At 73.3% G+C, this 458,941-nt stretch carries 403 protein-coding genes, 9 tRNA genes, 3 rRNA genes, 2 other RNA genes and 2 pseudogenes (2 of these 419 only partly in view); 243 read left to right on the plus strand and 176 right to left on the minus strand.

All coding sequences use genetic code 11. The features are described from left to right. Together ACRAKJ_RS04390 and ACRAKJ_RS04395 are read left to right on the plus strand one after the other, a co-directional pair. Window positions 1-1,390, plus strand: partial view of a M20/M25/M40 family metallo-hydrolase gene (locus ACRAKJ_RS04390; RefSeq protein ID WP_438920253.1) — the 3' portion only. Its footprint begins 23 nt before the window's first position; the window shows 1,390 of its 1,413 coding nt (coding positions 24-1,413); its start codon lies beyond the left edge, outside the window; it ends in the stop codon at window positions 1,388-1,390. Next, window positions 1,390-2,454 (plus strand): NAD-binding protein, encoded by a 1,065-nt coding sequence (locus ACRAKJ_RS04395; RefSeq protein ID WP_438920254.1) that lies wholly within the window; start codon window positions 1,390-1,392, stop codon window positions 2,452-2,454. The genes ACRAKJ_RS04390 and ACRAKJ_RS04395 overlap by 1 nt, the downstream gene beginning before the upstream one ends. A 62-nt stretch (window positions 2,455-2,516) precedes the next feature. Here ACRAKJ_RS04395 and ACRAKJ_RS04400 read toward each other — a convergent pair whose 3' ends face one another. From ACRAKJ_RS04400 to ACRAKJ_RS04420, 5 genes are all read right to left on the minus strand, one after another. Further along, a complete protein-coding gene (locus ACRAKJ_RS04400; protein WP_438920255.1) occupies window positions 2,517-3,194 on the minus strand; it encodes a response regulator in 678 nt (225 codons plus the stop codon). 92 nt (window positions 3,195-3,286) lie between these two features. Then, complete coding sequence (locus tag ACRAKJ_RS04405) at window positions 3,287-5,320, minus strand: ATP-binding protein (protein WP_438920256.1); 2,034 nt, start codon at window positions 5,318-5,320, stop codon at window positions 3,287-3,289. A gap of 92 nt (window positions 5,321-5,412) precedes the next feature. Continuing rightward, window positions 5,413-6,123 (minus strand): hypothetical protein, encoded by a 711-nt coding sequence (locus ACRAKJ_RS04410; protein WP_438920257.1) that lies wholly within the window; start codon window positions 6,121-6,123, stop codon window positions 5,413-5,415. A gap of 504 nt (window positions 6,124-6,627) precedes the next feature. Further along, on the minus strand, window positions 6,628-7,962 hold the full coding sequence (locus ACRAKJ_RS04415; RefSeq protein ID WP_438920258.1) for an ATP-binding protein: 1,335 nt from the start codon (window positions 7,960-7,962) through the stop codon (window positions 6,628-6,630). Then, the gene (locus ACRAKJ_RS04420; protein WP_438920259.1) at window positions 7,959-8,636 is read right to left on the minus strand and encodes a winged helix-turn-helix domain-containing protein; all 678 of its coding nucleotides are present in this window, start codon (window positions 8,634-8,636) and stop codon (window positions 7,959-7,961) included. Before ACRAKJ_RS04420 ends, ACRAKJ_RS04415 begins: the two co-directional genes overlap by 4 nt. 302 nt (window positions 8,637-8,938) lie before the next feature. Between ACRAKJ_RS04420 and ACRAKJ_RS04425 the strand changes: the two genes are divergently transcribed. Then, complete coding sequence (locus ACRAKJ_RS04425; RefSeq protein ID WP_438920260.1) at window positions 8,939-9,379, plus strand: hypothetical protein; 441 nt, start codon at window positions 8,939-8,941, stop codon at window positions 9,377-9,379. Here ACRAKJ_RS04425 and ACRAKJ_RS04430 read toward each other — a convergent pair. Together ACRAKJ_RS04430 and ACRAKJ_RS04435 are read right to left on the minus strand one after the other, a co-directional pair. Then, window positions 9,349-10,248 (minus strand): neutral zinc metallopeptidase, encoded by a 900-nt coding sequence (locus tag ACRAKJ_RS04430; RefSeq protein WP_438920261.1) that lies wholly within the window; start codon window positions 10,246-10,248, stop codon window positions 9,349-9,351. The two genes, ACRAKJ_RS04425 and ACRAKJ_RS04430, sit on opposite strands and share 31 nt — an antisense overlap. A 15-nt stretch (window positions 10,249-10,263) precedes the next feature. Continuing rightward, window positions 10,264-11,319, minus strand: a complete 1,056-nt coding sequence (locus ACRAKJ_RS04435; RefSeq protein ID WP_447008882.1) for a neutral zinc metallopeptidase — start codon at window positions 11,317-11,319, stop codon at window positions 10,264-10,266. A 300-nt stretch (window positions 11,320-11,619) separates the two neighbouring features. On the opposite strand from ACRAKJ_RS04435, the gene ACRAKJ_RS04440 reads away from it, so the two are divergent. The 5 genes from ACRAKJ_RS04440 (at window position 11,620) to ACRAKJ_RS04460 (ending at window position 18,730) form a co-directional block, all read left to right on the plus strand. Further along, entirely contained in the window at window positions 11,620-13,248 is a 1,629-nt protein-coding gene (locus tag ACRAKJ_RS04440; RefSeq protein WP_438920263.1) for a DUF2207 family protein, read from the plus strand. 397 nt (window positions 13,249-13,645) lie between these two features. Continuing rightward, window positions 13,646-14,932 carry an insulinase family protein gene (locus ACRAKJ_RS04445; protein WP_438920264.1) on the plus strand — a complete coding sequence of 429 codons (1,287 nt, stop codon included), beginning with the start codon at window positions 13,646-13,648 and terminating at the stop codon, window positions 14,930-14,932. Beyond that, complete coding sequence (locus ACRAKJ_RS04450) at window positions 14,929-16,317, plus strand: insulinase family protein (RefSeq protein WP_438920265.1); 1,389 nt, start codon at window positions 14,929-14,931, stop codon at window positions 16,315-16,317. The genes ACRAKJ_RS04445 and ACRAKJ_RS04450 overlap by 4 nt, the downstream gene beginning before the upstream one ends. Beyond that, window positions 16,314-17,267, plus strand: coding sequence for an NAD(+) diphosphatase (nudC, locus tag ACRAKJ_RS04455; RefSeq protein WP_438920266.1), 954 nt, complete (start codon window positions 16,314-16,316; stop codon window positions 17,265-17,267). Before ACRAKJ_RS04450 ends, nudC begins: the two co-directional genes overlap by 4 nt. 194 nt (window positions 17,268-17,461) lie before the next feature. Next, the gene (locus ACRAKJ_RS04460; RefSeq protein ID WP_438920267.1) at window positions 17,462-18,730 is read left to right on the plus strand and encodes an ROK family protein; all 1,269 of its coding nucleotides are present in this window, start codon (window positions 17,462-17,464) and stop codon (window positions 18,728-18,730) included. Between the two features lie 134 nt (window positions 18,731-18,864). Here ACRAKJ_RS04460 and ACRAKJ_RS04465 read toward each other — a convergent pair whose 3' ends face one another. The 3 genes from ACRAKJ_RS04465 to ACRAKJ_RS04475 are packed head-to-tail and all read right to left on the minus strand — an operon-like array spanning window position 18,865 to window position 25,582. After that, window positions 18,865-22,938 (minus strand): TIGR02680 family protein, encoded by a 4,074-nt coding sequence (locus tag ACRAKJ_RS04465; RefSeq protein ID WP_438920268.1) that lies wholly within the window; start codon window positions 22,936-22,938, stop codon window positions 18,865-18,867. Further along, the gene (locus ACRAKJ_RS04470) at window positions 22,935-24,104 is read right to left on the minus strand and encodes a TIGR02678 family protein (protein WP_438920269.1); all 1,170 of its coding nucleotides are present in this window, start codon (window positions 24,102-24,104) and stop codon (window positions 22,935-22,937) included. Before ACRAKJ_RS04470 ends, ACRAKJ_RS04465 begins: the two co-directional genes overlap by 4 nt. After that, window positions 24,104-25,582: a DUF2397 domain-containing protein gene (locus ACRAKJ_RS04475; RefSeq protein WP_438920270.1), complete on the minus strand. Its 1,479-nt coding sequence runs from the start codon at window positions 25,580-25,582 to the stop codon at window positions 24,104-24,106. Before ACRAKJ_RS04475 ends, ACRAKJ_RS04470 begins: the two co-directional genes overlap by 1 nt. Window positions 25,583-25,666: 84 nt before the next feature. Between ACRAKJ_RS04475 and ACRAKJ_RS04480 the strand changes: the two genes are divergently transcribed. After that, window positions 25,667-26,641, plus strand: a complete 975-nt coding sequence (locus ACRAKJ_RS04480; protein WP_438920271.1) for a cobalamin biosynthesis protein — start codon at window positions 25,667-25,669, stop codon at window positions 26,639-26,641. Here ACRAKJ_RS04480 and ACRAKJ_RS04485 read toward each other — a convergent pair. The 4 genes from ACRAKJ_RS04485 to ACRAKJ_RS04500 are packed head-to-tail and all read right to left on the minus strand — an operon-like array spanning window position 26,577 to window position 29,037. Continuing rightward, window positions 26,577-27,404: an SURF1 family cytochrome oxidase biogenesis protein gene (locus ACRAKJ_RS04485; protein ID WP_438920272.1), complete on the minus strand. Its 828-nt coding sequence runs from the start codon at window positions 27,402-27,404 to the stop codon at window positions 26,577-26,579. The two genes, ACRAKJ_RS04480 and ACRAKJ_RS04485, sit on opposite strands and share 65 nt — an antisense overlap. A 16-nt stretch (window positions 27,405-27,420) precedes the next feature. Then, on the minus strand, window positions 27,421-27,987 hold the full coding sequence (locus ACRAKJ_RS04490) for a DUF1349 domain-containing protein (RefSeq protein ID WP_438920273.1): 567 nt from the start codon (window positions 27,985-27,987) through the stop codon (window positions 27,421-27,423). A gap of 7 nt (window positions 27,988-27,994) precedes the next feature. Further along, a complete protein-coding gene (locus ACRAKJ_RS04495) occupies window positions 27,995-28,585 on the minus strand; it encodes a fructosamine kinase family protein (RefSeq protein WP_438920274.1) in 591 nt (196 codons plus the stop codon). Then, window positions 28,582-29,037, minus strand: a complete 456-nt coding sequence (locus ACRAKJ_RS04500) for an arsenate reductase/protein-tyrosine-phosphatase family protein (protein WP_438920310.1) — start codon at window positions 29,035-29,037, stop codon at window positions 28,582-28,584. Before ACRAKJ_RS04500 ends, ACRAKJ_RS04495 begins: the two co-directional genes overlap by 4 nt. 136 nt (window positions 29,038-29,173) lie before the next feature. Between ACRAKJ_RS04500 and ACRAKJ_RS04505 the strand changes: the two genes are divergently transcribed. The 5 genes from ACRAKJ_RS04505 (at window position 29,174) to ACRAKJ_RS04525 (ending at window position 33,993) form a co-directional block, all read left to right on the plus strand. Further along, entirely contained in the window at window positions 29,174-29,620 is a 447-nt protein-coding gene (locus ACRAKJ_RS04505; RefSeq protein WP_438920275.1) for a hypothetical protein, read from the plus strand. A gap of 365 nt (window positions 29,621-29,985) precedes the next feature. Next, window positions 29,986-31,029 carry an Rv2231c family pyridoxal phosphate-dependent protein CobC gene (gene cobC / locus ACRAKJ_RS04510; RefSeq protein ID WP_438920276.1) on the plus strand — a complete coding sequence of 348 codons (1,044 nt, stop codon included), beginning with the start codon at window positions 29,986-29,988 and terminating at the stop codon, window positions 31,027-31,029. After that, window positions 31,026-32,171, plus strand: a complete 1,146-nt coding sequence (locus ACRAKJ_RS04515; protein WP_438920277.1) for a Nif3-like dinuclear metal center hexameric protein — start codon at window positions 31,026-31,028, stop codon at window positions 32,169-32,171. Before cobC ends, ACRAKJ_RS04515 begins: the two co-directional genes overlap by 4 nt. Continuing rightward, entirely contained in the window at window positions 32,168-32,905 is a 738-nt protein-coding gene (locus tag ACRAKJ_RS04520) for a zinc ribbon domain-containing protein (protein WP_438920278.1), read from the plus strand. The genes ACRAKJ_RS04515 and ACRAKJ_RS04520 overlap by 4 nt, the downstream gene beginning before the upstream one ends. After that, window positions 32,902-33,993 carry a bifunctional RNase H/acid phosphatase gene (locus ACRAKJ_RS04525; RefSeq protein ID WP_438920279.1) on the plus strand — a complete coding sequence of 364 codons (1,092 nt, stop codon included), beginning with the start codon at window positions 32,902-32,904 and terminating at the stop codon, window positions 33,991-33,993. The genes ACRAKJ_RS04520 and ACRAKJ_RS04525 overlap by 4 nt, the downstream gene beginning before the upstream one ends. Window positions 33,994-34,023: 30 nt before the next feature. On the opposite strand, the gene ssuE is transcribed toward ACRAKJ_RS04525, so the two are convergent. Further along, window positions 34,024-34,581 (minus strand): NADPH-dependent FMN reductase, encoded by a 558-nt coding sequence (gene ssuE, locus ACRAKJ_RS04530; protein ID WP_438920280.1) that lies wholly within the window; start codon window positions 34,579-34,581, stop codon window positions 34,024-34,026. Window positions 34,582-34,803: 222 nt separating this feature from the next. On the opposite strand from ssuE, the gene rnpB reads away from it, so the two are divergent. Next, an RNA gene (gene rnpB / locus ACRAKJ_RS04535) (RNase P RNA component class A) lies at window positions 34,804-35,203 on the plus strand. Window positions 35,204-35,546: 343 nt separating this feature from the next. Then, the gene (locus tag ACRAKJ_RS04540; RefSeq protein WP_438920281.1) at window positions 35,547-37,163 is read left to right on the plus strand and encodes a DUF6345 domain-containing protein; all 1,617 of its coding nucleotides are present in this window, start codon (window positions 35,547-35,549) and stop codon (window positions 37,161-37,163) included. Window positions 37,164-37,357: 194 nt separating this feature from the next. On the opposite strand, the gene ACRAKJ_RS04545 is transcribed toward ACRAKJ_RS04540, so the two are convergent. Then, window positions 37,358-37,837, minus strand: coding sequence for a ParB family protein (locus tag ACRAKJ_RS04545; protein ID WP_438920282.1), 480 nt, complete (start codon window positions 37,835-37,837; stop codon window positions 37,358-37,360). Window positions 37,838-38,222: 385 nt separating this feature from the next. Between ACRAKJ_RS04545 and ACRAKJ_RS04550 the strand changes: the two genes are divergently transcribed. The 11 genes from ACRAKJ_RS04550 to ACRAKJ_RS04600 all read left to right on the plus strand — a co-directional run bounded on the left by ACRAKJ_RS04550 (window position 38,223) and on the right by ACRAKJ_RS04600 (window position 49,141). Further along, window positions 38,223-38,501: a hypothetical protein gene (locus ACRAKJ_RS04550; RefSeq protein ID WP_438920283.1), complete on the plus strand. Its 279-nt coding sequence runs from the start codon at window positions 38,223-38,225 to the stop codon at window positions 38,499-38,501. Between the two features lie 3 nt (window positions 38,502-38,504). Then, entirely contained in the window at window positions 38,505-39,023 is a 519-nt protein-coding gene (locus ACRAKJ_RS04555; protein ID WP_438920284.1) for a hypothetical protein, read from the plus strand. Continuing rightward, window positions 39,004-41,871, plus strand: a complete 2,868-nt coding sequence (locus ACRAKJ_RS04560) for an ATP-binding protein (RefSeq protein ID WP_438920285.1) — start codon at window positions 39,004-39,006, stop codon at window positions 41,869-41,871. The genes ACRAKJ_RS04555 and ACRAKJ_RS04560 overlap by 20 nt, the downstream gene beginning before the upstream one ends. Continuing rightward, on the plus strand, window positions 41,868-43,772 hold the full coding sequence (locus tag ACRAKJ_RS04565) for a hypothetical protein (RefSeq protein WP_438920286.1): 1,905 nt from the start codon (window positions 41,868-41,870) through the stop codon (window positions 43,770-43,772). Before ACRAKJ_RS04560 ends, ACRAKJ_RS04565 begins: the two co-directional genes overlap by 4 nt. Beyond that, window positions 43,772-44,380 carry a hypothetical protein gene (locus ACRAKJ_RS04570; protein ID WP_438920287.1) on the plus strand — a complete coding sequence of 203 codons (609 nt, stop codon included), beginning with the start codon at window positions 43,772-43,774 and terminating at the stop codon, window positions 44,378-44,380. Before ACRAKJ_RS04565 ends, ACRAKJ_RS04570 begins: the two co-directional genes overlap by 1 nt. A gap of 1 nt (window position 44,381) precedes the next feature. After that, complete coding sequence (locus tag ACRAKJ_RS04575; RefSeq protein WP_438920288.1) at window positions 44,382-45,383, plus strand: NlpC/P60 family protein; 1,002 nt, start codon at window positions 44,382-44,384, stop codon at window positions 45,381-45,383. A gap of 12 nt (window positions 45,384-45,395) precedes the next feature. Continuing rightward, window positions 45,396-45,986 (plus strand): hypothetical protein, encoded by a 591-nt coding sequence (locus ACRAKJ_RS04580; RefSeq protein WP_438920289.1) that lies wholly within the window; start codon window positions 45,396-45,398, stop codon window positions 45,984-45,986. A gap of 73 nt (window positions 45,987-46,059) precedes the next feature. Continuing rightward, window positions 46,060-46,248, plus strand: a complete 189-nt coding sequence (locus tag ACRAKJ_RS04585; protein ID WP_438920290.1) for a hypothetical protein — start codon at window positions 46,060-46,062, stop codon at window positions 46,246-46,248. 20 nt (window positions 46,249-46,268) lie between these two features. After that, entirely contained in the window at window positions 46,269-47,705 is a 1,437-nt protein-coding gene (locus tag ACRAKJ_RS04590; protein ID WP_438920291.1) for an RNB domain-containing ribonuclease, read from the plus strand. Window positions 47,706-47,717: 12 nt separating this feature from the next. After that, complete coding sequence (gene npdG / locus ACRAKJ_RS04595; RefSeq protein WP_438920292.1) at window positions 47,718-48,386, plus strand: NADPH-dependent F420 reductase; 669 nt, start codon at window positions 47,718-47,720, stop codon at window positions 48,384-48,386. Beyond that, on the plus strand, window positions 48,386-49,141 hold the full coding sequence (locus ACRAKJ_RS04600; RefSeq protein WP_438920293.1) for a helical backbone metal receptor: 756 nt from the start codon (window positions 48,386-48,388) through the stop codon (window positions 49,139-49,141). The genes npdG and ACRAKJ_RS04600 overlap by 1 nt, the downstream gene beginning before the upstream one ends. Before the next feature lie 51 nt (window positions 49,142-49,192). Here ACRAKJ_RS04600 and ACRAKJ_RS04605 read toward each other — a convergent pair whose 3' ends face one another. Further along, a complete protein-coding gene (locus ACRAKJ_RS04605; RefSeq protein WP_438920294.1) occupies window positions 49,193-49,651 on the minus strand; it encodes an RICIN domain-containing protein in 459 nt (152 codons plus the stop codon). Between the two features lie 145 nt (window positions 49,652-49,796). On the opposite strand from ACRAKJ_RS04605, the gene ACRAKJ_RS04610 reads away from it, so the two are divergent. After that, a complete protein-coding gene (locus ACRAKJ_RS04610) occupies window positions 49,797-52,532 on the plus strand; it encodes a BTAD domain-containing putative transcriptional regulator (protein ID WP_438920295.1) in 2,736 nt (911 codons plus the stop codon). A 46-nt stretch (window positions 52,533-52,578) separates the two neighbouring features. On the opposite strand, the gene pip is transcribed toward ACRAKJ_RS04610, so the two are convergent. Further along, window positions 52,579-53,514 carry a prolyl aminopeptidase gene (gene pip, locus ACRAKJ_RS04615; RefSeq protein WP_438920296.1) on the minus strand — a complete coding sequence of 312 codons (936 nt, stop codon included), beginning with the start codon at window positions 53,512-53,514 and terminating at the stop codon, window positions 52,579-52,581. A gap of 87 nt (window positions 53,515-53,601) precedes the next feature. Then, window positions 53,602-54,456 carry a 3-methyl-2-oxobutanoate hydroxymethyltransferase gene (panB, locus tag ACRAKJ_RS04620; protein ID WP_438920297.1) on the minus strand — a complete coding sequence of 285 codons (855 nt, stop codon included), beginning with the start codon at window positions 54,454-54,456 and terminating at the stop codon, window positions 53,602-53,604. Between the two features lie 126 nt (window positions 54,457-54,582). Here panB and ACRAKJ_RS04625 point away from each other — a divergent pair, with 126 nt between their 5' ends. Next, window positions 54,583-54,942 carry a VOC family protein gene (locus ACRAKJ_RS04625; RefSeq protein ID WP_438920298.1) on the plus strand — a complete coding sequence of 120 codons (360 nt, stop codon included), beginning with the start codon at window positions 54,583-54,585 and terminating at the stop codon, window positions 54,940-54,942. A 12-nt stretch (window positions 54,943-54,954) separates the two neighbouring features. On the opposite strand, the gene ACRAKJ_RS04630 is transcribed toward ACRAKJ_RS04625, so the two are convergent. Next, on the minus strand, window positions 54,955-55,704 hold the full coding sequence (locus ACRAKJ_RS04630; protein ID WP_438920299.1) for an SDR family NAD(P)-dependent oxidoreductase: 750 nt from the start codon (window positions 55,702-55,704) through the stop codon (window positions 54,955-54,957). 135 nt (window positions 55,705-55,839) lie between these two features. Here ACRAKJ_RS04630 and ACRAKJ_RS04635 point away from each other — a divergent pair, with 135 nt between their 5' ends. After that, window positions 55,840-56,691 carry an MmyB family transcriptional regulator gene (locus ACRAKJ_RS04635; protein ID WP_438920300.1) on the plus strand — a complete coding sequence of 284 codons (852 nt, stop codon included), beginning with the start codon at window positions 55,840-55,842 and terminating at the stop codon, window positions 56,689-56,691. Here the strand turns inward: ACRAKJ_RS04635 and ACRAKJ_RS04640 are convergent. Continuing rightward, a pseudogene (locus ACRAKJ_RS04640) lies at window positions 56,650-56,751 on the minus strand (hypothetical protein); the annotation flags it as partial. The gene ACRAKJ_RS04635 and the pseudogene ACRAKJ_RS04640 sit on opposite strands and share 42 nt — an antisense overlap. Window positions 56,752-56,923: 172 nt before the next feature. Here ACRAKJ_RS04640 and ACRAKJ_RS04645 point away from each other — a divergent pair. Both ACRAKJ_RS04645 and ACRAKJ_RS04650 read left to right on the plus strand, forming a co-directional pair. Beyond that, window positions 56,924-57,082: a hypothetical protein gene (locus ACRAKJ_RS04645; protein ID WP_438920301.1), complete on the plus strand. Its 159-nt coding sequence runs from the start codon at window positions 56,924-56,926 to the stop codon at window positions 57,080-57,082. An 8-nt stretch (window positions 57,083-57,090) separates the two neighbouring features. Continuing rightward, a complete protein-coding gene (locus ACRAKJ_RS04650) occupies window positions 57,091-58,050 on the plus strand; it encodes an RNA-binding protein (RefSeq protein ID WP_438920302.1) in 960 nt (319 codons plus the stop codon). A 9-nt stretch (window positions 58,051-58,059) separates the two neighbouring features. On the opposite strand, the gene ACRAKJ_RS04655 is transcribed toward ACRAKJ_RS04650, so the two are convergent. Next, complete coding sequence (locus ACRAKJ_RS04655; protein WP_438920303.1) at window positions 58,060-59,622, minus strand: alpha/beta fold hydrolase; 1,563 nt, start codon at window positions 59,620-59,622, stop codon at window positions 58,060-58,062. 73 nt (window positions 59,623-59,695) lie between these two features. On the opposite strand from ACRAKJ_RS04655, the gene ACRAKJ_RS04660 reads away from it, so the two are divergent. Further along, complete coding sequence (locus tag ACRAKJ_RS04660; protein ID WP_438920304.1) at window positions 59,696-61,411, plus strand: NAD+ synthase; 1,716 nt, start codon at window positions 59,696-59,698, stop codon at window positions 61,409-61,411. Between the two features lie 48 nt (window positions 61,412-61,459). Here ACRAKJ_RS04660 and ACRAKJ_RS04665 read toward each other — a convergent pair whose 3' ends face one another. Further along, a complete protein-coding gene (locus tag ACRAKJ_RS04665) occupies window positions 61,460-62,959 on the minus strand; it encodes an MFS transporter (RefSeq protein WP_438920305.1) in 1,500 nt (499 codons plus the stop codon). A 5-nt stretch (window positions 62,960-62,964) separates the two neighbouring features. Further along, window positions 62,965-63,615 carry an LppX_LprAFG lipoprotein gene (locus tag ACRAKJ_RS04670; RefSeq protein ID WP_438920306.1) on the minus strand — a complete coding sequence of 217 codons (651 nt, stop codon included), beginning with the start codon at window positions 63,613-63,615 and terminating at the stop codon, window positions 62,965-62,967. A gap of 173 nt (window positions 63,616-63,788) precedes the next feature. Between ACRAKJ_RS04670 and glnA (ACRAKJ_RS04675) the strand changes: the two genes are divergently transcribed. The 6 genes from glnA (ACRAKJ_RS04675) (at window position 63,789) to ACRAKJ_RS04700 (ending at window position 75,701) form a co-directional block, all read left to right on the plus strand. Continuing rightward, a complete protein-coding gene (glnA, locus tag ACRAKJ_RS04675; protein ID WP_438920307.1) occupies window positions 63,789-65,132 on the plus strand; it encodes a type I glutamate--ammonia ligase in 1,344 nt (447 codons plus the stop codon). A 68-nt stretch (window positions 65,133-65,200) separates the two neighbouring features. Then, the gene (locus tag ACRAKJ_RS04680; RefSeq protein ID WP_438920311.1) at window positions 65,201-69,154 is read left to right on the plus strand and encodes an FkbM family methyltransferase; all 3,954 of its coding nucleotides are present in this window, start codon (window positions 65,201-65,203) and stop codon (window positions 69,152-69,154) included. A 454-nt stretch (window positions 69,155-69,608) separates the two neighbouring features. Then, window positions 69,609-71,125 (plus strand): 16S ribosomal RNA (locus ACRAKJ_RS04685). A gap of 346 nt (window positions 71,126-71,471) precedes the next feature. After that, a 23S ribosomal RNA gene (locus ACRAKJ_RS04690) occupies window positions 71,472-74,553 on the plus strand. Between the two features lie 99 nt (window positions 74,554-74,652). Further along, window positions 74,653-74,769 (plus strand): 5S ribosomal RNA (gene rrf, locus ACRAKJ_RS04695). Together the 16S, 23S and 5S rRNA genes form the textbook arrangement of a ribosomal RNA operon. A gap of 68 nt (window positions 74,770-74,837) precedes the next feature. Then, a complete protein-coding gene (locus tag ACRAKJ_RS04700; protein ID WP_438925312.1) occupies window positions 74,838-75,701 on the plus strand; it encodes a GNAT family N-acetyltransferase in 864 nt (287 codons plus the stop codon). Here the strand turns inward: ACRAKJ_RS04700 and ACRAKJ_RS04705 are convergent. Genes ACRAKJ_RS04705 through ACRAKJ_RS04720 form a run of 4 tightly spaced genes read right to left on the minus strand, consistent with a single transcriptional unit; the run spans window position 75,682 to window position 77,652 of the window. Beyond that, complete coding sequence (locus ACRAKJ_RS04705) at window positions 75,682-75,903, minus strand: helix-turn-helix domain-containing protein (protein ID WP_438925311.1); 222 nt, start codon at window positions 75,901-75,903, stop codon at window positions 75,682-75,684. The two genes, ACRAKJ_RS04700 and ACRAKJ_RS04705, sit on opposite strands and share 20 nt — an antisense overlap. After that, complete coding sequence (locus tag ACRAKJ_RS04710; RefSeq protein WP_438925310.1) at window positions 75,900-76,511, minus strand: hypothetical protein; 612 nt, start codon at window positions 76,509-76,511, stop codon at window positions 75,900-75,902. The genes ACRAKJ_RS04705 and ACRAKJ_RS04710 overlap by 4 nt, the downstream gene beginning before the upstream one ends. Next, window positions 76,511-77,161 (minus strand): hypothetical protein, encoded by a 651-nt coding sequence (locus ACRAKJ_RS04715; protein WP_438925309.1) that lies wholly within the window; start codon window positions 77,159-77,161, stop codon window positions 76,511-76,513. The genes ACRAKJ_RS04710 and ACRAKJ_RS04715 overlap by 1 nt, the downstream gene beginning before the upstream one ends. Before the next feature lie 26 nt (window positions 77,162-77,187). After that, a complete protein-coding gene (locus ACRAKJ_RS04720; RefSeq protein ID WP_438925308.1) occupies window positions 77,188-77,652 on the minus strand; it encodes an AsnC family transcriptional regulator in 465 nt (154 codons plus the stop codon). 79 nt (window positions 77,653-77,731) lie between these two features. Between ACRAKJ_RS04720 and ACRAKJ_RS04725 the strand changes: the two genes are divergently transcribed. The 6 genes from ACRAKJ_RS04725 (at window position 77,732) to ACRAKJ_RS04750 (ending at window position 84,329) form a co-directional block, all read left to right on the plus strand. Beyond that, entirely contained in the window at window positions 77,732-78,217 is a 486-nt protein-coding gene (locus ACRAKJ_RS04725) for a rhodanese-like domain-containing protein (protein WP_438925307.1), read from the plus strand. A 15-nt stretch (window positions 78,218-78,232) separates the two neighbouring features. Continuing rightward, the gene (locus ACRAKJ_RS04730; protein WP_438925306.1) at window positions 78,233-78,955 is read left to right on the plus strand and encodes a glutamine amidotransferase-related protein; all 723 of its coding nucleotides are present in this window, start codon (window positions 78,233-78,235) and stop codon (window positions 78,953-78,955) included. A 94-nt stretch (window positions 78,956-79,049) separates the two neighbouring features. Continuing rightward, on the plus strand, window positions 79,050-80,183 hold the full coding sequence (locus tag ACRAKJ_RS04735) for an inorganic phosphate transporter (RefSeq protein WP_438925305.1): 1,134 nt from the start codon (window positions 79,050-79,052) through the stop codon (window positions 80,181-80,183). Beyond that, window positions 80,180-80,404 carry a hypothetical protein gene (locus tag ACRAKJ_RS04740; RefSeq protein WP_438925304.1) on the plus strand — a complete coding sequence of 75 codons (225 nt, stop codon included), beginning with the start codon at window positions 80,180-80,182 and terminating at the stop codon, window positions 80,402-80,404. Before ACRAKJ_RS04735 ends, ACRAKJ_RS04740 begins: the two co-directional genes overlap by 4 nt. A 40-nt stretch (window positions 80,405-80,444) precedes the next feature. Then, window positions 80,445-83,387 (plus strand): bifunctional [glutamine synthetase] adenylyltransferase/[glutamine synthetase]-adenylyl-L-tyrosine phosphorylase, encoded by a 2,943-nt coding sequence (locus ACRAKJ_RS04745; protein ID WP_438925303.1) that lies wholly within the window; start codon window positions 80,445-80,447, stop codon window positions 83,385-83,387. Window positions 83,388-83,399: 12 nt separating this feature from the next. Then, window positions 83,400-84,329 carry a zinc-binding dehydrogenase gene (locus tag ACRAKJ_RS04750; protein ID WP_438925302.1) on the plus strand — a complete coding sequence of 310 codons (930 nt, stop codon included), beginning with the start codon at window positions 83,400-83,402 and terminating at the stop codon, window positions 84,327-84,329. Window positions 84,330-84,391: 62 nt separating this feature from the next. On the opposite strand, the gene ACRAKJ_RS04755 is transcribed toward ACRAKJ_RS04750, so the two are convergent. Further along, entirely contained in the window at window positions 84,392-84,613 is a 222-nt protein-coding gene (locus tag ACRAKJ_RS04755) for a hypothetical protein (protein WP_438925301.1), read from the minus strand. A 186-nt stretch (window positions 84,614-84,799) separates the two neighbouring features. Between ACRAKJ_RS04755 and ACRAKJ_RS04760 the strand changes: the two genes are divergently transcribed. Then, window positions 84,800-85,441 (plus strand): hypothetical protein, encoded by a 642-nt coding sequence (locus ACRAKJ_RS04760; RefSeq protein ID WP_438925300.1) that lies wholly within the window; start codon window positions 84,800-84,802, stop codon window positions 85,439-85,441. Between the two features lie 123 nt (window positions 85,442-85,564). On the opposite strand, the gene glnA (ACRAKJ_RS04765) is transcribed toward ACRAKJ_RS04760, so the two are convergent. Then, window positions 85,565-86,989 carry a type I glutamate--ammonia ligase gene (glnA, locus tag ACRAKJ_RS04765; protein ID WP_438925299.1) on the minus strand — a complete coding sequence of 475 codons (1,425 nt, stop codon included), beginning with the start codon at window positions 86,987-86,989 and terminating at the stop codon, window positions 85,565-85,567. Window positions 86,990-87,183: 194 nt separating this feature from the next. On the opposite strand from glnA (ACRAKJ_RS04765), the gene ACRAKJ_RS04770 reads away from it, so the two are divergent. After that, the gene (locus tag ACRAKJ_RS04770) at window positions 87,184-87,657 is read left to right on the plus strand and encodes an RDD family protein (protein WP_438925298.1); all 474 of its coding nucleotides are present in this window, start codon (window positions 87,184-87,186) and stop codon (window positions 87,655-87,657) included. A 77-nt stretch (window positions 87,658-87,734) separates the two neighbouring features. On the opposite strand, the gene ACRAKJ_RS04775 is transcribed toward ACRAKJ_RS04770, so the two are convergent. Further along, window positions 87,735-88,475, minus strand: coding sequence for a DUF4191 domain-containing protein (locus ACRAKJ_RS04775; protein ID WP_438925297.1), 741 nt, complete (start codon window positions 88,473-88,475; stop codon window positions 87,735-87,737). Window positions 88,476-88,538: 63 nt separating this feature from the next. Between ACRAKJ_RS04775 and ACRAKJ_RS04780 the strand changes: the two genes are divergently transcribed. From ACRAKJ_RS04780 to ACRAKJ_RS04800, 5 genes are all read left to right on the plus strand, one after another. Continuing rightward, window positions 88,539-90,614 carry a UvrD-helicase domain-containing protein gene (locus ACRAKJ_RS04780; RefSeq protein ID WP_438925296.1) on the plus strand — a complete coding sequence of 692 codons (2,076 nt, stop codon included), beginning with the start codon at window positions 88,539-88,541 and terminating at the stop codon, window positions 90,612-90,614. A 1,159-nt stretch (window positions 90,615-91,773) separates the two neighbouring features. After that, window positions 91,774-92,172, plus strand: coding sequence for a WhiB family transcriptional regulator (locus ACRAKJ_RS04785; RefSeq protein ID WP_438925295.1), 399 nt, complete (start codon window positions 91,774-91,776; stop codon window positions 92,170-92,172). Beyond that, on the plus strand, window positions 92,169-92,393 hold the full coding sequence (locus tag ACRAKJ_RS04790) for a hypothetical protein (protein WP_438925294.1): 225 nt from the start codon (window positions 92,169-92,171) through the stop codon (window positions 92,391-92,393). The genes ACRAKJ_RS04785 and ACRAKJ_RS04790 overlap by 4 nt, the downstream gene beginning before the upstream one ends. 215 nt (window positions 92,394-92,608) lie before the next feature. Beyond that, complete coding sequence (locus tag ACRAKJ_RS04795; RefSeq protein WP_438925293.1) at window positions 92,609-93,544, plus strand: methyltransferase; 936 nt, start codon at window positions 92,609-92,611, stop codon at window positions 93,542-93,544. Beyond that, complete coding sequence (locus ACRAKJ_RS04800; protein ID WP_438925292.1) at window positions 93,541-93,741, plus strand: hypothetical protein; 201 nt, start codon at window positions 93,541-93,543, stop codon at window positions 93,739-93,741. Before ACRAKJ_RS04795 ends, ACRAKJ_RS04800 begins: the two co-directional genes overlap by 4 nt. Before the next feature lie 71 nt (window positions 93,742-93,812). Here the strand turns inward: ACRAKJ_RS04800 and ACRAKJ_RS04805 are convergent, their stop codons facing one another. From ACRAKJ_RS04805 to ACRAKJ_RS04820, 4 genes are all read right to left on the minus strand, one after another. Continuing rightward, window positions 93,813-94,361: a hypothetical protein gene (locus ACRAKJ_RS04805; RefSeq protein ID WP_438925291.1), complete on the minus strand. Its 549-nt coding sequence runs from the start codon at window positions 94,359-94,361 to the stop codon at window positions 93,813-93,815. An 81-nt stretch (window positions 94,362-94,442) separates the two neighbouring features. Then, window positions 94,443-95,753 carry an AarF/UbiB family protein gene (locus ACRAKJ_RS04810; protein ID WP_438925290.1) on the minus strand — a complete coding sequence of 437 codons (1,311 nt, stop codon included), beginning with the start codon at window positions 95,751-95,753 and terminating at the stop codon, window positions 94,443-94,445. An 85-nt stretch (window positions 95,754-95,838) separates the two neighbouring features. Further along, window positions 95,839-96,849: a TOMM precursor leader peptide-binding protein gene (locus tag ACRAKJ_RS04815; protein WP_438925289.1), complete on the minus strand. Its 1,011-nt coding sequence runs from the start codon at window positions 96,847-96,849 to the stop codon at window positions 95,839-95,841. A 143-nt stretch (window positions 96,850-96,992) separates the two neighbouring features. Beyond that, entirely contained in the window at window positions 96,993-97,148 is a 156-nt protein-coding gene (locus ACRAKJ_RS04820) for a DUF5679 domain-containing protein (RefSeq protein ID WP_015098458.1), read from the minus strand. Between the two features lie 203 nt (window positions 97,149-97,351). Between ACRAKJ_RS04820 and ACRAKJ_RS04825 the strand changes: the two genes are divergently transcribed. Further along, entirely contained in the window at window positions 97,352-97,879 is a 528-nt protein-coding gene (locus tag ACRAKJ_RS04825; RefSeq protein WP_438926130.1) for a YgjP-like metallopeptidase domain-containing protein, read from the plus strand. A 45-nt stretch (window positions 97,880-97,924) separates the two neighbouring features. Here the strand turns inward: ACRAKJ_RS04825 and ACRAKJ_RS04830 are convergent, their stop codons facing one another. Next, on the minus strand, window positions 97,925-99,304 hold the full coding sequence (locus ACRAKJ_RS04830; protein WP_438926131.1) for a zinc-dependent metalloprotease: 1,380 nt from the start codon (window positions 99,302-99,304) through the stop codon (window positions 97,925-97,927). A 102-nt stretch (window positions 99,305-99,406) separates the two neighbouring features. On the opposite strand from ACRAKJ_RS04830, the gene ACRAKJ_RS04835 reads away from it, so the two are divergent. Continuing rightward, window positions 99,407-100,492 carry a PDZ domain-containing protein gene (locus tag ACRAKJ_RS04835; protein ID WP_438926132.1) on the plus strand — a complete coding sequence of 362 codons (1,086 nt, stop codon included), beginning with the start codon at window positions 99,407-99,409 and terminating at the stop codon, window positions 100,490-100,492. A 15-nt stretch (window positions 100,493-100,507) separates the two neighbouring features. Here ACRAKJ_RS04835 and ACRAKJ_RS04840 read toward each other — a convergent pair whose 3' ends face one another. After that, window positions 100,508-101,050, minus strand: a complete 543-nt coding sequence (locus ACRAKJ_RS04840) for a PPA1309 family protein (RefSeq protein WP_438926133.1) — start codon at window positions 101,048-101,050, stop codon at window positions 100,508-100,510. 106 nt (window positions 101,051-101,156) lie between these two features. Here ACRAKJ_RS04840 and ACRAKJ_RS04845 point away from each other — a divergent pair, with 106 nt between their 5' ends. The 3 genes from ACRAKJ_RS04845 (at window position 101,157) to ACRAKJ_RS04855 (ending at window position 104,645) form a co-directional block, all read left to right on the plus strand. Then, on the plus strand, window positions 101,157-104,147 hold the full coding sequence (locus ACRAKJ_RS04845; protein WP_438926134.1) for a UPF0182 family protein: 2,991 nt from the start codon (window positions 101,157-101,159) through the stop codon (window positions 104,145-104,147). A 94-nt stretch (window positions 104,148-104,241) separates the two neighbouring features. Next, a tRNA-Met gene (locus ACRAKJ_RS04850) sits at window positions 104,242-104,315 on the plus strand. Between the two features lie 256 nt (window positions 104,316-104,571). Beyond that, window positions 104,572-104,645 (plus strand) — tRNA-Met (locus ACRAKJ_RS04855). A 59-nt stretch (window positions 104,646-104,704) separates the two neighbouring features. Here ACRAKJ_RS04855 and ACRAKJ_RS04860 read toward each other — a convergent pair. Then, window positions 104,705-104,923, minus strand: coding sequence for a hypothetical protein (locus ACRAKJ_RS04860; protein WP_306748734.1), 219 nt, complete (start codon window positions 104,921-104,923; stop codon window positions 104,705-104,707). Window positions 104,924-105,302: 379 nt separating this feature from the next. Here ACRAKJ_RS04860 and ACRAKJ_RS04865 point away from each other — a divergent pair, with 379 nt between their 5' ends. The 5 genes from ACRAKJ_RS04865 (at window position 105,303) to smpB (ending at window position 109,224) form a co-directional block, all read left to right on the plus strand. After that, on the plus strand, window positions 105,303-105,803 hold the full coding sequence (locus ACRAKJ_RS04865; protein ID WP_438926135.1) for a helix-turn-helix transcriptional regulator: 501 nt from the start codon (window positions 105,303-105,305) through the stop codon (window positions 105,801-105,803). Window positions 105,804-105,854: 51 nt separating this feature from the next. Continuing rightward, window positions 105,855-106,955: a peptide chain release factor 2 gene (gene prfB, locus ACRAKJ_RS04870; protein WP_438926136.1), complete on the plus strand. Its 1,101-nt coding sequence runs from the start codon at window positions 105,855-105,857 to the stop codon at window positions 106,953-106,955. Between the two features lie 100 nt (window positions 106,956-107,055). Beyond that, complete coding sequence (gene ftsE, locus ACRAKJ_RS04875; RefSeq protein ID WP_306748740.1) at window positions 107,056-107,745, plus strand: cell division ATP-binding protein FtsE; 690 nt, start codon at window positions 107,056-107,058, stop codon at window positions 107,743-107,745. A gap of 52 nt (window positions 107,746-107,797) precedes the next feature. Then, window positions 107,798-108,700, plus strand: coding sequence for a permease-like cell division protein FtsX (gene ftsX / locus ACRAKJ_RS04880; RefSeq protein ID WP_438926137.1), 903 nt, complete (start codon window positions 107,798-107,800; stop codon window positions 108,698-108,700). Window positions 108,701-108,747: 47 nt separating this feature from the next. Then, the gene (gene smpB / locus ACRAKJ_RS04885) at window positions 108,748-109,224 is read left to right on the plus strand and encodes an SsrA-binding protein SmpB (RefSeq protein WP_306748745.1); all 477 of its coding nucleotides are present in this window, start codon (window positions 108,748-108,750) and stop codon (window positions 109,222-109,224) included. 54 nt (window positions 109,225-109,278) lie between these two features. Here smpB and ACRAKJ_RS04890 read toward each other — a convergent pair whose 3' ends face one another. Both ACRAKJ_RS04890 and ACRAKJ_RS04895 read right to left on the minus strand, forming a co-directional pair. Next, entirely contained in the window at window positions 109,279-109,923 is a 645-nt protein-coding gene (locus tag ACRAKJ_RS04890) for a response regulator (RefSeq protein WP_438926138.1), read from the minus strand. Next, window positions 109,911-111,158, minus strand: a complete 1,248-nt coding sequence (locus ACRAKJ_RS04895) for a sensor domain-containing protein (RefSeq protein ID WP_438926139.1) — start codon at window positions 111,156-111,158, stop codon at window positions 109,911-109,913. The genes ACRAKJ_RS04890 and ACRAKJ_RS04895 overlap by 13 nt, the downstream gene beginning before the upstream one ends. A 166-nt stretch (window positions 111,159-111,324) precedes the next feature. Here ACRAKJ_RS04895 and ssrA point away from each other — a divergent pair. Beyond that, window positions 111,325-111,697: a transfer-messenger RNA gene (gene ssrA, locus ACRAKJ_RS04900) on the plus strand. A 46-nt stretch (window positions 111,698-111,743) separates the two neighbouring features. Here the strand turns inward: ssrA and ACRAKJ_RS04905 are convergent. The 4 genes from ACRAKJ_RS04905 to hrpB are packed head-to-tail and all read right to left on the minus strand — an operon-like array spanning window position 111,744 to window position 116,798. Beyond that, window positions 111,744-113,315, minus strand: coding sequence for a GMC oxidoreductase (locus ACRAKJ_RS04905; protein ID WP_438924061.1), 1,572 nt, complete (start codon window positions 113,313-113,315; stop codon window positions 111,744-111,746). A 16-nt stretch (window positions 113,316-113,331) separates the two neighbouring features. Beyond that, window positions 113,332-113,943: an alpha/beta fold hydrolase gene (locus ACRAKJ_RS04910; RefSeq protein WP_438924062.1), complete on the minus strand. Its 612-nt coding sequence runs from the start codon at window positions 113,941-113,943 to the stop codon at window positions 113,332-113,334. Beyond that, window positions 113,940-114,365 carry a hypothetical protein gene (locus tag ACRAKJ_RS04915; protein WP_438924063.1) on the minus strand — a complete coding sequence of 142 codons (426 nt, stop codon included), beginning with the start codon at window positions 114,363-114,365 and terminating at the stop codon, window positions 113,940-113,942. Before ACRAKJ_RS04915 ends, ACRAKJ_RS04910 begins: the two co-directional genes overlap by 4 nt. 54 nt (window positions 114,366-114,419) lie before the next feature. Beyond that, complete coding sequence (gene hrpB / locus ACRAKJ_RS04920) at window positions 114,420-116,798, minus strand: ATP-dependent helicase HrpB (RefSeq protein ID WP_438924064.1); 2,379 nt, start codon at window positions 116,796-116,798, stop codon at window positions 114,420-114,422. A 112-nt stretch (window positions 116,799-116,910) separates the two neighbouring features. Here hrpB and ACRAKJ_RS04925 point away from each other — a divergent pair, with 112 nt between their 5' ends. The 9 genes from ACRAKJ_RS04925 to ACRAKJ_RS04965 all read left to right on the plus strand — a co-directional run bounded on the left by ACRAKJ_RS04925 (window position 116,911) and on the right by ACRAKJ_RS04965 (window position 126,555). Next, window positions 116,911-117,723 (plus strand): GNAT family N-acetyltransferase, encoded by an 813-nt coding sequence (locus ACRAKJ_RS04925; RefSeq protein WP_438924065.1) that lies wholly within the window; start codon window positions 116,911-116,913, stop codon window positions 117,721-117,723. A 61-nt stretch (window positions 117,724-117,784) separates the two neighbouring features. Next, window positions 117,785-119,092, plus strand: a complete 1,308-nt coding sequence (locus ACRAKJ_RS04930) for an MFS transporter (protein WP_438924066.1) — start codon at window positions 117,785-117,787, stop codon at window positions 119,090-119,092. Window positions 119,093-119,162: 70 nt separating this feature from the next. Next, window positions 119,163-119,924, plus strand: a complete 762-nt coding sequence (locus ACRAKJ_RS04935) for a thioredoxin domain-containing protein (protein WP_438924067.1) — start codon at window positions 119,163-119,165, stop codon at window positions 119,922-119,924. Window positions 119,925-120,057: 133 nt separating this feature from the next. Next, window positions 120,058-120,130: transfer RNA gene (locus ACRAKJ_RS04940), tRNA-Ala, on the plus strand. A gap of 420 nt (window positions 120,131-120,550) precedes the next feature. Further along, complete coding sequence (locus ACRAKJ_RS04945) at window positions 120,551-120,997, plus strand: YbaB/EbfC family nucleoid-associated protein (RefSeq protein ID WP_438924068.1); 447 nt, start codon at window positions 120,551-120,553, stop codon at window positions 120,995-120,997. Between the two features lie 4 nt (window positions 120,998-121,001). Beyond that, complete coding sequence (locus ACRAKJ_RS04950; RefSeq protein ID WP_438924069.1) at window positions 121,002-121,307, plus strand: type VII secretion target; 306 nt, start codon at window positions 121,002-121,004, stop codon at window positions 121,305-121,307. Further along, window positions 121,304-125,776, plus strand: coding sequence for a DUF6531 domain-containing protein (locus tag ACRAKJ_RS04955; RefSeq protein ID WP_438924070.1), 4,473 nt, complete (start codon window positions 121,304-121,306; stop codon window positions 125,774-125,776). Before ACRAKJ_RS04950 ends, ACRAKJ_RS04955 begins: the two co-directional genes overlap by 4 nt. Window positions 125,777-125,828: 52 nt before the next feature. After that, the gene (locus ACRAKJ_RS04960) at window positions 125,829-126,227 is read left to right on the plus strand and encodes a hypothetical protein (RefSeq protein WP_438924071.1); all 399 of its coding nucleotides are present in this window, start codon (window positions 125,829-125,831) and stop codon (window positions 126,225-126,227) included. Continuing rightward, the gene (locus ACRAKJ_RS04965) at window positions 126,214-126,555 is read left to right on the plus strand and encodes a hypothetical protein (RefSeq protein ID WP_438924072.1); all 342 of its coding nucleotides are present in this window, start codon (window positions 126,214-126,216) and stop codon (window positions 126,553-126,555) included. The genes ACRAKJ_RS04960 and ACRAKJ_RS04965 overlap by 14 nt, the downstream gene beginning before the upstream one ends. 155 nt (window positions 126,556-126,710) lie before the next feature. On the opposite strand, the gene ACRAKJ_RS04970 is transcribed toward ACRAKJ_RS04965, so the two are convergent. Both ACRAKJ_RS04970 and ACRAKJ_RS04975 read right to left on the minus strand, forming a co-directional pair. After that, window positions 126,711-126,947, minus strand: a complete 237-nt coding sequence (locus tag ACRAKJ_RS04970; protein ID WP_438924073.1) for an Imm1 family immunity protein — start codon at window positions 126,945-126,947, stop codon at window positions 126,711-126,713. Continuing rightward, a complete protein-coding gene (locus ACRAKJ_RS04975) occupies window positions 126,839-127,240 on the minus strand; it encodes a hypothetical protein (protein WP_438924086.1) in 402 nt (133 codons plus the stop codon). The genes ACRAKJ_RS04970 and ACRAKJ_RS04975 overlap by 109 nt, the downstream gene beginning before the upstream one ends. Window positions 127,241-127,412: 172 nt before the next feature. Here ACRAKJ_RS04975 and ACRAKJ_RS04980 point away from each other — a divergent pair, with 172 nt between their 5' ends. Continuing rightward, window positions 127,413-127,997 (plus strand): hypothetical protein, encoded by a 585-nt coding sequence (locus ACRAKJ_RS04980; RefSeq protein WP_438924074.1) that lies wholly within the window; start codon window positions 127,413-127,415, stop codon window positions 127,995-127,997. Between the two features lie 641 nt (window positions 127,998-128,638). Here ACRAKJ_RS04980 and ACRAKJ_RS04985 read toward each other — a convergent pair. The 3 genes from ACRAKJ_RS04985 to ACRAKJ_RS04995 form a co-directional block, all read right to left on the minus strand. Continuing rightward, window positions 128,639-129,796 (minus strand): hypothetical protein, encoded by a 1,158-nt coding sequence (locus ACRAKJ_RS04985; protein WP_438924075.1) that lies wholly within the window; start codon window positions 129,794-129,796, stop codon window positions 128,639-128,641. Then, window positions 129,793-130,155 carry a hypothetical protein gene (locus tag ACRAKJ_RS04990; protein WP_438924076.1) on the minus strand — a complete coding sequence of 121 codons (363 nt, stop codon included), beginning with the start codon at window positions 130,153-130,155 and terminating at the stop codon, window positions 129,793-129,795. The genes ACRAKJ_RS04985 and ACRAKJ_RS04990 overlap by 4 nt, the downstream gene beginning before the upstream one ends. A 269-nt stretch (window positions 130,156-130,424) precedes the next feature. Beyond that, a complete protein-coding gene (locus ACRAKJ_RS04995; RefSeq protein WP_438924077.1) occupies window positions 130,425-132,179 on the minus strand; it encodes a hypothetical protein in 1,755 nt (584 codons plus the stop codon). 175 nt (window positions 132,180-132,354) lie between these two features. On the opposite strand from ACRAKJ_RS04995, the gene ACRAKJ_RS05000 reads away from it, so the two are divergent. The 12 genes from ACRAKJ_RS05000 (at window position 132,355) to ACRAKJ_RS05055 (ending at window position 152,251) form a co-directional block, all read left to right on the plus strand. Then, window positions 132,355-133,698 carry a helicase-associated domain-containing protein gene (locus ACRAKJ_RS05000; RefSeq protein ID WP_438924078.1) on the plus strand — a complete coding sequence of 448 codons (1,344 nt, stop codon included), beginning with the start codon at window positions 132,355-132,357 and terminating at the stop codon, window positions 133,696-133,698. A gap of 11 nt (window positions 133,699-133,709) precedes the next feature. Continuing rightward, window positions 133,710-134,930: a TIGR02679 family protein gene (locus ACRAKJ_RS05005; protein ID WP_438924079.1), complete on the plus strand. Its 1,221-nt coding sequence runs from the start codon at window positions 133,710-133,712 to the stop codon at window positions 134,928-134,930. 38 nt (window positions 134,931-134,968) lie between these two features. Continuing rightward, window positions 134,969-136,522, plus strand: coding sequence for a TIGR02677 family protein (locus tag ACRAKJ_RS05010; protein WP_438924085.1), 1,554 nt, complete (start codon window positions 134,969-134,971; stop codon window positions 136,520-136,522). Further along, the gene (locus ACRAKJ_RS05015; protein WP_438924080.1) at window positions 136,519-137,766 is read left to right on the plus strand and encodes a TIGR02678 family protein; all 1,248 of its coding nucleotides are present in this window, start codon (window positions 136,519-136,521) and stop codon (window positions 137,764-137,766) included. The genes ACRAKJ_RS05010 and ACRAKJ_RS05015 overlap by 4 nt, the downstream gene beginning before the upstream one ends. After that, the gene (locus ACRAKJ_RS05020; RefSeq protein WP_438924081.1) at window positions 137,763-141,824 is read left to right on the plus strand and encodes a TIGR02680 family protein; all 4,062 of its coding nucleotides are present in this window, start codon (window positions 137,763-137,765) and stop codon (window positions 141,822-141,824) included. Before ACRAKJ_RS05015 ends, ACRAKJ_RS05020 begins: the two co-directional genes overlap by 4 nt. Window positions 141,825-142,039: 215 nt before the next feature. Beyond that, complete coding sequence (locus ACRAKJ_RS05025; RefSeq protein ID WP_438924082.1) at window positions 142,040-142,648, plus strand: hypothetical protein; 609 nt, start codon at window positions 142,040-142,042, stop codon at window positions 142,646-142,648. After that, window positions 142,645-145,875 carry a helicase HerA domain-containing protein gene (locus ACRAKJ_RS05030; RefSeq protein WP_438924083.1) on the plus strand — a complete coding sequence of 1,077 codons (3,231 nt, stop codon included), beginning with the start codon at window positions 142,645-142,647 and terminating at the stop codon, window positions 145,873-145,875. The genes ACRAKJ_RS05025 and ACRAKJ_RS05030 overlap by 4 nt, the downstream gene beginning before the upstream one ends. Window positions 145,876-146,115: 240 nt before the next feature. Further along, complete coding sequence (locus tag ACRAKJ_RS05035; RefSeq protein WP_438924084.1) at window positions 146,116-146,274, plus strand: hypothetical protein; 159 nt, start codon at window positions 146,116-146,118, stop codon at window positions 146,272-146,274. A gap of 86 nt (window positions 146,275-146,360) precedes the next feature. After that, window positions 146,361-146,966 carry a hypothetical protein gene (locus ACRAKJ_RS05040; protein WP_447008883.1) on the plus strand — a complete coding sequence of 202 codons (606 nt, stop codon included), beginning with the start codon at window positions 146,361-146,363 and terminating at the stop codon, window positions 146,964-146,966. After that, window positions 146,963-148,078, plus strand: coding sequence for a trypsin-like serine protease (locus ACRAKJ_RS05045; RefSeq protein ID WP_438927046.1), 1,116 nt, complete (start codon window positions 146,963-146,965; stop codon window positions 148,076-148,078). The genes ACRAKJ_RS05040 and ACRAKJ_RS05045 overlap by 4 nt, the downstream gene beginning before the upstream one ends. A gap of 244 nt (window positions 148,079-148,322) precedes the next feature. After that, on the plus strand, window positions 148,323-152,042 hold the full coding sequence (locus ACRAKJ_RS05050; RefSeq protein ID WP_447008884.1) for an ALF repeat-containing protein: 3,720 nt from the start codon (window positions 148,323-148,325) through the stop codon (window positions 152,040-152,042). 5 nt (window positions 152,043-152,047) lie between these two features. After that, window positions 152,048-152,251: a hypothetical protein gene (locus ACRAKJ_RS05055; RefSeq protein WP_447008885.1), complete on the plus strand. Its 204-nt coding sequence runs from the start codon at window positions 152,048-152,050 to the stop codon at window positions 152,249-152,251. Window positions 152,252-152,364: 113 nt separating this feature from the next. Here ACRAKJ_RS05055 and ACRAKJ_RS05060 read toward each other — a convergent pair whose 3' ends face one another. Next, window positions 152,365-152,634 (minus strand): helix-turn-helix domain-containing protein, encoded by a 270-nt coding sequence (locus ACRAKJ_RS05060; RefSeq protein WP_438925714.1) that lies wholly within the window; start codon window positions 152,632-152,634, stop codon window positions 152,365-152,367. An 87-nt stretch (window positions 152,635-152,721) separates the two neighbouring features. On the opposite strand from ACRAKJ_RS05060, the gene map reads away from it, so the two are divergent. From map to ACRAKJ_RS05085, 5 genes are all read left to right on the plus strand, one after another. After that, entirely contained in the window at window positions 152,722-153,546 is an 825-nt protein-coding gene (gene map, locus ACRAKJ_RS05065) for a type I methionyl aminopeptidase (protein ID WP_438925713.1), read from the plus strand. Between the two features lie 180 nt (window positions 153,547-153,726). Continuing rightward, on the plus strand, window positions 153,727-154,506 hold the full coding sequence (locus tag ACRAKJ_RS05070) for an ESX secretion-associated protein EspG (RefSeq protein ID WP_438925712.1): 780 nt from the start codon (window positions 153,727-153,729) through the stop codon (window positions 154,504-154,506). A gap of 97 nt (window positions 154,507-154,603) precedes the next feature. After that, complete coding sequence (locus tag ACRAKJ_RS05075) at window positions 154,604-155,005, plus strand: hypothetical protein (protein ID WP_438925711.1); 402 nt, start codon at window positions 154,604-154,606, stop codon at window positions 155,003-155,005. Between the two features lie 16 nt (window positions 155,006-155,021). Next, entirely contained in the window at window positions 155,022-155,528 is a 507-nt protein-coding gene (locus ACRAKJ_RS05080; protein WP_438925710.1) for a DUF3558 family protein, read from the plus strand. A 13-nt stretch (window positions 155,529-155,541) separates the two neighbouring features. Beyond that, window positions 155,542-157,056: a hypothetical protein gene (locus ACRAKJ_RS05085; RefSeq protein ID WP_438925709.1), complete on the plus strand. Its 1,515-nt coding sequence runs from the start codon at window positions 155,542-155,544 to the stop codon at window positions 157,054-157,056. Between the two features lie 34 nt (window positions 157,057-157,090). Here ACRAKJ_RS05085 and ACRAKJ_RS05090 read toward each other — a convergent pair whose 3' ends face one another. After that, window positions 157,091-158,239 (minus strand): HAAS signaling domain-containing protein, encoded by a 1,149-nt coding sequence (locus ACRAKJ_RS05090; RefSeq protein ID WP_438925708.1) that lies wholly within the window; start codon window positions 158,237-158,239, stop codon window positions 157,091-157,093. Next, window positions 158,236-158,559: a helix-turn-helix transcriptional regulator gene (locus ACRAKJ_RS05095; RefSeq protein ID WP_438925707.1), complete on the minus strand. Its 324-nt coding sequence runs from the start codon at window positions 158,557-158,559 to the stop codon at window positions 158,236-158,238. The genes ACRAKJ_RS05090 and ACRAKJ_RS05095 overlap by 4 nt, the downstream gene beginning before the upstream one ends. A gap of 172 nt (window positions 158,560-158,731) precedes the next feature. On the opposite strand from ACRAKJ_RS05095, the gene ACRAKJ_RS05100 reads away from it, so the two are divergent. Continuing rightward, window positions 158,732-160,984 carry an RCC1 domain-containing protein gene (locus tag ACRAKJ_RS05100; RefSeq protein ID WP_438925706.1) on the plus strand — a complete coding sequence of 751 codons (2,253 nt, stop codon included), beginning with the start codon at window positions 158,732-158,734 and terminating at the stop codon, window positions 160,982-160,984. 55 nt (window positions 160,985-161,039) lie between these two features. On the opposite strand, the gene ribA is transcribed toward ACRAKJ_RS05100, so the two are convergent. After that, entirely contained in the window at window positions 161,040-161,672 is a 633-nt protein-coding gene (ribA, locus tag ACRAKJ_RS05105) for a GTP cyclohydrolase II (protein ID WP_438925705.1), read from the minus strand. Between the two features lie 88 nt (window positions 161,673-161,760). Here ribA and ACRAKJ_RS05110 point away from each other — a divergent pair, with 88 nt between their 5' ends. From ACRAKJ_RS05110 to ACRAKJ_RS05125, 4 genes are read left to right on the plus strand one after another with little or no spacing between them, the layout of a single operon-like run. Continuing rightward, a complete protein-coding gene (locus ACRAKJ_RS05110) occupies window positions 161,761-162,159 on the plus strand; it encodes a 6-carboxytetrahydropterin synthase (RefSeq protein WP_438925715.1) in 399 nt (132 codons plus the stop codon). Next, entirely contained in the window at window positions 162,156-163,133 is a 978-nt protein-coding gene (locus ACRAKJ_RS05115) for a glycosyltransferase (protein ID WP_438925704.1), read from the plus strand. The genes ACRAKJ_RS05110 and ACRAKJ_RS05115 overlap by 4 nt, the downstream gene beginning before the upstream one ends. Beyond that, window positions 163,130-163,906, plus strand: coding sequence for a methyltransferase domain-containing protein (locus ACRAKJ_RS05120; RefSeq protein ID WP_438925703.1), 777 nt, complete (start codon window positions 163,130-163,132; stop codon window positions 163,904-163,906). The genes ACRAKJ_RS05115 and ACRAKJ_RS05120 overlap by 4 nt, the downstream gene beginning before the upstream one ends. Continuing rightward, entirely contained in the window at window positions 163,903-164,901 is a 999-nt protein-coding gene (locus tag ACRAKJ_RS05125) for a lysylphosphatidylglycerol synthase domain-containing protein (protein WP_438925702.1), read from the plus strand. The genes ACRAKJ_RS05120 and ACRAKJ_RS05125 overlap by 4 nt, the downstream gene beginning before the upstream one ends. On the opposite strand, the gene ACRAKJ_RS05130 is transcribed toward ACRAKJ_RS05125, so the two are convergent. Further along, entirely contained in the window at window positions 164,821-165,504 is a 684-nt protein-coding gene (locus ACRAKJ_RS05130) for a creatininase family protein (RefSeq protein ID WP_438925701.1), read from the minus strand. The genes ACRAKJ_RS05125 and ACRAKJ_RS05130 overlap by 81 nt on opposite strands. Before the next feature lie 27 nt (window positions 165,505-165,531). After that, window positions 165,532-166,494 carry a zinc-dependent alcohol dehydrogenase gene (locus tag ACRAKJ_RS05135; RefSeq protein WP_438925700.1) on the minus strand — a complete coding sequence of 321 codons (963 nt, stop codon included), beginning with the start codon at window positions 166,492-166,494 and terminating at the stop codon, window positions 165,532-165,534. 44 nt (window positions 166,495-166,538) lie between these two features. On the opposite strand from ACRAKJ_RS05135, the gene ACRAKJ_RS05140 reads away from it, so the two are divergent. Continuing rightward, complete coding sequence (locus tag ACRAKJ_RS05140; RefSeq protein ID WP_438925699.1) at window positions 166,539-167,258, plus strand: CDP-alcohol phosphatidyltransferase family protein; 720 nt, start codon at window positions 166,539-166,541, stop codon at window positions 167,256-167,258. Further along, window positions 167,251-167,646, plus strand: coding sequence for a DoxX family protein (locus tag ACRAKJ_RS05145; protein ID WP_438925698.1), 396 nt, complete (start codon window positions 167,251-167,253; stop codon window positions 167,644-167,646). Before ACRAKJ_RS05140 ends, ACRAKJ_RS05145 begins: the two co-directional genes overlap by 8 nt. Here the strand turns inward: ACRAKJ_RS05145 and ACRAKJ_RS05150 are convergent. Then, window positions 167,628-168,296, minus strand: a complete 669-nt coding sequence (locus tag ACRAKJ_RS05150) for a dihydrofolate reductase family protein (protein WP_438925697.1) — start codon at window positions 168,294-168,296, stop codon at window positions 167,628-167,630. The genes ACRAKJ_RS05145 and ACRAKJ_RS05150 overlap by 19 nt on opposite strands. A gap of 52 nt (window positions 168,297-168,348) precedes the next feature. Between ACRAKJ_RS05150 and ACRAKJ_RS05155 the strand changes: the two genes are divergently transcribed. Then, window positions 168,349-170,118: a sulfatase gene (locus ACRAKJ_RS05155; RefSeq protein ID WP_438925696.1), complete on the plus strand. Its 1,770-nt coding sequence runs from the start codon at window positions 168,349-168,351 to the stop codon at window positions 170,116-170,118. Between the two features lie 121 nt (window positions 170,119-170,239). After that, window positions 170,240-171,619 (plus strand): serine hydrolase, encoded by a 1,380-nt coding sequence (locus ACRAKJ_RS05160; RefSeq protein ID WP_438925695.1) that lies wholly within the window; start codon window positions 170,240-170,242, stop codon window positions 171,617-171,619. 68 nt (window positions 171,620-171,687) lie between these two features. On the opposite strand, the gene ACRAKJ_RS05165 is transcribed toward ACRAKJ_RS05160, so the two are convergent. The 9 genes from ACRAKJ_RS05165 to ACRAKJ_RS05205 all read right to left on the minus strand — a co-directional run bounded on the left by ACRAKJ_RS05165 (window position 171,688) and on the right by ACRAKJ_RS05205 (window position 184,785). Continuing rightward, on the minus strand, window positions 171,688-172,236 hold the full coding sequence (locus tag ACRAKJ_RS05165; protein WP_438926978.1) for a nuclear transport factor 2 family protein: 549 nt from the start codon (window positions 172,234-172,236) through the stop codon (window positions 171,688-171,690). 104 nt (window positions 172,237-172,340) lie between these two features. Next, complete coding sequence (gene glgB, locus ACRAKJ_RS05170; RefSeq protein WP_438926979.1) at window positions 172,341-174,569, minus strand: 1,4-alpha-glucan branching protein GlgB; 2,229 nt, start codon at window positions 174,567-174,569, stop codon at window positions 172,341-172,343. Then, window positions 174,559-175,959: a maltokinase N-terminal cap-like domain-containing protein gene (locus ACRAKJ_RS05175; RefSeq protein ID WP_438926980.1), complete on the minus strand. Its 1,401-nt coding sequence runs from the start codon at window positions 175,957-175,959 to the stop codon at window positions 174,559-174,561. The genes glgB and ACRAKJ_RS05175 overlap by 11 nt, the downstream gene beginning before the upstream one ends. Then, entirely contained in the window at window positions 175,956-177,632 is a 1,677-nt protein-coding gene (gene treS / locus ACRAKJ_RS05180) for a maltose alpha-D-glucosyltransferase (RefSeq protein ID WP_447008886.1), read from the minus strand. The genes ACRAKJ_RS05175 and treS overlap by 4 nt, the downstream gene beginning before the upstream one ends. Next, entirely contained in the window at window positions 177,629-179,584 is a 1,956-nt protein-coding gene (locus ACRAKJ_RS05185; protein WP_438926832.1) for a maltotransferase domain-containing protein, read from the minus strand. The genes treS and ACRAKJ_RS05185 overlap by 4 nt, the downstream gene beginning before the upstream one ends. 28 nt (window positions 179,585-179,612) lie before the next feature. After that, window positions 179,613-180,488 carry an ankyrin repeat domain-containing protein gene (locus ACRAKJ_RS05190; RefSeq protein ID WP_438926831.1) on the minus strand — a complete coding sequence of 292 codons (876 nt, stop codon included), beginning with the start codon at window positions 180,486-180,488 and terminating at the stop codon, window positions 179,613-179,615. A gap of 262 nt (window positions 180,489-180,750) precedes the next feature. Continuing rightward, entirely contained in the window at window positions 180,751-181,251 is a 501-nt protein-coding gene (locus ACRAKJ_RS05195) for a nuclear transport factor 2 family protein (protein ID WP_438926830.1), read from the minus strand. 179 nt (window positions 181,252-181,430) lie between these two features. After that, window positions 181,431-182,846 (minus strand): DHA2 family efflux MFS transporter permease subunit, encoded by a 1,416-nt coding sequence (locus ACRAKJ_RS05200; RefSeq protein ID WP_438926829.1) that lies wholly within the window; start codon window positions 182,844-182,846, stop codon window positions 181,431-181,433. 1,069 nt (window positions 182,847-183,915) lie between these two features. Beyond that, window positions 183,916-184,785, minus strand: coding sequence for an oxidoreductase (locus ACRAKJ_RS05205; protein ID WP_438924579.1), 870 nt, complete (start codon window positions 184,783-184,785; stop codon window positions 183,916-183,918). A gap of 162 nt (window positions 184,786-184,947) precedes the next feature. Between ACRAKJ_RS05205 and ACRAKJ_RS05210 the strand changes: the two genes are divergently transcribed. Further along, a complete protein-coding gene (locus ACRAKJ_RS05210; RefSeq protein ID WP_438924578.1) occupies window positions 184,948-185,838 on the plus strand; it encodes a LysR substrate-binding domain-containing protein in 891 nt (296 codons plus the stop codon). A 3-nt stretch (window positions 185,839-185,841) separates the two neighbouring features. Here the strand turns inward: ACRAKJ_RS05210 and ACRAKJ_RS05215 are convergent, their stop codons facing one another. Then, window positions 185,842-186,828, minus strand: coding sequence for a mycofactocin-coupled SDR family oxidoreductase (locus ACRAKJ_RS05215; RefSeq protein WP_438924577.1), 987 nt, complete (start codon window positions 186,826-186,828; stop codon window positions 185,842-185,844). A gap of 239 nt (window positions 186,829-187,067) precedes the next feature. Between ACRAKJ_RS05215 and ACRAKJ_RS05220 the strand changes: the two genes are divergently transcribed. The 11 genes from ACRAKJ_RS05220 to ACRAKJ_RS05270 all read left to right on the plus strand — a co-directional run bounded on the left by ACRAKJ_RS05220 (window position 187,068) and on the right by ACRAKJ_RS05270 (window position 198,851). Then, window positions 187,068-188,102, plus strand: a complete 1,035-nt coding sequence (locus ACRAKJ_RS05220) for an ankyrin repeat domain-containing protein (RefSeq protein WP_438924576.1) — start codon at window positions 187,068-187,070, stop codon at window positions 188,100-188,102. Between the two features lie 12 nt (window positions 188,103-188,114). Further along, window positions 188,115-188,441 (plus strand): muconolactone Delta-isomerase family protein, encoded by a 327-nt coding sequence (locus tag ACRAKJ_RS05225; RefSeq protein WP_438924575.1) that lies wholly within the window; start codon window positions 188,115-188,117, stop codon window positions 188,439-188,441. After that, on the plus strand, window positions 188,438-189,139 hold the full coding sequence (locus ACRAKJ_RS05230) for an EthD family reductase (RefSeq protein ID WP_438924574.1): 702 nt from the start codon (window positions 188,438-188,440) through the stop codon (window positions 189,137-189,139). Before ACRAKJ_RS05225 ends, ACRAKJ_RS05230 begins: the two co-directional genes overlap by 4 nt. A gap of 122 nt (window positions 189,140-189,261) precedes the next feature. Beyond that, the gene (locus tag ACRAKJ_RS05235) at window positions 189,262-190,089 is read left to right on the plus strand and encodes a type 1 glutamine amidotransferase domain-containing protein (protein ID WP_438924573.1); all 828 of its coding nucleotides are present in this window, start codon (window positions 189,262-189,264) and stop codon (window positions 190,087-190,089) included. 12 nt (window positions 190,090-190,101) lie between these two features. Then, window positions 190,102-191,730, plus strand: coding sequence for a thiamine pyrophosphate-dependent enzyme (locus ACRAKJ_RS05240; protein ID WP_438924572.1), 1,629 nt, complete (start codon window positions 190,102-190,104; stop codon window positions 191,728-191,730). A 36-nt stretch (window positions 191,731-191,766) separates the two neighbouring features. Continuing rightward, entirely contained in the window at window positions 191,767-192,249 is a 483-nt protein-coding gene (locus ACRAKJ_RS05245) for a hypothetical protein (RefSeq protein ID WP_438924571.1), read from the plus strand. A gap of 132 nt (window positions 192,250-192,381) precedes the next feature. Next, window positions 192,382-192,999, plus strand: coding sequence for a DJ-1/PfpI family protein (locus tag ACRAKJ_RS05250; protein ID WP_438924570.1), 618 nt, complete (start codon window positions 192,382-192,384; stop codon window positions 192,997-192,999). Further along, on the plus strand, window positions 192,989-194,794 hold the full coding sequence (locus ACRAKJ_RS05255) for an AGE family epimerase/isomerase (protein ID WP_438924569.1): 1,806 nt from the start codon (window positions 192,989-192,991) through the stop codon (window positions 194,792-194,794). Before ACRAKJ_RS05250 ends, ACRAKJ_RS05255 begins: the two co-directional genes overlap by 11 nt. Then, window positions 194,791-196,770, plus strand: coding sequence for an alpha-amylase family glycosyl hydrolase (locus tag ACRAKJ_RS05260; RefSeq protein WP_438924568.1), 1,980 nt, complete (start codon window positions 194,791-194,793; stop codon window positions 196,768-196,770). The genes ACRAKJ_RS05255 and ACRAKJ_RS05260 overlap by 4 nt, the downstream gene beginning before the upstream one ends. Next, window positions 196,767-197,084, plus strand: coding sequence for an anti-sigma factor antagonist (locus ACRAKJ_RS05265; protein ID WP_438924567.1), 318 nt, complete (start codon window positions 196,767-196,769; stop codon window positions 197,082-197,084). Before ACRAKJ_RS05260 ends, ACRAKJ_RS05265 begins: the two co-directional genes overlap by 4 nt. 573 nt (window positions 197,085-197,657) lie before the next feature. Beyond that, entirely contained in the window at window positions 197,658-198,851 is a 1,194-nt protein-coding gene (locus ACRAKJ_RS05270) for an IS701 family transposase (protein WP_438924566.1), read from the plus strand. A 115-nt stretch (window positions 198,852-198,966) separates the two neighbouring features. Here the strand turns inward: ACRAKJ_RS05270 and ACRAKJ_RS05275 are convergent, their stop codons facing one another. The 4 genes from ACRAKJ_RS05275 to ACRAKJ_RS05290 form a co-directional block, all read right to left on the minus strand. Continuing rightward, window positions 198,967-201,000, minus strand: coding sequence for a Fe(3+)-hydroxamate ABC transporter permease FhuB (locus ACRAKJ_RS05275; RefSeq protein WP_438924565.1), 2,034 nt, complete (start codon window positions 200,998-201,000; stop codon window positions 198,967-198,969). Further along, the gene (locus ACRAKJ_RS05280; protein WP_438924564.1) at window positions 201,000-201,968 is read right to left on the minus strand and encodes an ABC transporter substrate-binding protein; all 969 of its coding nucleotides are present in this window, start codon (window positions 201,966-201,968) and stop codon (window positions 201,000-201,002) included. The genes ACRAKJ_RS05275 and ACRAKJ_RS05280 overlap by 1 nt, the downstream gene beginning before the upstream one ends. 25 nt (window positions 201,969-201,993) lie before the next feature. Further along, window positions 201,994-202,812 carry an ATP-binding cassette domain-containing protein gene (locus ACRAKJ_RS05285; RefSeq protein ID WP_438924563.1) on the minus strand — a complete coding sequence of 273 codons (819 nt, stop codon included), beginning with the start codon at window positions 202,810-202,812 and terminating at the stop codon, window positions 201,994-201,996. A 109-nt stretch (window positions 202,813-202,921) separates the two neighbouring features. Then, window positions 202,922-203,380 (minus strand): SRPBCC family protein, encoded by a 459-nt coding sequence (locus ACRAKJ_RS05290; protein ID WP_438924562.1) that lies wholly within the window; start codon window positions 203,378-203,380, stop codon window positions 202,922-202,924. Window positions 203,381-203,648: 268 nt separating this feature from the next. Between ACRAKJ_RS05290 and ACRAKJ_RS05295 the strand changes: the two genes are divergently transcribed. The 4 genes from ACRAKJ_RS05295 to ACRAKJ_RS05310 all read left to right on the plus strand — a co-directional run bounded on the left by ACRAKJ_RS05295 (window position 203,649) and on the right by ACRAKJ_RS05310 (window position 211,068). Further along, window positions 203,649-205,907, plus strand: a complete 2,259-nt coding sequence (locus ACRAKJ_RS05295) for a terpene synthase family protein (RefSeq protein WP_438924561.1) — start codon at window positions 203,649-203,651, stop codon at window positions 205,905-205,907. Between the two features lie 541 nt (window positions 205,908-206,448). Continuing rightward, a complete protein-coding gene (locus ACRAKJ_RS05300) occupies window positions 206,449-207,018 on the plus strand; it encodes an NAD(P)H-dependent oxidoreductase (RefSeq protein WP_438924560.1) in 570 nt (189 codons plus the stop codon). A gap of 1 nt (window position 207,019) precedes the next feature. Further along, on the plus strand, window positions 207,020-208,357 hold the full coding sequence (locus ACRAKJ_RS05305; RefSeq protein ID WP_438924559.1) for a zinc-binding dehydrogenase: 1,338 nt from the start codon (window positions 207,020-207,022) through the stop codon (window positions 208,355-208,357). A 2-nt stretch (window positions 208,358-208,359) separates the two neighbouring features. Further along, window positions 208,360-211,068 carry an AAA family ATPase gene (locus ACRAKJ_RS05310; RefSeq protein WP_438924558.1) on the plus strand — a complete coding sequence of 903 codons (2,709 nt, stop codon included), beginning with the start codon at window positions 208,360-208,362 and terminating at the stop codon, window positions 211,066-211,068. A 37-nt stretch (window positions 211,069-211,105) separates the two neighbouring features. Here the strand turns inward: ACRAKJ_RS05310 and ACRAKJ_RS05315 are convergent, their stop codons facing one another. Then, a complete protein-coding gene (locus tag ACRAKJ_RS05315) occupies window positions 211,106-211,903 on the minus strand; it encodes a hypothetical protein (protein ID WP_438924557.1) in 798 nt (265 codons plus the stop codon). A 90-nt stretch (window positions 211,904-211,993) separates the two neighbouring features. Then, window positions 211,994-212,224 (minus strand): hypothetical protein, encoded by a 231-nt coding sequence (locus ACRAKJ_RS05320; RefSeq protein ID WP_438924556.1) that lies wholly within the window; start codon window positions 212,222-212,224, stop codon window positions 211,994-211,996. A gap of 204 nt (window positions 212,225-212,428) precedes the next feature. Here ACRAKJ_RS05320 and ACRAKJ_RS05325 point away from each other — a divergent pair, with 204 nt between their 5' ends. The 7 genes from ACRAKJ_RS05325 (at window position 212,429) to ACRAKJ_RS05355 (ending at window position 218,944) form a co-directional block, all read left to right on the plus strand. Further along, complete coding sequence (locus ACRAKJ_RS05325; RefSeq protein WP_438924555.1) at window positions 212,429-213,517, plus strand: XRE family transcriptional regulator; 1,089 nt, start codon at window positions 212,429-212,431, stop codon at window positions 213,515-213,517. After that, the gene (locus tag ACRAKJ_RS05330; protein WP_447008887.1) at window positions 213,514-214,638 is read left to right on the plus strand and encodes a hypothetical protein; all 1,125 of its coding nucleotides are present in this window, start codon (window positions 213,514-213,516) and stop codon (window positions 214,636-214,638) included. Before ACRAKJ_RS05325 ends, ACRAKJ_RS05330 begins: the two co-directional genes overlap by 4 nt. A 318-nt stretch (window positions 214,639-214,956) precedes the next feature. Continuing rightward, complete coding sequence (locus ACRAKJ_RS05335; protein WP_438925937.1) at window positions 214,957-216,081, plus strand: acyl-CoA dehydrogenase family protein; 1,125 nt, start codon at window positions 214,957-214,959, stop codon at window positions 216,079-216,081. After that, the gene (locus tag ACRAKJ_RS05340; RefSeq protein ID WP_438925936.1) at window positions 216,081-217,088 is read left to right on the plus strand and encodes a s-methyl-5-thioribose-1-phosphate isomerase; all 1,008 of its coding nucleotides are present in this window, start codon (window positions 216,081-216,083) and stop codon (window positions 217,086-217,088) included. Before ACRAKJ_RS05335 ends, ACRAKJ_RS05340 begins: the two co-directional genes overlap by 1 nt. Continuing rightward, window positions 217,081-217,755, plus strand: coding sequence for an acireductone synthase (gene mtnC, locus ACRAKJ_RS05345; RefSeq protein ID WP_438925935.1), 675 nt, complete (start codon window positions 217,081-217,083; stop codon window positions 217,753-217,755). Before ACRAKJ_RS05340 ends, mtnC begins: the two co-directional genes overlap by 8 nt. Continuing rightward, entirely contained in the window at window positions 217,752-218,375 is a 624-nt protein-coding gene (gene mtnB / locus ACRAKJ_RS05350; protein WP_438925934.1) for a methylthioribulose 1-phosphate dehydratase, read from the plus strand. The genes mtnC and mtnB overlap by 4 nt, the downstream gene beginning before the upstream one ends. Next, complete coding sequence (locus tag ACRAKJ_RS05355; protein WP_438925933.1) at window positions 218,372-218,944, plus strand: 1,2-dihydroxy-3-keto-5-methylthiopentene dioxygenase; 573 nt, start codon at window positions 218,372-218,374, stop codon at window positions 218,942-218,944. Before mtnB ends, ACRAKJ_RS05355 begins: the two co-directional genes overlap by 4 nt. Here ACRAKJ_RS05355 and ACRAKJ_RS05360 read toward each other — a convergent pair. Together ACRAKJ_RS05360 and ACRAKJ_RS05365 are read right to left on the minus strand one after the other, a co-directional pair. Further along, window positions 218,919-219,545 (minus strand): HD domain-containing protein, encoded by a 627-nt coding sequence (locus tag ACRAKJ_RS05360; RefSeq protein ID WP_438925932.1) that lies wholly within the window; start codon window positions 219,543-219,545, stop codon window positions 218,919-218,921. The two genes, ACRAKJ_RS05355 and ACRAKJ_RS05360, sit on opposite strands and share 26 nt — an antisense overlap. Further along, complete coding sequence (locus ACRAKJ_RS05365; protein ID WP_438925931.1) at window positions 219,538-220,374, minus strand: phosphotransferase family protein; 837 nt, start codon at window positions 220,372-220,374, stop codon at window positions 219,538-219,540. Before ACRAKJ_RS05365 ends, ACRAKJ_RS05360 begins: the two co-directional genes overlap by 8 nt. Window positions 220,375-220,544: 170 nt before the next feature. Here ACRAKJ_RS05365 and ACRAKJ_RS05370 point away from each other — a divergent pair, with 170 nt between their 5' ends. The 5 genes from ACRAKJ_RS05370 to ACRAKJ_RS05390 all read left to right on the plus strand — a co-directional run bounded on the left by ACRAKJ_RS05370 (window position 220,545) and on the right by ACRAKJ_RS05390 (window position 226,627). Next, entirely contained in the window at window positions 220,545-221,144 is a 600-nt protein-coding gene (locus ACRAKJ_RS05370; RefSeq protein ID WP_438925930.1) for a hypothetical protein, read from the plus strand. 229 nt (window positions 221,145-221,373) lie between these two features. Then, window positions 221,374-223,161 carry an aa3-type cytochrome oxidase subunit I gene (gene ctaD / locus ACRAKJ_RS05375; RefSeq protein WP_438925929.1) on the plus strand — a complete coding sequence of 596 codons (1,788 nt, stop codon included), beginning with the start codon at window positions 221,374-221,376 and terminating at the stop codon, window positions 223,159-223,161. Between the two features lie 99 nt (window positions 223,162-223,260). Continuing rightward, entirely contained in the window at window positions 223,261-224,487 is a 1,227-nt protein-coding gene (gene serB, locus ACRAKJ_RS05380) for a phosphoserine phosphatase SerB (RefSeq protein WP_438925928.1), read from the plus strand. 14 nt (window positions 224,488-224,501) lie between these two features. Next, a complete protein-coding gene (locus ACRAKJ_RS05385; protein WP_438925940.1) occupies window positions 224,502-225,185 on the plus strand; it encodes a peptidyl-tRNA hydrolase in 684 nt (227 codons plus the stop codon). Between the two features lie 38 nt (window positions 225,186-225,223). Continuing rightward, window positions 225,224-226,627 (plus strand): phospholipase D-like domain-containing protein, encoded by a 1,404-nt coding sequence (locus ACRAKJ_RS05390; RefSeq protein ID WP_438925927.1) that lies wholly within the window; start codon window positions 225,224-225,226, stop codon window positions 226,625-226,627. A gap of 4 nt (window positions 226,628-226,631) precedes the next feature. Here the strand turns inward: ACRAKJ_RS05390 and ACRAKJ_RS05395 are convergent, their stop codons facing one another. Continuing rightward, window positions 226,632-227,552, minus strand: coding sequence for a LysR family transcriptional regulator (locus ACRAKJ_RS05395; protein ID WP_438925926.1), 921 nt, complete (start codon window positions 227,550-227,552; stop codon window positions 226,632-226,634). Window positions 227,553-227,665: 113 nt separating this feature from the next. Between ACRAKJ_RS05395 and ACRAKJ_RS05400 the strand changes: the two genes are divergently transcribed. Then, window positions 227,666-228,925, plus strand: a complete 1,260-nt coding sequence (locus tag ACRAKJ_RS05400; RefSeq protein ID WP_438925925.1) for an MFS transporter — start codon at window positions 227,666-227,668, stop codon at window positions 228,923-228,925. On the opposite strand, the gene ACRAKJ_RS05405 is transcribed toward ACRAKJ_RS05400, so the two are convergent. The 3 genes from ACRAKJ_RS05405 to ACRAKJ_RS05415 are packed head-to-tail and all read right to left on the minus strand — an operon-like array spanning window position 228,897 to window position 232,200. Further along, window positions 228,897-230,924, minus strand: a complete 2,028-nt coding sequence (locus ACRAKJ_RS05405) for an ATP-dependent DNA helicase (protein WP_447008888.1) — start codon at window positions 230,922-230,924, stop codon at window positions 228,897-228,899. The two genes, ACRAKJ_RS05400 and ACRAKJ_RS05405, sit on opposite strands and share 29 nt — an antisense overlap. Window positions 230,925-230,950: 26 nt before the next feature. Next, window positions 230,951-231,619 (minus strand): nucleotidyltransferase domain-containing protein, encoded by a 669-nt coding sequence (locus tag ACRAKJ_RS05410; protein WP_447008889.1) that lies wholly within the window; start codon window positions 231,617-231,619, stop codon window positions 230,951-230,953. Beyond that, on the minus strand, window positions 231,616-232,200 hold the full coding sequence (locus ACRAKJ_RS05415) for a biotin transporter BioY (protein WP_438925427.1): 585 nt from the start codon (window positions 232,198-232,200) through the stop codon (window positions 231,616-231,618). The genes ACRAKJ_RS05410 and ACRAKJ_RS05415 overlap by 4 nt, the downstream gene beginning before the upstream one ends. Window positions 232,201-232,659: 459 nt before the next feature. Here ACRAKJ_RS05415 and wecB point away from each other — a divergent pair, with 459 nt between their 5' ends. Together wecB and ACRAKJ_RS05425 are read left to right on the plus strand one after the other, a co-directional pair. Next, window positions 232,660-233,877 carry a non-hydrolyzing UDP-N-acetylglucosamine 2-epimerase gene (wecB, locus tag ACRAKJ_RS05420; RefSeq protein ID WP_438925428.1) on the plus strand — a complete coding sequence of 406 codons (1,218 nt, stop codon included), beginning with the start codon at window positions 232,660-232,662 and terminating at the stop codon, window positions 233,875-233,877. Between the two features lie 72 nt (window positions 233,878-233,949). Beyond that, window positions 233,950-234,609 (plus strand): hypothetical protein, encoded by a 660-nt coding sequence (locus tag ACRAKJ_RS05425; protein ID WP_438925429.1) that lies wholly within the window; start codon window positions 233,950-233,952, stop codon window positions 234,607-234,609. Between the two features lie 42 nt (window positions 234,610-234,651). Here the strand turns inward: ACRAKJ_RS05425 and ACRAKJ_RS05430 are convergent, their stop codons facing one another. After that, window positions 234,652-235,221 (minus strand): isochorismatase family protein, encoded by a 570-nt coding sequence (locus tag ACRAKJ_RS05430; RefSeq protein WP_438925430.1) that lies wholly within the window; start codon window positions 235,219-235,221, stop codon window positions 234,652-234,654. 11 nt (window positions 235,222-235,232) lie between these two features. Then, the gene (locus tag ACRAKJ_RS05435; protein ID WP_438925431.1) at window positions 235,233-236,507 is read right to left on the minus strand and encodes a nicotinate phosphoribosyltransferase; all 1,275 of its coding nucleotides are present in this window, start codon (window positions 236,505-236,507) and stop codon (window positions 235,233-235,235) included. 76 nt (window positions 236,508-236,583) lie between these two features. Here ACRAKJ_RS05435 and clpS point away from each other — a divergent pair, with 76 nt between their 5' ends. From clpS to ACRAKJ_RS05470, 7 genes are all read left to right on the plus strand, one after another. Beyond that, window positions 236,584-236,883 (plus strand): ATP-dependent Clp protease adapter ClpS, encoded by a 300-nt coding sequence (clpS, locus tag ACRAKJ_RS05440; RefSeq protein ID WP_438925432.1) that lies wholly within the window; start codon window positions 236,584-236,586, stop codon window positions 236,881-236,883. Further along, a complete protein-coding gene (locus ACRAKJ_RS05445; protein WP_438925433.1) occupies window positions 236,880-237,437 on the plus strand; it encodes a DUF2017 domain-containing protein in 558 nt (185 codons plus the stop codon). The genes clpS and ACRAKJ_RS05445 overlap by 4 nt, the downstream gene beginning before the upstream one ends. 7 nt (window positions 237,438-237,444) lie before the next feature. Further along, window positions 237,445-238,017 (plus strand): peptidase S58, DmpA, encoded by a 573-nt coding sequence (locus ACRAKJ_RS05450; protein ID WP_438925434.1) that lies wholly within the window; start codon window positions 237,445-237,447, stop codon window positions 238,015-238,017. A 112-nt stretch (window positions 238,018-238,129) separates the two neighbouring features. Beyond that, window positions 238,130-238,678: a DUF2231 domain-containing protein gene (locus tag ACRAKJ_RS05455; RefSeq protein WP_438925435.1), complete on the plus strand. Its 549-nt coding sequence runs from the start codon at window positions 238,130-238,132 to the stop codon at window positions 238,676-238,678. A 52-nt stretch (window positions 238,679-238,730) separates the two neighbouring features. Continuing rightward, on the plus strand, window positions 238,731-239,186 hold the full coding sequence (locus ACRAKJ_RS05460; protein ID WP_438925436.1) for a Mov34/MPN/PAD-1 family protein: 456 nt from the start codon (window positions 238,731-238,733) through the stop codon (window positions 239,184-239,186). 51 nt (window positions 239,187-239,237) lie between these two features. Continuing rightward, window positions 239,238-239,510, plus strand: a complete 273-nt coding sequence (locus tag ACRAKJ_RS05465) for a MoaD/ThiS family protein (RefSeq protein WP_106615251.1) — start codon at window positions 239,238-239,240, stop codon at window positions 239,508-239,510. An 8-nt stretch (window positions 239,511-239,518) separates the two neighbouring features. After that, window positions 239,519-240,469, plus strand: coding sequence for a cysteine synthase (locus ACRAKJ_RS05470; RefSeq protein WP_438925437.1), 951 nt, complete (start codon window positions 239,519-239,521; stop codon window positions 240,467-240,469). Window positions 240,470-240,575: 106 nt separating this feature from the next. On the opposite strand, the gene ACRAKJ_RS05475 is transcribed toward ACRAKJ_RS05470, so the two are convergent. Both ACRAKJ_RS05475 and ACRAKJ_RS05480 read right to left on the minus strand, forming a co-directional pair. Then, window positions 240,576-241,919, minus strand: coding sequence for an extracellular catalytic domain type 1 short-chain-length polyhydroxyalkanoate depolymerase (locus tag ACRAKJ_RS05475; RefSeq protein ID WP_438925438.1), 1,344 nt, complete (start codon window positions 241,917-241,919; stop codon window positions 240,576-240,578). Next, window positions 241,916-242,584 carry a polysaccharide deacetylase family protein gene (locus tag ACRAKJ_RS05480; RefSeq protein ID WP_438925439.1) on the minus strand — a complete coding sequence of 223 codons (669 nt, stop codon included), beginning with the start codon at window positions 242,582-242,584 and terminating at the stop codon, window positions 241,916-241,918. Before ACRAKJ_RS05480 ends, ACRAKJ_RS05475 begins: the two co-directional genes overlap by 4 nt. A gap of 170 nt (window positions 242,585-242,754) precedes the next feature. Between ACRAKJ_RS05480 and ACRAKJ_RS05485 the strand changes: the two genes are divergently transcribed. Beyond that, window positions 242,755-243,165 carry a cytidine deaminase family protein gene (locus ACRAKJ_RS05485; RefSeq protein ID WP_438925440.1) on the plus strand — a complete coding sequence of 137 codons (411 nt, stop codon included), beginning with the start codon at window positions 242,755-242,757 and terminating at the stop codon, window positions 243,163-243,165. A gap of 73 nt (window positions 243,166-243,238) precedes the next feature. Beyond that, entirely contained in the window at window positions 243,239-245,587 is a 2,349-nt protein-coding gene (locus tag ACRAKJ_RS05490; RefSeq protein WP_438925441.1) for an RCC1 domain-containing protein, read from the plus strand. Here the strand turns inward: ACRAKJ_RS05490 and ACRAKJ_RS05495 are convergent. After that, window positions 245,584-246,258 carry a hypothetical protein gene (locus tag ACRAKJ_RS05495; protein WP_438925442.1) on the minus strand — a complete coding sequence of 225 codons (675 nt, stop codon included), beginning with the start codon at window positions 246,256-246,258 and terminating at the stop codon, window positions 245,584-245,586. The genes ACRAKJ_RS05490 and ACRAKJ_RS05495 overlap by 4 nt on opposite strands. A gap of 16 nt (window positions 246,259-246,274) precedes the next feature. After that, window positions 246,275-246,880 (minus strand): hypothetical protein, encoded by a 606-nt coding sequence (locus tag ACRAKJ_RS05500; RefSeq protein WP_447008890.1) that lies wholly within the window; start codon window positions 246,878-246,880, stop codon window positions 246,275-246,277. On the opposite strand from ACRAKJ_RS05500, the gene ACRAKJ_RS05505 reads away from it, so the two are divergent. Beyond that, entirely contained in the window at window positions 246,875-247,645 is a 771-nt protein-coding gene (locus ACRAKJ_RS05505; RefSeq protein ID WP_438925444.1) for an MBL fold metallo-hydrolase, read from the plus strand. The two genes, ACRAKJ_RS05500 and ACRAKJ_RS05505, sit on opposite strands and share 6 nt — an antisense overlap. A gap of 7 nt (window positions 247,646-247,652) precedes the next feature. Here ACRAKJ_RS05505 and ACRAKJ_RS05510 read toward each other — a convergent pair whose 3' ends face one another. After that, on the minus strand, window positions 247,653-248,498 hold the full coding sequence (locus tag ACRAKJ_RS05510; protein ID WP_438925445.1) for an SMP-30/gluconolactonase/LRE family protein: 846 nt from the start codon (window positions 248,496-248,498) through the stop codon (window positions 247,653-247,655). 133 nt (window positions 248,499-248,631) lie between these two features. Between ACRAKJ_RS05510 and ACRAKJ_RS05515 the strand changes: the two genes are divergently transcribed. The 5 genes from ACRAKJ_RS05515 to ACRAKJ_RS05535 are packed head-to-tail and all read left to right on the plus strand — an operon-like array spanning window position 248,632 to window position 251,875. Continuing rightward, window positions 248,632-249,291, plus strand: coding sequence for a rhomboid family intramembrane serine protease (locus ACRAKJ_RS05515; RefSeq protein ID WP_438925446.1), 660 nt, complete (start codon window positions 248,632-248,634; stop codon window positions 249,289-249,291). A gap of 53 nt (window positions 249,292-249,344) precedes the next feature. Then, complete coding sequence (murI, locus tag ACRAKJ_RS05520) at window positions 249,345-250,139, plus strand: glutamate racemase (protein WP_438925447.1); 795 nt, start codon at window positions 249,345-249,347, stop codon at window positions 250,137-250,139. A 17-nt stretch (window positions 250,140-250,156) separates the two neighbouring features. Continuing rightward, window positions 250,157-250,969 carry an MBL fold metallo-hydrolase gene (locus tag ACRAKJ_RS05525; protein WP_438925448.1) on the plus strand — a complete coding sequence of 271 codons (813 nt, stop codon included), beginning with the start codon at window positions 250,157-250,159 and terminating at the stop codon, window positions 250,967-250,969. Beyond that, window positions 250,959-251,462, plus strand: a complete 504-nt coding sequence (locus ACRAKJ_RS05530; protein ID WP_438925449.1) for a hemerythrin domain-containing protein — start codon at window positions 250,959-250,961, stop codon at window positions 251,460-251,462. Before ACRAKJ_RS05525 ends, ACRAKJ_RS05530 begins: the two co-directional genes overlap by 11 nt. 11 nt (window positions 251,463-251,473) lie before the next feature. Continuing rightward, window positions 251,474-251,875, plus strand: coding sequence for an OsmC family protein (locus ACRAKJ_RS05535; protein ID WP_438925450.1), 402 nt, complete (start codon window positions 251,474-251,476; stop codon window positions 251,873-251,875). A gap of 155 nt (window positions 251,876-252,030) precedes the next feature. On the opposite strand, the gene ACRAKJ_RS05540 is transcribed toward ACRAKJ_RS05535, so the two are convergent. Then, complete coding sequence (locus tag ACRAKJ_RS05540; RefSeq protein ID WP_438925584.1) at window positions 252,031-252,552, minus strand: DUF2231 domain-containing protein; 522 nt, start codon at window positions 252,550-252,552, stop codon at window positions 252,031-252,033. Between the two features lie 54 nt (window positions 252,553-252,606). Between ACRAKJ_RS05540 and rph the strand changes: the two genes are divergently transcribed. Both rph and rdgB read left to right on the plus strand, forming a co-directional pair. After that, window positions 252,607-253,371 (plus strand): ribonuclease PH, encoded by a 765-nt coding sequence (gene rph / locus ACRAKJ_RS05545; RefSeq protein WP_438925583.1) that lies wholly within the window; start codon window positions 252,607-252,609, stop codon window positions 253,369-253,371. Then, a complete protein-coding gene (gene rdgB / locus ACRAKJ_RS05550; protein WP_438925582.1) occupies window positions 253,368-253,970 on the plus strand; it encodes an RdgB/HAM1 family non-canonical purine NTP pyrophosphatase in 603 nt (200 codons plus the stop codon). The genes rph and rdgB overlap by 4 nt, the downstream gene beginning before the upstream one ends. 95 nt (window positions 253,971-254,065) lie before the next feature. On the opposite strand, the gene bcp is transcribed toward rdgB, so the two are convergent. From bcp to ACRAKJ_RS05565, 3 genes are all read right to left on the minus strand, one after another. Continuing rightward, window positions 254,066-254,542 carry a thioredoxin-dependent thiol peroxidase gene (bcp, locus tag ACRAKJ_RS05555; protein ID WP_438925581.1) on the minus strand — a complete coding sequence of 159 codons (477 nt, stop codon included), beginning with the start codon at window positions 254,540-254,542 and terminating at the stop codon, window positions 254,066-254,068. A 30-nt stretch (window positions 254,543-254,572) separates the two neighbouring features. Further along, on the minus strand, window positions 254,573-255,103 hold the full coding sequence (locus tag ACRAKJ_RS05560) for a hypothetical protein (RefSeq protein ID WP_438925580.1): 531 nt from the start codon (window positions 255,101-255,103) through the stop codon (window positions 254,573-254,575). A 285-nt stretch (window positions 255,104-255,388) separates the two neighbouring features. Then, the gene (locus ACRAKJ_RS05565; RefSeq protein ID WP_438925579.1) at window positions 255,389-256,417 is read right to left on the minus strand and encodes an MsnO8 family LLM class oxidoreductase; all 1,029 of its coding nucleotides are present in this window, start codon (window positions 256,415-256,417) and stop codon (window positions 255,389-255,391) included. 106 nt (window positions 256,418-256,523) lie between these two features. Between ACRAKJ_RS05565 and ACRAKJ_RS05570 the strand changes: the two genes are divergently transcribed. Then, window positions 256,524-257,579, plus strand: coding sequence for an FAD-dependent oxidoreductase (locus ACRAKJ_RS05570; RefSeq protein WP_438925578.1), 1,056 nt, complete (start codon window positions 256,524-256,526; stop codon window positions 257,577-257,579). Here ACRAKJ_RS05570 and ACRAKJ_RS05575 read toward each other — a convergent pair. Continuing rightward, entirely contained in the window at window positions 257,545-258,909 is a 1,365-nt protein-coding gene (locus tag ACRAKJ_RS05575; protein WP_438925577.1) for a styrene monooxygenase/indole monooxygenase family protein, read from the minus strand. The genes ACRAKJ_RS05570 and ACRAKJ_RS05575 overlap by 35 nt on opposite strands. 126 nt (window positions 258,910-259,035) lie before the next feature. On the opposite strand from ACRAKJ_RS05575, the gene ACRAKJ_RS05580 reads away from it, so the two are divergent. Together ACRAKJ_RS05580 and ACRAKJ_RS05585 are read left to right on the plus strand one after the other, a co-directional pair. Continuing rightward, window positions 259,036-260,052, plus strand: coding sequence for a histidine kinase (locus ACRAKJ_RS05580; protein WP_438925576.1), 1,017 nt, complete (start codon window positions 259,036-259,038; stop codon window positions 260,050-260,052). Next, the gene (locus ACRAKJ_RS05585) at window positions 260,043-260,681 is read left to right on the plus strand and encodes a response regulator (protein ID WP_438925575.1); all 639 of its coding nucleotides are present in this window, start codon (window positions 260,043-260,045) and stop codon (window positions 260,679-260,681) included. The genes ACRAKJ_RS05580 and ACRAKJ_RS05585 overlap by 10 nt, the downstream gene beginning before the upstream one ends. Here ACRAKJ_RS05585 and ACRAKJ_RS05590 read toward each other — a convergent pair. Next, complete coding sequence (locus ACRAKJ_RS05590) at window positions 260,666-261,283, minus strand: VTT domain-containing protein (RefSeq protein WP_438925574.1); 618 nt, start codon at window positions 261,281-261,283, stop codon at window positions 260,666-260,668. The genes ACRAKJ_RS05585 and ACRAKJ_RS05590 overlap by 16 nt on opposite strands. 347 nt (window positions 261,284-261,630) lie before the next feature. Between ACRAKJ_RS05590 and ACRAKJ_RS05595 the strand changes: the two genes are divergently transcribed. After that, window positions 261,631-262,596: a GTP-binding protein gene (locus ACRAKJ_RS05595; protein ID WP_438925573.1), complete on the plus strand. Its 966-nt coding sequence runs from the start codon at window positions 261,631-261,633 to the stop codon at window positions 262,594-262,596. Window positions 262,597-262,633: 37 nt separating this feature from the next. Here the strand turns inward: ACRAKJ_RS05595 and ACRAKJ_RS05600 are convergent. After that, window positions 262,634-262,707: transfer RNA gene (locus ACRAKJ_RS05600), tRNA-Leu, on the minus strand. 122 nt (window positions 262,708-262,829) lie between these two features. On the opposite strand from ACRAKJ_RS05600, the gene ACRAKJ_RS05605 reads away from it, so the two are divergent. After that, the gene (locus ACRAKJ_RS05605) at window positions 262,830-263,051 is read left to right on the plus strand and encodes a DUF3618 domain-containing protein (protein ID WP_438925572.1); all 222 of its coding nucleotides are present in this window, start codon (window positions 262,830-262,832) and stop codon (window positions 263,049-263,051) included. 1 nt (window position 263,052) lies between these two features. Here ACRAKJ_RS05605 and ACRAKJ_RS05610 read toward each other — a convergent pair whose 3' ends face one another. Together ACRAKJ_RS05610 and ACRAKJ_RS05615 are read right to left on the minus strand one after the other, a co-directional pair. Further along, window positions 263,053-263,670, minus strand: a complete 618-nt coding sequence (locus ACRAKJ_RS05610; RefSeq protein WP_438925571.1) for a TetR/AcrR family transcriptional regulator C-terminal ligand-binding domain-containing protein — start codon at window positions 263,668-263,670, stop codon at window positions 263,053-263,055. Window positions 263,671-263,724: 54 nt separating this feature from the next. Further along, window positions 263,725-264,102, minus strand: coding sequence for a hypothetical protein (locus ACRAKJ_RS05615; protein ID WP_438925570.1), 378 nt, complete (start codon window positions 264,100-264,102; stop codon window positions 263,725-263,727). A gap of 256 nt (window positions 264,103-264,358) precedes the next feature. Between ACRAKJ_RS05615 and ACRAKJ_RS05620 the strand changes: the two genes are divergently transcribed. Continuing rightward, entirely contained in the window at window positions 264,359-264,847 is a 489-nt protein-coding gene (locus tag ACRAKJ_RS05620; protein ID WP_438925569.1) for an LPXTG cell wall anchor domain-containing protein, read from the plus strand. Between the two features lie 7 nt (window positions 264,848-264,854). Here ACRAKJ_RS05620 and ACRAKJ_RS05625 read toward each other — a convergent pair whose 3' ends face one another. Continuing rightward, window positions 264,855-265,430, minus strand: coding sequence for a TetR family transcriptional regulator (locus ACRAKJ_RS05625; protein WP_438925585.1), 576 nt, complete (start codon window positions 265,428-265,430; stop codon window positions 264,855-264,857). Between the two features lie 178 nt (window positions 265,431-265,608). Here ACRAKJ_RS05625 and ACRAKJ_RS05630 point away from each other — a divergent pair, with 178 nt between their 5' ends. Then, window positions 265,609-267,096, plus strand: a complete 1,488-nt coding sequence (locus tag ACRAKJ_RS05630) for an NAD(P)-binding domain-containing protein (RefSeq protein WP_438925568.1) — start codon at window positions 265,609-265,611, stop codon at window positions 267,094-267,096. A gap of 192 nt (window positions 267,097-267,288) precedes the next feature. On the opposite strand, the gene ACRAKJ_RS05635 is transcribed toward ACRAKJ_RS05630, so the two are convergent. The 5 genes from ACRAKJ_RS05635 to ACRAKJ_RS05655 form a co-directional block, all read right to left on the minus strand. Further along, window positions 267,289-267,999: a type 1 glutamine amidotransferase gene (locus ACRAKJ_RS05635; RefSeq protein ID WP_438925567.1), complete on the minus strand. Its 711-nt coding sequence runs from the start codon at window positions 267,997-267,999 to the stop codon at window positions 267,289-267,291. Beyond that, entirely contained in the window at window positions 267,996-269,174 is a 1,179-nt protein-coding gene (locus ACRAKJ_RS05640) for a MurT ligase domain-containing protein (protein ID WP_438925566.1), read from the minus strand. Before ACRAKJ_RS05640 ends, ACRAKJ_RS05635 begins: the two co-directional genes overlap by 4 nt. Before the next feature lie 114 nt (window positions 269,175-269,288). After that, on the minus strand, window positions 269,289-269,771 hold the full coding sequence (locus ACRAKJ_RS05645) for a helix-turn-helix domain-containing protein (RefSeq protein ID WP_438925565.1): 483 nt from the start codon (window positions 269,769-269,771) through the stop codon (window positions 269,289-269,291). A 129-nt stretch (window positions 269,772-269,900) separates the two neighbouring features. After that, the gene (locus ACRAKJ_RS05650) at window positions 269,901-270,608 is read right to left on the minus strand and encodes an ElyC/SanA/YdcF family protein (RefSeq protein ID WP_438925564.1); all 708 of its coding nucleotides are present in this window, start codon (window positions 270,606-270,608) and stop codon (window positions 269,901-269,903) included. Between the two features lie 46 nt (window positions 270,609-270,654). Beyond that, window positions 270,655-272,499 carry an LCP family protein gene (locus ACRAKJ_RS05655; RefSeq protein WP_447008891.1) on the minus strand — a complete coding sequence of 615 codons (1,845 nt, stop codon included), beginning with the start codon at window positions 272,497-272,499 and terminating at the stop codon, window positions 270,655-270,657. A 190-nt stretch (window positions 272,500-272,689) separates the two neighbouring features. Between ACRAKJ_RS05655 and ACRAKJ_RS05660 the strand changes: the two genes are divergently transcribed. Continuing rightward, window positions 272,690-275,650: a glycine--tRNA ligase gene (locus tag ACRAKJ_RS05660; protein WP_438926839.1), complete on the plus strand. Its 2,961-nt coding sequence runs from the start codon at window positions 272,690-272,692 to the stop codon at window positions 275,648-275,650. Window positions 275,651-275,713: 63 nt separating this feature from the next. On the opposite strand, the gene ACRAKJ_RS05665 is transcribed toward ACRAKJ_RS05660, so the two are convergent. Continuing rightward, entirely contained in the window at window positions 275,714-275,887 is a 174-nt protein-coding gene (locus tag ACRAKJ_RS05665; RefSeq protein ID WP_438926834.1) for a hypothetical protein, read from the minus strand. A 314-nt stretch (window positions 275,888-276,201) separates the two neighbouring features. Here ACRAKJ_RS05665 and ACRAKJ_RS05670 point away from each other — a divergent pair, with 314 nt between their 5' ends. After that, window positions 276,202-277,311 carry a substrate-binding domain-containing protein gene (locus ACRAKJ_RS05670; protein ID WP_438926835.1) on the plus strand — a complete coding sequence of 370 codons (1,110 nt, stop codon included), beginning with the start codon at window positions 276,202-276,204 and terminating at the stop codon, window positions 277,309-277,311. 233 nt (window positions 277,312-277,544) lie between these two features. Here ACRAKJ_RS05670 and ACRAKJ_RS05675 read toward each other — a convergent pair whose 3' ends face one another. Continuing rightward, entirely contained in the window at window positions 277,545-278,273 is a 729-nt protein-coding gene (locus tag ACRAKJ_RS05675; protein WP_438926836.1) for a hypothetical protein, read from the minus strand. Between the two features lie 23 nt (window positions 278,274-278,296). Further along, window positions 278,297-278,632 carry a hypothetical protein gene (locus ACRAKJ_RS05680; RefSeq protein ID WP_438926837.1) on the minus strand — a complete coding sequence of 112 codons (336 nt, stop codon included), beginning with the start codon at window positions 278,630-278,632 and terminating at the stop codon, window positions 278,297-278,299. A gap of 246 nt (window positions 278,633-278,878) precedes the next feature. Here ACRAKJ_RS05680 and cspE point away from each other — a divergent pair, with 246 nt between their 5' ends. After that, window positions 278,879-279,085, plus strand: a complete 207-nt coding sequence (gene cspE / locus ACRAKJ_RS05685; protein ID WP_015098655.1) for a transcription antiterminator/RNA stability regulator CspE — start codon at window positions 278,879-278,881, stop codon at window positions 279,083-279,085. Window positions 279,086-279,175: 90 nt separating this feature from the next. Here the strand turns inward: cspE and ACRAKJ_RS05690 are convergent, their stop codons facing one another. The 9 genes from ACRAKJ_RS05690 to ACRAKJ_RS05730 form a co-directional block, all read right to left on the minus strand. Further along, window positions 279,176-279,631, minus strand: coding sequence for a nuclear transport factor 2 family protein (locus ACRAKJ_RS05690; RefSeq protein ID WP_438919353.1), 456 nt, complete (start codon window positions 279,629-279,631; stop codon window positions 279,176-279,178). Between the two features lie 191 nt (window positions 279,632-279,822). Beyond that, window positions 279,823-281,529 carry an acyl-CoA dehydrogenase family protein gene (locus ACRAKJ_RS05695; protein ID WP_438919352.1) on the minus strand — a complete coding sequence of 569 codons (1,707 nt, stop codon included), beginning with the start codon at window positions 281,527-281,529 and terminating at the stop codon, window positions 279,823-279,825. A 131-nt stretch (window positions 281,530-281,660) separates the two neighbouring features. Next, the gene (locus ACRAKJ_RS05700) at window positions 281,661-282,557 is read right to left on the minus strand and encodes an SWIM zinc finger family protein (RefSeq protein ID WP_438919351.1); all 897 of its coding nucleotides are present in this window, start codon (window positions 282,555-282,557) and stop codon (window positions 281,661-281,663) included. After that, entirely contained in the window at window positions 282,550-285,510 is a 2,961-nt protein-coding gene (locus ACRAKJ_RS05705; RefSeq protein ID WP_438919350.1) for an SNF2-related protein, read from the minus strand. The genes ACRAKJ_RS05700 and ACRAKJ_RS05705 overlap by 8 nt, the downstream gene beginning before the upstream one ends. A gap of 166 nt (window positions 285,511-285,676) precedes the next feature. Continuing rightward, the gene (locus ACRAKJ_RS05710; RefSeq protein WP_438919349.1) at window positions 285,677-285,946 is read right to left on the minus strand and encodes a GlsB/YeaQ/YmgE family stress response membrane protein; all 270 of its coding nucleotides are present in this window, start codon (window positions 285,944-285,946) and stop codon (window positions 285,677-285,679) included. A 40-nt stretch (window positions 285,947-285,986) separates the two neighbouring features. After that, on the minus strand, window positions 285,987-286,517 hold the full coding sequence (locus ACRAKJ_RS05715; protein ID WP_438919348.1) for a hypothetical protein: 531 nt from the start codon (window positions 286,515-286,517) through the stop codon (window positions 285,987-285,989). A gap of 10 nt (window positions 286,518-286,527) precedes the next feature. After that, window positions 286,528-287,643 (minus strand): DNA (cytosine-5-)-methyltransferase, encoded by a 1,116-nt coding sequence (locus ACRAKJ_RS05720; protein ID WP_438919359.1) that lies wholly within the window; start codon window positions 287,641-287,643, stop codon window positions 286,528-286,530. 14 nt (window positions 287,644-287,657) lie between these two features. Beyond that, a complete protein-coding gene (locus tag ACRAKJ_RS05725; protein WP_438919347.1) occupies window positions 287,658-288,326 on the minus strand; it encodes a DNA mismatch endonuclease Vsr in 669 nt (222 codons plus the stop codon). A 46-nt stretch (window positions 288,327-288,372) separates the two neighbouring features. Next, the gene (locus tag ACRAKJ_RS05730) at window positions 288,373-289,485 is read right to left on the minus strand and encodes a DUF2786 domain-containing protein (RefSeq protein WP_438919346.1); all 1,113 of its coding nucleotides are present in this window, start codon (window positions 289,483-289,485) and stop codon (window positions 288,373-288,375) included. 89 nt (window positions 289,486-289,574) lie between these two features. Between ACRAKJ_RS05730 and ACRAKJ_RS05735 the strand changes: the two genes are divergently transcribed. Together ACRAKJ_RS05735 and ACRAKJ_RS05740 are read left to right on the plus strand one after the other, a co-directional pair. Further along, entirely contained in the window at window positions 289,575-290,246 is a 672-nt protein-coding gene (locus ACRAKJ_RS05735; RefSeq protein ID WP_438919345.1) for a hypothetical protein, read from the plus strand. Window positions 290,247-290,383: 137 nt separating this feature from the next. After that, on the plus strand, window positions 290,384-292,549 hold the full coding sequence (locus ACRAKJ_RS05740; protein ID WP_447008892.1) for an NB-ARC domain-containing protein: 2,166 nt from the start codon (window positions 290,384-290,386) through the stop codon (window positions 292,547-292,549). On the opposite strand, the gene ACRAKJ_RS05745 is transcribed toward ACRAKJ_RS05740, so the two are convergent. Then, window positions 292,475-292,900, minus strand: a complete 426-nt coding sequence (locus tag ACRAKJ_RS05745; RefSeq protein WP_438919343.1) for a hypothetical protein — start codon at window positions 292,898-292,900, stop codon at window positions 292,475-292,477. The two genes, ACRAKJ_RS05740 and ACRAKJ_RS05745, sit on opposite strands and share 75 nt — an antisense overlap. Continuing rightward, entirely contained in the window at window positions 292,897-294,096 is a 1,200-nt protein-coding gene (locus tag ACRAKJ_RS05750; RefSeq protein ID WP_438919342.1) for a hypothetical protein, read from the minus strand. Before ACRAKJ_RS05750 ends, ACRAKJ_RS05745 begins: the two co-directional genes overlap by 4 nt. 199 nt (window positions 294,097-294,295) lie before the next feature. On the opposite strand from ACRAKJ_RS05750, the gene ACRAKJ_RS05755 reads away from it, so the two are divergent. Further along, window positions 294,296-297,289 carry a BTAD domain-containing putative transcriptional regulator gene (locus tag ACRAKJ_RS05755; protein WP_438919341.1) on the plus strand — a complete coding sequence of 998 codons (2,994 nt, stop codon included), beginning with the start codon at window positions 294,296-294,298 and terminating at the stop codon, window positions 297,287-297,289. A gap of 489 nt (window positions 297,290-297,778) precedes the next feature. Here ACRAKJ_RS05755 and ACRAKJ_RS05760 read toward each other — a convergent pair. Continuing rightward, window positions 297,779-297,851, minus strand: a tRNA-Lys gene (locus tag ACRAKJ_RS05760). Window positions 297,852-298,147: 296 nt separating this feature from the next. On the opposite strand from ACRAKJ_RS05760, the gene ACRAKJ_RS05765 reads away from it, so the two are divergent. Next, window positions 298,148-299,293, plus strand: coding sequence for an Ig-like domain-containing protein (locus tag ACRAKJ_RS05765; protein WP_438919340.1), 1,146 nt, complete (start codon window positions 298,148-298,150; stop codon window positions 299,291-299,293). 16 nt (window positions 299,294-299,309) lie between these two features. On the opposite strand, the gene ACRAKJ_RS05770 is transcribed toward ACRAKJ_RS05765, so the two are convergent. The 4 genes from ACRAKJ_RS05770 to ACRAKJ_RS05785 all read right to left on the minus strand — a co-directional run bounded on the left by ACRAKJ_RS05770 (window position 299,310) and on the right by ACRAKJ_RS05785 (window position 303,117). Next, a complete protein-coding gene (locus ACRAKJ_RS05770) occupies window positions 299,310-300,950 on the minus strand; it encodes an ATP-binding cassette domain-containing protein (protein ID WP_438919339.1) in 1,641 nt (546 codons plus the stop codon). A 57-nt stretch (window positions 300,951-301,007) separates the two neighbouring features. Next, window positions 301,008-301,083, minus strand: a tRNA-His gene (locus ACRAKJ_RS05775). A 63-nt stretch (window positions 301,084-301,146) separates the two neighbouring features. Further along, window positions 301,147-301,758: an oligoribonuclease gene (gene orn, locus ACRAKJ_RS05780; RefSeq protein WP_438919338.1), complete on the minus strand. Its 612-nt coding sequence runs from the start codon at window positions 301,756-301,758 to the stop codon at window positions 301,147-301,149. 69 nt (window positions 301,759-301,827) lie between these two features. Continuing rightward, complete coding sequence (locus ACRAKJ_RS05785; protein ID WP_438919337.1) at window positions 301,828-303,117, minus strand: MFS transporter; 1,290 nt, start codon at window positions 303,115-303,117, stop codon at window positions 301,828-301,830. Between the two features lie 71 nt (window positions 303,118-303,188). Here ACRAKJ_RS05785 and ACRAKJ_RS05790 point away from each other — a divergent pair, with 71 nt between their 5' ends. Then, window positions 303,189-304,163: a helix-turn-helix domain-containing protein gene (locus tag ACRAKJ_RS05790; RefSeq protein ID WP_438919336.1), complete on the plus strand. Its 975-nt coding sequence runs from the start codon at window positions 303,189-303,191 to the stop codon at window positions 304,161-304,163. A 46-nt stretch (window positions 304,164-304,209) separates the two neighbouring features. Here the strand turns inward: ACRAKJ_RS05790 and ACRAKJ_RS05795 are convergent, their stop codons facing one another. The 6 genes from ACRAKJ_RS05795 to ACRAKJ_RS05820 all read right to left on the minus strand — a co-directional run bounded on the left by ACRAKJ_RS05795 (window position 304,210) and on the right by ACRAKJ_RS05820 (window position 309,428). Continuing rightward, window positions 304,210-305,745 (minus strand): PH domain-containing protein, encoded by a 1,536-nt coding sequence (locus ACRAKJ_RS05795; protein ID WP_438919335.1) that lies wholly within the window; start codon window positions 305,743-305,745, stop codon window positions 304,210-304,212. A gap of 59 nt (window positions 305,746-305,804) precedes the next feature. Beyond that, complete coding sequence (locus tag ACRAKJ_RS05800) at window positions 305,805-306,296, minus strand: PH domain-containing protein (RefSeq protein ID WP_438919334.1); 492 nt, start codon at window positions 306,294-306,296, stop codon at window positions 305,805-305,807. A 58-nt stretch (window positions 306,297-306,354) separates the two neighbouring features. Beyond that, complete coding sequence (locus tag ACRAKJ_RS05805; protein ID WP_438919333.1) at window positions 306,355-306,507, minus strand: hypothetical protein; 153 nt, start codon at window positions 306,505-306,507, stop codon at window positions 306,355-306,357. A gap of 301 nt (window positions 306,508-306,808) precedes the next feature. After that, window positions 306,809-308,389, minus strand: a complete 1,581-nt coding sequence (locus ACRAKJ_RS05810; RefSeq protein WP_438919332.1) for an AMP-binding protein — start codon at window positions 308,387-308,389, stop codon at window positions 306,809-306,811. A 147-nt stretch (window positions 308,390-308,536) separates the two neighbouring features. Next, complete coding sequence (locus ACRAKJ_RS05815; RefSeq protein ID WP_438919331.1) at window positions 308,537-308,734, minus strand: hypothetical protein; 198 nt, start codon at window positions 308,732-308,734, stop codon at window positions 308,537-308,539. Window positions 308,735-308,954: 220 nt separating this feature from the next. After that, the gene (locus tag ACRAKJ_RS05820; RefSeq protein ID WP_438919330.1) at window positions 308,955-309,428 is read right to left on the minus strand and encodes a MarR family transcriptional regulator; all 474 of its coding nucleotides are present in this window, start codon (window positions 309,426-309,428) and stop codon (window positions 308,955-308,957) included. Window positions 309,429-309,532: 104 nt separating this feature from the next. Here ACRAKJ_RS05820 and ACRAKJ_RS05825 point away from each other — a divergent pair, with 104 nt between their 5' ends. The 6 genes from ACRAKJ_RS05825 (at window position 309,533) to ACRAKJ_RS05850 (ending at window position 315,943) form a co-directional block, all read left to right on the plus strand. Then, window positions 309,533-310,144, plus strand: coding sequence for an NAD(P)H-dependent oxidoreductase (locus ACRAKJ_RS05825; protein WP_438919329.1), 612 nt, complete (start codon window positions 309,533-309,535; stop codon window positions 310,142-310,144). A 95-nt stretch (window positions 310,145-310,239) separates the two neighbouring features. Beyond that, window positions 310,240-311,238 (plus strand): tetratricopeptide repeat protein, encoded by a 999-nt coding sequence (locus tag ACRAKJ_RS05830; protein ID WP_438919328.1) that lies wholly within the window; start codon window positions 310,240-310,242, stop codon window positions 311,236-311,238. A gap of 10 nt (window positions 311,239-311,248) precedes the next feature. Beyond that, window positions 311,249-311,584: a hypothetical protein gene (locus ACRAKJ_RS05835; protein WP_438919327.1), complete on the plus strand. Its 336-nt coding sequence runs from the start codon at window positions 311,249-311,251 to the stop codon at window positions 311,582-311,584. A gap of 39 nt (window positions 311,585-311,623) precedes the next feature. Then, window positions 311,624-313,798, plus strand: coding sequence for a protein translocase subunit SecD (gene secD, locus ACRAKJ_RS05840; protein ID WP_438919326.1), 2,175 nt, complete (start codon window positions 311,624-311,626; stop codon window positions 313,796-313,798). 53 nt (window positions 313,799-313,851) lie between these two features. Continuing rightward, on the plus strand, window positions 313,852-315,012 hold the full coding sequence (locus ACRAKJ_RS05845; RefSeq protein WP_438919325.1) for a lactate 2-monooxygenase: 1,161 nt from the start codon (window positions 313,852-313,854) through the stop codon (window positions 315,010-315,012). Between the two features lie 64 nt (window positions 315,013-315,076). Next, window positions 315,077-315,943, plus strand: coding sequence for a hypothetical protein (locus ACRAKJ_RS05850; RefSeq protein WP_438919324.1), 867 nt, complete (start codon window positions 315,077-315,079; stop codon window positions 315,941-315,943). Here the strand turns inward: ACRAKJ_RS05850 and ACRAKJ_RS05855 are convergent. Together ACRAKJ_RS05855 and ACRAKJ_RS05860 are read right to left on the minus strand one after the other, a co-directional pair. Further along, a complete protein-coding gene (locus ACRAKJ_RS05855) occupies window positions 315,925-316,602 on the minus strand; it encodes a helix-turn-helix domain-containing protein (RefSeq protein ID WP_438919323.1) in 678 nt (225 codons plus the stop codon). The two genes, ACRAKJ_RS05850 and ACRAKJ_RS05855, sit on opposite strands and share 19 nt — an antisense overlap. A 72-nt stretch (window positions 316,603-316,674) precedes the next feature. Next, window positions 316,675-318,060, minus strand: coding sequence for a carbohydrate-binding protein (locus ACRAKJ_RS05860; protein ID WP_438919322.1), 1,386 nt, complete (start codon window positions 318,058-318,060; stop codon window positions 316,675-316,677). Window positions 318,061-318,264: 204 nt separating this feature from the next. Here ACRAKJ_RS05860 and ACRAKJ_RS05865 point away from each other — a divergent pair, with 204 nt between their 5' ends. After that, the gene (locus ACRAKJ_RS05865) at window positions 318,265-319,083 is read left to right on the plus strand and encodes a DUF4253 domain-containing protein (protein ID WP_438919321.1); all 819 of its coding nucleotides are present in this window, start codon (window positions 318,265-318,267) and stop codon (window positions 319,081-319,083) included. 4 nt (window positions 319,084-319,087) lie between these two features. Here ACRAKJ_RS05865 and ACRAKJ_RS05870 read toward each other — a convergent pair whose 3' ends face one another. Next, complete coding sequence (locus tag ACRAKJ_RS05870; protein WP_438919358.1) at window positions 319,088-320,752, minus strand: bifunctional 3'-5' exonuclease/DNA polymerase; 1,665 nt, start codon at window positions 320,750-320,752, stop codon at window positions 319,088-319,090. A gap of 105 nt (window positions 320,753-320,857) precedes the next feature. On the opposite strand from ACRAKJ_RS05870, the gene ACRAKJ_RS05875 reads away from it, so the two are divergent. Continuing rightward, entirely contained in the window at window positions 320,858-323,575 is a 2,718-nt protein-coding gene (locus ACRAKJ_RS05875; RefSeq protein ID WP_438919320.1) for a tetratricopeptide repeat protein, read from the plus strand. On the opposite strand, the gene ACRAKJ_RS05880 is transcribed toward ACRAKJ_RS05875, so the two are convergent. Both ACRAKJ_RS05880 and pruA read right to left on the minus strand, forming a co-directional pair. After that, a complete protein-coding gene (locus ACRAKJ_RS05880; protein ID WP_438919319.1) occupies window positions 323,562-324,485 on the minus strand; it encodes a proline dehydrogenase family protein in 924 nt (307 codons plus the stop codon). The genes ACRAKJ_RS05875 and ACRAKJ_RS05880 overlap by 14 nt on opposite strands. A gap of 4 nt (window positions 324,486-324,489) precedes the next feature. Next, a complete protein-coding gene (pruA, locus tag ACRAKJ_RS05885) occupies window positions 324,490-326,115 on the minus strand; it encodes an L-glutamate gamma-semialdehyde dehydrogenase (RefSeq protein ID WP_438919318.1) in 1,626 nt (541 codons plus the stop codon). A 127-nt stretch (window positions 326,116-326,242) separates the two neighbouring features. Here pruA and ACRAKJ_RS05890 point away from each other — a divergent pair, with 127 nt between their 5' ends. Continuing rightward, on the plus strand, window positions 326,243-327,784 hold the full coding sequence (locus ACRAKJ_RS05890; protein ID WP_438919317.1) for a helix-turn-helix domain-containing protein: 1,542 nt from the start codon (window positions 326,243-326,245) through the stop codon (window positions 327,782-327,784). Window positions 327,785-327,816: 32 nt separating this feature from the next. Then, window positions 327,817-328,851 (plus strand): fatty acid desaturase, encoded by a 1,035-nt coding sequence (locus tag ACRAKJ_RS05895; protein WP_438919316.1) that lies wholly within the window; start codon window positions 327,817-327,819, stop codon window positions 328,849-328,851. A 214-nt stretch (window positions 328,852-329,065) separates the two neighbouring features. Here ACRAKJ_RS05895 and ACRAKJ_RS05900 read toward each other — a convergent pair whose 3' ends face one another. The 4 genes from ACRAKJ_RS05900 to ACRAKJ_RS05915 are packed head-to-tail and all read right to left on the minus strand — an operon-like array spanning window position 329,066 to window position 332,026. Further along, window positions 329,066-329,359 carry a DUF6412 domain-containing protein gene (locus tag ACRAKJ_RS05900; RefSeq protein ID WP_438919315.1) on the minus strand — a complete coding sequence of 98 codons (294 nt, stop codon included), beginning with the start codon at window positions 329,357-329,359 and terminating at the stop codon, window positions 329,066-329,068. A 16-nt stretch (window positions 329,360-329,375) separates the two neighbouring features. Next, complete coding sequence (locus tag ACRAKJ_RS05905; protein ID WP_438919357.1) at window positions 329,376-329,987, minus strand: uridine kinase; 612 nt, start codon at window positions 329,985-329,987, stop codon at window positions 329,376-329,378. After that, window positions 329,984-330,571, minus strand: coding sequence for a DUF402 domain-containing protein (locus ACRAKJ_RS05910; RefSeq protein ID WP_438919314.1), 588 nt, complete (start codon window positions 330,569-330,571; stop codon window positions 329,984-329,986). Before ACRAKJ_RS05910 ends, ACRAKJ_RS05905 begins: the two co-directional genes overlap by 4 nt. Window positions 330,572-330,592: 21 nt before the next feature. Continuing rightward, on the minus strand, window positions 330,593-332,026 hold the full coding sequence (locus ACRAKJ_RS05915) for an aminotransferase class I/II-fold pyridoxal phosphate-dependent enzyme (protein ID WP_438919313.1): 1,434 nt from the start codon (window positions 332,024-332,026) through the stop codon (window positions 330,593-330,595). A 63-nt stretch (window positions 332,027-332,089) separates the two neighbouring features. On the opposite strand from ACRAKJ_RS05915, the gene ACRAKJ_RS05920 reads away from it, so the two are divergent. After that, window positions 332,090-333,259, plus strand: a complete 1,170-nt coding sequence (locus ACRAKJ_RS05920) for an aminotransferase class V-fold PLP-dependent enzyme (protein WP_438919312.1) — start codon at window positions 332,090-332,092, stop codon at window positions 333,257-333,259. Here ACRAKJ_RS05920 and ACRAKJ_RS05925 read toward each other — a convergent pair. After that, entirely contained in the window at window positions 333,256-334,671 is a 1,416-nt protein-coding gene (locus ACRAKJ_RS05925; RefSeq protein ID WP_438919311.1) for a GAF domain-containing protein, read from the minus strand. The genes ACRAKJ_RS05920 and ACRAKJ_RS05925 overlap by 4 nt on opposite strands. 141 nt (window positions 334,672-334,812) lie before the next feature. Here ACRAKJ_RS05925 and exaC point away from each other — a divergent pair, with 141 nt between their 5' ends. Further along, window positions 334,813-336,336, plus strand: a complete 1,524-nt coding sequence (gene exaC / locus ACRAKJ_RS05930; protein WP_438919310.1) for an acetaldehyde dehydrogenase ExaC — start codon at window positions 334,813-334,815, stop codon at window positions 336,334-336,336. Window positions 336,337-336,402: 66 nt separating this feature from the next. Here the strand turns inward: exaC and ACRAKJ_RS05935 are convergent, their stop codons facing one another. Next, a complete protein-coding gene (locus tag ACRAKJ_RS05935) occupies window positions 336,403-338,034 on the minus strand; it encodes a beta-N-acetylhexosaminidase (RefSeq protein WP_438919309.1) in 1,632 nt (543 codons plus the stop codon). A gap of 106 nt (window positions 338,035-338,140) precedes the next feature. Next, window positions 338,141-339,613: a CHAD domain-containing protein gene (locus ACRAKJ_RS05940; protein WP_438919308.1), complete on the minus strand. Its 1,473-nt coding sequence runs from the start codon at window positions 339,611-339,613 to the stop codon at window positions 338,141-338,143. A 161-nt stretch (window positions 339,614-339,774) separates the two neighbouring features. Here ACRAKJ_RS05940 and ACRAKJ_RS05945 point away from each other — a divergent pair, with 161 nt between their 5' ends. Beyond that, window positions 339,775-340,566 carry a hypothetical protein gene (locus ACRAKJ_RS05945; protein WP_438919307.1) on the plus strand — a complete coding sequence of 264 codons (792 nt, stop codon included), beginning with the start codon at window positions 339,775-339,777 and terminating at the stop codon, window positions 340,564-340,566. A 26-nt stretch (window positions 340,567-340,592) separates the two neighbouring features. Here the strand turns inward: ACRAKJ_RS05945 and ACRAKJ_RS05950 are convergent, their stop codons facing one another. Both ACRAKJ_RS05950 and ACRAKJ_RS05955 read right to left on the minus strand, forming a co-directional pair. Then, window positions 340,593-341,261, minus strand: coding sequence for an HNH endonuclease family protein (locus ACRAKJ_RS05950; RefSeq protein WP_438919306.1), 669 nt, complete (start codon window positions 341,259-341,261; stop codon window positions 340,593-340,595). A gap of 137 nt (window positions 341,262-341,398) precedes the next feature. Continuing rightward, the gene (locus ACRAKJ_RS05955; RefSeq protein WP_438919305.1) at window positions 341,399-342,346 is read right to left on the minus strand and encodes a formyltransferase family protein; all 948 of its coding nucleotides are present in this window, start codon (window positions 342,344-342,346) and stop codon (window positions 341,399-341,401) included. 68 nt (window positions 342,347-342,414) lie between these two features. Here ACRAKJ_RS05955 and ACRAKJ_RS05960 point away from each other — a divergent pair, with 68 nt between their 5' ends. Continuing rightward, on the plus strand, window positions 342,415-344,001 hold the full coding sequence (locus ACRAKJ_RS05960; protein ID WP_438919304.1) for an amidohydrolase family protein: 1,587 nt from the start codon (window positions 342,415-342,417) through the stop codon (window positions 343,999-344,001). Window positions 344,002-344,033: 32 nt separating this feature from the next. On the opposite strand, the gene ACRAKJ_RS05965 is transcribed toward ACRAKJ_RS05960, so the two are convergent. After that, the gene (locus ACRAKJ_RS05965; RefSeq protein WP_438919303.1) at window positions 344,034-344,663 is read right to left on the minus strand and encodes a hypothetical protein; all 630 of its coding nucleotides are present in this window, start codon (window positions 344,661-344,663) and stop codon (window positions 344,034-344,036) included. A gap of 243 nt (window positions 344,664-344,906) precedes the next feature. On the opposite strand from ACRAKJ_RS05965, the gene ACRAKJ_RS05970 reads away from it, so the two are divergent. Beyond that, window positions 344,907-345,698, plus strand: a complete 792-nt coding sequence (locus ACRAKJ_RS05970) for an SAM-dependent methyltransferase (protein ID WP_438919302.1) — start codon at window positions 344,907-344,909, stop codon at window positions 345,696-345,698. 236 nt (window positions 345,699-345,934) lie between these two features. After that, window positions 345,935-347,179 (plus strand): hypothetical protein, encoded by a 1,245-nt coding sequence (locus ACRAKJ_RS05975; protein ID WP_438919301.1) that lies wholly within the window; start codon window positions 345,935-345,937, stop codon window positions 347,177-347,179. 68 nt (window positions 347,180-347,247) lie between these two features. On the opposite strand, the gene ACRAKJ_RS05980 is transcribed toward ACRAKJ_RS05975, so the two are convergent. Next, window positions 347,248-347,320: transfer RNA gene (locus ACRAKJ_RS05980), tRNA-Arg, on the minus strand. 126 nt (window positions 347,321-347,446) lie between these two features. Next, complete coding sequence (locus ACRAKJ_RS05985) at window positions 347,447-348,502, minus strand: substrate-binding domain-containing protein (RefSeq protein WP_438919300.1); 1,056 nt, start codon at window positions 348,500-348,502, stop codon at window positions 347,447-347,449. Between the two features lie 62 nt (window positions 348,503-348,564). On the opposite strand from ACRAKJ_RS05985, the gene ACRAKJ_RS05990 reads away from it, so the two are divergent. Beyond that, the gene (locus ACRAKJ_RS05990; RefSeq protein ID WP_438919299.1) at window positions 348,565-349,752 is read left to right on the plus strand and encodes an MFS transporter; all 1,188 of its coding nucleotides are present in this window, start codon (window positions 348,565-348,567) and stop codon (window positions 349,750-349,752) included. Here the strand turns inward: ACRAKJ_RS05990 and ACRAKJ_RS05995 are convergent. Then, complete coding sequence (locus tag ACRAKJ_RS05995; RefSeq protein ID WP_438919298.1) at window positions 349,718-350,299, minus strand: DUF3558 family protein; 582 nt, start codon at window positions 350,297-350,299, stop codon at window positions 349,718-349,720. The genes ACRAKJ_RS05990 and ACRAKJ_RS05995 overlap by 35 nt on opposite strands. 79 nt (window positions 350,300-350,378) lie before the next feature. Between ACRAKJ_RS05995 and ACRAKJ_RS06000 the strand changes: the two genes are divergently transcribed. Then, a complete protein-coding gene (locus ACRAKJ_RS06000) occupies window positions 350,379-352,334 on the plus strand; it encodes a cytochrome c oxidase assembly protein (RefSeq protein WP_438919297.1) in 1,956 nt (651 codons plus the stop codon). Here ACRAKJ_RS06000 and ACRAKJ_RS06005 read toward each other — a convergent pair. The 3 genes and pseudogenes from ACRAKJ_RS06005 to ACRAKJ_RS06015 all read right to left on the minus strand — a co-directional run bounded on the left by ACRAKJ_RS06005 (window position 352,331) and on the right by ACRAKJ_RS06015 (window position 354,695). Further along, window positions 352,331-353,140, minus strand: coding sequence for an ABC transporter permease (locus ACRAKJ_RS06005; protein ID WP_438919296.1), 810 nt, complete (start codon window positions 353,138-353,140; stop codon window positions 352,331-352,333). The genes ACRAKJ_RS06000 and ACRAKJ_RS06005 overlap by 4 nt on opposite strands. Window positions 353,141-353,156: 16 nt before the next feature. Beyond that, window positions 353,157-354,084: pseudogene (locus ACRAKJ_RS06010) on the minus strand (ATP-binding cassette domain-containing protein). Beyond that, window positions 354,072-354,695 (minus strand): TetR family transcriptional regulator, encoded by a 624-nt coding sequence (locus tag ACRAKJ_RS06015; protein WP_438919295.1) that lies wholly within the window; start codon window positions 354,693-354,695, stop codon window positions 354,072-354,074. The pseudogene ACRAKJ_RS06010 and the gene ACRAKJ_RS06015 overlap by 13 nt, the downstream one beginning before the upstream one ends. A 164-nt stretch (window positions 354,696-354,859) precedes the next feature. Between ACRAKJ_RS06015 and ACRAKJ_RS06020 the strand changes: the two genes are divergently transcribed. The 4 genes from ACRAKJ_RS06020 (at window position 354,860) to ACRAKJ_RS06035 (ending at window position 366,641) form a co-directional block, all read left to right on the plus strand. Then, window positions 354,860-355,414 carry a single-stranded DNA-binding protein gene (locus tag ACRAKJ_RS06020; protein ID WP_438919294.1) on the plus strand — a complete coding sequence of 185 codons (555 nt, stop codon included), beginning with the start codon at window positions 354,860-354,862 and terminating at the stop codon, window positions 355,412-355,414. A 318-nt stretch (window positions 355,415-355,732) separates the two neighbouring features. Further along, the gene (ettA, locus tag ACRAKJ_RS06025; protein WP_438919293.1) at window positions 355,733-357,409 is read left to right on the plus strand and encodes an energy-dependent translational throttle protein EttA; all 1,677 of its coding nucleotides are present in this window, start codon (window positions 355,733-355,735) and stop codon (window positions 357,407-357,409) included. Between the two features lie 16 nt (window positions 357,410-357,425). Beyond that, window positions 357,426-361,463 (plus strand): hypothetical protein, encoded by a 4,038-nt coding sequence (locus ACRAKJ_RS06030; RefSeq protein ID WP_438919292.1) that lies wholly within the window; start codon window positions 357,426-357,428, stop codon window positions 361,461-361,463. A gap of 195 nt (window positions 361,464-361,658) precedes the next feature. Continuing rightward, on the plus strand, window positions 361,659-366,641 hold the full coding sequence (locus ACRAKJ_RS06035; RefSeq protein ID WP_438919291.1) for an NAD-glutamate dehydrogenase domain-containing protein: 4,983 nt from the start codon (window positions 361,659-361,661) through the stop codon (window positions 366,639-366,641). A 49-nt stretch (window positions 366,642-366,690) separates the two neighbouring features. On the opposite strand, the gene ACRAKJ_RS06040 is transcribed toward ACRAKJ_RS06035, so the two are convergent. Then, window positions 366,691-368,355: a carbohydrate-binding module family 20 domain-containing protein gene (locus tag ACRAKJ_RS06040; protein WP_438919290.1), complete on the minus strand. Its 1,665-nt coding sequence runs from the start codon at window positions 368,353-368,355 to the stop codon at window positions 366,691-366,693. Window positions 368,356-368,476: 121 nt separating this feature from the next. On the opposite strand from ACRAKJ_RS06040, the gene ACRAKJ_RS06045 reads away from it, so the two are divergent. The 6 genes from ACRAKJ_RS06045 (at window position 368,477) to ACRAKJ_RS06070 (ending at window position 375,840) form a co-directional block, all read left to right on the plus strand. Further along, window positions 368,477-370,036 (plus strand): alpha-amylase family glycosyl hydrolase, encoded by a 1,560-nt coding sequence (locus tag ACRAKJ_RS06045; protein ID WP_438919289.1) that lies wholly within the window; start codon window positions 368,477-368,479, stop codon window positions 370,034-370,036. A gap of 11 nt (window positions 370,037-370,047) precedes the next feature. Then, complete coding sequence (locus tag ACRAKJ_RS06050) at window positions 370,048-371,043, plus strand: substrate-binding domain-containing protein (protein WP_438919288.1); 996 nt, start codon at window positions 370,048-370,050, stop codon at window positions 371,041-371,043. Window positions 371,044-371,140: 97 nt separating this feature from the next. After that, complete coding sequence (locus tag ACRAKJ_RS06055) at window positions 371,141-371,572, plus strand: thioesterase family protein (RefSeq protein ID WP_438919287.1); 432 nt, start codon at window positions 371,141-371,143, stop codon at window positions 371,570-371,572. After that, window positions 371,565-372,203 (plus strand): hypothetical protein, encoded by a 639-nt coding sequence (locus ACRAKJ_RS06060; RefSeq protein ID WP_438919286.1) that lies wholly within the window; start codon window positions 371,565-371,567, stop codon window positions 372,201-372,203. The genes ACRAKJ_RS06055 and ACRAKJ_RS06060 overlap by 8 nt, the downstream gene beginning before the upstream one ends. 75 nt (window positions 372,204-372,278) lie before the next feature. Then, entirely contained in the window at window positions 372,279-375,305 is a 3,027-nt protein-coding gene (locus ACRAKJ_RS06065) for a BTAD domain-containing putative transcriptional regulator (protein WP_438919285.1), read from the plus strand. A gap of 91 nt (window positions 375,306-375,396) precedes the next feature. Beyond that, window positions 375,397-375,840: a hypothetical protein gene (locus tag ACRAKJ_RS06070; protein WP_438919284.1), complete on the plus strand. Its 444-nt coding sequence runs from the start codon at window positions 375,397-375,399 to the stop codon at window positions 375,838-375,840. Between the two features lie 86 nt (window positions 375,841-375,926). On the opposite strand, the gene ACRAKJ_RS06075 is transcribed toward ACRAKJ_RS06070, so the two are convergent. The 5 genes from ACRAKJ_RS06075 to ACRAKJ_RS06095 all read right to left on the minus strand — a co-directional run bounded on the left by ACRAKJ_RS06075 (window position 375,927) and on the right by ACRAKJ_RS06095 (window position 382,634). After that, complete coding sequence (locus ACRAKJ_RS06075) at window positions 375,927-377,522, minus strand: alpha-amylase family glycosyl hydrolase (protein WP_438919283.1); 1,596 nt, start codon at window positions 377,520-377,522, stop codon at window positions 375,927-375,929. A 57-nt stretch (window positions 377,523-377,579) separates the two neighbouring features. After that, window positions 377,580-377,966 carry a globin gene (locus tag ACRAKJ_RS06080; protein ID WP_438919282.1) on the minus strand — a complete coding sequence of 129 codons (387 nt, stop codon included), beginning with the start codon at window positions 377,964-377,966 and terminating at the stop codon, window positions 377,580-377,582. 56 nt (window positions 377,967-378,022) lie between these two features. Then, window positions 378,023-379,429, minus strand: coding sequence for a deoxyguanosinetriphosphate triphosphohydrolase family protein (locus tag ACRAKJ_RS06085; RefSeq protein ID WP_438919281.1), 1,407 nt, complete (start codon window positions 379,427-379,429; stop codon window positions 378,023-378,025). A gap of 197 nt (window positions 379,430-379,626) precedes the next feature. After that, complete coding sequence (locus ACRAKJ_RS06090) at window positions 379,627-380,457, minus strand: mechanosensitive ion channel domain-containing protein (protein WP_438919356.1); 831 nt, start codon at window positions 380,455-380,457, stop codon at window positions 379,627-379,629. A gap of 86 nt (window positions 380,458-380,543) precedes the next feature. After that, entirely contained in the window at window positions 380,544-382,634 is a 2,091-nt protein-coding gene (locus ACRAKJ_RS06095; RefSeq protein ID WP_438919280.1) for a prolyl oligopeptidase family serine peptidase, read from the minus strand. 152 nt (window positions 382,635-382,786) lie between these two features. Here ACRAKJ_RS06095 and ACRAKJ_RS06100 point away from each other — a divergent pair, with 152 nt between their 5' ends. After that, window positions 382,787-383,443 carry an HNH endonuclease gene (locus ACRAKJ_RS06100; RefSeq protein WP_438919279.1) on the plus strand — a complete coding sequence of 219 codons (657 nt, stop codon included), beginning with the start codon at window positions 382,787-382,789 and terminating at the stop codon, window positions 383,441-383,443. 13 nt (window positions 383,444-383,456) lie between these two features. Here the strand turns inward: ACRAKJ_RS06100 and ACRAKJ_RS06105 are convergent, their stop codons facing one another. Next, window positions 383,457-383,783 (minus strand): DUF2345 domain-containing protein, encoded by a 327-nt coding sequence (locus ACRAKJ_RS06105; protein WP_438919278.1) that lies wholly within the window; start codon window positions 383,781-383,783, stop codon window positions 383,457-383,459. Between the two features lie 462 nt (window positions 383,784-384,245). Between ACRAKJ_RS06105 and ctaJ the strand changes: the two genes are divergently transcribed. Both ctaJ and ACRAKJ_RS06115 read left to right on the plus strand, forming a co-directional pair. Next, window positions 384,246-384,494 carry an aa3-type cytochrome oxidase subunit CtaJ gene (gene ctaJ / locus ACRAKJ_RS06110; protein WP_438919277.1) on the plus strand — a complete coding sequence of 83 codons (249 nt, stop codon included), beginning with the start codon at window positions 384,246-384,248 and terminating at the stop codon, window positions 384,492-384,494. Beyond that, the gene (locus tag ACRAKJ_RS06115) at window positions 384,481-384,960 is read left to right on the plus strand and encodes a DUF5130 family protein (RefSeq protein WP_438919276.1); all 480 of its coding nucleotides are present in this window, start codon (window positions 384,481-384,483) and stop codon (window positions 384,958-384,960) included. The genes ctaJ and ACRAKJ_RS06115 overlap by 14 nt, the downstream gene beginning before the upstream one ends. Window positions 384,961-385,007: 47 nt before the next feature. Here the strand turns inward: ACRAKJ_RS06115 and ACRAKJ_RS06120 are convergent, their stop codons facing one another. Next, window positions 385,008-385,172 carry a DUF397 domain-containing protein gene (locus ACRAKJ_RS06120; RefSeq protein WP_438919275.1) on the minus strand — a complete coding sequence of 55 codons (165 nt, stop codon included), beginning with the start codon at window positions 385,170-385,172 and terminating at the stop codon, window positions 385,008-385,010. Further along, window positions 385,135-386,013, minus strand: a complete 879-nt coding sequence (locus ACRAKJ_RS06125) for a Scr1 family TA system antitoxin-like transcriptional regulator (protein ID WP_438919274.1) — start codon at window positions 386,011-386,013, stop codon at window positions 385,135-385,137. Before ACRAKJ_RS06125 ends, ACRAKJ_RS06120 begins: the two co-directional genes overlap by 38 nt. A gap of 117 nt (window positions 386,014-386,130) precedes the next feature. Between ACRAKJ_RS06125 and ACRAKJ_RS06130 the strand changes: the two genes are divergently transcribed. Together ACRAKJ_RS06130 and ACRAKJ_RS06135 are read left to right on the plus strand one after the other, a co-directional pair. Continuing rightward, complete coding sequence (locus tag ACRAKJ_RS06130; RefSeq protein ID WP_438919273.1) at window positions 386,131-386,979, plus strand: Scr1 family TA system antitoxin-like transcriptional regulator; 849 nt, start codon at window positions 386,131-386,133, stop codon at window positions 386,977-386,979. 1 nt (window position 386,980) lies between these two features. Continuing rightward, window positions 386,981-387,253 (plus strand): zinc finger protein, encoded by a 273-nt coding sequence (locus ACRAKJ_RS06135; RefSeq protein ID WP_438919272.1) that lies wholly within the window; start codon window positions 386,981-386,983, stop codon window positions 387,251-387,253. 9 nt (window positions 387,254-387,262) lie between these two features. Here the strand turns inward: ACRAKJ_RS06135 and pepN are convergent, their stop codons facing one another. Continuing rightward, on the minus strand, window positions 387,263-389,824 hold the full coding sequence (gene pepN, locus ACRAKJ_RS06140) for an aminopeptidase N (RefSeq protein WP_438919271.1): 2,562 nt from the start codon (window positions 389,822-389,824) through the stop codon (window positions 387,263-387,265). Between the two features lie 210 nt (window positions 389,825-390,034). On the opposite strand from pepN, the gene ACRAKJ_RS06145 reads away from it, so the two are divergent. After that, window positions 390,035-390,649 (plus strand): mycothiol-dependent nitroreductase Rv2466c family protein, encoded by a 615-nt coding sequence (locus ACRAKJ_RS06145; RefSeq protein WP_438919270.1) that lies wholly within the window; start codon window positions 390,035-390,037, stop codon window positions 390,647-390,649. 68 nt (window positions 390,650-390,717) lie between these two features. Continuing rightward, window positions 390,718-392,073 carry an aldehyde dehydrogenase family protein gene (locus ACRAKJ_RS06150; protein WP_438919269.1) on the plus strand — a complete coding sequence of 452 codons (1,356 nt, stop codon included), beginning with the start codon at window positions 390,718-390,720 and terminating at the stop codon, window positions 392,071-392,073. 199 nt (window positions 392,074-392,272) lie between these two features. On the opposite strand, the gene ACRAKJ_RS06155 is transcribed toward ACRAKJ_RS06150, so the two are convergent. Then, window positions 392,273-392,989, minus strand: coding sequence for a 2-phosphosulfolactate phosphatase (locus tag ACRAKJ_RS06155; protein ID WP_438919268.1), 717 nt, complete (start codon window positions 392,987-392,989; stop codon window positions 392,273-392,275). Between the two features lie 27 nt (window positions 392,990-393,016). On the opposite strand from ACRAKJ_RS06155, the gene ACRAKJ_RS06160 reads away from it, so the two are divergent. The 7 genes from ACRAKJ_RS06160 to ACRAKJ_RS06190 are packed head-to-tail and all read left to right on the plus strand — an operon-like array spanning window position 393,017 to window position 398,301. Continuing rightward, window positions 393,017-393,484 carry a ribose-5-phosphate isomerase gene (locus ACRAKJ_RS06160; protein WP_438919267.1) on the plus strand — a complete coding sequence of 156 codons (468 nt, stop codon included), beginning with the start codon at window positions 393,017-393,019 and terminating at the stop codon, window positions 393,482-393,484. Window positions 393,485-393,487: 3 nt separating this feature from the next. Continuing rightward, entirely contained in the window at window positions 393,488-394,129 is a 642-nt protein-coding gene (locus ACRAKJ_RS06165) for a hypothetical protein (protein WP_438919266.1), read from the plus strand. Next, complete coding sequence (locus ACRAKJ_RS06170; RefSeq protein WP_438919265.1) at window positions 394,122-394,928, plus strand: DNA-formamidopyrimidine glycosylase family protein; 807 nt, start codon at window positions 394,122-394,124, stop codon at window positions 394,926-394,928. Before ACRAKJ_RS06165 ends, ACRAKJ_RS06170 begins: the two co-directional genes overlap by 8 nt. 54 nt (window positions 394,929-394,982) lie before the next feature. Further along, entirely contained in the window at window positions 394,983-395,471 is a 489-nt protein-coding gene (locus tag ACRAKJ_RS06175) for a YbaB/EbfC family nucleoid-associated protein (RefSeq protein WP_438919264.1), read from the plus strand. Between the two features lie 37 nt (window positions 395,472-395,508). Continuing rightward, window positions 395,509-395,814: a type VII secretion target gene (locus tag ACRAKJ_RS06180; protein ID WP_438919263.1), complete on the plus strand. Its 306-nt coding sequence runs from the start codon at window positions 395,509-395,511 to the stop codon at window positions 395,812-395,814. Then, window positions 395,811-397,523 (plus strand): WXG100 family type VII secretion target, encoded by a 1,713-nt coding sequence (locus tag ACRAKJ_RS06185; protein WP_438919262.1) that lies wholly within the window; start codon window positions 395,811-395,813, stop codon window positions 397,521-397,523. The genes ACRAKJ_RS06180 and ACRAKJ_RS06185 overlap by 4 nt, the downstream gene beginning before the upstream one ends. After that, the gene (locus ACRAKJ_RS06190) at window positions 397,516-398,301 is read left to right on the plus strand and encodes a hypothetical protein (protein ID WP_438919261.1); all 786 of its coding nucleotides are present in this window, start codon (window positions 397,516-397,518) and stop codon (window positions 398,299-398,301) included. The genes ACRAKJ_RS06185 and ACRAKJ_RS06190 overlap by 8 nt, the downstream gene beginning before the upstream one ends. 48 nt (window positions 398,302-398,349) lie before the next feature. Here ACRAKJ_RS06190 and ACRAKJ_RS06195 read toward each other — a convergent pair whose 3' ends face one another. Further along, window positions 398,350-399,114: a hypothetical protein gene (locus ACRAKJ_RS06195; RefSeq protein WP_438919260.1), complete on the minus strand. Its 765-nt coding sequence runs from the start codon at window positions 399,112-399,114 to the stop codon at window positions 398,350-398,352. Window positions 399,115-399,175: 61 nt separating this feature from the next. Further along, window positions 399,176-400,378, minus strand: coding sequence for a GNAT family N-acetyltransferase (locus ACRAKJ_RS06200; RefSeq protein ID WP_438919259.1), 1,203 nt, complete (start codon window positions 400,376-400,378; stop codon window positions 399,176-399,178). A gap of 85 nt (window positions 400,379-400,463) precedes the next feature. Here ACRAKJ_RS06200 and ACRAKJ_RS06205 point away from each other — a divergent pair, with 85 nt between their 5' ends. Then, window positions 400,464-401,276, plus strand: a complete 813-nt coding sequence (locus ACRAKJ_RS06205; protein WP_438919258.1) for a maleylpyruvate isomerase family mycothiol-dependent enzyme — start codon at window positions 400,464-400,466, stop codon at window positions 401,274-401,276. 67 nt (window positions 401,277-401,343) lie between these two features. Next, window positions 401,344-401,466: a hypothetical protein gene (locus ACRAKJ_RS06210; protein ID WP_438919257.1), complete on the plus strand. Its 123-nt coding sequence runs from the start codon at window positions 401,344-401,346 to the stop codon at window positions 401,464-401,466. Here ACRAKJ_RS06210 and ACRAKJ_RS06215 read toward each other — a convergent pair. After that, the gene (locus ACRAKJ_RS06215; protein WP_438919256.1) at window positions 401,454-402,155 is read right to left on the minus strand and encodes an alpha/beta fold hydrolase; all 702 of its coding nucleotides are present in this window, start codon (window positions 402,153-402,155) and stop codon (window positions 401,454-401,456) included. The two genes, ACRAKJ_RS06210 and ACRAKJ_RS06215, sit on opposite strands and share 13 nt — an antisense overlap. Before the next feature lie 93 nt (window positions 402,156-402,248). Continuing rightward, window positions 402,249-402,596 (minus strand): VOC family protein, encoded by a 348-nt coding sequence (locus ACRAKJ_RS06220; RefSeq protein WP_438919255.1) that lies wholly within the window; start codon window positions 402,594-402,596, stop codon window positions 402,249-402,251. Between the two features lie 169 nt (window positions 402,597-402,765). Between ACRAKJ_RS06220 and ACRAKJ_RS06225 the strand changes: the two genes are divergently transcribed. The 3 genes from ACRAKJ_RS06225 to ACRAKJ_RS06235 all read left to right on the plus strand — a co-directional run bounded on the left by ACRAKJ_RS06225 (window position 402,766) and on the right by ACRAKJ_RS06235 (window position 404,946). After that, a complete protein-coding gene (locus ACRAKJ_RS06225; protein WP_438919254.1) occupies window positions 402,766-403,032 on the plus strand; it encodes a hypothetical protein in 267 nt (88 codons plus the stop codon). Between the two features lie 290 nt (window positions 403,033-403,322). Beyond that, window positions 403,323-403,943 carry a TRADD-N-associated membrane domain-containing protein gene (locus tag ACRAKJ_RS06230; protein ID WP_438919253.1) on the plus strand — a complete coding sequence of 207 codons (621 nt, stop codon included), beginning with the start codon at window positions 403,323-403,325 and terminating at the stop codon, window positions 403,941-403,943. A gap of 442 nt (window positions 403,944-404,385) precedes the next feature. Then, window positions 404,386-404,946, plus strand: coding sequence for an HD domain-containing protein (locus tag ACRAKJ_RS06235; RefSeq protein ID WP_438919252.1), 561 nt, complete (start codon window positions 404,386-404,388; stop codon window positions 404,944-404,946). On the opposite strand, the gene ACRAKJ_RS06240 is transcribed toward ACRAKJ_RS06235, so the two are convergent. Further along, window positions 404,939-405,409, minus strand: coding sequence for an NUDIX domain-containing protein (locus tag ACRAKJ_RS06240; RefSeq protein WP_438919251.1), 471 nt, complete (start codon window positions 405,407-405,409; stop codon window positions 404,939-404,941). The genes ACRAKJ_RS06235 and ACRAKJ_RS06240 overlap by 8 nt on opposite strands. A 12-nt stretch (window positions 405,410-405,421) precedes the next feature. Further along, window positions 405,422-406,165, minus strand: coding sequence for a DUF5919 domain-containing protein (locus tag ACRAKJ_RS06245; RefSeq protein WP_438919250.1), 744 nt, complete (start codon window positions 406,163-406,165; stop codon window positions 405,422-405,424). 160 nt (window positions 406,166-406,325) lie between these two features. Between ACRAKJ_RS06245 and ACRAKJ_RS06250 the strand changes: the two genes are divergently transcribed. From ACRAKJ_RS06250 to ACRAKJ_RS06285, 8 genes are all read left to right on the plus strand, one after another. Further along, window positions 406,326-406,778: a hypothetical protein gene (locus ACRAKJ_RS06250; RefSeq protein WP_438919249.1), complete on the plus strand. Its 453-nt coding sequence runs from the start codon at window positions 406,326-406,328 to the stop codon at window positions 406,776-406,778. Between the two features lie 16 nt (window positions 406,779-406,794). Then, window positions 406,795-406,986, plus strand: a complete 192-nt coding sequence (locus ACRAKJ_RS06255) for a hypothetical protein (RefSeq protein WP_438919248.1) — start codon at window positions 406,795-406,797, stop codon at window positions 406,984-406,986. Between the two features lie 38 nt (window positions 406,987-407,024). Then, a complete protein-coding gene (locus ACRAKJ_RS06260; protein WP_438919247.1) occupies window positions 407,025-407,270 on the plus strand; it encodes an AMED_5909 family protein in 246 nt (81 codons plus the stop codon). A gap of 70 nt (window positions 407,271-407,340) precedes the next feature. Continuing rightward, on the plus strand, window positions 407,341-407,553 hold the full coding sequence (locus ACRAKJ_RS06265; RefSeq protein ID WP_438919246.1) for a transcriptional regulator: 213 nt from the start codon (window positions 407,341-407,343) through the stop codon (window positions 407,551-407,553). Between the two features lie 358 nt (window positions 407,554-407,911). Beyond that, on the plus strand, window positions 407,912-409,381 hold the full coding sequence (locus tag ACRAKJ_RS06270; RefSeq protein ID WP_438919245.1) for an FtsK/SpoIIIE domain-containing protein: 1,470 nt from the start codon (window positions 407,912-407,914) through the stop codon (window positions 409,379-409,381). Further along, a complete protein-coding gene (locus ACRAKJ_RS06275) occupies window positions 409,378-410,982 on the plus strand; it encodes a replication initiator (protein WP_438919244.1) in 1,605 nt (534 codons plus the stop codon). Before ACRAKJ_RS06270 ends, ACRAKJ_RS06275 begins: the two co-directional genes overlap by 4 nt. Before the next feature lie 14 nt (window positions 410,983-410,996). After that, window positions 410,997-411,185, plus strand: coding sequence for an excisionase (locus tag ACRAKJ_RS06280; RefSeq protein WP_438919243.1), 189 nt, complete (start codon window positions 410,997-410,999; stop codon window positions 411,183-411,185). Next, window positions 411,185-412,327 carry a tyrosine-type recombinase/integrase gene (locus ACRAKJ_RS06285; protein ID WP_438919242.1) on the plus strand — a complete coding sequence of 381 codons (1,143 nt, stop codon included), beginning with the start codon at window positions 411,185-411,187 and terminating at the stop codon, window positions 412,325-412,327. The genes ACRAKJ_RS06280 and ACRAKJ_RS06285 overlap by 1 nt, the downstream gene beginning before the upstream one ends. A 67-nt stretch (window positions 412,328-412,394) precedes the next feature. Here ACRAKJ_RS06285 and ACRAKJ_RS06290 read toward each other — a convergent pair. Beyond that, window positions 412,395-412,468: transfer RNA gene (locus tag ACRAKJ_RS06290), tRNA-Gly, on the minus strand. A 61-nt stretch (window positions 412,469-412,529) separates the two neighbouring features. Here ACRAKJ_RS06290 and ACRAKJ_RS06295 point away from each other — a divergent pair. Further along, window positions 412,530-412,603, plus strand: a tRNA-Pro gene (locus tag ACRAKJ_RS06295). Window positions 412,604-412,648: 45 nt separating this feature from the next. Here the strand turns inward: ACRAKJ_RS06295 and ACRAKJ_RS06300 are convergent. Both ACRAKJ_RS06300 and ACRAKJ_RS06305 read right to left on the minus strand, forming a co-directional pair. Beyond that, a complete protein-coding gene (locus ACRAKJ_RS06300) occupies window positions 412,649-412,900 on the minus strand; it encodes a hypothetical protein (RefSeq protein ID WP_438919241.1) in 252 nt (83 codons plus the stop codon). Window positions 412,901-413,081: 181 nt separating this feature from the next. Next, window positions 413,082-413,987 (minus strand): LysR substrate-binding domain-containing protein, encoded by a 906-nt coding sequence (locus ACRAKJ_RS06305; protein ID WP_438919240.1) that lies wholly within the window; start codon window positions 413,985-413,987, stop codon window positions 413,082-413,084. 1,219 nt (window positions 413,988-415,206) lie between these two features. Here ACRAKJ_RS06305 and tig point away from each other — a divergent pair. The 5 genes from tig (at window position 415,207) to ACRAKJ_RS06330 (ending at window position 420,048) form a co-directional block, all read left to right on the plus strand. Beyond that, on the plus strand, window positions 415,207-416,592 hold the full coding sequence (gene tig, locus ACRAKJ_RS06310) for a trigger factor (protein WP_438919239.1): 1,386 nt from the start codon (window positions 415,207-415,209) through the stop codon (window positions 416,590-416,592). Between the two features lie 113 nt (window positions 416,593-416,705). Further along, window positions 416,706-417,314, plus strand: coding sequence for an ATP-dependent Clp protease proteolytic subunit (locus ACRAKJ_RS06315; protein WP_438919238.1), 609 nt, complete (start codon window positions 416,706-416,708; stop codon window positions 417,312-417,314). Between the two features lie 29 nt (window positions 417,315-417,343). Next, on the plus strand, window positions 417,344-417,970 hold the full coding sequence (locus tag ACRAKJ_RS06320; RefSeq protein WP_015098818.1) for an ATP-dependent Clp protease proteolytic subunit: 627 nt from the start codon (window positions 417,344-417,346) through the stop codon (window positions 417,968-417,970). A 208-nt stretch (window positions 417,971-418,178) separates the two neighbouring features. Continuing rightward, window positions 418,179-419,459, plus strand: a complete 1,281-nt coding sequence (gene clpX, locus ACRAKJ_RS06325; protein ID WP_306747200.1) for an ATP-dependent Clp protease ATP-binding subunit ClpX — start codon at window positions 418,179-418,181, stop codon at window positions 419,457-419,459. A 1-nt stretch (window position 419,460) separates the two neighbouring features. Continuing rightward, the gene (locus ACRAKJ_RS06330) at window positions 419,461-420,048 is read left to right on the plus strand and encodes an alpha/beta hydrolase (RefSeq protein WP_438919237.1); all 588 of its coding nucleotides are present in this window, start codon (window positions 419,461-419,463) and stop codon (window positions 420,046-420,048) included. A 39-nt stretch (window positions 420,049-420,087) separates the two neighbouring features. On the opposite strand, the gene ACRAKJ_RS06335 is transcribed toward ACRAKJ_RS06330, so the two are convergent. From ACRAKJ_RS06335 to fdhD, 4 genes are all read right to left on the minus strand, one after another. After that, window positions 420,088-420,531 (minus strand): hypothetical protein, encoded by a 444-nt coding sequence (locus ACRAKJ_RS06335; protein WP_438919236.1) that lies wholly within the window; start codon window positions 420,529-420,531, stop codon window positions 420,088-420,090. A 93-nt stretch (window positions 420,532-420,624) separates the two neighbouring features. Then, window positions 420,625-421,491 carry an alpha/beta hydrolase-fold protein gene (locus tag ACRAKJ_RS06340; protein WP_438919235.1) on the minus strand — a complete coding sequence of 289 codons (867 nt, stop codon included), beginning with the start codon at window positions 421,489-421,491 and terminating at the stop codon, window positions 420,625-420,627. A 54-nt stretch (window positions 421,492-421,545) separates the two neighbouring features. Beyond that, window positions 421,546-422,712 (minus strand): CoA transferase, encoded by a 1,167-nt coding sequence (locus ACRAKJ_RS06345; protein WP_438919234.1) that lies wholly within the window; start codon window positions 422,710-422,712, stop codon window positions 421,546-421,548. Beyond that, a complete protein-coding gene (gene fdhD, locus ACRAKJ_RS06350; protein WP_438919233.1) occupies window positions 422,709-423,533 on the minus strand; it encodes a formate dehydrogenase accessory sulfurtransferase FdhD in 825 nt (274 codons plus the stop codon). Before fdhD ends, ACRAKJ_RS06345 begins: the two co-directional genes overlap by 4 nt. Window positions 423,534-423,600: 67 nt before the next feature. On the opposite strand from fdhD, the gene ACRAKJ_RS06355 reads away from it, so the two are divergent. From ACRAKJ_RS06355 to ACRAKJ_RS06365, 3 genes are read left to right on the plus strand one after another with little or no spacing between them, the layout of a single operon-like run. Beyond that, the gene (locus tag ACRAKJ_RS06355; protein ID WP_438919232.1) at window positions 423,601-424,911 is read left to right on the plus strand and encodes an MFS transporter; all 1,311 of its coding nucleotides are present in this window, start codon (window positions 423,601-423,603) and stop codon (window positions 424,909-424,911) included. Further along, the gene (locus tag ACRAKJ_RS06360; protein WP_438919231.1) at window positions 424,908-425,015 is read left to right on the plus strand and encodes an MFS transporter small subunit; all 108 of its coding nucleotides are present in this window, start codon (window positions 424,908-424,910) and stop codon (window positions 425,013-425,015) included. The genes ACRAKJ_RS06355 and ACRAKJ_RS06360 overlap by 4 nt, the downstream gene beginning before the upstream one ends. Before the next feature lie 9 nt (window positions 425,016-425,024). Beyond that, on the plus strand, window positions 425,025-426,569 hold the full coding sequence (locus ACRAKJ_RS06365; protein ID WP_438919230.1) for an NAD(P)-binding protein: 1,545 nt from the start codon (window positions 425,025-425,027) through the stop codon (window positions 426,567-426,569). Here ACRAKJ_RS06365 and ACRAKJ_RS06370 read toward each other — a convergent pair. Next, window positions 426,566-427,048: a hypothetical protein gene (locus ACRAKJ_RS06370; RefSeq protein ID WP_438919229.1), complete on the minus strand. Its 483-nt coding sequence runs from the start codon at window positions 427,046-427,048 to the stop codon at window positions 426,566-426,568. The two genes, ACRAKJ_RS06365 and ACRAKJ_RS06370, sit on opposite strands and share 4 nt — an antisense overlap. Window positions 427,049-427,127: 79 nt before the next feature. Beyond that, window positions 427,128-429,422 carry an FdhF/YdeP family oxidoreductase gene (locus ACRAKJ_RS06375; RefSeq protein WP_438919228.1) on the minus strand — a complete coding sequence of 765 codons (2,295 nt, stop codon included), beginning with the start codon at window positions 429,420-429,422 and terminating at the stop codon, window positions 427,128-427,130. A gap of 322 nt (window positions 429,423-429,744) precedes the next feature. Here ACRAKJ_RS06375 and ACRAKJ_RS06380 point away from each other — a divergent pair, with 322 nt between their 5' ends. From ACRAKJ_RS06380 to ACRAKJ_RS06390, 3 genes are read left to right on the plus strand one after another with little or no spacing between them, the layout of a single operon-like run. Continuing rightward, complete coding sequence (locus ACRAKJ_RS06380) at window positions 429,745-432,378, plus strand: valine--tRNA ligase (RefSeq protein WP_438919227.1); 2,634 nt, start codon at window positions 429,745-429,747, stop codon at window positions 432,376-432,378. Next, the gene (folC, locus tag ACRAKJ_RS06385) at window positions 432,375-433,739 is read left to right on the plus strand and encodes a bifunctional tetrahydrofolate synthase/dihydrofolate synthase (RefSeq protein WP_438919226.1); all 1,365 of its coding nucleotides are present in this window, start codon (window positions 432,375-432,377) and stop codon (window positions 433,737-433,739) included. Before ACRAKJ_RS06380 ends, folC begins: the two co-directional genes overlap by 4 nt. Further along, window positions 433,736-434,146 (plus strand): DUF4233 domain-containing protein, encoded by a 411-nt coding sequence (locus tag ACRAKJ_RS06390; RefSeq protein WP_438919225.1) that lies wholly within the window; start codon window positions 433,736-433,738, stop codon window positions 434,144-434,146. The genes folC and ACRAKJ_RS06390 overlap by 4 nt, the downstream gene beginning before the upstream one ends. 96 nt (window positions 434,147-434,242) lie before the next feature. Here the strand turns inward: ACRAKJ_RS06390 and ACRAKJ_RS06395 are convergent, their stop codons facing one another. Both ACRAKJ_RS06395 and ACRAKJ_RS06400 read right to left on the minus strand, forming a co-directional pair. Then, window positions 434,243-434,761 carry a DUF4333 domain-containing protein gene (locus ACRAKJ_RS06395; RefSeq protein ID WP_438919224.1) on the minus strand — a complete coding sequence of 173 codons (519 nt, stop codon included), beginning with the start codon at window positions 434,759-434,761 and terminating at the stop codon, window positions 434,243-434,245. A gap of 50 nt (window positions 434,762-434,811) precedes the next feature. Continuing rightward, the gene (locus tag ACRAKJ_RS06400; RefSeq protein ID WP_438919223.1) at window positions 434,812-435,333 is read right to left on the minus strand and encodes a hypothetical protein; all 522 of its coding nucleotides are present in this window, start codon (window positions 435,331-435,333) and stop codon (window positions 434,812-434,814) included. 305 nt (window positions 435,334-435,638) lie between these two features. Here ACRAKJ_RS06400 and ACRAKJ_RS06405 point away from each other — a divergent pair, with 305 nt between their 5' ends. The 8 genes from ACRAKJ_RS06405 to ACRAKJ_RS06440 all read left to right on the plus strand — a co-directional run bounded on the left by ACRAKJ_RS06405 (window position 435,639) and on the right by ACRAKJ_RS06440 (window position 448,462). After that, window positions 435,639-437,159, plus strand: coding sequence for an alkaline phosphatase D family protein (locus tag ACRAKJ_RS06405; protein ID WP_438919222.1), 1,521 nt, complete (start codon window positions 435,639-435,641; stop codon window positions 437,157-437,159). Window positions 437,160-437,313: 154 nt separating this feature from the next. After that, a complete protein-coding gene (gene pulA / locus ACRAKJ_RS06410; protein WP_438919221.1) occupies window positions 437,314-442,836 on the plus strand; it encodes a pullulanase-type alpha-1,6-glucosidase in 5,523 nt (1,840 codons plus the stop codon). A gap of 134 nt (window positions 442,837-442,970) precedes the next feature. Then, window positions 442,971-443,381 carry a nucleoside-diphosphate kinase gene (ndk, locus tag ACRAKJ_RS06415; RefSeq protein ID WP_438919220.1) on the plus strand — a complete coding sequence of 137 codons (411 nt, stop codon included), beginning with the start codon at window positions 442,971-442,973 and terminating at the stop codon, window positions 443,379-443,381. 152 nt (window positions 443,382-443,533) lie between these two features. Continuing rightward, window positions 443,534-444,451 (plus strand): ATP-binding cassette domain-containing protein, encoded by a 918-nt coding sequence (locus ACRAKJ_RS06420; RefSeq protein WP_438919219.1) that lies wholly within the window; start codon window positions 443,534-443,536, stop codon window positions 444,449-444,451. Continuing rightward, window positions 444,451-445,239: an ABC transporter permease gene (locus ACRAKJ_RS06425; RefSeq protein WP_438919218.1), complete on the plus strand. Its 789-nt coding sequence runs from the start codon at window positions 444,451-444,453 to the stop codon at window positions 445,237-445,239. The genes ACRAKJ_RS06420 and ACRAKJ_RS06425 overlap by 1 nt, the downstream gene beginning before the upstream one ends. After that, entirely contained in the window at window positions 445,236-446,063 is an 828-nt protein-coding gene (locus tag ACRAKJ_RS06430) for an ABC transporter permease (protein WP_438919217.1), read from the plus strand. Before ACRAKJ_RS06425 ends, ACRAKJ_RS06430 begins: the two co-directional genes overlap by 4 nt. A gap of 70 nt (window positions 446,064-446,133) precedes the next feature. Further along, window positions 446,134-448,098, plus strand: a complete 1,965-nt coding sequence (locus ACRAKJ_RS06435) for a TIGR03960 family B12-binding radical SAM protein (protein WP_438919216.1) — start codon at window positions 446,134-446,136, stop codon at window positions 448,096-448,098. Window positions 448,099-448,267: 169 nt separating this feature from the next. Further along, on the plus strand, window positions 448,268-448,462 hold the full coding sequence (locus ACRAKJ_RS06440) for a sigma factor-like helix-turn-helix DNA-binding protein (RefSeq protein ID WP_438919215.1): 195 nt from the start codon (window positions 448,268-448,270) through the stop codon (window positions 448,460-448,462). Window positions 448,463-448,563: 101 nt separating this feature from the next. Here the strand turns inward: ACRAKJ_RS06440 and ACRAKJ_RS06445 are convergent, their stop codons facing one another. Continuing rightward, a complete protein-coding gene (locus ACRAKJ_RS06445; protein WP_438919214.1) occupies window positions 448,564-450,039 on the minus strand; it encodes a S8 family serine peptidase in 1,476 nt (491 codons plus the stop codon). A 242-nt stretch (window positions 450,040-450,281) separates the two neighbouring features. Between ACRAKJ_RS06445 and ACRAKJ_RS06450 the strand changes: the two genes are divergently transcribed. From ACRAKJ_RS06450 to proB, 6 genes are all read left to right on the plus strand, one after another. Continuing rightward, window positions 450,282-451,013: a TIGR03936 family radical SAM-associated protein gene (locus ACRAKJ_RS06450; protein ID WP_438919213.1), complete on the plus strand. Its 732-nt coding sequence runs from the start codon at window positions 450,282-450,284 to the stop codon at window positions 451,011-451,013. 191 nt (window positions 451,014-451,204) lie between these two features. After that, a complete protein-coding gene (locus tag ACRAKJ_RS06455) occupies window positions 451,205-454,261 on the plus strand; it encodes a translation initiation factor IF-2 N-terminal domain-containing protein (RefSeq protein WP_438919212.1) in 3,057 nt (1,018 codons plus the stop codon). Between the two features lie 604 nt (window positions 454,262-454,865). Continuing rightward, the gene (gene rplU / locus ACRAKJ_RS06460) at window positions 454,866-455,180 is read left to right on the plus strand and encodes a 50S ribosomal protein L21 (protein WP_438919211.1); all 315 of its coding nucleotides are present in this window, start codon (window positions 454,866-454,868) and stop codon (window positions 455,178-455,180) included. Between the two features lie 14 nt (window positions 455,181-455,194). Then, window positions 455,195-455,458, plus strand: coding sequence for a 50S ribosomal protein L27 (rpmA, locus tag ACRAKJ_RS06465; protein WP_306747174.1), 264 nt, complete (start codon window positions 455,195-455,197; stop codon window positions 455,456-455,458). Window positions 455,459-455,560: 102 nt separating this feature from the next. Continuing rightward, complete coding sequence (gene obgE / locus ACRAKJ_RS06470) at window positions 455,561-457,054, plus strand: GTPase ObgE (RefSeq protein WP_438919210.1); 1,494 nt, start codon at window positions 455,561-455,563, stop codon at window positions 457,052-457,054. A 14-nt stretch (window positions 457,055-457,068) separates the two neighbouring features. After that, the gene (proB, locus tag ACRAKJ_RS06475; RefSeq protein ID WP_438919355.1) at window positions 457,069-458,181 is read left to right on the plus strand and encodes a glutamate 5-kinase; all 1,113 of its coding nucleotides are present in this window, start codon (window positions 457,069-457,071) and stop codon (window positions 458,179-458,181) included. Here proB and ACRAKJ_RS06480 read toward each other — a convergent pair. Next, window positions 458,178-458,941, minus strand: the 3' portion of a protein-coding gene (locus ACRAKJ_RS06480; protein WP_438919209.1) for an MFS transporter. The gene runs 502 nt beyond the window's last position; the window shows 764 of its 1,266 coding nt (coding positions 503-1,266); its start codon lies beyond the right edge, outside the window — the gene reads right to left on this strand; the stop codon is at window positions 458,178-458,180. The genes proB and ACRAKJ_RS06480 overlap by 4 nt on opposite strands.

Consider the following 458,941-nt stretch of genomic DNA (forward strand, 5'->3'; position numbering starts at 1 on the left):
CGAGCATCCCGAGCGGACGGCCGTGGCCGCGCTCGCCGACGATTTCGTGGCCGGGCTGCGCGAGTGGCTGGCCATCCCCTCGATCGGCGTCGACCCGGCCCACCACGCCGACGTGCACGCCTCCGCGCGCTGGCTGGCGGACGCCCTGCGCCGCGACGGCTGGCCCGACGTGCGGGTCTGGGACTCGGGCCCCGCCCTGCCCGCCGTGTACGCCTGCCTGCCCGCCGCCGACCCCGACGCGCCGACCGTGCTGGTCTACGGCCACCACGACGTGCAACCGGTCGACCCGGTCGAGCAGTGGCGACACCCCCCGTTCGACCCCACCCTCGTGGGGGAGGAGCTGTTCGCCCGCGGCGCCAGCGACGACAAGGGCCAGGTCGCCATGCACCTGCTCGGCGTGCGCGCGCACCTCGCCGCCACCGGCGCGGACCGCCCCGCCGTCACGCTCAAGCTGTTCGTCGAGGGCGAGGAGGAGTCCGGCTCGCCCCACCTCACCCGGCTGCTCGACGAGCACCGCGACGACCTCGCGTGCGACCTCGTCGTGTTCACCGACACACCCCTGTACTCGCGCGACGCGCCCACCGTGTGCACCGGGCAGCGCGGCGTCTACGGCGCGGAGGTCGTCCTCACCGGCGGCTCCTCCGACGTCCACTCCGGCCGCGCGGGCGGGGGCGTGCCCAACCCGGCCACCGCCGTCGCCCGGCTCGTCGCCGCGCTGCACGACGAGGACGGCCGCGTCCGGCTGCGCGACTTCTACGCCGACGTCGTCGACCCCACCGACGCCGAGCGCGCCGACTACGCGAGCCTGCCGTTCGACGAGGACGCGTGGCTCGCGAACGCCGGCGGCGCGCGGGCCCTGGCCGGCGAACCCGGCTGGTCCACCCTCGAACGCGTCTGGGTGCGCCCCACCGCCGAGGTCAACGGCATCAGCGGCGGCTACACCGGCCCCGGCCTGAAGACGATCGTGCCCGCCTCGGCCTCGGTGAAGCTGTCGTTCCGCCTCGTGCCCGACCAGCGGCCCGAACGGGTCGCCGCCGCCCTGCGCGAGTTCGTCGCCGCGCACACCCCGCCCGGCCTACGCTCCGAGGTGATCGCCCGCGGCGACGGGGTCCCGCCCTACGCGGTGGACGTCTCGCACCCCGCCGTGGGCGCGGTCCGCGACGCCGTCGAGGCCGCCTTCGACCAGCCCGTCAGGTTCAGCCGGACCGGTGGTTCCGGACCGGCCGCCGTGCTGCACGCCCGCCTCGGCGCACCCGTCGTGTACCTGGGGGCGACGTTGCCGGATGATCGCATCCACGCGCCGGACGAGCGCGTCGTCGTGCCACTGCTGCTCCGCGGCGCCGAAGCCGCCGCACACCTGTGGCGGCTGCTCCCCGAGAGGCTGTCGTGATGCGCCGGTTCCACCAGACCGAGCCGCTGGCCGAGCTGCCCGGCCACTCCCTCGTCGGCGTGGTCAGGATGCCGGACACGGTGCAGAGCCCGGTGCGCGCCATCCTGAAGCGCGTCATCGGCGCGCTCGCCGCGCTGATGGCCGCCGTCCTCATCGTCTACTTCGACCGCGACGGCTACCGCGACGTCAACGGGGACGGCCTGTCCTTCCTCGACTGCGTCTACTACGCCACCGTCTCCCTCTCCACCACCGGCTACGGCGACATCGCGCCGGCCAGCTCGTCCGCCAGGCTCGTCAACGTCCTGGTGATCACCCCCCTGCGCGTGCTCTTCCTGATCGTCCTGGTCGGCACCACCCTCGAAGTGCTCACCGAGCGCTCGCGCCAGGCGCTGCGCATCCAGAAGTGGAGGACCAAGGTGCGTGACCACGTGGTGGTGATCGGCTACGGCACGAAGGGCCGCTCGGCCGTGAGCGCCCTCATGGGCGACGGCACGGAACCCGGCCAGATCGTCGTCGTCGACACCTCCCAGGAGGCCCTCGACGCGGCGTCCGCCATCGGCCTCGTCACCGTCCACGGCTCCGGCACCAGCAACGACGTGCTGCGCGTGGCCGGCGTGCCGCGGGCCAGGGCGGTGGTCGTGGCCGCCAACCGCGACGACACCTCCGTCCTGGTCACCCTCACCGCCCGCGAGCTCGCGCCCGACGCCCAGGTCGTCGCCTCCGTCCGGGAGCGCGAGAACGAGCACCTGCTGCGCCAGTCCGGCGCCGACTCGGTCGTCGTGTCCAGCGAGACCGCCGGCCGCCTGCTCGGCATGGCCACCGCCACCCCGTCCGTCGTCGACATGGTCGAGGACCTCCTCACCCCCGACGCGGGCCTGGCCATCGCCGAACGCGACGTGGAGCCCGCCGAGGTGGGCGGCTCGCCCCGCCACCTGCCCGACATCGTGCTCGGCGTCGTCCGCGGCGGCACCCTCTACCGGGTCGACGCCCCCGAGGCCGACGCCGTCGAGGCGGGCGACCGGCTCCTCTACGTCAAGAAGGTCACCCCGCCCAGGGAAGCGTGATGGGCCGCCGGGGCGGGGGGCGTGCCGGTGCCCGCCCGGCCCCGGCGCGTCCCCGTCCCCGGTCAGGCGTCCTCCCGGGTGATCCCCTCCCGCCGCCGCGCGGTCTCCACCGCCTCCGCCACGGACTTCGCGCCCAGCTTCTGCTGGATCACCGAGCACCGGTTCGCCACCGTCTTCGGCGTCAGCGACAGCTCCTGCGCCACCTGCTGCTTCGTCAGGCCGCGCACCAGCCGCCTGAGCACCACGAACTCGCCCCTGGTCAGCCCGAACGGGTAGGACTCCCCGGCCGGCTCCGCGGTCCGCGCCACCAGCATCCGGGTGATCCGCGGGTCCAGCACGTTCTGCCCGGCGGCGGCCGTGCGCACCGACTGGGCGACGTTCAGCTCCTCGTCGTCCTTGAGCAGGTAGCCGTGCGCGCCCGCGTCCAGCGCCTCCCGCGCCTGCTCCGGCTCCTCCGACATCGTCAGCACGATGATCTTCGCGCCCGGCGCGTGGGTCCGGATCTCCCGGATCACCTCGACCCCGCAGTGCGCCGCGCTCTCCCCGCTGCGCCGCGGCATGTGCAGGTCCAGCAGGACGACCGCCGGCGCGAGGTCGCGGGCCTTCGCGATGGCGTCCTCGCCGTTCGACGCCTCGCCCCTCACCACCAGGTCGTCGGCGACGTCCAGGTGCGCCCGCAATCCGCGCCGGAATATCGACTGGTCGTCCACTATCAGAACACCATGCGACTGATCGGTCACGACGCACTCCTCGCACGCTGATCACGCGTCGACGCCGAGCCCGCCGACGGCGCTTTCGCACGCGACCACCGGACCGGTGATCCCCGCGGGGATCAATTCGGGTCCAGCGGGAGAAGCGCCACTATCCGGGTGCCACGGGAAGACGACTCGATGGTGAACGTTCCGCCGAGATCCTCGCAGCGTTTGCGCATCGAAGCCAGTCCGATCCCCGGGTTGTGCCCCTCGGGAATGCCGCAACCGTCGTCCGCCACGGTCAACCGCAGATCGGGCGTGCGCTCCAGCCGAATCAGGCACAAACCCGCTTTCGCGTGCTTGGCCACGTTGGTGAGCGCTTCGCTGATGATCCGGTACGCCGCCGACTGCACCCGCGACTCGATCCCGTCCAGCGGGTCGTCCGCGCTCACCCGCACCGCGAAGTGGTGCCCGAACCGCCGCGCCTGCCGCTCCACCGCGCGCAGCAGCCCCAGCCGCAGCTCCACCGGGTCGGCCTTGCGCATCAGGTTGCGCACCTCCTCGCCCAGCGTCCGCAGGTCGGACACCACCACCCCCAGTTGCCGCCGCGCCGCCGGCACCGCGTCGCCGACCATCGTGCGCGCCGCCTCCACCTGCATCCGGATGCCCGCCACCGCCGGCCCCACCGTGTCGTGCAGGTCGTCGCCGATGCGCCGCAGCTCCTCCTCCTGCTCCCGCTCGAACCGGTCGTTGGCCTGCGCCAGCGCCTGCGCCAACCGCGCCGCGTCCGCCACCGGCGCGACCTGCCTGGCCAGGTCGTCGAGCAGCCGCACGTCCCGCTGCGAGAACCCCTCCTCCGGCGCGCGGGCCTCCACCACCAGCTCGCCGACCCGCTCGCCGCCGTGCACCAGCCACACCCGCCGCCGCGGCCGCTCCCGCGACGTGCCGTGCGTCGCCAACGGCCGCTCCCGGCCGCCGTCGTTGATCAGCACCGCCACGTACGGCGCCCGCAACGCCTCCCCGACCGACCGCGCCACCTCGGCGAACAGCTCGTCCGGGTGCACGTGGTGCTCCAGCCGCCGCCCCAGCTCGGTCAGCGCCCGGTACGGGTCGGCCCGGTCCCCGTACAGCCAGTGGTCCAGCCGCCGCCGCAGCAGCCGGTGCAGCGGGGCCAACGCCGTCACCACCGCCACCGTGCCCACCACCGCCGCCTGCGCGGGCACCAGCGCCGTCGCGGCCAGCACCACCACCGCGTAGGCGCCGTAGAGGATCAGCACCAGCAGCCCGTACAGCAGGGTGCGGTGGATGATCAGGTCGATGTCGTACAGCCCGTAGCGCAGGATCGCGACCAGCATCGCCGCCGGGAACGCCGCCGCGACCACCAGCCACGCCCCCCACGCGGCCCCCGCCTCCAGCTCGACCGCCAACGCCCCGATACCCACCGCCGTGCCCACCGCGGCCCAGCGCAGCAGCCGCCGCTCCGCGTCGTCCCGGGCCCGTCGCCGGCGCACCACCAGCGACACCAGCCCGGCGAGCAGCGCCACCGCGAAGCACGCGAACCCGGCCAGCGCCAACGAGATCGGCACACCCCGCCGCGACGTGCTGTGCGCGACGCTGTCCCAGAACGAGGTCGGGATGCCCCACAGCGACCACCCGATCCCGACCGACGGCAGCACCACCCCGAGCCCGGCGACCACCAGCACCGGCCACCACCGCCGCGACGGCAACCGCCCGTTGGGGAACAGCACCAGCACCACGGGCAGCAGCGAGTACCCGGGCCACCACACCCAGTTGCCCAGCCACAGCGCCCACCCCTGCCACGCCCACCCGACCACCCCCTCCCCGCCGGTGACCTCCCCGCCGGTGCGGTCCCCGCCGGTGCCGTCCCCACCGGTGTCGTCCCCACCGAGCGCCCAGTCCCCGCCGAGCGCCCCGTTCCCGACCGCACCGCTGCCGATGGCCAGGGCGCCGGCGAACCCCATCGCGAGCACGACCCACCCCACCGCGTTGCGCGGCGCGTGCGAGACCACCCGCACCCCCAACAGGCAGCACGACACCGCCACGAACCAGTTCCGCGGGTGAGACCCCTCGAGACCACCCACCCGCCACTGCCCGATGGCGGCGACCACCAGGCACGCCGCCGCCACCCCCACGACGAGGCGCGACCACACCACCGCACCCCCGACCCCACCCGCTGCCGCCGAAGAACCCCGTGACACGAGCACTTCCCCCTTGGACCAGTGCGGTCGCCGGCGACAGCCGACGGTCAGGACGTCCCGTGCAACCAGTGCCAGAAGTTGTGGCAGGGCGACCCCTCATCAGCCACCCCGGCCACCCCGGCCGCTCCAACCACCCCGCCCCACTCGGCACCGCCCAGCTCGGCAGCACCCAGCTCGGCAGCACCCCGCTCGACCCCGCCCAGGTCCCGGACGCCCCGGCTCACCACCCCCTCCGCGTCGATGGTGACCACCATCCCGACCCCGTCCCCGTCAGCCACGATCCCGACCCGACGCCCACCCCGCCCGCCGCCGGCCCGCTCACCACCGCCGGCCCGCTCACCACCGCCGGCCCGCTCACCACCGCCGGCCCGCTCACCGCCAACCCCGCCGCCGTTCCCGCCGGCACCGCCGTTCCCGCCGTCACCACCCGCCGCCGCCCCGGCCGCCATGGCTGCCGGGGTCGCCCCGTGCGCATCCCCGTGCGCGTCCCCGTCCCCCTGCTCCCGGAGCGCGTCCTCCATCGTCACCAGGTCGGGCAACAACCCCTCGCCGACGACCTTCCCGTACACCTTCTCGAACCGCCGGAGCGCCTCCACGACCCGATCCAGCGCCACGACCGGAGCGGCGTGCGGCCCGTGGAAGTGCACAGCACCCGCCGTCGAGGACGCCGCGTACCGCACGAACACCTCGTACCAGCGCGCCAGGTCACCGACCTCCGGGTACAACAGCCGCCCGCGATCTTCGGTTGGAGCCGACATCGATCACTCCCTCACGTGGTTCCGCATGTGCAGGACTTGACGGCCAAGCCTCCCGATCCCGTGTTCCCGGGAACCAGAGGTCGCCTTTCCCGGTTTGCCGGGCAGGGTCATGCGGCGCGGCAAGATCGCACGCGCACACCCGATTAAGCCGCCACGAGCGCGCGAAGTACCGTCACGCCCTTCGGAGCACGAAGACGCGGCCGTGTCGCGACGACTATTGGTCACCACCATCGCCCGGACTCGCGATGCCGGGATGGCCACATAATGGCGCGTGGTTTCACGAGTCGCAAGCGTGGTCGACACTTCTGTGCAGAAGTAGCCGCCCGACACCCGCGTCATTCCCCGCACAATTGCGGAGACCGGAGTAATGGCAGCTCAGGGCCTCGGAAAACCCTTTCACCGCCTGCGCAATATCACCGGAAAAGGAAGATCACAAGGTCATCCGACTCAAAGCGCAACGCCACCCGGCGGCCCGGCACCGCGCCCCACAACTCACTCCGCAGGTCACTCCGCAAGCGGCAGCCGAGCCTGAAAAACCGCACCCACTCTGCTGTCGTCCAGCCCGCTGCCACCCAGCCCGCTGCCACCCACCGCGCCGCCGGCCGTGCCGGTGGCCCGGGGGTCCAGGCACAGCAGCTCGCCGCCGTGTGCGCGCACCACGCCGCGAGCGATCGACAGGCCCAGGCCCGAGCCGCCCGAGCGCCGGTCCCGCGCCTCGTCCAGCCGCACCAGCCGGTCGAAGATGCGATCGCGGTCCAGCGGACCCACGCCCGGCCCGTCGTCGGACACGGTCAGCACCGCGCAGCCGCCCTCCCGCGACACCCTCAGCCGGACCCGCCCGCCCGGACCGGTGGCCTGCCGGGCGTTGTCGGCGAGGTTGGCGAGCACCTGCGCCAACCTCTGCGGATCGCCGGACACGTGCGCCGACCCGCCCTCCGCCGCGATGTCGAAGTCCGGTGCGAGCAGCCTGGTCCGCCCCACCTCGGCCTCGGCCAGGGCGAGCAGGTCCACCCGTTCGCGGTGCAGCTCCAGGCCCGCGTCGATGTGCGCCAGCGCCAGCAGGTCGTCGACCAGCCGCCCGGCCTGCCGCGACTCGCGCACCAGCAGCAGGTTCAGCCGTTCCCGCTCCTCGGCGCTGCCGGTCTGCATCAACGCCTCGGCCACCGCCTGCACCCCGGCGACGGGGGTCCGCAGTTCGTGCGCCGCGTCCGCCACGAACCGCTTCATCCGCTCCTCCGACCCCTCCAACGAGTCGAGCATGTCGTCGAACGCCGCCGCCGTCCGCCCCAGCTCGGTGTCCGCCCGGGTCGGGTTCAGCCGGTACCCGCGGTGGCCGCGCGCGATCGACCTGGCCAACGTCGTCATCGCGTCCAGCGGTGCCAGCGCCCGCCGCACCACCAGCGCCATCGCCAACGCCGTCACCGCCAGGGCCCCGACCCCGACCAGCAGCAGCAACCGCCGCAGCCGCGCCTGCGCCGCCGTGATCACCGACGACTCGGCGTACAGCGTGATCGTCGAGCCGTCCGCCAGCTCCCGGCTGACCGAGTTCGCCACCTCCTCGCCGGGCACGTGCCCGAACGTCGTCCCGTCCGGCATGACCAGCCGGACCTCCACGCCCCGGCCCTCCAGCCGGTCCACCAACCTGCTCCCGCGCACCCGCTGCTTCACCAACTGCTGGGCGAGCCGGGACCTCTCCAGCAGCGCGGTCTCCACGTCCCGCTGGGACTGGGCCGCGAACAACCCGTCCACCACCAGCACCACCCCGAGCAGCACCGCCCCGAGCACGCCGATCGCGGACAGCGTCACCCGGCGGCGCAGCGAGACGGTCCGCAGGCTCACGCCTCGTCCGCCCGCAGCACGTACCCGAGCCCGCGCACCGTGTGCAGGAGCCGGGGCCCGTGCTCCTCCAACTTCCGGCGCAGCGCGCTCACGTGCACCTCGACCAGGTTGGGGTCGTAGTCCTCGTACCCCCACACCGCCGTGAGGATCTGCGTCTTGCCCACCACCCGCCCGCGCTGGGCGGCCAGGTAGCGCAGCAGCCGCAGCTCGGTGGCGGTCAGCTCGACCGGCGCGTGCCCGCGCAGCACGACCGCCGAGTCCGCGTCCACCACCAGGTCGCCGATCTGCACCGTCGACGGCGTCCGACCCAGCCGCCGCAGCACCGCGCTGACCCGCGCCACCAGCTCCGCCAGCACGAACGGCTTCACCACGTAGTCGTCCGCGCCCCGGTCCAGCCCGCGCAGCCGGTCGCTCACCCCGTCCCGGGCGGTCAGCATCACGACCCCGGCCCCGCTGGTCCGCCGGATCACGTCCAGCAGCGTGAAGCCGTCACGGCCCGGCAGCATCACGTCGAGCACCACCAGGTCGGGCCGGAAGCGGCTCAGCTCGACCTCCAGGTCGCGCCCGTCCGGTCGGACCTGCACCTGGTAGCCCGCGTCCCGCAGGGCGGAGCCCACCGCGGCCCCGATCGCCTCCGCGTCCTCGATCACCAGCACCCTGGCAGCAGTCGACACGGTGCCATTCTGCGTCCTGACCGGCCCCGCGGCGGTGAGGTCGCCGGGAGGGACCCGCCGGCCACCCGGGCGGAAGGTGGCGGAGGGGGCAGGGGGAGAGCGGCGGGCGCGGGAGCGGCAGCAAGGGAAGCGGTGGGCGGTCCGCGCGGGGCGGCGGGGGCGGCGTTCGGGGTCGGGTGCATGGGTACAGTGTCGAACGGGTGTTCGACGGTGCGCAAGATCACGATGGGGTGAAGCGCGGTGGGCGGGAACGGCCGTCGTCCCTCACGACAACGCACCGCCCCGTCTGCGACCATCCACCCGTGCCGGTTCCGCGAAACCCCGCCAGGTGGGCGCTGGTCCTGCTGCTCGCGGGGCTGGCGGCCGTCGCGGCGGCGGTCGCGCTGTGGTGGCCTCACCCGTCCGAGGGAGCGGAACGCGCGGAGGCCACCGTCACGGCCCCCGCGTCCTGCGGCGGCGGCGGTGACGCCTACGACCGCGTGGAGCTCAAGATCGGCGACCAGGTCCGCACCGCCAGGCTCGACGGCTGCGGCCACTCGCGGGACGAGAGGGTCGAGGTGGTCGTCCCGGCCGACACGGCGGGCGACTTCCTGGTCCAGGCCGCCGCCAGCGCCCCCGCCGGCCTGCCCTTCGCGAACCGGCTGACGGCCCTGCTGCTGTGCCTGAGCGGTCTCGCCGGCGGGCTGTACGCGCACCTGCTGACCGGGCGGCCTCAGCCGACGGCCGCCGCCGGGGCCGCGTAGGTGTTGCACGACGCCGTCGTGCCCGAGCTGAACCCGTCGGACGCCCACTCGGCCTGGTTGTCGGGGTTGCCGTGGGCGTTCTTCTCCGGCGACTCCTCGACCGCGTACCCGAAGTCCTCCGCGGCCTCCGCGGCCAGCCCCGGCCCGATCGCCGCGGACGCCGCGCCCAGGAACAGCCCGGCGAAGCAGTTCGCCTGGAGCTCGATCCGCCGCGACATCTCCAGCCCGGCCGGCGTCTCCTCGCCCGCGTCGACGATCTTGCCGTCCGCGGCGCGCAGGATCCCGCTCAGCGCCTGCACGTGGTGCCCGTACTCGTGCGCCAACGTGGCCAGGTGCGAGCTGGGCCGCTCACCGCCGCCGTTGTCGCGCAGCCGCTGCGTCGGCATGTAGATCGTCCTGTTGCGACCGCAGTAGTACGCCACGGCCTCGCTCTGCGCGGGCGCCGCGCCGCACGGCCCCTCGGCCAGGTCCGGCGAGGTGTCCAGCGCGGGCGGGTCGAACGGCAGGTTCGCCTGCTCCAGCACGGGCCGCCACGCCTCGTCGAGGCACCGGACGCCCGCCTCGTAGTACGCGGACAGCTCGCGGTCCGACACCCCGAACCCCGGCAGCGGGCAGGCCACGGCGGGCAGCGGCACGGGCGTGACCAGCAACGGGTGGTCGGCCAGCCGGTGGACGGCGCGCGGCCGAGGGGCCTCCGTCGCCGTGCTCTGGGACACCTGGGCGCCGGGCACCGCCACCGCGCGCCCCGCGACCCGCCACGACGACTCGACCTGCGTCACCGCACCCAGGCCCAGCACCGACAACACGATCAACGAGAACACGCCGATGAGCACGATCGGGTTGTTCTTGGGCTCCTCGGGTGGATGCACGATCCTCCAGTCGGGTCAGCTCACCTCGGCTGCACTGGCCACCCAAGTGTTGCACGCGCTCGTTTCGTTGTTCTTGAAGCCGTGGTTCACCCACGCCGCGTTCCGCTCGGGCGCGCCGTGGTCCCGCGTGGGGTAGATCGGGTAGTCGCCGCGGTTGCCCGCGTCGGTCAGCGCCACCTGGATGACGTCGGCGGGCACCGCCCCGTGCGACAGCGGTGCCAGCGTCATCCCGCCGAAGCAGGTGGCCTGGAGCTCCTTGCGCCGGTTCAGGTCGAGGCCCTCGGGCGTGTCCCAGCCGCCCTTCTCGTACTGGGCCTGGCTGGAGGCGCGCAGGACGCCGGACAGCCACTGGACGTGGTGGCCGTACTCGTGGGCGAGCTGCCCGAGGTACTTGCCGGGGTGGTTGGGGTTCGCCGCGCCCTGCTCGTTGGCGTAGTGGCCCGGCGTCCAGTAGATCGTGCCGTCGCAGTACAGGGCGGTGCGGTCGGGGCCCATCGAGCCGCACGTCGTGGTGACCTGCGAGGTCACCATGACCAGCTCGACGGGCTGGTAGGGCAGGTTGGCCTTCTCGAACGACGGCTTCCACATCGCCTCGATGCACGGCAGCGCGGCGCGCAGGAACTGGTCCTGGCCGGGCGCCGAGTAGTCCATGCCGGGCAGCGGGCAGCCGTCGATGTTGAACGCGCCGAGGCCCGCGGCGTGGATCGGGTTGTCACCGAGCGCGATCACGGCCTTCGGGCCGGCCTGGGACGTGCTGGTCGACGTGGTCCGCGGGCTGCTGGGCCCGCTGCTGGCCGCCGCCTCCTCGGTCGTGGTGGTCGTCGGCTCGGCCGAGTAGCTGTAGCTGGAGTACCCGGAGTAACCGGAGTCGCTCGCCCGGCCCGGGTCGCGGGTCGCGGCGACGATCCCGATCGTCGCGATGGCGAGCACCACGAACCCGATCATCACCAGGGCCGCCACGGGGCCCTTGTTCTTCCGCCGCGGCGCCGGCGGGTACGGCAGCGGCGGCGGACCCCACCCCGGCGGCCCGGCGGGGGGCGGGCCCCACGGCGCGGCGGCGGGCGGGGGCATCACGGGCGCCTGCTGCGGCCAGGGCTGCTGCAGGTGCGGCGGCTGGTGCGGCGGCTGGGACTGCGGCCACGGCTGCTGCTGGGGCGGGGGCTGCTGCGGAGGCGGCTGGGGGACCGGCCACTGACGCGTCGCCGGGGGCTGCCGGGGGTCCAGCGGCGCGGCTGCCGGGGGCGGCCCGACCGGCCGTGGCGGCGGCCGGCCACCCGGCGGTGGTGGTTGCGTCATCGCTGGTGGTCCCCCATGTCGCGGATGCCCGAATCAGCACTGGAGCTTAGGGGAACTCCGCTATTCTCCGCGGCCGTGTTGAAAAACTGGGGAGCGGCCGCGAGCTGCGTGATCGCGCTGTGCACGGGCACCGGCGCCGCGGTCGCGCAGCCGAGCGCACCGGCCGGTCTGCCCGGGACGGTCAACGCCGACGTGCGGCTGAAGCTGGAGCGCGACGGTCGGCTGACCGTGACCGAGGTGGTCACCGTCCCCGAGGGCGGGACCGCGACCAGGCGGGTGCCGCTGCGCATCCCGGTCGGTGACGGCCGCGAGCGCGTGTACGGGGTCGCCGGCGCGTCCGTCGAAGGTGGGGGCACCGTCCAAGCATCGGCCGAGGAGCTGACGATCGCACTGCGGGCGGGCACGTCGACCGTCGCGTACGAGGTCGTCGGGGCGGTCGCGAAGATCGGCGACACGCTGGAGCTGCGCTGGCAGCCGGCGAGCGGCTGGGACGCGGCACTCGATTCGGTGAAGGTCTCCGTGATCACGCCGGACGCGCCGCGCTCGGTGAACTGCCTGGCCGGCCAACCGGGCACGTCGACCCCCTGCACGACCGCCGACCTGGGCGACGGGCGCGGCGTGCGCACGACCGAGATCGGCCTGGCCGCCGGCGAGCGCGTCGACGTGGCGGTGGGCCTCCAGGACGGCGCCGCGCCGCCCAACGCGCGGGTGGAGGAGACGTCGCGGTGGGCGACGGCGTTCGCGCTGACCCCGGCGACCGGCGCGGGCCTGGTCGGGCTGGTCCTGCTGCTGCTCGGCGGCGTGGCGCTCCTCTGGTACCTGCGCGGTCGCGACGCGCGGGCGATGGCGGCCGACGTCGGGCCGGTGGACGTGCTGGTCGCCGACGGCGCGGGGCGGGTGGCGTTCGCCTCGCCCGACGGCGTGCTGCCCGGCCAGGTCGGCACGGTGGTCGACGAGCACGTGGACGTGGTCGACGTGACCGCCACGATCGTGGACCTCGCCGTGCGCAACTACCTGTGGATCGAGGAGGTCGGCGGGCTGGACTGGCGGTTCGTCCGGCGCAACCCGGCCGACCCGTCGCTGTCCGGCTACGAGCGCGCGGTGTACGAGGCGCTGCTGCCGGACGGGGTCGACGCCGTGCTGCTGTCCGAGCTGCGGGGCAGGCGGATCGACCTGTCCCGCGTGCGCGACGCGCTGTACGCCGACGTGGTGGCGAAGAACTGGTTCGCGCGGCGGCCGGACGCCGAGCGCAGCCTGTGGTGGTGGGTCGGGATCGGCGTGGCCGCGCTCGGCGCGGTGCTGACGGTGGTGCTGGTGCTGGTCGGCGCGGCGGCGCTGTTCGGGCTGGTCGTCGTGGTCGCGGGCGTGGCGCTGGCGCTCGGCGCGCGGTTCATGCCGGCCCGGACCAGGCGGGGCAGCGCGCTGCTGGAGCACGTGCGCGGGCTGCGCGGGTACCTGCACACGGCGGACCCGGGCGACATCCCGGCCCCGGACCGGGAGATGGTCTTCTCGCGGTCGCTGCCGTACGCGGTGGTGCTGGGGGAGACGGAGCGGTGGCTGGCGACGTTCGCCGGCGCCCGGCCGGGGCTGTACTGGTTCGGCGAGGCGGAGCCGGGCGGGTTCGCCGACCGGTTCCCGGCGTTCCTGGGGGCCGTCGACGGCGTGCTGGCGCAGGCGGGGCACCTCCGCTCACTGCGGGGCTGACAGCGGTAGGGCCGACAGCGGTAGGGCTGACAGCGGTAGGGCTGATCGCCGCAGGGCCGACCGCCGCACAAGCGAGCATCACCCGAAAGTGATCTTGACCCTCGTCGAACAACCGTTCGACAATGGAGCCATCCCGGACCACGACCCCGCGGGCGGCTGGCGAGAGGTTCCCGGGCTGTTGTGCCGAATCCACCCCGGTGTCCCTCCGCGCGGGCTCCACCGGGTGGGTGGCCAATCGAGACGGGCAGTGGTCCGGGTCCGCACCCGGTGCCCGTCCAGGTGCTCCCGCGTCGTCCGGCCGGTCCCATCCCGGCCGTTCACAGTGGGCGTAGCGAGATGTCGCAGCTGCCGGGTGACCTTCAAGCCCGGTGGTGGTGCGAACCCGTAGGCTGCGTCCATGGCGCTACCCGAACTGCACAGGTTCACGCTCCCCAACGGCCTGCGGGTGGTGTTCGCACCCGACCCCAGCGCCCCGGTCGTCGGGGTGAGCGTGCACTACGACGTGGGCTTCCGCTCAGAGCCCGAGGGGCGGACGGGGTTCGCCCACCTCTTCGAGCACCTCATGTTCCAGGGCAGCGAGAGCCTGGAGAAGCTCGCGCACTTCCGGCACGTGCAGTCCTCGGGCGGCACGTTCAACGGTTCCACGCACCCCGACTACACCGACTACTACCAGGTGCTGCCGTCGGCGGCCCTGGAGCGGGCCCTCTTCCTCGAAGCCGACCGCATGCGGGCGCCGAAGCTCACCGAGGAGAACCTGCGCAACCAGATCGACGTGGTGAAGGAGGAGATCCGACTCAACGTCCTGAACCGACCCTACGGCGGGTTCCCCTGGATCCTCCTGCCACCGGTCCTGTTCCAGACCTTCCCGAACGCGCACAACGGCTACGGCGACTTCACCGACCTGGAGAACGCCACCGTGGACGACTGCGCCGCGTTCTTCGACACCTACTACGCGCCGGGCAACGCCGTGCTGACGGTGGCGGGCGACTTCGACGTGGAGACGGCGAAGGCGCTCGTCGAGAAGCACTTCGGTGACGTGCCCGCCCGTCCGGTGCCGGTCCGGCCGTCCTTCGCCGAGGCCGCCCCGAAGGGCGAGCTGCGCGCCGAGCACACCGACCAGCACGCGCCGATGCCCGCGATCGCCCTGGGCTACCGCATCCCGGACCCGGTCAACGACGTGACGGGCTACCTCACGTACCTGGTCCTGGCGGGGGTGCTGACCGACGGCGACGGCTCGCGGCTCCAGCAGCGGCTGGTGCACCGCGACGCGAGCGTGGTGGACGTCGGCGCCGGGTGCGGTCTGTTCGGGCCGCTGGAGGCGCGCGACCCCGACACGTTCAGCATCACCGCGATCCACACGCCGGAGGTCACCTCCGCCGAGGTCATCGCGGCGGTGGACGAGGAGTTGCAGCGCCTGGCCGACGAAGGTCCGTCGACGCAGGAGCTGGCCAAGGTCACCGCCCGCTGGGTGTCGACCATGCACCGCGAGCACGACAGGCTGACCAGCCGGACCCTCGGGCTCGGGTCGGCCGAGCTGCTGTTCGGGCGGGCCGAGCTGCTGTACGAGCTGCCGGACAAGCTGGCGGGCATCACCACCGACGAGGTCGCCGCGGCGGCCAAGGCGCTGCGCCCGGACTCGCGCGCCGTCCTGATCCTCAACCCGGCCAACGGAGGTAACGAGTGAGCGCCCCGACCAAGCACCGCAGCGCCGAGGAGATCGGCCGTACGGAGCTCGGGCCTCGACCGTTCCCGGAGCTGGGCGAGCAGCGGGCGACCGCGGACCTGGACAAGGTCGACACGACGCTGGCCAACGGCCTGCGGGTGATCGCGGTGCGCCGGTCGTCGGTGCCGCTGGTCGAGCTGCGGGTGCGCATCCCGTTCGCCGACCCGGCGACGTCCAGTGCCGGGTCGGCGCACGCGGCGCGGGCCGAGGTGCTGGCGAACACGGTGCTGACCGGCACCGCGACGCGCAGCCGGGTCGACGTGGACACCGAGCTGGCGCTGGTCGGCGGCGAGCTGGACGCGGTGGTGGACCCGGAGCGGCTGGCGTTCTCCGGCAACGCGCTGGTGTCCGGCCTCGACACGCTGCTGGACGTGCTGCGCGACGCGCTGACCGGCGCGACCTACCCGAACGAGGAGGTCGAGCGGGAGCGGGCGCGGCTCGTGGAGCGCATCCGGCTGGCGCGGTCGCAGCCGAACGTGATCGCGCGGGAGGCGTTGCAGCGCCACCTGTACGGCGACCACCCGTACGCCAAGGAGATGCCCGAGGCGGACGAGGTCGCCGAGGTCACCCGGGACGACGTGAAGGCGCTGCACGAGGCGGCCGTGCTGCCGCGCGGCTCGGTGCTGGTCGTCGTCGGCGACCTGGCGCCGGACGCGGCGGTGCGGGCGGTCGAGGGCGCGCTGGGCGGGTGGACCGGCGAGGGCACCGCGGTGTCGCTGTCGCCGCTGCCGGTGGTGCACGGCGGCGACGTGGTGCTGGTGCACCGGCCGGGCGCGGTGCAGTCGCAGATCCGGCTGGCCGGGCGCGGCCTGGAGCGGACCGACGAGCGGTACCCGGCGTTGCAGCTGGCGAACCTGGTCTACGGCGGGTTCTTCTCGTCGCGGCTGGTGGAGAACATCCGCGAGGACAAGGGCTACACCTACAGCGCGCGGTCGCACCCGGAGTTCACGCCGGGCGGGGCGACGCTGATGGTCGACGCCGACACGGCGAGCGAGGTGACGGCGGCGGCGCTGCTGGAGACCCGCTACGAGCTGGCCAAGCTGGGGCTCGTGCCGCCGACGGAGTCCGAGGTGGACACGGCGCGCCGGTACGCCGTCGGGTCGCTGCTGACGGCGACGTCGTCGCAGGGCGGGCTGGCGTCGTTCCTGGTGAACCTCGCCGGGCTGGGCCTGGGCGTCGAGTGGTTCACCGGGCACCCGGAGCGGCTGGCGGCGGTCACCGTGGAGCAGGTCGCCGAGGCGGCCCTGGAGTTCTTCGCGCCGACCGCGTTCACCGGTGTGCTGGTGGGCGACGCGGACCTGCTGGCCCCGCAGCTGCGGGCGTTGGGCGGTGTGAGCCTGCCGTGAGTTTCGAGCTGGTTGACCTGCCGGCCCTGTCGCGCTTCACCGTGGATCGGCGGGAGCCGTTGCGCGGGGACGCGGAGCGCATCGCCCAGCTGTGGCCGAAGGCGCGGGTCCTCGTCGTGGACGCGCACGGGCGGACGCGGGTGGCCGACCGGGGGACCCGCCTGGTCGACCACCCCGCCACGGACTTCGGCGACGGCCCGCCGGACACGGCCGTGCTGCTCGGCGAGCAGGACGGGGTGGCGTACTGGGCGGTTCCGCTGACCGAGGACGAGACGGACGTGGCGGCGCCGGCGGGGCGGGTGTGGGCCCGGCCCGAGCTGACCGACGAGCCGCAGTGGCTGGACCTGCGGGCCGTCGGCGCGCTGCTCGACGACACGGGCGCGGGGCTGTTCACGTCGGCGGTGGCGCTGTTCCAGTGGCACCGGACGGCGCGGTTCTGCGCGGCGTGCGGCGGGCGGACGGAGCCGGTGAAGTCGGGCTGGGCACGGGTGTGCGGGCAGTGCGGTCGCGAGGAGTACCCGCGCACCGACGCCGCCGTGATCTGCCTGGTGCACGACGGCGCGGACCGGGTGCTGCTGGCGCGCGGCGCGGGCTGGCCCGAGGGGCGGTACTCGGTGCTGGCCGGGTTCGTCGAGGCGGGCGAGTCGCTGGAGGCGTGCGTGGCGCGGGAGATCGAGGAGGAGGTGGGTGTCCGGGTCGGCGGCATCCGCTACCTCGGCAGCCAGCCGTGGCCGTTCCCGAGGTCGCTGATGGTGGGCTTCGAGGCGGTGGCCGACCCGGCGGAGCCGCTGCGGTTGGCGGACGGCGAGATCGCCCAGGCGAGGTGGGTGACCCGGGCGGACGTGCGGCGGGCGATCGAGGAGCCGGGCAGCGTGCCGGACCTGCTGCTGGCGCCGGGCGCGTCGATCGCGTTCCGGATGATCCAGTCGTGGGCCGCTGTCGGCGGGTGACGGGCCCCGGCCGCGTAGGGGGCCGGTGTCGTCGCGTTCGGTGAGCGCGGCGGCACCGGCCCTCGGCGCGTCGGGGGGAAACTCCGGGGGCGCGCGCGGCGAAGCGGGCACCGCGGGGTGCGTCAACGGCTAACGTCGGGGGTCCGTCGTGCGACCTCGTGGGAGCCGCGGTCCACCTCGTCGATGGGAGCCCCGTGCACCGCAAGCTGACCGTGCGGGACCTGCGCGCCGGCAACCGGGCGCGGGTGCTGCGGGCGCTGTACTTCGACCGGCCGCGCAGCCGGCAGGAGCTGGCGGGCATCACCGGGTTGAGCCAGGCGTCGGTGAGCAACGTCGTCGGCGAGCTGGTCTCCGAGGGGCTGGTCGTGGAGGCGGGGCAGGTCGAGTCGGACGGCGGCCGGCCGCGGGTGCTGCTGCGGGTGAACCCGGCGTTCGCCGCGGTGGTCGGTGTGGACGTGGGCGAGACGCACGTGCTGGTCGAGGTGTTCGACCTGACGCTGCGGCGGCTCGCCGAGGCGACGCTGCCGATGGAGCCGGACGCCTACTCGGTGGACGAGGTGGCGCGCCGGGTGCTCGACGGGCTCGACCGGTGCCTGCGGGAGAGCGGGGTCGGGGACGTGCTCGGCGTGGGCATCGGCGTGCCCGGCGCGGTCGAGCGGGGGCTGGTGTACGCGCAGACCGTCGGGTGGCGCGGGGTGGCGCTGGAGCGGTTGCTGCGCGGCGGCACCGACCTGCCGCTGTTCCTGGACAACGGGGCGAACACGCTGGGGCAGGCCGAGGTCTGGTTCGGCGCGGGGCGCGGCACGGACGACGCGGTGATCGCGCTCATCGGGTCGGGTGTCGGGGCGAGCGTGATCGCGGGCGGCGTGCTGTACCGGGGGTCGTCGGGCGGCGCGGGCGAGTGGGGGCACACGACCGTGGCGCTGGACGGCAGGCCGTGCCGGTGCGGCGCCCTGGGGTGCCTGGAGGCGTACATCGGCGCGCAGGGCGTCGTCGACCGCTACCGCGCGGTGCGGCCGGACGTCCCCGCCCAGCAGGAGGCGGCGCTGGCGGCGCTGGTGGCGGACCGCTCGCCGGGCGCGGCGGGCGTGCTCGCCGAGACCGCCCGGTACGCGGGGCTGGGCATCGCGAACCTGATCAACCTGTTCAACCCCTCCCGGGTGATCGTCGGCGGGTGGGCGGGCCTGCTGCTGGGGGCGCGGGTCCTCGACGACGTGCGCGCGGAGGCCGCCCGCCACGCCCTGCACCGGCCGTTCGAGCAGGCGTCGATCAGCCTGTGCGAGCTGGGGCCGGAGTCGGTCGCGCTCGGCGCGGCGACGCTGCCGGTGGCCGAGTTCCTGGCGGCGGGCGGCGTGCGCCGGAAGACCGCGCGCGCCGCCACCGGGAGCGCTGGGGCAGCCGGAACTGCCGGAGTCGCCGGGGCAGCCGGAGCTGCCGGGGTGGAGCGGCCCGCGTTCCGCTGACGGCACCGGGGCGACCCCGCTCCGGCACACGGCCGCGCGGCCACGTAGCTAAGCGGCTACGCGGCCGGGCGGGCAGGCGGCCGGGCAGCCGGACAGTCAGGTGGGTGGGCGGCTACGCGGGTGGTGTCCGGCCGTCAGGGGTCGACGCGGTCCAGGGCGGCGCCGTCCCAGGTGGTGCGGGTGCACGCGACGCCGCGGCCGTTCTTCGGGCGCAGCACGTCGTAGATGTGCATGCGCGGGATCTTGTCGGACACGCCCCAGCCGCTGGGCCAGGTGATGACCCAGTCCATGTCGAGGTCGACGAGGAGGCCGAGCATGCGGGCGATGGTGGGGTCGTCGAGGCGCTCGAACGCCTCGTCGAGGAGCACCAGGCGCAGCGGGGAGAAGTCGCCGCTCACCGCGTCGTAGAACGAGGCCGCGGCGGCGAACAGGGTGACGTAGGAGATCAGGCGGGTCTCGCCGGACGAGAGCTGCTTGAGCCTGCGTTCGCGGGGCCCCCCGTCGGGGCCGGTGTCGGCGACGGTGACCGTGAACTGGTGCCACGTCCGGTAGTCGAGGGCGCGGGACAGGACCTCGGCGTAGCCGCCGGTGTGGCTGTCGCGCTCGGCCTCGATGCGTTCGGTGAAGACGCGGCGCAGGGTGGCGTCCTGCTCGGGGTCGCGTTCCGCGTAGGGGAGGCGGACCAGGGCGAGGGCGTCGCGGGTCTGCTCGTCGAGCGCCGCCGAGTGCTTCCAGGTGAGCTTGACGTGCACGCCCTGGCTGGAGCGGGCGCGGTCGAGGACGGCGTTCATGCGCTTGCACAGGTCCTCGGCGACGGCGACCTGGCCGCGCAGCCACTCGGCGAGGTCGCGGATCAGGTAGTCGGCGAAGATCCGCTGGTACTGGCCGTCGAGGTAGCCGCGCTGCTCGCCCAGCCTGGCGGTGACCCGGCGGGCGGCGGTGGCGACCGGGCGCGCGCCGTCCTCGCCGGAGACCAGGACGGTGAGCAGGCCCGCGTGCTGGTCGGTGGTGATGTCGTGGCTGCCCGCGAGGGACGTCTGCAACGCCTGGAGCCGGGTGATCACGGTGGTCTCGCTCGCGGCGCGGCGGTCGGTCCCGGCCTGGGCGGGGTCGGCGAGGGCGGCGCGGACGGAGGTGACGTCGGCGGGCACGTCGGGCAGCGCGGCGGCGAGCACGCCGGGGGCGTTGATCGTCGCCTTGAGGTGTTCCGCGGCGTTGACCAGGGTGTTCTTGGCGGCGGCGAGCTGTTCGGCGGCGGTGTCGAGCTGGGCGGTGAGGGTGGCGGCGCGTTCGCGGGCGGTCGCGACGTCCTCGCGGACCCGCTTCAGCTCGTCGCGCGTGTCCCGCCGCGAGCGCTCCAGCTGCGCGAGCTGCTCGGCGACCTCGCGGGCCTCGCCGCCGATCGCCTCGGTCAGCTCGGCCAGCGTCGACGCCTGGGTCGCGTAGTCGAGGCACCGGGCCTCGGCGTCGGCCTCGGCGGCGACCCGGTCGTCGACGGCGGCGCGGTAGCGGTGGTTCGCGTCGGTCAGGTCGGCCACCGTGCCCGCGCACTGGCGGCGCAGCACGTCGCCCAGGCGGTCGGCGGTGCGCTGGGCCTCGGCGGCGGCGTGTTGGGCGTCGCGGAGGCCGTCGGTGGTCGCGGGGAGGCCGGCGTCGCCCGCCTGGCGGACGATCGCCGCGTGCGCGGCCTCGGTGCGGGCGCGCGTGGCCGCCAGGTCGTCGCGCAGCCGCTCCGCCCGGGCGGTCGCGCGGTCGGCCGATTCCTGGGCGGCCTGGAGCCTGCCGTGGCGGGCCACGAGTTCGCGGTCGGTCGGGAAGGCGGCGACGTGCCGTTCCCACCGCCCGACCAGGTCGTGCGCGGCGGCGAGTTCGGTCTCGGCGTCGCCGAGGGCGGCGCGCAGGTCGCCCAGCTCGTCCTCCAGCTCGACGACGCGCCTGCGGCGGGCGGCCTCGCGGGCGCCGGCGCCGATGAACTCGGCCGCTTCCTTGCGCCACCCGCCGTGCAGGACGCCCGCCCGCCACCGGCCGTCGACGCCGACCGCGAGCTGGCCGGAGCCGAGCTGGCCGGGGTCGAGCTGGCCGGGGGCCGGGGAGCCGGGGGTGAGCGGTACGGACGCCAGCAGGTCGGCGACCACGTCGGCGGGGACGGGCGAGCCGGGTTCGACGGCGGGCACCAGGACGTCGGCCAGGGTCGGGCCGGCGGCCGGCTCTCCCGGCACGGCGTGCGTGCCGAGCACCTCGCGCGGTTCCGGGGCGACCCGGGCGTCGAGGAGGCCGGAGGCTTCCAGGGCCGCTTCCAGCCCAGCGCGGGCGGGGGCGTCGAGGGTGTCGGCGAAGTCGACCAGGCGGTGGAACGGCGTGCCCGCCGCCGGGTCGTCGTCAACGGCGTCGCGGCGGTCGGGGGACGGCCGGTGGGTGGTGCCCGCGCGCAGCGCCGCCAGTTCGGCGTCGCGCTCGTCGATGGTGGCGGCGATGCGCGCCCTGCGGTCCGCCGCCGCGTGGGCCGCGGTCCTGGCCTCGGTCACCAGGGGGGCCACCCAGTCGCGGGCGCTGGTGGTGAGGGCCCGGGCCGCCGCCGGGTCGACCGTCGTCGGGAGGGGGAGGGGCGTCTCGGGCGCCCGGGTCGCCAGGGGACCCGAGGTGCGCCAGCCGTCCACTTCGGACAGCCACTCCCGGCCCACCTCGGCCAGCCCGACGGCCTCCTGGTCGCGCTGGGCGCCCGCGTCGACCGCGGCCCGGCGGGCGTCGTCCTCGGTCTGCCCGAGGGCGTCGAGGTCGCGCTGGGTCTTGTCGAGCTCCGCCGCCCGGGTGACCAGGGCCAGCGCCAGCGCGCCGCGGCGGCGCGCCTCGGAGGCGATCTCGGACGCGCGGGCGGCCACCGGCTCCAGGGCCAGGTCGGTCGACGGCGGCGGCACGCGGCGGTCCACGGGGAGCGGTTCGGCCTCGGGGTCCGGCTTGGCCCGCACGGACTCCGAGCGCACGGTGGCCTCCACCGCGGGCGGTCGGGGCACGTCGGGCACCGGGACGTCCTCCAGGCCGGCCGCGCGGAGGTGGCGGCGCAGGGGCTCGACCAGCTCCTCGGCCGCGCCGAGGTCCTCGGCCAGGCGGCGCAGCAGGCGCAGCACGCCGTCGACCGCGCCGTCCTCCTGGGCGCGCTGCTTGTTCGCCACGTCCAGCGCGGCCACCGCCGACGAGCGCTTCTCCGCCACGAGCTTCTCGCGCGTCTGGAGGTCCTGGAGGTCGCGGAACGCGGGCAGCTCCTTGAGCGCGCCGATGGTGTCCTCGGCCTGCTGCTCGCCGGCCTCCAGCGCGCCCAGCGACTGCTCGGCGGCGGCGCGCTCGGCGAGGGCGGTCTCCAGGGACGCCGACAGCCTCGCCGACGACCGCTCCTGCTTCCGCACGCCCTCCTCGGCCGCGCCGAGCCGGTCGGCCGCCGCGCGCACCCCGCCGAACGCGTAGTCGGAGTACGTCTTGAGGAACGTGCCCAGCGCGGCGTCGGCCGAGGTCAGGCGGGTGATGTTGGACCGGATCGACTCCAGGTCGTCGAACGACGTGGCCAGCTGCTCGACCATCGCCTGGTCGAGCGGCGGCAGGGCGTCGGACAGGATCTGCTCCAGCTGCCCCTCCAGGACCTTCAGGCCCACGTCGGGGTTGCGCAGCGTCCGCTGGAGGTGCAGCAGGTCGCCGTAGCGTGGCGCGGGCACGCCGTACACGGTCTCGGCGACCTTCGCCCGGAACGCCGCCTCCTCCAGCACGCAGTCCGCGCCGATCGCGTCACGCAGCTGCGCCGGTCCCAGCGGGGTGTCGTCGGGGCCGACGAGCGCGAGGTCGTGGCCGACGCGCGCGGGCGTGATGAAGCGCCACGAGTCGGTGATGGCCTGCGACGTCTTGGACGCCTTCACGCCGACACCGCACGTCAGGTGCTCGCCGTCGCGCTCCAGCTCGACCCACGCGTAGCCGACGCGGTGGGGTCCGCCGCTGTAGTCGTCGAGCATGAGCCGGCGCAGCGACACGGTGTCGAAGCCCTTGGAGCCGACCTGGCGCAGGTCGCCGTCGAGGCACAGCGGCAGCAGCAGCTCCAGGGTGCGCGACTTGCCGGACCCGTTGGTGCCCTGGAAGATCGCGCGCCCCCCGGAGAAGTCGAACACCTGCCGGGTGTACTGCCAGATGTTGACGATGCCGCCCCTGTGCAGCCGCCACCTAGTCACGCGCTCTCCTCGTCGAACAGCGACCAGCTCTCCACGGCGGGTGCCGGTCGCTCGGTCTCGCGGTCACGTTCCGGGTCCCCGTCGGGCACCGGGACCCACCGGTGCGCGACGGGGTTGACGAGCCAGCCGTCGTCGGACAGCACGGCCAGCCCGGTGCGGCGCAGCAGTTCGAGCACCTCGTCGACGAGCCGGTCGAGGTCGTCGGTGAACTGCTTGGACCACGCCGCCGGGTAGTCCTCGACGAGCCGCCCGCACACCTCGCGCAGGTCCTCCACGACGACGGCGTGCCGCCCGTCGGCGCGGGGTTCGGACGCCAGCAGCCCGGGCAGCGCGAGCAGCGCGATCCGGGCGGCGGTGGACGTGCCGGGGAAGTACAGGTCGGTCAGGTAGTCCTCGGGGTCGGCGGCGAGCACGCCCTCCGCGCGGCACTCGGTGTGCAGGCCGAACGACGCCTCCAGCAGCGCGGTCTCCTTGCGCTGGTTGCGGCGCAGCCAGTCGGCCTGCTCGGGCGGCAGGTCGGCGTAGAGGACGACGGGGTTCTCCACGAGCTTGCGCCGCACGGTGTGCTCGACGCCGCGCGGTCCGGGTCGGGCGGCGAGCGCGACCAGCCGCTCGGGCGAGGTCGCCTCGGCCACCGGCCCGGTGAGCAGCTGGCCGAGCAGGTCGGTGTCGACGGTGATCAGCGCCTCGGTGTGCACGTCCACCGTGCCCTCGGTCTCGTGCAGCACGCCGAGGGACACGAGGTGGCGCAGCGCCGCGGTCAGCGCCCGCCGGTCGACGACGTCGTCGACGACCTCGATGCCGGCCTCGGCGGCGGCGGCGCGGATGTCGGCGACGAGCCGCGACAGCAGCGCCTGGCGGCCGGTGCCGGTGAGCACGGCGAGGGTCAGCGCGACGTAGGCGTAGCCGCGCGGGGACAGGCCGGGCACGCCGCGCGAGTCGTCGGGGCCGGGACCGGTCTTGTGGAGCCGGGCGAACCGCCGTTCGACGACGAGCCGGTAGCCCAGGACGCGGGCGAACAGGTCCTGGAGCGGGGCGCGGTGCCGGTAGACGAGGGTCAGCAGCTCGCCCTCGGGGCCGTCGGCGCGCAGCAGGGGCCGCCGCAGCAGGGTGCGGGCGCAGCGCACGACGGCGGCGGCGTCGATCTCGGAGAGGTCGTCGAGCATCAGTCGAGCACCAGCGCGGTGTCGTGCAGGGTGAGCGTGCCCGCGGTGGACGTGATCCGCGCGGACCTGCCCTCGGCGGGGGCGACGGTGACCTTCAGGCCGCGCACGGGGTCGGTCGCCGAACCGGCGTCGTCGGCGCCGTCGCGCTGCGCCATGGCCAGGGTGAGCAGCTCGCACAGCACGCCCAGCGCCCCGCCGGACAGGGTGGTGGTGGCGAGGCGGGGCGCGGCGGCGGACAGCTCGGCCACGGACGCGGCCCGGCGCTCGTCGGCCTCCCGGGCCTCGGCCAGCAGCGACTGCTCGGTCATCGGGTCGTCCAGGATCCTGGACGCCTTGCCGCGCGCGGCCCGGTCGCCGCGGCTGCGCACGCTCACCGGCACGTCCACCGCGGGGCCGTCGCGCCACGGCGTCCGCTCGTTGTCGCGGTCGTGCTCGGGGGACGGCGACACGTGCCGCGCCGAGTGCAGCCCGAACGCCGCCGCGTACAGCTCGTGGCCGCGCGAGCGGGACCCGGTGTCGAACCACAGGGCCAGCTTGAGCAGCTCGGCGCGCCTGCTCGGCAGCAGGCCGCCGCCGGAGGTGGCGCGCTTCACGCTCGCCAGCAGCGACCCGATCGCCCGCGCGGTGGCCTCGCGCAGCGCCGTGACCTGGCTGGGCCGGCCGGGCCGGTCGACGAACCAGTCGGTCAGCTCCCGCCAGTCCTCGGCGGACCGGCCGCGCGCCCGTTCGACGCGGTCGCCCAGCTCGGAGGCGCCCAGCAGGCGCAGCAGCTCGGGGCGCGCGGCGTCGAGGCGGCGGAGGGCGTCGGCGATGGCGGGGGTGTGCCGCAGCACGTCCTCCACGACGCGCTGGATGTACTCGACGAGGAGGTCGCGGAACCCGGAGATCTCCTCGGGCGCGAGGTGGTGCCGCGTCACGACCTGCCCCAGGTAGGCGTAGAAGTCGCGGACGGTGGCCGCCAGCTCGGCGTGCTGGAGGAACAGCGTGGTCACCTGCTCGGCCAGCGCCTCGCGCGGTCGCCGCGCCCCGGTGGCCGCCGCCTCGGACAGGGTCTGCCCGAGCTGCCGCAGGCCGCGCTCGACGGCGGGCAGCAGCTCGCGGGACACCTCCCGCGCGCCCTCCGGCACGCGCAGCAGCTCGTCCACGTCGCGCTGCACGCGCACGGCGAGCTTGCCGACCTGGTAGCGGACGCTGCCGTGCTGGAACTCGGCGATGCTGGAGGCCACCACCTCGCGGCGGCCCTGCACCAGGTTGCCCCAGCCGACGAGCTGCTTGAGCCGGGTGATGACGTTCTCGATGCGCGACTCGCCGGGGTCGACCCGGCCCTCCCGCTCGGCGCCGGCCAGCGCCCCGGCGACCTCGCCCGCGGACAGGTCGGCGAGCAGGGTCGAGGTGAACAGCCGCATGATCGCCAGGTAGGTGCGCTGGTGGTCGCGCGCGTCCAGGTAGGCGTAGAGCTTCAGGCGGTCCGGTTCCACGGTGGGCAACCCTAATGCGGACGGCCGACAGCCAGTCGGCACCTGGCGACTCGGCGCGGGTGGGCGCGGGTTACGGTGCCCCCTGTGAGTCTGGGGCGTGCGGTGGGGTTGTTGCTGGGTGTGGCCGCGGACGCGGTCCTCGGCGATCCCAGGGGGTATCACCCGGTAGCGGGATTCGGGCGCGCGGCGGCGGCGCTGGAGCGCACGTCGTACCGCGACCACCGGGCGGCGGGCGCGGCGCACACCGCGGCACTGGTCGGCGGCACGGTCCTGGCCGGGGTCGCGGTCGAGCGGCTGGCCGGGCGCGGCGAGGTCGTGCGGGCGCTGACCACGGCCGTCGCCACGTGGGCGGTGCTCGGCGGGTCGTCGCTGGCCGGCGAGGGCACCGCGATGGGCCGCGAGCTGGACGCCGGGGACCTGGAGGCGGCCCGTCGCCGGCTGCCCAACCTGTGCGGGCGCGAACCGCACCGGCTCGACACGTTCGGCCTGGCCAAGGCGACCGTGGAGTCCGTGGCGGAGAACACGTCCGACGCGGTCGTGGCCCCGCTGTTCTGGGGCGCGGTCGCGGGCGTGCCGGGCCTGCTCGGCTACCGCGCGGTGAACACGCTCGACGCGATGATCGGCCACCGCAACCCGCGCTACCTGCGGTTCGGCTGGGCCGCGGCCCGGTTGGACGACGTGGCGAACCTGCTGCCGTCGAGGCTGGCCGCGCTGCTCACGGCGGCGGGCGCGCCGGTCGTCGGCGGGTCGGCGGGCGAGGCGTGGCGGACGTGGCGGCGGGACGCCTCGGCGCACCCGAGCCCCAACGCGGGCCAGGTCGAGGCGGCGTTCGCGGGTGCCCTGGAGATCCGGCTGGGCGGTCGCACGGTGTACGCGCACGGCGCGGAGGACCGCCCGGTGCTGGGGCACGGCCGCAGCCCGGACGCGGGGCACGTGACGCGGGCGGTGGAGCTGTCGCGGGTGGTCGGCGCGTCGGCGGCGGCCGTGACCGCGCTCATCGCGCTCGCGCGGCCTCGTCTTCGTCCTCGGCGAGCATCTCGGCGACGGACTTCCGCCTGACCCGCGTCCGCGTCCCGGCGTCGGCGGGGTGCCCGCCCCGCGCGAGCGCGCCGCCGGGCCGGACCTCGCGGACCGTGAAGTACAGCCAGCCGCCCAGCGCCATCGCGCCGAACGCGATCCACTGGAGCGCGTAGGAGAAGAACGGGCCGGCGTCGAGCTTCGGCAGCGGCAGCGCCTCCTCGACGCCCGGCTGGCCCTCGGTGAGCTGGAAGTAGCCGGGCCGGATGGACAGGCCGGCCGCGCGGCCCACCACGTCGGGGTTGATCGCGTACACCTGCCGGTGGCCGTCCTGCTCGAACGCGTCGCGGTCGTCGTTCTCGCCGACCCGGGTCCACGCGGTCACCGTCACCTCGCCGGTGGGCACGGGGTCGAGGTCGGGCACCCTGACCCCGCTCACCGGCCGCACGTACCCGCGGTCGACCAGCACCACCACGCCGTTGTCCAGCTCGAACGGGGTGAGCACCTCGAACGCGGCCTCGCCCTGCACGGTCCGCAGCCGCGCCACCGCCTGCCCCTCGGGCAGGTAGCGGCCGGTGAGCGTGACGCGCCGCCACTCCATGTCGGCGTTGGACCGGTCGAGCAGGCCGGTGAGGGGCACCGGGTCGGTGCGCACGGACGAGGTGACCGCGTCGTTCTGCGCCTGCCGCTCGTCGTCCCGGCTGAACTGCCAGGGCGCGAGCAGCGCGAAGCACGCGCCCGCGAACACCCAGACGGCCAGCGTCAACGCGAGCCAGCCGGGCCGCAACAGGAAGCTCAACCGCACGTCACCACGGTAATCCCTACGCCGGTGTGACCTGCACCCGGTCGAACCGGGCGGTGAACCCTGGCCCGTCCGGGGCCGCCGCCATCACCCCGGCCAGGGCTTCCGCGCCGGGCGGGAAGTACGCCAGGCGCAGCAGCGCGGTCGGTTCGGCGTCGCCGGTCCCGTAGCGCAGCGTGACCGCGTCGCCCTCGCGGGTCGCGGTGATGACGACCCGGTCGACCCGGCCGACGCCCACCACCGACCAGTCGGAGAAGTCCCTGGTCACGACGGTGCTGATCTGGAACTCGCCGTCGACCAGCTCGACGCCCGCCTTGATCCAGTTCCGGTCGTCGAGGTGCAGCGCGATGCCCGCCTGGTCGTACTGGGCGGCGTACTCGCCGGTGAACGAGGCGGTGACGGTGAGGTCGCCGGCCAGCGGCACGCCGAGGACGTGCGCGGAGTCGCGGTCGTAGCCGTAGTGGGTGGTGCGCCACAGGTCGGTGCCCGGGTCGGCGGTGACGGTCAGGACGTCGTCCCGGTGGTCCCAGGAGCGGGGCTCGTTGAGCCACCGCCAGTCGTCACGGCCGAAGAGTGTGATCCCCATCGCACCATCATGTCAGCGCGCGGGCCACCGAGAGGGCCTGTCGCGCGTACTCGCGGCCGAACAGCGCCGCGTGCACGAGCAGCGGGAACAGCTGGTGCAGCGGAACGCGGTCGCGCCGGCCGGGTTCCAGCGGGCTGACCTCGTGGTACGCGGCGAGCACGCGGTCGAGGTGGGGGCAGCCGAACAGGTCGAGCATCGCGAGGTCGGTCTCCCGGTGGCCGCCGTGCGCGGCCGGGTCGATCAGCCACGCCCGGCCGTCGGCGGCCCAGTGCGCGTTGCCGCCCCACAGGTCGCCGTGCAGCCGGGCCGGCGCCCGCCCGAAGTCCTCGGCCGCGCCCGGCGAGGGGCGGCCCGGTTCGACCCGGTCCACGCACAGCCGGCGGTCGTGGCCGCGCACGCCCGGGACCGGCGGCCCGTCGGGTTCGGCGAGCCACGCCAGGGAGGCGGCCTCGGCGAGCGCGGCGCCCGGGACGTCGTGGCGCTTGACGACCACCCGGCCGCCGTCGGCGAGGCCCACCTCCCACACCGCGCCCGCGATCCGCCGCGCCCCGGCGGCGGGCACGCCGGTGAGCCGGGCCGCGGCGCCGGCGGGCGTCACAGGTTCTCGCGGGTCCAGGCCAGCAGGCCGGGCACGGCGGCCTCCACCATGTCGATCACCCGGCCGAAGCCCTCCTCGTCGCCGTAGTACGGGTCGGGCACGTCCACGCCGTCCGCGTCCGGGTCGAACGAGCGCAGCAGCCGCACCCGGTCCGGGTCGTCGACCAGCCGGCGCAGCGCGCGGGCGTGCCCGGAGTCCAGGGCGACCAGCAGGTCCGCGCCCAGGTGGTCCTCGTCGACCTGCGCGGCGCTGTGCCCGGTGGGGTAGCCGCGGTCGGCCAGCGACCTGGCCGCGCGCGGGTCGGCCGGGTCGCCCGCGTGCCAGCCGCCGGTGCCCGCGCTGGTCACCTCCACGAGGTCACCCAGGCCGGCCCGGCTCAGGTGCTCGCGGAATATGATCGCGGCCACGGGGGAACGGCAGATGTTGCCGGTGCAGATGAAGGCGATCGTCAAGGGCACGGCAGGTCAGTCTGCCAGGGGTTGGGCGCTCCGGGTGAGGGCGCTGGACGCGGTGCCCGGCGCGCACGACCATCGAACGTGACCGGCTCTCGTTGGGGGTCCGATGTCAGGGGTCGTGGTCGGTGTCGTCGTGCTGCTCGCCGTCGCGGTGGTGGTGGCGGTAACCGTCGTGCTGCGGCGGCGCTCGTGGCCCGCGACGCCCGCGTTCGCCCGCCCCCGGCCGGTGCACTCGCCCGGCGGCCCGACCGCCGACCCCAACGCCGGATTCTTCACCGACCGGGGTTTCCTCTTCCGGAAAAGGCATTTCTTCGTCGGCACGGGATGCCCGCCGGTGCTGGTGACCGATTTTCCGTCACTCGACGTGTCGCAGCGGGAACAGCCCGTGCGCATTGCCCGGCAGGGCATTCGCGTGTGGTGGTGGTTCGAGGGCGAGTTCTACCGCGAGGCGGCCGGCCTGGGCGCGGACGACGTGCTCGCGTGGGTTCGTGAGCGGGAACGACGGCAACGGGCCAGGCAGGAGCGGGCGCGGTTGCTGTCCGCCGCGGAGGAGAGCCTGCGAAAGCGCGACAACGGGTAACGAACGAGCGGGGAATTCCGACGCCAATCCCGTAGGGAATCTCGGGGGAAGGAACGCGAATGACTCGCACATGTGTGGTGCGCCGGGTCCGGCAGACCTATTCGGAGCGGTCGGCGCCGGGCCGCGCCGGGACGTCCGGGGGACCGCGGAAGGTCGGGGACAGGTGAACGAACCGTCGCTGTGCCGCCTCGCCTCCCGAGAGGCCCCCTCGCTCGCGCACCTGCTGCTGAGCATCGCCGTCGTGTTCCTCGCCGTGGCCGCCTCCGTGCTCTGACCCCGGTGCCCCGGTCCCGGTGCTCCGACCCCGCCGCCGCCGGGGGTCCTCCTCGACCGGCCGGCGGCGCAGATCGCCTAGACTCGCGGCGATGACCAGCCAGGATTCCGGCCGGGCGCTGCTGCGCCACCACGGGGACGTCGACGCCGCGCCCGGGCTCGCGGACTTCGCGGTCAACGTGCGGGTGCCCCGCCCCCCGGCCTGGCTGCGCGACCGGCTGGTCGCCGCGCTCGACGACCTGGGCGCCTACCCGGCCGCCGCCGCCGACCTGCGGGCCCGCGAGGCCGTCGCCGCCCGGCACGGCCGCTCGCCGGACGAGGTGCTGGTGCTCAACGGCGCCGCCGAGGGCTTCGCGCTGCTGCCGAACCTGCGCCCGGCGCTGGCCGCCGTGCTGCACCCGTCGTTCACCGAGCCCGAGGTGGCGCTGCGGGACGCGGGCGTGCCGCTGCGCCGGGTGCCGCTGCGCCCGGAGGACGGCTACCGGCTGCGGCCCGAGCTGGTGCCGGACGAGGCGGACCTGGTGGTGCTGGGCAACCCGACGAACCCGACGTCCGTGCTGCACCCCGCCGAGGTGGTCGCGGCGCTGGCCCGACCGGGCCGGGTGCTGGTGGTGGACGAGGCGTTCGCCGACGCGATCCCCGGCGAACCGGAGTCGCTGGCCGCCCGCGCCGACCTCGGCGGGCTGCTGGTGCTGCGCAGCCTGACCAAGACGTGGGGCCTCGCGGGGCTGCGCGCGGGCTACTTCCTGGGCGCGCCGGAGCTGCTGGGGTGGCTCGCGGCGACGCGCCCGCCGTGGCCGGTGGGCAGCCTGGTGCTGGAGGCCGTCGCGGCGTGCTGCTCGCCCGCGGCGGTGGCCGAGGCCGAGGCGCTGGCGTGGGAGGCGCGCGAGCACACGTCGCTGGCCGTGGCGCGGCTGGGCGACCTGGTGGTCGTGCCGCCGGCCGCGCCGTTCGCGCTGCTGCGCGTGCCGGACGGGGAACGGGTGCGGTTGGCGTTGCGGGACAAGGGGATCGCGGTGCGGCGCGGCGACACGTTCCCCGGCCTGACCCCCGACCACCTGCGGGTCGCGGTGCGCGCGCCCGAGGAGTTCGCGCTGCTGGTGGACGCGCTGCGAGTCGTGCTGGAGGACGTGTGACGACCACGCTGGACGACGTGCTCGGGGCGCTGGAGGCGGCCTACCCGCCCGCGACCGCCGAGTCGTGGGACGCGGTCGGCCTGGTGTGCGGCGACCGCGCCGAGCCGGTGACCCGGGTGCTGTTCTGCGTCGACCCCGTCCGGTCCACGGTGGACGAGGCGCTGGAGGTGGGCGCGCAGCTGCTCGTCGCGCACCACCCGCTGATGCTGCGCGGCGTGACCGGCGTCCCCGCCGACGACCCCAAGGGCGCCCTGGTGCACCGGCTCGTCCGGGCCGGCGTCGCCCTCTACACCGCGCACACCAACGCCGACGCCGCCGACCCCGGCGTGTCCGACGCGCTCGCCCGCGCCCTGGGCCTCACCGTCACCGGCCCGCTGTCCCCCGTGCCCGCCCGGCCGCTCGACGCGCTCACCACCTACGTGCCCGTCGACCGCGCGCAGCGGGTGCTCGACGCCCTGCACGCCGCCGGCGCGGGCGCGGTCGGCGACTACCGCGACGCCGCGTGGACCGTCGAGGGCACCGGCCAGTTCCGGCCGCTGCCCGGCGCGGACCCCGCCGTCGGCGCCGTCGACCGGCTCGAACGGCTGCCCGAGACCCGCCTGGACGTGGTGCTGGACCGGCGGCGGCGGGCCGACGTCGTGCGCGCCCTGCGCGCCGCCCACCCGTACGAGGAGGTCGGCTTCACGCTCACCGAGCTGGCCGAGCTGCCGTCCCGCGCGGGCATCGGCCGGATCGGCGAGCTGCCCGCCGCCGAACCGCTGAGCGCGTTCGCGCAGCGCGTCGCCGACGCCCTGCCCGTCACCGCGTGGGGCGTGCGCGCCGCGGGCGACCCCGACCGGCCCGTCCGGCGCGTCGCGGTGTGCGGGGGAGCGGGCGACGGCTACCTGTCCGCCGCGGTCCGCGCGGGCGTCGACGCCTACGTCACCGCCGACCTGCGGCACCACCCCGCGGGCGAGCACCTCGCCGCCGGCGGCCCCGCGCTCGTCGACGTGTCCCACTGGGCCAGCGAGCAGCCGTGGTGCGCGCAGGCGGCGGACGTGGTGCGCGCCGCCTTCGGCGGTACGGTCGAAGTCCTCGTCTCCACCCGCCGGACCGACCCGTGGACCGTCGGCGCGACGAGCCGAACAGGAGGACCTCAGTGAAAGCCGATCCCGCCGTGCAGCGCAGGCTGCTCGACCTGGCACAGGTCGACGCCGAACTGTCGCGCGTGACCCACCGTCGCCGCACGCTGCCCGAGATCGCCGAGATCGCCGAGGCCGAGAAGCAGGTCCGGGCCAAGCAGGACGCGCTGACCACGGTCGAGACGAACCTGGGCGACCTCACCCGCGAGGTCAAGCGCCAGGAGACCGAGATCGACCAGGTCCGCGCCCGCGAGGAGCGCGACCGCGCGCTGCTCGCCGGCGGCGCGGTGGGCGCCAAGCAGCTCACCGACCTGGAGCACGAGCTGGCCACCCTCAACCGCCGGCGCGGCGCGCTGGAGGACGACCTGCTGGAGCTGATGGAGCGCCGCGAGGCCGTCGAGGCCGACGCCCAGCACGCCCGCGTCGAGCTGGACAAGGCGCAGGAGGCGATGTCCGACGCGGCCCGCCGCCGGGACGCCGCGCTCGCCGACCTGGAGTCCACCGAGGCCAAGCGCACCGCCGAGCGCGCGAAGGTCACCGCCGGCTTCCCCGAGCCGGTGCTCGCCCTCTACGAGCGGGTGCGCGCCCACAAGGGCATCGGCGCGTCGCTGCTCCAGTCCCGCCGCTGCGGCGCGTGCCGCATCGAGCTGGACCGCAGCGCGATGGGCCGCGTCAAGGAGGCCGCGGCCGACGAGGTCGTGCAGTGCGAGGAGTGCGACGCGATCATGGTCCGCACCGGGGAGTCCGGCCTGTGAAGGTCGTCGTCGAAGCGGACGGCGGGTCGCGCGGCAACCCCGGGCCCGCCGGGTACGGGGCCGTCGTGCGCTCCGCGTCCGGCGAGGTCCTGGCCGAGCGGTCCGCCGGGATCGGCGTGGCCACCAACAACGTCGCCGAGTACCAGGGCCTGCTGGCGGGCCTGCGCGCGGCGGCCGAGGTGGGCGCGTCCGAGGTCGACGTGCGGATGGACTCCAAGCTCGTGGTCGAGCAGATGTCCGGGCGCTGGAAGGTCAAGCACCCGTCCATGCAGCCGCTCGTCGCGGAGGGCCGCGAACTGGTGCGCGCGTTCGACCGCGTGACGTACGCGTGGATTCCGCGCGAGCGCAACAAGCACGCCGACCGGCTCGCCAACGAGGCCATGGACGAGCAGGCCGGCGTGCGCGAGGCGGCCCCCGCGGCCGAGGACCCGGTCACCGAGCAGGCGCCGCCGTCCTCGTGGACCGGCGCGGTCGGCGAACCCACCCGCCTGTACCTGCTGCGGCACGGGCAGACGGAGCTGTCGGTGGCCCGCCGCTACTCCGGGCGCGGCAACCCGCCCCTCACCGAGGTCGGCCGGGGGCAGGCCGAGGCGGCGGCCCGGCGGCTGGCCAAGGTCGAGGACCTCGGCGTCGTCGTCTCCTCCCCGCTGGGGCGCGCCGTCGAGACCGCGAGCGCCGTCGCGTCCGCCGTCGGCGTCGAACCCACCACCCACGACGGCCTGATCGAGACCGACTTCGGCGCGTGGGAGGGCCTGACGTTCGCCGAGGCCGCCGAGCGCGACCCCGCGCTGCACCGGCGGTGGCTGTCCGACCCGTCCGTGCCCGCGCCCGGCGGCGAGAGCTTCGACCAGGTGCACCGGCGGGTGCGGCGCGCGCTGACCGACCTGATCTCCCGGCACGGCGGCGCGAACGTCGTGCTGGTCAGCCACGTCACGCCCGTCAAGTCGCTGCTGCGCATGGGGCTGGACGCGGGGCCGTCACTGCTGTTCCGGCTGCACCTGGACCTCGCGTCGCTGTCGGTCGTCGAGTTCTACCCCGACGGCAACGCGTCCGTGCGGCTGGTCAACGACACCTCGCACCTGGGTTAACCGGGCACCCGGGTCAGCCGGGCACCCGGGTCAGCCGGCCGGCCGGAGCCGGGGGCGCTCACGGCGGTACCGGGCCTCCTCGACGGCGTGCGCGAACCGGTCCACCGCGCCGTCGACGGCCTGCCGCGCGTTCGGCGCGATCACGTCGCCCTCGATGTCGGCGTCGAGCACGAATTCGCCGCGCAGCACGCTGTCCGCGCCTTTCCCGGCGAGCAACGGGTTGAGCGCGTAGTCCATCGCGACGAGGAAACCCTGGCTCCCGCCGGTCGCCAGCGGGAGGACCACGCGACCGCGCAGGGCCTTCTTCGGCAACAGGTCCAGCAGCGCTTTCACCAGTCCGCTGTAGGCCGCCCGGTACACCGGGCTGGCGACCACGATCCCGTCGGCGCGCAGCACCGCGGCGACCGCGTCACCGATCTCCGGGTCCCGCAGGTCCTCGGTGAGCAGCGACAACGTCGGCAGCCGGCGCACGTGCAGGGTGCGCACGTCGTAACCGGCCTCGCGCAGCAGGCCGTCGACGTGCTGCACGACGATGCCGGTCCGCGACACCGGTGACGGGCTGCCGGAAATCATCAGAATGGAGGACATGGGTGCTGGCACCTTTCGGGAAAAGGCTCGGAGTACGAGATAAAAGGTGTCAGCGACAACAGATCGCGGCGGCGGTGCGGCCGAAGTCCACGTGCCGGCGGCGGGTCAGTCCCCCGATTCCTGGCATGGTTGCGAGTAGAGCAGTCGGGTCCACACCGCGACAAGGTTCGGCCCGGCTGGTTCCACTGCCTGGGAACCGGTCGGCTATCCTGGGCGCGCGGATGAGTCGGCAGGGCGGCCGCGTCGACAGGATTAACGTCTGTCGCCGAGGAAAGTCCGGACTCCACAGGGCAGGGTGGTTGTCAACGGCAACCAGGGGCGACCCTCGGGACAGTGCCACAGAGAACAGACCGCCCCGGCGCGAGCCGGGGTAAGGGTGAAACGGTGGTGTAAGAGACCACCAGCGCCCCCGGTGACGGGGGCGGCTAGGTAAACCCCACCCGGAGCAAGGCCAAGAGGGTGCCCCAGGGCACCTGCGCAGGCGATCGAGGGCTGCCCGCCCGATGCCTGCGGGTAGGCCGCACGAGCCTGTCGGCGACGGCAGGCCGAGATGGATGGCCGCCGAACGGGACCGCCGCGAGGCGCCCGGGAACAGAATCCGGCTTACGAGCCGGCTCATCCGCCCCCATTCCCCGGTCCGACCCGGCCCCGGTCCGGCCGCCCAGGTCGGACCCGGCCCCGTCCGGCCGCTCGGGTCCGGCCCGCTCCCTGCGGACCACCGAACCACCCCGACCGCCGATGTGCGGTCACCCCGGCTCGGCACCTCTCCGTCCACTGTGGAGCGACGCAGGTCGGGGCGGTGCGCGGGCAGACCCGTCCGCCTAGCCATCCTTTGCGCGCCAACGACGTTACAAGAGTGACTCCGATCGAGTGGATGTCCGACTCGTCCGGTATCAACGCCCCGCTCCCCGAGTCCTCCGAACGCGCCACGGGCCCTGCCCCGGCGGCGCAGAAGGAGGAAACGCATGTCCACCACCAGACGACGGGGAGCGACGCTGCTCACCCTGTCCGGTTTGCTGGGCGCGGCGGCGCTCACCGGTGCCGCCGCCGGCACCGCGTCCGCCGCCGACGAACTGCCCGTCTACGCCGTCCGCTCCGAGGGGCTGACCCAGGAGCAGGCGGCGGCCCTGCAACGGGCGTTCGGCCTCAAGTCCGTCGAGCGCACGCCCGAGGGCGTCGTCACCTTCACCGACGAGGACCGCCACCTGCGCGTGCCCGGCATCGACCGCGGCGCGGGCCAGCCCGACGAGAGCGGTCAGGCGACGAACCAGACCCAGCTCGACCTCACCGCCATCCGCGGGCTCAGGGCCGTTCCCACCGCCGACGCGGTCAAGCGCGTCGACGAGACCCTGCGCGGGATCGGCCTGCTGCCCGCCGGCGCCGTGGCGAGCGCCTCGCACACGACCCTCGACATCACCGACACCGGCGGCAACCCGGTGGTGAGCGCCCCGCTCGACACCACCGTGGCGTTCGCCTTCTCGCTCGGCGGCGTGCCGCTGGAGGGACCCGGCTCGAAGGTCCGCGTCTCCCTCGACGGCACGGGCGCGGTCACGCAGCTCACCTACGCCACCCGCGCCGTCGCGAGCGCCGGGCTCAAGCCGGTGCTGACCCTCGACCAGGGGCGGCAGGAGTGCGCGAAGGCCCTCGGCGACACCGCCCTCGGCCCGGTCGACTACGCCTACCCGTCCGGCCCGCTCGGCGCGGGCGCCACGCAGCTGGAGCCGTTCTTCCGCTGCCAGGGCGCCGAGACCGGCGAGTCCGCGCCGGTGCTCTACGTGCCCGCCGTCGTGGGCAGCCCCGCCCCGCCGCAGGACCCGGCCGTGCCGCCGCGGTCGCGCGCCGCCTCGGCCGGTGACGTGGGCGCGCAGTGGACCACCCGGACCGACGTCGGCAGCTCCGGCACCGGCACCTGCCAGTTCCTGCCCGGCGTCCCCGCCGACATCACCGGCTTCAACAACCGGTTCACGTCCGCGGGCGTCCCCGTGCAGTTCAGCTGGACCGGCGCCAACGCGTGGGAGCAGGACTTCAAGGACCCGGCGTTCGCCGGCGGCCAGGACCACCTGTACGCCGACGACGTCGACCTGACCTACTACCACGGGCGGGGCGGCGCGTTCGGCCTGTCGTTCGCCGGGTGCAGCGCCGTCACCGACACCACGCTGCGCAACACCGAGGCCCGCTGGGGCAACCGGGACGCCGAGTGGATGAGCCTCTACACCCCGAGCCTGCTCCAGGCGACGGCGAGCGGCCAGGCGTGGTGGCAGCGGTGGGGCCCGGCGTTCCGCGGGCTGCACCAGATCAACAGCTTCGAGACCGGCGTGGTGCAGAGCAGCGCGTTCGGCTCGCGGTACGGCAACTACCTGCTGCGCAGGCCGTTCCTGAACTTCCTGCGGCCGATGAAGGTGCGCGTGGCGTGGGCGCAGGCGTCGATCGACACCCAGCCGGCGTGGGTGCGGTGGTCGACCATGGGGCCGATCGGCAGCTCGTGGATCGCGAACTTCGACGACTACTTCTGGGGTCGGGGGCCGGTCGGGCCGGACACCCTGCCGACCGTGGGGTACTGGCGGATCTCCGGTCCCAGCTGACCCGTCCGGGTGACCTGTTCGGGTGACCTGTCGCGGCGTCGCCGCCACGCCCGGCACCCCGCAGCGGATCGATGGTCACGCCGCGTGGCGGCCACCACCGCGGAGGGGAACCGGGAGTGGTGACCGACCCGCGGTGACGAGGGGGTCCCTTCCGCGCCTGGGGGCGGGAAGGGGCCCCTTCGCGGTGCCGGGGGTCAGGCCGGGGCGATCCCGTCGACGCCGTCGGCCGAAGCCGGGGTCGGGGTGGGCGCCGGGGCCGAGGTCCGGGCCGGGTCCTGCACCGGGCGCTCGACCTGCACCGGGCGCTCGACCTGCACGGGGTGTTCGACCGGGGCCCGGCGGGCGGGGCGGCCGGGTGGCATCCGGATCACCGGGCGGAACGCCTCGCCGTCGTTGTAGCGGCGCTCCAGCTCGGCCACGTAGGCCGCGACGGCCGGGTTCACGATGTCGGCCAGGCTCCGCACGCCTGCCGTGGCCTCGTAGGCCGCCAGGTAGGTCGCCGCGGCTCTGGCCCGTTCCAGCACGTCCTGGTCGAAGTTGACCGTCCGCTGCACCCGCCGCCCGGTTCGGCGCCCTTCCCCGGTAACCTGATCACCGCCGGGGAACGCCACCGCGACGGTGATTTCGTTCACTCCGGCGGCTGGGTCGGGCGCGGCTTCCGGCGGCTGGGCCATGAGCGAGCCTCCTCGGCGTCGTCACTCCGGTGGGTGCGGACCGTTCGGACCTGCCGTTGGGCCGGACGGGGCACACTGTGGTGGTCGGCGAACGGGGGGCCTGCGGTCGTGCACACGGTGCGTGACCAGGGAGTTCGCAGTCGGGTGAACTGTCTCGGCAATCGGGAGAATCAGAGGTCCCAGGTTCTCCACCGGCTTCCCCGGACCCATCATGTCTGTGGTCAGATTAGACGTAATCGACGCACAGGGGAACGGTTTGATCTACCCACCGCCAGCCGATCGACACACCTCGTGACGACGAAGACGTGTTCTACTCGATAACGCACGAACCGGACGGGCACCCCTCGGCCCGCCCGGCGCCGTCCTGCGTACTCAGGAGTACGAGATGACCGCCTTGACCCTGGTAACACTCGCGCAGCAGCAACCGCCCGCACTGGGCACAGGCGGGGTTCGCCAGTGGATTCTCGACAACCTCGTCCCGCTGCTCCTGCTCACGGTGGCGCTGCTGCTGCTGTGGCTCGGCGGCGGCAAGGGCGACAACGCGGGTGTCATGCGCCGCCTCGGCGGCGTGATCATCGCGCTGGCGATCATCGGACTGGCCGTGACCACGAACGCGGGCGCGAACATCGGCTCGTGGATCGCGGGCCTGTTCACCGGCGGGTGACCCTTGCGGGTACGCACTGACGACGAGGTCTACCGGGTCGACGCCGTCTGGCTCGGCCCGCCCAAGGCGACCTTCCCGTGGCGCGCGCGCTACGTCGCGTGGGGTGTCGGGATCGTGGTCTTCCTGCTGGTGACGGCGCTCCAGCGACAGCTCGGCTTCGGGTTCGACTTCATCAACACCGGGTGGGGCTTCGTCATCACGATCGCCCTGACCAGGTTCATCTGCACGCGGATCAGCCACGAGCGCCCGCTGTCGTCGGTGATGGCGATGTGGGTGCGCGAGCTGACCGCGCCGCGCGAGACGACCTCGGGCAAGGGCGGCGCCGCCAGCGCCGCCCGCATCCGGGTCAACCGGGAACGCCCCCGCAGGAGGGTTCGGCCCGGGAAGTCGGAGAAGGCGGCGAAACGCGCCGCCGCCGCCGCCCGATCACAGCAGCAGTCCCGATCAGAGCAGCCCCCGTCCCAGCAGCGCAGGCCAGATCGCCGTAAGAAGGAGGTGCGCGGTGTTCGGACGCCGGCGTGACCGTGACCGACGCTCCGCTGCGCACGTCGCCCAGCACGCTGCCGCCGCGCGCGACGACCGCAAGGTCTACAGCAAGCGCGGCCGCCGCCTGCCCGGCGAGCAGGCCGTCCCCAGCTACACCCCGTCGATCTCCGCGCGCAGCATCGACGGCCACCTGCTGCGCACCGGCCAGGAGGTCTACGCCTGGTACAAGCTCGCGCCGCAGCGGTGGTCGTTCCGCTCGGACTCGCAGCGCCAGGACCTGATCGCCGCCATCGCGGGCCAGTACGCCGAGCTCCAGGGCCGCTGGATGCACCTGCGCGTGACGACCCGGCCGTACCCGATCCGGATGTGGGCCGAGGCCCACGTGCACAACGCCGTGCGCCGGCTCCCGGACACCCCGGGCACGCTGAGCTTCGACGACTACATGGTCGGCGAGCAGCAGCAGCTGATGGGCCGTTCGATGGCGGAGAAAGAGGTCTACCTGGGCGTCCAGGTGCAGACCCGCAACATGATGGACCGCGCGGTCGAGCGCGCCGCCCCCGTGCTGCGCAAGGTCTTCCCGGACGCGGTGGACGCCGAGCTGGTCGCCATCGAGTCGGAGATCGACCACCTCGACCAGGTGATCGGCTCCGCGGGCCTGGAGGGCCGCCCGGCGACGGCCGAGGAGATGTCCTGGCTGATGCACCGGTCGTGCTCGCTGGGCCTGCCCGCGCCGCGCAACCTGCCCGCCGTGCCCGGCGCGCCGTGGGAGCCGGAGGACCTGGCGTCCTTCACCGACGCCGCCGACTTCCACCAGGAGCCGTACGCGCCGACCGTCACGGTCCGCGGGCGCACCGGCTCCAACGCGGGCATCAAGCGGCACGTCGCCGTGCTCACCGTGGGCCTCATGCACGGCCTCCAGATCCCCGAGGTCGACGACCCGTGGGTGCAGCGGTCCGACCGCCTGCCCGCGGCCGTCGAGTGGTCGGCGCGCATCTACGTGCGGCGGCCCGAGGAGGTCTCCGGCGAGCTCCAGCGGCAGATGTCGAAGGTCCGCTCGCAGGTCCGGCACTACACCGACGAGCACGAGCTGGAGCCGCCGCAGTCGCTGGCCCGGCAGGCGTCGCGGGTGCTGGAGATCGACGACGAGATGACGTCGGGCTTCACCGCCCTGGGCACCCGGGTGCGGTCGTGGTGGCGGCTCGCGGTGTCCGGGCCGACCGAGCGCGAGGCGCTGCGGCTGGCCCAGGCGCTGCTCGACCTCTACAAGCCGAAGGTCGCCATCGAGCACCCCGAGGCGCAGTACGCCATCGCCCGCGAGTTCATCCCCGGCGAGCCGCTGTCGTCCTCGGCGTACCTGCGGCGCGGCTCGGTGCTGTGGGCGGCCAGCTCGGTGCCCACGGCCACCGCCGAGGTGGGCGACCGGCGCGGCATCCTGCTCGGCGAGACCGTCACGGCCACCCGCCGCCCGGTGGCGTGGGACCCGTGGATGGCGCAGGAGCTGCGCGACTCGTCCGGCCTGACCGCGATGGTCGCGGGCCTCGGCGCCGGCAAGTCGTTCCTCGGCGGCGGCATCGTCTACAAGACGCTGCGCGCCGGGGCGCACTGGACGCTGCTCGACCCGTCCGGGCCGCTGGCCGCGCTGTGCGAGCTGCCCGAGCTGAAGCCCTACGCCCGGCCCATCAACCTGCTCAACGCCCAGGCGGGCATCCTCAACCCGTACCGCGTGGTCGCCGAGCCGATGCTCGAGCACTTCATGGACGAGGAGGACCCGGAGCGGACGTGGCGGCGCGAACGCGCGCTGGCCGCGGCCACCCGCCGCCGCCTCGTGCTCGACGTGCTCACCGGCCTGCTGCCGTACGAGGTGGCCCGGCTGCCGCAGACCCGGATCGTGCTGCTGCGCGCGGTCCGCACCGTCGGCGGCCGGCCCGACGCGCACCCCGGCCAGGTCTTCGAGGCCCTGCGCCGGGACGCGTCCGAGCACCACGAGCACGCCGTCGTCGTCGCCGACTTCCTCGACGAGATGCGGGAGCGCATGTCGCTGCTCATCCCCGAGCAGGACCTCGACCCGTACGACGAGGCGCGCGACGACCGGCTCACCGTCCTCACCATGGCGGGCCTGAACCTGCCGAAGGACGGCACGGGCCGCGAGCACTGGACGGACGCGGAGTCCCTCGGCGTGGAGATGCTGAACCTCGCCGCGTGGCTCACCCAGCGCTCGATCTACGAGCGGCCGAAGGACCTGCGCAAGGGCGTCTGGATCGACGAGGCGTTCTTCCTGTCCGAGGTGCCCACGGGTCGCGTGCTGATGAACCGCTTCGCCCGCGACTCGCGGAAGTGGAACGTCCGCGTGCTGCTGTCGTCGCAGATCCCGGCCGACTTCCTGCGCATCCAGGGCTTCGTGGCCCTGCTCGACTCGGTGTTCGTGGGCCGGCTCGACGACGACCAGGCGCAGGCCGACGCCCTGCGGCTGCTCAAGGTCCCGGTCGGCGCGGGCTACGAGCAGGTCGTGGCGTCCCTGGGCCGCCGCCCCGGCGGTGTCCGCAACAGCACCGAACGCGACCGCGCGCCCCGCCAGTTCATCTTCGGCGACGGCGCGGGCGGCGTGGAGCGCATCCGGGTCGACTTCTCCGGACCGCACCTGGAGCACCTGCGCAACTCGCTCGACACCACTCCGGACGCGCTGCGCGAGAGCGCGGAGGGTGCGGAGGTCGAGGTGTCGTCGCCGCGGCAGGACCCGTTCGACCACCAGGACCAGCAGCAGTACCCGGACGACTACGACGACGAGCTGGCCGCCGACCTGGAGGTCGGGTTGACGGACGAGCTGGTCGAGTCGGCCCACGGCGAGGGGGGAAACCGCCGCAACGGTCGGGAAGGCGCCGCATGAGCACCCTCCTGCTGGTGGCGCTGGTCGCCGTCGCGCTCCACGCGCGACGGCGCTTCAGACGCGCCCGTGAAGAGGGCGCGCCCACGAACACCCGCCCGCGCCGTTGGCGCGCGATGGGCCTGGTGGTGGGCATCGTCGCCCTCCAGGTCGTCCTCGGGGCGACCCCCGCGCAGGCCGCTCCCTGCGGTGACGCGCCGAACCCGGAGCGCCCGGGGTCGGGCATGGTCGGCGCGATCGACCCGCCCATCGGCAACGGCCTGCCCGGCACCCCGTACCTGACCTACGGGTACGCGGGCATGGTGTGGCACACCTACCAGGAGAAGTGCTCCATCCCGAACGCCACCCCGGTGCTCGACACGTGGATGGGCAACGAGCTGTTCAACGTCGGCAAGAACATCGTCGGCGCGACGAACGCCCTGCACTACACGGTGGTCGGCCAGGGCCTGCTGCAGCCGCTGGACGAGGCGGTGCGCGACGGCGTCCAGAAGGTCTACGACAACGTCTACCTGCGCTGGTTCGGCCTGGTCGCGCTGATCCTCGCGGTGCTGATGTTCCGGCAGATCTGGCAGGGCGACCTCGCGTCGATCTCGAAACGCGGCATGTGGGCGCTGGCCGCGATGTGGCTGGCGACCTCGACGCTGGCGCTGCCCCAGTTCTACGACCTGCTCGACAGCACCCTGGTCACCAAGACGTCCGAGATCCAGGCGGGCTTCATCGACGTCGACGAGGGCACCGACACGCTCGACGTGCTGCCGTCGCGCCTGCACGACTCGGTCGTCTACCAGTCGTGGCTGCGCGGCGAGTTCGGCGCGCCCGAGGCGCCGCAGGCCGCCGAGTTCGGGCCGAAGCTGCTGGCCGTCCAGGCGTGGACGGTGCAGGAGCTGGCCGAGCACAAGGACGGCGACCAGACCGCCCTGGACGCCAAGAAGACCGAGTTCAAGAACATCTACACCCAGCTCGGCCCGACCCAGGGCTACTTCACCGGCGACGACGGCGGTCGCACCGGCGCCGGGTTCCTCTCGCTGCTCCAGGCCGTCGCGTTCTCGCTGTTCCAGCTGTTCGCCAAAGCCGCCGTGCTGCTCGCGCAGCTCCTGCTGCGGGTGCTCACGCTGGCCGGGCCGCTCATCGGCCTGGTCGCCCTGATCCACCACGACCTGCTGCGCAAGGTCGCCCGTGCCGCCGCCGTGACCGTGTTCAACGTGCTGGTGCTGGCGGTGCTGGCGGGCACGCACGCGCTGCTGCTCCAGGCGATCTTCAACGCCACCGGCCTGACGCTGCTGACCAGGACGCTGCTGGGGCTGATGCTCACGCTCGTCTGCTTCATGGTCGGCAAACCGATGCGCCGCATGTGGCAGATGGTCGAGATGTCCGTCGGCACGGCGGGCAACGCGCTGCCGATGCGCGGCGGCATCCTCTCCCGGCTGCGCAAGCAGAAGGAGGGGCCGACGCCGCAGGACGAGTTCTGGGACACCGTGCGCGACACGGACCCGGACGGTCCCGAGGTGCCGCAGCGCGACCGGCGGCGGGTGCGGCCCGAGGCGGCCAGTCCCGTCGTGGCCACGGCGCAGCGGCTCGACCGGGCCGGCAACAGCGTCGGCGGCGGCGAGCTGGGGTCCGGGGTCGGCGGCGGGTCGGCGGCGTTGCCCGTCGGCGGTCACGCGGGGCCCGCGGCGCTGCCGTCGGGGCGGTCCCGGGTCGTGGACGCGCCGCCGGTGGCCGACCGCGGGTGGGACCGGGTGGACGACGCGGTGCTGGTGCCGTCACGGGTGTCGAACGGGTTTGCCCGCGTCGACGGCCCGGTGGTGCCCGGACCGCGGCGGGCGGAGACGGAGGTCGTGGCGGGTCGGCAGGTCCACGTGATCTACCGGCCCTCACGCGGGCTTGAGGTCAGGGACAGCTGATGCCGATCAGGACCAACCGCGGGCGGACCGCGGTCTACCGACGCCTGTGGGGGTGGCCGCTGCGGTCGCCCCGCCACCTCGCCACGGCGGTGGTGCTGTTCCTCGCGCTGGTCGGGGTGGTCGGCATCGTCATCCCCCAGGCGCTCGGGCGCCGCTCCGCCGCCGGGCCGGCCACGACGACGTCCACGACCGGTCCCACGAGCGCGGGCGGGAACCAGATCGGCGTGCTGCCGACGGTGACCACCTCGCCGCTGCCGACGAAGGCGCCCAGCCCCACGCCGGCGGGCACGTCGGTGCCGGTGGACACCAACGCCCGGCTCGTCGCGGACATGTGGATCGACGCCTACGCGAACTTCACGCCCGGCAAGACCACCAAGGAGCAGTGGCTCGAAGGGCTGAAGGGCGTCACCGCGGACGAGCTGTTCCCCCGCTTGCAGTCGGTCGAGCCCGCGAACGTGCCGGTGGTGATCGACCAGGCCGTCACGCCGGCCCGGTCGTTCGCCGATTCGGCGGAGTTCGAGGCGAAGCTGGAGAGCGGCAAGCTCGTCGTGACGGTCGCGAGGCTGCCCGAGGGTTGGCGCGTGCAGAAGTACACGAAGGTGGGGTGACATGCTCAAGATCGCGTTGGCCGTCGCGGCCGTGGTCGCCGTGGTCGCCGTGACGGTGACCAACGGGGTGTCCACCGTCATCAACGAGAACACCCCGACCGACGAGGCGGGCAACATCCGCATGGCGAGCTGCAACGCCTCCCTCGGCCCCTGGGAGGGCGGCAGCCAGGAGAAGGGCGCGGCCGAGGCCGAGCGGCTCTCCGAGGACCAGCGGACCACGGTCGCGAACATCATCAAGATCGGCCGCGAGCGCAAGCTGCCGCCGCTGGCCTGGCAGATCGCCATCCAGGCGGGCATGACCGAGTCGGGGCTGCGCAGCCTCGACTACGGCGACCGCGACTCGCTGGGCATCTTCCAGATGCGCCCGTCGATGGGCTGGGGCACCCCGGCCGAGGTGATGGACCCGCACTACGCGATCAACAAGTTCTACGACGTGCTGCTGGCCCTGCCGAACTGGGAGGAGCAGCGCCCCGGCGACTCGGCGCAGGACGTGGAGCGCTCCGCGTTCCCCGACCGCTACCACAACTGGGAGGCGATGGCGGCCTTCCTGATCGGCAAGGAGGGCGACGTCGTCGACCCGGCCGGCTGCGGCGAGGCCGTCGGCGACTTCCTGCTCGCGTCGAACGCGGCGGCCACCGCCATCGACTTCACCAAGCAGCAGCTCGGGGAGCCGTACCTGTGGGGCGGCAACGGGCCGGACGCGTGGGACTGCTCGGGCATCCTGGTCAAGGCGTTCGGCGCGGCGGGCGTGAAGATCCCGCGCGTCGCGAACGACCAGTACGTGGCCGGCGGCGCGCACCTGCCCGTGCGCGAGGCCAAGGCCGGTGACCTGATCTTCTGGGCGACCAACCCCGCGCAGCCGGTCACCGTGCACCACGTGGGCATGTACCTGGGCAACGACGAGTACATCCACGCGCCGCAGACCGGTGACGTGGTCAAGATCAGCAAGATCAACTGGAACTACCACGAGTTGATGCCACTGGCCGTGCGGCCGGGCGTGTAGGGAGGCACGACGGTGTTCAACCACGACCCCATCCAGCGCCACGCCGGGCCGCCCGCGTCGAGCACGCCGACGCGGGACTACCTGAGCACGCGCCCACCGGGGGTGGACGAGGCTTACGCGGTGCTGCCGCGGTCGCTGGTGGAGGCCATGCCGCTGCCCTGGCAGCAGCAGATGGCGCACCTGCTGGCCGACTTCCACCGCACCTACGCGCACCTCAACTGGCCGGTGTACCGGGTGGTGCCGTCGCGGCGGGAGCGGCTGGTCGACCTCGACGAGGAGCAGCTGGCCGAGGTCGGGGCGATCGTGGAGATCGACTCGGACGGCGAGCTGGTGTACCGGGACCGCACGGGCAGGCTGATCGCCGACCCGGAGAACCAGTCGGTGCTGGTGTCGGTGCTCGACCCGATCCCGGGCGACCACGCCAACGCCAACCAGAACACGCCGCCGCGCGGGTTCCCCCAACCGCCCGCGATGCCCCAGCCCGCCATGCCCCCGATGCCCCACCCCGCGGCCCACCCCGCGGCCCACCCGCCGGTGGTGCCGCAGCCCTCGTTCCCGCAGTCCGGTCCGCTGCCGGTGCAGCAACCCCCGCGCCGGCCCTGACGGCGGCGGTGGCGGCGGTGACGGTGGCGGCGCCCGACATGACATGCGTGCCCGTGCATGGAAACCTGGGTCCATGGCTGCTGATCCGAACGCGTGGTACTACTGCCTGACCCACCGCACGGTCGAGCACGGCGTGGGCTGCCGCGGCGCCGACCGGATGGGGCCGTACCCGGACGAGGCCGCGGCGCGGCGCGCGTTGGAGGCGGCCCGCGAGCGGACCGAGGCCGAGGACAAGGCCGACAAGGAGTGGGGCAAGCGCTGAACCCGGTCTAGGGTGCAGGCATGGTGGTGATCCGCACCGACCGCACCCGGTCCCCGGGGGCCGACCCCGACCCGGGACTGGACTTCGGCGGCATCCGGACCGAGTTCGGGCTGCCCGACGCGTTCCCGCCCGAGGCGCTGGACGAGGCCGAGCGGGCGGTGGCCCGGGGCCTCGACCCGGCCGGCCGGGAGGACGCGACGGCGCTGCCGCTCGTGACCATCGACCCGCCCGGTTCGAAGGACCTGGACCAGGCGCTGCTGGTGGAGCGCGTCGGCGCGGGCTTCCGCGTGCACTACGCCATCGCGGACCTCGGCGCGTTCGTCGTGCCCGGCGGCGCGCTCGACACCGAGGTGCGCGGGCGCGGGCAGACGCTCTACCTGCCCGACGGCAACGTGCCGCTGCACCCGCCGGTGCTGTCCGAGGGCGCGGCGAGCCTGCTGCCCGGTCGGACCAGGCCCGCCGTGCTGTGGACGTTCGAGTGCGGCGCGGACGGCGAGCCGACCGGCGTGCGGGTGCGGCGGGCGGTCGTCCGGTCGACCGCGCAGTTCGACTACGAGGGCGTGCAGGCGTCGTTCGACGCGGGCACGCCCCACCCGTCGGTGGAGGCCCTGCCGGACTTCGGCCGGCTGCGCCGGGAGCGGGCCGTCGAGCGCGGTGCCGTGGAGCTGCAGCTCCCCGAGCAGGAGATCGTCCCCAACGGGGACGGCGACTGGAAGCTCGTGGTCCGGCCGCGCGCCGACGTGGACTCGTGGAACGCGGAGATCTCCCTGCTGATCGGCATGGCCGCGGCCGGGATCATGCTGGACGCGAAGGTCGGCGTGCTGCGCACCCTGCCCGACGCGGACGACGGGGCGGTCGACGCGCTGCGGCGCTCCGCGCACGCCCTGGGCGTGCCGTGGCCGGCCGGCACGACGCCGTCGCGGCTGCTCGCGGGTCTCGACCCGGCCCGCCCCGAGGCGCTGGCCCTGTTCGTCGACGCCACCCGGCTGCTGCGCGGCGCGGGCTACACCGCGTTCGACGGGGAGGTCCCGCCGGTCACCACGCACGCGGGCCTGGCCGCGCCGTACGCGCACGTCACCGCCCCGCTGCGGCGGCTGGTGGACCGCTTCGCCACCGAGGTGTGCCTGGCGGTCACCGCGGGCGAGGAGGTGCCGGCCTGGCTGAAGGAGGCGCTGCCGCGGCTGCCCGGCCTGATGGGCGGGTCGGACGCGCTGGCGTCCAAGGTGGACCGGGCGTGCCTGGACCAGGTGGAGGCGTGGGTGCTCGCCGACCGGGTCGGCCAGGAGTTCGAGGCGGTCGTGCTGCGGGCGGACGACAACGGCGCGGACGTGTTCGTCGCCCGACCGCCGGTGATGGGCCGCTGCGCGGGCGGGGGCCTGCCCGAGGGCGAGCGCGTCCGGGTGAGGTTGGTGGAGGCCGACCCCGGGCGCAGGAAGGTCGCGTTCGCCCGGCTGTGATGTGATGGCCGGGTGACTGATATTCGTGAGCTCACCGTCGGGGTGCTGGGTGGTACCGGTGCGCAGGGCAAGGGCCTGGCGCTGCGGTGGGCCAAGGCGGGGTTGAAGGTCGTCATCGGGTCGCGCGACGCCGAGCGCGCCGAGGCCGCGGCCGAGGAGGTGCGGGCCGCCACCGGGGTCGGGCACGTCAGCGGCGCGGACAACGAGGGCTGCGCCGAGCAGGCCGACGTGGTGCTGGTCGCGGTGCCGTGGGACGGGCACGCCGACACCGTGGCGTCGCTGCGCGCCCCGCTCGCGGGCAAGGTCGTGATCGACTGCGTGAACCCGCTGGGCTTCGACAAGCAGGGGCCGTTCGCGCTGCCCGTGCCGGAGGGCAGCGCCGCGCAGCAGGCCGCCGCGCTGCTGCCGGACTCCCGCGTCACGGCCGCGTTCCACCACGTGTCCGCGGTGACGCTCGCCGACCTGTCGGTGGAGACCGTCGAGGGCGACGTGCTGGTGCTGGGCGACGACCGCGAGGCCACCGACCTGGTGCGGGCGCTCGCCGACGCCGTCCCCGGCTTCCGCGGCGTCTACGGCGGCCGGCTGCGCAACGCCCACCAGGTCGAGGCGTTCACCGCGAACCTCATCGCCATCAACCGCCGGTACAAGGCGCACGCCGGCCTGAAGATCACCGACATCTGATGCTGCCCGTCGACGACCTCGGCGAACCGGTGCCGCTGCCGGGCCCGCCCGCGCGGGTGGTGAGCCTGGTGCCCTCGATCACCGAGGCGCTGGTCACCGACGCCGTCGACCCGGCGGTCCTGGTCGGGGCCACCGACTACTGCGCGCACCCGGCGGACCTGGACGTGGCGCGGGTCGGCGGCTCGAAGTACCCGGACGTGGACCGGGTGCTGGCGCTGCGGCCGGACCTGGTGGTCGCCAACAGCGAGGAGAACCGGCCGGAGGACGTCGAACGGCTGCGCGCCGACGGCGTCCCGGTGTGGGTGACGGCCGCGCCCGCCACCGTGCCCGCCGCCCTCGGGTCGCTGCGCCGGCTGCTGGGCACGGCGTGGGACGTCGAACCCGGCTGGCTGGTGGAGGCCGAACGGCGGTGGCGCGACGTCGTGCCGCCGTGGGCGCGTGCCGTCGTGCCGGTGTGGCGCAAGCCGTGGGTCGTGCTGGGCCGCGAGACGTTCGCGGGCGACGTGCTGCTGCGCCTCGGCGTGGTCAACGCGTTCGCCGACCACGCCGAGCGCTACCCCCGGCCGCCCCTGGCGGAGCTCCAGGACGCCGAGCTGGTCGTGCTGCCCGACGAGCCCTACCTCTTCACCCCGGACGACGGCCCGCGGTTCTTCCCCGGCCTGCGCCCGGTGCACGTCTCCGGGCGCCACCTGACCTGGTACGGGCCGTCCCTGGTCGAGGCGCGGTCCTCGCTGGCGACCGCCCTGGGCCGGTAGGGGCCGCCCCGGCGTGCCCGACCCCTCGACGGGCACGACGGGGCGGCGGTCTCACCAGCGCTGCCAGGCGCTGTCGTTGCGCTCGAACGTGCGCAGCCCGAAGTCGTCGCTGTCGTCGAGCGCCCGCCCGGTGGCCTCGTTGACCAGCGTCACCTCGCCGGTCTCCCACTCGACGCGGAGCCAGTTCTGGAACGGCGTCCGGTTGCACGGGTAGGCGCGCAGCCCGAAGTCGTCGCTGTCGTCCAGGCAACCGCCGGTCGCCACGTTCCGCAGCTCCGTCCAGCCGCCGCCCCAGGGGTGCACGTTCCACGCCTGGTGGTCGTTCCAGAGGACCGGCACGGCGCGCAGCCCGGCCCCGCTGTCGTCGAGCGCCCGCCCGGTGGCGGAGTTGTGGAACCGGTCGACGTAGTCGGTCGCGGTCGCGGCGTCCGCGGCGGTGGCGGGTGCCGCGGCGGTCGCGGGTGCCAGTGCGGCGAGCGCGAGCGCGGCGGCGGTGATCGTCTTGCGCATGGTGTCCTCCTCGGTGTCCCGACCCGGCGGGCCGTGTGCCACCACCCTGCGGACCGGACCCCGCGAAAACCCTGTCGCCCAGGTCAGGGCAGGTTCACCCGGCGGTGAACTCAGGGCCGGCCGCGCGCGCACCGATGCTCAGGGGGTGGGGAGCGCACAGGCGGCACCGGCTTTCGGCGTGCTCGGGGTGGTCGAGGCCAGGGTCGGCGGCGAGCCGGTCGACATCGGCCAACCCCGTCAGCGCAGCGTCCTCGCGGCCCTGCTGGCGGACGTCAACCGGGTCGTGGCGGTCGACGAGCTGGTGGACCGGGTGTGGGGCGAGCAGCCGCCCGGCCGTGCCCGGCACTCCCTCTACAGCCACCTGTCCCGGCTGCGCCGCGTCGTCGCGCCCGCCGGGGCCTCGCTGACCCGCCAGGCGGGCGGCTACGTGCTGACCGCCGACCCCTCCTCGGTCGACCTGCACCTGTTCCGCGAGCTGTGCGCGCGCTCCCGCGAGGGCGACCGGCCGCTGGAGGCCGCGGACCGGGCGCTGGCGCTGTGGCGCGGCCGGGCGTTCGAGGGGCTGGACACGCCGTGGTCCGCCGAGCTGGCGGGGCGGCTGGAGCAGGAGCGCCTGGCCGCCGAGCTGCACCGCAACGACCTGCTGCTGCGCCACGGCCTGCACGCCGACCGGCTCGCCGACCTCGTCGCCACCGCCGCCGCGCACCCGCTCGACGAGCGCGCCGCCGGCCAGGTGCTGCTCGCCCAGTACCGCTGCGGCCGGCAGGCGGAGGCGCTGGCGCACTACCGGGCGGTGCGCGACCGGCTCGCCGACGAACTGGGCACCGAGCCGGGTCCCCGGCTGCGCGAGCTGCACCGGCGCGTCCTGGCCGGCGACCCGCTGCCCGTGCCGGACCGGCCCGCGCCCCGCCAGCTGCCCGCGCCGCCGCCGCACTTCGTGGGCCGCGCCGCGGAGCTGGCCGCGCTGGACCGGCACGCCACCGCGCTGGTCGTGGTCGTCGGCACCGGCGGCGCGGGCAAGACGGCGCTGGCGCTGCGCTGGGCGCACGACAACGCCGAGCGCTTCCCGGACGGCCGGCTGCACGCCGACCTGCGCGGGTTCGACCCCACCTGCGCGCCCGTGCCGCCGGGGGTCGTGCTGCGCGGGTTCCTCGAAGCGCTCGGCGTGCCCGCGCACGGCGTGCCGGCCGGGCTGGAGGAGGCGTCCGCGCTGTACCGCAGCCTGCTCGCCGGCCGCCGCGTGCTGGTGCTGCTCGACAACGCCGCCGACGCCGCCCAGGTGCTGCCGCTGCTGTCCGGCGGCGCGCCCTGCCTGACCCTGGTGACCAGCCGCGACCGGATGACCCGGCTGATCGCCGCGCAGGGCGCCGACCACCTCGGCGTGGACGTGCTGACCGGGGACGAGGCCGTGGCGCTGCTCGTCGGGCGGCTGGGCCGCGACCGGGTCGCCGCCGAGCCCGACGCCGTCGCCGAGCTGGTGGAGCACGCCGCCCGCTTGCCGCTGGCGCTATCCGTCGTGGCCGCCCGCGCCGCCGTGCACCCGGGTTTCCCGCTGCGCGCGCTGGCCGACGAGCTGCGCGACGAGCACGACCGCCTCGACGCGCTGGACGCGGTGTCGGACGTGCGCGCCGTGTTCGCCTGCTCCTACCGCGCGCTGGGCGCGGACGCCGCGCGGCTGTTCCGGCTGCTGGGCCGCCACCCCGGCGCGGACGTGGACGCGCACGCGGCGGCGTCCACCGCGGGCGTCCCGGTGGCGCGGGCCCGCGCGCTGCTGGCCGAGCTGAGCCGCCAGCACCTCGTGGACGAGCGCACGCCGCACCGGTACGGCTCGCACGACCTGCTGCGCGCCTACGCGGCCGAGCTGGCCCGCGCCCACGACACCGCCGACGAGCTGCTCGCGGCCCGGTCGCGGCTGGCCGACCACTACCTGCGCACCGGGTACGGGGCGGAGCGGCGGCTGGCGCCGCACTGGCCGCCGATCACCCTCCCGCCGGCGCTCGACGGCGTGGCGACGCGCGGGTTCGACTCCTACGGCGAGGCGGCGGCCTGGTTCGACGCCGAGCACACCGCGGTGCTCGGCGTCCTGGACGACGCGGTGCGCCACGGCTGGGACGCGCACGCCTGGCAGCTGCCGTGGGTCCTCACCTCCTACCTGAACCGGCGGGGCCGGTGGCGGGAGAAGGCCGACGCCCTGCGGACCGCGCTGGCCGCCGCCGAACGCCTCGGCGACCCGGAGGCCCTGGCCGTGACGCACCACCTGCTGGGCCGCGCGGCGACCACGCTGGGGGAGCGGGGCACCGCGCTCGACCACCTGGGGCGCGCGCTGGAGCTGCACCGGGCGCTGGGCGACGAGACCGGGCAGGCGGTCGTCCACTTCTCGCTGGCCGCCGAGCACGAGCAGCGCCGGGACCTGCCCGGGGCGGTGACCCACGCCCGCCGCGCGCTGGAGCTGCACGCGCGCACCGGCGACCGGACGTGGCAGGGCTTCGACCTGACCGCGCTGGGCTGGTACGCGGCCTGCCTGGGCGACCACACCGGCGCGCTGGCCCACTGCCGCGAGGCGGTGGCGCTGATGGACGACCGGGACGGTCTCGCCCACTGCCACCAGATCATGGGCTGCGCCCACCACCACCTGGGCGACCAGGACGAGGCCCTGGTCCACCACCGCCGGGCCGTCGCCCTGTTCCGCCTGCTCGGCGACGGGTTCCGCGAGGCGTGGGGCCTGGTCTTCACGGGCGACGCCCACCGGGCCGCGGGGGACGAGCCGAGGGCGCGGGCCACGTGGGCGCGGGCGCTGACCCTGCTGGAGCGCCTCGGCCACGACGACGGCGGCGCGGTCCGCGCGCGGCTGGACCAGGCCCCGGTCGCCGCCGGCCGCTAGGCGTGCCGCGCCCGGGGGTCGTTCCCGGCGACCGCGCCCCCCGCCGTCAGGGCCGGAACCGGTCGGTGGCGTTGACCAGCGCGCGCAGGGTGCCCGGCTCGTCGAACGCGTGCCCCGCGTCCGGCACGACCACCAGCTCCGAGCCCGGCCACGCCTTGTGCAGGTCCCACGCCGAGGTGGCGGGCGTGGCGACGTCGTAGCGGCCCTGCACGATCACGCCGGGGATGCCCGCGAGCCGGCCCGCGTCGCGCAGCAGCTGCCCCTCCTCCAGCCACGCGCCGTGCCGGAAGTAGTGGTTCTCGATGCGGGCGAACGCCAGCGCGTACCGGGGCTCCGCGAACACCTCGACCAGCTCGGGCCGGGGGAGCAGCGTCACCGTGGAGCCCTCCCACACGCTCCACGCCACGGCCGCCGGCTCGTGCACGGCGGGGTCGGGGTCGTTGAGCAGCCGGGCGTAGGTGCCGATCACGTCGCCGTCCGGCGCGAAGCTCGTGACCCGTTCCCACAGCTCGGGGAACAGGAACCCGGCGCCGCCGCCGTAGTACCAGTCCAGCTCCTTGCGCCGCAGCGTGAAGATCCCGCGCAGCACCATCTCGGTGACCCGCTCCGGGTGCTTCTCGGCGTAGGCCAGCGCCAGCGTGGACCCCCACGACCCGCCGAACACCTGCCACCGGTCGACGCCCAGGTGCTCGCGCAGCCGCTCCACGTCCGCCACCAGGTGCCACGTGGTGTTGGCGGACAGGTCGGCCACCTCGGCGGCGTGCGGCGTCGACCGCCCGCACCCGCGCTGGTCGAACAGCACGATCCGGTAGGCGGACGGGTCGAACACCCGCCGGTGCACGGGCGCGCACCCGCCGCCGGGGCCGCCGTGCAGGAAGACCACCGGCTTGCCGCGCGGGTTGCCGCTGACCTCCCAGTACACGTGCTGGCCGTCGCCGACGTCGAGCAGGCCCTGGTCGTAGGGCTCGATCTCGGGGTACATGCCGCCCACTCTGCCCGAGCGGGATGACGAGTGGATCACCGCGAGGTCGCCGCGCCGGCCGTGGGCCCGCGCGGCGACCGCGTGCGATCAGTGGAAGGTGTGCTCCGGGCCGGGGAACTGGTGGCCGCGCACCTCGGCGGCGAACTGCTGCGCCGCCGACGTCATCACGCCCGCCAGGTCGGCGTAGCGCTTCACGAACCGGGGGCCCTTGCCGCGGCGCAGGCCCATCATGTCCTGCCAGACGAGCACCTGGGCGTCGGTGTCCGGGCCGGCGCCGATGCCGACGGTCGGGATCACCAGGTCGTGCGTGATCTGCTTGGCGACCTCGGCGGTCACCATCTCCAGCACGACGGCGAACGCGCCGGCCTCCTGGACGGCGTGCGCGTCGGCCACGACCTGGTCGAACGCCTCGTTGCGCCCCTGCACGCGGTACCCGCCGAGCTGGTGCTCGCTCTGCGGCGTGAACCCGATGTGCGCCATGACCGGGATGCCGGCCGCGGTGATGGCCTTGACGTGCGGGGCGAAGTGCGCGCCGCCCTCCAGCTTCACGGCGTGCGCCCGGCCCTCCTTCATGAACCGGACCGCCGTCGCCACGGCCTGCTCCACCGACACCTGGTAGGAGCCGAACGGCAGGTCCGCGACGACCAGCGCCCGCTTGACCGAGCGCGTGACGCCGCGCACGAGCGGGATCAGCTCGTCGACCGTCACCGGCAGGGACGTCTCGTGGCCGTAGACGTTGTTGGCCGCGGAGTCGCCGACCAGCAGCACCGGGATGCCCGCCTCGTCGAACAGCTCGGCCGTGTACATGTCGTAAGCGGTGAGCATGGGCCAGGGCTCGCCGCGCTCCTTCATCTCCCGCAGGTGGTGCACGCGCACCTTCCTGCCGGTCGGAGCGCCGGAAGCGCCGTTGCCGTAGGGCGCCGTCACCTCAGTAGAGGTCATCGTCGACCGTCCTCCCTCGAAGCCCGCGCCGTCGCGGGTCCCCGGGCGTTGGTTGCACGGTTTACGGGGCCCAGCGTGACACCGCCGCGAGGGGAATTGCACGGAGTGCGAGTAGCTTCACACGGCATGGCGTGCCGCATCACGGAGCTGGTCCTCGACTGCACCGATCCCGAAGCCCTGGCCCGGTTCTGGTGCGCCGCGCTGGACTTCGAGGTCCTGGGGCGGGAGGGCGCGGCGGTGGAGATCGGCCGCCCCGGCGAGCACCCCACGATCGTCCTGGACCGGGCCGGGGGGCCGAAGACGCGGAAGCTGCGGCTGCACTTCGACGTGAACGCCACCGACCGCGACCAGGACGCCGAGCTGGAACGCCTCGAAGCCCTCGGGGCGCGCCGCAAGGACATCGGCCAGGGCGACGTCACCTGGCACGTCCTCGAAGACCCCGAGGGCAACGAGTTCTGCCTGCTCAGCCGCCGCGTGGAGCCGTGACGGCGGGCACGCCTACACCTGCACGGTCGGCAGCACGACGATCTGCCGCAGGTTGACGTGCTTCGGCCGGCTGGTGGCGAAGCCGACGACGTCGCCGACGTCGGCCGGGTCCAGCGGCGGCACCTCCTCGCGCCACCGCGCCAGGTGCGCGTCCACGGCCGGGTTGTCCATGTGGTCGGCCAGCTCGCTGTGCACGAGACCCGGTTCGACGTTGGTCACGCGCACGCCCAGCGCGCCCAGCTCGGTGCGCAGGTTCGCCGACAGGTGCGTCACGGCCGCCTTGGTGGCGGTGTAGACGGCGTAGGTCGGGAACGTCTGGTGCGCGCCCACCGACGAGATGTTCACCAGGTCGGCGGTGCCCTCGCGGCCGGCCTGGACCAGGTCGGACGTGAACGCCTTGGTGACGTTCAGCAGGCCCTTGAGGTTGGTGTCGATCATCCGGGACCACTCGTCGTCGCGGCCCTCGGTCAGCGGGTTGGCGAGCATGACGCCCGCGTTGTTCACGACGAGGTCCACGCGCCCGAACGCGGCGTGGACCGCCTCGACCGCGCCGGACAGGTCCCGCGTGACGTCCGCCGCGACCGCAAGCGCTTGCCCTCCCTCGGCCTGGATCTTCCCGGCCAGGTCGGCGACCCGGTCGGCCCGGCGGGCCAGCAGCGCGACCCGCGCCCCGGAGCGGGCCAGGACGAGGGCGATCTCGGCGCCGATGCCGCTGGCGGCACCGGTGACGACGGCAGTGCGGTTGTTCAGGTCGTAGGTCATGGGGACAACAGTGGGGCCCGCGCCGCGCGGTACCGGAGGCCCCGTTCGACCGCGGGTCCGCGGTGACCCCGGTCGGGCGTTCCTGGGTCTGGCAGTACCCAGGCTCGGTTCCCGGGGCGCGGCCATACTGGGAGGGTGAACCACGACCTCGGCGAATTCCTCCGCACCCGCCGGGCACGCGTGCGACCGGACGACGTGGGCCTGCCCGGCGGCGGCCGTCGACGCGTGCCGGGCCTGCGCCGCGAGGAGTTGGCGCTCCTGGCGGGCGTGAGCGTGGACTACTACGTGCGCCTGGAGCAGGGCCGCACCCCGGCCGTGTCGGACTCCGTGCTCGACGCGGTGGCCCGCGTGCTGCGCCTGGACGAGACGGAACGCGCCCACCTGCGCAACCTCGTCCGGCCCGCGCCCGCGAAGCGCCCCGCGCCGCAGCGCCTCCGCCCCGGTCTGCGGCGGCTGCTGGAGATGGTCGGCGACGTGCCCGCGTTCGTCATGGGGCGGCGCTCGGACATCCTCGCCTGGAACCCGCTGGCCGACGCGCTGTACGGCTTCGGCGGGATGCGCGAGGAGGACCGCAACTCGGCCCGGCACACGTTCCTGCGCCCGGAGGCCCGCGCGTTCTACCGGGACTGGCCGACCGTGGCCGCCGACATGGTCGCGTTCCTGAGGCTGGACGCCGGCCGCAACCCCGACGACGCGCGGCTCGCGGCGCTGGTCGGCGAGCTGTCGGTGAAGGACGAGACGTTCCGGACGCTGTGGGCGCAGCACAAGGTCAGGGAGAAGACGCACGGCACGAAGCTCATCGCGCACCCCGTCGTGGGCGACCTGGACCTGGACTACGAGTCCCTGCGGCCGGCCGGTGACGAGGACTTCACGCTCGCCGTCTACACGGCGCGGGCCGGTTCGCCGACCGAGGAGCGCCTGAAGCTGCTGGCGAGCTGGGCGGCGTCACCCGGCGCGGCGCTTGAGCGCACGCAGGAACACCACTAGGGCCCGTCCCCGGAACTCCAGCACGTCGCCGTTCCTGGAGTCGCGCACCGCGTCGAGCCCGCCCCGGACCTCGACGCAACTCCCGCCGCTGTTCCCGCTGTAGCCGCTCTTCCGCCAGGTGCGGCAGCTCCGCCGGCCTCCTCAGGTGCCGCAGCTGCTCGAACCGCGTCTCCGGCGACCCGACCGGCCGGCCCGGCACCTCCTGCCGGATCACCATCGCGCACTCGACCGGGTGGTGGAGCACGAGCCCGACGCGCAGGTCGTGGCCTGGTGCCCGGAGTTCGACACCAGTACCCAGGTGGTCCCGGAGGACGGCTCCCCCCGCATGGACCCGGAGGGCCTCGACAGCGTCCGCCGCCTGTTCCGCGACGCCGAACTCGTCTGGGGCTAGCCTGGGGCGTGCCGAAGACCAGCGCGCTGCCCCACGTCCACCGGGTCACCAAGTACGACCCGGCCGACCGCGACGGGCACGGCCGCTACACCGGCACCGAGGACACCGACAGCGACCGCGGCCCCGTGGAGGCCGCCTACCTGGCCGCCGTGGCCGCGTTCGCCGAGGACAGCGGCGTCACCCACCTGGAGATCCGCGAACCCGCCCTCTTCGGCGCGGGTCGCCCGTTCGAGGACCGCGGGCTCGCGGGGCTCTTCCCGCCCGACCTCACCGGCTACCACGACGGCGCCCTGGTGCCCGTCGCCGCGGGCCTCGAACTCGTGCGGGCCATGCTGCGCGGCGACGGCGCGTCGTGCCGGCTGGAGGTGGGGGGCAGGTTCTCCGTCGACGTCGGCTACGACCAGTACGTGTACGTCGGCAGCGCCGAGCCCTGCGAGCGGGCGGTCGCCCGCACCCGCGAGCTGGGGCTGTTCCCGGAGCGCCTCGACCGCTCCCCGCACGAACCGCAGCCGGGCGACCGCGGCGGGGCGCGCCCCGCCGACGACGCGTTCTGGGACGAGTTGACCGACCTCGCCACCCGGCGCGGCGCGGTGCTCCTGGAGGAGGGGTACCTCGCCAACGCCTCCCGGTGGCACCGCGTCCGCCCCGGCGACGCGGAGGCGGTGCGCGCCGGGCTCGCCCCCCGCGCGTGGCTGCTGGTGTGGCCGGACCTGGACGACGACGTCGCCGCCCTGCTCGACGCCCTCCCCGCCCGGGACGACTCGTTCGAGGTCGTCTGGGAGGACCGGGACGGGCGGATCACCGCGCTCGCCGTCGACGACGAGGACCTCCCGGCGCTGCCCGCCCGGCTGGCCGGGGCACGTGCGGCGGCGGTCGTCTCCTGGTACGCCGACCGGCGCCACCCGCTGCTCGCGGCGGTGCTGCCCGACGCGGACGGCGTGCTGCGCGCCCGCTGGGTCCCGGAGTGACCCCGGTCCTCAGCCGCAGCGCGTGCCCTCGGCGGGCAGCTCCAGGTCGATCAGGTACCGGTCGCCCACCGGGTCCACGCACTCGTCGCCCTGCAGGTACACCGTGTGCTGGTTGCCCTCGAACGTGAGCAGCCGGCCGCCCAGCTCGCGCGCCAGGCTCACGCCCGCGTCGTACGGCGTGGCCGGGTCGCCGGTCGTGGAGATCACCAGCACGGGCGGCAGGCCGGTGGCGGGCTTCGGGTCCTGCGCGGTCGGCGGCACGGGCCAGAACGCGCACGCGTCCAGCGCGCCCGCCGCCGGCCGGCCGTCGTCCAGGAACGGCGCCGCCGCCTTGTACCGCCTGGCCAGGTCGTCGAGCACGGCCCGGTCGGTGACGCGCGGCTCGTCGACGCACTTGATCGCGATGAACGCGTCGTTCAGCGTGCCGTACTTGCCCTGCTGGTCGCGGTCGAAGTAGCTGTCGGCCAGCAGCATCAGCACGTTGCCGCGGTTGTTCGCCAGCTCGCCCAACCCGGTGTTGAGCGGCTCCCACAGCTCCTCGGAGTACATGGCCTGGATGGCGCCGGTGATGGCGTCGTTGTACGACAGCTTGCGGTCCTCCACCTGCACCGGCCGCTCCAGCAGCGGCAGGGTCAGGTCGCGGAACGCCTGGTTGGCCTTGGCCGGGTCGGCGCCGAGCGCGCAGTCCTGCCGCCCCGCGCACCACGCGGCGAACGCGTCGAACGCCTTCTGGAACCCGGCGGCCTGCGCGATCAGCGACTCGACCTGGCCCTGCGCGGGGTCGACCGCGCCGTCGAGGACGAGCGCGCGCACGTTGGCCGGGAACTCCTGCGCGTAGCCCGCGCCGATGTGCGTGCCGTAGGAGTAGCCCAGGTAGGTGAGCTTCTCGTCGCCCAGGGCGGAGCGCATCACGTCCAGGTCGCGCACGACGTCGCGGGTGCCGACGTTGGCCAGGAAGTCGGCGCCGGTGGTGGACGCGCACTTCTCCGCGTACTGCCGGTTCTCGTTCTCGGTCTGCGCGATGCCGGACGGCGAGGTGTCCACGTCGGCGTCGAGGCGGTCGGCGTCGCGCTCGGCGTCGCTCAGGCACCTGACCTGCGGCTCGCTCGCCCCGACGCCGCGCGGGTCGAAGCCGACGAGGTCGAAGCGCGCGCCGAGGTCGGTCTGCTTGACCTGCGAGGCCAGCCCCGCGGCGGCGGACATGCCGGACGCGCCGGGCCCGCCCGGGTTGACGACCAGCGACCCGATGCGGTCGCCGGTGGCCTGCTGGCGCAGCAGCCCCAGCCTGATCGTCTTCCTGGTGGGCTGCGCGTAGTCGAGCGGCACCTCCAGCCGCGCGCACTCCAGGTTCTTGCGGTTGCGGAACTGCGAGGCCGTGGTGGCGGTCGTGGCGTACGGGCCGCAGTCCTCCCAGCCGAGCTGCTGGCCGTAGAACCGCTCCAGGCCGGCGGGCACGGTCCCGGCCGGACCTCTCCGCTCCAGCGTCGTCCCCGCACTGGGTGAACCGGTCACCACGGACGTGCAGGACGCGAGCAGCGGCAGGGCGAGTACTAGCAGCAACGATCGGCGCACACCATCGATCGTATGTGTGATCTGTCGGCCACAACGGCCGCCAAGCTCGCGCGCGGTGAGCGAGAATGCCTCCATGCCACAGCTCCGACTCGCACTCGCCCAGGTCAACGCCTGTGTCGGCGACCTCGCGGGCAACTCCGAACTCGTCGTCGAGTGGTCCCGCAAGGCCGTCGAGGCCGGCGCCCACCTGGCCGTCTTCCCCGAGATGGTCCTGACCGGGTACCCGGTCGAGGACCTGGCGCTGCGCGTGTCCTTCGCGGAGGCGTCCGAGGGTGCCCTGACCGCGCTCGCCGGGGCGCTGGACGAGGCGGGGTGCGGCGGGCTGCCGGTGGTGGTCGGCTACCTCGGCCGCGACGAGCACGGCATGCGCAACGCCGCCGCCGTGCTGCACGGCGGGGCGGTCGTGGCCCGCCAGGACAAGCACCACCTGCCGAACTACGGCGTGTTCGACGAGCGCCGCTACTTCACGCCGGGCGACACCCTGGACGTGGTGCGCGTGCGCGGCGTCGAGGTCGGCATGGTGATCTGCGAGGACCTGTGGCAGGACGGCGGCCCGGTCGCCGCGCTCGGCGAGGCCGGCGTGGACCTGGTCGTGTCGCCGAACGCCTCGCCCTACGAGCGCAAGAAGGACGACGCCCGGCTGCCGCTGGTGGCGCGCCGCGCGGTCGAGGCGAAGGCGCCGCTGGCCTACGTGAACATGGTCGGCGGGCAGGACGAGCTGGTGTTCGACGGCGACACGATGGTGGTCACCGCCGAGGGCGCGCTGGTGACCCGCGCGCCGCAGTTCGTGGAGCACCTGGTGGTGCTGGACCTGGACGTGCCGGGCGGCACCGAGCGGACCGAGGGGGAGTTCAGCGGGTTCGCGGTCCGCCGCACGACGATCTCCGACGAGCCGCTCCCGGCCTACGACCCGCTGCCCGTCCCGCAGGCCGCCGAGCCGCTCTCCGACGAGGCGGAGGTGTGGCACGCGCTGGTCACGGGCCTGCGCGACTACGTGCACAAGAACGGGTTCCGGTCGGTCGTGCTCGGCCTGTCGGGCGGCATCGACTCGGCCGTGGTGGCGGCGCTGGCCGTCGACGCGCTGGGCGGGGACAACGTCTACGGCGTGTCCATGCCCTCCGACTACTCCTCGGACCACTCGAAGTCCGACGCGCACGACCTCGCGCAGCGCACCGGCTGCCACTACGAGGTGCAGCCGATCGCGGACATGGTGCGGGTGTTCGTCGACCAGCTCGGACTGACCGGGCTGGCCGAGGAGAACGTGCAGGCGCGGTGCCGCGGCGTCACGCTGATGGGCCTGTCCAACCAGCACGGGCACCTGGTGCTGGCGACCGGCAACAAGACGGAGCTGGCGGTCGGCTACTCGACCATCTACGGCGACGCGGTCGGCGGGTTCGCGCCGATCAAGGACGTGCTCAAGACGCTGGTCTGGGACCTGGCGCGGTGGCGCAACGCGGAGGCCGAGAAGCTGGGCGAGCAGGCGCCGATCCCGGAGAACTCGATCAGCAAGCCGCCGTCGGCGGAGCTGCGGCCCGGCCAGGTCGACGCCGACTCGCTGCCCGACTACGAGCTGCTCGACTCGGTGCTGGACGACTACGTCGAGGGCGACAAGGGCTACCGCGACCTGATCGCGATGGGCTTCGAGCACGAGCTGGTCGACAAGGTGCTGCGGATGGTCGACAAGGCCGAGTACAAGCGCCGCCAGTACCCGCCGGGCACCAAGATCACGTTCAAGGCGTTCGGCCGCGACCGACGGCTGCCGATCACCAGCGGCTGGCGCGAGGGCTGAGCGCGCCCGGCGCGGGCGGCGGGTTCCCTGCCGCCGCCCGCGCCTCCGCTACCGGCGGTCCGCCCGCGGCAGCAGCAGCGCCACCAGCGCGCCCGCGCCGCAGATCACGGCCGTGAACAGGAAGATCTCGTGGTACTGGGTGAGCAGCGCGTCGGTCAGCGCCCGCTCGTACACCGCGGCGGCGGCCCTGAACTCCTCCTCCGACCTGCCGAACGGCAGCGGCGTGTCCAGGTCGGCGGTCAGCTCCCGGAACCGGTGCAGGCCCCACGCCGACAACCCGGCCACGCCCACCAGCATCCCGGTCATCCGCGCCACGACCACCGCCGCCGACGCCACGCCGTGCTGCGCCGCCGGCACGGCCCGCAGCACCGCCGCCGACACCGGCGCGATCACCAGCCCCAGCCCGAACCCGGCCACCGCCAGGTCGCGCCCGACCACGAACGACGACACGTCGGCCGGCCACCGCGCCAGGAACAGGTACGCGACACCGGCCACCACCAGCCCGGCGAACGACACCCACCGGTCGCCGAGCCGCCCCGCCAGCCACCCGCCGAGCAGCGCGCCCACCGGCAGCGCGACCAGGAACCGGGCCAGCACCGCCGCCGCCGCGCCCGCGTCCACCCGCAGCACGGTCTGCGCGAACAGTTCGACGTCCACCAGCGTCACCATCAGCGCCGCGCCGGTCGCCAGCGACACCCCGAGCGCGGCCAGGAACGGCCCCGGGCGCACCCCGGCCGGGTCCAGCAGCCGCACCGGCGACCGCCGCTCCCACAGCGCGAACCCGACGAGCACCACCACCGACGCGCCCAGCGCCGGCAGCCCCCACGGCGGCAGCACGGCGTGCTCCGGGTCGGGGTTGTAGAGGCCCACCACGACCAGGCCCAGCGCCAGCGCCAGCAGCGCGCCGCCCACGAAGTCGACGCGCACCCCCGACCCCGCCGAACGCGGCACGGCGAGCTGCACCAGCGCCATCGCCACCAGCGCCAGCGGCAGGTTGACCCAGAACACCCACCGCCAGCTCTGCGGCTCCAGCGACTCGAACACCGACCAGGCGTTGAACAGCGACGCCACGCCCACCCCGTACAGGGTGCCGAGCACGCTGCCCAGCTCCTGCGCCGCGCCCACCACGCCCAGCGCCGACGCCCGCCGCTCCGCCGACCACAGGTCCGCGACCAGCGCCATCGTCACCGGCAGCAGCGCGCCACCGGCCAGGCCCTGCACCACGCGCCCCGCCACCAGCAGCGGCAGGTCACCGGCCAGCGCCGTGACCGCCGACCCGACCGCGAACCCGAGCAGGCACGCGTGCAGCACGAGCCGCCGCCCGAACCGGTCCGACAGCTGCCCCAGCAGCGGCATCCCGGCCACGTACCCGAGCAGGTAGCCGGTCACCACCGGCGTGGCGCGCTCCAGCCTGTTCACCGGGATGCCCAGGTCGCGGACGATGTCGACGAGCACGCCGACCACCACGTACGCGTCCAGCGCGCCGAGCAGCACCGCGCCCGCGCCCGCCCCGATCGCCAGCCGGCGAGCCCCCACGGGGGTGGTCACCGCGGTCACGCGGGCGGGGAGACGGTGAACGGCTTGTCGAAGTCGGACAGGTCGATGCCGACCTTCGGCCCCGACGGCAGCTCGAACAACGCCCTGGTCAGCTTCTCCCCGCGCACCGAGAACGTGGACTTCACGTCCGCGTCGATGCCCGGCACCAGCCCGGCCACGACGGCCTCCGGCACGGTCGCCTCGACCACGGTCGTCCCGTCCTCGGAGCTGACGGTCCTCGCGTCCTTCGCGTCGGCCAGCACCTTCGCCACGCCCTTGTCCGGGTCGAGGATCAGCGTCGGGTCGTAGACCTGCCCCGCCAGCGCGGCGGGCAGCTTGGTGAACCCGCCGGTCGGCCCCTTGAAGTACAGGTCCTGCCCGACGAGCACGTACTCGACCTCGATGAGCTGCCCGAACTGGTTCACCTTCGCCCGGCCCCGCGACTCGCCGTCGGCGTTCAGGTCGCCCTCGGCGTCCTTCACCGGCACGTCCGGCAGCTCGCCGTCGACCTTGATCACGAAGTGCGTGCTCGTCACGCCCTTCATGCCGGCCGACGCCTTCGACAGCACCTCCGGGCCGGCGGGCAGGTCGCCGCCGCCCCCGGAGGACGTGCAGCCGACCGCCAGGGCGAGCACGAGCGACCCGATCAGGGTGCGACGAGGGAGCATGGCGTGCATCGTAGGACCCCTGACCCCGCGACCGGGCCGAACGTGCGCGCAAGCCCGTGACCAGGCGTTCAGGTCTGCCCCGACGGGCAGGCGGGCGGCGGGCGGAAATCGGCCGGGCGCGTTCCGGCGAGCCGGCAACGCGGGGTCCACCGTCCTTACCTAGGCTTCAGCCCATGAACCGCCAGCAGGAGTTCGTGCTCCGCACCCTAGAGGAACGCGACATCCGGTTCGTCCGGCTCTGGTTCACCGACGTGCTGGGCTTCCTGAAGTCCGTCGCGATCGCCCCCGCGGAGCTGGAGGGCGCCTTCAGCGAGGGCATCGGCTTCGACGGCTCCGCGATCGAGGGCTTCGCCCGCGTCTACGAGTCCGACATGGTCGCCAAGCCGGACCCCGCGACGTTCCAGGTGCTGCCCTGGCAGACGCCGGAGAAGAACCACTACTCGGCCCGGATGTTCTGCGACATCTCCATGCCGGACGGTTCCCCCTCGTGGGCCGACCCGAGGCACGTGCTGCGGCGCACCCTCGCCCGGGCCAGCGAGGCGGGGTTCACCTGCTACGTGCACCCGGAGATGGAGTTCTTCCTGCTCAAGAGCCTCCCGGACGACGGCAGCGAGCCCGTCCCGGCGGACAACGGCGGCTTCTTCGACCAGACCAGCCACGAGACCGCCACCCACTTCCGCCGCCACGCCATCGAGGCGCTGGAGGCGATGGGCATCTCCGTGGAGTTCAGCCACCACGAGGGCGCGCCCGGCCAGCAGGAGATCGACCTGCGCTACGCCGACGCCCTGACCATGGCCGACAACGTCATGACGTTCCGGTACGTGATCAAGGAGGTCGCGATCACCCAGGGGGTGCGCGCCTCGTTCATGCCCAAGCCGTTCAGCGACCAGCCCGGCAGCGGGATGCACACGCACGTGTCGTTGTTCGAGGGCGACCGCAACGCGTTCTACGACCCCGAGGACCCCTACCAGCTGTCGGACACCGGCAAGATGTTCGTCGCGGGGGTGCTCAAGCACGCCCGGGAGATCTCCGGCGTCACCAACCAGTGGGTGAACTCCTACAAGCGCCTGATCGTCGGCGGCGAGGCCCCCACGGCGGTGTGCTGGGGCCACTCCAACCGGTCCGCGCTGGTCCGCGTGCCCATGTACTCGCCGGGCAAGTCCTCGTCGCGGCGCGTGGAGATCCGCACGCTCGACTCCGCGTGCAACCCGTACCTGGCGTACGCGGTGATCCTCGCCGCCGGCCTCAAGGGCATCGAGAAGGGCTACGAGCTGCCCCCGCCCGCCGAGGACGACGTGTGGTCGCTGACCGAGCGCGAGCGGCGCGCCGCCGGGTACGACAACCTGCCGCAGAACCTCGGCGAGGCGCTGACCGAGATGGAGAACTCCGAACTGCTGCCCGAGGCCCTCGGCGAGCACGTCTACGACTTCTTCCTGCGCAACAAGCGGACGGAGTGGGACGCGTACCGCCGCAGCGTGACGCCGTACGAGCTCCGGTCCCTGCTGCCGGTCCTGTGAGGGAGGCACCCGTGCGGGTGGTCCACACCGAGCACTCGGAGAAGCTAGGTTTGCAGACCGTGACCGAGATGCCCGCCCGTGCGGAAGGCAGGCCCACGTTCATCGCGTGCACGGTGGCCACCGCCGCCGAGCTGCCCGCGGTGAAGGTGCTGTCCAGCTCGTTCCTCGCGCACCACCCGCAGGCCAGGTTCCTGGCGCTGGTCGTGGACGCCCTCCCGGAGAACTCCGGGCCCGGCCTCGTCACCCCGGCCGACCTGGGCGTGCCCGCGGCGGAGCTGGCCGAGCTGGCCACCGGCTGCACCGCCGCCCAGCTGTGCGGCCTGCTGCGCCCCAAGCTGCTCGAACAGCTCCTCGGGCAGGGCGTGCCGGTGCTCTACCTCGACCCGTGGGTGCACGTCCTGGCCCCGCTGACCGACCTGGTCGAGGAGGCCGTCCGCCGCGGCCCGCTCGTGCTGCTGCCCCGGTCGCTGCGGCCCCTCCCGGACGACGGCCTGCGCCCGACGCCCGCCGAACTGCTGGAGAAGGGCGTCTTCGACCCCGGGTTCCTGCTGGTCGCCCCCGGCGCGCAACCGTTCCTCCAGTCGCTGGGCGAACAGCTCCGCCGCAACCCCGGGGCGACCAAGGCCGTCCTCGACACCGCGCCCGCCCTGGTCAACCTGCACGTGCTGCGCAACGCCACGGTCGGCCTGTCGGTGTGGAACGCGCCGCAGCGCGACCTGCACCGCAGGCCAGACGGCACGCTGACCACCGTCGGCGAGCCGCTGCGCAGCGTCCACTTCGCGGGCTTCGACCCGCACCGGCCGTGGCTGCTGTCGGCCGAGTTCGCCGACCGCCCCCGCGTGCTGCTGTCGGAGCACCCCCAGCTCGCCGAGCTGTGCACCGCCTACCGCGCCGAACTGGTCCGCAAGGGCCACACCCCGCAGCGCGTCCGCTACGGCTTCGGCCAGCTCCCGGACGGCACCCGCATCCCGGACACCCTCCGCGCCGCCTACCGCGAGGCCGCCCGCACCAGGGAGGGTTCGGCGTTCAGCCCGACCGGCTGGGCCGCGCCGCAGCAGGTCACCGCCCCCACCCCCGCACCCGAACCGGTCGAGGCTGCCGGGCAGGCCGCTGCCACCGGGCAGGCCGCTGCCACCGGGCAGGTCGCCCCCGCCGGACAGGTCAACGGCACCGCGGTCATCCCCGCCGAACCGGCCGAGCCCGCCGACAGCGCCGAGATCCCCGCCGACAGCGCCGAGGTCCAGCCGGGTGCGGAGACCCCCGCCGAGCCCGACGCCGCGGAAGCCCTCGCCGAGCCCGACGCCGCCGAGGTCCCCACCGCCACCGAGGTCCCCCCGGCTCCCACGCGCACCGCGGCCCCGGCCCCCGTCCCCGCTCGCGGCAAGGCCACCCCCACCCCGCCCCCCGCGTTCGGCGTGGACGGCGGGGCGGCGTTCGTGGCCTGGGCCTCCGAACCGGAGGCCGGCCTCCCCGGCAGCACGCGCTGGTCCGCCGCCCTCTGGCGGTCCGACCAGGCCCTGCGCGCCCAGTTCCCCGACCCGTTCGGCGAGGACGGCGCGGCGTTCCGCGACTGGTGCGCCGGCGTCGGCGTCGAGACCGGCCGGCTGCCGGTGTCCGCCGTCCCCCGCACGCACGCCGAGGCCGCCGTCCTGCACGACCAGCTCGGCGTCACCGTGCTGGGCACCGGCCCGGTCGCCGAACTCGTGCTCGCCGCCGCCCGCGCCTCCGGCCTGCCCACCTCCACCACCGCCGGCTACCCGGTCGTCGTCCGCGTCGGCACCGCCCGCGCCGTCCCGGAGAGCCGGTTCGTCGTCGACTTCGTGCTCGACGACGAGCAGCCCGCCGGCGCGAGCGAGGTGTGGGTGCCCTCCGAGACCACCCGCGCCGCCCTGGAGCGCGCCGGCGGCCCGACCGTCCGCGTCCTGCCGCTCCCGGTCATGGACGCCGACCCGCGCGACCCCGGAACACACGAAGGTGTGGTCTTCGGAGCCCTCGCCGACCACTCGATCGACCGCGCGGGCAACGTGCTCGGCGCCGTGTCGGCGTTCCTCACCGCCTTCCCCGACCGCGCGGACGTCGTGCTGCGCATCGAGGTCAGCCACGCCGGGACGCACCCGGAAGCCGCCGAGCGCCTCCGCCTCGCCACCGCCGCCGACCCGCGCGTCGAACTGGTCGACGACCTCGGCGACGTCGACTGCCTCGTGCACCTGCACCGCGGCGGCGCGGACGACCGGATCGCCGCCACCCTCGCCGGGCACGCCGTCCGGGCCACCCCCGTCCTGACCTCGGAGCACGGCGCGGTCGCCGAGCTGTTCGACAAGAACGCGGCGATCTTCGTGCCGTGCCGCCAGGGCGTCGAACCCGACGTCCAGGCCGCCGCGAAGCTCATGCGCGCCCTCGCCGACGACCTGGGCACCGCCCTCGCCATCGGCCTCAGGGGCCGCGAGCACGTCCTCGCCACCAGGGGCACCGCCCAGGTCGGGGAACTCCTGCGCGAACGCGTCGAGCACGCCTACCGGGGCTGGCGCGCCCGCCGCGCCAAGCCGGTCCCGCCCGCCGACCCGCTCAAGGCGCTGCACTCCGCGAAGCACGCCCTGCTGCGCCAGCCGGACGTCGGCACGGCCAGCCGCACCCCCATGGCGCCGCAGCTGCGCAAGATGGTGCTGCGCGTGCTCGACCACTACGACAACCACATGCGCGACGTGCTCAACACCCTGGTCGACGGGGTGGAGCGCTCGGTCGCCGAGGTGGTCCGCCGGCAGGACGACATCACCGGCGGCGTCGGCCTGGGCGAGCTGGAGGTGCTGCGCGCCGAGATCGAGCAGCACGCCGAGAACCAGGGCCACCTCGCCGACCAGCTCCTCGGCGTGGACGACGGCGTGGTCCGGGTCCGCGCGGACATGGCGGGCCAGGGTCGCAGGCTGCGCGAGATCGAGGACGCCGTCGTCGCGGAGGCCGCCAAGCGCGCCAAGCAGGGCGACGCCCTGGCCCAGCGGATCGACAAGCTCGCCGTCGCGCTCGAACGCACCCTCGACCGGATCGACTCCCTGGAGTCGAAGGTCGTCGACGTGCTGAGGTCGCGCGACAACAAGCTGGAGCACGGGCTGCGCACCGCCAACCAGGCCCAGCAGACCGCCGACGCCCTGCGCCGCGTCGTCGTGCGCGAGCACGAGCGGCACAGCGACGCCGTGCCGCGCAGCTCGCTCGTCCTCACCGACGTCGGCCTGCTGCGCCTGCCGTCGGACGACGCCCTCATGCTGCCGATGCTGTCGAGCAACGGGGTGTGGGAGACGGAGCTGTCCGAGCTGATCGACTCGGTCGTCGAGCCGGACGGCATCTTCGTCGACATCGGCGCGTACGTCGGGTACCAGACCGTGCGGATGCTCAGCCGGTTCGGCTCGGGCGGCGCGGTCGTCGCGGTCGAGCCGTGCCCGTCCGCGCGGGCGCTGCTCCAGCACAACGTGACGGTCAACCTGCCGGAACGCGTCGCGCAGCAGCTCGTGCTGGTCGACGCCGCCGCGTGGGAGAGCACCGGCGAGCTGGCCACCCAGCCCGCGCTGACCGGCGGGGTGTCGGTGGTGCCCGTGCCGGAGGGCGCGCCCGAGGACGTCGCGAAGGTGCGCGCCACCCGGCTCGACAAGGAGCTGGAGGCCGTGCCGCTGCTCCAGGGCCGCAAGCTGTCCGTCGTCCGGGTGGACGCGCCGGGCCGCGGTCACCGCGCGCTGGCCGGGCTCGTCCGCCTGCTGCGCCGCGACCGACCGCACGTGTTCCTGGAGTTCTCGGCGACCGCCACCGAGGGCTTCGGCGACGATCCGGTCACGGTCCTCAAGGAGTTCCGGATCTGGGGCTACGACCTGGTGCCCGTGGCGACCCGCGAGCCGGCGTCGCCGGAGCAGATCGTGGCCGCGATGGAGGGGCTCCGGAGCATCTCCCTGTGGCTGCGCCCGCGCCCGATCCAGGCCAAGGCACCCGGTCCGCAGGTCTCCGTACCACTCCGGCAGCCCGCTGACCAGGCGATTTGACTTCGGCCAAGGTCATGAGTAACTTTTACCGAGTCGCCAGCAAGAACCCCGGAACGAGCGGTTGACACCGCGAATCGGGCCGGGTAGAGTTCTGCGGCGTCGAGCTCCCAGAAACGAATAAGCAGTGCAGAGCGCTGCCTCGGGTCTGGAAGTCAGAACAAATTGAATGCGAAGCGGGTTTTGACGCGGAGCGAAGAAGCCGAAACGGCCGATTTGACACCGGGAAAACGAACCAGCTAAGCTTCAAACACAAGCGAAACACCGGAAACACAAAGCCCCGGAATGAACCGCGGTAAGATGCGGGACACGATGGTGAGCGCGTGTTCTTTGAGAACTCAACAGCGTGCCGAATAGCCAGTAAATTTATGATCCTCGTCAAGAGGATTCCTTTGAGATTGTTACTGGACAACTGACATTACTTGTCAGTGTTGTTCGGAGCGATCGAACTCATTCCTTATTGGAGAGTTTGATCCTGGCTCAGGACGAACGCTGGCGGCGTGCTTAACACATGCAAGTCGAGCGGTAAGGCCCTTCGGGGTACACGAGCGGCGAACGGGTGAGTAACACGTGGGTAACCTGCCCTGTACTCCGGGATAAGCCTGGGAAACTAGGTCTAATACCGGATACGACCTGCCACTGCATGGTGGTGGGTGGAAAGTTCCGGCGGTATGGGATGGACCCGCGGCCTATCAGCTTGTTGGTGGGGTAATGGCCTACCAAGGCGACGACGGGTAGCCGGCCTGAGAGGGTGACCGGCCACACTGGGACTGAGACACGGCCCAGACTCCTACGGGAGGCAGCAGTGGGGAATATTGCACAATGGGCGAAAGCCTGATGCAGCGACGCCGCGTGAGGGATGACGGCCTTCGGGTTGTAAACCTCTTTCAGCGGGGACGAAGGGCAACTGACGGTACCCGCAGAAGAAGCACCGGCTAACTACGTGCCAGCAGCCGCGGTAATACGTAGGGTGCGAGCGTTGTCCGGAATTATTGGGCGTAAAGAGCTCGTAGGCGGTTTGTTGCGTCGGCTGTGAAAACTTCACGCTTAACGTGGAGCCTGCAGTCGATACGGGCAGACTTGAGTTCGGCAGGGGAGACTGGAATTCCTGGTGTAGCGGTGAAATGCGCAGATATCAGGAGGAACACCGGTGGCGAAGGCGGGTCTCTGGGCCGATACTGACGCTGAGGAGCGAAAGCGTGGGGAGCGAACAGGATTAGATACCCTGGTAGTCCACGCCGTAAACGGTGGGTGCTAGGTGTGGGGGACTTCCACGTCCTCCGTGCCGCAGCTAACGCATTAAGCACCCCGCCTGGGGAGTACGGCCGCAAGGCTAAAACTCAAAGGAATTGACGGGGGCCCGCACAAGCGGCGGAGCATGTGGATTAATTCGATGCAACGCGAAGAACCTTACCTGGGCTTGACATGCACTGGAAACCAGTAGAGATATTGGCCCCCTTGTGGCCGGTGTACAGGTGGTGCATGGCTGTCGTCAGCTCGTGTCGTGAGATGTTGGGTTAAGTCCCGCAACGAGCGCAACCCTCGTTCCATGTTGCCAGCGCGTTATGGCGGGGACTCATGGGAGACTGCCGGGGTCAACTCGGAGGAAGGTGGGGATGACGTCAAGTCATCATGCCCCTTATGTCCAGGGCTTCACACATGCTACAATGGCCGGTACAGAGGGCTGCGAAGCCGTGAGGTGGAGCGAATCCCACAAAGCCGGTCTCAGTTCGGATCGGGGTCTGCAACTCGACCCCGTGAAGTCGGAGTCGCTAGTAATCGCAGATCAGCAACGCTGCGGTGAATACGTTCCCGGGCCTTGTACACACCGCCCGTCACGTCACGAAAGTCGGTAACACCCGAAGCCCGTGGCCCAACCCGCAAGGGGGGGAGCGGTCGAAGGTGGGACTGGCGATTGGGACGAAGTCGTAACAAGGTAGCCGTACCGGAAGGTGCGGCTGGATCACCTCCTTTCTAAGGAGCATCTGCACCGCGGTCTTCGGACCAAGGTGGAGGCCACGCCGACGGCGAATGATCGTCGGGTGGAGCTCATATATGTGGATGCTGGCTAATGCAAGACTTCGGGTTGCTCGGTGAGTTAGTACTGTCCGCAAGGGCGTGGAAGGGTCACCGAGGGGTTCAGAGTTTCTTGTTCGGTACGCTGTTGGGTCCTGAGAGAACACGCGAGTGTTTTCCTCAGCGAGAAACGACAGGGCTCCGCCCGTCTCCGAACCGCCAGGGTGAACTTGGCAGGCGTTGACAGTGTGGCGGGGTGTCTGGTTGTTCTTTGAGAACTGCACAGTGGATGCGAGCATCTTTGTGGCAAGTTATTAAGGGCATACGGTGGATGCCTTGGCACCAGGAGCCGATGAAGGACGTAGGAGACTGCGAAAAGCCTTGGGGAGCTGTCAACCGAGCTGAGATCCAAGGGTGTCCGAATGGGGAAACCCGGCCCCAGTCATGTGGGGTCACCCATACCTGAACACATAGGGTATGTGGAGGGAACGCGGGGAAGTGAAACATCTCAGTACCCGCAGGAAGAGAAAACAACCGTGATTCCGTGAGTAGTGGCGAGCGAAAGCGGATTAGGCTAAACCGTACTCGTGTGATACCCGGCAGGGGTTGCGTGTGCGGGGTCGTGGGACCTGTTCGTCAGTTCTGCCGGACTGACAAGAAGTCATAAAACGGTGTCGTTAGCGGAACGTGTCTGGAAAGCGCGGCCGTAGAGGGTGAAAGTCCCGTACGCGAAAACTCACCGTCTTCTTACAGTGTTCCCAAGTAGCAGCGTACTCGTGAAATTCGCTGTGAATCTGGCGGGACCACCCGCTAAGCCTAAATACTACCTGGTGACCGATAGCGGACTAGTACCGTGAGGGAAAGGTGAAAAGTACCCCGGGAGGGGAGTGAAATAGTACCTGAAACCGTGTGCCTACAATCCGTCGGAGCCTTTAGGGGTGACGGCGTGCCTTTTGAAGAATGAGCCTGCGAGTTAGTGCTGCGTGGCGAGGTTAACCCGTGTGGGGTAGCCGTAGCGAAAGCGAGTCCGAATAGGGCGTTCATAGTCGCGTGGTCTAGACCCGAAGCGGAGTGATCTAGCCATGGCCAGGGTGAAGCGTGGGTAAGACCGCGTGGAGGCCCGAACCCACCAGGGTTGAAAACCTGGGGGATGAGCTGTGGTTAGGGGTGAAAGGCCAATCAAACTCCGTGATAGCTGGTTCTCCCCGAAATGCATTTAGGTGCAGCGTCGTGTGTTTCGTGCCGGAGGTAGAGCACTGGATGGTCTAGGGGGCCCACAAGCTTACCGAAATCAACCAAACTCCGAATGCCGGTACGTGAGAGCGCGGCAGTGAGACTGCGGGGGATAAGCTTCGTAGTCGAGAGGGAAACAGCCCAGAACGCCGGCTAAGGCCCCTAAGTGTGTGCTAAGTGGGAAAGGATGTGGGGTCGCCCAGACAACCAGGAGGTTGGCTTAGAAGCAGCCACCCTTTAAAGAGTGCGTAATAGCTCACTGGTCAAGTGGTCCTGCGCCGACAATGTAGCGGGGCTCAAGCACACCGCCGAAGCCGTGTCATTCCGGTTATGCCGGGATGGGTAGGGGAGCGTCGTTCAGCCATTGAAGCGCCGGAGTGATCCAGGTGTGGAGGCTGGACGAGTGAGAATGCAGGCATGAGTAGCGAAAGCAGAGTGAGAAACTCTGCCGCCGGATGACCAAGGGTTCCTGGGCCAGGCTAATCCGCCCAGGGTAAGTCGGGACCTAAGGCGAGGCCGACAGGCGTAGTCGATGGACAACGGGTTGATATTCCCGTACCCGTGTGAACGCGCCCATGGCGAGGCTTGTGATACTAACCGCCCGAAGCCCGGGTCTGATTCTTCGGATGAGGACCCGACGTGGAGCGCGGGACCTGAACTTGTAGTAGTCAAGCGATGGGGTGACGCAGGAGGGTAGCTCCGCCAGTGAGTGGTAGTACTGGTGTAAGCGTGTAGGCCGTAGCATAGGCAAATCCGTGCTGCATATAGGCTGAGACGTGATGCATAGCCGATTGAGGCGAAGTAGAGTGATCCCATGCTGCCGAGAAAAGCCTCTAGTGAGTGTTCATGCGGCCCGTACCCCAAACCGACACAGGTGGTCAGGTAGAGAATACCGAGGCGATCGGGCGAACTGTGGTTAAGGAACTCGGCAAAATGCCCCCGTAACTTCGGGAGAAGGGGGGCCGAGGGATTTGAAGCCCCTTGCGGGCTAGGATTTTTCGGCCGCAGAGACCAGCGAGAAGCGACTGTTTACTAAAAACACAGGTCCGTGCGAAGTCGCAAGACGATGTATACGGACTGACGCCTGCCCGGTGCTGGAACGTTAAGGGGACCGGTTAGCTCTTCGGGGCGAAGCTGAGAACTTAAGCGCCAGTAAACGGCGGTGGTAACTATAACCATCCTAAGGTAGCGAAATTCCTTGTCGGGTAAGTTCCGACCTGCACGAATGGCGTAACGACTTCTCGACTGTCTCAACCACAGGCCCGGCGAAATTGCACTACGAGTAAAGATGCTCGTTACGCGCGGCAGGACGGAAAGACCCCGGGACCTTTACTATAGCTTGGTATTGGTGTTCGGTTCGGCTTGTGTAGGATAGGTGGGAGACTGTGAAGCGCTGACGCCAGTCAGTGTGGAGTCATCGTTGAAATACCACTCTGGTCGTACTGGATGTCTAACCTCGGTCCGTGATCCGGATCAGGGACAGTGCCTGGTGGGTAGTTTAACTGGGGCGGTTGCCTCCCAAAGAGTAACGGAGGCGCTCAAAGGTTCCCTCAGCCTGGTTGGCAATCAGGTGTCGAGTGCAAGTGCACAAGGGGGCTTGACTGTGAGACCGACAGGTCGAGCAGGGACGAAAGTCGGAACTAGTGATCCGGCCATGGCTTGTGGAAGCGTGGTCGCTCAACGGATAAAAGGTACCCCGGGGATAACAGGCTGATCTTGCCCAAGAGTCCATATCGACGGCATGGTTTGGCACCTCGATGTCGGCTCGTCGCATCCTGGGGCTGGAGTAGGTCCCAAGGGTTGGGCTGTTCGCCCATTAAAGCGGTACGCGAGCTGGGTTTAGAACGTCGTGAGACAGTTCGGTCCCTATCCGCCGCGCGCGTAGGATACTTGCGGAAGGCTGTCCCTAGTACGAGAGGACCGGGACGGACGGACCTCTGGTGTGCCAGTTGTCCTGCCAAGGGCATTGCTGGTTGGCTACGTTCGGAAGGGATAACCGCTGAAAGCATCTAAGCGGGAAGCTCGTTCCTAGATGAGGTATCCCACCCTTCGTGGGTTAAGGCCCCCAAGAGACCATTGGGTTGATAGGCCGGAGATGGAAGGTCGGTAACGGCTGGAGTTGACCGGTACTAATAGGCCGAGGACTTGCTCACAAAAATGCTACGCATCCACTGTGCGGTTCTGAAAGAACCGAACCGGACCATCATGCCCGATCTGGGTGTGGTGCCTACGGGTTGGTAATTTCATAGTGTTTCGGTGGTCATTGCGGTTGGGGAACACCCGGTCCCATTCCGAACCCGGTAGTTAAGCCTTCCAGCGCCGATGGTACTGCACTCGTGAGGGTGTGGGAGAGTAGGACGCCGCCGAACATTCTTTCCCTCAGGGGCACTCGGATATCCGAGTGCCCCTGAGGGCTTTTTTGCGTTAACGTCACGCCGTGGCCGAGGTGACGAAGCACGAGGACCTTGCGGAGTTCTGGGAGCTGACCGGCGAGTTCTTCAAGGCGGACCCGGTGCTGCACACCGTGCCGATCGCCGCCGTGGCGCGCAGGTTGGACCACCCCGACCCGGACGACCAGCCGCCGCTGCTGGTGACGATCTGCGAGGACGACGTGCTGGTGGCCGCGGCCCTGCGCACGCCGCCGTGGCCGTTGACGCTCAGCGGTGTGCCGGCGAGGTGGGCGGAGACGCTCGCGGACGCGTTGGCGGGTGACGTGGAGCTGCCGGGCGTGAACGGCCCGCGTGACGCGGTGGAGGCGTTCGTCGTCGCCTGGGCGGCCCGCACGGCACAGGGTGCTCAGGAACACATGGCCCAGCGGCTCTACCAACTGGGCGACCCGGTGGTCCCCGAGGTGCCGGGGCAGGCCCGCCTGGCGTCGGAGGACGACGTGGAGCTGCTGACCGGGTGGCGCACGGACTTCGCCATCGAGGCGATGGGCGTGGGACGCGACCAGGCCGCCGCCGAGGAGTCGGCGCGCGTCCTGCGGGCGAGCATCGCGGCGGGTGCCGGGCACCTGCTCTGGTTCCACGACGACGTGCCGGTGTCGTGGGCGTCGGCGAACGCGCCCGCGTCGGGCATGTCCCGCATCGGCCCGGTCTACACGCCGCCCGAGCACCGCGGGCACGGGTACGGCACGGCGGTCACGGCGGCGTGCGCGTCGTGGGCGCGGGAGAGCGGCGCGGAGCACGTGGTGCTGTTCACGGACCTGGCGAACCCGACGTCGAACTCGATCTACCAGCGGATCGGGTTCCGCCCGGTGGTCGACGCGGCGGAGTTCGTGTTCACCCCGCGTCCGTCCTGACGGGGCTGTGGCTGAGCAGGTCGCCGGGCTGGCACCCCAGCACGTCGCACAGCGCGGTCAGGGTGCTGAAGCGGATGGCCCTGGCACGCCCGTTCTTGAGGACGGACAGGTTGACCACCGTCACGCCGACGCGTTCGGCCAGCTCGGTCAGCGTCATGCCGCGCTCGGCCAGCAGCCGGTCGAGGTGCACCTCGATGCTCACACGGTCCCCTCCAGGTCCTCGCGCATCTCCGCGCCGGTGCGCACGATCCTGCCGAGCGTGAGCAGGCCGGCTCCGGCGACCACCGCCCACCAGGGGAAGGCCACGTCGCCGAGGAACTCGACGGCCTCCAGGTCGCGGTCCACGACGCCCTGGAGCAGCCGCGCGGCGGTGAACGCCTCCAGCAGCGCCGCGGCGGGCAGCGACACCAGCACGAACCAGCCGACGCGCCGGACCCCGGCCGCGGTGGCGGCGGTGTGGACGCCCTCCTCGGCGGCGCGCTTGAGGACCACCAGCAGCAGGAACAGCGCGGCGGCGTAGCAGAGGGAGCGGGGCAGGTCGTTGAGGACGCCCAGGACCCGCTGCCCGGCCGTGGGGTCGTCGATGCACACCCGCACCCGCTCGACCCCGGCGGTCACGCCGTCGCGCAGCCGGCCGTCGCCGAAGTCCCGGGCGCGCAGGCCGGTCCGGAAGCACACCGGCCACAGGCCGAGGGCGGACGTCACGGCCCCGTAGAGCGAGCCGCCGGCGGTCACGACGGCGGCGAACGGCCACAGGAAGCCCGCTGCCCGCAGCAGGGGGCGCAACGGGTCCGGCTCCGGTGCCGCCATCACACGGTCCCCTCCAGGTCGAGGCGCATCTCCGCGCCCGCCCGCATGATCGTCGACATGGCCGGCAGCCCGACCCCGGTGACGACCGCCCACCACGGCACGTCCCACTCCATTGGCAGGCGGGTGTAGTGGCTCGTCAGCTCGGGGACGAGGGGCGTCAGCAGCTCGATCCGGGCGACGGCCTGCGCCAGGGTGGTCACCAGCGGCAGGACGAGGGTCGCCCAGCCGAGGACCCGGACGCGGTTCGCGGTGGCGGCGGTGTGGGCGCCGTCCCGGACGGCGCGTTCCAGCACCCGGAGCAGCAGGTGGGACAGGACGGCGTAGCCGACCACCGGCAGTGCCCGCTCGACGATGACGAGCGCGCGGTCCCAGGCCGTCGGGTCCTCCAGGCACACCCGCAGCGCCTGCGCGCCCAGGCTCGCCCCGTCGCGATCGACGGAGCGCAGCACGTGCGTGCCGAGGGCCGTCCCGAAGCACAGGCTCAGCGCCCCCGCCGAGAACACCGAGAGCACGGCGATCCCGGCGACGACGACGGCGACGGCCCACATCAGCCGGACCAGGCGGGCGAACACGCCCAGCGCGCCGCGCTCACCGCGTCGTCCCGGACCCGCGGCGGTGTGGTGCGGTCGTAACGGTGCCCCGTCCCCCATGCCGCCCCCCGTATCGTTTATCGATGCTATCGAGAAACGATACCCCCGAGGACGTCGCGCGTCACGGGCCGGTTGCGGGCGTGCGAGGAGAAGACCAGGGACGTGGTGGTGTCGCCGTAGCGCTGGGCCACCTCGACGAACTCCTCCAGCTCGACCATCGACCGGCAGAGCACGCGCAGCAGCCAGCAGTCGTCCCCGGTCACGTGGTCGGCGTCGCGGACCTGCGCCAGGGTGACCACGCGCTCGCGGAAGCGGGGCGTGTCGAGGCTGCGCACGCGCACCCGCACGATGGCCTCGATGGGCAGGCCGAGGCGTTGCGGGTCGACCACCGCCGCGTACCCGGTGACGACGCCCGCCTGCTCCAGCCGCCGCACGCGCTCGGTCGTGGCCGGCGCGGACAGCGAGACCCGCCGGGCCAGCTCGGTGAACGTCATCCGCCCGTCCCGCTGGAGCAGGTCCAACAACTTCCAATCCAGGTCGTCGAGTTCCACCGCGGAATCGTAGGCGGGACACCGGGAACGCCTGGACTTCCGCATGGGTCCGCCGGCGCCGCCCGGCGAGGATTTCCCCATGACGAACACACTCCGCTTCCCCGCCGCCGAGCCCGCCTCCGCCGCCGCCTTCTTCGCCGCGCAGCTCGCGTTCGAGGCCGACCCGGACGACGTCGTCCGCGACCTGGCGGCCGGTGCGACCGCCGGGTTCCGGCTCGTGGAGACCCGCAGCCGGGAGGCGTTCGAGCGGGTCCGCGTCCCCGGCGCGGTCAACCTGCCGCACTGGGAGGTCGACGAGGTCACCACCGCGGGCTGGGACCGCGACCTGGTCTACGTCTGCTACTGCGAGAGCTCCGCGTGCAACGCCGCCACCAAGGGCGCGTTGCGGCTCAGCGAGCTGGGGTTCCGGGTCAAGCGGCTCACCGGCGGCATCACGACCTGGCGGGCCGCCGGCTACCCGGTCGAGGGCGACGAGGTCGGGAGCAGCGAGGTCGGGAGCAGCGAGGTCGAGGGCGGTGGCGCGGTGGGGCGGACCGGCCTGCACGGGGTCGCCTGCGCCTGCTGATCTACCCTCGGCCGGGTGACGCGACTGCTCGTGCTGCAACCCGACCGCGACGACCCGCCGGCCCGCCTCGGCGAGTGGCTGACCGCCGCCGGGGCGGTGCTGGACGTGGTGGACCCCGCCGAACGGCCGCTGCCCGCGACCCTGGACGACTACCGCGGCGTGGTGTGCCTGGGCGGCGCGATGGGCGCCCTCGACGACGAGGCGCACCCGTGGCTGGCCGACGTGCGGCTGCTGCTGTCGCACGCGGTGTCGAAGCGGGTCCCGGTGCTGGCGATCTGCCTGGGTGCTCAGCTGCTCGCGGTCGCCACCGGCGGGCGGGTTCGGGAGGCCGAACGACCCGAGATCGGCGTGCGGCTGGTCGCCAAGCGGGACGTGGCGGCGCAGGACCCGCTGTTCGCGGAGCTGCCGTGGACGCCGGACGTGCTCCAGTTCCACCTGGACGAGGTGTCGACCCTGCCGCCGTCGGCGACGCTGCTGGCGTCCTCGCCGGTGTGCGCCAACCAGGCGTTCCGGGTCGGCGAGAACGCCTACGGCCTCCAGTTCCACGTCGAGACGACGCCCGAGGTGGTTCTGAAGTGGGACTCCGGGTACCCCGGGGGTGCTTCCGGGCAGTTCGACCCGGACCGGCTGGCCGATGCCCACGAGGACATCCGGGAGGTGTGGCAGCCCTTCGCCGAACGATTCGTGCGCCTGGCCTCGGGTGGGCTGACGATCCACCGGCAACTGCCGCTGGTGTGACGAACGTCCGATGAGGACAGGATGATGTGAGCGTTCATCGGCCAGCCGGGTAGCGTTCACCTACGACTGTGTCGGTTCAGCCGGAGGAATCAGCGTGGATGCCTCGCTCCTCGTCATCATCGTGGTCGTCACCGCCTTGGCCTTCGACTTCACCAACGGCTTCCACGACACCGCGAACTCGATGGCGACCTCCATCGCCACCGGCGCCCTGCGGCCGCGCACGGCCGTCGCGTTCTCCGCGGTGTTGAACCTGGTGGGCGCGTTGCTGTCGGTCGAGGTCGCCAAGACCATCTCCGGCGGGATCGTCGACGACGCGAGGATCACCCCCGCGATCGTGTTCGGCGGCCTGGTCGGCGCGATCGTGTGGAACCTCGTGACCTGGTACGTCGGGTTGCCGTCCAGCTCGTCGCACGCCCTGTTCGGCGGGCTCATCGGGGCCACCTGGATCGCCTCGGGCGCGGACGCCGTGCACTTCGCGAAGGTCGTCGACAAGGTCGTGGCCCCCGCGATCGCCGCGCCGCTGGTCGCGGGCGTCGTGGCGCTGCTGGCGACCTACCTGACCTACCGGCTCACCAAGGGCACGCGGCGCTCGGTGAGCGAGAAGGGCTTCAAGGCGGGTCAGATCGCCTCGGCCGCGCTGATGTCCCTCGCGCACGGCACGAACGACGCGCAGAAGACCATGGGCATCATCACGCTCACCCTGATCACGGCGGGCACGCTCGCGCCGGGCGCGGAACCGCCCATGTGGGTGATCCTGAGCGCGGCCGTGGCCATCGCGCTGGGCACCTACCTGGGCGGGTGGCGCATCACGCAGACCCTCGGCAAGGGCCTGACCACGATCGAGGCGCCGCAGGGCTTCGCGGCGCAGACCAGCGCGGCGACCGTGATCATGGCGTCGTCGCACCTGGGCTTCGCGCTGTCCACCACGCACGTCGCGTCCGGCGGCATCATGGGCTCCGGCCTGGGCAGGCAGCTCGACGGCGTGCGGTGGAACGTGGCCGGTCGGATGGCGGCGGCGTGGGTGCTGACCCTGCCGGCGGCGGGCCTCGTGGGCGCGCTCGCGGGCAAGGTCGCCTCGACGGGCACGGTGGGCGTGGTCGCGGTCGCGGTGGCGGGCGTGGCGGTGGCGCTGGGCATCTGGCTGCTGTCGCGGCGCGAGCCGGTGCGGCCCGAGCACGTCGTGGACGAGATCGCGGCGCAGGCCGAGACGCACAAGGTGGCGGTGTGAAGGTCGACTGGGCGGCGCTCGGCGCCGTGTTCGTGGTGAGCCTGGCCGCCGTGCTGGGGCTGGTCGTGCTGTTCTCGGTGGGGCTGCGGGCCTGGTCGGCGCGGGAGTCGGCGCGGGAGCGCGGCGCGTCGGTGGCGCTGCCCACGGCCGGCGCGCTGGCCTGCCTGCTGGCGTGCGTGACCGTCGTGTTGTTCGGCATCTACTTGATCGTGGCCGGCTGAGGGCTTCGTCGGGACCGCCGGCGGACTACGGTGTTCGTCGATGACCGATCCAGCCCGCACCCCCACGTCCCCCGCGAGGTTCGGCCTGACCGAGGCGCGCAGCGGCGAGCACCTGCGCGCCGCCGGGTGGTGGGAGGAGCGCCGGCCCGCCGAGGGGGCCGAGTCGATCCTGTTCGCCCTGTCCCGCAGCCCCGACCCCGACCAGGCGCTGCGCGGCGTGGACCGGCTGCGGGTGGCGCTGGGCGACGGGTGGGCCGAGCTGGACGGCGCGCTGCGCGACAACGGGGCGCTGCGCGGGCGGCTGCTCGCGGTGCTGGGCACGTCCACGGCGCTGTCCGACTTCCTGGCCGCCAACCCCGACCGGTGGCGCGGCCTGGCCGACGACGAGCCGGTGGACGCCGCCGGGTTCGCCCCCGCGCTGGTCGGCGCGGTCGAGGGGCTGACCGGGGCGGACGCGGTGCGGGCGCTGCGGCTGGAGTACCGGGCGCTGCTGTGCCGGGTCGCCGCGGAGGACCTCGCGCACGTCGCCGAGCCCGACCAGCCGTACGTGGCCTACGACGACGTCGCGGGCCTGCTGTCGGACCTGGCGGTGGCCGCGCTGCGGGCCGCGCTGGACGTGGCGGGCCGACAGGTGCCGCGCTCGGACGAGTGCTCGCTCGCGGTGGTCGCGATGGGCAAGTGCGGCGCGCGGGAGCTGAACTACGTCAGCGACGTGGACGTGGTGTTCGTCGGCGAGGGCGACACGGCCGTGGCGACCCGCCTGGCCAGCACGCTGATGCAGGTGGCGGGGCAGGCGTGCTTCGAGGTGGACGCGGCGCTGCGGCCGGAGGGCAAGGCGGGCGCCCTGGTGCGCACGCTGGACGGGCACGCCTCGTACTACCGGCGGTGGGCGCGGACGTGGGAGTTCCAGGCGCTGCTCAAGGCGCGGCCGGTCGCCGGGGACGAGGAGCTGGGGCGGCGCTACCTGGAGGTGGTGCGCCCGCTGGTGTGGACCGCCGCCGAGCGCGAGGACTTCGTGCCCGACGTGCAGGCGATGCGCCGCCGCGTCGAGGACCACGTGCCGGTGGACCTGGCCGGGCGGGAGCTGAAGCTGGGCCGGGGCGGGCTGCGGGACGTCGAGTTCGCCGTGCAGCTGCTCCAGCTGGTGCACGGGCGGGCGGACGAGGAGCTGCGCATCCAGGCGACGACGGCGGCGCTGGAGGCGCTGGGCCGCGGCGGGTACGTGGGGCGGGCGGACGCGGCGGACTTCGGCCGCGCCTACCGGTTCCTGCGCACCCTGGAGCACCGGTTGCAGCTCCAGCGGCTGCTGCGCACGCACCTGTTCCCGGCCGACGACGACGACGCGGCGCTGCGCCGGCTGGCCCGCGCGTCGGGCGTGCCGGCCGAGGGCGGGCAGTCGGAGGGGCAGGTGCTGCTCGCCGAGTTCCGCAAGCGCGGCAACCAGGTGCGCAGGCTGCACGAGAAGCTGTTCTACCGGCCGCTGCTCCAGGCCGTCGCGAACGTGCCGACCGAGGCGCTGCGGCTGACCACCGCGCAGGCCACCGCCCGGCTGGCCGCCCTCGGCTACGCCGCGCCGGACGGCGCGCTCAAGCACATCGAGGCGCTGACCAGGGGCGTGTCGCGGCGGGCGCGCATCCAGGGCGCGCTGCTGCCGGTGCTGCTCGACCTGTTCGCCGCCACCCCCGACCCCGACGGCGGGCTGCTGGCCTACCGCCGGGTGTCCGAGGCGCTCGCCGAGACCCCCTGGTACCTGCGGCTGCTGCGCGACGAGGGCACCGTCGTCGACCGGCTCGCCGCGCTGCTCGGCACGTCGAAGCTCGTGCCCGACCTGCTCGTGCGGGCGCCCGAGGTGCTGCGGCTGCTGGCCGACACCGACGCCCTCGTCGGCCGCGACCCGATGACGATCGGCAACCCGCTGCGCAGCACCGTGTCCCGCTACAGCGACCTGGAGCGCGCGGTCACCGCGGCCCGGTCGCTGCGCCGCCAGGAGCTGCTGCGGGTGGCGTCGGCGGACCTGCTGGGCCTCGTGCCGCTGCGCACGGTGTGCGTGTCGCTGTCCGAGGTGTGGGTGGCCGTGCTCCAGGCCGCGCTGGACGCCGTGGTGCGGTCGTCCGGGGAGCGGGCGGCGTCCATCGCCGTCATCGGCATGGGCCGCCTGGGCGGGCGGGAGCTGGGCTACGGGTCGGACGCCGACGTGCTGTTCGTGTGCGAGCCCGCGCCCGGGGTGAGCGACGCCGACGCGGCGAAGTACGCGTCGTCCGTGGTGGAGGCGGTGCGGCGGCTGCTGGCCGCGCCCAGCCAGGACCCGGCGTTGCAGGTCGACGCGGACCTGAGGCCCGAGGGCAGGCAGGGGCCGCTGGTGCGCACCCTCGACTCCTACCGCGCCTACTACGCGCAGTGGTCGGAGCTGTGGGAGGCGCAGGCGCTGCTGCGGGCGCGGTTCATCGCGGGCGACGCGGCGCTGGGGGAGCGGTTCATCGACGCGGTGAACCCCGTCCGGTACCCGGCGGCCGGGCTGGACGCGGCGGCCGTGCGGGAGATCCGGCGCATCAAGGCGCGCGTGGAGGCCGAGCGGCTGCCGCGCGGCGCCGACCCGTCCACGCACACCAAGCTCGGTCGCGGCGGGCTGGCGGACGTCGAGTGGACCGTGCAGCTGCTCCAGCTCCAGCACGCCCACGAGGTGCCCGCGCTGCGCACGCCGTCGACCGTTCGGGGGATGAAGGCGGCCACCGAGGCGGGCCTGATCGCGGCGGAGGACGCGTCGGCGCTGATGGAGGCGTGGACGACCGCCACCAGGGCGCGCAACGCCGTCGTGCTGGTCCGCGGCAAGCCCGGCGACCAGCTGCCCACCGCCGGGCGCGACCTGGCGGCCGTGGCGTCCGCGATGGGGCACCCCGACGACCCGGGCGGCTTCCTCGACTCCTACCGGCGCACGACGAGGCGGGCGCGCGCCGTGATCGAGCGCGTTTTCTACGGTTCCTGAACACTGGGGGTCGTGAAGGCGATAGCGCAGAACGAGTTCGGGGACGCCGACGTCCTGGTCCTGCGGGACCTGCCCGACCCCGCCATCGCCCTCGACCAGGTGCTGGTCGAGGTGCGTGCCGCTGGGGTGAACCCGGTCGACCGGCTGGTGCGCGCCGGGTACGTGGCGGCGTCGATGCCCCACCACTTCCCGCTGGTGCCCGGCTGGGACGTGGCCGGCGTGGTGCGCGCCGTCGGGCCCGCCGTCGACGGGTTCGCGGTCGGCGACGAGGTGTTCGGCTACCAGCGCAAGGACCACGTGCAGCACGGCACGTACGCGGAGCTGGTCGCGGCCACGGAGCGGGGGCTGGCGCACAAGCCGCCGTCGCTGTCCTGGGAGCAGGCGGGCGGCCTGGCGCTGACCGGCCTGACCGCGCTCCAGTCGCTGCGCAAGGTCGGGGTCGGCGACGGCGACACCGTGCTCGTGCACGCGGCCGCCGGTGGCGTCGGGCACCTGGCCGTGCAGGTGGCGCGGCTGCTGGGCGCGTCGCGGGTGATCGGCACGGCGTCACCGCGCAACCACGACTTCCTGCGGTCGCTCGGCGCGGAGCCGGTGGCCTACGGGGACGCGCTGGTGGACGCCGTCGCGGAGCTGGTCGGCGGGGACGGCCTGGTCGACGTGGCGTTCGACTGCGTGGGCGGCGCGGCGCTGGGCGACTCGCCCGCGCTGGTGCGCGACAACTCCCGGATCGTGTCGATCGTCGACCCGAACGTGCTGGGGCTCGGCGGGAAGTACGCCTACGCCAAGCCCGTGCCGGCCGACCTGGAGTGGCTCGCGTCCCACGCAGGCGCGGGTGAGCTGGAGGTGGTGGTCCAGCAGGCGTTCCCGCTGGAACGGGCCGCCGACGCGCACCGCCTGCTGGAGGGCGGGCACGTGCGGGGCAAGGTCGTGCTGGTGGTCTGACGGGCGAAGGGCCCCCCGGGAGGGGCCCTTCGGGTGTTCGGTCCCGTCCGGGGTTCGGGCGGTCAGTCCTCGTCCGCGGTCGGGATCGAGGTGAACAGCTCCACCACCCACTCCTCGGTGAGCGAGTCGGTGTCCTCCTCGTCCTGCACGAGGCGGTTGGACACCCTGACGCCCAGGCCGAGCACGTCGGCGGCGGCGATCGCCTCGATGGCCTCGGACGCGGAGTCGAAGATGTTGGTGGAGAGGACCTGCACGGCGGTTGCGACGTCATCAGCATCAGACACGGCGCGACCCTAACCGCCCGCGCCCGGCGCGGCGCGCCGGCCCCGTGGTCGACGGCGTGTCGCGGTGGCGCTACCGACCGTCGATGAGGGGCCGTTCACCATTGACCAGAGGCTTCGGGATGCCGAAACTGACGTCTTCACGGGGATTGCTCACATTCGCACGCGTGCGCCCGGACGAAGGACGTCATGGACGACGAGAGGCATCACAGGAAGAGCGGCGCCGCTCTCAAGGTCGGCATGGTCGTGTTCGGCGTGCTCCTGGTACTGGGCGTGGTCCAGGCCGTCACGGCGGGCACCGTCGGCGTCGGCGCGCTGAGCGTCACGCTGCGGGAGCCGACCGCCGGCACGGTCCCGACGTCCACCCGCACCACCACGTCCGACGACACCGCCGGCCTGGACGGCGCGCTCGGCTCCGCGGGCCCCGCCACCGCGGAGACCCCCGCCGCCGACGCGGGGAGCAAGTCCGCCACCGGCTCCTGGAAGCAGGCGCGCGGCCTGCTCACCGTCGAGGTCACCAAGGTCGAGAACCGCGGCGGCGTGCTCCGGGTCTTCGTGACGGCCGTCAACGCCAGCACCGCGAAGATGGACCTGCCGGTCGCGTCCGCCTCGGCCGTCGACGACTCGGGGCGCGAGTACGGCGCGTCCCTGTCCACCAGCAAGTGGCCCGTGACGGTCGCGAAGAACGGCAGCGCCAACGGCTACCTGGACCTGGACCAGAAGGTCCCGGCCGCGGCGGGCGCGTTCTCGCTGACGTTCGGGGGCATCGTGGGCCAACTGGCCCCGACCGGCGGCTCGGTGACCGTGGCGGACATCCCCGTCCCGAGGTGACCCTTGCGCGTCCCCGCGTCCCCGCGTCCCCGCGTCCCCGCGTCCCGGGGAACGCGAAAGCCGAGGGCCGGGTGACCGTGCTGGTCACCCGGCCCTCGGCCGTCGAACCGGGGTCCGCTCGGATCACACGTCGTAGTACAGGGCGAACTCGTACGGGTTCGGGCGCAGGCGCAGCGGGTTGATCTCTTCCTCGCGCTTGAACGAGATCCAGGTGTCGATCACGTCCGGCGTGAAGACGCCGCCCTCCAGCAGGAACTCGTGGTCCGCTTCGAGGTTGTCCAGCACCGCGTCGAGGGTCGCCGGGACCTGCTTGACGTCGCGGGCCTCCTCGGGCGGCAGCTCGTAGAGGTCCTTGTCGATCGGGGCCGGCGGCTCGATCTTGTTCTTCACGCCGTCGAGGCCCGCCATCACCATGGCCGAGAAGGCCAGGTACGGGTTGCCCGACGAGTCGGGGCAGCGGAACTCGATGCGCTTGGCCTTCGGGTTGTTGCCGGTGATCGGGATGCGCACGCACGCCGAGCGGTTGCGCTGGGAGTAGACCAGCGACACCGGGGCCTCGTAGCCCGGCACCAGGCGGTGGTAGGAGTTCACCGTGGGGTTGGTGAACGCCAGCAGCGACGGGGCGTGGTGCAGGATGCCGCCGATGTAGTGGCGCGCCGTGTCCGACAGGCCCGCGTAGCCGGACTCGTCGTGGAACAGCGGCTGGCCGTCCTTCCACAGCGACTGGTGGGTGTGCATGCCCGAGCCGTTGTCGCCGAACAGCGGCTTCGGCATGAACGTGACGGTCTTGCCGGCCTGCCACGCGGTGTTCTTGATGATGTACTTGAACAGCATCAGGTCGTCCGCGGCGTGCAGCAGCGTGTTGAACCTGTAGTTGATCTCGGCCTGGCCGCCGGTGCCCACCTCGTGGTGCGCGCGCTCGACGGTGAAGCCCTGGGCCTCCATGTTGAGGACCATCTTGTCGCGCAGGTCGGCGTAGTGGTCGGTCGGCGTGACCGGGAAGTAGCCGCCCTTGTACTTGACCTTGTAGCCGCGGTTGCCGCCGTCCTCCTCGCGGCCGGTGTTCCACCAGCCGGAGATCGCGTCGATCTCGTGGAAGGAGGCGTTCGCGGTGGTGTCGAAGCGGATCGAGTCGAAGATGTAGAACTCGGCCTCGGCACCGAAGTACGCGGTGTCCGCGATGCCCGACTCGGAGATGTACTGCTCGGCCTTGCGCGCGATGTTGCGCGGGTCGCGGCTGTACGCCTCACGGGTGAACGGGTCGTGCACGAAGAAGTTGACGATGAGGGTCTTCTCGATCCGGAACGGGTCGAGGCGCGCCGTGTACAGGTCGGGCAGCAGCAGCATGTCCGACTCGTGGATCGACTGGAAGCCGCGCACGGACGAGCCGTCGAACGCGAGGCCCTCGGCGATGGCGTCGGCGTCGAACGCCGAGGCCGGGAGCGTGAAGTGCTGCATCACGCCGGGCAGGTCGCTGAACCGGACGTCGACGAACTTCACGCCCTCGTCTGAGATGAACTTCAGGACCTCGTCGGGATTCTTGAACACCCTCGTCGACTCCTCTGCTGCGGTGGGGGCGTGGTTGTACGCCGCTGCGTGCTGCGGCCTGCCATCGTGGCGAAACTAAGACCGCGGTGTTGCCCGGCAGTCACCCCGGTGTTTCGCCAGTGTTAACGGGCGTCCCCGGTGGGGCAACCCGACCGTCCGTCCTCACCCGCTGAGCACGGGCTTACTCTGGTGGAGTGAGCAGGTGGACCGGTTCGTGGTTGTCAGGACCCCGTGCGGCGCTGGAGCCGGGCGCCGACTCCGGTGACGGCACCGGGCAGCGCTGGAAGGGCGAGCGCCTCGGGCTGCCCCGGTCCGGACCCGGCTCGGTGGCCTCCACCGGGCGTCGGGCCCTGGCCATCGTGGTCGACTTCGCGCTGTCCGCGGGCGTGGCGGCGGCGTTCACGCAACCCGACCTGCCCAAGAACTGGAGCCTGCTGGCCTGGTTCGCGATCACCGTCACCGCGGTCGCTTTCTTCGGCTTCACCCCTGGTCACGCGGTGTTCGGCCTCCGCGTCGCCCGCCTGGACGGCGCCGGGACCGTGGGACTGCCGCGCGCGCTGCTGCGCACGGCGCTGATCTTCCCCATCATCCCGGCCGTGGTGTGGGACGCCGACGGCAGGTGCCTCCACGACAAGGCCGCGGGCACCGTCGTCATCCGCGTCCGCTAGCCCCCGCCGGTGGCCCACCGGCCCCGGGAACGGCTCAGGCCCGGTCGGGGACCGGGCCTGAGCAGCGGTGACGTGGTCTAGCGGCGGCGCATGGCGCGCTGCACGTTGCGCATCTTGGCGCCCTGCGGCAGCGGGCCCTTGGGCAGCGCCGCGCCCCGGCTGGCCAGCGCGGTCAGGCGGTTCTCGATCGTGTCGACCTGGGCGGTCGTGATGTTGCGCGGCAGCTTCATCAGGTGGCCCTGGAGCTTGCGCAGCGGCACCTGGTTCTCCTCGGTGCCGACGACGACGTCGTAGATCGGGGTGTCGCCGATCACCCGCGCCACCCGCTTCTTCTCCTGCGCGAGCAGGCCCTTGACCCGGTGCGGGGCGCCCTCGGCGACGAGGACCACGCCCGGCCGGCCGAGCACCCGGTGCACCATGTCGCCGTTCGTCGTGCCCGCCACGGCCTGGGTGACCCGCCACTTGCCGCGCAGGTTGTCCAGCGCCCACGCCGCCGCGCCCGGCTGGCCGTCGGCCTTCGCGTACACGTTGCGCTGCACCCGGCGGCCGAACACGATGACCGCCAGCAGCGCGCCCACCGCGATGCCCATGGGCAGCAGCACCCACTGCATGTCCCAGATGAGGCCGATCAGGAACGCCGCCGCCGTCGCGCCCAGCAGGCACAACAGCATGAGCGGCACGAGCGCCTTGTCCTCGCGGCGCTGCATCTTGAACGCCTCGAAGATCTGGCCGCGCCGCTGCTTCGATGCCGCGCGCCGAGCCTTCGCCGCTTCCTTGGAGGCCGCCTTGGCAGCCGCCTTGTCCTGCTTACCAGCCATACCCACCAGGATACGGCGCGCCGCGTCGCCCCATGACGGGAGTACGCGCTGTGCTCTGCGAGGATGCAGCGCATGGACCGGCTGCTGGAGGGACTGGACCCGGAACAGCGCGCCGCCGTGGAAGCACCGCGCGGACCGGTCTGCGTCCTCGCGGGCGCGGGCACCGGCAAGACCCGCACGATCACCCACCGCATCGCCTACCTGGTCCAGCGCGGGCACGTCGCCGCAGGTCAGGTCCTCGCCGTCACGTTCACCGCGCGGGCCGCGGGCGAGATGCGGACCCGGCTGCGGGCACTGGGCGTGCACAGCGCGCAGGCCCGCACGTTCCACGCCGCGTCGCTGCGCCAGCTCCGCTACTTCTGGCCCCGGGTGGTCGGCGGCGAGCAGTGGCAGCTCGTCGACCGCAACAAGCTGCGCCTGGTCGCCCAGGCCGCGAACCGCGCGGGCCTGTCGACCGAGTCGGACTCGCTGCGCGACCTCGCCGGCGAGATCGAGTGGGCCAAGGCGTCGCTCGTCGCGCCCGAGGACTACCCGGCCGCCGCCACCCGCACCAGCCGCGACACGCCGGCGTCCGCCGAGCAGGTCGTGCAGGTCTACCGCACCTACGAGCAGCTCAAGAACCAGGCGCAGCTGCTCGACTTCGACGACCTGCTGCTGCACACCGCCGCCGCGCTGGAGGAGCACGGCGACGTCGCCGAGGAGTTCCGCGACCGCTACCGGTGCTTCGTGGTCGACGAGTACCAGGACGTGACGCCGCTCCAGCAGCGCGTGCTCGACGCGTGGCTCGGTCAGCGCGACGACCTGACCGTGGTCGGCGACGCCAACCAGACCATCTACTCCTTCGCCGGCGCCTCGCCCGCGCCGCTGCTGAACTTCCCGCGCCGGTTCCCGCACGCCACCGTCGTCCGGCTCGAACGCGACTACCGGTCGACGCCGCAGGTCGTGGCGCTGGCCAACCAGGTCATCAGCTGGGCGCGCGGACGCCCCGCCGGCTCGCGGCTCAAGCTGATCGGGCAGCGCCCGGACGGGCCGCGGCCGTCGTTCACCGAGTTCGACGACGAGACGCTGGAGGCCGCCGCCGTCGCGCGCCGCACCAAGGAGCTGCTCGACGAGGGCGTGCCGGCCAGCGAGATCGCCGTCCTCTACCGGGTGAACGCCCAGTCGGAGGTCTTCGAGCAGGCGCTGGCCGAGGTCGGCGTGCCCTACCAGGTGCGCGGCGGCGAGCGGTTCTTCCAGCGGGCCGAGGTGCGGCAGGCGGTGATCGCCCTGCGCCAGGCCGCGGCGCACCAGCCGTCCGGCGAGCTGCCGAAGGTCGTGCGCGAGGTGCTGACCGGCATCGGCCTGACCGACGACCCGCCCGCCGGCGGCTCGGCCCGGGAGAAGTGGGAGTCGCTGCTCGCGCTCGTGGAGCTGGCCGAGGAGCTGGCGGGCGCGGTCGAGGGCGCCGACCTGCCGAAGTTCGTCGCCGAGCTGGAGATGCGCGCCGAGGCCCAGCACCCGCCGACCGTGGAGGGCGTGACCCTGGCGTCGCTGCACGCGGCGAAGGGCCTGGAGTGGGACGCCGTGTTCCTGGTCGGGCTGGTCGACGGCACCCTGCCCATCCAGCACGCGGGCGACGACGAGGCGGCCGTCGAGGAGGAGCGCCGGCTGCTCTACGTGGGCGTCACGCGGGCGCGGGTGCACCTGTGGCTCTCGTGGGCCCTGGCGCGCGCGGGGGGTGGTCGCCGCTACCGCCGGCGCAGCCGCTTCCTCTACGGCCTCGTCCCCGAGGACCACCCGGCCTCCCGCACCGCGGCCGCCGCCAAGCGCGAACCGCTCCAGCGCAAGCCCAAGCCCCAGTGCCGGGTCTGCGGTTCGGCGCTCGTGGACGCGAGGTCGGTCAAGCTGGGCCGCTGCGCCTCCTGCCCGTCGGACCTCGACGAGGAGCTGCTGACGCGGCTGCGCGCGTGGCGGGCCGACCGGGCGCGCGAGCTGAAGGTGCCCGCCTACGTCGTGTTCACCGACGCCACCCTCGTGGCCATCGCCGAGCAGCGCCCCGAGGACGTCGCCGGCCTGGTCGCCATCGCCGGCATCGGTGCCTCCAAACTCGACCGCTACGGCGACGACGTCCTGACCCTGGTCCGCGGCAGCAACCACTGACCGGCCCCCGGCTCCCGGCCCCGCCGGCCAGGCCGGCGGGGCGGGCGAGGTAGCGGGGCGGCGGGGCGGGCGTGCTCGCTCGCCGCCCGATCGCCAGCCCGATCGCCAGCCCGATCGCCAGCCCGATCGCCAGCCCGATCGCCAGCCCGCCGATGGCTGCCGATGGTCGCTCGCCGCTCACGCCCGCCCGAGCACTGTCTGCCCGGCCGCACTGTCTGCCCGGCCGCACCGCCTGCCTGAGCGCCGCCTGGTCGCATCGCCTACCCGGCTGCACCGTCTACCTGAGCGCAGCCTGCCCGGCCCGGCCGCGTACTGCTCGCCCGGCATTCGCCCGAGCACCGTCTGCGCTCCCCGCTCCCGTTCCCCGTTCCCCGCTCCCTGAGCCCCGTTCGTCGGGCGACATCCGGCCTGCCCGGCGGACGGGGCGCGGGGCGTTAATTCGGTGGCGCGCGTGTGACCGGGGTCGCTATACAACTCCCGCGGCCCTGCCGCGCGAGGTCCCCGGACCCCGCGCGCGGGCGCTGTGCCGGCGTGCCGCCGACCGCCTCGCAGGTGTGGTCGACGGGGTGCCGGCGGGGGTGGCAGCGGGTGCCCGCCGGCGGGCGGGCCGGCGCTCGGCATGATCGAGTACCGGCCGTCTGGGCAGGGCAAACGCGGAAACTTCACACGATCGACAGGTATTTGGAAAAACCGGTTGCACGCGCCGTGCACGGGGTCATAACCTGCTGATGCCGGGCGCGAAGCGCCCGCTGGGGAATCAAAGAGCTGCGTCCGACACGAGACCGCCCTAGGAGGTGACCGGCTGTGAACACTCTCAAGTGCTTCGAGAAGCCCGGTTACCTGATGACCGGGGCTCTCCTCATGTCCAGCACGGCTCCCGTCGCGGGGGAGAAGTCTGCCCGCGATCGCCGCGCCCACACGTGGGGTGCAGAGCGAGTTCAGCTGATCCAGGTCCCGGCGCCGTATGCGCCGACCGTTGTCCCGACTCAGAACGTTGCGCCGTCCGCGCAAGGGCGAAGTACCTGACACACCTGTAGTCAGGCCACCAGCCCACGAAGGCCGCGGACCCGTAACCGGATCCGCGGCCTTCGTGTTTTTTCACCCCGTTTTTCCAGCAAGACCACTTACCCCGTGCAAGACCCTGACAGGAGTCCACCTGATGTTGACCGCGACCGTCCCGATAAACGGGACGTTGTCCACCGAGTCCGACCTGATCGGAGCTGGTGTCGCGACCCTGATCGACACCGCGCCGGACGCCGGCCTGGAGCTTCCCTGCCGCACCAACAACCCCGACCTGTGGTTCGCCGACGCGCCGGCGGAGTTGGAGGAGGCCAAGAAGTTCTGCGCCACGTGCCCGGTCATCGCCGAGTGCCTCGCCGGTGCGCTGGCGCGTCACGAGCCCTGGGGGGTCTGGGGCGGCGAGATCTTCGAGCGCGGAGCCGTGATCGCGCGCAAGCGTCCTCGTGGGCGCCCGCGCAAGGACGCGGCACCCGTTGTTCCCGCGGCACCCGCCGCGACCGTCGTCCGGGGGGCTACCGACCAGGAGGCCGCCGCGTGACCACGTACCGATCCACCACTGACGAAGCCGTGTTCACCGAACTGAACCCCAGGGGGAACCCGATGTTGCTCGAAGAAAACCTGGCCAGATCCCGAATGCATGACGCGGAGATATACGCGCAACAGCATCGGCTGGCCCACCGCCTCGTCGTCGCCCGCAGGTGGCGTCGGCTGGCCGGTTGGGCCGAGCGCCGGGCCCACCAGAAGGCCCGCGCTCTCTGATGCACGACAGGCCCGCCCTTCCCGTCCGATACGGGGAGGGCGGGCCTCGCCGTGCCCGGACCGCGGATCGCAGACCGCGGACACGCATCACCGATCACCGGCCACCGCAGTCGGGTGGGCGCGGTCGGGTGGGTGCGGTGGTGTGGGTGCGGTGGTGTGCCGTGCCGCGTGGTTCCGGCGCGAGGGATCGCCCGGTCGTCGGTACGGTGCGTCGTGTGGCTGCTCACTCTCACCACCACCACCACCACGGTCGGGCCGATCACGGCGGGACCCTCGACGGGATCGACTGGTCGTCCCGCCTGACGATGTTGCGGCAGGCCGACGAGTTGGACGCGGATGCCCGGCGGGTCGTCGCGAGCCGGCTCGTGCGCTCGCTGCCCGACAACCCGACCGTCCTCGACGTCGGGTGCGGGGCCGGTGGGATGGCGGTCGCGTTCGTCGAGGCGCTGTCCGCGCGCGCCGGCGGGACGGTGGTGCTGGTCGACGCGACGCCCGAGCTGCTGGACGCGGCGACCGGCGCGGCGCGGTCGGCCGCCGCCTACGGCGGTGACACGACCACGGTTTCCGTCCGGGTGCGGCCGGTGCTGGCGGACCTGGCCGCCGAACGGGCCGTCGACTTCGCCGGACCCGCCCAGCTGGTGTGGGCGTCGAACGTGGTGCACCACCTCCCGGACCAGCGGGTAGCCGTGGCCGGGTTGGTGGAGGCGCTGGCGCCGGGCGGGTGGCTGGCGCTGGCCGAAGGCGGGCTTGAGGGCAAGTTCCTCCCGTGGGACCTGGGTGTGGGCGAGCCGGGGTTGCAGGAGCGGCTGGCGGCGGTGCGCGCCCAGTGGTTCTCGCGGATGCGCGAGGACATCCCCGGCTCCGCGCGGACGCTCGGCGGCTGGAACACCGTGCTCGCCGAACTCGGGCTGCTCGACGTGACGGCCTTCAGCTACCTCGTCGACCACCCAGCGCCCGCCGGTCGGGCGGTCCGGGACTGGGCCGTCGACCGGCTCCGGTGGTTCGCGGAGATCGGCGGCGACCTGCTGCACCCCGCCGACCGGCGCGCAGTCGGCCGGCTCCTCGACCCGGACGACCCCGCCTACCTGGGGTTGCGCGACGACGTCTTCCTGCTGGCCGCCCACACCGTGCACCTCGGGCGCAAGGCGTGACCGACCCCGGCGGCACGTGTGCCCGGTGCGACCGGACCCGTGCCTCGGTCACCGACGCGGCCGAGCTGCTGGCCTGGGTCCGGCAGCGGGAACGCGGGGTCGACCAGTGGCTGTGCCACGCCTGCGCGCGGGAGCACGTCCGCGACATCGAGGGCAAGCTGCCCGCCGACCACTGGGGAGCCGGTCACCGGCGATAGGTCTCCTCTCGGGTGGTGCCGTCCTGCTCGGCGGGACACCGGCGGGACAGGGGATCAGGGGGAGGTGGCGGTCAGCGCAGGGTGGCGGCCAGGAGTCTCAGGGCGGACCTGGTGGCCGCCGTGCCCCGTCTGTTGCCCGCCTCCAGTTCGGCGTTGAGGCCCTCGACCGTGCACAGGCCCGCCCGCAGCGCGCCCGCCAGGACGTGGTGGCGGCGCAGCGGGTGGGGTTCGTGCCGGGCCGCGTCGAGGACGGCCCTGGTCGGCTCGGTGAACGGCAGGCCGTCGCGCACGACCACCCCCGGCGGCCGGGTGGTGCGCTCCAGGACGAGCCGGGGCCCGCCCGACCGGCGCCGGCTCGCAGGTTGCAGCAGGTGCACGTGGGCCGGTGGTCGGGCGGGCAGGCCCTGGGCGGCCAGCGCGTCCGCGCCGGTGATCACCGCGCCCGGTCCCGCGTAGGCCACGGCGGCCCGGAGGCGCTGGGCCCGGGTGGGCGGTTGCGCCCCGAGCAGCAGCACGCCCGGCAGGATGCGCTGCCACGGGCCGCCGGGGCGGCACCTGAGGTCGATGACGTGGCCGGGCACGCCGGCGGCCTTCAGCTCTGCGGTCTTGACGATGTCCATGGGACGAGGGTGGACCGGGGGAGCGGGGGCCGGCCAGGGGATGTGGGTGAGTTGTGGACAACTCGGGAAGCTGTGGACAACTCAGTCCGCGAAGCCCGGTTGCCACCGGGCTACGATGGCCCTGGCCTGCACGTTCGCGTCGAGCTGGCAGAGGATGCCCGTCGCGCCCAGCGTGACCCTGTGGACAAGCAGGTACTGGGGAGGCAGGTTGAGGGACCTTCCCGTTTGCGAATCAGGGCTGCGGAGGTCGCCCACCCGCTCCGCCTGCTGCCGCAGCCACCGGCGCGTGAAGTGGAACGTCTCGGTGCGCAGCGGCTCGACGAACGGCGCCAGGTAGTTCAGGACGTCCTCGGCGTGCAGCTCGGTACCCGGTCGGATGAAGTGCTCGGTGCGCAGCAGCTCCTCCAGGTCCGCCGGCCGCCCCTCCAGCGCCAGCCTGGTCATCAGCCCCAACGTCCTGGGCAGGCCGTCGGGCAGGCGGGCCACCGCGCCGAAGTCCAGGACGCGCAGCCGGCCGTCCGCGCCCAGCATGAAGTTGCCGGGGTGCGGGTCGGCGTGCAGCAGGCCCGACCGGCTGGGCGCGGAGAAGTGGAACTCCGACAGCAGCTGCCCGGACAGGTCGCGGTCCTCCCGCGAGCCGTCGCGGATGATCTTCGCCAGGGGTGTGCCGTCGGTCCACTCGGTGACCATGACCTTCGGCGAGCTGGCCACCACGCGCGGCACCAGGACGTGCTCGTCGTCGGCGAACGCCTTGGCGAACACCCGCTGGTTGGCGGCCTCGGTCCGGTAGTCCAGCTCCTCCAGGTACCGGTCGCGCAGCTCCTCCAGCAGCGGTTTCACCTCGGCGCCCGGCATGACCGCCTGCATCAGCCTGCTGAACCGCAGCAGCTGCCTCAGGTCGGACTCCAGGGCCTCGTCCGCGCCGGGGTACTGCACCTTCACGGCCACGTCGCGCCCGTCGTGCCACACCGCGCGGTGCACCTGGCCGATGCTCGCGGACGCGGCGGGCGCGTCGTCGAACTCGGAGAACCGCTTGGCCCACCCGGTGCCGAGCTGCTCGGCCAGCACGCGGTGCACGGTGCGCGAGGGCATCGGCGGCGCGGCGGTCTGGAGCTTGGTCAGCGCCTCGCGGTACGGCTCGGCCAGCTCGTCCGGCACGGCGGCCTCGAACACGCTCAGGGCCTGGCCGAACTTCATCGCACCGCCCTTGAGCTGCCCGAGCACCGCGAACACCTGTTCGGCGGTCTTCGCCGACACCTCGGCGCTGACCTCCTCGGAGCTGCGGCCTGCCAGGCGCTTGCCCCAGCCGCCCACCACGCGGCCCGCCACCCCGAGGGGGAGGCTGGCCAGCTTGGCGGTGCGCTGCACGGCCTTGCGCGGGATTTCGGTCACCCGGTGATTCTCCCCCCGCTCGTCCACGCGGTCGCGCTGGATCGCCCCACGCCACAAAACCTACACAGCTCGGGCTGAGGACCCGTCAGCTCGCGGAACGGCACTCGCAGCGCGGGTGCACGGGCGCTATCCGGTGCTCGACCGCCCCGGCGAAGGCGTCGACCTCCACGACCGCGTCCCAGGTCGGCGGCCGGGTGCGCAGCTCGGTGCCGCGGTCGAGCGCCAGCAGCGCCTGGCCGACCGCGAAGCCCGCCGCGGCGGTCACCGTGGCCAGGTCGGCGTGCTGGGCGCGGTCGACGAGCTGCGCGGCCAGCACCGGCCAGTCGGGGTCCCGGTCGGCGGTGTGCATGTCCGCGCACCTCAGGCAGCTGCTGCGACCGGGCACGACGAGCGGTCCGACGACGCCCAGGCCCTCCCGGACGCGCACGGCCAGGTGCGGCGTGCGCGACGCCAGCAGGCCGCGGAGCAGCTCCGGCGCGGGCACCAGCACGTCCGCCAGCACGACGAGGTCGACGTGCCGGGGCGCCGGCCGGACCCCGCCGCACGCCCGCTCCACGGCCGCCGCCGCGGCGACCGAGCGCGGCCTGCCCACGTCGTCGTCGGTGTAGCCCGATCCGGTGTCCTCCGGCCCGACGCGGCCCCGGGCAACCACCCGGACGTGTCCCACCCCGGCGGCGGCGAGGAGGGTCGCGACGGTCACCGCGAGCCGGCCCTCGCCGTGCACGACGACGGCCCGGTCCGCCCGGTCGGCGGGCAGGCGGGGGACGGGCCGCCGGGTGCGCAGCGCCCACGACGACACCTCGGCGGTCAGCCTGGCGTGCGGCACCGGCACGGACTCCTCGACCAGGCCGGCCCGCGCCAGCCCGTGCAGCACGCCCGTCAGCTCGGCGGCCTGCGTGCCGTGGGGCGCGAGCTGGTCGCGCAGCTCGGCGAGGGTGTGGCGGCCGGTGAGGCCGAGCAGCACGGAGCACATGGGCGCGGGCACCTCCTCGACCAGCACGGCGTGCCGGGGGTCGGTGCCGATCTGCACGACGTCGGCCCGGCGGCGCAGCAGCGGCAGGCCGGGCAGGACTCGGGGGCGGTTCGGGAGGTCCACACCGGCAGCGTGGCCCCGTCGCCCGGAATCGCGAAACGCCTGTCCACAGGCCCGTGAACTGTCCACAGGCGACGCCGGGGCGCTTGACGCGGGCCGGGTTCCCGGCGGGTGGCCGGGCGCGCGGCCCGGCCACCCGCGGGACGTCAGACCTTCGCCTTGCCGAGGATCCGGGTCACCGTGGTCCCGCAGACCGGGCACTTGCCCTTGGCCATCCTGCGGTTGTTGCTCTCGTGCACCTCGCCCGTGAAGTCGCGCTTCTCACGGCACTTGACGCAGTAGCCGTTGTAGGTCTCGGCCACGGCTTCCTCCTTGCTTCGAGAGTGCGGGGCGATCTGCGCCACACTCGGGGGCTGGCTCGCACGCTACCTCCGGGAACCCGCTCCCGCTGCACGCCGCGTCGATCGTGTCCAGCCGCCTTTCGGTGGAACCTGCTCGTCCGGCGCTCCACTGACCGCCGCTTGGCCGCCGCGGACTGTCGGTCCGGGGCCTTACCGTGAACGCCATGCCCGAACCGCAGGTGGAGGTGCGGCGCAGCGCTCGGCGCCGTCGCATGGTGAGCGCGTACCGCGAGGGGGACACGGTCGTCGTCCTGCTGCCGGCCCGCATGACGAAGAGCGAGGAGAAGCACTGGGTGGCGGAGATGCTGAGCCGCCTCCAGCGCAGCGAGACCAGGCGCAAGTCGCCGACGCGCACGTCCGACGCCGCCCTCCGCCAGCGCTGCGAGGAGCTCGCCGACCGCCACCTGGACGGCGTGCGCCCGAGCAGCGTGCGGTGGGTGCCGCCGATGCGGACGAGGTGGGCGTCGTGCACCCCGAGCGAGGGCACGATCCGGATCAGCGAACGCCTGCGCGAGGTGCCCGCGTGGGTGCTCGACTACGTGCTGGTGCACGAACTGGCGCACCTGAGGGTGCCCGGCCACGGGAAGGACTTCTGGCAGCTCGTGCACAGGTACCCGAAGGCGGAGCGCGCCATCGGGTACCTGGAGGGCATCTCGGCGGCGGCGGGCCTGGGCATCACCGAGGAGGACTAGCGGGACCGGTGGTGCGCGACGGCGCCGCCGCGCACCACCGGGGTGCTACTTCGGGTCGTCCGGGCCTTCGCCGGCCCCGGGAGCGCCACCCTCGGGAGCGCCACCTTCGGGAGAGCCGTCCTCGGGAGCGCCGGCCCCGGGCTTCTCGCGCAGCGTGCGCTCCAGCTCCGCCATCGGGTCCTCCAGCGCCTTGCGCGTGGTCCCGAACCGCTCCGCGAACTCCATCGGGTCGTCCAGGTCCTCCGCCGAGGGCACCAGGTCGGGGTGGTCCCACACGCTCTCGCGCTGCTCGATGCCGTGCTGGTCGCCCAGCAGCTTCCACAGCGCCGCCGCCGAGCGGTGCCGGCGCGGGCGCAGCTCCAGGCCGACCAGGGTGGCGAACGTCTGCTCCGCCGGACCGCCGGACGCCCGGCGCCGCCGCAGCGTCTCCCGCAGCGCCTCCGCACCGGGCAGGCGCTCGCCGACGGCCTCGTTCACCACGACGTCGACCCAGCCCTCGACCAGGGCCAGCAGCGTCTCCAGGCGGGTCAGCGCGGCCTTCTGCTCGGGCGTGGTCTGGGGTTCGAGCATCCCCGACTTCATCGCCTCCTCGATGCTGGCCGGGTTCGACGGGTCGACCTGACCCGCGAGCTGCTCCAGCGCCGAGGTGTCGACCGTGATGCCCTGCGCGAACTCCTCCACCAGGTCCAGCAGCCGCTGCCGCAGCCACGGCACGTGGCTGAACAGCCGCTGGTGGGCGGCCTCGCGGGCGGCGAGGAACACCAGCACCTCGCTGGCCGGGCGCTCCAGGCCCTCGGTGAACTTCTCGATGTTCGCGGGCAGCAGCGCCGCCGTGCCCTCCGGACCCAGCGGCAGGCCCACCTCGGTCGAGGTCAGCACCTCGGAACCGAGCTGCGCCAGCGCGCCGCCGAGCTGCGAGCCGAACGCCATGCCGCCCATCTGGCCGAGCATCGACAGCAGCGGGCCGGCGGCCTCCTTCGCCTCGGCGGGCATCGCGTCCACCCACGCGCCGGACACGCGCCGCGCCACCGGGTCGCACAGCCGCTGCCACGTCGGCAGCGTGTGCTCCACCCACTCGCGGGCGCTCCAGCTCTGCGTCACGCGCACGCCCGCGGGCAGCGCGGTCACCGGGTCGAGCCACATCTCCGCCAGGTGCACGGCGTCCGCCACCGCGGTGCCCTGGTCGGGGCCGAAGCCGAGGGCGGTGCCGGGCTTGCCGGCCAGCTGCTGGAGGGCGATCTGCTTCGCCAGGTCGTAGTTGACCGGTCCGGACGACGAGTTCGCGTTGCTGAACATCGCGCCGAGCTGGCTCAGCATCGCGCCGAGCTGGTTGAAGTCGAAGGGGTTCGCGTCCCCCTGGTCGCCCGGCTTGCGGCCTCGGTCGTCGGGGTCCTGCGGGCCGAACCCGAAGGGCAGGTCACTCATGCCACCACGGTACGCGGGATGCGCCTGCGGGGCGGACCCGAGGAGCGCCCGCGCGGGACCGGTTCGCCCCCGGCGCAACCGCGTGGTCGTACCCTGTCGGGCGTGACCGAAGGCACCGACACCGTCGTGGACCAGGCACCGCCCACCCCGAAGCCGCCGCGGCGCGGCCTGACCCGGCGCACGTGGACCCTGGTGATCAGCCTCGCGGTGGTGCTGGTCCTCGGGTTGCTCGGCGGGTTCGCCCGGGTGCCGTACGTGGCGCTGGGCCCCGGCCCGACCTACGACACGCTCGGCCAGGTCGACGGCGGCGACGTCGTGGCGATCGAGGGCCAGGAGACGTTCCCGACCGGCGGCCGGCTGACCATGACGACGGTGTCGCTCACCGACGACGTGTCGCTGTTCGGCGCGCTCGGCCTGTGGGTGAGCGGCCGGTACGCGCTCGCGCCGCGCGAGGAGTTCTTCCGGCCGGGCGAGTCGGAGCAGCAGGTCCGCGACCAGAACGTGAAGGCGTTCCAGGACTCGCAGACCAGCGCCGAGGTCGCCGCGCTGCGCTACCTGGACTACCCGGTGAAGGTCGTGGCCGCCGAGATCACCGACGACACCGCCGCCGCCGGCGTGCTCCAGCCCAACGACCGGCTGCTGGAGGTCAACGGCAGGCCGGTGGCGACCGCCGACGACGTGCGGCCCGCCCTGGAGACCACCAAACCGGGTGACCAGGTCCAGCTGACCTTCGAGCACGAGGGCGAGCGCAAGACCGCCACCGTGACGCTCGGCCGCGCCGAGGGTCGCGAGACCGGTTTCCTCGGCGTGCTGCCGCTGGACCGGGCCGACGTGCCGTTCGAGATCAAGATCAGCTTGAACGACGTCGGCGGCCCGTCCGCGGGCATGATGTTCGCCCTGTCGATCGTCGACAAGCTGACCCCCGGCGAGCTGAACGGCGGCCAGTCCGTCGCGGGCACCGGCGAGATCAACGACAAGGGCGAGGTCGGCCGCATCGGCGGCATCCAGTTCAAGCTGGTCGCCGCCGCCGAGGGCGGCGCCACCACGTTCCTGGTGCCGGCGGGCAACTGCGACGAGGCCAGGCAGCACGCCCCGGAGGGCATGCGCCTGGTCAAGGTCGAGAAGCTCGACGACGCCGTGCAGGCCCTGGAGAGCCTGGCGAAGGGCGGCGACGCCCCCGCCTGCTGACCGCCTCGCCCCCGCTCACGGCTGCAGGGTCTCCAGCAGGGCGCGGGTCAGGTTGGGGGCCAGCTCGGGGTGCGCCACGACCTCCTCGGGCACCTCGGTGTTCCCCCGCAGCCGCAGCACGCACGCGGCCGAGCCGTCCCGCAGCACGGCCGCCACCAGGCGCGCCTCGCGGCGCTGCGGGTGCTCGGCGGCGAACCGGCGGGCCGCCTCGTCGTCCAGGTCGCCCTCGGCCAGCTGCTCCTCGGCCTCCGGCGGCAGCACCACGATCTCCTGCGCCAGCGCGCACCCGCGCACCACGTCCGGCCACACGATCCCGGCCAGCGCCCGGTCCAGCTCCGAGTCGGGCAGCGAGTCCTGCGCGATCGGTGTCAGCGGCGAGGCGACCGGGTCGAGCTGACCGGCCAGCTCGGGCTGCTGCGCGAGCAACTCCGACGTCGGGACCAGCGCGAACAGCTGGGTCGGCTGGTTCCACCCGGCGGTGGACACGAACTCCTCGACCTCGCGGGCGACAGCGGGCAGCACCACGGGCGGCGTTTCACTGGCTGACACGCCCGCCATGGTCGCATCACCCCGAAACGGTCGACCGAACGGGGAACCCCGAGGGGCCTCCGTAGAGTTGGACAGAACGTACGAACGCCACTTCCGCGATCCAGGAGCGTGCCCCGTGGCCACACGGCCCCCGGTCGGACTGCCCAGGCTGTCCCGTCGCAGCCGGATATTGCTCATCGTCGGTGCGGTGGCCCTGGTCGGTCTGATCACCGGCTCCAGGCTGCTCGGCACCTACGTCAACTGGCTCTGGTTCAGCGAGGTCGGCTTCCGCAGCGTCTACGGCACCGTGCTCGCGACCCGCCTCGGGTTGTTCGCCGCGGTGGCGCTGCTGGTGGGCGGCCTCGTCGCGATCAACCTCATCGTCGCCTACCGCACCCGGCCGGTGTTCGTGCCGGTGTCCGGCCCGGACGACCCGGTGGCCCGCTACCGCGCGGTCGTCACCCGGAGGATGAGGATCTTCGCGATCGGCCTGCCGGTGCTGATCGGCGTCATCGCCGGCACCTCGGCGCAGGGCGACTGGCAGGTGCTCCAGCTCTTCCTCAACGCCACGCCGTTCGACGTGACCGACCCCGAGTTCGGCCACGACATCGGCTTCTACGCCTTCCAGCTGCCGTTCTACACCTGGCTGCTGTCGTGGCTGTTCATCGCCACCGCGGTGTCGTTCGTGGGCGCGGTCGTGGCGCACTACCTGTTCGGCGGCATCCGGCTCGCGGGCCGCGGCGGCCAGCTCTCCGGCCCGGCGCGCACCCACCTGGCCATCGTCGCCGGTGTGTTCGTGCTGCTCAAGGCCGTGGCGTACTTCTTCGACCGGTACCAGCTGCTGTTCTCCGACCGGAACGACAAGTTCGACGGCGCGAGCTACACCGACCTCAACGCGGTGCTGCCCGCCAAGCTGATCCTGCTGTTCATCGCGGTCTTCTGCGCCATCGCGTTCTTCGCGGGCGCCGTGCTGCGCAACCTCCAGCTGCCGGCCATCGCGACCGTGCTGCTGGTGCTCTCCAGCATCCTGGTCGGCGCCGCGTGGCCCGCCGTGCTGGAGCAGTTCTCGGTCCGGCCGAACGCCATCGAGAAGGAAGCGGAGTCGATCAACCGCAACATCGACTCGACGAGGCAGGCGTACGGGCTCACCGACGACAAGGTCGAGACCAAGCCGTACGACGGCAAGCAGAACGTCTCGCTCGACGAGCTGAAGGCCGACCAGGCCACCCTGGGCAACGTCCGGCTGCTCGACCCGGCGGTCGTCTCCAAGACGTTCACCCAGTTCCAGCAGCTGCGCCCGTTCTACGGCTTCCCGGACAAGCTCGACGTCGACCGGTACACAGTGGACCAGCAGCTCCAGGACTACATCGTCGCGGTCCGCGAGCTGAACACCGCGGGCATCCCCGCCGGTCAGCGCGACTGGATCAACCAGCACCTGATCTACACCCACGGCAACGGCATGGTGTTCGCCGAGGCCAGCACGGTCAACTCGCCCGCCAACGAGGGCGGTGACGGCGGCTACCCGGTGTTCCAGGTGGCCCAGGTCGGCCAGGACGGGAAGGTCCAGCCCGGCCCGTTCGGCGTGCAGCAGCCGCGCACCTACTTCGGCGAGCTGGGCTCCCCGGCCGACTACGCCATCGTCGGCGGTCGCGGCGAGGGCGCCCCCGGCGAGTACGACACCGACGGGTCGTCCTACACCTACGACGGCAAGGGCGGCGTCCGCATCGGCGGGCTGTTCAACAAGCTGGTCTTCGCCGCCGCCTACGGCGAGCGGAACATCCTGTTCAACTCGGCCATCGGCGACGACTCGCGGATCATCTTCAACCGCAACCCGCGGGACCGGGTCGAGAACGTGGCGCCGTGGCTGACCGTGGACGGCGACCCGTACCCGGCCGTGGTCGACGGCCGGATCACCTGGATCGTCGACGGCTACACCACGCTCGACAACTACCCGTACGCCCGCCGCACGCCCCTGGGCGACGTCACGAACGACTCGCTGCCGGGCGTCGCGCAGCTGCCGAACCGGGAGATCAGCTACATCCGGAACTCGGTCAAGGCCACTGTGGACGCCTACGACGGCTCCGTGACGCTCTACGCCATGGACGAGCAGGACCCGGTGCTCAAGGCGTGGCAGGGGGTCTTCCCGGGCACGGTGAAGCCGAACAGCGACATGTCGCAGTCGCTGCGCGAGCACCTGCGCTACCCGGAGGACCTGTTCAAGGTCCAGCGGGAGATGCTCTCCGAGTACCACGTGGACAACCCGCGGGACTTCTACTCGGGCGTCTCCTTCTGGGACGTGCCGTCCGACCCGACCATCGACAACGCCACCACCGTCGAGGCCCAGCAGCAGCAGAGCAGCCAGCAGCGCGACCGGCAGCCGCCGTTCTACGTGCTGGCGGGTGACCCGACCGGTGACGCGAACAAGGTCAGCTTCCAGCTGACCAGCGCGTTGGTGCGGCTCAATCGCGAGTTCATGGCGGCGTACGTGACGGTCAGGTCCGACCCGGACAACTACGGCAAGATCAGCGTGCTGACCTTGAACAACGAGGCCAAGGGTCCGCAGCAGATCCAGACCACGTTCCTCACCAACGGCGAGGTGTCCGGTGAGCTGAACCTGCTCACCCAGCGCCAGACGAAGGTGGTCTACGGCAACCTGCTGACCCTCCCGGTCGGTGGCGGCCTGCTCTACGTGGAGCCCATCTACATCGAACGGGCCAGTCAGAACACCCAGTTCCCGCAGCTGTTCAAGGTGCTCGTCAGCTTCGGGGACAAGGTGGGCTACGCCAACACGCTCAGGGACGCGCTGGAGGAGGTGCTGACCGGGGCCGGGGTGCAGGTGCCCGACCCGGGCACCGGGCAGCAGCCGGGGTCGACGTCGACCCCGTCGACCTCCGCCACGCCGCCGGTGGACGACGGCAGCGGGCAGTCGCCCGACCTCCAGCAGGCGGTGCGGGACATCCAGTCCGCGCTGGCCCGCATCAAGGCGGCGCAGTCCAGCGGTGACTTCGCCGAGCTGGGCAACGCCTACAAGGCGCTGGACGAGGCGGGCAGGCGGTTCGAGACGGCGAGCGGCACCACGCCGTCGCAGTCGTCGGCCGTGCAGCCGTCGCCCACGCCGACCGGCTGACCAGGTATTCATCGCTGAATCGGGTGGCCTCGCGCACAGCGGGGCCACCCGATTTGCATCTCCGGTAACCAGGGCGTACAGTTCTAATTACCAACGCGGGGTGGAGCAGCTCGGTAGCTCGCTGGGCTCATAACCCAGAGGTCGCAGGTTCAAATCCTGTCCCCGCTACTGAAGTGAGAGAGTCCCGTTCACGGAAAACGTGAACGGGACTCTTTCGCATTTTGCCCCGGGGGTTCGACCCCCGGACCCCGAGCAGGCGGGACTTCGTCCCCCCGCACCCCCTGGAACGGTGCCGGCCTCGTCGGGGGTGCGGCGGGCGGGTTGGGGCGGGTTGGCTGTGGCGAGTGGGTTGAGCTGCGGAAATACAGTTAAGGGACCCCCGTGTGAATGGGGTTTCCGGGGGTGTGTAGAGTTCTACTTGCAGCGCGGGGTGGAGCAGCTCGGTAGCTCGCTGGGCTCATAACCCAGAGGTCGCAGGTTCAAATCCTGTCCCCGCTACAAAGGTGAAGGGGCCCTTCCGGTGACAACCGGGAGGGCCCCTTCTTCGTGCGCTCCGGTCACGTCATGTTCTCGGCCCAGTACTGGGCGCAGGTCAGCGAGCACACCCGGCCCTCGCCGCTGACCGTGCGGTGCCGGCGGATCTGCTTGCCGCACACCATGCACTCGTCCTTGCCCGCCTGCTCCGGGATCGAGCCGGACGCCCAGGCGCGGGCGTTGCGCACCACCTTGGTGGTCCCGGTCGTCCACTTGGCCCCGGTCGTCCACTTGATGCCCACAGTTGACCTCCCAGAAGAACGAACACCCGTAGTAATGGTCCCACCACCCGACGTGTACGCCAGGGGTGAGCGCCGAAACCACCGGGTTGTGCTATTCACCCGGGCGACGGACGGGGGGTCCCGGACGCGGCGAGTGACGTGCTTCTGCCGTTAGGGTGAACGCAATAGTGCGGTTTCCCTTGTGGGCCAACGAATTTCCACTCCACGTGGACAGCCCGGGTCAAGCGGCCGAACGCGTGGCGCCCGGCGGGGGGCGGTTACGCAGCGGAGCTTCTCGTTGCTCCGCTTGGCCCAACTCCACTAGCCCGTGATCAGCCACAGTGGACAGAACGGCTGACCATTGTGGACACCGTGGCCACGGCGTGGCACCGTTGGTGGTGTGTCGGACCTGAATGCGACGGCGGCGGCCCTGCTCGGGCTGCTGCACGACGGACCCAAGACCGGTGGCCAGCTCGTGGCTGAGGCCGGGGAGCGCTTCGGTGCGTTCTTCAGCGTCACCCGCAGCCAGGTCTACCGCGAGCTTCCCGCGCTGGCGGACGCCGGCCTGCTTCGCCTCGGCAAGCAGGGCCCCCGCTCCAGCCAGCAGTACGTGCTCACGGCGGCGGGCAAGAAGGCGTTCAAGAACTGGCTCCTGTCCGAACCCGGACCGGACCACCTGCGCAGCCCGCTCATCCTGCGCATGGTGCACGCCGGGTTCCTGACCCCGAAGCAGCGGCAGGGGCTGGTCGACTCGGCGCGCGCGAGCTACACCGCCGACCAGGAGGCCGCCAGGACCGCGGTGAAGACCGCGGAGGACGCCTACTCCAAGGCGGTCGCCGAGTTCGGCCTGGCCCACGCCAAGGCCGTGCTGAAGCTGCTCGACGCCGTCCCGCAGGGCTGAGGTGCGCCGACCGGTCGCACTCCGCGACCGGTCCTGGCGTAATCTTCAGCCGTGAACCCCGACGTCGAAGCAGACATCAAGGACCTCTCCGCCACCCTCGCGAGCATCGAGGCGGTGATGGACCTCGATGCGCTGCGCGCGCAGGTCGGCGAGCTGGAGGAGGCCGCCGCCCGCCCCGACCTGTGGGACGACCAGGAAGAGGCGCAGCGCGTCACCAGCCAGCTCTCCCACAAGCAGGGCGAGCTGCGCCGCGTCACGGCCCTGCGCGACCGCCTCGACGACCTCGGCATCATGTACGAGCTGGCCGAGGACGAGGGCGACGCGGGCAGCCTCGCCGAGGCCGACACCGAGCGCGTGAAGCTCCGTGACGAGATCTCCTCGCTGGAGGTCCGCACCCTGCTGTCGGGCGAGTACGACGAGCGCAACGCGCTGGTCACCATCCGCGCCGAGGCGGGTGGCGTGGACGCCGCCGACTTCGCCGAGATGCTCCTGCGCATGTACTCGCGCTGGGCCGAACGGCACAACTACCCCGTCGACGTGTTCGACACCTCCTACGCGGAGGAGGCGGGCATCAAGTCGGCCACGTTCCGCGTCTCCGCCCCCTACGCCTACGGCACGCTGAGCGTCGAGCAGGGCACGCACCGGCTCGTGCGCATCTCGCCGTTCGACAACCAGGGCCGCCGGCAGACGTCGTTCGCGGGCGTCGAGGTGGTGCCGGTGGTCGAGCAGACCGACCACGTCGTCATCGACGAGAAGGAGCTGCGGGTCGACGTGTACCGCTCGTCCGGCCCCGGCGGCCAGGGCGTGAACACGACGGACTCGGCGGTGCGCCTCACGCACATCCCGACCGGCATCGTCGTCTCCTGCCAGAACGAGCGCAGCCAGCTCCAGAACAAGGCCACCGCCATGGCGGTCCTCCAGGCGAAGCTGCTGGAGCGGCAGCGCCAGGAGGAGCAGGCCAAGATGGACGCGCTCAAGGACAGCGGGTCGAGCTGGGGCAACCAGATGCGCTCCTACGTGCTGCACCCCTACCAGATGGTCAAGGACCTGCGCACCGAGCACGAGGTCGGCAACCCGTCCGCGGTGCTCGACGGCGAGATCGACGACTTCCTGGAGGCCGGCATCCGCTGGCGCAAGCAGCACCAGTCCTGATGCGCTCGGTAGCGATCTCGATCGGTCAAGCCCCGGTCGGGTGGCACCCGATGAGGGCGACACGGGGGCTTCACGAGGGCCGCGAGTAGACTCGCGCCTCGTGATTCGCCTCGAACACGTGTCCAAGGTCTACAAGACCTCCGCGCGCCCCGCTCTCGACAACGTCTCCGTCGAGATGGACAAGGGTGAGTTCGTGTTCCTCATCGGGCCGTCCGGGTCCGGCAAGTCCACGTTCCTGCGGCTGCTGCTGCGCGAAGAAGTGCCCAGCAAGGGTCGCGTGTACGTCTCCAACTTCGACGTCGCCAAGATGTCGCGGCGCAGGGTCCCCCGCCTGCGCCAGTCCATCGGCTGCGTCTTCCAGGACTTCCGCCTGCTGACCAACAAGACCGTGGCGGAGAACGTCGCGTTCGCGTTGGAGGTCATCGGCAAGCCCCGCAACACCATCGTCAAGGTGGTGCCCGAGGTGCTCCAGCTGGTCGGCCTCGACGGCAAGGCGGACCGGATGCCCCACGAGCTCTCCGGCGGCGAGCAGCAGCGGGTGGCCATCGCCCGCGCGTTCGTCAACCGGCCCCTGGTCCTGCTCGCCGACGAGCCGACCGGAAACCTGGACCCCGACACCAGCCAGGACATCATGCTGCTGCTGGAGCGGATCAACCGCACCGGCACGACGGTGCTGATGGCCACCCACGACCACTCCATCGTCGACTCCATGCGCCGCCGGGTGGTCGAGCTGGACCACGGCCGCATCATCCGCGACGACGCCCGGGGTGTGTACGGCGTGGGCCGCTGAGCCCGGACGCCGCGACCCCCTCGTCCCCCGACCCTGAGGAACGCTCCCCCCGATGCGTACCAGCTTCGTGTTCAGCGAGGTCGTGACCGGCCTGCGCCGGAACGTCACGATGACCATCGCGATGATCCTCACGACCGCGATCTCGCTCTTCCTGCTCGGCCTCGGCCTGCTCGTCGTCCGCATGGTCGACAAGATGCAGGACAACTACCAGGGCAAGCTGGAGGTCTCGGTCCTGCTGACCAACGACGTCAGCGCGAACGACAAGGACTGCACGCAGCAGCCGTGCGCGGGCCTCCGCGAGCAGCTGGAGAGCACCTCCGGGGTCAAGACGGTCGTCTACGAGAACCGCGAGAAGGGCTTCGAGCGGTTCAAGAAGATCTTCGAGGCGCAGCCCGAACTGGTGAAGCTCGCCCGCCCGGAGGCGATCCCGTCGACGTTCCGGGTGAGCCTGGAAGACCCCGAGCGCGCCGACGTGATCGTGCAGGCGTTCAGCGGGAAGGCGGGCGTGAAGGCGGTGAACGACCAGGGCGAGTTCCTCGCCAGGCTGTTCGACGTCCTCAACGGCGCCCGGGACGGCGCGCTCGGCCTCGCCGCGTTCCAGGCGCTGGCCGCGCTGCTGCTGATCTCGAACACCATCCAGGTGTCGGCGTTCACCAGGCGGACGGAGGTCGGCATCATGCGGCTGGTGGGCGCGACCCGCTGGTACACGCAGCTGCCGTTCCTCATCGAGGCCGTGGTGGCGGGCATCATCGGCGCCCTCGCGGGCGTGCTGTGCCTGGTCGGGTTCAAGGCGGTGGCGCTCGACCGGGTGTTCGGCGACCTGTTCAACTCGGGCATCCTGCCGCAGATCGGCATGCTGGACATCCTGGTCATCTCGCCGATCCTGCTCGGCACCGCCGTGGTGATCTCGGCGCTGACCGGCTACGTCACGCTGCGCCTCTACGTACGCCTGTAGGGTTCGGCCCCCGATAACCGCTGGCGCGGTCACGTAAGGTTGCCGTCATGGTCAAGGAGCGCGGTCAAAAGGTGATCGCGTCGAACCGCAAGGCTCGGCACGACTACACCATCCTCGACACCTACGAAGCGGGTGTCGTGCTCGTCGGCACCGAGGTGAAGAGCCTGCGGATGGGCCGGGCGTCCCTTGTGGACGCCTTCGCCCAGGTCGACGACGGCGAGATCTGGCTGCACGCGCTGCACATCCCGGAGTACGTCGCGGGCACCTGGACCAACCACGAGGTGCGCCGCAAGCGGAAGCTGCTGCTCCACAAGGGCGAGATCGAGCGGCTGATCGGCAAGACCAAGGAGAGCGGTCTGTCGCTGATCCCGCTGTCGATGTACTTCAAGGACGGGTACGTCAAGGTCGAGCTGGCGCTGGCCCGGGGCAAGAAGTCGTACGACAAGCGGCAGGACCTGGCCAAGCGGGACGCGCAGCGCGAGATCCAGAAGGCGCACGGCCGGGCGCTCAAGGGCCGTTACTGACCGTCGGCGGTTCGCGGGGGACCCCGCACCCCCGCGGGCGGCGGGCCGGCGGGATCAGCCCAGGTCGAGGTAGGCGAGCACGGCGCGCACGCGGCGGTGCTCGGACGTGCTCGGCTCCAGCCCGAGCTTGGCGAAGATGTTGCCCACGTGCTTCTCCACCGCGCCGTCCGACACGACCAGGGACGCGGCGATGGCCCCGTTCGACATGCCCTCCGCCATCAGGCCCAGCACCTCGCGCTCGCGCTGCGTCAGCGAGTCCACCGGGTTGCGCCTGGCCCGCACCATCAGCTGCATCATGACCTCGTGGTCGATGCTCGTGCCGCCCCCGGCGACCCGGCGGACGGCGGCCACGAACTCGGCCACGTCGGCCACCCGCTCCTTGAGCAGGTAGCCGACGCCGTTCGCGCCGCCCGCCAGCAGCTCCACCGCGTACCGCTCCTCCACGTACTGCGAGAGCACCAGCACGGGCAGGCCCGGGACGCGCCTGCGGGCCTCGATGGCGGCCCGCAGCCCCTCGTCGGTGAACGTCGGCGGCATCCGCACGTCCACCAGCGCCAGGTCCGGCCGGTGCTCCTCGACGGCGGCGAGCAGGGCCTCGCCGTCCTCGACGGCCGCGACCGTCTCGATGCCCTCGTCGGCCAGCAGGCGCTGCACGCCCACCCTCAGCAGCACCGAGTCCTCGGCGATCACCACGCGCACGGCAGCTCCGTCCGGATCACGGTCGGCCCCCCGACGGGGCTCAGCACGACGACGACGCCGTCAATGGTCGCAGCCCGGTCGACGAGCCCCGCCAGGCCGCCCCCCGGGCGCACCTCGGCGCCGCCGCGGCCGTCGTCGGTGACCTCCACGACCACGGAGTGCTCCGTGCGGGACACGGTGACCAGCACCCGCGTCGCGCCCGAGTGCTTCGCGGCGTTCGTCAGCGCCTCGGCGACGGTGAAGTAGGCCGTGCTCTCCACCGCCATCGGCGGGCGCGGCTCCACGTCCACGTCCACCACCACCGGGACGGGGGACCGGGCGGCCAGCGACGACAGCGCCGCGTCCAGCCCCCGGTCGCCCAGCACGGACGGGTAGATGCCGCGGGCCAGGTCGCGCAGCTCGGAGATGGCGAGCTTCGCGTCGGCGTGCGCCTCGGCGATCAGCTCGCGGGCGCCGTCCGGGTCCGACTCCATCTTGCCGCGCGCCCGCCCCAGCCCCATGGCCACGGCCACCAGCCGCTGCTGCGCGCCGTCGTGCAGGTCGCGCTCGATGCGCCGGCGCTCCGCCTCGGCGGCCTCCACGCCCCGCGCCCGGCTCGCCGAGAGCCGCTCGGCCTCGGCGGACAGCACGCTGGTCCGCGACGGCCCGAGCAGCGCGCGGGCGAACGCGCCGTGCGCCCGGCCCATGCCGTTGAGCAGCCGGTGCGACAGGAAGCCCAGCAGCAGGCCGACCAGGGTGACCGGGAGGGCCTTCGCGAACGAGTCGATCGTGTAGACGACGCCGGGCGCGAACTCGACCTCCCAGGTGGCGGGCAGCCGGTGCAGGTAGAACGGCAGCAGGACGGTCGCCGCCGTGGACGTCCACAGGGCCACGGTCACCGCGAACTCGATCGCGCCCAGCGGCAGCATGACCAGCCAGTACGCGAAGTCGCGCCACGTCGCCGGGTCCTGGGCGAGCGCCTTCGCGCGGGCGGTGGCGCCCCCGGGCAGCGGTCGGTAGGGCCGCTGGACCTCCACGCCGAGCGCGGTCCGCACCCACGCGCGCTCGGCCGTCGCCGCGCCCCGGGCCAGGGTGAGGGTGAGCACGCCGAGCGGCAGGCCGACCCAGATCACCGCGGTGCCCAGGCTCACCGCGCCCAGGGTCACCAGCAGCACGAACCAGAAGATCCCCGTGACCAGGTTGAGCAGGAAGTACCCGCTGGTCCGGAGGGTGCCCGCCATGGTGCCCGTCGTCATGTCCCCCACCTTCACGCCGCGATTGAACCCGATCAGCATCACCCGTGCGGGGGGTGGGGACCATCGGGTGCGCCGGTCGGAGCGGGGTGGGGCCAGCCCTACCGCGGTAATGGGAATGATCGCGGGGGCGCGGGGCGTTATGCTGTACGAGAAGGACCCACGACCAGGGGGTGAACGGTTTCGACTTTGTGCGTCGATTCAAGGGAAGCGTGCCGGTGCAGGCGAGAGACCACCGCAAGCGTCATCGCAAACCAATAAGCGCCGAGTCTAACGACCAGCGCGCGTTCGCCCTCGCCGCCTGAGGCTAGGAGCGACGCTGTCGGCCCGGGGGCGCCTCCGCCCCGATCGCCGGCATCAGCTAGGAGGCTCACCACCGCTCTCGGCCACGGGGAGCGGTTGGGACACCCACAGTGGCTGGGCCCGTCACGGTCGCTTGTCCGCGTGATGACCGGGGTCGAGTAGAGACGTAGCGGACTGCGCACGGAGAAGCCTTGATGAGCCGGCAGAGGACCCGGGTTCGATTCCCGGCACCTCCACCCCTGGAACGGCGGGTGCTCGCACGACGAGCACCCGCCGTTCCGCTGTTCACAGGTCGTTGGCCAGCACGTGGGCGATGTTGCGCTCCGCCAGGGCGGTGATCGTGACGAACGGGTTCACCCCGAGCGAGCCCGGCACCAGCGCCCCGTCGGTCACGTACAGGTTCGGGTAGCCGTGCACGCGGCCGTGGTCGTCGGTGGCCCGGCCGAGGACCGCGCCGCCGAGCGGGTGGTAGCAGAAGTCGTCGGCGAACGCCCTGCCCCCGGAGAACACGTCGTAGCGGTAGGTGGTGCCGCTCGCGGCGTTGACCTCGTCGAGCAGGCCCTTCGCGGCGGCCACCGAGGGCGCGGCCTGGGCGCGGGTCCACTGGAGGCCGAGGCGGTCGGTGGCCGGGTCGTAGGTGAACCGGCCGCGGTTCGGGTTCTTGGTGATCGCCAGGTAGAGGCTGACGTAGGTCTCGATCCCGGCGGGGACCGGGGCGATCTCGGCGATCACGTCGCGGACGGGGTCGGTGATGGCCAGCACGGGGATCGCGGACTGCTTGGGGCCCGTCGGTTCGAGCGGGTTGTTGTTGCGGGCGGCCATGACGTTGCCGTTGGGGCCCCAGCCCTCGCCCACCTCGTCGGGCAGGTCCGGCAGGTCGCCGGTCTCGCGGGCGCGCAGCAGCAGCTCGGTGGAGCCGAGGCTGCCCGCGCCGAGGAACAGGCGGTCGCACGTCAGGTGCTTCTCGGCGACGGGCGTGCCGTCCTCGGTGATCTGCCGGACGGTGAGCGCGTACCCGGTGGCGGTCCTCGTGACGCGGGTGACCCGGTGCAGGGGCGCGATGGTGACGTTGCCGGTGCCGACGGCCTGGGCCAGGTAGCCCTTGTCGAGGCTGAACTTGCCGTGGTTGTTGCCGTAGAGGACCTCGGTGCCCAGCGCGGACCTCGGCGCCTCGCCGCGCTCCTCCCGCATCATGTGCTCGAACGAGTAGACGTTGGGCAGCAGCCGGGTGCCGTAGCCCGCCCGGCCCGCGAGGGTCCTGGACAGCCGGGCGTAGTGGTAGTGGTCGGTGCCCTCGAACCAGGGCTCGGGGATCGAGTTGACCCGCAGCACCCGGTTGGCCAGCGGGTAGTACGTGGAGTACATCTCGTCCGCGTCGACGGTCGGGAACACCTGCTCGAAGTACGCCCGGTCCGGGACGACGGCCATGCCGCCGTTGACCAGCGAGCCGCCGCCGACGCCCCGGCCGACGTACACGCCCATCTCGGCGAAGTTCACCCGGTCCAGGACGCCGGCCCAGCGCTGGACCGGCCGGTTGGCCAGGTCGAGGAACAGCACGCCGTTGACCGGCGCCTCGGTGCGGTCCTTGAACCACGTCGAGCGGCGGTCGGGGTTGAGCATCCCGCAGAAGACCTTGCCGTCCGCGCCGGGCGCGTTCCAGGCCCGGCCCATCTCCAGCACGAGCGTCCGCACGCCCGCCTGGCCGAGGCGTAACGCCGAGACCGCGGCGCCGTAGCCGCTGCCGACGACGATCGCGGGCACGTGGGTGTCGTCGGCGGAGGCGCGGCCGGTGGTGGCGAGGGTCCCGGCGGCGACCGCGGTGACCCCGAAGAAACTGCGACGGGAAATCTTCTTCATGTTCCCGGACGCTAGATCAACGACCGGCGAGGTACCTCTCGATCAAGCCGGCCACCAGTGCGGGGTCTTCGAGCGCCACCGCGTGCGTCCCGTCCACGCGCACCACCTCGACGTTGCCCGGCAGCGTGGGCAGGTCGCGGGCCAGGCCCCGCTGGTAGGGCTCGAACAGCGCCTGACCGGGCATGGGGCGCGTGGCTACGGCCAGCAGCATCGGGCACTCCAGCTCCCGGAACACCTCGAAGCAGTCCAGCTCCTCCAACGCCGACTGGAGTTCGGGTTGCCCGTGGGAGCGGAACGCCTCGCGCAGTCGGTCGACCTCGTCGCGGACCTCCTCGGGGTCGACGTAGCGGGTGAGCTGCGTCGGCACGCCGTGCCCGTCGACGTTGACCACCGCCGGGCACTCCGGGTGCCGCCGGCCCCACAGGGCGGCGACCATGCCGCCCAGGGACATGCCGACCACGGCCGGGTTGTCGGTCGCGTGCGGCTCGATCCGGTCGAGCACCGAGTCCCAGTCCCACGGCCCTTCGAGCGGCAGCGGCACGACCTCGTGCACGCCCCCGAGCGCCGCCGCCACCGGCTCCCAGTCCGCGGGCGTCCGGCCCGCGCCGTGCAGTGCGATCACCTTCACGCGTTCAACCTCGCTCTCACCGAGGCGGTGGTGACACCGCCGCCGTCCGGGTCCCGCGCCAACTTGCCCCGCCGCACCAGGTCGTGGACGCCCTGCTTGGTGACGCCGAGCATCGCGCCGGCCACCGAGTACGACACGGCCGTCGCGGCGGGGTGCCCCACCCGCCGGGCGGTCGCCCGGCCGAGCGGGGTGCGCCACCAGTCGGCGGGCGGGTCGAACGGCCCGTCGGACGGGTACAGCGCGCCGACGAGCCGCGCGAGGGTGTGCACGGCGGCCTGCTCGTCGTCGCCCTCGACGGTCGCGGCCAGGCGCGCCGCCAGCTCCCGGTTGCGGTCGTGCAGTTCGCCGACGTCGCCGAACAGGATCTCCAGCGGGTCGAGCAACCGGGTGCGGATGATCGTCTCGATCTGGGTGGCGAGCACGCGGAACCTCCTTGACGGCTATCGTCAAGTACTTGACGGTCTGCGTCAAGTACTTCAGCGGCGGGCGGGTGGCGCGGTCATCGGGTCCTCGGGCCAGCGGTGCTTGGGGTAGCGGCCCCTCAGCTCCGCCCTGACCCGCGGGTAACCGGTGCGCCAGAACGACGCGAGGTCGCCGGTGACGGCGGTCGGGCGGCCCGCGGGGGAGAGCAGGTGCAGCACGACCGGCACGCGGCCGTCCGCCAGGCGCGGCGTCTCCGTCCAGCCGAACACCTCCTGCACCTTCACCGGCAGCGCCGGCTCCGGCTGCGAGTAGTCGACGCGGACCCGTGAGCCGGAGGGCACCTCCAGGCGGTCCGGCGCGAGTTCGTCGAAGCGCGCGGCGGCGGGCCAGGGCAGCAGCAGGCGCACCACGTGCTCGCCGCTGATCCGCTGGAGGTCGGACCGGCGGCGGGCGTCGCCCAGGTCGACGACCCCCAGCAGCGCCTCGTCGTCCACGGCCGGCCACGGGTCGCCCAGCACGCGGTGCAGGAACGCCATCCGCTCGCGCGTGCGCAGGCCGTCCGCGTCCCAGCGCAGCAGGCCGACGCCCTCCGCGCGCAGGCCCTGGCGCAGCGCGTCGGCGACGGCGGCGCGGTCGCGCAGGGGCTTGCTCGACAACGTGATCGCGCCCAGCTTGCGCAGCCGGTTCGCCACGACGTCCCCGTCCCAGCGCACGTCGTCCTCCTCGGCCAGGAGGGCGGGCGCGGCGGTGACGGCGAGGTCCTCGTCGGCGCGGGCGGCGAGGCGGACGCGGCCGTGCGCGCGGCCCGGTTCCCGGTCGGCGACGGCGACCGCCAGCCACTCGGCGTCGGCCAGCCCGCTGCCCGGCGGCAGCTCGACGGCCGTGCCGCCGGCCATCAGGTACACCGGCGACCCCGGCGACCGCCTGCGCGCCAGCCGTTCGGGGTGGGCGAGGGCGACGACCAGCGCCGGGTCGCCGCCCCTCTTCGCCTCGCCCCTCTTCGCCTCGTCGCGCTTGTCGCCGCCCCGCTCGCCCTCGCCCCGCTTCCCGAGCATCGCGGACAGGCGGCGCACCTCGCGCGGGTCGGCGTCGTGCGGGTTCAGCTCCACGCCCCTGCTCGCGCGGTCGTCGTCCAGGAGCGCCACCACCTGCGCGGCCGTGTGCGCGCCCACCGCGTCCGCGCCGTCCAGCAGGGCGCGCGCCAGGCGCGGGTGCAGGCCGAGGTCGGCCATCCGCCGCCCCCGGTCGGTCGCGGAGCGGCCGTCCAGCGCGCCCAGCGCCCGCAGCACCGCGCGGCCCGCGTCCAGGGCGCCCGGCGGCGGGGCGTCCCACCAGGCCAGGCCCTCGCCGTCCGGCACGCCCCAGCAGGCCAGCTCCAGCGCCAACCGGGTCAGGTCGGCGGTGCGGATCTCCGGCTCCGGGTAGCGCGGCAGCGTGCTGTGCTCGTGCGCCGGCCAGCACCGGTAGACCCGGCCCGGCGCCTCGCGCCCCGCCCGGCCCGCCCGCTGGTCCGCCACCGCCGCGCTCACCCGCACCGTGGCCAGGCCCGACAGGCCGCGCCGGTGGTCCACCCTCGGCACCCGCGCCAGGCCCGAGTCCACCACCGACCGCACGCCCGGCACGGTCAGGCTCGACTCGGCGACCGCCGTGGCCAGCACGACCCGCCGGCGCGGACCCGGCGTGAGCGCGTCGTCCTGCGCGGACGCGGCGAGCCTGCCGTGCAGCGGCAGCACGTCCACGTCACCGCCGATCAGGCCCGCGCACCGCCGGATCTCCGCCACGCCCGGCAGGAACGCCAGCACGTCGCCGTCCCCCTCCACCAGCGCCCGCCGGACCGCGCGGGCCACCGCCGCCTCCACGCGCTCACCCCGGGCCGGCGGGGTGTGCGCCACGTCCACCGGGAACGTCCGCGCCTCCACCCGCAGCACGGGCGCGTCGCCCAGCAGCTCGGCCAGCCGGTCCGCGGCGACCGTCGCGGACGTCGCCAGCAACCGCAGGTCCGGGCGCAGGCCCGCCCGCGCGTCGAGCAGCAGCGCCAGCAGCAGGTCCGCGTCCAGGTGCCGCTCGTGGCACTCGTCGAGCAGCACGACGTCCACGCCCGCCAGCTCCGGGTCGTGCTGCAACCGCCGCACCAGCAGGCCGGACGTGACCACCTCGATCCGGGTGTCCTTCGACGTCCTGCGGTCGCCGCGCACCGCGTAGCCGACCGTGCGGCCGACCGGCTCGCCCAGCAGGGACGCCATCCGCGCCGCCGCCGCGCGGGCCGCCAGCCTGCGCGGTTCGGCGACCACCACCCGGCCCTCCAGGGCCAGCGGGACGAGCGTCGTCTTGCCGGTGCCGGGCGGCGCGACCAGCACCGCGGTGCCGTGCCCGGCCAGGGTGCCCGCGATCTCGCCCAGCATCGGCCGGATCGGCAGGTTCGGGAGCTCCACGGTGGGGCAGTGTGCCAACCCGGCCGCACGGGGGAGGTGGCGACTCGGCACGCGCCCCGCGGCGCGGGAGGGCCGGGAGGTGCGGGGCCGGCCGGGGTGCGAGGCTGACCGGGTGGTTGACCCGCTGCACGACCCCGACGACCCCGACCTGCTCGACCCCTACCGGGCCCGCGACCTCGCCGGGCTCGTCGAGACCGCCAGGCTCGCGTCCGGCGCCGTCCGCTACGGCAGGGTCGGCCGCGTCGGCGTCGCCCAGGTCGTGGTGAACCCCGACGACCCGCTGCCCACCGGCAACCACGCGTGCGCCGTGTACGGGTCGTCCGCCGAGGTCGCGGGCACCCTGATGAGGCTGGAGCGGACGTTCGCCGATGTGGGCCGGGCCGAGGCCGTGCTGTACGCGTCGCCGACGACCGTGGCCGAGATCGAGGGCCTGGCCGACGACACCGGCTGGCACGCCGTGGAGGAGGCGCTGGTCGTCGTGCACCGGGGGACGCCCCGCTCCTCGTCGGACGTCCGGCGCGCGACCGACGCCGACCTGCCGGGCGTGGCCGAGCTGCTCGCCGACGACCTCGGCGCGGACGCCGCGCGGCTGCTGCGGCACCTCGGGCAGCGGCTGGACGACCCGAGGTGCGCGTTCCTCGTGGTGGACGACGGCGACCGGGTCGCCGGGTTCGCCTCCGGGTTCGGCGAACGCGGCGTCGGCCTGGTGGAGCACGTCGTCGTGCGCCCGGCCCGGCGGCGGCGCGGCGTCGGCGGGGCGCTGGTCGGCGGGCTGGTGACCGTGCTGGCCGACGCCGGGGCGCTGCTCGTGGCCGCGCACGTGGCGGAGGGCGGCGCGGGGGAGCGGTTCGCCGAGGCGTGCGGTTTCGAGGTCTGCTACCCGGTGACCGCCTACGCGCGGAGGGTCGATGAACTGCTCGATTGAGTAATCCCTTGCCCCGAGGCATATCCTTAGCAGGGCTAAAGGACTGCTGAGAGGGGCTCACGTGCTGGGGAACGACGTCAAGGCGAAACCCCGGCTGCCCAACGAGGTGTGGGTCCTCGTCGCGGCGAGCTTCATCATCGCGATCGGCTTCGGCATCGTCGCGCCCGTGCTGCCCGCCTACGCCAAGAGCTTCGACGTCGGCACGTTCGCCGTGTCCGCCGTCGTCAGCTCGTTCGCCCTGGTCAGACTGCTGTTCGCGCCCGTGAGCGGACGCCTGGTCAACCGGTTCGGCGAGACCTGGGTCTACATCGTCGGCATCCTCATCGTCGCCGTCGGCACCGGCGCGTGCGGCTTCGCCACCGCCTACTGGCAGCTCATCCTGTTCCGCTGCTTCGCGGGCATCGGCTCCACCATGTTCACCGTCTCCGCCGTCGGCCTGCTGATCCGCATCACGCCCGCCGCCCTGCGCGGCCGCGCCTCCGGCGTGTGGGCCACCGGGTTCCTGCTCGGCAACATCGCCGGCCCCATCGTCGGCGCGGCCCTCGTCGAGATCTCCATCCAGGCGCCGTTCGTCGCCTACGCCGTCGCGCTCGTCATCGCCGCCCTCGTCGTCTGGTGGTTCCTGCGCCGGTCCACGCTCACCGCCCTCGACACCTCCGCCGCGCAGCCGTCGATGACCGTGCGCGACGCCGTCCGCTCCCCCGCCTACCGGGCCGCGCTCGCCTCCGGCTTCGCCAACGGCTGGGCCGTGTTCGGCGTGCGGATCTCGCTCGTGCCCCTGTTCGTCGTCGAGGCGCTGCGCAGCACACCCGCCATGGCCGGCATCTCGCTGTCCGTGTTCGCCGTCGGCAACGCGGCCGTGCTCATGATCTCCGGCAAGCTGTCCGACACCGTCGGCCGCAAACCCATGGCCATCGCCGGGCTCGCCGTGTCCTGCTTCGGCACCGTGTGGCTCGGGTTCACCACCGACGTGCCGCTGTTCATGGTCGCCTCGCTCGTCGCGGGCGTCGGGGCCGGGCTGCTCAACCCGCCGCAGAACGCCGTCGTGGCCGACGTCATCGGTGCCAAGGCCAAGGGCGGCCCCGTGCTCGCCGCGTTCCAGATGGTCGCCGACTGCGGCGCCATCGTCGGCCCGCTCCTCGCGGGCGTCCTCGTGGACCACTTCTCCTACCAGGCCGCCTTCACGCTGACGGGTGCCATCGCGGGCCTCGCCCTGATCTTCTGGCTGTTCGCCCCCGAGACCCTGCCCCGCACCGAGGAGTCGCACGTCGCGTCGGACGTCGCGAACGAGTGCGGCACCCTGGACGAGGGCCCCGAGGTGCCGGTCGGCGAGCGCGTGGCCGGACGTCCGCGTCAGCCGGACGCGTGATCGCACTCAGCTTTTGCTCAGCATCCCTCGGTAGCCTGCGGGCGCAGGCGGACCGGGAAGGACAGACGACGTGGGTGGCGCTGAGCGCAACGCTCGGAAGAAGAAGCAGGAGCAGCGGGCGACCAAGGCGGTCGTGGCGGCACGGGGTTCCTCCGGCGACCGGAACAAGGTCGTCATCGGGGTCGCGGTCGTCGTGGTGCTCGCGCTGGTCGTGATCGGCGGGGTCGTCTGGACCGCGAACAAGGACTCCGCGGACGACGCGCTCAAGCCGCCGGCCGACCTGACGGGCGTGTCCGCGCCGGTCGAGCGCGAAGGCGGGGTCGTCGTCGTCGGCGAGGAGTCGGCGAAGGCCACGATCGACCTGTACGAGGACTTCCTCTGCCCGGCGTGCGGCCAGTTCAAGAAGGTCTACGGCCCCCGCATCAAGCAGGAGATCGAAGCGGGCGCGCTGCGCGTGCGCTACCACGCCCTGCCCTTCCTCATCCGCTACTCCGACCCGGAGGGCTACTCGCGCGACTCGGCCAACGCCGCGCTGTGCGCGACCGACGAGGGCAAGTTCTGGGAGTACCACGAGTCGCTGTTCGCCGCCCAGCCCGAGGAAGGCGGTCCCGGGTACACCAAGGAGGAGCTGGTGAAGCTCGGCACCGACCTCGGCATCACCGGTGACGCGTTCAAGCAGTGCGTCGAGGGCGACAAGCACGTCGCCGAGGCCCAGGCCGAGCTGGACGCCGCCAAGGGCACCGGCGACTTCAAGGGCACGCCCACCGTGATGAAGGACGGCCAGGTCATCGACTTCGGTGACGAGAACTGGCTGACCAACCTCCTCAAGTGACCCCACCCCAAGCCCGCTAGCAGCCAAGACGCGTTGGGGGACCCCCCGATTTCACTCGGGGGCACCCCGTGTTGTACGGTATTGCCACACGAGAACGGCGGGCCTGAAACCCCGGTGGGACCGTGCGAAGCAAGGGGCTGTGGCGCAGCTGGTAGCGCATCACACTGGCAGTGTGAGGGTCAGGGGTTCGAGTCCCCTCAGCTCCACAATCGAATATCGTATGAGAATCGCCCGCTGACCTGCGTTGATGCAGGTGGCGGGCGATCTTGCTTTGCGTCCGCTGTGGACTGCGGTGGCCGAGTTGGAGCAAATCCGGAGCAGGCGGTCGCTCCGGACGAAATGTTGTCAGCGTTGTGCTCCAGTTCTCTGCGGGTGCGTAAGGTCACGTTGTCGCTGAGCCGGGCCGATCGTTGACCAATTCCCGGTGTACCCGCGGGCGGGTGCGGTTGTGGGCTGCGGGATGTCTGTCATGACACCGTCCAACCGATCATCACCGCCTACCCGTCACACGACGGCTCGGGCCACGCCGTTGGGCTGAACCGGCGTTTCGGGAGCGAAACCACCTCGGGTGCCGTCCCGCACGGGGTAGCGTGGCGCGGTTTTCACGTCGCCGGAGGGAAAAGCCGATGACTGATCCGTTGGCCAACGTGCAGCGCCTGGTGGACGACTGGGAGCGCGACGCCGAGCAGAAGGCGGCGCGGTACGAGTCGATGCGGCAGGAGGTCGAGCGGATCTCGCTCACCCGGTCGGCCGCCGGTGGAGCGGTCAGCGTGACCGTCGGCCCCAACGGCATCCCCAGTGACGTGTCCATGACCGAGGCGGTGTCGCGGCTGCGCCCGGAGCAGATCGCGGCGGCGGTGATGGAGGCGATGCGCCAGGCCCAAGCCGCCTACCCGGCCGAGTTGGCCCGGATCGTGGGGGAGACGGTCGGGGGGACCGCATCGGGACAGCACATCGTGGCCACCGCCGAGCGCAACTTCCCGCAGGTCGAGCCGGACACCCCTCCCGTTCCGCCACACCGACCGCGCCGCGGCGATGGCGATGACTTCAGCGACGACAGCTACCTGGGGTGAAGCGATGACGGGCTACGAGGTTCTCACCGGGGAGATCACGGCCTTGGCCGGACGGGTCGACGGTTTGGCGGACCGGCTGCGCACCGCCGCGGACGCCGCGCGGACAGTGGCGATGAACGACTCCGCCTACGGCGTGGTCTGCCAGCCGTTCGCCATGCTGTTGCAGCCCTTCGAGGAGATGGGGGTGCAGGCCCTGACCAAGGCGGCGGAGACGGTGGCCGACAACGCCGCGAACCTGCGTGAAACCTCCCGTGCCTACGACGAGCAGGAGACCGGTGAGTCCAGCCGCTTCGACGGGATGAACCGGTGAACAACCCGCTGATCGCAGCGCCCCAGGACGACACCACCGCGGTCACCGGCATCGGCATCGCCGAGTCCGCCGCGGACCTGGCGAGCGGCATCTCCGACGGCAGTTGGGTCGAGGCCGGTCTCGGCGGCGTCGGTGTCGGGTTGGAAGTGCTGTCGATGGTCATCGACCCGATCGGCACCGTCGCCTCCTACGGGGTGGGCTGGCTGATCGAGCACGTCCAGCCCCTCAAGGAGGCGTTGGACTGGTTCGCCGGCGACCCGCCGGTGATCCGCTCCTTCAGCGAGACCTGGTCCAACGTCGCCGCCGAGGTCGCCCGCGTCGCCGAGGAACTCGGCACCCAGGACGCTGCCGGCTGGCAGGGTCACGCCGCCGACGCCTACCGCGGCCACGCCGCCCAGACCGCCGACGCCATCGCCGGTGCCGCGACCCTGGCCGAGGGCGTGGGGGTCGGCGTGATGGTCATGGGCGAGGTCGTCGCCGCCGTCCGCGAGATCATCCGCGACCTGGTCGCCGAGGTCGTCGGCAAGCTCATCGCCTGGGCACTGGAAGCCGTCGCCACCCTCGGCCTGGCCACGCCGGTGATCGTCGCGCAGGCCGCCTCCACCATCGCCCGGGTCTGCAACCGCATCTCCGACCTGGTCCGCAAGCTCGTCAAGACCATCGGCAACGTCACCCCCCGCATCCGCAAGGTCCTCGACAAGCTCGGCGAGATCATGGAAAAGCTGGGCAGGCTCGGCCGCAAAGCCGACGGCCCGGGCACCCCCGGCGCCACCAGCCCGGCCGGCGCACCCAGCGCACCCGACGCACCCACCGTCAAGGGCCCGGACGGCACCACCAGCCCGGCCGGCGCACCGGGCACGACCTCGCCCTCCGGCACGACCTCGCCCGCCGGCACCACCACCCCCTCGACGACCAGCACGCCGGGCAGCCCTGCCACTCCCGACACCACCAGTCCGGACGGCGCGACACCCACCACGTCCCCGGAAGGCCCTCGGCAGACCGACCGCACCGGGAACAGCGGGCAGCGCGACGGCGACATCGACAGCACGGTGGACGACCCGCACAACGCCTCCCAGTCGGCCGACCGGCCGTTCTGCGAGGACGACCCGATCGACGTCGCCACGGGTGAGGTGGTGCTGTCGCAGACCGATGCCACGTTGCCCGGCCTGCTGCCGCTCGTGTTCTCCCGGCACCACCAGTCCTCCTACCGGGCCGGACGGTTGTTCGGTCCGTCCTGGGCCTCCACGCTGGACCAGCGGGTCGAGGTCGGCCCGGTCCACGTCTGGCTGGCGACGGACGACGGCCGCCTGCTGCGCTTCCCCAAGCCGGACGGCGCCGAAACCGTGCTGCCCGACTTCGGTCCGCGGTTGGCGCTGCGGCGCAGCGGCGCGGGCTACGAGGTGGTGCACCCGCAGCGAGGGCTGGCGTGGGAGTTCCAGCCCGTCGGCGCGGAGTGGGACGCGCGCTCGACGCTGCCGCTGACGGCCGTCCGGCGGCGGGCGGGCGGTGAGATCCTCGTCGACCACGACGACGAGGGCCTGCCGACCCGGTTGCGCCACTCCGGCGGGTACGAGGTCGCGGTCGACACGACCGACGGACGGGTGACGGCGCTGCGGCTGACCTCCACGCCCGAGCCGATCACCCTGACGCGCTACTCCTACGACGACGCGGGACAGCTGTCCGAAGTGACCAACTCGTCCGGCGCCGCGTTGCGCTTCACCCACGACGAGGACGGCAGGCTCACGTCCTGGACCGACCGCAACGGCGTCTGGTACCGGTACGTCTACGACGAGCAGGGCCGGGCCACCACGACCATCGGTTCCGGCGGGGCGCTCAACGGCACGTTCGCCTACGAGGACCGCCGCACCACGCACACCGACACCCTGGGCGGCACGACCACCTACGAGCTCAACGAGCTCGGCCAGGTGGTGCGGCAGATCGACCCGCTCGGCGCCGTGACCACCCGCGAGTGGGACCGCTACGACCGGCCGCTGGCCGTGACCGACCCGCTCGGCCGCACCACCCGCTACGCCTACGACGACGAGGGCGACGTCACCACGATCACCAGGCCGGACGGGACGACGGTCACCGCCGCCTATGCCGGCGCGGGCCTGGCGACAGAGGTCGCCGACCCCGCGGGCGGCAGGTGGCTGCGCGAGTACGACGCCCACGGCAACCTGGTGACCGAAACGGACCCGGCCGGCGCCACCACGAGGTTCGAGTACGACGAACGCGGCCACCTCAGCCGCACCACCGACCCGCTCGGCCACGTCACGCGGTACGAGACGGACGACGCCGGGCTGATCAGCGCGATCACCGACCCGCTCGGCGCCACCACCCGCCACCAGCGGGACGCCTTCGGCCGCGTGGCCGCCACGACCGACGCGCTCGGCGGCACCACCCGGTACAGCTGGACCGTGGAGGGCAAGCTGCTGGCGCGCACCCGCCCCGACGGCAGCACCGAGCGGTGGCACTACGACGGCGAGGGCAACCAGGTCGAGCACGTCGACGCGCTCGGGCAGGTCACCCGCACGGAGTTCACGTTCTTCGACCTCCCGGCGGCCCGCACCGCTCCGGACGGGGCCCGCACGTCGTACGCGTACGACACGGAACTCCGGCTCGTCGAGGTCGTCGGCCCGCACGGGTTGAGCTGGCGCTACGAGTACGACGCCGCCGGCCGCCTGCGTCGTGAGGTGGACTTCGACGGCCGGGTGCTCACCTACACCCACGACGCCGCCGGCAGGCTGTCCACCCGCACCAACGGCATGGGTGAGACGGTCGTCTACGAGCGCGACGTCCACGGCGACGTGGTCGCGAAGCGCACACCCGCCGGGACGACCACTTTCGACCGCGATCGCTGCGGTCGCGTGGTCCGGGCGACCAACCCGGACACCGAGGTCGTCTACGAGCGGGACGCCCGCGGGCGCGTGCTCGCGGAAACCGTCGCCGGGCGGACCGTCCGGTCGGGATTCGACGCCGTCGGCAGGCGCGTGTTCCGCGAGACCGCGGCGGGTGTGACCTCCGCCTGGGAGTACGACGCGGCGGGCAACCCGGTGGCGCTGCACGCGACCGGTGGCAGCCTCGCCTTCCGGCACGACCCGCTGGGCCGCCAGGTCGAGCGGAGCCTGGGCGAACTCACCGTCACCCAGTCGTGGTCGCCCGCCCACCAGCTGACCGGACAGGTCGTCGCGGCCAAGCAGCCGATCACCCACCGCAGTTGGAGGTACCGGCCGGACGGCCACGTCGAGGGGATCGCCGACCCGGCCGGCGAGCGCCGGTTCGCGCTCGACCGGCGCGGACGCGTCGTCTCCGTGCAGGGACAGGGCTGGTCCGAGCGCTACGACTACGACCCGGTCGGCAACATCACCCGTGCCGACCTGCCGGTCGCGGACCACGGGTCCGAAGGGCCGCGCGAGTACGCCGCCACGCGCCTGCGCAGTGCCGGCCGCACCTCCTACGTCCACGACCGGCAGGGCCGCGTGGTGCAACGGCGGCACCGCACGCTGTCGGGGCAGGTGCGCCTGTGGCGCTTCACCTGGGACGCCGAGGACCGGCTCACCGGCGTGACCACACCCGACGGCACCACCTGGCGGTACCGCTACGACCCGATGGGCAGGCGGATCGCGAAGGAGCGGTTCGACGTGGCCGGCAACCCCGTGGAGCGGTTCGACTTCACCTGGGACGGCACGCGATTGGTCGAGCACGCCCACAGCAGCGGCACGAGCAGCACCTGGGAGTACCAGCCGGGATCGGTCACCCCGGTCGCCCAGGTCGACCAGGACGAGGTCGACCGGCGCTTCTACGCGATCGTGGCGGACGTCGTCGGCAGCCCGACCGAACTGGTCGACGCCCGCGGCGAGGTCGGCTGGCGGCGCACGAGCACCCTCTGGGGGCGGACGCTGTCCCAGGCGGGCGAGACGGCCTGCCCGCTGAGGTTCCCGGGCCAGTACCACGACCCGGAGACCGGCTGGCACTACAACCACTTCCGCTACTACGACCCGGAAACCGGGCGGTACGCCTCACCCGACCCGCTGGGGCTGGTGCCGTCGGTCAACCCCGGCGCCTACGTGCCCAACCCGACCAGGCAGATCGACCCGCTCGGCCTGCAGGGCTGCGACGTCAGCGGTGACGAGGCCAAGCAGCAGGCCCTCGCCGACGCCGGTGTCCCGCCGGGTTCGGAGCCCCTCGACAGCCGCATGGTGCCGTCCACCACGCCGAGCGGCCGGCAGATCATGGAAAACCACCAGCCTGTCTTCTTTCCCGAGGAGATCTACCTCAACAACAGGGACGAGCTGATCGTGTTCCAGGACCACTACACCGGTCACCAGTTCGGTGAGGGCGGAGTGGGCGACCAACCCCCGCACGTCCATGTGCGACCCTACGAGAACACCCGCAACGGCCAAGTCCCCGGAGCGCAGGAGCACTACTATTACAACCCCAGCCTGGGCAGACCGACTCCTGCCCAATGACGCCAAGCTGCTGGCCCGGTTCTACCCGCAGGGACCGGACTTCACCGGCGCGGTGCTGCGATCGATCCGTTTCGAGCGCCGCGGGCCCGGCTGCACGCTGCGCGTCGACCTGCCCGTCGCCTCGGACGTGCCCGGCTACAGCCGCGTGCAGGCGCACCTGGGGTTCCTGGCGGTCGACGACGTCCGGCTGTCCGGTGCCGCGCTGCCCGCCACCGTCTCGGTCGAGTTCGAACAACGCCCGCGAGCCCGACTGGCCGTGTCGGTGACCGGCGAGTCGCTGCGCCTGACGCTGACGTGCGCCGAGCAGTTCCGCTTCGGCAAGGTCAGCGCCCACAATTCGCCCCCGGACGCGGTGGACGACGGGCCGCACGAGTTCACGAGCAGGTTGGACCAGCGGCTGTACACGGCAGTCCCCGGACCGGAGACCGACACCTACCATGAGCACATCTGACTTGTCGGCGTTCGATCTCTACGCCCTGCACTGGGACGAACGCGACCAAGCCGTCACCGCGTCCTTCGAAGGACCGCTGGACGAAGCCGCCCGCCGGACGTGGGACGCGCCGCCCGAGCACGACTGGGTCCGGTTCCACCTCAGGTTCGCCGCGGTCGACGACGTGGAGGTGCGCGGCTGGAACTATCACCTGCCCATCAGGGTGGAGCAGGTGCCGGTAGGGGACCGGGTGTCGGTCACGGTCACGGGGGAGAGCACCGACGTCCGGTTTACTTCCGCCCCCGCCGCCCAAGTGGGCAGCCGAACGTCCAAAGCCGGGTCGTTCTGACCAGCACGCGCCACGGCACCAAGAACCGACGTGCCACCTCTCCTGGAGACCCACGACCGCCGGTCCGTCCGAGGCCGACTTGGGTGCGTCGGCGAATCGCGTGGCCGAGTCAGGCACCGGCCGGTTCAGTCATGTCGGAGTGTTCGTCCGTCGCTTCACAACCGTGAACTCGGCGAGGAACTACACCGGTCACTGCCCTGGAAGATGTCGGTCTGCTGCCAGTCGACGCATACGGGGCGTTTGCCGATCAGCATGAATTCGTGCAGGAGTTCGCGGAGCAGGTTCAACGGCAGAGTGGCTTCTTCGGGAAACGCGGTGCGAGTGTCCCTGTCGATGTAGAGCGTCGCGCCGCTAGGAACCCAGGTGTCGGTCTGCCGGGCAGGGCGATCCATGCCGCAGTGTTTTCCGCGCCACTCGTCGCCTTGTCCGGCAGGAAGTCTGTCGGCCCGAACAGGTGAACAGCGGCGACGTGGTGCTGGATGTCGAGGTCGAACTTGAGTTGGTGGTCGGGCGACTCGGCCGGGCCGACCATTGGTCGGTTCTGGGTGTACACCACGATCGGATGTGACTGCGGGTTGGCCAGGATGTCGGTCAGTACATCGTCGAGGACGGCTTCGGAGTCGACGGTAACCGGCTCGTCGGCGCGGTTGTCGCCGCTGAAGTAATAGATGAGGAGACCGTGCATGGCTACGCCATCCTGCGCCAGGTGCTGTCACCGACGTCGACGACGGCCTTGTCCCAGCGGTCCTGGAGGCACTGGAGCAGGCGGCTGGTGGCTTCAGGGGCGACGTGGGAGCAGGTGCGTTGGACGGGGTCTTGAGGATGTGGCCGAGTCGGAGTGACTGGGCGATCTCGAGATGGTGTCGTCGATCATCCAGGTCTTGTGGCTGTGGCGCAGTCCGTGGAAGGTCAGGTTGGAGGCGCAGGAGGGCGCGGGGCTGGTTGAGGGTGATGGTGCGGGCGGAGGCGTCGGTCTTGGGCTGGCCGAGCCAGAGCTTGCCGCCGGCGGATTCGTGCAGGGCGCCGTTCTGGGGGGCGATGATGAGGAAGCCTGTGTCGTCGTCGAAGAGGTGCAGGTTGTGGCGTTGCAGGCCGGTCAGTTCGCCCCAGCGTGCGCCGGTCCAGCCTGCGGTGATGACGAGCACGGCTCCGACGGGTCCGTAGAAGGCGGCGACCTGGTCGGCGATGCGCAGCACCTCGGCGGACTCGGCCCAGACTTTCTCGGGGATGCGGGCGGCGTGGTTGCGGCGTCCGCGTCGTCGGGGCCGGATGGTGCGGTGTTGATGTGGAGCAGGTCGCCGTCGTTGTATTCCCGTGGCAGGTTTGGTCGGCCGATCCGGAGGTCCCGTGCGAGTGCCGGGTCGCGTGCGACGAGCGTGCAGGCTTCCTCTCGTTCGCCGGCAGGGCCGGTGCCGCGGCGACAGCGGCGACGCGTGGGATGAGGAGTTCCAGGCCATCTATGGCCCGGACGATCCGGCATGCTCCGGGTTTGCGGACGAGGCGACGGCTGCGGCATGGCACGATCGGGCGCACGATTGACCGGGTGGTTGGCGTCTGCGCTGCGATTGTGGACCAACTGCAATACCGCACGTGGGGAACACATGTTCGATGTTCGAGTCCGGCCTCTGTCTTCATTCACGCTGTGATATGTGAAGCAAATCTGGAGCAGGCGGTGGAGTTGAACGACATGCGACGGCTTCAAACGGCGGTGAACGACACCGGCTGACCTGCTGGTTCTCAGTTTATGCTGGCCGGGGGCGCTTGGTGGACCATGCTGACGGTATGAGGGTCGGAGGTTCAGATTCGCCTGGCTCCTTAAGTGGGAAGCTCATTCGAATCATTCGTTGACCTGCAGTTGTATGGTCGGTAGAGGATCTTGACTTGTGTTCGCTGTAGACTGTGAGTTGGAAATTTTGGAAAATTTCGCTGCTTAGCGTGAAGTGTCGTCAGCCGTTCGTGGGTGGCGGTGGCCATCGCGCACGACGGCGCGGCCGAGTCGGTGAGCGCGCCGTGACACCGCGCTCGCCTTGCCCGCGATGACGGTCGATTGTCGGGGTGGGTGTTCCTGTGGCGGGTCGGTCGGTTACAGGTTGGCGCGTGCCAGGCGGGCGTTCAGGCTGGGCTTGTTCTTGTGCGTTTGGCGCAGGGCCGCGTGACGTTGGGTGAAGTCGTGTGGTCGGTTTTCGCGATCGGCCAGGGTTCGCAGGTCTACGAGGAGTGCGACGGCGGCGTCGTAGTCGGCGGGTTTGCGGGTGGCGATCAGGGCGTCGACGCGTGCCCAGGCGGCTTGCTCGTCCTGCGCCAGTTCGTCCAGCCGCTGCTCACGGGCGAGGGCTCGGTCGCGTTCGCGACGGGCTTTCTCCTCGGCGCGCTTCGACTTTTCCCGCTGCTGTCGTTCGGCGCGCCTGCGCGCGGTCGCGTCAAGGAGTTCGCCGACCGTGCGTTGCGGCGGTGCGGTGGCGGGTGGGGTGTGGTCGTGGAACCGGCGCAGCAGCTCCCCCCGGACGGTCGCGGCCTGGTTTTGGAGGACGCGCAGCAGCAGGTGGTCCTTCTCGGTACCGGGTAGGTCCGCTACCCAGGCAGCGAGGCGTTCGGGGTCATCGGTGGTCTCGTCGCGCGGTGGGCTCGTCTCGGCGGCGACCGCGAGCAGGTCGTCGTCGAGGCGGAGGAAGTCGGCCAGGGCGCGCTGTGCTGCGGTGGGTGTGCGCAGTCCGGCGGGTACGGGTGGTTCCGGGGCGTCGTCGGCGTCGCGGTCGAATGCTTCCTCGTCGCGTTCCCAGGTGCCGTACCCGGCGAGCCATGCCAGGTACAGCGCGCGGTGGTCGCCGGTGGCGAGTTCGTTCCGCACGCCGACGATGGCGGACAGTGCTCCTTGTGGCTCGTAGTCCCAGTCGCCGGTTTCGTCGTGGTTGCTCAGGTCGACGATGAGGTGGGTGTCCGTCGTCCAGGCGTCGAACTGCCCGTCGACGAGGTAGGGCTCGACGGTGTCCAGGTCGAGCAGGGTGCGTGGCAGGCGCAGCAGGAGGCGTCGGGTGCCCCAGTTGGCGAGGTAGAGGTGCGCGTCGTAGTGGCGTTCCACCAGTCGGTTCGGGTCGCCGCGGAAATTGCCCCACTCGTACTCGTTGGTGAAGCCGGTGGCGGTGATCCGCGCGCGGGTGGACAGGGCGCGGACCTCGGCTTGGGCTTGCGCGTCGAGCGGCTGGTCCAGCGCGGCGAACTCGTAGTACTGGTACTCGCTCAACGCCCGCCTCGCGCTCTGGTCCCGGGGAACGGTGCCGCGCGGAAGCCCGAGTCGTCTCCCAGGTGGAAGAACAGGTGTCCGGTGAGCGTGTCGTCCTCGGCGAGGACGGCCCAGCCGCGTCCACTGGCCTGGTCCATCTCGTCGTTGCCCTCCCAGGTGAACTCGACGAAGGGCCGGCCGTCGCGCTCGCTCCAGCGGCAGTCCATCCACCCGTTGACGGCGATGAAGCCGAACTCGCCGGTTCCGCCTCGCGTGAACTCGATGAATCCGGGCTCGACGAGGTCGATGGCGTCCTGGTCCCACTGGTCCATCTCCACGATCCGCCACCGACCGGTCACGCGCCTCGCGGGCTTCGCCACTCGTCGTCCCTTCGTGCCGCAGTCGTTCCGGTGGGGCCGAGCCGGGATCCGACACGGCTCGACCGAGACGAGAGGGTAGCGCCGAGCCGACAGGTGGCGGTCGCGGAGCCGCGACAGCGAGCTGGACAGAGCTTCCGGGTAGTGGAACGGTCTTGGGGGGCGGCGTAGGTCCGCAGCTGCGGTGGACCGACGGTACGCACGTCCGTCTTGGGCGCAAGGATCAGGAATGATGGGTTTTGAACCTCGCGTCCTGATGTGTGGGGCGGTGGTCAGGTCGTGGATTCGGATTCAGTCGGTTCGGTAGAGCTGGTGTCGGTGCCGTCGCTCTTCCCGCCCGGCTCGATGGAGGCGTGGCGCCGCCGTTGGAGCTCGTCGCGTTCGGAGTCCGGGATCGTCATCGACTCGGCGAGCACGGCGGCTAGCGCGTCCACCTGAGTGTTGTCGACGTCGGCGTGGAAGAGCCACCGGATGTTCTCGTCGCGCGTGATGAGGTCGATCGCCGAGCGCGAGCTCCTGTCCTGCGTAGTTGCTCGAACGTATCGCACCTGGTCGGTCGGGATGTCCTGACGGATCTCGGCTTGCTCCAGGAACGCATCTGTCTTGGCCGTGATGATGCGGCGATCCGTGACGGCGACCAGTGTCTTCGCCGGGCCCTTGTCCATCGCCGCCGCCAGCTTCTCCATCGCTCCGCCGACGATCGCGGAAATGGGGTCGAGGGTGTCGAGCTGGTCGGGGAAGCCGAGGACGCGCAGGGCCTCGCCGTCCTCGAAGAGCCATCGCAGGATGCGGAGGTACGGCGCTGGGTCCAGCGATTCGGGTGCGCAGACGATGTCGGGAGCCTTGAGCGGAGGAGCCGGTGGGTGGAGGGCGTCGGCGAGAGGCTCGATCACCTCCAGGAGCCGGGCGGAGACTTCGCGGACCGCCTTCACGTCCTTCCGCATCCCCAGCAGCGGCCACGTGTCGGGGCCGCGGAGCTCGGCGGTGATCCGCAGCTCCCGCGTCAGCGCGTCCACGAGGCTCGTCGCCTCGGCGAGGGCGGAGTCGAACTCCGCGCGGGTGTCGCGCGCGATGACCTCGGCGTAGTGCGCCTCGGCGGCGTCTTCGCGGCCGGCGGCCCTCGCCCTTGCGGCGCGGAGCGCGTGGTACCCGGTCCACGCCTTGAGGGAGGACAGGAGGGCGTGCACGTCGAAGGCGATCGCCTCGGCGTTCGTCCGCAGATAACCGCGGTGGCTGCGTGCGTCGGCCCGACTGGTGTGCCCGACGTGGTCGCGGACGTTCCTCCGGTAGAGCTCAAGCTGCTTCTGCACCAGTGCTCCGCTGCCCGCGACGTCCTCCCACAAGGACGTCGGGACCGACTCGATCTCCCGCGCCTGGTCGACCGCGCGGTCGACGGCGGCGGCGAGCCCCGTCAGTTCGGCCCACTGCTCCTTGCGGATGGTGGTGAGGACCTGATTCGTCACCGCGCGGTTGGTCCTGACGAGGCTGGAGAGCTCACTCAGCATCATCTGGAGACCGATCATGGCCAGCGCCGGCCCGATCGAGGCCGCGACTCGCGCCATGCTCACCGCGTTCACGGCGTAGAAGCGGGCCTGGTGCACGATGCGGCCGCGCACCACCACCGCTCCGAGGTTCCCGCCGTCCTTCACGGCGAGCGCCGCGCCGTTGTTCAGCAGGGCCTGAGCCGTGCCGCCGATCCTGTAGAGCCCCTGCACGCCGGCGAACGCGTTTCCCAGGTTGCCGACCACGGTCGCCGCGTTCCCGATCGAGGCGAGGACCGCCGAGACCTGCTTGCGGTCGGCAGCCGGCACGATCCCGAAGTCGATCAGGTCGGGCTTCAGCTCCGGTGGGACCTCACCGGCGACGACAGCCACCCCTGGGAGCACCTCCACCAGGAACGTCGACGTCGTCGTCGAGTCGATGTCCGGGTCGGACGCCGGATCGTCCGCGACAGGTGGGTCGGTGGTACCGCTCCGGCCGCCCTCCTCGGGCTCGGCGGTCTCCAGCGAATCCGAAGGGTCCTGCATGCGATCTCCTCCCGCAGGTGCGCGCAACGGCGGAACCCGCTGATCGCTCGATCATCGCCGCCGGATCGCCACCCGTTACCGCCCACGCACTTCCCGACGTGCCGTGCTCGTGAGAAGTCCCGTCACCGGGTGTGGGAACCTCGTGGCGTGGGCCGATCGAACCGGGTGGCGCTGGGTGAAGGAGGTGGACCTGGTGGACTCCTCGCCTGAGCAGGTGCGGTTCACCGAGGAGGAAGCGCCGGCCAACCTGCGCGCCGTGCTCGAACTGTGCGCGGCCGGGCAGGTGAGGTGCAGTGACAAGACCGGTCGTCCGTCGGCTGCGAGCGTTCGCGCCGTCGGCGCGCACCTGGTGCGCGGTGACTTCTACCCCGACGAGCCCATCGCGGCGTTCGCGTGGCCGCTGCTGGTCCAGGCCGGTGGCCTGGCGACACTCGACGGCACCCGGCTCCGGTTGACCCCGAAGGGCCGTGCGGTGCTCGGGAAGCCGTCCGCCGAGGCCGTCCGGGGCCTGTGGCGGCGCTGGCTCACCCACGCGGTGATCGACGAGTTCAGCCGGGTCGAGCAGGTCAAGGGGCAGCAGGCGCGCAACGTGCTCACCGCGGCCAAGACCCGGCGGCAGGCGGTCGCCGCGGCGCTGGCCGGCTGCCCGCAGGACAAGTGGGTCGACGTGGACTTCCTGTTCGCCGCCATGCGGCGCGGCAACATGAGCCCCACCATCGCCCGCACGGACAGGGCGCTGTGGAAGCTCTACCTGGTGGACCCGGAGTACGGCAGCCTCGGCTACGAAGGGCACCACGACTGGGAACTCCTCGAAGGTCGCTACACCCTGGCCGTGCTGTTCGAGTACGCGGGCACCCTCGGGTTGGTCGACCTCGACTACGTCGACCCACGCGGTGCGCGCGACGACTACGTCGACAACTGGGGTGGCGACGACCTCGACGCGCTGAGCCGCTACGACGGACTCGTGGCGATCAGGCTCACCGCGCTGGGTGCCTATGCCCTCGGGCTGACCGACACGTACCGACCGCCTGAGTCCAAGATCGTCGGGGACCGGCCGTTGAAGGTGCTGCCCAATCTCGACGTCGTCGCCACGGGTGACCTCGACGCCGCGGACCGGCTCGTCCTGTCCGCCCACGCGGAGCAGACCGCCGACCGGGTCTGGGCGGTGTCGGCCGCCGGTCTGCTCAGGGCGCTCGACAACGGCCGCGACCTCGGCGAGTTCGTCGACTTCCTCACCGCGCGGACCGGGCACGACCTGCCCGACGCCGTGCGCACGCTGGTCGCGGACGTCGAGCGGCGGGGCTCGCGGCTGACCGATCTCGGCCACGTCCGCGTCATCGAGTGCGCCGATCCCGCGCTCGCCGCGTTGATCACCCGTGACCGCGCGACTCGCGCGCTGTGCCGCCCGATCGGTGACCGCCACCTCGCCGTCCGGCCGGAGCAGGAGCCGAAGTTCCGCAAAGCCCTGCTCAAGCTGGGGTACGTCGTCCCGGCTGGGGTCCGCGGAGGTGGGCTCTGACGGGGCGTTCGGTGAACGGGCTCGACTCCGTCGCCCTGCGGCCCCTGTGGCGGGCCGTGCACGACCGGTTGTCGTCGGGGCGGCCGGTCAGCCGGGTGAAGGTCGGCCCCCTCGACGAGGAGGAGCGGTCGGCCGTGGCCGATCTGCTGGGGGCCGATCGACTGCCGGGCCGGTACGCGACGGTGTCGGTGGCCGGGCTCGACGAGCTGCTCCGGGAGTCCGTGGGGACGGGGGTGCGCGAGGTCGTCGTGGCCCTGCTGGGCCCGCTGGACGACCGGGCCGGACGCCGGGCGCTCGCCACCGGTGCCCGCTCCGAGCTGTGGGCGTGGCTGGCCGAGCACCCCGTGGTGACGGCCCAGCCGGCGCTGCGGGACTGGGTGGACGCCGTTCGGCGGGCCGGGCTCGTCGGCGGTTCGGTCGAGCGCACCCGCGGTGAGCTCGACCGGGCACTGCGGGTCGTCGCCGCGTTGCCCGCGACGGGTGTGCCGCTGCCGGTGCTGGCAGAGGCCGTCCTCGGCGATCCGCACGCCCTGGACGAGGGAACGCGGTGCGCCGGGCTGGTCCAGCGGGCGCTGGCGACGCTCTACGGCGTCGACCTGCCGGGGGGCGCGCAGGAGCGGCGGGCGCTGTGGGAGCGCGCCGGGGTGGTCGAGGACGAGTTGTCCTCGACCGTCCTGGTCGCCGGCCTGCGGCTGGGTGGTGTCGGGGGCGGTGTGCTGCGCGTGTGCGCCGACGCGGGGCACGTCGCGGCCCTGACGTTGGCGCAGGTCCGCGCGACGTCGTTCGTCGGGACACCCGGGGACGTGTGGGTGTTCGAGAACCCGAGCGTGCTCGCGGTGGCGGCGGCCCGGTTCGGTGCTTCGTGCCCGCCGGTGGTGTGCACGTCCGGCTGGCCCAACAGCGCGGTGGTCGTGTTCCTGCGCGGTCTGACGACGGCCGGGGCGACCCTCCACCACCACGGGGACCTTGACGGCGAGGGCGTGCGGATCGCCGCGCACGTGATGGCGCGCACCGGTGCCGTGCCGTGGCGCATGGCCACCGACGACTACCTGTTGGGGCTGGGCGGCGCACGCGTCGGCACACCGGTGGGGCGGGTCACCGAGGCGCCGTGGGACGGTGGGTTGGCGGACGCGATGCGCGAGCACGGGCTGGCGGTCCCGGAGGAGCGGGTCACCGCGCGGCTGTTGGACGAGCTCGACGAGTGCGGACGGGGTGCCGGCGATCTGCCGTAGCGTGCTCGACCGGTGGGAGGAGGGTGCTCTTGGAGGCCATGCGCGTGCCGCCGGAGATGTTCCGGTTCGCCACGGGCGAGCGGGCCGAGCTGTACGTGGCGGTCCTGCACGCGTTCGGTGAGGCCAACGAGCGGTTGGAGACCGCTCTCGGGCTGGACGACGTGCGGGCGAGGCTCCGCTCGGTGGGGTGGCTCGACCCGCTGGACGACGAGGACCTGACCGGGGCACTGGGGCGCCTGCGCGGCTGGGGGCTGCTCGACGTCACCCAGAACCACGCCGAGGACTACCGGACCGCCGACGAGTACGAGCGGCGCAACCTCCAGTACTCGTTGACCAGGCGCGGTGAAGCCGCCCTGGCCGGTGTGGTGCACGCGATGGCCGTGCTGGCCTCGACGGGCGCGCTCCAGACGGCGGTGCTCGACGCGATCGCGGACCGGCTCGGGGAGCTGGTCGCGCAGCTGGGCGATGCCGGTGTGCCGGATCGCCGGGTCTTCAGCACGCTGGTCGAGCTGGAGGGGCACTTGGAGGCGTTGCGGGGCAACACCAAGCAGTTCAACGGCGAGCTGCAGCGCCTGCTGCGGGCCGAGGGGGCCGATCAGGAGACGTTCCGCGAGGTCAAGTCGGCGACCGTGGCGTACCTCCAGGAGTTCACCACGAACCTGGAGCAGCGGGCGCACGTGATCGCCAACCGGGTCGAGCTGGTCGAGGAACGGGGAGTGGCCCTCCTGCACCACCGCGCGCTGGTGGGCGCCGAACTCCCGCCCACCTCGGGGGGCGATCCGGCGGTGGCGTGGCTGGAGCTGCGCCGGGCCAGGTGGGAAGGGTTGCGCGCGTGGTTCCTGCCGGCGGGCGGCGGCGCGCCCAGGGTGCAGCAGCTGTTCGTGGTCGCCAGGCGCGCGATCATCGCGTTGCTGCAGGTGCTCGACCGGATCACCGAGTCCAGGCGCAGGTCGACCAGTGCGGCGGCGGACTTCCGCGAGCTGGCGCGCTGGTTCGCGGTCGCGCCGGCGGAGGAGGACCTGCACCTGCTGTGGTCGACCGCCTTCGGGCTCGGCTCGGCCCGCCACGCGCACCTCGCGCACCCCGACCCGGAGCTCGTGGGGTCGTCCGCCCGGTGGGCCGACGCGCCACCGGTGGAGGTGTCGGCGTTGCTGCGCAGCGCGGGGCGGACCGAGCGGTTCAGCCGCACCGGGCGGGTGCGCGACGTGGCCGCGGTCAAGGCGGCGCGCACCGGGGCGGCCCGTGCGGAGCGGGCCGCGCTGAAGGCCGCGTGGGACCGGCTGGACACCGGTGGTGGCACGAGGTTGTCCCAGTTCGGGCGGTTGGACCACGAGGTGCTCGACCGGCTGCTCGACCTGCTCGGGCGGGCCTTGGCCGCGGCACCGGACCGGCACGGCGTCCACCGGGCCACCACGGGTGACGGGCGGGTGGAGATCCTGCTGAGGCCGCCGGGGGCGCACCGCGAGCAGGCGGTGCTCAGGACCCCGCGCGGCGTGTTCACCGGCCCTGACTACGACGTCGAGATCCGCACGCCGGGTGGTCGTGCGGCGCAGCGGCCGCGGAGGGCTGCCGAAGGGGTGGCGACCGGATGAGCAACCTGGCGAACCAGCTGGTCATCGCGGAGCGCGAGGAGGTCGCGCGGGCGATCCGCCTGCTGCTGGCGACACCGCTGATCGGAGCCGGGGCCGCGCCGGAGGCCTTCGACCTCGTGCGCAGGCGGCGCGAACCCGTCGAGAAGTGGTTCGACTACTACTGCGGGTGGTCGCTGGTCGTCGAACCGCGCCTGGGGTACGCGCGGTTGGCCAAGGTCCGGGTCGCCACCGACCCCACCCGCCCGGCGCGACGGCACCGCACGGGGCGGGCGCCGTTCGACCGCCGCCGGTACACCCTGCTGTGCGTGGTGGCCGCCGAGCTGCTGGGGGTGCCGGTGACCACGGTCGGGCTGCTGGCGGACCGCGTCGTCCAGGCGTCGGCCGCGGACCCCGTGCTGCCGCCGTTCGACACGGCCAACCGCGCCGAGCGGATGGCGTTCGTCGACGCGCTGCGACTGCTGGAGTCGGTCGGCGCGGTCGAGGTGGTGGACGGCGCCACCGAGTCGTTCGTGGACTCCGCCGACGCGAAGGTCCTCTACCGGGTGGACGCGACGCTGCTCATGCGCCTGTTGGCGACCCCGGTCGGCGCGTCGCAGGTCGCGGTCCCCTCGGGGGAGTCGCACATCGGCGAGGTGCCGCCGCGCTTCACCGAGCTGCTGACCCGGTTGTCCCGCGAACGGCGTTACGGCGACGCCGACGAGCCGGTGTCCGAGGTCCAGCGCAACCTGTGGCTGAGGCACTCCGTGTTCCGCAAGCTGGTCGACGACCCGGTCGTGCACCGCGACGACCTGACACCCGCGGAACGGGCCTACCTGTCGTCACCGACCGGCGGGCAGCTCGTGCGCCGGGCCGCCGACCAGGCGGGGTTGCTGGTGGAGGAACGTGCCGAAGGCGTCATGCTGATCGACCCGGACGGCGTGGCCACGGACAGCCGGTTCCCCGACGACTCCGGCAACGCCAAGGTCGCCGCCCTGCTGCTCCTCGACGTGATCACGGCCGGGGACGGGCAGGTCGCCGTGGAGCAGTTGCGCGCCGAGGCCGACGCGCTGCTCGGCCGCTTCCCCCGGTGGGCCAAGGGGTACCGCGGCGAGGACGGGGCCACGAGGCTGGTCGCCGACGCGCTGGACGTGCTCAGGGCGTTCGGCCTCGTCCGGCTCGACAGCGGTGTCGTGCGCGCCCGGCCCGCCGCCCACCGCTACGCGGTGACCCGGACGAGTGCCGACGACGTCGAGGAGGGGTCGTGACGGTGACCGGGCTGCCGCGCGCGGAGAGCGGCGACGCGCCGGGGGCGGTGGCCAGGTGGGTACCCGAACGCGCCGGGATCCTGAACGTGTGGCGCTACTACGACGAGGTCTTCAGGTTCCACAAGGGGCGGTTGCTGCTGCGCGGCCCCAACGGCACCGGCAAGTCGAAGGCGCTGGAACTGCTCCTGCCGTTCCTGTTCGACGCCAACCTGCGCGCCAACCGGCTCTCCACGTTCGGCACGTCCGAGCGCACCATGCACTGGAACCTGATGGGGGAAGGGGCGACCGGCACCACCAGGGTCGGGTACGTGTGGCTGGAGTTCCGCTTCCCCGGCGCGGACGGCTCGCCGGACGAGTGGTTCTCCTGCGGCGCGCGGCTGGCCGCGACCAGGCACACCACCGCGGTGCACCCGGACTACTTCACCACCGGGCAGCGCATCGGCGTGCCGGGCGGCCTAGACCTCACCGACCCGAACAGCGCACCCCTCACCGGCAAGGCCCTGGAAGCCGCGCTCGGCGACCGGGGCACGCTGCACCAGAGCGCGGCCGACTACCGGGCGGCCGTGCGCTCGACCCTGTTCCCCGGTCTGAGCGAGCAGCGCTACGACGCGCTCATCACGGCCCTGCTCCAGCTCCGCACGCCGAAGCTCTCCCAGCGGCTCGACCCCGGGCTGCTGTCCACGTTGCTGTCCAAGGCGCTGCCGCCGCTGGGCGAGGCGGAGATCAGCGACCTCGCCGAGGGCTTCGAGCGCCTGGACCGGCAGCGTGAACAGCTCAACCGCCTCGACGCCGAGGTGCAGGCCGCGCAGCACCTCAGGACCAGGCAACGCGCGTACGCGCAGCGCGTGCTGCGCGCCGCGGCGGCGAGGCTGATCTCCGCCACCACGGAGCTGGGCAACCTCGCGGACGCCGCGAAACTCTCGGAGGACGAGCACCGCCGCGCCGCGCTGCGCAAGCAGGAGGCCGAAGAACGCGGCGAGCTGCTGGAGCAGCGCATCGTCGAGGCGGAGGGGCGCATCCAGGGCCTGACCGGCAGCGAGGCGTACCGGAGGGGGGAACAGCTCGACCGGCTGCGGACCCGCGTGCGCGAGGCTCGTGCGACCGCCGGGAGGTGGCGCGCCGACGCGGCCCGCCACCGCCGAATCGCCCGGACCGACGCGGAAGCGGCCGACACCGCCGCCCGGCACGCGGAGGCACGGGCCGCGACCGCGGGAGCGCTGGCCGAGGGCGCCTCGACCGCCGCCGCCCGCGTCGGTCTCGCCTCGGTGCACGCCGAGATCACCCGCGTCCTCGCCGACCCCTCGCGGTCGCGGGCCCTGCTGCGCGCCGCGGTCCAGGCACGTGCCGAACAGGTCGAGGCCGTGCGCGCCGCGCTCAACGAGCACGAGGTCGCGGTCAACAGCAGGCAGGACGCGGAACGGGCGCTCGACGAGGCACGGGAAGCCCTGGCGGAGGCCACCGAACAGCGGGCCGGGTTCGCCGACCGGCGTGGGGCCGCGCTCGCGGAGCTCCGGGCCGCCGTCCTGGCGTGGGCGGCCGGCTGCCGTGAGCTGACCTTCGCCGACCCGGGGGCACTGGCGGACCTCGCGGCGTCGGAGACCGCCGTGCTGACCGAGGTCGACTCCGCCGCGAGCCGCGTGCTGGACGCCATCACCCGGGAAGAGACCCTGGTCGGGACGGCGCTGGAGAGCGCCGGGCGTGAGCGGGACGCCCTGCGCGACGAGGTCCGGCGGCTGCTGGCCGAGGAGGACCTGCCTCCCCGGCCACCGCACACGCGCACCGCGGACCGCGGGGCCATGACCGGCGCGCCGCTGTGGCGCCTGGTCCGCTTCGCCGACGCGGTGCCCGACGACGTCCGCGCGTCCGTGGAGGCCGCGCTCCAGGCGTCCGGGCTCCTGGACGCCTGGGTCGGCCACGACGGCGCGGTCGCCGGGCACGACACGTTCGCCGTACCGGGTGCCGTGCCGTCGGCACCGGGGCGCTCGCTCACCGACGTCCTCGTACCCGAGGCCGACGCGCCCGTGGCCGCCGACGTCGTCGCACGCCTGCTCGGTGGCGTGGCCTACGGGGAGGAGCTGCCCGGAGCCCACCCGGTCGCCATCGGGGCCGACGGTGGTTGGCGCGTGGGCAACCTGCGCGGCACTTGGCGCAAGGACGAGGCCGCGCACATCGGCGCGCTCGCCAGGCAGCGGGCCCGGCAGCGCCGCTTGGCCGAACTGCGCGAGCGGATCGTCGCGTCGGAGGAGCTGATCGGAACGCACGTGGCCGCTTCGCGGTCGCTGGCCGAACGCAGGTCCGACGTCGAGGCCGACCGGCGCGCCCGGCCCGACCACACCGGCGCGAACGCGGCGCTGGAGGACCTGACCCGGGCGGATTCAGCGGTCCACAGCGCCGACGGCGTGGTCCGGCGGTCACTGGACGGCCTGGCGAAGGGCGAGCGGCGCGTGGACCGCGCCCTGCGCGCGCTGACCACTACGGCAGCCGAACACGGCCTGCCCGCCGAGCGGAACGCGCTCACCGCCGTCATGGCCGCCGCGGACGCCTTCCGGACCGCGTCCGACGCCTGGATCGACGAGCACGCAGCCCTGCTCACGGCACGTCGTGAAGCGGACCGGACCGCCGCACAGGCCCAGCGGTCCCGGCTCGCCGCCGAACAGCGCGAGGACGAGGCGGACGCCGCCGAAGCCGCGGCCCGCGGGCTCGACAGCGAGCTGGACGCCGTGGAGGGCACCATCGGCGTCGACTACCGGCAGGTGCTGGACGAACTCGCCGCGCTGCGCGAGCAGCTGGACTCGGTCAGGCGCGAGGCGAGCGCCAACCGGAAGGGGATCGGCACCCTGGCCGTGCGCCTGGGGGAGCTCACCGCCCAGCGGGCCACCGACGCACGTGACCGCGACCGCGCCACCGAGGTGCGCGACCAGGCTGCGGCGCGGTTCCGGCACCTGTCGGACGGCAGCCTGCCCGCCGACAGCGGTCTGGACGACCTGCCCGCGTTCCGGCAGGTGCTGACGGCGTCGAGCGGTGTCCGGGCGGCGCTGGACGCGGCGAGGTCGATCGCGGCCGCGTGGCCGACGCTGCCCCACTCGCCCAAGAACCTCGGCGACGCCGCACACCGGTTGGCGGAGGAGGTGCACGCCTCCCGCGAGGTGCTGGGCGGTCGGGCCGACCTCGAACTCGACTCCGACGAGGACGTCCAGGTCTTCTCGGCGGTGGTGGACGGGGTGAGGATCGGCGCCTCGGCGCTGCACGACCTCCTGCGGTCCGACGCGGAACGCAGCAGGGAGGACATCACCGGGCAGGAGCGCGAGCTGTTCGACCGGACCCTCACGGGGGACACGCGCCGCCACCTCGCCGCCCGGATACGGCAGGCGCACGACCTGGTCGACGGCATGAACGCCCGCCTGGAGCGCGTGCGCACCGCCTCGAAGGTGGCGGTGCGGTTGGTGTGGGAGGTCTCGCCCGAGCTGCCACCGGGCACGAAAGCGGCGCGTGACCTCCTGCTCAAGGACCCGGTGCGGTTGACCGAGGAGGACCGCGAGTCGCTGCACCGGTTCTTCCGGGACCGGGTCGAACAGGCCAAGGGCGACGAGACGGCCACCAACTGGGAGCAGCAACTGGGGCAGGTGTTCGACTACACGGCCTGGCACAGGTTCGTGGTGAAGGTCGACCGCATGAACGGGACGGGCTGGCAGCCCCTGACCAAGAAGCTCCACGGTGCGCTGTCGGGCGGTGAGAAGGCGATCGCGCTGCACCTGCCGCTGTTCGCCGCCGTGGCCGCCCACTACCAGGCCGTCGCCGGAGCGCCGCGGGTCATCCTGCTGGACGAGGTCTTCGTCGGTGTCGACAGCGTCAACCGCGGCCAGGTGTTCGCACTGCTGTCGGCGCTGGACCTCGACCTGGTCCTCACCTCCGACCACGAGTGGTGCACCTACCGCGAGCTGGACGGCATCGCGATCCACCAGCTGATCAGCGGTGGCGACGACGACGCCGTCACGACCGCCCGGTTCGTGTGGGACGGCGCCGAGGTGCTCGACGACGAGGTGGTGGGGGACGACTGAGCGCGGTTCCCCGCAGGCCGGAACCCGGATCGATCAGAGGTCGTGTCGCCGGTCATGCCGCGAGTGGACGACTCGCCGGGATCGCTCGCGCGTACAGTGCGACCTCGGTCCGTTCGGGGGTGTGACCCGCTCGGAAGGTGAACCGTGCTCGACGCGTGCGACCACCGGGGGACGCGTCGACCTAGGACGCGGATGACCGCGGGAACGGAACGGGGATGTCCGAGGAACGGTTGGGCTTGCGCGAGCGCGCCGCGTTGTTGGTGTTGATGGCGGAGGCCCGCGAGTTGACCAACGCCGAGCTGCGGGAGCTGGCCGGGTTCACCCTCGACGGCGTCCACCGCCGCCGCCTCAACGACCTCGGGCTGGTGGTCAGCACCAAGGTGGGGCGCGCTTACGTGCACGACCTCACGGACGAGGGCGCGGTGCGGTGCGGGGCCGAGCTGTCGGCTTCGCGTCCTCCTCGGGCCGGGTACGCCGGTGGGGCGCTCTACGTGCTGCTGGCCGGGTTGCGCCGTCACCTGGAGGCCACCGGTGGCAGCCTCGGCGAGCTTTTCAGCCCGGACCTGGGGCACCGGGTCGAGGCGGCTTACCGCGTGCTCGCTCCCCGGCCCGGCGACGCGGTGTCCCTCCGCTCCCTGCGCGAACACCTCGACGACGTGCCGGCCGACCGGCTCGACCGGGCGTTGACGGCCCTCGCGGACCGGGACGACGTCCACCTGCGGGGCGAGGCGGACCAGAGGTCGCTCACCGAGGCCGACCGGCGGGCGGCGCTGGTGCTCGGCGGCAGTCCCCGGCACACCCTGGCGATCGAGGCGGCCGGGTGAACGAGGAGGAGCGCCACGCGCTGTCGTCGGTGCAGTTCGGCTGGGCCGTGACGCCGGACGACATCTGGAGCCCCATGGACCACCACGTCGACGGCCTGCACCCGCGCGCCGTCGACGCCGTCACCCAGGCTGTCGCCTCGGCCGGACGACGCCCGAAGGTCAGCCCGATGGGCATCGTGCTGCGCGGTGAGCGCGGCGTGGGCAAGACGCACATGCTGGGCTGGCTCAGGCAGCACGTGCAGCAGCAGGGCGGGTCGTTCTTCCTGCTCAAGCTCCTCGACGGCCACTCGTTCTGGGCGGGCGCGGTGCACGGCGTGGTGGGCGGCCTGCTCGACCGCCAGGGCGGGCAGCTGGGGCACCTGCTCGGCGAGCTCGCCCGCCTCACCGGCCAGGACCGGGAGACCGGCCTGCGCCTCACCGGCACCCTGCCGGTGCGCAGGCAGGACGTCGACGACCTGCTCGACGGGCTGCGCTCCCTCGACCCCCAGGTCGCCGTCGAGTGCCAGGACACGCTGCGGGCGCTGGTCCTGTACCGGGCGAAGGGCAAGGCGTGGGAGGCGGGCAACGCCTACCTGGTCCTGCCCGACGGCGTCGAGCCCGCCGACCGGGCGGAGTGGGGGTTCCGCGCGCCGTCCCGGCCGCCGCAGCTGCTGCTCGGCGACCTGTCCAGGATCTTCGCGCTGATCGGCCCGGTCGTCGTGGCCGTCGACCAGATCGACAGCGTCATCACCCAGGCCGCCGACGCGCCGGGGGAGGAGGCCCTGGTCGACCGCCTGGCCGACGGGCTCATGCGGGTGCGGGAGGAGACCCGGCGCACCATCGTGGTGGTGGCCTGCCTGCCGCGCTCGTGGGACCTGGTCGAGCACCACGCCGTCCACTCCGCGGCCGACCGGTTCCGCGTGCTCGACCTGCGCACCGCCATGCCCAGCGCGGCGGTGGCCACCGCCATCGTGGAGCGGCACCTGGGCGGCCTCTACGGCGAGATCGGCTTCACCCCGCCGCACGCGACCTGGCCCGTCCACCCGTCGGCGTTCACGGGGGCGGACGTGGCCAACTGGACGCCCCGGCGGCTCCTGCAACGCGTCGACGAGCACATCCGCCGGTGCCTCGCCCACGACGAGGTCGAGGAGCTGCGGGACTTCGCCACCGCCGCGCCCGAGCCCGCGGCCCAGCCCGCCGTGGTGTCGCGGGAGGCGGACGACCTCGACGCGCTGTTCGACCGGCTGCGCGACACCGCCGACGTCCTCGCCCCGCTGGACCAGCACCGGGAGGACGAGCGCGTGCAGGCGCTGCTCGGTGCCGCCCTGCACTGCTTCGTGCTCGAACGGGGCGCCGACGGCCCGGTGCTGACCGTCGACGCGTCGCGCGGCGGCAACCCGCCCCTGCACGCCCGGCTGCGCCTCACCGTCGACGAGGCCCGCGAGGGCGAGGTCCACTGGAGCTTCCGCGCCATCGCCCACACCCACGCCCGCGCCGTGCTCGCGCGGCTCAAGTCGGCCCAGCTGGAAGCGGAACTCCGGCGGGGCGACGACAAGCGGCACCTGGTCGTGCTGCGCAACGCGCCCTTCTCCGGCGGGCCGGCCACCACCGCGGCGGTGGAGGCGTTCCGCGCGGACGGCGGCCTGGTCCTGCCGGTCGCGGAGAGCGACCTGCGCCTGTTCACCGCGCTGGAGAAGATGCGCGACCAGTCACCGCCGGGGTTCCTGCCGTGGCTGCTCGACCGTCGTCCCGCGTCCTCCTCGCAGCTGCTGACGACGGCACTGGCGGATCTCGACGACTTCGCGGCGGCGCCGGTACCGCAGGGTAGCCACGACGACCCCCGTCACGACGACCCCCGTCACGAAGAACCTCGTCACGACGAACCCGAGCCGGTGTCCGAGTGGCCGGGGATCAGCGGCACGCTGGCCGACGTCACCGCCACTTCCGACGTCACCGCCACTCCCGACGACGCTGTCGAGGAGGCGGTCACCGGTGAACCGGGCGTGCGCCTGGGCACCGGTGTCGTGACCGGCACGCCGTTCACCGTGCCGCTCGCCCTGCTGCGCAAGCACACCGTCGTCTTCGCCGGCAGCGGTTCGGGCAAGACCGTGCTGCTGCGCCGGCTGGTCGAGGAGGTCGCCCTGCACGGGGTCTCCTCGATCCTCATCGACACCAACAACGACCTCGCCCGGCTGGGCGACCCCTGGCCGTCCCCGCCCGCGCTCTGGGAACCCGGTGACGCCGAGCGCGCCGACCGCTACCTGCGCGACACCGACGTGGTGGTCTGGACGCCCCGGCGCGAGGCGGGCAGGCCGCTCACGCTCGACCCGTTGCCCGGCTTCGACCGCGAACCCGACGACCCGGACGAGTTCCGCGCCGCGATCGACGCCGCCGTGGCCGGGCTGGTGCCCCGCGTCAACCTCGGCGGGCGCCGGGCCACCACCGGCAAGGCCGTCCTCACGCAGGCCCTGGCGCGCTTCGTCCGCGCCGGGGGAGGCGAGCTGCGGGACTTCCTCGCGTTCCTGGCCGACCTCCCGCCCGAGGTCAGCACCGTGCGGGACGCGCCGCGCCTCGCCGCCGACATGGCCGACGGCCTCAACGCCGAGATGATCAACGACCCGGTGTTCGGCGGGGCCGGTGAACGGATGGACCCCGGTGTGCTGCTCACCCCGCCGCCCGGCAAGCGGGCCAGGGTGTCGGTGGTCAGCTGCATCGGCCTGCCCAACGACGACCAGCGGCAGACCTTCGTCAACCAGCTCCAGCTCGCCCTGTTCTCCTGGGTCAAGCGCAACCCCGCCCGGGACCGGCCGCTGGGCGGGTTGTTCGTGCTGGACGAGGCCCAGACGTTCGTGTCCTCGCGCACCACGACCGCGTCCACCCAGAGCACGCTGACCCTGGCGTCGCAGGCGCGGAAGTACGGGCTGGGCATGGTCTACGCGACGCAGGCGCCCAAGGCGCTGCACAACGTGGTCTCCGGCAACGCCGCGACGCAGTTCTTCGGCCTGCTCAACGCGCCCGTGCAGATCCAGGCGGCCACCGACCTGGCGCGGGCGAAGGGCGGCCGGGTCGACGACATCTCCCGCCTGCCCGCCGGTCATTTCTACGGGGCCACGGAGGGCACGGGCATGTCCAAGATCCGGGTGCCCCTGTGCCTGAGCCACCACCCGCCCACGGCGTTGGCGGAGGAGGAGGTCCTGGCGCGGGCGCGGGCGTCGACGGCGGGTGCGGAGGACCGGCGCGGAGCTTGACCCGGTCACGCCGTCGAGGACGGCGGACGAGCCAGCCCGTCCCGCGGGCGGGACGCTCGCGGGCGGGGGCCGTGCTCGCGGGCTGTGGTCACCCTGACAGAACGGTGACGAAGGGGCCGTCGTGTATTACGGTCTGCGAGCGCTGCTCGGTTATGGGCCGCGAGTGCGTCGGCACCGACGCGGGACTGGTGGGGGATCAGTGGCATGGGCGTGGGGGAGCGTGTGCCTCGTGGTGGTCGGTTGACCGCCGCGGCGGTCTCGTCGGGGTACACCGAGGACGCCGCGCCGCGGGTCGCTCCCGCGTCGTCGCGGGAGCGCCTGCACGACGTCGGGCGGGGGCTGTGCCCCGACCGGGGCGAGCCGGACCTCGGCGGAACCCGGCGCACCACCTCCCGGTAGCGGGCCGCACGAGCCGTTGGCGTCGTGACGCCGCCCGGTGGACCGGATCGGCCCACCGGGCGGCGTGAGCCCGCGCGGAAAATTCGGTGTCCGACATTTCGACGTGGAGATCCCCGGGCAGCCCCCTGCCCGAAATCAACGAAAACCGGAGGTATCGACGCATGAAATCGTGGTCGCGCGCTGTTGTGACCGCCTTGGCGGCCGGTGCGGTGGTGTCGGGTGGCGTCTTCGCGGCGCAGGCCGACCAGACGATCGCCGCCGACGAGCAGCAGTCACTGGTGGAGGACTTCGCCTATCCAGGCAGAGACCGGATCGAGGTCGAGGACAACGTCAAACTGGTCTCCGGTGACGGGCACGTGATCTACGCGGACTGCTCGCAGCCGCCGAGCGGCCCGGTGCAGCTGATCGAGGTGTACTCGTCGGACCTGTCCGTCGGCATGCAGGAGGACGGCAGGGTCTGCTTCAAGGTGACCGGCGCCTCGGGTTACCTGACGCTGATGTTGCCCGACGTGTTCGAGATCCGCGGCGACGGCCGCGCACCCGGCGCCGGGCACAAGGGCACGGCCGAGGTGATCGGCGAGTCCGGCCAGCGCAAGACCGTCGAACTCGACCCGGACGGCAGCGCCCAGGTGGGTATCGGCGTCCCCGGTGGCGAACCCTCGACCCTTCTGCGACTGGAGATCAAGCCGTGAAGAAGCGTTTCCTCGCAGTCGCCGCCGTGGCCCTCGCCGGCGCGGCCTTGACGGTGCCCGCCGCCGCGGTGGTCGACGGCACCCCGGTCGCCGACGGCGCGCGCCCCTACGTCGCGAAGATCACCGTCGGCTCGGAGCTGAGCTGCACCGGCACGCTGGTCGACCCGTACTGGGTGATCACCGCGAGCAGCTGCCTGCCGGAGGGCAAGGCGGTCGACATCGCGATCGGCCGCACCCTGGCGGGCCAGACCACCGGTGTCACCCGCCAGGTCACCCAGGTCGCCCGTCGCGCGGACCGGGACCTGGCGCTGGCCCGGCTGAAGTACCCCGTCATGGAACTGCCCAAGCTCAAGCTGGCGACGGCCGCGGCGACGACCGGCGAGGTGCTCAAGGCGGTGGGGTGGGGCCGCACCCGGCAGACGTTCGCCAACGACGCGCTCCACGCCTCGTCGTTCTCCGCGGGGACGTCGACCGCCGGTGAACTGGCGATCACCGGCGTGTCCGGTACCGGCCTGTGCAAGGGGGACGCGGGCGCCCCGCTGGTGCGGGAGGCCAACGGCGTCGCCGAACTCGTCGCGGTCGGCAGCAGGTCGTGGCAGGGCGGCTGCTTCGGCGAGACCGACACCCGCACCGGGGGGACCGCGAGCCGCGTGGACGACCTCGACAGCTGGGTCCGTCAGCAGATCGGCGGCCGCACCGCGATGTTCAAGAACCGCTACACGGGCCGCTGCATGATCCAGTTCTCCTTCGAGCCCCAGGCCGGGACCACGGTCAAGCAGTACGACTGCTTCCCGCAGTACTACGACCAGGCGTGGGAGCTGAAGCCGGTCACCGGCGGCTTCGCCCTGCGCAACCCGGTCTCCGACCGCTGCATCTCGGCGCGGACCACCGCGGACACCTACGGCACGACGGTGCCGGTCCAGGACTGCAACGCCGCGAACGGGCTCCAGGCGTGGCAGGTCAACCGCCTGTCGAACGGCGTGCAGCTGCGCAACGCCGTGACGGGCCTGTGCCTGGCCGTGTGGCACGGCACGCCCAACAACGGCGCCGAGGTGACCGAGCAGATCTGCGAGCCCAACTACGCCGACCAGGTCTGGGAAGAGATCGCGTGAGACGCGGGACCGCCGTCGTCGGAGTGGGTGCCACTCCGCTGACGGCGGTCGCCGGCAAGCCGGTCGGGCCTGGTCGGGCCACCGTGCCCGGCGCGAACCGGTGCCGGGAGATCGCACCGTGAACAGGGGGCCACCTCGCGCGAGGTGGCCCCCGTGCTGGAGGGGGAATGTGGTGAAGATCCGTACGGGTAGGCGGAGAACTGCCCTCGCGCTGGTCACAGCGCTCGTCTCGACGTTGTTGGTGGTGCCGCCGAACGGTGCCGTCGCCCAGGAGGAACCGCCGGCGAGCACGTCGACGGCCACCGACCGCGAACGGCTCGTCGAAGTGTGGCGCGTCGCCGGGCCGGTGCTGCGGGCGGAAGCCGAGAAGGTGCTCATCGGCACCGACGCCCAGATCAGCGGGTTCCTGGCGAACGGTTGGCAGCGCGCGGCCGAGGAGGACGACCGGCAGCGGGTCGTCCGGCTCCTGAACGCCGGGGGACCCGCCGTCGAGGCGGCCGCCAAGCGGGCGCTCGACGCCGGCACCGGCGAGGCGCTTCGCGCGTTCCTCGACAGCGGGGTGCCCGCCGAGCAGGCGTTGGACCTGCGGGTCCGGGTCAACCAGATGCAGTACACCGCGGGACCGAACCTGCGGCAGGAAGCGCAGGAGGCGCTCGACTCCGGTTCCTCGGAGGTGATGCGCCGGTTCCTGGACACCGACTGGGAGGCGCCGCACCAGCTCGACCTCCGCATCCGCGTCAACCAGCTCCGGGCGGTCGGCGGCCCGCGGGTGCGGGAGAAGGCGCAGCAGGTGCTCGACGAGGGCACCATCGCCGCGTTCACCCAGTTCATCGACCACGACTTCGCCATCGCCCAATCCCGTGACCTCGAACTCGCGTCGGTCGCGGAGCTGGCGGGCGTCGCGCAGGACGCCGGTGACCAGGCGATGCGCGAGACCGAGGCCGCCAAGCAGGCGTCCGACCGCGCGGTGCGCGAGGCGCAGCTGGCGAAGGAGGTGGCCGAGAAGGCCCGCCAGGCCACGCAGAACGCCCAGGGCAACGCGGAGGAAGCCGCGCGCCAGGCCGGTCGCGCCGCCGATGCCGCGGCCAGTGCCGCGAACGCCGCCCGGGACGCGGTCGGCGCGGCGAACGCGGCCAGCAACGCTGCGTGGGTGGCGGCCAACGCCGCCTCCCGTGCCGCCACGGCCGCGTCACTCGCCGGTCAGCAGGCGGCGCGCGCCTACTCGGCGGCAGCGGCGGCGGCCACCAACGCCGGCGAGGCGGCCAACGCGCGGCAGGCCGCCCAGGCCGCCCGCGACGTGGCGCTGGGCGCGCAGAAGGCGGCGGACGCGGCGGCGGCGGCGGGGGAAGCGGCGCGCAACGCCGGCGTCGCCGCCACGGCCGCGAAGACCGCGGGCAACAACGCGGCGGAGGCGGCGGATGCCGCCGCGCAGGCAGGGAACTTCGCCGAGCAGGCCGGCGCCGACGCGGCGCTCGCCCGCAACGCGGCCGCGGCGGCACGGTCCGCGGCGGCCCGTGCCAACCGGGCGGCCGATGCCGCGATCAGCTTCGCCAACACCGCCGCCGACGCCGCCGGGCTGGCCAGGGACGCCGCGAACCGCGCGGCGGAGAACGCCATCGCGGCGGCGAACGCCGCGGAGGACGCCGCCAACCACGCGGGCAACTCCGTCGACGCGGCGCGGAAGTCGACCGAGCACGCGAACGCGGCCAGCCAGGCGGCGGACACGGCGATCCAGGCGGCCACGCAGGCTCAGCAGATCTACGACGCCGCCCGCGCGTCCGACGAGGCCCGGGTCGCCACGGAACGCGACCAGGCCGTCGAGGCGGCCCAAGCGGCCAAGGCGGCGGCCGGGCCGACCACCCCCGCGTCGAGGTGGGACACCAGTTCGCAGGCGAGGCGCGACACCGAGACCGCCCAGCTGCTGGCCGCGGCCTCCGGTCCCGGCGCCGACCCGGCGCTCGTGGTCGCCAACGGCCGCAAGATCGCCGTCAAGCTCGCGCAGTCCGGCGGCCCGTGGACCAAGTCCGCGGCACTGGCCGCCCTGGCCGGGTCGGACGACGAGGTGCGCGACTTCGTCCGCACCGGCATCACGTCCGCGGCGGGCCAGGACGACCGCGTGACGTTGCGGTCCCTGCTGGTGGACGGCTCGGACGCGTTCAAGCGCGCCGCCGAGGCCGCGCTGGCCGGCTCCGACGCCGACGTCCAGCGGTTCCTCGACCAGCGCCTCTACCCCGAGCGCGCCACCGAGGACCGGGTCAAGGTCAACCAGGTCCTGGCGGCCGCGAGCACCGCGAACCGCACCGTCACCAAGGCCGCCGCGCAGAAGGCACTCGACGCGGGCACCGTCGAGGCGTACCGGAAGTTCCTCACCCAGGAGCAGTTCACCACCGCCGCGACCGACGACCGGATCGCGGTCAACAGAGTCCTGGCCTCCCCCGGGTCCGGTCCGGAGACCAAGGCGTCCGCGCAGGCCGCCCTGGACGGGCCCAGCGCGTTCCAGCAGCGGTTCCTCAGCACCGTCCTGCACCAGGCGACGCAGCGCGACCAGGAACAGGCCGGGCACAACGCCGAGGTCGCCGCGTACGTCGCCAAGGCGTGGAACGCCGCGGCATCGGCCTCGGAGAACGCGAGCCGGGCGCAGGAGGTCGCGGCCGTCGCGCGCGGCGCGGCGGAGGAGGCGGTGAGCCACGCCCAGCAGGCGCAGCGGTCCGCCGACCAGGCCGCCGACTACGCGCGGCAGGCCCACGACTCGGCGACCGCCGCCGAGAAGTCGGCGCAGGACGCGGCGAACTCGGCCCGCACCGCTCAGCAGGCCGCGGCCTCGGCCGACGCCTCCGCGCGGCGCGCCTCCCAGTCCGCGGTCTGGGCGCAGGCTTCGGCCAACCAGGCGCAGGGTTTCGCCGTGGCGGCCTACCAGTCGGCGGAGCAGGCGTACGACTCGGCCATCGCGGCGGGCAAGGACGCCGAGCAGGCCGCCGCCGCGGCCAACGAGGCGATCGCGCACGCCCAGCAGATGATGGACGACGAGATCACCGAGGCGGCCTTCCGGCAGGCCAACTACTGCGCGGGCCGGTACGGGGAGGGCACCCCGAAGTACACCGAGTGCATCCACCTGATCACCGCTTCGGCCGATGAGCTGGTGGAACTCGCCTTCCGCAACGGTGAGTTCTGCGTGCTCCTCTACGGGGACAACAAGGGCGCCGCCGGGTACGAGAACTGCCTCCGGGACGTGCTGAACCCGGACTTCAAGCTCAACCGCTACCTCGACGCGATGGAGGAGCTCCTCGTCTACGTCAAGGCGGCGACCTTCACGTTGTACGCCGGCCTGGGCGTCACCGCGCTCGTGCTGTGCGGCATCTCGCTGGTCTGCGGCAGCGCCCTGCTCGCGATGGACCCGCTGGCGGCCGCGATCAGCCCCTGGCTCGTGACCGCCGGCGCCGCCACCGCCGGCGTCACGTTCGCGGTGCGGGTCGGCAGCCGGTTCGAGTTCGCGGTCGTCGAGTCCGAACTCGCCGCGGCGCGCGCCGGCCGGTACGACCTCGGCCGCCTGCTGGGCCTGGGCAACCGCCTGTGCGCGCGCAGCTTCACCGCGTCCGCGCCGATGGCCGCGCAGAACGACCCGGACTGCCTCTGGGACGTCGCCGACGAGGTGGTCGACGCGCTGGAGGACCAGTTCTCCTTCAGGGTCGCCGAGGGTGTGGCCTACAACATCAGGCGGTACAACGAGGGTGCGCAGGGCCACGCGCTGAACGGCATCGGCAAGGACGTGCAGGGGCTCGCCAGGTACCTTGCGGCCAGGGAACGGGAGGCGTTCCGCTTCTACGACTCCAGGACCCACAAGGACGTCATGTACGACGAGGGGAACCAGGTCTTGATCATCAGGGACTCGTCCATGATCCACGCGTACAACTACAAACCCGAGGACTGGCGCATGAACGTGGGCTCCAAGTACCTCGAAAGGTAGGGCCGGTGGAAGCGGAAGTCGTCGGGCAGCGCTGCGTGCTGACCCTCAGCCGGGACGAGCTCGTCATGATCCTCGGGTTGGTCAGCACCCTGAACAACACCCTGCCGTCCGAGGTGGCGTACCAGGACATGGTGGGGTGGAGCAAGGAAGAGGTCTACGCGTTCGCCCACCGGATCGCCGAGTGCGCCCGGGCGATGCCGGTCGAGTGACCCGGTACCCGCTGCCCGTGCCGGTTCGACCGGCACGGGCAGCGGTGGGGGACCGCGTCAGGTGGTGACTGCGGTCCCCCACCGGTGCGACCACCAGGCTGGGCCGGCGGTGGTCAGGAGGCGGCTTCCAGCGGGTGGTCGGTGCCGCGCCAGGTGGCCGCCAGCTCGTCCAACGGCAGGTCGAGGGCCTCGCCCAGGCACACGATCGTGCCGAAACCGGGGGACGGCAGCCGGCCGGTCTCGATCTTGCGCAGGGTTTCCGGCGAGATGCCGGCCGCGTGCGCCACCTCGGCCAGGTCGCGCCCCGCTCGCGCGTGGCGCAGCAGGGCTCCGAGGCGCCTGCCGGCGTCGACCTGTTCGGGGGTGAGCGGTTGGCGGACCATGCCCCCAGGGTAGGGCTGGTATTACTATACCGGCAAGTGCTACGGTTCTGGTATTACTATACCGAAATCCTGTAGCGCGAGGTGTTCGTGATCGAGTTGAAGTCGCCTGCGGAGATCGACCGCATGCACGTGGCCGGGCGGTTCGTCGCCGAGGTGCTCTCGGAGGTCGGCCGGCTCGCCGACGTGGGCGTCAACCTGCTGGACCTGGAGCACCACGTGCGCGGCATGATCGAGCGGCGCGGGGCGGAGTCGTGCTACTGGGACTACGCGCCGTCCTTCGGGCGCGGCCCGTTCCGCAACGTCATCTGCCTGTCCGTCAACGACGCCGTCCTGCACGGCCTGCCCCACGACTACGTGCTGCGCGACGGGGACGTGCTCAGCGCGGACCTCGCGGTCGGCATCGACGGCTGGGTGGCCGACTCGGCGCGCACGGTCGTCGTCGGCACCGCCGCCGAGGAGGACCTGCGGATCATCCGGGCCACCGAGGAGGCGTTGGAGGCGGCGATCGCGGTGGCGCGACCGGGCAACCGGCTGGGTGACATCTCGGCGGCCATCTGGGCGGTGGCCCGCGACTACGGCTACCCGGTCAACACCGAGTTCGGCGGCCACGGCATCGGCCGCACCATGCACGAGGACCTGCACGTCCCCAACAAGGGCAAGGCGGGGCGGGGGCTGAAGCTCCGGCCGGGGCTGACGCTCGCGCTCGAACCCTGGTTCGCGCGGACGACCGACCGGATCGTGTACGACCCGGACGGCTGGACCATCCGGTCGGCCGACGGCTCGCGCACCGCCCACTCCGAGCACACGATCGCCGTCACCGAGGACGCCGCCCTGGTGCTCACCCGGCGCGAGGGCGAACTCGACCGCGGTGACGCGTCGTCCCGCGCGTCCGTCGTTCCCCCGGTCGACTGAGGGGTTCCGCTCGGGGGACGGCAATCGTGCGGAGTGCGCGGTGGGGGAGGACCCACTCCCGGTCGTCCTGTCCGGACCTCCTTTAAGCACATCGGTTGAACGCCGACGGATCGGGGCCGGCGGTCCCGTTCTGACTGCCAGTATGTCGGCGATCACCGACAGTGCCGGCAGGGGGCGAGGGTGGGGGAGATCGTCTGCTCGTGCGCCGAGCTCGACGTGCTGGGCGAGGCGCTGCGGATCGACGTGCGGCGGTTCCCGCTCGCGATCGGGCACCACGGGGCGAGCCGCGAGGAACGGGTGCGCCTCGTCGAACGGGTCGGGCGCGACCTGACCGGGCGCGGCCTGGTGCGGGGCGGGGACCCGGTGCCCGCGTTCGCCGAGGTGCTGCACCTCCTCGCCCGCGGTCCCGTGTCGGTCGCCCTCGTGGGCACGGCGGGGCAGGCCCGGCCGGTCGGCCTCGCCGTGGTCGACGACCGGGCGGGCGTGGTCGTCGTGCAGCGGGGCGAGTCGGTCACCGTCCGGGACGACCGGCCCGAGGCCGCGGTGCGCGCCCTCGTGGGGCTGCTGCCCGCGATGCGCCCCGCCCCCGGCGTCCCGGTCACGGTGGAGGAGGCGCCCCCGGCGCGGGCGGGGGAGGACTTCTCCGAGGACTTCTCCGCGGTCACCTTCACCAGCCAGGTGCGTGCCGCCGCCGTGCGGTCGCCGGCCGCGCAGCGCGCCGCCGCGGAGGAGGTCCTGCGCCGCCCGAGGCTGGGCGCCGGGTACTTCGCGGTCACCGGGCGCGGGCGCGACGGCCGGGAGGTCGAGCTGGGCACGGTCGGTTACCTGGACACCGACGTCGGCCGCTGCGCCGTGCTGTCCGACGCGGGCGCCGACGGGCGTCTCGCGGTCACGTACGCACCCGCCGACCAGGCCGCTCTTGATCGCCACGTGCTGCGGATCGTGGCCGGGGCGAGGTGAGGGGGACAGTGGAACCACCCGTTCGTGTCGCCACTGACTGTTACTGTTCATGCGCTGCGCGTACCGCGCAGGGTGTCCTCGGGGGAGGGTGATCACCGTGGCGAACGCCGCCGTCACCGGTATCGCCGGCATGGGCCACGCCGTGTCCGGCTTCAGCGCCGCGACCGCCGCCGGCTTCCGCATCGGGGCCGCGGGCGGCCAGGCGCTGATCGACGCCGTCGACGGGATGCTGGCCGAGATCAGGGATGCCCTGGCCAGTGCCAACCGCCTGAGCCAGGAACCCCCGCTGGGGACCACCCCGGCGGCGGTCGTCTACAAGCCGTTCCTCGCCACCGTGGCCACCGACGAGGTCCAGGGCTTCATCCCGGTGCTGGTGGGCTTCCAGCAGGACCTGGTGCGGTTCCGCTCCGACGTCGAGAAGTCCATGGGCGTCTACCGGGGCACGGACCAGGACTCCGCCACCGTCGTCGCCACCGCCGGATCGACCCTCCCGACCTGATCAGCGAAGGACCAAGGTGACCTCTCGCACGCTCATCGCCGGTCTGGCCGTCGCCCTGTCGACCGTCGCCGCCTGCGGCGGACCGGTCAACGGGGAGCCGCGACCGGCCAGGACCGCGACCAGCACCGCCGACGCCCCCGCCTCCCTGAAGGACGTAGAGCCGTGCGACCTGCTCACGCGCGACGAGGCCGAGCGGCTGTTCGGCCCCCTGCGCGAGGCGCCGGCGCGCGAGGACCTGGGGACCGCGCGGGGGTGCACCTTCAAGCCGAAGCTCACGAACCTCGGCATCGACGTCCGGACCAACGCCGGGCTGGCGGACGTGCAGCCGACCGGTGAGATCAGCGACGTGGCGGTCGGTGGCCGCGACGCGAAGCAGGTGACCGCCCCGGGGGGCACCTGCACCGTCGCGATCGAGGTCACCGGGTCGTCACGCGTCGACGTCTCCTACACCGGTGACCCGAGCGAGGACACGTGCGCGCCGGCCCGGCGGGTCGCGGAACTCGTCGAGCCCCGGTTGCCGTGAGAGGGGGACTGGTATGACCCGGGACGTCCACTCGCGCTACGACCTGCACCGGCACGCCGAGGTGCAGACCGGCGAGGAGCTGGAGCAGCGCGTCCGGCGGGACCTCGAACAGCGGCACGGCGGGCTGTTCGGGAGGCTGATCGCGGCCATCACCGCGCCCGGCGAGGTCGACGACGTGCTCGACGCCCAGGCCGCGCAGCTCAAGCGGCAGGTGTTGACGCGGGCGGCCCCGCCCCCGCCCGACGTGCACTACCCGGCCATCCCGCACGCGCGGTTGCACGAGGGCGTGAGCCGGGGTGGCGAGCCCGGCGCGGTCGGCGAGGTGGGGGACATCTGGACCAGGCTGGGCAACCAGCTCGCCACGTTCAACGACGCCATCGGCAAGGCGATCACGATCAGCGAGGACGACTGGGTCGGCCGGGCGGGCGACGGCGCTCGGCGCGCGTTGGCGGACATGGGCAACCGGGCCGGCGAGGCCGGGACGGCGGCGCAGCTGGCGGGCACGCTGTTCGCCCAGCAGTCGCGGGCGCTGAGCACCGCCCGGGCGAGCACGCCACCGCCGCCCGCCGAACCGTTCGACGCCGGTGCGGCGCGCGAGCGGCTGATGACGATCACCGACCCGGTGGCGTTCGCGCGGCAGGCCGCGGCGGACCGGGCGGTGTTCGAGCAGCAGCGCGAGGACCACGAGGCCGCCGCGCGGGCGGTGGAGACCTACGACCGGACGGTGGCGCAGACGGCCGCCGCGCAACCCGCGTTCGCCCCGCCGCTGGAAGCGCCGCCGCAGCCCGGTCCGCCGCAGCCCGATCCGCCCCGGCCCGATCCGCCCCGGCCTGGTCCGCCGCGAGCCGAAAATCCGTTGGTGCCGATCGGGTCCGGTGGGAGGGAGCGCGGTGCGGTGCCCCCGCCGGCGGTCGGCGATGGGCAGGGCGACGGCACCGGCGGCAGCACCGGCACCTCTGGGGTCGTGTCGCCGAACGAGCCGCCGGTCAGCGGGATCACCAGCCCCAGCGGTTCCGGCGGGGGGAGTGCGGGGGGCGCGGGGAGCGCGGGTGGTGGCGGGAACGTCGGCAACCCGGGACAGGGTGGACCTGGTGCCGGTGGCCTCGCCGGGGTGCCCGGGTCGGGCGGTGGGGGCGGGCGTCCCGGTGGTGGCGGGTCCGGTGGTGGGGCGGGGTTCGGCGGGCGGGTGCCCGGTGGTGGCGCGGGGAGCGGGTTCGGTCCCGGCTCGGGGGCGCGTGGGGTCGCGGGTGGCGGGGCCGCGGGACTGCTGCCGCACGGCGGTGACGCGCCGGCCGGTCGTGCCGGCGGGACGGCCGGCGGAACGGGCGGAGGTGGCGCGGGCGGTGGTGCGCGTGGTGCCGGCGGTGTCGGTGGTGTCGGCGCCGGGGTGGCCGGTGGCGTGGGGGCGGGCAAGGGGGCGGGGGACGAGGACGTCGAGCGGAGTGCGCCCTCGTACCTGTTGGAGCCGGACCCGGACGGGATCTTCGGCAACGACCAGGTGGTCGCGCCGCCCACCATCGGCGGGTGACGGTCGGCGACGGGACCACCCGGTCCGGGGTCGGTCAGCTGGTCGGTACCACCGACGGGGGCGTTGACGCCGACGTCGGGGAGGTCTCCGGCGGGGTGGTCGGCGTCACCGACGCGGACGGCGACGGCGACTGGGGCGGCGACGGGGACTGGGGCGGCGACGGGGACTGGGACGGCGCCGGGGTGGTCGTCGTCGGCATGACCACGGCGAACGGCACGCCGGTGACCTCGCGGCAGCCGTTCTCGTCGTGCTCGACGCGCGGGCGCGGGTAGCGGTTGTCCTCGTGGTACTCGTCGCACCCCCGCCACCTCGTGTCCAGCGGCTGTCCGTTCTCGTCGTAGAGGTGGACGCCGGTCAGCGGGCGGCCGTTCTCGTCGAACACGTAGATGTTGGTCGGCACCACCGGGGTCGGCGCGTAGGCGACCTGGGCGGTCGGGGGGAGGTCGCGCCAGGCGGTGGAACCGAGGGCGAGCAGCAGCAGGCCGATCGCGAAGCCGGACGCGGGCAGGCTGATCCACAGCCAGCGCCGGTCGGTGCGGGACCGGAGGCCGGCCAGCAGGGTCAGCGCGCCGAGCGCCACGGTCACCAGGAGCACGGACATGTCGTGGACGAGCCCGCCCCAGGCGGCCACCAGCAGCGCCCTGATCGCCCACCACGCCGGTTGCAGCGGGCGCAGCGGGTGCACGAAGCGGGTCACCTCGGGGCGGTCGAACGACCTGCGCGCCGCCGCCAGTTCGGGCAGGTGCGCGACGTCCTCCACGAGGCCGCGGCTGACGAACACCAGCGCGGCGGCGACGACGGCGCACAGGACGGCCGCGGCCAGGAGCAGTTCGCGGCTGCCCGCGTCGAGGCCGATGGCGAAGCCGGCCGCGGTGCCGGCGACGAGGCCCCACAGCGCGAACCGGGCCGCGGCCGTCGCGCGGGTTGTCCTCGGTGGCGGGGGTGCGGTGCGGTCGGGGTAGCCGGCGGCGGCGCGCAGCTCCCGGGCGTACGCCCCGGGGGTGCCCAGCCGGTCGGTCAGCGCGGCGGTGGAGGAGTCGTCGCCCAGTTCCTCGGCGACCTCGGCCACGTGCGCCTCGGCGTCGTCCATGATCTCGCCCACCTCGGCGGGCGGCAGGTCGGACAGCTCCTCGCGCATGCGGTCCAGGTAGTCCCGCACCTCGGTGTTCGTCTGCGTGTTCATGCGGAATCCCCCACAAGGTCGTCGAGCGTCCGCGCGAACGACTTCCAGGTCCGGCTCGATTCGAGCAGCCGTGCGCGGCCGGGTTCGTTGAGGCTGTAGTACTTGCGGTGCGGGCCCTCTTCGCTGGGCACGACGTACGAGGTGAGCAGGCCGGCGTTGTAGAGCCGGCGCAGGGTGCCGTAGACCGACGCGTCGCCGACGCCGTCCAGGCCGCCCTGGCGCAGTCGGCGTAGGACGTCGTAGCCGTAGCCGTCCTCCTTGCGGAGCACGGCGAGGACCGCGAGGTCCAGCACCCCCTTGAGCAGCTGGCTGGTGTCCATGTCCCTCCCCGGTGATGTGCGGTGGATGCTACTACGGAATGCGCAGTACCGTGTAGAGGGTAGTAGGGGCGGGGAACGCTTCGTCCCCGTCCGGTCACCGGCGGTCAACGCGCTTGTGCCGGTGGCGCCGGGCTTCCTAACCTCCTGCGTGATCACAGGGGGGAAATCAGTGGTGAAACGTGTTCTCGCGGTGTGCGCCGCGCTCGTGTCGCTGGCCGGCGGGGTGGTGGCCGGAGGAGTGGTGACCGGCGGGCTGGTGGGCACTGCCGGGGCCGCCCCGGTGGTGGGCGGGTCGTCGAAGTTCACCGCCACCTACCCGGCCCGGCTGCTCGACACCAAGGCCGGGATCGGCACGCCGGTGGGGTCGCTGGGCGCGGGGCAGGTCAAGACGGTCGACCTGTCGGGCCGCCTGCCCGCGACGACGACCGCCGTGGTGCTGACGGTGACCGCCGTGTCGCCGACCGAGGCCACGACGGTCTCGGCGTACCGGACCGGGTGGGTGCGCGAGGACTCCGCGTCGGTGGTGAACCTGGTGGCGCGGGAGACGCGCTCGGGGTCGGTGACGGTGGCGGTCGGTCCCGACCGGAAGGTGGACCTGCGCAACGGGGCCGGGTCGGTGGACCTGATCGTGGACCTGTTCGGCCACTACGCGACGGACGGCGCGGCGAAGTACCGGGCGACCCAGCCGCAGCGCGCGTTCGACGTGCAGGCCGGTCCGGCGTCGACCGCGGTGGTCGACGTGTCGGCGAAGGTGCCGGCCGGGGCGACGGCGGCGGTGTTCACGTTGACCGCCAGCAGCGCCACGGCGACGACGCTGGTCACCGCCTGGCGCGGCGGCGCGGCCCGGCCGGGCGTGCGGAACCTGACCGTGACCAAGGGCCTGACCACGGCGAACCTCGTGACGGTGCAGCTCGGCGCGGACCGCGCGGTGAGCCTCTACAACCAGAGCGGCGCGGTCCGGCTGACCGGTGACCTGGTCGGCTACTACGGCGCGGACGGCGACTCGTTCTTCCTGCCCGCCACGCCGCGGCGCGACTTCGACACCCGCACCGGCGCCGGCACCCTCCAGGGCAATCCCGGGGCGCTCGCGGCGGGCGCGTGGACGCAGTTCTTCCCCGGCGCCTACCAGGGCGGGCAGGAGGTCACCTCCGTGGTGTTCAACCTGACCACCACGGACGTCACCGCGCAGACCGAGCTGACCGCCGGGGCGTACGGGCCGAGCGTGCTGCACGCCGCCCCGTGGCGGCCGACGACCACGCAGGTGCAGGCGGGGCTGCGGAGCGCCGCCGTCGACATCGCGAACGTGGCCACCTCGGGGTCCACGCACCTGCTGGGCGACGTCACCGGCTACTTCACCCGCACCTGCACGGGCACCGCCGGCTGCGCGTACGCGTGGGTCGGGAGCAGCGAGCCGAAGCCGATCCACGACTTCCCCGGTGTCGTCGCGGTCGACGGCGGCCAGGAGACCGCCCTGCTGCTCAGGTCCGACGGCACGGTGTGGTCCTGGACCTCCGACCCGCCGACGGCCTGGGGGAAGCGACCGGTGCGGGTGCCCGGCCTGACCGGCATCACGAAGACCGAGTCCAGCAACGGCAACGGCCTGGCGCTCGCCTCCGACGGCACCGTGTGGTCGTGGGGCTACACCCGGCACGGGCAGATCGGCGACGGCGTCGACCACGTCGAGGAGGTCGTCACCACGCCCGTGCGGGTGGCGGGCCTGACCGACGTCGTGGACCTCGGCAGCGGCTTCGAGAACGGCTACGCGGTGAAGTCCGACGGCACGCTGTGGGCGTGGGGCTCGAACCACGAGGGCCTGCTCGGCAACGGCGTGGCGTGCGACCGGGACGTGCCGGCGACCTGCTCGTCGAACGTGCCGGTCCGGGTGGCCGGCCTCACCGACGTGGTCGAGGTGTCCGACGAGGGCTTCGCGCTCAAGGCCGACGGCACCGCGTGGACGTGGGGCACCAACTACGCCGGCGTGCTCGGCACCGGCGAGCCGGACGACGAGGCGGTCAGCACGGTGCCCGTGCGGGTCTCCGGGCTGACCGACGTGGTGCGGATCGCCGGCCACAGCATGAACCGCTACGCGGTGAGGTCCGACGGGACGCTGTGGGCGTGGGGCGCCAACTCCAGCGGCCAGATGGGCAACGGCGTGGTCGAGCCCGGTGTCGGCTACCGCGTCCCGCACGCCGTCCCCGGCCTGACCGGGGTCGCGGAGGTCAGCATCAGCAGCACGTACATCGTCCTCGCGCTCACCTCCGACGGCACGGTGTGGGCGTGGGGCAACGACATCGGCGGCCAGCTCGGCGTCCCCGACGGCAACCCGGCCGCGCCGGGGCGCGTGCCGCAGGTGAGCGGGATCGGCGCCACCGCGGTGGCGGCGTGCCTGAAGGGCGGGCTCGTCCTGGTGGCCGAACCCCGGTAGCGGTGTTCGACGACGGCTCCCCGGTGCCCGCCGGGGAGCCGTCGTCGTCCCGGGGTCAGGTCCCCTCCAGGACACCGCCCTCGAACACGTCGACCTGCGGCAGGTCGTGGCCCAGGCGGTCGCGCTTCGCCGTCAGGTAGGCGATGTTGTGGCGGTTCGGCGGCACCAGCAGCGGCACGCGGTCGACGACGGCGATGCCGTGCGCCTCCAGCGCCGCGACCTTGTCCGGGTTGTTGGACATCAGGCGCACCGAGCGCACCCCGAGGTGCCGCAGGACGTGCGCGGCCGGCATGTAGTCGCGGACGTCGACCGGCAGGCCCAGGGTGGTCGCCGAGTCCAGGGTGTCCAGGCCCTGGTCCTGGAGCACGTGCGTGCGGACCTTCGCCACCAGGCCGATGCCGCGCCCCTCGTGGCCGCGCAGGTACACCAGGACACCGCCCTCGGCCGCGATGCGGTCCAGGGCGGCGTCGAGCTGGTCGCCGCACTCGCAGCGCATCGCGCGGAAGATGTCACCGGTCATGCACTCGGAGTGCACGCGCACCAGGACGTCGTGCGACCGGGCCCGCCCGTGCACCAGCGCCATGTGCTCGTGACCGCTGTGCCGGAAGGCGACCGCGCGGAACACGCCCCGGCGCGTGACCAGTTCGGACTCCGCCACCTCGTCGTCGTTGAAGGCTTGCTCGTGCATCCGGCTCCCTCGTTCCCCCGACGCGACCCGAACCCGTCACTAGGCTCGGGCGGTACTGCACCGCACCCCCTCACCGGCGGAGGTCACCCTGTTCAGCATCACCGTCCGCGACCACGTGATGGTCGCCCACAGCTTCCGCGGCGAGGTGTTCGGTCCGGCGCAGCGCCTGCACGGGGCAACGTTCGTGGTGGACGCGAGGTTCAAGCGGACCGATCTCGATCCGGACAACATCGTCGTCGACATCGGACTCGCCACCGAGGAGCTGCGCTCCGTCCTCGGTGAACTCAACTACCGCAACCTCGACGAAGTTCCCGAGTTCCTCGGGGTCAACACGTCCACCGAGTTCCTGGCCAGGCACATCGCGGACAAGCTCGTGGAGAGCGTGCACGCGGGCCGGCTCGGCGAGGGCGCGAAGGGGCTGTCCGGCGTCGAGGTGACGCTGCACGAGTCGCACGTGGCGTGGGCGAGCTACGAACGCGCCCTGTGACGGTCCCGTTCCTGGTGCCGGCGGGCCTCGACGACCCGGCGCGGCCGAGCGGCGGCAACGCCTACGACCGCCGGGTCGCCGACCTGCTCGGGCTGCGCGTGGTCGAGGTCGGCGGCGACTGGCCCCGGCCCGCGCGGACCGACGACCTGGGACGCGCGCTGCGCGCCGTCCCGGACGGGCACGTCGTGCTGCTGGACGGGCTGGTGGCGTGCGGCGTGCCCGAGGTGGTCGCGCCGCACGCCGCGCGCCTGCGGGCGGTGGTGCTGGTGCACCTGCCGCTGGCCGACGAGACCGGGCTGTCCCCGGCCGCCGCGGCGGACCTCGACGCGCGGGAGCGGGCGGTGCTGCGGTCCGCCGCCGCGGTGGTCGCGACCAGCCCCGGGGCGGCCCGCCGCGTCGCCGCGCACCACGGGCTGCGGCACGTGCGGTCCGTGCCGCCGGGGGTGGACCCGGCGCCGCTCGCGCGCGGCACGGACGGCGCCTCGCGGCTGCTGTGCGTGGCGTCGCTGACCCCGCGCAAGGGCCACGACGTGCTGCTCGACGCCCTCGCGGCCAACGCCGGCGCGCCGTGGACCTGCGCGTTCGCCGGCGCGGGGGCCGTGGCGCACGAACTGGGCGACCGGGTGGAGCTGCTCGGGCCGCTGACCGGCGCCGCGCTGGCCGCGCAGTACGACCGGGCCGACCTGTTCGTGCTCGCCTCGCGCGCCGAGACCTACGGGATGGTGGTGACCGAGGCGCTGGCGCGCGGGGTGCCGGTCATCGCGAGCGCCGTGCCGGACGCGCTGGGCGACGGCGGCGTGCTGCTGCCCGCCGGGGACGCGGGGGCGTTCGCGGGGGCGTTGCGGCGATGGTTCGCGGACGCCGGGTGGCGCGACGAGCTGCGGGGGCGGGCGCGCCGGCGACGTGCCGCGCTGTCCACTTGGGACGAAACGGCGGACGCGCTGGCGGGGGTGCTGGCTAGTCTGCGGCCATGAGCACCCCTGGCTTCGCACCGGAATGGCTGGCACTGCGCGAGGGGGCCGACGCCGACGCGCGGTCGACGGCCCTGGCGGACCGGCTGACCAAGATCGATCTGAACCGGGACCCCCTCGTGGTGCGTGATCTCGGGTGTGGAACCGGATCGCAAGGACGGTGGCTCGGACCGCGGCTGGGCGGCGCGCAGCACTGGGTGCTGCACGACCGCGACCCCCGCCTGCTCGACCTGGCGAGGTCGGGCGTGACGGGGCCGGGTGTGACCGCCGAGGTGCGGCAGGGCGACCTGACCGCGCTCACCGCCGACGACCTGGCGGGCACGTCGCTCGTCACCGCGTCGGCGCTGCTCGACCTGCTGACCGCCGACCAGGTGCGCGGCCTCGCGGAGGCGTGCGCGGGTGCCGGCTGCCCGGCGCTGTTCACGCTGTCCGTGGTGGGCCGGGTCGAGTTCGCGGCGGCCGAGGCGCTGGACGCCGCGTTCGGGGCCGCGTTCGACGACCACCAGCGGCGCGGCGGGCTGCTCGGCCCGGACGCCGCCGGGGCCGCCGCGGCGGCGTTCGAGGACCTGGGCGCGACCGTGGCGACGAGCCCGAGCCCGTGGCGGCTGGGGCCGGAGCGCGCGGCGCTGGCCCGGGAGTGGCTGCGCGGCTGGGTCGGCGCGGCCGTCGAGCAGGAGCCCGCGCTGGCCGACGAGGCCCCCGACTACCTGCGGCGGAAGGCCGCGGACCCGCGCGTGGTCGTGCACCACACCGACCTGCTGGCGGTGCCGTCGTGACGCGCGCGTGGCCGTGGCTGCGGCTCGCCCTCGCGGTCGGCGTGCTGGCGGCGCTGGGGTGGCGGCTGGGCACGGGCGCGTTCCTCGACGGGCTGCGTGCCGTGACCGGCTGGTCGGTCGCGGCGGCGTTGGCCATCGGGCTGGCGACGACGGTGCTCAGCGCGTGGCGGTGGTGCGTGGTCGCCCGCCGGCTCGGCCTGCCGCTGACCCTGCGCGCCGCCGTGCCCGACTACTACCGGGGCCTGCTGCTCAACGCGGTGCTGCCCGCCGGGGTGCTCGGCGACGTGCACCGGGCCGTCGACCACGGCCGCCAGGCCGGTGACGTCGGGCGCGGGGTGCGGGCGGTGCTGTTCGAGCGGTGCGCGGGCCAGGCGGTGCTCGTCGCCGTCGGGGGCGCGGTGCTGCTGACCGGCACGGCCGGCGTGGACCTGGTGCCCGCCGCGACCGCCCTGGTCGCGGTGGCGGCCCTGGTCGCGGTGGTCGCGGCCCGCTCGGCGCGGGTGCGGCGGGCGCTGGCCACGACGTGGGCCGACGCGCGGGTGGGCCTGCTGGCCCCCGACGTGCTGCCGAAGGTCGCGCTGGCCTCGGCGGGCGTCCTGGTCGGGCACGTGGCGCTGTTCGCGGTCGCCGCCCGCGCGGCCGGGGTGGACGCCCCGGTCGGCCGGGTCGCGGCGCTGGGGGTGCTCGCGCTGCTGGTGATGGCGGTGCCGGTCAACGTCGGCGGGTTCGGGCCGCGCGAGGCGTTCCTCGCGGTCGCGTTCGGCGCGGCCGGGCTGGGCGCCGCGCAGGGCCTGGCCACCGGCGTGGTCTACGGCGTGCTGGCGCTGGTGGCCGGCCTGCCCGGCGTCGTGCCGCTGCTGCGCGTCCGGTCGGGACAGGCCGGGGCCGGGCAGGTCGGGCCTGGGCGGGGCCGGTCAGAACAGGGCCAGGTAGCTCCCGAACGCCTCGACGAGCGCCGCGACGACCAGCTCGCCCTTGCGGGCCGACGCCAGTGACGGCCTGCCCACGACCCCCGACGCCGTGTACGCGGCCATGCCGAGCGTCAGCAGGTGCCGGCGGTCGTCGGCGAGGTGGTCGGCCCCCTCGAAGCCGGGTCGGACCAGCTCCGGGTGGGCGTGCAGCAGGATCGACGTCTCCAGCTCGCCCGCGTGCATGTCGGCGTGGTGGGACGTCTCCACGCCCGCCGCGGCCCGCGCCGCCGCCCAGTCCGCGCCGCTCGGGAACAGCGCCGTGCCCTCCGACTCCTGCACGACGTTCGACAGCACGTAGTTGCCGCCGTGCGCGTTGACCAGCACCAGGTTCGGCACGCCCGACCGGCGCAGCGACTCGGCGACGTCGAGCACGACCGCGTGCAGCGTGCGGGCGGAGACGCTCACCGTGCCGGGCCACGCCGCGTGCTCGTGCGAGCAGGAGATCGTGACGGGCGGCAGCAGCCGCACGGGGTGCGCGTCGGCGACCGCGCGGGCGACGGCGCACGCGATGAGGGTGTCCGTGGCCAGCGGCAGGTGCGGGCCGTGCTGCTCGTGGCTGCCGACGGGCAGCAGCGCGACGGTCGCCCCGCGGTCCCGCACGTCGGTCGTGGTGTCAGTCGGGAACATGCGCCGAACCGTAGCCAACGCCGGTGGTCACCGCCGGTGGTCCACGCGGTGGCACAGGGCGGGCAGCTCCCCGCTCGCCAGGCGCGGCAGCACGTCCGGCAGCTCGTCGAACCGGCTCTCACCGGTGATCAGCGCGTCGAACACGGGGTCGGCGAGCAGCTCCAGCGCCAGCGCCATCCGCTCCGCGTACGTGCGGTCCGGGCGCGCCACCGCGCCCACCTGGCTGGCCCGCAACCGCAGCCGCCGCGAGTGGAACGCCTCGCCCAGCGGCACGGACACCGGCCGGTCGCCGTACCAGCTCAGCTCCACCACCCCGCCCTCCGCCGCGAGCAGCCGCAGCGACGTGGCCAGCCCCGCCCCGCTCGCCGACGCGTGCAGCACCAGGTCGAGGTCGCCCCGGGCGTCGTCGGGCAGCGCGAACGGCACGCCCAGCGCGTCCGCCACCGCCGCCCGCGCCGGGTCGGCGTCCACCAGCTCCAGCCGCACGCCCGGCACGCGCCGCAGCAGCGCCGCCACCGCGCAGCCGACCATCCCGCCGCCCACCACCGCCACCCGGTCACCGACCCGGGGCCGGGCGTCCCACAGCGCGTTGACCGCCGTCTCCACGGTCCCCGCCAGCACGGCGCGACCGGCGGGCACGTCGTCCGGCACGGGCGTCACCGCCCCGACGGGCACCACGTAGCGGGTCTGGTGCGGGTAGAGGCAGAACACCGTGCGGCCTTCGAGCGGCCCCTCCTCCACCACCCCCACGTTGAGGTAGCCGTACTTGACCGGCCACGGGAAGTCGCCGTCCTGGAACGGCGCGCGCATCACCGCGTGCTGGCTCTCCGGCACGCCGCCGCGCAGCACCAGCGACTCCGTGCCCCGGCTGATCCCGGAGAACAGCGTCCGCACCACCACGTCACCCGGTCCCGGCTCGGGCAGCTCGACGGGCCGGATCTCGCTTTTTCCCGATCCGGTGAACCACAGGGCCCTCCCGACTCGTGTCATCCAGCAACCTCCGGAAAACGGGGCCCACAGCGACGAGGGGCACGATGACCACACTTCAGCACAGCGCGGTCCCGGCCGTGCGGGAACCCGCGCTCTGGGCGGGTGCCCAGTTGCTCCTGCTCGGCGCGCTGGAGGCCGGCGTCGGGCTCGGCCCGCTGGGCTGGCTGGCGGGCATCGCCTACGCCACCGCCGGGCAGGCCCTGTTCAGCAGCGCGCTCCGGCGTTCCCCGAGGGGCGTGCCGGGACCGGCCGACCGGGTCACGCTCGCCCGCGGCCTGCTGGTGGGCGGCGTGGCCGCGCTCGTGGCGGACGGCTCCGACCGCACCGCGCTGCTCGTCGTGCTGGCCGCCGTGGCGCTGTCGCTCGACTTCGTCGACGGCCGGGTCGCCCGGCGCACCGGCACGGAGTCCGAGCTGGGCGCGCGGTTCGACATGGAGGTCGACGCGTTCCTCATCCTGGTGCTGAGCGCGCACGTCGCGTTCTCCCTCGGGCCGTGGGTGCTCGCGATCGGCGTGCTGCGGTACGCGTTCGTCGCCGCCTCGTGGGGCCTGGCCTGGCTGCGCGGCCCGCTGCCCGCGAGCTACGCGCGCAAGGTCGTGGCCGCCGTGCAGGGGATCGTGCTCGTGGTCGCCGCGTCCGGCCTGGCGCCCCTCACCGGTGTCCTCGTGGGACTCGCCCTCGGCGCGCTCGTCTGGTCGTTCGGGCGTGACATCGCGTGGCTGCGGCGCGAGGCCGGGGCAGTGGGAGGGGTGGCGCGTGTCTGAGGGGCGCACGACCGCGCGGGTCGCGGGCAACGCGGTGCTGTGGGCGGTCCAGGTGCTGCTGGCCGCGTACTTCATCCACAGCGGGGTGTCGCTGTTCGGCGACGACTTCGTCGGCAAGTTCGAGAGGATCGGGTTCGGCCAGTGGCTGCGGTACGTGACCGGGACCCTGGAGATCGCCGGGGCGCTGGGCCTGCTCGTGCCGGGGCTGTGCGGCTCGGCGGCGCTCGGGCTGGTGGGCGTGATGGCCGGCGCGGTGTGCACGGAGCTGTTCGTCCTGGGCGACACCGGCGGCGCCGTGCTGCCCGCGGAGCTGCTGGCGGTGGCCGCGGTGGTCGCGTTCTTCCGGCGCGACACCGTGCGGGACCTGCTTCAGCGCTTCGGGAAGTAGCGCAGCACGGCGACGTCACCGAGCTTGGCGACCTCTTCGAGGTGGAAGCGGTGGGCGGGCCCACCGGGGAACTCGGCCGGCCGGAGGAAGCGCGGCGCGCCGTGCTGCCCGATGATCATGGGCGCGACCGCCATGCGGATCTCGTCGGCCAGCCCCGCCGCCAGGAACGCGGTGTGCACCGCGCTGCCGCCCTCCACCATGAGCCTGCCCACGCCGCGCCCGCCCAGGTCGTCGAGCAGCGCGCCGAAGTCCAGGTCCGGGCCGAGGGCGACGACGTCGGCGAGGTCGGCCAGCCCGGCGGCCCCCCGGTGACCGGAGTCCGTGGTGTAGACGACCTTGTCGCCGCCGCAGTGCCAGAACGCGCGCTCGCGGTCGAGGTCGCCGCTGCCGGTCACCACCACCTTGAGCGGGAACTCCGGCAGCCCGGACGCGACCCGTTCCGCCCGCCGCCCCGGGTCGTTGACCAGCAGGCGGGGGTTGTCGCGGCGCACGGTGGCCGCGCCGACGAGGATCGCGTCGGACTCCGCGCGCACCCGGTCGACGTGGTCGAAGTCCTCCGCGTTGGACAGCGGGAACCGCTCGGTCCCCCGGTCGTCGATGTGGCCGTCCACGCTGACCGCGACGCTGAGCAGGACGTACGGGCGAGTCACGCACCCAACCTACCCACGCGCGCCGGTCGCCGAACCCCCCGAGGAGGACCGCGTGGCGGTCGACGAGACCCATTCCCCGACCTTGACCGCGCCCGAGGCCGAAGCCGTGCCCGAGCTTGAAGCCGTGCCCGTGCCCGTGCCCGAAGCCGTGCCCGGTCCTGAAGTCGAGCCCGTGCCCGAGGCCGTGCCCGGTCCTGGAGCCGAGCCCGCGCGCCGGCGCGGCGGGCGGGTGGCGGGTGCCGCGCTGACCGGGCTCGCCGCGCTGTTCGTGCTGCTCGCCCTGCTCGCGCCGGCCGACCTCGACCGGTTCGGCGTCGCCGCGTTCCTGCGCATCCCGGTGGAGGGCCTGCTGGGCGTGCTCCTCGTCCTCGTGCTGCCGCCGCGCGCCCGCCGCCCGGTGGCGCTGGCCGGCGGCGCGCTGCTGGGCCTGCTGCTCGTGGTCAAGGTCGCCGACATCGGGACCGACCTGGTGCTGTACCGGCCGTTCGACCTCGTCCTGGACTGGCCGCTGCTCACCCCCGCCGTCGACTACGTGGACGTCACCGCCGGCCGGGGCGCGGCGGTCGCGGCCGTGGTGGGCGCGGTGCTGCTGGTCGGCGCGGTGGTGGTCCTGATGGCGCGCGCGGTGCTGCGGTTGAGCCGCCGCGCCGAGGCGCGCCGGCCGGTCGTCACGCGGGCGCTGGTCGCGGTGACCGCGGCCTGGGTCACCTGCGCCGCACCCGGTGCGGAGTTCGCGCCCGGCCTGCCGGTGGCCTCGCACGACGCGGTGTCGTTCGTGGGCCGGCACGCGCACGCGGTGCGCGTCGGGTTGCGCGACCGGGAGGCGTTCGCGGCCGAGGCGTCGACCGACGCGTTCCGCGACGTGCCCGCCGACGAGCTGCTGACCTCGTTGCGCGGCAAGGACGTCGTGGTCGCGTTCGTGGAGAGCTACGGGCGCTCGGCGGTGGAGCACCCGGCGCTGGCCCCGGTCGTCGGGGCCGCCCTGGACGACGGCGCGCGCCGCCTCGCCGCCGCCGGCTACGCCTCGCGCAGCGCCTACCTGACGTCGCCCACGGCGGGTGGCGGCAGCTGGCTCGCCCAGGCGACCCTGCTGTCCGGGCTGCGGATCGACAACCAGCAGCGCTACCGCACCCTCGTGGCCAGTGACCGGCTCACCCTCAACGGCGCGTTCCGCCGCGCGGGCTGGCGGTCGGTGGGCGTCGTCCCGGGCATCACCCGCGCCTGGCCGGAGGGCGACTTCTTCCGCCACGACCGGGTCTACGCCGCCGCCGACCTCGGCTACCGCGGTCCCCGGTTCGGCTACGCGACCATGCCCGACCAGTACGCGCTGTCCGCGTTCCAGGAGCGCGAGCGGCGGCCCGGCCACGCGCCGGTGGTGGGCGTCGTGCCGCTGCTGTCCAGCCACGCGCCGTGGACGCCGGTGCCGACCCGCCTCCCGTGGGACGAGGTGGGCGACGGCGCGGTGTTCGGCGGCGCGGCGGGGGAGGAGGCGCCGGACTCGATCTTCGGCCGCGACCCGGACGCGGTGCGCGCCGACTACGCGCGGTCCGTGGCGTACTCGGTCGACGTGCTCGTGTCCTACCTGGAGACCTACGGCGGCGACGACACCGTGCTCGTCTTCCTCGGCGACCACCAGCCGGCGCAGGTCGTCACCGGGGACGGCGCGTCGAAGGACGTGCCGGTCACCGTCGTCACCCGGGACGCGGCGCTCATGGCGCGCACCGACGCGTGGGGCTGGACGGACGGCCTCGAACCCGCCCCGGACGCCCCGGTGCGCCCCATGGAGGCGTTCCGCGACCAGTTCCTCACCGCGTTCCGCTGACCGCCCGCACCGGATGCGCTACTTTCGGCACGAATGGGTTTCGACTGCTGGGGGTGGTGATTTGCTCACGCTTCGACGTGCCCTGACCACGGGGATCGCGGTGTCGGTCCTGGTGGGGGGCATGACAACGGTGTCGTCGGCCGAGCCGAGCGGCCCGGTCGAGTCGGCCGGGCCAGCCGGTGGGGCCGTCGGCGACCGGCTCGCCGCGCGGCTGCGCGACGCGGTCGTGGCCCGGGACTTCAAGGACGTGCTCGACCTGACCCCGCCGGAGCTGGTGGCGGCGTCCCGCGCCGGCGCGCCGGAGAAGTACGACTCGGTGCCCGCGGGCGAGCGGGTGGCGCGGCTGGGCGCGGCGGAGGCCAGGCCGCTGCACCAGACGCCGAACCTGGACCTCGCCGTCATCGAGCTGGACGCGCTGGGCCGGCCCGCCGCCGTGGCCAACGTGCTGCTCAGCCCGCAGTACCCGAACGGCATCGTCGTCCCGGTGGACGGGCGCGAGCTGTCCACCGGGTCCGTGCGCTACCGCTGGTGGGACGACACCGAGTGGGACGTCAACGGTGGCCGCGGCACGCGCGACGTGCTGCCCGGGCGGGAGGAGGCGCCGATCGACTTCTCCTCGCCGTACCCGGCGTCGGTGCTCAAGCTCATGGTCGGCTTCGGCGTGCTGCGGCTGGCCGACGAGGGTCGCGTGGACCTGGGCGCGACCTACGACTACCGGCCGGTGACGCAGAGCCCCGCGTGCGGCGGCGACAGCAGCAAGCCGGTCCGGCAGCTCTTCGACGAGATGATCACCAAGTCGCAGAACGAGTCGACCTGCGCGCTGATCAAGATGATCCACGACCTGGGCGCGTGGGACCACGTCAACGCGACGTTCGCCGACCTGGGGATGCCGACGCTGATGGTCACCGGCACCAACCCGGACCACGGCGGCCGGTGGATCGGTTCGAACATGAGCGGCATCGACACCGCGAAGCTGCTGCTGCTGGTCAACGGCGGCCACGGCACGCTGTGGACGACGCCGGCCGGCAAGCGGATCACCCGCGACGAGCTGAGCGGCGCGTCCCGCGACCTCTTCCGCAGGACCTTGAACGACCAGGGGCACAACGAGATGCTGTCCACCACCAACTGGTGCGGCCGCGACTACCCGGTGCAGGGCATCCCGCAGGTCACGCCGCCGCGCTGGGTGCGGCCGGACGGCACGGTGAAGGTCGGCGACGCCGTCTACGACCGCGACGTGCGCCCGTGCGACGCGCGGGCCGAGGTGTCGTTCGGCCACAAGACCGGCTGGGTGGACACCACGGGCAGCGACGCGGGCATCGTGAAGTCGTTGCCGGGCAAGGAGAAGCGCAACTACGTCGTGGTGGCGTTCTGCAACCTGGGCACCGACTACGTCGACGCCGACCGCCCCGCCGACCCGCCCGGCGTCTTCCCGGTGCTCTACACCGAGAAGTACGCCGAGCTGGGCGCGGCCGTCGACCGGATCATGACCGACCTGAGGTGACCGCGCCCCGGTGATCCCGGACCCGGTCGCGGCGGGCGTGGTGCCCGCCGCGACCGGGTGGACCGGCGTCAGCGGCGGTCCAGGCGGTCCGGGAGCGGGCGGAGCTTGTAGACCCGCCAGAAGTACTGGTCGGCCGCGTGCTGGTCGGAGGCGAAGTTGATCGCCTCCACGATCCGCCGCGCGCGGATCTTGAACGCCAGCGCCCACGTGATGTCCAGGCCCTCGGGCTTGGTGCTCCAACCGCGGTGCAGGTCGATGACCCAGTCGCCGTCGGCGGCCAGCGAGATCGGCTCCGCGCGGAAACCCGCCTTGCCCAGCTCGGCGAAGAACGCGAGGACCTCCTCGACGCCGACCTTGGTGCCCGACAGCGGGTGGTGGCCGGGGATGGTCCACCGGATGTCGTTGGCGAAGAACCTCCGCAGCCTGCTCAGGTCGCCCGACGCGTAGGCCGCGTAGTAGTCCTTGATCAGCTTGACGTTCGGGTGGTCCTGTGCGGCCGGTTCGGCGGCGGCGGTGCCCGCGCCGAGCAGGGAGCCCGCCGCCACGCCAACGGCCGTCATCCCGAGGCCGCGCAGCACGTCGGCGCGGGACACGGTGGCAGGGTCTTCCGTCGTCATGCTCACTCCTGGTTGAGGGGTGGCGAACCCGGTCGGGGGAGGGGAGTTCGCCTGCCCCTCGACCGTATGGTCGCGGTGCGTGAGCGGTCCAATACTTGCCGCGATTACAGATCCGTATAGGTGACGGGTTTCAGGTACAAAACGCCCAGCGCGGGCAGCGTGAGCACGGCGGAAGCCGGCTGGCCGTCGTGCGGGACCTCCTCGGCGACCACCCGGCCGAGGTTGCCCGTCCCCCACCCCCCGTACGCGGCGGCGTCGGTGTTGACCACCTCGCGCCACGTCCCCGCGCGCGGCAGCCCGACCCGGTGGCCGTGCCGCGCGTCGCCGGTGAAGTTCGCGATGCACGCCACCACGTCGCCGTCGTCGTCCCCGCGGCGGAGGAACGCGAGCACGCCGTCCCCGCCGTGCAGCCAGCGGAACCCGCCCGGATCGGTGTCGCGGCGGTGCAGCGCGGGCGTCGCGCGGTGCGCCGCGTTGAGGTCCGCCACCAGCGACCGCACCCCGGCGTGCAGCGGGTCGTCGAGCAGGTGCCAGTCCAGACCGGACTCCGACCACTCGGCGCGCTGGCCGAACTCGCCGCCCATGAACAGCAGCTGCTTGCCGGGGTGCGCCCACATCAGTGCCAGCAGCGACCGCAGCGACGCGGCCTTCACCGCGTCGTCGCCGGGCATCCGCCCCCACAGCGAGCCCTTGCCGTGCACGACCTCGTCGTGCGACAGCGGCAGCACGAAGTTCTCGCTCCACGCGTAGGACAGCGAGAACGCCACCTCGTCCTGCCGCGCGGCCCGCTCCTCCGGCGGCAGCCCGAAGAACCGCAGGGTGTCGTGCATCCAGCCCATGTTCCACTTGAACCCGAAGCCGAGCCCGTCGTGGTGCGTCGGCCGGGTCACGCCGGGCCACGTCGTGGACTCCTCCGCGATCACCGCGACGCCGGGGTGGCGCCGGTAGGCGGTCGCGGTCAGCTCCTGGAGGAACCGCACCGCCTCCAGGTCCTCCCGGCCGCCGTACCGGTTGGGCAGCCACTGCCCGGCCTGCCGCGAGTAGTCGAGGTAGAGCATGGAGGCCACCGCGTCCACCCGCAGACCGTCCACGTGGAACTCGTCGAGCCAGAACAGGGCGTTGGCCACCAGGAAGTTGCGCACCTGCGGCCGGCCGAGGTCGAACACGTGCGTGCCCCAGTCGGGGTGCTCGCCGCGGCGGGGGTCGGGGTGCTCGTAGAGCGCGGTGCCGTCGAACTTGGCGAGCGCCCAGGCGTCCTTGGGGAAGTGCGCGGGCACCCAGTCCACGATCACGCCGATGCCGCGCTGGTGCAGGACGTCGACGAAGTGGCGGAAGTCGTCGGGGGACCCGAACCGCGAGGTCGGCGCGTAGTACGAGGTGACCTGGTAGCCCCACGACCCGCCGAACGGGTGCTCGGCCACCGGCATCAGCTCGACGTGCGTGAAGCCGAGCCCGGTCACGTGGTCGGCCAGCTCGACCGCCAGCTCCCGGTAGGACAGGCCGGGCCGCCACGAGCCGAGGTGCACCTCGTACACCGACATCGGCGCGCGGGACGGTTCGGTCGCCGCGCGGGCGGCCAGCCAGTCGCCGTCGGACCACTCGTGGGTGGACTCGTGCACCACGGACGAGTGGTCCCGCGCCTCGAACGCCAGCGGGTCGGCCTTGTCCCGCCACCCGCCGTCCGCGCCCAGCACGGAGAACCGGTACCCGGTCCCCGCGCCCACCCCCGGCACGAACAGCTCCCACACCCCGCCGTCGAGCCGGCGCATCGGCAGCCCCGGTACCGGGCCCGCCGCCCGACCACCGCCCGACTGACCAGCGCCCGCCCGACCGCTCGCCGCCCGACCGCCCGCCGCCCGGTCGGGGAGCACCCGGACGCCCCGCGCGCCCGGCGCCCACACCGCGAACGCCGTGCCGGCCACGCCGCCGAGCACCCGCGGGTGCGCGCCCAGCACCTCCCACAGCCGCTCGTGCCGGCCCTCGCCGATCAGGTGCAGGTCCAGCTCGCCCACGGTCGGCAGCCAGCGGTACGGGTCCTCCACCAGCTCCACGCCGTCCGGCCGCACCACCTCGAACCGGTGGTCGAGCAGCCGCACCGGCACCACGCCGGAGAACAGCCCGTCGCGCAGCCGCCCCAGCGCGAACCGCTCGCCGTCCCCGGTCAGCACGGTCACCGCGACCGCGCCCGGCTGGAGCGCCCGGACCACCGCGCCCGCCGGCCGGGGGTGCGCGCCGAGCACCTGGTGCGGGTTGTCGTGCTCCCCGGCGAGCAGCCGGTCCACCACCCCCGGGTCCGGTGCGCCGAGGTCCACGATCGCCGGCTCAGCGGTCACCGTCGACCTCCCCCACCAGTCGCCGCACCGCGCGCAGCGGGATGTCGGCCCAGTCGGGCCGGTTGCGCGTCTCGTAGACCGCCTCGTACACGGCCTTCTCCAGCTCGAACGCGGTCAGCAGCCGGTCGTCCGGCGCCGACCCGGACGCCTCGGCGTACCCGGCGGTGAACGCCTCCCGGTTGTGCGCGACCCACTGCCGGGCCCGCCGCCGCAGCTCCGGGGCCGGGTTGGTCAGCCGGAGCTGGTGCTGCGCCGCGTAGTCCAGCGACCGCAGCAGCCCGGCGACGTCCCGCAGCGGCGAGCGCGGCGCGACCCGTTCGGCGATCGGCGCGGCCGGCTCGCCCTCGAAGTCGATCAGCAGCCACGTCGAGGGCGTGCGCAGCGCCTGCCCCAGGTGCAGGTCGCCGTGCACCCGCTGCACCGGCACCGCGGGCAGCGACGCGACCGCGCCGAACGCGCCGCGCAGCCGGTCGGCGTGCGGCCGGAGCGCCGGCACCGCGTCCAGCGCCGCGTCCAGGTGCGCCAGCATCCCGTCGGACACCTGCCGCGCGGGCACGGTGGACGTGCCCAGTTCGCGGGCCAGGTCGGCGTGCACCTCGGCCACCGCGCCGCCCAGCCGCCGCGCCTCGGCGGCGAAGTCCGCGCCCGCGCCCGCCGGGGGCGCGCCCGGGTCGGCGAGCAGGTCGCGCACGCTGGCCACGGCCATCGCCCAGCCCTCGGCCGCGTTCGCCGCAAACGCTTGCAGCATGCCGAACGTAACGGGCGCGCCGCCCACCTCGCCCTCGATCGAGCCGAGCAGCGGCGCGATGTGCCGGGACCGGGCGCGCCGCAGCGCGCGGTGCGCCTCCAGGTCCGGGTTCACCCCCTCCGCGACCCGCCGGTACAGCTTCAGGATGTACCGGTCGCCGAACACGATCGAGGTGTTCGACTGCTCTGCCCCGAGCGGCCGGCCGACCAGGCCGCGCCGCGACGACCCGGTGAAGCTCGGCTCGGGCCGGAACTCGACGACGCCGCCCTCCGCGTCACCGCGCCCGGCCCGCTGCCCGATCAGCCGCAGCAGCACGGAGTTCAGCTCGGCGTCCCCGGTGGCGTCGTAGACCACGCACCCGTCGAACCCGGCGAGCACGGCCGGGGCCAGCCGGTCGGGCAGCGTCGCCCGCACCCCGATCGGCACCTGGTAGCGCTCGGCGTCGCCGCCGTCGGCGAACCGCACCGACACCACGACGAGCAGGCCCAGCGGCCCGCCGGACGGGCGCTGGTCGACCAGCTCCGTCACCTGCGCGACGTCGACGCCGTCGACCGGGCGGCCCTTCCCGCCGAACCAGCGCTGCCACGGCAGCCAGGCGGCCAGGGCGCGCTCCAGCCGGGGCCGCAGGTCGGTGGAGGTCATCGGACTTCTCCCATGCGGTGGATGGCGAACCAGTAGAAACCGTGACCGGGCAGGGTGAGCCGGTACGGGTCGGACCCGACCGGGGCGAACACGACGCCGCCGGTCAGCTCCACGGGCAGGCTGCCCGCGTACCCGGACAGGTCGAACTCGGCCTGCTGCGGGAACCGCGACAGGTTGTTCACGCACAGCACCACGTCGTCGCCGTGCACCCGCAGGTACGCCAGGACGCTCGGGTTCGCGCAGGTCAGCTCGGTGAACGTGCCGAGCCCGAACGCGGGGTGCGCGCGCCGCACGGCCAGCACCCGCCGCGTCCAGTTCAGCAGCGACGCGGCCGTGCCGAGCTGCGCCTCGACGTTCACGCCCTGGTAGCCGTACACCGGGTCGGCGATCGTCGGCAGGTACAGCCGGCCCGGGTCGGCGGCGGAGAACCCCGCGTTGCGGTCGGGCGTCCACTGCATCGGCGTGCGCACGCCGTCGCGGTCGCCGAGCCAGATGTTGTCGCCCATGCCGATCTCGTCGCCGTAGTACAGGACCGGTGAGCCGGGCAGCGACAGCAGCAGGGCGGTAAACAGCTCCTGCTGGTCGCGGTCGTTCTCCAGCAGCGGGGCGAGGCGGCGCCGGATGCCGATGTTCGCCTTCATCCGCGGGTCCTTCGCGTACTCGGCGTACATGTAGTCGCGCTCCTCGTCGGTGACCATCTCCAGGGTCAGCTCGTCGTGGTTGCGCAGGAAGATGCCCCACTGGGCCTTGGCCGGGATCTCGGGCGTCCGGGCGAGGATCTCCGAGATGGGCAGGCGCGACTCGCGCCGCACCGCCATGAAGATGCGCGGCATCAGCGGGAAGTGGAACGCCATGTGGCACTCGTCGCCGCCGACCTCCGGGTCGCCGAAGTACTCCACGACGTCCGACGGCCACTGGTTCGCCTCGGCCAGCAGCACGCGCCCGGGGTACTCGTCGTCCACCACCTTGCGGCACAGCTTGAGGAACTCGTGCGTGCGCGGCAGGTTCTCCCCGTTCGTGCCCTCCTCCTCGAACAGGTAGGGCACCGCGTCCAGCCGGAACCCGTCGATGCCGAGGTCCAGCCAGAAGCGCAGGACGTCGAGCATGGCCTCCTGCACGGCCGGGTTCTCGTAGTTCAGGTCCGGCTGGTGGGAGAAGAACCGGTGCCAGTAGAACTGGCCGCGCACCGGGTCGAACGTCCAGTTCGACGTCTCCGTGTCGACGAAGATGATCCGCGCGTCGGCGTACCCCCGGTCGTCGTCGCTCCAGACGTAGTGGTCGCCGTACGGGCCGGCCGGGTCGGTGCGCGACGCCTGGAACCACGGGTGCGCGTCGCTCGTGTGGTTCATCACCAGGTCGGTGACGACCCGGATGCCGCGCCGGTGCGCCTCGTCCAGCAGGTGCACGAAGTCCTCCACGGTGCCGAACTCGGGCAGCACCGCGCGGAAGTCGCTGATGTCGTAGCCGCCGTCGCGCAGCGGCGAGGCGTAGAACGGCGGCAGCCACAGGCAGTCCACGCCGAGCCACTGGAGGTAGTCCAGCTTCCCGGCCAGGCCGCGCAGGTCGCCCGTGCCGTCGTGGTCGTCGTCGTGGAACGCCCTGACCAGCACCTCGTAGAAGACCGCCCGCTTGTACCACTCGTCGTCCACCGGCAGCGGTCGCGCCTTCTTCACTGCTGCTCCTCCACGGACACGATGTGCGCGACCCGCTCCGGGCCGAGCCTGACGTAGTTGGACCGCCCCCAGTCGAAGACCTCGCCGGTCACCTCGTCGCGGGCGGCGAAGCGCGCGTCGCCGGGCAGGCCCAGGGCCGCCAGGTCGAGCGTCACCGTGCCCTCGCGCGGCCGGTGCGGGTCGAGCGTGACGACGCAGACCACCGCGCGGCCCGTGCCCGGGTCGGTCTTCGAGTAGGCGATCAGGTGGTCGTCGTCGGTCTCGTGGAACCGCAGCGTGCGCAGCTGCCGCAGCGCCGGGTGCGCCCGCCGGACGCGGTTGAGCGCCGCCAGCCACGGCTGGAGCCCCGCCACGCCGAAGTCGCGCGGCCTGAGCTGGTACTTCTCCGAGTCCAGGTACTCCTCGCCACCCGGCCGCACGGCCTCGTGCTCGAACAGCTCGTAGCCCGAGTACACGCCCCACGACGGCGACAGCGTCGCCGCCAGCGCGGCCCGCAGCGCGAACATGCCCGGCCCGCCCACCTGCAACGACTCGTGCAGGATGTCCGGCGTGTTCACCCACAGGTTCGGCGTGCCCTCGTCGGCGTGCTCGACCAGGTCGCGGCCGAACTCCTCCAGCTCCCGCTTCGCGGTGCGCCAGGTGAAGTACGTGTAGTGCTGGGTGAAGCCGAGCCGCGACAGGCCGTGCAGGCGCGCCGGGCGGGTGAACGACTCGGACAGGAACAGCACGTCCGGGTCGGTGTCCTTGACCTGCCAGATCAGCCAGTGCCAGAAGTCCGGCGGCTTGGTGTGCGGGTTGTCCACCCGGAACACCCGCACGCCCAGCGAGATCCAGTGCCGCACCACCCGCAGCACCTCGGCGTACAGGCCGTGGGGCTCGTTATCGAAGTTCAGCGGGTAGATGTCCTCGTAGCGCTTCGGCGGGTTCTCCGCGAACGCGATCGAGCCGTCCGGGCGGCTCGTGAACCACTCGGGGTGCGCGTCGACCCACGGGTGGTCCGGCGCGCACTGGAGCGCCAGGTCCAGCGCGACCTCCAGGCCGTGCGCCCCCGCCCTGGCCACGAACCGGGCGAAGTCCGCCTCCGTGCCCAGCTCCGGGTGCACCGCGTCGTGGCCGCCGTGCTGCGAGCCGATCGCCCACGGCGAGCCGACGTCACCGGGTCCGGCGGTGGTGGAGTTGTTGCGGCCCTTGCGGTTGACCTCGCCGATCGGGTGGATCGGCGGCAGGTACAGCACGTCGAAGCCCAGGTCGGCGATCCGCGCCAGCTCCCGCTCGGCGGTGGCGAACGTGCCGTGCACCGCCCGCCCCTCGCCGTCCACGCCGCCCGTGGAGCGCGGGAACAGCTCGTACCAGGCGGAGAACCGGGCCCTCTCCCGGTCGACCCACACGTGGTGCGTGCGGCCCCGGGTCACCAGCTCGCGCACCGGGTGCTCGTGCATCACCCGCGCCACCGCCCCGGACAGCGCCGCCTCCACCCGCCGGGCCAGGCCGTACCCGGTCTCCCGCAGCGCGACCGCGGCCAGCCGCAGCAGCGGCCTCTCCGCGCGGCGGCGCAGGCGGCGGGCGGCGCGGTCCAGCAGCCGCGCCCCCGCCTCCAGGTCGTTGGCCAACCGCTCGGCGTCCTGCCCGGCGGTCAGCTTCGCCGACACCGCGCTCCGCCACGTCGTCCACGGGTCGCTCCACGCGTCCACCCGGAACGTCCACGCGCCCTCCCGGTCCGGCACGACCACCGCGCCCCACCGGTCCAGGCCCGCGCCCCGCGGGACCATCCGCACCTCGGTCGCCCCGGCGTCACCGGGGCCGCGCCACACCACCGTCGCGGCGACCGCGTCGTGGCCCTCCCGCCACACCGTCGCGGCCACCGGCACGTGCTCGCCGACGACGGCCTTCGCCGGGTGGCGGCCCGAGCTGACCTCGGGGGTGACGTCGTCGACCACCAACCGCCCGCTCACGTCGAACCTCCGCTCTCGTCGTCCGGGATCAGGAGAAGAGGGCACTCGCGGCCTCCGGCGCGAGCAGCTCGCGCGCCAGGTCCAGCGGGCTGCGGCCGAGGTGGTCGACCAGGTCGGCGCGGGCGCCCGAGGTCAGCAGCACGCGGGCGGCCTCGACGTTGCCGTGGCGGACCGCGACGTGCAGCGGCGACTGGCCCGTCGTGGCGACCGGCGCGTCCACGACCGCCCCGGCGCGCACCAGGGCGGTGACGACCTCCGCGCCGCCGTGCTCGGCCGCCTTGTGCAGGGCGGTCTGGCCGGAGCGGTCGGTGACCAGCACGTCCGCACCGCCGCCGAGCAGCGTGCGGACCACCGCGCCGTCACCGCGGGCGGCGGCGACCTGGAGCGCCGTCAGGCCGGTGGTCCGGTCGTGGTGGTCCGGGTCGCCGCCGAACGACAGCAGCTCGCGGACCCCGTGCGCGTCACCGGCCGCGGCGGCGGCGTGCAGGCGCTCCTCGCGGTCCGCGTTGAAGGCGTTGACCTCGGTGTTCGGGTCGAAGTACACCTTCCAGTGGGTGATCTTGCCCTGCTCGTTGAGGACCACGCGGTGCATGTCCTCGATCTCGAACAACACCTTCGTGCGGGTGTGCCGCCCCTTCGTGTAGACCACCGCGCACGCCGTGGCGCCATCGACGTAGAGGCCGCGCAGGCCGTAGTCGAGCACCTCGGTCGTGTCGGCGCGCACCCGGAACGCCTCGGCGACCTCGTTCAGGCCGACGTGCGTGCCGAGGTACGGGATGACCGCGTTCCACTGGTCCTGCGGCAGCTCCAGCACGATCGACGGGGACAGGCCCGCCGTGATCGCGTCCATGTCGCCGCGGCCGATGGCGCCGTACCAGTCGTCGACGATCTTGCGCGTGTCCATGCGGATTTCCTTTCGGCACAGGGGGATTCCCTCTGCTCCCAGGCTGGCAGCGATCCGCGGCGGGCACGAGGAACGGCGTTCTACTGCGGCAACATGCCGAGGTGGCCGGGGAACCTGCCCGGGTCGCGGCAGAACCCGGCCGTACCGGGGAAATGCGCTCGCGGGGGAGGTCCGGGCGCGGGGGAGGTCCGGGCGCGGAAAAGGGAGAACCCGCCGCACCTGTCGGGTGTGCGGCGGGTTCTCCCCCGTCGTGCGCGCGGGGTCAGTTGTAGCGACCGATGACGTCCTGGATGAGGCCGTCGCGCACCAGGTACTCGTAGTAGAAGACCTCCTTGCCGCCATGGCCGGTGTCGTAGTCGTAGTCGACGCGGTAGCGGTCGCCGTTCCAGCTCGTGCCGGTCACCGCGTACCGACCGCCCGCCTCGATCACCTCGGGGTCGAGGAAGCGGTCCATGATGTCCTTGCGGGACGGGTAGATCCGGCCGACGCTGTCGAACCGGGCGTCCTCGGCGAAGACCGCCGCGACGCCCGCCGAGTCACCCGCGTTGGCCGCCTCCAGGAACCGCTCGGCCAACCCGGGCGCGGCGGCCCGGTCCGCGTCGGACAGCGGCGCGGACACCGGACCGCTCGTGCTGCTCGCCCCCGTGCCGCTCGTCGTCTGCTGCCCCGCCCGTGCCGGCGCCTCCTGCCCGCCGCACGCCGCGACGGCCGCGAACGCCAGCACCGCTATGCCGACCCCTGCCCTGCCGGTTCTCCTGCGCATGTCGTGCCTTCCTCGCTCTCGGCGGAAAAAACTGGGTACCCCTCGGCCCGGAGGTCTGGGGAACCTCCGGGCCGAAGATCGGGATGCGGCGCACTCGTGCGGGGGTGGCGTGCGCCTGTCCCGCGCGACCGACCCCGGGGGGCGGTGCGGTCGACGCGGGACTCCCGAGCCGGTTGGTCTCAGGTGCGTCGCGCGCCTCGCGTCAGGAAGGCGATGAAGCCGATGCCGACGACGATCACGGCGATCGCGGCCAGGTAGGCCGCGTGGTAGCCGGCCAGCACGTCACCGGGTTCGCCGGTGGCGCCGACCGTGGCGGAGAGCGTGACCAGCGCGGCCACGCCGACGCTGCCGCCGAGCTGCTGCGCGGTGACGTTCAGGGCGCCCGCCACGCCGTGCTCGTGCTGCGGGACACCGGTCAGCGAGGCCGCCGTGAGGCCCGCGAACGCGACGCCCTGGCCGACGCTCATGACGAGCACGGCCGGGAACACGTCCAGCCAGTAGCCGCCGTCCAGCGGCGTGACCGCCCACAGCCCGGTGCCCGCCGCGATGAGCAGCAGACCCGTGATCAGCAGCGGGCGCTGGCCGACGCGCGCCATCACCCGGCCCGCGACGTTCGCGCTGAGCACCACCGTGATGCCCATCGGCAGGATCGCCAGGCCCGACTGGAGCGGCGTGTAGCCGAGCAGGCCCTGGAGGTAGAGCGGCGCGAAGAACAGCACGGCGAGCACGGCCGTGAAGAACACGACGGCCGCGATGGTCGCCGCGCTCACCGCGGGCAGCCGGAAGATGGACAGCTGGAGCAGCGGGTCGCGGGCGCGCAGCTCCCACCAGACGAAGCCGACGAGCAGCGCCGCGGACAGGGCGAGCGGGCCGAGCGTCATCGCGTCCGTCCAGCTGCCGTGGCTCGCCTGGCTCAGCCCGAGCACCGCCAGCAGCAGGCCGCCGGTGACCGCGGTGGCGCCGATGACGTCCAGCGGTTCGCGGTTGCGGCTGCCCGCCGGCAGCACCGACTTGACCGCGGCGAGCACCGCCAGGCCGATGAGGACGTTGAACACGAACACCGCGCGCCAGCTGAACAGGTCGGTGAGCACGCCGCCGATCACGACGCCCGCGCTGAAGCTCGACGCGCCGACGGAGGTGTAGACGGCGAGCGCCTTGTTGCGGCGCGGGCCCTCGGGGAACAGCTCGGTCAGCAGGGCCAGCGAGGCAGGCCCGGACAGCGCCGCGCCGACCCCCTGGAGGGCGCGGGCGACCATCAGCACCTCGGCCACCGGCGCCACCGCGGCCACGACCGTGGCCACCGTGAAGAGGCCGACGCCGGCGGTGAACACCCGGCGCCGCCCCAGCACGTCGGCGGCCCGACCGCCGAACAGGAGGAAGCCCGCGAACGTGACCGCGTACGAGGTCATCGTCCACTGGAGACCGCTGCTGCCGATGCCGAGGTCCTGGCCGATGACGGGCAGCGCCGCGTTGACCACGGCCACGCTGCTGGTGTCGAGCGCGAGCGCGGCGGCCAGCACGACGACCGCGATCCACCGGGGGTTGCCGTCGTCCCGGGGGGTGGGGGTGTCGACGGGGTCGACATGGGTGGACATGAGTGTTTCTCCAGTTCAAGTGCGGTAGGCGCGGCCCGCGTCACACGCCTTCGCCCACCGCCCGCACCGCCCGCTCACCGACGCCGGGGCGCGGAGCGGGGGGTGGGGCGAGGCGAGCGGACGCGGCCGTCGCTTCGGGTGGCGCGATGATCGGGTTCATGTCACGGTTGTCGCGTGCCGTTGCGGCTGTGGCGGCTGCGGTAACTGCGGCTGCTGCTGCGGCGAGTGCGGCCGGTGACACGATCGGGTGATCATCGAAAATTGATGTACGTAAACGGGGATTCGCCACTCGGTTGAGAGAAGCGGACCCCCGAGACCACCCGCCGACCATCCCGGAACCGGCCCCAGCCGGACCAGGACGAGCGGCGGGGACGAGAGCCGCCGGCCCACCGGGAGCCGCCGCACCCACGACGGCGAGCCCCCACCCCCGCACCGCGCCGGCCCGCGCGACGCCGGCCCGCGCGACACCGGCCCGCGCGACACCGGCCCGCGCGACACCGGCCCGCGTGACGCCGGCCTGCGCCGCGGCAGCCCGCACCGCGCTGGCCCGCGCTGCGGCCCGGCCTGCCTCGCGAGCCCGGCCGGCCTGATCCGCCTGCCTGGGCAAAGCGCCCTGCGTGAGCAAAGCGGCCCGCCCGGGCAGAGCCGCCCGCCTGGACAGAGCCGCCCGCCTGGGCAGAGCCGCCCGGCCCATCGGCGGCGTGCACCCCGCCCGCGCCGGGGTGGATGCCCGGTCGTGGCGCGTGGCCGGCGGGGTGAGGGCCATGTCGCGGTTGTCGTCGCGTGCATCCGCGCCGGGACCGGCACTGGTGCCGGCACCGGGACCGGCACCGGCACCAGCGGCGACGCGGGTCGGGCTGGTGGCGCGGCTCGGGTCGGGAGTGGTGGGGCTCGGATCGGGAGTGGGGGTGGGCCGGTGGGCCGGTGCCCGCACGCCTGCCTGCGCGGACCGGTGGGCTCGCCCTGCTGCGGGACCGGCGGGGGACTCGCCGTCGCGCTGGGGGAGCGGGTCGGGTCGCGGGGCCTGTGCGAGGGGGTTCCCCCGCGGCTGGTGTGCGGGCACGGTGGGTCAGCCCTCGATGTCGGTGGCGCGGCCGGTGGGTTCCCAGGCGGCCAGTTCGGCCCGGACGGTGTCCAGCCGGGCGGTGATGGCGTCGTGGGCGTCGTTGCCCAGGACCAGGCGCAGCGGGGTGCGGTCGGCGTCGAGCGCGTCCCGGATTGCCTGCGCCGCCTTGGCCGGGTCACCCGGTTGGGTGCCGTCCATGTCCCGGACCAGCTTGCGGATCGGGTCCATGACGCCGGCGTAGTCCTCGATCGGCTCGCCGAAGCGCAGGGCGTTCCCCGCGAACGCCGTGCGGAACGCGCCCGGCTCCGGGATCAGCACCTTGATCCCGAACGGCGCGACCTCGGCGGCCAGCCCCTCGGACCAGCCCTCCAGGGCGTACTTGGCGGTGCAGTAGGCCGCGAAGCCCGGCCACACCACCTGGCCGCCCATGCTGGACACCTGCACGACCGCCCCCGTCCGGCGCGCCCGCATGTGCGGCAGGACGGCCTTCGTCAACGCGATCGGCCCGTGCAGGTGCACGTCGAGCAGGGCCCGCAGCTCGGCGTCGGGCGTCTCCTCCGCCGCCCCGATGAAGCCGTGCCCGGCGTTGTTCACGAGCACGTCGATGTGCCCGTGCCAGGTGATCGCGTCGTGCACCGCGCGCGCCGCCTCGGCCGGGTCGGTGACGTCCAGGCGCACCGGCGTCACGCGGTCGGGGGCCAGGGCGATCAGCGGTGCGAGTGATTCCATCTGACGGGCGGTGGCGACGACGGTGTCGCCGTGCGCCAGCGCGTTCTCCGCGACGGCACGACCCAGACCCGACGAGGTACCGGTGACGAACCACACCCGACCGGGACGGTGACCGTTCGGGCGCGGTACCTGGTTGGTGCTCAAGGGTCCTCCTCACGTGGCGCACACGACGCGTGGTGCCGGGGGGTGCGATCACACCCCGCACGATCAAGAAGACACCGGGACTTCACGTCCCGTCCAAGACCCTTGTCCATGCGTTCACGGCATAGATCGCCACCGACCCCGCTCTGGAGGCTCCGCAACACCATGGACGTCGACACCCGTGTCCTGCGCTACTTCGTCGCGGTGGCCGAGCAGCTGAGCTTCACCCGCGCCGCGGAACGGCTGTTCGTGTCCCAGCCCGCGCTGAGCCGGCAGATCCGCCAGCTCGAAGCGGAACTCAAGATCAACCTGTTCCTGCGCACGAGCCGCGAGGTCAGCCTGACCAGCGCCGGCGAGGCCCTGTTGCCGGTCGCGCGGAAGCTCATCGCCGACTGGCAGGGCGCGCAGCGCACCGCGCGCGGCATCGCGGCGGCCGAGAACCGGGTGCTGCGCATCGGTTTCGAGGCCACCGGCGCGGGACCGCTGACCACGAGGGCGCGCACCGCGTTCGCCCGCCGCCACCCGGACGTCGTGGTCGAGCCGAAGCGGTTCGACTGGGGCGGGGAGGTGGCGGCGCTGCGGGACGGCCTGGTGGACATCGCGTTCCTGTGGCTGCCCGCCGACACGACCGGTTTCCACACCGAGATCGTCGCGGTGGAGGAGCGCGTGGTGGGCCTGGCCGGCCGGCACCGCCTGGCCGGGCGGGAGAGCGTCGGCATCATGGACCTGCGCGACGAGCCGGTCGTGTGGACCCGCAAGGCGCCGCGCTACTGGGTCGACTGGTGGGCGGTGAACCCGCGGCCGGACGGCTCGGAGCCCAAGTGGGGCCCGGAGAACGGCAACGTCGAGGAGATGCTGGAGCACGTGGCCGCGGGCGAGGCGATCTGCATCGGGCCGAGCTCGATGGGGGCCTACTACGCCCGCCCGGACCTGGTGTGGCGGCCGATCACCGACGTCGCGCCGCTGCGCATCGCCTTCGCGCGGCCGGCGACCAGCACGAACCCGCTGGTCGCCGACTTCGCCGAGGTGGTCCGGGAACTGTCCGAACTGGACTGACGACTAGCTGCTCCACCTGGTCGACGCGCCCGCCGTCACGTCCAGCACGGTGCCGGAGACGTAGCGGGCGCGCGGCGAGGCGAGGAACGCGATCGAGTCGGCCACGTCCTCGGGCTCGATCAGCCCCACCGGCTGCGTGTTGTACGAGCGCAGCGCGCGCTCCAGGTCCTCGACGGTCGTGCCGCCCGCCCACCGGTAGGTGGCCTCGTTCAGCACGAGCGGGGTGCGCACGCCCGTCGGGGCGACGCCGCTGACCCGCACGCCGGCCGGGCCGACCTCGGTCGCGACCGCCTTGACCAGGCCGATCACGCCCCACTTGGCCGCCTGGTAGTGCGGCAGCAGCGGCGCGCCGTGGCGGCCCTCGCTGGAGGACACCACGATGATCGACCCGCTCTTGCGGGCCACCAGGTGCGGGATGACGGCGCGCATCGTGTTGGCGACGCCGATCAGGTTGACGTCGATGACGTCGGCGAACTGCCGCGGTGACATGTCGGCCATCGCGTTGTAGGTGTTGATGCCCGCGTTGGCGACCGCGATGTCGAGCCGGCCGTGGTCGCGGACGACCTGCCGGGCGATCTCCTGCAACCGGCCCGCGTCGCGCACGTCGGCCTTGACCGCGGTCGCGCGCCGGCCGAGGGCGCGCACGCGCCGCACGGTGTCGTTCAGCTCGGCCTCGCTGCCCAGCGGGTAGTCCAGCTCGATCGCGTCGGGCGAGGCGATGTCCAGCGCCACCACGTCCGCGCCCGCGCGGGCGAGGGCCACGCACGTGGCCCGCCCGATGCCGCGCGCCGCGCCGGTGACCAGCGCGACCTGCCCGCGCAGGTCGCCGACGCCCCGGTCGGCGGGTTCGGCCGCCGCGACCCCCGCGCCCAGCGCACCCGCGCCCACGACCCCGGCGCCCACCACGCCGGCACCCACCGCCCCGGCACCCGCCAGCAGCGCCCGCCTGCTCACCGCGCCGGGCTCGGCGCCCGGTCCCTGATCAGTCATGGGCACGATCGTGGTGAGGCCGCCCGCGCCGTGTCCAAGACCCGCGGCGATGCCGTTTGGTAATGGCACTCGTGCACCCGGTCAAGTCCGACCAGTAGCAAGCCTCGCCTTGTCGATCATGACGCGCGGCCGGTTGACTGGAGTCGTTCCCGGGCACGTCGACCCGAAACCCCTTGCGCCGCAACCTTTTCCGCAACGGGTGGAGCCGTGCCCAGACACCCCCCGAACGAGGAGACCCCATGAGTGACGCGGTGCGCACGCTGCTGCTCAACGCGGTGCGCCGGGACGACGCGGCCGAGGTCCGCGGCCTGCTGCGCAACGGCGTCGACCTGAACTCGCGCGGTCCGGACGGCCTGACGCCGCTGATGATCGCCGCGGGCAAGGGCAACGCCGACCTGGTGCGGCTGCTGCTGGACGCGGGCGCCGACGTCTACACCACCGACAGCGCCGCCGGCGGCACCGCGCTGCACAAGGCGGTGCAGGGCGGCGACCTGGAGACGGTGCGGGTGCTCGTCGAGGCGGGCGCGTTCGTCGACGCGGTCGCCACCACCACCGGCCACACGCCGCTGCTGGACGCGTTCTGGTACAAGCGGCCCGACGTCGTCGGCTACCTGCTGGACCGGGGCGCGGGCCTGAACCTGTCCACGCACTACGGGTTCTCGATGCGCGACCACTTCGAGTACGCGATCAACGTCAACACGCTCGGCCGGGAGAAGCTGCTGGCCGCGGAGGCGCTGCTCAAGCGGCGCGTCGAGGCCGACGAGCGGGCCGTGGAGCGGCAGCGGCTGATGGCCGCGACCGTCGCGGGCGACCTGATCGGCGTGCAGGTGCTGCTGGCCAACGGCGCCGAGGTCGACGCGCGCTCCCCGGTTCTCAACGGCTTCAACGACCTGCACACGCCGCTGCTGGTCGCCAGCCGCGACGGGCACACCGAGATCGTGCGGGCGCTGATCGCCGCGGGCGCCGACGTGAACGCCACCGAGCCGACGTTCGGCGCGGTGCCGCTGCACAAGGCCGTCTACAACGGGCACGCCGACATCACGCAGGTCCTCGTGGACACCCCCGGGACGGACATCGACTTCCAGGGCTCCACGAACGGCTACACGCCGCTGCACGACGCGCTCTGGCACGGCTTCGAGGAGTGCGCCCGCATCCTCGTCCGCGCCGGCGCCCGCCTCGACCTGGTCGGCCACGACGGCAGGACGCCGCTCGGCATGGCCGCCGACGTCTTCGGGCCCGACCACGACCTGACCACCACCATCCGCAACGCCTAGGGGGACCGGCACATGCTGTTCTACTGCCAGATGAAGTGGAACCACGAGGGGCGCATCAGCCTCGACGAGCTGTGGGAGCTGGAGGAGGAGGAGACCCGCCACGCGGAGGAGACGCTCAGCTCCGGCTACTGCATCGGCCTGTGGAAGGTCGCGGGCCAGAAGCGGGTCATCGCCGTGGTGGACGCCGAGTCCGCCGAGGAGCTCGACCGGTCGGTGTTCCGCCTGCCGATGCGCGAGTACCTGGAGTTCGAGGTGATCTGGCCGCTGCGCGACTACCTCGGCTTCGCGGAGGACGTGGCCAACCGCTACCGCCCCACCGAGGCGGAGGCGGGCCGATGATCCACCAGCTGATCTTCGCCCACCCCAGGCCGGGCCTGGGCGAGCAGGAGTTCCACCGCTACTGGGTGGAGGAGCACGCCGTGAACTACGCGGCGAAGATCCCGCAGATCCGGCAGTACGCGGTGGGCACCAGGGTCGAGCTGTCGCTGGACGAGCCGGAGCCGCTGTGGTCCGGTGTCGCCGAGATCTGGCTCGCGAACGAGGAGGAGCAGCTGGCGTCGTTGCAGACGCCGGAGTTCCTGGAGGGCGCCCGCCTCGACGAGCCGCGCTGGGCCGCGTTCTGGCGCACGCTGGTGATGGACACCGAGGCGCACGTCGTGCTGCCCGGTGAGCCGCAGCGCGCCGACCGGCCGGGCACGAAGCTGTTCGTGCTGGTCAAGCGGCGCGAGGGGATGCCGCTGACGGAGTTCCGCCAGTACAGCAGGGACGCGCACGCGTCGCTGGTGGCGAAGGTCCCGGGGCTGCGCCGCTACTACCAGAACCACACCCGCGACGGCGCGTACGCCGTCGGCGAGGCCACCCTCGACTGCGCCCACCAGCTGTGGTTCGACGACGCCGCCTCCCTGCGCGCCGCGCTGCGCACGCCGGAGTTCCGGCGCGCGGCGGCGGACCTGGCCACGTTCACCGAACCGCGCTACACGCACACCCTCGCGGTCCGCGAGAACTGGGTCATCGGGCCCTCCGCGGACGTCATCTAGTCAAGTCCCGGATATCGCCGGCAATTCGTTGTCGGAATTCACCGGCGACGGTTGGATGGAAATCGCAAGGCAATAGCAAGGCAATAGCAGGACCCGCCTGAAATTCCTGATCGAGGAGAACCATGACCAAGCGCGTGCTGGTCGTCCTGTCCGAATTCGGCTACTGGGGCGAGGAACTGGTCGGCCCGGTCGAGGCGTTCGACGCCGCCGGCTACCGCACCACGTTCGTCACGCCCAACGGCAAGCGGCCCACGGCCCTGCCGCCGAGCCTGGACCCCGAGTACCTCGACCCGCCCCTCGGCCGTTCGGTCACCACGCCCGACATGGCCCGGCGCGCCCGTGAGCTGGACGCGTCGCCCCGGCTGGACAACCCGCTGAGCCTGGCCGACCTCGTCCCCGAGCGGCCGTACTACAGCGCGGTGAACCACCTCCGCGAGGTCGAGGAGTACACCCGCCGCCTCGACAGCGCGGTGGCCGACCTCGTCGGCAGCTTCGACGCCCTGGTGCTCGTGGGCGGTTCCGGCCCCATCGTCGACATGGCGAACAACGGGCGCCTGCACGAACTCGTGATCGGTTTCGTGAACGCCGACAAGCCCATCCTCGCCGAGTGCTACGGCGTCGCGGTGCTCGCTTTCGCGCGTGACCTGGAGAGCCGCGAGAGCATCATCCAGAACAAGCACGTGACGGGTCACCCGAAGGAGTACGACTACAAGGACGGCACCGGTTTCATCGGCGTCGAGTTCAACATGGGCCCGCCGCCGTACCCGCTGGAGTACATCCTCCGCGACGCCACCGGGCCGGTCGGCCGCTTCCACGGCAACGTCGGCAAGGAGACCTCGGTCATCGTCGACTACCCGTTCATCACCGCGCGGTCCACGCCGGACTCCGTGCCCGCGGGCGAGCTGCTCGTCCGCGTGCTGGAGAACGGCCTGCGCCGGTACGGCTGGTAGGGGACGCCACCGATGAACGGCAGGCCGGGCAAGGTCGCCCTCTTCGAGCAGTTCGCGGCCGACGGCATCGAGTACATGTTCGGCAACCCGGGGACCGTCGAGCAGGGGTTCCTGGACGCCGGGCGCGAGTTCGACCTCCAGTACCTGCTGGCGCTGCACGAGGGCGTCGCGGTGGGCATGGCGGACGGCTACGCGCGGGCCACCCAGCGCCCGGCCCTGGTCCAGCTGCACAGCGGGGTCGGGCTGGGCAACGGGATCGGCATGCTCTACCAGGCCAAGCGCGGCGGGTCGCCGCTCGTCGTGGTCGTCGGGGAGGCGGGCGTCCGCTACGACGCCATGGACGGGCAGATGGCGGCCGACCTGGTCGCGATGGCGGAGCCGGTCACCAAGTACGCGACCCGCGTGCTGGACCCGTCCTCGACGCTGCGGGTGCTGCGGCGGGCGGTGAAGATCGCGATGACGCCGCCGCGCGGCCCGGTGCTGGTCGTCGTCCCGGCCGACGTGCTGGACGAGGTCACCACCGAGGCCGTGTTCCCCACGCCGGTCCCGAGCACCCGGGTGGTGCCGGAGACGCCGCTGGTGGCGGAGGCCGCCGCCGCCCTGCTGGCCGGTGACCGCCGGCTGGTGCTGATGGGCGACGGCGTCGCCACCAGCGGGGCGCAGCGCGAGCTGACCGCGGTCGCCGAGGCGCTGGGCGCGACGGTGTGGGGGGTGAACTCCTCGGAGTTCAACTTCGACGCCACGCACCGGCTCCACGGCGGTCAGCTTGGCCACATGTTCGGCGCGGACAGCGCCCGCGTGGTCGGCGAGGCGGACTCGGTGCTCATCGTCGGCACCTACGTGTTCCCCGAGGTGTTCCCCAGCCTGGACAACCCGTTCAAGCCGGGGGCGAGGATCGTGCACGTCGACCTCGACAGCTACGAGATCGCCAAGAACCACCCGGTGGACGTGGGCATCGTCGCGGACCCCAAGCTCACGCTCGCCGCGCTGGCGCGGGAACTGGTCCGCCAGGACCCCGCCGCGCGCGGCGCCGCGCCGGTCGCCGAGGCGCCGCGCGGCCGGCCCGTGCACCCGGAGCCCCCGCTCCAGGAGGACACGGTGCTGGACCGGTTCGTGCGGCGGCTCGCCCGCCGCGCGCCGGAGGACCTGGTGGTGTTCGACGAGGCGCTCACCGCGTCCGGGCCGCTGGCGAAGCACCTGCCGCCGCAGCAGCCGGGCCGGTTCTTCCAGACCCGCGGCGGGTCCCTGGGGGTCGGCATCCCCGGCGCGCTGGGCGTCAAGCTCGCCCGGCCGGAGCTGCCCGTGGTGGCGTTCACCGGCGACGGCGGCTCGATGTACACGATCCAGGCGCTGTGGACCGCGGCCCGCCACGGCATCGGCGCCAAGTTCGTGATCTGCAACAACCGCCGCTACCACCTGCTCGACCTCAACATCGAGCAGTACTGGCGGGAGCAGGGCCTCTCCCCGCACGCCTACCCGGCCGCGTTCGACCTGGCGACGCCGGAGATCTCGTTCACCGGGCTGGCCGCGTCGCTGGGCGTGCCGGGGCGGCGCGTGGAGAAGCTGTACGAGGTGGACGCCGCCGTGGAGGAGATGCTCGCCCACGACGGCCCCTACCTCGTCGACCTCGTCATCGACTGAAGGCGCATCGACCGAGACCGGGAAGGGGTCGGACACATGACTGGGGGAGCCGGTGACCGGATCACCGAGGCCGCCGTGCGCGGCCTGGTGGAGGACTGGTTCACCGCACTGGACCGGCACGACGACGTGGAGGTGCTGCTCGGCCTGCTGACCGAGGCGGGCCTGGTGATGCACCTGCCGCACCGCACGGTGCGCAGCCACGCGGACTTCCGGTCCTGGTACGGCGAGACGACGAGCACCTACTTCGACGAGGTGCACGACGTGCTCGGCGTGCGGGTGGCGACCACGTCGCCGCTGCACGCGGAGGTGACGCTGCGGGTGGCCTGGCAGTCCCGCACGTGGGTGCCGCCCTCGCCGAACAGCGCGTGGGTCGGCGTCACCACCGAGGAGACGTGGTCCGTCGTGCACCGCGACGGCCGCCCGAAGATCCGCACGTGCACCGTCGGGGGCCTGACCCCCATGCCGGGGTCCGCCGCCCCGCGCGCGACCGGGCTCGCTCCCGAGAGCGCCGCGGCGTAGCAGGCGTCGACCCCACGCCACCGGCGACCGCCGCGGGGGCGGTCCCGGTGGCCGCGCGCCCGGCCCGACGAGTTCGGCGAACCGCCGGGCCGGGCGCGCCACCCACCCACACTTCCGAACGAAGGCGACGACATGACCCAGACCGCTGAGGCCCCGGCCACCGAGGGGCGGCTCCAGGGCAGGCGCATCGGCATCCTGATGGAGAGCGACTACGTCGAGGAGGAGATCTCCTACTACCGCATGAGGTTCGCCGAGGAGGGCGCCCAGGTCGAGCTGCTGACCCGGCTGTGGGGCGGCGACTCGCTCACCTTCACCGGCCACGAGCAGCGCGCGCCCATCGAGGTGAGCGGCGACCTGGAGGCGCTGGACTACGACGAGCTGTCCCGGTTCTCCGCGCTCATCGTGCCCTCGGGCATGGTCGCGGACCGGCTGCGCTACACCGACGACGTGCAGCGGGCCGCGCCCGCGGTCGAGGTGATGCGGCGGGCGTTCCGGCTGCCGAACCTCGTCAAGGCGTTCTCCTGCCACGGCCTGCTGCTGCTGTCCTCGGTGCCCGAGCTGGTCCGCGACCGGCCGGTGACCTGCCACAACAACCTGGTCGGCGACGTGCGCAACATGGGCGCCGTCTACACCGGCCGCGACGTGGTCGTGGACGGCGACCTGGTCACCTCGCGCACCGCGGAGCAGTGCAACCTGCTGGCCCGCACCGTGATCGAGATGCTGGTCGCGAGGGGGAGCGGTGGGCGCTGAACTCGCTCACACCTTCTCCGACACCACCGCGGGCCGCGTCGAGTCGTTCGCGGGCGACAGGCTCGCCGTCCGCACGCCCGACGGCCGCACGGTCGTCCTGCGCCTGACGGGCACCACGTCCGCGCAGGTGGTCCGCAACCTCGGCGAGCCGCACCGGGACGCCACCGGCCGGCTCGCCGAGCTGCTCGTGCCCGGCCGGTTCGTGTTCGCGCACGGCCCGGTCTACCCGGAGCCGGACGGCCTCCGCTACCAGGTCGCGCAGCTCCTCCTGGTCGGCGACGAGACCGAGGAGCACGTGTTCGAGCGGCCCGGCTGGTGGGTCGACCAGCTGCGCGAGCTGGCCCGGTTCTACCGGCGCGCCCAGTTCGGCGCGGGCGAGGTCGACTACGCCGACTACCGCACCGAGATCCGGCTGGGCGGCGACAAGGGCGGCCGGCACGTGCAGGAGACCGACACGATCTCCCGCCTGGTGTACGGCATGGCGTCGGCGTACATGCTGACCGGCGACGAGGACTTCCTGACCGTCGCGGACCGCGGCTCGGCGTACCTGCGCGAGCACATGCGGTTCGTCGACACCGACCTCGGCGTCACGTACTGGTACCACGGCGTCGACGTGGACGGCGGGCGCGAGCGCAAGCTGTTCACCTCCGAGTTCGACGACGACCAGCGCGCGATCCCCGCCTACGAGCAGATCTACGCGCTGGCCGGGCTGGTGCAGACCTACCGGCTCACCGGCGACCCGGCGATCAAGGCGGACGTCGACGGCACGATGAGGCTGTTCGAGCGGTTCTTCGCCGACCCGGCGCGCGGCGGGTACTGGTCGCACGTCGACCCGGTGGAGCTGAGCCCGCACGCCGCGTCGCTGGGCCCGAACCGGGCCCGCAAGAACTGGAACTCGGTCGGCGACCACGCCCCCGCGTACCTGTTCAACCTGTACCTGGCCACCGGGGACGAGCGGCACCTCGACATGCTGGAGCACACCTTCGACATGATCGTGTCGCACTTCCCCGACCGGGGCACGCCGTTCGTGCAGGAGCGCTTCCACGGCGACTGGACGCCCGACCGGTCGTGGGGCTGGCAGCAGGACCGGGCGGTCGTCGGGCACAACCTCAAGATCGCCTGGAACCTGACCCGGATGAACGCCGTGCGCGCCAAGCACGACTACGCGCGCACGGCCGACGAGCTGGCCCGCTCGATGCCGGCGGTGGGCCGCGACGGGCACCGGGGCGGCTGGTACGACCTGGTGCAGCGGCAGCCGCCGCACGACTTCGTGTGGCACGACCGCAAGGCGTGGTGGCAGCAGGAGCAGGCGATCCTGGCCTACCTGGCGCTGGCCGGGCACCGGCGCTCGCCGGAGTTCCTGGCGCACGGCCGGGAGGCGGCGGCGTTCTACAACGCGTTCTTCCTCGACCACGACGAGGGCGGCGTGTACTTCAACGTGCTCAACAACGGCATCCCGTACCTGACGGGCACGGAGCGGTTGAAGGGCAGCCACTCCATGTCGATGTACCACTCGGCGGAGCTGTGCTTCCTGGCGACCGTCTACAGCGGACTGCTGGTGCGCGGCGAGCCGCTGGACCTGTGGTTCAGGCCGGGGCCGGACGCGGACTTCCCGGGCCGGCTGCTGCGGGTCGCGCCGGACGTGCTGCCCGCCGGCCGGGTGCGGCTCGACCGGGTCCTGGTCGACGGCGTCCCGTACGCGGACTTCGACGCCGGGGCGATGACCGTGCGGCTGCCGGACAGCGCGTCCGCGGTGACCGTGCAGGCGCGGCTGGCCCCCGTGGAGGGGGCGTGACCGCGACCGCCGACAGGTGGGTGGACGGGTTCCGCGTCGCGCCCGCCCCGCCGCTGCCGCTGGGCTCGACCGCCACGCCGGACGGCATCGCGTTCGCGGTCGCGTCCGCCTCGGCCCGGCGCGCGTCGCTGGTGCTGCTCGACCCCGAGCGCGGCGACGTGGTGGCCGAGCTGCCGTTCCCGCGCGAGTACCGGGTCGGCGACGTGTGGGCGATGACCGTGCTGGGCCTGGACCCCGACCTGGTGCACTACGCCTACCGGGTCGACGGCGGCGACCTGCTGCTCGACCCGCACGCCAGGCTCATCGCGGGCGGCGAGGTGTGGGGCGAGCGGCCCCGCCACCGGGCGCGGGTCGTGCCGCCGGACGACTTCGACTGGGGCGGCGCGGTCCGGCCGCGGGTGCCGGTCGAGGACCTGGTGGTCTACGAGCTGAACGTGCGCGGCTACACCCGGCACGGCTCGTCCGGGGTGGCCGCGCCCGGCACGTTCGCGGGCCTGCGGGAGAAGGTGCCGCACCTGCGCGACCTGGGCGTGAACTGCGTGGAGCTGATGCCGGTCTTCGAGTTCGACGAGACCGACGTGCCCGGCGCGCCGGAGCGGCTCAACGCGTGGGGCTACCACCCGGTGGGGTTCTTCGCGCCCAAGGCGTCCTACGGCTCGCCGCGCGAGTTCAAGGAGCTGGTGCGCGACCTGCACGGGGCGGGCATCGAGGTCGTGCTCGACGTGGTGTTCAACCACACCGGCGAGGGCGACCACCGCGGGCCGACGCAGTCGTTCCGGGGCCTGGACAACGAGGTGTACTACCTGCTCACGCCGGACGGCGGCTACTACAACTTCAGCGGCACCGGGAACACGCTCAACTGCAACCACCCGGTGGTGCGGGAGCTGGTCCTGGCGAGCCTGCGGCACTGGGCGGTGGAGTACCGGGTCGACGGGTTCCGGTTCGACCTGGCGTCGGTCCTCGCGCGCGGCACGGACGGCGCGCCGCTGCCCAACCCGCCGCTGCTGGAGGCGGTGGCGCACGACCCGGTGCTGGCCGACCGCAAGCTCATCGCCGAGGCGTGGGACGCGGGCGGGCTGTACCAGGTCGGGTCGTTCCCGTCCTACGGCCGCTGGATGGAGTGGAACGGCCGGTACCGGGACGCGCTGCGGCGGTTCCTGGTGGCCCGGCCGGGCAGCGCGGGCGAGCTGGCGGGCGGGCTGATCGGCTCGCCCGACCTCTACGGCGGGCGCGGCACCGGCGCGTCGGTGAACTTCGTGACGTGCCACGACGGGTTCACCCTCGCCGACCTGGTGTCCTACGACCACAAGCACAACGAGGCCAACGGCGAGGGCAACCGGGACGGCCACGACGCCAACGAGAGCTGGAACTGCGGCTGGGAGGGCCCCACGTCCGACCCGGCCGTGCTGGGGCTGCGGGCGCGGCAGGCGCGCAACGCGCTGACCCTGCTGATGGTCAGCAACGGCGTGCCCATGCTGCTCGGCGGCGACGAGTTCGGCCGCACCCAGCGCGGCAACAACAACGCCTACTGCCAGGACAACGACACCACGTGGGTGGACTGGGAGCTGGCGGGGCGCAACGCCGACCTGGTCGCGTTCACCCGGTCGCTGGTGGACCTGCGCGCCCGGCACCCCGTGCTGCGGCGGGCCGAGCACCCCGGCGGCGAGGACGTGCCGGGGTGGCGGTACCCGGCGGTGAGCTGGCACGGCGCGCGGCCGTTCGAGCCGGACTGGTCGGACGCGTCGCGGCTGGTGGCCGTGCTGCTGCACGACGGGGACGCGGGCGACACCGTGTTCGTCGCGGCCAACACGGACCTGGCGGCCGTGGACGTGGTGCCGCCCGGGGCGCCGGAGGGCACCGCGTGGCACGTCGTCGTGGACACCTCCGGTTCGGCCGGCCCGGCCGACGCGCTGGTCGTGGCGGGGAAATCGGTGGTCGTGCTGGAGGCGCGGCCCGTGGACGAGGGGGGACTGTGAGCTTCGAGGCGTACCTGGGGTTCACCGGGCGCACCGGGACCGTCTACCTGACCGGGGAGCTGGACGCGGACACCGCGCCGGTGTTCCGGTCGCTGGTGGAGCAGGCCGCGCGGCGCCCGCTGGACCGGCTGGTGCTGGACCTGACCGGCCTGGAGGTGCTGTCGTCGGCCGGCGTGCGCTGCCTGGCGTTCGCCCAGCAGCAGCTGCCGCCCGCCACGTCGATCATCGTCGTGGGCGCCCGGCCGGCGGTCGTGGACGTCATCCGGCTGGCGGGGTTCGACCGGGCGGTCGTGATCGCCGAGCGCGCGGCGTGAGCGAAATGCCCCCGCGGCCGGTCCGGAAATAGTCCGCGAAGGGCGCGGCGCGCCGGCGGGACCCCCACCCGGTACCGCGGTCGAATGTCGATCGCGGACCGGGTCGGGCAATCCCGGCGCGCCCGTCCGGCGGAATCCGTTCGGACAGCGGGCGTTCCCCCGATCGGATTTGCCGCAGGTGGGCGGGGGCGTCCGAAAGAGGTTGAACAGTCAAGTACATCACCCTGCGTAGAGGGGGTGGTGACCGAATTGCGTCTTCTTGCACGGACCGGGACTACAGGGGCCGATCGGCCCCTTGTGTCACCGAGGGTGATCGTTCGCCTCCGGCGCGGCATCGCCCGGAGTCGACTTCCTCCTGTTGGCGGAGGCGTCGGCGGAAAAACCGCAGCACCCTCACAATCGTCGCCACCTACGGAGTGTGATCATCTTCGGGACGGTGGATAACCATTCAACGATAGCGCTTACGTCGGACCTCACGAGGTCGCACCGACTTCGGCGAGTATCGCTTGCAGGTCGCGTTGCCCATATGGAGTATCGGTTCAGTACGCTATGTGACAGTTTCGGGGGTCCACGGTGGTCGAAGACAGTCTTCGCACTGCTCTTTCGCTTGCCAAGAATGATGAGGTGACACACTTCGCGCAAGACAAGTTCAGCTCTCTTGCCCGGTCTGACCAGCGCAGATGGGCTGAGGTATATCTCAGGGGGTTGTTGCTTGGACACGGCCGCAAGTCTGTCCGAAGAATCGCCGAGGAGGTTCTTGAGCTACCGGTTTCGCAATCGCTCCAACAATTCATCAACCAAAGCCCGTGGGACTGGCGGGATGTTCGGTCAAAAATTGCCGAAGAGGTCGACGAACTGCTCCGGCCACGAGCCTGGGTGATCGCCGACACGACCATCCCGAAACGCGGTGACCATTCCGTCGGGGTCGAGCGCAGGTTCGTGCCGAGCGAGGGCCGCGCGATCAACTGCCAGATCGGCACGGGTCTCTTCCTGGCCGGCGAGGCGGCGGCCATCCCGGTCGACTGGCGCGTCCAGCTGAGCCGCCGGTGGACCGACGACCACCGCCGCCGGGACCGGGCCTACATCCCGGAGTCCGTGCGGGCGCAGCCGGACTGGCAGTACGCGCTCGACATGGTCGACGAGGTGGGCGAGTGGGGCATCCCGCGCGCCCCCGTGGTGGGCGACCTGCGGCACAGCGCCGGCGCCCACCGGCTGATGGCGAAGCTCGCCGAACTGGGGGGCGACTTCGTCTTCGAGGTGCCGGACACGCTGGAGGTGGTCCCCGGACCGCACCTCGCCGCCGTGCACACCGGCTACGGGCCGCACCGGGGCCCGAACGTGCTGCGGGCGCGGGACTGCCTGCGCGGCGCCGACATCAAGCACCGCCAGGTCGTCACCTGGTCGACCGGCGTGGACGGCAAGCACCGCGCCACGCAGGCGGTGTCGGTGCCCGTGCGGCTGCCCGCCGACCCGGGCCGCCGCGGCGGCCCGGCGCTCCAGCTCGTCGGCACCTCGCGGCAGGGCGGCCGGGCGAAGCTCTGGCTGACCAACCGCACCGACCTCCGCGCGGCGGAGGTGATGTCACTGGGGGCACTCGTCGAGCGCACCGCGTGCGACCTTCAAGACCTGAGGGCGCACTTCGGTCTCCTCGATTTCGAAGGCCGCTCGTACCGGGGCTGGCACCACCACATGACGCTCGTGTCGGCGGCCTACACCTTCGCCAAGCGCAGCGCGGTGCTCGCCCAGCGGGTGCGGCAGCCGTCCTGAGCGGTCGCGCGTGCCTCAACGACGAGGCACGCGCCGAGGGGGGACCCGGCGCGGCGTGCGGCGGCGCCGGGGTTCCCCGGGTTCCCCGGGTTGCCGGGTTCCCCGGGGTGCCGGGCTAGGTGCGCGTCTCCCGCGTCCGCCACAGCACCAGCACGAAGTACGGCGTGCCGATCAACGAGATCACCAGGCCCGCCGGGACCTGCGCGGGCGCGATGGCGGTGCGGCCGATCGTGTCCGCGACGCTCACCAGCACCGCGCCGAGCGCCGCCGCCACCGGCAGGACGCGCGCGTGCCGGCCGCCGACGACCGAGCGCGCCAGGTGCGGCGCGACGAGGCCCACGAAGCCGACCACGCCGATCGCGGACACCGCGGTGGCCGCCAGCACGCCCGACGCCACCAGGACCACCAGCCGCGACCGCTCCACCGGCAGGCCGAGCACGCGCGGCGTGTCGTCGTCGAGGCTGTGCAGGTCCAGCTCGCGGTGCCGCGCCCACAGCAGCGGCAGGAGCAGCGCCAGCGCCAGCAGGGTCGGCACGACCTGCTCCAGGGTGCGCCCGTAGGTCGAGCCCGACATCCAGGTCAGCGCCTTCGCCGTGTTCCACGGGTCGGAGGTGGTGATCAGCAGCGTGATCAGGGCCGTCCCGCCCGACCAGGACGCGATGCCGATGACCACCAACCGGTCCGGGTCGAGCCCCGACCGCCACGCCAGGCCGTAGACCAGCGCGAACGCCAGCGCCGCGCCCACCCCGGCGGCACCGGCGACCTGCCACGCCCCGGCCAGCGGCACCAGCGTGATCAGCGAGATGGCGCCCAGGCCCGCGCCCGCCGTGATGCCGAGCAGGCCGGGTTCGGCGAGCGGGTTGCGGCTCACCGACTGGGTGCCGCAGCCCGCCACGGCCAGCGCCGCGCCGGCCACCAGCGCCGCGAGCACCCGCGGCAGGCGCTGGTCCACCACGAACGTCAGCGCCGTCCCGGTGCGCCCGGACACCCAGTTCGCCAGGTCGCCCAGCAGCACGAGCCGGTCGCCGAGCATCAGCCCCACCACGGGCGCGGTCACCAGCAGCGCCGCGAGCACCACCCACGTCACGACCAGCCGGCGCGTCGACCCGGCCACGCCGACCCGACCGGCGGGCGCCTGCCGCGGCGTGCCGCTCGACCGGGCGCGCCGCGCCAACCACACCAGCACGACCGCGCCGAGGATCGTCGTGGTCACGCCGGTCGGCACCCGCACCGCCCCCGCCGAGCCCATCACGGCCCGCAGCAGCACGTCCGCGCCGAGCACGACCAGCACGCCCACCAGGCCCGACACCGGCAGCAGCAGCCGGTGCCGCCCCAACCCGGGCACGAACGGCACGAGCAGCCGCGTGATCACCGGCGCGCTCAGCCCGACGAACCCGACCGGCCCGGCCACGGTCACCGCCGCCGCCGTGAGCGCCACCGTCAGCAGCACCGCGCCGACGCGCGTGCGCCGCACCTTCAGCCCGAGCACGGTGGCGTTGTCGTCGCCCAGGGCGAGGACGTCGAGCGACTTGCCCATCGCGACCAGCGCCACCACGGCGACCACCACGACCGGCGTCACCTGCCCGGTGCCCTCCAGGTCGCTCACGGTCAGCGACCCGCTGCCCCAGCCGAACAGGCCGGACGTCTCCTGCTCGAACAGCAGCAGCAACAGGTACGTCGCCGAGTGGAGGGTCAGCGCGACCGCCGACCCGACGAGCACCAGGCGCGGGCTCGCGGACCCGCCGCCCGCCAGGCCCAGCACCACGACCGCCGCCGCGAGACCGCCGGCGAACGCCGCCGCGCCCGCGGGCAGCGCGGGCAGCGCCACCCCGAACGCCGCGATCGCCACCACGGCCAGGTGCGCCCCCGCGTTCACGGCGAGCGTGTCGGGCGAGGCCAGCGGGTTGCGCGCCACGGACTGCATGCCCGCGCCCGCGACGCCGAGGGCGACGCCGAGCAGCAGCGCGGTCAGCAGACGCGGCACGCGCGACCCCTCCAGCACGGCGAGGGTCTGCGCGTCCCCGTTCCCGACGAGGGCGGCGAGCACGTCGAGGACACCGGTCGACGACGTGCCCTGGGTGAGGTGGACGGCGGAGAGCGCGACGATGGCGGCCACGATCCCCGCCGTCGCGGCGGCGGTGCGCGGCATCAGCCGGCGAGCGCCTTCACGACCTGGTCGGCGACGCGCTCGACCGACTCGGGCCCGCCGAACGTCCACGTGCCCGGCTCCAGCTTGAACACCTTCCCCGAGGTGACGAACGGCAGCCGCTGCCACACCGGGTTCTGCGCGAGGCCGGTGGTGAACACGTCGTCCTCGGAGGCGCTGTAGAACAGCACGGTCCGCGGGTCGCCCAGCGCGGTCAGGCCCTCGACGTCGGTCTGCCCGAGGCCCCACTGGGCGTCGACCTCGCCGGTCCAGGCGTTGACCAGGCCCATCCGCTCGGCGACGTCGGAGACCAGCGAGCCCTTGCCGAACGGGCGGATGTTGACCGTGCTGCCCTTGAGCCAGCCGTCGGCCATGAGGAACGGCGTGCCCGCCAGGTCCTTCTGCGCGACGGCGGTCTTCCCCGCGTCGAGCGCGGCGTTCATCCCGGCGAGGAGTTCGTCGGCCTCGGCGTCCTTGCCCACGGCCTTGGCGACGATCCTGAGGTCGTCGCCCAGCCGGTCGAGGTTGCGGGCCGCGTCGCTGCCCTTGGTGACGACGACCGGGACGTACTCCTCCAGCCGGCCGGCGAGCGTCGCGTCGCGGCCCTCGGGCATCACCACGACGTCCGGGTCGAGCGCGACGATCGAGTCCACGCTGGGCTCGGCGCGCGTGCCGACGTCCTTCACCGAGTCGGCCAGCGGGACGGCGGCGTTCCACGTCTCGTAGCCGGCGGTGTCGGCGGCGCCGACCGGCATCACGCCCAGCGAGGCGAGCATCTCGGCCTCGGCCCACTCCAGGGCGACGACCTTCGCGGCGGGCGCCTCCAGCCGCACGGCCTTGCCGCGGGCGTCGGTCACGGTGACCGGTCCGCCGGCGCCGGTGGTGGGCGTGCTCCCGGCGGGTGCCTCGGTGGTGCCGCACGCGGACAGCAGCACGGCCGCCGTCACGAGGGCAGGGGTCAGCAGGCGCATGGCGCGTACCTCTTTCTCGGGGTGTTCAGGCGGGACGGGGCGTGTGCCGGCCGAGCGGGCGGCAGTGGACGGCTCCGGTGACGGGGTCCTCGGCGACGTGCACGGTGACGCCGTAGGCGCGGGAGAGGTGGTCGGTGGTCAGCACGTCGCGCACACCGCCGGCGGCGACCACCCGGCCCTCGGACAGCAGGACCACCTCGTCGGCGACGATCGCCGCGTGGTCGAGGTCGTGGAGCACCACGCCGACCGCGACGCCGTGGTCGTCGGCCAGGTCGCGCACCACGTCCAGCACCTCGACCTGGTAGCGCAGGTCCAGGTGGTTGGTGGGTTCGTCCAGCAGCAGCACGGAGGTCCGCTGCGCCAGGCAGGAGGCCAGCCAGACGCGCTGGAGCTCGCCGCCGGACAGCTCGTCCACGCCGCGCGCGGCCATCGCCGTGACGCCGGTCAGCTCCATGGCGCGGGTGATGGCGGCGTTGCCGTCGAGGTCGACGCCGCGCCAGCCGGACCGGTACGGGTAGCGCCCGTAGGAGACGACGTCGCGCACCGACACCCCGGACGGCGTGGGCCGCTGCTGCGTCAGCAGGGTGACGTTGCGGGCGAACTCCTTGCCGGACAGCGCGGAGTGCCCCCACACCGACCGCTCGCCCAGCAGGACGCGCCCGTCGCGCGGCTTGTGCAGGCGCGCGAGCGAGCGCAGCACGGTCGACTTGCCGGACCCGTTGGGCCCCACGAGCGCGGTCACCGCGCCCGCGCGCAGCTCCAGCGAGACCCCCTCCACGACCGCCCGGTCGTGGTGCGCGAGCACCAGCGACTCCCCGGCGAGCAGCGCGTCTCCCGTTGACATGAGGGGAGCCTAACCTAAGTTGAAGATCACCCGTACGGGCGTGATCCGCCGCACTTCCCGGGCCGTCCGGTGACAGCGGGCGATCAGGCCAGGGTCGGGCGCGGTCGCCTCACCGGCGGAAGTGGCGCCGCGTGTCGGCGGCCATCGAGGCGAACACCCGCGCGTTGACGGCACCGCCGAAGCGCAGGTTCGGCTCGTAGGCGAACGTCCACGTGAACCGGCACCCGCCGGGCGCCGGCTCGACCAGGTAGTCCTCGCCGAACCGGCGGAACACCGGCAGGTTCGCCGAGTCCACCGCGAACGACTGCCGCCGCCCCTCCTCCCAGCGGAAGAAGCGCTCGCGCAGCCGCAGGGCGCCCAGCACGGAGGCGCGCCGGGTCGTGCCGACGCCGAACGGGCGCGGCGAGGTGTACTCCACCGACGACAGCAGCCGGCACCACCACAGCGCGTTCGTCGCGGTCAGGCCGCGCCACACGCGCTCGGGCGACACCGGCAGGTCCAGCACGAAGACGTGGCGCTCCGGCGCCGTCCCGAAGAACTCCGCGTCGACCGGCTCCAAGTCAGGCACGCCGCCCAGTGTGCACCCGAACCCGAACGGACACCCGTCGTGCGGTGGATGACCACCGGGAGCACCACCGCGTTGGGCCACCCAGGGGACGGGTGCGCTCGAACGTGTGGATCAGTGCGCCGGGTCTTGGCCGCCGCCCCCCGGCACTGGTTGCGTACACCCCCGTACGCCCCGTCACGCCCCGCCCCGTGCCGCACGCCCCGTGCCGCCTGCCCCGCCGCACGCCCGCCCCGCCACACGCCACACACCGCCGAGAGGTGCGCCCCAGATGCCGCAGCCGTTCCAGTTGCCGGACTTCTACACGCCCCACCCGGCGCGGCTGAACCCCAACCTGGAGCGTGCGCGCGAGCACACGAAGGCGTGGGCGTACGAGATGGACATGATCGACGTCCCGCAGCACGGCGCGGTCGTCTGGACCGAGGACGACCTCGACTCCCACGACTACGCCCTGCTGTGCGCCTACACCCACCCGGACGCGTCGCCGGACGACTTGGACCTGGTCACCGACTGGTACGTGTGGGTCTTCTACTTCGACGACCACTTCGTCGAGCTGTACAAGCGCAACCCGGACGTGGCGGGCGCCAAGGCGTACCTCGACCGGCTGCCGCTGTTCATGCCGGTCGACGGCCCGATCACCGAGGAGCCGACCAACCCGGTCGAGAAGGGCCTCAAGGACCTCTGGGAGCGCACCGTCCCGGCCCACTCGGCCGACTGGCGCCGCCGGTTCGCGGACAACACGAAGCACCTGCTCGACGAGTCGATGTGGGAGCTGCTGAACATCTCCGAGGGCCGCCTGTCCAACCCGATCGAGTACATCGAGATGCGGCGCAAGGTCGGCGGCGCGCCGTGGTCCGCCAACCTGGTCGAGCACGTCACCGGCATGGAGGTCCCGGCCCGCATCGCGCTGTCGCGGCCGATGGGCGTCCTGCGCGACACCTTCTCCGACGCCGTGCACCTGCGCAACGACCTGTTCTCCTACGAGCGCGAGGTGCTCGACGAGGGCGAGCTGAGCAACGGCGTGCTGGTGCTGGAGAAGTTCCTCGACGTCCCCACTCAGGAGGCCGCCGAGGCGGTCAACGACCTGCTCACCTCCCGCCTGCACCAGTTCGAGCACACCGCCGTCACCGAGGTGCCGCCGCTGCTCGACGAGCACGGCGTCGACCCGGCGGGCCGCCTCGCGGTGCTCGCCTACGTCAAGGGCCTCCAGGACTGGCAGGCCGGCGGGCACGAGTGGCACGCCCGCTCCAGCCGCTACATGAACGAGGGCGCGGTCACCGCCTCCCCGGCGCTCGGCGGCCCCACCGGCCTGGGCACGTCCGCGCTGCGCTCGCTGCTGGCCACCGCGCCGCAGCGGCTGCGCGCCCACACCCGCCGGCCGTTCCAGGAGGTGCCGCCGCTGCCGAAGCCGGCCCTGGAGATGCCGTTCGAGCTGCGCGTCAACCCGCACTGGCGGGAGGCGCTGGAGCGCGGCGTGAGCTGGGCGCGCGACATGGGCGTGTTCGACGACGTGCCGCGGGTGTGGACCGAGGAGCGCTGCCGCGACATGGACCTCGCGCTGTGCTCGGCGGGCATCGACCCGGACGGCACGTTGGACGACATGGTGACCTCCGTGATGTGGCTGACGTTCGGCACCTACGGGGACGACCACTACCCGGCCGCGTTCGGCCGCACGCCCGACGTGGTCGCCGCCAAGGTCGTCACCGAGCGGCTGAAGCGGATGATGCCGCTGGAGGGCGTCGCGCCCGCCGCGGTGACGCCGCTGGAGCGCATGCTGGACTCGGTGTGGGTGCGCACCACGACCGGGATGCCGCCGGAGAGCAGGCGGCAGCTGCGCGAGTCCGTGGACGTCATGCTGGACAGCTGGCTGTGGGAGCTGAAGAACCAGCACGAGAACCGCGTGCCCGACCCGGTCGACTACATCGAGATGCGGCGGCGCACGTTCGGCTCGGACCTCACCATGAGCCTCGCCAGGTTCGGCCACGGCCGCCTGGTGCCGCCGGAGGTCTACCGGACGCGGGCGATCCGCAACATCGAGAACTCCGCCACCGACTACGCGATGCTCGTGAACGACCTCTACTCGTACCGCAAGGAGGTGCAGTACGAGGGGGAGGTGCACAACCTGGGCGTGGTGGTGGAGAACTTCCTGAACGTCGACCGCGACCGCGCGCGGCAGGTGGTGACGGACCTGGCCAACGCGCGCCTGAACCAGTTCCGGCACTCGGTCGAGCACGAGCTGCCGGCGTTGTTCGAGGAATTCGCCCTGGACCGGGAGGCGCGCCAGGCGCTCACCGCACACGCCCGCGAACTGGAGGACTGGATGGCGGGCATCCTGAACTGGCACGAGGCCGTGATCCGCTACCACGACGCCGACCTCCTCAAGCACCACGGTCAGCACAGCCACCACGGTCAGCACAGCCACCACGGCCAGCACAGCCAGTACAGCCAGCCACAGGGCATCACGATGGCCCTGCGCGGCCCAACGGGCCTGGGCACGGCCTCCACCCGCCTGCCGGCGCACAAGGGCTGACCAGCCAGGCAGGTAGCGGCGGACCAAAGGCGAGCAGCGAGTCAACGACACCGGGCGGCGAGCGGCAGCGGGCGGCGAGCGGCAGCGGGCAGCGGCGGGCAGCAGCGGGCGGGCCATCCCACCGCCCTACCCGCTGCCGCCCGCCGGTTTTCGCCGAACGCGCCGCAGCCAAGCCGCAGCCAAGCCGCAGCCAAGCCGCAGCCGGGTCGCAGTCGAGCCGAATCTCGCCTCGACCATCCGGGTGGCCGCGCCCAGTTCCCCCGTCCAGCCTCACCTTTCCCGCACACCAGCCAGTACCAGCACATTGTCGGTTTGTTGAACAATCCTCGCCGTGTAGTTGATCTTGCTGGCGGTGCTGGTCGCGGCGCGCGCCGAAGGTGTGTTGGATTGTTGAACAATCCTTATCGGTGGTTTATCCATCAGGTTCGAGCGCGGGCTCCGGGTGCCAGTTGTGCGCTCCAGTCATGTGCGCCAGTCAGGTGACGGATGCCCGGCCCGCCGAACGGCTCCTAGCGTCGGTACCACACCGACGGAGGAACCCATGCTCAAGCTCGCGATCATCATCGGCAGCACCCGGCGCGGCAGGTTCGCGCCGGTCGTGGCCACCTGGTTCGCCGACCGCGCCAAGCAGCGCGACGACCTGTCCGTCGACGTGCTGGACCTCGCCGACCTGAACCTGCCGGACACCCTGCACGGCTTCGGCGAGGAACCCGCGCCCGAGGTCGCCGCCGTGTCACCGCGCCTCGCCGAGGCCGATGCGTTCGTCATCGTCACCCCCGAGTACAACCACAGCTTCCCCGCACCGCTCAAGAGCGCCATCGACTGGCACTTCACCGAGTGGCAGGCCAAACCGGTCGGCTTCGTCTCCTACGGCGGCGTGGGCGGCGGGTTGCGCGCGGTCGAGCAGTTGCGGCAGGTCTTCGCCGAGCTGCACGCCGTCACGGTGCGCGATACGGTCAGCTTCCACGGCGCGTGGGCGCGGTTCGACGACGAGGGCGGTCCGCTCGACGCCGACGAGGTGAACAAGGCCGCGACCACCGTCCTCGACCAGCTCGTGTGGTGGGGAACGGCGCTCAAGGACGCCCGCGCCAAGCGACCGTACGGGGTCTGACGTGCGTGCCGTCCGCCTGCACGAGTTCGGCGACCCCGACCGCCTGCGCCTGGAGGAGGTCGACGACCCGTCGCCCGGTCCGGGGCAGGCGCGCATCGCGGTGCGCGCCGCGGGGGTGCACCTCGTGGACGCGGCGGTGCGGCGCGGCCTCACCGGGTGGATGCCGCTGCCGCACCTGCCGACCACGCCCGGCAGCGAGGTGGCCGGCGTGGTCGACGCGGTCGGCGCGGGCGTCGACGGCGCGTGGCTGGGCAGGCGCGTGGTCACCCAGCTCGGCCTCGCCAGCGGGGGGTACGCCGAGCTGGCCGTGCGCGAGGTCGACGCCCTGCACGTGGTGCCGGACGGGCTCGACCTCGCCGCCGCCGTCGCCATGATCTGCACCGGCAGCACGGCGGTCGGCGTCCTGGACGCGGCGGCGTTCGGCCCGGACGACGTGGTGCTGGTGACCGGCGCGGCCGGGGGAGTGGGCACGCTGCTCGTGCAGGGCGCGTCCCGCGCGGGTGCCGCGGTGGTCGGTCTGGCCGGGTGCGCGGAGAAGCGGCGGGCCGTGCTGCGGGCGGGGGCGGAGGCGGCGGTCGACTACCGGGCTGATGGGTGGCGCGACGAGGTGGTCGCGGCGTTGGGGGGACGGGAGGTGACGGCGGTGCTGGACGGCGTCGGCGGCGCGGAGGGGCGGGGCGCGCTCGACCTGCTCGCGCCGGGCGGGCGGCTGGTGATGTTCGGCGCGGCGTCGGGGGAGCTGCTGCGGGTGTCCACGGAGGACCTGTTCGCCCGGTCGCTGACGGCCACCGTCGCTGCCGGACCGCACGTGGCGCGCCGGGCGGGCGGCCTGCGGGTGTTGGAGGACCGCGCCCTGACGGCGGCGGCGACGGGCGCGCTCACCCCGGTGCTCCACCCGTTCCCGCTGGCGGGGGCCGCGCGGGCGCACGAGGCGCTGGAGGGCAGGCGGACGGTCGGCAAAGTCGTCCTGCTCCCGGACACCCCCGCCGCCGACCGCCCCGACCACGATCACCCCGCCGCCGACCACCCCACCCCCGCGCGCTCCGGCCCCGCCCGCCCTGACCGCGCCCACCCCGGCCCCGATCGCGCCGGTCCCGACCACGCCTGCCCCGATCGCGCCGGTCCCGACCACGCCTGCCCCGACCGCGTTGGCCCCGGCCCCGCTGACCCCGGCCCCGCTGACCCCGGCCCCGCTGACCCCGGCCCCGCTGACCCCGGCCCCGCTGACCCCGGCCCCGACCATCCCTGCCCCGGCCCCGGCCATCCCGGCCCCGGTCCAGACCGCGACCGCCCCGCCCACCCCGCCCTGCCCGACCGCGACCGCCGGCTAGGGTCGTGATCATGCCGTCCGAGGCGAACCGACCTGGGGCCGTCCTCCACGGCAGGTCCGCCGAACTCGCCGTCGTCGACCGCCTGCTGTCCGACGCGCGCTCCGGTCGCAGCGGTGTCCTCGTCGTGCGCGGCGAGGCGGGCATCGGCAAGTCGGCCCTCCTCGCCCACGCCGCCGCACGGGCGAGCACCGGCTTCCGCGTCCTGCGCGGCACGGCGGTCGAGTCCGAGTCGGTCGTCCCCTTCGCCGGCCTCAACCTCCTCCTCGGCCGGGCCGTGGAGCACGTCGACGCCCTGCCGCCCGCCCAGGCCACCGCGCTGCGCGGCGCGCTCGGCCTGGCCCCCGCCGACGGCGCCGACACCTACCTCGTCGGCCTGGCCGTCCTGACCCTGCTGGCCGACCTCGCCGAGGAGCGGCCCATGCTGTGCCTGGTGGACGACGCCCACTGGCTCGACGCGGGCTCGGCGCACGCGCTGGTGTTCGCCGCGCGCCGCCTGGAGGCCGAGGGCGTCGCGGTGGTCTTCGCGGCCCGCGACCTGCACGCCCCGCCGTTCCCCGCCCCCGGCCTGCCCGAGCTGCGGCTCACCGGCCTGGACGACCGCGCCGCCGCCGCGCTGCTCGACGAGCACGCCGCCGACCTGCCGCGCTACGTGCGCGAGCGGATCGCGGTCGAGGCGCGCGGCAACCCGTTGGCGCTGCTGGAACTGCCCGCCGCGCAACGGGAGGGGCACCTGCCCGCCGCGCACGCCCACCACGTCGCCGCCCTGCCCACGCACAGCCGCGTCCAGCAGGCGTTCGCCGACCGCATCGCCGCCCTCCCGGAGCGCACCCGCACGCTCCTGCTGGTGGCCGCGGCCGACGACACCGGCGACCCGGGCGTGGTGTTCCGGGCCGCGGGCCTGCTCGGCGCGTCCGTCGACGACCTCGAAGCCGCCGAGCAGCGCCAGCTCCTGCGCTCCGGCGACGGCGGGCTCGCCTTCCGCCACCCGCTGATCCGCGCCGCCGCCTACCGGGGCGCGCCGTTGGTCCGCAGGCTCGCCGTGCACCGCGCGCTGGCCGACGCCACTCGCGACGACCCGCACCGCCGCGCCTGGCACCTGGCGAGCGCCACCACCGGCCAGGACGAGGACGTGGCGCTCGCCCTGGCCCGCACCGCGGAGGACGCGCGGCGGCGCGGCGGGTTCAGCGCGGAGGCCGCCGCGCACCAGCGGGCCGCCGAGCTGACGCCGGACCCGGCGCAGCGGGGCCGCAGGCTGGTCGCGGCGGCGGGCGCGGCGGGGGCGGCGGGCCAGTTCGACCGGGCCTCGGCGCTCGCCGAACGCGCCTGGGACCTGCTGCGCGACCCCGTCGAGCTGGCCGGCGTCGCCCGCGTCCAGGCCAGGGTCGCGGCCGAGCAGGGCCGCCTGGGCGAGGCGTCGGCGACGCTGGCGCGGGCCGCGTCGTGCGCCGAGCGGCACGGCAACCCGGAGCTGGCGGGCGAACTGCTGTTCAACGCCGCGCAGAACGCGTGGGCGGCCCGGGACTTCGCGGCGGTCCGGGAGCTGGCGGAGCGCTCGACCGGCCTGCCCGGCGACCAGGACGTGCGGGCCACGGCCCGTGCCGCGCTGGGCCTGGAGGACGGTGACGTGCGGGGCGCGATGGCCGCGCTGCGCCACCTCGTCGGCTCGCCCCGCGCGGCGGGCGCGGGCAGCGCGGTGGTCGCCTGGTGGAACCTGGTCCTCGGCGATGACGGCGCGGCGATGACGTGGGCGCTGGAGCTGGAGCGCCGTTCGCGCACCGAGGGCGCGCTGGGCGTGCTGCCGCGCGCCCTGGCCTACCTGGCCCGCGGGCGCCTGCACCTCGGCCGGTACCGGGACGCGCGGGTGACCGCCGAGGAGGGGCTGCGGATCGCGGCGGACATCGGGCAGTCGTTCAGCGTCGGCTACCTGCTCAGCGTGCTCGGCGAGCTGGCCGCCGTGCAGGGGGACGAGGAGCGGTGCACCGACCTGGCGGCCCTGATGACCGGCGGCCCGCCCGCGTCGGTGCGGGCGGCGTGCGCGCTGGCCCTGCTCGACCTGGGCCTGGGGCGGCACGAGGCGGTGCTGGACCGGTTGGCGGAGGTGGCCGCGGGACGGCACCGGCTGTACGCGATCGGCAGCCTGCCGGACCTGGTGGAGGCGGCCGTGCGCGTCGGGCGGCCCGAGGTGGCGCGGGAGCCGGCGGACTGGTTCGCGCGCTGGGCGGAGGAGACCGGGCAGCCGTGGGCGCGGGCGGTCGCGCTGCGCTGCCGGGCCCTGCTCGACGACGACGAGCGGTGGTTCGCCGAGGCCGTCGAGCTGCACCGCGCGTCCGACGGTCACCCGTTCGAACGAGCGCGCACGGAGCTGCTGCACGGCGAGCGGCTGCGCCGCGCCCGCCGCCGGACCGACGCCAGGGTGCGCCTGCGCGCCGCCCTCGACCTGTTCGACCGCCTGGGCGCCGCGCCGTGGGCGGCCCGCGCCCGCGCCGAGCTGCGCGCCACCGGCGAGAGCCGCGCGCTGCCGGGACCGGACCCGCTGGGCGCGCTCACGCCGCAGGAGCTCCAGGTGGTGCGGCTGGCCGCCGAGGGCCTGAGCAACCGCGAGATCGGCGCGCAGCTGTTCCTGAGCCCCCGCACGGTCGGCTACCACCTCTACAAGGCGTACCCGAAGCTGGGCGTGGCCTCGCGCGTCGAGCTGGGCAGGCTGGACCTGACCGGGTGACGACCGGAACGGGCGGGACTTCACCCGTTCCGGTCGGTCAGCCCACGACCCTGGCGGCGGACACCGGCCGCCGGGCCACCGGGTACGTGCCCGCGGACGAGGTGTTCACGCTCCACCGGTAGCGGGTGAACGCGCCGGTCTCGTCCGAGGCGTAGAACATCATGTGCCCGTAGCCCGCGCCGTCGGTCCGCGCGCCCGCGTTGAAGATCCGGTTGTCCGGGTACCGCCGGTAGTTGCCGACCCCGTACAGGCCGTGCGGCTCGGACGTGCAGTCGACCACCTCGACCGCGTACTGCGTCTCGCCGGGGAAGTTCAGGCGGCGGGCGGGCGCGGTGTAGGCGCCCTTGAGCGCGCGGACCATCACCACGTGCCCGGTGTTGGTGTCCTGGTCGTTGCGGTAGTCCACCGCGATCAGGTCGCCCGGGCGCAGGTCCGCGACCCGGGTGACCCGCTCGAAGTGCGGCACGTCCCGTTCGGCGAACACCCGGCGGTAGTCGCGGGCGAACGGGCTGGCCAGGCCGAAGTGGGTGCGGAAGAACCGGCTCGTGGCCCACCGGTAGGTCCGCCTGAGCACCGCGGTCTGGAACGACGCGCACTGGCTGCGGTTCACCCAGTCCGAGGCGTCGCCGGGCGTGCCCCACCGGACCACGTTCGGCTGGTCCGGTTCCTTGTAGGTGTTGTTCGACAGCGGGCACGTGGGCAGCGACAGGTAGCCGACGAGCTGCTCGGCCTCCAGCAGGTGCGGTGTGGACGTCCGGTGTGGACCCCGACCGGGGAGCGCCACCGCCCCGGCGACGGCCGTCCCCCCGCGCGGCGTTCTGCCAGGCAGGTCCATCGTGCGACTCCCCCTTCGGCTCCCGGGCCCGCACACCGTAGTCGAAGGGGGGCCGCCGCACGGGGACGTCGGCGCCCGTGCACGCGTGCGTCAGCTGATGTACACCAGCATGACGGTGGTGAGGACCGAGCAGAACGCCAGCACCGTGGCGAACCCGGTCATGGCGGCGCCGGCGGAGAGGAGCAGTTTCGTCACGATGCCGAGCACCCGGCGCAGCATCCGGGCCAGGCCCAGCACCAGGGCCATCGCGGCCATCATGATCATCACGATTACCGGCGTGAACGAGGTGGTCCCGTCGGACTGGGCTAACGCGGCGAGCATGTTCATGGCAACCCCCGGATGGCTTCCTGGGTGAACTTCAGCTCTACTTACTGAAGTTTGATGAACCTCAGTAACTTGAGGGTAAGTCCAGCTGTACCCGGATGACAAGGCACTTTTAGGGTTTCCGGCTCGTCACTTTTTTCGGTGTGGTGTATGTTCTGCACTTCAGCCGCTATGCTGAAGTTTACTGAAGGGCGCGCAAACGTGGTCGTTCCGGGTGACCCCAGCTCGCTGGCCCAGCGCCTCAAGGCGTTGCGCAAAGCCGAGTGGCCCGAGGTGGGCATCACGCAGAGCGACCTCGCCACCGCGTTCAGCGCCGAGAAGCCGACGAGCGTGCCGCTGCTGTCCTCGTGGGAGAGCAGCTCGAAGCCGAAGGTGCCGCCGCTGTCGCGCCTGGCCGCCTACGCGACGTTCTTCGCCACCCGCCGCTCCGTCACCGCCCGCCCGTACCACCTGCTCCCGCTCGACGAGCTGACCGACGACGAACTGGCCCGCCGCGAGGAGCTGCTGGAGGAGCTGACCGACCTCCACAAGCGCACCGGGCAGGGCGGGACGCGGCCGGACGGCAAGGGCGACGGCGGGTTCTGGTACTTCGACGACCTGCACGACATCACCATCGTGGTCGCGCAACTGCCGGAGGCGATGCGGGCGCGGATGCCCTACGCCGACCCCACGCAGCCGGACCACGTCGAGCTCTACACCTACGCCGACCTGGACGCGCTGATCGAGCTGTACGGGCACATCCGGTCCGTCAACCCGAACAACCAGGTCAACTTCCGCACCGCGTCCAGCCTCACGCCCGACGACTACACCACGCACCTGGTGCTGCTGGGCGGGGTGGACTGGAACTCCGTCACCCGGGAGCTCCAGTACCGCCTGGACATGCCGATCACGCAGGTCGGCAGGCACGACGAGTCCGACGCGGGCGGGTTCGTGGTGCGCGGGCCGGGCGAGGCGGAACGGCTCTTCGCGCCGAAGCTCGGCGGCGGCCCCGGCCACGAGGAGCTCCAGGAGGACGTCGCGCACTTCTACCGCGGCGTCAACCCGTTCAACGCCAAGCGCACCGTGACCATCTGCAACGGCATGTACGGCCGGGGGACCCTCGGCGTCGTCCGCACGCTGACCGACATCCGGTTCCGCGACCGCAACACCCAGTACCTGGCGCAGCGCTTCGGGGACAGCGACTCCTACAGCGTCCTGACCCGGGTGTTCGTGGTCAACGGCCAGGTCGTCACCCCCGACTGGACCCAGTCGGCGTTCCGCCTGTTCGAATGGCCGGAGGGCCGGAGTTGACCGTCGCGACGTTCGCGCCCGTCAGGCACCACGAGTCCCACGGGAAGCTCTTGACCGCGGTGGACGCGGCCGACTGCCCGCCCGGGTCGGTCGACGCGGTCATCGTGCCCACGAACCGCCCGTCGTCCTACCTGGAGACCGCGATCGAGGTGGCCGCCCGGCTGCGCCGCCCGCTCGTGGTGCTCACCAGCGGCGGCGCGCGGCCCGAGCGCCTGGTGAAGGCCGCGCGCCTCCGGGGCGTCGAGCTGCTCGCCGTGGACGTGACCGCCCTGCCGCGCACCGCCCTGCCCCGGCTGGGCACCACCGAGGTGCTGCGCGACACCGAGTTCGAGCGCGGCACGGACACGAGCCTCAAGCGCAACCTCGGGCTGCTCGTCGCGCGCGCCGTCGGCTGGGAGCGGGTGGCGTTCCTGGACGACGACATCAAGGTGCCCGTCCCCGGTGACCTCGACGCGGCGGCCGGGCTGCTGTCGGCCGGGTACGCGGCGGTCGGCCTCGCCGTCGGCGGGTTCCCGGACAACTCGGTCGTCTGCCACGCCCACCGCGCCACCGGCGGCGCGCAGGACACGTTCATCGGCGGGGGAGCGCTCGTCATCGGCCGCGAGTCGATGTCGTCGTTCTTCCCGACGATCTACAACGAGGACTGGTTCTTCCTCCTCGGCGACGACGGCCTGCGCCCCTCCGCGATCACCGGGCGCGTCGTGCAGAAGCCCTACGACCCGTTCGCGAACGAGGCCCGTGCCCAGGTCGAGGAGTTCGGCGACTGCCTGGCCGAGGGCGTGTTCGCGCTGCTCGACGACGACGGCGGCCTCGACGCGGCGACCGACGAGGGCTACTGGTGGGAGTTCCAGCTCGGCCGGCTCGACTTCATCGACGGAATCCTGGACCGCGTCAAGGTCCGCGACTACGAGTCCATGCGGATGGAGATAGCCCTCCGCGCCGCCCGCAAGCGCTGCGAGGCCATCCCGCCGATGCTGTTCGTGCGGTACCTGAAGGCCCTCGCCCAAGACCGCCGCACGTGGGCCGCGCACGTCGCCACCTGCCCGGTGGACGCGACCGACCTGAGGGGCGCCCTGCCCGCCCTGGGGCTGGCCCGGCACGGCACGTACGTCGCCCCCTGACCCGGCCCCGGACCCAGTCCCGGACCCAGTCGCCCGATGGCCCGGCCCTCGCCCCCGCTCGCTCTGCCTCACCGCCCCGTCCGGCCCCGCCTCGCCCGCCCCGTCCACTCACTACGCCTCATCGCACGGCACTGCACCGCCCTGCCCGCCTTGCCTCCCACGAACGGCGGGCACGCACGGCAGGGCAAAGCGGGCCAAGGCGCCGGCGAGGCGGGGCAGGTGCCTTGCCGGGGCTCTCATGTGGCGGAACGCTCAGGTCGTGCCGCCGCTCGGCGATTAGGCTCGCCTGCTGGGACCGCGACGCGCAGGAGGCAGTGGATGACGAGCACCGATGGTCGGCACAAGTGGCTGACCGTCGCCGAGGAGCTGGCCGCCGGGTTGCGGGTGGACGCCGCCGAGCGCGATCGGTCGGGCGCCGAACCCGTGGCCGAGGTCGAGGCGCTCAGGCGGTCCGGGGTGCTGGGGGTGCGTGAGTGGATTGTTCAACAATCCATCACGAGGATTGTGGGTGCGGCGGATGCCAACATCGGGCACCTGCTCGGGTACCACTATCTTCAGGTGTGGCGGAGTGGATTGTTCAACAATCCGGCGTTTGACGCTGGGGACAATCTTTTCTGGGCCGGGGTCAGCAACCCGTTGGACGCGGCGCTCCAGCTGGAGCCGGTCGAGGGCGGGTTCCGGGTGAGCGGGCGCAAGACGTTCGCCACCGGGGCCTCGGTGGCCGATCGGCTGGTGGTGAGCGCGACCCGGACCGACAGCGGTGAGAAGCTGACGTTCACGGTCGACGCCAAGGCCGACGGCATCACGTACGCGGGCGACTGGGACAACATCGGCCAACGCCTCACCGCCAGCGGCGGCGTCGCGTTCGACCGGGTGTTCGTGCCCGCGGACCGGGTGCTGGGCAACCAGGACGCGGCCACCCCGCGCCTGTCCCTGGCCGCGCTCGGCTTCCAGCTCGTCCTCGCCCAGCTGTACGTGGCCATGGCCGAGGGCGCCCTCGCCGAAGCCGCCCGCTACACCCGCACCACCACCCGCCCCTGGTTCCTCAGCGGTGTCGACAAGGCGACCGACGACCCGTACGTCCTCGCCGCCTACGGCGAGCTGGTCGCCGACACCCGCGCCGCCGGGCTCCTCGCCGACCACGCCTCCGCCCTGCTGCACGCGGCCTCCGAGCGCGGCACCGACCTCACCGCCGACGAACGCGCCGACACCGCCGTCGCGATCTCCGCGGCCAAGGTCGTGGCCACCCGCACCGCCAACACCACCACCAGCCGCGTGTTCGAGCTGTGCGGCGCCCGCGCCACCGCCGCCGGCTACGCCTTCGACCGCTTCTGGCGCAACGCCCGCACCCTCACCCTGCACGACCCGGTGGCGTACAAGGCCCGCGAGGTCGGCGCGCACTTCCTCACCGGCGAGCAGCCGCCGTTCACCGGGTACAGCTGATGGAACCGCTCCTGGCGCGCAGCGTGCGCCTCGACGACGACGGCGTGCACGTCCTCGACCGGCGCAACTTCCCGTTCGAGCGCACCTGGGTCCGCTGCACGACGGTCGCCGAGGTCGCGAAGGCCATCGAGGACATGGTCACCCAGTCCTCCGGCCCGTACTTCGCCGCCCTGTGGGGCATGGTGCTCGCCGCCCGCGAGGCCCGCGGCCTGCCGCGCGACGAGGCCCGCGAGCAGCTGGCCAGGGCCGGGCGGCTCCTCGTCGAGACCCGCCGGACCAACAACCACCTGCGCAAGGCCGTCGCCGCCGTCCTGGCGGGCGTGGACGCGCACGACGACCTCGAAGCCGGGGCGCTCGCGGGCGCGCGGGCCGGCGACGAGCGCTACCGGTCGCGCAGCCGCGCCCTGGGCCGGCACACCGCCGCCCTGCTGCCCGACGAGGGCGCGGTGCTCACCCACTGCTGGGCCGACCTGTACCTGACCGAGACCGTCACCGCCGCCCGGGCGCTCGGCAAGCGCCTGCGGTTCGTCTGCACGGAGACCCGCCCGTACCTCCAGGGCGCCCGCCTCACCGCGGAGACCCTGGGCGAGATGGGCGTCGACACCACCCTGATCACCGACGGCATGGGCGCTGCCGTGATGTCCACCGGCGACGTCGACGTCCTGCTCACCGCCGCCGACCGGGTCACCATGGACGGGCACGTGGTGAACAAGGTCGGCACGCTCGGCCTCGCCGTCGCCGCGCACGCGTTCGACGTGCCGTTCCTCGCCATGGTGCAGGCCCCGGACCGGCTCGCCCCCACCAGGGACGACGTGCCGATCGAGCACCGCCCCGGCGACGACGTGCTGCACACCCTGGGCCGCCGCACGGCCACCGACAAGGCGCGCGGGCTCTACCCGGCGTTCGACGTCACCCCGCCGCGGTTCGTGACGAGCGTGGTGACCGACCGCGGTGCGTACCCTCCCGGTCGGCTGGCCGATTACTACAGCGAGGACGTTCATGACTGAGTGGGTTGTGCTGGACATCGAGGGCACGCTCAGTGCCACCGACCAGGTCCTGGTGACCCTGTACGACTACGCGCGGCCCCGGCTCGGCCCGTGGATCGACGAGCACGGCGACGACCCGGTCGTGCGCGAGGCCGTGGCGCAGGTCCGCGAGCTGTCCGGGGTGGACGGCGGCACGGACGAGCTGGTCGCCGTCCTGCACGGCTGGATGGACGCCGACCGGAAGGTCACGCCGCTCAAGACGCTGCAGGGCTTGATCTGGCAGCGCGGCTACGCCGAGGGCGACCTCGTCGCCGAGTTCTTCCCGGACGTCGTGCCCGCCCTGCGGAAGTGGCACGGGGACGGCGTGAAGCTCGCCGTGTTCTCGTCCGGCTCGGTCGCCGGGCAGGTCGCGTTCTTCCGCCACACCACCGACGGCGACCTCACCGCGCTGTTCGAGCACCACTTCGACACGGTCAACGCCGGGCCGAAGCGCGAGGCGTCCTCCTACCTGAAGATCGCGTCCGTGCTCGGCGCGGAGGACCCCGGCACGATCACCTTCTACTCCGACGTGCCCGCCGAGCTGCACGCCGCCGCCGAGGCCGGGTGGCGGACCGTCGGCGTGGCGCGCGAGGGCGAGCCGCACGCCGGTTCCGACTTCGGTCCACACCGGACCGCGGCCGCGCTGTGACGGCGCACGGGGTCCACGGGTCCGTCGTCCGGGCGGCCGGGGAGGCGCTGGCCGCCGAGTGCGCCCGCTTCACCGCGATGGGGTGGATGCGCGGCACGTCCGGCAACCTGTCGGTGGTCGTGGGCCGCGACCCGCTGACCCTCGCGGTGACCGTCAGCGGCAAGGACAAGGGCGAGCTGACCGCCGACGACGTGGTGCTCGTCGACGCGGACGGCCGTACCGGGGACCCGGTGCGGGTGCCGTCCGCCGAGGCCGGCCTGCACGGCCGGATCGCGGCCGTCTCCGGCGCGGGCGCGGTCGTCCACGTGCACGCGCTGGCCCCCGTCGTGGCCGCCGAGCGGTGGCCCGGCGGCGTCGAGCTGCGCGACCTGGAGATGCTCAAGGGCTTCGGCCGGCGCGCGCACGACGACCTGGTCACCATCCCGGTGGTGCCGAACAGCCAGGACATGGAGGTCCTCGGCGACGCGTTCGAGGCCGGGTTCCGCGCCGACGTGCCCGCCTTGCTCGTGGCGCGGCACGGGGTGTACGTGTGGGGCGACGACCTGCGCCAGGCGCGGCACCGGCTGGAGTGCCTGGAGTGGCTGCTGCGCTTCGAGGTCGAGACAGGAGGCGTGCGATGACGTTGCTGACCGTGTGGCCGGACACCGATCCCGAGAACCCGGTGGTCCGCACCTCCGACCCGGTGGAGATCGCCGACCACCTCAAGCAGATCGGCGTCCGCTACGAGCGGTGGCCGGTCGTGCCCGGCGTCACCCGGGAGAACGCCCTGGAGGTGTACGCCGACCAGGTCGCCCGTGTCACCGAGAGTGAGGGTTACGTCCTGGTCGACGCCATGGAGATGGCCCCCTCGGACGACCCGGCGTGGCTGGAGGAGGCCGGGCGGGCCCGGCTGAAGTTCCTCGCCGAGCACACCCACGACGACGACGAGGACCGGTTCTTCGCGCGCGGCGCCGGCGTGTTCTACCTGCACGTCGACGGCCGGGTGCACGGCGTGCTGTGCGAGGAGGGCGACCTGCTCAGCGTCCCGGAGAACACCACCCACTGGTTCGACATGGGCACCCGGCCCGACTACGTGTCGATCCGGTTCTTCCACGACGACGACGGCTGGGTCGGCAACTTCACCGGCAGCGACATCGCGACGTCCTTCCCGACGTTCGACGCGCTCATGGCGGGTCACCGAGCGAGCTGAGCTCGGCGGTCGCGTTGGCCCTGGCGCGCGCCTCCCACCGGTCGCGCGCCCGCGCCGTCGCGTAGAGCGGGTCGCGGTCCAGCAGCGACCGCAGCACCCGGGCCCGCCCCGCGCGCCAGCCCGCGTCGTCCACGTGCGCGTACTCGGCCCGGACCGCCGCCCGGTAGCGCTCGTAGTCGTCCGGTGCCGAGCCGAGGACCGCCAGGTCGGCGTCCAGGAGCAGGCGGGTCAGGTCGTCGTCCGAGGCGTGGTCGGTGGTGGCGAGCACGATGCCCGCCACCCGGTCCGCCTCGGGCAGCCCCGCGAGGCGCCCGCGCGCCCACTCCGCGCTGCGCCGCTCGTCCCGGCCGGGCACGCCGTCGTAGACCACGTCGTGCGCCAGGGCGGCGAGGGTGAGCACGGCCCGTTCCCGGTCGGTGCGGTCGCGGGCCAGGTCCAGCACGTCGCGGACGACGGCCAGCACGTGCGCCGCGCCGTGGTAGGAGCGGTGCGGCTCGGCGTACCGCCCGTCCAGGTCCACATCCAGGTCAGGGGTCGCGGGCCGGTCCGCGCCGCCCAGCACCCGCACGGCGTCCCGCCACAGCGTCGCCAGCTCACCCACCAGGCACCCCCGAGGTGACGGCCGCGCCGCCCCCCGGCGCGGCTCCCGCGCGGATCGTGCCACCCGACCGGGACCGGTGGAGGTCCAGCGCCCGCGACCAGCAGACCGCGAACAGCCGCCGCAGGTCCGTCCAGAACCCCAGGTCGTCGGCCGGGTAGGGGATCGTCCCGGCGAACGAGGTGCTCAGGTCCGCGCACGCCACGTCCCACCCGACCGGTCCGCGCCAGGTGTCCTCGAAGTCGTTCCACACCGGCCCGGACGCGGTGACCAGCACGTTGCGCGGGTGCGCGTCGCCGTGCAGGGCCTGCGCCGGCGTCGACGGCCACCGCGCGACCAGCCCCGCCAGCTCCTCGACCAGCCCGGCGGGCCGGCCCAGCACGTCCAGCACGCGGCCCAGGTCCGCCGCCGGCCACCGCTCGGGCAGCGGGCCGGGGTAGTACCGCAGCTCGCCGTGCAGCTCCGCCAGGGCCGTCGCGAACGACGCCGGGTCGAGCAGCGCGCCCGGCTCGTGCGGCACGTGCCGGGCGAACGCGACCACCAGCCCGTCGTGCCGCACCACGCCGGGCTCGACGGGCTCGACCACCGGCACGCCGCGTTCGGCGAGGAAGCGGCTCACCGCGTCTGCCCGCCGGAAGTGCCCGAACACGTCCGGGCGAACGGTCGCCGTCGCCGCCGCGACCCGGGCGACCACCGGGGCCGGCCGCAGGTGCACGAGCAGGTTGCTGCCGCGCCGCAGCACGACCGGGTCGTCGCACGGCAGCCCCAGCCGCCCGGCCAGGACCCGGAGCCGCGCCAGTGCCGAGTCGGTGCCCATGAGCGATGTTCGCACGCCCGCCACCTGCGGTGCAGCGGATTCGTGGCACCGGGTACCGCTGCCGTTACCGACCGCAGGTAACGAATCGATCGCGCATCGAAGCGCGCGGGCGGTGGCGAGCGATTCCACTGTTGGGAGCAGTTCCCGGCGCCGATCAGCTCGCCTAGTCGTGCGGAGCGTGTGCGATGCACCTGACAACCCGCGTCCTCAGCGGAGCGGCACTCCTGCTCGCCCTCGGACTGGCCGGCGGCCCCGCCGCGCTGGCCGACCCCGAGGGCGGCGCGCCGGTGTCCGCCGGTCAGACCGAGGACCAGACCCCCACCTCCGAACCCGGGTCCGAACTCGACCCGCCGACGTCCGAACCCGGGTCGGGGCCACCGGTGCCCGACCTGCCGACGTCCGAGCCGGGCGGAGACCTGCTGGAGCAGTCCCCGGCGGGCTCGGGCACGATCGAGCCGGGCGGCACCCTCGCGCCGCCCCCACCGCCGACCGTCGTGTCCGGTGACAGACCCGTGACCAGCCCGAACGCGTCGGCCGGCGGCACGTCGCCCAGCCTGCGCGCCGCCGCGCGGCCGACCACCCCGACGCCGGCCCTGACGACCACGCCGAAGGCCGCGGCCCCGGTCGCCGGCGCCCCGCCGGCCGGTCCGCGCGCCGGGGTCCGCGGGTCCGCGCCCCTCGCCCGCACCGGGGCCGACGCGGTCCCGCCGCTGCTGGCGTCCCTGGTCCTGATCGGCGCGGGAACGGCCCTGGTGGTCGCCGCCCGCCCCCGTCGCCGGTCCTGACCCGCCCGTCCCGGTCCCGACCCGCCGGGGTACCCGGAACCGGGTCCGCCACACCGGCGGGCCCGGTCCCGGCGCACCGCCCCGGCCTGCCCGCGCTTGTGACCTGCGCTACCTGACGTGATCCAGCAGCCGGCCCAACCAAGCCCCCTCCGACCACGCCGTCTACGATCCGGGGAGCCGGTGGCGCTGCCCGCCGGCCAAGCCAGTACCAGACAGTGCAGGAGGCACCGTGACGGCCGTAGCCCCGCAGCCGATCGCTACGCGGCCCTTCGGGACTCGCAAGGCGGTCAAGGGTTCGTTCCTGCTGCGGATGTTCCGCACCACGGACCACAAGCAGATCGGGATCATGTACCTGGTCACCTCGTTCGCCTTCTTCATGGTGGGCGGCGCGATGGCCATGCTGATGAGGACCGAGCTGGCGCGCCCGGGTATGCAGTTCCTGTCCAGCGAGCAGTACAACCAGCTGTTCACCATGCACGGCACGGTGATGCTGCTGCTCTACGCGACCCCGATCGTGTTCGGCTTCGCCAACTTCATCCTGCCGCTCCAGATCGGCTCGCCCGACGTGGCGTTCCCGCGGCTCAACGCGTTCTCGTACTGGCTGTACCTGTTCGGCGGCCTGATCGTCATGGCGGGCTTCATCACGCCGGGCGGCGCGGCCGACTTCGGCTGGTTCGCCTACACGCCGCTGTCGAACGCCATCCACTCGCCCGGCGCCGGCGCCGACCTGTGGATCTCCGGCCTGGTCGTCGGTGGTCTCGGCACCATCCTCGGCGCGGTCAACATGATCACCACCGTGGTCTGCCTCCGGGCGCCCGGCATGACCATGTTCCGGATGCCGATCTTCACCTGGAACATCCTGGTGACCTCGGTGCTCGTGCTGCTGGCGTTCCCGATCCTGACCGCCGCGCTGCTGGGCCTGCTGGCCGACCGGCACCTGGGCGCCCACGTGTTCGACCCCGCCAACGGCGGCGTGATCCTGTGGCAGCACCTGTTCTGGTTCTTCGGCCACCCCGAGGTCTACATCGTCGCGCTGCCGTTCTTCGGCATCGTGTCGGAGATCTTCCCGGTGTTCAGCCGCAAGCCGATCTTCGGCTACAACGGCCTGGTCTACGCGACGCTCGGCATCGCGGCCCTCTCGGTCGCCGTGTGGGCGCACCACATGTACGCCACCGGCGCCGTGCTGCTGCCGTTCTTCGCGTTCATGACGTTCCTCATCGCCGTGCCGACCGGCATCAAGTTCTTCAACTGGATCGGCACGATGTGGAAGGGGCAGCTGACGTTCGAGACGCCCATGCTGTTCAGCATCGGCTTCATCGTCACGTTCCTCTTCGGCGGCCTGTCCGGCATCCTGCTGGCCGCCCCGGCCATCGACTTCCACGTGTCGGACACGTACTTCGTGGTCGCGCACTTCCACTACGTGCTCTACGGCACGATCGTGTTCGCCACGTTCGCGGGCATCTACTTCTGGTTCCCGAAGATCACCGGCCGGATGATGGACGAGCCCCTGGGCAAGCTCCACTTCTGGCTGACGTTCCTCGGCTTCCACGCCACGTTCCTGGTGCAGCACTGGCTGGGCAACGAGGGCATGCCGCGCCGGTACGCGGACTACCTGGCGTCCGACGGCTTCACCGCGCTGAACATGATCTCCACGGTCGGCGCGTACGTGCTGGGCGCCTCGACGCTGCCGTTCATCTGGAACGTGTTCAAGTCCTACCGGTACGGCGAGACCGTGCACGTGGACGACCCGTGGGGCTTCGGCAACTCGCTGGAGTGGGCGACCTCCTGCCCGCCGCCGCGGCACAACTTCACCGAGCTGCCCCGCATCCGCTCGGCCCGCCCGGCGTTCGAGCTGCACTACCCGCACATGATCGAGCGCATCCACGACGAGGCGCACGTGACGTTCACGGGCAAGGCGATCCCGCACGAGAAGGCCCCGAAGGCGCCGTCGGAGAAGGCCGCGCAGGCCGTCCAGTCGGGTACCGCCTCCGAGGGCACCGAGGGCGACCACAAGTAACCTGGGCGCAGGTTCAACGGCGAGCCCCGGCGACCGCACGCGGTCACCGGGGCTCGCCGCTGTCCGCACCCCGACGCTGTCCGGCAGAGGAGCCATCTCGTGACCAAGCCCAGCGCCACGCCCGTCCTGATCACCGTCACCGGACCGGACAAGCCGGGGGTGTCCTCGGTGCTGTTCGCGGTGCTGACCAGGCACGGCGTGGAGATCCTCGACGTCGAGCAGGTCGTCATCCGGGGTCGGCTCGTGCTCGGCGTGCTGGTCGGCGCGGACCGCGACCCGGAGGGCCTCCAGGAGGCCGTCGAGCAGGCCATGGCGACGGTGTCCATGCAGGTCGAGGTGGAGGTCGACGCCGACTCGAAGCGCACCGCGCGGCTGGAGTCCAGCCACGTGATCATCGTGATCGGGCGCCCGGTGACGGCCCGCGCGTTCACCGAGGTGGCGCGGCGGCTCGCGGCGCTCGGCGTGAACATCGACGCCATCCGCGGCGTCGCCGACTACCCGGTGACCGGCCTGGAGCTGCGGGTGTCGGTGGCGCAGGACACCGAGGAGAGCGACGCGGCGCTGCGCGCGGCGCTGGCCGAGGTGGCGGTGCGCGGCGGGCTGGACGTCGCCGTGGAGCGGGCCGGCCTGACCCGGCGGGCGAAGCGGCTGGTCGTGTTCGACGTCGACTCCACGCTCATCCAGGGCGAGGTGATCGAGATGCTCGCCGCGCACGTCGGGGTGGAGCCGCAGGTCAAGGAGATCACCGAGGCCGCGATGCGCGGCGAGCTGGACTTCACCGAGTCGCTGCGGCGGCGGGTGGCGCTGCTGGAGGGCCTCGACGAGTCGGTGCTGGACGAGGTGGCGGCGTCGCTGGAGCTGACCGCGGGCGCGCGCACCACCGTGCGGACGCTCAAGCGGCTCGGGTTCCGGTGCGGCGTGGTGTCCGGCGGGTTCACCCGGGTCATCCGGAGCCTGGTGGACGAGCTGGGCCTGGACTTCTGCGCGGCCAACGAGCTGGAGGTCGTCGACGGCAAGCTCACCGGGCGGGTCGTGGGCGAGGTCGTGGACCGGGCGGGCAAGGCGGTGGCGCTGCGGCGGTTCGCCGACCGCGAGGGCATCCCGCTGGCGCAGACCGTGGCCGTCGGCGACGGCGCGAACGACATCGACATGCTCGGCGCGGCCGGCCTGGGCGTGGCGTTCAACGCCAAGCCCGCGCTGCGCGAGGTGGCCGACACGGCGCTGTCCCACCCGTTCCTGGACGCGGTGCTGTTCGTCCTCGGCGTGACCAGGTCCGAGGTGGAGGCCGCGGACGCGGCGGACGGGTTGGAGCTGAACCGGCTGTGAACGACCTCCTGCGGATGCTCGTCGACCGGCATTACGCCACCGACGAGGAGGACCCGGCCGCGGTGCGGGCCATGCCGGTCGTGCTGCGGATCGAGCGGGCCGACCCGCCGGCGCGGACCGAGGTGCTGGAGGCCGCCGCCGCGGCGGCCGTCGCGGTGTGCCTGGACGAGCGCGCCGAGCCGGGCGGCGAGTGGCACGACGAGCTGGTGGCGTGGGTGCGCGGGCGCATCCGGAAAGTGTCGCGGCGGGCCCGCGGGGCGCACTGGGAGGCCGTGCAGGCGCTGCCGGGGGTGACGGTCGCGGTGGGCGGCGCGCAGGTGCGGGCGTTCGTGCCGGGGAAGGTCTCCGAGCTGCCCAAGGAGCTGAGCCGGTTGCAGATCTCCGGCAGCGAGCTGCCCGCCGACGAGCCGGGGCCGGTGCCGCCGGGCGCGCACGAGCTGTGGCTCAACCCGCGCGTGGCGATGACGGCGGGGAAGGCGGCGGCGCAGGTCGGGCACGCGTCGATGCTGCTCGCGCCGCACCTGTCGCCGGTCGAGCTGAAGGAGTGGGCCGAGCTGGGGTACCGGTGCGCGGTGCGCACGCCGTCCGCCGCCGAGTGGGACGCCCTGGTGGCCCGCCCGGACGTGGTGCTCGTGCGTGACGCGGGGTACACCGAGGTCGCTCCGGGCACCGCGACCGTGGCGGTCAACCGCTCGTAGGGGTTTGGTTCGTCCGGTTTGTGGCAACCATCCGTGACGTGGGCCTGCTGGATGTTCTGGACGAGAAGCTCGGCGACGGGCTGGAGAGCCTGCTGTGCGCGCACCACTCGCGGCGGCTGCGCAAGCTGGGCTGGGACATGACCTCCGGTGACGGCTGGTGGTCCCCCCACCGGCCGGTGCGCACGGGCAACCGGGTCGAGGTGCTGGTCGACGGGCACGAGGTGCTCCCGGCCATCGCCGAGGCGATCACGTCGGCGAAGCGGTTCGTGCACATCGCCGGCTGGTGCACCAGCCCCGACTTCCGGCTCACCCGCGAGGAGGGCTCGCCGTCGCTGCGCGACCTGCTCGCGTCGGTGGCGACGCGCGTGCCCGTGCGGCTGCTGCTGTGGGCGGGTCCGCCGGTGCCGATGTTCGAGCCGACCCGCAAGCGCGTCCTCGCCCACCAGGCCGAGTTCACCCGGGACAGCGCCGTGTCGTGCGTGATCGACGCGCGGGAGCGCACGCTGCACTGCCACCACGAGAAGATCGTCGTGGTGGACGACGAGGTGGCGTTCGTCGGCGGCATGGACCTCACCGCGATCGAGGGCGACCGCCACGACACGCCCCGGCACCCCGCCCGCGAACCCCTCGGCTGGCACGACCTGGGCACCCGGCTGCGCGGGCCGGTCGTCGCCGACGTGGCCGACCACTTCCGCGCCCGGTGGCAGGAGATCGCGGGGGAGGAGCTGCCCGAGCCGTCCGTGCCGGCACCGGCGGGCACGTCGTCCGCGCAGCTCGTGCGCACCATCCCGGAGCGCACCTACGACTTCGCGCCCAAGGGAGAGTTCAGCCTGCTGGACTCCTACCTGCGGGCGCTGCGGTCCGCCGAGCGGCTCGTGTACCTGGAGAACCAGTTCCTCTGGTCGCCCGAGGTCACCGAGATCCTGATCGACAAGCTGGCGGACCCGCCGCACCCGGACTTCCGGGTCGTCCTCGTGCTGCCGCGCAAGCCCAGCAACGGCGCGGACACCACGAAGGGCCAGCTCGGGCGGCTGATCGACGCCGACGACGGCGGTCGCCGGCTGGTCGCGGGCACCCTCACCTCGCACGACGGCGAGACGTCCTCGTCGGTGTACGTGCACGCCAAGCTCGCCGTCGTGGACGACCGCTGGCTCAGCCTGGGTTCGGCCAACCTCAACGAGCACTCGCTGTTCAACGACACCGAGGTCAACGTCGTGACCGACGACGCCGACGTGGCCCGCGACACCCGCCTGCGCCTGTGGTCCGAGCACCTCCAGCGCCCCGTGGCGGACGTGTCGGGCCCGGCGCACGAGGTCGTGGACACCCTGTGGCGCGAGGTCCTGGAGTCCGACGGCGAGCACCGGGTCACCGCCCTGCCGGGCGTGTCGCGCCGGGCGGGCCGCCTCCAGGGACCGCTGCGCGGCCTCCTCGTCGACGGCTGACCGCTCACCCCGACCGGGCCGCGCCCAGGTGGTCGAGCAGCGCGGCCAGGCCCGGGTGCGGGTCGTCGCGGCGGTGGACCAGGGAGTGCGGGTACACCGGCGTCGGGTCGCGCACGGCCACGCGCCGGAGGTCGTGCTCGGCGGGCCAGGACAGGCGGGTGCGCTCGCCCGCGAACGTCGCCAGGTCCGGGGAGGCCGCGACCTCGTCCAGCAGTGGGCCGACGCCGAAGTTCGGGCCGGTCGCGTCCAGGGTGAGCCCGGCGCCGGCGGCGAGGGCGCGGTAGTAGGCGGCCCACTCGCTGCCGTCGGCCAGGGCGGGCAGCCGGATGCGGTGGCCCGCGAGGTCGGCGAGCGCGACCGCGCCCGCGTCGGCGAGCGGGTGGCGCGGGCCGGTGAGCAGCTGGAGCGGTTCGTCCAGGGCCCGGACGGCGACCAGGTCGCCGGGCGGCGGGTTGTCCGGGAGCAGGGTGTCGGGGAGCAGGGTGTCCGGGAGCAGGGCGCGGAACGCCGCGTCGACCGCGCCGGAGCGCAGGCCGGACAGCGCCGCGCGGGCGTCGCGGAAGTGGGTCACGACCTCCAGCTCCACGTCGGGGCGCGCGTGGTGGAAGTCGCGCAGCAGGGCGGCCGGCGCGAGGTGCCTGCCGACCACGTCCACGCGCAGCGGTCGCCGGTCGGGCCGCACGGAGGCCACCGCCAGGTCCGCGGCGCGCAGCAGCTCGCGGGCGCGGGGCAGGAACGCGAGCCCGGCCGCGGTGGGCACGACCCCGCGCGGGGTGCGGGTGAACAGCCGCACGCCGAGGCGGCCCTCCAGCGCGGCCACCCGCTTGGACACCGCCTGCTGCGTCACGGACAGGTCGTCGGCGGCGTCCTGGAAGCGGCCCGCGTCCGCCGCGGCGACGAACGTGCGCACGGCGTCCAGGTCCACGCCGGTGGACCCTAGCGGCACAACGCGCCGTTGTGGCCGTCCGCACGACCGGTTGTTTGCGCCGCCCCGCCGCGGACCGCTGTGCTGCCACCCGGCGACGAGGGGGCGGGTCGGTGGGGCGGGACTTCCGGTGGTTGTGGGCGGCGCACGCGGTCAGCGCGTTCGGCACCCGGTTCGCGTTCGACGCGTTCGCCCTGATCGCGGTCGTCGTGCTGCACGCCGGCACGGCGGGGGTCTCGGCCCTGGCCGCGGCGGGCCTGGCGGTGGGCGCGGTCGCGGCGACGTCGCTCGGCCCGTGGGTCGAGGTCCGCGGCAAGCGGTCGGTGATGCTCGGCGCGGACCTGGTCCGGTGCGCGGCGCTGGCGAGCGTGCCCGCGGCGTTCGCGCTCGACCTGCTCGGCTTCCCCCACCTGCTGGTCGTGTCGGTCGTCGTCGCGGCGGCCGACACGACGTTCCAGGCGGCGGCGGGCGCGTACCTGAAGGCGCTCGTGCCGCCGGCCGACCTGCTGGCGGCGACCTCGCGGCTGGAGGCGACCGCGTGGACCGCCACCGCGCTCGGACCGCCGCTCGGCGGGGTCGCCGTCGGGGTGCTCGGCCCGGTGGCGACGGTGACGGCCGACGCGGTCAGCTACCTGCTGTCCGCGCTGGGCGTGCGGGCGGTCCGCGCTGACGGGCCCCGTCCCGCGAGCGCCGACGGGCCCCGTCCCACGAGCGCCGACGGGCCCCGTCCCGCGAGCGCCGGCGCGCGGCGGTCGCGCGGCCTGACCGCCGGGTGGCGGCACGTGCTGGCCGACCCGGTCCTGCGCCCGCTGTTCGCCAACGCGGTGCTGGTCAACGCCCTGATCATGACCACCGCGCCGCTGCTGGCCGTGCTCATGCTCGGCGACCTGGGGTTCGCGCCCTGGCAGTACGGCCTGGCGTTCGCCCTGCCGTGCGCGGGCGGCCTGCTCGGCGCGCGGCTGGCCGGCCCGCTGGTGGCGCGGTTCGGGTCGGGGCGGGTGCTGGTCGCCGCCGGGGCGCTGCGCGCCTGCTGGGTGCCCGGCCTGGCGTTCGTCCACCCCGGCACGACCGGGCTGCTGCTCGTCATCGCCGTCGAGTTCGGCCTGATCACCAGCATCGGCGTGTTCAACCCGGTGTTCGCCGCCCGGCGGCTGGAGCGGGTGCCGACCGACCGGGTGGCCCGCGTGCTGACCGCGTGGTCGGTCGGCGGCAAGGCCACCACCGCGCTGCTGACCGCCCTGGGGGGCGTGCTGGCCGCCGTGACCGGTCCGCGGGTCGCGATCGGGGTGGCCGGCGTGCTGCTGCTGGCCACCCCGGTGCTGCTGGTCCGCGCCGCCGGGGCGCTCACGGGTTCGCGGCGTCCAGGCGCTTGAGCGCGGCCTTCACGACCTCCGGGTCGTAGGTGGTCCAGAACGGCGGCAGCGAGGCGCGCAGGAAGCCGCTGTAGCGGGCGGTGGCCAGGCGCGGGTCCAGGACGGCGACCACGCCCTTGTCGCTCATCGAGCGCAGCAGGCGCCCGGCGCCCTGGGCCAGCAGCAGGGCGGCGTGGGTGGCGGCCACGGTGAGGAAGCCGTTGCCGCCCCGCGACTCCACGGCCTTCTGCCGCGCCGAGGCCAGCGGGTCGTCCGGGCGCGGGAACGGGATGCGGTCCATGATCACGAGCTGGAGCGCCGGACCGGGCACGTCCACGCCCTGCCACAGGGACAGGGTGCCGAACAGGCACGTGTCCGCGTCCTCCGCGAACCGCTTCACGAGCTGGCCCGTGGCGTCGTCGCCCTGGCACAGCACCGGGTACGACAGCTTGCCGCGCAGCGCCTCCGCCGCCGCCTTCGCCGCGCGCATCGACGAGAACAGGCCCAGCGTGCGCCCGCCGGCGGCGTTGACCAGGCCCTCGATCTCGTCCACGTACGCCGGGGGCAGGCCGTCGCGCCCCGGCGGCGGCAGGTGGCGGGCGACGTAGAGGATGCCGCTGGTGCCGTGCTCGAACGGCGAGCCCACGTCCAGGCCGGTCCACCTCACCGCGCCCAGGTCGGACGGCGGCTCCTTGTCCGTGGCGGTCCCCGCGGCCTTCGCGGCGGCCGACGACGCGGGCAGGCCCCACTGGCGGGCCAGGGTGTCGAACGTGCCGCCGAGCGTGAGCGTCGCCGACGTCAGCACGGTGGTGCGCTTGCCGAACAGCCGCTCGCGCAGCAGCCCGCCCACGCCCAGCGGCGCCACCCGCAGCGACGGGGCCTTGTTCCGGTCGGCGAAGTCGCCCGACACCCACACCACGTCGTGGTCGTCGTCGAACGCGCCCAGGATGCGGGCCGCGCAGTCGTGCACCTCGTCGAGCAGGGACAGCGCGAGCTTGCGGTCCGTCGCGCCCTCCGGGTCCTCCTTGCGCTCGGGACCCAGCGAGGTGATGCACGCGTGCGCGGCGTCCTTGGTGGCCCGCAGCGCGCCCGCCAGCGCCTGCGGCAGCGAGTCGAGCCGGCCGGGCGGCACGTCCTCCAGGATCATCGCGAGGCCGTCGGACGCCTCGGCCATCCGGTCGGCCACGGACTGGTCGATCAGCCGGCCGCAGCGGCGGGCGGCGGTCGCCACCAGCGACCCGCTCAGCTCCTCGGTCGCCACCGAGGTGACCCGGTCGACCAGGTCGTGCGCCTCGTCGATCACGACCACGTCGTGGTCGGGCAGCACCTGGTAGCCCTCCAGGGCGTCCACGGCGAGCATCGCGTGGTTGGTGACGACGACGTCGGCCCGGCCCGCCTCGGCGCGCGCCTTCTCCGCGAAGCAGTCGGTGCCGATGGGGCACTTGGCGACGCCCAGGCACTCGCGCGCGGTCACCGACACCTGCCGCCACGCCTGGTCGCTGACGCCCGGCACCAGCTCGTCGCGGTCGCCGGTCTCGGTGTCGGAGGACCACTCGTGCAGCCGCTTCACCTCGCGGCCCATCCGGGACACCGCGAACGGGTCGAACAGGCCGGGCTCGTCGGGCTCGTCGGGCGCGCCGGTGTGCAGGCGGTGCATGCACAGGTAGTTGCGCCGGCCCTTGAGGATCGCGAACCGCGGCTCGCGGCCCAGCTCCTTCTTCAGCGCCTTGGCCAGGCGGGGCAGGTCGCGGTCCACGAGCTGCCGCTGGAGCGCGATGGTGGCGGTGGAGATGACGACCGTGGATTCCTCGGCCACGGCGTGCCGCAGCGACGGCACGAGGTAGGCCAGGGACTTGCCGGTACCGGTGCCGGCCTGCACGGCGAGGTGCTCCCCGGTCCGGATCGAGCGCTCGACGGCCTCGGCCATGTCCACCTGGCCGGGGCGCTCGGCGCCGCCGACGGCCTCCACGGCCACGGCGAGCAGGGTGCGGGTGTCGGGGATCGAGGCGGTGGCGGGCACGGCGAAGACCGTACCCGCCACCACCGTCAGAGCCCGGCGAGCACCCGCCTGCCCAGCTCCACCGCGGCTTCCCGGTGGACCTCCGTCAGCTCCACGTCCGCACCGCGCCGGGCGGCGACCAGGTCGTGCAGCGGGCCGGCGAGGTCGGGCCAGTGCGCGGCGGCCAGCTCGGCGGCCCGCGACTTGGAGACGATCTCCCCGGTCCGGATGGTGTGCCACTGCCGGGCCGGGCCGAACGCGACCCACAGCACGCCCGCGCGCAGCCCAGGCCCGGTGACCTGGGCGACCAGGTCGAGCAGGGGCCGCCAGTACTCGACGAGGTTGCGCCGGCAGTACTCCTCGACCTCGGCGCGGGTCACCGCGGGCGACGGCCGCCGGCCGCGCAGCGTGGTCGAGTACGCGGCGAGCTGGAGCAGCACGACGGGCGTGACCTCGCCGCCGGAGGAGTGGAACCCGCCCTCCCGGGCCCAGGGCCCGGGTTCGCCGCCCACCAGGTAGACGACGTCCAGGTCGGGGGTCTGCGCGGCGGCCAGCGCCGCCAGGTCGGCGGGCGTCGGCGTGCGCGACAGCTCGACCACGAGGTCGAGGTCGGACCCCGGCCGGTGGTCGTCGAGCGCGGCGGAACCCACCACGTGCGCGGCGGCCACCAGGCCGGGGGCGGACTCGTCGAGCGCCCTTAAGTGAGCGTCGTTCACTTCTTCTTGACCAAGTTCACCAGCGCCCACGCGGCGGGCAGCAGGCCGGCCGCCAGGGCGATCTTGAGCACGTCGCCCAGCAGGAACGGGGTCACGCCGAGCTGGAGCGCCTTGCCGAACCCGACGCCGGCGGCGGCCATCAGCCACGGCACGCCGCACGCGTAGATCGCGAGGTTGCCCAGGGCCATCGTGCCGGCGGTCCGCAGCGGGGTCCGGTCGCCGCCGCGCGCCGCGAGGTGCCCGACCAGCACCCCCGCGAACACGAAGCCGACGACGTAGCCGAGCGAGGCGGGCGCGCCCGAGGAGGCGCCCTGGAACCACGGCACCCCGGCGACGCCCGCGACCAGGTACAGCACCATGGACGCGCCACCGCGCTGCCAGCCGAGCGCCGCGCCCACCAGCAGGGCGGCGAACGTCTGGCCGGTGATCGGCACGGGGCTGCCCGGCACCGGCAGGGCCACCTGCGCGGCCAGACCGGTCAGGCCGGCGCCCGCCACGACCAGGGCGATGTCGCGCGCGAGGGCGCCGGGGACCAGGTCGGCGAGCACCGCGCGACGGCCGGGAACGGCGAGGACGGACACTGTGGGACCTCCTGGGGATCGACTTCTCCCGGAGGTTAACCGGCGGTCACGGCTCCGGTCTTCGTCGGAACTCGACAAAGTAGGGCACGTCACGCGGTGGGTCCCACACCGTGGTCCCCCCGGCCCGGTCACCCCGCCCCGGCAGCCCCGCCCCGGTCGCCCGCCCCGGCAGCCCCGCCCCGGTCGCCCGCGCCGGCTGCCCTGCTCCGGTCGCCCCCGCCCCGGCCGCCCGTCGCGGCGGGGCCGCCCGGTGGTCATCGGACCCGCGCCCGGCGAACCTCAGCCCCGGATCGGGTGACGCGGCGACCGCGCCCCCGGCGCGGCACCCACCGACCGTGGACGCGGCTGGGCGCTTCGGGTGGCGTTGATCGTCTTTTACGGGGAGCAACCCTTAATGCGATCGAAGGAAAGCCGATAGGGGCAATTGCTCGATGGATCATCAGGAGAAGGGGGCGCAAGGTGGAGGAAGTCCTGCTGCTCGCGGGGACCCGTCCCGATGCGGTGAAGATCGCGCCGGTGGCCCTGGCGCTGGCCGACCACCCGGTGCTGCGGCCCGTCCTCGTCCACGGCGGGCAGCAGCCCGCCCTGGTCGAGCAGGCGCTGCGCTCGTTCGGCCTGCGCCCCGACGTGGAGCTGGACGTGCCGCGGACCGCCGGCGGCCAGGCCGACCTGTTCGCCGGGCTGCTGCCCGCGCTGGACCGGGTGCTGACCACCCGCGAACCGTCCGCCGTCCTCGTCCGGGGCGGCACGACCACCGCGCTGGCGGGCGCGCTCGCCGCGTTCTGGCGCGGCGTCCCGGTGGCCCACCTGGAGGCCGGCCTGCGCGCCGGCGACCCCGCGGGGCCGCTCCCCGAGGAGGGCGCCCGGCAGATGATCGCCCGCATCGCCGCGGTGCACCTCGCGCCCACCGACGACGACGCCGCCGCGCTCGTCGGCGAGGCGCTGGCCGACCGCGAGATCGTGGTCACCGGCAACACCGCCGTCGACGCCGCCCGCCGCGCCGCCGCCGCGGACCTGCCCGCCCGCGACCCCGACCTGGCCCTGCTGGAGCAGGTCCTCGACGAGCGTTCCGAACGGCTCGTGCTGGTCACCGCGCACCGGCCCGAGTCCCGGGGCGCGCCGCTGGAACGCGTGCTGCGCGCCGTGCGCACCCTCGCCGACCGGCACCCCGACGTGCGCGTGCTGGTCCCCGCGCACCCGGACCCGGCCGTGCGCTCGGCGGTCGTGGACGTGCTCGGCGACCACGAGCGGGTCGTGGTGAGCGGGCCGCTGGACCACTCCGACCTGGTGCGCGCCCTGCGGCGGGCCGCGCTGGTGCTCACCGACTCCGGCGGCGTCCAGGAGGAGGCGCCGTCGTTCGGGGTGCCCGTGCTGGTGCTGCGCGACGCGACCGAGCGGCCGGCGGCGGTCGACGCGGGCCGCGCCTGGCTCGTCGGCACCGACCCCGTCCGCATCCTCGCCGAGGCCGGCTGGGTGCTCGGCTCGCGGCTGCGGCTGCCGGCGGGGCGCAACCCGTTCGGCGACGGGCACGCGGCGTTCCGCGTCCGCGGCGCCCTGGAACGCCTCGTCGGCCTGCCCGACGGCTTCTCCGGCGCGCCGCTGCCGGTCCGCGTCCCCGTTCGCGACCCACGGTCATTCCTCACCCGACCGGGTATCGGACTTTCCCCTACCGCGTGATGTGCGGACAAGACCGGTGGCGCGCCCGGTCCGGTCTCCGATCATTCGAGCACCAGACGAAGGGCGACCACCATGAACCACTTCCGAGCGCGCCGGGTCGGGGCGCTGACCGCGGCGCTCGCGCTCGGCCTGACCGCGGCGCCGGCCGCGTGGGCGGCCAACCCGGCCGGCGTCGCGTCGGTCGGCTCGGCCGACTTCACCAAGGCGGGCACCAGGGTCGTGATCGAGCCGCTGGCGGCGTGCGCCGTGGACGGCACCACGACCGCGAGGTCCGAGCCGGTGACCCGCACCGGCGTCCGCTTCGGCGAGGGCGGCTCCGGCTGCACCACCACCGTCGTCGACCCGGCGGCGGACCGCACGACCACCTCGTCCGAGGCGACCGGCGCCGACTTCGAGCTGTCCGCGCTGGTGTCCGCCGGCGGTCCGCGCCTGCGGGTCGCCCGGTGGAGGACCACCTGCGCGGCCACCGACCGGGGCACCGAGGTCGGTTGGGGGGCCGAGGGCCTCGGCGGCTTCGCGGGCCTGCCCGAGCAGGTCCCGAACAACCACGTGCACGAGGTGCGCAAGGCCGACGGCACGGTCCTGGCGCGGGTCACGTTCGGCGAGACGGTCCTGCCCGAGCCGAACGACGGCAGCATCGCCGTCACCGCGCTGCGCGTCCGCTTCACCGAGGCGTCCGGCGTGACCGGCGAGGTGGCCCTCGGCTCGGCCGCCTGCTCACCCACCCCGTGACGCGGGTCGGGGGTCACCCGGCGAGGTGACCCCCGGACCGGGTCAGGCCACGGTCGGCGTGCCGGTCAGCGCCACGCCCGCCTCGCCGAGCCGGGTCAGCGCCGAGTCCACCGTCGACCGCGCCACGCCCGCCGTCAGGTCCAGCAGCACCGTGGTGGCGAAACCCGCCGCCGCCGCGTCCAGGGCCGTCGCCCGCACGCAGTGGTCCGTCGCGATGCCCACCACGTCGACCTCGGTCACGTCCCGCGACCGCAGCCAGTCCACCAGCGACTCGCCGCCGCCCGACGCGCCCTCGAAGCCCGAGTAGGCCGCCGCGTACTCGCCCTTGGAGAACACCGCCTCCACGGCCGTCACGTCCAGCTCCGGGTGGAACGACGCGCCCGCCGTCCCGGCCACGCAGTGCACCGGCCACGAGTCCACGAAGTCGGGCGTCTCGCTGAAGTGGTCACCCGGGTCCACGTGGTAGTCCCGCGTCGCCACCACGTGGTCGTACGACCCCGACGCGATGTGCGCCGAGATCGCCGCCGCCACCGCCGCGCCGCCCGCCACCGCCAGGGACCCGCCCTCGCAGAAGTCGTTCTGCACGTCCACCACGACCAGTGCCTTGCTCATGTCGGACCCCCTCAGAGGAACGTCGTCGGAATCGCGGGCTCGCCGCGGGACAGCTTCAGGCCCTCCCACGGCACGGTCACCAGGGCGGCGCGCAGCCGTTCCCGGCTCTCCGCCAGGGTGTCCAAGCCTTCCACCCGCGACCCCTCCCGGACCAGCGGCACCGGCAGCAACCGGTCGTGCGCGCCCAGCTCGGGCTGCTCGTCGTGCGGGAACACGACCTCCTCCAGCGCCGTGCCCGTCTCCTTGTGCCGCCGCAGCGCGTTCTTGCGCCCGCCGCGCGACTCCTTGTGCGAGCTGCGCTTCGCCACCGGGCGGCCGTCGACCTCGACGAGCTTGTAGACCATGCCCGCGGTCGGCGCGCCCGAGCCCGTCACCACCGACGTGCCCACGCCGTAGGCGTCCACCGGCTCGGCCCGCAGCATCGCGATCGCGTACTCGTCCAGGTCGCCGGACACCACGATCCGGGTCTGCCGCGCGCCCAGCGAGTCGAGCTGCTCCCGCGCCTGCCGGGCCAGCACGCCCAGGTCGCCCGAGTCGATCCGCACCGCGCCCAGCTCCGGGCCGGCCACCTCGACGGCGGTCCTGATGCCGTTGGTGATGTCGTAGGTGTCCACCAGCAGCGTGGTGCCCACGCCGAGCGCGTCCACCTGCGCGCGGAACGCCTCCTCCTCGGTGTCGTGCAGCAGGGTGAACGCGTGCGCGCACGTCCCGGCGGTCGGGATGCCGTGCCGCCGCGCCGCCTCCAGGTTCGACGTCGCCGTGAAGCCCGCCAGGTACGCGGCGCGCGCCGACGACACGGCCGCCTCCTCGTGCGTGCGGCGCGAGCCCATCTCGATCATGCGGCGGCCGTTCGCGGCGCCCACCATCCGGGCGGCGGCCGAGGCGATGGCGCTGTCGTGGTTGAGGATCGACAGGGCCAGCGTCTCCAGCACCACGCCCACGCCGAACGGGGCGCGCACGGACAGGACCGGCGAGCCCGGGAAGTACAGCTCGCCCTCCGGGTAGCCGTCGACGTCGCCGGTGAAGCGGTACCCGCCCAGCCAGTCGAGGGTCGCGCGGTCGACCACGCCCGTGCGCTCCAGCAGCTCCAGCTCGTCCGGGCCGAAGGTGAACGAGGTGATGGCGTCGAGCAGCCGGCCGGTGCCCGCGACCACGCCGTAGCGCCTGCCCTCGGGGAGCCTGCGGGCGAAGACCTCGAAGACGCACGGCCGGTCGGCGGTGCCGTCGCGCAACGCCGCGGCCAGCATCGTCAGCTCGTAGTGGTCGGTGAACAGCGACGTCGACATGTCCAGAGCCTAAGCCGATCGGCGCAGACCGACCTGTGGGCTCCGCCACGGACCGGAACATGACACCATTGGCGGTATGACCACGCCCGTCGAGCAGGAGCGGACGCAGGTTGAGCCGACCGGTGAGGAGGTCCGCGCCGAGGACCGCCCCTGGCAGACCCTGGTCTGGAACGACCCGGTGAACCTGATGTCCTACGTGACGTACGTGCTCCAGAAGCTGTTCGGCTACAGCCGCGACCACGCGACGAAGCTGATGCTGGACGTCCACCACAAGGGCAGGGCGATCGTGTCGTCGGGGAGCAAGGACAAGGTGGAGGCCGACGTGGCGAAGCTGCACGCGGCGGGGCTCTGGGCGACCATGCAGCGTTCGTCGTGAAGAAGTGGAGCCGCGCCGGCGACCAGGTGCTCGGCCGGTTCGACCGGCAGGAGGCCGCCGTCGTGCGCGGGTTGGTCAGCCAGGTCCAGGACATGCTCGCCGCCCGCGCCGAGGAGGCGCCGCAGGACGAGCTGGCCGAGCTGACCGGTATCCGCACCGGCCCCTCCACGCCGCCCGACGACCCGATCCTGGGCCGGCTCCTGCCCGACTTCCACCGCCTCGACCCCGACGCGCCCGACCCGTCCGAGGTCGACTCCGCCAACGCGCTGCGCTCGCTGCACGAACCCGCGCTGCTGGACCTGAAGACCGGCGTCGCCGCCGTCGTGCTGGCCACGTGCCCGGCCGAGGGCGGCGAGGTGCGGCTGGAGCTGGAGCAGGCCGAGGCGTGGCTGTCGGCGCTCAACGACGTCCGCCTGGCCCTGGGCACCGCGCTCGACGTGCAGGAGGACATGCCCGAGGAGCTGCCGCCCGACGACCCGCGCTCGCCGCACCTGGGCGTCTACCACTGGCTCACCTGGGTGCAGGAGACCCTGGTCGAAGCCGTCCTGGACTGAGACCGGCGTGCTGGTCGGCCGCGCGCCCGGTGTCGTGGTCCTGCTCGCGCCGGGCGGGGCGGTGGCGGGCGTCGACGTCCGGGGCGCCCCCGTCGGCACCCGCGAGCTGGACCTGCTGGACCCCACCGCGCTGGTGCGCCACGTGCACGCGGTCGTGCTGTGCGGCGGCGGGCTCGGCGCGGCCGAGGAGGTCGTGGGCCTGCTGGCCGAGCGCGGCACCGGCTTCCCGGTCGGGACCGCGGCGCACGAGGTCGTCCCGGTCGTCCCGGCCGCCGCCGCCCTGGGGCTGCCGGCGGGCGACGGCCGGGCCGCCTGCGGGGCCGCCCGCGAGGAGCGCGCCGGGGCCGTCGCGCTGGTGGGCGACACGGCGGCGGGGCTGGTCGTGGTCGAGGGCGACCTGACCAAGGCGGAGTGCCGGCGGGTGGCGATGTCCGCCCAGGACGGTTTCGCGCGGGCCGGCGTGTTCGTGCCGGCGACCGTGTTCGCGGTGGCCTCGGGGACGGGCGGGGTGTCCCTGGACGCGGCGTGCGCCGCCGCCGCCGACTCGCTGGAGCGGGCGGTCGCGGGAATCCGCCGGTAGCCGCCCGGACCGGGTTCGAACCGGGCCGGGTTCGAACCGGGCCGGGTTCGAACCGGACCGGGTTCGAACCGGACCGGGTTCGAACCGGACCGCCGAGGGGTACCCGTCCCCCATGTCTGGCGTGCAGAAGCTGCTCAGGTGGGTCGAGACGAGTCCCGCGGTGGACAAGGCCGCCGGTGCGCTGGCCGAGGCCATCCCCGCGACCCTGCGCCGGCAGGAGGTGACGAACCTGCTGCGCAAGCGGGCGCTGGGCAAGCCGGTGCACCCGGCGGTCGTGGTGCTGCCGATGAGCTTCTACGCCGCCTCCGCCGCGCTCGACCTCGCGCCCGGTGGCAGCACGGCGTCGCGCGCGCTGATCGGGGCCGGGCTGGCCGCCGCGCCGGCCGCGCTGGCGACCGAGCTGGCCGAGTACGGGACGCTGGACCGCGCCGAGCGCCGCACCGCGTTCGTGCACCTGGCCGCGAACGCCACCGCCACCGCGTGCTACCTGACGTCGTTCCGCCTGCGCGGGCACGGGTTCGGGCTGCTGGCGCGGGCGCTGTCGGCGGTGGGGCTCGCCGCGCTGGCCGCCGGTGGCGCGCTCAGCGCCCACCAGGCCCTGCTGCGGTCCCCGGAAGCGGTCGCGGCCAGCGGCGGGAGGCTCGTCGGCGAACCGGTGTAGCGGGGCTTCCCACGAAGCGGAACACCTTCCGCCACCACGTAGGATGACGGACGTGCTGGTGATTCGCCGTGACCTCGTGGACGCGATGGTGGCGCACGCCCGTCGCGACCACCCGGACGAGGCGTGCGGGATCATCGCGGGCCCCGAGGGCTCCGACCGCCCCGAGCGGTTCATCGCGATGGACAACGCCGAGCGCTCGCCCACGTTCTACCGCTTCGACTCGATGGAGCAGCTCCGGGTGCACCGCGAGATGGACCGGAACGACGAGGAGACGATCGTCGTCTACCACTCGCACACCGCCACCGAGGCGTACCCGTCGCGGACCGACGTCTCCTACGCGAGCGAGCCGCAGGCGCACTACGTCCTGATCTCCACGCGCGACCCGGAGCAGCACGAGCTGCGCTCCTACCGCATCGTGGACGGCGTGGTCACCGAGGAACCGGTCGAGGTCGTCGAGTCGTACATGTTCGCCCACACCGGCTCCGACGACACGCCCGACTGTCGCTGAGCCGCGCGTTCTCGTCGCACTTCACCAAACCCGTTCCTCGGAGGTCCCAGCATGGCCGTCACCGTCTCCATCCCCACGATCCTGCGCACCCACACCGGTGGGCAGAAGTCCGTCGAGGCCGCGGGCGCCACGCTCGCCGAGGTCATCGACGACCTGGAGACCAACCACGGTGGCCTGAAGCAGCGCCTGGTCAAGGAGGGCGCGCTCCACCGGTTCGTCAACGTCTACGTCAACGACGAGGACGTGCGCTTCGCGGGTGGCCTGGAGGCCGCCGTGAAGGACGGCGACACCGTGACGATCCTGCCCGCCGTCGCGGGCGGCTGATCCGTCCCGTGGCCAGGTACGACTCGCTGCTCGACGCGGTCGGCGGCACGCCCCTGGTGGGGCTGCCGCGGCTGTCGCCGTCCCCGGACGTGCGGCTGTGGGCGAAGCTGGAGGACCGCAACCCCACCGGCTCGATCAAGGACCGCCCGGTCCTGATGATGATCGAGGAGGCCGAGCGCTCCGGGGCGCTCACGCCGGGCTGCACGATCCTGGAGCCGACCTCGGGCAACACGGGCATCGCCCTGGCCATGGCGGCGAAGCTCAAGGGCTACGGCCTGGTGTGCGTGATGCCGGAGAACACCTCGTCGGAGCGCAAGCAGCTGCTCCAGGCGTACGGCGCGCGGATCGTGTTCTCGCCCGCCGCCGGCGGCTCCAACCAGGCCGTGGCCACCGCCAAGGAGCTGGCCGCGCAGCACCCCGACTGGGTCATGCTCTACCAGTACGGCAACCCGGCGAACCCCGACGCGCACTACCGCGGCACCGGGCCCGAGCTGCTGAAGGACCTGCCGACGATCACGCACTTCGTCGCGGGCCTGGGCACCACGGGCACGCTCGTCGGCGTCGGCCGCTACCTGCGCGAGCACAAGCCGGACGTGCAGGTCATCGCGGCCGAGCCGCGCTACGGCGAGCTGGTGTACGGCCTGCGCAACCTCGACGAGGGGTTCGTGCCGGAGCTGTACGACGCCGAGGTGCTGACCGGCCGCTACTCGGTGGGCTCCTACGACGCCCTGCGCCGCACCCGGCAGCTGCTGGAGGTGGAGGGCATCTTCGCGGGCATCTCCACCGGCGCGATCCTGCACGCGGCGCTCGCCGCGGCGGAGAAGGCGGTGGCGAAGGGCGAGTCGGCGGACGTGGCGTTCGTCGTGTGCGACGCGGGCTGGAAGTACCTGTCCACCGGCGCGTACGCGGGCACGCTGGACGAGGCCGCGGAACGCCTCGACGGCCACCTCTGGGCATAGCCCCCCGACGACGAAGAAGTCGCTGACGCGGAAGCCGCTGACGCGGAAGGGGCCCCCGCCGGGCAAGGCGGGGGCCCCTTCGTCGTTCGCCGGACCCGGGACGGGGTCAGGCGACGGTGCAGGCCGCGCCGTTGAGGGTGAACGCGGACGGTTTTCCGGTGTTGCCGCCGTGGGTGGCCTGGAGGCCGATGCCGATCGACGCGCCGGCGTTGATGGTCGGGTTGTAATTGACGTTGCGCGCCGTCACCGCGCCGCTGGTCGGCGAGTAGGTGGCGCTCCAGCCGCCGGTGACGGTCTGGCCGCTCGGCAGCGTGAAGGCCAGCTCCCAGCCGTTGACCGCGGTGGTGCCGGTGTTGGCGATGGTGATGTTCGCGGTGAGGCCGGTGTTCCACGCGTTGACCGAGTAGGTGACGCGGCACGCGCCGCCGGGCGGCGGGGTCGTGGTCGTCGTCGTGGTGCTGGTCGTGGTGGTGGTGGTGCTCGTGGTCGTGGTCGTCGTGCTGGTCGTGGTGGTGGTGCTGGTGGGCCCGCTCTGGTCCAGCCCGAAGAACTGGATAGCCCGCAGCGCCATGCCCGAGCCCAGCACGTTGTGCCCGGTGCCCTGCAACGAGATCGCCTCGACCGCCGTCCCGTACCGGGTGCGCGTCCAGCCCGACTGGGGGCTGTCCGTGGACGTCGGCGTGGTCGACAGGCCGTGGACGTTGGTCCACTGCTCGATCTCTTCGGTGAAGTTCGGGTAGCGCAGCGTGTCGTCGGCGGTGCCGTGCCACAGCTGCATCCGCGGTCGCGCCCCCGAGTAGCCCGGGTAGGCGGCGCGCACCAGGTTGCCCCACTCCTGCGGGGTCTTGTTGACCTGCCCGTTGGCGCACGCGCTGTTCCACGACGAGCCGTCGGTGGTGGCGAAGCAGCTCGCCGGCACGCCCGCGAACGCCGCGCCGGCCGCGAACACGTCCGGGTAGTTGGCCAGCATCACGTTCGTGGTCATCGCGCCCGAGGACACGCCGGTGACGAACACCCGGGACGCGTCGCCGTTGTAGCGCTGGAGCGTGTAGCGGACCATCGACATCAGCCCGACCGGGTCGCTGCCGCCGTCGCGGCGCAGGGCCTGCGGGGAGGACACGTCGTAGCAGCCGCCGGACCGGGTGGCCGTCGGGTAGATGACGATGAACCCGTACTGGTCGGCGAGCCGGGCGAACTCGGTGCCGGAGTAGAACGCCTGGCCGGTGCCCGTGCAGTAGTGCACGGCGAGCAGCACCGGCGGGCGGGCCTGCGTGCGGTCCGGCACGTAGAGGTGCATCCGCAGGTTGCTGGGGTTCGTGCCGAACCCGGTCACCTCGGTGAGCGTCGCGGCCGACGCCGTCGGCGCGCCGACGGCGGCCAGCACGAACGCCGCGGTGGCGGCGACGGCGGCGACCAGGGCCCCGAACGTCCTCGCGCGCGCCCCGCTCACGGTGCCACCACCTGTCCGCTGTTGTTGATCCGGCCGGGGCACAGGTTCTTGGCCGCCAGGCCCTGCACGATGCGCGGCACGGCGTTGACCGTGCTCTGGTAGCTCGCGTGCATGAGCACGATCGCCCCGGCGTTCGCGCCGGTCGCCGAGCGCACGATGGCGTCGGTGGACGCGCCGTTCCAGTCCTGCGTGTCGACCGACCAGGTCACCTGGGTCAGGCCGAGCCTGCGCGCCTCGTTCTGCACGGTCGCGTTCGTCGCGCCGTACGGCGGGCGGAACAGCGTCGGCGCCTGGCCGGTGGCGTTCCGGATCGCGTTCTGCGTGTCGCCCAGCTCCTTGGCCACCGCCGCCGCGCCCAGGTTCGTCAGGTAAGGGTGGGACCACGAGTGGTTCCCGATCCACATGCCGGCCGACGCGGTCTCGCGGGACAGCTGCGGCTGCTGCTGCACGCGCGAGCCCAGGTCGAAGAACGTCGCCCGCGCGCCCGCCGACCGCAGCGCGCTCAACAGGGGGCGGGTGTACTGGGCGTTGGGGCCGTCGTCGTAGGTCAGGGCGACGTACCCGTTGCACGCGGCGGCCTGCGCGGACGCGGCCTGAGCGGACGCGGGGAGGGCGACCGCCGTGACCGCCAGCAGGACCGCGGCGAGAACAGTTCTCAAGAGCATCTTTGCTCCTCAGCACGGTGAAGGTGATCGCACTATGTGTCCGCCGGCGCGCTCCTGACAACGGCTTTCGTGAATGTTGCGAATCTCAAATGGCCTACTGAGCTGGTGCAACGCCAAGTGCACCCGTTTGGTCGGAGTCGGTCGGGAGGAAACTTTCGTAGTCTCGCCCGGTGCAGCCGACCGACGCGGACCGGGCCCTGCTCGACCGGGCGCTCGCCGCGGTGAGGGAGCACGGGAGGTGGCGGCACCACACGGTGGCCGCCGCCGGGCGCGCGCCGGACGGCCGCGTGTTCACCGGCCTCAACGTCTTCCACTTCACCGGCGGCCCGTGCGCCGAGCTGGTCGTCCTGGGCGCGGCGGCGGCCGAGGGCGTCTACGAGCTGGACGCGGTCGTGGCGGTGGACGCCACCGGCGTGGTCACCCCGTGCGGCCGCTGCCGCCAGGTGCTGTGCGACCTCGTGCCGGGCGTGCGCGTCGTCGTGGGCGTCGACGAGGTCGTTCCGGTGACCGACCTGCTACCCGGTGCTTACCGCTGGTCGGAGCACCTGTCGGAACTGGAGCGGCGGAGCCGGGGAACGTAGGCGACCGATGGATTTCCGGGTGTCGGCCGACATAGGGTGAGCCGGCTCATCGCGACACCCCGGGGGAACCTCCATGAGACGGCTGCCGCCGTTGGTCGTCTGCGCGCTCGTCGCGTCCACGACCCAGATCGCCACGGCCCAGGACGCGCCGGCCGCCGCCGCCCCTGCCGCCGCCGCCCCTGCCGCCGCCACCGCTGCCACCGCTGCCACCGTGAAGGCGATCGACGAGGGTGCGACCTTCGTCCCGACCGCCCCGAAGCGGGTGCTGGACACCCGCACCGCCGGCACCGGCCCGGTCGAGGACGCGCTGGGCCTGGACCTGTCGTGGACGCTGCCCGACACGGCCACCGCGGTGGTGCTGAACCTGACCGCCGTGCGGCCGACCGAGGCCACGCACGTCCGCGTGTCCCCGTACGGGCAGCAGGCGCCGGCCGTCTCCAGCCTCAACGTCGGTCCGGGCGAGATCCGGGCCAACCAGGTCACCGCGACCCTGTCGGCCCACCGCGAGGTCCTGCTGACCAACAACGCCGGCACCGTGCACCTGGTCGCCGACCTGGCCGGCTACTACGTCGCCGAGCACACCGCGTCGCGGTTCACCCCCACGACGCCGGCCCGCGTGCTGGACACCCGCGGGAGCGCGCCGCTCGGCCAGGGCGGGACGCGCGAGGTCGACCTGTCCGGCCGGGTGCCCGCGTCGGCCACCTCGGTCGTGGTCAACCTGACCGGCGTCCTGCCGAGCACCGACACGCACGTGACCGCGTTCCCCGCGGGCACGGCCAGGCCGGACGCGTCGAGCGTCAACCTGACCGCCGGGCAGATCACGCCCAACCTCGTCACGGTCGCCCTGGGCGCGGGCCGGCGGATCGCCCTGCACAACAACCAGGGCAGCACCCACCTGGCCGTGGACCTGGTCGGCCACTACGCCGCAGACCGCGGCCACCTGTTCTTCCCGGTGACGGCGTTCCGGGCGCTGGACACCCGCCTCGACGGCGGACCGGTCGGCGCGGGCCGGAGCCGCGGCGCGGACCTCTCCACCCGCCTGCCGGCCTCCGCCGCGGCCGTCGTGGTGAACCTGACCGGCACCGGCGCGACCGCCGACACCCACGTGACGGCGTTCGCCACCGGCACCCCCGAGCCGGCCACCTCGAACCTCAACCTGGTGCCGGGGCGGGACACGGCCAACGGCGCGGTCGTCGCGACCGGCGGCGACGCGCTCGTCTCGCTCCGCAACAACGCCGGGTCCACCGACCTGGTCCTGGACGTCTCCGGGTTCTTCGCCACCCCGCCCGGCTGCGCGGCGGACTGCGTCCACGGCTGGGGAGGCACGCGCAACGGCGTCGCGCGGCGCTACGGCGCGACGCCGTCCCCCCGCCCGTGGCTGTCCGGTGTCGCCTCCGCGGTGTCGGGCGCCCGGAACTCCTACGCGGTGCTGCACGACGGCACCGTGCGCGCGTGGGGCGACAACAGCCTCGGCCAGCTCGGCACCGGCGCCACCGGCGGCGACTCCGAGGTGCCGCTGCCGGTGGCCGGCCTGACCGGCGTGACCGCCGTCGCCGCCGGTGACGGGACCGCGTACGCGCTCGGGTCGGACGGCACGGTGTGGGCCTGGGGCGACGGTTCCCGGGGGCAGCTCGGGGTCGGGCGGCACGGCTCCGACACCCCCGTGCGGGTCTCCGGCCTCACCGGCGTGACGGCCGTCGCCGCCGCCGGGGACGCCGCGTTCGCACTCGGGTCGGACGGCGCGCTGTGGGGCTGGGGCGGTTCGGCGTGGGCGTTCGACCCGGCCCACTGCCCCGGGGTGCCCACCTGCGCGGTCGGGCAGCCGGCGCGCATCGCGGTGCCGCTGCCCGCGGGCACCAGGGTCACCGCGGTCGCCGGCAGCGACGGGGACAACGCCTACGCCCTGCGCTCGGACGGCACGGCGTGGGCCTGGGGGCAGAACTCCTCCGGTGAGCTGGGGGCCGCCACGCCGCAGGGGAACTGGAGCAGGGTGCCGGTGCAGGTGACCGGCCTGACCGGCGTCGTGTCGATCGACGGCGGCGCCAACTCCGCCCACGCCGTCACCTCGGACGGCGCGGTGTGGGCGTGGGGCGTCCACCACCGGGGCGAGCTGGGCACCGGGACCCCGTGCCCGGAACCGTCGAGCCCTTGCGTGTCGCGCGTCCCGGTCCGGGTGGCCGGGCTGACCGGCCCGGTCGTGGTGGACGGCGGGGCCGGGACCGTGCTGGCCGTGAAGCCCGACGGCGCGGTGTGGTCGTGGGGCGGCAACGGCCACGACGGCAACCTCGGCGACGGCACCTCGGCCGCGTGCTCGTACCCGGTCGCCGCGCCGTGCGTCGCCACCGCACCGGTCCGCACCCTGCTCCCCGGCGCGTCCGCCGTCGCCGCCGGCCGGTTCGGGCAGTACGCGGTCGTGCCCTAAAGGACCAGCTCCAGCACGCGCCCCAGCTCCCGCGCGACCTGCTCGCGCGGGAGCGGGGCGAGCGCGATCCCCTCACCCGACTCCAGGTCCCCCTCGGCGTAGACCTCGACCGGCACGTCCTTGTGCGGCCCCTGGAGGACCAGGGACACGGTGGTGCGGTCGACCGGGCCCACCACGCGGTGCAGGACGTCGGAGGTCAGCAGGTAGCTGCTGCCGCTGCGCAGCTCCGCGTCGAACGTGCAGCGCAGCCGCGCCTCGCCGGTGGGGGACATCGCGTACGTCCGACCCCGGTCGTGGCCGTGGTAGAGGTAGCCCCGGAAGTCCGCGCCCCGCGCGTCGTGCGCGAACTCCTGGAAGCGGTAGCCGCCCGCGAGGACCGCCGAGGCGAAATCCCAGCGGTGGTTGTGCACGTTCTCCGCCGCCGCCGGGTATTCCGGCGCCGGGCGCCACACGTGCAGCCTCAGCTGGAATTGCGGATCAGCCAGCAGCACGATCTTCAAGAAGCCGTTCGGGTGTCGGTACGCCTGATCGGGCACCTCCTCCGCCGCGCGGCGCGCGAGCAGCGGGCGCAGGAATTCCGGCGCCGCCACCCGGCGCAGGCAATCGACCAGGGCGGTGTCGTTGCCCGACCGGTAGTCGGTCACGAACCCCGCGATGTCGCGCAGTTCCATGAATGCCGCCGTCCGTTCAGCCCAGGGCGATGTGGGCGTTGCGATATGCCGGTTCGTCGGTCACCTCGCGCACCACCGGCAGGAATTCCGGAATCGCCACCACGTCGTCCGGGCGGGCGACCTGCACCTCCAGCAGCCAGCACGCGCGGCTCGCCGGTTCGGTGATGTGGTCGACCTCGTACACGTGGTCACCCCAGGGGAACGTGGTGCGCGTCTTGCGGATGACGTGCCTGCGGCCGTCGCGCCGGGCCTTCAGCCGGTCGTACTCGGCGCCGTCGATCGGGATCTCCTCGACGGTGCGCACACCGCCGCGCGCGGGCGTCAGGCTCGCGTACTCGTAGCCGACCCGACGGCCGTCCACGCGTCGCCGGATGCGCTTCTCGGCCGCTTCGGTAACCCGCAGATAGACCTGTTCGAACTCGGTCCGGCGCAGTCCTCCCGCGCGCACCCGCGACCAATCGGGCTCCGCGCCGAGGAGGAACTTGCGCTCGATCTCGACCGACACCCGCACCCCCGGTTGATGCATTCGAGTGAACCCATCCGCCACTGATATTGGCAGCTCCGCCGCGTCGCCTTTCCGCATTTTTGCCGACTGCGGGCTGCTATCGTTCCGCGCATGCAATTGACGGTGCTCGGGTGTTCGGGCAGCGCGCCCGGACCGCGACTGCCGACGTCCGGCTACCTGGTGTCGGCGGGCGGGGTCCGGCTCCTGCTGGAGCTCGGCGGCGGCGTGTTCGGCGCGCTGATGCGCCACTGCGACCCGTTCGACCTCGACGCCGTGCTGCTGTCGCACCTGCACCTCGACCACTGCGCGGACTTCAGCGCGCTCACCGTGCACCGCCACGCGCACCCGGAGCCGCCGTTCGACGTGTCGAGCCGGCGGCTGCCGGTGTTCGCCCCGTCGCACGCGCCCTCCCGGCTGGCCGCCGCGCACGCCGCCGACCGCGCCGAGCTGGCCCGGCTGGACCTGCGGCGCACCTTCGACTTCGTGCCGCTCAAGCCCGGCCACTACCGGGTCGGCGACGTGGACGTCGAGGTCGCCGCCGCGAAGCACATCTGCGAGGCGTACGCGTTCCGCATCACGCACGGCGGCGCGTCGCTGGTCTTCTCCGGCGACACGGTGCCCTGCCGGGAGCTGGTCGACCTGGCCCGCGGCGCGGACCTGCTGCTCGCCGACGCCGCGTGGCGCGAGCAGGCCGGTCGCGCCAACTACCTGCACATGAGCGGGCGGGAGGCGGGCGAGGTCGCGCGGGAGGCGGGCGTCGGGCGGCTCGTGCTCACCCACGTGCTGCCGTGGTCGGACCGGGAGGGCGTGCTCGCCGACGCGGCCGAGGAGTTCGACGGCCCCGTGGCGCTCGCCGCGCCCGACCAGGTGCACGAGGTCTGAGGGGACCTCAGCCCGCGAACGCGTGGGACGGCAGGCCCTCGCCCGCGCCGGGCAGCACGAGCACCGACCCGGCCAGCTCGCTCAGCGCGTCCCCGGACAGCCCGACGCGCGCCGTCGTCACGTACAGGTCGGTGAAGTCCGGCCCGCCGAAGCAGCACGCCGTCGGCTGGCCCACCGGCAGCTCGACCTCCAGGTCCAGCTCGCCGGCCGGGGTGTACCGGCGCACCGCCGCACCACCCCACAGCGCCACCCAGACCGCGCCCGACGAGTCCACGGTGAGCCCGTCCGGCAGGCCCCGGTCGACGGCGACGAGCGGGCGGCGGTCGCGCGCCTCGCCGGTGTCGCGGTCGTAGTCGAGCACGTCGACCCGGCGCTCCGCCGAGTCGACGTAGTACATCAGCGAGCCGTCCGGGCTCCAGCCGATGCCGTTGCTCACGCCCACGCCGTCGAGCACGACCTTCGCGTCGCCGGACGGCTCCACCTGGGCCAGCCAGCCGCCGGGCTCCTCGTCGTAGCGCATCGTGCCCGCCCACAGCCTGCCCGCCGCGTCGACGGCCGCGTCGTTGCCGCGCACGCCGTCCCGGGCCCAGTACACGAGCCACGTCTTGGTGCCGTCGCGGTCGACCAGCGCCACGCCGTCGCGCAGGTTGAGCACCAGCCCGCCGCGCGAGCGGGGCTTGGCCGCGCCCACGTGCTGGGGCACCTCCAGCACGGCGTCGTCCCCGTTGTGGGGGCTGTAGCGGTGCACCTCGCTGCCGAGCACGTCCACCCACAGCAGGGTCCCGCTGGAGTGGTCCCACGTGGGCGCTTCGCCCAGGGCGGCTTCGGTCCTCACCGCGACATCGATCGGCACCGGCACAGCCTACGGGCCGTCACGCACCGTGAGAGCGCTTCCGGGCGTGAAGCCGCGCCGCGTCGACCCGCCCTCGTCACGTGCGCCTCCGCGATCCCCCGGGGTGCGCCGGTTCGCGCGTAACCTGGACCACGTGGACCCCACCGGCCCCTCCGCCTTCCCGGCGCCCCCGTCGGCACCCACCGCGCCCAAGCCGCCCAAGCCGCTCGCCAAGCGCGTCGTGCCGCCGCGGCCCGTGCTGTCCGCCGCGGTCGTGCTCGGCTTCGTCGGCCTGCTCTACGTGGTCGAGGCGCTCGACACCGTCCTCCGCGGCCGGCTGGACGACGACGGCGTCCTGCCGCGCGACTTCTCCGAGTGGGACAACATCCTCTGGTACCCGTTCCTGCACGAGGGCTGGGCGCACCTGACGAGCAACGCGGTGCCGCTGCTCGTGCTGGGCTTCCTGGCCACCTCGGGCGGGATCAAGCAGTTCTTCCAGGTCACCGCCGTCGTCTGGCTCACCAGCGGCCTCGGGGTGTGGGTCTTCGGCTCCTACGGCAGCCACATCGGCGCGTCCGGCCTGGTCTTCGGCTTCCTGGCGTTCCTGCTGGTGCGCGGCCTGTTCGCGCGCAGCCCGCTCCAGGTCGTCGTCGCGGTCGCGGTGTTCGCCGCCTACGGCGCCGCGCTGTGGGGCGTCCTGCCGGGGCAGCCGGGCATCTCCTGGGAGGGCCACCTGTTCGGCGCGCTCGGCGGCGTGCTGGCCGCGTGGGGCGTCTCCCGCGACGCCCGCGACGCCGTCGCGCGCCGGGGCTGACCGGGCCGGAACCGGTCCCCCGCAGCCGGTTCCCCGGAGCTAGTCTCGGGGGCGTGACCACAGCGGATTCGCCCATCGGGATCTTCGACTCCGGCGTCGGCGGGCTGACCGTGGCGCGGGCGATCATGGACCAGCTGCCCGGCGAGCGGATCAGGTACGTCGGCGACACGGCGAACACCCCGTACGGCCCGCTGCCCATCGCCGAGGTGCGCCGGCACGCCCTCGCCGTCGCCGACCAGCTCGTCGAGGACGGCGTGAAGCTGCTCGTCATCGCCTGCAACACCGCGTCCTCCGCGTGCCTGCGCGACGCCCGCGAGCGCTACGACGTGCCGGTGGTCGAGGTCGTGCTGCCCGCCGTGCGCCGGGCCGTGGCGACCACGCGCACCGGCCGCGTCGGCGTCATCGGCACGCAGAGCACGGTGCGGTCCGGCGCCTACCAGGACACCTTCGCCGCCGCCCGCGACGTGCGGGTCACCGCCGCGGCGTGCCCGAGGTTCGTCGACTTCGTGGAGCGCGGGATCACCTCCGGCCGCCAGGTCCTCGGCCTCGCGCAGGCGTACCTGGAGCCGCTCCAGCGCGCTGAGGTCGACACGCTCGTGCTCGGCTGCACGCACTACCCGCTGCTGACCGGCGTGCTCCAGATCGTCATGGGCGACGGGGTGACGCTCGTCTCCAGCGCCGAGGAGACCGTCAAGGACGTCGTGCGGGTGCTCACCGAGCGCGACCTGCTCCGCGAGGGTCCCCCGGACCAGCGGTTCACCTGCACGGGGCCGGTGGAACCGTTCGCGAGGCTCGCCCGGCGATTCCTGCCCCAGTTGGAAAACGCCTCCTTCCACGCCCACGCGTGAACTGGCACGCTCCACGGGTGCTGTTGACCATCCTCGGCTGCTCCGGCAGCCTGCCGGGCCCGCACGGGCCGGCGTCCGGCTACCTCGTCGAGGCGGATGGCTGCCGACTCGCCATCGAACTGGGCGGTGGCGCGCTCGCCGCGCTCCAGGAGCACCGCGACCCGTTCTCGCTGGACGCCCTGCTGTTCTCCCACCTGCACCCGGACCACTGCTCGGACTTCACCACCCTCGCGGTCACCCGCCGCTACCACACGCACCCGCCCCACGACACGCGTGCGCGCAAGCTGCCCGTGCACGGGCCGGGGGAGGCCCACGAGAGGTTCGCGCGCGCCTACGCCGAGACCGCCGAGGAACTGCTCACCACCGACCTGTCGGACGTGTTCGACTTCCACGTCCTCGCCGACCGCCGGGTGACGCGCGTCGGGCCGTTCGAGATCACCCCGGTCCTCGTCGACCACCCCACCGAGTCCTACGGGTTCCGCATCACCGACGGGAACGCCACCCTCGCCTACACCGGCGACACCGGGCCGTGCGACCAGTTGGAGTTCCTGGCGCGGGACGCGGACGTGCTGCTGTCGGAGGCCACGTGGACGCACGCCCCGGACCGGCCGACCGGCCGGCACCTGTCCGGGGTGCAGGCGGGCGAGGTCGCGGCGGGGGCCGGCGCGCGCAGGCTGCTGCTCACGCACGTGGCCCCGTGGACCGACCGCGACACCGTCCTGGCCGAGGCGCGCAGCCGGTTCGACGGCCCCGTGGAACTCGTCTCGCAGGGCGCGGAGTACGTGGTTGGCGAGCCGGTGGCGCGGGTAATCGGCGGCCATGGCAACTGACGTCGTCGACCTCATCCTGGCGGACCACCGCAGGTTCGAGGAGCTGTTCCGCGCCCTGCGCGACCGGGGGTCCGACCGGTCGACGCTGCTCGGCGAGCTGGCCGCGTTGCTCATCGCCCACGCCGAGGCCGAGGAGAACGAGGTGTACCCGGCGCTCAAGCGCTACAAGGAGGTCGACAACGACGAGGTCGACCACGGCGCCGAGGAGCACGCCGAGGGCCACCAGGCGCTGCTCGCGCTGATGGAGGTCTCCGACACCGAGTCCGAGGAGTGGGAGGGCAAGCTCGAGGAGCTGGTGGAGGCGCTCAACCACCACATCGACGAGGAGGAGCGCACCATCCTCAACGACGCCCGCGAGCAGGTCCCCGACGACCGCCGCGCGGAGCTGGGGGAGAAGTTCCTGGAGATCCGCCAGGACCGCATCGACGACGACTGCGGCGACCTGGAGTACGTGCGCAAGATCGCGCACGCCACGGCCGACCGGATCGACTAACGTCCTGCGGCGTGTCCAACGTCGAGGTCCGCCGCACGGGTCAGCACGAGTTCACCGCCACCAACGACCGGGGCGCCTCCGTGCGCGTCGGCCGCAAGGGCGCGGAGGGTGCGTTCACGCCCGTGGAACTGCTGCTGGCCGCGGCGGCGGGCTGCGCGGCGGTGACGGCGGAGACGCTGATCACCCGCCGCGTCGACGGTGACCTGGTGGCGCGCGCCGACGACGTGCGCCCCGAGGGCGCGCACCAGCTGGACGCCGTCCCGGTCACCCTGTCCTACGACGTGTCGTCGCTGCCCGAGGCCGACCGCGCCGCCCTGGACGCCGCGGTCCGCCGCGCGATCGACCAGCTGTGCACCGTGACCCGAACCCTCAAGCACCCCCACCCCCTCCCCACCCCCCTCCACCTCCCCTAACCCCGAGAGTCCAACCTCCAGGCCCCGAGAGTCGTACCTCCAGGACCCCTGAGTTCTTTACTCGCGAGTAAAGAACTCAGGGGTCCTGAGCGTTGGACTCTCGCGACCTGAGCGTTGGACTCTCGGGGCCCGGGCGTTGGACTCTCGGGGGTGGGTCAGGTGGTGCCTATGCCGTCCCAGACGGCGGTCGAGCCGCTGTGGCCGATGCGGACCACCTGCACGGTGGCGGCGGCGCCGGCGGCGACGACGAGCACGCTGACGACCACCGCGATCCGCCGCCACGTCCTGGGCACGGGCGTCGTGCTCTCCGTCGCCGCGGTGCGCTCCCGGTCGGCGAGCCGGCCCGCGACCACCAGCGCCACGACCACCACGCCGAACCCGAGCGCGAACGGCAGCAGGTCGTTGCCCAGCTCCGCGTGCCGCTCGATCAGCGGGTTGCCGAGGCTCGCCAGCCTCGCGTGGAGCTGGTCACCGGACGCCTGGGCCAGCGGCACCGAGCCCACGCCGAGCAGCGTCACGCCGAGCAGGGGCCACGCGTACTTCTTCCGCCACCGCGGCACGACGGCCGCCGCGACCGCCCCCGCCGCCGCCAGCGGGAGCAGCACCACCACCGCGTGGACCAGCAACGGGTGCGTCGGGAGACCGAAGAACGTCACCAGGTCGTCTGCGAGTGCCATGCGTCTCCCTACGCCGGTGGGCCTTCCCCGGGTTCAGCGCAATAGGGTAGTGCCGTGCTGAGGACCGATGGCAGGAACGACGACGTGCTGCGCGACATCCGGATCACCCGCGGCTTCCAGCAGTGGCCCGCGGGATCGGTGTTGATCGAGTTCGGGAACACCCGCGTGCTGTGCGCGGCCAGCGTCACCGAGGGCGTGCCGCGGTGGCGGTCCGGTTCCGGCCTCGGCTGGGTGACCGCCGAGTACGCGATGCTGCCGTCGGCGACGCACAGCCGCAGCGACCGGGAGTCGGTGAAGGGCCGGATCGGTGGCCGCACGCACGAGATCAGCCGCCTGATCGGGCGTTCCCTGCGGGCGTGCATCGACCTGGCCTCGCTGGGCGAGAACACCATCGTGATCGACTGCGACGTGATCCAGGCCGACGGCGGCACCCGCACCGCGGCGATCACCGGCGCGTACGTGGCCCTGGCCGACGCCGTCACGTGGCTGGGCGCGGCCGGCCGCCTCGCCGACCCTCAGCCGCTGTCCTGCGCGGTGTCGGCCGTCTCGGTCGGCGTGGTCGACGGCCGGGTGCGCCTCGACCTGCCGTACGAGGAGGACTCGCGCGCCGAGGTCGACATGAACGTCGTCGCGACCGACGCGGGCACCCTGATCGAGGTGCAGGGCACCGGCGAGGGCGCCACGTTCGCCCGCTCGACCCTGGACAAGATGCTCGACCTGGCGCTGGCGGGCTGCGCCGAGCTGAACCGCGTGCAGGCCGAGGCGCTGGCCCTGCCCTACCCCGGCGTGCTGCCCGAGCCGAAGGCGAAGAAGAAGTGAAGCTGCTGCTGGCGTCGCGCAACAAGAAGAAGCTCGGCGAGCTGCGCCGCATCCTGCTCGCCGAGGGCCTCGACGGCATCGAGGTCGTCGGCCTGGACGACGTGCCCGAGTTCCCGGAGGCCCCGGAGACCGACCCGACGTTCGAGGGCAACGCCCTGGCCAAGGCGCGGGACGCGTACCGGGCCACCGGCCTGCCGTCGGTCGCGGACGACTCGGGCATCGCGATCGACGCCCTCAACGGCATGCCCGGCGTCCTGTCGGCGCGCTGGTCCGGCGCGCACGGCGACGACGAGGCCAACACGCGGCTGGTCCTGGGCCAGCTGCGCGACGTCCCGGACGAGCGCCGCGGCGCCGCGTTCGTCTGCACGGCGGCGTTCGTGACCGGCGACACCGAGACCGTGGTGCGCGGCGAGTGGCGGGGCTCGGTCGCCCGCGAGCCGCGCGGCGCCAACGGTTTCGGCTACGACCCGGTGTTCGTGCCCGAGGGCCACGACGTGACGTCGGCCGAGCTGTCCCCGGAGGAGAAGGACGCCCTCTCCCACCGGGGACGCGCGCTGCGCCTGCTGCTGCCGCACCTGCGGGAGCTGGCCCGCGCCTGACCGCGTGACTGCCTGACCGCGCGACTGCCTGACCGCGTGACCGCCTGACCGGGCCGTGCCCCGCCGCCCCGACCGGGCGGCGGGCACCGGGGTGGTCAGGCGGTCGGCAGCTCGCGCAGCAGCTTGGCCACGTGCCCGGTCGCGCGCACGTTGTAGAGCGCCTTCACGACCTTGCCGTCCGGTCCCACGAGGAACGTCGACCGGATCACGCCCATCACGGTGCGGCCGTAGTTCTGCTTCTCCCCGTACGCGCCCCACTCGGTGAGCACCGCGCGGTCGACGTCGGACAGCAGCGGGAAGTTCAGCCCCTCCGCCTCGGCGAACTTCGCCAGCTTCGCCGGCTTGTCGGGGGAGACGCCCACCACGTCGTAGCCGGCGGACGCGAGGTCGCCGAGGTTGTCGCGGAAGTCGCACGCCTGCTTGGTGCAGCCCGGCGTGCTCGCCGCCGGGTAGAAGTACACGACCACGGAACGGCCCGCGTAGTCCGCCAACGAGACGGGTGCGCCCGTGCTGTCGGGCAGGGTGAACGCCGGGGCCTGGTCGCCGGGGGACAGGCGCTTCTGCTCGGTCATTGCCGAGACGCTACAAGAGCCGCCGCGCGGTCAGCCGGTGCCCTCGTAGACCGCGCTCGGTTCCTGCCCGGTGCCGTTCGGCTCGACCACGACCCGGATCGGCACGGGCTCCTGCGGCACCGCGAACGCCACCGTCAGCACGGTCTCCGCGCCGGCCGCGACCTCGGGCACGGCGGCGGCCACGCCGCCCAGCCCCTGCACGGAGTCGCGCACCTCGGCCACCTGCCGCCCCTCGACGGAGGCGCGCACGACGAGCTGGCTCGTCAGGTACGGCTCCGGGGTGCCGTTGACCAGGGTCAGGGTGAACACGGCGGTGCGCGGCGACTTCGGGAACGAGGTGTCGCTGGGTTCCAGCGAGGACGGCGGCGACACCGTGACGGCCATGCCGTCGGCCCACACCCGCTGCGCGCCGAACGCGGCGTACGGGGAGGCGGGTGACGCGTCCGCGCCCTGCTCGGCCACTTCGGACGGTGGCTCGGCGGTGGTCAGGCCGGTGTGGTCCGCACATCCCGCCAAGGCCAGGACGACGAACGCGCCGGCGGCCAGTCTGGCGATTTCCACGAACCTCCCCTTCCCGCCCCGGCGGTGGGCTGACTGCGACAGGTCACCACCATGACGCGGAGCGGGAGTGCTCGGGAACCGATACAGGGCCTTGAAGCGCACCTGGTGCACGCCCGTGGCCAAGACGTGATGACGCGCGGCTGCCCGCGTGGGCGTCGCCACACCGGGCGGCGCCCACGCGGGTCGGCGGCGGCCGAGCTCCGAGCGGCGGACCGCCCGGGAGTTGATGAGCGCGTCGGGGGGCGTGCGCGCTCGTACTGATCATCGCGGTTGTGCCGCGAACCGCTACACCTCGACGTCGGTCTTCACTCGTTCGGGTGAACGTTGGGCGATCTGGGCGAGAAGCTCGTACGACCGGAGCCGGTCGGACTGCTCGGCGACCATCGTGGTCACCATCAGCTCGTCGGCCGCCGTGTCGGCCAGCAGCCGCTCCAGCCCGGCCTCCACCGTCCCCGGCGAGCCGATCACCTGGGAGGCCATCCGGTCCTCCACGATCAGCCGCTCCACGTCGGTGTACGGGTACGCGTCGGCCTCCTCGTTGGTGGCCACCGCCCCCGGCCGGCCGCTGCGCAGCTTCAGGAACGACAGCGCGCCCGGCTGGGCGAGGTACCGCGCGCGCTCGTCGGTGTCCGCGACCAGCACCGAGGCGCACACCAGCGCGTACGGCTCGGACAGCCGCGCGGACGGCCGGAACCGCTCGCGGTACAGGGCGAGCGCGGGCAGCGTGTTCTCCGCGCTGAAGTGGTGGGCGAACGCGAACGGCAGCCCGAGCAGGCCCGCGACCTGCGCGCTGTACCCGCTCGACCCGAGCAGGAACACGTCCGGCTTGTTGCCCTTCGCGGGCACGGCGAGCAGCTGCTCGGTGCCGTCGAAGTACCCGTTCAGCTCGGCCAGCTGCTGCGGGAAGTCGTCGACCGACAGCGGGCCGGCGGTGCGGCGCAGGGCCTGCGCGGTGCGCTGGTCCGTGCCCGGCGCGCGGCCGATGCCGAGGTCGATGCGGTCGGGGTGCAGGGCGGCGAGCGTGCCGAACTGCTCGGCCACGACCAGCGGCGGGTGGTTGGGCAGCATCACGCCGCCGGAGCCGACCCGCAGCGTCGTGGTGGCGTCGGCGACGTGGCCGATGAGGATCGCGGGCGAGGAACTGGCGATGCCGGGCATGTTGTGGTGCTCGGCCAGCCAGAACCGGGTGAAGCCGAGCCGCTCGACGTGCCGCGCCAGCTCGCGCGTGTGCGCGAGGGCCGTGCGCGCGTCCGTCCCCGCGGTGATCGTGGCGAGGTCGAGTGCGGACAGCGGCACGTCGCGGAGTCGGCTCATGCCACTGGACAACGCCCGGGGCGCCGGATGCCTTCCGCCGTCCGGGTGTGATGCCCGCGACCACGCCCGCGGGAAGCCCGCCCACGCCGGCGATGTTGACCAGGACATGGACGTGGTGGTCATCGGCGCAGGTCAGGCGGGCTTGTCCACCGCCCACTTCCTCGGGCGGGCCGGCCTGGACCACCTCGTCCTGGACGCCGAGGACGGCCCCGGCGGCGCGTGGCGGCACCGCTGGCCGACGCTGCGCATGGCCACCGTGCACGCCATCCACGACCTGCCCGGGGCGCCGTTCGCCGAACCCGACCCGGACGCGCCCGCCAACGAGGTGCTGCCCGCCTACTTCGCCGACTTCGAGCGCCGCGAGGGCCTGGACGTGCTCCGCCCGGTCCGGGTGCGCGCCGTCCGCGACCACGTCCCCGGCGACCGGCGCGGCCCGCTGGACGTGGCGACCGACCGCGGCACCTTCACCGCCGACGCCCTGGTCAACGCGACCGGCACGTGGACGCGCCCGTTCTGGCCCAGCTACCCCGGCCAGGAGCTGTTCCGGGGCCGGCAGCTGCACTCGTCGCGGTACCCCGGCCCGGCCTGGTTCGCCGGGCGGCACGTCGTCGTCGTGGGCGGCGGCACGTCCGCCGTGCAGCAGCTGCTGGAGATCGCCGCGCACGGCGGCACGACCACGTGGGTCACCCGCCGCGAGCCCGAGTTCTCCGACGAGCCGTTCGGCCCGGAGATCGGCCGCGCGGCCGTGGCGGAGGTGGAGGAGCGGGTCCGCCGCGGCCTGCCGCCGCGCAGCGTGGTCAGCGTGACCGGCCTGAGCCTCACCCCCGCCGTCCGCGAGGGGCTGCGGACCGGCGTGCTGGCGCGCAGGCCGCTGTTCGAGCGGATCACCGAGGACGGCGTGGTGTGGCCGGACGGCGGCTCCGAGCGCGCCGACGCGATCCTGTGGGCCACCGGCTTCCGCGCCGCCCTCGACCACCTCGCGCCGCTGCGGCTGCGCGCGCCCGGCGGCGGCGTCGAGCTGGACGGCACCCGCGTGGTCGCCGACCCCCGCGTGCACCTCGTCGGCTACGGGCCGTCGGCGAGCACGGTCGGCGCGTCCCGCGCGGGCCGGGTCGCCGCCCGCGAGATCAGGTCGCTGCTGTCCGCGCGGCCCGCCGCCTGAGCCCCCGCCCGCCCGGCTCCCGGCCGCCGAACCCCCGGCCGCCGAACCTCCGGCCGGCCACCCGCAGCCCCACGCCCAGCTTGTAGCGCAGCACGTCGAACCGGCCCACGTCGTGCCGCGCCAGGAACTCGCGCGCCGCGCCCTCCTCGAAGAACCACGGGAACAGCGACGCCGGGTCGTTGAACCCCTCGAACAGCTGCTCGCCGACGCCCTCCCGCCGGGACGCCGCGAGCAGCAGCTCCCGCTGGAAGCCCCGCAGCGGCGCGAGCAGCCCGTTGGAGAACTCGTTCGCGAACCGGCCCCGCTCCCACCACTCGTCGAACCGGTCCGCCAGCCACGACGCCGCGTACGGCCCGTCGAACGCGGTCAGCTCCCCGGCGAAGAAGCGGGCCATCCGGGTCGCGTTGTTGGCCCCCTGCCCGGCCAGCGGGTCGTTGAGCACCACGGCGTCGCCGAGGCCCAGCACGTGCCGCCCGGACGGCAGCACGCCGACGGGGCGGCGCACCACCGGCACGACCTCGCCCTTGATCCACGTCACCGGGCTCGTCGCCCGCGCGGGCCGCAGGAACGCCGACTCGTGCGGCAGCAGCTCGTCCACCAGGCCCTTGAGCACCTCCACGCCCTCGTCGGCCGACGTGACCCCGCGGAACCGGTCCGCCGGCCCGCCCGGCACTGCCTCCAGCACGATGCTGCGCGACTCGCCCACGTCCTTGTCGTGGAACGGCAACCAGAACAGCTCCGCGGTGCCCGGCACGAACGAGAACACGCCCTCGCGGTGCTCGGGGCGGGCCGCCAGGTCGTAGCCGTGGACGTTCACCATGAACAGCGCGCGCTGCGGGCGGGAGTGCACGCACCGCGCCGGGTCCCGCTCGAACAGCCCGGTCAGCGACCGGCACCCGGCGGCCACCACGACCAGGTCGTGCGCGGCGGCCAGCCGGTCGAGGTCCTCGACCGACACCTCGCCGACGACCACCTCCGCGCCGCGCCGCTCCAGCTCGGTGAGCCCGCCGGCGAACTTCAGCCGCTGGTCCACCGCCAGCGCGGGCTTGCGCAGCGGCGCGTCGACCGAGAACGCGACCCCGCCGTCGCCGGTCACCAGGTCGAGGTGGAGGTGGTGGATGCGGGACGCCCCGGGGTGCAGGTCGAGCCCCAGCTCCGCCTCGTACTCGACCTGGTCGCCGAACAGGCACGCGGTGGGCCGGCCGCGGTCGGCGAGGAGCTGGTCCGGCGTCAGGTCGGTGTGGATCGACACCCGCCACCCCGCCCGCAGCAGCGCCGCCGACAACACGAGACCCGCCTGACCGGCACCGACGACCGCGATTGTGCGCACGTCTACGAATACTCGGCGGACTTTCCCGATCAGGCCAATAGCACGATCGGGTCTTATAACCTCACTAATGTGCACAGGGCGTTGCGCGTCGTTATGGGTTTGTCACTCGGATTCGTCACTTCGGCCGTGAACGTGCTGGTCGTGGCGTTCGCCCGGAAGTGGGCCCGACCGGTGGCGGAAGCGGAACGCCGCCGTCTCTCGTGGGCGTTCGGGTTCGACACGGCCGAACCGGACCACGACCGGGCGACCCGCTACCTCGCGGTGCGCTGGCTCGTCGGCCTGTTCGGCGGGGTCGTGGTGGCGTGGCTGTACTACGGCCTGGCCATGGCCGGGATCATCGCCCACCGGCTGGTCGTGGGCGACACGGGTCCCGAGCTGAACGCCGACGACGACCTCGTCGAGTACCTGTGGACGGCCCTGGTGGGCGTCGTCCTGCTCTACATCGAGGTGCAGGGGATCATCGGCGTCGTCGCCCTGGAGCAGCGGGTCGCGCACCGCTTCCTCGGGCCGAGCGAGGCCGAGCTGCTGCGCCGCCGCGTGGACGAGCTGGCCGCCAGCCGGGCGGGCATCGTGGCCGCGGTGGACGCCGAGCGCCGCCGCATCGAGCGCGACCTGCACGACGGCGTGCAGCAGCGGCTGGTCGCCCTGGGGATGCTGCTGGGCCGCGCGCGCCGCAACCCCGACCGCGCGGCCGACCTGCTCGCCCAGGCGCACGAGGAGTCCCGGCACGTGCTGGAGGACCTGCGCGAGGTCGCCTGGCGGGTCTACCCGGCCGCGCTGGACTCGCTGGGCCTGGCCGAGGCGCTGGAGGCCGTCGCCGACCGCTCGGCCATCCCGGTGCGCATCGCCTGCCCGGCGCTGACCGCCGCGCCGCAGGTGGAGACCGCGGTGTACTTCGTGGTGTGCGAGGCGGTGACGAACGCGGCCAAGCACTCCGGTGCGACGATGATCGACGTGGACATCAGCGAGGACGGCGGCGCGGTGCGCGTGCGGGTCGTCGACGACGGCGCCGGGGGAGCGGACCCGGCGGGCGGCGGGCTGGCCGGCCTGTCCCGGCGGGTGCTCGCGCTGGACGGCCGGTTCTCCGTGACCAGTCCCGCGGGCGGTCCCACCGCGGTCGAGGCGAGCATCCCGTGCGGGTGATCCTGGCCGAGGACTCCGCGCTGCTGCGGGAGGGCCTCGTGCGGCTGCTGGCCGAGGAGGGCCACGAGGTGCCGGCCGCCGTCGGCACCGCGGCGGAGCTGGTCGCCGCGGTGGCCGAGCACCGGCCGGACGTCGTGGTGACCGACGTGCGGATGCCCCCGACGAACACCGACGAGGGCATGAGGGCCGCCCTGGAGATCCGCGAGCGGTTCCCGGGCGTCGGCGTGCTGGTGCTCTCGCAGTACGTCGAGCAGCGCTACGCCGTCGACCTGCTCACCGGGCACGCCGACGGCGTGGGCTACCTGCTGAAGGACCGCGTGGTCCAGGTGGAGGAGTTCCTGGACGCGCTGCGCCGGGTGGGGGCGGGCGGCGCCGCGTTCGACCCGGAGGTGGTGCGCCGGCTGCTGGCCCGCACCACGAGCCCGCTGGACGCGCTGACCGCGCGGGAGCGGGACGTGCTGGCGCGCATGGCCGAGGGCCACACGAACAACGCGATCGCGGAGCGGCTGCACGTGTCGCGCAGCGCGGTCGAGAAGCACGTCAACTCGATCTTCGACAAGCTCGGGCTGTCCGCCGAGGGCGGCTACAGCCGGCGGGTGCTGGCGGTGCTGCGCTACTTGCGGGCGTGATCCTTCTTCCGCTGCACGAGCCGGGACACCACGAACCACACGACGGCGATCACCACGAGGCCGAGCACGACCTTGGACACGACGCCGAGGTACTGGTCGACGAGGTGGTAGTTCGCGCCGAGCAGGTAGCCGGCGAGGATCAGCGCGGTGTTCCAGATCAGGCTGCCGGCCGCCGTGAGCAGGGTGAACTGCACGATCGGCATGCGCTCCACGCCCGCCGGGATGGAGATGAGGCTGCGGAAGACCGGCACCATCCGGCCGAAGAAGACGGTGGCCTTGCCGTGCCGGTTGAACCACTCCTCCGACTTGTCCACGTCGGACACCTTCATCAGCGGCATCCGCCCCGCGATGCGGCGGATGCGGTCGCGGCCCAGCGCGGCGCCCAGGTAGTACAGCAGCAGCGCGCCCACCACCGAGCCCGCGGTGGTCCACAGGATCGCGGCGACGAGGCCCATCCGGCCCTGGCTGGCGGTGAACCCGGCCAACGGCAGGAACAGCTCGCTGGGCAGGGGCGGGAACAGGTTCTCCAGCGCGATGGCCAGCCCGGCGCCGGGTGCGCCGAGCGTTTCCATCAGGTCGGTGATCCACGAGACGATGTCCATATTGTCCACATTACGAACCCGCCGACGGGCCCACCATGAAGCCGGCCGCACACCTGCGGTGCGGAAAACCCCAGTGCGGGAGTCCCCGAGGGGGGAAACCCGGAGGGGACCCCGGGCGGGCACCCCGGCACGACCGCGTGGCGGGCGCGCCGGTTCGGCGTCGGTTCGCGACCCCCTCCCCGCTGAGCGCTTGCGGCCTCCACCACGGGATACCCCGGTGCCGCCGACTCCACTCACGCTCCCCGGCGGCCCCCTGACCGTGCGGCCCCGGACCGCGCGACCCCCGGGACCGCGCGGCCCCTGACCGTGCGGCCCCGGAGCACGACCCTGGACTACGATCGGGTCCCGTGAAGCGCGTCCCCGTGGTCGTGGTGGCGGGGTTCCTCGGCTCCGGCAAGACGACGCTGCTCAACCACCTGCTCGCCGCCGCCCGCGGCACCCGGGTCGGCGTGGTGGTCAACGACTTCGGCGCCATCGGCGTGGACGCGATGAGCGTGGCCGGGCAGGTCGACTCCACCGTCTCGCTCAGCGGCGGCTGCCTGTGCTGCGCCGTCGACGTGAGCGAGCTGGACGAGATGCTGGCCAAGCTCGACTCCCTGGTCGACGTCATCGTGATCGAGGCCAGCGGCCTGGCCGAGCCGCAGGCCATGGTCCGGATGGTGCTGGCGAGCGAGAACCCGCGGCTGTCCTACGGCGGGCTCGTGCTGCTGGTGGACGCCGCCGAGCCGCCCGCCGACCTGGCCCGCCACCTGCGCGTCGCCGACCTCGTCGTGCTCAACAAGGTCGACCGGGCCGCCGACCCGGACGCGGTGGCCGCTGAGGTGGACCGGCTCAAGCCGGGCGTGCCGGTGGTGCGGGCGACGTTCGGGCGGGTCGACCCCGGCCTGCTGTTCGACCGCGTGGAGCGGACCGCCGCCGGCCAGCTGTCGTTCGACGACCTGCTCGCGGAGCTGGGCGGGCGCCACGAGCACGACCACGTGCGGTACGAGAGCGTCGAGTTCACCGCCGACGCCCTGAACCCCGCGCGGCTCATGGCGTTCCTCGACGCGCGGCCCGCCGGGCTGTACCGGATCAAGGGGTTCGTGTCGTTCGACGTGCCCGGCCACCGGCAGCGGTTCGGCCTGCACACCGTGGGCGCGTTCCTGCGGTTCGAGCGGTCGGCGTGGCCCGGTCCGCGGCGCACCGAGCTGGTGCTGGTCGGCACCGGCCTCGACGTGCCCGCGGTGCGCGCCGGGCTGGCCGCGTGCGTCGAGCCCGACCCGTCGTCGGTGGACCCGCGGTCGATGCTGGAGGTCCTGCGCCACCTGGCGTGAGCGGCCCCCGGCGGTGCCGAGGGCGCTGCTGACGACGTGGGCCCGGAGAGACTCGAACTCTCACTGGCACGGACCTAAACCGTGTGCCTCTGCCAATTGGGCTACGAGCCCGCCGGCGCAAGCTTATCCGCAGCCCCCGGCGGGCCGGTCCCGAGGGACCGATCCGCCGGTCCGCTCAACGGCGCGGGCGGCTCTCAACTACGGTTGTGGCCAGACCGCAGCTAGGAGGAGATGTGGCCCGCGACCCCGACACCATCCAGCGCGAGATCGAGCAGGCTCGCGACGCGCTGGCCGCGACGCTGGACGAACTGGGCACCAGGGCGAACCCCCAGCGCTTCGTCGAGTCCGGCAAGGAGAGCGTGCGCGCGAAGCTCGACGAACCCAGGGTCCGGTACTCGCTGATCGCGGTGGCCGTGCTCCTCGGGTTCGCCTTGCTGCGCAAGCTGTTCCGGTGACCTACTGCCCCTTGGCGACGAGGGGCAGCAGGACCTGTTCCACCACGCGGTCGACGAACGGGACGTCCAGCGGGTCCCCGGTGAGCATCAGCCGGTAGATCAGCGCGGCGCCCGCGATCTCGACCGCCATGCCGCGCGGCGCGTCGGGGCGCAGTTCGCCCCGTCCGTCCGCGCGCTCCAGGATGCCGCGCAGCACGTCGCGCTGCGCGGTCAGGAACGTCTCGCGGAACGCGGTGGCCAGCTCCGGCTCGTGCGGCAGCTCGCCGACCAGCGCCTGCGCCGCCTTGCCGCTCGGCCCGGACAGGAACGCGGCGAACGCGGCGAGGAACTCCCTCAGGTCGCCCGCCAGCGACCCGGTGTCGGGCTCGGCGAGGTTCTGCTGCGCCAGCTGCGTGCACGTGTCGATCACGAGGTCGAGCTTCGACTCCCACCGCCGGTAGATGGTGGCCTTGCCCGCCCGCGCCCGCGCGGCGACGGCGTCCATGGTCAACGCCCGGTAGCCCACCTCCGCCATCACCTCCAGCGCGGCCTGGCGCAGCGCGTCGTCGCGGCTCGCGTCCCTCGGTCTGCCCCGTTGCGGGGTCGTTCTGGTCGGCTCGCTGTACACCGGTGTCGCCATCGTGCGCTCCCGTCGCCTCTTCAGGCCGGACATCCTAGGCCGGGCCCGCCGGCACTAGGCGTCGATCACCTGGTCGTGAGTGGTCCTCGGTTCAGCGGTGCCCGGCTCGGTGGTGCTCGTCCCCGGGGTGCCTTGTCGCGGGGTGCCCCGCCGCGGGGTGCTCGTCCCCGCGGTGCGGTGGGGTGGTGGCGCGAGGCCCGCGCGGGTGTGCAGGTACGCCACCGAGAACGCGAGCGCGTCGCCGTCGAGCAGGTGCACCACGGTGCGGTCGGCGTGCCGGCCCGCGATCTCGTCCGCGAGCTGGTCGGCGGTGAGCCGCGCCGCGATCAGGCCGGGCGCCGTCGCGGTCAGCTCCTTGCCGTCGGCGCGCACGACGACGGTCCAGTCGTCGCCGTCGCGCCGGTAGTTCGCGGTGATGGGGAGTCTCGACATGCCTGCGCCCTCCGTCGGTCTCGTCCCATCTGACCGGCGTTCCGGGCCGAACACGTCGTCTGTCCTCCTAACGAGTGAGGTGGTCCCGGAGTTGCCTCCCACCTGCGGGGGATGCCGGCGTGACGCCGTTCGCACGAGGACGGTGGCCCGAACGAACGATTACCCGTTCGTGTAAGGAAAGTGCGTGATCGCTAACGGTGGGGCGGCGACGGTCCGACAGACCGATCGGAGCAACGTCGTCAACCCGGAGGTTTTCATGAGTCGCCGAACCACCGTCGCGGTGAGCCTGTCCCTCGGCCTGCTGCTGGCACCGGGGGTGGCGTCGGCGACCCCGGCGCTCGACGGCCCGCCCGGCCGGGGCGACGTCTGCGGTCGCGGCGAGCCGCCGTGCCACACCACGACCACCGCGGTGCCGGAGACCACCACGACCACCGCGGTGTCCGGCACCTCGGCGACGGCGACCACGACCACCGCGGTGTCCGGCACGTCCGCGACCTCGATCGACCCCGGCACGTCCGCGACGTCCACCGGTACCACCGCGGCGCAGACCACGACCACGACCGCCGCTGCCGCCGTCGCCGTCGCACCGGCCGGTGCGCAGGCGGCCCTGGTGGCCGGCGGGGGCGACCGGCGCGCGTTGGCCGACACCGGCTCGGCCCCGCTGCTGACCGCCCTGGTCGGGCTGGCCAGCGCGCTCGCGGGCGCCGTCCTGCTGCTCCTCGGCCGCCGTCGTCGGGGGGCCTGAGCCCTCGTCAGCCGAGCCGGGCCGCCACGCCGCGCCACACGACGTCCACGACGTAGTCGGTGGCCCGCTCGGGGCCGACGTCGGGGCGGCGTTCGCACCACAGGGCCAGGCGCTCGGTCGCGCCGACCACGATCTCGGCGAACGCCTCCGCCTCGACCGGGTCGAGGTCCGGGGCGAAGGCCACGAGCACGGCCGAGATCAGGTCGGTCTGCTGACGCCGGATGCCCTCGACCTCCTCGACCGCGGACGGCACCGTGATCGCCGCCTCGTGGCGCAGCAGCGACCACGACCGCTCGTGCCCGGCGATGAACTCGAAGAACGCGAGCAGGCCCCGGCGCAGGACCTCCTCGGGGCCCTCCGCGCCCGCGATGGCCCGCTGCGTGCGCTCCAGCAGCTCGGTGCGCGCGCGGTGGATGCAGCCGATGAGCAGGCCCTCCTTGGAGCCGTAGTACTCGTACAACATCGGCTTGGAGACCCCGACGCGTTCGGCGATCTCGTCCATCGACGCGGCCAGGTAACCGCGCTCGGCGAACACGGCCTCGGCGACGTCGAGCATCTGCGCCTTGCGCTGCGCCTTGGGCATCCGGCGGCGCTTGGGCGCGGCGTCCGCGTTCTCGGCGCCCGCGTTCTGGGCGTCCGCGTTCCGGGCGCCCGACTTCTCGGCTCCCGCGGCCTCGGTGGGGGTCACGAACCCAGACTACCGGAGGTAACTTACTTGGAGTAACCTACTGAGCAGTATGTAGCCGGACTTGGAGGACGGGATGCACCGAGAGGTCAAGGTCCTGGTCGTCGGCACGGGTTTCTCCGGCCTGGGCATGGCGATCGAGCTGAAGCGCAGCGGGGAGCGCGACTTCGTCGTGCTGGAGAAGGCGTCCGACCTCGGTGGCACCTGGCGGGACAACTCCTACCCCGGCTGCGCGTGCGACGTGCCGTCCCACATGTACTCGTTCTCGTTCGAGCTGAACCCGCGCTGGTCGCGCATGTTCGCCAAGCAGCCGGAGATCCGGGACTACCTGCACCGGGTGGCCGAGAAGTACCGGCTGCGCGAGCACATCCGGTTCAACGCGAAGGTGGCCGGCGCGCGCTGGGACGAGGACGCGAAGGTCTGGCACGTCGCCACCGAGCACGGCGACACCTACACCGCCAAGGCCGTCGTGGCGGGCATCGGCGCGCTGCACATCCCGAACGTCCCGGCGCTGCCCGGCATCGAGAAGTTCGAGGGCCGCGCGTTCCACTCGGCCCAGTGGGACCACGACCACGACCTCACCGGGCGGAAGGTCGCCGTCGTCGGCACCGGCGCGAGCGCCATCCAGTTCGTGCCGCGCATCGCCGACCGGGTCGGGCGCATGACGATCTTCCAGCGCACGCCGCCGTGGGTCATGCCCAAGATGGACCGGTCCATCAGCGGCTGGGAGCAGAAGCTGTTCGGCGCGCTGCCGTTCACCCAGCGCCTGTACCGCGACTACGTCTACTGGGTGCGCGAGTCCAGCGCGCTCGGCTTCGCGGTGAACCCGAAGATCATGGAGTTCGCCCAGGGCATCGCCCGCCGGCACCTGCGCGGCCAGGTCGAGGACCCGGCGCTGCGGGAGAAGCTGACGCCCGACTACACCATGGGCTGCAAGCGCGTGCTGATCTCCAACGACTTCTACCCGGCGCTGAACAAGCCCACCGTGGACCTCGTGACCGACGGCATCGCCGAGGTGCGGGAGCGCTCGATCGTGGACAACGCGGGCGTCGAGCACGAGGTCGACACCATCATCTACGGCACCGGCTTCCACGTCGTCGAGTCGTACGACCACCTCGACGTCACCGGCAAGGGCGGTGTCGACCTGGCGACGAAGTGGCGCGAGGAGGGCATCGAGACCTACTACGGCATCACGGTGTCCGGGTTCCCCAACTTCTTCTTCCTGCTCGGCCCGAACACCGGTCTCGGCCACAACTCCGTGGTGTTCATGATCGAGTCGCAGATCCGCTACGTCCGGCAGTGCCTGGAGCTGCTCGACCGGCACCGCGCCGACGAGCTGGACGTGCGGCCGGACGTGCAGGCGGGGTTCAACCGGCAGCTCCAGCGCAAGCTCACCAGGGGCGTGTGGACCGAGGGCGGCTGCAAGAGCTGGTACCTCGACGCGCGGGGCGTGAACCGCACCGTGTGGCCGGGCTTCACCTGGCGCTACTGGATGCGCACGAGGACCGTGAACCCGGCCGACTACACCCTCACCCGGGCCCGCCGCCCCAAGGTCCCCGCCTAACCCGCGAGAGTCCAACGCCCAGGCCCCGAGAGTCGTACCCCCGGGCCCCGAGAGTCCAACGCTCAGGCCCCCTGAGTTCTACGTTCACGACCGCCGGTGTTCCGGCCTGAACGTAGAACTCAGGGGGCCTGGAGGTTGGACTCTCGAGGTCTGAGCGTTGGACTCTCGGGGCCTGGGTGTTGGACTCTCGGGTCAGACGCCGGCGGCCTTGGCGCGTTCCGCCCGCAGGCGGGTCACGTCGCCCAGTTCGAGGGGGGCCGGCTTGGTGCCGGTGGCCCACTCGATGAGGAGGTCGGCGATCTGCGGGTTGCGCGGCAGCACGGGACCGTGCAGGTAGGTGCACAGGATGCGGCCCTGGACCGCGCCCTCCACCGAGCCGTCGTTGCCGGTACCCACCTTGACGTGCGCCAACGGCTGCGCGGACGGCCCCAGCACGGTGCGGCCCTGGTGGTTCTCGAAACCCGTCAGGATGCCGTCGAACAGGCCGTTCGCGGGCGTCGCGATCACCTCGCCGATGGCCCGGCTGCCGCCCGCGTGCGACGTCGAGTCGATCAGGCCCAGGCCGGCGTGCGTGACCTGGTCGGCCCGGGTGAACGACTCGCCGAAGATCTGGATGCCCGCGCACACGCCGAGGACCACCGCGCCGCGCGCCGCCGCGCGCTGCATCCCGGGGTGCTCCCGCAGGTGCCGCACGGCCAGCGTCTGCGCCGTGTCCTCGCCGCCGCCGACCACGTAGATGTCGCACGAGTCGGGCACCGGCTCGCCGAACCGCACCGTGACGATCTCGGCGGGGATGCCCCGCCACGTCATGCGCTTCTCCAGCACGACCGCGTTGCCGAAGTCGCCGTAGGTGCCGAGCAGGTCGGGCAGCACCAGGGCGATCTGGACCTTGGACGTCGTCACTCGGCGGCCCTCGCGTTCAGGTCCCGGAAAGCGGTGTAGTTGGCGATGACCTCGACCGGGCCGGGCGGCATGGCGTCGATCGCCGCCAGCGGGTCGGGCACGATCGTGTGCCGCACCTCGGCGTAGGTGAGCCGGACGGCCAGGTCGGTGGCGCGTTCGCCGGACGCGATGACCTGGCGGCCCTGGAGCCGCTCGAACGGCACGTCCCACAGCCACGACAGGTCGCGCCCGTCGGCCTCGTGCGCGTTGATCACGAGCACGGCCGGGTGGTCGGCCTCGCGCACCACGGTCAGCGTCTCGCTCCAGCCGGCCGGGTTCTTCGACAGCAGCAGGCGGGCGCGGTGGCCCGTCCGCTGGATCGTCCGGTACCGGCCGGCCACGTTGGACACGCCGCGCAGCCGCTGCACGGCCTCCTCGACGGGCACGCCGAGCGCGGCGGCGGCGGCGGTCGCCATCACCGCGTTGGCCTGGTTGAACTTGCCGGGCAGCCGCAGCGACAGCTCGACCTTCACGCCGTTCGGCGTGACCAGCCAGCCGTCACCGGTGATCCAGTTCGGCCGGGGCCGGGCGAGGTCGCAGCCGGTGCAGTGCCAGTGCTCGCCCTGCCAGCGGATCGGGTCGCCGCAGCGCGGGCACGAGGCCGCGTCGTTGTGCCAGCCCGTGCCGGTGGCCACCCACACCACGTTCGAGCAGTCGCGCGCGGCCGAGGTGACCATGATGTCGTCGCAGTTGGCGACGACGGTCCCGGTCACCGTCTTGAGCGCGGTGCGCAGCGACTTCTCGATGGTGCGGACCTCGCCGACCCGGTCGAGCTGGTCGCGCGACAGGTTCAGCAGCACGGCCACGGCGGGCGCCGCCGCCCGCACGACCTCGGGGAAGTACCCCTCGTCGACCTCCAGCACCGCGTACGGCGCGTCGGGCTGCTTGGACAGCGCGGTCACGTGCCCGTCCGGCATGTTCGCGCCGCCGTGGTTGGTGGCGACCTCGCCGAGGAACGACACGGCGCGGCTGAGCATCATCGTGCTGGTGGTCTTGCCGTTGGTCCCGGTCACCAGTGCGACGGCGCGACCCTGGGTGAGGTGCGCCAACGCCTGCGGGTCCAGCCGCAGCGCGACCCGGCCGCCGATCATGCCACCGGCGCCGAGGCCCATCTTCTGCGACAGCTTCGAGCTCATGTTGCCCAGTCGCACGGCGGCCGCGGTGCGCAGCGGCAGGCGGGCTGGGTCTGCACCTGGAGTGTTCGGCAAGCGACTTCCTGCACGGTCAGGGGTGGGGGAGTGCCCCCGATGCTACCGGGGTCGGTGGTTGTCCAGCTCCCGCAGGGTCCTGATCAGGTCCACCGTGCTGAGCTGGCACAACTGCGCCATGTACTCCAGCGCGGGCAGGTCCAGGTGCACCTCGGCCGGCTGCCCGGGGGCGAGCTGGGCGAGCCTGCCCTGGGCCCAGCGGCGCAGCGGCAGCAGCTGCGGTCGCGTGTCGGCGACGACCGCGCTGAGGTTCACCGCCAGGTGACCGGCCGGGGCGTCCCCGAACACACGTTCGTGGACCCGGGCCAGCACCTGGTGCGCGGGCACGCCCAGGGCGACGCAGATCTCCACCAGCCGGACCACTGAGCACTGGCGGGTGCCCAGCTCGTAGGTGGCCAGCGTCTGGAGCGAGATCTCGCTCTGCAAACGTCGGTTGAGCTCCTTGCGGGTCCATCCGCGCTGCTTGCGCAGGCTGCGCAGCTCGTCCCCGAGCACGCGCTGGTACGCCGCTGTGTCGATCTGCACCGTCGATCCTCCGTCCGCGGGGGCCCCGACAGACCCCACGCAGATGGAAAGCGCGACTTTGGGATCGCTTACGCGAGTTGTCCCATTTATCGCCCGATCGGGCTAACCGAGTAGTACCGAAAGTAGCGTTTACGGGGTGAGAGCACGGGTAACCCCCTGCTCGGTCGGCCCCAGGAACCGGGGGTCCGGTTCGGCCACCACGCCGTCCCACATCGCCTTGCCCGCCGCGAAGACCTCCCGGAAGTGGCCGTAGGCGGTCGTCGTGGCCCAGCGCCGGGACGTGTCGTGGCCCACGCCGCGCGCGTCCAGGCCCGCCGACCGGCACAGCGCCACGGCGCGCGGCAGGTGGAAGCCCTGGGTCACCACGGTCAGCCGCTCGACGCCGAAGACCCGCTTGGCCCGCGTGCACGAGTCCCACGTGTCCAGGCCCGCGTAGTCGGCCACGACGACCCGCTCGGGCACGCCCCGGCGCACCAGGTAGCCGCGCATGGCGCTCGGCTCGTCGTAGTCGGTGGTGCTGTTGTCCCCGCTGACCAGCAGCACCTTCACCTTGCCGGTCCGGTACAGCTCCGCCGCCACGTCCAGCCGGCCCGCCAGGAACGGCGTCGGCGCCCCGGACCGGGTCAGGCCCGCGCCCAGCACCAGCGCCACCGGCGCCTCGGGCACGTCCGCCGCGCCGTGCACGTACGGCGCGCTGCTCGCCCGCACCCACACCCACGGCGTGGCCGCCAGCAGCACCAGCAGCCCGGTCACGACCAGCGCGCGCCGCCAGCGCCGCCGCAGCAGCCGCGCCGCCCGGCCCGCGCCCGCCCGCACCCGTCCCGCGAAGTCCTCCACGAACGCCTCCCCCGAGTTCCGCCCGCGCGGACCGGTCCCGCGCGGGTCAGTTGACGCAGCGCACCCCGTCCGCGGTGATGGGCTGCTCCGGCGTGGTCGTCGCCGGCTGCCGCCGCGCGCCGTCCAGGCCGACCAGCGGCCCGCCGGCGAGGCCCTGGACGCCCGGCCCGTCGTACTCCGGGCCGAGGAACACCCGCACGTGCCCGGTCGGGACGTCGGGGTCCTCCTCGACGTCGAGGCCGCCGAGGAAGTCGGCGACGGCCGCCGCGCCGTCCTCGCCGCCGAGGCCGTGGCGCACCGCGGAGGACGTCACCTCCTCGGCGGCGTTGCCCGAGCCGCCGTCCACGTACCCCTCGGCGACCAGGGACCGCAGCACGCGGCCGGCCAGCCCGCCCACGCCCGAGGCGTTGCGCACCTCGACGGTCACCGCGGCCGGGTCCACGGTCGGCGCGGTGGACGAGGAGCCCGGCGCGGTCGGGTCGGCGCCGAGGTTCTCGAAGAACTTCCGCACGTCCCGTTCCTTGACCTCGATCGCCAGGCCGTCCTCGGGCGTCTGGAGCTCCGGGTCGCCGGTCGGGATGGTCTCGAACTTGAGGTTGCCGCCGGTCAGGTCCTTCATCTGGGTGGCGAACCTCAGCACGTCCCAGCCCTCGTCGAGCACGATGGACCTGCTCAGGGCGTCGATCAGGGCACCGAGCCTGCCTGGGTCGGACAACGTGCCCGCGGACAGGATCTGCTTGGCCAAACCCGCCATGAACACCTGCTGGCGCACGATCCGGTCCAGGTCGCCGCGCAGCAGCCCGTACCGCTGGCGGACGAACGCCAGCGCCTCGCGGCCCTGGACCTTCTGCGGCCCGGCGGCGAAGTCGGCGCCGGAGAACTCGTCCCGGGTGGCCTGGTTGAGGCACACGTCCACGCCGCCGACGGCCTTGGTGATCTCGTAGAACCCGACCAGGTTGATCTCGGCGTAGTGGTCGACGGTGACGCCGGTGAGGTCCTGGACGGTCGCGATGAGGTTCTTCGCGCCGTCCTTGCGGGACTTGACGTCCAGCTGGGCCGGGTCGGACTCGCCCTCGCGCTTGAGGCGCTCGATGGCGTCGTCCTTGCCGTACCCGTACGCCGAGTTGATCTTGTGGCGGCCGTAGCCGCCCGCGATCTTCACGTACGAGTCGCGCGGGAACGACACCGCGACGGCCTTGCCGCCGTCGTTCGGCACGTGCATCAGGATCAACGTGTCGGTGTTCAGGCCGCCGGCCGTCTCGTCGCCCGCCTGGAGCTCGTCGAGGACCTCCCGCGGCAGCGGGTTGCCCTTCGAGTCGGTGCGGCTGTCCATGCCCACCATGAGGATGTCGACCGAGCCGTCGGCGGGCTTCTCGCCGCCGCCCTCCGCGCCGATCACGTCCGTGGTGGAGATGCTCTCGGTCAGCGACTGGAAGTTGGCGTACGCGTAGCCCGTGCCCAGCAGCACGGCCACCGAGGCGAGCGCCAGGACCGTGCGGCCGACGAGCGCGCCGGCGCCCACCGTCGTGGTGGTCGTCGGGGGCTTGCGCGCGGGCGCGGTCCGCACGGGACGCGCCCGCGCGCCCGCGGCACGGCCGTCCCGGGCGCCGGACCGCGCGGGCGGGGCGGGCGGGGCGGGGCGTTCACGGCGCGGCGGCTCGGGCCGGGCGACCTGCGTGACCGGCTCGGCGCGCTCGGTGGGGTCGTCGGCACGGGGGCGGGGCCGCGCGGGGCGTCCCGGCGGCGGGTCGAGGCGGCGGCGCGGGTCCGGCTGGAACGCGTCGTCACCGCCCCCCTCGCGCCTGGGCCGAGCCGCGGGGGGACGACGAGGGGGAGCTGGTCGCCCGCGGAACCCGTCGGGTTCGCCTGGCCTCGGCGGCCGGTTGTCCACGCCCACTCCTCCCTGGTACCCGGGTACGCCTCGGAGGACGCATCACGGGGCGCCCGGGTTGCGCACAGCGTCGCACAGGCCGTCCCCGGGTGACGTGGTGATACCGGGTTTCGCCGCGCGCTGACCAGCGCGGTAACCCGATTGTGAGGTCGGTTTCGTCACGTTCGTAGACTGTTCCCCCGTGCTGACCATGCAGGACGCGCTGCTCGCGCTGACCAGGTACTGGACCGACCGGGGCTGCATCGTCGTGCAGCCGTACAACACGGAGGTCGGCGCCGGTACGTTGAACCCCGCCACCGTGCTGAGGGTGCTCGGTCCCGAGCCGTGGCGGGTGTCCTACGTCGAGCCCAGCGTGCGGCCCGACGACGCGCGGTACGGCGAGAACCCGAACCGGCTCCAGACCCACACCCAGTTCCAGGTGATCCTCAAGCCCGACCCCGGCAACCCCCAGGAGCTGTACCTGGGCAGCCTCGAAGCCCTCGGCATCGACGTGCGCGGCCACGACGTGCGGTTCGTCGAGGACAACTGGGCCTCGCCCGCGCTCGGCGCCTGGGGCCTCGGCTGGGAGGTCTGGCTCGACGGCCTGGAGATCACCCAGTTCACCTACTTCCAGCAGGCCGGCGGCATGTCGCTCGACCCGGTGTCGGTCGAGATCACCTACGGCATCGAGCGCATCATGATGGCGCTCCAGGGCGTCGACCACTTCAAGGACATCGCCTACGCGCCCGGCATCTCCTACGGCGAGGCGTTCGGCCAGGCCGAGTACGAGATGAGCCGCTACTACCTCGACGACGCCGACGTCGAGGCGAACAAGCGGATGTTCGAGGAGTACGCCGCCGAGGCGCGCCGGATGCTCGACGCCCGCCTGCCCGTGCCCGCGCACAACTACGTGCTGAAGTGCTCGCACGCGTTCAACGTGCTCGACGCCCGGGGCGCGATCAGCACCACCGAGCGGGCCCGCGCGTTCGGCCGGATGCGCGGCCTGGCCCGTGAGGTCGCCCAGCTGTGGGCGGCCCGCCGCGAGGAGCTGGGCCACCCGCTCGGCCAGGCCGAGGTGCCCGCCCCGGCCGCGCTGCCGGAGTCGTTCGCCGAGGTCACGGGCTCGAACACGCTGCTGTTCGAGATCGGCACCGAGGAGCTGCCGCCGCACGAGGTGACCCGCACCACGGAGGCGGTCGCCAAGGCCGTGGCCGACAAGCTCGGGGCCACCCGCCTCGCGCACGGCGACGTCGAGGTGCACGGCACGCCCCGCCGCGTGGTCGTGCTCGTGCCGGGCGTGGAGGCGCGCGAGCCGGACGCCGAGAAGACCGTGCGCGGACCGCGCGTGTCGGCCGCGTTCGACGCCGACGGCAACCCGACCAAGGCCGCCCAGGGCTTCGCCCGGGGGCAGGGCGTGGACGTGTCCGCGCTGGGCCGCGTCACCGAGAACGGCGTCGAGCACGTCGCCCTCGTGCGCACCGACCCGGGCCGCGGCGCGGTGGAGGTCCTCAGCGGGCTGCTCGGCGAGGTCGTGGCCGAGCTGCGGTCCGAGAAGAACATGAAGTGGAACGACCCGAAGCTGTCGTTCACCCGCCCGATCCGGTGGCTGCTCGCGCTGCTCGGCACCACGCCGGTCCCGGTGGCCGTGTCGTCGCTGTCCGCCGAGCCGAAGACCCGCGTGCACCGCACGGCCGACACCCCGGTGGTGGAGGTGTCCACGGCGGACGGTTACCCGGAGTTCCTGGCCGGGCACGGCATCGACGTGTCGGCGAAGGCCCGGCGAGCGGCGATCGTGGCGAGGGCCGAGGAACTGGCCGCGTCCGTCGGCGGCGTCGTGGACCTCGACGGCGTGCTCGACGAGGTGACCAACCTGGTGGAGCGGCCCACGCCCATCCTCGGGTCCTTCGAGGAGCGCTACCTGGAGCTGCCCGCGCAGATCCTCACCACGGTCATGCGCAAGCACCAGCGGTACCTGCCGGTGCGCAAGGCCGACGGGTCGCTGCTGCCGCACTTCGTGGCCGTCGCCAACGGCGAGGTCGACGAGGACCTGGTGCGGGCCGGCAACGAGGCCGTGCTGCGCGCCCGGTACGAGGACGCCGCGTTCTTCTGGCGCGCCGACCTGCGCACGCCGCTGACGGACATGAAGTCCGGGTTGGACAAGCTCACGTTCGCCGACAAGCTCGGCTCGATGGCCGACCGGGCGACCCGCATCGCGGTGCTCGCCGGGCGGCTGGCCGAGGAGGTCGGCGCGGCCGACAAGACCCTGGCGCGGGCGGGCGAGCTGGCGAAGTTCGACCTGGGCTCGCAGATGGTGATCGAGCTGTCGAGCCTCGCGGGCGTGATGGCCCGCGAGTACGCCGAGCGCGCGGGGGAGACCCCGGAGGTGGCGGCGGCGCTCTACGAGATGGAGCTGCCCCGGTCGGCGGGCGACGCGCTGCCGTCGTCCACGCCCGGCGCGCTGCTGTCCCTGGCGGACCGGTTCGACCTGCTGGCGGGCCTGTTCGGGATCGGCGCGAACCCCACCGGCAGCTCCGACCCGTTCGGCCTGCGGCGGGCGGCGCTGGGCGCGGTGAGCGTGCTGCGGGCGTTCCCGGAGCTGAAGGGCATCACGCTGCCCAAGGCGCTCGCGCTGGCCGCGCGGGGGGTGGCCGAGCAGGGACCGGAGCTGTCGGCCGGTGCGCTGGAGGTGGCGCGCGAGTTCGCCGTGCGGCGCTACGAGCAGCAGCTGCTGGACGCGGGCCACGACCACCGGTTCGTCAACGCCGTGCTGCCGCTGGCCGACGCGCCCGCGGTCGCCGACACCACGTTGGCCGAGCTGACCGACCTGGCCGGTGACCCGGGCTTCGCCGCGCTGGTCGCCGCGCTCCAGCGGGTGCGGCGGATCGTGCCCGCGGACACGGTGGGCGAGTACGACGCGGCGGTGCTCACCGAGCCGGCCGAGGTGGCGCTGCACGAGGCGCTGACCCGGGTGCCCTCGGGCGTGACGGGGTTGGCCGCGTTCGCCGCGGCGGCGTCCGGCCTCACCGCGCCGGTGAACACGTTCTTCGACGACGTGCTGGTGATGGCCGAGGACGAGGGGGTCAGGCGCGCCCGGCTGGGCCTGCTGGCGGCGATCCGGGACCTGGCGGCGCCGGTGCTGGACTGGCAGGCGCTGGGCACCGCCCTGGGCTGAGCCCTCGGACGTGCGAAAATCCCCGCCCCCCGGTCGAACCGGGAGGCGGGGATTTTCATGCGCCTACATGTCGCGGTTGTCCTCGGCCGCGATCGCCTGGGGTAGGGCGAGCGACTTCGAGACGGCCGCGACCGGGTCGTGGTCCGGCGTGGGCTGTTCTGCGGCGGCCGACCCGGCGCCCAGGGCGAGCAGGGCCGCGGCGATCGCGGCCACCAGCGCTGCGGGGACGATTCTCACGCTGTCTTCTCCTCACACGACCGGCCAGGGTTCGGCAGGCGACACCTTCGCACAAAAATAGCAGGAACACGAGCCCCCCTTTGCCGGTGTTAGCTCCGTAGTCAATCGGGTGCGGAGCGTGATATTTCGCCCGAAAGTAACGTCGTAACCAGCGGGTTCGATGTCCCGTGAAGGCTACCGGGGCCTGTCGCGCGGCCCATTCGGAGCCGGCTGGTTGCTACGTCTTGACGAACCCGCACGCCGGGGGTTGGAATTCCGCAACATTCTGTTTTCCGTCACTGAACGTCGATGTCGCCCGAGCAAGGGGTTGGCGAATGCGAAGGCTAACCGGAGCCGTGTCCTGCGGCCTCCTCGTCCTGTCCCTCGCCGCGTGCGGCGGCGGGACGGACCCGCTCGCCCCCGCCGCCGGCACGCCCGCCGACAAGCCGGTCGTCGGCGTCATCCTGCCCGACCGCTCGTCGTCGGACCGCTGGGACGAGCAGGACGCGCCGCTGCTGAGCCAGGCGTTCAGCTTCGCGGGCATCGAGGGCGACATCCGCAACGCGGAGGGCGACGAGACGAAGTTCGCGAGCATCGCCGACGAGATGATCGCCCGGGGCGTCAAGGTGCTGATGACGACCCCGCTGACGCCCGAGGGCGGTGCGGCCGTCGAGCGCAAGGCCAAGGACGCGGGCATCCCGGTCATCAACTACGACCGGATCAGCCTCGGCGGGCTCGCCGAGTACTACGTGTCGTTCGACAACCTCAACGTGGGCGAGCTCCAGGCCGAGGGCCTGCTGCGCTGCCTGGGCGAGAAGCCGGGCGCGAACATCATCGAGATCCAGGGCGCGCCGCAGGACAACAACGCGACCCTGTTCGCCGACGGCCAGCGCCGCAAGCTGGGCCCGAAGTACGACAGCGGCGCGCTGAAGCTCGTCGACAGCAAGGCCATCGACAAGTGGGACCCGCTGATCGGCAAGGCCACGTTCGAGCAGATCCTCAACGGCAACGGCGGGAAGGTCGACGGCGTGGTGGCCGCGAACGACGGCCTCGCCGGCGCGGTCATCGAGGTCCTCAAGGCCAAGGGCCTGGCCGGCCGCGTCCCGGTGACGGGCCAGGACGCCACGCTGGAGGGCCTGCGCGCGGTGCTGCGCGGCGAGCAGTGCATGACGGTCTACAAGCCGATCCGCGACGAGGCCGAGGCCGCCTCCCGGCTGGCCATCGCGGTGGCGCGCGGCGACCTGCCCGGCGCGGACGACCTGGCCACCGGCAACACCCGCGACCTCGTGTCCCGGCGGGACGTGAAGTCGGTGCTGCTCGGGGCGGACCTGGTGACGCGCGACGACGTGCGGGCGCTGGTCGGCGAGGGCGCCGTGAAGCCGGCCGAGCTGTGCGACGGCGACACCGCCGACGACTGCGCCGAACTGGGCATCCTCGTCAACTGACCCGCGAGTCATGCCCTCCCGACCCGCGAGTCCAACGCTCACACCCCGCGAGTCCTACGTTCCCGACCCGCGAGTCCTACGTTCACGACCCGCGAGTCAGACGCTCGTGACCCTCGTGTCCTGCATTCGCGGCTCGCACCGTCAGTCGTGAGCGCATGACACGGGGGGCGCGAGCGCATGACACGGGGGTCGTGGAGGCATGACACGCGGGTCGCGAGCGCATGACTCGCGGGTCAGTCGTCGGGGTCCAGGTCGTGCCGACCGGAGATGAACTCCTGCACGCGGATCTTCGCGCGGATCAGGGGTTGGCGGACGCGGGCCTCGCGGCGGTAGGCGCGGCGCAGCTTGCGCGAACCCTCCGCGTACCGCCAGCGCGCCCACGGCGACCCCGGCCTGGCCAGCCGCACGGCCCCGATCTCGGGCAGCACGGGCACCAGCAGCCCGAGCAGGCCCGTCCACACCTTGCCCTTGAGCAGCGCCACGACGGCGAACGCGAGGTTCACCAGGATGAGCAGGACGCGCAGCGGCCGTCCCTCGCCGTACACCTCGTCGTAGCCGAAGGGCCGGGCGCCGAGCAGCAGCAGGCCGGTCATGCCGACGGCCAGGAACACCGCGTCGACCGACAACCGGCCGTCCTTCGTCCAGTACACGTCACGCAGGTGCAGGATCAGCGCGAACTCGTCGAGCACGAGCGCCGCCCCCACGCCGAGCAACGCGGCTGCGGCAACCCGCAGTCCGTGCTCGTCGTCCGGCACGGCCAGGCCGGTCACGCCGCCGAGCATCATGAACACCGCGCCGAACACGACGTGGTGGATGTGCGTGCCGCCCGGCGTGAAGTTGCCCGGCCACCAGCGGACGCCGGCCCGGATCATGCGCACGCTGATCCGGATGAACACGAACGTGAGCACCAGGCCGAGGAAGAAGAACAGCAACCGGGACTGGGGCAGGTCGAGCGGGTACATCGCCCCATCTTCACCCCGGGGGGCTACGAGAAGCTGACGCCGCCCTGGATGTCGCCGGCCTGGAGCACGTTGCCGTGCACCGTCCCGGAGATGTGGTTGACCACCCGACCGGTCTGGGTGACCGACCCGTACTCGCGGCCCAGCGCCTCGGCGAAGCCCGGGTCGGCCGCCGCGGTCCGCTCCAGCGCCTCGCCCAACGCCGCCACCTGCGAGGAGCCCTCCGGCTGACCGTCCGCGGCGACCAGCGCCCCGGCGGCCTCGGGGTCACCGGCGAACCTGGTCCTGACCAGGTCGTACAGCGTGGACGCCGTTCTGGCGGCCAGCGAGGCGGCGATGGAGACCAGCATCGGCTCCGGCATGTCAGACCCCCTGTGATCGAGCCCGGACCCACCGTAGCAGTGCGACTCGCCGCATTCTGCCGCTCGACTACGAGCGGCCGGTCGTGGTTGACTGTCTGCGGTCGTACCTTTCTGTGTTCGTGTTCCACCACGCTCGCGGAACGGAGTTGCGGGCGCTGAACACTCCTCCTGGAGGGCCGGAGCCCGCAGCAGCGGACCCGGTGGTCGCAAGCGCGATCCGGCACCTGTTAGAGGAGAAGTAGCAAGATGGCAGTTCAGGGCACCGTCAAGTGGTTCAACGCGGAGAAGGGCTTCGGCTTCATCTCCCCGGACAACGGTGGCGCCGACGTGTTCGTGCACTACTCGGAGATCCAGAGCAACGGTTACCGCACGCTCGAGGAGAACCAGCGGGTGGAGTTCGAAATCGGCCAGGGCCAGAAGGGCCCGCAGGCGCAGGCGGTTCGACCGCTCTGACCCCTTTCGGGTCCTCACCGACCCGGAGTTGAACGGGCCGCTGCCCCGGTGACGGGGCAGCGGCCCGTTTCGCGTTCCCGAACCCGTGCCTCAGCTCGTCAGAGCCGGTTCGGCGGTCGTACCGGCGGCGCTGCCGGGCGTCCCGACGTGCTCGCCGTACAGCCGCTGGCCGACCAGGCGTGCACCGTCGAACAGGAAGAACGCGGTGGTGCGCACCCGGAACGGCCGCCCGGTGGGCCCCTCGTCGCACGAGTCGCACGGGTCGCCCGGTCGGGTGCCCGCCAGCTCCAGCTCCGCGATGACCGCGTCGTCCGCGTGGTGCAGCTCCACGAGCGTGCTGCGCCGGTCGGGGCACGCCCGCCGGACCCGCGCGTAGTACCCGGCCAGCTCGTCGCGCCCCTCGAACACCTGGCCGGTCGCGACGACCTCGCACCGCGGGTGGTCGAAGGCGCCCACGGCGGCGTCGAACTCGTGTTCGTTCTCGCATTCGAGCAGTTCGAGCACGATCGCCTCGCGCAGCGCGCGCAGTGCCTTGGACGCGGTCACGGCCCCGTGACCCCCTCTCGAACCGGTAGGAAGCGACCAAACACCGCTTTCGCCCGACCAGTCAAGACGCAGGGGCGCCGCCCGACCGCGGCGCGGGCCCGCCTCGTCCGGTCGGACCGGCCGTCGCTGCGGCACACGTCGGCACGCCCGGCGGCCGATCGGACGCACGCGTCGCCCGACCGGCCCGGTGTTCACGGACGCATCTCGTACGCCCCGGACAACGCGGCCACCGCCTGCCACACCCGGTCGAACCGCCCGCCGTCCGCGACCGGCTTGCGCACCACGCCCAGCGCCCACTCCTGCTGGGCCGGGGTGGACGACGCCTTGCCGTGCAGGGCGACGGCGTAGGCGGAGAAGTCGCGCACCAGCACGTCGAACACCTGGTCCAGCAGGTCGTCGTCCACGCCCGCGGTCGCCGCCCGCTCCAGCACCAGCTGCCCGTACACGACGAGCGTGAACAGGTGGCCGAGGTTGAGCAGGAAGTCCAGGTCCCGCTGCTGGGCCTCGTCCGGCGCGGCGTCGGTGAGCAGGTCCCGCAGGGCCCGCGCCTGCTCGTGGAACAGCGCCGCGTTCGGCACCCGCGCGTGCTCGCGGTAGGGGGCCTCCCAGTCCTGGAACCGGACCTGCCCGAGGCCGCGGGCCGGGCCCTGGCGCCAGAAGAACGCGTCGTCGGCCGGGTCGTGCCGGGTCGGCACCGCGTCGTGCTCGACCGGGTTGAACAGGTAGTTGGGCATGAACTTCAGCACCAGGGCGAGGTTGACGTGGACCGTGCCCTCCAGCTTCGGCAGCGCGCGGATGTCGCGGGCCGCCATCGCGAAGTAGGTGTCCTTCTCGAAGCCCTTGGCCGCGATCACGTCCCACAGCAGGTCGATGACGCGTTCGCCCTCGCTGGTGACCTTCATCTTGGTGATGGGGTTGAACAGCAGGTAGCGGCGGTCCTCGGGGGAGGCACCGCGGAAGTAGTCGACCGCGCGGTCGGAGAACAGCTTCATCGCGGCCAGGCGGGCGTAGGCGTCGACGAAGTTCTGCCGCACGTGCGGGAAGTCGGTGACGCGCTTGCCGTAGAGCACCCGGTTGTGGGCGTGGGTGATCGCCTCGTGGAACGCGTGCTCGTCGATGCCGATGGACGCCGTGCACAGGTTGAACTTGCCGACGTTCACCGTGTTCAGGGCGGCGCTGAACGCGTCCGCGCCGGTGTGCAGCACGTCGTCCGCGCCCACCGGGTAGTCCTCCAGCCGGAACTCGCTGACGAACATCTGCGAGTCGACGACGTTCTTGACCAGGTGGAACGCCTCGTGCTGCGAGTCGACGGCGAAGAACACGTACCCGTCGGGGCCCTCGACGTCGGCGCGGCGGCCGAAGACCGAGACCATGCCCGCGACGTTGCCGTTGCCGATGTAGTACTTGCCGCCGTTGGCGACGAAGCCGTCGCCGGTCGGGGTGAGCACCATGTCGGTGGAGTAGACGTCCGCGCCGTGCTCCTTCTCGGACAGGCCGAACGCGAACACCGCGCCGTCGTCCAGCAGCTCGGCGGCCTTCGCGCGGGCGGCGGCGTTGTCGCTCATCCAGATCGGGCCGAGGCCGAGGACGGTGACCTGCCAGGCGTACCAGTACTGGAGGCCGTAGAAGCCGAGCACCTCGCTCAGGGCGGCGTTGCGGGCGGCGTCCCAGCGCTTGTCGGGGTGCCCGCCCGCCTCGGCGGCCGGCGTGCAGAAGGTCGCGAACAGCTTCTCGCGCGCGACGAAGTCGAGGAACTCGGAGTACCAGACCTTGGCCTGGTCGTCGGCGATCAGCCGGCGCTTGCCGCGCTCCTCGAACCAGTCGATGACCGCGCGCAGCAGGCGGCGGCTCTCGGGGTCCAGGTGGCCGGCGTCGTAGGTGTCGGGGTTGAACAGCACCGGGGGTTCTCCCTTCGTCGTCGCCGCACGTTACCAGTGGGTAACTTGACCGGCCGTCGCGTCGGGGGCCGGGGTCGCCGGACTCCGCGTGCGGTGTGTCGACCGTCACGCCGGAAGGGGTGTCGCCCGCGCTACGGCTCGGCCCGGCGCGGGGACCTCGCGATCCGCCGGTAGAGGGGGCGGAGGTCGTCGGTGAGCGATCTGCCGTCCACCACGAGCGGGTCGAGCTGGTCGAGCAGGGCGTCCGGCCGCGCGGTCCCCGGTTCGGCGGCCTCGGGCACCGCCTCCGCCGCCTTCCGGCGCACCCAGAACCCGGCGAACGCGTCGGCCTCCGGCTCGACCTCCACCTCCGGCGCGGGTGCGGCGGGAGGCGGCGGCTCCTCGTGCGGCAGGGGCGCGCGCAGCTCCCGCAGCCGGTCCAGCAGGTCCTCCCGCGACCGGCCGCGCCAGGCGAGGATCTCGAACGGGTCGGTGTCGAACGACTCGGCGAGCAGGTAGCAGGTCGCGGCGAGGTGCTTGCACGGCACCTCCCAGTCCGGGCACGTGCAGTCCATCGACATCTCGCGCAGCGTGCCCGGGAACAGCGTGAGCCCCAGGTCGGCGAACACCTCCTCGATCTCCGGCGGCATCTCGCCCGCCAGCAGCTTCGCCGCGAAGATCGCCCGGTCGGCCAGCGCGTGCTCGATGCGCGACCACTCCTCGTCGCTGAACTTCCGCACCCCGACCCGCGCCCGGTACGGCTCGCGCCGCGTCCCCGTGACCAGCGCCACGACCAGGCTCGTCGACAGCGACAGGCTCATCACCTGCCCGGTCCGCGCGTACCCGCGCCCGCGCGCCAGCCGCCCGCCCATGCCGAACGACTCCAGCACCTCCACGAACCGCCGCGACCACCACGTCCGCGCCACGTCACCGCGCCTGCTGCGCAGCGTCAGCCCGCCCTCGACGCGCACCGCCCGGCGCGCGCCCGGCCGTTCGCCGTGCCAGTCGTCCCGGTCGGCCCAGTCGTCCCGGTCGGTCCGGTCACCCACTGACGGCCTCCCCGGACAGCGCGAACAGCTCGCGCAGCTCGTTCGTGGACAACTCGGTCAACCAGTCCTCGCCCGCGCCGACCACGAGCTGCGACAGCCCCCGCTTCTCCTCGATCATCCGGTCGATGCGCTCCTCCAACGTCCCTACGGTGACGAACTTGCGCACCTGCACGTGGTTGCGCTGCCCGATCCGGAACGCCCGGTCGGTCGCCTGGTCCTCCACCGCCGGGTTCCACCACCGGTCGAGGTGCACGACGTGGTTGGCCGCCGTCAGGTTCAGGCCGATGCCGCCCGCCTTGAGCGACAGCACGAAGATCGACGGCCCGTCCCGCTCCTGGAACCGCCGCACCATCGCGTCCCGCCTGCCCTTCGGCGTGCCGCCGTGCAGGAACAGCACCTCGGTGTCGAACCGCGCGGCCAGGTGCGGCACGACCAGCGCGCCGAACCCGGTGAACTGGGTGAAGCACAGCGCCTTGTCGCCGTCGGCCAGCGCCTCCTCCAGGATCTCCTCCAGCCGCGCCACCTTGCCCGAGCGCCCGGCGACGCGCGACCCGTCGCCGAGCAGCTGCGCCGGGTGGTTGCACACCTGCTTGAGCCGCGACATCGTGGCCAGCACCAGGCCCTTGCGCTTGACGCCCTCCGCCTCCGCGATCCGGCCGAGCATGTCGTCCACCACGGCCCGGTACAGCGACGCCTGCTCGGCCGTCAACGTGCACAGCTGCTTGACCTCGATCTTGTCCGGCAGGTCGGTGATCACCCGCGGGTCGGTCTTGAGGCGGCGCAGCACGAACGGCCCGGTGACGCGCCGCAGCCGCACCGCCGCCTCCTCGTCGTGGTGGCGTTCGATCGGCACCGCGAAGCGGGCGCGGAAGGTGCTGACCGTGCCCAGCACGCCGGGGTTGACGAAGTCCATGATCGACCACAGCTCGGCCAGCCGGTTCTCCACCGGCGTGCCCGTCAGCGCCACCCGGTGCCGCGCGGGCAGCGACCGCACCACCCGCGACTGCCGCGTCGAGCTGTTCTTGACGTTCTGCGCCTCGTCGAGCACGACCCGGTCCCACTGGACCCCGGCGAGCCGGCCGGCGTCGCGCGACACCACCGCGTACGTCGTGATCACCAGGTCGCAGTCGACGTCGAGCATCCGGTCCGCGCCGTGGTAGACCCGGACCTCCAGGCCGGGCGTGAACCGCGCGGCCTCGCGCTGCCAGTTCCCGACCACCGACATCGGGCACACCAGCAGCGTCGGCGCCCGCGTGCCGTGCTGCCGGTTGTGCGCCTCCAGGGCCAGCAGCTGCACCGTCTTGCCGAGACCCATGTCGTCGGCCAGGCACGCGCCCAGCCCCAGCCGGTCGAGGAACGCGAGCCACGCCAGCCCGCGCCGCTGGTAGGGGCGCAGGTCGGCGACCAGCCCGCGCGGCTGCTCCACCGGCTCCAGCCGGTGCTCGACCCGGCCCGACAGCAGGTCGCCCAGCCAGCCCGTGGCGCCGACGCCGTTGAGCGGCAACGGCAGCTCGGCGTCGTCGGCGTTCATCAGCAGCACCTGCGCGGCCGTCATCCGCCCGCCGCCCCGCCCGAGGAACGCGAGCCCGGCGGCCAACCGCTCCCGGTCGACGTGCACCCACTGCCCGCGCACCCGCACCAGCGGCACCTTGGCGGCGGCCAGTGCGGTCAGCTCGGACTCGCTCAGCACCTCGTCCCCGAGCGCCAGCTCCCAGCGGTAGTCGACGAGGACCTTGAGCCCCAGCTCGCTCTCCTTGGCGACCACACCGGCCGTGCCGCGGCTCTCGGCCTCCAACCGCAGCCCGAGCCGGCGGGGCTGCCGCCACCACGAGGGCAGCAGCACCCCGAACCCGGCCTGCGCCAGCAGCGCGGCGTGGTCGAGGAACTCGTGGGCGCCCTCGACGTCCAGCTCCACCACGGCCGGCCGCTTGGCGCGCAGGGCGCGGTCGAGCGCCGGGTACAACCGGCTCGCCCGGCCCAGGTCGCCGAGCAGCACGTCCTCGGCGCGGTCCACCCACCGACGCAGCACGGCCGCCTTGCCCCGCCACACCTGTTCGGCGTGCACCAGCACGCTCGGTTCGTCCACGGCCTGGAGCAGGAACTCCAGCCGCCACCCGTCCTCCAGGTGACCGCCGTGGTCGGGCGAGCTGAGCCGGAAGCACGTCCGGACAGGACTCTCCCGCAGCCCGCGTGAGCGCCACCGGTCGAGCACCTCGCGCAGCCGGCCGACCTCCGCGTCCGAGCCCTCGACCCGGGGCGGACCGGTCAACGCGCGCACGAACGCCCCGATCGCGCCGTCCCGCCCGGCCGCGCCGCTCTGCCCGGCCACACCGTCCCGCCCGGCCCCGCCCTCGGGCAGGGAGGCGCGCACCTCCCGGTCGACGACCGAGTCGAGCACCGCGAGGACGACCTCGTCCCCGCCGCCCGCGGCCAGGAACGCCGGCGGCGCCTCCGCCACCAGCGCCGAGCACCGGGCCGAGTCCGCGCCGGACAGCGCGGCACGCCACCGGGCCGATCCCTTGTCGTCGATCGCGGGCAGCACCCGACCCCGCCGGACGAGGTCGCGCCCGAACCGCACCACGTCGTTCAGGAAGCGCGCGGACGCGCCCAGGCGGCAGTCGGCGAGGTCGTCGGCGACCTCGTCCTCCCACCGGACGACGGCGACCTCCCACTCCCGCCACCGCACCGCGCCCCGCCCGACGCCCTCGCGCACCAGCTCGGGCGAGGGCACCGGTCCGGACGCGAAGGACGGCAGCCGAACCGCCACCACCTCGCCCGCGCCGGGCCCGGGGCCGTGGCCGACCAGCGACCGCAGCTCCTCCGCGCCGACCGCGAAGGGGTGGGCGACCACCCGCCGCCCCAACCGCCCGTCGACCCGGACGGGCAACAGCGACCCCTCCGCCCACAGGACCACTCGCCCACCACCCACGCCCAAGGCGTGCAGCACGAACACGGCGCCACTCTAGGCACCACGTCCGACAGCCGGTCCGGCCCACCGCACCCCGGGCCCCGGGGTGCCGTGGATCGGCGGTGATCGTCGTCGGTCTCCTTCCCGTGTTCCGGCGTCGCGCCGACCACCCGGGCAGGGCCGGGCGGGCGACACGGGCGCCGCGATGTCGTTACCGGTGTTGCGGGGTCCTCGTGCGCGCCAGGGTGGTGACGCCCACCCCGGCCAGGCCGACCTGGAGGGCCAGCTCGATCCAGTCGACGCCGTCCGTCTCGGACACGCCCAGCACCGACGCCGCGAACGTGCCCAGCAGGGCTGCCGCTATGCCCACGAGCAGCGTCATCAACAGCGAGACCCTCTGCCTGCCCGGCACGACCAGTCGCCCCGCACCGCCGATGAGCACGCCGAAGACGAGCGCCGAGATGAGCCCGGTGATCTCCATGGGACGTCCTTTCCCCGATACTCGAAGTCCACCCCGAGCATCACCCCGCCCCCGCCCCGCGCGGATCGGGCGTGCCCCTGACCCGCCCCTGATCCCGACCCTGAACGCCGAACACCTCGGCGGCCGGTCCCGACAGCGCCCGCCCCGGGACGTCCGGGTCGCACCCGGCCTTCGCCAGCCGCGACCTGATCGACGTGGGCGTGCGTTCCAGCCGCCTGGCCAGGGCGCGGATCAGCTCCGCGGCACCGGTGCCGGGCTCCGCGCCCAGCCACGACGTGCGCAGCGCCTCCTCCAGCTCCTCCGTCCACGGCTGGTTGGCGTTGGCCGGCCTCCCGCGCGCCGACACCGGCGGCGGGGCGCCCAGCGTGCCCAGGGCGTCGAGGACCTGGCCCAGCAGCCTGCCGATCCTCGCCCCGGCGTCCGCGGGCAGGCGCAGGACGCCCTCGGCCACCAGCGCGCCCGCCGTGTCGGTGCCGGCCAGTTCCAGGGACAGCTCCGGGTCCGCGCTCGCCACCAGGCGGTAGGTGGTGGAGCCGATGCGGACCGAGTTCTCGTACGTGGTTGTCGTCATGCCGACGACGTTACGGACGGGGTCCGACAATTCCGGTGCGGTCGCAGAGGACGCAGGACGGATCGGGGGAGGATTCACCCGTTAGGTACGGCCTGAGGTGCTCGGCGATGGCCTTCGCCAGCATCGGCGGCACGGCGTTGCCGATCTGGCGGGCCACCTCGATCTTCGACCCGCACCACTCGAAGGAGTCCGGGAACGACTGGAGCCGCGCCGCCTCCAGGTGCGTGATCGGCCGGTCCACGCGGTGCCCGGCCGGCCCCGGCTCCCACTGCGGGTGCAGGTAGCGGCCCTTCTCCGGCTTGTAGAACTCGGTGCGGATGGTCAGCGACGGCTCGTCCCACCGCATCCGGCCCATCACGTCCGTCGTGCCGGTCTTCTTCTCCCGCCAGCACCGGGGCAGCAGCTCGTCCGGCAGGTCGAACCGGCCGCCGCCGGGCGGGACGTGCCGGTAGCGCTCGCGCGACAGCGGCGTGGGGTTGCGCCCGATGTGCAGCTCGGCGCTCTTGAACGACCCGGGCAGCCGGCGGCCGAAGAACTCCACCTGCGACGTCGGCAGCGACGTCGTCACGGGCCTCTCCGGCAGGCCGCGCAGCACGTCGCCCACGGTGTGCCAGCGCCCGCGCGGGTGGGTCGGCGCGGGCAGCGGGATGCGGCCGACCCGCGACCCGATCACGATGGCCCGCCGCCGCCGCTGGGGCACGCCGAAGTCCGCCGCCAGCAGCACGCCCGCGGACAGCTCGTAGTCCTCGGTCTCGGCCTGGAGCAGCGCGAACTCGGTCGAGGTGAGGAACCGGTCCACGTTCTCGATCACGAACACCGCGGGCTCGGCCCGCCGCACGAACCGCAGGTACTCGCGCCACAGCGAGTTGCGCGGGTCGTTCACGTCGCGCGACCCGAGGTTCGAGAAGCCCTGGCACGGCGGCCCGCCGACGACCACGTCCACCTCGGGGACCGCGTCGTCGGGGATGGACGCGATGTCGGACCACCGCATGTGGTCCTCGCCGAAGTTCGCCGCGTACGTCGCCGCCGCGTGCAGGTCCCACTCCACCGCCATGACCGGCGCGTAACCACCGGCCGCGGCGAACCCGGAGGTCATGCCGCCACAGCCGGCGAACAGGTCGATCATGGACAGCACGGACCTCACGGTAGCCGACCGCGCCGCCGCTCCAGAACCGCCGCCCGCACCCGGTCCGCCGCACCCACCGGGTCCTCGTGCTCCCACACCCGCACCGACAGCCAGCCCTCCTCGGCCAGCCGCCGGTCGGTGTTCGCGTCGCGCGCCCGGTTCGCCTCGATCTTGGCGCGCCAGAACTCGCCGTTGCGCTTGGGCCACGTGCCGTGCTCCGGGCAGCCGTGCCAGAAGCAGCCGTCGACGAACACGGCCACGCGGGCGGGCCCGAACACCACGTCCGCCTCCCGCCGCACGGCGCGCACCGGCCGCCGGTGCACCCGGTAGCGCAGGCCGAGGCGGTGCAGCTCGCGCCGCAGCGCCACCTCGATCCCCGTGTCGCGCGAGCGCTGCTTGCTCATCCGGGCGCGGACGTCGTCCGTCGTCTCCAGGTTCGGCACCGGGCCATGATGGCTCACCCGGGGTGCGGCACCTCCCGCAGCCTCCGCGCCGCGCGGCCCGCCGCGCGGGGTGAGCGGCAGCCGGTCCACCCACGCGTCCACCCCGAACACCAACTCCGCCAACGGGTGCGCGCGCACCTCACACCCCGTGCCCGCGCAGCACCGCGCGCTGCGGCACGCGGCCTCGACCTCGGTCACCCGCTCGACGGCCGCGCACTCGTGCGCCACCACGCGCTCCACGACGCCGGTCCGCGCGCGGAACCAGCCGTGGAAGCGCAGGCGCGGGTCAGTCGAGCGACAGGGTCGCGCGGTCGGCGGCCGAGCGGCCCGCGTCCCACCCGGCGGCGCTGCGCACGGGGGTCGTCTTCGCCACCGTGCGCGTGAACATCGCCCCGAAGTACTCGTCCACCTCCCTGCGCCGCGCGGCCAGCACGGGCAGCAGCCGGTCGTCCTCGGGCACCGCGTTGGCCGCCTTCAGCCGCTCGCCCACCCGGTGCGCGTAGGACAGCAGGAACGACTTGCGGTAGGCCGAGGACCGCGACTCGTCGCCCTTGCGCGCCCGGTCGCCCGCCGCGACCATCGCGCGCGTCGCCTGCACCAGCAGCGACGCCGACAGCAGCTCCACGATCTCCAGGTCCATCTCCTCGCCGACCAGCGCGACGAACCCCAGGTCGTACACCACGGCACGGCACCGGTTGGCCTCCGCGACGACGTGCACGACCTGCGCCTTGCCGTCGAAGTACTTGCGGTCGAGCCACAGCCGCCGCGACGTCGTGGTCCCCGCCTCCACCGGCATCCGCTCCAGGGCGTGCCGCGTCACCAGCTCCTGCGCCTTGGCCGACAGCGCCTCCGCCTCCTCGGGGAACGCCGTCGACTCCGCCTTCGCCAGCAGCCCGCGCACCCGGTTGAGCACCTTCGGGTCCACGCCGTGGTGGTCGAACGCCGCCATCGGCGTGCCCGGCCGCGGCACGATCACCGGCAGGGCGGGCAGCGCGAGCAGCACGCCGAGCGCGTCCACCGCCGCGGCCACCGCGTCGTCGCGCAGCTCGATGTGCCGCCGCGCCCACTGCTCCAGGTGCGGTTCGCCGGTGTCCCACCAGACCTCGGCGCCGATGCCCTCCACCTGCGCCCGCCAGCGCGGGTGCACGGCGGTGTGCCGCGCGGTGTCCGCCGCGATGGCGTCCACGAGGAACGACAGCGCGCGCTCGTCCGCGTCGCGCCGCACCGCCTCGTACACGTCGCCGGGCAGCCACCCGTGCTCCCACAGGTGGTCGAGGGCGCGGCGCAGCACACCGCCCACCGCGGCGTCCACGTCGGCGGCCGGCAGTCCGGAGGTGCGCGGCAGCCTGGCCCGGCGGTTCGCCGCGGCCCGCCACAACGCCTCGTGCAGGGAGTCCACGACCGCCGATTGTCCTCTTTCGGGTGCGCTGTCGACGAACCTGCTGCGTGCCGCTCCCCACACCCGGTCCCACGTGCCAGCCTCGCGCCGTGAGCCGGAACACGCAGCGCCCGAAGCGCCGATCGATCGTGGTGGTGAACCGTCCACTGGGGACGCCGCTGACCCCGGCCCAGCACCGAGTCGTCCTCCGCTGCCGCACCCTGCCGCAGCTGACCGACCCCCTCGAGGCCGAGCTGACCGTCAGCACCGCCGTGGCGGACGCCCGCCCGGACGAGGAGTTCTGGGCGGGCCTCATCGAGCACGCCGTGTCCTACCCGAGCCTCCGCAACCACGCCCTGCTGCGCGTCCTGGCCGCCACCCTCACCGGCCGCCCGCGCGACTGGGCCGCCGGCGCGGTCCTCCCGGCCACCCCGCCCCTGACCGCCGGGGGCGCCTGGATCTGCGACCGGTCGCTGGATGCGGGCTACCTGGCGCTGGTGTGCGACTACGCGTTCGCAGGGGACGAGCACGCGATGGTGTTCCTGATCGACGAGCTGTCGGGCGGTGTCGTGCGCAAGGCGTTCGTGACGCGGAACCACCTGGCCGCCCGGACCGACCTGGCCTCGAGGGGCGAGCTGACGGCGATCGGGACGGAGGCCGCGCACTGGCTCCTGGCCAGGTCCTACCACCGCCTCGACCGCGACACCCGGATGGCGGTCGACGTCGACGTGCAACGCACCAGACTGCTGGTCGACCGACGAATAGCGCTCGCTTTCAGGTGAGAATGCGGCGGATTGTGACGGTTCTCATCGCCCCGCTGGTCCGGTTGAATGTCGAGTTCGTTCGTTCAGGTCTTTATCGGGGTGTGTCCCGCGTCGTACGGTCGTGGTGGTCGGCAAGACACGCCACGGGGGTGCGTATGTCGCGATCGGGTGAGGCGCGGGACGGTCGCGACTGTGCCTACAACCTGCTGTCGGGCGAGGTCCGCGGCGGTGTCGTCCAAGCGGGTGAGGTGCACGGCGACATCGTGTTCCACACCGCACCGTCCACTCCGGTCCCGGTGCCGCGCCAATTGCTGGCCGCTCCGGCGCATTTCACCGATCGCCGTGACGAATTGACTCGATTGGGTGACTTCCTGGGGGAGAGCAGGAAGCGCGGGACGCGCATGCTCACGGTGCTCAGCGGTCCCGGTGGCATCGGCAAGACGGCGCTCGCGCTCCAGTGGGCGCACGAGGTGGGGGACCTGTTCGGCGACGGCCAGCTCTACGTGGACCTCGCCGGGTTCAGCGGCGCGCGGCCGGTCCTCCCGGAGGAGGCCCTGGGCCTGTTCCTGCGCGGTCTCGGCGTGTCGTCCCGCGAGGTGCCGGCGGACCTCGCCGAACAGGCCGCGCTGTACCGCTCGCTCACCGCGGACAAGAAGCTCCTCGTGCTGCTCGACAACGCCTACTCCGCGGCGCAGGTCAGGCCGCTCGCGCCGAACTCGCCCTCCAGCGCCGTCCTGGTGACCAGCCGCAGCCGGTTGACGGGCCTGGTCGCGGAGGGCGCGCGGCTGCTCGACGTCGGACCGCTGGCCGCGGCGTCGGCGCTGCGGTTGCTCGCCGAGGTCGTGGGCAGGCGCGTCGTCGACGAGCCCGACCCGGCCGAGGCCCTGGTGGACATGTGCGGCGGCCTGCCGATCGCGGTGCGGGTGGCCGCCGCGCGCCTCGCGACCAGGCCGCAGTGGTCCGTGCGGAAGGTGCTCGCCGAACTGGGCGACGAGCGCCGCCGGCTGTCGGTGCTGTCCGCGCCCGAGCTGTCCGTGCAGACGACGTTCGACCTCTCCTACCGGGCGCTCCGGTCGTCCGCGGCGGCCCTCTACCGCAGGCTCGCGCTGCACCCCGGTCGGGAGTTCGGCGCCCCGGTCGCCGCGTCGGTGCTGGACGGCGACGACGACCCGATGGCCTCCCTGGAGGAACTGGTGGACGGCAACCTCGTGGAACCGGTGGGGGAGGGCCGCTACCGGTACCACGACCTGCTGCGGCTGCACGCCCGGAACACGGCCGACGCCGAGGACGGCGCCGCCGCGCTGGAGCGGGTCGTGCGGCGGGTGGTCGAGTGGTACCTGGTGGGCGCCATGGCGGCCGACCGCGTCGTCACCCCGCACCGCAGGCGGCTGGAGTACGGGTTCACCACCGAGCCGCAGGACGTGCCGGGGTTCGCCGACCGGGAGTCCGCGCTGGCCTGGCTGGAGGAGGAACGGCCGAACCTGGTCGAGTGCGGTCGCGTCGCCTCGGAGAGGGGGTGGTGGGAACTCTCGTGGCAGCTCGCGGACGTCATGTGGCCGCTGCTGCTGCACAAGAAGCACTACCGGGACCGGCTGGAGATCGACGAACGGGGCGTCGAGGCCGGGCGGCGCTGGGGCAACGCGTTCGCGGAGTGGGAGATGCTCAAACGGCTCGGCATGGCGTGCACGACGCTGGGCCGCTACGACGAGGCGCGGGCGCACCTGGAGGCGTCCGCCGACCTCGCCCGGTCGATGGCGGACCCGTGGGCCACCGCCGCCGTGCGGGAGGCCTCCGCCCTGCTCGAGACCGAGCGCGGCAACCTCGCCGACGCGACCGCGCTGTTCGCCGGGCTGGCCGAGGACTACCGCGGGCTGTCCGCCGACCGGGCCCTCGGCCTCACGCTGGTCAACCTCGGCGCGGTGCTGTCCCGGCTCGGCAGGAGCGACGAGGCGACGGCCGCGCTCGACGAGGCCGAGGTCCTGCTGGGCGGACTGCCCGAGCCCGATCCCTACAACGCGGCGCGCGTCGTGGTGGCCCGGGCCGAGGCGCACCTGAGGGCGGACCGGCCGGCGCAGGCCGAACGTGCGGCACTCGACGCCGTGGAGGCGATGAACGCCCTCGGCTCGCCGAGGGGGGCGGCCGACGCGCACCGGTTGGCGGCGCAGGCGCTGGAGCGGTCGGGGAGGCCCGAGGAGGCCGCAGAGCACTGGGCACGGGCTCTGCGGCTCTACCGCGGCATCGGCTCCTCACGGGCGGCCGAGATCGCCCAGCGGCTCGACCGCCCCGACGGTGACCCCGAGCCACCCGCACGCGACGGTTGACCGCGCCGAGCGGTGCCGACCGCACCACACGGGCAGCCCTCGCCGCGACAGCGCGCGCAGGTCCAGGCGCGACACGTGCCAGGCGTAGAGCGACCGGGCGGCGGAGAGCACGGCCGCCTCGGCGTCGAGGCAGCGCGCCGCGACCCCGACCGGCCTCAACCCGACCACGTCGTCGAACTCGGTGCGCACGACCACCAGCGCGGGCGACACCGCGACGAGCAGGGCGGCGAACGGGTTGGCCTCCCGGAGCGACGCGGTCACCGCGCGCCCGTCCACCTCGGTCGCCGCGCACAGGACGACGTCGGCCAGGCCGTCCGACCCGGTCGACCAGCGCACGACGGGGTCGCTCACCGCATCCCTCCCAGCGGTGCCGGGACCGGGGGCACGGCGCGGTGGCGACCCGGTTCGGGGATGTCGAGCAGCCGGTACATGACCCGGCGCAGCTCGGCCGACGACCGGCCGGGCTGCGAGGTCAGCCGCTCGCGGACCGCCTCGCCCAGGGCCGCGGCCCGCGGTGCCGCCGCCTCGAACTGCTCGCGCACCGGGACCCCGGGCCGGAACCTCGGCGCGGTCCGGCGCAGCAGCTCGTGCGGCGACCCGCCGCTGGTCGCGCTCTGCACCGGCGGGGCCACCAGCACCACCGGCCGGTCGACGGCCGCCGCGTAGACGCCGACCGAGCCGTGGTCCGCGACGACCTGGTCCGAGGCGATGAGCGCGACCCGCCAGTCCACCTCCGGCCCCAGCACGACCAGGCCCGCCTCCCGGCACTCCGCGAGCCACGCGTCGACCTGGCGCCTGCCGTGGCCGAACCACGCGGCCGGGTGCACCAGCGCCATCACCCGAACCCCCCGCGGCGTCAGTTCCTCCAGCAGGCTGGGCAGCAGGTCCTCGAACCGCGCGAACAGCGAGTGCAGCCCCCACGTCGAACTGACCACGACGACCTCCTCCCCGGGCCGCACGCCCAGCGCGGCGCGGTACTCGTCCCGGCGCGGCAGGCTCGCCACCAGCCGGTCGTAGCACGGGTCCCCCGCCACCACCGCCACGTCGACCGCCTGCGGGCACTGCCGCCGCAGCACCTCCCGCTCGTCGTCGTGCGCGAGCACCACCGCGCTCGGCAGCACGCGGCCGTTGTGCACCAGGCGCTGCGCGTCCAAGCCGTAGACGACCTGCCCCTCGCCGGTGGCGAACGCCTTGCCGTAGCCCGCGCCGTGCGGCATCACCACCAACGGCGCGTGCACCTCGTGCAGCCCGCCGTAGGCCGCCGCGACGGCGAGGTCGAACCGCTCCCGGACCGCCATCTCCCACGGCAGCACCAGCCCGCCCTCGGCGTGCAGGAAGTCGGTGACCCCGTTGCCGAACGCGTCGGGCGCCTGCGTGAACACCACCTGCACCCTCGTGTCGCTCTCGATCAACTGCACGGCCTCCAACAGCCGCTGCCCGCTGGTGACCGTGTGCACCACCGCCAGCACCGACGAGCAGCCGGCGCGGCTCACCCACTGCGGCGCGTCGAGCCCTATCGGCACCCGCGGCCACTCCTGTCCTGTCATGCGCTCCCCCTCGCGTAGCAACCCTGGGGGAGAGGTTGACAGCCGGTTTTGCCGCGAACTTGCAGTTCGCTTGCACCCCGCCGATCGCCCCGGTCCGTGTCGCCGATTCGGACGAATAATGGTAGAAGTCCTACGGGAGATCTCAACCGTGAAGCACACTGGAGGCACAGGAACATCGGGCCAGCGAAAGGTGGCGCTGGTGGATCTCAAGATCATGGGCAAGACGCGATTACACATCGGCGGGAAAGATCACGACTTGGGGCCCGCCAAGCACCGCAGGATCCTCACAATGCTGCTCTACTACTTCCCCCGGTCCGTGCAGATCGACCGGATGGCGCAGGTCTTCTGGCCGGGGAGCACGCCTGAACAGGTGCGGAGCAGTCTCCAGCCGATCATCAGCAAGCTGCGGGCAATTCTGGCCAAATCCGGGACAGGTGCTTCCATATTGAAGGAGGGGCACGCGTACCGGCTTGTCGTCGAGCCGGCCGAGGCGGTGGACTACTATCGTTTCCGCAAATTGGCGGACCGAGGGCGAATGGCCGCACAGGCAGGTGACCACCGCGCCGCGAAGGAGTTGCTCCGCGAGGCGCTGGCGCTGTGGGACGGGCGCCCCCTGCAGGAAGTGGAAGGCGCCTGGGCCGATCGTTGCCGTGACCAGATGGAGACGTTCGACCGATTGCCCGCCTTCTACGCGCTGCTGGACTGCCAGCACCAGTTGGGCGAGCACCTGGAGGTCATGGCGGAGGCCGGGAGGCTGACCGCCACGCTCGCGCCCGACGAGGCGTTCGCCGGGTTGTACATGCGTTCCCTGGACGCGCTGGGCCGCTACTCGGCGGCGCTCGACTTCTACGCCGCGTTCTGCCGCAGGCTCTTCGAGCACATCGGTGCGGAACCGGGCCCGCAACTGCGCGACCTCTACCGCTCGATCCTGCGCAAGCAGGAGAGCACGGCGTCCGCGAGCGCCACACCGCCGCACCAGATCCCGCCCCCCGCGCGCAACTTCATCGGCCGCGAGGACCTGCTGGCCGAACTCGACGCGCTGCTCGACGGTGACGGCGGCGGTGGCCGCGTGGTCGCCCTCCACGGGATGCCGAGCGTCGGCAAGAGCCAACTGGCGCTCAAGTGGGCGGCGCGCCGCCTCGGCAGCTTCCCGGACGGCAACCTGTACGTCGAACTGCGGGGGTACAGCGCCGGCACGCCGGTCGCGGCCGACGACGTGCTCGCCTTCCTGCTCCGCTCGCTCGGCGCCGAGCGGATACCGGCCACCGGCGACGAGCGCAGGCTCGAACTGCGCCGGATCATCGGCGGTCGTCGGCTGCTGATCCTGCTCGACGACGCGCACGAGAGCACGCAGGTGCGACCGGTGCTCGCCGCGACACCGAACTGCGTCACGATCATCACCAGCCGCACGCGCCTGTTCGGACTGGGCGTCCTCGACCACGTCGACCTGAAGTCCGTGCCGCCGCTGTCCGCGTCCGAGTCGGTCTCGTTGCTGCGCAAGGAGATCGGCCGCACCCGCGCCGACGAGGACCCCTCGGCGGTGCGCGACCTGGCGGGCCTCGTCGGCGGCCTGCCCCTGGGACTGCGGATCATCGCGCAGCAGGTCGTCCACCGCCCCGGCACGTCGATCGCCGACCTGGCCGAGGAGTTCCGCGGCCACGACGGCCTGGGCGTCCTGGGCGACGTGCACGACAGCGACGACGAGAGCGCCACGCTGCCCGTCGCGTTCTCGTGGTCCTTCCGCTACCTTCCCGCCGACACCGCGCACGTCTTCCGCCTCCTGGGGCTGAACCCGACGACCGAGTTCGGCGTCGACGTGGTGAGCGCGCTGCTCGGGGAGCCCGCGGAGGTCGTGGCCGCCCACCTCGGCGTGCTGGTCCGGCACAACCTGCTCGACCACGGCACCGCGCCGCGGCGCTTCCGGCTGCACGACACCCTGCACGGCTTCGCGCTGCTCCTGGTGCGCAGGGACGAACCCACGCAGGTCCGCACGAGCGCGTTGAAGAGGATGCTGGACTGGTTCCTGGCGTCCTCGGGTGTCGCGGCTCACGAACTCGACCCGCAGACCTCACCGGTGCCCCCACTGGCCGGGATGTCCGCCACCGCGGTCTCGCTGAACGGTCAGGCCGAGGCGTTGAAGTGGTTGAGCGACGAGCGGGCGAACCTGGTCGCGGCCGTGTCCCTCGCCGTGCGGCACGGCTTCCACGACCACGCCTGGCGGATTTCCGCGAACTTCCACGAGGCGTACGACCGCTCCGGTTACTACGAGGACTTCCTCATCAGTCACCGGGTGGCGTTGAAAGCCGCGACCGCGCTGGGCGACCTCGAAGCGATCAGCGGCACCCACAGCAACCTCGGAATGGTCCTGTACCGCCTGGAGAGGTACGTCGAGGCGCGGGACCACTTCCACGCGGGTGTGGAGATCGCGGAGCGGATCGGCGCCCAGGAAATACAACTCATCTGCAACCACAACCTCGCGGGAATCCACCTCGCGCTGGGCGAGATCGCCTCGGCCATCGCGCTCTACCGGAGCACCCTCGAAGCGGTGCGGAAATCCGGGTACCGCGACGGCGAGGCGTACGCGCTCAACGAGTTGGCGAACGCCTACCGCAAAGCGGAGCAGGACGACCTGGCGTTGGGGCATTACTACGAGGCGCTGGAGATAAGGCGTTCCATAAGGCACCTGCGCGGCGTCGCGACCACGCTCACGAACCTCGGGACGCTGCACCTCAGCCGCGGGGAACTGGACCTGGCCCTGCTCCGCCTGGGCGAGGCGCTGGCGCTGCACCCCGTCGGGGGCGATCGGATCCGGACGGGGGAAGCGCTGGTCGCGATCACCGAGGTGGAGTACAACCTCGGCAGGCTGGACGAGGTCGTGGCCCACGCCGAGCAGGCGGTCGCGGTCTGCGACGCCATCGGCGCGCACGCGGGGCGCGGCCACGCCCTCCACCTGTGGGGCGACGCGCTGGCGGCCCTCGGCGGGGACGAGGACGAGGTCGAGGAGCTGTGGCGCCGGGCCGACGACGCCCTGCGCCAGAGCGGGAGCGTCGGTGCCCACGGTGTCGGTGCCCACGGCGTCGGCGAGCACCTGGCAGTGCGCGCCCGTGCCCGTGCGCCGATTCCGCTCCCGCGCTCGACCGACCCCCGTCCGGCCGCATCCCCATCACAGGAGGTGACAAGGCACGTGCCATGACTGGGTGTAGTTCACACTAAATAGTGAACTTCAAACCCTAAAGTGCATAATTAATTGACGCCGACTTGTTGTTGAGCAGTGCGGCTACGGGGTCCGTCCCTCTGATGGGGGACCCCTGCTTGAGGTCGCCCCAGTGGTCCGTGATCGAATGCGCCGTGCGCGAAATGACCAGCCGCCTTATGCGGAACGCTCGTGTTCTGATTGCCGGCGCCTTGACGAACCGCCACGTGCTCATGGTGGCCGGGGCGGTCTTGATGTGCTGGCCCGGCCGCATCGGCTGAAACCGCGGGAACCTCTGAGAGGGGAAGCAGTGGACATCCACTTACGCAAGACCCGAAGAACCTGCGTCGGAACGCCTGTGGCGCCGACGTGACCGGAGGGGCGGAGGCATTGCCTTCGCCCCCTGGGGGTGAAGTGCGGTTCACCGGATCGACATGCCGACAAAGCAATGAGGACCACCGGTGAACGGTGGCCCTCTTCGCTGTGCTGTGCGCCGCCAGGGACTCGAACCCCGAACCCGCTGATTAAGAGTCAGCTGCTCTGCCAGTTGAGCTAGCGGCGCTCGGACCTTGTTGCTCCGTCCGACGTGGAGAACATTAGCACAGCGTCTCTCCCGGCTCCCAATCGCCTGGTCAGAGCGGGTGTGCCCGCCTTCGTCCAGGGGGAACTTCGCCTTGGTAACGATCCAGTATCACGGGCAACACCGTCAACCCTCGGGGCGTCACCTTGTCAGGGGACACCGAAGTGCCCGCCTACGGGCAGTGCCGGTGTTCTGGGGACTTGAGCGGAGGACGTGTGATGGCTCGTAGCCGGGGGGCGCGCGGAGCGCTGGGGATCGTCGCGGTGGGGTTGGTCGCGATGTTGGTCACAAGTTGCTCGTCGGGGTCGGCGAGCACGGAGAGCGCCGGGGGCGGGACCTCGACCTCCGCGTCGACCTCGTCCGCGCCGCCGCCCAAGCCCGTGGCGCTGAGCACCGGGCCCGCGGACGCGGCGGTCGACGTGCCGCCCGGGCAGCCGGTCGTCGTCACGGCGACGGACGGCAAGCTGACCTCCGTCACGCTGACCAACCCGGAGGGCAAGGCGGTCGCCGGGCAGGTGAGCCCGGACGGTCTCCAGTGGACCAACACCGAACCGCTGGGCTACCAGAAGACCTACACCCTCTCGGTGACGGGCCAGGGCTCGGACGGCGCGCCGGTCACGAAGAACTCGACGTTCACCACCGTCAAGCCGCGCACGCTGACCTACCTGTCGGTCACGCCGCTCGACGGCGCGGTGGTCGGCATCGGCCAGCCGCTGGCGTTCTCCTTCGACGAGCCGATCGCCGACAAGGCGGCGGCCGAGGCGATGATCTCCATCACCACGGAGCCCAAGGTCGAGGGCGCCTTCTACTGGTTCGACGAGAAGACCGTCCACTGGCGCCCGCGGGACTACTGGACGCCCGGCACCAAGATCACCGTCAACGCGAAGGTCTACGGCAAGCACGTGGGCAACGGCGTGTACGGCGAGGAGGACCGGCTCGTCACGGCGACCATCGGCGACGCGGTGGTCCACGAGGCGGACGGCGCCGCGCACCAGGTCGTCACCAAGGTCAACGGCCAGGTCGTGCGCACCATGCCCACCTCGATGGGCGACGCGCAGAACCCGACGCCGACCGGCACGTACGTGCTGATGGAGAAGCACGCCGACATGACCATGGACTCCCGCACGTACGGCCTGTCGCTGGAGGCGGGCGGGTACGTGACGCCGGTGAAGTGGGCGTTCCGGATGTCCAACAGCGGCATCTTCTTCCACGGCGCGCCGTGGTCCGTCGGCGACCAGGGGCACCGCAACGTCAGCCACGGCTGCCTGAACCTGTCGCTGGAGAACGCCCGGTGGGTGTTCGAGAACTCCAAGCAGGGCGACGTCGTCGTGGTGACCAACAGCGGCGGGCCGGCGCTGCAGTCGTGGGACGGGTTCGGCGACTGGCAGATCCCGTGGGAGCAGTGGGTCAAGGGCAACCGCTAGCCCCCGGCGGGGAGCGCTAGAGCACCAGGTCGGTCACGCGGCCCGCCGCCACTTCCAGGCGGCGGGTCGTGCGCACCGCGGTGAGCATCCGCCGGTCGTGGGTGACCAGCAGCAGCGTGCCGGTGTAGGACTCCAGGGCCGCTTCGAGCTGCTCGATCGCGGGCAGGTCGAGGTGGTTCGTCGGCTCGTCCAGCACGAGCAGGTTCACGCCGCGCGCCTGGAGCAGGGCCAGCGCGGCCCGGGTGCGCTCACCGGGCGACAGGGACGCGGCGGGCCGCAGCACGTGCGCCGCCCGCAGCCCGAACTTCGCCAGCAGCGTGCGCACGTCGGCGGGCACGAGGTCGGGCACGGCCGCGCCGAACGCGTCCAGCAGCCCCTCGGGGCCCAGGAACAGCCCGCGCGCCTGGTCGACCTCGCCCACGACCACCCCGGAGCCCAGGGACGCCGACCCGGACGTCACCGGCACCCGCCCCAGCAGGGCACCGAGCAGGGTGGACTTGCCCGCGCCGTTCGCGCCGGTGATGGCGACCCGGTCGGCCCAGTCCACCTGGAGGTCGACGGGGCCGAGGGTGAAGTCGCCCCGGGTCACCACGGCCGACCGCAGCACCGCCACCACCGAGCCGGAGCGGGGCGCGGCGGCGATCTCCATCCGCAGCTCCCACTCCTTGCGGGGTTCCTCCACGACGTCCAGCCGCTCGATGAGCCGCTCGGTCTGCCGGGCCTTGGCGGCCTGCTTCTCGGTGGCCTCGGTGCGGAACTTGCGGCCGATCTTGTCGTTGTCGGGGGCCTTGCGGCGGGCGTTCTTGACGCCCTTCTCCATCCAGGACCGCTGCGTGCGGGCGCGGTCCTCCAGCCCGGAGCGGGTGTTCGCGTACTCCTCGTACTCCTCGCGGGCGTGCCGGCGGGCCACCTCGCGCTCCTCCAGGTACGCCTCGTACCCGCCGCCGTAGGTGCGCACCTGCTGCTGGGCCAGGTCCAGCTCCACGACCCGGGTGACGGTGCGCGCCAGGAACTCGCGGTCGTGCGACACCAGCACGGCACCCGCCCGCAGCCCGGTGACGAACGCCTCCAGCCGGGCCAGGCCGTCGAGGTCCAGGTCGTTCGTCGGCTCGTCGAGCAGGAACACGTCGTACCGGCTGAGCAGCAACGACGCCATGCCGGCGCGGGCCGCCTGGCCGCCGGAGAGCGCCGTCATCGGCTGGTCGAGCGACACGCCGAGCCGGAGCGACGCGGCGATCTCCTCGGCCCGCTCGTCGAGGTCCGCGCCGCCGAGGGCCAGCCACCGCTCCAGCGCCGCCGAGTAGGTGTCGTCGTGGTCCTCGCCCGCGGTGAGCAGCTCGGTGGCCCGGTCGAGGGCGACCTGCGCGTCGGCGACGCCGGTGCGGCGGGCCAGGAACGCGCGGACCGTCTCGCCGGGACGCCGTTCGGGCTCCTGCGGCAGGTGGCCGACGGTGGCCGTGGTGGGGGAGAGGCGGACCACGCCCTCCTCGGCGGGCAGCAGCCCGGCCAGGGTGCGCAGGAGGGTGGACTTCCCCGCGCCGTTCGCCCCGACGAGACCCACCACGTCGCCAGGGGCGACCACGAGGTCGAGACCGGAGAACAGCACGCGGTCGCCGTGCCCGGCGGCCAGGTCCTTCGCGACGAGCGTGGCGCTCACGACAACTCCTTGCACAAGGAAGACGCCCCCCGACGAGGCGTCGGGGGGCGTTCCGCTTGGGGTGAGTGACGGGACTTGAACCCGCGACACCTGGGATCACAACCCAGTGCTCTACCGACTGAGCTACACCCACCAAGGCCGGTCGACCCGGCGGGGAGAAGCATACAGTGCCCTCCCACCGAGTTCGAAATCGGCCCTACCCGAGACCGTCGGCGGCCAGGAGTTCGCTGGCCACGGCCTGTGCCTGCTCCGAGGTCGGGCCCGGCTGGGGCACGAACGCGGTGCGCCGGTAGTACGCCAGCTCCCGGATGGACTCCCGGACGTCGGCGAGCGCCCGGTGCGCGAGGCCCTTGCCCGGCTGCGCGTAGTAGATGCGCGGGTACCAGCGCCGGCACAGCTCCTTGATCGACGACACGTCGACCATCCGGTAGTGCAGGTGGGCGTCCAGCTCCGGCATGTCGCGGGCGATGAAACCGCGGTCGGTGGCGATCGAGTTGCCCGCCAGCGGCGCGGTGCGCGGGTCGGGGACCCACTCCTTGACGTAGGCGAGCACCAGGGCCTCGGCCTCGGCGAGCGACACGGTCGACCGCCGCACCTCCTCGGTCAGGCCCGACTTGGCGTGCATCTGCACCACGACGTCCGGCATCGAGTCGAGCGCGGTGTCGTCGGCGTGGATCACCACGTCGACCCCCTCGCCGAGCACGTTCAGCTCGGCGTCGGTCACCAGCGCCGCGATCTCGATCAGGGCGTCCTTGCCGAGGTCGAGGCCGGTCATCTCGCAGTCGATCCACACCAGTCGATCCATCACCCGCGCGAGCCTAGTCGCCCGGTGGGCGCGGGTCCGTGCCGCTCGGGGTGGAGGTCGCTACCGATCTCATCACGCCCGCACCGGGTCGACCTCGGGCTCGACCGGCCGCTGCCGCCGGCCCCGGACCTTCATCGACAGGAACGCGGCGGCGATGCTGAGCAGTCCGGCCACGTACCAGGCGGGCGCGTAGTTCCCGAAGTGGTCGCGGGTGAGGCCGGCGGCGGTGGCGGCGATCGCGGCGCCGATCTGGTGCGAGGCGAACACCCAGCCGAACACGACGGGCGCGGACAGGCCGAACACCTCGCGGCACAGGGCCACGGTCGGCGGCACGGTGGCCACCCAGTCGAGGCCGTAGAAGATGATGAACACGAGCATCGACGGGTGCACCGAGTCGTGGAACAGCTGCGGCAGCACGAGCAGCGACGCGCCGCGCAGGGCGTAGTACACGGCCAGCAGGACGCGGCTGTCGACGCGGTCGGTGAGCCAGCCGGACAGCACGGTGCCGGCGATGTCGAACACGCCGACGAGCGCGAGCAGGCCTGCGGCCGTCGTGGTGGGCATCCCGTGGTCGTGCGCGGCGGGGATGAAGTGGGTGCCGACCAGCCCGTTGGTGGTGGCGCCGCAGATGGCGAACCCGGCGGCGAGGAACCAGAACGGGCCGGTGCGCGCGGCGGAGGTCAGCGCGCCGATCGCGCGGCGGGCGGCCCCCGGCCCGGTCGCCGGGACGGGCACGACCTCGGTGCCGCCGTAGGGCGGGACGCCGACGTCGGCGGGGTGCTCGCGCAGGAACAGCAGCACCAGCGGCACGACCGCGAGGGCCGCCACCGACACCACCAGGGACGCCGAGCGCCAGCCCGACGTCTCCGACAGCGCGGCCACGACGGGCAGGAACACGAGCTGGCCCGTCGCGCCGCCCGCGGTGAGGACGCCGGTGACCAGCCCGCGGTGCTTGACGAACCAGCGGCCGGTGATGGTCGCGACGAACGCGAGCGCCATCGAGCCGGTGCCCAGGCCGACCAGCACGCCCCAGAACAGCACGAGCTGCCACGCGGTGGTCATGAACACGGTCAGGCCGCTGCCCACGGCGACGAGCGTCAGCGCGAACGCCACGACCCGGCGGACGCCGAAGCGCTCCATCAGGGCGGCGGCGAACGGCGCGGTGAGGCCGAAGAGCAGCAGGTTGACCGACACGGCGAGGCCGATGGTGCCGGTGGACCAGCCGAACTCCTCCTTGAGCGGTTCGATCAACGCGCCCGGCGTGGCGCGGAAGGCCGCCGCGCCGACGAGTGCGACGAACGCGACCCCCGCGACCACCCACGCCCAGTTCTGCTTGCTGCTGACACCACCAGGAAGGCTCACGCCGAGAAGGGTGCGTGACCGGGCCGCCCGAGGAAAGTGGCCTGATGGCCATCATGTGCAAGAATCGGGCCATGGAGCGCCGTCACCTGATCGCCGTGCTCGCCCTGGACCAGGTCGTCGGCTTCGACCTGGGCACGCCGACGCAGGTCTTCAACGCCGCCCGCGACGAGGACGGCCGGCGGTTCTACGACGTGCGGGTGTGCACGCCGGGCAGCGCCCCGGTGCGCAGCTCGGCCGGGTTCACGATCACCCCGGACCACGGCCTGGAGCTGCTCGCCGAGGCGGACACGGTGGTCGTCTCGGGCATCAGCCACGGCTCCTCGGTGCTGGCCGAGGGCGTGCTCGACCCCGGGGTGCGCGACGCCCTGCGCTCCGCCGCCGCACGGGGCGCGCGGGTGATGTCCATCTGCACGGGCGCGTTCGTGCTCGCCGCCGCCGGCCTGCTCGACGGCAGGCGGGCCACCACGCACTGGGCGCACGCGGACAACTTCCGCCGGCTGTTCCCGCACGTCGACCTCGACCCGGACGTGCTGTTCGTCGACGGGGGCGACGTGCTCACCTCGGCGGGCGTCGGCGCGGGCGTGGACCTGTGCCTGCACCTGATCCGCGGTGACCACGGCAGCGAGGTCGCGAACATGGCGGCCCGCCGCTGCGTCGTCCCGCCGTGGCGGCCGGGCGGCCAGTCCCAGTACATCGTGCGCCCGGTCCCGGAGGTCACCGACACCTCCACGGCGGCGGCCCGCGCGTGGGCGCTGGAGCACCTGGCGGAACCGCTCGACCTGCGCGCCCTGGCCGACCGGGCGCGGATGAGCGTGCGCACCTTCACCCGCCGGTTCCGCGAGGAGACCGGCGTGAGCCCCGGCAAGTGGATCACCCAGCAGCGCGTGGAGCGGGCCCGCCACCTGCTGGAGACCACGGACCTGGCGATCGACCAGGTGGCGCGGCACGCCGGGTTCGGCACGGGCGCGGCCCTGCGCCAGCAGATGAGCGCGACGCTGGGCGTGGCGCCGAGCGTGTACCGCACCACGTTCCGCTCGGCCGGCTAACGCCCACCGCCACCGGCCGTTCCGTCCACATCGGACGGGACGTGGCTCACCGCCGAGGCGCTCCCCGCTCCAGGAAGGGGCGCAGGAGGTCGGGCACGGCGGCGTCGGCCAGGGCCAGGCCGTCGACCTCCCCGATGTCGACCGCGTGGTACGCGCCGTCGCCCGCCGCCGTGGTGGCCGAGACGGTGAGGAGGTTCGCGCGGCGCTGGAAGAACGAGCGGGAGAAGCGCCAGCCGATGATGCCGGTGCGCTGGAGCGCGACGGTCTCGCGGATCGCGGAACCCTGGCGGACGACCAGGTGGCGGTCGGTGAGCGCGTGGCCGAGGGAGCGGTAGCGGTCCCAGCCCAGCAGCGCGGAGAACGGGACGAGCGCCAGCACCACCTGCCACGTCCAGGCGGGCGCGAACCAGGCCAGGGCGGCGGCGAGCACGAGCAGCGGCACGACGGCGCGCACGAGCCGCCTGCGCAGGGCGGCGAACGGGTGCCGGCGCAGCGGGGCCAGCGTCGGCGGCGGGTCCTGCCGCAGGACGGTCGCCGACACGCGATGAGCTTCGGCGACCGGGGCGGCGGGCAGCAGCAGGCTGCTCTCCCCCTTGCGCCCCAGGCCGGTGGTGACGGTCCGGGCGTGCGCGCCGCGACCGGCGCGCAGCAGCAGCGGTTCCACGAGCTCCACGCCGCGCAGCCGCTGCTCGGCCACGGACACCGAGCGCGTGGTGAGCAGCCCGCGCTGGACGCGCACGGTGTCGTCGGGCTCGCGGGTCAGCCGGTAGCCCCAGAACTGCACGACGTAGACGAGGACCGAGCCGAGGGTGGCGATCAGCGCCACGACCCCGGTGACGAGCGCGACGGTGAGCAGCACGGGCTGGTCGACCACCCAGTGCGCGGCGTCGGTCAGCGGGCCGAGGACCTCGACCTCCAGCTCCCGCGCGAAGTTCATCGCGAACCCGAACAGCGCGCCCGCCGCGACCAGCCCGGACAGCGTCAGCGGGGCGTAGCGCAGCCAGCGGTTGTCCCACGTGGACAGGACGACGCCGGGGCGCGCTTCCTCCTGCGGCGCCGCGCTTTCCGGGCGGGCGACGGTGAGCAGCAGCACGCGCAGCCGCTCGGCCTCGGCCGAGGACACCGCGTCCAGCGTCAGCCCGTCCTCGCCCGGCTGGTCGCGCTGCCCGGTGCCGACGCGGACGGCGGACAGCCCGAACAGCCGGTGGCCCAGCTTCGCGGTCAGGTCGACGGTGCGGATGCGGTCGCGCGGCACGGCGAGGCGCTTGCGCACGAACAGGCCGGTGCGCAGCTCCACCTGCTCGGCGGTGATGCGGTACCGGGTGGTGACCCAGCGCAGCAGGCCGAACAGCACGATCGCCACGACCAGGCCGACGCTGGTCAGGATGCGCCACGCCTCACCGGTGCCGAGCACCAGCAGGCCGACGAGCAGCGGCACGAGGCCCAGCAGCTCGTTGAGGGGCCGCACGATGAGCATCCGCACGTCGAGGCGGTGCCAGTCGACGACCGGCTCGACGTACTCGGGGGCGGCGGGCAGGTCGACGGGTGGCAGGCCGGTGGGGGACAGGCCGGTGGGTGGCAAGCCGGTGGGTGGCAAGCCGGCGGACGGGGCGGGTGGCGGACCCGGGGGCACGTCGGCGGTCACGTGGCGTCACCGGGCGTGGCCTGCGTCGTGGTGGTCAGCTCGTCGGCCAACCGGACCGCGTCGTCGCGGTCGAGGCCCTCGATGTGCACGGGACCGGCGGCCGACGCGGTGGTGACCGTGACCGTGGAGAGCCCCAGCAGCTGCTGGAGCGGCCCGCGCTTGGTGTCCACGGTCTGGATGCGGGACACCGGGGCGATGCGCCACTCCTGGTTGAGCCAGCCGGCCAGGGTGTAGACGGCGTCCGGGGTGGCCTCCCAGCGGTGCACCCGGTACCGCCAGCGCGGCATGACCAGGGTGTGCGCGGTGCCCAGGACCAGGGTCGCGACCGCGGCGGCGACCTGCCACGGCGACCGGGTGAACACCAGGGCGACCACCTGGGGGACCAGCAGCACCAGCCAGCCGATCAGCGCGTGGAGGGTCCAGAGGGTGATCGACTTGCGGCTCACCTGGTGCCGCGGCGCACGCAGGCGCAGGACTTCGCTGCTCACACCGTCCACTGTGCCTCAAGGCCGGGCCCGCGCGTGCGCGAACCCGGCCCTGAGGGGGTCACGGCTGTGCCGAGTAGGGCGGCTGGAAGACCTTCGAGGCATCCGCCGTCGAGGTGTCCACGGCGGCCGCGGTGGGCGCGCCGACGACGACCGCGAGGCCGGCGCAGAGTGCCAGCGCCGCCAGGAACTTGCGCAGGGAGGGCACGACCATCGTCGAACTCCGTTCGATAGGGCGCGGTGCGTCACGGGCGAGGGGGCGCGCCGCGGGACACCCGCCGGTGGTGGCGCGTCCGAACCTCATCGCACCACCGCCGCTTCGTCGGGGAACGCAGGGGGAAGCGTCCAAGCGGAGCATGGCACACCGGGTCAGCGCGGTCATCACCCACTTTCGTCGTTGTCCGCCGGGAATACCCGGGAATACCTTCGGGGTGACCACCGGGCGGCGGACGGCGCTTCGGCACGGCGCAGCTCGCGCGGGGACCGCCACCGGCCGCCCCCGTCGACGGGGGTGCTCACCCCAGCTCGCGCTTCAGGACCTTCCCGGTGGCGTTGCGGGGCAGCGCGTCGAGGAACACGACCTCGCGCGGCACGGAGAACCTGGCCAGGTTGTCGCGCACGTGCCCGCGCACCGCGTCGGCGTCGAGCGACCCGGGTTCCTCGGGCACCACGTACGCGGCCAGGCGCTGCCCGAACTCCTCGTCGGGCACGCCGACGACGGCGACCTCGCGCACCCCGGTGAGGGCGGCCAGCAGGTCCTCGACCTCGCGCGGGTACACGTTCTCGCCGCCGGAGACGATCATCTCGTCGTCGCGGCCCACCACGAACAGCAGGCCGTCGTCGTCGCGGTGGCCGAGGTCGCCGGTGGCCATGAGGCCGTCCCGCACCTCCTTGCCGCCGCCGTGGGTGTAGCCGTCGAACAGCATCCCGTTGGCCACGAAGATGCGGCCGGTGGTGCCCGGCGGCACGGCGGCGCCGTCCTCGTCGAGGATCGCCAGGCGGGTGCCGCGCGGCGGCAGGCCCGCCGTGCCGGGTCGGCGGGCCAGCTCGTCGGGGCGGGCGATGCTCACCCACGACACCTCGGTGGAGCCGTAGAGGTTGTAGAGCACGGGGCCCAGCTCGGCCAGGCAGCGGCGGGCCACCGGCGGCGGCAGCGCCGAGCCGCTGGAGGCGACGACCCGCAGCGACGGCACGTGCGGTCGCTCCGGCTGCTCCAGGACCCGTTGGAGCATCACGGGCACGACGAACAGCGCGTCGGCGTCGTGGTCGCGCACGTCGGCGAGGACGAGCGCGGGGTCGAACCTCCGGCGCAGCACGAGCGTCGCGCCCAGCACCAGGGCGATCTGGAACGCGGCGAGGCCCCAGGTGTGGAACAGCGGCGCGGGCACGGCGAACCGGTCGCCCGCCCTCAGCGGGATGCGCGAGAGCAGCGCGGCGGCCGGGGTGAGGCTCGCCGGCTCGGGCCGCCTGGCCCCCTTGGGCGCGCCGGTCGTGCCGGAGGTCAGCACGACCAGCCGGCCGCGCGGCGGGCGCGCGGGCAGGCGGGTGGCGGGGGAGGAGGCGATGAGCTGCTCCAGGGTCGTGCCCCCGGAGGTGCCCTCGACCCACGCCACGACCCGGCGCACCTCGCCCGGCGCGTCCGCCAGCAGGTCGTGGAACTCGGTGTCGGCGACGACGACCGCCGCGTCCTGCTCGCGCAGCACGGTGGCGACCTGGCCCGCGCTCAGGCCGGTGTTGAGCAGCACCACGTGCGCGCCGAGCTTCACCGACGCGGTCACGGTCTCCACGAACCCGCGGTGGTTGCGGCACAGCACCGCGACCTTGGAGCCCGCGCGCACGCCCAGGCCGCGCAGGCCGTGGGCGAGGCGGGTGGTGCGCTCGTCGACCTCGGCGAAGGTCAGCGCGCCCAGGTCGTCGACGACCGCGGGCCGGTCGGGGTGCCGGGCCGCGCCGTGGGCGTAGCCGAAGGCGATCGTCAGGTCCCACCGGAGGTAGGCGCGCAGCACGCCGAGCAGCCGGCGCGGCGCCACGGGCCGCACGACCCCGGCGCGCACCAGCGTGACCAGGGCGCGCAGGGCTCCCGCGACGCGGTTCACCGCACGGCCCGGTGGTCGGGGCGCGCGAGCGGGCGCCCGCCGGTGGGACCTGTCGTTCCGGTGACGGGGTAGGTGCTCACGGTTCCGATACTGACACTACCTACCCGCGAGTAGGAAGAGTGCGGCGGAAAATCGGAACGGGCGGGATCAGTTTTCGGGGGTGCCGGACGCGTTCACCACCGCGTCGCGCAGGGCGGCCCGCAGGCGGCCCACCTCCAGCGGCGTGAGGACGGCGGCCTCGCCCGGCGGCACGGTCACCACCACGTGGCCCTGGCTCACGAAGACCGTCATGTCACGGCGCCGGGACGCGATGTCGCGGCAGGTGATCTGCCACTCCTTGCTCATGCTCACGTTCCCTCTACCTCCCACTGTCCCGACACGGGTGCTCGGACCGCCCGGGCGCTCGCGGAGAGGAGACGCACGCGGGTCGGTGCCATGACGGTGAAACCGCCGGGCAGTTGTGCCGAGCTGGTCACAGCGTTGCACGGGGTGACCGATCCAGTCACCTGAGCGGGTGAAAAATGGCTGAACCGCAACGGATCGTGATAATTCGTCCGCCGCTGGACTAGAGGCAGGACCCCTGATCGGGGTGCCGGGCCGAGGCGATGAGCCGGTGCAGCAAGGTCCGCAGCACGTGCAGCTCGCCCGGGTCGAGGTCGGCGGTGAACCCCGCCTCGGCCTCGGCGTGCAGGCGCTCGACCTCGACCTGCACGGCCCGGCCGCGCTCGGTGAGCGAGGGCACCCGCACGCGCCGGTCGTTCGGGTCGGGCTTGCGCACGATCAGCCCCGCCCGCTCCAGGCGGTCCAGCTCGGCGGTCAGCGTCGTCTTGTCCACCGCGAGGGCGTGGCCGAGGGCGAGCTGGGTGCGCGGGAACTCGTCGTTGGACAGCGCGCTGAGCACCAGTTGCCCGCGCGCGGTGACGCCGTGCCGGGCCGCCGCCTCCTGCGCCACCGCACCCAGCTTCTGCGCCGCGCGGTGCAGGAGCCAGTTGAGGTCGGCCTGCCTGGCGCAGGCGGACTCGGTGACGGGTTCGGCCATGACCGGAATCATACGCCGCAGGTCAGACGTTCTCGCTTGAGAACATCTTGACTCGGAACTACTCAAGCCATATGTTCTCAACCAAGAACTTCTTGGGAGGAACCATGACCGAGCTGCTGCACATCGACACGAGCCTGCGCACGGGGGGATCGGTGTCCCGCGAGGTCACGGCGGCGTTCGCGCAGGCGTGGCTGGCCGCGAACCCGGACGGCGGCCACACCTACCGCGACCTGGCGGCCGACCCGCTGCCGCACATCGACGCCACGACGCTGGCCGCCCGCGCGGGGGCGGGGGACCGGACGCTGGAGGAGCGCGTGCGCGGCGAGCTGCTGGCGGCGGACACGCTGCTGATCGGCGCACCCATGTACAACTTCGGGGTGCCGTCGACGCTCAAGGCGTGGCTGGACTGGGTGATCGTGCCGGACCTGATCGTCGACCAGCGGACCGGCGAGGGGCCGTTGGTCGGCAAGAGGGTCGTCGTGGTCACCGCCCGCGGCGGCGCCTACTCGGCGGGCACGCCGCTGCACCGCTTCGACTTCCAGGAGCCCTACCTGCGGGCGGTGTTCGCGATGGTCGGGCTCGACCGGGACCTGGAGTTCGTGCACGCCGAGATGACCAAGGCGCACGACGCGCCGGAGTTCGCCGAGCACCGCGGCCACGCCGACGCCTCCCGCGAGGACGCCCACCGCGCGGTGCGCAAGCTCGCCGCCGCCTGACCCCGGCCGGCGGGAACCGCCCGGGGGTCGGTTCCCGCCACCGGTTCCGCATCACCCGGACGTGGGGGCTTTTCCGCGCTGTCATGCTGGGGGACATGCCGGAGCCGATCGCCGCGGCCGTGGTCCGCGCCGCCGAGCTCACCGCCCGCGGCCTGCCCCGGCAGGCGATCGACGTCCTCCGCCCCGTGCTGGCCGCGAACCCGCTGCACGCCGAGGCGTGGTGCCGGCTCGCCGCCGCGCACCTCGACGCGGGCGAACCCGACCCCGCGCTGACCGCCGCGAAGCGGGCCCTCGTGCTCGGCGGCGACCACGCGTGGGCGCAGCGCCTCGCCGCCCTGGCGCTGAGCGAACTCGGCAGGCACCCCGAGGCGACCGCGTCGGCCCGCGAGTGCGTGCGCCGCGAACCCGACGACTGGCGCTGCCGGGTCGTGCTCGCCGAGGTCCTGGCCGCCGACCCGGGCGGGCGGGCCGAGGCCGTCGAGGTCGCCCGGCGGGCCGCGCACCTCGCGCCCGGCGAGGCCCGCGCCCACCAGGTCCTCGGCGACGCGGCGCTGCGCGTGCGCGACTGGGGCACCGCCGAGCGCGCCTACCGCACCGCGCTGCGGCTCGACCCGCACGCCGACGACGTGCGCGCCAACCTCGCCACCGTGCGCCGCCGGCGCGGCGGCCGATCCGTCGAGACCCCCGGCGACGCGTTGAGCGCCGCGCACGCCCTCGTGTGGCCCGCGCTGTCGCGGCTGGCCGTGCTGCTGGTGGCGGGCGGCCTGCTGTTGCTGCTCGCGGGGATGCCCAGGCCGACGCCGGTGCTGGCCTGGTTCTCCGCCGCGCTGCCGCTCGGGGTCGTCGCGGTGGTGGGCGGGCTGCTGCTGCGGGCGCGCCGGGGCGTGCGGCGGGCACTGGCCCACCTGCCCCGGCACCGGCCGCGGGTCGCCGTCGTGGTGGTGCTGTTCGGCGCGGCGACCCTCGTGCTGGCCGGCTGGACGATCGCGCTGTTCCTGGGCGCCACCACGGTGCAGCCGCTGGTCATCGCCTGGCTGTGCGCGCTGCTCGGCGGGGCCGTCGTCGTCCTGGGCGGTGCCCGCCCGGACCGCTAGCCTGGGTGGCGTGACCCGGCGCGCCCTCCTCGCGGTCCTCGCGATGATCGCGGGCTTCGTCGTGTCCGGACCCGTGACCACCGCCCCGGCCGACCCGGTCGCCGTGTCGGCCGCGGTGGACGCCGCGCACCTGCCCGGCACCACCACCCGGTCGACCGCCGTGCACCCGGTGCAGCAGGTCGCGGGCCACCTCGGCCAGCCGCTGGACGGCGTCCAGCCGCCCGTGCACGCCACCCCCGCCCCGGTGCCGCGGGTGGACGTCGTCGACCCGACCCACCGCACCCCCGAGCGCGCCGGCCGCACCCCGCTCGGCGAACGAGCGCCGCCACCCACCTCCGGAACCTGAACCCCTCACCCGTTCACCTCGTCCGGAGGTCCCCCAGCCATGCCGCGCCCCAGCGCGCGGCGAGAACTCCTCGTCCGAGGGCTGCTGTCCCTCGGCGTGCTCGCCGCGTCCGCGTTCACCCTGCTCACCGTCCAACCGCGCCTCGGCCTCGACCTGCGCGGTGGAACTCAGATCGTTCTCGAAACCCCTCCCGAGGCCACGTCCGACGCCACCGACCGGGCCATGGAGGTGCTGCGCCGCCGCGTCGACGAACTCGGCGTCGCCGAACCCGTCCTCGCCCGCTCCGGCGACCACCGCATCGTCGTGGAGCTGCCCGGCGTGCAGGACCCGACCGAGGCCATCGAGGTCCTCGGCCGCACCGCCCAGCTGCGCGTGCAGCCCGTCACCGGGCCCGGCGACAAGCCGACGCCCGACGGCGACTCGGTCGCGCTCGGCGACGTCGTGATGACCGGCGAGGGCATCGAGGACGCCCGGGCCACCCCCAACCAGCAGGGCGTCGGCTACCTCGTCGGCGTCGACTTCCAGGGCGACGCCCCCGGCGCGTGGCAGCGGGTCACCGCCGACGCCGCGTGCGCCCGGCCCGGCGCGTACGAGCGGCGCGTCGCGTTCGTGCTCGACGACGAGGTGGTGTCCGCGCCGCAGGTCGACCCGTCCGTCGGCTGCGGCACCGGCATGATCGGCGGCAGCACGCAGATCACCGGCCGGTTCGCCCAAGCCGAGGCCGAGGAGCTGGCCCTGGTGATCCGCTCCGGCGCGCTGCCCGTGCCGGTCGAGGTCGTGGAGCAGCGCACCGTCGGCCCGACGCTCGGCGCGGACGCCATCGAGGCCAGCGCGCGTGCCGCCGTCATCGGCGTCGCCCTCACCGGCCTGTTCCTCGTGTTCACCTACCGGCTCGCCGGGCTCGTCGCGGTGCTCGCGCTCGTCGCCTACGCCGGCCTGTCCTACGCGGCGCTGCTCGCGATCGGCGCGACCCTCACCCTGCCGGGGCTCGCCGGGTTCGTGCTGGCGATCGGCATGGCGGTCGACGCGAACGTGCTGGTGTTCGAGCGGTCGCGGGAGGAGTACGCGCGCCGCAAACGCTTGCCCCGTTCGGTGGACCAGGGGTTCCGGGGCGCGCTGAGCGCCGTCGCCGACTCCAACACCACCACGCTGCTCGCCGCCGGCCTGCTGTTCTGGCTGGCCACCGGCCCGGTGAAGGGCTTCGGCGTCACGCTGTCCATCGGTGTCCTCGCGTCGCTGTTCAGCGCCCTGGTGCTGACCCGCGTGCTGCTCGGCCTCGTCGTGCCGCTGCTGGAGGAGCGGCCGTCCTGGTCCGGCCTGCACACCCTCGGCCGCGTCCGCACCTGGCTGACCACGCACGGCTTCGCCCTGTTCCGCCGCCCGGACCGCTGGCTGCTCACCGCCGGCGGCGTGCTGCTCGTCGCGGCGGCCGGCCTGCTCGCGCGCGGCCTCCAGCTGGGCGTCGAGTTCACCGGCGGCCGGGTGCTGGAGTTCACCGCGCCCGCGGCGGACGTCGGCCGGGTGCGCGCCGAGCTGTCCGCCGCCGGGTTCGGCGACGCCCAGGTCGTCACCTCCGGCACCGACGGCCTGTCCGTGCGCACGGGCCCGATCGACTCACCCGCCGCCGCCCGCGTGGGCGAGGCCGTCGACCGCGCCACCGGCGGGGCCGAGCAGCTCAGCAACGACCTCATCGGCCCCAGCCTCGGCTCCGAGCTGCGGCGCAACGCCCTGGTCGCGCTGGCCATCGCGGTCGCCGCGCAGCTCGCCTACCTGGCCGTGCGCTTCGACTGGCGGCTCGGCGTGGCCACCGTGGTCGCCCTGGTGACCGACGTCGTCGTCCTCGTGGGCGCCTTCGCCTGGCTGGGCAAGACCGCGGACGCCGTCTTCCTGGCCGCCCTGCTCACCGTCATCGGCTACTCGGTCAACGACTCGGTCGTGGTCTTCGACCGCGTCCGCGAACTCCGCACCCGCGGCGGCCCGTTCCGCGACGTGGTGAGCGACGCGGTGCTGCAAACCCTGCCCCGCACCGTGAACACGGGCATCGGCGTCCTGTTCGTCCTCGCCGCACTGCTCGTCCTGGGCGACGGCTCACTGGCCGACTTCGCCACGGCCCTGCTCATCGGCCTGGTGGCCGGCACCGCCTCCACCGTCCTCACCGCCGCGCCGGTGGCGATCCTCCTGAACCCCCGCGTCCCGGCCAGGACCAAGGCGTGATCCCCCGAGCCACCGCCCTGCCGAAGGGGGCGACCGTGTAGCAAGGTGTCCGCATGACGTCATTCGCCGCGTACCAGAACGAGATCTACCTCCAGGGCCTGGCGGGCACCGTGCCGCCGTTCACGACCGACCCCGAGGCGCTGGAGGCGTCCGCCCGGGAACGGCTCGGGCCCGGGCCGTTCTGGTACGTGGCGGGGGCGGCCGGGGGTGGGGGTACCGCTCGGGCCAACCGGGAGGCGTTCGACGACTGGCGGATCGTGCCGCGGATGTTGACGGACGCCACCGTGCGGCACCTCGGAACGACCGTCCTCGGCACCGAGATGCCCGCGCCGGTGATGTTGGCGCCGGTGGGGGTGCAGTCGATCCTGCACCCGGACGGCGAGTTGGCGACCGCGCGGGCCGCCGCCGGGCTGGGGGTGCCGTTCGTGCTGTCCACGGCGTCCTCGCACACGATCGAGGAGGTCGCGGAGGCGGCGCCCGACGCGGCGCGCTGGTTCCAGCTCTACTGGCCCAACGACCCGGACGTGGCCGTCAGCATCCTCGGCCGGGCGCGTGCCGCCGGGTACCGCGTCCTCGTCGTCACGCTCGACACGTGGACGCTCGCGTGGCGCCCGCACGACCTGGACCGGTCCTACCTGCCGTTCATCCGCGGCATCGGGACGGCGATCCCGTTCTCCGACCCGGCGTTCCGGGCGGGGCTCGCCGCGGCGCCCGAAGAGGACAAGCCGATGGCGATCCTGCGCTGGGTGCAGATGTTCACCGGCACGGACAAGTCGTGGGACCAGCTGTCCTTCCTGCGCGAGCACTGGGACGGCCCGATCGTCCTCAAGGGCATCCAGCACGTGGACGACGCGCGCAAGGCCGTCGACGCGGGGGTGGACGGCATCGTCGTGTCGAACCACGGCGGGCGGCAGGTGGACGGCGCGGTCGCCTCGCTGCACGTGCTGCCGGAGATCGCGGACGCCGTGGGCGAGCGGGTCGAGGTGCTGTTCGACTCCGGTGTCCGCTCCGGGGCCGACGTGGTGAAGGCGCTGGCCCTGGGGGCGAAGGCGGTGCTGGTCGGCCGGCCGTTCGCCTACGGCCTCGCGCACGGCGGCGAGGCCGGCGTGCGGCACGTGCTGCGCGGCCTGCTCGCCGACTTCGACCTCACGCTGGGCCTGTCCGGGCACCGCAGCCCGGCCGAGCTGAACCGCGAGGTGCTCCGGAAGCGGTGAGGGGAGGGGCGCGCGTCCGATCCGTTCAAGACGGCGGACCGCGCCCCCGCCTACCGTCGTCGGCATGATCGAAGCAGCACGCACCTTCCTCTGGCGGCACGCGCGCGTCCTCGAACAGCGCAGGTTCGCGTTCCTCTTCGACGGCGGCCCGGCCGAGCCGGTCGTGCACGCGGTCCTGTCGTACCGCAACGACGACGGCGGGTTCGGGCACGCCCTGGAGCCCGACGGCCGCGGCCCGTCCAGCCAGCCGCTGCACACCTTCACCGCGCTGTCGCTGCTGCACGAGGTCGGCGCGGCCGGCGAGCACGCCCGTGCCGCGTGCGACTTCCTCGCCGGGGTCACCGCCGCAGACGGCGGCGTGCCGAACAGCCTCGCCACCGCCGGCGACCACCCCAGGGCGCCGTGGTGGCAGGTCGGCGCGGACGGCGACCTGCTGATGACCGCGCTGCTGGCGGGCGTCCTGCACCGCGTGGGCGTCGAGCACCCGTGGCTCGACGGGGCCACCGACTTCTGCTGGTCACGCGTCGAGGGCCTGGACCGGTCGCACCCCTACGAGGCCGCCGCGTGCGCGCACTTCCTCGACGCCGTCCCGGACCGGTCGCGCGCGGAGGCCGCCTCGGAGCGGCTCGGGGCGCTCGTCCGCGAGCAGGGCCTGGTGGACCTCGGCGAGGGCCGGGCGCACGAGGGCTACGCCGCCGGCGAGACGCACAAGCCCCGCCAGTACGCGCCGACCCCGGACCACCTGGCCCGCCGCTGGTTCACCGACCGGGAGGTGGCCGAGGACCTCGACGCGCTCGTCGCGGCCCGGCAGGACGACGGCGGGTGGACGTTCGCGTGGCCGGCCTGGACCCCGATCACCACCTACGAGTGGCGTGCCGTCGTCACGATCGAGGCGCTGCTCACGCTGCGCGCCTACGGCCGGATCAGCTGACCCAGCGTCACGCCGGCCAGCTCGCGCACCTCCCGCGACAGGTGCGCCTGGTCGGCGTACCCGGCGCGCTGGGCGACCTCGGCGAACGCCACCCCGCGCCGCGCCGCCCGCACGGCCCGGTCGAACCGCAGCACCCGCTGGAGCACCTTCGGCCCGTACCCGAACGCCGCCAGGCACCGCCGGTGCAGCTGCCGCGTCGACAACCCCAGGTCGTCGGCCAGGCCGGCCGTCGTCGCGCCGCCCACGAGGGCCGCCACGACCGGGGCGACCAGGGGGTCGGCGGGGGACTCGCGGGCCCGGCGCACCGCCTCGGCCGCCAGCACCGCGCCGGGGTCGGCCGCCCGGGACAGCGCGTCCTCCAGCCGGTCGGTCGGGCCCCACAGCTCGGCCAGCGGCACCCGCCGGTCGCGCAGCACGTGCCCCGGCACGCCGAACACCGTGGGTCCCGCGCCCGGCCCGAACCGCACCCCGTGCAGCACGTGCGGCGCCGACGACGACATCACGTGCGCCACCGTGTCCGGTCCGGCGACGAACAGCTCGCCGGTGGACGAGAACATCACGTCCGTGCAGCCGTCCGGCACGACCCGGCCTACCTCGGGCACCGCCGACACCCGCTCCCACACGCAGGCGAGACCGGCGAACGGCCGTTCGACGTACACCCCGTCAACCTAACGCGGGGGTGGCGGGCCGTCGACGAGGACGACCGTCGACGAGGACGGCCCGCCACGCCGTCACGTGCCGAACCGGACCCAGTTGACGCTCACGAACGCGCTCGGCTGGCCGCTGGTGAACGTGACGTACACGTCCTGCGTACCGCCCACCCCGGCGATGTTGGCCGGGATCGTCCGCCAGCTCTGCCAGCCGCCGGTGTTGCCGACGGCGAAGCTGCCGATCGGCGCGGCGGTCGGGCTGCCCAGCCTGACCTCGACGAGCCCGCTCACGCCGCCCGCCGCGCCGGACGCCACGCGCGCCACGAACTGCGTGGCCGTGCGCGTCCCGAACCGCGTGCCGGAGAACCGCAGCGAGTCGCCGTTGCGCAGCTGCGCCACCGCCTGGCCGCCCTCGGCCGCCTCGACCGAGCCGCCGCTGCGGGAGGTCGCCGACTCGGCCTGCATGTCGGCGAACGCGTCCCACCCGCTGCCGCCCGGCGTGGTCGTGGTCGTCGTAGTGGTCGGCTGGGTGCCGCCGCCGGCCGACCACACGGCCACGTAGTCCACCACCATCGAGTGACCGGGGACGGTGGCCGCGGTGGGCGTGCCGAAGCCCGCGACGCCGTTCGGGAACGCGCCGCCCATCGCCAGGTTCAGCAGCAGGAAGTAGCCCGCGTGGCCGGTCATGTTGTTCCACGTCGTCGCGTCGAACTGGTTCTGGTTGACGCTGTGGAACTGCTGGCCGTCCACGTACCAGCGCAACGCCTTCGGGCTCACGCTCTCGTCCCACTCGAACCGGTACGTGTGGAACGCCGACTGGCACGAGGAGCCGGGGCACGCGCGGCTCGCGCCGAGGCCGTTCGTCTCGTTGCACGGCCCGCCCGGGTTGACGCCGCAGTGCAGCACGCCCCACACCGAGTTGATGCCGTTGACGTTCTCCATGATGTCGAACTCGCCGATGGCGGGCCAGTTCCAGTAGTTGCCGCGGTAGGGCTGGCCGAGCGCCCAGAACGCGGGCCAGTAGCCGAGCGCCGCGTCGCCGGTGACGTTCGGCATCTGGATGCGGCCCTCGATGGCGAGCTTGCCGCCGGCCGGCGGCTTGAAGTTCGCGCGCTGCGTCTCGACGCGCGCGGAGGTCCAGTTGCCGGCCCCGTCGCGCAGCGCCGTGATCCGCAGGTTGCCGGCGCCGTCGAGCTTGATGTTGTTGGTGGAGTTCGTGTAGTCCTGGATCTCCCCGGTGCCCCAGTTGCCCGGACCGCCCGGGTAGCCGTGGCCGAGGTCGAAGATCCAGTTCGAGGACGACGGCAGGGTGTTCGCGGCCCCGGTGAAGTCGTCGCTCCACTGGAGCGTCCAGCCGGGTGGGGTGGGCGGCACGGACGCGTCGGCCGACATCGTGGCGACGACGGCGAGCGGCACGGCCGTGATCACGGCGGCGGCGGTCGCGAGTGCGCGCCGTCGGCGGCTCATGCTGAGCACCATGCGCGGTGACCTCCTTGTCACTGTGTCCTGCTCGTGGGTGCTGCGCGCGACGGACCTTCATGAGAGCGCTCTCACAATGATCGTTCAAGGGGCTGATCGGCCGAACACGCGCGCATCCGCCGTGCCGGACCCCGAATCCCGGTCCCCCCGTTCCGGACCCGGGCGCCGGGCCGCGCGCCTACCATCCCGCTCGTGATCACCGAGCCGCCGCTGCCCGAGGACCTGAGGGCGTTGTTCGCCGACGACGCCGCCGGCCGGACCCTGTCCGTGCCGCTGCCGCCCGGCCGCGCCGTGCGCCCGGAGGACGGCGGCCGGCCCGCGTTCTGGCTCGGCGACGGCCCCGCGCCGGCCGGCCGGTGGGGCGCCCTGCGCGCCGGGCACGCCCGCTCCGGCCTGTGGCCGCTGCTCCTCGACGCCCTCGACGACGAGGACGAGGAGTACCGCCCGTGGGGCAACGGCGAGGTGGAGCCGGGCGCGATGTCGTCACCCGGCGCGCACGACCCGGCCGAGCTGCTCGCGACCTGGTGGGCCGAGCACGCGGCCGACGAGGACCCCGCCACCACCGCGCCCCACGACCGCTGGCCCGGCCGGGCGACCGCGCCCCGGGGCACCGCCGACCCGGGCCGCGTCGCCGACGACCTGGCCGAGGCGCTGCTCGCCGGCCACCCGTCGCTGCGCCTGGGCCTGGTCGCCGCGGACCGGGGCGCCGACGCGCTCGCCGTCGCCGGCTGGACCGGCCCGGCCAACCACGTCGGCGACACGGCGCAGGTCTCCGCCGTGCTGCGCGACTGGGAGGACCGGTTCGGCGCGCGCGTCGTCAGCGCCGGGTTCGACACCCTCCTGCTCGGCGTCGCCGCGCCGCCCACCACCCGGGAGGAGGCGCTGGCCGTCGCCGCCGAGCACTTCGCGCTCTGCCCGGACAACGTCCGGCAGGGCGGGGCCCCGAACACCCTCGCCGCCTACGCCGACCGCCTCGTCGGCGACCACTCGTGGGTGTTCTGGTGGGACTGAGCCCTCACTTGGCGTCCGCGTAGGTGTCCACCGGCACCGCCTTGAGCGGGAACTTGACCGGCGTGCCGGGGAAGACCAGGTCCGACGCCTCCTCGCCCGCCGCGACGACGTTCGCCGCCACCCGGTCCGCCTGCTCCGCCGGGCAGTGCACCAGCACCTCGTCGTGCTGGAAGAAGACGAGGTGCGCCTCCGGCGTGTCCTGGTGCAGCCGCCGGCGCAGCGCGCCCAGCAGCGCCGCCGTCCAGTCCGCCGCGCTGGCCTGGACCACGAAGTTGCGCGTGAAGCGGCCCCAGTCCCGGGCCGCCCGGCGGGAGCGGCGCAGCGAGTCCTCGTCGTCGTCCGCGCTGCCGGTGGTCTCGCGCCAGGCCGCCGACGGGGACGGGCTGGTCCGGCCCAGGCGGGAGCGGACGATCCGGCCCTGCTCGCCCGCCAGGGCCGCCGCCTCCACGTACCCGACGGCCTTCGGGAACCTGCGCCGGAGCACGGCCATCGCGGGCGCGCCGTCACCGCCCGTGCCGCCGTACATGGCGGACAGCATCGCGAGCTTCGCCCGGCCGCGGTCGCCGTCGAACGCCTCGGCGGCCAGCGTCGTGTAGAGGTCGTCGTCGGCGGACACGGCGGCGAAGTCGGCGTCCTCGGCCAGCGCCGCCAGCACGCGCGGCTCCAGCTGGGCCGCGTCGGCGGCGACCAGCTTCCACCCCGGGTCGGCGCGGACGGCGGTGCGCAGGACGCGCGGGATCTGGAGCGCCGCGCCGCCCCGGGTGGCCCACCGGCCGGACACCACGCCGCCCACCACGTAGTCGGGGCGGAAGCGGCCGTCGGCGACCCAGGTGTCCAACCAGGACCAGCCGTGCGCCACCCACAGCCGCGCCAGTTCCTTGTAGGCCAGCAGGGGTTCCACCGCCGGGTGGTCGACCTTCCGGAGCGTCCACGCGCGGGCGGACGGGACGTCGATGCCCTCGCGGGCGAACGCGCGCACGATGCCGGGCGGGTGGTCCGGGTTGACGGGCTTCCCGCCGAACGCGGCCGTGACGCGGTCCGCCAGCTCGGCCAGCACGCGGGGCCGCGCGCCCGGCGCGGGGCGGGGGCCGAGGGTGTCGGCGAGCAGCCGCAGGTGGACGTCCTCGCGCCACGGCAGGCCGTGGTGGGTCATCTCGGCGGCGGCGAGGGCGCTGGCGGACTCGGCGGCGAACAGCAGGCGCAGGCCGGGGTGCCCCAGCTCGGCGGCCCTGGCCCGCTGCGCCGCCCAGACCTCGACCACCGCGCCCAGCGGGTCCGCGTCGCCCGGCAGGGCCTCCCGCTCGGGCTCGAAGAGGGTGGGCTGGCTGGTGCGCTTGCGCGGCCCGTGGTCCTCCGGGACGGGCAGGCCGCGCAGCCGGGCGACGGCGGCGGCCAGCCCGCGCGGCTCGTGGTGGCGGTCCTGGTGGGCCAGCAGCAGGTGCTCGGTGTGCGCGAGGTCGTGGCAGCGCTCGACGCGGGCGCCGCGCGCCAGCAGCGCCGGGTACACCTCGGCGGTGGCGGGCCACACCCACCGGGGGCGGTGGCGCGCTTCGAGGTCGCGGACGGTGGCGGCCAGGTCGGTCGTGCGCACGACGGGGCCCGAGGGCGTGCCCGCGTCGGAGAGCGGGCGCACCTCGCCCGCGTTCTCCGCGTGGGACACCAGGGCCATGAGCACGTCCGGATTGTGCAGGGCGGGACCGACAGTCACCCGGCGGAGCGGCCGGTCACGGGCGGTCACCCGATCGTGCAGCACATCGCCGGGCACTATGTGCGGGTGGACCGCACCCTGTCGCCCGGCGAGCTGCTCGACCCGCGGCACGAGGTGGTGCCCTTCCTCGGGCGCGCCCGGGAGGTGGCGGCGCTCACGCGGTGGCGGGACGGCGGCGGCGCGCGGTCCGTGCTGCTGCTGCACGGGCCGGCGGGGGTGGGCAAGACCCGGCTGGCGGCGCGCGTCGACGGGGTCCGGGTGGTCGACGACGCGGACCTCGTGCCGTGGCGCGACCTGCACGACCTGCTGCTGGAGGGCCGGGACCGGGTGCTGCTGGCGGCCCGCACGACGGGCTGGTGGTGGTCGGCGGTGCGGCAGCGCGCGGCCGACCTGGGCTACGCCGCCGAGGAGCTGGCGCTGGACGGGGGACCGGGGCCGCACGACTTCGCCGCGGTGTGCGCGCACGTCGCGGACGCCCTCGGCCTGCCGCCCGCCGCCGACGTGCCCGCGTTACCGGGGGCGACGTTCCACGACCTGCACGTGGCGGCGGTCGCGGCGGTGCACGGCGCGGCCCCCGACGACGACCCGGCCGAGCTGGTGCGGCGGGTCATGAGCGCGGACCCGGTCCCGGCGCGCGGCCGGTTCGCCGAGGACGTGCTGGCCGTCGCGCTGCTGGACGACCGCATCGCGCCCGAGCCGACCGCCGACGCCCTGGGGACGCTGCTGCGCGCCGCCGACCGCTGGCCGCACGTGCTGCGGCGCGCCGACGAGCTGTTCACCGCGGACCCCGGCCTGGTGGCGGTCGCGCCGAGCGCCGCCCTGCGCGCCCTCGTGGAGCTGGGGTCGCCGACGTCGGCGCGGGCGGTCGCGCGGCACGTGTTCCACGACCCCCGCTTCCACCGCGACCCGCTGCCCGCCGTGCTGACGCGCGCCCTGGTGGACGACCTGGCCCCGGTCGTGGGGCCGCTGGAGCTGGCCGAGCTGCACGGCGCGCTGGCCGCGCGGGCCGCGCTCGCCGGGTTGCGCGAGGAGGCGCTGGAGGCGTCGCGGCACGAGGTGGAGCTGTACCGGCGCGCGGCGGAGGACGACCCGGAGCACCGGTCGTCGCTGGCCGACGCGCTGGGCGACCTGGGGTTGCGGCTCGTCGCGCTGGGCCGGGCCGGGGAGGCGCTGGCGGCGGCGGAGGAGGCGGTGCGGCTGCTGCGGGCCGTGGTGGCGGGGGACGCCGACTACGCGCCGCGCCTGGCGGCGGCCCTCGACCAGCTGGGGGTGCGGCACGCGGCCCTCGGGCACCGGGAGGAGGCGCTGGCGGCGGTGGCCGAGGCGGTGGCGCGGTGCGGCGAGCTGGTCGGGCTCAACCCGGCGCTGTTCGGGTCGGAGCTGGCGAAGGTCACGCACCACCACGCCGTGCGGCTGCTCGACGTGGGGCGGCGGGAGGAGGCCGTGCGGACCGCGCGGCTGGCCGTCGTGCGCTGGCGGGAGGCGGCGGAGGGCGATCCCCGGTTCGAGCCCGAGTCGGCGCGGGCGCTGCGCTCGATCGCGTCCCTGCTCGCGGTTGCCGCGGGGGCCGACGACGAGGTGGACGGCACGCCCGGCGGGTCGCTGTTCGGCGGGGCGGCGTTGGGCGGGGCGGGAGCGGATGGAGCGGCGGCCGGCGGGGCGGCGTTCGGTGGAGCGGCGGCCGGTGGAGCGGGAGCTGCTGGGGCGGCGGCCGGTGAGGTGGCGTTCGGCGGGGTGGCGGCCGGCGGCGACGGGGTGGCGGTCGACGGGGCGGGTGTCGTCGCGGCCGGCGGGGCGGGTACCGGGCTGGACGAGGCGTTGGCCGCGGTGGGGGAGTCGGTGGCGCTGCTGCGCAGGCTGGCCCGCGCCAACCCGGCCGACTTCGAGCCCGAGCTGGCGTCCGCGCTCGGCGAGGCCGCCGCGCTGCTGCGCCGCCGGGGCCGGTCCGCCGAGGCGCTGACCGCGTCCGAGGAGGCCGTCCTGGTGCGGCGGCACGTCGCGCGGCACGGCGAACCCGAGGCGGTGGCGCGGCTGGCGGCGGCCCTCGTCGAGCAGGTCGACCTGCTGGTCGGCCCGGAGCGGTCGGCGGTGGCGGAGGAGGCGGCTGAGCTGCCGCGGCCCCTGGCGGCGCGGTCGCCGGCGTGCCGGGTGGCGTTCGCGGTGGCGCGGGCGCGGGTGGCGCGGCTGCTGCTGGAGGCCGGCCGCGACCACGAGGCGCGGCGCGTCGTGGACGAGGTGGTCGCGCTCGACCCGCGGCTGCCGCGACCGGTGCTGGTGGCGCGGGGGCCGGGGCTCGCGTCCGCGCTGCACGCCCTGGCCGGGGCGCTCGCCGGACGCCGGGACGGCGAACGGGCGCGGCGGGTCGCGGAGCGGGCGGCCGGGGTGTGGCGCGACCTGCTGGGCCACCACCGCGCCGCGCCGGCCGCGTACGCGGCGGCCGTGCACCGGGCCGCCGAGCACGCCGGCGACGACGGCCCGGCCCGGGCGCGGATGGCGGTGCTGGTGCGGCACCTGGCGCACGCGCCCGAGGAGCTGGCCGCCGACATCGGGTACGCGGAGGCGTTGTCGCGCTACGCGCACCGGTGCGCCGAGGCGGGTGCCGAGGTCCACCGGGCGCTGCTGCCCGCGCACCGCGCGGTGGTGGTGCTGCGGGCGGCGGGCGCACCGGCGGAGGTGGTCCTGCGCGCGGTCGCGGTGGTGGACGACGTGGTCCGGGCGCACGCCGACCCGGAGGCGGCGCGCGCCCGGCTGCGCGACGAGGTGGAGCGGGTCAGCCCGTGGTGACCAGGGACCGCAGGAAGAACGCCACGTTCGCCGGGCGCTCGGCCAGCCGCCGCATGAAGTAGCCGTACCACTCGTCGCCGTAGGGCACGTACACGCGCATCCGGTTGCCCGCCGCGGCGATGCGGTGCTGCTCGTCGGGCCGGATGCCGTAGAGCATCTGGAACTCGTAGGTGTCGGCCGACCGGTGCGCGGCCAGGTCGTGCGCGATGGCGATGAGCCGCGGGTCGTGCGAGGCGACCATCGGGTAGCCCTCGCCCGCCATCAGCACCTTCAGGCAGCGCACGTACGACAGGTCGACGTCCGCCTTGTCCTGGAACGCCACCGACTCGGGCTCCTTGTAGGCGCCCTTGCACAGCCGCACGCGCGACCCGGCGTGCGCCAGGTCCCGGCAGTCCTGCTCGGTGCGCCGCAGGTACGCCTGGAGCACCGCGCCGACCCACGGGAAGTCGACGCGCAGCTCGCTCAGGATGCCGAGCGTGGAGTCCGTGGTGGTGTGGTCCTCCATGTCCAGGGTGACCGTGGTGCCCACCGCGCCCGCCGCCGCGCAGATGCGGCGGGCGTTCTCCAGGGCGATCTTCTCGCCGTCCGAGGGCAGGAACTGGCCCACCGCGGACAGCTTCACGGACACCTCGGCGCGGTCGGTGTGCCCGGCGGCCTCCAGGCGGCGCAGCAGGTCGAGGTACGCCTCGACGGTGGCCGCGGCCTGGTCGGCGTCGCGGGTGTCCTCGCCGAGGTGGTCGAGGGTCACGTAGCGGCCGTCGGCGAGCACCTCGCCGGTGGTGGCCACGGCGGCGTCCACGTCGTCGCCGGAGATGAAGCGCCTGACGACGGGCTTGGTCAGCGGCGTGCGCTCGACGAGGCCGCGGATCGACGAGGAGCCAGCGGCGGCGAGCAGTGCGGAGCGGAGCACGGCGTCACCCCTGGTGCGGGTAGCGGGACGACGTGGGGGCCACGAACGTCTCCTTGATGGAACGGGGGCTGACCCAGCGCAGCAGGTTGTGGATCGAGCCCGCCTTGTCGTTGGTGCCCGACGCCCGGCCGCCGCCGAAGGGCTGCTGGCCGACGACCGCGCCGGTCGGCTTGTCGTTGACGTAGAAGTTGCCCGCGGCGAACCGCAGGTCCTCCTGCGCCTTCACGACGGCCTGCCGGTCGCGGGCGATGACCGCGCCGGTCAGGGCGTAGGGGGCCGCGTTCTCCATCTGCTTCACGACGGTGTCGTAGTCGGCGTCGTCGTAGACGTGCACGGCCAGCACCGGGCCGAAGTACTCGGTGGTGAACACCTCGTGGCCGGGGTCGGTGCCGAGCAGCACGGTCGGCCGCACGAAGTAGCCCTCGGAGTCGTCGGCGGTGCCGCCGGCCGCGATCTCCAGCTTGTCGTCGTCACGGGCTGCGGTCAGCACGCCGGAGAGCTTGTCGAACGAGCGCTTGTCGATCACCGCGCCCATGAAGTTCGAGAAGTCGGTGACGTCGCCCGTCGTCAGCGACTCGACCTCGGAGATCAAGTCGTCCTTGACCCGGTTCCACACCGAGCGCGGCACGTAGGCGCGCGACGCGGCGGAGCACTTCTGGCCCTGGTACTCGAACGCGCCGCGGACCAGCGCGGTGCGCAGCACGTCGACGTCGGCCGAGGGGTGCGCGAGCACGAAGTCCTTGCCGCCGGTCTCGCCGACGACGCGCGGGTACGAGCGGTAGCCGGCGATGTTCGCGCCGACCTGGCCCCACAGGTGCTGGAACGTCTTCGTGGAGCCGGTGAAGTGGATGCCCGCGAGGTCCGGGTCGGCCAGCGCCACCTCGGACACGGCCAGGCCGTCGCCGGGCAGCAGGTTGATCACGCCCGGCGGCAGGCCGGCCTCTTCGAGCAGGCGCAGGGTGAGGTGCGCGGCGAAGCTCTGCGTGGGCGACGGCTTCCACAGCACCACGTTGCCCATCAGGGCCGGGGCGGTCGGCAGGTTGCCCGCGATGGCGGTGAAGTTGAACGGCGTGATCGCGTAGACGAAGCCCTCCAGCGGGCGGTGGTCCGTGCGGTTCCACACACCGGGCGAGGACTGCGGCTGCTCGGCCAGCAGCTGCCGGCCGAACGAGACGTTGAAGCGCCAGAAGTCGATCAGCTCGCAGGCGGCGTCGATCTCGGCCTGGATCGCGGTCTTGGACTGGCCGAGCATGGTGGCCGCGTTGAGGGTGGCGCGCCACGGGCCGGCCAGCAGCTCGGCGGCGCGCAGCAGGATCGCGGCGCGGTCGTCGTAGGACATCGCGCGCCACGCCGGGGCGGCCTCCTTGGCGGCGGCGATGGCGTCGCGGGTGTCCTGCCGGGTGGCCCCGTGCAGGGTGCCGAGGACGGCGCGGTGGTTGTGCGGCTGCACGACGTCGAAGCGCTCGCCGCCGCCGACGCGCTGCTCACCCCCGATCGTCAGCGTCAGGTCGAGGGGCTCCTTGGCCAGCTCGGCCAGCTTCGCCTGCAGCTGCGCGCGCTCGGGGGAGCCGGGCGCGTAGCTGAGGACGGGCTCGTTCACCGGTGCGGGCACCCTGGTCACGGCATCCACGAGCAGCTCCTTCGGACGAAAAACAGGGGGTACCCCACGGTAGGACCGCCGACACGGCCCCCCGTTGTCCAAGCATCTAGGCTTGGCCCTCCGCAGTTGTGGGATCGGACAAACGGGGTTGGCGGCGATGAGCCTGCGCCAGGTGTTGATCGCGGTGGGCGACCCGCTCGTCGAGGTGCAGGCCGCGCCGCGCGGGCTGGAGGGCGACGTCCTCGACGTGGTGATCCTCGACCCCGACGACACGCCCGACGTGCGGCCGGGGGACCTGGTGCTCGTCGTCGGCGCACGGGGGCGCGCGGCGCTGCCGCTGGTCAGGGCGGCCGGGGTCGGAGGAGCGGTGGCCGTGGCGGTCAAGGTCGACGCGCCCTCGCCGGTGCTGCGCCAGGCCGCCGCCGACGCCGGGGTGGCCCTGCTCGCGGTGCGCCCCGAGGTGCGGTGGGAACAGCTCGAAGCGCTGGTCAGGGGCGTCGTGCAGAACGCGAGGCTGACCGCGGACGCGGGTGCCGCGGAGGTGCTCGGCGACCTGTTCGGGCTCGCCCAGACCATCGCGTCGCTGACCGGCGGCATCGTGAGCATCGAGGACACCGCGAGCCGCGTGCTGGCCTACTCGCGGTCCTCCGACGAGGTCGACGAGCTGCGCCGGCTGTCGATCCTCGGCCGCCAGGGGCCCGAGCCGTACCTGACGATGCTCCGCGAGTGGGGCGTCTACCAGCGGTTGCGCTCCGGCGAGGAGGTCGTGCGCATCGACGAGCGCCCCGAGCTGGGCATCCGCCGCCGCATCGCGGTGGGCGTCCACGCCGGGCCCCAGCCGCTCGGCACGATCTGGGTGCAGGAGGGCGACACGCCGCTGACCGAGCAGTCCGAGCGGGCGCTGCTCGGCGCGGCCCGCGTCACCGCCCTGCACCTCGTGCAGCAGCGGGAACCCGCAGCCGCGTTCCGGGAGAACCTGCTGGCCTCGCTGCTCGACGGCCGGATGGACGCCGGGTCGATCGCCGAGCAGATCGGCGCCGACCCCGGCAAGCCCGCCGCCGTGGTGGTGTTCGCGCTGCGCGGGCAGGAGCACGCCGACCGCACCCAGCACGAGCTGCGCCGCGCCGAGATGACGAGCCTGATCTCCGTGCACGCCGCCGCCTACCGCCGCACGGCCCTGGTGAGCAGGCAGAACGGCCGCACCTACGCCCTGCTGCCGGACCTGCCGCCGAAGGCCCCGCTGCTGGCGCTGACCCGGGAGGTGGTGACCGCCGCGCGCCGGCACATGGGGCTGGTGGTGCAGGCCGCCGTCGGCTGCACGGTGCCCGCCGTCGACGAGGTCATGGTCTCCCGGGAGGAGGCCGACCGGGTGCTGGACGCCATGGCGCGCGACCTCGACGCCGACGTGGCGACCCTGGCCGACGTGCGCTCGCGGGTGCTGGTCGGCGAGACCCTGGCGCTGCTCGCCGAGCACCCGCGCGTCCGCGACCCGCGCCTGGACCTGCTCGACCCCGACCTGGCCAGGTCCCTGCTGGTCTACCTCGACGAGTTCGGCGACGTGAAGGCCGCGGCGGCCCGGCTGCACGTCCACCCGAACACGCTGCGCTACCGGATCAGGCGGGCCGCGGAGGTCGGCGGGTTCGACCTGGGCGACCCGCTGCTCCGGCTGTTCGCGCAGCTGCAACTCAGGCTGACCTGAGGCGGGTGCCCTCCGCGCCGTACCCTCCGGGAGTGAGCACCCAAGCCCGCGGCAGCGACTTCGCTGAATTGTCCAGGTTGGTCAAGCAGCAGGGTCTGCTGGACCGGCGCATCGGTTTCTACGTCCTGTACCTGGTCGCCGCGGTCGGCGCACTGGCGCTGTCCGTGGCGGCCATGGTGCTGATCGGTGACTCGTGGTGGCAGCTCGTCGTCGCCGCCGTCCTCGCCGTCGTCTTCACCCAGATCGCGTTCCTGGGGCACGACGCGGGCCACCGGCAGGTCTTCGCCGACGGCCGCGCGAACCACACCACCGGCCTGCTGCTGGGCAACCTGCTCGTCGGCGTGGGCTTCGGCTGGTGGATGGGCAAGCACAGCCGCCACCACGCCAACCCCAACCACGAGGACGAGGACCCCGACGTCGACATCGCCGTCCTCGCGTTCAGCGCCGAGCAGGCCGCGCGCAAGCGCGGGTTCTTCCGCTGGGTCGTCAAGCGCCAGGCGTGGCTGTTCTTCCCCCTGCTCCTGCTGGAGGGCTTCAGCCTGCACATCATCAGCACCGCCGCCGCCGCGCGCCGCGAGGTCAAGGGCTGGCGGCTGGAGCTGGTGCTGCTGGCCGCGCACGTCGTCGGCTACCTGTCGCTGGTGTTCCTGACCATGTCGCCCGGCAAGGCCCTGGCGTTCATCGCGATCCACCAGGGCCTCTTCGGCGTCTACATGGGCATCTCGTTCGCGCCGAACCACAAGGGCATGCCGGTGCTCCAGGCCGGCCACCAGCTGGACTTCCTGCGCAAGCAGGTGCTGACCTCCCGCAACGTCACGGGCGGCTGGTTCACCGACTTCCTGCTGGGCGGCCTGAACTACCAGATCGAGCACCACCTGTTCCCGAGCATGCCGCGCCCGAGCCTGCGCCACGCGCAGGCCCTGGTCCGCGAGTTCTGCGAGCGGCACTCGGTGTCCTACGCCGAGTGCGGCCTGTTCAGGTCCTACGGGTACGTGCTGAGCTACCTGCACGAGGCGGGAGCTGAACTGCGCGGTACGGGAAAGCTCGCTCCAGCAGGGTCCAGGTAGTGCTGGTCGCCAGGTAGACCCCGGCGGCAGCACGGCGGCGACCAGCACCGTGCCGAACGGCAGGAGCCGCAGCAGCCCGGCGAAGGGCGGCTGCGGCCCTCCCGACCTCGCGGCCACCGCGGCTCCACCCCGTCGTCGCCGTACTTCTCGGACAACGCCCGGCCCTCGGGCGCGAGGGCGGCGCGGGCCTTCTCGCCGCGCACGGCGGCGCGGCTCAGCGGGTGGGTCGGCAGCCGGACGGCCGGCCGAGTCCCGGTGCCCTGGGACGGGGACGCCCGGCGGCGTCGGGGTCGCGCAGCCGCAGGAACGCGGCGCGCAGCGACTTCTCGCGGATCGACAGCGACCGCACCCACGCGGACGCGGCGCGCACCACCGGTGCGGCGGTGAGCAGCAGCACGACCAGGGCCACCGCCGTCACGGCGGCGACCAGCCCGGTCGGCGAGCGGACGAGGGTGAGGGCGTAGAGCGCGGGCAGGTACAGCGCCGACAGCAGCCGCAACCGGTCCACGTCCACCTCCCCCCGTTCACACCACACCGACGAGCGCGGGCCGCGCGGGGTGGTCGTAGCGCACCGTCACGTCGGCGCGCGGCTCGTACCCGGCGTACGCGGGCAGCGTCCACCGCCACTCGTCCGGCACCTGCCGCTCCAGCGCGCCCGCCGACAGCCACAGGTGCACGGCCAGCTCCGCGGGCAGCCACTTGTCCAGCAGCATCGTGCCGTCGAGCAGCAGCACGCCGCCCGCGCCGAGCGTCACGTAGTCGGCGCGGCTGGCCCGGTCGGTCTCCGCGTTCCACAGCGACGGCAGCACCCGCCCCGACCCGCCGGGTTCCAGCGGGTCGAGCACCTCGCGGGTCAGGCCGCCCACGTCGAGCCACGAGTCGCGGAACGAGTCCGGGTCGTGCCGGCCGAACTCCAGGCGCACGGACGCGGGCCGCAGGAAGTCGCCGGCGGACACCCGCAGCACGGGCCTGCCGAGCGCGCGCAGCGGCTCGACCAGCGCGTCCGCCAGCTCACCCGGCCTGGTGGGCGCGGCCCCGTCGACGAGCACCCGGGACCAGGTGCCGCGCGGCAGCGCGTCGACGCGGGCGACCAGCTCGTCCACCAGGCCGCCCGGGGACAGGGGCGTGACCTTCAGCGGTCCCACCCCCCGGGCAGCGCGGGCACCGGCCAGGCCGGGTCGGGGGCCCAGTCGCCCCACGCCGGGTCCCACCACGTCGTGCCGGCCGTCAGCATGGCCGTCACCTCCTCGGCGGTGCGGCCGATGCCCTCGGCCTCCGCCGCGTCGTACTTGCCCTCGGCCGCGTACCGCTCGAACTCGTCGCGGTCCAGCTCGCACCAGTCCCCGTCGACCGGCAGCCAGAAGTCCAGCGCGTGGTCGAGCGTGTCGAAGCCCCGCGCGGTGCGGCGGAACGGGGCCTGGAGGTTGAGGTAGAACCCGGCGAACCGGCGTTCCGCGCCCTGCCAGTACAGGTCGACCGAGTAGGCGTCGCCGGGCCGGTGCAGCTGGAGCTTGCCGTGGCCGCGCCAGTGCGTGCGGCCGAGCGCCCGCCAGTGGTGCGGCCACGGGTGCGGCGGGTAGCCGATCTCGGTGTCCGGCACCGTGAAGACCACGAGCAGGTCCGGTCCGTCGAGCACGACGCGCGTCGGCGTCACCGACCACGGCCTGCCGTGCAGCACCTCGCGGCGCAGCGCCACGTCCCCCGGTGCGAAGTACCCCATGCCGTCCAGCGTAGGACGCCGCTACACCGCGATCACGGGCAGCACGGGGCGCTCCGACGGCCCCGCGGCGTACGCCTCCCACGCCGAGGCGAGGCGCGCGACGGCGTCGTCCAGCACGGCGGGTCCCGCGGTGAACGCGATCCGCAGCCGGTCGCGGCTGCCGCCCGACGGGTCCAGGGAGCCGCCCGGCAGCACGGCCACCCCGTGCCGCAGCGCGACCTGCGCGTAGGAGGCCGCGTCGCCGCCGGGCAGCCGCACCCACAGCGTCTGGCCGCCCGGGGCCGGGTCGAACGCCCAGTCGGGCAGCGCCCGGCGCAGCCCGGCCGCGAGGTGGTCGTGCCGCTCCCGCAGCAGCGCCACCCGGCGGTCGCGCACCGCGTCGAACCCGGCCAGCAGCTCGACCGCCGCGAGCTGGTCGAGCACCGAGCCGCCCAGGTCGTGCACGGCGCGGAACCGGGCCAGGCGCTCCACCAGCGCGGGTCGCGCGCGCACCCAGCCGGTGCGCAGCCCGCCCCACACCACCTTGCTCAGCGAGCCGACCGCGATCACCTCCGGCGCGTGCGCGGCGGTGGGTCCCACCGGCTCGGTGAAGGCCAGTTCGGCGAGCACGTCGTCCACGACGAGCGGCACCCCGGCGTCCACCGCGGCGCGCACCAGCCGCCGCCGCTCCAGCGCGGGCATCGTCGTGCCGAGCGGGTTCTGCACGGCGGGCATCACGTAGGCGAGCGCGGGCCGGTGCCGCGAGACCGCCGCCGCGAACGCCGCGCCGTCGCCGGCGGGGGAGTGCCGGACGACCGCGGCGGCCTCCCGGAACAGGTCGAGCGCGCCGGGGTACGTCGGGGCCTCCACCAGCACCTCGTCACCCGGCGCGAGCAGGGCCCGGACCAGCAGCGCCAGCGCCTGCTGCGCGCCCGTGGTGACCAGGACGTGCGCCGGCGTCGTCGGCACGCCCAGCGCGGTGTACCGGGCGGCCAGGGCGGCGCGCAGCTCCGGTTGGCCGAGGGGGTGGTAGCCCAGGTCGGGGCCGCCGAGCCGGTCGAGCGCGCCGCGGTGGGCCTCGACGTACTCCGGCGGGGCCCACAGCGGGCCGGCGCAGGCCAGCTGGAGGACGCCGTCCGGGGGTTCGAGCAGGTTGACGAACATCGGGTTGGCGGTCCCGTCGCGGGCCGCGTCCGCCGCCGGGTGCCCGCCGGGCGCCACCCACGTGCCGCTGCCGCGCCGCCGGACCAGCCTGCCCTCGTCGCGCAGCAGGTCGTAGGCGGCGACCACGGTGGTGCGGCCGACCGCGAGCCCGGCCGCCAGCGCCCGGTCCGGCGGCAGCGGCGTGCCCGCGGGCAACCGGCCCTCGTCGACCAGCTCGCGCAGGCGGCAGGCCAGCAGCAGGTGGAGCGGACCCCGGCCCGCCGACCACCGGCCGAGCCGCCCCGCCAGGTCCTCGACCGCGATTGGCTTCATCAGCAGACCAATCTAGTGGAATTGGCGCTGCCGACCGGCCCCGCCGGTCGGCACGATCGGGTCATGCGACCGGAGACCCGCCTCGTGCACGCCACCGCCCCCCGACCGACCGCCGGCACGCCGCTCGCCGTGCCGCTCCACCAGACCTCGGGGTTCTCGTTCGACGACCTGGACGCCTTCGCCGACGGCATGAGCGGGCCGGACGGCGCGTTCGCCTACACCCGGCTGGGCAACCCGACGGTCCGCGGGCTGGAGGACGCCGTCGCGGACCTGGAGGGCGGCGCGGCGGCGCTGGCCGCGGCCTCCGGCATGGGCGCCATCACGACCGTGCTGCACGCCACCCTGCGCGCCGGCGACCACGTGGTGGCGCAGCGCGACCTGTACGGCGGCACGCACGCCCTGCTGCGCGACCTCGCCGAGCGGTGGGACGTCTCGGTCACCCGCGTGTCCGGGCACGACCCCGACGAGGTGCGCGCCGCGCTCGGCCCGCGGACCCGGCTGGTGTACCTGGAGACGATCGCCAACCCCACCGGCCACGTCAGCGACCTGGCCGCGGTGAGCCGGGTCGCGCGCGGGGCGGGCGTCGCCGTCGTGGTGGACAACACCTTCGCCACGCCCCTGCTGTGCCGGCCGATCGGGCTGGGCGCGGACGTGGTGGTCCACTCGACCACGAAGTACCTGGCGGGCCACAGCGACGTCGTCGGCGGGGTCGCGGTGTTCGCCGACGCCGCCCGCCACCGCGAGGTCTGGGCGCGCGCGGTGGAGGTCGGCGCGACCGCCGACCCGTTCGCGGCCTGGCTGACCCTCCGCGGCCTGCGCACCCTGGCGCTGCGGGTGCGCGCGCACTGCGCCAACGCGGAGGTGCTCGCCCACCGGCTCGCCGCGCACCCGGCCGTGGCGGCGGTGCGCTGGCCGGGGCTGCCCGACCACCCCAGCCACGGCGTCGCGACCCGGCTGCTGTCCGGGTACGGGGCCGCGTTCTCCTTCGACCTGGCCGGCGGGCGGGCGGCGGCCGAGCGGTTCGCCCGCGCGCTGCGGCTGGTGCGGCTCGCCCCGTCGCTCGGCGGCCCCGAGACGCTGGTGCTGCACCCGGCGAGCACCTCGCACCGCGGGCTCACCGGGGACGAGCTGCGCGCGGTGGGCATCACCGACGGCACGATCAGGCTCTCCGCGGGCATCGAGCACGTCGACGACCTGTGGTCGGACCTGGCGGGCGCCCTCCGCGAGGGCTAGCCGGCCAGCGCCCGGCGCAGCCGCCCGATCGCCACCTCGCGGCGCGGGTCGGTGTGCGGCAGCAGGCGCACCAGCCGTTCGAGCACCTCGACGTCCTCCGCCACCAGGCCGAGCGCCCACAGCGCCTCCACGTCGCCCCGGTCCAGCACGCCGCGCCGCACGGCCGCCGCCAGGTCCTCGCGCTCCTCGCGCGCCACCGGGGCCTCGGACCGGGGCAGCAGCTCGCCCCGGTACGCGGCGGCGGCCGGCGCCACGTCGCCGTTCCGCAGCGCCTCGCGCACCGCGAGGAAGTCGCCGCGCACGTCCGCGCACAGCCGGTACGGCCTGGTCAGCAGCACGCCGCCGAGCCGGTCGCGGAGCCGGTGCAGCTCGGCGCGCACCGTCGTCGGGTTGCCGCGCTCGCCGTACAGCCGCAGCGCCAGCTGGTCCGCCGACAGCCCCTTCGGGTGCAGCGCCAGCGCCAGCAGCAGCTCCGCGTGCCGCAGCGACAGCGGCAGCTCGCGCCCGTCGAGCGAGGCCGAGACCGACCCCAGGAACCGCAGCGACAGCACGGGTCTCCGCTCGGTCCGGTGCGGCACGCGCAGCAGGTAACCCTCCTCCAGCGGCTCCAGCCGCGCCTCGCGCCCGTCGGCCAGCAGCACCCGGTCGCCGGACACGTCCACCCGCGTGCCCACGGCCTCGCCGGACGCCGAGGCGAGCACCCGGCCGCTGGGGCTGAGCAGCGCGCCGGGTTCGCCGCGCAGGGCGACGAGGTGGCGCATCCCGGCGGCGCGCAGCCGTTCGTCCCGCGCCGCCTGCCGGGTGCTCAGCCGGCCCTCCGCCAGCCGCGCCGCCGCCGACACCAGCGCCACCACCGCCGGGTGCACGCTGCTCAACGGCCCGCTCACGTCGACCGCGCCGATCGTGCGGCCGGTGTCCGGGTCGCGCACGGGGCTCGCCGCGCACGTCCACCCGTGGTAGGTCCGCACCAGGTGCTCGGCCGAGTGCACGGTCACCGGCCGGTCGACCGCCAGCGCCGTGCCCATCGCGTTGGTGCCGATCGCGGACTCGCTCCAGCAGGCGCCCTCGGCCAGCCCCACCCGCTCGGCCAGCCCCCGCACCGACGCCTTGCCCTCGCACCACAGGACGGTGCCGTCCGCGTCGGTGACGATCATGACGTGCTCGGCCTCGTCGGCGATGCTGACCAGCGTCTCGCGCAGCACCGGCAGGGCCGCCGCGATCGGGTGCGCGCCGCGCCGGTCGGCGACCTCGCCCCGGTCGAGCACCACCGGGGCCTCGTGCCGCTCCGGGTCGACCCGCGCGGCCAGCGAGCGCCGCCACGACTCGACGATCAGCTCCCGCGCCCCCGCCGCCGCGTCCCCGCTCAGCGCCAGCTCGCGCAGGCGCGCGAGTCGTCGCGGGTCCGGTCCCATGGGCTCCTCCTCGATCCAGGATGACTGTCCATCGACATCCCGGGCAAGCAGATCGCTGCTCCGTCCGGGTGCAACGCGACTGCAACGTGGGAGCCCGCACGCTGCACCGCACCACGACAGCGACGACGCGGGAGGCGAGACATGGCGAGGTACGCGGCGCCCGGCGAGAAGGGCAGCGCCGTGTCGTACCGGGACCGGTACGACCACTTCATCGGCGGCGAGTACGTGCCGCCCGCCAAGGGCGGTTACTTCGAGAACCGCACCCCCGTCACCGGCGAGGTGTTCACCGAGGTCGCGCGGGGCACCGCCGAGGACGTCGACCGGGCCCTGGACGCCGCGCACGGCGCCGCGCGGGCGTGGGGCCGCACGTCGGCCGCCGAGCGCGCCGACGTGCTCAACGACGTCGCCGACCGGATCGAGGACCACCTCGAAGCCCTCGCCGTGGCCGAGACGTGGGAGAACGGCAAGCCGATCCGGGAGACCCTGGCCGCCGACCTGCCGCTGGCGGTGGACCACTTCCGCTACTTCGCGGGCGTCGTCCGGGCGCAGGAGGGCGGCATCTCGCAGATCAGCGAGGACCTGGTGGCCTACCACTTCCCGGAGCCGCTGGGCGTGGTCGGCCAGATCATCCCGTGGAACTTCCCGCTGCTCATGGCCGCCTGGAAGCTCGCGCCCGCGCTGGCCGCCGGCAACGCCGTGGTGCTCAAGCCCGCCGAGCAGACCCCGGCGTCGATCCACGTGCTGATGGGCCTCATCGCGGAGCTGCTGCCGCCCGGCGTGGTCAACGTCGTCAACGGCTTCGGCACGGAGGCGGGCAAGCCCCTCGCGTCCAGCCGCCGCGTCGCCAAGGTCGCGTTCACCGGCGAGACGTCCACCGGCCGGCTGATCATGGGGTACGCGAGCGAGAACCTGGTCCCGGTGACGCTGGAGCTGGGCGGCAAGTCGCCCAACATCTTCTTCGACGACGTGGCCGCGCACCGCGACGCGTTCTACGACAAGGCGTTGGAGGGCTTCACCATGTTCGCCCTCAACCAGGGCGAGGTGTGCACGTGCCCGTCGCGGGCGCTCGTGCAGAGCGGCATCTACGACGAGTTCCTGGCCGACGCCACCGAGCGCACCAAGGCCGTCCGGCAGGGGCACCCGCTCGACACCGGGACCATGATCGGCGCGCAGGCCAGCCGCGAGCAGCTCGACAAGGTCCTGTCCTACGTGGAGATCGGCAAGCGGGAGGGCGCGCGCCTGGTGTGCGGCGGCGAGCCCGCGGACCTGGGCGGCGAGCTGTCCGGCGGCTACTACGTCACGCCCGCGATCTTCGAGGGCGACAACAAGATGCGGGTCTTCCAGGAGGAGATCTTCGGCCCGGTCGTCGCGGTGACCCGCTTCGACGACTTCGACGACGCGGTGAAGACCGCCAACGACACGCCCTACGGCCTGGGCGCGGGCGTGTGGTCGCGCGACGGCAACGTCGCCTACCGCGCGGGCCGGGAGATCCAGGCCGGCCGGGTGTGGGTGAACAACTACCACGCCTACCCGGCGCACGCGGCGTTCGGCGGCTACAAGCAGTCCGGCATCGGCCGCGAGAACCACCGCGTGATGCTCGACCACTACCAGCAGACCAAGAACCTGCTGGTCAGCTACTCGCCCGACGCGCAGGGCTTCTTCTAGACGACGCGCGGGGCCTCCTCCGGACCCGGTGCGGGGAGCCGCCCCTCGGCTCCCCGCACCGCCTCGTCAGCGCTTCCAGGGCACCTGCGGGGAGCGGTAGTAGTTCACGCCCTGCACGTCCCACCGGTCGGCCTGCGCGGCCAGCCGGACCCTGAACGCCTCCCAGTCGTGCGTCGACCACGGGGACCAGCCCAGCTCGGCGATCGCGGGCAGGCGCGGGAACGCCATGAACTCGACGTCCGCCGAGTTCGTCAGCGTCTCGCTCCACAGCGGTGCCTCCACGCCGAGCACCGACCCGGCGGGCAGCCCCTCGACGTACGCGCCGGGGTTCCAGTCGTAGGCGTCCTGCACGTCGGTGTACCCGGCCCAGGACAGGCCGAGCGGCGTGTCCGCGTCGTACTTCATGTCCAGGTACGCCTTGCTCGCGGGCGACAGCACGACCCGGTTGCCCCGCGCCGCCGCCTCCACCACGTCCGGCGCGGTGGTCCTGGTGCCCCAGAACTGCGGCACCGCGGTGGCGGGCGGACCGGCCTTGACGAACTCGTGCCAGCCGACCGCGGTCTTGCCGTGCTTGGCCACCAGCGGCAGCACCCGGTCCATGAACAGGTCGTAGTCCGGGTCGGTGGTGGCGTGCGCCTCGTCGCCGCCGATGTGGACGTACCGCCCCGGCGTCAGCGCGGCCACCTCGCGCAGCACGTCGTCGACGAACCGGTAGGTGATGTCCTTGTCGATGCACAGCGAGCTGAAGCCGACCTCGATGCCGGTGTAGAGCGGCGGGGCGACGCCGTCGCAGTTCAGCTCCGGGTAGGAGGACAGCGCGGCGTTGGTGTGGCCCGGCAGGTCGATCTCCGGGATCACCGTGATGTGCCGGGCCGCGGCGTAGGCGACCAGGTCCTCGTACTGCTCCTGCGTGTAGAACCCGCCGGGGCCGCCGCCGACCTCCGTGCTGCCGCCGTGCGCGGTGAGGTTGGGCCAGCTCTTGATCTCCAGCCGCCAGCCCTGGTCGTCGGTCAGGTGCAGGTGCAGCCGGTTGACCTTGTAGAGCGCGAGCTGGTCGACGTACCGCTTGACCTCGTCGGGCGAGAAGAAGTGCCGGGCCACGTCGAGCATCGCGCCCCGGTGGGCGTAGCGCGGGTGGTCGAGCACCCGGCCGCCGGGCGCGGTGAACGGCCCGCGCTGCCGCGTCTTCGCCTCGACCTTCGCGGGCAGGACCTGGCGGAACGTCTGCACGCCCGCGAACAGGCCGGCGGCCGTGCGCGCGCGGACGACGACGCCGAGCCGCGTCACGTCGAGCTGGTAGCCCTCGTCGCCGACCTCCGGGGGCGCGCCGGTGAGCAGCAGCGAGATGCCGCGGGCGGACGCGCCGGGCACGACGGGCAGCCGGTAGCCGGTGGACGGCCGCAGCACGCCCGCGAGGAACTCGCCGACCTGCCGGGCCCCCGCCGAACCGGGGTGGGTGTGGATGCGGGTGTCCGCGCCGAGGGTGAAGGTCACCCCGGGGCGCGGGGTGGCACTGACGGGGGCGGGCACGATGTGTCGCAACGAGGTCTCCGGGGCTGCGTGGGCGGGCGCCGCCGCGCCCGTGCCGCCCACCGCGCCCGCGGCCAGCAGCGCGGCGAGCGCGAGGCCGAGCCCGCGTCGTCGTCCCGGGAGCGGTCCCCGGAGCCGCGGCTCCCGGTGCGTCGTTCTCCTGGTCACCCGAGTTCTCCTGGTCACCTGACGACCTCCTGGCCGGTGTGGATCACGGGCGGCGGCCCAGTCACCGTTCCAGCCCCCGCCAGGAGGTGTCAAGGTCCAGACCAATTCAGGAGAGCTTCGGCTTGCCGACACCCCGCCACACGGCGGCGAAGCGGTCCTCCACCCGCCGGGCCAGGCCCTCCTCCAGGCCGTGCAGCAGGCCGAAGGTGAACCCGTTCCCGCCGTCGAGCTGCGCCTTCGCGCCCAGCTCGCGCAGCACCGGCCGCGCCACCACGCTGTCCTGGTGCTCGCCCAGCAGCGTCTGCACGTCCTTGACCTGCTTGCGGTACTTCTTCGCCTTCCTGCCGAACGCCGGTTCGGCCACCTCGACGGAGTACCGCAGCCGCTTGGCCGCCTTGCGCGCCTCGTGCAGGCCCGTGTCGTCGGTCGCCTCCGCGACCCGCCGGGCCAGCCGCCGGTGGGTCTTCGCGACCAGCTCCGGCAGCACCTTCCCGGCCTTCCGGCGGCCCAGCGGCGTCACCGGCGGGTCGGCCAGCAGCGCGTCCACCGAGTCCAGCAGCGCGAAGTACCGCCCGCTGTCCAGCGCGGCCACGGCCGACTCGTGCGCGGCGACCTCCAGCGGCGCGAAGTGCCGGGTCAGCTGCGCCTTCACGGGGCCCAGCACGAGCGACGGGTCCAGCTCCGCCACCGCGCCCTCGAAGCGGGCGCGCAGCACCTCCAGGTCGCGCGCCTCGCCGAGCACGCCCGCCAGCCACTTCAGCTCGTCGGTCAGCGCCCGCGTCCGGTCGCGGTCGACGACCACCCCGAACGACTGCAACGCGCTGCGCATCCGCCGGGTCGCCACCCGCATCTGGTGCACGGCGTCGTCCTCGCCGCGCCGCACCCGCGGGTCCTGGTGCTGGAGCGCCTCCGCCTGCTCCCGCACGTAGGCGAGCACCACGTCGGCCGCGGTCGTGCCCGGCACGCGCGCCGGGGCGGTGGGCGCGAGCCGGCCCGCCAGCAGCCGGGTCAGCTTCGCCGACGACGTGGACCGCCTGATCCCGACGTCCGACAGCCGCGCCTCCACCCGGTCCAGCAGCGCCACGTCGCCGCGCTCGCCCAGCTCCACCTCGATCTCGCGCCACGAGTCGACGGGCGAGTCGTCCGCCGCGGCCTGCGCCGACACCAGGTCCTCGACCACCTCGGCGAGCAGCGCGCCCTTGGCGTCCACGAGCTGCCAGCGGTGCCGCGTGGTCCGGATGCGGGCCACCGGGGCCAGCTCGTTGCCGCGGGCGTGCACCTGCACCAGCGAGCCGAGCTGCTTCGGCGGGTGCTTGGCCGCGCGGCCCGGCGGGAGCCGCACTTCCTCGCGGGTGTCCTCGCCGGCCGGCAGCTTGAGGTGCCAGCCCGCGTCGTCACCGCCCGTGCGGCGGCGCAGCGTCAGGCCCGCGCGCGCCAACCGCAGGTCCTCCGTGTCGTAGTAGACCGCCTCCAGCCGCAGCTCCTCGGGACCGGCCGCCGCGGCGACACCGGGCAGGTCCGCCAGGTCCGGCAGCGCGGTGCCGTCGGGGGCCTCGTACTTGCGTTCCGTCTCTCGCACCGAACTCGCCATGCCCCAGGCATACACCGTTCGGCCGCTGTTCAGTCATCATCACGGTGCGTCACCGGGCATTGACCGAAACGGTGGGACTCGACGGCCCGTCCGCGTGGTTTTCCCGCTCCGTCCCTGGACAGGGGCTCGCGGTGCGGTTGGCTGGCGGTGTGGCCACCGAGAAGGAACGGCTCGACGAGATCGAGCCGACTGTCGCCGACCTCGTCGCGAACACCAAGATGGTGATCGACGAGGTGAACCGCCTGAGCGTGCGCCTGCACGTGCTCGAACGCAGGCTGTCCGGCACCGGCTCGGGCCCGGACGAGGACCTCGACGCGATCGCCGGGATCACCGGGACCGTGGAGGCGCTGCGCGCCGCGTGGGACGCCGAGCAGGAGCTGCTGGCCGACTCGGTCCGCGCCGACCTGCGCGCCGAGGTGGCCGAGTACGAGTCGCTCAAGGAGCAGCGCGACGCCGGACTGGCCCGGCTGGCCGCGGGCCGCATGCCGCGCTTCGAGCGCGACGCCCTCCAGCACGAGGTGCAGAACCTGGAGTGGCGGGTCAACGCGCAGGAGTTCAGCGCGTCCGCCGCCGCCCAGCGGCTGGCCGCCGACGAGCTGGCCGCCGAGGAGCCGTGGCGCGCCGAGGCCGTGCTGTCCGGCGAGAAGGCCCGGCAGGAGATCGTCGACGTCGCCCGCCGCAGGCTGGAGCGCTCCCTGGCGACCGACGCCCGGCTGCCCCTGTGGTTCCGCGTCGGCCTGGGCGAGATCACCGCCCCCGACCCGGCGCAGTGGGTGGAGGCCGCCGTGGCGCTGGTCGCCTACCGGCTGGAGTACGCCGTCACCGACCCGATCTCACCGCTGGGCGAGGTCCCGTCGGCCTCCTCCGGCTTCGCCGCCTGGGTCCGCCGCGCCGAGGCGTACACCGACATCAAGGACCAGCTGGAGAGCCTCCGCGACTGACGCGGGTCACCAGGTCTTGAGCCGGGTCAGCAGGTCTTGAGCATCGAGGCGAGCGCGTCGCGCTCCGCCTCGTCCACGCTCAACGCGTACAGCGTCTTCACCGACACCACGGCCCGCGCGTAGGTGCACCAGTACGCCTCCACCGGCGGCTTCCACTTGGCCGCGTCCTGGTCGCCCTTCGAGCGGTTGCTGCTCGCCGTCACCGCGATCAGCTGCAACCCGCCCATGTCGTTGGCGAACTTCTGGCGCTGCTCGTCGGTCCACCCGTCCGCGCCCGACCGCCACGCCTCCGCCAGCGCCACGGTGTGGTCGATGTCGAGCTTGCCCGCGTCGTCCACCACGACCCCGTCGTACGGGCTGGTCCACGTCCCCGCCGTGGCCTTGCACGCCGAGTCGGTCCGCACCTCCGTGCCCTGCCGCTGGAGCACGACCTCCCGCGTGTCGCACGAGTCGCCCTGGCTGCTCCAGTGCGGGAACCGCTCCCGGCTGTAGCCGGTCATCTTCCCCTCGGGCGCCACGGTCAGCGCGGCCAGCTGCGCGGCCGGGTCGTCGCCGGGCGAGGCCGGCCCCGACGGGACGGGCGCGGTCGGCGACGGTGGCGCCGTCCCGTCCTCCCGGGTCAGGTAGTAGCCGATCACGACGAGGAGGACCAGCACCACCGCGCCGGTCACAGTGGTCGACCGCTTGCCGCTCATGCACCCATGATCAGTGATGAGCGGCCCCACGGGAACACCCACCCCGGGATCGCCCTTCGGCGCGTCTCAGCACGCGCCCGCCACCACGCCCCCCGTCGGGGCCGGCCGATGAGGGCCGGGTCGTCAGGGGCGGGTCGTCAGGGGCGGCTCGTCAGGTAGCCGCCCATCGTCGTGAAGTACTCCGTCGCGCCCAGCTCGCGGCCGTCCTCGGTGCGCACCTTCTTCACCAGCAGCGCGCGGTTCTTCCCGCGGCGCGCCAGGGCACCGGCCACGATCGCCACGCCGTCGCCCTCGCGGTAGAAGATCCGGCCGGGCGTGCCGCCGTAGCACTCCGCCGACACCTCGGCCTCGACGATCTCCAGCCGCTCGCCCTTGTGGAAGCAGAACGCGCTCGGGTACGGCGCGCACTGGGCGCGCACGAGCCGGTCCAGCTCGTCGGCCTCCCACGTGAAGTCGATGCGCAGGTCCTCCTCGGCGCGCTTGTGGAAGAAGCTCGCCTTCGAGCGGTCCTGCTTCCGGAAGTCGGTGCGGCCCGAGGCGATCTCGGCCAGGCCGTCCACGGTGATCGGGCCGAACAGCTCCAGCGTCTTGCGGAACAGGTCCGCCGTCGTGTCGCGCGGGCCGACCGGCACCGACCGCTGGAGCACGATGTCCCCGGCGTCCAGCGTCTCGTCCATCACGTGCGCGGTGACGCCGACCTCCTTCTCGTCGTTGATCAGGGCCCAGATCAGCGGCGAGAAGCCCGCGTAGGCGGGCAGCAGCGAGTCGTGCACGTTCAGCGTGCCGTGCTTGGGCAGGGTGAAGACGCGCGGCGGGATCCACGTGCGCCAGTTCGTGGCGACGATGACGTCCGGCGCGATCTCCGTGAGCCGCTGGAGCAGCTCGTCGTCGTCCGGGCGGTTGCGGATGATCGTCTCCACGCCGTGCTCGGCGGCGAGGTCGGCGACGGAGTCGCTCCAGATGCGCTCGTAGGCGTGGTCGCTCTTGGGGTGGGTGACCACCGCGACCACCTCGTGCTCGGAGTCCAGCAGCGCCTGGAGCGTCCGGTGGCCCCAGGTCTGGTAGCCGAACATGACGACCCGCATGGGTTTCTCCTTAGTATCGCCTAAGTTATCCAACCCTAACCTAACTAGGTGTGGTCTAGCCTCAGCGGGTGATCCTGGACCTGAAGTTCGTGCGCGGGCGGGTCGTGACCATGGACCCGGTCCGCCCCGCCGCGTCCGTGATCGGCGTGTGGGCGGGCCGGGTCGTCGGGCTGGACGACGAGGTCGCCCACCTGCCCGCCCGGCGCGTGGTCGACCTGGACGGCGCGGTCGTGCTGCCCGGGTTCGTCGACGCGCACACCCACCTGGCGTGGGCCGGCCGGGCGTCGCGCACCCTCGACATCTCCGCGTGCCGGACCGTCGCCCAGGTCGTCGACCTGCTGCGCGTCGCCCCCCGGTCGTCGGACTGGCTGGAGGTCGCGGGCTACGACCACCGCGCGCTCGACCGCCCGCTCACCGCGCGCGACCTCGACCGGGTCGGGCCGCGCGTCTACGTCCAGGACCTGTCCGGGCACGCGTGCGTCGTCGGCTCCGACGTCCTGGCCGTGCTGCCGGGCCACGTGCTGCGCGACGCCCAGCGCGACGCCGACGGCACGCTCACCGGGTTCCTCGCCGAGGGCGCGCAGAGCGCCGTGCGCGCGCTGCGGCTGCCCTACTCGCTCGACGACATCGCCGCCGACGTCGAGCTCGGCGCGCGCCAGTGCGCCCGCGAGGGCGTCGTGCTCGCCGCCGAGGCGGGTGTCGGCGGCGGCCTGATCGGCAGCAGCCCGCTGGAGGTCGAGGCGTACCAGCGGGCCGCGCTGCCGATCCGCGTCCAGCTCATGGTGTCCGCGGACCGCCTCGAACCGGTCGCCGCGCACGCCGACGACGGTGTGCGCCGCGCCGTGCCGCTCGGCCTGCGCACCGGGTTCGGCGGCGACCGGCTGTCCCTCGGCCCGCTCAAGCTGTGGACCGACGGCGGCATGATGGCCCGCACCGCCGCGCTGACCCGGCCGTACGAGGGCATGGACACCGCGGGGCAGCTCCAGGACGACCCCGAGCTGATGCGCGCCGCGATCCTCGACGGCCACGCCGCCGGGTGGCAGCTCGCCGTGCACGCCATCGGCGACCGGGCCGTCGACTTCGCCCTCGACGCCCTCGCCGACGCCCAGGCCGCCCGGCCCCGCCCCGACGCGCGCCACCGCATCGAGCACTGCGGCCTGGTGCGCCCCGAGCAGCTCGACCGCATCGCCGAGCTGGACGTGGTCCCGGTGGTCCAGCCGACGTTCCTGCACGCCTACGGCGACGACTACTCGCGCATCATGGGCCCCGAGCGCGCCCCCTGGATGTACCGCGGCCGCGCCTTCCTCGACCGCGGCATCACCGTCGCGGGCAGCTCCGACCGCCCGGTCGCCGACGGCGCGCCGCTGCGGGCCATCCAGTTCATGGTCGAGCGACTCTCCGCCTCCGGCCTCCCGGTCGGCCCGGACGAGGCCGTCACCGCGCGCGAGGCCGTCGCCGCCTACACCACGGGCGCCGCGTACGCGTGCCGCGCGGAGGACCGCCTGGGCACGATCGCGCCGGGCAAGTTCGCCGACCTGGTGGTGCTCGACGCCGACCCGCTGACGTGCGACCCCGCCGGGATCGCCGGCATCGCGGTCCTCGCCACCGTCGTGGGCGGCGCCTTCCCGCACGACCCGGCCGGCTTCGCGCGCTGACCGGCGCCCGGCCGGTCCGGGCGCTCATCGGCTCAGGCGCTCATCCGCCAGTGCACGACGTACCCGGCCGCCTCGGCCGCGATCAGCGCGTCCAGCTTCGCCAGGTTCGTCCGCCGCGACATCCGGAACGCCCGCCCCCGCCGCGCGTCCAGCACCAGCGGCGTCGCGCCGGGCAGCACGTCGGCCATCGTCTGCTGCATCACGCGCAGCGCCACGTTCGCAGCCTCCTGCGTCAGCGGCGGCTCCTTCACGTACACCGTCACCGCCGCCCGCGACCCGTCCGGCGCGAGCAGCCCCAGGTGCGGCCGGACCCGCAGCGACAGCTCGCCCGCCTGCCACCGGGCGGCGCCCGCGGGCACGCCCGTCGCCCGCGTCGACCGCAGCCACGGCACGAACCCCTCCCGCACCTCCTCGAACGCCCGCGCCTGCCCGGACCGGCCGTGCTCCCGCGCCGCCTCGACCGCCCTGTCCAGCTCCGCGGCCGGGTCGGGCGAGTTGGCCGCGCGGCGCATCGCGTCGCGCACGGGGTTGTAGAACCCGGCCACCCACTGCTCCGAGGACAGGTAGGTGCGCCGCTGGTCGGACACGATGTTGATCCGGCCACGCTGGCCGCTCATGGCGTACTCGGTGAAGGACAGTGCGGTCACGCTGATCGGCTCCACGACAGGCTCCCCTCGCGCGCAGGTCGAACTCGTGTTCGATCCTACCGAGGGGGTCCGACAAAAACGGCGTGCGAACGGGCTACCCGGGCACCCTCGTGATCAGCTGTCCCGGCTCCGGGGCCGCCGCACGCCCGGTGAGGCTCGACTACTCCGAACGGGTGACAAGCCTGCTCGTTGCACCCCGGCGGCGACGACCCCGCGCGGCCCACGCCCTAAGCTCCCCGCCGGGGAAGGGAGCCGAGCGTGACCGAGCGACCGGACATCGACCTGACCAGGCCCAGCGCCGCCCGCGTGTACGACTACTACCTCGGCGGGGCGCACAACTTCGCGGTCGACCGCGAGATGGCCGAGCAGGCCATCCGGATGTGGCCCGAGCTGCCGCTGATCATGCAGGCGAACCGGGCGTTCCTGCGGCGCGCGGTGCAGCACTGCGCCGCGCGCGGCGTGGACCAGTTCCTCGACCTGGGCTCCGGCATCCCCACCGTGGGCAACGTGCACGAGGTCGCCCGCGACGCCGACCCCGCCGCCCGGGTCGTCTACGTCGACAACGACCCGATCGCGGTCACCTACAGCCGCACGATCCTCGGCGACGACCGGCAGACCGGCGTCGTCCAGGCGGACCTGCGGCGGCCGGACGACGTGCTGTCCTCCCCGCAGGTGCGCGACCTGCTCGACCTGAGCCGCCCGGTGGCCGTGATGATGGTCGCCGTGCTGCACTTCGTGCCCGAGGACCCGGCCGGGGTGGTCGCCGCCTACCGCGACGCCGTGGCGCCGGGCAGCCTGCTCGTCCTCTCGCACGCCACCCGCGACGGTCAGGACGACCAGGCCGACGAGCACTCCGACCTGTACCGCAACCGCACCGCCACGCCGATGACCATGCGCACGAAGGCCGAGGTCGAGGCGTTGTTCAGCGGGTTCGACCTGGTCGAGCCGGGCGTGGTGCACCTGCCGCTGTGGCGGCCGGTGTCGCTGGAGGACGTCGACGAGCACCCGGAGCGCGTCGCCGGCCTGGCCGCCGTGGGCGTCAAGCGCTGAACGGCCGCCCGGTCCCCGGGTCCCACCTTCGAGTGATCGAACGGCCGCCGCACCTGCTGATGTTGTAGTTTCGTGACCTGGCAGGTGCGGCTGCCACCGAGGCTCCTCCTGACCCGGTCGGAGCGGGTGCCTCCAGAGCGCGTCCGACGGCGACGCGCCCGCATCCCCACCCACTCCCGCGATCCAGTGTGCCCGGACGGCGGTGGTGCCGACCGGGCGGCGGCCGGAGGACCCTCGTGCTGACAAGCTCCGATCTCCGCAAGCGCTGCCGGTGCACCGGCGAGACGCCGAACGAGATCCGCAGACAGCGGGGCGGCGGTCACGCCGGACCGCTCGTGCCCGTCGCCGGCCCCGGCCAGCAGCGCTTCGAGGCCGGGGTCCTCCAGGCGGTGGTCCGCGCCATGGCCCGGATGCGCCGGCGCGGCCACCCGCTGCGCCCGACGGCCCTGGTCGACCGGGTGCGGCTGGACTCCCCGGTGGTCGGCCTGCGCGTGCACGACACCGCCCTCGACCACCTGCTGGCCGAGGTCCTCCCGGTGCTCTCCGGCGACCGGCTCCGCGGCGTGCCCGGCCTGCGCGCCCACCCCGGCCGCGACCACCTCGACCTGCGCGCGCCCGACGGCGAGGTGCGCCTGCTCGGCGTGACGCGGAAGCGCTGGCGGCAGGCCGTCGAGGCGGGCCTGCCCGCCGGACCCCCGCCCGTCGAACCCGTCCACCGCACGTCCTCGCCCACCGCCGTGATGAGCGGCGTCCTGCGCAGGCTCCCGCTGTGGCGCGGCGCGGCCTGGCTGGACGGCGTGGTCGTCGGCGACGCGCTGGAGCTGTACTGGCGCAACGGCCCCCCGGCCGACGCGGTGGCCGCGATCCTCACCCGCTCCACGTGCGCCGTCCCCGACACGGCCGCCGTGCCCTACGCGTTCCGCAACACCGTGCGCGGCGTGGCCCTGACCCCGGCCCCCACCCCGACCGCCACCGAACCCGAGGACCCGAAGTGGGCGTGGAACCACTGGCTCGCCACCACCGCGCCCGGCGCCGCCCTGCACGAACGGGCCGTCCGCCCCCGGCGCCCCGCGACCGACCTGCCGGACGTGTGGGACCAGCCCGAGATGCGCGCCGCCCTGGCCCTGCGCCGCATCGACACCGTCTACCGCCTGCTCCTGCGCCACGGCGTCCAGCGCCACCACCTGGCCACCCTGACCGGCCAGTCGCCGCACGAGGTGGACGCCGTCCTGGCGGGCGGCAGGGTCGAGTCCTACGACGCCCTGACCGACATCGCCGAGGCCCTCGGCGTGCCCCCGGGCTACATGGGCCTGGCGCACGACGAACGACCCGCCCACGACACGCCGTGCGACTGCGAAGCCCTCGACGAACGCGCCAAGCGCGACCGCTTCCTGGCGCACGCGGCCCTGGTGACCGTCGGCGCGGTCCCCGGCACCTGGGGCTGCCGGTCGGAGACCTGCGCCACCCGCGCCACCCCGTGACGGGGAGCGGTGTGGTGTGGGCCGATCCTGACCGGGGACCGGCCACACCGTCACGTACGGCGCCGAAGCGCCCCCGGCAGGATTCGAACCTGCGACCTCGGGATTAGAAGTCCCTCGCTCTCTCCACTGAGCTACGGAGGCTTGAGGGGCTGGTGACCACGCGGTGTAGCAGCGTAGCCGCCCCACCGGACACATCGTCCGGAAGACGTCCGGCGTTTCCGTTCGGGCGCCTGAAGGGTGATCAAGATGGCAGGAAAGTGACTCAGATCACGGTTTGGCGGCCGTGGAGGCGCGCTGGACGAGGGAAACGCCGAGTCTCGTCGGCTCGTCCGGTCTCCCGCCGTCGAGGAGCTTGAGCGCCAGTTCACCCGCTCGGCGGCCCTTGTCGGCCAGGGGTTGACGCACCGTGGTCAACGGCGGCTCGGCGTGCTCGGCGGCCGGGACGTCGTCGAAACCGATCACCGACACGTCGTCGGGCACGCGCAGGCCCAGGTCGCGCACCGCTTGGAGGACGCCGAACGCCAGCTCGTCCGACATGCACAGCACGGCGGTCGGCCGGTCCGGCGCGGACAGCAGTTCGCGCGCGCCCACCCGGCCCAGCTCGCGGCTGCTGCGGGCGCACTCCCAGACCGGCGCGCCGACCCCGACCACGTCGAGGTAGCCGGCGAGCCGGTCGGTGGTGACGCGGAACGGTGAGGACGCCGCGCGCTCCGGCGCGACGGGGCCGTTGCGGCCGTCCGGGTGCAGGGCGAAGGTCACCACGCCGACGTTCCGGTGCCCGAGCGACCGCAGGCACGTCGCGGCCAGCCGCGCGCCGCCGGCGTCGTCGACCTCGACGCGCGCCGTGCCGTCGAGAACGGGCTGGTCGATGACCACCATCGGCAGGCCGCGGGCCCGCACGGCGTCGAACGCGGGCGCGTCGGAGGGCAGCGAGTAGGCGACCACGACGTCGGCCTGGGCGCGGGCCACGGTCTCCGGGCGGGGTCCACCGCGCTCCCGGCCGGGCATTAACACCAACGTGTGGTCGTGGACGTCGACGGTCGAGGCGAGGCCGTCGAGCACGATCGACAGGGCCGGGTCGGAGAACGAGGCGGACAGCCCCTGCCCGAGCATGAACCCGACGGCGGCGCTGTGCCGGGTCGCGAGGCTGCGCGCCACCGGGTCGGGCCCGCCGTAGCCGAGGGACGCCGCGGCCTCCAGGATGCGCTCGCGCAGCGCGGCGGACAGCTGGTCCGGCCGGTTGTAGGCGTTGGACACCGTGGCGCGCGACACGCCGACCACGCCGGCCACCGTGTCGAGCGTCGGCTTCCGGGGGCGGTCCACGCGGTGAGCGTAGCCAGGTAACCGGTTGGAAGTTCTGAAGCGCTTCAGACACACTGGTCCGCATGCCCACGCCACGCCTCGCCGTCTTCGCGGTGTTCCTGTTCAACGGGGCGCTGTTCCTGTCCTGGGCGGCCCGCATGCCCGCTCTTGCCACGCAGGTCGGCGCCACCGAGGCGACCCTCGGCCTGGCCCTGCTGGGCGCGAGCGCCGGCCTGGCGCTGACCGCGCCGTTCGCCGCGCGCGCCTGCGCCCGGGTCGGCGCGCGCACCCTGGTCGTCGTCGGCGCGGTGGTGACCGTGGTCGCCGTGCCCTGCCTCACGCTGACCCGGTCGCCCCTCCAGCTTGGCCTGGTCCTGTTCGTCCTCGGGTCGTGCGGCGCGCTGCTCGACGTCGGCATGAACGTCGCCGCGGTCGCCGTCACGCGCACCCTCCGCCGGCCGCTCATGCCCCAGTTCCACGCGGGCTTCAGCGTCGGCGGCCTGATCGGCTCGCTGGGCGCCGCGGCGGCGGCGAGCGCCGGCTGGGGACTCGTCCGCCACCTGCTCACCGCGGCCGTCGTCGGCGCGCTCGTGATGGCCTGGATCGTCAGGGCCGTCCCCGGCGCGACCGGTGACGCGACCGACGCCCGGGCGGACGAGCGGCCCGTGCTCAAGCGCCCGCTGCTGTGGCTGCTCGCCGCCGTGACGCTGTGCTCGGCCATCGCCGAGGGCGCGGCGTCGGACTGGTCGGCGCTGTTCTTCGTCACGGAACGCGGGCTGGACGAGGCCACCGCCGCCGCGGGGTACGCGGGCTTCTCGGTCGCCATGGCCGCCGCGCGCCTGCTCGGCGAACCGGCCCAGCGCCTCCTCGGGCCGCACCGGCTGCTCGCGGCGGGCGCGGTCGTGGCCTCGGGCGGGTTCGCGCTGGCCGTGCTGGTGCCGGTGGCGGCGGCCGGCTTCGTCGGCTTCGGTCTCGCCGGGCTGGGCCTGGCCTTCTCGTTCCCGGTGGTCATGGACCTGGCGGGCGACGCGGGCAAGCGCGCCGACGGCACGGGCGGCGAGCGGGAGATCGGCCTGGTGACGACGGTCGCCTACACGGGCTTCCTGGCCGGTCCGCCGCTCGTCGGCGGCATCGCGCACGCGAGCGACCTGTCGGTGTCGCTGGGGTTCGTGGCGGTCGTGATCGCCCTGATCGTGCCGATGGTGTGGCTGGCCCGCCGCTCCCGCGACCGCGAGGTCACGCGAGCGGGAGTCGGCTCAACCCGGCCTTGAGCAGCGGCTGCATGGCGGCGATCATCTGCTCGTCGACCCCGCCGGGCTGGGCCATCGCCACCAGCACGCTGCGGTTGGTGTTCACCGCCAACGTCGCCGTGCACGCCATCTCCTGGCCGCTCAGCTCGCAGTACACCCAGGCGGAGTGCCCCTCGACGACGACCTCGCGCCCCCGTTCCTGCCGCTCCCGCACCTGCTCGTACCTCTGGTAGAGCGCGGCGACGACGGTGCGGCCGGCGGGCGTGCCGTCGTCCAGGACGTACTGGCACGACTCCTGGATCACGTCGTCCTTGCGCGCCGGCTCCTTCTTGAACGGCCCGATGGGCTTCAGGTCGTCGGCGGTGAGCAGCGAGCACGGCTCGACGCCGACGACGGTGCGCGGCCGGGCGATCCTCGGCGCGGCGTCCCCGGCGGGGGCGCTGGTCGCGGGGGACGACGAGGGCGTGACGTCGGCCGCCGGCAGCGCGTCGCCGTTGACGGTGTAGCTGCACCCGGCCGTGAGGAGCAGGGCGAGGGCCATCGCGGGCACCGAGCGGGAGCTGGTCACGTCGGGCAACGGTAGTGGGTGTGATCTGCGCACGTCCGGCGGTTGGTGGCACGCCGCCCGGGCCGCCTAGGCTCGTGCCGTGACCACTGAAGCGCCCACCCGAACCCAGCGCACGGGCCTGGTCCCCCTGCTCGCCATCGGCGCCACGACGGCCGCGCTGGTCGCGGCGGGCCTGCTGGCGGTCACCGGCGACGACCGGCCGGGTCTGATCGTCGTGCGCGTGCTCACCGAGTCGGCGGCGGTCGTGACGATCGGTTCGCTGCTGCTCGCGGCGTTCCTCGTGCCGCCGCAGCGCAGCGGCACGCTCGCCGCCGACGGCTACGCGGCCCTGCGCACGGCGGCCTGGGCGGCCCTGGCGTGGACGGCGGGCGCGGTGGCGTCGGTGCCGTACACGGTGGCCGACGCGCTCGGCCAGCCCGTGTCGGTGCTGCTGGAACCGGCCGTGCTGTTCCAGGTCGCGGGCCTGGTGGAGCAGGCGAAGGCGTGGATGATCACCGCCGTGCTGGTGGCGCTGCTCGCCCTCGGCTGCCGCCTGGTGCTGTCGTGGGGCTGGACGACGGCGCTGTTCTTCCTGTCGGTGTTCGCGCTGGTCCCGGTCGCGGTGACGGGGCACTCGTCGGGCGGCGGCTCGCACGACGTGGCCACGAACAGCCTGCTGTACCACCTGATCGCGGCGGCGCTGTGGGTTGGCGGGCTGGTCGCGCTGCTCGCGCACGGCCGCCGCGGCGGCGACCACCTGGGGCTGGCCACGTCCCGGTTCTCGAAGCTCGCCCTGGTGTGCTGGGTCGTGATGGCCGTCTCCGGCGTGGTCAACGCCTACGTGCGGCTGCCGCTGGACCAGCTGTTCGGCAGCGACTACGGCCTGCTGGTGCTGGGCAAGACGGCGGCGCTGGTGGTGCTCGGCGTGGTCGGCTACCTCCAGCGCGAGAAGGGCGTGAAGCAGGTCGTCGCCACCGGCTCCGGGCGCGCGCTGCTGAGGCTGGCGGGCGTCGAGGTGCTGCTGATGTTCCTCACGCTCGGCCTGGCCGCGGCGCTGAGCCGCACGCCCCCGCCGGTCGAGGGCCGGGTGCTGCCCAGCTCGGTGGAGCTGAAGATCGGCTACGACCTGTTCGGCGCGCCCACCGCGTCCCGCCTGCTGTTCGACTGGCGGTTCGACCTGGTCTTCGGCACGCTCTTCCTGGCGCTGGCGGTGGTCTACCTGCTGGGCGTGCGGAAGCTGCGCAGGCGCGGTGACGCGTGGCCGGTGGGCCGCACGGTCGCCTGGGTCGCGGGCTGCCTGACCGTGGTGTTCGCCACGTCGTCGGGCCTGGGCCGGTACGCGCCCGCCATGTTCAGCATCCACATGGAAGCGCACATGCTGCTGTCCATGCTGGCGCCGATCCTGCTGGTGCTGGGCGGCCCGGTGACGCTGGCGCTGCGCGCGCTGCCTGCCGCGGGCAAGGACAACCCGCCGGGGGCGCGCGAGTGGCTGCTGGCGTTCACGCACTCGCCGGTGGCGAAGGTGCTGACCAACCCGTTCGTGGCGTTGGCGCTGTTCGTGGGCTCGTTCTACGGCCTGTACTTCTCGGGCCTGTTCGACGCGGCGCTGGACTACCACTGGGCGCACCTGGCGATGAACGCCCACTTCATCCTGGTCGGCTACGTCTTCTACTGGCCGGTGATCGGCATCGACCCGTCGCCGAACCGGCTGCCCCCGCTGGGCCGGCTGGGGCTGCTGTTCGCCTCGATCCCGTTCCACGCGTTCTTCGGCATCGTGCTGATGAGCTCGCAGACGGTGATCGGCGAGGACTTCTACCGCTCGCTGGCCCTGCCGTGGGTGTCCTCGCAGCTGGAGGACCAGCGGCTGGGCGGCGGCATCGCGTGGGCGGCGGGCGAGCTGCCGCTGATCGTGGTGATGGTGGCGCTGCTCGTGCAGTGGGCCCGGTCGGACGGCCGCGAGGCCCGCCGGTCGGACCGGCGGGCGGACGCGGACGGTGACGCGGACCTCGCCGCGTACAACGCGATGCTGCGCAAGATGTCCGGGAAGGACGACTAGAGGGGCCTCCGGAAGCCCTTCACGGTCACCGCCCAGCCCGCCGCGGCCAGGGCGGCGGTGGTGACGAGCGCGCCCACCACCCCGGTCACCGGGTGCGCGAGGGCCAGCGCGCGGGCCGCGTCGACCGCGCCGGTCAGCGGGTTGACGCCCGCGACCGCCTGCAACCAGCCCGGCAGGCCGCTGATCGGCACGTACGCGCTGGACGCGAACATCAGCGGGAACATCGCCAGGAAGCCGACGGTCTGCATCAGCTCGGCGTTGCGCAGCCACGCGGCGATGGCCAGGAAGACCCAGCCCAGGCCCCAGCCGACGGCCAGCGACAGCGCCAGCGCGCCGAGGACGCCCGGCGCGCCGCCCGCGGGGGAGAAGCCGAAGACCAGCACCGCGAACAGCGTCATCAGCACCAGTTGCGCGGCCGTGCGGACGAGGTCGGACAGGCTGCGCGCGACGAGCACGGAACCGGGGTTGATCGGCAGCGACCGGAACCGGGCCAGCACGCCGTTCTTCATGTCCGTGACGAGGCCCACCCCGGCCTGGAGCGCGGACTGCATGGCCGTGTTGACCAGGATCGCGGGCATCAGGAAGTCGATGTAGGGCACGCCCGGCGGGAAGCCCGGCGTGGCCGCGATGCTCGCGAAGATCTGGCTGAACAGGGTGAGCATGATCAGCGGTTGCAGGACGCTGAACACGATCATCCGCGGGTCGCCGACGAGGGCGCGCAGCGATCGCCGCGTCAGCACGAGCACCTGCGTGCCGAAGCCGGTGCCGCGCCAGCGGGTGTCCGGTGCGGCGAGGGGGGCGGTCATGTCGGGGTGCTCCTGTTCAGGCCGCGTGCTGCGCGAGGGTGAGGTAGACGTCGTCGAGGGTCGGTTCGCCCAGCGCCAGCTCGGTGGCCTCCAGGCCGACCTCGTCCAGGGCGCGGACCACGGTGGCGATCTCGCGCGACGACGTGACGGGCGCGGTCAGCGTGTCCCGGGCGGGCACGGGCTGGAGCCCGGCGCGTTCGAGGGCCAGCGCGGCCCGCGGCACGTCACCGGCGTCGCCGAGGGTGACCGTGACGGTGCGCCGGCCGACCTGGGCCTTCAGCTCGGCGCTGGTGCCGGAGGCGACGACCCGGCCCCGCGCGAGCACGGTGATCGAGTCGGCGAGCCGGTCGGCCTCGTCCAGGTACTGGGTGGTCAGCAGCACGGTCGTGCCGTCGGTGACCAGGCCCTCGACGATCTCCCACAGGCCCAGGCGGGCGGCCGGGTCGAGGCCGGTGCGGTTCGTCGAGGAAGATCACCTCTGGGTGGCCGACGAGGCTCGCGGCCAGGTCGAGGCGCCGCCGCATACCGCCGGAGTAGGTGCGCGCCGGGCGCTTCGCCGCGTCCCCGAGGCCGAACAGCTCCAGCAGCTCGGCGCCGCGCGCCTTCGCCTCCCGGGTGCGCGCGCCGAGCAGCCGGGCGATCAGCACGAGATTGTCCAGGCCGGTCAGCTGCTCGTCCACGGCGGCGAACTGGCCGGTCAGGCCGATGCGCCTGCGCACCTGGTGGCCCTGCCCGACCACGTCGAACCCGGCCACGCGCGCCCGGCCGGAGTCCGGCGGCAGCAGCGTCGTGAGCACGTTGACCAGGGTGGTCTTGCCCGCGCCGTTGTGGCCGAGCAGGCCGAGCACGGTGCCCCTCGGCACGGCGACGCTCACCCCGTCGAGCGCCTTCTGCGCCCCGAACGCCTTGCCGACGTCGGTGGCCTCGATCATCAGGTCGTCCACTGGTCTCCCCTCAGTACGCCGTGCAGGAACACCTCGACCAGCTGGTCGACCTCGGCGGTGGAGTCGCCGAACCCCCGGCCCTGCATGCGGTTGGTGAACACGAGCCCGAGCAGCAGGCGCGCGGCGAGGTCCGCGTCGACGCGGAGCCGGGCGGCGTCCGGGCCGAACAGCGAGGCGACGCGGCCGGAGATGCGCTGCATCTCGACCGGCGGCCCTTTGTGCTCGCCCTCCTCGGCGTGCGGGTCGTAGCCCGACTCGCGCAGCACGCTGCCGAGCGACCACATCCGGTCCAGGTAGCCGGAGACGGCGCCGATCGCCCCGGCCAGGCGTTCGGCGAGGGTGTCGGCCGCCCCCGCCCGGTCGATCAGCTCCAGCTCGGCGTCGACCGCGAGCACGGACCGCACGCACGCGCGGACGAGTTCCCGCTTGTCCTTGAAAGCCCGGAAGACGGTGCCCTCCGCGATGCCGGCGGCCTGGGCGATCTGGCTGGTCGTGACGTTGGCGCCGTGCACGAACAGCAGCGGGACGGTGGCCCGCACGATCGCCTCGCGGCGGTCCTCCGGGCTCATCGCGGGTGCTCGCCTGCGGCGTCGGGTGGTGTCCTCGGACATGCCACGAGCGTATGAGTGAGTCCTCACTCATGTCAACGAGTGAGCGCTCACTCATGAGTTGCCCACAACCTCGCGAGTTGTCCACAGTTCGCGATCCCGCCCTGTCGCCACCCCCGCCACCGGCGGCAACCTGGACCCCGAGCGACCACCACCGAGGAGGGGCCATGGCCTACAACGAGACGCGCGTCACCATCTGCGGCACCGTGGCGAGCACCGTCACCCGCACCAAGGTCGGCACCGGCTGCAGCAAGACGGTGTTCCGGCTGTTCACCACCGAACGCCGCTGGCAGGGCGAGGAGCGGGCCTGGGTCGACGGCGACCAGATGTTCCTGTCGGTCACCTGCTGGCGGGCGCTGGCCGACAACGTGCACGCCTCGCTGACCAGGGGCGACCCGGTGGTGGTCAGCGGCCGGATGACCATCAAGGAACTGGAGTACGAGGGCGCGCTGCGCCAGGTGCTCGACGTCGAGGCCGGCGCGGTCGGCCCCAACCTCGCCCTGTGCACGGCCGTCGTCACCCGGACCCGGCGGACACCCGAAGTCGTCGAGGCACGGGCCGCGCCGGAGCCGGAACGGGTGCCGGCGGCGGCGGTCGAGCAGCTCGTGCTGCCCAGCGCCCGCACGTCGCCCGAGGTGGAGACCGTCCGCGAGGGTGAACCGGCGCTGGTTCGGGCGGGTGAGGACGCGCGTCCGAAGGAGGTCGCCGAGGTGCCATTCTGAACCAATCGGGCCACGAAGCCTTCCCACGACCCGATCGCGGCGGAGAATGCCCGGGCAGTCGTCGCCGTTGCGAGCGTGGAGGGGGGAGGTCGTGGGGTCGGCGCCACGGGCGGACCCGCACGCAGGCATCGGGGGTTGACACCGCTACGAGTTCGCGCATCCGGCAGGACGTGCTGGTCGCAGGGTTGTGCCTGTGCGGCCGGAAGGCCGTGTGACAGGTGTGGGTGACCCACGTTCGCGCTAACTCTGCGTTGTCGCCCCGTCCGTTGCCGGCGTCCGAGGTTCGGGCCCGATCGGCACCGCTCTACGATCGCGGGCATGGCCGAGTTCATCTACACCATGAAGAAGGTGCGCAAGGCGCACGGGGACAAGGTCATCCTCGATGACGTCACGATCATGTTCTACCCCGGTGCGAAGATCGGCTTGGTCGGCCCGAACGGCGCCGGCAAGTCGAGCGTGCTGAAGATCATGGCCGGCCTGGACACACCGGGCAACGGCGAGGCCTACCTGTCGCCGGGGTACTCGGTGGGCATCCTCCAGCAGGAGCCGCCGCTCAACGAGGAGAAGAGCGTCCTGGGCAACGTCCAGGAGGGCCTGGGCGAGATCAAGGTCAAGCTCGACCGCTACAACGAGATCGCCGAGAAGATGGCCGTCGACTACTCCGACGAGCTGATGGAGGAGATGGGGCAGCTCCAGGAGGAGCTGGACCACGCGGACGCGTGGGACCTCGACTCCCAGCTGGAGCAGGCGATGGACGCCCTGCGCTGCCCGCCGCCCGACGCCGACGTGAAGGTGCTGTCGGGTGGTGAGCGCCGCCGGGTGGCGCTGTGCAAGCTGCTGCTGAGCAAGCCCGACCTGCTGCTGCTCGACGAGCCCACCAACCACCTGGACGCGGAGAGCGTCCTGTGGCTGGAGCAGCACCTCGCGCAGTACCAGGGCGCCGTCCTGGCGGTCACCCACGACCGGTACTTCCTCGACAACCTGTCCCAGTGGATCCTGGAGCTCGAACGAGGTCGGGCCCACGTCTACGAGGGCAACTACTCCACCTACCTGGAGAAGAAGGCCGAGCGCCTGGCGGTCCAGGGCAAGAAGGACCAGAAGCTCCAGAAGCGGCTCAAGGACGAGCTGGACTGGGTCCGGTCGGGCGCCAAGGCCCGCCAGGCCAAGTCCAAGGCTCGCCTCGGCCGCTACGAGGAGATGGCCGCGGAGGCGGAGAAGACCCGCAAGCTCGACTTCGAGGAGATCCAGATCCCGCCGGGCCCGCGTCTGGGCAGCGTCGTGGTCGAGGTCGACAACCTCAAGAAGGGCTTCGGCGACCGGGTGCTGATCGACGGCCTGTCGTTCAGCCTCCCGCGCAACGGCATCGTCGGCGTGATCGGTCCGAACGGCGTGGGCAAGACGACGCTGTTCAAGACCATCGTGGGGCTGGAGCAGCCCGACTCCGGCGAGGTCAAGGTCGGCGAGACGGTGAAGCTCTCCTACGTCGACCAGAACCGCGGCGGTCTCGACCCGAAGAAGAACGTGTGGGAGGTGGTCTCGGACGGTCTCGACTACATCCACGTCGGCAGCGTCGAGATGCCTTCGCGGGCGTACGTCAGCGCGTTCGGCTTCAAGGGCCCTGACCAGCAGAAGCCGGCGGGCGTGCTCTCCGGTGGCGAGCGCAACCGGCTCAACCTGGCGCTGACCCTCAAGCAGGGCGGCAACCTGATCCTGCTCGACGAGCCGACGAACGACCTGGACGTCGAGACCCTGGGGTCGCTGGAGAACGCGCTGGAGCAGTTCCCCGGCTGCGCCGTGGTCATCTCGCACGACCGGTGGTTCCTCGACCGCGTCGCCACGCACATCCTCGCGTGGGAGGGCACGGACGAGAACCCGTCGAGCTGGTACTGGTTCGAGGGCAACTTCGAGGGCTACGAGAAGAACAAGGTCGAGCGCCTCGGCGCGGAGGCGGCCAGGCCGCACCGCGTGACCTACCGCAAGCTCACACGGGACTGAGAGCCGGGTCGACATCGTGGCGGCGAGGGGCGAGGCGCGGGCGGACGTCGAGGTGAGCACGCTGGTCGTGCCCGCCTGGCAACTGCGTTGGCGGGCACCGGAGCTCGCTCTGGTGCTGGGCGAACGCGCCGTCGCCCTCGCCTCCACCCGGCGCGACGAGGTCGACCGGTTGCGCGCGGAGGCCCTCGTGGTCTTCGCGAGCAACCGCATGGGCCGCGGCGTGAAGACCGCCGACCGGGCGCTCGACGCCCTGAAGGCGGCCGAGGTCGCGGCCCAGCACGAGACGGCTTGGCGGCTGCGGGTCGAGCTGGCCGACAGCGCCAGGTCGGTCGGCGCGCCGCTGACCGGTTTCGCGGCCGTGCGCCCCGTCCTGGAGGCGGACGGCGTGCCGCCGGCCCTGCGCGCCGGCGCGCTGGTGCAGGCCGCCGAGTGCCTGGTCTCGGTCGGCCGGGGCCCGGCACTCGCCCAGGCCCTGGACGAGGCGGACCGCCTCTACCAGGCCGACCCGGCGCTCGACCACGACACGACCCTGCTGCACCGCGGCCTGCTCCGGGCCGCTGGGGCGGGCCAGTACCGACGCTGGGGCGACCTGGCGGCGGCCGTCGACGCGTGCCGCGAGGGCCTGTCCCACCTCGACCGGCTCCAGGACCCCGAGTCCGACAACGGCCAGGTGCGGGGCAGGCTCAGCGTGGAGCTGGTCTGCGCCCTGCTCGACTCGGGCAAGCCGGGCGAGGCGTCCGAGGTCGGCACCCCGCTGCTGGAACGCCCGGTGCGCGCCCCGTCGGCGGCCACCACGGGTTGGCTGCGGCTGGCCCTGGCGACCAGGGTCCACCTGCCCGCGGGCCGGGTCGACCAGGCCCGCGACCTGCTCCGCGACGCGGCCGACAGCGCCGAACGCCACCAGCTCGACACGCTGCTCGCGGAGAGCCTGCTCGCGCTGGCCCACGTCCACGAGGTCGCGGGCAACCTGCCCGAGGCCCTGGTCGACCTGCGGTCCGCGCACGCCGCCGAACGCCGGCGCGCCCGGGCCGTCTACGCCGTGCGGGCCAGGCTCGCCGCCGAGTTCTCGGGCGTCCACCGCCACCCGGTCGGCGGGCTGCACGACGACCTGACCGCCCTCCTCAGCGCCGGCAGCACCGCGGTCGCGCCCCCCACGCCCCCGGCGGACCCCGCCCTGACCCCGGAGGCCAGGCAGCAGCTGCGCCAGTGGCGGCCGGTCCAGGTGCACCGCAACGAGGGAATGCGCGCGAAGCGCTCCCGCCGTGCCGCGGAAGACATGACGGTGGACGGCATCTCCGCCGCGAGGGCCCACGCCGCGGACCGCTGGCGCCTGGTCCAGCCGTTCGGCACGGACGAGCCCGACGACGCTCAGCTCCCGACCGATCCGCCCCCCGCCACCCCCACCGCCGCCACCCCGACCTCCACCGCGCAGACCCTCACCGCCCCGACCTCCACCGCGCAGACCCCCACGGGACAGACCTCCACGGGACAGACCTCCACGGGGCAGTCGCCGGTCGAGCAGTCGGCCGCAGCGCTCCCACCGGCCGCGCCGGTCCCGCCGGCCCCACCGCCGACTTCGAGTCCGGCCTCGGGTCCGCCCGCCGCAGGTCTGCCTGCCGCAGGTCCACCCACCGCAGGTCGCCGACGAGCGCCGGACCCACCCCCGCAGACGACGCAGGGCCGCCCCGAACACGCCAGAAGCGGCCAAGCGAGGCCCACCGCACCAACCGCCCTCTCCCAACCCCCCACCCCTCCAGGCGGCTTGGCACAAGGCCCCACCACTCCCAGCGGCACCCGGTTCCCGGGCACCGCCCTGCCCGGAACGCCCCTGCCCGGAACGCCCCTGCCCGGAACGCTCCCGGCCCCGGCCCGGCACACCTCCGCGACACCCGGTGTGCCCGTGAACCCGGGCGCTCCGGTCTTCCCCGCTCCGCCGACCGGTGCCGAGTCGCCCCGGTTCCCGGACGCGCCTGAAGTGCCGCCCAGCCTCAACTCCTCCGCACCCGCACCCGCACCCGCACCCGCACCGGCGACCGGCCCGACGCCTGCGCCCACGACCACCGGCCCTGTCGCGCCCCCGCCCCCCGCTGCCGGTGAGGGCGTCGCCCAGGCTGCGGCGGAGCCGTACCCGACCGCGTTGAACACGCACGCGGCCCAGCACCGGGCCCCGGGCCAGGCCATCCCGCCGCAGCCGGTGGTGGGGGAGCGGCCCGTCGACCAGGCGGGACCGTCCATGTCCGGCGGTCTCGGCTTCGGCACGGGGATCGGTCGCCCGCACGTCGGACCGGACTCGGTGGTCGAGGCGACCGTGTTGATCCCGCGCATCCCGGCCGAGTCCCCGCATCCCGCGCAAGCCGAGCCCATGCAAGCCGAGCCCATGCAAGCCGAGGCCGGGCAAGCCGAGGCCGGGCAGGAGGGCCCCGCGCAGCCGGAGGGCGTGCGGACCGGGGAAGCGGACGCCGTGGAGGCGGAGCCGGTCCGGTCGGGGTCCGGTGATCCCCTCGCGGCGGAAGGGGCCGGCGAGGGGGAGCGCAGCGTGCCCGCCGCCGGGTTGATCGCCGCTGCCGGTGCCGTGCGCAGTGGCCGGCGGAGGGCTGCCCGGGAGACCACCGAGGAGGAGAGCGAGCAGGACGGTGGGGAGTCGAGCGTGCTCGACAACCTCAAGGCCGCCGGGTTGCTCGACCCGCAGCGCGCCGGTGGCCGCCGGCGTGCTCCCGAGGCTGAGGCTGAGACCGGGGCGGCTGAAGCTCTGGCCGGAGGGGAAAACCCCGCCCAGGCTGATGATGAGCCTGCGGCTGCCGAGGTCGGGAGCCCGGCTGTCGAGGGCGAGACCGTGAAGTGGAAGGTCGAGGCCCCCGCCCGGCTGCGGGCGGAGGAGCCGGGCGACGACGTCGACATGTTCGACTCGCCGACGATGGTCCAGCCCGCCATCCGGGATGACGTTCCGCCTGTCGGACTCGGTGCCGCATTTGTGAAGGGTCCGGTCATCCCCACCGCGCGGGTGCCCGAACCGCCTGATTTCCCGGTGCCGGCGGCGGACGGGTTCCCATTCCCGCCGCTCACCGCCGACCCGTCTCGGGATGGCGCCGCGGCGACGCCCGCCCCTGGGACCTCCGAACCATTCACGGCGAGTGGTGGAAATCACTCCGCCGCGCCGCGGGATTCGTGGCACGACGCGGTGGAGACCGCCGACGTGGTGCCCGACGAGCAGGTCCGGGCGGAGGCCGGGGTGGACACCGCGACGGACGCCTGGGTGGATGCCGTGGTGGAGGTGGAGCAGCGAGGTGCCGCCCGCGCCGACGTGTCGGTTCGGCGGACCGCGCCCTTCCGCGAGGAGGAGCCCGAGCCGGAGCCGTTCGTGCCCCGGCCGTCCCAGCCGCAGCCGGCGCAGCCGGCCGAGGAGCCCGAGCCGCCCCTGCCGCCCGTGCCGGAGCCGGACACGACGCCGTCCGTCCCCGAGCCCAGCCAGGTGCCGCCGGTGCCCGAGCCCGACCAGGTGCCGCCGGTACCGGTGCCGGACCCCGTGCCCTCCGCCCCGCCCGCCCCGCCCGCCAAGCCGTCGCCGTCCGGGTTCCTGGGTGCCGCCGACGTGGAGGCCGAGGAGCCCGAGCAGCCGTTCGTCACGTCCGTCGTGGTCGGCGGTCGCACGATCGAACTGCCCGCCGTGGTCGAGCCGCCGGTGCTGGACTCGCCCAGCGCCACCCGCGCCGCGCGCCGGCCCAAGAGCGACCTCAGCCTCGCGGAGCTGCTGGCCGAGGCGCTGGTGGCCTACGAGGACGCCCGGCGCGAGGGCGACGGGTTCCCGGACGACGACCTGCCGGACGAGGACGGGGACGGGACCGGGGACGGGATCGAGGCCGAGGACGACATCGCGCCGATCGGTGCCGTGACCGGCCCGGCGGGACCGGGTCCGACAGCACCGGGTCCGACAGCACCGGGGTCGGGTCCGGTGGGGGGCGGGTCGGTCGAGCCCGTCCCGGACAACGAGACGACCGTGCCCATCCGCCGCGTGGACACACCCCGGTTCGGCAGCTGGACGCTTCCCGAATCCTGAAATGATTTGAGGTTCTAATAAGGTTTCCCGCCGGTAACAAAGCAGGAAATACACCGTGCTGTGGCGAATTTTCCACTTTCGCGCAAGTGGTTCGATTCAGTGCGAGGGTTGCGGTTAACGGGTTCGCGCGCGTCTGGTTAAGTGGTGCGCGGACCCGGTACACAGAGGTACCGGATAGCGTGGAGTCGCCTGAACATGACCTCGACTGGAGTCCCGTCCCGATCCGAGCACGCCACCGGCAACGGCGCCGTGGCCCGCACGGCCAGTCCCGAACAGGCTCGTGATGAATTGATCGAACGGGCCGCCGCCAACGCCCCCGAGCTCGCCGACCTGATCCGCCTGTACTACCGGCACGTCCCGGCCGAGGAGGTCATCGACGACGACCCGGTCGACCTGGTGGGCGCGGTGCGCTCGAACTACCAGCTCGCCGAGAACCGGGTGCCCGGGCGTCCTGTCGTGCGGATCATCAACCCGACGCGCGTGCACGACGGCTGGGCCTGCCCCGCCACGGTCGTGCAGGTCGTCACCGACGACATGCCCTACCTGGTCGACTCGGTGGCCTCCGAGCTGACCCGCGGCGGCGTGCAGGTGCAGCGGGTCGTGCACCCCATCGTGGTGGTGCGCCGCGACCCGGTCACGGGGGCTCTCCAGGAGGTCCTGCCCACCGCCGACCCGGCCCAGCCGCCCACCGACGCGCTGGCCGAGTCGTGGATGTACGTCGAGGTCGACCTGCTCACCGACCCGGATCGGGCGCGCGAGCTGGAGACCAAGCTGCACACCGTCCTGAACGACGTGCGCGAGGTCGTCGAGGACACCGACAAGATGACCGGCACCGCGCTCCAGCTCGCCGACCAGCTGGAGGGCGACCCGCCGCCGCTGGCGAAGCACGAGGTCCAGGACGGCGCGAACCTGCTGCGCTGGCTGGCCGACGACCACTTCACGTTCCTCGGCTACCGCCGGTACGAGCTGGTCCGCGACGACCCGGCCACCGGGGGCGAGCCGGCGCTGCGCGCGGTCCTGGCCAGCGGCCTGGGGGTGCTCAGGCAGGACAGCCTCGCGGCGCGCAGCCTCACCGCCGGCCCCGACGCGGGCGCGCAGGCGCTGTCACCCGAACTGCTGGTCCTGACCCAGGCCAGCGCCCAGTCGAGCGTCCACCGCTCGGTCTACCCGTATTACGTCGGTGTGAAGACCTTCGACGCCGACGGCAACGTGACCGGCGAGCACCGGTTCCTCGGGGTCTTCTCCACCACCGCCCTGCACGAGGACGTGCTGGACATCCCGGCCATCGAGCGCCGGGTGCGCGACGTCATCCACCGCGCCGGCTTCCCGCTGCACTCCTACTCGGGGCAGCGGATGCTGGAGGTGATCCAGAACTACCCGCGCACCGAGCTGTTCTCGGTCGACACGGACACGCTCTACCAGACCGTCACGGGTGTCATCGCGCTCGCCGAGCGCCGCAGGCTGCGGCTGTTCCTGCGCCGCGACCCGTACGGCCGCTTCTACTCGTGCCTGGTCTACCTGCCGCGCGACCGCTACACCACGACGTCGCGCCTGGCCATGCAGGAAGTGCTGATCGACCAGCTGGACGGCCTGAACCTGGAGTACAGCGCCCGCGTCGGCGAGTCGGCGCTGGCCCGCGTGCACTTCACCGTGCACACCGACCCCAAGAGCCAGGCCGAGCCGGACACCGCGTACATCCAGCAGTTGCTGGCGGAGGCGGTGCGCTCCTGGGACGACCGCATGGTCGAGGCCGTGCTGGAGGACCAGGGGCAGGGGCTGGGCGCCGAGTCGTCGTCGGAGCAGGGCCAGCGGTTCGCCGCGGCCTTCCCGGAGGCGTACAAGGAGGACTTCACCGCGGCCGAGGGCCTGGCGGACTTCCGGCGCATCGAGGCGCTGCGGCCCGGCGACCTGGACATGGTGTTCTACGTGCCGCGCGCCGCCGAGGCCGGTGAGCGGCGGTTCAAGCTGTTCCTGGTCGGCGCCCGGGTCACGCTGTCCGACGTGCTGCCGATGCTCCAGCGCATGGGGGTGGTCGTCGTCGACGAACGCCCCTACCAGCTGGCCCGCGAGGACGGCGCGGAGTGCTGGATCTACGACTTCGGCCTGCGCATCGACCAGGGCGTGCTGGACAAGGTCTCCGGTGACGACCTGGAGTCGGTGCAGACCCGGTTCCAGGAGGCGTTCGCCGCCGCCTGGCGGGGCGAGGCCGAGGTCGACGGCTTCAACACGCTCGTGCTGAAGGCCGGCGTCACGTGGCAGCAGGCCGCGATGCTGCGCGCCTACGCCAAGTACCTGCGCCAGGCGGGCACCCCGTACAGCCAGGACTACATCGAGGACGCCGTCCTCGCGCACACCGACGTGGCGAAGGCCCTGGTGGAGCTGTTCGAGGCCCGGTTCGACCCGAGCCTGACCGAGGAGCAGCGCGGCAGCCGCACCGAGAACCTGGCGTCGGGGATCACGGCCCTCATCGACGACGTGACGAGCCTGGACGCCGACCGCATCCTGCGCAGCCTGCTCACCCTGGTGCAGGCGACGCTGCGCACGAACTACTTCGTGCGCGACGAGCGGGGCGACCCGCGCGCCTACCTGGCCGTGAAGCTGGACCCGCGCGCCATCCCGGACCTGCCGCAGCCGCGCCCCCGCTTCGAGATCTTCGTGTACTCGCCGCGGGTCGAGGGCGTGCACCTGCGGTTCGGGCCGGTGGCCCGCGGCGGGCTGCGCTGGTCCGACCGGCGCGAGGACTTCCGCACCGAGGTGCTGGGCCTGGTCAAGGCGCAGGCGGTGAAGAACGCGGTGATCGTGCCGGTCGGCGCGAAGGGCGGCTTCGTGGTGAAGAAGCCGCCGGCTCCCACCGGTGACCAGGGGCTGGACCGCGAGGCGTTCCTGGCCGAGGGCATCGCCTGCTACCGCATGTTCATCTCCGGCCTGCTGGACCTGACCGACAACCTCAGCTCGGGCACGGTCGTCCCGGCGCCGCAGGTGGTGCGGCACGACGGCGACGACACCTACCTGGTGGTGGCCGCCGACAAGGGCACGGCGTCGTTCTCCGACATCGCCAACGAGGTGTCGGCGTCCTACGGCTTCTGGCTGGGCGACGCGTTCGCCTCCGGCGGCTCGGTCGGCTACGACCACAAGGCCATGGGCATCACCGCCAAGGGCGCGTGGGAGAGCGTGAAGCGGCACTTCCGCGAGCTGGGCCTGGACACCCAGACCCAGGAGTTCACCGTCGTCGGCGTCGGCGACATGTCCGGCGACGTGTTCGGCAACGGGATGCTGCTGTCCGAGCACATCCGGCTCGTCGCGGCGTTCGACCACCGGCACGTGTTCATCGACCCGGACCCGGTGGCGGAGATGTCGTACGCCGAGCGCAAGCGGCTGTTCGAGCTGCCGCGCTCGTCGTGGGACGACTACGACCGCTCGCTGATCAGCGAGGGCGGCGGCGTGTGGCCGCGCACCGCGAAGTCCATCCCGGTCAGCGAGCGGGCGCGGGTGGCCCTGGTGCTGCCCGAGGGCGTCACGAAGCTGTCCCCGCCGGAGCTGATGAAGGCCATCCTGGTCGCCCCGGTGGACCTGCTGTGGAACGGCGGCATCGGCACCTACGTGAAGGCGGGCGTCGAGTCGCACGCCGAGGTCGGCGACAAGGCCAACGACGCGATCCGCGTCAACGGCGCCGACCTGCGGGTGAAGGTCGTCGGCGAGGGCGGCAACCTGGGCCTGACCCAGCGGGGCCGCATCGAGTTCGCCCGCGTCGGCGGGCGCGACGGCAAGGGCGGCAAGGTCAACACCGACGCCCTGGACAACTCGGCGGGCGTGGACTGCTCCGACCACGAGGTCAACATCAAGATCCTGCTCGACGAGCTGGTGCGCGACGGCAGGCTGGAGCAGGGGCAGCGCAACGAGCTGCTGGGCCAGATGACCGACGAGGTCGGCGAGCTGGTCCTGCGGGACAACTACTCGCAGAACTTCGTGCTGGGCGTGTCCCGGGCGCACGCCGCGCCGATGCTGCCGGTGCACGCGCGGCTCGTCGCGGACCTCGAACAGCGGGGCGCGCTGGACCGGACCCTCGAAGCGCTGCCCAGCGCGGCGGAGTTCAAGGCGCTGGAGAAGGCGGGCCAGGGCCTGACCTCGCCGGAGCTGGCCACGCTGCTCGCGCACGTGAAGCTGGCCCTGAAGGAGGAGGTGCTCGCGAGCGACCTGCCGACGGTGGACGTGCTGGCCCGCAAGCTGCCCGACTACTTCCCGAGCGAGCTGCGCGAGCGGTTCGGCGACGCCGTCGCCGGGCACCCGCTGTCCCGCGAGATCATCACGACGGTGCTGGTCAACGAGGTCGTCGACGGCGGCGGGGTGTCCTACCCCTTCCGGTTGGCCGAGGAGCTCAGCGCGTCGGCGACGGACGCGGTGCGCGCCTACGCCGTGGTGACGGCGATCTTCGACCTGCCGTCGCTGTGGCGGGAGGTCCGCGCGCTGGACACCGCGATCCCCACGCACGTCCAGGACGAGATGGTGCTGGAGACGCGCCGCCTGCTGGACCGGGCGTCGCGGTGGCTGCTCACCAACCGCCCGCAGCCGCTGGCGGTGGGCTCCACGATCGCCCGCTTCCAGCCGGTGGTGGCCGCGCTGGCGCCGCGCGTGCCGGACCTGCTCCAGGGCCACGAGCGCGAGTCGCTGCTGGAGCGGGTCGAACGGCTGGTGGCGCACGGCGTGCCCGACGACCTGGCCCGCCGGGTCGCCTCGCTGCTGTTCACCTACGGCCTGCTCGACGTGACCGAGGTGGCGGAGCTGGCCGAGCGCGAGGAGCGCGAGGAGGGCCGGGCGGCCGGTCAGGAGCGGACGCACGAGGAGACGGCCGAGCTGTACTTCGCGCTGTCGGACCACCTCGACGTCGACCGGATGCTCAGCTCGGTGTCCGGCCTGGAGCGCATCAACCGCTGGCACGCCCTGGCGCGGCTGGCGCTGCGGGACGACTTCTACTCGTCGCTGCGCGCGATCACGATCGACGTGCTGCGGTCGGGCGACCCGGGTGACAGCCCGGCGGGGAAGATCGCCGAGTGGGAGCAGGCCAACTCGTCGCGCCTGGGCCGGGCGCGCGCCGCGCTGGACGAGATCAACCGGGTCAACCGGCTCGACCTGGCGACGCTGTCGGTGGCGGCCCGGCAGGTCCGCAGCATGATCCGCTAGTCCGGTGCCGGACGGGGGCGGGCCTCACCGGGGCCCGCCCCCTCCCGCGTCAGGCGCGCCAGGTGTCGTCGAGCGCGGCCGGGGCGGTCGCGGTGCGGTTCGCCCCCGACTCCCACGTCACGTTCCCGGCCCCGTCCTTGCGGACGTACTTGTACTGGAACGCGGTGCCGCTCGTGAGCTGGACGGTCGCCCGCCACGTCGGGTAGGCGGCCGACGACAGCGCCACCGCGTTCGCCGGGTTCCACGAGCCCAGGGACGGGTGGTCGCCGACCACGAAGACGTTCTGGCCCACCGAGGTCGTGGCGTTCACCGCGAACGACGTCGCGCCGGCCGGCGGGGGCGTGGTGCCGCGCGCGTTGACGTGGATCGCCAGCGCCTCACCCGCGCCGAGGGTGGCGGTGAACTGGCCGTTCGAGCCGACGGTGACGCCGGCGCAGCCCTCCTGCTGCACGTTGCAGTACGTGCCGGCGGGCAGGGACGTCTGGAAGGTGCGGGTCAGCGGCGAGGTCTCGCGGTTGATCGCGACGAAGCCCCTGGCTCCCCGGCCGAACGCGATGGCGTCACCGCCGTTGTCCCACCAGTTCACCACCGCCGTGCCGGCCACCGCGTTGCGGAACGGCACCATGTTCGCGATCTGCGTCCACCGGTGCTGGCACTTCCACCCGCTCGTGTAGCACTCGGAGCCGCCGGGCGGGCCGGCGTCGTGGTTGGTGAACTCGTAGCCGGAGTACACGTTCGGGGCACCGTAGGGCCAGGCGAGCATGAAGACGTTCGCCAGCGTGTAGGTGGACCCGTCCTTGTAGGTCAGGGTGGAGCCGTTGCGCTCGGTGTCCCAGTTGTCGACGAACGACCGCGCCTGGCCGCTGGGTAGGTAGCCCCAGGACTGGCCGAAGTTGCTCAGGTAGGCCAGGTTCTCGTTGGTGAAGACCCGCTTGACGTCGTAGGCGTAGCGGAACTCGTCCACGTCGCCCGAGCCGGTGTACTCGCCGGGCTGCACGGCCTCGCCCGCGCCGTAGATCACCTCGTGCACCCAGAACACGTTCGGGTTGCTGAGCCTGGACTTGATCGCCGACATGTCGGCCGCCGCGATGTGCTTGGCCGCGTCGACCCGGAACCCGTCGACGCCCATCGCGATCAGCCGGTTCAGGTACTCGGCGATCTTGCCGCGCACGTGGTCGCTGCCCGTGTTCAGGTCGGACAGGCCGACCAGTTCGCAGTTCTGCACGTTGTCGCGGTTGCGGTAGTCGGTGATGTGCGAGCGGCAGGAGTGGAAGTCCTGGTCGGAGTAGTGGCCGGGGTAGTTGTACTTCGAGTAGGACGAGCCACCGGTGCCGGTGCCGGCCCCCGCGCTCATGTGGTTGATCACCGCGTCCGCGATGACCTTCACACCGGCCGCGTGGCAGGTGTTCACCATGTTCCGGAACGCGGTCTCGTCACCGAGCCGCCCGGCGATGCGGTAGCTGACCGGCTGGTACGAGGTCCACCACTGCGACCCCTGGATGTGCTCGGTGGCGGGGGAGACCTCGACGAACCCGTAGCCCTTGGGGCCCAGGACGTTCGTGCACTCGGTGGCGACGCGGGAGAACGGCCACTGGAACAGGGTGGCGGTGACGTCCTTCGGACCCGGTGGGGCTGCAAAACTTTGCGGAGCCGACAGGAGGCTCAGCACGAGCACGAGCACGGCGAGCAGCGCTCGCCCGGTTGCGGAAACCACGGTGTCTCCTCGGTGGCAGGGATGTGCTCTAGGTCATACCAGCTGCCAGACTTGCTGAAAACACTTGCAAAGTATTTCATTGCCCTCCGGCCGAGGCCGAACCGATCCGGAAGGACCCCCCATGGCTCAGGACTGGTGGCGCGAGGCCGTCATCTACCAGGTCTACGTGCGCAGCTTCGCCGACTCGAACGGCGACGGCGTCGGCGACCTGCCCGGCATCCGCTCCCGGCTGCCCCACCTCGCCGACCTCGGCGTCGACGCGGTGTGGATCACGCCGTTCTACGCCTCCCCGATGGCGGACGGCGGCTACGACGTGGCGGACTACCGCGACGTCGACCCCTCGTTCGGCACCCTCGACGACGCCCGCGCGCTCGTCGCCGACGCGCACGACCTGGGCATCCGGGTGATCGTGGACCTCGTCCCCAACCACACCTCCGACCGGCACCGGTGGTTCCGCGAGGCCCTCGCCGCCGGCCCCGGCTCGCCCGAGCGCGCCCGCTACCACTTCCGCGACGGCCGCGGCGAGGACGGCGCGGCGCCGCCGAACGACTGGGAGTCCGTGTTCGGCGGCCCGGCGTGGACGCGGGTCCCCGACGGCCAGTGGTACCTGCACCTGTTCGCCCCCGAGCAGCCCGACCTGAACTGGGACCAGGCGGAGGTGCGCGACGAGTTCCTCGACGTGCTGCGGTTCTGGCTCGACCTCGGCGTGGACGGGTTCCGCATCGACGTCGCGCACGGCATGGTCAAGGCCGACGGCCTGCCCGACGTCGGCACCCCGAACCACCTCACGCTGCTGGGCACCGAGGCGCTGCCGTTCTTCGACCAGGACGGCGTGCACGAGATCTACCGCGACTGGCGCAAGGTGCTCGACTCCTACCCCGGCCGGCGGATCGGCGTGGCCGAGGCGTGGACGCCCACCCCCGAGCGCACCGCCCGCTACCTGCGCCCCGACGAGCTGCACCAGGCGTTCAACTTCCACTACCTGACCGCCGGGTGGGCCGCCGCCGACCTGCGGCAGGTCATCGACGACTCGCTGGCCGCGATGGCGCCGGTGGCCGCGCCGACGACGTGGGTGCTGTCCAACCACGACGTGCGGCGGCACGTCACCCGGTACGGGGGCGTGGCGCGGGCGCGGGCCGCCGCGCTGCTGATGCTGGCGCTGCCCGGCAGCGCGTACGTCTACCAGGGCGAGGAACTGGGCCTGCCGGAGGTGCTCGACCTGCCCGAGGAGGTCCTCCAGGACCCGGTGTGGGAGCGGTCCGGGCACACCGACCGGGGCCGCGACGGCTGCCGCGTTCCCATCCCGTGGACGCCCGACGGCCCGTCGTTCGGCTTCGGCGACGGCGGCTCGTGGCTGCCGCAGCCCGCGGACTGGGCGCGGCTGAGCGTGGCGTCCCAGACCGGCGACCCGAACTCGGTGCTGGAGCTGTACCGGTCCGCGCTCACGGCCCGGCGCGCCCACCCGGACCTCGGCGCGGGCTCCGAAGTGGAGTGGCTGGACACCCCGGAGGGCGTCCTGTCGTTCCGCCGCAACCGGTTCACGTGCGTGGTGAACACCGGCGCGGAGACCGTGCGGCTGCCCGCCGACGGCGAGGTGCTGCTGTCCTCCGCCGGTGTCGCGACCGAAGGCGCGGACCTCCTCGTGCCGCCGGACACGACCGTGTGGCTCACGCGCCCGTAGAGTCACGGGGTGTGACAGCGCGCCTCAGTGACATCGCGAACCAGGCGGGCGTGAGCGAGGCGACGGTCAGCCGGGTGGTCAACGGCAAGCCGGGTGTCTCCTCCGCCACCCGGCAGGCCGTGGTCGCCGCGATGGACGTCCTCGGCTACGAGCGCCCGCCCAGGCTCCGCCAGCGCAGCGCCGGGTTGATCGGGTTGATCACCCCCGAGCTGAACAACCCGATCTTCCCGGCGTTCGCGCAGGTCATCGAGCAGGTGCTGACGCGCGACGGCTACACGCCGGTGCTGTGCACGCAGACGCCCGGCGGCTCCACCGAGGACCAGCTGACCGAGATGCTGGTCGACCGGGGCGTCACCGGCATCGTGTTCGTCGCGGGCCTGCACGCCGACACCACGGCCGACATGGACCGGTACGTGAAGCTGGCCGGTCGGGGCGTGCCGTTCGTGATGATCAACGGGTTCACCGACCAGGTGTCCGCGCCCTTCGTGTCGGTCGACTACCGCAGCGCCGCGCGCCTCGCCGTGTCCCACCTGGTGGAACTCGGGCACGAGAAGGTCGGGCTCGCCGTGGGCCCGCCCCGGTTCGTGCCGGCGCAGCGCATGGTGGAGGGCTTCACCCTCGTCCGCCCGCACGCGCGCGACCTCGTGGAGCACTCCCTGTTCACGGTCGAGGGCGGGCAGGCGGCGGCCGGCGCGCTGCTCGACCGCGGCTGCACGGCGATCGTGTGCGGCAGCGACCTGATGGCGTTCGGCGCGATCCGCGCGGCCCGCCACCGCGGCCTGTCCGTGCCCCGCGACGTGTCCGTGGTCGGGTTCGACGACTCGCCGCTGATCGTGTTCGCCGACCCGCCGCTCACCACGATCCGCCAGCCGGTCGAGGCCATGGGCCAGGCCGCCGTGCACGCCCTGCTGGAGGAGATCGGCGGCACGCCCGCGCCGCACGCCGAGTTCGTGTTCCAGCCCGAGCTGGTGGTGCGCGGCTCCACCGGCGCGGCGCGCACCCGCTGACCTGCGCCGCTCCGCCCACGTGGACGCCGCCTCAACCGGGGTGTAGTACCTGGATAGGGTTCCTGGCACCGCATCGACACCGGGAGGCGCGTTCAAGTTGGGTGTGTTCGTCACGGGCGTGCGCCCGCGCTGGTCGGACATGGACGCCTACGGCCACGTCAACCACGCCAACACGGTGACGTTGCTGGAGGAGGCCCGCATCGACCTGCTGTTCACCGAGGCCGCCCGGCACGACGTGCCGGACATGGCGCGGGGCGTGGTCGTGGCCAGGCTCGTGGTGGACTACCTCGCGCCGCTGGTGTTCACCGGCGACGAGGTCGTGGTCGAGATGTCGGTGCGGGAGCTGAAGGCGGCGTCGTTCACGCTGGACTACACCGTGCGGGGCGGTCGCCAGGAGGGCAGCGCCGTCGTGGCGACCGCGGAAACCCTCATGGTGCCGTACAACCTGACGGCCGGGCGTCCCCGGCGTCTCCTCGAAGCCGAACGCGACTTCCTCGCGGGTTGGCGAGCCGGAGGTAACGGTGCCTGAACTGGTCTTCGCCGATCCCGCCGAACGGGACGACCTCGGCGCGTTCGTCGCCCGGGCGGTGCGCCTGGACGCCCAGTCCGTGGTGCGGCTGCGCAACCGCGAGTCCGCCGACGGCAGGCCGGACCTGCTGGACGCGTGGGTCGCGACCCCGTTCGACGCGCTGGCCACCCGCACGGTGACCGGCCGGGTCACCCCCGCCGACGTGACGGTGTCCGCGTCCGACCTGCTCACCGGCCTGGCCGTGGTGCGCGGCGCCACCGTCGACCCCGGTCCGGCGCGGGACATGATGTGGCGCTCCGCGCTGCCGCCCGCCACCGGCTGGCTGGCCGTGGACCGGCTGCCCGGCAGCGTCGTGTCCGACCTCGCCGAGAAGGGCGTGGCGGTGGCGCGCGAGAACGCCGGCCCGCGCGGCAACCCGCCCGCGTCCCTGCTCGACCAGACCGTGCTCACCGTCAGCGGCTCCGGCCTGGACGTGAAGGTGCCCATGCGGTGCCTGTTCGCCCTGTCCGGCATGGGTTTCCTCGGCGGCGACGACGTGCGGATCACCGCCACCGACTCGTGGCTGCGCATCGACGCCCGCTTCGGCGCGGTCGTCCGCCGCCGCCACTCCATGCTCCCGCTGCTGGTCTGAGCGACACCCGGTCGGGTGCTTCGCCCCCGTTCGCCGGCTACCCTGGCGATCGTTCGTCTAACGGGGGGCACGCGCGTGGAGTTCAGGGTCCTGGGGCCGGTCGAGGCGCACGTCGGGGGCAACCCGGTCCCGGTGGGGGGACCGAAGCCGAAGACGCTCCTCGCGCTGCTGGCGATCCACGCGGGTCGCGTGGTGTCGCTCGACCAGTTGGTCGACGCGATGTGGGGCGAGCAGCCGCCCGACCAGTCCCGGTCGGCGATCTACACGTACGTGTCGTCCCTGCGCCGCGCCCTGGGCGACGTGCTGTCCCGCAGCGGTGGCGGGTACCTGCTGGCCGCCGACCTCGACCAGGTCGACCTGCACGTGTTCACCGCCGAGGTCACCGAGGGCCGCAAGGCGCTGGCGGAGGGCGACCTGGAACGGGCGGCGGCCCGGTTCGCGGCGGCGCTGGGCGCGTGGCGCGGCACCCCGCTGGGCGGCGCGCAGGGCGCGTGGGCCGAGGCGGAGCGCTCCCGGCTGGCGGAACTGCGGCTCGACGCCCTGGAGGACCGCTTCGACGCCGACCTCGCGATCGGGCGCGGCGAGTCGCTGGTGGCCGAGCTGACCGCCGCGGTCGCCGACAACCCGCTGCGCGAGCGGCTGCGCAGCCAGCTCATGCTGGCCCTGCACCAGGCGGGCAGGCAGGCCGACGCGCTCGCCTGCTACCAGGAGGGCAGGCGCGCCCTGCTCGACGAGCTGGGCCTGGAACCCGGGCCCGGCCTGCGGTCCACCCACGAGCGCATCCTGCGCGGCGAACCCGACTCCCCGCCGCCCGCGCCCGAGCGGCCCGGCCCCGCGCCGACGCCCAGCCAGCTGCCGTTCGACATCGCCGACTTCACCGGCCGCGTCGCCGAGCAGGACCGCCTGGTGGCCCGGCTGACCACGCGGAACGGCGCGGTGCGGGTGTGCGCGATCTCCGGGCCGCCCGGCGCGGGCAAGTCCACGCTGGCCGCGCACGTCGCGCACGCCGTCCGCGACCACTTCGCCGACGGCCAGCTGTACGCGAACCTGCGCGGCGTGCAGGGCGTGCCCGCCGACCCGGGCGAGGTGCTGGCGGGCTTCCTGCGCGCCCTCGGCGTGGCCGACGCGGCGATCCCCGCCGACCCCGAGGAGCGCGCCCGGCTCTACCGCACCCTGCTCGCCGACCGGCACGTGCTGGTCGTCCTGGACGACGCCCGCGACGAGCGCCAGATCCGCCCGCTGCTGCCCGGCGGCCCCACGTGCGCGGTCCTGGTGAGCAGCCGCGAACGCCTCGGCGCCCTCAGCGGCGCGTCCCAGCTGCGCCTGCGCGTGCTGAGCGACGACGAGGCTGTGGAGCTCCTCGACCGCGTCGTCGGCGACGACCGGGCGCACGCCGAGCCGGACGCCGCCGCGCAGATCGTCCGGCTGTGCGGGCACCTGCCGCTGGCGCTGCGCATCGCGGGCGCCCGGCTCGCCGCCCGGCCCCAGTGGCGGCTCGCCCGCCTGGCCGAGCGCCTGGGCGTGCAGCGGCGCGTGCTCAAGGAGCTGACCCTCGGCGACCTGGAGGTGCGCGGCAGCCTCGCCCTGAGCTACGACGGCCTGGCCGAGCGGGAACGCGCCGCGCTGCGCCGCCTCGGCCTGCTCGACGTGCCCTCGTTCGGCGGCTGGCTCGTCGCGCCCCTGTTGGACTGCGGCCCGGACGAGGCGGAGGAGGTCGTGGAGCGGCTCGTCGACTCGCAGCTGCTCGACCTCGCCGGCGGTGACGACGACGGTCCCGCGCTGCGCTACCGCATGCACGACCTCACCAGGGCGTTCGCCCGGGAGCGCGGGGAGGCCGAGGAGTCGCCGGAGCAGGTGCGCGCGGTGTGCACGCGGGCCGCGGGCGCGCTGCTGTCGCTGGTCGAGCTGGCCGGCAGCCGGATGCCGCACGCGAGCTTCGACGGCACGCCGGCCCCGCTGGACCGGCGCTGGTTCCACCCCGGCGAGGTCGACGAGCTGCTCGCCGATCCGGAGGCGTGGTTCGACGCCGAGCAGGCCGGCCTGGTGGGCGTCGTGGACCGGGTGTCCGAGCTGGACCTGACCGACGTCGCGACCCGCCTGGCCGCCGCGCTGTGCTCGTCCCGCTTCTCGGTGCGCAACCTGTTCGGCCAGTGGTGGCGGACGCACTCGGCGGCGCTGGAGGCGGCGCGCCGGGCCGGCGACCGGGCGGGCGAGGCGCGGCTGCTGTCCGGCCTGGGCTGGCTGCGCTACGAGCAGGACCGCTTCGACGAGGCCGCCGCGTACCACGAGCAGGCGCTGGAGGCCCACCGCGCGGGCGGCGACGCCCTGGGCGAGGCCGCGACCCGGCTCGCGCTGAGCACCGTGCTGCGCGAGCACGGCGAGCTGGCCGAGGCCGCCGAGCTGCTGAACGAGGCCCTGCCGGTGCTGCGGTCACTGGGCGAGCGGCAGCTGGAGGCGCAGGCCCTGCACGGGCTGGGCCGCGTGCTCACCGAGCAGGGCGAGCTGGACCGCGCCCTGGAGTCGTGCGAGCGGACGCTGGAGCTGTACCGGGAGGTCGGCGACCGGCGCGGCGAGGCCATCGCGCTGCGCTCGGTCGGCATCGTGCACCGGGCGGCCGGGCGCTGGGAGGCCGCCGCCGAGCGCTGCGCCGAGTCGGTGCGGATGCTGCGCCCCCTGGAGGACCGGCTCATGTCGGCCTACGCCGTGCAGGCGCTCGCCAAGGTCCGCATCCGGCAGGGGCGCGGCGACGCGGTGCGCAGCGAGCTGCTGGAGTGCCTGGCCACGTGCAACGAGATGCAGGACGGGTTCGGCCAGGCCCTCGTGCTGCGCACCCTGGGCGAGCTGGAGCTGGCCGCCGACCGCCCGGACGTGGCCCGCCGCTACCTGGACCGCTCGCTGCACTGGTGGGAGGCGCTGGGGCTGCCCGTGTGGCGGGCCAGGACGCTGCGGGACCTCTCGGCGGCGCTGCTCGCGCTGGACGAGCCCGCGTCGGCCGCCACCGCGTGGGAGGAGGCACTGGGCATCTTCCGCGCCCGCGGCAGCCGCGAGGCCGCCGAACCGCGGCGGGGCGTCCCCGGAGCCCAGCGGAACGCCATCGCCTGACCTGCGTTTTGAGTTTTCTCTCAGCCGCCGGGTGCACGCTGCCGGGCCGGAGGGTGCGCGCCGCGCGCCCCCGGGCAGGAAGGCCGTCGCCGTGCTCCGACCGATCTCCCGCAGCGAAGCCCTGGGCCGGGCCGCGAGCTGGCGGGAGGTGCCGTACAGCCAGACCGCGTTCCACACGAACCGCTACGGCACCTACCGGACCGACTGCTCCGGGTTCGTGTCGATGGCGTTCGGGCTGCCCGACGCGCCCCACGGCGGGCTGAACACGGTCGACCTGATCGCGGTGAGCACCCGCATCGCCAAGGACGAGCTGCTGCCCGCCGACGTGCTGATCGACCCGAACGGCGACCGCACGAGCCGCCACGTCGTGCTGTTCGAGGCGTGGGTCGACCATGACCGCACCCACTACCTGGGGCTGGAGCAGTGCTCCGGGCTCGGCACGGTCCGCCGCACGCTCGCCTACCCCTACCGGGGCTCCCCGGCGGGCTACCTGCCCTACCGGCTCAACCACGTGCTCCCGGTGACGGCGTCCTAGCCCTCCCGGGGCCGGGGCCGGGGGCGGGGGCGGGGCCGGCGGGCGGCGGGGGCGCGGTCCGAAGGGGCCGCGCCGCCCGCACCCGCTCAGACCAGCCAGACCGCCGTGTCCGGTGGCAGCTGGTTGCCGTCCATCGGGCCGCTGGCCAGCAGCACCTCACCGGGCGGCAGCGGCACCGGGCCGCCGGAGGTGTTCAGCGCGCAGATCAGGCCGCCGCCCTTGCGCCGGAACGCGAAGCAGCCCGCCGGCGCGCCGTACCACTCCAGCTCCTCGCCGCTGAACGCCGCGGTCGACTTCCGCAGCTCCAGGGCGTGCCGGTAGAACGACAGCATCGACTCCGGGTCCTCCAGCTGCGACTCGGCGGTCAGGCCCGCCCACTCGTTCGGCTGGGGCAGCCACGTGCTCGCGGCCTCCGAGAACCCGAACGGCGGCGTGTCGCCCTCCCACGGCAGCGGCACCCGGCAGCCGTCGCGGCCCCGGTCGGTGTGCCGGGAGCGGACCCAGATCGGGTCCTGCAACGCCCAGTCGGGCAGCTCGACGTTCGGCAGGCCCAGTTCCTCGCCGTTGTACAGGTAGACGACGCCGGGCAGCGCCAGCTCCACCAGCGCCATCGCCCGGGCCCGCTTCGCGCCCAGCGCGCCGCCGCCGTAGCGGGTCACGTGCCGGGGCACGTCGTGGTTGGACAGCGTCCAGGTCGGCGGCGTGCCGAGGCCGCGCACGGCGTTGAGCGAGTGCTCGATGGCCGACCGCACGCCGTCCGCGTCGAACGGGGCCTCGACCAGCCGGAAGTTGAAGCCCAGGTGCAGCTCGTCGGGCCGCACGTAGGCCGCCCAGCGGGCGTCGTCCTTGACCCAGATCTCGCCGACGGCCATCCGGCCGGGGTACTCGTCGACCACCTTGCGGATCATCCGGTGCACGTCGTGCACGGCGTCGTTGTCGAACCGCGGGTCCACGGCGTTGTCGTGCCGCACGCCCGAGCCCAGCTCGGCCCGCGGGTCCACGTTCCGCAGGTCGTGGGGCTTGGCCATGCCGTGCGCCACGTCGATGCGGAACCCGTCCACGCCCCGGTCCAGCCAGAACCGCAGGGTGCGCGCCAGGTCGGCGGCCACCTCGGGGTTCTCCCAGTTCAGGTCGGGCTGCTCGGGGGCGAACAGGTGCAGGTACCACTGGCCGTCGGGCACCCGCGTCCACGCCGGGCCGCCGAACTGGCTGGGCCAGTTGTTGGGCGGCGCGGAGCCGTCGAAACCGCCGCCGTCGCGGAACACGTACCGCTGCCGCTCGGGCGAGCCGGGGGCCGACCGCAGGGCCGCCTGGAACCACTCGTGCCGGTCGCTCGTGTGGTTGGGCACGAGGTCGATGGTGACCTTGATGTTGTGCTCGTGGGCCTCGGCGACCAGCCGGTCGAAGGCCGCCAGGTCGCCGAACAGCGGGTCCACGTCGCGGGGGTCGGCGACGTCGTAGCCGTGGTCGGCCATCGGTGAGGTGAAGAACGGCGTGAGCCACAGCGCGTCCACGCCCAGCAGTTCGAGGTAGCCGAGCCGGGACCGGATGCCGTCGAGGTCGCCCACGCCGTCACCGTTCGCGTCGGCGAACGACCGGACGTAGACCTGGTAGAAGACGGCGTCACGCCACCAGGCGGACTCGTCGGCGATCTCTTGGGGGAGGTCGGAGGATCGTCGCACGAGAAGTCATCCTGCCATTCGCAACCGACAAGCCGTCCCCGTTAGGGTGATCAACGGTCACGCCCAGGCGTTCATCAGGCTGTTCGCGGCCATGTCGAGGTACGCCCAGAGCTGCTTGCGGTGCTCGTCGGACATCTCCTCGGCGTCCACCGCGACCTTCATGCAGCGCAACCAGGCGTCCCGCTCCACGGGCCCGATGACGAACGGTGCGTGCCGCATCCGCAACCGCGGGTGACCGCGCGTGTCCGAGTAGGTGTGCGGGCCGCCCCAGTACTGCATGAGGAACAGCCGGAAGCGCTCCTCGGCGGGACCGAGGTCCTCTTCGGGGTAGAGGGGCCTCAGGACCGGATCGGTAGCCACCTCTTCGTAGAAGCGCTTGACGATCCGGTGGAACGTGTCGTACCCGCCCACCGCGTCGTAGAAGTTCTCCGGAGGAGTGGTCACCCCTCCATCCTGCCACCCGCCCCGCCCCACCCCCCGGCGAGGCGGGTGCGGGGGTCTCAGACGAACGCGTTGATGTGCCCGCTGACCTGCCCGCTCAGCCGCTGGTGCATCATCGTGGCGTAGGCGTCGGTCATCCCGGCCACGTGGTCGGCGATGAGTCTCAGCACCTCGTGCTTGTTGCCGCTCCGGTCGGCCTGCTGCTTGAGGCGCTTGATGCGCTCGCGGCGGTCGCGCGGCAGCACGTCCAGCGACGAGGCGTTCCCCTCGCACACCAGTGACGCATAGGTCTCGACCAGGAACGACACCACCGCGCGTTGCCCCCTCTGGTGCGTCGCCATCCGGGGGTGCTCGATAACGAACGTCCAGACCAGTTGCTTGAGGATGGCGTTCTCGAGGCGCACCTGGTCGTCGATGACGAGTTTCGCGCGATGCCGCCCGAGAGCGATGTCGCCCTCCGCCCGCGCGCCGTTCACGAACTTCGTGAACAACTCGCTCTTGAGGTGCCGCATCGCCTCCTTCGCTTCGCTGCTGCCGTCGTACTCGGTCCCGAGGTCGTGGAAGTTGGCGAACGCGCCGCTCACCCCGAAGAGGTTTTCGATCGTCGACTCCACGTGCGACTTCGTGGCGTTGATGCGGTTCGACGTAGCGGCGACCACCTCGTCGGCGAGGTGTTGCCGCGCCGCTTTCGACTGGCAGAGCATCGTGAGCGGGATGTACCCCGCATGCCACCAGTCCTCGATATCGTGGGTCGTGTAGGCGACGTCGTCGCTCCAGTCCATCACCTGCGCCTCGAACGACTTCCCGGTGCCGACGACGTCCTCGCGGACCCACTCGAACGCCCAGTCCTCGCTGGGGTAGTAGTTCCACTTGCTGGGGACCGGCGCGGACCGCGAGTAGCTCCAGGGGTACTTGATCGACGCATCGAGCACCGCGCGGGTGAGTTGGAGCCCTCGGTCGTCGTCGCGTGCCCGTCGGAACGACCACACGGCCTGTCGGAAGCTCTGGGCGTTGCCCTCGTAGCCGCCGAGGCGCTCGAAGTCCACCATCCACCTCCCCTTGGCCGCGACCTTCTCCAGGGCTGCGTGGAGGGCGTGCTCGCCGATGTGGCCGAACGGGGGGTGACCGAAGTCGTGCAGGATGGCGGCCGCCTCGCACACGTCCGCCGCCTCGGCCGCGAATCGCTCGTCGACCTCTCGCGTGAGGCGGTAGGCCAATCGGCGGGCTATTTGCGCGACCTCGATCGTGTGCGTGAGGCGGGTGCGGAAGAAGTCGGACTGACCCGGTGTCACCACCTGGGTCTTGCCCTGGAGGCGCCGGAACGCCGCGGTGTGGATGAGGCGGTCGTAGTCCCGGCCAAAAGGGGGACGCCCCGGGTCCTCCGGGAACGGGTGGGTCTTGGCGCGGAGGGGCAACCCGTCGGTCGTCTCGACCGCCAATCGAGCCCTGTCGTGTTCTGCGTACATCGGCATCTCCGATCACCGCCACCCGACTCGGGAGGTGTGTGGTGGATCGCCTTCGCGCTGCCGAACGTTATGCGGCAATGTGCCGTTCACCCGTTCGCGCCCGCAGTGCGGCACGCGGTGTGACCGGCTGGGCACGAGTCATGAATGAAAAGGTCCGGGAATCACAAAGGTGTGATTCCCGGACCTCGGTTATGGCGTCAGGAGGACTTCAGGGAGATGCCGGCGTCCTCCAGGGCGGGCATGAGCTTGGCCCTCAGGGCCCGCTGCACGGCCCACTGGCGGCCCGGCCGCACCTTCACCGTGACGCGCATCGTGATGCCCTCGGGCGTGACCTTTTCCACACCCAGCACCTGCGGCTTGTCGGTCACGTCCTTCGCCATCAGCTCCTCCGCGGCGGCCTTGTCGACCGCCGCCGTGAGCACCTCGGTCGCCGTGCTCAGGTTCGCCCCGTACGCCAGCGGCAGGTCGACGACCGCCACCGCGAAGCCCTGGGACGAGTTGCCGACCCGCAGGATCTCGCCGTTGCGGACGTACCAGACCGTGCCGTTGGTGTCGCGGATCGTGGTGATCCGCAGCGCCACCGCCTCGACGGTGCCGGTCGCCGGCCCCAGGTCGACCACGTCGCCCACGCCGTACTGGTCCTCCAGCATCATGAACATGCCGGCCAGGAAGTCCTTGACCAGGTTCTGCGCGCCGAAGCCGATCGCGACGCCGAGGATGCCGGCGGACGTGAGGATCGGCGCGACGTTCATCCCCAGCTCCGTCAGGACCTGGATGAACGCCACGCCGAACACGATGATCGTGATGAACGACTTGAGCACCGAGCCGATGGTCTTGGCCCGCTGCTCGCGCCGCTCGGACGTGAACGCACCGAGCGCCTGCGGCGCCCTCTCCCGGAGCGGCTTGAGCAACTTGGGCTTCTTGCCCCCGTTGCCGCGCGTCATCCGGTCGATCAACCGCCGCAGCACCGCCCTGACCACCACGGCGATGATCACGATCAGCGCGATGCGGAGGGCACCCTCGGCCATCTTCGGGCCGTTGGTCAGCCACCACTCGACGGCCAGGGTCGACTCCACGTCCACGTTCACCTAGCTGGTCCTCCGTTCGACCGCAGTCACAACTCCAGGCCCGTAGCCCAGGCCAGGAAGGTCAACTGGTCCACGGCGAGCCGCACCGACCGGCTCACCGACCGCCCCGCGTGCCCCACCTCGGTCTCCCGGCGGAGCAGCACCGGGTGCTTCGTCGGGTCGCTCGCCGTCGCGTGCTGCAGCGCGGCGCACATCTTGCGGGCGTGGTTGGGGTCCACGCGGCTGTCCGACTCGAACACCGTGAACAGCACCGAAGGGTACTCAACGCCCGGCCGCACGCGGTGGTACGGGGAGTAGGCCAGCAGCCACCCCAGCTCCTCCGCGACCGACGCCGAGCCGTACTCCTCGGCCCACAGCCGCCCGAGCAGGAAGTTCTCGTAGCGCACCATGTCGAGCAGTGGCGCCGAACACACCACGGCCGCGTACAGCTCCGGCCGCTGGGTCAGCGCGGCCCCGACGAGCAGTCCGCCGTTCGAACCGCCCATGACCGACAGCTGCTGCGGCGTGGTCCACCCGTCGGCGACCAGCCGCTCGGCGGCGGCGTGGAAGTCGTCGAACACGTTCTGCTTGGACTCGCGCATCCCGGCCCGGTGCCACTCCTCGCCCTCCTCGTCACCGCCGCGCAGCGACGCGTGCGCCCACACGCCGCCCGCCTCGACCCAGGCCAGCGCCGTGGCGCTGTAGCCGGGGCCGCGGCCGACCGCGAAGCCGCCGTAGCCGGTCAGCAGGGCTGGCCGGGGCAGGTCCGGGTGCCGGGTCCCGGACACCACGAACATCCGCACGACGGTGCCGTCCGCCGACTCGTAGGCGACCTGCCGGGTGGACAGGTCCGGGATGTCGACCGCGCCCGGCGCGGCGGCGTGCAGCTCCACGGTCCCGGTCGAGACCGAGAACCGGTACACCGACAGCGGCGTGGTGAAGTCCGACCAGCCGAACCACAGCACGTCGCGGTCGCCGTCCGTCCGCACGTCCGCGGTGGACAGCCCGTGCAGCGAACCGGTGCCGGGCAGCGGCACCTCGCGCACCCACGAGCCGTCCGCGGCGTGCAGGTGCAGCTCGGACACCGCGTGCCGGGTCCGCGTCACCACCAGCGAGCCATCCAGCCACACGGCCGACTCCAGCACCGAGTCGGGCTCCTCGGCGACCAGCTCGGTCCACTCGCGCGGGGACGCCGGGTCGGCCGCGCACAGCCGGAACCGCGGCGCGTCCAGGCTGGTCAGCAGGTACAGCCGGCCGTCCGGCTCGACCCACGCCGAGCACTGCGCGCCGTCCTCGGCGAGGATCACCGGGGTCAGCTCGCCGTCGCCGTGCAGGTCCGCGATCCACACCGAGTCCCTGCGCACGGTTCCGGGCGCGCCGTTCACCACGAGCCAGCGACCGTCCTGGGACACCGACAGCCCGTAGTAGTACGTGTGGTCGAGGCCGTCGCCGTGCACGTTCACGTCCTCGGACGCCGGTGCGCCCACGCGGTGCCGCCACACGCGCCGGTGGAACTGCCGCTCGTCCTCCGGCACCAGGGCGGGGTCCACCCGCCGCACGTAGAAGAACTCCTCGCCGCCGGGCAGCCAGCCCACGGGGGAGTACCGGCAGCGGTCGACCGGCCCGTCGAGCAGCTCGCCGGAGTCGACGTCGACGACGTGCAGCAGCGAGTGCTCGTCGCCGCCCACGGACACCTGGTAGGCCAGCCGCGTGCCCTCCCGGGACGGCGACCAGAGGTCGAGCGTGGTCCGGCCGGACGGGTCGAGCGCCGACGGGTCCACCAGCGCCCGCTCCACGCCGTCGACCAGCACGTACAGCACGGCGTGGTCCTGGTCGGGGTCGCGGCGCGTGTAGAACGCGCGGCCGGCCCGCCACACGGGCGTGCCCACCGACCCGGTGCGCATCAGCCCGGCCAGGCGGTCGCCGAGCGCCTCGCGGCCGGGCATCGCGTCGAGCCACGAGCGGGCCAGCGCGTCCTGCGCCTCCGACCACGCGGCGGTGCGGGGGTCCGCGGCGTCTTCGAGCGCGCGGTACGGATCGGCCACCTGGTGTCCGTGCAGGTCCTCGACGAGGTCCAGCCGTTCGGCGGTGGGGTAGGTGATCGTCGCAGGCAGCGCTGCGCGGGAGTCCTCGGTCACCCGGGACAGCGTAGCGACCCTGTTGAAAACGATCACCAATAGGGTTGTGTTCACCGAAGTTTCGGCCACGACTCCGTGACACGTCACATATCACAGGTGATTTTTGGGGGTGATCTGTGGTCTTCTGTAGCTGAACCGGTGGAGGTGGTCGCGTGCCAGACCGACAACCCACCCCGATCGGCGCCCTGGTGAACGCCGGGCTCGCGCCGTCGGTCCCGTCCGGCCAAAAACAGCCCGGTGTGCACGCTGTGGTCGGCGGGGAGGGGCCCGGTCAGGCGCCCTTGGTGCTGCCCTGGGGAAGACGCAAGGTCCTCCTGCTCAACGCCACGTTCGAGCCGCTCACCGCGTTGCCCCTGCGGCGCGCGGTGGTCCTCGTCGTGTGCGGCAAGGCCGAGGTGGTGCACGGCGACCCGGCGGGCGCCGTGGTGCACTCCTCGACCTCCGAGGTCGTCGTGCCGTCGGTGATCAGGCTGTCGAGCTACGTGCGGGTGCCCTACCGCGGCCGGGTGCCGCTGACCCGCGCCGGGCTGATGCACCGCGACCGGTACCGCTGCGCCTACTGCGGCGGGCGGGCCGAGACGATCGACCACGTGGTGCCGCGCAGCCGGGGCGGTCCCCACACGTGGACCAACTGCGTGGCGTGCTGCGCGAAGTGCAACCACCGCAAGGCGGACAAGCTGCTGTCCGAGCTGGGGTGGCGGCTGCGCGTGGTCCCGAACGCGCCCCGCGGGCCGCACTGGCGGCTGCTGGCCGGCGTCACCGAGGCCGACCCGCTGTGGCTGCCCTACCTGGGCGAGCCCGCGGCCTGAGCCGGTCCCGCCGTCAGGCCGCGAGGGCGAGGTCCTCGCGGTGCGCCGTGATGCGCACGGAGTCCGACGCGGTGATCCGGACGGAGTCGGACGCGGTGATCCGGACCGAGTCGTCCGTCGCCGTGATCCGGACGGAGTCGGACGCGGTGATGCGCACCGAGTCGTCCGTCGCCGTGATCCGGACCGAGTCCGATGCCGTGATGCGCACGGAGTCCTCGGAGGTGATGCGCACCGAGTCGGCCGTCGCCGAGAGGTGCCAACTGGCGGTAACTGGCTGGCCCGATTGGGTGTACGGCAAAAGGGTGAGGGCGGCGACCTGGGCGCGGTTTGCGGTGTGCATGTCGTGTCCTCCGAGGCTCAACGGGCGCAAATCGGTAACCAACTTTGATGCGCAAGACCCGTACAGGTGAAAGTTAGAAGCCGAGTGGGCCCAGGACAAGACGCCAAACCGGCCGCGTTGAACACCCGTACGGCGGCAGGCCGCCTGGGTGTACGCACTGCGACGATCGAGAGCCCGAACTAGTGCATCCGGCACCGATCGGCACCGACGGTGACGTTCTCGCTGGTAGGGGTAGTCCACATCACACCGGCACGTGGCGTGCGGCGGGACCCCCGGCGGTGATCCACGCCGGCGTCCGGCCCCTCCGGAACGCCCCGTTGCCCGATCACCGCGCCGTGCGTGGTCGGACGGATCGCGAGGAGGGGTCGCGTTCACAGTTGTGCGCCGCGGGCGGCCGGCCCGACCGGCGCGAACGGTGCCCTCGACCGGACGCGCGCGGACCGATCGGTTACCGTAACCGCCGTGACCATCGTGGAGACCGTGCTCGTCTTCGCGCTGATCCCGCTGGCCATCTACGGCGTGATCACGCTACTGACGCTGAGGCCGAAGGCCACCCGCATCCAGCGGTACCGCCCGGGCCAGGAATGGGGCTACGCCCCCGTGTGGTGGACCGCGAACCCCGCCGGCCTGTCCGGCGGCGGCGCGCACCCGCCCGTCGCGACCCCGGCCGGGGGCCGCACCGCCAAGGGAGGCGCTCGTGGCAACTGGTGAGCTGAACCGGGTCGAGATCGACCCGTCGACCCTGCCGGTCGGCGCGGCCGTCACCAACAGCGGCCGCGTGTCCGTGGCGAAGATGTACGAGCCGCACGCGCCGAGCCTGCCGTTCACGCCCGTGCAGCTGGCGAGCCTGGACGAGGCCCTGACCCTGGCCGGCCGCACCACCGGGCTGGACTTCAGCGTCTACCTGGGCGAGCTGGGCGCCGACACGCGTGCCCGCGCCGAGGAGCTGCACGCCTCCACCGACCGCCCCGCGCACGCCGTGCTGATCGCGGTGTCGCCCGGCGAGCGGGTCGTCGAGGTCGTGACCGGCGAGGAGTCCCACCGCCGGCTCGCCGACCGCGGCGCCAAGCTCGCCGTCATGAGCATGGTCGCGTCCTTCAAGGAGGGCGACCTCGCCGGCGGACTCGTCAGCGGCCTGCGCATGCTGACCGACCAGGCCGGGCACGCGCCCCGCTAGGTCCCGCGGAACAGGAGGCCCCGGTCACCCGACCGGGGCCTTTTTCATCAGGATTTCTTGGCCGCCTGTACGAAAGCCCGCAGGCTCCGGGGGCTGATCTCCAGCACCTCGGACGGGTTCTTGCTGTCCCGCACCGCGCCCAGGTGACCCGCCACCTCCACGCAGTCGTTGGCGCTACCGCTCCTGCGCGACTTCCTCCACCGAACCGCCATGCGCGCCCTCCAGGTCGTCGAGGTGTCGCGTGATCAGCGAGGCCGTCTCCTCCTCGCCCAACGCGACCTCCACCAACCTTGGCAGCCCGTCGCGGTAGCGGGCCACCACGTCCTCCTCTTGGACGAACAGGCAGCCCGCGGTGTTCTCGAAGTGGACGTAGGACGCCGCCGCGTCGTTGACCAGCAGCGAGAACTGGCCGTCGTGGCCGAGGTGCCAGGAGGTGTCGCTCGGCATCACGTGCAGGTGGACGTTGGGCCGTTCGGCCATCCTGAGCAGGTGCGACAGCTGTTCGCGCATCACCCCGGGGCCGCCGAACCGCTGGCGCAGCACGCCCTCGCCGATGACCGCGGTGTAGCGGACCGGGGTGGCGCCGGTCAGGACGTCGCTGCGCCCCACCCGCAGCGCCACCAGCGCCTCGACCTCGTCCGCGCGCCTCCCGGCGTCCTCCATGATCGACCGCGCGTAGCCGGCGACCTGGAGCAGGCCCGGCACGAGCTGCGGCGACCAGTTGACGATCTCCCTCGCCATGCCCTCGATGTCGATCAGGCAGGCCAGCTGGATGCGCTCGTTCGGGACGTCGATCACGTGCAACGGTGATCCGCTGGTGTCGGCGGCCAGGTCGAGGATCTCGTCCCGCTCCGCACCCCCCGCGTTCAGCGCTTTCAGGATCAGTTCCGCTTCGTCACGGGCGAGAAATCGACTTCCTGTTTCGGTGCGGGACAGCAACGAATCCGATACCCCGAGTTGTTGTGCTAGCCTGCGCTGACTGATTCCGCGGCTTTCCCGAGCGTTGCGGAGAAGCGCGCCGAGGGCGATGGCCCGAGAGGTGTTGCGATGCATATCCCCAGCTTAGAGTGGGACCGCTGGTACTAGTGGTCCCCCGATGAGGGGATTGACGACTATTCCGGGGATCATGACATCCTGCTGCGCAATATGAATTGCCAAGCAGGGGGGAATGTGGAGCAGGAAGAGAAGTCGCCGGCTCGTCTGAGCACGGCGCGGAGTCGGGAACTGGGCGAGGAATTGCGCAGGGTGCGGCACCGGTCGCGGATGTCCTCCGCGCAGGTGGCCGAGGCGTTGGGGTGGTCGCTGGGCAAGTTGTCGAAGCTGGAGACCGGCAGCCGGGGCACGAGCCCGTGGGAGATCGGCACGCTGCTGGGGCGCTGCGGCGCGGACAAGGCCACCCGCGACCGGGTGCTGGCCATCGCGATCGAGGCGGACACGGGCAACTTCGTGCGCCGCAACGACCCGACGGCGGACACGCTGCTGGCCGTGACGCTGCACGAGAACGCCGCCCGCACCGTGGCGTCCTACGAGCCGCTGACCGTGCCGAGCCTGGCGCAGACGGAGGACTACGCGACGGCGCTCACCGGCGACCGGGCCGTGGCCCGTGCCCGTGCCGCCCGCCAGGAGGCCCTGCGCCGCGAGACCGGTCCGCGGACGGTGATCTACGTGCACGAGGCGGCGTTGCGCCTGGTCGTGGGCGGGATGAGGGTCATGCGCGACCAGATGCTGAGGCTCACCCTGATGTGCGGCTGGGCGAACTTCAGCCTGCTGGTGGTCCCCATGACGGCCCACTCGCACGGGGTGCTGCGCAACCCGGCCACGCTGCTCACGTTCACGCCGCCGATCAAGCCGCTGGCCTACACCGAGACCGACAGCGCGACGGTCTTCCACGACGACCCGACCGTGATCGCCGAGTACGAGGCCAAGATGCGCGCCCTGAGCCGCCTCGTGCTGCCCGCCGAGCAGTCCCGGGAGGTCTTCGCCCACTGGGCGGACGCCTACGACAAGAGGGGTCGCTGACATGTCCCTGCGTCCGTTCCGCTGGCTGCCGCACAACGGCAAGCGGCACGCCGTGAAGCACGACGCCATCGCCTACGAGGAGACCACCACCCTGTGCGGCGAGGAGGTCACCATCCCGGCCCGCCCGCTCCCGCGCACCGACTGGTACTGGCCCACGTGCCGCGACTGCGACACCGCCTGGCGCGCCGCCGAGGGCATCCCACCCGTCCCGTCGGTGGTTCCGGCGCAACGGGGTGGCACCGAGCGGTGCCACCCCGTTGTCGTTGAGCGCTGACGCCCCGGCTCAGGACCGGTCGAACTCCTGGGCGGCCAGGGCGCGCACGATGCCCGCGCGGCCCTCCGAGACCAGGCGGCGCAGGGCCGGCGGGCGTTCCTCGGCCAGCCAGGCGTCGGCCGCCTCCACGGTGGCCGGGGTGATCGACCAGGACGGGAACAGGCCCACGACCATCGACTGGGCCCGCTCGCTGGAGCGGCGGTCCCACACGTCGGCCACGTCGGCGAAGTAGCGCTCCACGAACGGCTGGAGCAGCGCCTTCTGGCCGGGGTGCTGGATGCCCGCGATGACCGCCTCGGACACCGCGTTGGGCAGCTCGTCGTCGTTGACCGCGCGGTCCCACGCCTCGGTCTTCGCCTCGACGGTGGGGCGCAGGGCCCGCGCCGACTCCGCCCGGCGGCGGCCGGTGGCGGTCGGGTCGCGCTCCTCCTCGGCGGCGATGTCCTCCAGCGAGGCGGCGCCGTGCGCGACCAGCGCGTGCAGCAGCCGCCACCGCAGGTCGGTGTCGACGTCGAGGCCCGGCAGCGAGTCGGTGCCGTCGAGCCAGCTCCGCAGCACCGCGACGGTCGCGTCGTCGAGCACGGACCCGGCCAGGGCGTTCACGAACGCCAGCTGGTGGTCGGAGCCGGGCTCGGCGGCGCGGGCCAGCTCCAGCGTCTTCGCCGTGAACCGCTCCCAGCCGCCGTCGCGCCACGAGGCGTCGGCGTACGACGACAGCGCCGTCTGGGCCTGGAGCAGCAGCCGCTGCACGACGCCGACCTCGGTCTCCGCGTGCAGGCCGCCCAGCACCAGGTTCACGAAGTCGCGCGCCTTCAGCTCGGCCTCGCGGGTCATCTCCCACGCGGCCGACCAGCACAGCGTGCGCGGCAGCGGCTCGGCGATGTCGGCGATGTGGTCGATCAGCGACGCCAGCGAGTCGGGGTCGAGCCGCATCGTGCAGTAGGTCAGGTCGTCGTCGTTGACCAGCACGAGCTTGCCGCGGTGCACGCCCACGAGGTCGGGCACCTCGGTGCGCTCGCCCGTCACGTCCAGCTCCACGCGGTGCGTGCGCACGAGCTTGCCGGAGGCGTCGGAGTCGTACACGCCGACCGCCAGCCGGTGGGTGCGCAGCTCGCCCGCGCCCGGCCGCGCCCCGCCCTGGAGCACGGCGAACTCGGTGAACTTCCCGTCGGCGTCGACGGTGAACTTCGGCCGCAGCAGGTTCAGGCCGGTCGTCTCCAGCCACTGCGCGCTCCACCACGACAGGTCGCGGCCGGACGCCTCCTCCAGCGCGCCGAGCAGGTCGGCGAGGGTGGCGTTGCCCCAGGCGTGCTTGCCGAAGTACACCTTCAGGCCGGACAGGAAGTTCTCCAGCCCGACGTAGGCCACCAGCTGCTTGAGCACCGAGGCGCCCTTGGCGTAGGTGATGCCGTCGAAGTTGACCTCGACCGCCTGGAGGTCCGGGATGTCGGCGGCCACGGGGTGCGTGGACGGCAGCTGGTCCTGCCGGTACGCCCACGACTTCTCGATCTTGGCGAACGTCGTCCACGCCTGCCGGTACTCGGTGGCCTCGGCCTGCGCCAGCACGGACGCCCAGGTGGCGAACGACTCGTTCAGCCACAGGTCGTCCCACCAGCGCATGGTGACCAGGTCGCCGAACCACATGTGCGCCATCTCGTGCAGCACGGTCTCGGCGCGGCGCTCGTAGAGGTAGCGGGTGACGCGGCTGCGGAAGACGTAGTCCTCCAGGAACGTGACGCAGCCGGCGTTCTCCATCGCGCCCGCGTTGAACTCGGGCACGAAGCACTGGTCGTACTTGCCGAACGGGTACTTCACGCCGAACGCGCCGTGGTAGAAGCCGAAACCCTGCTTGGTCTCGGTGAACAGGCGCTCGGCGTCCATGTGCGGGGCCAGCGACGCGCGGCAGTAGATGCCCAGCGGGATCGTGGTGTCCCCGTCGGTGAACTCGTCGCGCCACTCCGCGTACGGGCCCGCGACCAGCGCGACCAGGTACGTCGACATGGGCTTGGTGGTCCCGAAGGTGTGCACGTCCGCGCCGCCCAGACCGTCCTCAGTGGACTCGATCGGGGCGTTGGACACCACCTTCCAGTGGTGCGGCGCGGTGACCACCAGGGAGTAGACCGACTTCAGGTCGGGCTGGTCGAAGCACGCGAACATGCGCTTGGCGTCCGCGGTCTCGAACTGGGAGTAGAGGTACACCTCGCCGTCGACCGGGTCGACGAACCGGTGCAGGCCCTCGCCGGTGTTCATGTACCGGCAGTCGGCCTCGACCGTCAGCTCGTTGACCTCCGCGAGGTCGGGCAGGTGCAGGCCGTCCTCCTCGCGGTAGGACGAGACGTCCACCTCGCGGCCGTTGAGCACGGCGCGGTGCACGGTGGCGGCCACGATGTCGACCCACGACGACGCGCCCGGCGTCCGGCTGCGGAACGCGACCGTCGTCGTGGAGCGGAACGTGTCCGACCCGGGCTTCCCGCCGCCGTCGGTCAGGTCCAGCTCGATCCGGTAGGAGTCGACTTCCAGCAGCGCAGCCCGCTGCTGCGCCTGGTCGCGGGTGAGGTTGGGTGCCGCCATGGTCACCTCGTCTGCCGGCGCACGGGGCGCTGACCTCGTCGGAACGGGGAACGGTGTCGTGAGGGTGAACACGACTCCCGCATCCAATCACGTGGGACGGCCGGAAGTGGACTGGCGTCCGAGGGAAGACTGCGCGGGTCCGGTTGGTTGTGCAGGATCGGGACATCTCATTGGCGGTCGGTCCGCCACCCTCACGGAGGAGAACACCGCATGTCGACAGAGGGCCGCACGAAGGTCGACTTCTACTTCGACCCGATCTGCCCGTTCGCGTGGATCTCGTCCCGGTGGATCCTGGAGGTCGAGAAGGAGCGGGACATCGACCTGGACTTCCGGGTGATGAGCCTGTCGGTCCTCAACGAGGGCCGGGACCTGGACGACCACTACTCCGACATGATGCGGCGGGGCTGGGGGCCGGTGCGCGTCGCGATCGCCGCGGCGAAGCTCAAGGGCGACGACGTGCTGCGCGACCTCTACACCGCGCTCGGCACCCGCATCCACAACCAGGGCGTGAAGGACTGGGACCAGGTGGTCGTGGAGGCGCTGGCCGAGCTGGACCTGCCCGCCGACCTGGCCGGGGCCGCCCACACCGACGAGCACGACGAGGACCTGCGCGCGTCGCACCACCGCGGCATGGACCCGGTGGGCACGGACGTCGGCACGCCCACGATCCACATCGACGGCGTGGCGTTCTTCGGGCCGGTGCTCAGCAGGATCCCGCGCGGCGAGGACGCCCTGAAGGTCTTCGACGGCGCGCGGGCGCTGGCGAGCTTCCCGGAGTTCTACGAGCTGAAGCGCACCCGGACCGGGCGCCTGGACTTCTCCTGAGTTCCGCGGTGTGACACTCTGGGGCTGCTTTTGCCGTCGAGTGTCACACCGTCGTCCGGGGGTGCGCAGTGATCGAGGTCGTCAACCCGACCACCGAGGAGGTCGTCGGTACCGTCCGCGCGGGCACCGCCGGTGACGTGGACGCCGCCGTGACCAGGGCCGTCGTCGCGTTCCCCGGGTGGGCGGCGACGTCGGTGGAGGACCGGCTCGCGGTCGTGCGGGCCGTGGCCGACGGGCTGGCGGCGCGGGCGGACGAGCTGGCGTCCACCATGACGACGGAGATGGGCACGCCCATCACGTTCGCCTCGAAGGTGCAGGTCCCGAACCCCATCGGTATCACCAGGGGCATCGAGGCCACACTTTCGAGTGGTTATTTTGACGGTGAGGAGATCGGCAACTCGTTGGTGCTGCGCGAGCCCGTGGGCGTCGTCGCGGCCATCACGCCGTGGAACTTCCCGTTGCAGCAGATGGTCGCCAAGGTCGTGCCCGCCCTCGCCGCGGGCAACACCGTGGTGCTGAAGCCGAGCGAGCTGGCCCCGTTCACCGCCGACCTGCTGGTGGAGGTGCTGCACGGCGCGGGCGTGCCCGAGGGCGTGTTCTCCCTGGTCCACGGCACGGGCCCGGTGGCGGGGGAGGCCCTGGTGGCGCACCCGATGGTGGACGCGGTGTCGTTCACCGGCTCGACCCGCGCCGGCCGCCGCGTGTCCGCGCTGGCCGCCGAGACGGTCAAGCGGGTCTCCCTGGAGCTGGGCGGCAAGTCCGCGAACGTCGTGCTGGACGACGCCGACCTGGCCCGCGCGGTGAAGGTCGGCGTGGCCAACGCGTTCATGAACAACGGCCAGGCGTGCAGCGCGTGGACGCGCCTCCTCGTGCCCGCCGAGCGGCACGACGAGGCCCTGGAGATCGCCGTCGCCGCCGCCGCGAAGTACACCCCCGGCGACCCCTCGCTGCCCACCACCCGCCTAGGCCCGGCTGTGTCGGCCGCCCAGCGCGACCGCGTGGTGGCCCACATCCGCGCCGGCGTCGCCGAGGGCGCGAAGCTCGCCCTGGGCGGACCCGACCACCCCACCGACCGGGGCTTCCACGTGCGGCCGACCGTGTTCGGCGACGTCGCCCCGGACATGTCCATCGCCCAGGAGGAGATCTTCGGGCCGGTCCTGTCCGTCATGCCGTACCGCGACGAGGACGACGCCGTCCGCATCGCGAACTCCACCGTCTACGGCCTGGGCGGCGCCGTCTTCTCCGCGGACCCGGACCGCGCCCTCGCGGTCGCCAAGCGCCTGCGCACCGGCCAGGTCGACATCAACGGCGCGGCCTTCAACACCGCCGCCCCCTTCGGCGGCTACCGCCAGTCCGGCAACGGCCGCGAGTTCGGCCGCCACGGCCTGGACGAGTTCACCGAACTCAAGTCCGTCCAACGCTGACCCCCGGCGAGAGTCCAACGCCCAGGCCCCGAGAGTCGTACCTTCAGGTCGCGAGAGTCGTACCTTCGGGACCTCTGAGTTCTACGTTCCGGACGTAGAACTCAGGGGTCCTGGGCGTTGGACTCTCGAGGCCCCGGCGTTGGACTCTCGCGACCTGGGCGTTGGACTCTCGGGGCCTGGAGGTTGGACTCTCGCGGGGTCAGGCGGAGCGGAGGACGTTGTCGACCAGGCGCGGGACGGCGGTGCTCACGTCGACCTCGCAGGCCAGGGCCACGTCGGCGACGTGCCCGGCGGCGATCAGCTCGCGCCCCGACACGCACCCGGCCACCGCGTCCGCCACCGACGTGCGCTCGAACGCCCCCGCCGCCATCGCGGCCTCCACCGACGGGGTCCCGTGGTCCAGCAGCGCCGACACCACCGCGCCCGCGCCGAGCAGGTCCTCCACGGCCGGGCGCAGCGGACCGGAGTGCGCCGTCTTCGGGCTGTTGATGTCGATGCCCCACCGCTCACCGCCCGGCACCACGCCGATCGGCCCGCCGCCCGCCAGCGACCGCGCGGCCTCCGCGACCGCGCTCGCGTTGCGCAGGCACGCCGCCAGCACGATCGACCCGCTGTCCGCCGCCAACGCGCACAACGTGGCCCCGTTGGGCGACGGCAGCTCCAGCTCCGTCCCCGCCGGCACCCCCACCAGCGACGACGGCCTCAACGACCACGACGGGTCGGCCGGGCGGGCCGCCCGCGACCTGTCCACCCACCGCACCGGCCGCACCGAACCGCCGCGCGCGACCACGACGTCGGTCGCCGTCGTGAACGACAGCACGTCCACCACGACCAGGACCGCGCACAACCCGCCGAGCGCGGCGACCCCCTCCGCACCCCACTCCAACCGGAGCCGGTAACCCTCTTGACCGAACACCCGGCCAAGGATGGCAGACTTCCTGACGTGCGCGTTTACCTGGGATCGGATCACGCGGGCTTCGAGCTGAAGACCGCCCTCGCCAAGCACCTCAGCGACGCCGGCCACGACGTCGTGGACGTCGGCCCGGCGGTGTACGACGCCGAGGACGACTACCCGCCGTTCTGCATCGAGGCGGCCACCCGGGTCGTCGCCGAGCCCGGCACCCTGGGCGTGGTGATCGGCGGCTCCGGCAACGGCGAGCAGATCGCCGCCAACAAGGTGCCCGGCGCCCGCGCCGCCCTCGCCTACAGCGTGGAGACCGCGAAGCTCGCCCGCGAGCACAACGACGCCCAGCTGATCGGCCTCGGCGCGCGGATGCACACCACCGAGGAGGCGTTCGCCATCGTCGAGGCGTTCCTGGCCACCCCGTTCTCCGGCCAGGAGCGGCACGCCCGCCGCATCGGCATCCTCGCCGACTACGAGCGGACCGGCGAAGCGCCGCCCCTGGCCTGACCGGTGATCCGCGAGCTGCTGTTCCGCGACCTCGACGACGTCTACCTGACCGAGCCGCGGACCGTGATCGAGGGCGCGTTCGACGAACCCCGGTACCTCGAACGGGTGCCGGGGCTGCGCGCCGTCCTCAGCGACGACTCGGAGCGGCGCCACCACCGCTACCTCGCCGTGGTGGCGCTCGCCACGTGGGGCCACGACCCGGTGTACCCGGTGGTCGAGGGCATCGCCGAGGCCGGTCGGCGCTCGCCGTGGTTCAACACCGTCCTCGCCGAGGACCGCGACGCCACGTTCCCGGAGCTGGCGGGCGCGGTCGCCGAGGGCCGCCGGTTCACGTCCTCGCCGGCCCGCCTCGCCGCGGTGAACGCGCTGATCGGCCTCGGCGACGAGGTGCACTTCGGCTGGCCGCTGCGCTACGCCGCCGACGAACCCGGCACCGCCGACGCGCTGGCCGCCGTGCTCGACCGCGGCCTCGACCGCACCGACGAACCGGACTTCGACCGGACCGCGCAGCTCGCCATGCTCTGCTCGGTGCTGGCCGCGCACGCCCCCGGGCGCGCCGTCGACCCGGCCCGCCGCCTGCTGCGCCGCGACTCCCGGCAGCTCGTCCGCCTCTACCTGAACCAGGTGGTCCCGTTCCGTGCCTGAAGGCCACACGCTGCACCGCCTCGCCCGCCTGCACCAGCGCCGCTACGCCGGTTCGGTGGTGCGCGTGTCCAGCCCGCAGGGCCGGTTCGCCGCGTCCGCCGTCGACGGCAGGCTGTTCGAGCGCGCCGAGGCGCACGGCAAGCACCTGTTCCACGTGTACGGGCCGGACGCGACCGTGCACGTCCACCTCGGGCTCTACGGCGGGTTCACCGAGTCGCCGCACCCGGTGACCGAACCCGTCGGCCAGGTGCGGATGCGGGTCGTCGGCCCCACGCACTGGACCGACCTGCGCGGGCCCACCCGGTGCGAGGTGCTGACCGACGACGAGGTCGCCGCGCTGCACGCCCGCCTCGGCCCCGACCCGCTGCGCCGCGACGCGGAACCCGACCTGGCGTGGGCGAAGGTCCACGGGTCCCGACAGACGATCGGCGTGCTGCTGATGGACCAGTCCGTGCTCGCGGGCGTCGGCAACGTCTACCGCGCCGAGGTGCTGTTCCGGCACGGCCTGAACCCCTACGTCCCGGGCCGCGACCTGGACAAGGCGCTGTGGGACGACATGTGGCTCGACCTCGTCGTGCTGATGCGCGCGGGCGTGGGGGCCGGCCGGATCGACACCGTGCGGCCCGAGCACCTGCCCGAGGTCACCGGCCGCGCGCCGCGCGAGGACCGGCACGGCGGCGAGGTCTACGTGTACCGGCGCACCGGGCAGCCGTGCTACCTGTGCGGCACGCCTGTGGCCGGCGCCGAGCTCGCCGGCCGCAACCTGTACTGGTGCCCCACCTGCCAGCCGGCGCGCTAACGGAATACCGTCCCCGCACGATCCTGTGACGCAGGAGGACTGAGGGGGCGTGCGGTGACCGATCCCGTGTTCGGTGGCGACGAGGTGCGCACGGAGCAGGAGATCGCCCGGTGGGCGGCGGGCGTGACGGCGAAGGCCGAGAAGTACCAGGAGATGAGCAGGCGGGTCGCCGCGGTGAGCATCACCGAGGTGTCCCGCGACGGCCTGGTGCGGCTCACCGTGGACGCCACCGGCGCGGTGCAGACCCTGGAGATCAGCGAGCGGGCGAACGGCGGCGCGCAGCTGGCCGCGACCATCCTGGCCACCATGCGCCGCGCGCAGTCCCGGATCGCCGGCGCGGTCTCCGACGTGGTGGGCGAGGTCGGCATCCAGGAGCCGGGAACCGCCGACGCCCTCGTCTCGTCGTACCGGCAGCGCTTCCCCGAACCACCGTCGGACACCCCGCCCTGGGCGGACCAGGTTCGTCCGACCGCACCACCGCCGCCTGCGCGGCGGCCCGTTCAGGACGACGACGACTGGGAAGGCCCCTCGGTCACCGAATGAGGACCACCGGGTGGGGCAGGCGAGCGAGGGGCGGAACGTGAGCGGTTACGAGGTCCCGGTCGAGGAGCTGCGCGGGCACGCCGACCGGTTGCGGGCGGTGGAGGACCAGCTCAACCAGGCCCTCGACGCGGCCCGCCGGGTCAGCATGTCCGGCGAGGCGTACGGGAAGGTCTGCACGATGTTCCCGCCGATCGTGTCGTTCGTCAGCGGCGCGGGCATCGAGTCGATCGGCGAGTGCGCGACCTCCGTCGGCGACGCCATCGCCTCCGTGCGGGGCGCGGCCGACGACTACGAGAACGTCGACCGCGGCAACGCCTCCGCGTTCGCGGGCGGTGCCGCGTGAACAACCCGTTGGTGGCGGAACGGCGCGACTCCACGACCGGTTACACCGGCATCGGCATCGCCGAGTCGGCCGCGGACCTCTACAACGGCGTCTCGTCCGGCTCGTGGGTCGAGGGCGGCCTCGGGTTCGCGGGCACCGGCCTGGAGATGCTCTCGCTCGTCCTCGACCCGCTGGGCACGCTGCTCCAGTACGCCGTGTCGTGGATCATCGAGCACGTCGGGCCGCTGCGCGACGCCCTGAACTGGCTGGCGGGCGACGCCGACCAGATCGCCGCCTACGCGACGACGTGGCAGAACGTGTCGCAGTCCGTCGGCCGGGCGCACGAGGCGCTGACCTCCGAGGTCGCCCGCGGCACGGCCGGCTGGACGGGTGCCGCGGCCGACGCCTACCGCCGGTCGGCCGCCGAGCGGGCCGAGCACATCACCGCGGCGGCCGGGTGCTCCGCCACCGTGGGCACGGTCGTGCAGGTCGTCGGCGTGCTGGTCGGCACGGTGCGCGGCATCGTGCGCGACCTCGTCGCCGAGTGCGTGGCCACGCTCGTCGCCCGCATCCCGCAGTGGCTGGCCGAGGAGGCCGTGACGCTCGGCTTCGCCACGCCGCACGTGGTGGCCTCGGCCGTGGCGATCATCGCCAAGTGGGTCAACCGGATCTCCGACGTGATCACCAAGCTGGTCCGGTCGGTCGCCAGGCTGCGGCCGCTGATGAACCGGCTCGGCGAGATCTGGGAGGCGATCGGGAAGGGGCTCAAGGGGCTGAAGCGGGCCGACGCGCCCGGTGCGCCCCGCACGCCCGACCCCGTGACGCCGCACGCCTCGCCCGACGTGAAGCCGCAGGGCGGGACGATGCCGTCCGGCACGACCGCGCCGTCGTCCACCCCGGGCCCGACCGCGCCGACCGTGTCCGCGCCGCCGACGACGCACACCCCGCCCGCGACGCCCTCCGGTACGACCGCGCCGTCCGGCGCACCCGTGTCCGCGCCGCCCGTGACGCACGCCCCCTCCGGGAGCACCGCGCCGTCCGGCACCACGACGCCTTCCGGGACCACCGTGCCGTCGTCCGCGACCACGTCCCCGCCGACCGGCACGACCACGCCCTCCGCGACCACCACCGCGCCGCCGACGACCCCGGTGTCGACCGGGGGCGGCGGCGGGTCCGGGCCCAAGATCATCCGGCGCGACGACCACTTCCCGGACACCGTCAACAGCGGCGGCATCCGCAAGTCGCACCTCGACGCCGACGGCAACCTGGTGCCCGCCAACCCGCACGGCAAGACCGAGCCGTGGCAGCACGTGCTGGGCGGCAAGGACAAGGTGGCCAAGGCGGACAGCCCGTACACCTCGTTCAGCGTCGAGGGCGGCGACGCCAAGCTGTACGGCAACAAGGAGGTCCGCCTCGACCACGAGCGGCTCCAGGCCGACATCGACGCGGGCAAGGTCACCGACGTCGAGATCCTGCCGCCCGCCAAGGTGGAGGCGTCGTTGCAGGGCGAGGTCAACCGGCTCGCCGGGCGCGACGTCGACGTGACCCTGCCGCACGACGCGACCCCCGACCAGGTGCGGAGGTTCGCCGAGGACCTGGGGCTGTCCAAGGGCAAGACCGAGTCGATCATCAGCCGCGTCCAGGGCCTGCTCAACACCCGCCGCGACGGCGAGTGGCTGATCAAGGGCACCGTCCCGGCCGAGTACGTCCAGGGGCCATACGATGTCTGAGGTGGACGGCCTGGTCAGGGAACTGCTCTACACCGACTTCGACGGTCACCCGGTGGGCGACCCGGACGAGGTGATCAACGCCGCGTTCGACGACGACCGGTACACCGCGCGGGTCGAGCCGCTGCGCGGGCTGCTGGCGACCGGAACGCCCTACGAGCGGTTCCTGGCCTGCTGCGCGCTGGCCACGTGGGGCGAACTGGACGGCTACCGGGCCGTGGTGGACGCGGCGGCCGACCCCGACGCCTCGCCGTGGCGCGGTGAGCTGGTCGACCGGCGCTACTCGGTGGACGAGACGTTCGCCCACCTGGCCCGCGCGGTCGGGCTGGGGGAGGACTTCACCGCCGCCAAGGGCACCGAGGAGGAGCGGCTGGGCGCGCTGCGCGCGCTCGTCCGGATCGCCGACACCGAGTACTTCGACTGGCAGCTGGCGTTCGCCCTGGACCGGCGGACCCTGCCGCGCGTCGTGGACGACGTGGCGGCCGTGGTGCGGCGCGGCACCGACCGGTTGGCGGGGGACGAGCGGCCGTCGTTCGACCTGGGCGTGCAGCTGGCCGACCTGGTGGCCGCTGCGGCGCAGGTCGACGAACGCCTCGCCGTCGGCCTGGGCGGCGACCTGGTGCGCGTGGACAGCTCGCCGAAGGTGCTCGTGCACCTGGCGGCCGTCGTGTCGCGCGGCACCGGGCCGGTGACCCTCAAGTTCGCCGACTACCTCGCGTCGGTCGGCGACGACGAGGTGCGCAAGGCGTTGGCCGACGCCCTGGCCCGCCGCAACGGGTAGGGCGCCGGCCGGGACGTGCCCCCGGTCGGGACCGGGGGCCGGCGGGGGCTAGAAGTCGAAGCCCCCGCCGAAGTCGCCGCCACCGAAGTCGCCGCCGCCGCCGAAGTCACCGCCCGCGTCGCCACCGGCGTCACCACCGTCACCGCCGCCGTCACCACCGTCGCCGCCGTCCTCCTGGCCGTCGGCGTACCCGTCGGCGTAGGCCACGCCCGCCATGCCCGAGAACATCGCGCTGAACAGCAGCATCGAACCGAGGCCCCACGCGCCCGCGACCAGCGCCGGCTTCCACCACGGCTCCGAGTACCAGCCCTGCGGCACCGGCCGACCGGCCACCACACCGCCGGGGTAGTAGTGCGGCGTCCGCGAACCCGGCTTCGGCGAGGCGATGTAGCGGTGCCCCTCCACCTCGACGTCGCGGTCCTCCGACACCTTGCCCGCGCGGCCCTGACCGGTGAGGTCGGGCAGCTCCGGACCCGGGTCGATGCCCATCGCGGTGCGCGCGGCCCGCACGTAGTACAGGCCCTCCATCGCGGTCTGCGTCACCAGCCGGCACTGCTCCACCGTGCGGGCCTGCTCCATCTGCGACCCGGCCGCGGTGAACCGCTCCGAGGCGTCCGCCATCGCCTGCTGCGAGGCCACGTCCGTGCCGGTCAGGTTCATCACCTGCCCGCCGAGCCGCTCGACCCACCGCCGAGCGTCGGCCTGCGCGTCCTCCAGCTCCCGCTGCCGCCTGGTCGCGGCCGTCTTCACGTAGTACCAGCCGGCGCCCACGACGAGGACCAGCAGCACGAGCAGCACTATCCCGGTGCCCATCAACCCTCCCGGTGCCTGTGTCCCGACAACGCGCGGTGACCGGTGCGGGTTCCCGAAAAGCCTAGAAGACCTCGGGGCAGTGGGGTTCGCGCTCACCGAGGAAGGCGTGCGACAGGGCGCGCACGGCACCCGGCGTGACCTCGTGCACCTGCTGCGCGCGGGCCAGCACGGCGAGCCTCGTCCCGCCGAGGTAGGCCGCGCCCAGCGCCTGCGCGTCCAGCCGCACGTCCGGGTCGGCCGTCACCCGTTCGACGGTCGCCGCGCCGCCCTCCGCGGTGAACCTGACCCGGCCCGCGTTCCACGGGCAGAACGCGTCCTCGACCTCCAGCACCAGGTCGACGTCCGAGGAGTAGCGGCGGGCGGCGAGCGCGCGGTCCACGTCCACCAGGCGCGCCCACAGCGAGTCCGCCCGGCCGCGCAGCGCCAGCCGCGGGTCCGCCAGCAGGTGCGTGACCGGGTCGTCGGGGGCGGTGTAGAACTTCAGCTCGCCCACCATGTCGAGGTCGAGCAGGTAGCGGTACAGGGCGGCGAACGCCTCGTCGGTGCGGGCGACGAGCTCGCGCACGTGCACCTCGTTGCGCGGGCCCCGGTCCTGCCAGTCGTGCTTGACCCGGTAGACCACGTACCCGTCCGGGTGCAGCGCGTACCGGTAGGCGGTGAGGCCGCCGCGGTCGCGCTCCTCGTCGGCGAGCTGGTGGGCCCAGTTGGCGCCCGTGCGGCTCAACCAGCCCGGCCGGGTGGGGCGGAGCTCCTGGTAGAGGGCGTCGAGCACCGGCATCGCCTCGTCCCGGCCCACCTCGCGCACCCGGCCGTCACCGGTGCGGACGTCCCGGCGGAACGCCGCGCCGCGCGGCACCGACAACCGCGTGAACTCCGCGGCCTGCCCGTAGCCGAACCGGCCGTAGATGCCCGCCTCCGACGCCCACAGCAGGGCCACCGCCTCGCGGCCCTCCTCGTGCAGGCCGTGCAGCTGGGCCGTCATCACCCGGGTGAGCACGCCGCGCCGGCGGTGACCGGGCCGCACGCCCACCGACGTCACCGCCGCGACCGGCACCGGACCCGCGCCCGGCACCGTGACCTCGCGCGACTGGACGCCCCCGCCGCCGATCAGCTCGTCGCCGTCGAACACGCCGTGGTGCCGCTCGGGTTCGAACAGGTCGCGCCACCGCTCGGCGTCGACCGTGTCGAACTGGAACGCCTGGTCGACCATGCGCTGGAACTCCGGCAGGTCCGCCGGGCCCAGGGTGCGGAGGGTGAGCGCCATGCGCTCGTTCATACGCCGGTCACCGCCGTCGCGCGAACGGATTCAGGGGTCGCGCCCGCCGGTCGTGATCGGCCATGCTGCGTCCTTGGACGCCCAGGCACCCGACCGGCAGGCACCCGGACAGCCGCCGGACCCGCGGTCGCCGGACCCGCGGTCGCCGGACCCGCAGTCACTGGACCCGCACGAGCTGGCGAACGCCCTGCGCACCGAGGCGGCGTCGCCGGCGGCGGCGGTCGACCTCTCCCGCCTCGACCGCCCGGTGCCCGCGTGCCCCGGCATGACCGTGCGGGACCTGGTCGAGCACGTCTCGGCGGTCCACCGGCACGTGACGCGCTGGGTGACCCGGGGCGCGCGCCCGTCGACCACCGCCCCCGAACAGCCGCCGCCGGGCACCGACCCCGTGGACCGCTACCGCGTCGGCGCGGCGGCGCTGCTCGGCGTGCTGGACCCGGCGCGCGCGGCGGAACCCGCGGCCACGTGGTGCCCGTGGGACCAGACGCTCGGGTTCTGGCTGCGCCGCATGGCGCACGAGACCGCCGTGCACCGCGTCGACGTGCAGGCCGCCGACGGCCTGGCCGCGCCCCTCGAACCGGGGCTCGCCGCGGACGGCGTGGACGAGGTGCTCCGCCTGTGGCTGGGCTGCCACCAGCCGCCGCGCGCCCACGCGTCCGGCGCCGCCGTGTCGCTGCGCGTGCCGGGCCGCGAGTGGACCGTCGCCCTGCACGAGGGGATCGTCGACTACTGCCCCGGCGCGGCCCCGGACGCCGTGGTGAGCGGCTCGGCGTCCGACGTCGACCTGTGGCTGTGGGGCCGCTGCCCCGAGTCGTCGCTGTCGGTGGAGGGCGACGTCGCCGCCGTGCGGGCGTTGCGCGACGCCGTGGCGGCCGTGACGGTGTAGGAAGGCGCCAGTGCGTTCACCGCACATCGCGGTGAACGAGGGCCGTACGGGGGAGGACACTGTTCCGGTGCGCAACCTGTCGCTGGTCCTGAGGTGCCTGGTGACCTTCGCGATCGGCGTGCTCATGGTCCTGCTGGCGATCAGGTTCGGCGAGGTCCTGTGGCGCGCGGTGACCGCCTACGGCAGGTGATCCGCCAGGTCCGGCGGCACCCCGTGGCCGCCGTCGAACACCCGGACGACCACCCCGGGCAGCTCCCGCACCCGCCGCACCACCTTCCGCGCGTCCTGCGCCCGGCTCCGCCGCCCCACCAGGACCGTCGCCCTGGCCCGGACCCGCGCGAGGTCGACCCGGCGCGGCAGCACCAGCCCCGTGCGCCAGTGGGTGAGCGCGATGACCGCCGCCGCACTCGGCTCGACCCCCGAGATCCACCGCAGGTAGCGCCGCCAGGCCCACTCGCCCCCGCTCACCTTCGCGGCCACCGCGTAGAGCACCGCGCGAACCCGGTAGGGCGCGAAGGCCCCGGCCGCGGGCTCGACCAGCACCACCTCGCCCACCGGGTGCAGCGCGGCGACCCACGCCCCGTAGGACACGCCCACCAGCAGCGGGTCGTCCAGCCCGAGCCCGTCGAGCACCTCGCTCAACCACGCGTTCATGTCCGTCAACGGCCGCGTCTGCACCCCGCCACCCGCGTCCCCCAGGACGTCGACCGCGTACACCGGCCTGCCGATGCCGCGCACCACACCGGCCCACATCGCCGACGTGACCCCGGCCCCGTGCAGCAGGACGACGGCCCGACCGCCACCGTTCCGCCGGTAGACCCTCGTCGTCCCCCACGAGGTCGGCACGTCGAGCACCTCGTGCTCCGGCCACTCCGCCATCGCCGCCGCGTAGGCCGACCGGAACCTCCCCGCCGCCGCCCCACTCCGAAACTGCCCCACCCCGGCCACAGTTCCCCCCTCAGCGTCTGTCAGTCATCCTCGACAAGGGGTGACGAAGCAGAACTCGTTCCCCTCGGGATCGGCCAACACCTGGAAGCTGCCGCTCTCGTCGGTCCGAACGTCACCCACCACGGTCGCCCCCAACCCCGCGGCCAGCCGGGTCGCCGCGCCGATGTCGTCGGTCGTGACGTCGAGGTGGAGGCGGTTCTTCACGGCCTTGCCCTCGGGCACGGGCTGGAACGCGAGGCGGGGCCACCCGGGCGGCACGACGTGCGACCACCCGGAGGGGCGGTCGACGACGTCACCCCCGAGCACCGCCGCCCAGAACCGGACGAGCGCCGCCGGTCGCCGGCAGTCCACGACGATCTGCTCAAGTCGCACACCCCATGATGCGCGCCCCGGGCCCCGGCGTCCCCCGAACCGCGAAGTCCACAAAGGACGCACCCTCGCCCGCGCCTGGCACCAGGTTCACCCGCAGGAGGTCCACCCGTTCCGCCCCACCGGTCCGATCCCTTGTGCCACCCCGGGTCCGAGGACCAAGCTTCGCGCCGTGCACCACCACCCCACCGCGGCCACCCCGCCGCGCACCTACTACGCCGCCGTGACCCGGACGGTGCTGACGGCGCTGGGCACCACCCGCCCAACCGCGCCCACCGCCGTGGTCGTGGAAGAGTTGGCAACCGTCGAGGAGCTGCGCGAAGCAGTGGAGGGGCAGGGGCACGCCGGAGGCACGACGGCACCGGCGGAGCAGGCCGCATCACCGGGTGAACGACACCTGCACGCGATTGACCTGCAAGGGGAAGACGAGAGCGGGTGACGGGAATCGAACCCGCATGACCAGCTTGGAAGTGCGGCGTCAACCCCAGCTCACCGCTCGTGACCAGTTGGCGCCTCAACCGCAGTTGACCGCTGCTGGCCCCGTTGGCCTGGGCTAATCGCACGCTAATCGCACGGTCGGGCAGGGTGTCCCGCCTACCTTAAGACGCCCGCAAGCCTCGCAAACGGGTGAATCCACGGTCACTTTGTCGGAAGTCGCACAACGACAGCAGTGATCTTGAATCAAGTAGTAAGGTCGACTACGTTGCTTGGACTGACGGGAGCGTCTCGATGAGTGGCGAAGATGGCGACCAAGACATAAACGACAACAGAGTGGTCAACGTTTTCCATGGGAATGTTGTTCAATCTGTTCAGTTTGGCGGGCGCGTAACTCTTGACGGGAAGATTGATGCGTACTCGGAGCGCCGTCAGTCCTTCTTGTTCGACTTCTATTCACAGGCCTTCAAGCAGGCTGAAATTACTTTCCGTATGAGCTTTATATTTATGGCAATCGGTGCGGCTGTCGTACTTGTAGGCGGTGGTCTGGCACTCCTGCGTGGGGGTGGCCCCGGTCTCAACTATGCGGCTCTCGTGTCGAGTGTGAGTGGTGTCATCATTGGAACGTGTGGCGGCGCATTCGCACTCCATGCTAATCGTGCGCGGAAGCACTTGACCGAGCAGGCTGAGAAAATTGAGAAAGATCTTCAATCCGATCGGCGAGTGCAGCAAACTCTTCAACTCATCGAACAGGTCGACGACCAAGTGCTAAGAGATCGACTGAAGAGTGTTACTGCTATGCGCGCTCTTGATGTCGAGCCAGATGCCCAAACTGTTACCAGTCACCTGCTGTCAGAGATTCCTGCTGTAGAGCCGAAAGCGTTGCCTCGAAACAGGCGGCGCGATTCGCGGTGAACCGTTCTGGTGGGGTTTGAATCGTATGCAGGCTCGCTGCTCGGAGGCGGTGATTTTCGTTAGGCGCATGTCGCGAAACCGCGATCCTCGTTGGCAAGACGGCGGAGCCGTCGCGGCAGTCGATCGCCGTGCCCAGCGCTGGCAGTCGTATGACCGTGCGATCGTCCCGAGCCTGGTGACTGGGAGTGGCTTGGCGACAGCACGCATCCGTGTGCGCGCCGCTTCGCCTGCCACATGCATCGACTCCGCGCGCGGCCGACGGGCGGAGCGGAGCGGGAGCCCGGCGTGCCGCGATGCGGGGAGTCGGTGCAAGTGTGCACCGGGACTGGCCGCGCGTCGCCGCATGCGGCGCGCCTTGATCCCGTAGAGCGGAATTCGGCAACGCAGCAGGTTAGACCGGTTGCGGTGCTGCGGCGCGAGCGGTCTGCCTAGGGTGTTGGGCGTGGATCTGGTCGCACGGGCCTACTCAGTGGCTGAAGGTCGGCTCGCCTCATCGTTGCCTCGGCGGTGGACGCATGTGCGAAGCGTTGCGAAGCGGGCTGGGCTGGCGGCTGAGGTCGTTGAGGATGCGGAACGGGAGCTGTTGACGGCGGCGGCTGTACTTCACGATGTGGGGTATGCGCCGGAGCTGGCGGAGACCGGGTTTCATTCGCTTGATGGGGCTCGATACCTCGAACGGCAGGGCTTTCCGGAGCGGTTGTGTGCGCTTGTGGCTCATCACTCGTGCGCCTACCGGGAGGCGGAGTTGAGAGATTGCTCGGCGGAGCTGGCGCGCTGGATGGATGAGCAGACGTCGCTGCGGGATGTGCTGTGGTGGGCGGACATGACCACCGGGCCGGATGGCGACACGATCGGAGTTCGCGAGCGGATCGCGGAGATTCAGGCTCGGTATGGGCCGGAAGACCTGGTGACCTTCTTCGTCCGCCAGGCGGAGCCTGAGTTGGTGGCTGCGGTGGAGCGTACGGAGGCTCGGTTGTGGGACGCTGGGGTTGAGGTCAGGTGAAGTAGGGATCGGCGCGGTTGCTTAGGCCGTGCTCGATGCGTAGGCGGATCGATGGGTGGATGTCCAGGTTCGGTAGGCGGTCGGGTTCTACCCAGTCGACCTCCTTGGACTCACTGCTTGTGCGCAGCTCGCCTCCAATGGGCTGAGCGCGAAAGCAGATGGAGAACTCCTGGCGCACCTCGCCGTCGTCGTAGGCGATGACGTGGTTCGGGTTGGAGTACAGACCGACTAGGCCGGTGACCTCTACGTGGATGCCGGTTTCCTCTTCGACCTCGCGGACGACGGCTCGGGAGAGGGTTTCGCCTACCTCTTGACCACCGCCGGGGATGGCGTACTTGTCGTTGTCGGTGCGCCGGATCATGAGGAGACGGCCGGTTGAGTCCTGGACGATGGCGCTGACGGCTACCCGGATGCTGTTCGCCTTCGGGCCGTTCGGGTCGTTGAGGTAGTCGGTGCGACTCATGGCTCGACCTTGTCAGAAGGTGGCGCGCTTCGCTCCGGCCCAGACGGCTTCCATGCTCTCGGAGTAGGTCTCGAAGAGGTCGCCTGCGGAGAGGCGGCGCAGGTGGAGGGCTGGAGCGTGGGCACCGGGGAAGCCGTAGACGTGGGTGTTGACGATCATCTCGTCGTCGAAGCGGAACACCGAGTTGTAGAGGGTCGTCTTGTGGAGGCGGACCTCGATGCCGGGGACGTCGGCCAGTGGACGGACGAACGCCAGGGCGTTGCGGATGCGGGCGGCGACGGTGCCCTTGCCCAGCTGTTCCTCCTCGCTCCGCCTGGACGCCTCGCGGGCTGCTGGGTCGCCGAAGAGGAGACGGATGCGGGTTCCGGCCTCGGCCTTGCGGCGCAGCTCCTTGGCGAAGGTCGGGCGTTCGACCAGGAACAGGGCGGCCAAGGAGAGCACTTCGATGTGCTTGGTGGCGTCGTTGAGGAGGCGGTCCCACAGGTCCGCGGGGACGTTGTTGCGGTGGGGGTAGACCTTGACCACCTCGGACTCTGCGATCTCCGCCTTGCGGTCGGCAGCCACCGCGTCGGGCCACAGGTAGTTCTCGGTCTCTCGGACCATCGAGGCGATGGCGTGACGGTGGCGGGGGTAGGGGACTCGGCCCCTGGTGATCCAACGCTCCACGGTCTTGGGGTCTACGCCGGTCGCCCTTGCCACGTGGTCCAGGTCCAGGCCGTTGCGGAGCAGGGCTTCTCGGAGGCGTTCGTTGGCCATCGGTACCTCCGTGGTGACGACTTGGGACGTCTTCAAAGTAGCAGGGACGTCCTTAGAAGTCCCGCTATGCGGTGCTTGCGTCCCGCTGATCAGCCGAAAGTGGTGAGTGTCGAGATGCCGGACAGGTGGTCCGGCCGACGCTGACGACAGGAGAACGGCTGTGGCGATCTCGGGTGGGAGCAGGCTCCCCACGTCGCACGACTTCGTGTTCCCCCGTGGGGCGCTGGTGATGGGTGTGGAGCCGGTGCTCAAGTTCCAGACGGCGGAGGAGCGCAGCAAGGGGCTGCCCGTCCAGCAGGAGACCGACAAGGAGTCGGGGCTGTTGGTGTGGTCGGTGCTGGTGATCGACCAGGCGGCGGAGCGCAAGACCGATGCTGTGGTCACGGTCAAGATCGCCGCTCCTCACCAGCCGGTGCCGCCGGAGGCGATCCCGGGCACGGACGTGCGACCGGTGGTCTTCGAGGGGCTGACGGTCACCCCTTGGATTGACGACAAGGCGTGCCGGGGTGCGCACGGAGGTGAGCGGCACCGGTGCCGGGCGAAGCTCGGGTACAGCCTGCGGGCCTCCGGCATGGGGCCGGTTGTCGTGAAGTCCTCTGCCAAGGCCGCGTAGTCCGGTGGGTGCGGACATGGTGCGGGTTCACGTCACCGCTGACTTACCGATTCGCGGGTCGGCCCTGCCCTTCGCCGATCGGGTGGAGGTCCGGTTCGGCAAAGCGTTCCCGGTGGTCCTGGTGATCGACCGAGCGGCGCTCGCCGGGCTGCGGGCCGCGCTGGAGCAGGGAGCGAACGAACTCGACAGTGCGGGAGGTGCGGTGTGAAGGCCAAGACGAGGACGCCTGACCCGTGGGCTGCGGCGATGGCGGTGACATTGCTCAAGGACGCGCACGAGATCGTGGGTCGGTTGATGCCCGCGCCGGATGCCGAGCCTGAGGTGTTGCGGGACTTCTACCTGCGGTCGGCTCAGGTCTACGACCGGGTGGCGGAGGTGGACCGGGGGCACCACCACGAGGCGCTGTACTGGGCGAAGCGGGAGCGGTCCAAGGGTGAGCGCATCGCCCGTGTGCTGGAGATGGGTACGGCTGGGGGTGGGAGTGATGAGTAGTCCGCGGTTGCGTTCGGTCCCGGTCGGGAGGTCCGGGCGTGTCGTTGGTCGGCGCGATCTGGGGTACACGGTGCGGCTGCGGGCGGAGGTGTTCCGCAAGGCGGTGACGCTGGCCGGCTACCGGTCGGACTACGAGTTGGCGCGGGCGATGGGCGTCAACCGCTCGACCATCAGTCGGGTGAGGTCGGGGACCTTGACGCCGGGGCAGGGGTTCATCGCGGGGGCGTTGGTGGTGCTCGCGCCGATGGGGTTCGACGACCTGTTCACAGTCGATTCGCAGTAGGACCTGTGTGGCGTGGTGTGGGCCGCGTCGGCGGACAACTGAACAGATCACGTCCTGGTGGGTGTGGTCGCGGGGAACGGGCCGAGTCTTGGCGGGCCAAGCCTGTTCCCCGCGACGCACTGACCGGGCATCTCATGCGGTTTTCGTTGACACACAAGGGAAATCCGGTCATGTCAAGGCTATCGGTACGTGGGGGACGTGCGTCAAGTCGACGCGGTTCGTCCGATGTGTGGAAGCTGTCCAACGGTCGCCCCTGCGGGATGTGCGGGCGGTTCGGCGTCTACGCCCCGAACCAGCTCCTCTGCTGTTCCTGCCTGGGCTGGTTGCCTCTGATCTTCGCCCCAGTGGGGCGTGCGTGATGGGCGGTGGTGGTCGATGGGTCGATCCGGCTCCGTTCGAGGGTGCTCGGCCTCGGGTGCCGTGGTGGGTGCTGGTGCCGGGCAAGCTGCGGTGGCTCGCGTTCTTGGTGGCGCTGGTGTGGCTGGTGTTCGCCGGGGGCATGCGCCTGGTGCTCGTTGTCATCCGGTACCCCGTGGTCACGTTGGTGCCGGTCTCGGCGGCCTGGTGCTGGTGGCGGTTCGGGTTCTCGCCGCTGGTACTGGCGCTGTTGTCGCTGGTAGCGGGTCTGATCATCTGGTCTGGGCTGGATCGGGACTCGTTCCTGCGGCACTGCTGGTACCGGCTGCTCACCGAGTGGCGGCGGGCAACCGTCTATGTGCCTCGCTGGCGGTCGGTGATGCGCCTGGCGGACCTCGTCAAGCGGGATCGGGGGCGTGAGTACCGGCCCGAACTGCGGCGGGTGCGGTCGGAGGGGTGGCGGGACCGGGTTCGGGTGCGGATGATCCCGGCGCAGGCCCCGGAGGCGTGGGAGCTGCGACGGGACGGGCTGGCGCACTCGTTCGGTGCTCGGTCGTGCCGGGTGCGGGTGCTGCGGCCTCGGGTGATCGAACTCGACTTCGTCCACCGCGACCCGCTGGCCCGACCGCTGCCCGTTCCCGCGCTGACTGATGGCGAAGTCGACCTCAAGCGGGTGGTGGTCGGGCGGACGGAGACCGGCAAGCCGTGGCGGCTGCGACTGCTCGGGTCACAGGTGCTCGTGGTCGGCGTGCCCGGTGCGGGCAAGGGCTCGGTCCTCTGGGCGATCGTGTGGCAGCTCGCCCCGGCGGTCCGGGCCGGGCTCGTGCGCCTGGTGGGCATCGACCCGAAGGGCGGCATGGAACTCGGGCAGTGCCCGGACGCCTTCGACCGCGTCGTGTACGACAACGGCCCGGAAGCTGTTGCCCTGCTTGAGGAAATGGCCGCAGAGGTCAAGGAGCGGGCGACTCGGTACCGGGGTGTGCGGCGGCTGTGGGCACGCTCGACCGGGGAGCCGTTCACGGTCTTGGTGGTCGATGAGCTGGCGGACCTGATCGCCTATCAGCCGGACAAAGGGCTGCGGGAGCGCGCGGCGCGGGCCATCCAGACGATCACCTCTCAGGGGCGGGCTCCGGGGTACGCGGTCGTCGGGCTGGTACAGGACCCGCGCAAGGAGGTCGTGGGGTTCCGGCACCTGTTCAGCACCCGCGTGGCGCTCCGCCTGGACGAGCCACAGCAGGTCGACATGGTCCTCGGCGACGGCGTGAGGCAGCGGGGCGCGGCGGCTCACGAGATCGGCGAGAACACGCCCGGCGTCGCCTGGGTCAAGCAGGACGGACAGCGGGAGCCGGAGCGGGCTCGGGCCTTCCACGTCACCGACGCGGACCTGGTCGAGCTGAGCACGTTCCTGGCAGACGCCCAAGTGCACGACTTCCCGGCTCGGCCGGACGGCACGGGGGAGGTGGCGGCATGAGCGAGTACCTGACCCGTGCGGACCGCATGAAGCAGCCGGCGGCGCTCGACGTGGCTCGGGCGGTGGCCGAGGAGCACGGGGTGTGCGTTCGTCCGCTCGCCAAGGAGCGGATCGACCTGGACACCGGCCGGGTGGACATCGTGCCGGTGCCGTGCGGCTCGACGGTCTCCAGCGTGTGCCCGACCTGTGCGGAGAAGAACCGGCGGTTGCGGATGGCGCAGTGCCGTGAGGGGTGGCACCTGGCCGAGGAACCCGACTTCACCCCCGACGCGCCGACCGAGGATCAGCGGGCGCTGACGGCGTTCCGGGCCGACCTGGTCAAGGCGTACCGGGCGGCCGTCGAGGAGGAGGACGAGATCGGCGCGGAGGAGGTGCGCGAGGAGGTCACCGAGGTTGACGAGGAGCTGCGGCAGCTTGGAGTCCGCGGGAAGCTCCCGGCCCTGGAGGCCCGGCCTCGGGCTGTCCGGAAGCGGTCGACCAGGCGGCGGCAGGACGCGCCCAACCTGCCTCGGCGGCCCGTGACCAAGCGGACGGTGGGGCGGGTGTTCGGGGGCAGGTACCGGCCCTCGACGTTCCTCACCCTGACGCTCGACAGCTACGGCAGGGTGCGCAGCGACGGCACGCCGGTCGACCCGACGACGTACGACTACCGGCGGGCGGCTCGGGACGCGGTGCACTTCGCGGCCCTGCTCGACCGGTTCGTGCAGAACCTCCGGCGCTGCGTCGGCTGGGACGTGCAGTACTTCTCCACCGTCGAACCGCAGCGTCGGCTGGCGCCGCACTGGCACGCCGCCGTCCGGGGCTCCATCTCGCGCACGGAGCTGCGGGCCGTCGCCGAGGCCACCTACCACCAGGTGTGGTGGCCCGCCCACGACGAGATCAAGTACAGCGGCGACCACCGCCCGGTCTGGGACGCGCGGGCCAGGGGGTTCGTCGACCCCGTCACCCGCGAAGCGCTTCCCACCTGGGAGGAGGCGCTTGACCAGGTCGAGCGTCCGGCGCACGTGGCCCGGTTCGGGGTGCAGGTGCACTCCAAGGGCATCCTCGGCGGCACGGAAGAGGCCGGGCGGCACATCGGCTACCTGACGAAGTACCTCACCAAGTCCATCGGTGAGTGCTTCGAGGCGCGGACCGGCCGCCAGGAGGACCACGCGGAACGGCTGTCCGCCGAGCTGGCCGTCACGCCCTGCTCGCCGCAGTGCCCCGTCTGGCTGCTCTACGGGGTCCAGCCCAAGGGCGCTCGGCTGTCGATGGAACCCGGCAAGTGCAAGGGCAAGGCGCACAAGCGCTCCACCCTCGGCGTGGCCGGCCGGCGGGTGCTCGTGTCCCGGAAGTGGTCCGGCAAGTCGCTCGCCGACCACAAGCACGACCGACTCACCTTCGTTCGGCAACTGCTCGCCGACGTGGGGATCACCGGCGACGACCAGCCCCGGCGGGTCGTCTGGAACAACGTCCGGCCCGGTGACCCGAACGTGCCCCCAAGACCACACCTGCTGCTGCGGGCGGTCGCGGAGCGGCGTCGCTGGAAGGCCGAGTACACGGCGGCGCTGCTCGCCTCGGCCGGACCGCCGAACTCTTCGGCAACCGCTCAAGCTGCGTGAACAGGGGGGCAGGCATGACCGATCACCTCACCGTCGCGGAAGCGGCGGAGTACATGAACACCACCGTCCGGTTCGTCCGGCGGCTCATCGCGGAACGGCGCATCGCCTTCCACCACCTCGGGCGGCACGTGCGGCTCAAGCGGGCCGACGTGGACGACTTCATCGACACCGGCCGGGTCGAACCGGTCAGGAGGGCCGCCTGATGGCGAACAAGAAGAACCACCGGCAGTTCGGCCACATCCGCAAGCTGCCGTCCGGCAGGTTCCAGGCGAGCTACCTGGGGCCTGACGGGCTGCGGAGGTACGCGCCGGACACCTTCACGACCAAGACCGACGCCAACGCCTGGCTGTCCACGGTGGAGGCCGATCTCCTCCGGGGTGAGTGGGTCGACCCGCTGCTCGGGAAGGTGGCGCTCAAGGAGTACGGGGAGCGGTGGATCAAGGAACGGCAGCTCGGTGTCCGCACTCGCGAGGAGTACAACCGGCAGTTCCGGCTCTACGTCGACCCGTTCCTCGGGGCGAAGCTGCTCAACTCGATCACCACGGAGACGGTGCGGACCTGGCGGCAGCACCTGCTCGACAGCGGCCGGTCGCACAGCACAACGGCCAAGGCGTATCGGCTGCTGCGGGCGATCATGAACACCGCCCTGGACGACAACCGGGTCAAGCGCAACCCGTGCCGGATCAAGGGGGCAGACCAGGAGCACGCGCCCGAACGGCCCGTGGCGACCGTGGAACAGGTCTTCGCGTTGGCGGAGGGCATGCCCTCCCGGTTCCGGGTGCTGGTGCTCGCCGCCGCCTTCACCGGTCTGCGGTGGGGTGAGCTGATCGCCCTGAGGCGCTGTGACGTCGACCTGGACGCGCCCTCGGTCCGGGTGCCCCGGCGGCTCGCCCAGCTCGACAGCGGCCGGCTCGTGGAGGGACCGCCGAAGTCGCAGGCCGGCTTCCGGACGGTCGCCCTGCCGGGCATCCTCGTGGACGACTTCCGGCGTCACCTGATGGCGTTCGTCAAGGCCGGGGCGGAGGAACTGGTCTTCATCGGCCCCAAGGGCTCACCGCTGAGGCGGAGCAACTGGCGCAAATCGGTCAAGTGGGCCAGGACCGTGGAACTGCTCGGCCTGCCCGAGGGCTTCCACTTCCACGACCTCCGCCACACGGGCAACAACCTCGCCGCCGCGTCCGGTGCCAGCACGCGGGAGCTGATGCACCGCATGGGGCACGGGAGCATGAGGGCGGCCCTGATCTACCAGCACGCGACCAGCGAGCGGGACAAGGAGATCGCCGACAACCTGAGCGAGAGGGTCCAGGCGGCGAGGGACCAATCGCACGCCAATCGCACGACGTGATCGACGGGCGCTGCGGGGGTGTGGCCTCGAAGGGGGCTGCACCCCCGTTGACCTGCAAGGTAAGTGCTGGAGCGGGTGACGGGAATCGAACCCGCATGACCAGCTTGGAAGGCTGGGGCTCTACCATTGAGCTACACCCGCGACGCGCCTACCGGGGTGGGCGCGGGGGTAGTTTAGCCGGTCGCGATACCCTTGTGGTGACCGGGGCGTGGCGCAGCTTGGTAGCGCACCCGCTTTGGGAGCGGGGGGTCGCAGGTTCAAATCCTGTCGCCCCGACGGTTGCCCTGACCGGCCCGGAGCCGGGTTGGTCAGGGCGTTCGGTCAGCCGCCCAGCTCGGTGACGGCGGTGGTGATCGCCGCGGCTTGTTCTTCGAGTTCCCGGTCGCTCGACCCGTCTTCGACGCCGCGTCCCAGGAGTTCGGTCCTCGACACGAGCACCAGGGCGCCGCGGAGGGGGTCGGTGTCCAGGTCGTCCTGCTGCACGACCTCCACCCGTCCTTCGACCAGGACCAGGGTGGGGTCCGGCAGGGGTGACGCCAGCAGTTCGCGCAGGTGGGTGGCGGTGACGGTCATGCCGTCTGCCTACCCGTGTGCCGCGGTGCGAAACGCCGCGACGCGAAACGCGGCGGTGCGGGACGCGGCGGTGCGGGACGCGGCGGTGCGGGACGTGGTGGTGCCGGACGTGGCGGTGCGGAACGTGGCCGTTCTTGAGCACACCCGCGCCATCGGGTGCTCAAGAACGGCTCCCCCGTCGCTACGCCGGAGTAGCCACCTGCTCGCTCACCACCTGGGCCGCCGCGGACACGAGGGCCGTGACGGACGGGTTGGTCGAGTTGTCCTGCCGCCACGCGAACTGGGTGTAGACCCGGAACGGCGGCACCCACGGCAGCCGGCACAGCCGACCGTCGGCGAGTTCCGCGGCGACCGTCACCTCGGGGACGAGCGAGATGCCCAGGCCCGACGTGACCGCGCGCTTGGCGGCGTCGATCGAGTCCAGCGCCAGCACCGGCGACCTGGACTCGGTGTCCTGCAGACCCAGGGCCTGCTCGAACTGCTCGTAGTAGCTCGCGCCGTTCTCGGCCCGGATGAGCGTGCTGCCGCGCAGCTCGTCCTCCGTGATCACCGAACGGCGGGTGAGGGCGTGCGTGGGGCCGGCGACCATCACCAGCGGCTCGGGGCACAGCACGGTCGTCTCCAGGCCCTCGCGCGGTTCCACGGAGCCGATGAAGAACGTGCAGTCCAGTCGCCCTTCCCGCACCGAGGACAGGTTCGCCTGGGTGTTGCGGGAGTGCAGGGAGATCTGGACGCTCGGGTACCGCCAGCACATGTACTCGATCAGCGGTAGCAGACGGTAGTCGGTCAGACTCTGCGCGCTACCGATGACCAGCTTGCCGTGCGGCTCGCCGTTCATCGTGATCGCTTTCCGCGCTTTGTCCGTCAACGTGATGATGTTGCGTGCGAACGGCAAGAGCTCGACCCCGGCGGAAGTCATCTGGATACCGCGCGGCAGTCGGCGGAACAAAGGCACTCCGAGGGTTTCTTCGAGCGCCTTGATCCGGGTTGTGATGGTGGGTTGCGAGCAATTCAGCGTGGCTGCTGCCTTGGTGAAACTGCCCGTTTGAACCACAGTTGTGAACGCCAAAAGCTGACGCGTCTCCATGGAGCTCCCCAACGGTGCGTTTAATGTGGTCCACGAGAGGCCGTTGTGCGGCGGCCTCGTGGTCTCCTGTGCGTGGCGGCGATCGACCCGGCAGCGCCGACGTGCCGACGCGGCCCGGGATCGATCAACATCGCCGCTCGACCGCGAGGGGCGTTACCCGGTAAGCCGGTGGTGCGCCCGGAACGCGCCGGGCGCCGGTCCCGCGACGGGCGCCCGCGGGTGGTCCCGGGGTGGTGTTCGGCAGCGGCGGAATGGATCTCATGGGGTCATCGGCACCTTGTCTGGTAGGTGGTTAAAGAGCTCGATGACATTGTCTCGCTCGTTCCTGTCGGTTCTCGGCGCCGGTTGCGTCCGCTGCTGACCCCCCAGAACGTCCGGCAACGAGAATTATTCCTGGCCCAACGCGCGGGTCCGGGCGTCACGCTACCTGAAACCCACACTAATGGACTACGGCGAGTGGAGTCATCTCGACGGGTGAAAGTTTTCTGTCGAACGTTGCTCCGAACGGCCTCAATTCACTCTACGTGGCGAACGTCCCTCCGGTCGCGGTTGCCGACGGTTAGTCGGTGCTGCGGCATCCGTGTTACACGAGCCTCGGACGGCTGCGCTCGGTGATGACGCGCGGACGGGGGTCGCCGGCTCCCCCGGTCCCTCGAACGGAGTAGCCGAAAGGCCCTGGGACCCGCCGGATGGCCCAACGGGTGCGTCCGAAGCGGTCAAGGGCGCCCGCGGGTGCTCCGAACGCGGTGGCGACGACTCGCCGTGGTGGCCCGCCGAAGGGGCGTCGGCGCGCCGGCACACAGGTCGACGGCTGTGGGGTACCCGCGCCCGGCCCGCCGGAGGGGCAGGTCGGGGCCCCGCCCGGCGGCGCGGCGGCCGGTCCCGCCGGCACCACCACGTGAGACGCGACCGAAGAACTCCCGAAGAACACCCGAAGCGGTTCCGCGCACGCGGCGGCCGGCGTGGAATCACGGACCCGGACCGCGGCACCGGGTGAATTCCCGCCGCGCCGCCGCGCACCGTTTTCCGGGACCGCGGGAATGCGGTCACAATGCGCGCGCGGTGCGCCCGGCGGCACGGCGCGGTCCGTTAGCGGTCCCGGACCCGGGGTGCGGGCGTCGCCGTCCCGGGCCGACCGCCTAGACTCAGGCGGAATCCCGGCGCGAACCACCGCGTCACCGGGATGTTCCGCACGTCCTGCCCCAACGAGGAGACCACGTTGAAGAGCACCGTCGAGCACCTGAGCCCGACGCGGGTCCGGATCAACGTCGAGGTGCCGTTCGACGAGCTCAAGTCGGACTTCGACCGCGCCTACCGCAAGCTGGCCAAGCAGGTCCGCATCCCCGGCTTCCGCCCCGGCAAGGCCCCCGCCCGCGTGCTGGAGAGCCGCATCGGCCGCGCGCCCGTCCTGGACGAGGTCGTCCAGGAGGCCATCCCGGCCAAGTACCTGGAGGCCGTGAACTCCGGTGAGCTGCGCACCCTGGGCCGCCCCGACTTCGAGGTGACCAAGATCGAGGACGGCGACACCCTGGCGTTCACCGCCGAGGTCGACGTCCGCCCCGAGATCGCCGTCCCGGCCTTCGGTGAGCTGACCGTCAGCGTCGACGACCAGGAGGTCACCGACGAGGACGTGGACACCCAGCTCGACGAGCTGCGCGCCCGCTTCGCCACGCTGACCGGCGTCAAGCGCCCGGCCGAGAACGGCGACTTCGTCGTGGTCGACCTGTCGGCGACCGTGGACGGCGAGGAGGTCGAGGAGGCCAAGACCACCGGCCTGTCCTACGAGATCGGCTCCGGCCAGCTCGTCGAGGGCATCGACGACGCCCTCATCGGCGCGTCCGAGGGCGAGTCGAGGAACTTCACCACCACGCTGGTCGCCGGTGACCACGCCGGCCGCGACGCCGACGTCACCGTCGTGCTGAACTCCGTCAAGGAGCGCCAGCTGCCCGAGCTGGACGACGAGTTCGCCCAGCTCGCGAGCGAGTTCGACACCCTCGACGAGCTGAAGGCCGACCTGCGCACCCGCCTCGGCCGGGTGAAGAAGATGCAGCAGGGCGTGCAGGCCCGCGACAAGGTGCTGGACGCGCTGCTGGCCAGCGTCGACGTGCCGCTGCCCGAGGCCGTCGTCAAGAGCGAGGTCGAGGCCCGCGAGCACGACGCCGTGCACGCCCTCGACCACGACGAGGCGCGCTTCGCCGAGTGGCTGGCCGAGCAGGGCCAGACCCGCGAGCAGTTCGACGCCGAGGTGCTGGAGGCGTCGCAGCAGGCCGTGAAGACCCAGCTCGTGCTGGACGCCATCGCGGACGCCGAGCAGCTCAGCGTCACCGACGGCGAGCTGACCGAGCGCATCGTCTACCAGGCCCAGCGGTTCGGCATCAGCCCGGACGAGTACGTCAAGCGGGCCCAGCAGTCCGGCCAGCTCGGCGCGATCTTCGCCGACGTGCGCCGCGGCAAGGCGCTGGCCTCGGTCGTGCGCCAGGCCACCGTCACGGACTCCGCCGGCAACGCCCTGGACCTCGACGAGCTGTTCGGCGAGCCCAAGGCCGAGGCCCGTCCCGAGGCCGCCAAGCCCGAGTCCACTGAGGAAACCGCTACCGCGGAGTGAAGCCCTGAGCGAACGCGGGCGGTGTCGGGAAGTCGACGCCGCCCGCCTTCGTTAAGGTCGTTGACACGAGACTCTTTTCGGCACAGCTAGTCGGCAAAGTTAGGCAGGCAGACGTGACGCAGCACTCTTTCCCGACGCCCGAGATGCGGTCGGCCACGGGGATGAACCTCAACGACTCGGTCTACGAGCGCCTGCTCCGCGAGCGGATCATCGTGCTGGGTTCGCAGGTCGAAGAGGGCATCGCCAACCAGATCACCGCCCAGCTCCTCCTCCTCGCCGCCGAGGACCCGGAGAAGGACATCACGCTCTACATCAACTCGCCCGGCGGCTCGGTGACCGCGGGCATGGCGATCTTCGACACGATGCAGCTGATCGAGCCGGACGTGGCCACCTACGCCATGGGCCTCGCCGCCTCGATGGGCCAGTTCCTGCTCTCCGCGGGCACCCCCGGCAAGCGGCACGCCCTCCCGCACGCCCGCATCCTCATGCACCAGCCCTCGGCGGGCGTCGGCGGCACGGCGGCCGACATCGCGATCCAGGCGGACATGCTCACCCGCACCAAGCGTGAGATGGCCGAGCTGATCGCCCAGCACACCGGCCAGCCGGTCGAGCGCATCATCGCCGACTCGGACCGCGACCGCTGGTTCACCGCCCAGGAGGCCCTCGAGTACGGCTTCGTGGACAAGGTGATCAGTCGCGCCAGCCAGGCGACGACCAACTGACCAGCGAGCACACACCAGGAGACAGTGAAGTGAGCCAGTTCCACGCGCCGCAGTCCCGGTACGTGCTCCCGTCGTTCGTCGAGCGCACCAGCTACGGCATCAAGGAGTCCAACCCGTACAACAAGCTGTTCGAGGAGCGCATCATCTTCCTCGGCGTGCAGGTGGACGACGCGTCGGCCAACGACGTGATGGCCCAGCTGCTCGTGCTGGAGTCGGAGGACCCCGACCGCGACATCCTGATGTACATCAACTCGCCGGGTGGCTCGTTCACCTCGCTGATGGCCATCTACGACACCATGCAGTTCGTCCGCCCGGACATCCAGACCTACTGCCTGGGCCAGGCGGCCTCCGCCGCCGCGGTCCTGCTGGCGGCGGGCACCCCCGGCAAGCGGCACGCGCTGCCGAACTCCCGCATCCTGATCCACCAGCCGGCCACCGAGGGCGTGTACGGCCAGGTCTCCGACCTGGAGATCCAGTCGAACGAGATCCAGCGCGTCCGCCGCCTGCTGGAGTCGACGCTGGCCAGGCACACGTCGCGGACGCCCGAGCAGGTGCGCCTCGACATCGAGCGCGACAAGATCCTCACGGCGGAGGAGGCCAGGGAGTACGGCATCGTCGACAGCGTCCTGCCCTACCGGAAGCTCTCGGCGAAGTAGCCCGCGACGAGGCCCCCGACACGCCGAGCCGACCGGGGTTCACACCCCGTCCGGGGTGTCGGGGGCACGCTGGTCCTCCCGCACAGGCGGGTAGGCCAGGTACCGTCGAGGGGAACGGGCGGACCCCGCACCCAGCGGGCTCTCGCCACACCAGCAGTCAGGCGCACCTCACCAGGTCGTGCGCCGGAGGGGACAGAGGTCAGCGGTCATGGCACGTATCGGTGACGGCGGCGACCTGCTGAAGTGCTCTTTCTGCGGCAAGAGCCAGAAGCAGGTGAAAAAACTCATCGCCGGACCGGGTGTCTACATCTGCGATGAGTGCATCGACCTCTGCAACGAGATCATCGAGGAAGAGCTCGCGGAGGCCGGCGACGTCAAGCTCGACGAGCTGCCCAAGCCCGCCGAGATCCACGAGTTCCTCGACCAGTACGTGATCGGCCAGAACGAGGCCAAGCGCACGCTCTCGGTGGCGGTCTACAACCACTACAAGCGCATCCAGGCGGGCGACCGCGGGCGCGAGGGGCGCGACGACGGCGTTGAGCTCGCCAAGTCGAACATCCTCATGCTCGGCCCGACGGGCTGCGGCAAGACCTACCTGGCCCAGACGCTCGCCAAGATGCTGAACGTGCCGTTCGCGATCGCGGACGCCACGGCGCTCACCGAGGCGGGCTACGTGGGCGAGGACGTCGAGAACATCCTGCTCAAGCTCATCCAGGCCGCGGACTACGACGTCAAGCGCGCCGAGACGGGCATCATCTACATCGACGAGGTCGACAAGATCGCTCGGAAGAGTGAAAATCCGTCGATCACGCGCGACGTCTCCGGCGAGGGCGTGCAGCAGGCGCTGCTGAAGATCCTGGAGGGCACGACCGCGTCGGTGCCCCCGCAGGGCGGGCGCAAGCACCCCCACCAGGAGTTCATCCAGATCGACACCACGAACGTGCTGTTCATCGTGGCGGGCGCGTTCGCGGGCCTGGAGAAGATCATCCAGGACCGGGTGGGCAAGCGCGGTCTGGGCTTCGGCGCCGAGGTGCGCACCAAGGCGGAGGTCGACGCGGCGGACTACTTCGCCGACTCGATGCCCGAGGACCTGATCAAGTTCGGCCTGATCCCCGAGTTCATCGGCCGCCTGCCGATGGTCGCGAGCGTCACCAACCTCGACAAGGAATCCCTGGTCAGGATTCTCACCGAGCCGAAGAACGCGCTGGTCAAGCAGTACCAGAAGCTGTTCGAGATGGACGGCGTCGAGCTGGAGTTCACCCGCACCGCCATGGAGGCCGTCGCCGACCAGGCGATCCTGCGCGGCACCGGTGCGCGTGGCCTGCGGGCGATCATGGAAGAGGTCCTGCTGCCGGTGATGTACGACATCCCGAGCCGCACGGACGTCGCCAAGGTCGTCATCACGGAGCAGACCGTGAAGGAGAACGTGAACCCGACGATCGTGGCCCGGCAGCCCTCGCGCCGGGAGCGCCGCGAGAAGTCGGCGTGAGTTGTCCCTCCCGCACGCGCTGATCCTGCACGGACTGGGTGGTTCCGGGCCGACGCACTGGCAGAACTGGCTGGCGGGCGAGCTGGCCCACCACGGTGGGGCGGCCGACCTGCCGCAGTTCACCGGCCCGGACTCCCCGCGCCTGGCGGTGTGGCTGGACGAGCTGCGCACCCACCTGGCGGCCATGCCCACGTCATCCGAACGGGTGGTCGTGGCGCATTCGCTGGCGGGGCTGCTGTGGCTGCACCACGCGGCGGGCGAGTTCGACGGGGCGCTGCGGGTCGACCGGGTCCTCCTGGTCGCCCCGCCCGCACCCGACCACGCCGGCGAGCCGCTGATCCGCGAGTTCCTGCACCCGCCGCTGGACCCGGCCGCGCTGCGCCGGGCCGCCGCGTCGACCCGCCTGGTGGTGGGCGAGGGCGACCGGTACTGCTCCCTGGAGCAGGGCAAGCGGCTGGCCGAGGCGCTGCGGGTGGACGTGGACGTCGTCGTCGGCGGCGGTCACCTGAACGCGGACTCGGGCTACGGCTCGTGGAACGCGGTGCTCAAGTGGGTCCGCAGCGACCGGGTCCCGCTGACCCCCAGGTGACGGGCCGGGTGCCCGGGACCGGGTGTCGCGGCCCGGGTGTCACGGGACGCTGACCACCACCCGGAACAGCGTGAAGACCGCCAGGAACGGTCCGGCCCCCAGTTCGGCCGGCCACCGCTCGGCCGCCACCCGGGTCAGCCGGCCCGCGGCGACCGCCCGGTGCGCGTTGCGGCTCAGCCCCAGCAGGTGGTCGGCGGTGTCGAAGTCCCGCGGCAGCGGCGCGGTGGTCTCCACCGACACGACCCGGAGGTCGGCGGCCGAGGCGAGCCGGGCCAGTTGCCGTCCCACGACCGGGTGGCGCACGACGCGGTCGCGGAGGAACCGGTTGACCGCGAGGTTCACGCTGACCGGGCCGCAGCCCACGTCGAGGACGGTGTTCGCGGGGCCGAGGTCGAGGGCGTCCAGGAGGCGCTGCTCGTAGGCGCGGCCCCCGTGCGCCACGTGGTCGAGGTAGTCGATGGGGTCGGGGAGCGTCGTCGCCATGCCCCGGGGCGACCACCGCCCCGTGCAGGCCGTGGTGGGGAAGTGCGCGGGTCCTGTGGAGGTCCGCGGGACCGGCCGCCGGCGCGGCGGCGGTCAGCGGGGTACGCGGCGGCCCAGGAAGCGCACGACGTCCGGCACGACCTTGCGGTAGAACGTGTCGTCGTGGCCGCCGGGGGTGACGGACTCCACCGCCAGCTTCGCGTTCGCCAGCAGGATCCTGGTGCCCTCGATGAACCGGTCGCGGTCGCCCACCCAGACGCCGGTGGGGGCGTCGCCGAGCTTGTCGAGGTTCTTGAGCGGGTCGAGGCGCGCCCACTGCTCGGGGTCGCGGAACGCGTTGCGCTTCGCCATCTCCTCCCAGGTGGTGATGAGGCCGGGGGAGACGGCGGCGACGGCGGCGGTCCGCTCGCGGCGCTCGGTGCGGCGGCGGCCGTAGAGCAGGGCGCCGAACCCGCCCATGGACACGCCGGTGCAGGCGAACGGGGCCCCGAAGCCGCGTTCGGCGAGCCAGACCGGGACCTCCTCCAGCAGCATGGCCATGGGGTCGTCGCCGGGGAAGTTCTCGTGCCAGTAGTTGTCGCCGCCGTCGACCGCGACGAACCCGAACGGCGGGACCGAACCCCGGCCCACGGCCGCCACCAGCACCTCGGGCAGGCCGCCGAACGCCGCGAGGCGGGCCGTGCCGTTGCGCCCGTGCAGCAGGATCGACAGGGGCAGGCCCCGCGTCGACACGCCCGGCGGGACCATCGTCAGCAGGTCGACCTCGCGGTCCCGGTAGCGGGAGCGCACCCGTTCGACGGTCACGACGGCCCGCTTCACGGCGGGCACCGGCCCGGCCACGCCCACGGCGTGCCGCAGGGCCTCGCCGAACGGCGCGTCGCCGTGCACCGCCGCCGTGACCCCCGCCGCCGCCAGCGCGCCGCCGACCGACGCGGTGAGCACCGTTCGCCTGCTGACCATGTCCCCTCCAGCGACTCCCCTTCCACCATCGCCCGGGGCGGGTGCGACGTTTCCTCAGATCGCGGAACCGGCCCGGAGGGCCTCCACCTGCTGCTCCGTGTAGCCGAGCCCGTGCAGCACGTGCTCGGTGTGCTCGCCCGGGGCGGGCACGGAACCGGGGGTCCACCCCCACGCGGAGGAGTCGACGGGTGGCCGCAGCACGGCCACCTCCCCGCCCGGCACGGTGGCGCGGGTCAGGCGGGAACGCGCGACGAGCTGCGGGTGCGCCGGCAGGTCCGCGACGCCGCGCGTGCGGGCGGCGGGCACGTCGGCGGCGTCGAGCGCGGCGATCAGGTCCTCGGCGGCCCACCCGCCGAAGTCGAGGGCCCGGTGCAGGTCCTCCCGGTGCTCGACGCGGGAGGTGACGGTGGTGAAGCGGGGGTCGTCGGCGAGGTCGGGCGCGCCCAGGACGGCGCACAGCCGCCGCCACTGCGGGTCGTTCTGCACGGCGAGGTGCACGGCGCCGTCGGCGCACGGGAACGGGCCGTAGGGGGCGATGCTGGGGTGGTGCGCGCCGGTGCGGGGCGCGGCGGCCCCGGTGCCCGCCGCGTACAGCATGGGCTGGTGCATCCACTCGGCGAGCGCCTCGAACAGCGACAGCCGCAGCGTGGCGCCCTCGCCGGTGCGGTGGCGGTGCAGCAGGGCGGCGAGCACCGCGGACTGGAGCTGCACGCCCGCCGCGATGTCGGCGGCGGAGATGCCGGCGCGGGCGGTGACCTCGCCGTCGCCGGTCAGCTCGACGAGCCCGGCCTCGGACTGCACGAGCGCGTCGAACGCCTTGCGCCCGGCGTAGGGGCCGTCCTCGCCGTAGCCGGACAGCTCGCCGACCACGAGGTCGGGCCTGGTCGCGCGCAGCGCGTCGGCGTCCACGCCCAGTCGACGCGCGGCGGCGGGCGAGAGGTTGCACAGGACCACGTCGGCCCCGGCCACGAGCCGGTCCAGCACCTCGCGCCCGTCGGGGTGCTTGAGGTCGAGGGTGATCGACTCCTTGCCGAGGTTCGTCCAGGCGAAGTAGGACGACACCTCGCCGCACGCGGTGTCGTAGTCGCGGGCGAAGTCGCCGCCGCCGGGCCGCTCGACCTTGACGACGCGGGCGCCCAGGTCGGCGAGCAGGCGGGTGGCGTAGGGGACGGCGACGGCCTGTTCGAGGCTGACCACGAGCACCCCGTCCAGGGGTCTCACGCGACGACCCGCCCGGCGCCCGAGTAGACGTTCATCGAGTCGCCGCGCAGGAACCCGATCAGGGTGACGCCCTGCTCGTCGGCCAGCTCGGCGGCCAGCGACGACGGCGCGGACACCGCGGCCAGCACCGGCACGCCCGCCATCGCGGCTTTCTGCACCAGCTCGAACGACGCCCGCCCGGACACCACGAGCACGGTCCCGGTCAGCGGCACGCGGTCGTTCAGGACGGCCCAGCCGAGGACCTTGTCGACGGCGTTGTGCCTGCCCACGTCCTCGCGCACCACCAGCGCCTCGCCCGTGGTGGTGAAGAGCCCGGCGGCGTGCAGGCCGCCGGTGGAGGCGAACACCTTCTGCCGCTCGCGCAGCGCGTCGGGCAGGCCGGCGAGCACGTCCACGTCGACGGCGCAGGTGTCGCCGGCGGGGGAGAAGCGGGTCTTGAGCCGCACCGCGTCCAGCGCGGCCTTGCCGCACACCCCGCACGAGGAGGTGGTGTAGAAGTTGCGCTCCACCCTCGCCTCGGGCGGCGCGACGCCGTCGGCGAGGGCGAGGTCGAGCACGTTGTAGGTGTTCGTCCCGTCCGGGCCGGTGCCCTCGCAGAACCGGGCGACGGCGATGTCGGACAGGCCGCCGATGACGCCCTCGCTGAGCAGGAACCCGTGCGCCAGCTCCACGTCCTTGCCGGGGGTGCGCATCGTCACGGCGAGCGCCTTGCCGTTCACGCGCAGCTCCAAGGGCTCCTCGGCGGCGAGCGAATCGATCTTCGTGCGGTGCGTTCGCCGCGCGTAGGTGACCACTGGGCGACGCACGGTTACCCGACCCATCGCGCAACTCCTTCACCAGGCTAAGTTTTTTCGCGAGCCACCAACCAGGTTACGGAGGTGTCGGGCAGTGGGTTTCCTCGACCGTTCCCGGACGATCGCCCCACCGGACTGGAACCGCTGGCTGGTCCCGCCCGCCGCGCTGTCGGTGCACCTCGCCATCGGCCAGGCGTACGCGTGGAGCGTGTTCAAGCCGCCCCTGGAGGGCGCGCTGGGCCTGACCGGCACGCAGAGCGCCCTGCCGTTCCAGCTCGGCATCGTGATGCTGGGCCTGTCGGCCGCGTTCGGCGGCACCCTGGTGGAGCGCAACGGCCCGCGCTGGGCGATGTCCGTGTCCGCGACGTGCTTCTCCTCCGGGTTCCTGATCTCGGCGCTGGGCGCGTGGACCGGGCAGTACTGGCTGGTCGTGCTCGGCTACGGGTTCGTCGGCGGCATCGGCCTGGGCATCGGCTACATCTCCCCGGTGTCGACGCTGATCAAGTGGTTCCCGGACCGGCCGGGCATGGCCACCGGCATCGCGATCATGGGGTTCGGCGGCGGCGCGCTCATCGCCTCGCCGTGGTCGGCGCAGATGCTGGAGTCCTTCGGCCGGGACGGCGACGGCATCGCGCGGGCCTTCCTGGTGCACGGCCTGGTGTACGCGGTGTTCATGTCGGTCGGCGTGCTGCTGGTGCGGGTGCCCGCCACCGTCGAGGAGAAGGCCGTGGTGCGCTCCGGGGTGAACGTGTCGGCGCGCAACGCGCTGCGGACGCCCCAGTTCTGGTGCCTGTGGGTCGTGCTGTGCTTCAACGTGACGGCGGGCATCGGCATCCTGGAGAAGGCGTCGCCGATGATCCGGGACTTCTTCGCCGGGACCCCCGCCCCGGTCGCGGCGGGCGCGGCGGCCGGGTTCGTGGCGCTGCTGTCGCTCGCGAACATGGTCGGCCGGATCACGTGGTCGTCCACCTCGGACCTGGTGGGCCGCAAGAACGTCTACCGCCTGTACCTGGGCGCCGGCGCGCTGACCTACCTGGTGCTGGCGCTGGCGGGCGACGCGTCGAAGCTGCTGTTCGTGGTGTGCGCGATGCTGATCCTGTCGTTCTACGGCGGCGGGTTCGCCACCGTCCCGGCCTACCTCAAGGACCTGTTCGGCACCTACCAGGTGGGCGCGATCCACGGCCGGCTGCTCACCGCGTGGTCGCTCGCGGGCGTGCTGGGGCCGCTGATCGTCAACGCCATCGCCGACGGCCAGAAGGCGGCGGGCAAGTCCGGGCCCGACCTCTACACCACGTCGCTGTTCATCATGATGGGGCTGCTCGTGGTCGGGTTCGTCGCGAACGAGCTGGTCAAACCGGTCGCGTCGAAGTACCACGAGCCCGAGCCGGAAGGGGTGGCGCGGTGAACCGGGGCGCACTGGTCGTGTTCGCCTGGCTGTGGGTGGGCGTGCCGCTGGCCTACGGGCTGGTCGAGCTGATCCGCAAGGTCACGGCCCTGTTCACCGGCTAGGTTCTGCCGGTGGACTCCTACGACGTGGTGGTGGTGGGCGGCGGGCACAACGCGCTGGTGGCCGCGGCCTACCTGGCGCGCGCCGGCCGTTCGGTGCTGGTGCTGGAGAAGCTCGGGCACGTGGGCGGCGCGGCGGTCAGCGAGCGGGCGTTCCCGGGCGTGGGCGCGCGGCTGTCGCGCTACTCGTACCTGGTGAGCCTGCTGCCGGACCGGGTCGTGGCCGACCTGGGGTTGCGGCTGGAGTTGCGGTCGCGGGCGTCGTCGTCCTACACGCCCGCCGGCGACCTGCTCGTCGAGCGCGAGCCGGGCGCGGCGACGGCCGCCTCGTTCCGGGCGCTGACCGGGTCGGACGCCGAGTACGACCGGTGGCGCCGCTGGTACGGCGACCTGGAGGTGCTGGCCGGGGCGCTGGCCCCGACGATGCTGGAGCCCCTGCCGTCCCGCGAGCGGGCCCGCCTGCGGGCGGCCCCGGTGGCGCGGGTGTGGGACCAGGTCGTGGAGCGGCCCCTGGGGGAGGCCCTGGAGGAGCTGTTCGCGCACGACGTGGTGCGCGGCGTGGTCGCCACGGACGGCCTGATCGGCACGCACGCGTCCCTGCTCGACCCGGCCGCCAACCGGTGCTTCCTCTACCACGTGATCGGCAACGGCTCGGGCGAGTGGCGGGTGCCGGTCGGCGGCATGGGCGCGGTGACCGCCGAGCTGGAACGGGTGGCGCGCGAGGCCGGCGCGGAGATCGTGACCGGCGCCGAGGTCTCCGGGGTGGACGCCGACGGCCGCACCGCCGAGGTCCGGTTCGACGGGCGCGCGGTGGGCGCGCGGTTCGTGCTGTCCGGCGCCGCCCCGTCCACCCTGGACCGGTTGCGCGGCCGCGCGCCGCGGGCGGTGGCCGAGGGCTGCCAGGTCAAGGTGAACATGCTGCTGGAGCGGCTGCCGCGGTTCCGCTCCGGCGTCGACCCGCGGGTGGCGTTCGCGGGCACGCTGCACCTCGACGAGTCGTACGCGCAGCTGGAGGCGGCCTACCGGGAGAGCGCGGCCGGCGCGGTGCCGTCGGTGCTGCCGGCGGAGATGTACTGCCACACGCTGACCGACCCGTCGATCCTCGCGCCGGACCTGGCCGCGCGGGGCTTCCACACGTTGACGCTGTTCGGCCTGCACACCCCGGCGGCGCTGTTCGAGGCCGACAACGACCGGCTGCGCGACGAGCTGGTGGGCCGCTACCTGCGGGCGCTGGACGCGGTGCTGGAGGAGCCGATCGCGGACTGCCTGGCCACCGACGCCGAGGGCCGGCCGTGCCTGGAGGCCCGCACGCCGCTCGACCTGGAGGCCGAGATCGGCCTGCCGCGCGGCAACATCTTCCACGACGCGCTGGCGTGGCCGTTCGCCGAGACCGAGGACGAGGTCGGCCGCTGGGGCGTGGAGACCGACGTGGCGAACCTGTTCGTGTGCGGGGCGGGGGCGCGGCGCGGCGGCGGGGTCAGCGGCATCGGCGGGCACAACGCCGCGATGGCCGTCCTGGAGGCCGACCGGGCGGGTCGGTCCGGTCGGGCCGGTTAGAGCCGCCGGAACAGCTCGGCGACGAGCCCCGCGGCCCGCTCGGCGGTCGCGGCGGAGGTCACGGTGATCTCCACCGCCCCCCGCCGTGCCGCCACGAGCGTCTGCACGACCTCGCCGCGGGTGGTCGTGGCGCGGTACGCCTCGTCGTGCAGGCCGGGCACGTCCTCGACGTGCCGCTGCTCGGCCCGGCCCCTCGCGAACGACTCCGCGTCGGCGTCGGTGCGGTACCGAACCACCGCGCCGCCCGCGTCGTAGGTGCAGGTCACGACGCTGCCGTCGATGGCCTGCCGGGAGTGCTGCAACCGCAGCGCCAACGCCGGGCCGACCACGTCCTGCGGCGCGTCGTCGCAGTTCACGCCCGCCGAGTCGGTGGCGGTGGTGGACGGCGCGACCTGCGCGGTGGGCGCGGGCTCCTCGGACGTGCAGGCCGCGAGGGCGAGCAGCGCGGTGGCGGCGACGAGCGCGGTCCTGGCGGTCACGTGGGTGTGTTCGCCCGAACGGCCGCGGTCGTTACCGGCGGCGCCACCGCGGCCCGCCGGGCGCCGGGGTGAACCGCCCTCAGTCGTCGAGCGCCACCAGCCGCACCACGATCGACTTCGACGTCGGCGTGCCGGACACGTCGGCCGTGGAGTCCAGCGGCACCAGGGCGTTCGCCTCGGGGAAGTACGCCGCCGCGCACCCGCGCGCCGTCGGGTAGGACACCACGCGGAACCGCTCGGCGCGCCGTTCCACGACCCCCGTCGGGTCGTCCGGCCACTCGCCGACCAGGTCCACGTGCCGCCCGTCGCGCAGGCCCAGCTCCGCGAGGTCGTCCGGGTTGACGAACACCACGCGCCGCCCGTCCTTCACGCCCCGGTAGCGGTCGTCCAGGCCGTAGATGGTGGTGTTGTACTGGTCGTGGCTGCGCAGGGTCTGGAGCAGCAGCCTGCCCGGCGGCACCTCCAGCACGGTCAGCTCGTTCGCCGAGAACTGCGCCTTGCCGGTGCGGGTGCCGGTGAACTCGCGGGCGTCGCGCGGCGCGTGCGGCAGCACGAACCCGTCCGGCCGCCGCACCCGCTCGTTGTAGTCCCGGCAGCCCGGCACGACGCGCGCGATCCGGTCGCGGACGACGTCGTAGTCCTTCTCGAACTCCTCCCACGGCACCGGGTGCCCCGGCCCCAGCACCGCCCGCGCCAGGCGGCACACGATCGACACCTCCGACAGCAGCCGGTCGCTCGCGGGCGCGAGCCTGCCCCGGGAGCGGTGCACCACGGACATCGAGTCCTCGACGGTGACGAACTGCTCGCCGCCGTGCTGGAGGTCGCTCTCCGTGCGGCCGAGCGTGGGCAGGATCAACGCGGTGCGGCCGTGCACCACGTGCGACCGGTTGAGCTTGGTCGACACGTGCGCGGTCAGGTCCAGCCCGCGCAGCGCCGCCCCGGTCACCGCCGTGTCGGGGGTGGCGGAGGCGAAGTTGCCGCCCACGGCGAAGAACACCCGGGCCCGGCCGTCGCGCATGGCCCGGATCGAGTCCACCGTGTCGAACCCGTGCTCGCGCGGCACGGTGATGCCGAACTCCGCCTCCAACGCCGACAGGAACCGCTCCGGCATCTTCTCCCAGATGCCCATGGTGCGGTCGCCCTGCACGTTGGAGTGGCCGCGCACCGGGCACAGGCCCGCGCCGGGCTTGCCGATCATGCCGCGCAGCAGCGCCACGTTCGCGATCTCGCGGATCGTCGCCACCGCGTGCCGGTGCTGGGTCAGCCCCATCGCCCAGCAGAAGATCGTGCGCCGGGACCCGGCGAGCAGCCGCGCGAACCCCTCCACCTGCGCGCGGGGCAGGCCCGTGGCCCGGTCGACGGCGTCCCAGTCGAGGTCCCGCACGCTCGCGGCGTAGGCGTCGAACCCGTCGGTGTGCGCCTCGACGAACTCGCGGTCCACCGCGTCCCACGACAGCAGCAGGGTGCCCGCCGCCTGGAACAGCGCCTGGTCGCCGCCCAGCCTGATCTGGAGGAACTCGTCGGCGAGCTGCGTGCCGGGGCCCACGACGCCGCGCGCGTTCTGCGGGTTCTTGAACCGCAGCAGCCCCGCCTCGGGCAGCGGGTTCACCGCCACGACCTTCGCGCCGGCGCGCTTCGCGTCCTCCAGCGCCGACAGCATCCGCGGGTGGTTCGTGCCCGGGTTCTGCCCCACCACCACGACCAGGTCCGCGCGGGCGAAGTCGTCGATGCCCACCGAGCCCTTGCCGATGCCCGTGGTCTCCGACAGCGCCGCGCCCGACGACTCGTGGCACATGTTCGAGCAGTCCGGCAGGTTGTTCGTGCCGAACGAGCGCACCAGCAGCTGGTAGAGGAACGCGGCCTCGTTGCTGGTGCGGCCCGAGGTGTAGAACACGGCCTCGTGCGGGCTCGCCAGCCCGTTCAGGTGCTCCGCGACCAGCGCGAACGCGTCCTGCCACTCGATCGGCTCGTAGTGCGTCGCCCCCTCGCGCAGCACGAACGGCTCGGTGATCCGACCCTGCCGGCCCAGCCAGTAGTCGGTCTTCCCGGCCAGCTCGGACACCGGGTGCGCGGCGAAGAACTCCCGCCCGACGCGGCGGCGCGTCGCCTCCTCCGCCACCGCCTTCGCGCCGTTCTCGCAGAACTCGGCCAGCCTGCGGTGACCCTGCGGCTCCGGCCACGCGCACCCCGGGCAGTCGAAGCCCTCCCGCTGGTTGAGCAGCCGCAGGGTGGTCGCGGTGCGCACGACGCCCATCTGCTCGACGCCGCGCTTGAGCGACACCGCCACGCCCGGCACGCCCGCCGCCCAGCGCTTCGGCCCGGTCACGTCGACCCGCGACTCGTCGATGTCCTGCTGAGGTGGCCTGCGCTCCATGTCCCCCATTGTGGCCCCCGTGGGGCGCGGGGAACCCGTTCGTGCCGCCGGCGCACCCCGCGCGAGCGCGCCGGCGGTCCTCCCGATCGACCGCTCGCCGAAGGGCGACGCGGGACCGCTGTCACGGGCCGCAAGGGGTTGCACCGACCCGTGAATCCGGCGTCCTCACCTGCGACGAGCCGGTGATCAACGTTAATTGTGAGCGGCGCCACACTGCCGCGAATCGCCCGAACGGGTGACCCCGGTCTCGGTGCCCGCCGCTCCGGCGCGCTACCAGGTATCTGATTAGAAGTCGATACCCGCGCCTCCGTAGACTTCGAGCGTGACTGAGACCCCCACCGCACCCCAGCGAACCGAACTCCCGCCGGCCTGGAACCCGGCCGAGGTAGAGGCCGGGCTGTACGAGCGGTGGGTCGAGCGCGGCTACTTCACGGCCGACGCCGGCAGCGACAAGCCGCCGTTCTCCATCGTCCTGCCGCCGCCCAACGTCAACGGCAGCCTCCACATGGGCCACGCCCTCAACCACAGCATCATGGACGCCCTCAGCCGCCGCCGGCGCATGCAGGGCTACGAGGTGCTGTGGCTGCCCGGCACCGACCACGCGGGCATCGCCACCCAGACCGCCGTCGAACGCGCCCTCGCCGGCGAGGGCAAGTCCCGCCACGACGTCGGCCGCGAGAAGTTCCTCGAACGCGTCTGGGAGTGGCGCGAGGAGGTCGGCGGGCGCATCCTCGCCCAGATGCGCCGCCTCGGCGACGGCGTCGACTGGAGCCGCACCCGCTTCACCATGGACGAGGGCCTCTCCCAGGCCGTCCAGACCATCTTCAAGAAGCTCTTCGACGACGGCCTCATCTACCGCGCCGAACGCATCATCAACTGGTGCCCGCGCTGCCGCACCGCGCTCTCCGACATCGAGGTCGACCACTCCGAGGACGACGGCGAACTCGTCTCCATCCGCTACGGCGCCGGCGAGCGCTCCATCGTCGTCGCCACCACCCGCGCCGAGACCATGCTCGGCGACACCGCCGTGGCCGTCCACCCCGACGACGAGCGCTACCGGCACCTCATCGGCACCGAGGTCGAGGTCCCCCTCACCGGCCGCTACGTGCCCGTCGTCGCCGACGAGCACGTCGACCCCAAGTTCGGCACCGGCGCCGTCAAGGTCACCCCCGCCCACGACCCCAACGACTTCGAGATCGGCCAGCGCCACGGCCTGCCCGCCCTCACCGTCATGGACGGCCGCGGCAACATCACCGCCAAGGGCCCCTTCGAGGGCCTCGACCGGTTCGAAGCGCGCCCCGCCGTCGTCGCCGCCCTGCGCGAACAAGGCCGCATCGTCGCCGAGAAGCGCCCCTACCGGCACTCCGTCGGCCACTGCTCGCGCTGCGACACCGTCATCGAACCCCGCCTGTCCATGCAGTGGTGGGTCAAGGTCGCGCCCCTCGCCGAAGCCGCCGCCGGCGCCGTCCGCGACGGCCGCACCACCATCCACCCGCCCGAGCTGGCCAAGCGCTACTTCGACTGGGTCGACAACCTCAACGACTGGTGCATCTCCCGCCAGCTCTGGTGGGGCCACCGCATCCCCGTCTGGTACGGCCCCGACGACCAGGTCGTCTGCGTCGGCCCCGACGAGCAGCCCCCCACCGGCGACGGCTGGCACCAGGACGAGGACGTCCTCGACACCTGGTTCTCCTCCGGCCTGTGGCCCTTCTCCACCCTCGGCTGGCCCGCGTCCGCCGACGACCTCGCGAAGTTCTACCCCACCAGCGTCCTGTCCACCGGCTACGACATCCTGTTCTTCTGGGTCGTCCGGATGATGATGTTCGGCCTCTACGCCATGGACGGCGTCCAGCCGTTCGACCACGTCTTCCTGCACGGCCTCATCCGCGACCAGCACGGCAAGAAGATGTCCAAGTCCCGCGGCAACGGCATCGACCCGCTCGACTGGATGGACTCCTACGGCGCCGACGCCACCCGCTTCACCCTGCTCCGCGGCGCCAACCCCGGCTCCGACCTCGCCATCGCCGAGGAATGGGCCGCAGGCTCCCGCAACTTCACCACCAAGCTGTGGAACGCCTCCCGGTTCGCCCTCAACAACGGCGCCACCGTCGCCCGCCCCGTGCCGCCCCGCGACCAGCTCACCGACGCCGACCGCTGGATCCTCGACCTCCTCGACCAGCTCGTCACCGACGTCGACGGCCAGTTCGAGTCCTTCCAGTTCGCCAAGCTCAGCGAAGCCCTCTACCACTTCACGTGGGACGAGTTCTGCGACTGGTACCTCGAACTCGCCAAGGTCCAGCTCGCCGAGGGCGGCGCCCGCGCCGAAGCCACCCAGGCCGTCCTCGGCCACGTGCTGGAAGTCGTGCTGCGGCTCCTCCACCCCCTCACGCCGTTCATCACCGAAACCCTCTGGACCACCCTCACCGGCCGCGAGTCCGTCGTGGTCGCCGACTGGCCCACCCCCACCGGCACCCCCCGCGACGAGATCGCCGCCCAACGCGTCGAAGGCCTCAAGAAACTCGTCACCGAGATCCGCCGCTTCCGCTCCGACCAGGGCCTCAAGCCCGCCCAGAAGGTCGCCGGCAAGGTCCGCGGCGCGTGCTGCGTCGACCTCGTCGACCAGGTCCCCGCCGTCCGCGCCCTCACCCGCATGACCGAACCCGAGGACGGCTTCAACGCCTCCGCCTCCCTCGACGTCGGCCTGCCCAAGGGCACCGTCAAGGTCGAACTCGACCTCTCCGGCGCCATCGACGTCGTCGCCGAGCGCAAGCGCCTCGCCAAGGACCTCGGCGTCGCCGAGAAGGAACGCGCCCAGTGCGAGGGCAAGCTCAACAACGCCGCGTTCCTCGACAAGGCACCCGCCGACGTCGTCGCCAAGATCCAGGCCCGACTCGCCGCCGCCAACGCCGAGATCGACCGCATCCACGCCCGCCTCGACACCCTCCCCCAGGCATGAGCGGCTTCGACGCGTCCGCGCTGGACGACCTCCGCCAAGCCGAGGCGGAGCTCGACACCCGCTGGCCCGAGACCAAGCTCGAACCCAGCCTCGACCGCATCCAGGCGCTCGCCGACCTCCTCGGCGACCCCCAGCGCGGCTACCCCGTCGTGCACATCGGCGGCACCAACGGCAAGACCTCCACCTCCCGGATGGTCGACGCCCTCTTCACCCGCATCGGCCTGCGCACCGGCCGCTACACCAGCCCCCACCTCCAGCTGGCCACCGAGCGCATCTCCGTCGACGGCGCGCCCATCAGCCCCGAGCGCTACGTCGAGGTCTACCGCGACGTCGAGCCCTACATCTCCCTCGTCGACGCCCGCGGCGACATCCCCATGAGCAAGTTCGAGGTGCTCACCGGCATGGCGTTCGCCGCGTTCGCCGACGCGCCCGTCGACGTCGCCGTCGTCGAGGTCGGCATGGGCGGCTCCTGGGACGCCACCAACATCGCCGACGGCCGCATCGCCGTCATCACGCCCATCGGCCTCGACCACGTCGAGTACCTCGGCGGCGACCTCGCCGGCATCGCCGAGGAGAAGGCCGGGATCATCAAACCCGGCGCCGTCGCCCTGCTCGCCGAGCAGGACCCCGCCGTCGAACAGGTCCTGCTGCGCCGCATCGCCGAGGTCGACGCCACCGTCGCCCGCCTCGGCTCCGAGTTCGGCGTCCTCCGGCGCGACATCGCCGTCGGCGGCCAGGTGCTGAGCCTGCAAGGGCTCGGCGGCGTCTACGACGACGTCTTCCTCCCCCTGCACGGCGCCCACCAGGCCGCCAACGCCGTGCTCGCCCTCGCCGCCGTCGAAGCCTTCTTCGGCGCCGGGGCCGGCCGGCAGATCGACGTGGAAGCCGTGCGCGAGGCGTTCGCCGGCGTCGCCTCCCCGGGCCGCCTCGAACGCGTCCGCACCGCACCCACCGTCCTCGTCGACGCCGCCCACAACCCGCACGGCGCCGAAGCGCTCGCCAAGGCCCTCGACGAGGAGTTCGGCTTCCGCAAGCTCGTCGCCGTCGTCGGCGTCATGGACGACAAGGACGCCGTGGGCATCCTCTCGGCGCTCGAACCGGTCGTGAACGAGGTCGTCCTCACCGCCAACTCCTCACCCCGGGCCATGGACCCCGACCTGCTCGCGGGCATCGCCATCCCGATCTTCGGCGAGGACCGCATGGTCGTCCAACCGCACCTCGTGGACGCCGTCGAGGAAGCCGTGCGGCTGGCCGAGGAAACCGACGACGGCGACATCGCCTCCGGCGGCGGCGTCATCGTCACCGGCTCGGTGGTCACCGCGGGCGAAGCCCGCGCCCTCTTCGGCAAGGAGCCCTCGTGACAGACCCGGCCGCCACCCCGGTCCCGGCGCCGAAGAAGGACCCCATGAAGTCCTTCCGGGGCATCATGGCCGGGACGCTCATCCTGGAGGCCATCGTCGTCGCCCTGGCGCTGCCCGTGGTGGCGAAACTGGGCGGCGGCATCGGCACGGGAACCGGCTACCTCGTGCTCGGCCTGATCGTCGCGTTCATCGCCACCTGCGGCATCCTCAAGCGCGGGTGGACGGTGTACGTGATCGTCGCCCTGCACGTGGTGATGATCGCGTCGTGGTTCGCGCTGACCGCGCTGGGCGGGATCGGCATCGTCTTCTCGCTGGTGTGGGCCTACCTGCTGTGGCTGCGGCACGACGTGGCGAAGCGCATGGCGGAAGGCCGCCTGCCCAGCCAGCAGCAGCCAGGTCGCCAGTAGCGACGCCGGTAACAGCAGTCAGGCGGCAGTGGGCCCGGCAGCGCCCGCCCGGCAACCCGCCCTCAGCCGACCGGCTGGCCCACCTCGTACTCGCCGTCATCGGGCAGGACCCTGACGGGTCACCTGCCTCACCCGCCCGCCGACCTCCACCTCGCAACGGAACGACGTGCCAGGGACCACCGGCTGGTCCTCGGGACACTCGGCCGCTCCCACGTCCGAGATCCGGTAATCCTCGCGCAGGAGCCGGGACACCCCGCCTTCGACGGACTCCGTGTCGAACACCCGCTGGGTCCGCTGCGGGGGCGACGCGGTGACGGTGGAGACGACGGTGGTGGAGACGACGGTGACCGTCGCGCGGACGGGTCGGGCCGCACCCGATGTCGTCGTGGTGCACGCGGCACCGGCGAACGCGAGCGCGGTGACCGAGGCGAGCACAACGGCGGGGACGCGCACGCCCGGGAGATCGATCACCCCCGTCGGGTCGTTACCGTCGTAGCTTGTCGTTACCGCCGCGGCTCGTTCACCGCTCACCTCCACCCGTTCCCGCCGCGGCCTCCGTTTCCTTCCGGCAACACGAATAACGCGGTTCGGGTTGCCACAGGTTCCTCTCGTCACGCGTAAGTGGTATCCGGAGTGCGACCGCCCGAAGAAAGACTGAGGTGTGATCAGCCCAGGGTCAACGTCACATCACCCTTGCGGGCCGCCTCGGCGTCGAACGACACCTTCCCGCGGTGGCTCACCTCGACCTGGTAGATCTTCTCCCCGATCGGGACGTCGGGTACGGCGAAGGTGAAGCCGCACACCCCGCTCGAGTACTCCGCGTTGGCCAGCCTGCCCAGGCCGACCGCCTTGCCGGACGCGTCGTACACCGTCACCTGCGTGCCCTCGGCGATGTCGTCGTAGCCCCGGTACCCCTCGCACTCGCCCCTGGTGGCGGCACCCGTGGCCCCGTCCAGCAGCGCCATGGCGCCCGTCAGTTCGAACGTCTCCGGCGCGCTCGCCCCGTCCTGGTCGCCCTTCCCGCCGAACAGCAGCACCGCGCCGACCGCGAGCAGGACGACGAGGACGACGCTGCCGACGATCAACGAGAGCGTGCGGCGGTACGAGGCCACCTCCACCTGCTGCGGCTGTTCGGGTTCCGGGACCGCGGGTGACGTGTTGTCGGGAATCGCGGAAATGTTGTTCATGGTGTTTCTCCGAACGGGAGCAGGTCGGGTACGTCTCCTGATCGGATCGCGGTCGATGCGCGTTACGCGGTCGAACCACCGCGATCGACGTGTTCGGTGTCCGTCCGAGGTGATCCAATCAGGTGGCGAAGCGATTCCGGTATCGGTGCCAGGCCCCGTTTTTCACCGGAACGAGTGACGTCTCGGATAAATGGCCGCCAGCGGGGCGTGCCCAAGCGGGCGCGGCGGACAGAATGGGGCGGCTCGCCCGCGCGCGGTGGGCGGGAGTTCACCGGCCGTTCGGGTCGGCGGACTAGAACCGGCGCATGACTGGTGGAGGGCTGGACCGGCGGACGCTGCTGCGCGCCGGGGCGATCGGTGCGGTCGGGGCGCTCGTGCCCGGCGGGGCGGCGTTGGCGCGGAGCGGTCGGCCGGTGCTGACGCACGGCGTGCAGTCGGGTGACGTGGCGTTCGACGGCGCGGTGGTGTGGACGCGGGCCGACCGGGCGTCGCGGATGCTGGTGGAGGTGTCGTCGGACCTGCTGTTCCGCCGCGTCCGGCGGGTGCGCGGCCCGCTGCTGACGCCGGAGACCGGCGGCACGGGGCGGGTGCGGCTGCGCGGCCTGCCCGCCGGGCGGCGGGTGCACTACCGCGTGGTGGCGGAGGACCTGGACGGCCGCACGCGCAGCGAACCGCGCACCGGCAGCTTCCGCACCGCGCCGCTGGGGCGCGAGGACGTGCGGTTCACGTGGTCGGGCGACGTGGCCGGTCAGGGCTGGGGCAGCAACCCGGACCTGGGCGGCATGCCGATCTTCGGCGCGATGGCGGCGCGCCGCCCGGACTTCTTCCTGCACAGCGGCGACACGGTCTACGCGGACGGTCCGCTGCGGGAGTCGGTGGTGCTGCCCGACGGCCGGGTGTGGCGCAACGTCGTGACGCCGGAGAAGCTGAAGGTCGCCGAGACCCTCGACGAGTACCGGGGGCAGTTCGCCTACAACCTGCTCGACCCGCGGTACTCGGAGTTCGTCGCGCACACGCCGCTGGTGGTGCAGTGGGACGACCACGAGGTCACCAACAACTGGTACCCGGGCGAGGTGCTCGACCTGCCGCAGTACACCGAGAAGCGGGTGGACGTGCTGGCGGCGCGGGCGTTCCGGGCGTTCCACGAGTGGCAGCCGATCGACCCGGCGCGCGCCGTGGACGGGCGGGTGTACCGCAGGTTCTCCTACGGGCCGCACGTCGAGGTGTTCGTGCTGGACATGCGGTCGTACAAGGACGCGAACACGGCGCCGCGCGACGGGGTGGGGCACGTGCTGGGCGAGCGGCAGGCCCGGTGGCTGGTCGATTCGCTGGACCGCAGCCGCGCCACGTGGAAGGTCGTGGCGGCGGACCTGCCGATCGGGTTGACCGTGCCGGACGGCGCGGACGTCGAGGGCGTGGCGAACGGGTTGCCGGGCGCGCCGGGCGGCCGTGAGCACGAGCTGGCGTGGGTGCTGCGGGAGCTGAAGCGGCGGCGGGTGCGCAACGCGGTGTGGTTGACGGCGGACGTGCACTACACGGCCGCGCACCACTACTCGCCGCAGCGGGCGTCGTTCACGGACTTCGACCCGTTCTGGGAGTTCGTGTCGGGGCCGCTGCACGCGGGCGCGTTCGGGCCGAACGCGCTGGACCCGACGTTCGGCCCGGAGGCGGTGTTCGTGAACGCGCCGCCGGTCGCGAACACCACGCCGCTGGACGGCTTCCAGCACTTCGGCGAGGTGGAGGTGAGCCGGGACGGGGAGCTGACCGTGCACCTGCGCGACCTGCGGGGCGCGTCGCTGTGGACGAAGACCCTGCGCCCGGCCTGAGCCCAGCAGGAGCCTGTCCACGAACACGCGCAAGCTTCTGCAAGCAGTTGCAGCCGTCTGGCCCTTGTTCGACCAAGATTGTCGTGGTTTTGTGCAACCCGCCCCGCCGTCCGTGCCGGGGCGGGTTGCAAGAACTTGCGACAAGGAGGTCGCGATGCGTCGGGCCGTCGCCGCGCTCATCGCCCTGGCCGTTGTGCCGTTCGCACCACCACCCGCGGTCGCCGCGCCGTCCACCGGGCGGCTCGCCGTCGGCTCGGTCGTCGACGTCGCGCCCGGCGCCCGCCCGGGGGACCGGTCGCTGGCCCGGGACGCCCTGCGCGAGGACCTGGCGGGGGAGCGGTTCTACTTCGTGATGCCCGACCGGTTCGCCAACGGCGACCCGCGCAACGACCGGGGCGGCGGCAGCGGGACCGACCGGCTCGTCACCGGCTTCGACCCCGCCGACAAGGGCTTCTACCACGGCGGCGACCTCAAGGGCCTGCGCGACAGGATCGACTACCTGGACGACATGGGGATCACCGCGATCTGGATGACCCCGATGTTCCGCAACCGGTGGGTGCAGGGCTCCGGCGTCGACGTCTCGGCCGGCTACCACGGCTACTGGACCACCGACTTCACGCGGCTCGACCCGCACTTCGGCACGACCAACGACATGCGGCGGCTCATCCAGGACGCCCACCGGCGCGGCATCAAGGTGTTCTTCGACATCGTCGCGAACCACACCGCCGACCTCATCGGGCACGCCGAGGGCGAGTACGACTACGTCAGCACGGGCGCCGAGCCGTACCTGGACGAGCGGGGCAACCCGGTCGACATCGCCGCCATCGCGGGCCGGGAGGACTTCCCGAGGCTCACCGGGCCCTACACGCCGGTGGTGCGGGGCGAGAAGACCCCGGCGTGGCTGAACGACCCGCAGCTGTACCACAACCGGGGCGACTCGACGTTCAGCGGCGAGTCCGCCGAGTACGGCGACTTCCACGGCCTCGACGACCTGATGACCGAGCACCCGACGGTCGTCAAGGGCATGAAGCGGATCTTCACCAGCTGGATCGACACGCTCGGCATCGACGGCTACCGCGTCGACACCGTCAAGCACGTCAACATGGAGTTCTGGCAGGCCCTCGCGCCGCACGTGAAGCGGTACGCGGAGGTGCGCGGCAAGCGGGACTTCTTCGTCTTCGGCGAGGTCTTCGACGCCGACCCCGCGTTCACCTCGCGCTACACCACCGAGGGGCGGATGCAGGCGACGCTGGACTTCCCGTTCCAGAGCGGCGCGGCGACGTTCCTGTCCGGTGGTGGCGCGGCGCGGCTCGCCGAGGTGCTGGTCGACGACGACCGCTACACCGACGCCGACTCGAACGCCTCCTCGCTGCCCACGTTCCTGGGCAACCACGACATGGGCCGCATCGCGTGGATGATCGGCGAGAAGCGGCCCGGCGCGTCCGAGGCGGAGCTGCTGGACCGGCTGGAGCTGGGCAACGCCCTGATGTACCTGTGGCGCGGCAACCCGGTCGTCTACTACGGCGACGAGCAGGGCTTCGCGGGCGCGGGCGGCGACAAGGACGCCCGGCAGGACATGTTCGCCTCGTCGACCCCCGACTACGCCGCCGAGCAGCTCATCGGCAGCGACCGGACCGGCGCGGTGGACAACTTCCGCACCGACCACCCGCTCTACCGGCAGCTCAAGGCGTTGGCGCGGTTCGTCGACTCGGACCCGGTGTGGCGCGACGGCAACCAGGCGCTGCGCCTCGCGCAGGGCGACGTGCTGGCGTTCAGCCGCACGGCCCGCGACCGGCAGGTCGAGCACCTCGTGGTCGCCAACGCGGGCACCGCGCCCGCCACCGTCGAGGTCCCCGCGTCCGGCTCCGGCTACCGGCCGGTGTGGCCGTCGGCCGGGTCGCAGGTGAACGCGCGGAACGGCAAGGTCGCCGTGACGGTGCCCGCGCTGTCCGCCCTCGTGCTCAAGGGCACGGGCACGCTGCGCGCCGCCGTCCCCACGCCCACGCTGGTCGTGCCGCCGGCCGGCACCGTGCTGGACGACCGGGTCGAGCTGCGCGCCGACGGCGTGACCTCGCCGTACGCGCAGGCCACGTTCGCCGCGCGGGTCGCGGGCGAGCGCGACTGGCAGGTGCTGGGCACCGACGACGCCGCGCCGTACCGGGTGTTCGCCGACCTGGCGTCCCTGCCGGGCGCGGCGGTCGGGAAGGACGTCGAGGTCAGGGTCGTCGCGAAGGACGCGCGGGGCTCGCTCGGCGCGGACGGCGCGCGGGTCGGCCTGGTCGCCGCGCCGCCGGTGGAGCCGCCGGGCGCGGCGTCCTCGGACTGGCTGGTCGTGCACTACAACCGCCCCGCGGGCGACTACGCGGGCTGGGGCCTGCACGTGTGGGGCGACGTGGAGAGCGCCCCGACGTGGGACGCGCCGCTGCCGTTCGCGGGGGAGACCCCGTACGGCCGGTTCGCGTGGGTGAAGCTGAAGCCGGGCGCCCGCTCGGTCGGGCTGATCGCGCACAAGGGCGACGAGAAGGACACCGACGGCGACCGGTTCGTCGACCCGGGCGCGACGCCGCAGGTGTGGCTCGCGCAGGGGCGGTCCGAGGTGCACGCCACCGAGGTCGCCGCCACCGGCCGCGCCGTCATCACCCACACCGGTGACGCGACGGGCCTGGTCGCGCGGGTCGGCGCGACGGACCACCCGTTCACCGGGGGAGTGGCGACGGTCCCGACCACGTCCCCGGTCGAGTTCTCCGTGGTGCGCGGCGGTGCCGTCGAGGCCACCGGCCGCACCGCCGGTCACGCGTGGGTCGCCGGCGGGAAGGTGCACGCGAGCCTCGCCGCGGCCGAGAACCGGGCCGTCATCCACTACCACCGGCCCGACGGCGACTACGCCGACTGGACGCTCTACCACTGGACGGGGTCGCTCGAACCGAGCCCCGGCTGGAACCAGTCGCGCGTGCCGGACGGCGCGGACGGCTTCGGCGCGTACTGGTCGGTCCCGCTGGAACCCGGCGCGCCGGGCCTGAGCAACATCATCCACAAGGGTGACGCGAAGGACCCGGGTCCCGACCAGTTCCTCGACGTCGCGGGCACCGGGCACGAGGTCTGGTACGCGTCCGGCTCGACCAAGGCCGACGGCTCGATCTCCTACGTGCTGCCGCCCTCGGGCGGTGAGGCCGTGGACGACGACCTCACCAGGGCCAAGGCGATCTGGGTGACGAAGGACCTGGTCGTGTGGGACGTGCCGGTCGTCGCCTCCGACGGCTACCGGGTCGAGTACGACGGCAAGGTGCTGCGCCTCGACCCGTCGACCGAGGCCGTCCCGGGGAAGTTCCCGCACCTGGGTGGCAAACCGGTGTTCCGCGTCCGCGACACCGACCGGGTGGACGAGGCGCTGCGCGGGAAGCTGTCCGCCGTGCACGTCGACTCCGGCGGCAACCTGCGCCACCGCACCGGCGTGCAGGTCGCGGGCGTGCTCGACGACCGGTACGCCGCCGCCGCGACCGCGCTGACCTACGGGCCGACGTTCGACGGGTCCACCGTCACGACCCGCCTGTGGGCGCCCACCGCGTCCTCGGTGAGGCTCAAGCTCTACGACCGGCCCTCCGGCGACCCCGTGCGGACCGTGGACCTGGTGCGCGACGACGCCTCGGGCTCGTGGTCGGCGTCCGGGGAGTGGGAGGACCGGTACTACCTGTACGAGGTGACGGTCGCCGGGCGCACGGTCAGCGTGACCGACCCGTACTCGGTGGCCCTCGCGGTGGACTCGACGCACTCGCAGTTCGCCGACCTGGGCGACGCCCGGACGATGCCCGACGGCTGGGCGTCGGAGGTGGCGCGCGGCCTGGGCGAGGACCCCACCGAGCACGGCGTCACCGAGCTGCACGTGCGCGACTTCTCCATCGGCGACGAGTCCGTGCCCGCCGCGGACCGGGGCACGTACAAGGCGTTCACGCACCGCTCGTCCACCGGCATGACCCACCTGCGGCAGCTCGCCGGGGCCGGGCTGGACACCGTGCACCTGCTGCCCACGTTCGACATCGCCACCATCCCCGAGAAGCGCGCCGACCAGCGGCGACCCGACTGCGACCTGGGCGCGCCGCCCCCGGCGTCCGAGGAGCAGCAGACCTGCACGACCGCCGCGGCGGCGCGGGACGGCTTCAACTGGGGCTACGACCCGTTCCACTACGACGTCCCCGAGGGCTCCTACGCCACCGACGACGCGCAGGACGGGTGGGCGCGCTCCAGGCAGTACCGCGAGATGGTGAAGTCGTTGCACGCCAACGGCAACCGCGTGGTGGTGGACGTGGTCTACAACCACACCGCCGCCGCCGGCGACGCCCCGACGTCGGTGCTCGACAAGGTGGTGCCGGGTTACTACCAACGGCTGAACCTCGACGGCACCGTCGCCGACTCCACGTGCTGCGCCAACACCGCCACCGAGAACGCCATGATGGGCAAGCTCGTCGTGGACTCCGCGGTGCGCTGGGCGAAGCTCTACAAGGTCGACGGCTTCCGGTTCGACCTGATGGGCCACCACCCCAAGGCCAACGTCCTCGCCGTGCGGGCCGCCCTGGACGCCCTCACCGTCGAGCGCGACGGCGTCGACGGCCGGAACCTCCGGATCTACGGCGAGGGCTGGGACTTCGGCGAGGTCGCCGGCGACGCCCGGTTCGAGCAGGCCACCCAGGCGAACATGGCGGGCACCGGCATCGGCACGTTCAGCGACCGGCTGCGCGACGCCGTGCGCGGCGGCGGGCCGTTCGACGAGGACCCGCGCGTGCAGGGCCTCGGCTCGGGCCTCGCGGGCGACCTCAACGACTCCCCGGCCAACGGCGACGTCGCCGCGCGCCTGGTCAACTACACCGACCTGGTGAAGCTGGGCATGGCGGGCAACGCCGCGTCCTACCGGTTCGAGTCGACCTCCGGCGGCGTGGTCAGCGGCCGGGACGTCACCTACAACGGCTCGCCCGCCGGGTACGCGGGCGGACCGGCGGACGTGATCACGTACGTCGACGCGCACGACAACGAGACGCTGCACGACGCGCAGGCGTTCAAGCTGCCCGCCGGCACGTCGCCGGCGGACCGGGTGCGGATGCAGAAGGTGGCGCTGGCGCCCGTGCTGCTCGGGCAGGGCCAGCCGTTCCTGCACGCCGGGGCGGAGTTCCTCCGCTCGAAGTCGCTGGACCGCAACAGCTACGACTCGGGCGACTGGTTCAACCGCTACGACCCGTCGTTGCGCGACAACGGCTTCGGCCGCGGCCTCCCGCCGGCCGCCGACAACCGGGACAAGTGGCCGTACGCCGCGCCGCTGCTCGCCGACCCCGCGCTCAAGCCGTCGCCGGCGGACATGCGCACGGCCGTGGACAACACCCTGGAACTGCTGCGCATCCGCAAGTCGTCCCCGCTGTTCAGCCTGAACGACGCGGCGCTCGTGCAGCGGAAGCTGTCGTTCCCGGCCGCCGAGCCCGGCCTGGTCGTCGCGCACCTGGACGACACGGCCGGCCCGGACGCCGACCCGGCGCTGGACGGCGTGCTGGTCGTCGTCAACCCGTACCCGGTGGCGAAGTCCGCCGCCGTCGCGGGCGACTGGCGCGACCACCCGCTGTCGTCCGACCGGGCCACCGTCGCCGACGGCGCGGTCACCGTCCCGGCCCGCTCGGTGGTGGTCCTGACCCGGTGACGACCCGAGCGGCACCGCCCGCCCCCGCCCCTCCCCGAACGGGAGTTCACGGCGGTCACGGTGGGCGGTGCCGCGCCCACCGTTACCCTGGACCCCAGTCGCACCACCACCCGTACGAAGGAGTACCGACCGCCGTGAGCGAGCGCACCCTGGTCCTGGTCAAGCCCGACGGCGTCAGCCGCGGCCTGGTCGGCGAGGTCATCTCCCGCATCGAGCGCAAGGGCCTGAAGCTGGCCGCCCTCGAACTGCGCACCGTGGACCGCGCGACCGCCGAGCAGCACTACGCCGAGCACGACGGCAAGCCGTTCTTCGGCGACCTGGTCGAGTTCATCACCGGCGGCCCGCTGGTCGCGCTGGTGGTGGAGGGCACCCGCGCCATCCCCGCGTTCCGCCAGCTGGCCGGCGGCACCGACCCGGTCGAGAAGGCCACCCCCGGCACGATCCGCGGCGACTTCGGCCTGGAGGTCCAGTTCAACCTGGTCCACGGCTCGGACTCGCCGGAGTCGGCCGAGCGCGAGATCAAGCTCTGGTTCCCGAACCTCTGAGCCGACGCACCCGAACGGCCCGGCACCCTCGTGGCGCCGGGCCGTTCGCGCGTCCGGGGAACGGGTGTCGGGCGGGCGGGGTGTCGGGCGGGGTGTCGGGCGGGCGGAAAACCACCCCTGGGTTGTCGGGCCCCGCCGCTACCGTGATCCACGTGACGCCCCTCGTCGAAGCCAAGGCACTCACCAAGCGGTTCGGCGCGTTCGAGGCCGTGCGCGGCATCGACGTGGAGGTCAGACCGGGGGAGGCGTTCGGGTTCCTCGGCCCCAACGGCGCGGGCAAGTCCTCCACCATGCGGATGATCGCGTGCGTGTCCCCGCGCTCCGGCGGCGACCTCACCGTCCTCGGCATGGACCCCGGGACCGAGGGGCCGCGCATCCGGGCCCGGCTCGGCGTCGTCCCCCAGCAGGACAACCTGGACACCGAGCTGACCGTCCGGCAGAACCTGGAGGTCTACGGCCGCTACTTCGGGCTCAGCCGGGCCGCGGTGCGCGCCAAGGCGGTGGAGCTGATGGAGTTCGCCCAGCTCACCGACCGCGCCGAGGCCGAGGTGGAGCCGCTGTCGGGCGGCATGAAGCGGCGGCTCACCATCGCCCGCTCCCTGGTCAACGACCCGGAGCTGCTGCTGCTCGACGAACCCACCACCGGCCTGGACCCGCAGGCCCGCCACCTGCTGTGGGACCGGCTGTTCCGGCTCAAGCAGTCCGGCGTCACGCTCATCATCACCACCCATTACATGGACGAGGCCGAGCAGCTGTGCGACCGGCTGGTGGTGATGGACGGCGGCCTGGTCGCCGCCGAGGGCTCGCCGGCCGAGCTGATCCGCCGCTACTCCACCCGCGAGGTGCTGGAGCTGCGCTTCCCGCCCGGCGAGCAGAGCACGGACGGCGTGCGCGACCTGGGGCAACGGGTCGAGGTGCTGCCGGACCGGGTGCTGGTCTACGCCGACGACGGCGAGGCGGCGCTGGCCGCGGTCCACGCGCGGGGCGTGCGGCCGGTGTCGACCCTGGTGCGCCGCGCGGGCCTGGAGGACGTGTTCCTCCGGCTCACCGGCCGGACGCTGGTCGACTGATGGCGGCGCACGCGGTCGGCCCGCTGCGGGCCGCGCTCCTCACCGTCGAGGGCCACTGGGCGTGGTACCGCCGCAACTGGCGCGCCACGGTGATCACGAACTTCCTCCAGCCGGTGCTGTTCCTGCTGGCCATGGGCGTCGGCTTCGGCTCGCAGGTGCAGGCCGGACCGGCCACCGGCGGCCACGCCTACGTCGTGTACCTGGCGCCCGCGCTGCTGGTGCTCACCGCCACCCAGAACGCCATGTTCGAGTCCACCTGGGCGGTGTTCTCGGCGTTCAAGTGGCAGCAGACCTACCTCGGCATCGTCTCCACCCCCATCAGCCCCGCCCAGGTCCTGCACGGCCGGCTGCTGTGGAACGCGCTGCGCCTGTTCGCGAGCACCCTGGTGTTCCTGCTCGTCGCCGCCGCGCTCGGCGCCGTGACCGGGCCGGGCGCGCTGTGGGCGGTGCCGGCGTCGGTGCTCGCGGGCATGGCGTTCAGCGCGCCCGTCGTCGCGTTCACCGCGACCCGGAAGAAACCGGACGCGTTCAACGGCCTCTACCGGTTCGTGCTGATGCCGATGACCCTGTTCACCGGCGCGTTCTTCCCCCTCGACCAGCTGCCCGCCTGGCTGCACCCGCTCGCGTGGGCCACGCCGGTGTGGCACGGCATCGAACTGGCGCGCGGCGCCGCGTTCGGCACGCTCGGCGTCCTGCCCGCCCTCGGCCACGTCGCCTACCTGGCCGCCCTGGTGGTCGTCGGCGCGGTGCTGGGCCGCCGCTACTTCGACCGGAGGCTCGCGCCGTGACCGCCACCACCACCGGCCGCGCACCCGGCGGCCTGCTGTTCCGGGTGGTCCCGCCGGGCCTGTACGCGGGCCGCCCGCACGTCCTCGTCGAGCGCTCCTACCTGGTCAACCGGCGCGCCTGGCTGTCCGTCGTGTCGGGGTTCTTCGAGCCGCTGTTCTTCCTGCTCTCCCTCGGCTTCGGCTTCGGGCAGCTCGTCGCCGCCGTGCAGGGGCCGGGCGGGCCGATCGCCTACCCGGCGTTCGTGGCGCCCGCCCTGCTCGCGGCGTCGGCGATGAACGGCGCGGTGTTCGACGCCACGTTCAACCTGTTCTTCAAGTTCAAGTACGCCAAGGTCTACGACGCCGTGCTGGCCACCCCGATGGGGCCGGTCGACATCGCGGTCGGCGAGGCCGCGTGGTGCCTGATCCGCGGCGGCCTGTACTCGGGCGGGTTCCTCGCCGTGATGCTCGGCTTCGGGCTGATCGACTCGTGGTGGGCGCTGCTGGCGCTGCCGGTGTGCCTGCTGGTGGCGGTCGCGTTCGCCGCGGTCGGCATGGCGGCGGCCACGTTCATGCGCTCCTGGCAGGACTTCGACCTGGTGCAGCTGGCCGTGCTGCCGCTGTTCCTGTTCTCGGCCACGTTCTACCCGCTGTCGGTGTACCCGGGCTGGTTGCAGGCGGTCGTGCGGTGCACGCCGCTGTACCACGCGATCGAGCTGACCAGGGGCCTGACCACCGGTTACGTGGGCTGGGACGCCCTCGGGCACGCCGCCTACTTCGTGGTGATGGCGGTGGTCGGGGTGGTCGTCGCCGCCCGGCGGCTCGGCCGGCTGCTGCTCACCTGACCCGCCCCCGACCGGGGCGTCCCCCGACCGCTGTTCCGGGCACCGCCGGCGCTGCCGTTACCCTGGGGCGGTGAGCGTCGAGTCGGTATTCCCCGCCCTGGAGCCCCTCCTGCCCCGGGTGTCCAAGCCGGTCCAGTACGTCGGCGGGGAGCTCAACGCGACCCTCAAGGACTGGGACGCCGCCGCCGTGCGGTGGGCCCTGATGTACCCGGACGCCTACGAGGTCGGGCTGCCCAACCAGGGCGTCATGATCCTGTACGAGGTCCTCAACGAGCAGCCGGACGTGCTGGCCGAGCGCACCTACGCGGTGTGGCCCGACCTGGAGGCGCTCATGCGCGAGCACGGCGTGCCGCAGTTCACCGTCGACGGGCACCGCCCGGTCGGCGCGTTCGACCTGTTCGGCGTCAGCTTCGCCACCGAGCTGGGCTACACGAACCTGCTCAACGCGCTCGACCTGGCCGGCATCCCGCTGCACGCCGCCGACCGCACCGAGGACCACCCGATCGTGGTGGCCGGCGGGCACGCGGCGTTCAACCCGGAGCCGATCTCCGCGTTCGTCGACGCGGCGGTCCTCGGCGACGGCGAGGAAGCCGTCCTGGAGATCACCGACATCGTCCGGCGCTGGAAGGCCGAGGGGCGCCCCGGTGGGCGCGACGAGGTGCTGACCAGGCTCGCCGAGACCGGCGGCGTGTACGTGCCGCGGTTCTACGACGTCGAGTACCTGCCCGACGGCCGCATCCAGCGCGTCGTGCCCAACCGCGAGCGCGTGCCGTACCGGGTGTTCAAGCGCACCACGATGGACCTCGACGCGTGGCCGTACCCGAAGCAGCCGCTGGTGCCGCTCGCGGAGAGCGTCCACGAGCGGATGAGCGTGGAGATCTTCCGCGGCTGCACGCGCGGCTGCCGGTTCTGCCAGGCGGGCATGATCACCCGCCCGGTGCGCGAGCGGTCCATCGAGGGCATCGGCGCCATGGTGCAGCGCGGCCTGGAGGCCACCGGCTTCGAGGAGGTCGGCCTGCTGTCGCTGTCCAGCGCCGACCACTCCGAGATCGCCGAGGTCACCAAGGGCCTCGCGGACCGCTACGAGGGCACCAACACCAGCCTGTCGCTGCCGTCGACGCGGGTGGACGCGTTCAACATCGACCTGGCCAACGAGCTGTCCCGCAACGGCCGCCGCTCGGGCCTCACGTTCGCGCCCGAGGGCGGCAGCGAGCGCATCCGCCGCGTCATCAACAAGATGGTGTCGGAGGAGGACCTGATCCGCACGGTCAGCGCGGCGTTCGGCGCGGGCTGGCGGCAGGTGAAGCTGTACTTCATGTGCGGCCTGCCCACCGAGACCGACGACGACGTGCTCCAGATCGCGGAGATGGCCAAGAACGTCATCCGCGCGGGCCGCGAGGTGTCGGGCCGCAAGGACATCCGCTGCACCATCTCCATCGGCGGGTTCGTGCCCAAGCCGCACACCCCGTTCCAGTGGGCCGCGCAGTGCGACCCGGCGACCGTGGACGACCGGCTGCGCAAGCTGCGCGACGCGGTCAACTCCGACCGGGCGCTGGGCCGCAACATCGGCATGCGCTACCACGACGGCAAGCCGTCCCTGATCGAAGGGCTGCTGTCGCGCGGCGACCGGCGCCTCGGCCACGTCATCGAGCGGGTGTGGCGCGAGGGCGGTCGCTTCGACGGCTGGTCCGAGCACTTCTCCTATGACCGCTGGGTGAGCGCCGCCGCGGCCGAGCTGGAGCCGCTGGGCGTGGACCTGGCCTGGTTCACCACCCGTGAGCGCGAGGAGCTGGAGGTCCTGCCCTGGGACCACCTCGACTCGGGGCTCGACAAGGAGTGGCTCTGGGCCGACTGGCAGGACGCGCTGGACGAGCGGGAGCAGGACGACTGCCGCTGGACGCCGTGCTTCGACTGCGGCGTGTGCCCCGCGATGGGGACGGACATCGAGGTCGGGCCGACCGGGCGCACGCTGCTGCCGATCTCGCCGGTCGGCAAGGGGTCGCCGGTGCGCAACCCGGCGCTGACCCGGCCCTGACGTCCGCCGGAAGACCTCGTGAATGGTGCCGTGACCACGGCGCGCACCGGTTCGGAGAAGGTTCAACCACGCCTAGGTGATCTGGATCACAGGCATTTCCGAAACGTGTTGTAGTAAGTTCGCGGCACGCTCTTTTCCCCCCGCCGCGTTCGTACTCCAGGAGGTCGGGGTGTCGAAGGAGGTGCTCGCCGACGTCATGCGCGAACTCGGCGAAGAGCACCGCGAGGCCATTTTCGAGACCTACGTGCGCGGGCGCACGGTGCGTGAGGCGGCTCGTGCCCTGGGTATTCCGGAGAGCACCGTCAAGTCGCGGGTCTACCACGCGATGAAGATCCTGCGCCGCGCCTTGGCCGAGCGGAACTGAAAGGCCCCGTCACCAATTCGGCGGGCCGTCGGGTGCATTGTCGTCGAATTGGCCGGTGCCATTCCGCGGCTCTGTTCGCGGGCGGTTCCGTTCGCGGGCGGCTACTCCCGGACGGCGGCCAGCGCGTCGACCACGCCGTGGCCGTAGAAGCCGTTGTACTCCGAGTAGCCCGTGCAGAACGCGTCCTGCACGCCGGTGCCGTTGAGGTCGTAGTCGGCGGGGCAGGGCAGCGTCTCGGCCTGCGCGTTGAGCATCCGCGACAGCTCCGGCGCCCCGGCCTCCGGGTGCGTGGACGCCAGCAGCGCCGCCACCCCGGCCACGTGCGGCGCGGCCATCGACGTGCCGCACGAGTAGTCGTACCCGGACGGCACGGTGGACAGCACGCACCCGTTCCGGGCGTCGTCGGGCTCCTGCTTGCGGTCGCCGCCTGGAGCCGTCACGTCGACCGCGCCCAGCCCGTACGAGCTGTACCCGGCCTTCACCTTCTCCGCGCCGATCGACGACACCGCCACCACGTTGCGCAGCTGCGCGGGCAGCACCAGGCACGTGTTGTCCACCGGCTGGGGCCGCACGTCCTCGGGCGCCGCGTTGGTCGGGCTCAGCGCGTCCAGGGCCGGTTTGGTCAGGTCGGCCGCCCCGTTGCCCGCCGCGGCCACCGTCAGCACGCCGCGCGCGGTCGCGTGCTCCACCGCCCGCCGCACCGCCTCGTACACCACGGACTGGCCCACCTTGTTCTGGCAGGTGAACACCCACGGGTCGATGAAGTAGCTGTTGTTGGTGATCGTCATGCCGCGCTCCGCGGCCCACATGAACCCGCACACCGCGTACTCGGGGTAGATGAACCCGTCGTCGTCCACGACCTTCACCGAGGCGATCCGCACGCCCGGCGCGACCCCCGTGGTGCCCAGGCCGTCGTCGGCCGCCGCGATGGTGCCCGCCACGTGCGTGCCGTGCGCGGACGTCGACGGCGACCACGCCGCCTGCGCCGGGTCGGCCACGCCGGTCGTGCAGCCCGCGGACAGCGCCGGGTCGAGCGCGCCCACCAGGTCGGGGTGCGCCGGGTCGATGCCCGAGTCGAGCACGCCGACCACCACGTCCCGGCTGCCGGTGCTCACCGCGTGCGCCTCGGCGGCCCGGATCAGGTCCATGTCCCACTGCTCGGCGGTGCGGTCCACCGCACCCGACGTCCGGTGCGCGCCGCCCACCTCGTCGTCCTTCTTGCGCGCCGGCGCGCCCGTGCGCCGGGACAGGCCGTCCTGCTGGGCGCTGTAGGTCCGGTCCACGCCCATCTTGCGGGTGAAACCGGGATCGGCCGAGACGGCGACCGCGACCGCGATCTGCGGGTGGTACCCCGTCGTGGTGCCGCACGCGGCGGCGACCTGCGCGTTCGCCAGCGGTTCGCTGGTGCCGCGCTCGAACACCACGAGGTAGCGCAGCACCGGGCCGGGCTGCACGCACCCGGACGCGGTCGGCTGGGGCCCCGGTTCGGCCGCGGCGCCCGCGGTGGCCGCGAAGCAGCCCGTCGCGAGCAGCACCGAGGTGACCGCGACCGCTCGGACGCGGCGGAGCAGAGGCACGGGGGACCTCCAGACTGGGCCGGCCGGTCGCCACGACGGCGATCCGTCACTACTCACTGCTGCCGCGCGACGGTAACCAGGTGAGCCGGAGCAGACAAGCGCAACGGCTCCGGGCACGTCCACGGTACCGTCCTGCCGGAGTAGGAGCGTGGACCGTCGGGTACCCACCCCGCCGTGGTCCACCCGGCAACCAGGGAGCAGCACTGAGCCGCCAGCAGCAGCCCAACCCGTCGGCCGCACCGGTGCAGAAGCTCCGGCTGCGCTACGCCAAGCGCGGACGGTTGCGGTTCACGTCACACCGCGACATCGCCCGCACGTTCGAACGCGCGCTGCGCCGGGCGGGCGTGCCGATGGCCTACTCCCAGGGCTTCAGCCCTCACCCGAAGGTGTCGTGGGTGGGTGCCGCGCCGACCGGCGTGGCGAGCGAGGCCGAGTACGTCGAGGTCCAGGTCGTGGAGGAGGTCGACCCGGAGGCCCTGCGCACCGCGCTCGACTCCGTGCTGCCGCCCGGCCTGGACGTGCTGGAGGTGGTCCGGTCGGCCGGCGGCACGCTGCCCGAGCGGATCGAGGCCAGCGAGTGGCGGGTGGAACTGCCCGGCGTGTCGCCCGAAGACCTGGCCGAAGCGGTCTCCGCGCTCATGGCCGCGGGGTCCGTCGAGGTCGAGCGGTTGACCAAGGACGGCAAGAAGGTGCTCGACGTGCGGCCGGCCGTCGTGTCGGCGCAGGTAGGCGTGCATTCGAGCGATGCGGGACACGATGCCGGGGATTTGTCACAACCGTGTGGGATACTCATGACGGTCGTACGGCAGACAACCCCTACCGTGAGACCCGACGACGTGCTGAGCGCGCTCCGAGTCGTCGCCGACCTGGTTCCGCCGGTGCCCGCGAAGGCGACCCGGATGGCGCAGGGGCGGCTCGACGACGAAGGCGGCCTGGTCGACCCGCTGGCCCTTGACCGGGCGGCGGAGGTCTGACCGGACTGCCGGAGCGGCGCTGACGGCGTCGTCGAGCAGGAGTTATAGGACCTGCTGTGCCGCGCGCCCCCACGGGCGGGCGCCACAGCGCAAGGCAAGGATTCCCGCCGCCAGCCGCGGCGGTGAGTGGACAAGAGAGGCCCCTGCGCGGCCGCGTCGGTTGGGACGCGCCCGGGGGCGGAGGAGCTGCATTGTCGAACACGGAAAAGCCCGCCGGCGCCGCCGGCGGGGGTAACGCCACACCCGGACACCCGGACCTGGGCGACCTGCCCGCCAAGCTGAGGGTGCACGCCCTGGCGAAGCTGCTCGGCGCGAGCAGCAAGGACGTCGCGGCGGCGCTCGCCGACCTCGGCGAACCGGTGCGCAGCGCGCAGTCGAGCGTGAGCCGGGACCTGGCGCTCAAGGTCGCGGACAGCCTGCTGAACTGGGACGACATCGTCACCGGCGAGGTGGACGAGCACACCGAGGCGCCGGTCGCGGTCGCCCGCGACGTGGCGCCGCTGACGCCGCTGTTCGCGCCGCCGTCCGCGGTGTTCCTGCCGCCGACGCCGGTCGTGGTCGAGACCCCGGTGAGCCGGGACGACGACGACCACGAGGACGACGAGGACCAGGACGCCGAGGAGCGCGACGCCGCCGACGACGCCGGTGACGAGGGCGAGGGCCGTCGCCGCCGCCGCCGTGGCCGGCGCGGTCGCGGTCGCGGCAAGGGCGTGGGCGACGAGGCCGGTGGCGACGACGAGCAGGCCGACGAGCCCGCCGAGGCCGAAGCCGAGGCCGACGACGCCGCGGACGACGCGGCCGACGAGGACGGCGGCACGAGCCGTCGCCGCCGTCGCCGTCGCCGCCGCAAGGCAGGCGCGGACGACGAGGCCGCCCCGAACGAGGACGACCCGCCGAACACCGTCGTGCACGTCCGCGAGGTCAGCCGGGACGCCCGCGACGACAAGGCCGACTCCGAGGCCGCGCAGAACGAGGTGCGCAGCGTCCGCGGCTCCACCCGGCTGGAGGCCAAGCGCCAGCGCCGCCGCGACGGCCGCGAGGCCGGCCGCCGCCGTGCCCCGGTGCTGTCCGAGGCCGAGTTCCTGGCGCGCCGCGAGGCCGTCGAGCGCACGATGGTCGTCCGCGAGCGCGGCGACCGCACCCAGATCGGTGTGCTGGAGGACGGCGTCCTGGTCGAGCACTTCGTGACCTCGTCGGGCAGCGGCTCGCTGGTCGGCAACGTCTACCTCGGCCGGGTGCAGAACGTGCTGCCCTCGATGGAGGCGGCGTTCATCGACATCGGCCGCGGCCGCAACGCGGTGCTCTACGCGGGCGAGGTCGACTGGGACGCGGCCGGCCTGGAGGGCAAGGCCCGCAAGATCGAGCAGGCCCTCTCCACCGGCGACAGCGTCCTGGTGCAGGTCACCAAGGACCCGGTCGGCCACAAGGGCGCCCGGCTGACCACGCAGATCAGCCTGCCCGGCCGCTTCCTGGTGTACGTGCCGGGCGGCGGCGCGACGGGCATCAGCCGCAAGCTGCCCGACAACGAGCGCAAGCGCCTCAAGGACATCCTCAAGCGGGTCGTCCCTGAGGACGCGGGCGTCATCATCCGCACCGCCTCGGAGGGCATCGCCGAGGACGAGCTGGGCCGCGACGTCACCCGCCTCCAGGCGCAGTGGCAGGTCATCAAGGACAAGGCGAGCACGCCGAAGGCCCAGGCCCCGCAGCTGCTCTACGAAGAGCCCGACCTGCTGGTGAAGGTCGTCCGCGACCTGTTCACCGAGGACTTCGCGTCGCTCGTCGTCCAGGGCGCCGACGCCTGGGAGACCATCGACGGCTACGTCCGGCACGTCGCCCCCGACCTTCAGGAACGGCTGCGCCGCCACGTGGGCAACAGCGACGCGTTCGTCGAGTACCGCATCGACGAGCAGCTGCTCAAGGCACTGGACCGCAAGGTCTGGCTGCCGTCCGGCGGCTACCTGGTCATCGACCGCACCGAGGCGATGACCGTCATCGACGTCAACACCGGCAAGTTCACCGGATCGGGTGGAAACCTCGAAGAGACGGTGACGCGCAACAACCTGGAGGCGGCGGAGGAGATCGTCCGCCAGCTCCGGCTGCGCGACATCGGCGGCATCATCGTCATCGACTTCATCGACATGGTCCTGGAGTCGAACCGCGACCTGGTGCTGCGCCGGCTGACCGAGTGCCTGGGCCGCGACCGCACCCGTCACCAGGTGGCGGAGGTGACGTCGCTGGGCCTCGTGCAGATGACCCGCAAGCGGGTCGGCACGGGCCTGCTGGAGGCGTTCTCGACGACCTGCGAGCACTGCCGCGGGCGTGGCGTGGTCATGTCGACCGAGCCCGTGCACTCGCACAACGGCGGTGGCGGCAACGGCGGCGGCAACGGCGGTGGCCAGCCCCAGCAGCAACAGCAGCAGGGCGGCGGCCGCAAGTCGCGCCGCGGCAAGACCGTCGAGGCCCCCGAGCCGGTGGCCGAGCAGACCGTCGAGCCGGCCGAGGAGCCGGAGGCCGTCGCCGAGCAGCCCGCGTCGACCGAACCGGTGGCCGCGGCCGCCGTGGTCGAGGAGGAGGCCGCGCCGGAACCCACCAAGCGCGACCGCCGCCAGCGCCGCCGCGCCCGCCGGGAAGCCGGCGCGGTGATCAAGCACGGCGAGGACGCCCAGGCCGACGAGCCCACCCCGGCCGCCACCGAACCGACCACCGGCACCGCCGGTGCCGGTGCCGGTGCCGTCACCGGTGAAGCCGCCACGGCCCAGGCCACCCCCGCTGAGCAGGCACCCGCCGAGCAGGCCCCGTCGTCGCAGCCCCAGGCCGCGCCGACCGAGCCCGCCCAGCAGGCTCCGGCCCAGCAGGAACAGGCCCCGGCCCCGCAGGCCGACGCCGAGCAGGTCGACACCGACCAGCCCGGCGCCGCCCAGCCCGTTGCCGGCCGGCGTGGTGCCGGCCGGCGTGGTGCCGCCCAGCCCGAGGCAGAGCAGGCCGAGCCCGCCCAGCCCCAGGCCGCGCAGGTGCCCGCCGAGCAGCCCGCACAGGCTCCTGAGCCGCCCCAGGCGACCCAGGACCCGGTCGAGGCCGTCCCGGCGCAGCAGACCCAGGAGCCCACTCCGGCCCAGCAGTCGGAGCAGCCCCTGAACGGCCACTCCCAGGAGCCGGCAGCGGCCCCCGCGGTGACCACCCGTCGCCGCACGACCCGCCGCGCGGCCTCCCGCCCCGCCGGCCCGCCGCTGGGCGTCAAGGAGAACTGACCGGACGCACGGGGACGACCGCCACCCGCGGCCGTCCCCGTGCCCCGTCCGGCCTCACCCCGGGCACGTCCCACCCACGCCCGACCCGCCTCGTCCGCGCCGCCTCGCCCACATCGCCTTGCCCGGCCGACCCGCGCAACCCCGCCCACGGAGTCCCGCCCGCACACCCTGCTCACGCGGCCCCATCCCCGCCGCCCCGCCGCAGGGTCGCGCTCGCAGGGTCCCGCTCGCGCAGCCCTCGACGTGCCCCGGGCCGCAACCCGGTTCCAGGTGGACCGGCCTCCCGGGACCGGGTTGTCCACACCCGCGCACAACACCCCCGGAACTGTCGGCCCCCCGTGGTTGGCTATGCGCGAGGGGGCCTCCGCGCAGGGGTACCCCCCGCGCAGCTCCGCCGACCGGCCAGGCCCCTCCGACACCGGCCCTGAGCAGCGCGTTCCGGGCACGACCACCCCGGTTTGACCTCGCTGTCCACCGCCACGTAATCTGTTACGCGGCCCGCCTTCCTGGTGGACCCTGTCGCGCGAAGCCCAGTCCGCTCTTCGTCAGTGGAGTCGAGGCGCGCGCGATCCGTCCCGTCGAGCAGCAGGAGACTTCCGTCCCGATGTACGCAATCGTCAAGACCGGCGGCAAGCAGTACAAGGTGGCTGTCGGCGACGTCATCGAGGTCGAGAAGCTCGAAGGCGAGCCGGACACCGAGATCACCTTCGCGGCGCCGCTCCTCGTGGTGGACGGGTCCGACGTCACCTCCGCCGCCGACGCCCTGGCGAAGTTCTCGGTGACCGGCAAGGTCGTCGAGCAGACCAAGGGTCCCAAGATCCGCATCCACAAGTTCAAGAACAAGACCGGCTACCACAAGCGCCAGGGTCACCGCCAGAAGCTGACCCGCGTCGAGGTCACCGGCATCACCGGTAAGTGAGGATCTGACTAGCCATGGCACACAAGAAGGGTGCATCCAGCTCCCGCAACGGCCGTGACTCGAACCCCCAGTACCTCGGGGTCAAGCGGTTCGGCGGTCAGGTCGTCAAGGCCGGCGAGATCCTGATCCGCCAGCGCGGCACCAAGTTCCACCCCGGCGTCAACGTCGGTCGTGGCAAGGACGACACGCTGTTCGCCCTGACCCCCGGGTCGGTGCAGTTCGGCGTGAAGCGCGGTCGCAAGACCGTCAACATCGTCCCGGTCGAGGTCGCTGCCTGAGGGCAGTCGCCAGACCGCGACGCGTGTACGACCTCCGACGAGGGGCGGGACCGGTGCACTCCGGCTCCCGCCCCTCGTTGCTTCTGCTGAAAGGAAATCCCCGTGTCCCGCTTCGTCGACCGGGTCGTCATCCACGTCGCCGCAGGTGATGGGGGCAACGGGGTCGCCTCCGTGCACCGTGAGAAGTTCAAGCCGCTCGGCGGTCCGGACGGCGGCAACGGCGGCAAGGGCGGCGACGTCGTGCTGGTCGTCGACTCCCAGGTGCACACCCTGCTCGACTTCCACTTCCGCCCGAACGCCAGCGCCGGCAACGGCAAGGGCGGCCAGGGCGGCAACCGGGACGGCGCGAACGGCGGCGACCTCGAACTGCGCGTGCCCGACGGCACCGTCGTGCTCACCCCAGAGGGTGAACTGGTCGCCGACCTCACCGGTGAGGGCACCCGCCTGATCGCGGCCCAGGGCGGCCGCGGCGGCCTCGGCAACGCCTCGCTGGCGTCCAAGGCCCGCAAGGCCCCCGGGTTCGCGCTGCTCGGCGAGCCGGGCGAGTCGCACGACCTGGTGCTGGAGCTGAAGTCCGTCGCCGACGTGGGCCTGCTGGGCTTCCCGTCCGCGGGCAAGTCGTCGTTGATCTCGGTGCTGTCCGCGGCCAAGCCGAAGATCGCCGATTACCCGTTCACCACGCTCGTGCCGAACCTGGGCGTGATCACCGGCGGCGAGACCATCTTCACCATGGCCGACGTGCCCGGTCTGATCCCGGGCGCCTCCGAGGGCAAGGGCCTCGGCCTGGACTTCCTGCGGCACATCGAGCGCTGCGCGGTGCTCGTGCACGTCGTGGACTGCGCGACCTACGAGCAGGACCGCGACCCGCTGTCGGACATCGACGCGCTGGAGCAGGAACTCGCGAAGTACACGCCGTCGCTGGCCGACGACCTGGCCGAGCGGCCGCGCGTGGTGGTGCTGAACAAGATCGACATCCCGGAGGCCAAGGACCTGGCGGAGATGGTCCGCCCGGACATCGAGGCCCGCGGCCTGCCGGTGTTCGAGGTGTCCACGGCCAGCCGCGAGGGCCTGCGCGAGCTGACGTTCGCCCTGGCCCGGGTCGTCGAGGAGTACCGGGCGTCCAAGCCGGTGCAGGAGTCGACGCGGATCGTGCTGCGGCCCAGGGCCCTGGACGACGCGGGCTTCACCGTGATCGAGGACCCGGAAACGCCCGGCGGGTTCATCGTGCGCGGCGAGCGGCCCGAGCGCTGGATCAGGCAGACCGACTTCTCCAACGACGAGGCCGTCGGCTACCTCGCCGACCGGCTCAACCGCCTCGGCGTGGAGGAAGTGCTGGTCAAGAAGGGCGCCGAGCCGGGCTGCCAGGTCACCATCGGCGAGCTGGTGTTCGACTGGGAGCCGACCACGCCCGCCGGCATCGCCATGACCATGACCGGTCGCGGCACCGACGCCCGGCTGGAGGCCAACAACCGGGTCGGCGCGTCCGAGCGCCTGGCGGCGAAGAAGGCCCGGCGCATCCCCGGCGTCTACGACGAGAGCGACTTCGACGGCGGCGGGTTCGACCGCGGCGGGGTCGACGACGAGGACGACGAGTGATCGGGTCGGCGACGGTGTCCCAGGCCCGGCAGGCCGTGTCCGCGGCCTCCCGGGTCGTGGTGAAGGTCGGGTCGTCGTCGCTGACCACCGCCGCGGGCGGGCTCGACCCGACGCGGTTGGACGCCCTGGTCGACGCGGTCGCCGCGCGGTGCGCCGCGGGCAGCCAGGTGGTGCTGGTGTCCTCGGGCGCCATCGCGGCCGGCCTGGCGCCGCTGGGCGTGACCAGGCGGCCCCGCGACCTCGCCACCCAGCAGGCCGCGGCGAGCGTCGGCCAGCTGGCGCTGGCGCACGCCTACGCCTACTCGTTCGGCCGCTACTCGCTGACCGTCGGCCAGGTGCTGCTGACCGCCGACGACGTGGTGCGGCGCGCGCACTACCGCAACGCGCAGCGCACGTTCTCCCGGCTGCTGGCGCTGGGCGCGGTGCCGGTGGTGAACGAGAACGACACCGTCGCCACCGAGGAGATCCGGTTCGGCGACAACGACCGGCTGGCCGCCCTGGTGGCGCACCTCGTCGGCGCGGACGCGTTGTTCCTGCTGTCGGACGTGGACGCCCTCTACGACGGCGACCCGCGCAAACCGGGCGCGCGCCGCGTCACGGAGGTCGCCGGGGCGTCCGACGTGGACGGTGTGCGGGCCGGTTCGGTCGGCGCGTCGGGGCTCGGCACCGGCGGCATGGCGTCCAAGCTCGCGGCGGCCCGCCTGGCGGCGTCGGCGGGCATCCCGGTGCTGCTGGCCGGTGCGACGGACGCCGCGCGGGCGTTGAGCACGGCGGACGTCGGCACGGCGTTCGCGGTCACCGGCCCGCGCCTCTCGGCCCGGCGCTTCTGGCTGGGGCACGCCGCCGGCGCGACCGGCAGGCTCGTCCTCGACGACGGCGCGGTGGCGGCCGTCGTGGGCCGGCGGCGGTCGCTGCTGGCGGCCGGTATCACCGGCGTCGAGGGTTCGTTCGACGCCGGTGACGTGGTGGAACTGGTCGACCTGTCGGGGCACGTGGTGGCGCGCGGCGTCGTCGCGTTCGACGCCGCCGAACTGCCCGCCCTGATCGGCCGGTCGAGTCACGACCTGCCGGCCGAGCAGCGCCGCGAGGTCGTGCACGCCGACGACCTCGTGCCCCTGCGGGCTTAGCGCAGTTCTTTGCCCTTCGTCTCCGGCATGCCGAGGATGACGAAGAACGCGATGACGGCGGCGCCCGCGACGTAGAAGAAGAACGTGGTGCCCGGCAGCCACTGGATCACCAGCGGCGCGGTGCCGCCGAACAGCGCGACGGTCAGGTTGTACCAGGAGCCGATGCCCAGCGCCCGCAGCTCCGTGGGGAACAGCTCGCTCATCACCGCCGGCGCCACCGACGTCATCGCCGTGTAGATGCCGGAGCCGATGCAGAACACCAGCAGCAGGTTGCCCACGCTCGGCCCGATCAACGTCGACAGCGGCACCACCAGCAGCGCCGTCGCGCCCGCCCACACCAGCAGCTGCGGCTTGCGGCCGTACTTGTCCGCCAACGCGCCCATCGGGTACTGCAGGGCGATGAACATGACCGTCGCGATCGACAGCGCCAGGAACACGTCCACCGGGTTCGCGCCCCGCTTCGACACCGCGAACGGCGTCAGCGCGCTGAAGAACGTGTAGTAGCACAGCGTCGACAGCATCGTGAAGCCCACGAGCCGCCCGACCGCCTTCGGGTGCTCCCGCAGGGTCACCAGCAGCGGGTTGCGCAGCGCCTTGGCCTTTGCCTTGTTCTGCTCGAACTGCTCGGTCTCCTCCAGGCTGCGCCGCAGCCACAGCCCCACCAGGCCGAGCGCGCCGCCGACCAGGAACGGGATGCGCCAACCCCACGACGAGAGCTGCGCGCTGTCGAGGGAGCGGGCCATGAAGAACCCGAGCAGCG

It is taken from the genome of Saccharothrix sp. DSM 118769 (genome assembly GCF_052936295.1).

What these genes read in the sequence shown, in the direction of transcription:
- ACRAKJ_RS04395 (WP_438920254.1), top strand. Translation starts at nt 1,390, where the DNA reads ATGCGCCGGTTCCACCAGACCGAGCCGCTGGCCGAGCTGCCCGGCCAC.
- ACRAKJ_RS04410 (WP_438920257.1), bottom strand. Translation starts at nt 6,123, where the DNA reads ATGTCGGCTCCAACCGAAGATCGCGGGCGGCTGTTGTACCCGGAGGTC.
- ACRAKJ_RS04435 (WP_447008882.1), bottom strand. Translation starts at nt 11,319, where the DNA reads ATGCCCCCGCCCGCCGCCGCGCCGTGGGGCCCGCCCCCCGCCGGGCCG.
- ACRAKJ_RS04445 (WP_438920264.1), top strand. Translation starts at nt 13,646, where the DNA reads ATGGCGCTACCCGAACTGCACAGGTTCACGCTCCCCAACGGCCTGCGG.
- ACRAKJ_RS04470 (WP_438920269.1), bottom strand. Translation starts at nt 24,104, where the DNA reads ATGCTCGACGACCTCTCCGAGATCGACGCCGCCGCCGTCGTGCGCTGC.
- ACRAKJ_RS04490 (WP_438920273.1), bottom strand. Translation starts at nt 27,987, where the DNA reads ATGGGGATCACACTCTTCGGCCGTGACGACTGGCGGTGGCTCAACGAG.
- cobC (WP_438920276.1), top strand. Translation starts at nt 29,986, where the DNA reads ATGACCAGCCAGGATTCCGGCCGGGCGCTGCTGCGCCACCACGGGGAC.
- ssuE (WP_438920280.1), bottom strand. Translation starts at nt 34,581, where the DNA reads ATGTCCTCCATTCTGATGATTTCCGGCAGCCCGTCACCGGTGTCGCGG.
- ACRAKJ_RS04540 (WP_438920281.1), top strand. Translation starts at nt 35,547, where the DNA reads ATGTCCACCACCAGACGACGGGGAGCGACGCTGCTCACCCTGTCCGGT.
- ACRAKJ_RS04545 (WP_438920282.1), bottom strand. Translation starts at nt 37,837, where the DNA reads ATGGCCCAGCCGCCGGAAGCCGCGCCCGACCCAGCCGCCGGAGTGAAC.
- ACRAKJ_RS04550 (WP_438920283.1), top strand. Translation starts at nt 38,223, where the DNA reads ATGACCGCCTTGACCCTGGTAACACTCGCGCAGCAGCAACCGCCCGCA.
- ACRAKJ_RS04565 (WP_438920286.1), top strand. Translation starts at nt 41,868, where the DNA reads ATGAGCACCCTCCTGCTGGTGGCGCTGGTCGCCGTCGCGCTCCACGCG.
- ACRAKJ_RS04570 (WP_438920287.1), top strand. Translation starts at nt 43,772, where the DNA reads ATGCCGATCAGGACCAACCGCGGGCGGACCGCGGTCTACCGACGCCTG.
- ACRAKJ_RS04575 (WP_438920288.1), top strand. Translation starts at nt 44,382, where the DNA reads ATGCTCAAGATCGCGTTGGCCGTCGCGGCCGTGGTCGCCGTGGTCGCC.
- ACRAKJ_RS04585 (WP_438920290.1), top strand. Translation starts at nt 46,060, where the DNA reads ATGGCTGCTGATCCGAACGCGTGGTACTACTGCCTGACCCACCGCACG.
- ACRAKJ_RS04590 (WP_438920291.1), top strand. Translation starts at nt 46,269, where the DNA reads ATGGTGGTGATCCGCACCGACCGCACCCGGTCCCCGGGGGCCGACCCC.
- ACRAKJ_RS04600 (WP_438920293.1), top strand. Translation starts at nt 48,386, where the DNA reads ATGCTGCCCGTCGACGACCTCGGCGAACCGGTGCCGCTGCCGGGCCCG.
- ACRAKJ_RS04605 (WP_438920294.1), bottom strand. Translation starts at nt 49,651, where the DNA reads ATGCGCAAGACGATCACCGCCGCCGCGCTCGCGCTCGCCGCACTGGCA.
- pip (WP_438920296.1), bottom strand. Translation starts at nt 53,514, where the DNA reads ATGTACCCCGAGATCGAGCCCTACGACCAGGGCCTGCTCGACGTCGGC.
- panB (WP_438920297.1), bottom strand. Translation starts at nt 54,456, where the DNA reads ATGACCTCTACTGAGGTGACGGCGCCCTACGGCAACGGCGCTTCCGGC.
- ACRAKJ_RS04625 (WP_438920298.1), top strand. Translation starts at nt 54,583, where the DNA reads ATGGCGTGCCGCATCACGGAGCTGGTCCTCGACTGCACCGATCCCGAA.
- ACRAKJ_RS04630 (WP_438920299.1), bottom strand. Translation starts at nt 55,704, where the DNA reads ATGACCTACGACCTGAACAACCGCACTGCCGTCGTCACCGGTGCCGCC.
- ACRAKJ_RS04660 (WP_438920304.1), top strand. Translation starts at nt 59,696, where the DNA reads ATGCCACAGCTCCGACTCGCACTCGCCCAGGTCAACGCCTGTGTCGGC.
- ACRAKJ_RS04670 (WP_438920306.1), bottom strand. Translation starts at nt 63,615, where the DNA reads ATGCTCCCTCGTCGCACCCTGATCGGGTCGCTCGTGCTCGCCCTGGCG.
- glnA (WP_438920307.1), top strand. Translation starts at nt 63,789, where the DNA reads ATGAACCGCCAGCAGGAGTTCGTGCTCCGCACCCTAGAGGAACGCGAC.
- ACRAKJ_RS04680 (WP_438920311.1), top strand. Translation starts at nt 65,201, where the DNA reads ATGCCCGCCCGTGCGGAAGGCAGGCCCACGTTCATCGCGTGCACGGTG.
- ACRAKJ_RS04710 (WP_438925310.1), bottom strand. Translation starts at nt 76,511, where the DNA reads ATGGCGGCACCGGAGCCGGACCCGTTGCGCCCCCTGCTGCGGGCAGCG.
- ACRAKJ_RS04715 (WP_438925309.1), bottom strand. Translation starts at nt 77,161, where the DNA reads ATGGGGGACGGGGCACCGTTACGACCGCACCACACCGCCGCGGGTCCG.
- ACRAKJ_RS04725 (WP_438925307.1), top strand. Translation starts at nt 77,732, where the DNA reads ATGACGAACACACTCCGCTTCCCCGCCGCCGAGCCCGCCTCCGCCGCC.
- ACRAKJ_RS04745 (WP_438925303.1), top strand. Translation starts at nt 80,445, where the DNA reads ATGACCGATCCAGCCCGCACCCCCACGTCCCCCGCGAGGTTCGGCCTG.
- ACRAKJ_RS04760 (WP_438925300.1), top strand. Translation starts at nt 84,800, where the DNA reads ATGGACGACGAGAGGCATCACAGGAAGAGCGGCGCCGCTCTCAAGGTC.
- ACRAKJ_RS04775 (WP_438925297.1), bottom strand. Translation starts at nt 88,475, where the DNA reads ATGGCTGGTAAGCAGGACAAGGCGGCTGCCAAGGCGGCCTCCAAGGAA.
- ACRAKJ_RS04780 (WP_438925296.1), top strand. Translation starts at nt 88,539, where the DNA reads ATGCAGCGCATGGACCGGCTGCTGGAGGGACTGGACCCGGAACAGCGC.
- ACRAKJ_RS04785 (WP_438925295.1), top strand. Translation starts at nt 91,774, where the DNA reads ATGTTGACCGCGACCGTCCCGATAAACGGGACGTTGTCCACCGAGTCC.
- ACRAKJ_RS04805 (WP_438925291.1), bottom strand. Translation starts at nt 94,361, where the DNA reads ATGGACATCGTCAAGACCGCAGAGCTGAAGGCCGCCGGCGTGCCCGGC.
- ACRAKJ_RS04825 (WP_438926130.1), top strand. Translation starts at nt 97,352, where the DNA reads ATGCCCGAACCGCAGGTGGAGGTGCGGCGCAGCGCTCGGCGCCGTCGC.
- ACRAKJ_RS04830 (WP_438926131.1), bottom strand. Translation starts at nt 99,304, where the DNA reads ATGAGTGACCTGCCCTTCGGGTTCGGCCCGCAGGACCCCGACGACCGA.
- ACRAKJ_RS04840 (WP_438926133.1), bottom strand. Translation starts at nt 101,050, where the DNA reads ATGGCGGGCGTGTCAGCCAGTGAAACGCCGCCCGTGGTGCTGCCCGCT.
- ftsX (WP_438926137.1), top strand. Translation starts at nt 107,798, where the DNA reads ATGCGTACCAGCTTCGTGTTCAGCGAGGTCGTGACCGGCCTGCGCCGG.
- smpB (WP_306748745.1), top strand. Translation starts at nt 108,748, where the DNA reads ATGGTCAAGGAGCGCGGTCAAAAGGTGATCGCGTCGAACCGCAAGGCT.
- ACRAKJ_RS04895 (WP_438926139.1), bottom strand. Translation starts at nt 111,158, where the DNA reads ATGACGACGGGCACCATGGCGGGCACCCTCCGGACCAGCGGGTACTTC.
- ACRAKJ_RS04905 (WP_438924061.1), bottom strand. Translation starts at nt 113,315, where the DNA reads ATGAAGAAGATTTCCCGTCGCAGTTTCTTCGGGGTCACCGCGGTCGCC.
- ACRAKJ_RS04945 (WP_438924068.1), top strand. Translation starts at nt 120,551, where the DNA reads ATGACTGATCCGTTGGCCAACGTGCAGCGCCTGGTGGACGACTGGGAG.
- ACRAKJ_RS04950 (WP_438924069.1), top strand. Translation starts at nt 121,002, where the DNA reads ATGACGGGCTACGAGGTTCTCACCGGGGAGATCACGGCCTTGGCCGGA.
- ACRAKJ_RS04965 (WP_438924072.1), top strand. Translation starts at nt 126,214, where the DNA reads ATGAGCACATCTGACTTGTCGGCGTTCGATCTCTACGCCCTGCACTGG.
- ACRAKJ_RS04970 (WP_438924073.1), bottom strand. Translation starts at nt 126,947, where the DNA reads ATGGATCGCCCTGCCCGGCAGACCGACACCTGGGTTCCTAGCGGCGCG.
- ACRAKJ_RS04975 (WP_438924086.1), bottom strand. Translation starts at nt 127,240, where the DNA reads ATGCACGGTCTCCTCATCTATTACTTCAGCGGCGACAACCGCGCCGAC.
- ACRAKJ_RS04980 (WP_438924074.1), top strand. Translation starts at nt 127,413, where the DNA reads ATGGTGTCGTCGATCATCCAGGTCTTGTGGCTGTGGCGCAGTCCGTGG.
- ACRAKJ_RS04995 (WP_438924077.1), bottom strand. Translation starts at nt 132,179, where the DNA reads ATGCAGGACCCTTCGGATTCGCTGGAGACCGCCGAGCCCGAGGAGGGC.
- ACRAKJ_RS05010 (WP_438924085.1), top strand. Translation starts at nt 134,969, where the DNA reads ATGCGCGTGCCGCCGGAGATGTTCCGGTTCGCCACGGGCGAGCGGGCC.
- ACRAKJ_RS05015 (WP_438924080.1), top strand. Translation starts at nt 136,519, where the DNA reads ATGAGCAACCTGGCGAACCAGCTGGTCATCGCGGAGCGCGAGGAGGTC.
- ACRAKJ_RS05025 (WP_438924082.1), top strand. Translation starts at nt 142,040, where the DNA reads ATGTCCGAGGAACGGTTGGGCTTGCGCGAGCGCGCCGCGTTGTTGGTG.
- ACRAKJ_RS05060 (WP_438925714.1), bottom strand. Translation starts at nt 152,634, where the DNA reads ATGGTCCGCCAACCGCTCACCCCCGAACAGGTCGACGCCGGCAGGCGC.
- ACRAKJ_RS05085 (WP_438925709.1), top strand. Translation starts at nt 155,542, where the DNA reads ATGACCCGGGACGTCCACTCGCGCTACGACCTGCACCGGCACGCCGAG.
- ACRAKJ_RS05090 (WP_438925708.1), bottom strand. Translation starts at nt 158,239, where the DNA reads ATGAACACGCAGACGAACACCGAGGTGCGGGACTACCTGGACCGCATG.
- ACRAKJ_RS05095 (WP_438925707.1), bottom strand. Translation starts at nt 158,559, where the DNA reads ATGGACACCAGCCAGCTGCTCAAGGGGGTGCTGGACCTCGCGGTCCTC.
- ribA (WP_438925705.1), bottom strand. Translation starts at nt 161,672, where the DNA reads ATGCACGAGCAAGCCTTCAACGACGACGAGGTGGCGGAGTCCGAACTG.
- ACRAKJ_RS05120 (WP_438925703.1), top strand. Translation starts at nt 163,130, where the DNA reads ATGAGCACCCCTGGCTTCGCACCGGAATGGCTGGCACTGCGCGAGGGG.
- ACRAKJ_RS05130 (WP_438925701.1), bottom strand. Translation starts at nt 165,504, where the DNA reads ATGTTCCCGACTGACACCACGACCGACGTGCGGGACCGCGGGGCGACC.
- ACRAKJ_RS05135 (WP_438925700.1), bottom strand. Translation starts at nt 166,494, where the DNA reads ATGACACGAGTCGGGAGGGCCCTGTGGTTCACCGGATCGGGAAAAAGC.
- ACRAKJ_RS05140 (WP_438925699.1), top strand. Translation starts at nt 166,539, where the DNA reads ATGACCACACTTCAGCACAGCGCGGTCCCGGCCGTGCGGGAACCCGCG.
- ACRAKJ_RS05160 (WP_438925695.1), top strand. Translation starts at nt 170,240, where the DNA reads ATGACAACGGTGTCGTCGGCCGAGCCGAGCGGCCCGGTCGAGTCGGCC.
- ACRAKJ_RS05165 (WP_438926978.1), bottom strand. Translation starts at nt 172,236, where the DNA reads ATGACGACGGAAGACCCTGCCACCGTGTCCCGCGCCGACGTGCTGCGC.
- ACRAKJ_RS05175 (WP_438926980.1), bottom strand. Translation starts at nt 175,959, where the DNA reads ATGACCTCCACCGACCTGCGGCCCCGGCTGGAGCGCGCCCTGGCCGCC.
- ACRAKJ_RS05190 (WP_438926831.1), bottom strand. Translation starts at nt 180,488, where the DNA reads ATGGACACGCGCAAGATCGTCGACGACTGGTACGGCGCCATCGGCCGC.
- ACRAKJ_RS05195 (WP_438926830.1), bottom strand. Translation starts at nt 181,251, where the DNA reads ATGCGCAGGAGAACCGGCAGGGCAGGGGTCGGCATAGCGGTGCTGGCG.
- ACRAKJ_RS05200 (WP_438926829.1), bottom strand. Translation starts at nt 182,846, where the DNA reads ATGTCCACCCATGTCGACCCCGTCGACACCCCCACCCCCCGGGACGAC.
- ACRAKJ_RS05210 (WP_438924578.1), top strand. Translation starts at nt 184,948, where the DNA reads ATGGACGTCGACACCCGTGTCCTGCGCTACTTCGTCGCGGTGGCCGAG.
- ACRAKJ_RS05215 (WP_438924577.1), bottom strand. Translation starts at nt 186,828, where the DNA reads ATGACTGATCAGGGACCGGGCGCCGAGCCCGGCGCGGTGAGCAGGCGG.
- ACRAKJ_RS05220 (WP_438924576.1), top strand. Translation starts at nt 187,068, where the DNA reads ATGAGTGACGCGGTGCGCACGCTGCTGCTCAACGCGGTGCGCCGGGAC.
- ACRAKJ_RS05225 (WP_438924575.1), top strand. Translation starts at nt 188,115, where the DNA reads ATGCTGTTCTACTGCCAGATGAAGTGGAACCACGAGGGGCGCATCAGC.
- ACRAKJ_RS05230 (WP_438924574.1), top strand. Translation starts at nt 188,438, where the DNA reads ATGATCCACCAGCTGATCTTCGCCCACCCCAGGCCGGGCCTGGGCGAG.
- ACRAKJ_RS05235 (WP_438924573.1), top strand. Translation starts at nt 189,262, where the DNA reads ATGACCAAGCGCGTGCTGGTCGTCCTGTCCGAATTCGGCTACTGGGGC.
- ACRAKJ_RS05240 (WP_438924572.1), top strand. Translation starts at nt 190,102, where the DNA reads ATGAACGGCAGGCCGGGCAAGGTCGCCCTCTTCGAGCAGTTCGCGGCC.
- ACRAKJ_RS05245 (WP_438924571.1), top strand. Translation starts at nt 191,767, where the DNA reads ATGACTGGGGGAGCCGGTGACCGGATCACCGAGGCCGCCGTGCGCGGC.
- ACRAKJ_RS05250 (WP_438924570.1), top strand. Translation starts at nt 192,382, where the DNA reads ATGACCCAGACCGCTGAGGCCCCGGCCACCGAGGGGCGGCTCCAGGGC.
- ACRAKJ_RS05275 (WP_438924565.1), bottom strand. Translation starts at nt 201,000, where the DNA reads ATGCCGCGCACCGCCGCCGCGACGGCGGGGATCGTGGCCGCCATCGTC.
- ACRAKJ_RS05280 (WP_438924564.1), bottom strand. Translation starts at nt 201,968, where the DNA reads ATGCGCCTGCTGACCCCTGCCCTCGTGACGGCGGCCGTGCTGCTGTCC.
- ACRAKJ_RS05285 (WP_438924563.1), bottom strand. Translation starts at nt 202,812, where the DNA reads ATGTCAACGGGAGACGCGCTGCTCGCCGGGGAGTCGCTGGTGCTCGCG.
- ACRAKJ_RS05295 (WP_438924561.1), top strand. Translation starts at nt 203,649, where the DNA reads ATGCCGCAGCCGTTCCAGTTGCCGGACTTCTACACGCCCCACCCGGCG.
- ACRAKJ_RS05300 (WP_438924560.1), top strand. Translation starts at nt 206,449, where the DNA reads ATGCTCAAGCTCGCGATCATCATCGGCAGCACCCGGCGCGGCAGGTTC.
- ACRAKJ_RS05310 (WP_438924558.1), top strand. Translation starts at nt 208,360, where the DNA reads ATGCCGTCCGAGGCGAACCGACCTGGGGCCGTCCTCCACGGCAGGTCC.
- ACRAKJ_RS05315 (WP_438924557.1), bottom strand. Translation starts at nt 211,903, where the DNA reads ATGGACCTGCCTGGCAGAACGCCGCGCGGGGGGACGGCCGTCGCCGGG.
- ACRAKJ_RS05320 (WP_438924556.1), bottom strand. Translation starts at nt 212,224, where the DNA reads ATGCTCGCCGCGTTAGCCCAGTCCGACGGGACCACCTCGTTCACGCCG.
- ACRAKJ_RS05335 (WP_438925937.1), top strand. Translation starts at nt 214,957, where the DNA reads ATGACGAGCACCGATGGTCGGCACAAGTGGCTGACCGTCGCCGAGGAG.
- ACRAKJ_RS05340 (WP_438925936.1), top strand. Translation starts at nt 216,081, where the DNA reads ATGGAACCGCTCCTGGCGCGCAGCGTGCGCCTCGACGACGACGGCGTG.
- mtnC (WP_438925935.1), top strand. Translation starts at nt 217,081, where the DNA reads ATGACTGAGTGGGTTGTGCTGGACATCGAGGGCACGCTCAGTGCCACC.
- ACRAKJ_RS05355 (WP_438925933.1), top strand. Translation starts at nt 218,372, where the DNA reads ATGACGTTGCTGACCGTGTGGCCGGACACCGATCCCGAGAACCCGGTG.
- ACRAKJ_RS05370 (WP_438925930.1), top strand. Translation starts at nt 220,545, where the DNA reads ATGCACCTGACAACCCGCGTCCTCAGCGGAGCGGCACTCCTGCTCGCC.
- ACRAKJ_RS05385 (WP_438925940.1), top strand. Translation starts at nt 224,502, where the DNA reads ATGCTCGTCGACCGGCATTACGCCACCGACGAGGAGGACCCGGCCGCG.
- ACRAKJ_RS05425 (WP_438925429.1), top strand. Translation starts at nt 233,950, where the DNA reads ATGAACCACTTCCGAGCGCGCCGGGTCGGGGCGCTGACCGCGGCGCTC.
- ACRAKJ_RS05430 (WP_438925430.1), bottom strand. Translation starts at nt 235,221, where the DNA reads ATGAGCAAGGCACTGGTCGTGGTGGACGTGCAGAACGACTTCTGCGAG.
- ACRAKJ_RS05435 (WP_438925431.1), bottom strand. Translation starts at nt 236,507, where the DNA reads ATGTCGACGTCGCTGTTCACCGACCACTACGAGCTGACGATGCTGGCC.
- clpS (WP_438925432.1), top strand. Translation starts at nt 236,584, where the DNA reads ATGACCACGCCCGTCGAGCAGGAGCGGACGCAGGTTGAGCCGACCGGT.
- ACRAKJ_RS05455 (WP_438925435.1), top strand. Translation starts at nt 238,130, where the DNA reads ATGTCTGGCGTGCAGAAGCTGCTCAGGTGGGTCGAGACGAGTCCCGCG.
- ACRAKJ_RS05465 (WP_106615251.1), top strand. Translation starts at nt 239,238, where the DNA reads ATGGCCGTCACCGTCTCCATCCCCACGATCCTGCGCACCCACACCGGT.
- ACRAKJ_RS05480 (WP_438925439.1), bottom strand. Translation starts at nt 242,584, where the DNA reads ATGCTCTTGAGAACTGTTCTCGCCGCGGTCCTGCTGGCGGTCACGGCG.
- ACRAKJ_RS05490 (WP_438925441.1), top strand. Translation starts at nt 243,239, where the DNA reads ATGAGACGGCTGCCGCCGTTGGTCGTCTGCGCGCTCGTCGCGTCCACG.
- ACRAKJ_RS05495 (WP_438925442.1), bottom strand. Translation starts at nt 246,258, where the DNA reads ATGGAACTGCGCGACATCGCGGGGTTCGTGACCGACTACCGGTCGGGC.
- ACRAKJ_RS05505 (WP_438925444.1), top strand. Translation starts at nt 246,875, where the DNA reads ATGCAATTGACGGTGCTCGGGTGTTCGGGCAGCGCGCCCGGACCGCGA.
- ACRAKJ_RS05530 (WP_438925449.1), top strand. Translation starts at nt 250,959, where the DNA reads ATGGCAACTGACGTCGTCGACCTCATCCTGGCGGACCACCGCAGGTTC.
- ACRAKJ_RS05540 (WP_438925584.1), bottom strand. Translation starts at nt 252,552, where the DNA reads ATGGCACTCGCAGACGACCTGGTGACGTTCTTCGGTCTCCCGACGCAC.
- bcp (WP_438925581.1), bottom strand. Translation starts at nt 254,542, where the DNA reads ATGACCGAGCAGAAGCGCCTGTCCCCCGGCGACCAGGCCCCGGCGTTC.
- ACRAKJ_RS05565 (WP_438925579.1), bottom strand. Translation starts at nt 256,417, where the DNA reads ATGAGCCGACTCCGCGACGTGCCGCTGTCCGCACTCGACCTCGCCACG.
- ACRAKJ_RS05570 (WP_438925578.1), top strand. Translation starts at nt 256,524, where the DNA reads ATGGACGTGGTGGTCATCGGCGCAGGTCAGGCGGGCTTGTCCACCGCC.
- ACRAKJ_RS05590 (WP_438925574.1), bottom strand. Translation starts at nt 261,283, where the DNA reads ATGGACATCGTCTCGTGGATCACCGACCTGATGGAAACGCTCGGCGCA.
- ACRAKJ_RS05610 (WP_438925571.1), bottom strand. Translation starts at nt 263,670, where the DNA reads ATGGCGACACCGGTGTACAGCGAGCCGACCAGAACGACCCCGCAACGG.
- ACRAKJ_RS05615 (WP_438925570.1), bottom strand. Translation starts at nt 264,102, where the DNA reads ATGTCGAGACTCCCCATCACCGCGAACTACCGGCGCGACGGCGACGAC.
- ACRAKJ_RS05620 (WP_438925569.1), top strand. Translation starts at nt 264,359, where the DNA reads ATGAGTCGCCGAACCACCGTCGCGGTGAGCCTGTCCCTCGGCCTGCTG.
- ACRAKJ_RS05625 (WP_438925585.1), bottom strand. Translation starts at nt 265,430, where the DNA reads ATGCCCAAGGCGCAGCGCAAGGCGCAGATGCTCGACGTCGCCGAGGCC.
- ACRAKJ_RS05630 (WP_438925568.1), top strand. Translation starts at nt 265,609, where the DNA reads ATGCACCGAGAGGTCAAGGTCCTGGTCGTCGGCACGGGTTTCTCCGGC.
- ACRAKJ_RS05640 (WP_438925566.1), bottom strand. Translation starts at nt 269,174, where the DNA reads ATGAGCTCGAAGCTGTCGCAGAAGATGGGCCTCGGCGCCGGTGGCATG.
- ACRAKJ_RS05660 (WP_438926839.1), top strand. Translation starts at nt 272,690, where the DNA reads ATGCAGGACGCGCTGCTCGCGCTGACCAGGTACTGGACCGACCGGGGC.
- ACRAKJ_RS05670 (WP_438926835.1), top strand. Translation starts at nt 276,202, where the DNA reads ATGCGAAGGCTAACCGGAGCCGTGTCCTGCGGCCTCCTCGTCCTGTCC.
- ACRAKJ_RS05675 (WP_438926836.1), bottom strand. Translation starts at nt 278,273, where the DNA reads ATGTACCCGCTCGACCTGCCCCAGTCCCGGTTGCTGTTCTTCTTCCTC.
- ACRAKJ_RS05680 (WP_438926837.1), bottom strand. Translation starts at nt 278,632, where the DNA reads ATGCCGGAGCCGATGCTGGTCTCCATCGCCGCCTCGCTGGCCGCCAGA.
- cspE (WP_015098655.1), top strand. Translation starts at nt 278,879, where the DNA reads ATGGCAGTTCAGGGCACCGTCAAGTGGTTCAACGCGGAGAAGGGCTTC.
- ACRAKJ_RS05710 (WP_438919349.1), bottom strand. Translation starts at nt 285,946, where the DNA reads ATGGAGATCACCGGGCTCATCTCGGCGCTCGTCTTCGGCGTGCTCATC.
- ACRAKJ_RS05715 (WP_438919348.1), bottom strand. Translation starts at nt 286,517, where the DNA reads ATGACGACAACCACGTACGAGAACTCGGTCCGCATCGGCTCCACCACC.
- ACRAKJ_RS05720 (WP_438919359.1), bottom strand. Translation starts at nt 287,643, where the DNA reads ATGATCGACCTGTTCGCCGGCTGTGGCGGCATGACCTCCGGGTTCGCC.
- ACRAKJ_RS05740 (WP_447008892.1), top strand. Translation starts at nt 290,384, where the DNA reads ATGTCGCGATCGGGTGAGGCGCGGGACGGTCGCGACTGTGCCTACAAC.
- ACRAKJ_RS05750 (WP_438919342.1), bottom strand. Translation starts at nt 294,096, where the DNA reads ATGACAGGACAGGAGTGGCCGCGGGTGCCGATAGGGCTCGACGCGCCG.
- ACRAKJ_RS05765 (WP_438919340.1), top strand. Translation starts at nt 298,148, where the DNA reads ATGTTGGTCACAAGTTGCTCGTCGGGGTCGGCGAGCACGGAGAGCGCC.
- ACRAKJ_RS05790 (WP_438919336.1), top strand. Translation starts at nt 303,189, where the DNA reads ATGGAGCGCCGTCACCTGATCGCCGTGCTCGCCCTGGACCAGGTCGTC.
- ACRAKJ_RS05805 (WP_438919333.1), bottom strand. Translation starts at nt 306,507, where the DNA reads ATGGTCGTGCCCTCCCTGCGCAAGTTCCTGGCGGCGCTGGCACTCTGC.
- ACRAKJ_RS05815 (WP_438919331.1), bottom strand. Translation starts at nt 308,734, where the DNA reads ATGAGCAAGGAGTGGCAGATCACCTGCCGCGACATCGCGTCCCGGCGC.
- ACRAKJ_RS05820 (WP_438919330.1), bottom strand. Translation starts at nt 309,428, where the DNA reads ATGGCCGAACCCGTCACCGAGTCCGCCTGCGCCAGGCAGGCCGACCTC.
- ACRAKJ_RS05825 (WP_438919329.1), top strand. Translation starts at nt 309,533, where the DNA reads ATGACCGAGCTGCTGCACATCGACACGAGCCTGCGCACGGGGGGATCG.
- ACRAKJ_RS05830 (WP_438919328.1), top strand. Translation starts at nt 310,240, where the DNA reads ATGCCGGAGCCGATCGCCGCGGCCGTGGTCCGCGCCGCCGAGCTCACC.
- secD (WP_438919326.1), top strand. Translation starts at nt 311,624, where the DNA reads ATGCCGCGCCCCAGCGCGCGGCGAGAACTCCTCGTCCGAGGGCTGCTG.
- ACRAKJ_RS05845 (WP_438919325.1), top strand. Translation starts at nt 313,852, where the DNA reads ATGACGTCATTCGCCGCGTACCAGAACGAGATCTACCTCCAGGGCCTG.
- ACRAKJ_RS05850 (WP_438919324.1), top strand. Translation starts at nt 315,077, where the DNA reads ATGATCGAAGCAGCACGCACCTTCCTCTGGCGGCACGCGCGCGTCCTC.
- ACRAKJ_RS05860 (WP_438919322.1), bottom strand. Translation starts at nt 318,060, where the DNA reads ATGAGCCGCCGACGGCGCGCACTCGCGACCGCCGCCGCCGTGATCACG.
- ACRAKJ_RS05870 (WP_438919358.1), bottom strand. Translation starts at nt 320,752, where the DNA reads ATGGCCCTGGTGTCCCACGCGGAGAACGCGGGCGAGGTGCGCCCGCTC.
- ACRAKJ_RS05890 (WP_438919317.1), top strand. Translation starts at nt 326,243, where the DNA reads ATGAGCCTGCGCCAGGTGTTGATCGCGGTGGGCGACCCGCTCGTCGAG.
- ACRAKJ_RS05910 (WP_438919314.1), bottom strand. Translation starts at nt 330,571, where the DNA reads ATGGGGTACTTCGCACCGGGGGACGTGGCGCTGCGCCGCGAGGTGCTG.
- ACRAKJ_RS05915 (WP_438919313.1), bottom strand. Translation starts at nt 332,026, where the DNA reads ATGAAGCCAATCGCGGTCGAGGACCTGGCGGGGCGGCTCGGCCGGTGG.
- ACRAKJ_RS05920 (WP_438919312.1), top strand. Translation starts at nt 332,090, where the DNA reads ATGCGACCGGAGACCCGCCTCGTGCACGCCACCGCCCCCCGACCGACC.
- ACRAKJ_RS05925 (WP_438919311.1), bottom strand. Translation starts at nt 334,671, where the DNA reads ATGGGACCGGACCCGCGACGACTCGCGCGCCTGCGCGAGCTGGCGCTG.
- exaC (WP_438919310.1), top strand. Translation starts at nt 334,813, where the DNA reads ATGGCGAGGTACGCGGCGCCCGGCGAGAAGGGCAGCGCCGTGTCGTAC.
- ACRAKJ_RS05950 (WP_438919306.1), bottom strand. Translation starts at nt 341,261, where the DNA reads ATGAGCGGCAAGCGGTCGACCACTGTGACCGGCGCGGTGGTGCTGGTC.
- ACRAKJ_RS05955 (WP_438919305.1), bottom strand. Translation starts at nt 342,346, where the DNA reads ATGCGGGTCGTCATGTTCGGCTACCAGACCTGGGGCCACCGGACGCTC.
- ACRAKJ_RS05990 (WP_438919299.1), top strand. Translation starts at nt 348,565, where the DNA reads ATGCCCACGCCACGCCTCGCCGTCTTCGCGGTGTTCCTGTTCAACGGG.
- ACRAKJ_RS06005 (WP_438919296.1), bottom strand. Translation starts at nt 353,140, where the DNA reads ATGACCGCCCCCCTCGCCGCACCGGACACCCGCTGGCGCGGCACCGGC.
- ACRAKJ_RS06015 (WP_438919295.1), bottom strand. Translation starts at nt 354,695, where the DNA reads ATGTCCGAGGACACCACCCGACGCCGCAGGCGAGCACCCGCGATGAGC.
- ACRAKJ_RS06020 (WP_438919294.1), top strand. Translation starts at nt 354,860, where the DNA reads ATGGCCTACAACGAGACGCGCGTCACCATCTGCGGCACCGTGGCGAGC.
- ettA (WP_438919293.1), top strand. Translation starts at nt 355,733, where the DNA reads ATGGCCGAGTTCATCTACACCATGAAGAAGGTGCGCAAGGCGCACGGG.
- ACRAKJ_RS06035 (WP_438919291.1), top strand. Translation starts at nt 361,659, where the DNA reads ATGACCTCGACTGGAGTCCCGTCCCGATCCGAGCACGCCACCGGCAAC.
- ACRAKJ_RS06045 (WP_438919289.1), top strand. Translation starts at nt 368,477, where the DNA reads ATGGCTCAGGACTGGTGGCGCGAGGCCGTCATCTACCAGGTCTACGTG.
- ACRAKJ_RS06085 (WP_438919281.1), bottom strand. Translation starts at nt 379,429, where the DNA reads ATGTACGCAGAACACGACAGGGCTCGATTGGCGGTCGAGACGACCGAC.
- ACRAKJ_RS06090 (WP_438919356.1), bottom strand. Translation starts at nt 380,457, where the DNA reads ATGGCCGAGGGTGCCCTCCGCATCGCGCTGATCGTGATCATCGCCGTG.
- ACRAKJ_RS06105 (WP_438919278.1), bottom strand. Translation starts at nt 383,783, where the DNA reads ATGCACACCGCAAACCGCGCCCAGGTCGCCGCCCTCACCCTTTTGCCG.
- ACRAKJ_RS06120 (WP_438919275.1), bottom strand. Translation starts at nt 385,172, where the DNA reads ATGGCGGTTCGGTGGAGGAAGTCGCGCAGGAGCGGTAGCGCCAACGAC.
- ACRAKJ_RS06125 (WP_438919274.1), bottom strand. Translation starts at nt 386,013, where the DNA reads ATGCATCGCAACACCTCTCGGGCCATCGCCCTCGGCGCGCTTCTCCGC.
- ACRAKJ_RS06135 (WP_438919272.1), top strand. Translation starts at nt 386,981, where the DNA reads ATGTCCCTGCGTCCGTTCCGCTGGCTGCCGCACAACGGCAAGCGGCAC.
- pepN (WP_438919271.1), bottom strand. Translation starts at nt 389,824, where the DNA reads ATGGCGGCACCCAACCTCACCCGCGACCAGGCGCAGCAGCGGGCTGCG.
- ACRAKJ_RS06145 (WP_438919270.1), top strand. Translation starts at nt 390,035, where the DNA reads ATGTCGACAGAGGGCCGCACGAAGGTCGACTTCTACTTCGACCCGATC.
- ACRAKJ_RS06190 (WP_438919261.1), top strand. Translation starts at nt 397,516, where the DNA reads ATGTCTGAGGTGGACGGCCTGGTCAGGGAACTGCTCTACACCGACTTC.
- ACRAKJ_RS06195 (WP_438919260.1), bottom strand. Translation starts at nt 399,114, where the DNA reads ATGGGCACCGGGATAGTGCTGCTCGTGCTGCTGGTCCTCGTCGTGGGC.
- ACRAKJ_RS06200 (WP_438919259.1), bottom strand. Translation starts at nt 400,378, where the DNA reads ATGGCGCTCACCCTCCGCACCCTGGGCCCGGCGGACCTGCCGGAGTTC.
- ACRAKJ_RS06215 (WP_438919256.1), bottom strand. Translation starts at nt 402,155, where the DNA reads ATGGCGGAGTGGCCGGAGCACGAGGTGCTCGACGTGCCGACCTCGTGG.
- ACRAKJ_RS06230 (WP_438919253.1), top strand. Translation starts at nt 403,323, where the DNA reads ATGAGTGGCGAAGATGGCGACCAAGACATAAACGACAACAGAGTGGTC.
- ACRAKJ_RS06240 (WP_438919251.1), bottom strand. Translation starts at nt 405,409, where the DNA reads ATGAGTCGCACCGACTACCTCAACGACCCGAACGGCCCGAAGGCGAAC.
- ACRAKJ_RS06245 (WP_438919250.1), bottom strand. Translation starts at nt 406,165, where the DNA reads ATGGCCAACGAACGCCTCCGAGAAGCCCTGCTCCGCAACGGCCTGGAC.
- ACRAKJ_RS06255 (WP_438919248.1), top strand. Translation starts at nt 406,795, where the DNA reads ATGGTGCGGGTTCACGTCACCGCTGACTTACCGATTCGCGGGTCGGCC.
- ACRAKJ_RS06260 (WP_438919247.1), top strand. Translation starts at nt 407,025, where the DNA reads ATGGCGGTGACATTGCTCAAGGACGCGCACGAGATCGTGGGTCGGTTG.
- ACRAKJ_RS06270 (WP_438919245.1), top strand. Translation starts at nt 407,912, where the DNA reads ATGGGCGGTGGTGGTCGATGGGTCGATCCGGCTCCGTTCGAGGGTGCT.
- ACRAKJ_RS06275 (WP_438919244.1), top strand. Translation starts at nt 409,378, where the DNA reads ATGAGCGAGTACCTGACCCGTGCGGACCGCATGAAGCAGCCGGCGGCG.
- ACRAKJ_RS06280 (WP_438919243.1), top strand. Translation starts at nt 410,997, where the DNA reads ATGACCGATCACCTCACCGTCGCGGAAGCGGCGGAGTACATGAACACC.
- ACRAKJ_RS06285 (WP_438919242.1), top strand. Translation starts at nt 411,185, where the DNA reads ATGGCGAACAAGAAGAACCACCGGCAGTTCGGCCACATCCGCAAGCTG.
- ACRAKJ_RS06300 (WP_438919241.1), bottom strand. Translation starts at nt 412,900, where the DNA reads ATGACCGTCACCGCCACCCACCTGCGCGAACTGCTGGCGTCACCCCTG.
- ACRAKJ_RS06305 (WP_438919240.1), bottom strand. Translation starts at nt 413,987, where the DNA reads ATGGAGACGCGTCAGCTTTTGGCGTTCACAACTGTGGTTCAAACGGGC.
- clpX (WP_306747200.1), top strand. Translation starts at nt 418,179, where the DNA reads ATGGCACGTATCGGTGACGGCGGCGACCTGCTGAAGTGCTCTTTCTGC.
- ACRAKJ_RS06335 (WP_438919236.1), bottom strand. Translation starts at nt 420,531, where the DNA reads ATGGCGACGACGCTCCCCGACCCCATCGACTACCTCGACCACGTGGCG.
- ACRAKJ_RS06340 (WP_438919235.1), bottom strand. Translation starts at nt 421,491, where the DNA reads ATGGTCAGCAGGCGAACGGTGCTCACCGCGTCGGTCGGCGGCGCGCTG.
- fdhD (WP_438919233.1), bottom strand. Translation starts at nt 423,533, where the DNA reads ATGGGTCGGGTAACCGTGCGTCGCCCAGTGGTCACCTACGCGCGGCGA.
- ACRAKJ_RS06375 (WP_438919228.1), bottom strand. Translation starts at nt 429,422, where the DNA reads ATGGAGCGCAGGCCACCTCAGCAGGACATCGACGAGTCGCGGGTCGAC.
- folC (WP_438919226.1), top strand. Translation starts at nt 432,375, where the DNA reads ATGAGCGGCTTCGACGCGTCCGCGCTGGACGACCTCCGCCAAGCCGAG.
- ACRAKJ_RS06400 (WP_438919223.1), bottom strand. Translation starts at nt 435,333, where the DNA reads ATGAACAACATTTCCGCGATTCCCGACAACACGTCACCCGCGGTCCCG.
- ACRAKJ_RS06405 (WP_438919222.1), top strand. Translation starts at nt 435,639, where the DNA reads ATGACTGGTGGAGGGCTGGACCGGCGGACGCTGCTGCGCGCCGGGGCG.
- pulA (WP_438919221.1), top strand. Translation starts at nt 437,314, where the DNA reads ATGCGTCGGGCCGTCGCCGCGCTCATCGCCCTGGCCGTTGTGCCGTTC.
- ACRAKJ_RS06425 (WP_438919218.1), top strand. Translation starts at nt 444,451, where the DNA reads ATGGCGGCGCACGCGGTCGGCCCGCTGCGGGCCGCGCTCCTCACCGTC.
- rplU (WP_438919211.1), top strand. Translation starts at nt 454,866, where the DNA reads ATGTACGCAATCGTCAAGACCGGCGGCAAGCAGTACAAGGTGGCTGTC.
- rpmA (WP_306747174.1), top strand. Translation starts at nt 455,195, where the DNA reads ATGGCACACAAGAAGGGTGCATCCAGCTCCCGCAACGGCCGTGACTCG.